The 458,796-nt window shown below is 67.3% G+C and carries 420 protein-coding genes, 3 tRNA genes, 1 other RNA gene, 5 pseudogenes and 3 riboswitches (2 of these 432 running past the window's edge); of the genes and pseudogenes, 224 read left to right on the forward strand and 205 right to left on the reverse strand.

The features are described 5' to 3' along the window. The 3 genes from CFB47_RS09175 to CFB47_RS09185 form a co-directional block, all read left to right on the forward strand. Window positions 1-1,237, forward strand: the 3' end of a protein-coding gene (locus CFB47_RS09175; RefSeq protein ID WP_089460991.1) for a fimbria/pilus outer membrane usher protein. Its footprint begins 1,340 nt before the window's first position; 1,237 of the gene's 2,577 nt are visible here — the last part of the coding sequence; its start codon lies off the left edge, out of view; it ends in the stop codon at window positions 1,235-1,237. Further along, complete coding sequence (locus tag CFB47_RS09180; RefSeq protein ID WP_179249982.1) at window positions 1,234-2,202, forward strand: fimbrial protein; 969 nt, start codon at window positions 1,234-1,236, stop codon at window positions 2,200-2,202. The genes CFB47_RS09175 and CFB47_RS09180 overlap by 4 nt, the downstream gene beginning before the upstream one ends. 117 nt (window positions 2,203-2,319) lie before the next feature. Next, complete coding sequence (locus tag CFB47_RS09185; RefSeq protein ID WP_089456130.1) at window positions 2,320-2,871, forward strand: cytochrome b; 552 nt, start codon at window positions 2,320-2,322, stop codon at window positions 2,869-2,871. A gap of 258 nt (window positions 2,872-3,129) precedes the next feature. Here CFB47_RS09185 and CFB47_RS09190 read toward each other — a convergent pair. Beyond that, window positions 3,130-3,216 (reverse strand) — tRNA-Leu (locus CFB47_RS09190). Window positions 3,217-3,465: 249 nt separating this feature from the next. Here CFB47_RS09190 and rnr point away from each other — a divergent pair. The 6 genes from rnr to CFB47_RS09220 all read left to right on the forward strand — a co-directional run bounded on the left by rnr (window position 3,466) and on the right by CFB47_RS09220 (window position 10,666). After that, window positions 3,466-5,934, forward strand: coding sequence for a ribonuclease R (gene rnr / locus CFB47_RS09195; RefSeq protein ID WP_089425263.1), 2,469 nt, complete (start codon window positions 3,466-3,468; stop codon window positions 5,932-5,934). 148 nt (window positions 5,935-6,082) lie between these two features. Beyond that, window positions 6,083-6,826, forward strand: coding sequence for a 23S rRNA (guanosine(2251)-2'-O)-methyltransferase RlmB (rlmB, locus tag CFB47_RS09200; protein ID WP_089460992.1), 744 nt, complete (start codon window positions 6,083-6,085; stop codon window positions 6,824-6,826). A 97-nt stretch (window positions 6,827-6,923) separates the two neighbouring features. Further along, window positions 6,924-7,796: an N-acetylmuramoyl-L-alanine amidase gene (locus CFB47_RS09205; RefSeq protein WP_089460993.1), complete on the forward strand. Its 873-nt coding sequence runs from the start codon at window positions 6,924-6,926 to the stop codon at window positions 7,794-7,796. Window positions 7,797-7,887: 91 nt separating this feature from the next. Then, window positions 7,888-8,583, forward strand: coding sequence for a ribose-5-phosphate isomerase RpiA (gene rpiA / locus CFB47_RS09210; protein WP_027787641.1), 696 nt, complete (start codon window positions 7,888-7,890; stop codon window positions 8,581-8,583). A 279-nt stretch (window positions 8,584-8,862) separates the two neighbouring features. Next, window positions 8,863-9,579 carry a FadR/GntR family transcriptional regulator gene (locus tag CFB47_RS09215; protein ID WP_089456132.1) on the forward strand — a complete coding sequence of 239 codons (717 nt, stop codon included), beginning with the start codon at window positions 8,863-8,865 and terminating at the stop codon, window positions 9,577-9,579. Between the two features lie 100 nt (window positions 9,580-9,679). Beyond that, a complete protein-coding gene (locus CFB47_RS09220; RefSeq protein WP_089439992.1) occupies window positions 9,680-10,666 on the forward strand; it encodes a Gfo/Idh/MocA family protein in 987 nt (328 codons plus the stop codon). Window positions 10,667-10,726: 60 nt separating this feature from the next. Here CFB47_RS09220 and CFB47_RS09225 read toward each other — a convergent pair whose 3' ends face one another. The 7 genes from CFB47_RS09225 to CFB47_RS09255 form a co-directional block, all read right to left on the reverse strand. Further along, window positions 10,727-11,419 (reverse strand): amino acid ABC transporter permease, encoded by a 693-nt coding sequence (locus CFB47_RS09225; RefSeq protein WP_006484207.1) that lies wholly within the window; start codon window positions 11,417-11,419, stop codon window positions 10,727-10,729. Between the two features lie 122 nt (window positions 11,420-11,541). Continuing rightward, complete coding sequence (locus tag CFB47_RS09230; protein ID WP_039358847.1) at window positions 11,542-12,336, reverse strand: cystine ABC transporter substrate-binding protein; 795 nt, start codon at window positions 12,334-12,336, stop codon at window positions 11,542-11,544. Between the two features lie 100 nt (window positions 12,337-12,436). Beyond that, window positions 12,437-13,474, reverse strand: coding sequence for a quinone-dependent dihydroorotate dehydrogenase (locus CFB47_RS09235; RefSeq protein ID WP_021161559.1), 1,038 nt, complete (start codon window positions 13,472-13,474; stop codon window positions 12,437-12,439). 98 nt (window positions 13,475-13,572) lie between these two features. Next, a complete protein-coding gene (locus CFB47_RS09240; protein ID WP_089425267.1) occupies window positions 13,573-14,403 on the reverse strand; it encodes an arginyltransferase in 831 nt (276 codons plus the stop codon). Between the two features lie 33 nt (window positions 14,404-14,436). Next, a complete protein-coding gene (gene aat / locus CFB47_RS09245) occupies window positions 14,437-15,201 on the reverse strand; it encodes a leucyl/phenylalanyl-tRNA--protein transferase (protein ID WP_089456133.1) in 765 nt (254 codons plus the stop codon). A gap of 11 nt (window positions 15,202-15,212) precedes the next feature. Beyond that, on the reverse strand, window positions 15,213-15,758 hold the full coding sequence (locus CFB47_RS09250) for an NUDIX hydrolase (protein ID WP_089425269.1): 546 nt from the start codon (window positions 15,756-15,758) through the stop codon (window positions 15,213-15,215). Window positions 15,759-15,944: 186 nt separating this feature from the next. Continuing rightward, window positions 15,945-16,021 (reverse strand) — tRNA-Met (locus CFB47_RS09255). Between the two features lie 197 nt (window positions 16,022-16,218). Here CFB47_RS09255 and CFB47_RS09260 point away from each other — a divergent pair. From CFB47_RS09260 to CFB47_RS09270, 3 genes are read left to right on the forward strand one after another with little or no spacing between them, the layout of a single operon-like run. Continuing rightward, window positions 16,219-16,716, forward strand: a complete 498-nt coding sequence (locus CFB47_RS09260) for a heme-degrading domain-containing protein (RefSeq protein WP_011351856.1) — start codon at window positions 16,219-16,221, stop codon at window positions 16,714-16,716. A 3-nt stretch (window positions 16,717-16,719) separates the two neighbouring features. Beyond that, window positions 16,720-17,058, forward strand: coding sequence for a multidrug efflux SMR transporter (locus CFB47_RS09265; protein ID WP_039358831.1), 339 nt, complete (start codon window positions 16,720-16,722; stop codon window positions 17,056-17,058). A gap of 31 nt (window positions 17,059-17,089) precedes the next feature. Then, on the forward strand, window positions 17,090-18,244 hold the full coding sequence (locus CFB47_RS09270) for an enoyl-CoA hydratase/isomerase family protein (RefSeq protein ID WP_089460994.1): 1,155 nt from the start codon (window positions 17,090-17,092) through the stop codon (window positions 18,242-18,244). A 118-nt stretch (window positions 18,245-18,362) separates the two neighbouring features. Here CFB47_RS09270 and CFB47_RS09275 read toward each other — a convergent pair whose 3' ends face one another. Next, window positions 18,363-18,791 carry a hypothetical protein gene (locus CFB47_RS09275; RefSeq protein WP_006484223.1) on the reverse strand — a complete coding sequence of 143 codons (429 nt, stop codon included), beginning with the start codon at window positions 18,789-18,791 and terminating at the stop codon, window positions 18,363-18,365. A 341-nt stretch (window positions 18,792-19,132) separates the two neighbouring features. Between CFB47_RS09275 and ssuD the strand changes: the two genes are divergently transcribed. From ssuD to CFB47_RS09315, 8 genes are all read left to right on the forward strand, one after another. Further along, the gene (gene ssuD, locus CFB47_RS09280) at window positions 19,133-20,290 is read left to right on the forward strand and encodes an FMNH2-dependent alkanesulfonate monooxygenase (protein WP_089439996.1); all 1,158 of its coding nucleotides are present in this window, start codon (window positions 19,133-19,135) and stop codon (window positions 20,288-20,290) included. A 17-nt stretch (window positions 20,291-20,307) separates the two neighbouring features. After that, window positions 20,308-21,120, forward strand: a complete 813-nt coding sequence (gene ssuC / locus CFB47_RS09285) for an aliphatic sulfonate ABC transporter permease SsuC (protein ID WP_089439997.1) — start codon at window positions 20,308-20,310, stop codon at window positions 21,118-21,120. Beyond that, complete coding sequence (locus CFB47_RS09290) at window positions 21,117-22,076, forward strand: ATP-binding cassette domain-containing protein (RefSeq protein WP_089456136.1); 960 nt, start codon at window positions 21,117-21,119, stop codon at window positions 22,074-22,076. Before ssuC ends, CFB47_RS09290 begins: the two co-directional genes overlap by 4 nt. Window positions 22,077-22,133: 57 nt before the next feature. Next, window positions 22,134-22,349, forward strand: a complete 216-nt coding sequence (locus CFB47_RS09295; protein WP_006476104.1) for a molybdopterin-binding protein — start codon at window positions 22,134-22,136, stop codon at window positions 22,347-22,349. 142 nt (window positions 22,350-22,491) lie between these two features. After that, a complete protein-coding gene (locus CFB47_RS09300; RefSeq protein ID WP_089460995.1) occupies window positions 22,492-22,689 on the forward strand; it encodes a hypothetical protein in 198 nt (65 codons plus the stop codon). A gap of 55 nt (window positions 22,690-22,744) precedes the next feature. Beyond that, entirely contained in the window at window positions 22,745-22,990 is a 246-nt protein-coding gene (locus CFB47_RS09305) for a hypothetical protein (protein ID WP_089456138.1), read from the forward strand. 130 nt (window positions 22,991-23,120) lie between these two features. After that, on the forward strand, window positions 23,121-24,107 hold the full coding sequence (gene dusA, locus CFB47_RS09310) for a tRNA dihydrouridine(20/20a) synthase DusA (RefSeq protein ID WP_071334403.1): 987 nt from the start codon (window positions 23,121-23,123) through the stop codon (window positions 24,105-24,107). Window positions 24,108-24,164: 57 nt separating this feature from the next. Next, window positions 24,165-24,240 (forward strand) — tRNA-His (locus CFB47_RS09315). A 268-nt stretch (window positions 24,241-24,508) separates the two neighbouring features. Here CFB47_RS09315 and CFB47_RS09320 read toward each other — a convergent pair. Continuing rightward, the gene (locus tag CFB47_RS09320; protein ID WP_089460996.1) at window positions 24,509-25,027 is read right to left on the reverse strand and encodes a VUT family protein; all 519 of its coding nucleotides are present in this window, start codon (window positions 25,025-25,027) and stop codon (window positions 24,509-24,511) included. A gap of 101 nt (window positions 25,028-25,128) precedes the next feature. Between CFB47_RS09320 and CFB47_RS40310 the strand changes: the two genes are divergently transcribed. Next, the gene (locus tag CFB47_RS40310) at window positions 25,129-25,611 is read left to right on the forward strand and encodes a hypothetical protein (RefSeq protein WP_143330823.1); all 483 of its coding nucleotides are present in this window, start codon (window positions 25,129-25,131) and stop codon (window positions 25,609-25,611) included. A gap of 240 nt (window positions 25,612-25,851) precedes the next feature. After that, the gene (locus tag CFB47_RS09325) at window positions 25,852-26,367 is read left to right on the forward strand and encodes a GNAT family N-acetyltransferase (protein ID WP_089460997.1); all 516 of its coding nucleotides are present in this window, start codon (window positions 25,852-25,854) and stop codon (window positions 26,365-26,367) included. 75 nt (window positions 26,368-26,442) lie between these two features. Here CFB47_RS09325 and CFB47_RS09330 read toward each other — a convergent pair whose 3' ends face one another. After that, entirely contained in the window at window positions 26,443-26,907 is a 465-nt protein-coding gene (locus CFB47_RS09330; RefSeq protein ID WP_089460998.1) for a hypothetical protein, read from the reverse strand. 324 nt (window positions 26,908-27,231) lie between these two features. Here CFB47_RS09330 and CFB47_RS09335 point away from each other — a divergent pair, with 324 nt between their 5' ends. Continuing rightward, entirely contained in the window at window positions 27,232-27,627 is a 396-nt protein-coding gene (locus tag CFB47_RS09335; RefSeq protein WP_089460999.1) for a hypothetical protein, read from the forward strand. A gap of 209 nt (window positions 27,628-27,836) precedes the next feature. Continuing rightward, the gene (locus tag CFB47_RS09340) at window positions 27,837-28,463 is read left to right on the forward strand and encodes a hypothetical protein (RefSeq protein WP_089456143.1); all 627 of its coding nucleotides are present in this window, start codon (window positions 27,837-27,839) and stop codon (window positions 28,461-28,463) included. Between the two features lie 430 nt (window positions 28,464-28,893). Here the strand turns inward: CFB47_RS09340 and CFB47_RS09345 are convergent, their stop codons facing one another. Beyond that, a complete protein-coding gene (locus tag CFB47_RS09345) occupies window positions 28,894-29,637 on the reverse strand; it encodes a DUF695 domain-containing protein (RefSeq protein ID WP_089440005.1) in 744 nt (247 codons plus the stop codon). An 86-nt stretch (window positions 29,638-29,723) separates the two neighbouring features. On the opposite strand from CFB47_RS09345, the gene CFB47_RS09350 reads away from it, so the two are divergent. From CFB47_RS09350 to CFB47_RS09370, 5 genes and pseudogenes are all read left to right on the forward strand, one after another. Then, window positions 29,724-30,107: a VOC family protein gene (locus tag CFB47_RS09350; RefSeq protein WP_089440006.1), complete on the forward strand. Its 384-nt coding sequence runs from the start codon at window positions 29,724-29,726 to the stop codon at window positions 30,105-30,107. A 46-nt stretch (window positions 30,108-30,153) separates the two neighbouring features. Continuing rightward, window positions 30,154-30,462 carry a phosphatidylserine/phosphatidylglycerophosphate/cardiolipin synthase gene (locus CFB47_RS09355; RefSeq protein WP_046546333.1) on the forward strand — a complete coding sequence of 103 codons (309 nt, stop codon included), beginning with the start codon at window positions 30,154-30,156 and terminating at the stop codon, window positions 30,460-30,462. A 208-nt stretch (window positions 30,463-30,670) separates the two neighbouring features. Beyond that, a complete protein-coding gene (locus tag CFB47_RS09360; protein WP_089461399.1) occupies window positions 30,671-30,913 on the forward strand; it encodes a hypothetical protein in 243 nt (80 codons plus the stop codon). 178 nt (window positions 30,914-31,091) lie between these two features. Continuing rightward, window positions 31,092-31,633, forward strand: a pseudogene (locus CFB47_RS09365) (aspartyl-tRNA synthetase). Window positions 31,634-31,795: 162 nt separating this feature from the next. Further along, window positions 31,796-32,269 carry a VOC family protein gene (locus CFB47_RS09370; RefSeq protein ID WP_089456144.1) on the forward strand — a complete coding sequence of 158 codons (474 nt, stop codon included), beginning with the start codon at window positions 31,796-31,798 and terminating at the stop codon, window positions 32,267-32,269. Window positions 32,270-32,335: 66 nt separating this feature from the next. Here the strand turns inward: CFB47_RS09370 and CFB47_RS09375 are convergent, their stop codons facing one another. Then, window positions 32,336-33,307 carry a diguanylate cyclase gene (locus CFB47_RS09375; RefSeq protein WP_089440009.1) on the reverse strand — a complete coding sequence of 324 codons (972 nt, stop codon included), beginning with the start codon at window positions 33,305-33,307 and terminating at the stop codon, window positions 32,336-32,338. Window positions 33,308-33,572: 265 nt separating this feature from the next. On the opposite strand from CFB47_RS09375, the gene CFB47_RS41700 reads away from it, so the two are divergent. Beyond that, complete coding sequence (locus CFB47_RS41700) at window positions 33,573-33,791, forward strand: hypothetical protein (protein WP_089461000.1); 219 nt, start codon at window positions 33,573-33,575, stop codon at window positions 33,789-33,791. Between the two features lie 106 nt (window positions 33,792-33,897). Here the strand turns inward: CFB47_RS41700 and CFB47_RS09385 are convergent, their stop codons facing one another. Further along, entirely contained in the window at window positions 33,898-34,521 is a 624-nt protein-coding gene (locus CFB47_RS09385) for a phospholipase D family protein (RefSeq protein WP_089456146.1), read from the reverse strand. 336 nt (window positions 34,522-34,857) lie between these two features. Then, a complete protein-coding gene (locus tag CFB47_RS09390; protein ID WP_089461001.1) occupies window positions 34,858-35,346 on the reverse strand; it encodes a helix-turn-helix domain-containing protein in 489 nt (162 codons plus the stop codon). A gap of 178 nt (window positions 35,347-35,524) precedes the next feature. Between CFB47_RS09390 and CFB47_RS09395 the strand changes: the two genes are divergently transcribed. Further along, a complete protein-coding gene (locus CFB47_RS09395) occupies window positions 35,525-35,962 on the forward strand; it encodes a PaaI family thioesterase (RefSeq protein ID WP_039358790.1) in 438 nt (145 codons plus the stop codon). 147 nt (window positions 35,963-36,109) lie between these two features. Further along, entirely contained in the window at window positions 36,110-37,162 is a 1,053-nt protein-coding gene (locus CFB47_RS09400; RefSeq protein WP_089456149.1) for an NADP(H)-dependent aldo-keto reductase, read from the forward strand. An 87-nt stretch (window positions 37,163-37,249) separates the two neighbouring features. Here CFB47_RS09400 and CFB47_RS09405 read toward each other — a convergent pair whose 3' ends face one another. After that, entirely contained in the window at window positions 37,250-38,536 is a 1,287-nt protein-coding gene (locus CFB47_RS09405) for an MFS transporter (protein WP_089461002.1), read from the reverse strand. Window positions 38,537-38,571: 35 nt separating this feature from the next. Then, window positions 38,572-39,375: pseudogene (locus tag CFB47_RS09410) on the reverse strand (peptidase dimerization domain-containing protein); the annotation flags it as partial. Between CFB47_RS09410 and CFB47_RS09415 the strand changes: the two are divergent. The 4 genes and pseudogenes from CFB47_RS09415 to CFB47_RS09430 form a co-directional block, all read left to right on the forward strand. After that, window positions 39,370-39,966, forward strand: a pseudogene (locus CFB47_RS09415) (LysR substrate-binding domain-containing protein); the annotation flags it as partial. The pseudogenes CFB47_RS09410 and CFB47_RS09415 sit on opposite strands and share 6 nt — an antisense overlap. Window positions 39,967-40,030: 64 nt before the next feature. Further along, window positions 40,031-41,158 (forward strand): tRNA 2-selenouridine(34) synthase MnmH, encoded by a 1,128-nt coding sequence (mnmH, locus tag CFB47_RS09420; RefSeq protein WP_089461003.1) that lies wholly within the window; start codon window positions 40,031-40,033, stop codon window positions 41,156-41,158. Continuing rightward, window positions 41,155-42,213: a permease gene (locus tag CFB47_RS09425; RefSeq protein WP_089456154.1), complete on the forward strand. Its 1,059-nt coding sequence runs from the start codon at window positions 41,155-41,157 to the stop codon at window positions 42,211-42,213. Before mnmH ends, CFB47_RS09425 begins: the two co-directional genes overlap by 4 nt. A gap of 101 nt (window positions 42,214-42,314) precedes the next feature. After that, entirely contained in the window at window positions 42,315-42,737 is a 423-nt protein-coding gene (locus CFB47_RS09430; protein WP_021157006.1) for a hypothetical protein, read from the forward strand. Window positions 42,738-42,773: 36 nt separating this feature from the next. On the opposite strand, the gene CFB47_RS09435 is transcribed toward CFB47_RS09430, so the two are convergent. Together CFB47_RS09435 and nodI are read right to left on the reverse strand one after the other, a co-directional pair. Then, window positions 42,774-43,607 carry an ABC transporter permease gene (locus tag CFB47_RS09435; RefSeq protein WP_089461004.1) on the reverse strand — a complete coding sequence of 278 codons (834 nt, stop codon included), beginning with the start codon at window positions 43,605-43,607 and terminating at the stop codon, window positions 42,774-42,776. Window positions 43,608-43,613: 6 nt separating this feature from the next. After that, window positions 43,614-44,528, reverse strand: coding sequence for a nodulation factor ABC transporter ATP-binding protein NodI (nodI, locus tag CFB47_RS09440; protein WP_089456156.1), 915 nt, complete (start codon window positions 44,526-44,528; stop codon window positions 43,614-43,616). Between the two features lie 340 nt (window positions 44,529-44,868). Between nodI and CFB47_RS09445 the strand changes: the two genes are divergently transcribed. Next, window positions 44,869-45,366 (forward strand): universal stress protein, encoded by a 498-nt coding sequence (locus tag CFB47_RS09445; RefSeq protein ID WP_089456157.1) that lies wholly within the window; start codon window positions 44,869-44,871, stop codon window positions 45,364-45,366. 97 nt (window positions 45,367-45,463) lie between these two features. Here CFB47_RS09445 and CFB47_RS09450 read toward each other — a convergent pair whose 3' ends face one another. Genes CFB47_RS09450 through lexA form a run of 3 tightly spaced genes read right to left on the reverse strand, consistent with a single transcriptional unit; the run spans window position 45,464 to window position 47,209 of the window. Then, window positions 45,464-46,171 carry a DUF2939 domain-containing protein gene (locus CFB47_RS09450; RefSeq protein WP_089456158.1) on the reverse strand — a complete coding sequence of 236 codons (708 nt, stop codon included), beginning with the start codon at window positions 46,169-46,171 and terminating at the stop codon, window positions 45,464-45,466. A gap of 28 nt (window positions 46,172-46,199) precedes the next feature. Then, complete coding sequence (locus CFB47_RS09455; protein ID WP_006476078.1) at window positions 46,200-46,535, reverse strand: hypothetical protein; 336 nt, start codon at window positions 46,533-46,535, stop codon at window positions 46,200-46,202. Between the two features lie 26 nt (window positions 46,536-46,561). Continuing rightward, the gene (gene lexA, locus CFB47_RS09460) at window positions 46,562-47,209 is read right to left on the reverse strand and encodes a transcriptional repressor LexA (RefSeq protein WP_009689103.1); all 648 of its coding nucleotides are present in this window, start codon (window positions 47,207-47,209) and stop codon (window positions 46,562-46,564) included. A 264-nt stretch (window positions 47,210-47,473) separates the two neighbouring features. Here lexA and CFB47_RS09470 point away from each other — a divergent pair, with 264 nt between their 5' ends. From CFB47_RS09470 to CFB47_RS09550, 16 genes are all read left to right on the forward strand, one after another. Then, window positions 47,474-48,511, forward strand: coding sequence for a sulfate ABC transporter substrate-binding protein (locus tag CFB47_RS09470; protein WP_089440023.1), 1,038 nt, complete (start codon window positions 47,474-47,476; stop codon window positions 48,509-48,511). A gap of 123 nt (window positions 48,512-48,634) precedes the next feature. Beyond that, window positions 48,635-49,528: a sulfate ABC transporter permease subunit CysT gene (cysT, locus tag CFB47_RS09475; protein WP_089440024.1), complete on the forward strand. Its 894-nt coding sequence runs from the start codon at window positions 48,635-48,637 to the stop codon at window positions 49,526-49,528. Continuing rightward, entirely contained in the window at window positions 49,525-50,469 is a 945-nt protein-coding gene (cysW, locus tag CFB47_RS09480) for a sulfate ABC transporter permease subunit CysW (protein ID WP_089425349.1), read from the forward strand. Before cysT ends, cysW begins: the two co-directional genes overlap by 4 nt. A gap of 13 nt (window positions 50,470-50,482) precedes the next feature. Further along, a complete protein-coding gene (locus CFB47_RS09485; protein WP_089431032.1) occupies window positions 50,483-51,544 on the forward strand; it encodes a sulfate/molybdate ABC transporter ATP-binding protein in 1,062 nt (353 codons plus the stop codon). A 75-nt stretch (window positions 51,545-51,619) separates the two neighbouring features. Next, window positions 51,620-52,546, forward strand: a complete 927-nt coding sequence (locus CFB47_RS09490) for a CysB family HTH-type transcriptional regulator (RefSeq protein ID WP_006484201.1) — start codon at window positions 51,620-51,622, stop codon at window positions 52,544-52,546. 675 nt (window positions 52,547-53,221) lie between these two features. Beyond that, window positions 53,222-53,428 carry a DUF805 domain-containing protein gene (locus tag CFB47_RS09495; RefSeq protein ID WP_089461005.1) on the forward strand — a complete coding sequence of 69 codons (207 nt, stop codon included), beginning with the start codon at window positions 53,222-53,224 and terminating at the stop codon, window positions 53,426-53,428. 275 nt (window positions 53,429-53,703) lie between these two features. Then, window positions 53,704-54,654, forward strand: a complete 951-nt coding sequence (locus CFB47_RS09500) for a sugar ABC transporter substrate-binding protein (protein WP_089461006.1) — start codon at window positions 53,704-53,706, stop codon at window positions 54,652-54,654. Between the two features lie 145 nt (window positions 54,655-54,799). Then, the gene (locus tag CFB47_RS09505) at window positions 54,800-56,413 is read left to right on the forward strand and encodes a sugar ABC transporter ATP-binding protein (protein ID WP_089461007.1); all 1,614 of its coding nucleotides are present in this window, start codon (window positions 54,800-54,802) and stop codon (window positions 56,411-56,413) included. Continuing rightward, window positions 56,410-57,429 carry an ABC transporter permease gene (locus CFB47_RS09510; RefSeq protein ID WP_046545645.1) on the forward strand — a complete coding sequence of 340 codons (1,020 nt, stop codon included), beginning with the start codon at window positions 56,410-56,412 and terminating at the stop codon, window positions 57,427-57,429. The genes CFB47_RS09505 and CFB47_RS09510 overlap by 4 nt, the downstream gene beginning before the upstream one ends. Before the next feature lie 35 nt (window positions 57,430-57,464). After that, entirely contained in the window at window positions 57,465-58,496 is a 1,032-nt protein-coding gene (locus CFB47_RS09515) for a LacI family DNA-binding transcriptional regulator (RefSeq protein ID WP_011351902.1), read from the forward strand. Then, the gene (rbsK, locus tag CFB47_RS09520; RefSeq protein WP_089461008.1) at window positions 58,493-59,422 is read left to right on the forward strand and encodes a ribokinase; all 930 of its coding nucleotides are present in this window, start codon (window positions 58,493-58,495) and stop codon (window positions 59,420-59,422) included. The genes CFB47_RS09515 and rbsK overlap by 4 nt, the downstream gene beginning before the upstream one ends. A gap of 278 nt (window positions 59,423-59,700) precedes the next feature. Continuing rightward, window positions 59,701-61,467 (forward strand): methyl-accepting chemotaxis protein, encoded by a 1,767-nt coding sequence (locus CFB47_RS09525; RefSeq protein WP_089461400.1) that lies wholly within the window; start codon window positions 59,701-59,703, stop codon window positions 61,465-61,467. A 553-nt stretch (window positions 61,468-62,020) separates the two neighbouring features. Then, window positions 62,021-63,943 carry a PrkA family serine protein kinase gene (locus CFB47_RS09535; protein WP_011351905.1) on the forward strand — a complete coding sequence of 641 codons (1,923 nt, stop codon included), beginning with the start codon at window positions 62,021-62,023 and terminating at the stop codon, window positions 63,941-63,943. 125 nt (window positions 63,944-64,068) lie between these two features. After that, a complete protein-coding gene (locus CFB47_RS09540; RefSeq protein WP_089456163.1) occupies window positions 64,069-65,337 on the forward strand; it encodes a YeaH/YhbH family protein in 1,269 nt (422 codons plus the stop codon). Next, window positions 65,334-67,013 carry a SpoVR family protein gene (locus CFB47_RS09545; protein WP_089440032.1) on the forward strand — a complete coding sequence of 560 codons (1,680 nt, stop codon included), beginning with the start codon at window positions 65,334-65,336 and terminating at the stop codon, window positions 67,011-67,013. The genes CFB47_RS09540 and CFB47_RS09545 overlap by 4 nt, the downstream gene beginning before the upstream one ends. A 234-nt stretch (window positions 67,014-67,247) precedes the next feature. After that, window positions 67,248-68,552 carry an MFS family transporter gene (locus CFB47_RS09550; protein ID WP_089456164.1) on the forward strand — a complete coding sequence of 435 codons (1,305 nt, stop codon included), beginning with the start codon at window positions 67,248-67,250 and terminating at the stop codon, window positions 68,550-68,552. A gap of 88 nt (window positions 68,553-68,640) precedes the next feature. On the opposite strand, the gene CFB47_RS09555 is transcribed toward CFB47_RS09550, so the two are convergent. Beyond that, window positions 68,641-69,567, reverse strand: a complete 927-nt coding sequence (locus tag CFB47_RS09555; RefSeq protein ID WP_089461009.1) for a LysR family transcriptional regulator — start codon at window positions 69,565-69,567, stop codon at window positions 68,641-68,643. Window positions 69,568-69,704: 137 nt separating this feature from the next. Here CFB47_RS09555 and CFB47_RS09560 point away from each other — a divergent pair, with 137 nt between their 5' ends. The 6 genes from CFB47_RS09560 (at window position 69,705) to CFB47_RS41710 (ending at window position 75,559) form a co-directional block, all read left to right on the forward strand. Continuing rightward, entirely contained in the window at window positions 69,705-70,706 is a 1,002-nt protein-coding gene (locus tag CFB47_RS09560) for an agmatine/peptidylarginine deiminase (protein WP_256946689.1), read from the forward strand. 46 nt (window positions 70,707-70,752) lie between these two features. Beyond that, window positions 70,753-71,667 (forward strand): N-carbamoylputrescine amidase, encoded by a 915-nt coding sequence (gene aguB / locus CFB47_RS09565; protein ID WP_089461011.1) that lies wholly within the window; start codon window positions 70,753-70,755, stop codon window positions 71,665-71,667. A 10-nt stretch (window positions 71,668-71,677) separates the two neighbouring features. After that, complete coding sequence (locus CFB47_RS09570) at window positions 71,678-72,790, forward strand: polyamine ABC transporter substrate-binding protein (protein ID WP_089461012.1); 1,113 nt, start codon at window positions 71,678-71,680, stop codon at window positions 72,788-72,790. Between the two features lie 76 nt (window positions 72,791-72,866). Further along, the gene (locus tag CFB47_RS09575; protein ID WP_089461013.1) at window positions 72,867-73,979 is read left to right on the forward strand and encodes an agmatine/peptidylarginine deiminase; all 1,113 of its coding nucleotides are present in this window, start codon (window positions 72,867-72,869) and stop codon (window positions 73,977-73,979) included. Window positions 73,980-74,132: 153 nt separating this feature from the next. Then, on the forward strand, window positions 74,133-74,957 hold the full coding sequence (locus CFB47_RS41705) for an agmatine deiminase family protein (RefSeq protein ID WP_256946671.1): 825 nt from the start codon (window positions 74,133-74,135) through the stop codon (window positions 74,955-74,957). Then, window positions 74,954-75,559 carry an agmatine deiminase family protein gene (locus CFB47_RS41710; RefSeq protein ID WP_256946672.1) on the forward strand — a complete coding sequence of 202 codons (606 nt, stop codon included), beginning with the start codon at window positions 74,954-74,956 and terminating at the stop codon, window positions 75,557-75,559. Before CFB47_RS41705 ends, CFB47_RS41710 begins: the two co-directional genes overlap by 4 nt. 570 nt (window positions 75,560-76,129) lie before the next feature. Here the strand turns inward: CFB47_RS41710 and CFB47_RS41150 are convergent. Next, window positions 76,130-76,270, reverse strand: coding sequence for a hypothetical protein (locus CFB47_RS41150; protein WP_179243632.1), 141 nt, complete (start codon window positions 76,268-76,270; stop codon window positions 76,130-76,132). Between the two features lie 194 nt (window positions 76,271-76,464). Between CFB47_RS41150 and CFB47_RS09585 the strand changes: the two genes are divergently transcribed. The 9 genes from CFB47_RS09585 to CFB47_RS09625 all read left to right on the forward strand — a co-directional run bounded on the left by CFB47_RS09585 (window position 76,465) and on the right by CFB47_RS09625 (window position 88,313). Further along, window positions 76,465-77,049, forward strand: a complete 585-nt coding sequence (locus tag CFB47_RS09585; protein WP_089440040.1) for a fimbrial protein — start codon at window positions 76,465-76,467, stop codon at window positions 77,047-77,049. A gap of 24 nt (window positions 77,050-77,073) precedes the next feature. Continuing rightward, the gene (locus CFB47_RS09590) at window positions 77,074-77,829 is read left to right on the forward strand and encodes a molecular chaperone (protein ID WP_089461014.1); all 756 of its coding nucleotides are present in this window, start codon (window positions 77,074-77,076) and stop codon (window positions 77,827-77,829) included. Window positions 77,830-78,010: 181 nt separating this feature from the next. Next, a complete protein-coding gene (locus CFB47_RS09595; RefSeq protein WP_089461015.1) occupies window positions 78,011-80,635 on the forward strand; it encodes a fimbria/pilus outer membrane usher protein in 2,625 nt (874 codons plus the stop codon). 4 nt (window positions 80,636-80,639) lie between these two features. Then, window positions 80,640-81,440: a molecular chaperone gene (locus CFB47_RS09600; protein WP_089440043.1), complete on the forward strand. Its 801-nt coding sequence runs from the start codon at window positions 80,640-80,642 to the stop codon at window positions 81,438-81,440. Window positions 81,441-81,517: 77 nt separating this feature from the next. After that, complete coding sequence (locus CFB47_RS09605) at window positions 81,518-84,529, forward strand: filamentous hemagglutinin N-terminal domain-containing protein (protein ID WP_089461016.1); 3,012 nt, start codon at window positions 81,518-81,520, stop codon at window positions 84,527-84,529. Window positions 84,530-84,587: 58 nt separating this feature from the next. After that, entirely contained in the window at window positions 84,588-85,763 is a 1,176-nt protein-coding gene (locus CFB47_RS09610) for a fimbrial protein (RefSeq protein ID WP_089440045.1), read from the forward strand. Between the two features lie 186 nt (window positions 85,764-85,949). Next, on the forward strand, window positions 85,950-86,765 hold the full coding sequence (locus CFB47_RS09615; RefSeq protein ID WP_089456177.1) for an ABC transporter substrate-binding protein: 816 nt from the start codon (window positions 85,950-85,952) through the stop codon (window positions 86,763-86,765). A gap of 97 nt (window positions 86,766-86,862) precedes the next feature. After that, window positions 86,863-87,585: an amino acid ABC transporter permease gene (locus tag CFB47_RS09620; protein ID WP_089440047.1), complete on the forward strand. Its 723-nt coding sequence runs from the start codon at window positions 86,863-86,865 to the stop codon at window positions 87,583-87,585. 2 nt (window positions 87,586-87,587) lie between these two features. Continuing rightward, window positions 87,588-88,313: an amino acid ABC transporter permease gene (locus CFB47_RS09625; protein WP_089461401.1), complete on the forward strand. Its 726-nt coding sequence runs from the start codon at window positions 87,588-87,590 to the stop codon at window positions 88,311-88,313. Between the two features lie 163 nt (window positions 88,314-88,476). Here CFB47_RS09625 and CFB47_RS09630 read toward each other — a convergent pair whose 3' ends face one another. After that, entirely contained in the window at window positions 88,477-89,739 is a 1,263-nt protein-coding gene (locus CFB47_RS09630; RefSeq protein ID WP_089461017.1) for a M23 family metallopeptidase, read from the reverse strand. Between the two features lie 338 nt (window positions 89,740-90,077). Continuing rightward, window positions 90,078-90,725, reverse strand: coding sequence for a TetR family transcriptional regulator (locus CFB47_RS09635; RefSeq protein ID WP_089425370.1), 648 nt, complete (start codon window positions 90,723-90,725; stop codon window positions 90,078-90,080). A gap of 150 nt (window positions 90,726-90,875) precedes the next feature. Here CFB47_RS09635 and CFB47_RS09640 point away from each other — a divergent pair, with 150 nt between their 5' ends. The 7 genes from CFB47_RS09640 to CFB47_RS09670 all read left to right on the forward strand — a co-directional run bounded on the left by CFB47_RS09640 (window position 90,876) and on the right by CFB47_RS09670 (window position 102,400). After that, a complete protein-coding gene (locus tag CFB47_RS09640) occupies window positions 90,876-92,075 on the forward strand; it encodes a MexX/AxyX family multidrug efflux RND transporter periplasmic adaptor subunit (RefSeq protein ID WP_089461018.1) in 1,200 nt (399 codons plus the stop codon). 20 nt (window positions 92,076-92,095) lie between these two features. Beyond that, window positions 92,096-95,233, forward strand: a complete 3,138-nt coding sequence (locus CFB47_RS09645; protein WP_089456181.1) for a multidrug efflux RND transporter permease subunit — start codon at window positions 92,096-92,098, stop codon at window positions 95,231-95,233. Then, on the forward strand, window positions 95,233-96,690 hold the full coding sequence (locus CFB47_RS09650; RefSeq protein WP_089461402.1) for an efflux transporter outer membrane subunit: 1,458 nt from the start codon (window positions 95,233-95,235) through the stop codon (window positions 96,688-96,690). Before CFB47_RS09645 ends, CFB47_RS09650 begins: the two co-directional genes overlap by 1 nt. 836 nt (window positions 96,691-97,526) lie before the next feature. Then, window positions 97,527-98,039 carry a fimbrial protein gene (locus CFB47_RS09655; RefSeq protein ID WP_039358675.1) on the forward strand — a complete coding sequence of 171 codons (513 nt, stop codon included), beginning with the start codon at window positions 97,527-97,529 and terminating at the stop codon, window positions 98,037-98,039. Window positions 98,040-98,158: 119 nt separating this feature from the next. Next, a complete protein-coding gene (locus CFB47_RS09660) occupies window positions 98,159-100,612 on the forward strand; it encodes a fimbria/pilus outer membrane usher protein (RefSeq protein ID WP_089461019.1) in 2,454 nt (817 codons plus the stop codon). 16 nt (window positions 100,613-100,628) lie between these two features. Next, window positions 100,629-101,381, forward strand: coding sequence for a molecular chaperone (locus tag CFB47_RS09665; protein ID WP_089461403.1), 753 nt, complete (start codon window positions 100,629-100,631; stop codon window positions 101,379-101,381). Then, a complete protein-coding gene (locus CFB47_RS09670) occupies window positions 101,378-102,400 on the forward strand; it encodes a fimbrial protein (RefSeq protein ID WP_089456183.1) in 1,023 nt (340 codons plus the stop codon). The genes CFB47_RS09665 and CFB47_RS09670 overlap by 4 nt, the downstream gene beginning before the upstream one ends. A 165-nt stretch (window positions 102,401-102,565) precedes the next feature. Here CFB47_RS09670 and CFB47_RS41155 read toward each other — a convergent pair whose 3' ends face one another. Then, window positions 102,566-102,703 (reverse strand): HHHH-motif protein, encoded by a 138-nt coding sequence (locus CFB47_RS41155; protein ID WP_179243633.1) that lies wholly within the window; start codon window positions 102,701-102,703, stop codon window positions 102,566-102,568. Window positions 102,704-102,749: 46 nt separating this feature from the next. Continuing rightward, window positions 102,750-102,989, reverse strand: a complete 240-nt coding sequence (locus CFB47_RS09675; protein ID WP_089440054.1) for a hypothetical protein — start codon at window positions 102,987-102,989, stop codon at window positions 102,750-102,752. 318 nt (window positions 102,990-103,307) lie between these two features. Between CFB47_RS09675 and CFB47_RS09680 the strand changes: the two genes are divergently transcribed. The 7 genes from CFB47_RS09680 (at window position 103,308) to CFB47_RS09710 (ending at window position 110,117) form a co-directional block, all read left to right on the forward strand. Further along, window positions 103,308-103,964: an RNA polymerase factor sigma-70 gene (locus tag CFB47_RS09680; RefSeq protein ID WP_089461020.1), complete on the forward strand. Its 657-nt coding sequence runs from the start codon at window positions 103,308-103,310 to the stop codon at window positions 103,962-103,964. 86 nt (window positions 103,965-104,050) lie between these two features. Next, window positions 104,051-104,293 (forward strand): MbtH family NRPS accessory protein, encoded by a 243-nt coding sequence (locus tag CFB47_RS09685; RefSeq protein ID WP_011351933.1) that lies wholly within the window; start codon window positions 104,051-104,053, stop codon window positions 104,291-104,293. A gap of 44 nt (window positions 104,294-104,337) precedes the next feature. Then, window positions 104,338-105,348 (forward strand): TauD/TfdA family dioxygenase, encoded by a 1,011-nt coding sequence (locus CFB47_RS09690; RefSeq protein ID WP_089461021.1) that lies wholly within the window; start codon window positions 104,338-104,340, stop codon window positions 105,346-105,348. Next, on the forward strand, window positions 105,345-106,193 hold the full coding sequence (locus CFB47_RS09695; RefSeq protein ID WP_089461022.1) for an ABC transporter ATP-binding protein: 849 nt from the start codon (window positions 105,345-105,347) through the stop codon (window positions 106,191-106,193). Before CFB47_RS09690 ends, CFB47_RS09695 begins: the two co-directional genes overlap by 4 nt. After that, window positions 106,190-108,280 (forward strand): Fe(3+)-hydroxamate ABC transporter permease FhuB, encoded by a 2,091-nt coding sequence (gene fhuB, locus CFB47_RS09700; protein WP_089461023.1) that lies wholly within the window; start codon window positions 106,190-106,192, stop codon window positions 108,278-108,280. The genes CFB47_RS09695 and fhuB overlap by 4 nt, the downstream gene beginning before the upstream one ends. Next, window positions 108,277-109,080 carry a siderophore-iron reductase FhuF gene (gene fhuF, locus CFB47_RS09705; RefSeq protein WP_089461024.1) on the forward strand — a complete coding sequence of 268 codons (804 nt, stop codon included), beginning with the start codon at window positions 108,277-108,279 and terminating at the stop codon, window positions 109,078-109,080. Before fhuB ends, fhuF begins: the two co-directional genes overlap by 4 nt. Next, window positions 109,077-110,117, forward strand: coding sequence for an ABC transporter substrate-binding protein (locus tag CFB47_RS09710; protein WP_089461025.1), 1,041 nt, complete (start codon window positions 109,077-109,079; stop codon window positions 110,115-110,117). Before fhuF ends, CFB47_RS09710 begins: the two co-directional genes overlap by 4 nt. A 339-nt stretch (window positions 110,118-110,456) precedes the next feature. On the opposite strand, the gene CFB47_RS09715 is transcribed toward CFB47_RS09710, so the two are convergent. Then, on the reverse strand, window positions 110,457-112,202 hold the full coding sequence (locus tag CFB47_RS09715; RefSeq protein WP_089440062.1) for a cyclic peptide export ABC transporter: 1,746 nt from the start codon (window positions 112,200-112,202) through the stop codon (window positions 110,457-110,459). Between the two features lie 273 nt (window positions 112,203-112,475). On the opposite strand from CFB47_RS09715, the gene CFB47_RS09725 reads away from it, so the two are divergent. The 9 genes from CFB47_RS09725 to CFB47_RS09765 all read left to right on the forward strand — a co-directional run bounded on the left by CFB47_RS09725 (window position 112,476) and on the right by CFB47_RS09765 (window position 134,742). Next, entirely contained in the window at window positions 112,476-122,147 is a 9,672-nt protein-coding gene (locus CFB47_RS09725) for a non-ribosomal peptide synthetase (RefSeq protein WP_089461026.1), read from the forward strand. 9 nt (window positions 122,148-122,156) lie between these two features. Beyond that, window positions 122,157-127,157: a non-ribosomal peptide synthetase gene (locus CFB47_RS09730; RefSeq protein WP_089461027.1), complete on the forward strand. Its 5,001-nt coding sequence runs from the start codon at window positions 122,157-122,159 to the stop codon at window positions 127,155-127,157. Further along, complete coding sequence (locus CFB47_RS09735; protein WP_089461028.1) at window positions 127,147-128,181, forward strand: GNAT family N-acetyltransferase; 1,035 nt, start codon at window positions 127,147-127,149, stop codon at window positions 128,179-128,181. Before CFB47_RS09730 ends, CFB47_RS09735 begins: the two co-directional genes overlap by 11 nt. 32 nt (window positions 128,182-128,213) lie before the next feature. Beyond that, window positions 128,214-129,590: a lysine N(6)-hydroxylase/L-ornithine N(5)-oxygenase family protein gene (locus CFB47_RS09740; RefSeq protein ID WP_089456193.1), complete on the forward strand. Its 1,377-nt coding sequence runs from the start codon at window positions 128,214-128,216 to the stop codon at window positions 129,588-129,590. Between the two features lie 22 nt (window positions 129,591-129,612). After that, entirely contained in the window at window positions 129,613-131,874 is a 2,262-nt protein-coding gene (locus CFB47_RS09745; protein ID WP_089461029.1) for a TonB-dependent siderophore receptor, read from the forward strand. Between the two features lie 86 nt (window positions 131,875-131,960). Further along, the gene (locus CFB47_RS09750) at window positions 131,961-132,800 is read left to right on the forward strand and encodes a formyltransferase family protein (RefSeq protein WP_089461030.1); all 840 of its coding nucleotides are present in this window, start codon (window positions 131,961-131,963) and stop codon (window positions 132,798-132,800) included. Further along, complete coding sequence (locus CFB47_RS09755; protein ID WP_089461031.1) at window positions 132,800-133,816, forward strand: GNAT family N-acetyltransferase; 1,017 nt, start codon at window positions 132,800-132,802, stop codon at window positions 133,814-133,816. The genes CFB47_RS09750 and CFB47_RS09755 overlap by 1 nt, the downstream gene beginning before the upstream one ends. A 249-nt stretch (window positions 133,817-134,065) precedes the next feature. Then, window positions 134,066-134,329: a type II toxin-antitoxin system VapB family antitoxin gene (vapB, locus tag CFB47_RS09760; protein WP_089440069.1), complete on the forward strand. Its 264-nt coding sequence runs from the start codon at window positions 134,066-134,068 to the stop codon at window positions 134,327-134,329. Further along, on the forward strand, window positions 134,326-134,742 hold the full coding sequence (locus tag CFB47_RS09765) for a PIN domain-containing protein (protein ID WP_089456196.1): 417 nt from the start codon (window positions 134,326-134,328) through the stop codon (window positions 134,740-134,742). The genes vapB and CFB47_RS09765 overlap by 4 nt, the downstream gene beginning before the upstream one ends. A 48-nt stretch (window positions 134,743-134,790) precedes the next feature. Here the strand turns inward: CFB47_RS09765 and CFB47_RS09770 are convergent, their stop codons facing one another. Beyond that, entirely contained in the window at window positions 134,791-135,696 is a 906-nt protein-coding gene (locus CFB47_RS09770; protein WP_089461032.1) for a nucleotidyl transferase AbiEii/AbiGii toxin family protein, read from the reverse strand. Continuing rightward, window positions 135,665-136,735 (reverse strand): type IV toxin-antitoxin system AbiEi family antitoxin, encoded by a 1,071-nt coding sequence (locus CFB47_RS09775; protein ID WP_089461404.1) that lies wholly within the window; start codon window positions 136,733-136,735, stop codon window positions 135,665-135,667. Before CFB47_RS09775 ends, CFB47_RS09770 begins: the two co-directional genes overlap by 32 nt. 340 nt (window positions 136,736-137,075) lie before the next feature. On the opposite strand from CFB47_RS09775, the gene CFB47_RS09780 reads away from it, so the two are divergent. The 3 genes from CFB47_RS09780 (at window position 137,076) to CFB47_RS09790 (ending at window position 138,886) form a co-directional block, all read left to right on the forward strand. Continuing rightward, window positions 137,076-138,239 carry a M20 aminoacylase family protein gene (locus CFB47_RS09780; RefSeq protein WP_089456199.1) on the forward strand — a complete coding sequence of 388 codons (1,164 nt, stop codon included), beginning with the start codon at window positions 137,076-137,078 and terminating at the stop codon, window positions 138,237-138,239. Between the two features lie 116 nt (window positions 138,240-138,355). Continuing rightward, entirely contained in the window at window positions 138,356-138,601 is a 246-nt protein-coding gene (locus tag CFB47_RS09785) for a type II toxin-antitoxin system ParD family antitoxin (RefSeq protein WP_089456200.1), read from the forward strand. A gap of 45 nt (window positions 138,602-138,646) precedes the next feature. Beyond that, entirely contained in the window at window positions 138,647-138,886 is a 240-nt protein-coding gene (locus CFB47_RS09790) for a type II toxin-antitoxin system RelE/ParE family toxin (RefSeq protein ID WP_256946690.1), read from the forward strand. Between the two features lie 70 nt (window positions 138,887-138,956). On the opposite strand, the gene CFB47_RS09795 is transcribed toward CFB47_RS09790, so the two are convergent. From CFB47_RS09795 to cobA, 4 genes are read right to left on the reverse strand one after another with little or no spacing between them, the layout of a single operon-like run. Then, window positions 138,957-140,261: a cobyrinate a,c-diamide synthase gene (locus tag CFB47_RS09795; RefSeq protein WP_089461034.1), complete on the reverse strand. Its 1,305-nt coding sequence runs from the start codon at window positions 140,259-140,261 to the stop codon at window positions 138,957-138,959. A 2-nt stretch (window positions 140,262-140,263) separates the two neighbouring features. Continuing rightward, window positions 140,264-140,866 (reverse strand): cob(I)yrinic acid a,c-diamide adenosyltransferase, encoded by a 603-nt coding sequence (gene cobO, locus CFB47_RS09800; RefSeq protein WP_089461035.1) that lies wholly within the window; start codon window positions 140,864-140,866, stop codon window positions 140,264-140,266. Window positions 140,867-140,904: 38 nt separating this feature from the next. Then, window positions 140,905-141,282, reverse strand: coding sequence for a cobalamin biosynthesis protein (locus CFB47_RS09805; protein WP_089461036.1), 378 nt, complete (start codon window positions 141,280-141,282; stop codon window positions 140,905-140,907). Further along, the gene (gene cobA / locus CFB47_RS09810) at window positions 141,279-142,028 is read right to left on the reverse strand and encodes a uroporphyrinogen-III C-methyltransferase (protein WP_089461405.1); all 750 of its coding nucleotides are present in this window, start codon (window positions 142,026-142,028) and stop codon (window positions 141,279-141,281) included. The genes CFB47_RS09805 and cobA overlap by 4 nt, the downstream gene beginning before the upstream one ends. Window positions 142,029-142,197: 169 nt before the next feature. Next, window positions 142,198-142,435, reverse strand: a riboswitch (cobalamin riboswitch). A 297-nt stretch (window positions 142,436-142,732) separates the two neighbouring features. Here cobA and CFB47_RS09815 point away from each other — a divergent pair. From CFB47_RS09815 to CFB47_RS09855, 9 genes are all read left to right on the forward strand, one after another. Then, entirely contained in the window at window positions 142,733-144,229 is a 1,497-nt protein-coding gene (locus CFB47_RS09815; protein ID WP_179258935.1) for an EAL domain-containing protein, read from the forward strand. Between the two features lie 82 nt (window positions 144,230-144,311). Further along, a riboswitch (cobalamin riboswitch) is annotated at window positions 144,312-144,574 on the forward strand. A 182-nt stretch (window positions 144,575-144,756) separates the two neighbouring features. After that, window positions 144,757-145,815, forward strand: a complete 1,059-nt coding sequence (locus tag CFB47_RS09820) for a HoxN/HupN/NixA family nickel/cobalt transporter (protein WP_089461038.1) — start codon at window positions 144,757-144,759, stop codon at window positions 145,813-145,815. A gap of 26 nt (window positions 145,816-145,841) precedes the next feature. After that, window positions 145,842-146,930, forward strand: a complete 1,089-nt coding sequence (gene cobW / locus CFB47_RS09825; RefSeq protein ID WP_089461039.1) for a cobalamin biosynthesis protein CobW — start codon at window positions 145,842-145,844, stop codon at window positions 146,928-146,930. Between the two features lie 6 nt (window positions 146,931-146,936). Further along, the gene (gene cobN, locus CFB47_RS09830; protein ID WP_089461040.1) at window positions 146,937-150,743 is read left to right on the forward strand and encodes a cobaltochelatase subunit CobN; all 3,807 of its coding nucleotides are present in this window, start codon (window positions 146,937-146,939) and stop codon (window positions 150,741-150,743) included. Then, window positions 150,740-151,816: an ATP-binding protein gene (locus tag CFB47_RS09835; protein ID WP_089461041.1), complete on the forward strand. Its 1,077-nt coding sequence runs from the start codon at window positions 150,740-150,742 to the stop codon at window positions 151,814-151,816. The genes cobN and CFB47_RS09835 overlap by 4 nt, the downstream gene beginning before the upstream one ends. Before the next feature lie 68 nt (window positions 151,817-151,884). Beyond that, the gene (locus tag CFB47_RS09840) at window positions 151,885-152,493 is read left to right on the forward strand and encodes a VWA domain-containing protein (protein WP_089461042.1); all 609 of its coding nucleotides are present in this window, start codon (window positions 151,885-151,887) and stop codon (window positions 152,491-152,493) included. Between the two features lie 61 nt (window positions 152,494-152,554). After that, complete coding sequence (locus tag CFB47_RS09845) at window positions 152,555-153,007, forward strand: YaiI/YqxD family protein (RefSeq protein ID WP_089461043.1); 453 nt, start codon at window positions 152,555-152,557, stop codon at window positions 153,005-153,007. Between the two features lie 174 nt (window positions 153,008-153,181). Then, the gene (locus CFB47_RS09850) at window positions 153,182-153,754 is read left to right on the forward strand and encodes a DUF1993 family protein (protein WP_089461044.1); all 573 of its coding nucleotides are present in this window, start codon (window positions 153,182-153,184) and stop codon (window positions 153,752-153,754) included. Between the two features lie 31 nt (window positions 153,755-153,785). Continuing rightward, window positions 153,786-154,112, forward strand: coding sequence for a low molecular weight protein tyrosine phosphatase family protein (locus CFB47_RS09855; RefSeq protein ID WP_089461045.1), 327 nt, complete (start codon window positions 153,786-153,788; stop codon window positions 154,110-154,112). A 21-nt stretch (window positions 154,113-154,133) separates the two neighbouring features. Here CFB47_RS09855 and CFB47_RS09860 read toward each other — a convergent pair whose 3' ends face one another. After that, entirely contained in the window at window positions 154,134-154,556 is a 423-nt protein-coding gene (locus CFB47_RS09860; RefSeq protein WP_089461046.1) for an NUDIX hydrolase, read from the reverse strand. 150 nt (window positions 154,557-154,706) lie between these two features. Beyond that, a complete protein-coding gene (locus CFB47_RS09865; RefSeq protein ID WP_089461047.1) occupies window positions 154,707-154,967 on the reverse strand; it encodes a hypothetical protein in 261 nt (86 codons plus the stop codon). Window positions 154,968-155,241: 274 nt separating this feature from the next. On the opposite strand from CFB47_RS09865, the gene CFB47_RS09870 reads away from it, so the two are divergent. The 4 genes from CFB47_RS09870 to CFB47_RS09885 all read left to right on the forward strand — a co-directional run bounded on the left by CFB47_RS09870 (window position 155,242) and on the right by CFB47_RS09885 (window position 159,944). After that, window positions 155,242-156,420 (forward strand): CaiB/BaiF CoA-transferase family protein, encoded by a 1,179-nt coding sequence (locus CFB47_RS09870; RefSeq protein WP_089461048.1) that lies wholly within the window; start codon window positions 155,242-155,244, stop codon window positions 156,418-156,420. A 106-nt stretch (window positions 156,421-156,526) separates the two neighbouring features. After that, window positions 156,527-157,828, forward strand: a complete 1,302-nt coding sequence (locus CFB47_RS09875; protein ID WP_089461049.1) for a CitMHS family transporter — start codon at window positions 156,527-156,529, stop codon at window positions 157,826-157,828. Window positions 157,829-157,973: 145 nt separating this feature from the next. Then, complete coding sequence (locus CFB47_RS09880; protein ID WP_089461050.1) at window positions 157,974-159,140, forward strand: acyl-CoA dehydrogenase family protein; 1,167 nt, start codon at window positions 157,974-157,976, stop codon at window positions 159,138-159,140. Between the two features lie 60 nt (window positions 159,141-159,200). Further along, window positions 159,201-159,944 carry an IclR family transcriptional regulator gene (locus tag CFB47_RS09885; RefSeq protein WP_089461051.1) on the forward strand — a complete coding sequence of 248 codons (744 nt, stop codon included), beginning with the start codon at window positions 159,201-159,203 and terminating at the stop codon, window positions 159,942-159,944. Between the two features lie 117 nt (window positions 159,945-160,061). Here the strand turns inward: CFB47_RS09885 and CFB47_RS09890 are convergent, their stop codons facing one another. Both CFB47_RS09890 and CFB47_RS09895 read right to left on the reverse strand, forming a co-directional pair. Continuing rightward, complete coding sequence (locus CFB47_RS09890; RefSeq protein ID WP_089461052.1) at window positions 160,062-161,417, reverse strand: chitinase; 1,356 nt, start codon at window positions 161,415-161,417, stop codon at window positions 160,062-160,064. Between the two features lie 250 nt (window positions 161,418-161,667). After that, on the reverse strand, window positions 161,668-162,570 hold the full coding sequence (locus CFB47_RS09895) for a LysR substrate-binding domain-containing protein (protein ID WP_089461053.1): 903 nt from the start codon (window positions 162,568-162,570) through the stop codon (window positions 161,668-161,670). A 94-nt stretch (window positions 162,571-162,664) separates the two neighbouring features. On the opposite strand from CFB47_RS09895, the gene CFB47_RS09900 reads away from it, so the two are divergent. After that, window positions 162,665-163,873: an MFS transporter gene (locus CFB47_RS09900; RefSeq protein WP_089461054.1), complete on the forward strand. Its 1,209-nt coding sequence runs from the start codon at window positions 162,665-162,667 to the stop codon at window positions 163,871-163,873. A 6-nt stretch (window positions 163,874-163,879) separates the two neighbouring features. Here CFB47_RS09900 and cobJ read toward each other — a convergent pair whose 3' ends face one another. From cobJ to cobG, 4 genes are read right to left on the reverse strand one after another with little or no spacing between them, the layout of a single operon-like run. After that, window positions 163,880-165,607, reverse strand: coding sequence for a precorrin-3B C(17)-methyltransferase (gene cobJ / locus CFB47_RS09905; RefSeq protein ID WP_089461055.1), 1,728 nt, complete (start codon window positions 165,605-165,607; stop codon window positions 163,880-163,882). Then, window positions 165,604-166,338, reverse strand: coding sequence for a precorrin-2 C(20)-methyltransferase (locus tag CFB47_RS09910; protein WP_089461056.1), 735 nt, complete (start codon window positions 166,336-166,338; stop codon window positions 165,604-165,606). Before CFB47_RS09910 ends, cobJ begins: the two co-directional genes overlap by 4 nt. Next, the gene (locus CFB47_RS09915) at window positions 166,335-166,961 is read right to left on the reverse strand and encodes a precorrin-8X methylmutase (RefSeq protein ID WP_089461057.1); all 627 of its coding nucleotides are present in this window, start codon (window positions 166,959-166,961) and stop codon (window positions 166,335-166,337) included. Before CFB47_RS09915 ends, CFB47_RS09910 begins: the two co-directional genes overlap by 4 nt. Then, window positions 166,954-168,318 carry a precorrin-3B synthase gene (gene cobG / locus CFB47_RS09920; protein WP_256946673.1) on the reverse strand — a complete coding sequence of 455 codons (1,365 nt, stop codon included), beginning with the start codon at window positions 168,316-168,318 and terminating at the stop codon, window positions 166,954-166,956. Before cobG ends, CFB47_RS09915 begins: the two co-directional genes overlap by 8 nt. Before the next feature lie 106 nt (window positions 168,319-168,424). Beyond that, a riboswitch (cobalamin riboswitch) is annotated at window positions 168,425-168,616 on the reverse strand. 263 nt (window positions 168,617-168,879) lie between these two features. Here cobG and cbiE point away from each other — a divergent pair. From cbiE to cobM, 4 genes are read left to right on the forward strand one after another with little or no spacing between them, the layout of a single operon-like run. Then, on the forward strand, window positions 168,880-170,133 hold the full coding sequence (cbiE, locus tag CFB47_RS09925) for a precorrin-6y C5,15-methyltransferase (decarboxylating) subunit CbiE (protein ID WP_089461059.1): 1,254 nt from the start codon (window positions 168,880-168,882) through the stop codon (window positions 170,131-170,133). Then, window positions 170,133-171,221: a cobalt-precorrin-5B (C(1))-methyltransferase gene (locus CFB47_RS09930; protein ID WP_089461060.1), complete on the forward strand. Its 1,089-nt coding sequence runs from the start codon at window positions 170,133-170,135 to the stop codon at window positions 171,219-171,221. The genes cbiE and CFB47_RS09930 overlap by 1 nt, the downstream gene beginning before the upstream one ends. Next, complete coding sequence (locus CFB47_RS09935) at window positions 171,218-171,949, forward strand: cobalt-precorrin-6A reductase (RefSeq protein ID WP_089461061.1); 732 nt, start codon at window positions 171,218-171,220, stop codon at window positions 171,947-171,949. Before CFB47_RS09930 ends, CFB47_RS09935 begins: the two co-directional genes overlap by 4 nt. 43 nt (window positions 171,950-171,992) lie before the next feature. Next, window positions 171,993-172,721 (forward strand): precorrin-4 C(11)-methyltransferase, encoded by a 729-nt coding sequence (cobM, locus tag CFB47_RS09940; protein WP_089456225.1) that lies wholly within the window; start codon window positions 171,993-171,995, stop codon window positions 172,719-172,721. A gap of 201 nt (window positions 172,722-172,922) precedes the next feature. Here the strand turns inward: cobM and CFB47_RS09945 are convergent, their stop codons facing one another. Then, window positions 172,923-174,101 (reverse strand): MFS transporter, encoded by a 1,179-nt coding sequence (locus CFB47_RS09945; protein WP_089461062.1) that lies wholly within the window; start codon window positions 174,099-174,101, stop codon window positions 172,923-172,925. Between the two features lie 133 nt (window positions 174,102-174,234). Between CFB47_RS09945 and CFB47_RS09950 the strand changes: the two genes are divergently transcribed. After that, window positions 174,235-174,750 (forward strand): MarR family winged helix-turn-helix transcriptional regulator, encoded by a 516-nt coding sequence (locus CFB47_RS09950; protein WP_089461063.1) that lies wholly within the window; start codon window positions 174,235-174,237, stop codon window positions 174,748-174,750. A 216-nt stretch (window positions 174,751-174,966) separates the two neighbouring features. Here the strand turns inward: CFB47_RS09950 and CFB47_RS09955 are convergent, their stop codons facing one another. Together CFB47_RS09955 and CFB47_RS09960 are read right to left on the reverse strand one after the other, a co-directional pair. Beyond that, window positions 174,967-175,674 (reverse strand): pirin family protein, encoded by a 708-nt coding sequence (locus CFB47_RS09955; RefSeq protein ID WP_089461064.1) that lies wholly within the window; start codon window positions 175,672-175,674, stop codon window positions 174,967-174,969. 80 nt (window positions 175,675-175,754) lie between these two features. Further along, complete coding sequence (locus tag CFB47_RS09960) at window positions 175,755-176,519, reverse strand: SDR family NAD(P)-dependent oxidoreductase (protein WP_089440102.1); 765 nt, start codon at window positions 176,517-176,519, stop codon at window positions 175,755-175,757. Window positions 176,520-176,658: 139 nt separating this feature from the next. Here CFB47_RS09960 and CFB47_RS09965 point away from each other — a divergent pair, with 139 nt between their 5' ends. After that, window positions 176,659-177,576, forward strand: coding sequence for a LysR family transcriptional regulator (locus CFB47_RS09965; protein WP_089461065.1), 918 nt, complete (start codon window positions 176,659-176,661; stop codon window positions 177,574-177,576). Between the two features lie 128 nt (window positions 177,577-177,704). On the opposite strand, the gene CFB47_RS09970 is transcribed toward CFB47_RS09965, so the two are convergent. From CFB47_RS09970 to CFB47_RS09980, 3 genes are all read right to left on the reverse strand, one after another. Next, a complete protein-coding gene (locus tag CFB47_RS09970) occupies window positions 177,705-178,409 on the reverse strand; it encodes a glutathione binding-like protein (RefSeq protein ID WP_069247971.1) in 705 nt (234 codons plus the stop codon). A 181-nt stretch (window positions 178,410-178,590) separates the two neighbouring features. Beyond that, on the reverse strand, window positions 178,591-179,715 hold the full coding sequence (locus tag CFB47_RS09975; RefSeq protein ID WP_089461066.1) for a porin: 1,125 nt from the start codon (window positions 179,713-179,715) through the stop codon (window positions 178,591-178,593). A 231-nt stretch (window positions 179,716-179,946) separates the two neighbouring features. Continuing rightward, a complete protein-coding gene (locus CFB47_RS09980) occupies window positions 179,947-182,649 on the reverse strand; it encodes a LuxR C-terminal-related transcriptional regulator (RefSeq protein ID WP_089461067.1) in 2,703 nt (900 codons plus the stop codon). A gap of 242 nt (window positions 182,650-182,891) precedes the next feature. Between CFB47_RS09980 and CFB47_RS09985 the strand changes: the two genes are divergently transcribed. The 12 genes from CFB47_RS09985 to CFB47_RS10040 all read left to right on the forward strand — a co-directional run bounded on the left by CFB47_RS09985 (window position 182,892) and on the right by CFB47_RS10040 (window position 194,472). Continuing rightward, complete coding sequence (locus tag CFB47_RS09985) at window positions 182,892-183,836, forward strand: universal stress protein (protein WP_089461068.1); 945 nt, start codon at window positions 182,892-182,894, stop codon at window positions 183,834-183,836. A 19-nt stretch (window positions 183,837-183,855) separates the two neighbouring features. Then, complete coding sequence (locus CFB47_RS09990) at window positions 183,856-184,836, forward strand: quinone oxidoreductase (protein WP_089461069.1); 981 nt, start codon at window positions 183,856-183,858, stop codon at window positions 184,834-184,836. A 10-nt stretch (window positions 184,837-184,846) separates the two neighbouring features. Then, window positions 184,847-185,695: a TauD/TfdA family dioxygenase gene (locus CFB47_RS09995; RefSeq protein WP_089461070.1), complete on the forward strand. Its 849-nt coding sequence runs from the start codon at window positions 184,847-184,849 to the stop codon at window positions 185,693-185,695. Window positions 185,696-185,813: 118 nt separating this feature from the next. After that, window positions 185,814-186,869: a 3-keto-5-aminohexanoate cleavage protein gene (locus CFB47_RS10000; RefSeq protein WP_089456235.1), complete on the forward strand. Its 1,056-nt coding sequence runs from the start codon at window positions 185,814-185,816 to the stop codon at window positions 186,867-186,869. Between the two features lie 160 nt (window positions 186,870-187,029). After that, the gene (locus CFB47_RS10005) at window positions 187,030-188,358 is read left to right on the forward strand and encodes an MFS transporter (protein WP_089461071.1); all 1,329 of its coding nucleotides are present in this window, start codon (window positions 187,030-187,032) and stop codon (window positions 188,356-188,358) included. Window positions 188,359-188,374: 16 nt separating this feature from the next. Beyond that, window positions 188,375-188,950: an alpha/beta hydrolase gene (locus CFB47_RS10010; RefSeq protein WP_089461406.1), complete on the forward strand. Its 576-nt coding sequence runs from the start codon at window positions 188,375-188,377 to the stop codon at window positions 188,948-188,950. Between the two features lie 317 nt (window positions 188,951-189,267). Next, window positions 189,268-190,434 carry an ABC transporter substrate-binding protein gene (locus tag CFB47_RS10015; protein WP_089461072.1) on the forward strand — a complete coding sequence of 389 codons (1,167 nt, stop codon included), beginning with the start codon at window positions 189,268-189,270 and terminating at the stop codon, window positions 190,432-190,434. Window positions 190,435-190,483: 49 nt separating this feature from the next. Beyond that, window positions 190,484-191,569 carry an ABC transporter ATP-binding protein gene (locus tag CFB47_RS10020; RefSeq protein ID WP_089461073.1) on the forward strand — a complete coding sequence of 362 codons (1,086 nt, stop codon included), beginning with the start codon at window positions 190,484-190,486 and terminating at the stop codon, window positions 191,567-191,569. A gap of 37 nt (window positions 191,570-191,606) precedes the next feature. Next, entirely contained in the window at window positions 191,607-192,479 is an 873-nt protein-coding gene (locus CFB47_RS10025; RefSeq protein WP_089461074.1) for an ABC transporter permease, read from the forward strand. Further along, window positions 192,479-193,411 carry an ABC transporter permease gene (locus CFB47_RS10030; RefSeq protein ID WP_089461075.1) on the forward strand — a complete coding sequence of 311 codons (933 nt, stop codon included), beginning with the start codon at window positions 192,479-192,481 and terminating at the stop codon, window positions 193,409-193,411. Before CFB47_RS10025 ends, CFB47_RS10030 begins: the two co-directional genes overlap by 1 nt. Window positions 193,412-193,531: 120 nt before the next feature. After that, window positions 193,532-193,969 carry a hypothetical protein gene (locus CFB47_RS10035; protein WP_089425443.1) on the forward strand — a complete coding sequence of 146 codons (438 nt, stop codon included), beginning with the start codon at window positions 193,532-193,534 and terminating at the stop codon, window positions 193,967-193,969. Between the two features lie 290 nt (window positions 193,970-194,259). Next, complete coding sequence (locus CFB47_RS10040; protein ID WP_006497261.1) at window positions 194,260-194,472, forward strand: hypothetical protein; 213 nt, start codon at window positions 194,260-194,262, stop codon at window positions 194,470-194,472. 287 nt (window positions 194,473-194,759) lie between these two features. On the opposite strand, the gene CFB47_RS10045 is transcribed toward CFB47_RS10040, so the two are convergent. Next, window positions 194,760-195,725: a D-2-hydroxyacid dehydrogenase gene (locus CFB47_RS10045; RefSeq protein ID WP_089461076.1), complete on the reverse strand. Its 966-nt coding sequence runs from the start codon at window positions 195,723-195,725 to the stop codon at window positions 194,760-194,762. Between the two features lie 250 nt (window positions 195,726-195,975). Between CFB47_RS10045 and CFB47_RS10050 the strand changes: the two genes are divergently transcribed. From CFB47_RS10050 to CFB47_RS10075, 6 genes are all read left to right on the forward strand, one after another. Beyond that, complete coding sequence (locus tag CFB47_RS10050; protein ID WP_089461407.1) at window positions 195,976-197,166, forward strand: CaiB/BaiF CoA-transferase family protein; 1,191 nt, start codon at window positions 195,976-195,978, stop codon at window positions 197,164-197,166. A 24-nt stretch (window positions 197,167-197,190) separates the two neighbouring features. Beyond that, window positions 197,191-198,153 (forward strand): hydroxymethylglutaryl-CoA lyase, encoded by a 963-nt coding sequence (locus CFB47_RS10055; RefSeq protein WP_089440117.1) that lies wholly within the window; start codon window positions 197,191-197,193, stop codon window positions 198,151-198,153. A 22-nt stretch (window positions 198,154-198,175) separates the two neighbouring features. Then, a complete protein-coding gene (locus CFB47_RS10060; RefSeq protein ID WP_089440118.1) occupies window positions 198,176-198,559 on the forward strand; it encodes a VOC family protein in 384 nt (127 codons plus the stop codon). Window positions 198,560-198,805: 246 nt separating this feature from the next. Further along, window positions 198,806-199,633 carry an alpha/beta hydrolase gene (locus tag CFB47_RS10065; RefSeq protein WP_089461077.1) on the forward strand — a complete coding sequence of 276 codons (828 nt, stop codon included), beginning with the start codon at window positions 198,806-198,808 and terminating at the stop codon, window positions 199,631-199,633. A gap of 96 nt (window positions 199,634-199,729) precedes the next feature. Beyond that, on the forward strand, window positions 199,730-200,623 hold the full coding sequence (locus tag CFB47_RS10070; protein ID WP_089440120.1) for a LysR family transcriptional regulator: 894 nt from the start codon (window positions 199,730-199,732) through the stop codon (window positions 200,621-200,623). 292 nt (window positions 200,624-200,915) lie between these two features. Continuing rightward, a complete protein-coding gene (locus CFB47_RS10075; RefSeq protein ID WP_089461078.1) occupies window positions 200,916-201,794 on the forward strand; it encodes a PhzF family phenazine biosynthesis protein in 879 nt (292 codons plus the stop codon). A gap of 124 nt (window positions 201,795-201,918) precedes the next feature. Here CFB47_RS10075 and CFB47_RS10080 read toward each other — a convergent pair whose 3' ends face one another. From CFB47_RS10080 to CFB47_RS10095, 3 genes are all read right to left on the reverse strand, one after another. Continuing rightward, a complete protein-coding gene (locus tag CFB47_RS10080) occupies window positions 201,919-203,382 on the reverse strand; it encodes an MFS transporter (protein ID WP_089461079.1) in 1,464 nt (487 codons plus the stop codon). Between the two features lie 382 nt (window positions 203,383-203,764). Then, window positions 203,765-204,379 (reverse strand): peptide chain release factor H, encoded by a 615-nt coding sequence (gene prfH / locus CFB47_RS10090; protein WP_089461080.1) that lies wholly within the window; start codon window positions 204,377-204,379, stop codon window positions 203,765-203,767. After that, window positions 204,373-205,521: an RNA ligase RtcB family protein gene (locus CFB47_RS10095; protein ID WP_089461081.1), complete on the reverse strand. Its 1,149-nt coding sequence runs from the start codon at window positions 205,519-205,521 to the stop codon at window positions 204,373-204,375. Before CFB47_RS10095 ends, prfH begins: the two co-directional genes overlap by 7 nt. A 733-nt stretch (window positions 205,522-206,254) precedes the next feature. On the opposite strand from CFB47_RS10095, the gene CFB47_RS10100 reads away from it, so the two are divergent. Further along, window positions 206,255-207,124, forward strand: a complete 870-nt coding sequence (locus tag CFB47_RS10100; RefSeq protein WP_089461082.1) for an RNA ligase family protein — start codon at window positions 206,255-206,257, stop codon at window positions 207,122-207,124. Window positions 207,125-207,165: 41 nt separating this feature from the next. Next, entirely contained in the window at window positions 207,166-208,299 is a 1,134-nt protein-coding gene (locus CFB47_RS10105; protein WP_089461083.1) for an AAA family ATPase, read from the forward strand. 151 nt (window positions 208,300-208,450) lie between these two features. Here CFB47_RS10105 and CFB47_RS10110 read toward each other — a convergent pair whose 3' ends face one another. Beyond that, on the reverse strand, window positions 208,451-209,158 hold the full coding sequence (locus CFB47_RS10110) for a 5-formyltetrahydrofolate cyclo-ligase (RefSeq protein WP_256946674.1): 708 nt from the start codon (window positions 209,156-209,158) through the stop codon (window positions 208,451-208,453). Between the two features lie 156 nt (window positions 209,159-209,314). On the opposite strand from CFB47_RS10110, the gene CFB47_RS10115 reads away from it, so the two are divergent. From CFB47_RS10115 to CFB47_RS10140, 7 genes are all read left to right on the forward strand, one after another. Continuing rightward, window positions 209,315-210,241: a LysR family transcriptional regulator gene (locus CFB47_RS10115; protein ID WP_089440128.1), complete on the forward strand. Its 927-nt coding sequence runs from the start codon at window positions 209,315-209,317 to the stop codon at window positions 210,239-210,241. A 117-nt stretch (window positions 210,242-210,358) separates the two neighbouring features. Then, entirely contained in the window at window positions 210,359-210,523 is a 165-nt protein-coding gene (locus tag CFB47_RS41160; RefSeq protein WP_179258936.1) for a hypothetical protein, read from the forward strand. After that, the gene (locus tag CFB47_RS10125; RefSeq protein ID WP_089461085.1) at window positions 210,520-211,776 is read left to right on the forward strand and encodes an MFS transporter; all 1,257 of its coding nucleotides are present in this window, start codon (window positions 210,520-210,522) and stop codon (window positions 211,774-211,776) included. Before CFB47_RS41160 ends, CFB47_RS10125 begins: the two co-directional genes overlap by 4 nt. A 262-nt stretch (window positions 211,777-212,038) precedes the next feature. Further along, window positions 212,039-213,139: a nitronate monooxygenase family protein gene (locus CFB47_RS10130; RefSeq protein ID WP_089461086.1), complete on the forward strand. Its 1,101-nt coding sequence runs from the start codon at window positions 212,039-212,041 to the stop codon at window positions 213,137-213,139. Window positions 213,140-213,334: 195 nt separating this feature from the next. Then, the gene (locus CFB47_RS10135; RefSeq protein WP_089461087.1) at window positions 213,335-213,706 is read left to right on the forward strand and encodes a GFA family protein; all 372 of its coding nucleotides are present in this window, start codon (window positions 213,335-213,337) and stop codon (window positions 213,704-213,706) included. Continuing rightward, complete coding sequence (locus CFB47_RS41715) at window positions 213,703-213,831, forward strand: hypothetical protein (RefSeq protein ID WP_256946675.1); 129 nt, start codon at window positions 213,703-213,705, stop codon at window positions 213,829-213,831. The genes CFB47_RS10135 and CFB47_RS41715 overlap by 4 nt, the downstream gene beginning before the upstream one ends. 102 nt (window positions 213,832-213,933) lie before the next feature. After that, window positions 213,934-214,389 carry a MarR family winged helix-turn-helix transcriptional regulator gene (locus tag CFB47_RS10140; RefSeq protein ID WP_089461088.1) on the forward strand — a complete coding sequence of 152 codons (456 nt, stop codon included), beginning with the start codon at window positions 213,934-213,936 and terminating at the stop codon, window positions 214,387-214,389. A gap of 48 nt (window positions 214,390-214,437) precedes the next feature. Here the strand turns inward: CFB47_RS10140 and CFB47_RS10145 are convergent, their stop codons facing one another. From CFB47_RS10145 to CFB47_RS10155, 3 genes are all read right to left on the reverse strand, one after another. Further along, window positions 214,438-215,154, reverse strand: coding sequence for a GNAT family N-acetyltransferase (locus tag CFB47_RS10145; protein WP_089461089.1), 717 nt, complete (start codon window positions 215,152-215,154; stop codon window positions 214,438-214,440). Window positions 215,155-215,228: 74 nt separating this feature from the next. Next, on the reverse strand, window positions 215,229-216,614 hold the full coding sequence (locus CFB47_RS10150) for an ATP-binding protein (protein ID WP_089461090.1): 1,386 nt from the start codon (window positions 216,612-216,614) through the stop codon (window positions 215,229-215,231). Beyond that, window positions 216,611-217,276 (reverse strand): response regulator transcription factor, encoded by a 666-nt coding sequence (locus CFB47_RS10155; protein WP_089461091.1) that lies wholly within the window; start codon window positions 217,274-217,276, stop codon window positions 216,611-216,613. Before CFB47_RS10155 ends, CFB47_RS10150 begins: the two co-directional genes overlap by 4 nt. Window positions 217,277-217,569: 293 nt before the next feature. Between CFB47_RS10155 and CFB47_RS10160 the strand changes: the two genes are divergently transcribed. The 3 genes from CFB47_RS10160 to CFB47_RS40325 are packed head-to-tail and all read left to right on the forward strand — an operon-like array spanning window position 217,570 to window position 219,084. Further along, entirely contained in the window at window positions 217,570-218,097 is a 528-nt protein-coding gene (locus tag CFB47_RS10160) for a DedA family protein (RefSeq protein ID WP_089456607.1), read from the forward strand. Between the two features lie 43 nt (window positions 218,098-218,140). Continuing rightward, the gene (locus tag CFB47_RS10165) at window positions 218,141-218,857 is read left to right on the forward strand and encodes a class I SAM-dependent methyltransferase (RefSeq protein ID WP_089456247.1); all 717 of its coding nucleotides are present in this window, start codon (window positions 218,141-218,143) and stop codon (window positions 218,855-218,857) included. Then, a complete protein-coding gene (locus CFB47_RS40325) occupies window positions 218,854-219,084 on the forward strand; it encodes a hypothetical protein (protein WP_143330826.1) in 231 nt (76 codons plus the stop codon). Before CFB47_RS10165 ends, CFB47_RS40325 begins: the two co-directional genes overlap by 4 nt. Before the next feature lie 33 nt (window positions 219,085-219,117). Here the strand turns inward: CFB47_RS40325 and CFB47_RS10170 are convergent, their stop codons facing one another. From CFB47_RS10170 to CFB47_RS10190, 5 genes are all read right to left on the reverse strand, one after another. After that, window positions 219,118-219,447, reverse strand: a complete 330-nt coding sequence (locus tag CFB47_RS10170) for a DUF4148 domain-containing protein (RefSeq protein ID WP_089461092.1) — start codon at window positions 219,445-219,447, stop codon at window positions 219,118-219,120. Window positions 219,448-219,520: 73 nt separating this feature from the next. Then, on the reverse strand, window positions 219,521-219,847 hold the full coding sequence (locus CFB47_RS10175) for a DUF4148 domain-containing protein (RefSeq protein ID WP_373453136.1): 327 nt from the start codon (window positions 219,845-219,847) through the stop codon (window positions 219,521-219,523). A gap of 64 nt (window positions 219,848-219,911) precedes the next feature. Continuing rightward, entirely contained in the window at window positions 219,912-220,238 is a 327-nt protein-coding gene (locus tag CFB47_RS10180; protein WP_089461408.1) for a DUF4148 domain-containing protein, read from the reverse strand. A 71-nt stretch (window positions 220,239-220,309) separates the two neighbouring features. Further along, window positions 220,310-220,729 carry an organic hydroperoxide resistance protein gene (locus CFB47_RS10185; RefSeq protein ID WP_089461409.1) on the reverse strand — a complete coding sequence of 140 codons (420 nt, stop codon included), beginning with the start codon at window positions 220,727-220,729 and terminating at the stop codon, window positions 220,310-220,312. Window positions 220,730-220,993: 264 nt separating this feature from the next. Continuing rightward, window positions 220,994-221,458, reverse strand: coding sequence for a RidA family protein (locus CFB47_RS10190; protein ID WP_089461094.1), 465 nt, complete (start codon window positions 221,456-221,458; stop codon window positions 220,994-220,996). A gap of 213 nt (window positions 221,459-221,671) precedes the next feature. Between CFB47_RS10190 and CFB47_RS10195 the strand changes: the two genes are divergently transcribed. Then, complete coding sequence (locus CFB47_RS10195; RefSeq protein ID WP_089461095.1) at window positions 221,672-222,637, forward strand: LysR family transcriptional regulator; 966 nt, start codon at window positions 221,672-221,674, stop codon at window positions 222,635-222,637. Window positions 222,638-222,668: 31 nt separating this feature from the next. Here the strand turns inward: CFB47_RS10195 and CFB47_RS10200 are convergent, their stop codons facing one another. Then, entirely contained in the window at window positions 222,669-223,376 is a 708-nt protein-coding gene (locus tag CFB47_RS10200; protein WP_089461096.1) for an SDR family NAD(P)-dependent oxidoreductase, read from the reverse strand. An 877-nt stretch (window positions 223,377-224,253) separates the two neighbouring features. Here CFB47_RS10200 and CFB47_RS10205 point away from each other — a divergent pair. After that, entirely contained in the window at window positions 224,254-225,267 is a 1,014-nt protein-coding gene (locus tag CFB47_RS10205; RefSeq protein WP_089461097.1) for a hypothetical protein, read from the forward strand. A gap of 279 nt (window positions 225,268-225,546) precedes the next feature. On the opposite strand, the gene CFB47_RS10210 is transcribed toward CFB47_RS10205, so the two are convergent. From CFB47_RS10210 to CFB47_RS10280, 15 genes are all read right to left on the reverse strand, one after another. After that, window positions 225,547-226,194, reverse strand: coding sequence for a glutathione S-transferase family protein (locus tag CFB47_RS10210; protein ID WP_089456252.1), 648 nt, complete (start codon window positions 226,192-226,194; stop codon window positions 225,547-225,549). 100 nt (window positions 226,195-226,294) lie between these two features. Next, window positions 226,295-229,456, reverse strand: a complete 3,162-nt coding sequence (locus CFB47_RS10215; protein ID WP_089461098.1) for a multidrug efflux RND transporter permease subunit — start codon at window positions 229,454-229,456, stop codon at window positions 226,295-226,297. 21 nt (window positions 229,457-229,477) lie between these two features. Next, a complete protein-coding gene (locus CFB47_RS10220; protein WP_089461099.1) occupies window positions 229,478-230,839 on the reverse strand; it encodes a metallopeptidase TldD-related protein in 1,362 nt (453 codons plus the stop codon). Continuing rightward, the gene (locus tag CFB47_RS10225; protein ID WP_089461100.1) at window positions 230,839-232,290 is read right to left on the reverse strand and encodes a TldD/PmbA family protein; all 1,452 of its coding nucleotides are present in this window, start codon (window positions 232,288-232,290) and stop codon (window positions 230,839-230,841) included. The genes CFB47_RS10220 and CFB47_RS10225 overlap by 1 nt, the downstream gene beginning before the upstream one ends. Next, the gene (locus tag CFB47_RS10230; protein WP_089461101.1) at window positions 232,283-233,926 is read right to left on the reverse strand and encodes an ABC transporter ATP-binding protein; all 1,644 of its coding nucleotides are present in this window, start codon (window positions 233,924-233,926) and stop codon (window positions 232,283-232,285) included. The genes CFB47_RS10225 and CFB47_RS10230 overlap by 8 nt, the downstream gene beginning before the upstream one ends. After that, complete coding sequence (locus tag CFB47_RS10235) at window positions 233,926-235,038, reverse strand: ABC transporter permease (RefSeq protein ID WP_089461102.1); 1,113 nt, start codon at window positions 235,036-235,038, stop codon at window positions 233,926-233,928. Before CFB47_RS10235 ends, CFB47_RS10230 begins: the two co-directional genes overlap by 1 nt. Beyond that, complete coding sequence (locus CFB47_RS10240; protein WP_089461103.1) at window positions 234,992-236,041, reverse strand: microcin C ABC transporter permease YejB; 1,050 nt, start codon at window positions 236,039-236,041, stop codon at window positions 234,992-234,994. The genes CFB47_RS10235 and CFB47_RS10240 overlap by 47 nt, the downstream gene beginning before the upstream one ends. Before the next feature lie 13 nt (window positions 236,042-236,054). Then, window positions 236,055-237,977 carry an extracellular solute-binding protein gene (locus CFB47_RS10245; protein ID WP_089461104.1) on the reverse strand — a complete coding sequence of 641 codons (1,923 nt, stop codon included), beginning with the start codon at window positions 237,975-237,977 and terminating at the stop codon, window positions 236,055-236,057. Window positions 237,978-238,215: 238 nt separating this feature from the next. Next, window positions 238,216-241,008 carry a TonB-dependent receptor gene (locus tag CFB47_RS10250; protein WP_089456260.1) on the reverse strand — a complete coding sequence of 931 codons (2,793 nt, stop codon included), beginning with the start codon at window positions 241,006-241,008 and terminating at the stop codon, window positions 238,216-238,218. A gap of 333 nt (window positions 241,009-241,341) precedes the next feature. Then, on the reverse strand, window positions 241,342-241,917 hold the full coding sequence (locus CFB47_RS10255) for a helix-turn-helix domain-containing protein (protein ID WP_089461105.1): 576 nt from the start codon (window positions 241,915-241,917) through the stop codon (window positions 241,342-241,344). Between the two features lie 300 nt (window positions 241,918-242,217). Continuing rightward, window positions 242,218-243,408, reverse strand: a complete 1,191-nt coding sequence (locus CFB47_RS10260; protein ID WP_089456261.1) for a tetratricopeptide repeat protein — start codon at window positions 243,406-243,408, stop codon at window positions 242,218-242,220. Between the two features lie 16 nt (window positions 243,409-243,424). Continuing rightward, window positions 243,425-243,856 carry a biopolymer transporter ExbD gene (locus CFB47_RS10265; RefSeq protein WP_089461106.1) on the reverse strand — a complete coding sequence of 144 codons (432 nt, stop codon included), beginning with the start codon at window positions 243,854-243,856 and terminating at the stop codon, window positions 243,425-243,427. Between the two features lie 177 nt (window positions 243,857-244,033). Further along, window positions 244,034-244,456, reverse strand: coding sequence for a biopolymer transporter ExbD (locus CFB47_RS10270; RefSeq protein WP_089440152.1), 423 nt, complete (start codon window positions 244,454-244,456; stop codon window positions 244,034-244,036). Between the two features lie 20 nt (window positions 244,457-244,476). Beyond that, complete coding sequence (locus CFB47_RS10275; RefSeq protein ID WP_089461107.1) at window positions 244,477-245,388, reverse strand: MotA/TolQ/ExbB proton channel family protein; 912 nt, start codon at window positions 245,386-245,388, stop codon at window positions 244,477-244,479. 86 nt (window positions 245,389-245,474) lie between these two features. After that, entirely contained in the window at window positions 245,475-246,173 is a 699-nt protein-coding gene (locus CFB47_RS10280; protein ID WP_089425491.1) for an energy transducer TonB, read from the reverse strand. Between CFB47_RS10280 and CFB47_RS40330 the strand changes: the two genes are divergently transcribed. Next, window positions 246,172-246,534 carry a hypothetical protein gene (locus tag CFB47_RS40330; protein WP_143330827.1) on the forward strand — a complete coding sequence of 121 codons (363 nt, stop codon included), beginning with the start codon at window positions 246,172-246,174 and terminating at the stop codon, window positions 246,532-246,534. The genes CFB47_RS10280 and CFB47_RS40330 overlap by 2 nt on opposite strands. A 461-nt stretch (window positions 246,535-246,995) precedes the next feature. Here the strand turns inward: CFB47_RS40330 and CFB47_RS10285 are convergent, their stop codons facing one another. Next, window positions 246,996-247,481: an aminoacyl-tRNA deacylase gene (locus CFB47_RS10285; RefSeq protein ID WP_031401741.1), complete on the reverse strand. Its 486-nt coding sequence runs from the start codon at window positions 247,479-247,481 to the stop codon at window positions 246,996-246,998. Window positions 247,482-247,605: 124 nt separating this feature from the next. Further along, window positions 247,606-248,583, reverse strand: a complete 978-nt coding sequence (locus CFB47_RS10290) for a cysteine synthase A (protein ID WP_089456610.1) — start codon at window positions 248,581-248,583, stop codon at window positions 247,606-247,608. Window positions 248,584-248,726: 143 nt separating this feature from the next. On the opposite strand from CFB47_RS10290, the gene CFB47_RS10295 reads away from it, so the two are divergent. After that, complete coding sequence (locus CFB47_RS10295; RefSeq protein ID WP_089456264.1) at window positions 248,727-249,215, forward strand: adenosine-specific kinase; 489 nt, start codon at window positions 248,727-248,729, stop codon at window positions 249,213-249,215. Window positions 249,216-249,439: 224 nt separating this feature from the next. Next, the gene (locus CFB47_RS10300) at window positions 249,440-249,733 is read left to right on the forward strand and encodes a YciI-like protein (protein ID WP_039357977.1); all 294 of its coding nucleotides are present in this window, start codon (window positions 249,440-249,442) and stop codon (window positions 249,731-249,733) included. Between the two features lie 7 nt (window positions 249,734-249,740). Here CFB47_RS10300 and corA read toward each other — a convergent pair whose 3' ends face one another. Then, window positions 249,741-250,718 (reverse strand): magnesium/cobalt transporter CorA, encoded by a 978-nt coding sequence (corA, locus tag CFB47_RS10305; protein WP_089461410.1) that lies wholly within the window; start codon window positions 250,716-250,718, stop codon window positions 249,741-249,743. 177 nt (window positions 250,719-250,895) lie between these two features. On the opposite strand from corA, the gene cydX reads away from it, so the two are divergent. Both cydX and CFB47_RS10315 read left to right on the forward strand, forming a co-directional pair. Next, window positions 250,896-251,042, forward strand: coding sequence for a cytochrome bd-I oxidase subunit CydX (gene cydX / locus CFB47_RS10310; RefSeq protein ID WP_043182986.1), 147 nt, complete (start codon window positions 250,896-250,898; stop codon window positions 251,040-251,042). Further along, window positions 251,039-251,656 (forward strand): ATP-binding protein, encoded by a 618-nt coding sequence (locus CFB47_RS10315; RefSeq protein WP_089461108.1) that lies wholly within the window; start codon window positions 251,039-251,041, stop codon window positions 251,654-251,656. Before cydX ends, CFB47_RS10315 begins: the two co-directional genes overlap by 4 nt. Before the next feature lie 96 nt (window positions 251,657-251,752). Here CFB47_RS10315 and CFB47_RS10320 read toward each other — a convergent pair whose 3' ends face one another. Then, a complete protein-coding gene (locus CFB47_RS10320) occupies window positions 251,753-252,853 on the reverse strand; it encodes a saccharopine dehydrogenase family protein (RefSeq protein WP_039357959.1) in 1,101 nt (366 codons plus the stop codon). Window positions 252,854-253,100: 247 nt separating this feature from the next. Between CFB47_RS10320 and CFB47_RS10325 the strand changes: the two genes are divergently transcribed. The 4 genes from CFB47_RS10325 (at window position 253,101) to CFB47_RS10340 (ending at window position 256,518) form a co-directional block, all read left to right on the forward strand. Continuing rightward, on the forward strand, window positions 253,101-253,883 hold the full coding sequence (locus tag CFB47_RS10325) for a hypothetical protein (RefSeq protein ID WP_089440158.1): 783 nt from the start codon (window positions 253,101-253,103) through the stop codon (window positions 253,881-253,883). 47 nt (window positions 253,884-253,930) lie between these two features. Then, a complete protein-coding gene (locus CFB47_RS10330) occupies window positions 253,931-254,371 on the forward strand; it encodes a hypothetical protein (RefSeq protein ID WP_089461109.1) in 441 nt (146 codons plus the stop codon). An 81-nt stretch (window positions 254,372-254,452) separates the two neighbouring features. After that, a complete protein-coding gene (locus CFB47_RS10335) occupies window positions 254,453-255,118 on the forward strand; it encodes a response regulator transcription factor (protein WP_089440160.1) in 666 nt (221 codons plus the stop codon). Then, window positions 255,094-256,518 (forward strand): HAMP domain-containing sensor histidine kinase, encoded by a 1,425-nt coding sequence (locus CFB47_RS10340; RefSeq protein WP_089461110.1) that lies wholly within the window; start codon window positions 255,094-255,096, stop codon window positions 256,516-256,518. Before CFB47_RS10335 ends, CFB47_RS10340 begins: the two co-directional genes overlap by 25 nt. A 3-nt stretch (window positions 256,519-256,521) precedes the next feature. Here CFB47_RS10340 and CFB47_RS10345 read toward each other — a convergent pair whose 3' ends face one another. Next, the gene (locus CFB47_RS10345; protein WP_006481526.1) at window positions 256,522-256,986 is read right to left on the reverse strand and encodes an Lrp/AsnC family transcriptional regulator; all 465 of its coding nucleotides are present in this window, start codon (window positions 256,984-256,986) and stop codon (window positions 256,522-256,524) included. 255 nt (window positions 256,987-257,241) lie between these two features. On the opposite strand from CFB47_RS10345, the gene CFB47_RS10350 reads away from it, so the two are divergent. Both CFB47_RS10350 and CFB47_RS10355 read left to right on the forward strand, forming a co-directional pair. After that, window positions 257,242-257,793: a Spy/CpxP family protein refolding chaperone gene (locus CFB47_RS10350; RefSeq protein ID WP_089461111.1), complete on the forward strand. Its 552-nt coding sequence runs from the start codon at window positions 257,242-257,244 to the stop codon at window positions 257,791-257,793. 135 nt (window positions 257,794-257,928) lie between these two features. Beyond that, window positions 257,929-258,360: a PGDYG domain-containing protein gene (locus CFB47_RS10355; protein WP_089461112.1), complete on the forward strand. Its 432-nt coding sequence runs from the start codon at window positions 257,929-257,931 to the stop codon at window positions 258,358-258,360. A 33-nt stretch (window positions 258,361-258,393) separates the two neighbouring features. On the opposite strand, the gene CFB47_RS10360 is transcribed toward CFB47_RS10355, so the two are convergent. From CFB47_RS10360 to CFB47_RS10400, 8 genes are all read right to left on the reverse strand, one after another. Beyond that, window positions 258,394-258,756 (reverse strand): DUF3022 domain-containing protein, encoded by a 363-nt coding sequence (locus CFB47_RS10360; RefSeq protein WP_047850836.1) that lies wholly within the window; start codon window positions 258,754-258,756, stop codon window positions 258,394-258,396. 13 nt (window positions 258,757-258,769) lie between these two features. Continuing rightward, on the reverse strand, window positions 258,770-259,561 hold the full coding sequence (locus CFB47_RS10365) for a YhfC family intramembrane metalloprotease (RefSeq protein WP_089461113.1): 792 nt from the start codon (window positions 259,559-259,561) through the stop codon (window positions 258,770-258,772). Between the two features lie 54 nt (window positions 259,562-259,615). Further along, window positions 259,616-260,659, reverse strand: coding sequence for a LacI family DNA-binding transcriptional regulator (locus CFB47_RS10370; RefSeq protein ID WP_089440166.1), 1,044 nt, complete (start codon window positions 260,657-260,659; stop codon window positions 259,616-259,618). A 522-nt stretch (window positions 260,660-261,181) separates the two neighbouring features. Beyond that, window positions 261,182-262,147, reverse strand: coding sequence for a D-glycerate dehydrogenase (locus tag CFB47_RS10380; protein ID WP_089456611.1), 966 nt, complete (start codon window positions 262,145-262,147; stop codon window positions 261,182-261,184). Between the two features lie 5 nt (window positions 262,148-262,152). Then, window positions 262,153-263,433: an MFS transporter gene (locus CFB47_RS10385; RefSeq protein WP_046545793.1), complete on the reverse strand. Its 1,281-nt coding sequence runs from the start codon at window positions 263,431-263,433 to the stop codon at window positions 262,153-262,155. A gap of 212 nt (window positions 263,434-263,645) precedes the next feature. Next, on the reverse strand, window positions 263,646-264,638 hold the full coding sequence (locus tag CFB47_RS10390; RefSeq protein ID WP_089440168.1) for a sugar kinase: 993 nt from the start codon (window positions 264,636-264,638) through the stop codon (window positions 263,646-263,648). 28 nt (window positions 264,639-264,666) lie between these two features. Next, window positions 264,667-265,431, reverse strand: coding sequence for a sugar phosphate isomerase/epimerase (locus tag CFB47_RS10395; protein WP_089456275.1), 765 nt, complete (start codon window positions 265,429-265,431; stop codon window positions 264,667-264,669). A 160-nt stretch (window positions 265,432-265,591) separates the two neighbouring features. Next, window positions 265,592-266,485 carry a LysR family transcriptional regulator gene (locus CFB47_RS10400; protein WP_089461115.1) on the reverse strand — a complete coding sequence of 298 codons (894 nt, stop codon included), beginning with the start codon at window positions 266,483-266,485 and terminating at the stop codon, window positions 265,592-265,594. A gap of 112 nt (window positions 266,486-266,597) precedes the next feature. Between CFB47_RS10400 and CFB47_RS10405 the strand changes: the two genes are divergently transcribed. Next, window positions 266,598-267,665: a YeiH family protein gene (locus CFB47_RS10405; RefSeq protein ID WP_089461116.1), complete on the forward strand. Its 1,068-nt coding sequence runs from the start codon at window positions 266,598-266,600 to the stop codon at window positions 267,663-267,665. A gap of 103 nt (window positions 267,666-267,768) precedes the next feature. Further along, entirely contained in the window at window positions 267,769-269,502 is a 1,734-nt protein-coding gene (locus CFB47_RS10415; RefSeq protein WP_218829425.1) for a ClcB-like voltage-gated chloride channel protein, read from the forward strand. Window positions 269,503-269,561: 59 nt separating this feature from the next. Here the strand turns inward: CFB47_RS10415 and CFB47_RS10420 are convergent, their stop codons facing one another. Next, entirely contained in the window at window positions 269,562-270,182 is a 621-nt protein-coding gene (locus CFB47_RS10420) for a TetR/AcrR family transcriptional regulator (RefSeq protein ID WP_089461118.1), read from the reverse strand. A gap of 186 nt (window positions 270,183-270,368) precedes the next feature. Here CFB47_RS10420 and CFB47_RS10425 point away from each other — a divergent pair, with 186 nt between their 5' ends. The 4 genes from CFB47_RS10425 to CFB47_RS10440 all read left to right on the forward strand — a co-directional run bounded on the left by CFB47_RS10425 (window position 270,369) and on the right by CFB47_RS10440 (window position 277,336). After that, window positions 270,369-271,478: an efflux RND transporter periplasmic adaptor subunit gene (locus tag CFB47_RS10425; RefSeq protein WP_089461119.1), complete on the forward strand. Its 1,110-nt coding sequence runs from the start codon at window positions 270,369-270,371 to the stop codon at window positions 271,476-271,478. Beyond that, on the forward strand, window positions 271,475-274,621 hold the full coding sequence (locus tag CFB47_RS10430) for an efflux RND transporter permease subunit (RefSeq protein WP_089461120.1): 3,147 nt from the start codon (window positions 271,475-271,477) through the stop codon (window positions 274,619-274,621). Before CFB47_RS10425 ends, CFB47_RS10430 begins: the two co-directional genes overlap by 4 nt. Window positions 274,622-274,623: 2 nt before the next feature. Further along, window positions 274,624-276,189, forward strand: coding sequence for an efflux transporter outer membrane subunit (locus tag CFB47_RS10435; RefSeq protein ID WP_089461121.1), 1,566 nt, complete (start codon window positions 274,624-274,626; stop codon window positions 276,187-276,189). A gap of 118 nt (window positions 276,190-276,307) precedes the next feature. Beyond that, on the forward strand, window positions 276,308-277,336 hold the full coding sequence (locus CFB47_RS10440; RefSeq protein ID WP_089461122.1) for a MerR family transcriptional regulator: 1,029 nt from the start codon (window positions 276,308-276,310) through the stop codon (window positions 277,334-277,336). A 107-nt stretch (window positions 277,337-277,443) separates the two neighbouring features. On the opposite strand, the gene CFB47_RS10445 is transcribed toward CFB47_RS10440, so the two are convergent. Continuing rightward, the gene (locus CFB47_RS10445) at window positions 277,444-277,974 is read right to left on the reverse strand and encodes a M949_RS01915 family surface polysaccharide biosynthesis protein (protein ID WP_089461123.1); all 531 of its coding nucleotides are present in this window, start codon (window positions 277,972-277,974) and stop codon (window positions 277,444-277,446) included. Between the two features lie 88 nt (window positions 277,975-278,062). Next, window positions 278,063-279,445 (reverse strand): sigma-54-dependent Fis family transcriptional regulator, encoded by a 1,383-nt coding sequence (locus tag CFB47_RS10450; RefSeq protein ID WP_089461124.1) that lies wholly within the window; start codon window positions 279,443-279,445, stop codon window positions 278,063-278,065. 249 nt (window positions 279,446-279,694) lie between these two features. Between CFB47_RS10450 and CFB47_RS10455 the strand changes: the two genes are divergently transcribed. The 4 genes from CFB47_RS10455 (at window position 279,695) to CFB47_RS41560 (ending at window position 284,856) form a co-directional block, all read left to right on the forward strand. Continuing rightward, entirely contained in the window at window positions 279,695-280,579 is an 885-nt protein-coding gene (locus tag CFB47_RS10455) for an MBL fold metallo-hydrolase (protein WP_089461125.1), read from the forward strand. A gap of 31 nt (window positions 280,580-280,610) precedes the next feature. Then, complete coding sequence (locus tag CFB47_RS10460; protein WP_089461126.1) at window positions 280,611-282,278, forward strand: bifunctional protein tyrosine phosphatase family protein/NAD(P)/FAD-dependent oxidoreductase; 1,668 nt, start codon at window positions 280,611-280,613, stop codon at window positions 282,276-282,278. A gap of 18 nt (window positions 282,279-282,296) precedes the next feature. Next, window positions 282,297-283,103 carry a sulfite exporter TauE/SafE family protein gene (locus CFB47_RS10465; RefSeq protein ID WP_089461127.1) on the forward strand — a complete coding sequence of 269 codons (807 nt, stop codon included), beginning with the start codon at window positions 282,297-282,299 and terminating at the stop codon, window positions 283,101-283,103. Window positions 283,104-283,254: 151 nt separating this feature from the next. After that, on the forward strand, window positions 283,255-284,856 hold the full coding sequence (locus CFB47_RS41560; RefSeq protein WP_089461128.1) for a DUF3472 domain-containing protein: 1,602 nt from the start codon (window positions 283,255-283,257) through the stop codon (window positions 284,854-284,856). A gap of 107 nt (window positions 284,857-284,963) precedes the next feature. Here the strand turns inward: CFB47_RS41560 and CFB47_RS10475 are convergent, their stop codons facing one another. The 5 genes from CFB47_RS10475 to CFB47_RS10495 all read right to left on the reverse strand — a co-directional run bounded on the left by CFB47_RS10475 (window position 284,964) and on the right by CFB47_RS10495 (window position 289,537). Next, window positions 284,964-285,365, reverse strand: a complete 402-nt coding sequence (locus CFB47_RS10475) for a hypothetical protein (RefSeq protein ID WP_143330828.1) — start codon at window positions 285,363-285,365, stop codon at window positions 284,964-284,966. A gap of 90 nt (window positions 285,366-285,455) precedes the next feature. Beyond that, the gene (locus CFB47_RS10480) at window positions 285,456-286,277 is read right to left on the reverse strand and encodes an ABC transporter permease subunit (protein ID WP_089431135.1); all 822 of its coding nucleotides are present in this window, start codon (window positions 286,275-286,277) and stop codon (window positions 285,456-285,458) included. Continuing rightward, on the reverse strand, window positions 286,274-287,200 hold the full coding sequence (locus CFB47_RS10485; RefSeq protein WP_089425520.1) for an ABC transporter permease subunit: 927 nt from the start codon (window positions 287,198-287,200) through the stop codon (window positions 286,274-286,276). The genes CFB47_RS10480 and CFB47_RS10485 overlap by 4 nt, the downstream gene beginning before the upstream one ends. After that, complete coding sequence (locus CFB47_RS10490) at window positions 287,197-288,357, reverse strand: ABC transporter ATP-binding protein (protein ID WP_089456287.1); 1,161 nt, start codon at window positions 288,355-288,357, stop codon at window positions 287,197-287,199. Before CFB47_RS10490 ends, CFB47_RS10485 begins: the two co-directional genes overlap by 4 nt. A gap of 85 nt (window positions 288,358-288,442) precedes the next feature. Then, window positions 288,443-289,537 carry a polyamine ABC transporter substrate-binding protein gene (locus CFB47_RS10495; RefSeq protein WP_089440188.1) on the reverse strand — a complete coding sequence of 365 codons (1,095 nt, stop codon included), beginning with the start codon at window positions 289,535-289,537 and terminating at the stop codon, window positions 288,443-288,445. 419 nt (window positions 289,538-289,956) lie between these two features. On the opposite strand from CFB47_RS10495, the gene CFB47_RS10500 reads away from it, so the two are divergent. Next, entirely contained in the window at window positions 289,957-290,160 is a 204-nt protein-coding gene (locus CFB47_RS10500; RefSeq protein WP_010095552.1) for a DUF1289 domain-containing protein, read from the forward strand. Window positions 290,161-290,235: 75 nt separating this feature from the next. Here CFB47_RS10500 and CFB47_RS10505 read toward each other — a convergent pair whose 3' ends face one another. The 3 genes from CFB47_RS10505 to CFB47_RS10515 all read right to left on the reverse strand — a co-directional run bounded on the left by CFB47_RS10505 (window position 290,236) and on the right by CFB47_RS10515 (window position 293,693). Continuing rightward, window positions 290,236-290,877 (reverse strand): OmpW family protein, encoded by a 642-nt coding sequence (locus CFB47_RS10505; RefSeq protein ID WP_089461130.1) that lies wholly within the window; start codon window positions 290,875-290,877, stop codon window positions 290,236-290,238. 65 nt (window positions 290,878-290,942) lie between these two features. Next, the gene (locus CFB47_RS10510) at window positions 290,943-292,133 is read right to left on the reverse strand and encodes a nitronate monooxygenase family protein (protein WP_089461131.1); all 1,191 of its coding nucleotides are present in this window, start codon (window positions 292,131-292,133) and stop codon (window positions 290,943-290,945) included. Between the two features lie 123 nt (window positions 292,134-292,256). Then, a complete protein-coding gene (locus CFB47_RS10515; RefSeq protein ID WP_089461132.1) occupies window positions 292,257-293,693 on the reverse strand; it encodes an aldehyde dehydrogenase family protein in 1,437 nt (478 codons plus the stop codon). A 134-nt stretch (window positions 293,694-293,827) separates the two neighbouring features. Between CFB47_RS10515 and CFB47_RS10520 the strand changes: the two genes are divergently transcribed. Beyond that, complete coding sequence (locus tag CFB47_RS10520; protein WP_089461133.1) at window positions 293,828-294,589, forward strand: hypothetical protein; 762 nt, start codon at window positions 293,828-293,830, stop codon at window positions 294,587-294,589. A gap of 314 nt (window positions 294,590-294,903) precedes the next feature. Beyond that, entirely contained in the window at window positions 294,904-295,269 is a 366-nt protein-coding gene (locus CFB47_RS10525) for a hypothetical protein (protein WP_069248063.1), read from the forward strand. 131 nt (window positions 295,270-295,400) lie between these two features. On the opposite strand, the gene CFB47_RS10530 is transcribed toward CFB47_RS10525, so the two are convergent. Continuing rightward, window positions 295,401-295,880 (reverse strand): DUF2501 domain-containing protein, encoded by a 480-nt coding sequence (locus tag CFB47_RS10530; protein ID WP_089461134.1) that lies wholly within the window; start codon window positions 295,878-295,880, stop codon window positions 295,401-295,403. 284 nt (window positions 295,881-296,164) lie between these two features. On the opposite strand from CFB47_RS10530, the pseudogene CFB47_RS41720 reads away from it, so the two are divergent. Beyond that, window positions 296,165-296,710, forward strand: a pseudogene (locus tag CFB47_RS41720) (hypothetical protein); the annotation flags it as partial. 88 nt (window positions 296,711-296,798) lie between these two features. Then, window positions 296,799-297,374, forward strand: coding sequence for a polysaccharide deacetylase family protein (locus CFB47_RS10540; protein ID WP_089461135.1), 576 nt, complete (start codon window positions 296,799-296,801; stop codon window positions 297,372-297,374). Window positions 297,375-297,386: 12 nt separating this feature from the next. Here CFB47_RS10540 and CFB47_RS10545 read toward each other — a convergent pair whose 3' ends face one another. Beyond that, the gene (locus CFB47_RS10545) at window positions 297,387-298,352 is read right to left on the reverse strand and encodes a phosphotransferase (protein WP_089461136.1); all 966 of its coding nucleotides are present in this window, start codon (window positions 298,350-298,352) and stop codon (window positions 297,387-297,389) included. A 25-nt stretch (window positions 298,353-298,377) separates the two neighbouring features. Here CFB47_RS10545 and CFB47_RS10550 point away from each other — a divergent pair, with 25 nt between their 5' ends. Then, window positions 298,378-299,067, forward strand: a complete 690-nt coding sequence (locus tag CFB47_RS10550) for a cephalosporin hydroxylase family protein (protein ID WP_089461137.1) — start codon at window positions 298,378-298,380, stop codon at window positions 299,065-299,067. On the opposite strand, the gene CFB47_RS10555 is transcribed toward CFB47_RS10550, so the two are convergent. From CFB47_RS10555 to CFB47_RS10580, 6 genes are all read right to left on the reverse strand, one after another. After that, window positions 299,024-300,232, reverse strand: a complete 1,209-nt coding sequence (locus tag CFB47_RS10555; RefSeq protein WP_089461411.1) for a glycosyltransferase — start codon at window positions 300,230-300,232, stop codon at window positions 299,024-299,026. The genes CFB47_RS10550 and CFB47_RS10555 overlap by 44 nt on opposite strands. A gap of 7 nt (window positions 300,233-300,239) precedes the next feature. Next, entirely contained in the window at window positions 300,240-301,301 is a 1,062-nt protein-coding gene (locus tag CFB47_RS10560; protein ID WP_089461138.1) for an asparagine synthase-related protein, read from the reverse strand. After that, window positions 301,298-302,155 (reverse strand): 4Fe-4S cluster-binding domain-containing protein, encoded by an 858-nt coding sequence (locus CFB47_RS10565; protein ID WP_089440408.1) that lies wholly within the window; start codon window positions 302,153-302,155, stop codon window positions 301,298-301,300. Before CFB47_RS10565 ends, CFB47_RS10560 begins: the two co-directional genes overlap by 4 nt. A 22-nt stretch (window positions 302,156-302,177) precedes the next feature. Further along, window positions 302,178-303,170 (reverse strand): phosphotransferase enzyme family protein, encoded by a 993-nt coding sequence (locus tag CFB47_RS10570; protein WP_089461139.1) that lies wholly within the window; start codon window positions 303,168-303,170, stop codon window positions 302,178-302,180. Further along, window positions 303,171-303,920 (reverse strand): FkbM family methyltransferase, encoded by a 750-nt coding sequence (locus CFB47_RS10575; RefSeq protein ID WP_089461140.1) that lies wholly within the window; start codon window positions 303,918-303,920, stop codon window positions 303,171-303,173. 242 nt (window positions 303,921-304,162) lie between these two features. Further along, a complete protein-coding gene (locus CFB47_RS10580) occupies window positions 304,163-305,755 on the reverse strand; it encodes an ABC-F family ATPase (RefSeq protein WP_089440201.1) in 1,593 nt (530 codons plus the stop codon). A gap of 171 nt (window positions 305,756-305,926) precedes the next feature. Between CFB47_RS10580 and CFB47_RS10585 the strand changes: the two genes are divergently transcribed. After that, on the forward strand, window positions 305,927-306,379 hold the full coding sequence (locus CFB47_RS10585) for a lipocalin-like domain-containing protein (RefSeq protein ID WP_089461141.1): 453 nt from the start codon (window positions 305,927-305,929) through the stop codon (window positions 306,377-306,379). A 12-nt stretch (window positions 306,380-306,391) separates the two neighbouring features. Here CFB47_RS10585 and CFB47_RS10590 read toward each other — a convergent pair whose 3' ends face one another. Then, complete coding sequence (locus CFB47_RS10590; RefSeq protein WP_089461142.1) at window positions 306,392-308,689, reverse strand: AsmA family protein; 2,298 nt, start codon at window positions 308,687-308,689, stop codon at window positions 306,392-306,394. 152 nt (window positions 308,690-308,841) lie between these two features. Between CFB47_RS10590 and CFB47_RS10595 the strand changes: the two genes are divergently transcribed. Beyond that, entirely contained in the window at window positions 308,842-309,543 is a 702-nt protein-coding gene (locus CFB47_RS10595; RefSeq protein WP_089456301.1) for an ATP-binding cassette domain-containing protein, read from the forward strand. Then, window positions 309,540-310,343, forward strand: a complete 804-nt coding sequence (gene fetB / locus CFB47_RS10600) for an iron export ABC transporter permease subunit FetB (RefSeq protein WP_039357836.1) — start codon at window positions 309,540-309,542, stop codon at window positions 310,341-310,343. Before CFB47_RS10595 ends, fetB begins: the two co-directional genes overlap by 4 nt. A 41-nt stretch (window positions 310,344-310,384) precedes the next feature. Here the strand turns inward: fetB and CFB47_RS10605 are convergent, their stop codons facing one another. The 3 genes from CFB47_RS10605 to CFB47_RS10615 all read right to left on the reverse strand — a co-directional run bounded on the left by CFB47_RS10605 (window position 310,385) and on the right by CFB47_RS10615 (window position 312,819). After that, on the reverse strand, window positions 310,385-310,858 hold the full coding sequence (locus tag CFB47_RS10605) for a PliI family lysozyme inhibitor of I-type lysozyme (protein ID WP_089461143.1): 474 nt from the start codon (window positions 310,856-310,858) through the stop codon (window positions 310,385-310,387). Window positions 310,859-311,091: 233 nt separating this feature from the next. Further along, the gene (locus tag CFB47_RS10610; RefSeq protein ID WP_089461412.1) at window positions 311,092-311,643 is read right to left on the reverse strand and encodes a DUF6013 family protein; all 552 of its coding nucleotides are present in this window, start codon (window positions 311,641-311,643) and stop codon (window positions 311,092-311,094) included. 159 nt (window positions 311,644-311,802) lie between these two features. Beyond that, on the reverse strand, window positions 311,803-312,819 hold the full coding sequence (locus CFB47_RS10615) for a zinc-binding alcohol dehydrogenase family protein (RefSeq protein WP_089461144.1): 1,017 nt from the start codon (window positions 312,817-312,819) through the stop codon (window positions 311,803-311,805). Window positions 312,820-312,941: 122 nt separating this feature from the next. Here CFB47_RS10615 and CFB47_RS10620 point away from each other — a divergent pair, with 122 nt between their 5' ends. Together CFB47_RS10620 and serB are read left to right on the forward strand one after the other, a co-directional pair. Then, window positions 312,942-313,883, forward strand: a complete 942-nt coding sequence (locus CFB47_RS10620; RefSeq protein WP_089461145.1) for a LysR family transcriptional regulator — start codon at window positions 312,942-312,944, stop codon at window positions 313,881-313,883. A 166-nt stretch (window positions 313,884-314,049) separates the two neighbouring features. After that, window positions 314,050-314,895, forward strand: coding sequence for a phosphoserine phosphatase SerB (gene serB, locus CFB47_RS10625; RefSeq protein WP_089461146.1), 846 nt, complete (start codon window positions 314,050-314,052; stop codon window positions 314,893-314,895). Between the two features lie 87 nt (window positions 314,896-314,982). Here serB and CFB47_RS10630 read toward each other — a convergent pair whose 3' ends face one another. The 4 genes from CFB47_RS10630 to rimO form a co-directional block, all read right to left on the reverse strand. Further along, complete coding sequence (locus CFB47_RS10630) at window positions 314,983-316,164, reverse strand: cystathionine beta-lyase (protein WP_089461147.1); 1,182 nt, start codon at window positions 316,162-316,164, stop codon at window positions 314,983-314,985. A 113-nt stretch (window positions 316,165-316,277) separates the two neighbouring features. Then, window positions 316,278-316,820 carry a hypothetical protein gene (locus CFB47_RS10635; protein WP_089456307.1) on the reverse strand — a complete coding sequence of 181 codons (543 nt, stop codon included), beginning with the start codon at window positions 316,818-316,820 and terminating at the stop codon, window positions 316,278-316,280. A 110-nt stretch (window positions 316,821-316,930) separates the two neighbouring features. Continuing rightward, window positions 316,931-317,857 carry a sugar kinase gene (locus CFB47_RS10640; protein ID WP_089461148.1) on the reverse strand — a complete coding sequence of 309 codons (927 nt, stop codon included), beginning with the start codon at window positions 317,855-317,857 and terminating at the stop codon, window positions 316,931-316,933. 3 nt (window positions 317,858-317,860) lie between these two features. Beyond that, window positions 317,861-319,222 (reverse strand): 30S ribosomal protein S12 methylthiotransferase RimO, encoded by a 1,362-nt coding sequence (gene rimO, locus CFB47_RS10645; protein WP_089456309.1) that lies wholly within the window; start codon window positions 319,220-319,222, stop codon window positions 317,861-317,863. 275 nt (window positions 319,223-319,497) lie between these two features. On the opposite strand from rimO, the gene CFB47_RS10650 reads away from it, so the two are divergent. The 3 genes from CFB47_RS10650 (at window position 319,498) to CFB47_RS10660 (ending at window position 323,061) form a co-directional block, all read left to right on the forward strand. Next, window positions 319,498-320,940 (forward strand): pitrilysin family protein, encoded by a 1,443-nt coding sequence (locus CFB47_RS10650; protein ID WP_256946677.1) that lies wholly within the window; start codon window positions 319,498-319,500, stop codon window positions 320,938-320,940. Beyond that, a complete protein-coding gene (locus CFB47_RS10655) occupies window positions 320,940-322,286 on the forward strand; it encodes a pitrilysin family protein (RefSeq protein ID WP_089461149.1) in 1,347 nt (448 codons plus the stop codon). Before CFB47_RS10650 ends, CFB47_RS10655 begins: the two co-directional genes overlap by 1 nt. A 526-nt stretch (window positions 322,287-322,812) precedes the next feature. Continuing rightward, window positions 322,813-323,061 carry a hypothetical protein gene (locus CFB47_RS10660; RefSeq protein ID WP_089440216.1) on the forward strand — a complete coding sequence of 83 codons (249 nt, stop codon included), beginning with the start codon at window positions 322,813-322,815 and terminating at the stop codon, window positions 323,059-323,061. Window positions 323,062-323,188: 127 nt separating this feature from the next. Here CFB47_RS10660 and CFB47_RS10665 read toward each other — a convergent pair whose 3' ends face one another. From CFB47_RS10665 to CFB47_RS10695, 7 genes are all read right to left on the reverse strand, one after another. Continuing rightward, window positions 323,189-323,974: a lysozyme inhibitor LprI family protein gene (locus tag CFB47_RS10665; protein ID WP_256946678.1), complete on the reverse strand. Its 786-nt coding sequence runs from the start codon at window positions 323,972-323,974 to the stop codon at window positions 323,189-323,191. Between the two features lie 479 nt (window positions 323,975-324,453). Further along, window positions 324,454-325,020 (reverse strand): polyhydroxyalkanoate synthesis repressor PhaR, encoded by a 567-nt coding sequence (phaR, locus tag CFB47_RS10670; RefSeq protein ID WP_006485265.1) that lies wholly within the window; start codon window positions 325,018-325,020, stop codon window positions 324,454-324,456. A 119-nt stretch (window positions 325,021-325,139) separates the two neighbouring features. Continuing rightward, the gene (locus CFB47_RS10675) at window positions 325,140-325,880 is read right to left on the reverse strand and encodes a 3-ketoacyl-ACP reductase (RefSeq protein WP_027784565.1); all 741 of its coding nucleotides are present in this window, start codon (window positions 325,878-325,880) and stop codon (window positions 325,140-325,142) included. Between the two features lie 148 nt (window positions 325,881-326,028). Continuing rightward, window positions 326,029-327,210 (reverse strand): acetyl-CoA C-acetyltransferase, encoded by a 1,182-nt coding sequence (locus tag CFB47_RS10680; RefSeq protein WP_089425549.1) that lies wholly within the window; start codon window positions 327,208-327,210, stop codon window positions 326,029-326,031. 99 nt (window positions 327,211-327,309) lie between these two features. Then, entirely contained in the window at window positions 327,310-329,175 is a 1,866-nt protein-coding gene (phaC, locus tag CFB47_RS10685) for a class I poly(R)-hydroxyalkanoic acid synthase (RefSeq protein ID WP_089461151.1), read from the reverse strand. Between the two features lie 360 nt (window positions 329,176-329,535). After that, window positions 329,536-330,375, reverse strand: a complete 840-nt coding sequence (pgeF, locus tag CFB47_RS10690; RefSeq protein ID WP_089461414.1) for a peptidoglycan editing factor PgeF — start codon at window positions 330,373-330,375, stop codon at window positions 329,536-329,538. A 6-nt stretch (window positions 330,376-330,381) separates the two neighbouring features. Continuing rightward, window positions 330,382-331,590: an RluA family pseudouridine synthase gene (locus CFB47_RS10695; RefSeq protein ID WP_089461152.1), complete on the reverse strand. Its 1,209-nt coding sequence runs from the start codon at window positions 331,588-331,590 to the stop codon at window positions 330,382-330,384. A 41-nt stretch (window positions 331,591-331,631) separates the two neighbouring features. Here CFB47_RS10695 and CFB47_RS10700 point away from each other — a divergent pair, with 41 nt between their 5' ends. Beyond that, window positions 331,632-332,456, forward strand: coding sequence for an outer membrane protein assembly factor BamD (locus CFB47_RS10700; protein ID WP_011549700.1), 825 nt, complete (start codon window positions 331,632-331,634; stop codon window positions 332,454-332,456). A 120-nt stretch (window positions 332,457-332,576) separates the two neighbouring features. Here CFB47_RS10700 and CFB47_RS10705 read toward each other — a convergent pair whose 3' ends face one another. The 3 genes from CFB47_RS10705 to CFB47_RS10715 all read right to left on the reverse strand — a co-directional run bounded on the left by CFB47_RS10705 (window position 332,577) and on the right by CFB47_RS10715 (window position 335,926). After that, a complete protein-coding gene (locus CFB47_RS10705) occupies window positions 332,577-334,826 on the reverse strand; it encodes an ATP-dependent DNA helicase (RefSeq protein ID WP_089461153.1) in 2,250 nt (749 codons plus the stop codon). 55 nt (window positions 334,827-334,881) lie between these two features. Then, window positions 334,882-335,097: a YdcH family protein gene (locus tag CFB47_RS10710; protein WP_006478692.1), complete on the reverse strand. Its 216-nt coding sequence runs from the start codon at window positions 335,095-335,097 to the stop codon at window positions 334,882-334,884. Window positions 335,098-335,173: 76 nt separating this feature from the next. Further along, window positions 335,174-335,926, reverse strand: a complete 753-nt coding sequence (locus tag CFB47_RS10715) for a hypothetical protein (RefSeq protein WP_089461154.1) — start codon at window positions 335,924-335,926, stop codon at window positions 335,174-335,176. 160 nt (window positions 335,927-336,086) lie between these two features. On the opposite strand from CFB47_RS10715, the gene CFB47_RS10720 reads away from it, so the two are divergent. Continuing rightward, complete coding sequence (locus tag CFB47_RS10720) at window positions 336,087-338,414, forward strand: Tex family protein (protein ID WP_089456317.1); 2,328 nt, start codon at window positions 336,087-336,089, stop codon at window positions 338,412-338,414. A 111-nt stretch (window positions 338,415-338,525) separates the two neighbouring features. Here the strand turns inward: CFB47_RS10720 and CFB47_RS10725 are convergent, their stop codons facing one another. The 17 genes from CFB47_RS10725 to ndk form a co-directional block, all read right to left on the reverse strand. After that, a complete protein-coding gene (locus tag CFB47_RS10725) occupies window positions 338,526-340,442 on the reverse strand; it encodes a potassium transporter Kup (RefSeq protein ID WP_069248096.1) in 1,917 nt (638 codons plus the stop codon). A gap of 276 nt (window positions 340,443-340,718) precedes the next feature. Beyond that, window positions 340,719-341,315 (reverse strand): phosphoribosyltransferase, encoded by a 597-nt coding sequence (locus tag CFB47_RS10730; protein WP_006485899.1) that lies wholly within the window; start codon window positions 341,313-341,315, stop codon window positions 340,719-340,721. 7 nt (window positions 341,316-341,322) lie between these two features. Beyond that, on the reverse strand, window positions 341,323-342,669 hold the full coding sequence (locus CFB47_RS10735) for an adenylosuccinate synthase (RefSeq protein WP_011352252.1): 1,347 nt from the start codon (window positions 342,667-342,669) through the stop codon (window positions 341,323-341,325). A 113-nt stretch (window positions 342,670-342,782) separates the two neighbouring features. Next, a complete protein-coding gene (locus CFB47_RS10740; RefSeq protein ID WP_089440226.1) occupies window positions 342,783-343,931 on the reverse strand; it encodes an ATP phosphoribosyltransferase regulatory subunit in 1,149 nt (382 codons plus the stop codon). Window positions 343,932-344,045: 114 nt separating this feature from the next. Further along, a complete protein-coding gene (locus CFB47_RS10745) occupies window positions 344,046-344,237 on the reverse strand; it encodes a DUF2065 domain-containing protein (RefSeq protein ID WP_006478685.1) in 192 nt (63 codons plus the stop codon). Window positions 344,238-344,273: 36 nt separating this feature from the next. Further along, window positions 344,274-345,173, reverse strand: coding sequence for a protease modulator HflC (gene hflC, locus CFB47_RS10750; protein ID WP_089461155.1), 900 nt, complete (start codon window positions 345,171-345,173; stop codon window positions 344,274-344,276). Window positions 345,174-345,188: 15 nt separating this feature from the next. Further along, entirely contained in the window at window positions 345,189-346,529 is a 1,341-nt protein-coding gene (gene hflK, locus CFB47_RS10755) for an FtsH protease activity modulator HflK (protein WP_089456320.1), read from the reverse strand. A gap of 47 nt (window positions 346,530-346,576) precedes the next feature. Then, the gene (gene hflX / locus CFB47_RS10760; RefSeq protein ID WP_171026909.1) at window positions 346,577-347,752 is read right to left on the reverse strand and encodes a GTPase HflX; all 1,176 of its coding nucleotides are present in this window, start codon (window positions 347,750-347,752) and stop codon (window positions 346,577-346,579) included. 72 nt (window positions 347,753-347,824) lie between these two features. Further along, the gene (gene hfq / locus CFB47_RS10765; protein WP_006399927.1) at window positions 347,825-348,064 is read right to left on the reverse strand and encodes an RNA chaperone Hfq; all 240 of its coding nucleotides are present in this window, start codon (window positions 348,062-348,064) and stop codon (window positions 347,825-347,827) included. A gap of 154 nt (window positions 348,065-348,218) precedes the next feature. Continuing rightward, entirely contained in the window at window positions 348,219-349,556 is a 1,338-nt protein-coding gene (der, locus tag CFB47_RS10770; RefSeq protein ID WP_046197066.1) for a ribosome biogenesis GTPase Der, read from the reverse strand. A 247-nt stretch (window positions 349,557-349,803) separates the two neighbouring features. Continuing rightward, window positions 349,804-350,949, reverse strand: a complete 1,146-nt coding sequence (bamB, locus tag CFB47_RS10780) for an outer membrane protein assembly factor BamB (protein ID WP_089425558.1) — start codon at window positions 350,947-350,949, stop codon at window positions 349,804-349,806. Between the two features lie 41 nt (window positions 350,950-350,990). Next, a complete protein-coding gene (locus CFB47_RS10785; protein WP_089456322.1) occupies window positions 350,991-351,620 on the reverse strand; it encodes a tetratricopeptide repeat protein in 630 nt (209 codons plus the stop codon). A 55-nt stretch (window positions 351,621-351,675) separates the two neighbouring features. Next, window positions 351,676-353,016, reverse strand: a complete 1,341-nt coding sequence (gene hisS / locus CFB47_RS10790; protein ID WP_039360260.1) for a histidine--tRNA ligase — start codon at window positions 353,014-353,016, stop codon at window positions 351,676-351,678. Between the two features lie 16 nt (window positions 353,017-353,032). After that, window positions 353,033-354,337, reverse strand: coding sequence for a flavodoxin-dependent (E)-4-hydroxy-3-methylbut-2-enyl-diphosphate synthase (gene ispG / locus CFB47_RS10795; protein WP_089425933.1), 1,305 nt, complete (start codon window positions 354,335-354,337; stop codon window positions 353,033-353,035). A 112-nt stretch (window positions 354,338-354,449) separates the two neighbouring features. After that, window positions 354,450-355,475 carry a helix-turn-helix domain-containing protein gene (locus CFB47_RS10800; protein WP_089461156.1) on the reverse strand — a complete coding sequence of 342 codons (1,026 nt, stop codon included), beginning with the start codon at window positions 355,473-355,475 and terminating at the stop codon, window positions 354,450-354,452. 164 nt (window positions 355,476-355,639) lie between these two features. Further along, complete coding sequence (gene rlmN, locus CFB47_RS10805) at window positions 355,640-356,779, reverse strand: 23S rRNA (adenine(2503)-C(2))-methyltransferase RlmN (protein ID WP_046545853.1); 1,140 nt, start codon at window positions 356,777-356,779, stop codon at window positions 355,640-355,642. Window positions 356,780-356,834: 55 nt separating this feature from the next. Beyond that, window positions 356,835-357,260 (reverse strand): nucleoside-diphosphate kinase, encoded by a 426-nt coding sequence (gene ndk / locus CFB47_RS10810; protein ID WP_006478674.1) that lies wholly within the window; start codon window positions 357,258-357,260, stop codon window positions 356,835-356,837. Window positions 357,261-357,509: 249 nt separating this feature from the next. Between ndk and CFB47_RS10815 the strand changes: the two genes are divergently transcribed. Continuing rightward, window positions 357,510-358,208: a Bax inhibitor-1/YccA family protein gene (locus CFB47_RS10815; protein ID WP_006761414.1), complete on the forward strand. Its 699-nt coding sequence runs from the start codon at window positions 357,510-357,512 to the stop codon at window positions 358,206-358,208. Window positions 358,209-358,271: 63 nt separating this feature from the next. Here CFB47_RS10815 and rlmD read toward each other — a convergent pair whose 3' ends face one another. Next, a complete protein-coding gene (gene rlmD, locus CFB47_RS10820; protein ID WP_069248106.1) occupies window positions 358,272-359,726 on the reverse strand; it encodes a 23S rRNA (uracil(1939)-C(5))-methyltransferase RlmD in 1,455 nt (484 codons plus the stop codon). Between the two features lie 164 nt (window positions 359,727-359,890). Here rlmD and CFB47_RS10825 point away from each other — a divergent pair, with 164 nt between their 5' ends. Beyond that, a complete protein-coding gene (locus tag CFB47_RS10825) occupies window positions 359,891-360,745 on the forward strand; it encodes an endonuclease/exonuclease/phosphatase family protein (RefSeq protein ID WP_089456325.1) in 855 nt (284 codons plus the stop codon). Between the two features lie 33 nt (window positions 360,746-360,778). On the opposite strand, the gene CFB47_RS10830 is transcribed toward CFB47_RS10825, so the two are convergent. From CFB47_RS10830 to ffs, 10 genes are all read right to left on the reverse strand, one after another. Beyond that, window positions 360,779-361,555 (reverse strand): 3'-5' exonuclease, encoded by a 777-nt coding sequence (locus tag CFB47_RS10830; RefSeq protein ID WP_039360281.1) that lies wholly within the window; start codon window positions 361,553-361,555, stop codon window positions 360,779-360,781. Window positions 361,556-361,558: 3 nt separating this feature from the next. Beyond that, window positions 361,559-362,647 carry an RNA polymerase sigma factor RpoS gene (gene rpoS / locus CFB47_RS10835; protein WP_089440232.1) on the reverse strand — a complete coding sequence of 363 codons (1,089 nt, stop codon included), beginning with the start codon at window positions 362,645-362,647 and terminating at the stop codon, window positions 361,559-361,561. 11 nt (window positions 362,648-362,658) lie between these two features. Next, window positions 362,659-363,546 (reverse strand): peptidoglycan DD-metalloendopeptidase family protein, encoded by an 888-nt coding sequence (locus CFB47_RS10840; protein WP_089440233.1) that lies wholly within the window; start codon window positions 363,544-363,546, stop codon window positions 362,659-362,661. A 5-nt stretch (window positions 363,547-363,551) separates the two neighbouring features. After that, window positions 363,552-364,484 carry a protein-L-isoaspartate(D-aspartate) O-methyltransferase gene (locus CFB47_RS10845; RefSeq protein WP_089440234.1) on the reverse strand — a complete coding sequence of 311 codons (933 nt, stop codon included), beginning with the start codon at window positions 364,482-364,484 and terminating at the stop codon, window positions 363,552-363,554. After that, window positions 364,481-365,242, reverse strand: a complete 762-nt coding sequence (gene surE, locus CFB47_RS10850) for a 5'/3'-nucleotidase SurE (protein ID WP_089440235.1) — start codon at window positions 365,240-365,242, stop codon at window positions 364,481-364,483. Before surE ends, CFB47_RS10845 begins: the two co-directional genes overlap by 4 nt. Before the next feature lie 222 nt (window positions 365,243-365,464). Then, the gene (locus CFB47_RS10855) at window positions 365,465-366,670 is read right to left on the reverse strand and encodes a CaiB/BaiF CoA-transferase family protein (RefSeq protein WP_089425563.1); all 1,206 of its coding nucleotides are present in this window, start codon (window positions 366,668-366,670) and stop codon (window positions 365,465-365,467) included. 98 nt (window positions 366,671-366,768) lie between these two features. Further along, window positions 366,769-367,365: a recombination mediator RecR gene (gene recR / locus CFB47_RS10860; RefSeq protein WP_006478665.1), complete on the reverse strand. Its 597-nt coding sequence runs from the start codon at window positions 367,363-367,365 to the stop codon at window positions 366,769-366,771. Between the two features lie 31 nt (window positions 367,366-367,396). Then, on the reverse strand, window positions 367,397-367,723 hold the full coding sequence (locus CFB47_RS10865; RefSeq protein WP_006482124.1) for a YbaB/EbfC family nucleoid-associated protein: 327 nt from the start codon (window positions 367,721-367,723) through the stop codon (window positions 367,397-367,399). Window positions 367,724-367,815: 92 nt separating this feature from the next. Beyond that, window positions 367,816-370,179, reverse strand: coding sequence for a DNA polymerase III subunit gamma/tau (locus tag CFB47_RS10870; protein ID WP_089461157.1), 2,364 nt, complete (start codon window positions 370,177-370,179; stop codon window positions 367,816-367,818). Between the two features lie 128 nt (window positions 370,180-370,307). Continuing rightward, window positions 370,308-370,406: signal recognition particle sRNA small type (gene ffs, locus CFB47_RS10875), an RNA gene on the reverse strand. A 403-nt stretch (window positions 370,407-370,809) separates the two neighbouring features. Between ffs and trxA the strand changes: the two genes are divergently transcribed. The 8 genes from trxA to CFB47_RS10915 all read left to right on the forward strand — a co-directional run bounded on the left by trxA (window position 370,810) and on the right by CFB47_RS10915 (window position 379,409). Beyond that, on the forward strand, window positions 370,810-371,136 hold the full coding sequence (gene trxA, locus CFB47_RS10880; RefSeq protein ID WP_006402348.1) for a thioredoxin TrxA: 327 nt from the start codon (window positions 370,810-370,812) through the stop codon (window positions 371,134-371,136). A 193-nt stretch (window positions 371,137-371,329) separates the two neighbouring features. Further along, window positions 371,330-372,592, forward strand: a complete 1,263-nt coding sequence (gene rho, locus CFB47_RS10885) for a transcription termination factor Rho (RefSeq protein ID WP_006478662.1) — start codon at window positions 371,330-371,332, stop codon at window positions 372,590-372,592. Between the two features lie 132 nt (window positions 372,593-372,724). Further along, the gene (locus CFB47_RS10890) at window positions 372,725-373,225 is read left to right on the forward strand and encodes a MerR family transcriptional regulator (protein ID WP_089461158.1); all 501 of its coding nucleotides are present in this window, start codon (window positions 372,725-372,727) and stop codon (window positions 373,223-373,225) included. Then, the gene (locus CFB47_RS10895) at window positions 373,222-374,778 is read left to right on the forward strand and encodes an MFS transporter (RefSeq protein ID WP_089461159.1); all 1,557 of its coding nucleotides are present in this window, start codon (window positions 373,222-373,224) and stop codon (window positions 374,776-374,778) included. Before CFB47_RS10890 ends, CFB47_RS10895 begins: the two co-directional genes overlap by 4 nt. 38 nt (window positions 374,779-374,816) lie before the next feature. Next, window positions 374,817-375,650 (forward strand): zinc-dependent peptidase, encoded by an 834-nt coding sequence (locus CFB47_RS10900; protein WP_089456330.1) that lies wholly within the window; start codon window positions 374,817-374,819, stop codon window positions 375,648-375,650. 157 nt (window positions 375,651-375,807) lie between these two features. Beyond that, window positions 375,808-376,068: a type B 50S ribosomal protein L31 gene (locus CFB47_RS10905; protein ID WP_006753671.1), complete on the forward strand. Its 261-nt coding sequence runs from the start codon at window positions 375,808-375,810 to the stop codon at window positions 376,066-376,068. Window positions 376,069-376,212: 144 nt separating this feature from the next. Further along, window positions 376,213-378,045 carry a glycosyltransferase family 39 protein gene (locus CFB47_RS10910; RefSeq protein ID WP_089461160.1) on the forward strand — a complete coding sequence of 611 codons (1,833 nt, stop codon included), beginning with the start codon at window positions 376,213-376,215 and terminating at the stop codon, window positions 378,043-378,045. A 2-nt stretch (window positions 378,046-378,047) separates the two neighbouring features. Continuing rightward, window positions 378,048-379,409, forward strand: coding sequence for an MATE family efflux transporter (locus CFB47_RS10915; RefSeq protein WP_089440241.1), 1,362 nt, complete (start codon window positions 378,048-378,050; stop codon window positions 379,407-379,409). An 11-nt stretch (window positions 379,410-379,420) separates the two neighbouring features. Here CFB47_RS10915 and lipA read toward each other — a convergent pair whose 3' ends face one another. From lipA to CFB47_RS10945, 6 genes are all read right to left on the reverse strand, one after another. Next, window positions 379,421-380,386: a lipoyl synthase gene (gene lipA, locus CFB47_RS10920; RefSeq protein ID WP_089461161.1), complete on the reverse strand. Its 966-nt coding sequence runs from the start codon at window positions 380,384-380,386 to the stop codon at window positions 379,421-379,423. 2 nt (window positions 380,387-380,388) lie between these two features. After that, window positions 380,389-381,504 (reverse strand): acetoin dehydrogenase dihydrolipoyllysine-residue acetyltransferase subunit, encoded by a 1,116-nt coding sequence (locus tag CFB47_RS10925; protein ID WP_089461162.1) that lies wholly within the window; start codon window positions 381,502-381,504, stop codon window positions 380,389-380,391. Window positions 381,505-381,508: 4 nt separating this feature from the next. Further along, entirely contained in the window at window positions 381,509-382,513 is a 1,005-nt protein-coding gene (locus CFB47_RS10930; RefSeq protein WP_089440244.1) for an alpha-ketoacid dehydrogenase subunit beta, read from the reverse strand. A gap of 54 nt (window positions 382,514-382,567) precedes the next feature. Continuing rightward, on the reverse strand, window positions 382,568-383,551 hold the full coding sequence (locus CFB47_RS10935; protein WP_089461163.1) for a thiamine pyrophosphate-dependent dehydrogenase E1 component subunit alpha: 984 nt from the start codon (window positions 383,549-383,551) through the stop codon (window positions 382,568-382,570). 77 nt (window positions 383,552-383,628) lie between these two features. Further along, window positions 383,629-384,405, reverse strand: coding sequence for an SDR family NAD(P)-dependent oxidoreductase (locus tag CFB47_RS10940; protein ID WP_089461164.1), 777 nt, complete (start codon window positions 384,403-384,405; stop codon window positions 383,629-383,631). A 59-nt stretch (window positions 384,406-384,464) separates the two neighbouring features. Then, complete coding sequence (locus tag CFB47_RS10945; protein ID WP_089461165.1) at window positions 384,465-385,523, reverse strand: ATP-NAD kinase family protein; 1,059 nt, start codon at window positions 385,521-385,523, stop codon at window positions 384,465-384,467. 529 nt (window positions 385,524-386,052) lie between these two features. On the opposite strand from CFB47_RS10945, the gene CFB47_RS10950 reads away from it, so the two are divergent. Further along, window positions 386,053-387,969, forward strand: a complete 1,917-nt coding sequence (locus CFB47_RS10950; protein WP_089461166.1) for a sigma-54-dependent Fis family transcriptional regulator — start codon at window positions 386,053-386,055, stop codon at window positions 387,967-387,969. Window positions 387,970-387,988: 19 nt separating this feature from the next. Here the strand turns inward: CFB47_RS10950 and CFB47_RS10955 are convergent, their stop codons facing one another. Next, window positions 387,989-388,423 (reverse strand): carboxymuconolactone decarboxylase family protein, encoded by a 435-nt coding sequence (locus CFB47_RS10955; protein ID WP_089440249.1) that lies wholly within the window; start codon window positions 388,421-388,423, stop codon window positions 387,989-387,991. Continuing rightward, window positions 388,407-388,868, reverse strand: a complete 462-nt coding sequence (locus CFB47_RS10960; protein ID WP_089440250.1) for a MerR family transcriptional regulator — start codon at window positions 388,866-388,868, stop codon at window positions 388,407-388,409. The genes CFB47_RS10955 and CFB47_RS10960 overlap by 17 nt, the downstream gene beginning before the upstream one ends. Before the next feature lie 286 nt (window positions 388,869-389,154). Here CFB47_RS10960 and CFB47_RS10965 point away from each other — a divergent pair, with 286 nt between their 5' ends. Together CFB47_RS10965 and CFB47_RS10970 are read left to right on the forward strand one after the other, a co-directional pair. Then, window positions 389,155-389,769: a helix-hairpin-helix domain-containing protein gene (locus tag CFB47_RS10965; RefSeq protein ID WP_089456340.1), complete on the forward strand. Its 615-nt coding sequence runs from the start codon at window positions 389,155-389,157 to the stop codon at window positions 389,767-389,769. Between the two features lie 88 nt (window positions 389,770-389,857). Next, window positions 389,858-390,295 (forward strand): YidB family protein, encoded by a 438-nt coding sequence (locus CFB47_RS10970; RefSeq protein WP_089440252.1) that lies wholly within the window; start codon window positions 389,858-389,860, stop codon window positions 390,293-390,295. Window positions 390,296-390,398: 103 nt separating this feature from the next. Here the strand turns inward: CFB47_RS10970 and clpB are convergent, their stop codons facing one another. Both clpB and CFB47_RS10980 read right to left on the reverse strand, forming a co-directional pair. Then, window positions 390,399-392,996: an ATP-dependent chaperone ClpB gene (gene clpB, locus CFB47_RS10975; protein ID WP_089440253.1), complete on the reverse strand. Its 2,598-nt coding sequence runs from the start codon at window positions 392,994-392,996 to the stop codon at window positions 390,399-390,401. 157 nt (window positions 392,997-393,153) lie between these two features. Beyond that, a complete protein-coding gene (locus CFB47_RS10980) occupies window positions 393,154-393,669 on the reverse strand; it encodes an Rrf2 family transcriptional regulator (protein ID WP_089456341.1) in 516 nt (171 codons plus the stop codon). Between the two features lie 248 nt (window positions 393,670-393,917). Here CFB47_RS10980 and CFB47_RS10985 point away from each other — a divergent pair, with 248 nt between their 5' ends. Next, on the forward strand, window positions 393,918-394,478 hold the full coding sequence (locus tag CFB47_RS10985) for a group III truncated hemoglobin (protein ID WP_089461167.1): 561 nt from the start codon (window positions 393,918-393,920) through the stop codon (window positions 394,476-394,478). Between the two features lie 88 nt (window positions 394,479-394,566). Here the strand turns inward: CFB47_RS10985 and CFB47_RS10990 are convergent, their stop codons facing one another. From CFB47_RS10990 to CFB47_RS11015, 6 genes are all read right to left on the reverse strand, one after another. Continuing rightward, window positions 394,567-395,043 carry a molybdenum cofactor biosynthesis protein MoaE gene (locus CFB47_RS10990; RefSeq protein WP_089461168.1) on the reverse strand — a complete coding sequence of 159 codons (477 nt, stop codon included), beginning with the start codon at window positions 395,041-395,043 and terminating at the stop codon, window positions 394,567-394,569. A 10-nt stretch (window positions 395,044-395,053) separates the two neighbouring features. Further along, on the reverse strand, window positions 395,054-395,311 hold the full coding sequence (gene moaD / locus CFB47_RS10995) for a molybdopterin converting factor subunit 1 (RefSeq protein WP_039366951.1): 258 nt from the start codon (window positions 395,309-395,311) through the stop codon (window positions 395,054-395,056). A 19-nt stretch (window positions 395,312-395,330) separates the two neighbouring features. Beyond that, complete coding sequence (glp, locus tag CFB47_RS11000) at window positions 395,331-396,578, reverse strand: gephyrin-like molybdotransferase Glp (RefSeq protein WP_089461169.1); 1,248 nt, start codon at window positions 396,576-396,578, stop codon at window positions 395,331-395,333. A 244-nt stretch (window positions 396,579-396,822) separates the two neighbouring features. Continuing rightward, window positions 396,823-398,274: a threonine synthase gene (thrC, locus tag CFB47_RS11005; protein WP_089456345.1), complete on the reverse strand. Its 1,452-nt coding sequence runs from the start codon at window positions 398,272-398,274 to the stop codon at window positions 396,823-396,825. Between the two features lie 12 nt (window positions 398,275-398,286). Next, window positions 398,287-399,615, reverse strand: coding sequence for a homoserine dehydrogenase (locus CFB47_RS11010; RefSeq protein ID WP_089461170.1), 1,329 nt, complete (start codon window positions 399,613-399,615; stop codon window positions 398,287-398,289). Window positions 399,616-399,668: 53 nt separating this feature from the next. Beyond that, window positions 399,669-400,907 (reverse strand): pyridoxal phosphate-dependent aminotransferase, encoded by a 1,239-nt coding sequence (locus CFB47_RS11015; RefSeq protein WP_089425584.1) that lies wholly within the window; start codon window positions 400,905-400,907, stop codon window positions 399,669-399,671. Window positions 400,908-401,222: 315 nt separating this feature from the next. Here CFB47_RS11015 and CFB47_RS11020 point away from each other — a divergent pair, with 315 nt between their 5' ends. From CFB47_RS11020 to CFB47_RS11060, 9 genes are all read left to right on the forward strand, one after another. Next, the gene (locus CFB47_RS11020; protein WP_012328660.1) at window positions 401,223-401,597 is read left to right on the forward strand and encodes an Mth938-like domain-containing protein; all 375 of its coding nucleotides are present in this window, start codon (window positions 401,223-401,225) and stop codon (window positions 401,595-401,597) included. A 124-nt stretch (window positions 401,598-401,721) separates the two neighbouring features. Then, on the forward strand, window positions 401,722-403,398 hold the full coding sequence (locus CFB47_RS11025) for a glycosyltransferase family 39 protein (RefSeq protein WP_089440261.1): 1,677 nt from the start codon (window positions 401,722-401,724) through the stop codon (window positions 403,396-403,398). A gap of 13 nt (window positions 403,399-403,411) precedes the next feature. Next, the gene (locus CFB47_RS11030) at window positions 403,412-403,783 is read left to right on the forward strand and encodes an EamA family transporter (RefSeq protein WP_011352303.1); all 372 of its coding nucleotides are present in this window, start codon (window positions 403,412-403,414) and stop codon (window positions 403,781-403,783) included. Between the two features lie 133 nt (window positions 403,784-403,916). Next, entirely contained in the window at window positions 403,917-405,068 is a 1,152-nt protein-coding gene (locus tag CFB47_RS11035) for a DegT/DnrJ/EryC1/StrS aminotransferase family protein (RefSeq protein WP_089456346.1), read from the forward strand. A 6-nt stretch (window positions 405,069-405,074) separates the two neighbouring features. Further along, window positions 405,075-406,112 (forward strand): glycosyltransferase, encoded by a 1,038-nt coding sequence (locus CFB47_RS11040; RefSeq protein ID WP_089461171.1) that lies wholly within the window; start codon window positions 405,075-405,077, stop codon window positions 406,110-406,112. Then, entirely contained in the window at window positions 406,109-407,056 is a 948-nt protein-coding gene (locus tag CFB47_RS11045) for a formyltransferase (protein WP_089461172.1), read from the forward strand. The genes CFB47_RS11040 and CFB47_RS11045 overlap by 4 nt, the downstream gene beginning before the upstream one ends. Continuing rightward, the gene (locus tag CFB47_RS11050; protein ID WP_006482864.1) at window positions 407,053-408,108 is read left to right on the forward strand and encodes a bifunctional UDP-4-keto-pentose/UDP-xylose synthase; all 1,056 of its coding nucleotides are present in this window, start codon (window positions 407,053-407,055) and stop codon (window positions 408,106-408,108) included. The genes CFB47_RS11045 and CFB47_RS11050 overlap by 4 nt, the downstream gene beginning before the upstream one ends. 13 nt (window positions 408,109-408,121) lie before the next feature. Beyond that, complete coding sequence (locus CFB47_RS11055) at window positions 408,122-409,018, forward strand: polysaccharide deacetylase family protein (RefSeq protein WP_089456348.1); 897 nt, start codon at window positions 408,122-408,124, stop codon at window positions 409,016-409,018. A gap of 107 nt (window positions 409,019-409,125) precedes the next feature. Further along, window positions 409,126-409,587 (forward strand): peroxiredoxin, encoded by a 462-nt coding sequence (locus tag CFB47_RS11060; RefSeq protein ID WP_006756046.1) that lies wholly within the window; start codon window positions 409,126-409,128, stop codon window positions 409,585-409,587. Between the two features lie 192 nt (window positions 409,588-409,779). Here the strand turns inward: CFB47_RS11060 and CFB47_RS41725 are convergent. Next, window positions 409,780-410,024, reverse strand: a pseudogene (locus CFB47_RS41725) (hypothetical protein); the annotation flags it as partial. Here CFB47_RS41725 and CFB47_RS11070 point away from each other — a divergent pair. Together CFB47_RS11070 and CFB47_RS11075 are read left to right on the forward strand one after the other, a co-directional pair. After that, window positions 409,920-411,722 carry a PhoH family protein gene (locus CFB47_RS11070; protein ID WP_089425590.1) on the forward strand — a complete coding sequence of 601 codons (1,803 nt, stop codon included), beginning with the start codon at window positions 409,920-409,922 and terminating at the stop codon, window positions 411,720-411,722. The pseudogene CFB47_RS41725 and the gene CFB47_RS11070 overlap by 105 nt on opposite strands. A 236-nt stretch (window positions 411,723-411,958) precedes the next feature. Then, window positions 411,959-413,053, forward strand: coding sequence for a C40 family peptidase (locus CFB47_RS11075; RefSeq protein ID WP_089461173.1), 1,095 nt, complete (start codon window positions 411,959-411,961; stop codon window positions 413,051-413,053). Window positions 413,054-413,201: 148 nt separating this feature from the next. Here the strand turns inward: CFB47_RS11075 and CFB47_RS11080 are convergent, their stop codons facing one another. The 10 genes from CFB47_RS11080 to CFB47_RS11125 all read right to left on the reverse strand — a co-directional run bounded on the left by CFB47_RS11080 (window position 413,202) and on the right by CFB47_RS11125 (window position 421,869). After that, window positions 413,202-414,212: an inorganic phosphate transporter gene (locus CFB47_RS11080; protein ID WP_039366985.1), complete on the reverse strand. Its 1,011-nt coding sequence runs from the start codon at window positions 414,210-414,212 to the stop codon at window positions 413,202-413,204. A gap of 10 nt (window positions 414,213-414,222) precedes the next feature. Next, window positions 414,223-414,849, reverse strand: coding sequence for a DUF47 domain-containing protein (locus CFB47_RS11085; protein ID WP_034188683.1), 627 nt, complete (start codon window positions 414,847-414,849; stop codon window positions 414,223-414,225). A 138-nt stretch (window positions 414,850-414,987) separates the two neighbouring features. Beyond that, entirely contained in the window at window positions 414,988-417,408 is a 2,421-nt protein-coding gene (gene dnaB / locus CFB47_RS11090; RefSeq protein ID WP_089440267.1) for a replicative DNA helicase, read from the reverse strand. Between the two features lie 139 nt (window positions 417,409-417,547). After that, complete coding sequence (rplI, locus tag CFB47_RS11095; protein ID WP_021156519.1) at window positions 417,548-418,000, reverse strand: 50S ribosomal protein L9; 453 nt, start codon at window positions 417,998-418,000, stop codon at window positions 417,548-417,550. A 27-nt stretch (window positions 418,001-418,027) separates the two neighbouring features. Continuing rightward, entirely contained in the window at window positions 418,028-418,303 is a 276-nt protein-coding gene (rpsR, locus tag CFB47_RS11100; protein WP_006486248.1) for a 30S ribosomal protein S18, read from the reverse strand. Window positions 418,304-418,307: 4 nt separating this feature from the next. Next, window positions 418,308-418,607: a primosomal replication protein N gene (gene priB, locus CFB47_RS11105; protein WP_011657069.1), complete on the reverse strand. Its 300-nt coding sequence runs from the start codon at window positions 418,605-418,607 to the stop codon at window positions 418,308-418,310. A 40-nt stretch (window positions 418,608-418,647) separates the two neighbouring features. After that, complete coding sequence (gene rpsF, locus CFB47_RS11110; protein WP_006402295.1) at window positions 418,648-419,022, reverse strand: 30S ribosomal protein S6; 375 nt, start codon at window positions 419,020-419,022, stop codon at window positions 418,648-418,650. Window positions 419,023-419,265: 243 nt separating this feature from the next. Continuing rightward, on the reverse strand, window positions 419,266-420,150 hold the full coding sequence (locus tag CFB47_RS11115) for an anti-sigma factor (RefSeq protein ID WP_089440268.1): 885 nt from the start codon (window positions 420,148-420,150) through the stop codon (window positions 419,266-419,268). Beyond that, window positions 420,140-420,781 (reverse strand): RNA polymerase sigma factor, encoded by a 642-nt coding sequence (locus CFB47_RS11120; protein ID WP_089461174.1) that lies wholly within the window; start codon window positions 420,779-420,781, stop codon window positions 420,140-420,142. Before CFB47_RS11120 ends, CFB47_RS11115 begins: the two co-directional genes overlap by 11 nt. A 176-nt stretch (window positions 420,782-420,957) precedes the next feature. Beyond that, window positions 420,958-421,869, reverse strand: coding sequence for a LysR family transcriptional regulator (locus CFB47_RS11125; RefSeq protein WP_089461175.1), 912 nt, complete (start codon window positions 421,867-421,869; stop codon window positions 420,958-420,960). Window positions 421,870-422,041: 172 nt separating this feature from the next. On the opposite strand from CFB47_RS11125, the gene gcl reads away from it, so the two are divergent. From gcl to lysM, 5 genes are all read left to right on the forward strand, one after another. After that, entirely contained in the window at window positions 422,042-423,817 is a 1,776-nt protein-coding gene (gene gcl / locus CFB47_RS11130) for a glyoxylate carboligase (RefSeq protein ID WP_089440270.1), read from the forward strand. A gap of 43 nt (window positions 423,818-423,860) precedes the next feature. Next, the gene (gene hyi, locus CFB47_RS11135; protein WP_021162122.1) at window positions 423,861-424,670 is read left to right on the forward strand and encodes a hydroxypyruvate isomerase; all 810 of its coding nucleotides are present in this window, start codon (window positions 423,861-423,863) and stop codon (window positions 424,668-424,670) included. Window positions 424,671-424,711: 41 nt separating this feature from the next. Beyond that, complete coding sequence (locus CFB47_RS11140) at window positions 424,712-425,605, forward strand: 2-hydroxy-3-oxopropionate reductase (RefSeq protein ID WP_089461176.1); 894 nt, start codon at window positions 424,712-424,714, stop codon at window positions 425,603-425,605. Between the two features lie 328 nt (window positions 425,606-425,933). Next, window positions 425,934-426,059, forward strand: a complete 126-nt coding sequence (locus tag CFB47_RS41730; RefSeq protein ID WP_256940921.1) for a hypothetical protein — start codon at window positions 425,934-425,936, stop codon at window positions 426,057-426,059. Between the two features lie 11 nt (window positions 426,060-426,070). Further along, window positions 426,071-426,541, forward strand: coding sequence for a peptidoglycan-binding protein LysM (gene lysM, locus CFB47_RS11145; protein ID WP_039367010.1), 471 nt, complete (start codon window positions 426,071-426,073; stop codon window positions 426,539-426,541). Window positions 426,542-426,640: 99 nt separating this feature from the next. On the opposite strand, the gene CFB47_RS11150 is transcribed toward lysM, so the two are convergent. After that, window positions 426,641-427,663: an asparaginase gene (locus CFB47_RS11150; RefSeq protein WP_179258938.1), complete on the reverse strand. Its 1,023-nt coding sequence runs from the start codon at window positions 427,661-427,663 to the stop codon at window positions 426,641-426,643. Window positions 427,664-427,924: 261 nt separating this feature from the next. On the opposite strand from CFB47_RS11150, the gene CFB47_RS11155 reads away from it, so the two are divergent. The 3 genes from CFB47_RS11155 (at window position 427,925) to CFB47_RS11165 (ending at window position 429,762) form a co-directional block, all read left to right on the forward strand. Further along, window positions 427,925-428,215, forward strand: coding sequence for a PsiF family protein (locus CFB47_RS11155; RefSeq protein WP_043188161.1), 291 nt, complete (start codon window positions 427,925-427,927; stop codon window positions 428,213-428,215). 281 nt (window positions 428,216-428,496) lie between these two features. Beyond that, window positions 428,497-428,946 (forward strand): hypothetical protein, encoded by a 450-nt coding sequence (locus CFB47_RS11160; RefSeq protein ID WP_050013249.1) that lies wholly within the window; start codon window positions 428,497-428,499, stop codon window positions 428,944-428,946. Window positions 428,947-429,174: 228 nt separating this feature from the next. Further along, window positions 429,175-429,762 (forward strand): YSC84-related protein, encoded by a 588-nt coding sequence (locus CFB47_RS11165; protein ID WP_089456356.1) that lies wholly within the window; start codon window positions 429,175-429,177, stop codon window positions 429,760-429,762. 105 nt (window positions 429,763-429,867) lie between these two features. Here the strand turns inward: CFB47_RS11165 and CFB47_RS11170 are convergent, their stop codons facing one another. The 9 genes from CFB47_RS11170 to mltG form a co-directional block, all read right to left on the reverse strand. Next, window positions 429,868-430,932: a glycosyltransferase family 4 protein gene (locus CFB47_RS11170; protein ID WP_089456357.1), complete on the reverse strand. Its 1,065-nt coding sequence runs from the start codon at window positions 430,930-430,932 to the stop codon at window positions 429,868-429,870. 237 nt (window positions 430,933-431,169) lie between these two features. After that, on the reverse strand, window positions 431,170-432,348 hold the full coding sequence (locus CFB47_RS11175) for an AAA family ATPase (RefSeq protein WP_089440274.1): 1,179 nt from the start codon (window positions 432,346-432,348) through the stop codon (window positions 431,170-431,172). A gap of 30 nt (window positions 432,349-432,378) precedes the next feature. Further along, a complete protein-coding gene (locus CFB47_RS11180; protein WP_089440275.1) occupies window positions 432,379-433,551 on the reverse strand; it encodes a mechanosensitive ion channel family protein in 1,173 nt (390 codons plus the stop codon). 89 nt (window positions 433,552-433,640) lie between these two features. Then, window positions 433,641-433,997 (reverse strand): Rap1a/Tai family immunity protein, encoded by a 357-nt coding sequence (locus tag CFB47_RS11185; protein WP_089440276.1) that lies wholly within the window; start codon window positions 433,995-433,997, stop codon window positions 433,641-433,643. 119 nt (window positions 433,998-434,116) lie between these two features. Beyond that, window positions 434,117-434,827, reverse strand: coding sequence for an ankyrin repeat domain-containing protein (locus tag CFB47_RS11190; RefSeq protein ID WP_089440277.1), 711 nt, complete (start codon window positions 434,825-434,827; stop codon window positions 434,117-434,119). A gap of 43 nt (window positions 434,828-434,870) precedes the next feature. Next, window positions 434,871-435,650 (reverse strand): TatD family hydrolase, encoded by a 780-nt coding sequence (locus CFB47_RS11195; RefSeq protein WP_089461178.1) that lies wholly within the window; start codon window positions 435,648-435,650, stop codon window positions 434,871-434,873. A gap of 140 nt (window positions 435,651-435,790) precedes the next feature. After that, window positions 435,791-436,819: a DNA polymerase III subunit delta' gene (locus CFB47_RS11200; protein ID WP_089461179.1), complete on the reverse strand. Its 1,029-nt coding sequence runs from the start codon at window positions 436,817-436,819 to the stop codon at window positions 435,791-435,793. 19 nt (window positions 436,820-436,838) lie between these two features. Then, on the reverse strand, window positions 436,839-437,459 hold the full coding sequence (gene tmk / locus CFB47_RS11205; RefSeq protein ID WP_089461180.1) for a dTMP kinase: 621 nt from the start codon (window positions 437,457-437,459) through the stop codon (window positions 436,839-436,841). Beyond that, window positions 437,459-438,478, reverse strand: a complete 1,020-nt coding sequence (mltG, locus tag CFB47_RS11210; RefSeq protein ID WP_089440279.1) for an endolytic transglycosylase MltG — start codon at window positions 438,476-438,478, stop codon at window positions 437,459-437,461. Before mltG ends, tmk begins: the two co-directional genes overlap by 1 nt. Window positions 438,479-438,555: 77 nt before the next feature. Here mltG and CFB47_RS11215 point away from each other — a divergent pair, with 77 nt between their 5' ends. Beyond that, window positions 438,556-439,590: a folate-binding protein YgfZ gene (locus CFB47_RS11215; RefSeq protein ID WP_089461181.1), complete on the forward strand. Its 1,035-nt coding sequence runs from the start codon at window positions 438,556-438,558 to the stop codon at window positions 439,588-439,590. Between the two features lie 76 nt (window positions 439,591-439,666). Beyond that, window positions 439,667-440,512: an NRDE family protein gene (locus CFB47_RS11220; protein WP_089440281.1), complete on the forward strand. Its 846-nt coding sequence runs from the start codon at window positions 439,667-439,669 to the stop codon at window positions 440,510-440,512. A 20-nt stretch (window positions 440,513-440,532) separates the two neighbouring features. Here the strand turns inward: CFB47_RS11220 and CFB47_RS11225 are convergent, their stop codons facing one another. The 5 genes from CFB47_RS11225 to CFB47_RS11245 all read right to left on the reverse strand — a co-directional run bounded on the left by CFB47_RS11225 (window position 440,533) and on the right by CFB47_RS11245 (window position 443,432). After that, window positions 440,533-440,973: a GNAT family N-acetyltransferase gene (locus CFB47_RS11225; protein WP_089461182.1), complete on the reverse strand. Its 441-nt coding sequence runs from the start codon at window positions 440,971-440,973 to the stop codon at window positions 440,533-440,535. Window positions 440,974-441,014: 41 nt separating this feature from the next. Beyond that, on the reverse strand, window positions 441,015-441,974 hold the full coding sequence (locus tag CFB47_RS11230; protein ID WP_089461183.1) for an alpha/beta hydrolase: 960 nt from the start codon (window positions 441,972-441,974) through the stop codon (window positions 441,015-441,017). A 180-nt stretch (window positions 441,975-442,154) separates the two neighbouring features. After that, a complete protein-coding gene (locus CFB47_RS11235; RefSeq protein WP_046545900.1) occupies window positions 442,155-442,634 on the reverse strand; it encodes a PaaI family thioesterase in 480 nt (159 codons plus the stop codon). Beyond that, window positions 442,631-442,945 (reverse strand): Dabb family protein, encoded by a 315-nt coding sequence (locus CFB47_RS11240; RefSeq protein WP_011352339.1) that lies wholly within the window; start codon window positions 442,943-442,945, stop codon window positions 442,631-442,633. Before CFB47_RS11240 ends, CFB47_RS11235 begins: the two co-directional genes overlap by 4 nt. Before the next feature lie 181 nt (window positions 442,946-443,126). Continuing rightward, on the reverse strand, window positions 443,127-443,432 hold the full coding sequence (locus CFB47_RS11245) for a hypothetical protein (RefSeq protein ID WP_089456364.1): 306 nt from the start codon (window positions 443,430-443,432) through the stop codon (window positions 443,127-443,129). Window positions 443,433-443,461: 29 nt separating this feature from the next. Here CFB47_RS11245 and CFB47_RS11250 point away from each other — a divergent pair, with 29 nt between their 5' ends. After that, entirely contained in the window at window positions 443,462-444,385 is a 924-nt protein-coding gene (locus CFB47_RS11250) for a recombination-associated protein RdgC (protein WP_089456365.1), read from the forward strand. 272 nt (window positions 444,386-444,657) lie between these two features. On the opposite strand, the gene CFB47_RS11255 is transcribed toward CFB47_RS11250, so the two are convergent. Together CFB47_RS11255 and CFB47_RS40345 are read right to left on the reverse strand one after the other, a co-directional pair. Then, complete coding sequence (locus CFB47_RS11255) at window positions 444,658-445,188, reverse strand: isochorismatase family protein (RefSeq protein WP_089461415.1); 531 nt, start codon at window positions 445,186-445,188, stop codon at window positions 444,658-444,660. A gap of 199 nt (window positions 445,189-445,387) precedes the next feature. Then, the gene (locus tag CFB47_RS40345) at window positions 445,388-445,591 is read right to left on the reverse strand and encodes a hypothetical protein (protein WP_143330829.1); all 204 of its coding nucleotides are present in this window, start codon (window positions 445,589-445,591) and stop codon (window positions 445,388-445,390) included. A gap of 416 nt (window positions 445,592-446,007) precedes the next feature. Between CFB47_RS40345 and CFB47_RS11260 the strand changes: the two genes are divergently transcribed. Next, the gene (locus tag CFB47_RS11260; protein ID WP_089461184.1) at window positions 446,008-448,152 is read left to right on the forward strand and encodes a hypothetical protein; all 2,145 of its coding nucleotides are present in this window, start codon (window positions 446,008-446,010) and stop codon (window positions 448,150-448,152) included. Between the two features lie 163 nt (window positions 448,153-448,315). On the opposite strand, the gene CFB47_RS11265 is transcribed toward CFB47_RS11260, so the two are convergent. The 5 genes from CFB47_RS11265 to CFB47_RS11285 all read right to left on the reverse strand — a co-directional run bounded on the left by CFB47_RS11265 (window position 448,316) and on the right by CFB47_RS11285 (window position 455,795). Then, on the reverse strand, window positions 448,316-449,716 hold the full coding sequence (locus CFB47_RS11265) for a GGDEF domain-containing protein (protein WP_089461185.1): 1,401 nt from the start codon (window positions 449,714-449,716) through the stop codon (window positions 448,316-448,318). Between the two features lie 261 nt (window positions 449,717-449,977). Next, the gene (locus tag CFB47_RS11270; protein WP_089440288.1) at window positions 449,978-451,156 is read right to left on the reverse strand and encodes an acetyl-CoA C-acyltransferase; all 1,179 of its coding nucleotides are present in this window, start codon (window positions 451,154-451,156) and stop codon (window positions 449,978-449,980) included. A gap of 50 nt (window positions 451,157-451,206) precedes the next feature. Beyond that, window positions 451,207-451,839, reverse strand: coding sequence for a bifunctional nicotinamidase/pyrazinamidase (pncA, locus tag CFB47_RS11275; RefSeq protein WP_089461186.1), 633 nt, complete (start codon window positions 451,837-451,839; stop codon window positions 451,207-451,209). A gap of 40 nt (window positions 451,840-451,879) precedes the next feature. Beyond that, on the reverse strand, window positions 451,880-453,964 hold the full coding sequence (locus CFB47_RS11280) for a 3-hydroxyacyl-CoA dehydrogenase NAD-binding domain-containing protein (RefSeq protein ID WP_089461187.1): 2,085 nt from the start codon (window positions 453,962-453,964) through the stop codon (window positions 451,880-451,882). A 187-nt stretch (window positions 453,965-454,151) separates the two neighbouring features. Further along, window positions 454,152-455,795 (reverse strand): 3-(methylthio)propionyl-CoA ligase, encoded by a 1,644-nt coding sequence (locus CFB47_RS11285; protein ID WP_089456371.1) that lies wholly within the window; start codon window positions 455,793-455,795, stop codon window positions 454,152-454,154. A gap of 146 nt (window positions 455,796-455,941) precedes the next feature. On the opposite strand from CFB47_RS11285, the gene CFB47_RS11290 reads away from it, so the two are divergent. The 4 genes from CFB47_RS11290 to CFB47_RS11305 all read left to right on the forward strand — a co-directional run. Further along, complete coding sequence (locus tag CFB47_RS11290) at window positions 455,942-457,510, forward strand: YdiU family protein (RefSeq protein WP_089461188.1); 1,569 nt, start codon at window positions 455,942-455,944, stop codon at window positions 457,508-457,510. Between the two features lie 44 nt (window positions 457,511-457,554). After that, the gene (msrB, locus tag CFB47_RS11295; RefSeq protein WP_089440292.1) at window positions 457,555-457,986 is read left to right on the forward strand and encodes a peptide-methionine (R)-S-oxide reductase MsrB; all 432 of its coding nucleotides are present in this window, start codon (window positions 457,555-457,557) and stop codon (window positions 457,984-457,986) included. 125 nt (window positions 457,987-458,111) lie between these two features. Then, on the forward strand, window positions 458,112-458,642 hold the full coding sequence (locus CFB47_RS11300) for a septation protein A (RefSeq protein WP_011352350.1): 531 nt from the start codon (window positions 458,112-458,114) through the stop codon (window positions 458,640-458,642). A gap of 1 nt (window position 458,643) precedes the next feature. Beyond that, window positions 458,644-458,796: the beginning of a BolA family transcriptional regulator gene (locus tag CFB47_RS11305; protein WP_089440293.1), read on the forward strand. Its footprint extends 156 nt past the window's final position; only the first 153 of its 309 coding nucleotides appear in the window; the start codon lies at window positions 458,644-458,646; the stop codon falls past the right edge of the window.

Below are 458,796 nucleotides of genomic sequence, written 5' to 3' on the forward strand. Positions count from 1 at the left end.
CAGCGCCGTGCGGGCAATGTACGCGAAGGCGTTCGCGTCGACCGGCACGGAACTGCGCGCCGCGCATCACCAGTACTCGGGCGGCTATCGCAGCCTGTCCGACGTCGTGGTGCGCTACGCGACGTCGGTCGACACGTGGGCGGGCCGCGCGGGCAAGCGCAGCCGCAGCGAGGTGAGCGTGTCGCAGAGCCTGGGGCGCGCGGGCTCGTTGTACGTCAGCGCGAACCGGCGCGCCTATCGCGACGGTGCCGGCGAGGACCGGCTGCTCCAGCTCGGCTATTCGGGTAGCGTGTCGCGCGTGTCCTACAACGTGAGCCTGAGCGCCGAGCAGCGTGCGCGCGGCGAGCGCAGCCGGCAGGTGTCGCTGAACCTGTCGATTCCGTTCGGCGGCGGGCGCACGACGACACCGCATGCGTACGGCAGCGCGACGCTGATCGCCGGTACCGCGGGCACCGAGCAGCGCGCGGGCGTGTTCGGCACGTTGTTCGACGACGATCGCCTGAGCTATGGCGTCGACGCCGATCGCACGGCACACGGCCTGGGCGGTGCGGTGAACCTGAACTACCGTGCGACGGCCGGCCAGTTCGGGGCCACCCACAACCAGACGCGCAGCGGCTCGCAGACCTCGGTCAGCGCGGCGGGCGGCGTGGTCGTGCACGGCGGCGGCGTCACGCTGTCGCAGCCGCTCGGCGAAACCGTCGCACTGGTGCGCAGCGAGGGCGCGGCCGACGTCGGCGTGATCGCGCATGCCGGCGTGCGTACCGACCGCGCGGGCTATGCGGTCGTACCGAACGTCACGCCGTACCGGCAGAACCGCATCGCGTTGCGCACGGCGGAACTCGATCGTCAGCTCGAGATCCGCAACGCGATCGTGCACGTCGTGCCGACGCACGGTGCGGTCGTGCTGGCGCCGTTCGAGGTCGAAGCGGGCCGCCTGATGCTCGACATGACCGACGACGCGGGCCAGCCGGTGCCGTTCGGTGCCGCGGTGCTGACGGCGGCCGGCAAGGAGGTCGGCATGGTCGGCCCGAACGGGCAGGGCTTCGTCACCGGCGTCGGCCGGGCCGGCGACCTGTTCGTGCGATGGGGCGCGCGCCCGGACGAGCGCTGCGCGCTGTCGTACAACATGGGCGAGTCGACGCCGCACAGCAATTTCCCCGAACTCGAGGTCGTCTGCTCGCGCACGCATCCGGCGCTGCGGGCCGACGCTGCTTCACCTACTTCACCCCGTTCATGAAACCCACGATATCCCGATTTGCCGCATGCCTGCGCCGCTGGGCGGCGTTCGTCGCGCTGACGCTCTGCACGGCGCCCGCGTTTGCCGCGTGCCTGAGCCTCCCCGAAGATTTCAATCCGATCGAGTTCGGTTCGATCGCGGCCGACGGCGTCGAGGTCGGCGGCGTCGTCCGGTCGGTCCGGTTCACGCTGACCCTCACCTGTGCGCCGAATGGCCAGGGCGAGCCGCTGGCGCGGACCTTGAATTACTCGAGCGAGTTCGGCCCCGCGCCGGGCATGAACCTGTGGGCAACCAATCTCCCGGGCCTTGCGCTGCGGATGGTGCGCGACGGCGAGGATCTCGGCAGCAAGACGGAAGGCGTGCTCGGGACGCATCCGGGGGACGGCTCGGCGCGCACGTTCGTGATCGACATGGAGCTCGTCAAGATCGGGCCGGTGACGCCGGGCTTCCTGCTGGGCCAGGCGTTTGTCGTCGAGGCGTCGCCCGTGAGCGGCGATCCGAGCCATTACGTGGTGCGCAAGCACATTACGAGCAGTTACGTGCGGGGCGTCGCGTGCACCGTCAATACGGCCTCGAAGCATCTCGTCGTGCCGCTCGGCGCCGTGCCCGCGTCGGCCTTCGACGGTCCGGGCTCGACCCAGGCGTCACGCGAATTCGCGATCGACCTCACCTGCAGCCCGTTCGGCGAGGCACGGCCGACACCGCTGTCGATCCAGCTGCTCGGCGAGACGGTGCCGGGCACCACCGACGTGCTGAAGCTGCTCGGCGACGACGCCGCGCAGGGTGTCGGCATTCGCGTGCTGAAGCACGACGCGCCGGTCACGTTGAATACCTGGCAGAGCCTCGGCGACGCGACGGTCGGGGCGACCACGTTGCCGTATACCGCGCAGTACTACCAGTACGGCGAGCGCGTGACGGCGGGGTCGGGCGACGGCGTGATGACGTTCCTGATCGAGATGCGCTGACGCTGCGCCGGGTATTTGGAAATCCTTGAGAATGGTTATCAACACGGGTTTCCACCTCGATAATTTCATCCACATATCCATGGCAACCATGTCTTCGCAACCGATAAAGGATGAATCATGCAGGTGGCTTCCCAAACAGATTTGCACAACGAAACATTATCCAGCGGTCGATACGACCGCTTTTCCCGCGCGCTGCACTGGATTTTCGCGGCCGTGATCCTGTACACGATGGTGGCCGGAATTTCGCTGCACTTCATTACGCAGCCGGATCTCTGGCGTTTCGTGTCGACCCTGAACATGTCGCTCGCGAGCTGTCTGATCGTGCTGTTTCCGCTGCGCTATGTGTGGTCGTTCTTCCGCCGCACGCCGCCTGACGTCGCGTCGATTCCGCGTCAGCAGCAATCGATCGCGCACCTGGTGCACTCGCTGATTTACGCGCTGGTCGCCTTCGTGCTGTTCAGCGGGTTCGTGATGGTGCCGGACGGTTACTGGCTGTTTGGCGTGCTTTACGTGAAGACGCCGTATAGCGCGGGGCCGGTGACCGAGCACTGGTTCGACCTTCACAAGTTCGGCTGCTACACGCTGGCATTCGTGGTGGCGGTACACGCGGGGGCGGCACTCAAGCATCATTTCGTGTCGAAGAACGACGTGCTGAAGCGCATGCTCTGATGAGGGCGTGGCGCGAGGCGGATGTCGATCCGCCACGCGCGCACCACTTTGGTGCTGATTCACGACGATGCCGGGTGGGCCGCGATGGGCGCCCAAGGCTAGGAAACGAAGGCGGCCGGCACGATGCCGGCTTTTGTGCTTTTTGAATACCGAGGTGCCGAGGAGAGGGTTCGGCAGCACATGCGCGACCCCGGCGCACGGTTCCCTGGGCTAGAAATGAAAAAAGGCCGGCTAGAAGCCGACCTTTTTAAATACAGATGGTGCCCAGGAGAGGACTCGAACCTCCACGATGTTGCCACCGCTAGGACCTGAACCTAGTGCGTCTACCAATTCCGCCACCTGGGCACGTTTTGCAGTAGCTGCTTGCTGCAAAGAAGCGAAATTATAGCGCCCCAATTATTCGTGTCAATACTTTTTTGCGATGCATCGCAAACCGGGCTCCGCCGCGCCTGCCGGCGGCATTCCGGTCTTTTGGTGACACAGGCGGGTGATAGAATGACCCGCCGCCGTCAATATAGAACTGTCTGACGGACACCTCTATGTTGATGCCGTGCACCATCAATCAACGCAACGAGAACAACCATCGACAAACCCTTGAGCAAATATCCGTACCCCATTCCGAGCCGTGAAGAAATTCTCGGCGTGCTGCGTACGAGCGACGCGCCGCTGGCCGCCAACGACATCGCAGAAGCACTGTCGATCAAGCGTCAGGAGCGCGAGGGGTTCTTCCGGCGTGTCGCCGCGATGGAACGCGACGGCCAGATCCGCCTCGACAAGCGCGGCCACTACCAGTTGACCCATCCGTCGAACTTCGTCGCCGGGCGCGTGCAGGGGCATCGCGACGGCTACGGGTTCGTGATCCGCGACGACGGCCAGGACGACCTGTTCTTGCCGAACGGCGAAATGCAGAAGGTGATGCACAACGATCGCGTGCTCGCGCGGATCGTCGGCTACGATCGCCGCGGTCGCCCGGAAGGGCACGTCGTCGAAGTCACCGAGCGCGCGAACAAGCGCGTGATCGGCCGCCTGCTCAACGAGAACGGCGCGCTGATCGTCGCACCGGAAGACAAGCGCATCGGCCACGACATCCTGATCACGCAGAACGTGAAGAAGGCGAAGGTCGGGCAGGTCGTCGTCGTCGAGCTGACCGATTTCCCGAGCCGCCATTCGCAGCCGCTCGGCCGCGTCGTCGAGGTGCTCGGCGACATCGACGATCCGGGCATGGAAATCGAAATCGCGGTGCGCAAGTACGGCGTGCCGCACGAGTTCAGCCAGCCGGCGCTTGACGAAGCCGCCGCGCTGCCGGACAAGGTGCGCCCGACCGACCTGCGTTTCCGCGTCGACCTGCGCGACGTGCCGCTCGTGACGATCGACGGCGAGGACGCCCGCGACTTCGACGACGCCGTCTACTGCGAGCCGGTCAAGGTCGGCCGCGGCGACGGCTACCGGCTGATCGTCGCGATCGCCGACGTATCGCACTACGTACAGCCGGGCAGCGGGCTCGATGCCGACGCGCTCGAGCGCAGCACGTCGGTCTACTTCCCGCGCCGCGTGATTCCGATGCTGCCGGAGAAGCTGTCGAACGGCCTCTGCTCGCTGAATCCGCAGGTCGACCGCTGCGTGCTCGCGTGCGACATGGTGATCACCGCGCGCGGCGAGATCAAGGCGTACCAGTTCTATCCGGCCGTCATCCATTCGGCCGCGCGCCTGACGTACACCGAAGTCGCTGCCGTGCTGTCGAACACGAAGGGGCCGGAGGCTGCGCGTCGCGCGGATCTTCTGCCGCACCTGCAGGATCTGTACGGCGTCTACAAGTCGCTGTTCGCCGCGCGGCAGAAGCGTGGCGCGATCGACTTCGACACGACCGAGACCTACATCGTCTGCAACTCGCAGGGCAAGATCGAGCAGATCGTGCCGCGCCAGCGTAACGATGCGCACAAGCTGATCGAGGAATGCATGCTGGCCGCGAACGTCTGCGCGGCCGATTTCCTGAAGCGCAACAAGCATCCTGGCCTGTACCGCGTGCACGCGGGGCCGACGCCGGAGAAGCTCGAGAACCTGCGTGCGTTCCTGCGCGGCATGGGCCTGTCGCTCGGCGGCGGCGACAAGCCGCATGCGAGCGACTACGCGGCGCTGATGGCGCAGATCCGCGACCGGCCCGATGCGCAGATGCTGCAGCCGATGCTGCTGCGCTCGATGCAGCAGGCCGTCTACAGCCCGGACAACATCGGTCACTTCGGCCTGGCCTACGAGGCGTACGCGCACTTCACGAGCCCGATCCGCCGTTATCCGGACTTACTCACGCACCGCGCGATCTACGCGATCCTGTCGGGCAAGAAATACGTGCCGAAGGCGCCGGAAGGCTTCGAACTGAACACCGCGCTGTCGCCGCGCGCCCGCGCGATGCAGCAGGCCGACGACGAATCGCGCGGCCGCTCGCGTTCGAACACGGCGATCTGGGAAGAGCTCGGCCTGCACTGCTCGGCGAACGAGCGCCGCGCGGATGAAGCATCGCGCGACGTCGAGGCCTGGCTCAAGTGCTACTTCATGCGCGACAAGCTCGGCGAGGAGTACGGCGGGATGGTGAACGGCGTCACGTCGTTCGGCATCTTCGTGCAGCTCGACACGCTGTTCATCGAAGGGCTCGTGCACGTCACGGAACTCGGCTCGGACTACTTCCAGTACGACGAGATCAAGAACGAGCTGCGCGGTGAGCGCACGGGCATCCGCTATCGCCTGTCGGATCGCGTGCGCGTGCAGGTGAGCCGCGTCGATCTCGATGCACGCAAGATCGACTTCCGCCTCGTGCGCGATACGCCGGTGAAGGCGCCGCGCCCGTCGCCCGCGCCGGCTTCCGCTGGCGGCGGTGTCGACCGCGGCAATGGCCCGCGCGTACGCACGCTGCCGCAGGTGGAGGATCCCGTGCCGCGTCGCAAGAAGGCCGCGAGTGCGCCGAGCGTTGCGGTGAATGAAGCGCGCGCCGCGCGCAAGAAGGGTAGCAGCGGTGGTGGTGCGGCGGCGAAGCCGACGGCGAAGAAGACGCGCGCCCGCAAGAAGTATTGAGCGTTCTGGGCGGCGCCAACGCCCGCCCTGCAGTATCGAGAGACGCCGCGTGACCGGTCATCCGCCGGCAACGCGGCGCTTTCCTTTTCCATGGATCGCGGCTGCGCGCGTCGCGCGGCCGCACGTTTGATCGAAGGTTGTTCCAGTCATGTCACGTCTGAAGGTTCTTTACGGTTTTCATGCGGTGACCGCACGTTTGCGGCACGATGCATCGACGGTTGCGGAGGTGCTGTACGACCAGACGCGCCGCGACCGCCGCATGCAGGACTTCCTGCACACCGCGAAGGAAGCGGGCGTGCGGCTGATCGCGGCCGACGAAACGCGCCTGTGGGGCCTCGCGCATACCGAGCGTCACCAGGGTGTCGTCGCGCGTGTCGAGGACGTCCCGCTCGCGCAGAACCTGTCCGAGCTGCTCGACGGCATCCAGGGCCCGGCGCTGCTGCTGGTGCTCGACGGTGTCACCGATCCGCACAACCTCGGCGCGTGCCTGCGTGTCGCCGATTCGGCCGGCGCGCACGCGGTGATCGCGCCGCGCGACCGCGCGGTCGGCCTGAATGCCACCGCGGCCAAGGTGGCGAGCGGTGCGGCGGATACGGTGCCGTACATCACGGTGACGAACCTCGCCCGTGCGCTGCGCGAGCTGAAGGAGGCCGGCGTGTGGATCATCGGCACGTCGGACGAGGCATCGGCGACGCTCTACGAAACGAAGCTCGACGGCCCCGTCGCGCTCGTGATGGGCGCGGAAGGCGAAGGCATGCGCCGGCTGACGCGCGACACCTGCGACGAGGTGATGAGCATTCCGATGGCCGGCAGCGTGGAAAGCCTGAACGTGTCGGTCGCCAGTGGCGTATGCCTGTACGAAGCCGTGCGCCAGCGGCGCGTGAAGAGCTGACGCAGCCCGCCCCGCGCGCCCTGCGCGGGCCTCGAATGACCCGAACGACGCGTGCCGCGATCCGATGCGGCACGCGGCTCTCCGGAGCTCGCGACCGATGACCCTGTTTCGGGCTGGCGCATCCTGCGCCGTGCTGTGCCTGCTGGCTGCCTGCACGTCGCCGTCGCTCGTCGAACGCGGTACCTACTACGCCGACACGAGCCTGCACGCGCGCGGCGCCGATTCGCGGATCCGCTTTCTCGTGATGCATTACACCGAAAGCGACGAGGCGAAATCGCTGCGCACGCTGACGGGCGATTCGGTCAGCGTGCATTACGTCATCCCGCCGCAGCCGCGCATCGAGCGCGGGATGCCGGTCGTCTATCAGCTCGTTCCGGAATCGGAGCGCGCCTGGCACGCGGGCGTCAGCGAGTGGCAGGGCACGACCGAGCTGAATGCGGTGTCGATCGGCATCGAGAACGTGAACCGCGGGCCGCTCGATCCGCAAAACCGCACCTGGCAACCCTATCCGCCCGAACAGGTCGCGGCGCTGACCCGGCTGTCGAAGGACATCGTCGCGCGCTACGGGATTCCGCCGACGCGTGTGGTCGGGCACAGCGACATCGCGCCACAACGCAAGATCGATCCGGGGCCGTTGTTTCCGTGGCATGCGCTGGCCGAGGCCGGCGTCGGTGCGTGGCCGGACGAGGCGACCATCACCGCGCGGCTCGGCGGTCGCGATCCGCATGCGCCGGTCGACGTGCGCGAACTGCAGCTCAAGCTCGCGCGCTACGGTTACGACGTGGCCACCGATGGCGTGCTCGACGCACGCACGCGCCGCGTGTTCGCCGCGTTCCAGATGCATTTCAGGCCGTCCGACTATGCAGGCAACCCGGACGCCGAAACCGACGCGATCGCGCAGGCGTTGCTCGACAAGTACTTTCCCGGCACGCAACCGGTGGACAATGCGCCCGCGGCGGGCGCGCCCTGAATCCGTCGCGCCCGGCACGCCGAAAAACCCGGGCCGTCATCCGAGTCCGGTAAACTGGCGGTTTTCCGCAATCCCGCAGCATTACCACTCCATGACTCAAGACGAACTCAAACGCCTCGTCGGCCAGGCCGCCGCCGATTACGTGATCCAGAACGTGCCGGAAGGCGCCGTGATCGGCGTCGGCACCGGCTCGACCGCCAACTGCTTCATCGACGCGCTCGCCGTCGTCAAGGCGCGCTATCGCGGCGCCGTGTCGAGCTCCGTCGCCACGACCGAACGCCTGAAGTCGCACGGCATCAAGGTGTTCGACCTGAACGAGGTCGATTCGCTGCAGGTGTACGTCGACGGCGCCGACGAGATCGACGCGGGCGGCGCGATGATCAAGGGCGGCGGCGGTGCGCTGACGCGCGAGAAGATCGTCGCATCGGTGGCCGATACGTTCGTCTGCATCGCGGACGCCAGCAAGCGCGTGCCGGTGCTCGGCGCGTTCCCGCTGCCGATCGAAGTCGTGCCGATGGCGCGTACGGCGATCGGCCGGCGCGTGACCGCGCTCGGCGGCGTGCCGGTGCTGCGCGTGACGAAGGACGGCGCGCCGTACATCACCGACAACGGCAACGAGATCATCGACGTGAAGGGGCTGCAGATCGCCGATCCGCGCGGTTTCGAAGCCCAGGTGAACGCATGGCCGGGCGTCGTGACGGTCGGCCTGTTCGCCGAGCGCGGTGCGAACCTGTGCTTGCTCGGCACGGAAAACGGCGTTGAAACGATCGTTTATTCGGCTAATTGAAAGATTTCACAAGCAGTCCGTAATGATGTGTCGCGTGTCGTAATGGACTGAATGTTTAAATCTTGTGGAAATCGGGGCCCGGTAGGCGCAATGCGCTTCCCGGGCCTTATTTTTAGCCGTATAAATCACCCGGTCAAAAAGAGGGATAACCCTGTCAGGTGTTTACCAGATAGCGAAATATCCTCGAACTCATCAACTTATAGATCATAAGAACAGTCGTAACCAGGGCCGGCGGAACTGCGGAGCAGGTGTTCGCAAATCGACGCACGGGGAGGTGTCATGGAGCAGGGCAAAGACCGGTCACTGGTCGCGAAAGTGATGGATGGGCTTGTCTCGGGTATCGTCGAGGACAAGTACGGCGGCATCTTGCCGCCGCAGGACGTGCTGTCGAAAGAGTTCGATGTGAGTCGCACCGTGATGCGGGAAGCGCTATCGATGTTGCTTGCGCGCGACATGCTCGACGTGCGTCCGAAAGTCGGCACGCGCGTGCGGCCGATGCGCGACTGGCGGATGATCGACGAAGATGTGGTGAGCTGGCGATTCCGGGCGAAACCCGATCCGCAGTTCATGCGCGACGTCATCGAATTCCGGATGCTGATCGAACCGCGCGCGACCGCGCAGGCGGCGGTGCGTGCGACGGCTGCCGACATCGCGGGTATCCGCGAAGCGTTCGATGCGTTCAAGGTGTTGCAGCCCGGCGACTCCGGCTACGACACGGCGGACGAGTTGCTGCACACGCGCATCGTGCAGGCGAGCGGCAACCAGTTCTTCCAGCAGATGGCGGCGATCGTGCGCGGGGCGGTGCGTCTCGTGAATCCGCGTGTCGTGCAGAAGGAAGGTGCGCACGACATCGTCGTGAAGGCGCATGCACGGGTGGTCGACGCGATCGAGCGGCGCGACCCGCGCGAAGCCGAAGCCGCTTCGCTCGCGCTGATCGATTTCAGCGCCGACGAGATCTCGCGCGATTTCTCCGTCGACGTGCCCATGCGCGCCTGACGCTGCGCGAGTCGCTCATCCGTGTGCCGCGGGCCGTTTATCATGACGGCCGGCCGGCAGCGTGCCGGCCATCGTCATACGACCGACACGGAAGATCAGGATGAACGACAACGACCAACGCACGGTGCGCTTCGGCATCGTTGGCGCAGGCAGCATCGCGCGCCGTTTCGCGCAAAGCCTCGCGCACGTGCCGGGCGCCACGCTCGCCGGTGCCTGGGCCCGCCGCGCGGATGCCGCGGCAGACTTTTGCGAAGCGTACGGCGGTACGCCTGCTACAAGCCTCGACGCACTTCTCGCGAGCGATATCGACGCGGTCTACATCGCGACGCTCCATGACAGTCACGCGCAGTACACGCTGGCCGCGCTGGCTGCCGGCAAGGCCGTGCTGTGCGAAAAGCCCGCGACGCTGAACGCGGCGCAGCTCGACACCGTGCTGCGTGCGGCACGCGACGCCGGGCGGCTTTTCATGGAAGCGATGAAGCCACCGTTCTTCCCGCTGTACCGTCAGTTACGTGCGCATCTGCACGACGATCCGATCGGCGAAATCCGGCTCGTGCGGGCAGGATGCGCGTCGTCATCGGTGCCGGACGACCATGCCGTCTATCATCTCGATCGCGCGGGCGGCGCACTGCTCGATATCGGGATCTACGAGGCGTTTCTCGCGGTCGACTGGCTCGGCGCCGCGCGCGACGTGCAGACGCTCGGCCGCGTCGGGGCAACGGGTGTCGACCTGTTCGCGAGCCTGAACAGCGTGCATGCGAACGGCGGGATCGCGCAGCTCTTTTGCGGGCTCGACGTGATGGGGCGCGGCGACGCGCTGATCGCCGCGGCCGGCGGCCACGTGACGATTCACGAGAAATGGTGGAACCCCGCGCGCGCGACGATTCGTTATGCGGACGGGCGCACCGTCGAACTCGACGCACCGGTCGACGGCGGCGGGCTGAACTACGAGACCGCGCATTTCTGCGACCTGCTGCGCGCGGGCAAGACCGAAAGCCCGATCATGACGCATGATCACTCGCGGCAGATGATCGCGATGACCGACGCCGCGCGCGCGGCGCTCGGCGTGCGTTATTCGGGCGAGTAAGCGAGTAAGCGGGAAGGCGGGAGCCGGGCACGCGCGAGCGGCCCGGCGCGCGGCGTGCGCTCAGTGCCGCGACGGCAGCGACAGGCGCTTTTCGTACCAGCGCTGCACCCATTCGAGGATCTGGCACAGGATCCAGTACACGGCCGCGGCGGCGAGATAGAGCGGCAGCGGCTGATAGGTTGCCGCGATCACTTCCTGCGCGCTGCGCAGCAGTTCGGTCACGGTAATCACGGACACGAGCGACGTGTCCTTGATCAGGCTGATCAGGCTGTTCGACAGGCTCGGCACTGCGATGCGCAGCGCCTGCGGGCCGATCACGTAGCGCAGCGTCTGCCCCCACGACAACCCGAGGCTGTACGCGGCGAGCCATTGGCCGCGCGCGATCCCGTTGATCGCGCCGCGCATGCTTTCCGACATGTAGGCCGCGACGTTCGCGGACAGCGCGATGACGCCGGCGGGCGTCGGGTCGAGCGAGATCCCGAGGCTCGGCAGCCCGTAATAGATGACGAAGATCTGCACGAGCAGCGGCGTGCCTCGCATCAGGCTCACGTACGCGCGTGCCAGCCACGCGAGCGCGTTGACCCAGATGCGTTCGAAACCGTCGAGCGCTTCGCTTTGCCGGATGCCCATCATCGCGAGCACGACGGCGCCAAGCAGGCCGAACACCATCGACAGCACGGCGAACTTGACGGTCAGAACGGCGCCCTGGGCGAGCACCGGCAGCGATTGGACGAGCAGGGACGTTGTCGACATGGAATACGAATCGAATGCGTGCGCGAAAGCGCAATCATAAACCGGACGCATAAAACAAAGGGCGGCATCGTGACGGATGCCGCCCTTTCCGGCCCGCCGTCAGGCGGGAAATGCAGGCGTGCTTACTTGATCGGCTTCGTCACGTCGATGCCGAACCACTTGTCCGAGATCTTCGTGAAGGTGCCGTCGGCCTCGAGTTGCGCCATCGCGTCGTCGATCGCCTTCTGGAACTTCGGGTTGCCCTTCTTGAACGGGATGCCCGACGGGTTCGCCGAACCGACGTTCGCGCCCGGGCGCAGCGGCAGTTGCGAGTTCTTCGTCAGGTACGCGAGCATCAGGCGGTCGTTGAGTGCCGCGTCGAGACGGCCGGCCGCGAGATCGCGCAGGTACTCGGGCGCGCCCGGGTACGTCTTCACGTCGATGCCCGGCACCGACTTCGCCATGTCCATGTAGTTCGTGCCGAGCGCGACGCCGAGCTTCTTGCCCTTCAGGTCTTCCAGCGACTTGAAGTCACGCGTGTCGTCCTTGCGCTGGATCAGCTGTGCGGACGAGTACGTGTACGCCGGCGAGAAGTCGAGCGTTTCCTTGCGCTTGTCGGTGATGCCGACCTGGTTGGCGATCACGTCGAACTTGCCGGCCTGCAGGCCCGCGATGATGCCGCTCCATTCGGTCGTCACGAATTCGGCCTTCACGCCGAGCTTCGCGGCCACGGCCTTCGCGATGTCGACGTCGAAGCCGACGAGTTCGCCTTGCGGGTTCTTCGAGTTGAACGGCGGGAACGTGCCTTCCAGGCCGACCCGCAGCGTGCCGCGTTGTTTCACCTGGTCGAGGAGGTCGGCCGCATGCGCGGTGGCAGCGGCGAACGACGTGCCGATCAGGCCGGCAACCAGCAGCTTCTTCAGCAGCGCAATCTTCATCGTGTGTTTCCTTGCCCTGTCCGGGTCATTGATTCTGATAACGGGGTCGATCATAGCAAAAATGCAATCGACTTTTAAATATCGTTTGTTTATGCCTATATTACGCGGTGCGTTCGCGGGCGACGGCCTTCACGCATTCCGCGACGAGCGCGGGACCGCGGTAGATGAACCCCGTATAGAGCTGCACCAGCGCCGCGCCGGCCGCGAGCTTCGCGCGGGCATCCTCGCCCGAGAAAATACCGCCGACGCCGATGATCGGCACTTCGCTGCCGACTTCGGCGTGCAGCTTGCGGATCACTTCGTTCGACGCGTCGAACACGGGGCGGCCCGACAGGCCGCCGGCTTCGTCCGCATGCGGCAGGCCCTGGACGGCCGCGCGCGACAGCGTCGTGTTGGTGGCGATGACCGCCTCGATCTTGTGGCGCAGCAGCGTGTCGCCGATTTCCTTGACCTGTTCGTCGTCGAGATCGGGCGCGATCTTCAGCGCGAGCGGCACGAGCTTGCCGTGCAGGTCGGCGAGGCGCTGCTGCTTGTCCTTCAGCGCCGCGAGCAGCGCGTCGAGTTCGCCCGCGCCTTGCAGCTGGCGCAGGTTCTTGGTGTTCGGCGACGAGATGTTGATCGTCACGTAGCTCGCGAACGGGTACACGCGTTCGAGGCAGTACAGGTAGTCCTCGGCGGCGCGCTCGATCGGCGTATCGGCGTTCTTGCCGATGTTCAGGCCGAGGATGCCGCGATAGCGGGCCGCCTGGACGTTCTTCACGAACTGGTCGACGCCGTGGTTGTTGAAGCCCATCCGGTTGATCAGTGCTTCGGCCTGCGGCAGGCGGAACATGCGCGGGCGCGGGTTGCCGGGCTGCGGGCGCGGCGTGACCGTCCCGACCTCGATGAAGCCGAAGCCGAGCGCCGCGAGTCCGTCGATGGCCGCGCCATCCTTGTCGAGGCCGGCCGCGAGACCGACCGGGTTGCGGAACGTGAGCCCCATCACGGTGCGCGGCGCGTCGGGCACGCGGGCCGACAGCGCGCAGGCAAGGCCCGTGCGGCCGGCCGCGCCGAGCGCGCGCAGCGTGAGGTGGTGAGCGTCTTCCGCATCCATCTTGAACAGGGATGCGCGGGCCAGCGGATAGAGGGAACTGAACACGGGAATAGGGCGGACAGCCGGAATGAATGACAACCCGCTATTTTACCGGGAGTTGGGCGGCAGGGGCGCGCTTCGCTTCGTCACCCCCGCGGCGCGCGTCAGCCCGAGCCGGAATGCCCGCCTGGCAACGGCGCACGGGCCAGTGCAGCATCGACGGGCGGCAGGTCGATCCGTTCCGGATCGAGTATCTTCCAGCGGCCGTCGATCAGCCCTTCGAGCGGATGGAAGTTCGCCTTGTAGGCCATCTTCGGGCTCTCGCGGATCCAGTAGCCGAGGTACACGTAGGGCAGGCCGAGGCTCTTCGCCTGCTCGATCTGCCACAGGATGTTGTAGGTGCCGTAGCTCGTGTGCCGGTCGTCGGGCTCGAAGAACGTGTAGACGGACGACAGCCCGTCGCCGAGGATGTCGATCATGCTGACCATGCGCAGCTTCCCGGGCTCGCCGCCCGGGGCGTCGAGGTCGCGGAATTCGACGAGGCGCGAGTTGATCCGGCTCTGCAGCAGGAATTGCTCGTACTGGTCGCGGCTGTCGCGATCCATGCCGCCGCCCGCGTGGCGCGCGGACTGGTAGCGCATGTAGAGCGCGTAGTGTTCTTCGTCGTAGTGCAGCGGCGAAACCGTCGCGACGAGCGTGCGATGGCGCTTCCACATCCGGCGCTGCGTACGCGACGGCGCGAACGCGGCGACGGGGACGCGCACCGGCACGCAGGCACGGCAGCCGTCGCAGTACGGACGATACGTGAAGACGCCCGAGCGCCGGAAGCCGGCCTTCACGAGCTCGGTGTAGATGTCGGAGTTGATCAGGTGGCTCGGCGTCGCGACTTGCGAGCGCGCGACGCGGCCGTCCAGATAGCTGCACGGATAGGGCGCCGTTGCATAGAATTGCAGCGCCGAAAGCGGTGAAAGCGGCAGCTCAGTCGGGTGAGTCATGGGCAGCTCTCGTTGCAGGGAGGGAGTGCCGCGCTAGCGCTCGATTCCGGAGGGGGCCGCCGTTTCGGTGCGGCCCGTCAGCGCGGCGAGCACGCGCTTGTCGAACTGCCACGGAATCGGCGGTTCGGCTACCGCGCTGCGCACGTGAGCGACAAAGGCCTTGCGTGCGATCTCGCGGCCGCCGAGCGACGCTAGATGCGACGTATTCTGCTGGCAGTCTATCATTTCCAGCCCCTGCTCGCGAAGGTGCGCGACGAGCGTGGCCAGCGCGATTTTCGACGCATCGGTCGCGTCCGCGTACATCGACTCGCCGAAAAACATCCGCCCGAACGATACGCCGTACAGGCCCCCGACGCGCCGCCCGTCGTGCCACGTCTCGATGCTGTGTGCGTTGCCGGAGCGGTAGAGCGACGTGTACGCGTCGATGATTTCGGCCGTGATCCACGTGCCGCGCTGCCCACGGCGCGGCGCCTGCGCGCACGCGCGCATCACGCCCGGAAAGTCGTGGTCGACGCGCACTTCCCATTCGGGCTCGCGCAGCACGCGCTTCAGCGTCTTGCGCAGCGAGGGCGACACCTTGAATTCGGCCGGCACGAGGATCATGCGCGGATCGGGGCTCCACCACAGCACGGGCTGGCCGTCCGAGTACCACGGGAAGATGCCGCGCAGGTACGCGTCGATGAGGCGCGAGGGCAGCAGGTCGGCGCTCGCGGCGAGCAGCCCGGGCGCGCCCGTCGCGGGACCGAGCGCGCGTTCGATGGGCGGAAACGGATCGTCCGGGCCGAGCCAGGGGACCATGGGGCGGGGGCTCAGCCGTTGCGCAGCGAGCGGAAGATATCGCCGGTGTGCACGCCGTAGTCGCCCGCGGCGCGATCGGCGAAGAAGAACCGCAGGGTCTGGCTGACGGTCGGGAACGCGATTTCGTCCCACGGGATGTCGGCTTCGTCGAACAGCTTCACTTCGAGGCTTTCCTCGCCGGCCTCGAACGCCGGATCGGTGAGCCGCGCGAGGTAGAACAGGTGGACCTGGTGCACGTGCGGCACATTGAGCAGCGTGAACAGGTTCTGCACCTCGACGCGCGCGCCGGCTTCCTCGAGCGTTTCGCGTGCGGCGGCTTCGGCCGTCGTCTCGCCCATTTCCATGAAGCCCGCGGGCAGCGTCCAGAATCCGTAGCGCGGTTCGATCGCGCGGCGGCACAGCAGGATCTGGTCGCCCCAGACCGGGACCGTGCCGACGACGTTGCGCGGATTCTGGTAGTGGATCGTGCCGCAGTGATCGCAGATGAAGCGCTCGCGGTTGTCGCCCGGAGGAATGCGCGCGATGACTTCGTGACCGCAGACGGAGCAGAATTTCATGTCGAGTGGAAGGGACGAGGTGATGCGAGTGTATCACCGGGGCGCGGCATTCTTGAACGCCTGCGCGTGCGCACGGCATGGGGTGCGAAGCGGAGGGTACGTGTACGCGAAGAGGGCGCGGCGCCCGGGCGCGGAAAAACAAAAAGCCCGGCGCGGAGCCGGGCTTTTTGCGTAATTCTGGACGGTTGGTTGCGGGGGTAGGATTTGAACCTACGACCTTCGGGTTATGAGCCCGACGAGCTGCCAGACTGCTCCACCCCGCGTCCGTCGAAGAAATGAATTATAAGGAGTAACCCGAATGCGTGCAAGCGTTTTCTGACAATTTCTTGTCGCTGCTTGTGGGGCCGGTACGGCGGGTGCGTGCGCTAGAATCGAGCGGTTTGTTTCGTTTCTTCGGCAGCGGGGCCATGCGCGATCGTTTCGGCGCTGTTGCGACTCTCATTACTGTATCGACGGATTCATGGACATCGCTCACGATCTGCAATCGATCGGCGCGCAGGAACAGGCGCTCGTATTTCCCCATTTCGACCCGGCGCGCGCGTGGGCGCTCGGCAACCGGATGCACGCGCTCGCGACGTCGCGCGGCCATGCGATCGCGATCGACATCGTCACGTTCGGCCAGCCGCTGTTTTACGCGGCGCTCGCTGGCGCCACGCCCGACAATGCCGACTGGGTACGCCGCAAGCGCAACGTCGTCGCCCATTTCCGCCGCAGCTCGTACGCGATCGGCCTGCGCATGCAGCAGGCCGGCGCGACGCTCGCCGACAAGCACGGGCTGCCGATCGCCGAATATTCGCCGCACGGCGGCTCGTTCCCGCTAACCGTCGCCGGTGCCGGCGTGATCGGCTCGATCACCGCGTCGGGGCTGCCGCAGCGCGCGGACCACGAATTCGTCGTCGAGGCGCTCTGTGCCGAGCTCGGCCACGACTACGCCGTGCTGGCCCTCGCGAGGAGCTGAGCGATGCAGCTTCCCGGTTACGCATGGCTCGCGATCGCGATCGTCGCGGAAGTGATCGGCACGTCGGCGTTGCGCGCGGCGGACGGCTTCACGCGCCTCTGGCCGTCGTTGCTGGTCGTGGCCGGTTATGGCATCGCGTTCTACTGCCTGTCGATCACGTTGCGCACGATGCCCGTCGGCATCATCTATGCCGTCTGGTCGGGCGCGGGCATCGTGCTGATCACGCTCGTTGCGATGCTGCTCTATCGCCAGGTGCCGGACTTGCCGGCCGTGATCGGCCTCGGCCTGATCATCGCCGGCGTCGTGGTGCTGAACCTGTTCTCGAAGATGCAGGCGCACTGAGCGTGCGACTGCCATTTGCCGGATGACCCTCATGACCGATTCCCCTTCCGCTGCCGTTTCCGCCGAATCCGCTCAGCCCGACGTGCGCGCGACTGTCGCGAACCGTATCGGCTTTCTCGAACTGAACCGGCCGAAGGCGCTGAACGCGCTGTCGGTCGGCATGATCCGGCTGATGCAGCAGGCGCTCGACGCGTGGCGCGACGATCCGGAGGTCGTCGCGGTCGTCGTGCACAGCCCGCATCCGCGCGCGTTCTGCGCGGGCGGCGACGTGCGCTTCTTCCACGATGCGTGGCAGCGAGGCGACCGCGATGCGGTCGACACGTTCTTCATCGAGGAATACACGCTCAACCACACGATCTTCGCTTACCCGAAGCCTTATATCGCGCTGATGCACGGTGTCGTGATGGGCGGTGGCATGGGGATTTCGCAGGCGGCGCGGCATACGGGCGGCCTGCGGGTCGTGACCGACTCGACGAAGATGGCGATGCCGGAAACGCGTATCGGCCTGTTCCCGGACGTCGGGATGAGCTGGTTCCTCGCGCGCACGCCCGGCGCGCTCGGCCGCTATCTCGCCGTGACCGGCGCGACGCTCGACGCGGCCGGCGCGCTGTACGCGCAGCTCGCCGACGTCTATCTGCCCGATGCCGCGCTGCCGGCGCTGCTCGACACGCTGCGCAGCGCGCGCATCGCCAGCGGCGAGCAGGCGGTCGCGTGCGTGGCCGACGCGGCGGCCGCGCACAAGGTCGTGCCGACGCCCGACACGTCGGCGCTGGCCGACGCGCGTGCCGGAATCGACCGGCATTTCGCGCAGCCGGACATCGGCGCGATCCTCGCGTCGCTCGACGCCGAGCAGGACTGCGCGGCTGTCGACGGATGGGTCGAGAAGGCGACCCACGCGATGCGCGAACAGTTGTCGCCGCTGTCGATGGCCGTCTCGCTGGAAGTCGTCGAACGTGCACGCGGGGCAACGATGGCCGATTGCCTGCGGCGCGATCTCGATCTCACGCGCTCGACGTTCGCGCGCGGCGACGTGATCGAAGGCGTGCGCGCGCTGATCGTCGACAAGGACCACCAGCCGGCCTGGCGTTTCAAGTCGTCCGCCGATATCGATCGCGCGGACGTGCTCGCGATGTTCGACAGCCCGTGGATGCCGGACACGCATCCGCTGCGGAAGCTGCAGGACTGACATCGGTCGGACTGACCGAAGCGCGCGCTGGAAACGACAAGGCCGCCTGCACGAGCAGGCGGCCTTTTTCATGGGTGCCGACCGGTGGATGGCGAAGGGCGCAGCGCTTGCCGCCGCGTTATTCGTCGCCTGCGTCGTCCGACATGAACGCGCGCATGAACACGAGTGCGCCGAAGCCCCATACCGCGTTCGCCGCGAAGCCGGCCGCGAGCACGGGCATCATGTTGCCCGACGGCCAGATGCCGCGCAGCGGATCGATCGCGAACACTCGGGCGGCCGTCAGCACGATGCCGCCGAACACCAGCGCGCCGATCCACGAGGCCTCGCGCTCCGGCGAGACGCGCAGCAGCCACGCCATCGGGATCGCGCAGCACGCGCTGATCAACGCATTCGCGACAAATTCAGGAATGCCGAGCGGCGCGAACGGCTGCGTGGAGAAGCCGGTTGCGGCGATCAGGTCGGCCGTATGAAGGAGGGCGAGCGTCGCTTCGCGGAAGAACAGGGCGGCCAGGAAGCCGGACAGGAATGGCAGGATGACTTTCTGCATCGATGAGTGCACCGCAGGCGCGCACGGCCGGGGCCGTCCGCGCGGAGTTATTCGGATAGGTGCGCCATTATAGGGCCCGCCCGCCGCGATATTCGCTCCAGCGTCGTGCTAATCACGAAAGCGGAAAACCTAAGCTCAAAAAAATCGTTCCAAAGCCCTGCACCGATCCCTAGACTGATTTCCCAGAAACAGCCGTGCAATCGCGTCCTCGCCCGCTGCACGGCCTGACCGGCGAGCCATCCCGATTCGAACGCACACCATGCATGCGCCGCGCATCCGCGACGCGAGCAGGGCGGTGTCTTTTTCAAATTCCGGCAAGGACAGTCAAGCAGGAGCAGCAGATGAATGTGTTCTGGTTTATCCCCACGCACGGCGACAGCCGCTACCTCGGTACGGCCGAAGGCGCGCGCGCCGCGGATTACGATTACTTCAAGCAGGTCGCGGTGGCGGCCGATACGCTCGGCTACGAGGGCGTGCTGCTGCCGACCGGCCGTTCCTGCGAGGATGCGTGGGTCGTTGCGTCGAGCCTCATCCCGGCGACGCAGCGTCTGAAATTCCTGGTCGCGATCCGTCCCGGCATCGCATCGCCGGGGCTGTCGGCGCGCATGGCCGCGACGTTCGACCGCCTGTCGGGCGGCCGCCTGCTGATCAACGTCGTGACGGGCGGCGATGCCGCCGAGCTCGAAGGCGACGGCCTGTTCGCGGATCACGACACGCGCTATGAAATCACCGACGACTTCCTGAACATCTGGCGCGGGCTGCTGTCCGCGTCGCACGACAACGGCGGGTTCGACTACATCGGCAAGCATCTGCAGTCGAAGGGCGGCAAGGCACTGTATCCGCCCGTGCAGCGTCCGCATCCGCCGCTGTGGTTCGGCGGCTCGTCGCCGGCCGCGCACGAGATCGCGGCCGATCACATCGACACCTACCTGACCTGGGGCGAGCCGCCCGAGGCCGTCGCGAAGAAGATCGCCGATATTCGCGCCCGCGCCGAGGCGCGCGGCCGCAAGATCAAGTTCGGCATTCGTCTGCACGTGATCGTGCGCGAGACCGAGGACGAAGCATGGCGCGACGCCGAGCGCCTGATCAGCCGCCTCGACGACGAAACCATCGCACGCGCGCAGAAGGCGTTCGCGAACATGGATTCGGAAGGCCAGCGCCGGATGGCCGCGCTGCACGGCGGCAAGCGCGGCGGCCGCGAGGCGCTCGAGGTGTATCCGAACCTGTGGGCCGGCGTCGGCCTCGTGCGCGGCGGCGCGGGCACCGCACTCGTCGGCAACCCGGAGCAGGTCGCCGAGCGCATGCGCGAATACGCGGATCTCGGCATCGAGACCTTCATCCTGTCCGGCTATCCGCACCTGGAGGAGTCGTACCGTTTCGCGGAACTCGTATTCCCGCTGATCAAGGGCAACGGCGTGGCGAAGGCGACCGGCCCGCTGTCGGGCCCGTTCGGCGAGATCGTCGGCAACAGCTATCTGCCGAAAGCGGCCCAGAGCTGAGCGACAGGAGGCCTGCGATGACAACGAAAACGTCGACGACGGCCGCGGCCGTGGCCGCCCGCGCATGGCGCGGCGTCGCGCCGTGGCTCGTGCCGCTCGCGCTGCTGGCGGCATGGGAAGTCGGCGCGCGCATCGGCTGGCTGTCGACCCGCGTGCTGCCCGAACCGGTGGCGGTCGTGCGAGCGGCCTGGTCGCTCGTGACGTCGGGTGAAATGTGGGCGAACGTGAAGGTCAGCACGTGGCGCGCGCTGTTCGGTTTCGCGATCGGCGGCGGCGTCGGCCTCGCGCTGGGGCTCGCGACCGGCTTGTCGAAGGCGGCCGAGGTCGCGCTCGATTCGACGATCCAGATGATCCGCAACATCCCGGCGCTCGCGATGATTCCGCTCGTGATCCTGTGGTTTGGCATCGACGAGAAGGCGAAGCTGTTCCTCGTTGCGCTCGGGGTGTTCTTCCCGGTCTACATCAACACGTATCACGGGATCCGCTCGGTCGACGCAAACCTGATCGAGATGGCGAAGAGCTACGGCGTACGCGGCTTTGCGCTGTACCGCGACGTGATCCTGCCTGGTGCGTTGCCGTCGATCCTCGTCGGCGTGCGCTTTGCGCTCGGGCTGATGTGGGTGATGCTGATCGTCGCGGAAACGATCTCCGCGCAGTCGGGCATCGGCTACATGACGATGAACGCACGTGAATTCCTGCAAACCGACGTGGTGGTGGTCGGCATCCTGCTGTACGCGGTGCTCGGCAAGCTGGCCGACGTGCTGGCGAAATGGCTCGAGCGCGTGACGCTGCGCTGGCACCCCGCTTATCAATCAGGAGCAAAGGCATGAATGCGACGACTTCGGCGGCCGCCTACGGCCCGCTTGCCGGCGCAGACCTCGAGGCCGAACTGGCGCAGGCGCGTGTCGCGGACGGTGACGCGCGGGACGCAGCGGTTCTCGAACGTGACGCCGGCGCATCCGTCGTTCCGCTCGCGCGGCGACGGCCGGCAAGCCCGGCCCCCGACGATGCCGTGACACTATCGGGTGTCAGCAAGCGCTTCGGGGCACGCACGGTGCTCGACAACGTCGAGCTCGGCATCGCGCGCGGCAGCTTCGTCGCGATCGTCGGCCGCAGCGGTTGCGGGAAATCGACGCTGCTGCGTCTCGTCGCGGGACTCGAGCAGCCGAGCAGCGGCACGCTCGAAACGCGCGGCGAGGGCGGCGGCGAACTCGATACGCGGATCATGTACCAGGATGCGCGCCTGCTGCCGTGGAAGACCGTGCTGCAGAACGTGATGCTGGGCCTCGGACGCGGCGCGCGCGACCAGGCACGCGCGGTGCTCGATGAAGTCGGCCTGCTGGAACGCGCGAACGACTGGCCCGCGCAGCTGTCGGGCGGCCAGCGGCAGCGTGTCGCCCTGGCTCGTGCGCTCGTGCACCGGCCCCAACTGCTGTTGCTCGACGAGCCGCTCGGCGCGCTCGACGCGCTGACCCGCATCGAGATGCACGCGCTGATCGAGCGGTTGTGGCGCGAGCATCGATTCACCGCGCTCCTCGTCACGCACGACGTGCAGGAGGCCGTCGCGCTCGGCGACCGCATCCTGCTCATCGAGCAGGGGCGGGTGGCGCTGGATCAGCCGGTGCCGCTCGACCGGCCGCGCGCCCGCGCGTCGGCCGCGTTTGCGGCGCTCGAGGATCGCGTGCTGAAACGCGTGCTCGCCGGCGGGCCCGGTGCGGCCGACCACGACGCACCGCATGAGGCAGACAACGTTCGACCGGTCGGGCAGATCCGCTGGGCCGTTTAAATCCGGGCGGCAGCGGCCGCCCGTTCTGAGATCTTTTTCTTCGGAGCGATCAACCTGATGAGCATCACTGCAATCAACGTACGTAACCAGTTCAAGGGCAAGGTCAAGGAGATCATTCGCGGATCGGTGGTGTCCGAGGTCGACGTCGAGACGCCGTTCGGCATCGTCACGTCGGTGATCACGACCCGTTCGGTTGACGAACTCGAACTGAAGGTGGGCGCGGAAGTCGTCGCGCTCGTGAAATCGACCGAAGTCTCGATCGCGCGCCTCTGAGCCCGCGTGTGCTGCACCGGCGCGGCGCCGCGGGCAACCTGCCCGTTGGCGCCGCCCGGCATTGGCGCAGCGCGTTTGCCTCGGTATTCGACGTCCGGACGAAGTGCTAGGATGGAGCGACACCGATGCCGGAGGCCAACGCATGACCCCCATCCTTTCCCCCGAAGCCATCGAGGCGCTGAAATGGATCGACCAGTTCGGTGAAAGCCGGCCGGTTCCCGCCGTGTTCGACGATGTCGTCTACGCGTTGCTGAACGAGGGGCTGATCTACCAGGCGGCGACCGACCGGGTCGACCTGACGGCCGATGGCAAATCCTTTTTATCCGACGAATACGATTGAGCGCGCGGCGCCGGCCGCCAGGGCGGCCTGGCGCTGCGTCGCCACGGAGCGTGCGATGGAACCGAGAGGCAGCGACCTCGGCGATTTCAGCGAGCCGTACCGCGGCTTCGAGATCGAGGTGAAGACCGAGCAGGTCTGGGACGGCGAGCATGCGCATTACCGCGTGCTGCAGGGCGGTGCGGTGCGGATCGACTGGCGGCTCGTCAAGGTCGACGGGATGCTGCTGACCGAACGGCGCGTGATCGAGCGCGTGCTCGACGAGGCCCGGCGCGCAGTCGATGCGGAGTTGGGCGAGGGGTAGCACGCGTGCCGGGCGGGCACGGCCCGTGTTGCGGTAAAATACCGGGTTGTTTCCGCGCCGCCAGGCCTGTTGCCCGAAATCCATGTCCGTACCGTCTTCACTTCCTCCCCGCCGCGTATCCGTCGCGCCCATGCTCGACTGGACCGACCGGCATTGCCGCTCGTTCCACCGTACGCTGACGCGCGACACGTGGCTGTATACGGAGATGATCACGACGGGCGCGCTGCTGTTCGGCGATGCCCAGCGGCATCTCGCGTTCACGCCGAACGAATCGCCGGTCGCGCTGCAACTGGGCGGCAGCGAGCGGGACGATCTCGCGCGCGCGGCGAAGCTCGGCGAGCAGTGGGGCTATGACGAAATCAACCTGAATTGCGGATGCCCGTCCGAGCGCGTGCAGCGCGGTGCGTTCGGCGCGTGCCTGATGAACGAGCCGCAACTCGTTGCCGACTGCGTGAAGGCGATGCGCGATGCGGTGTCGGTGCCGGTCACGGTCAAGCACCGGATCGGGGTCGATGCGGTCGAGGACTACGCGTTCGTGCGCGACTTCGTCGGTACGGTGGCCGAGGCTGGCTGCGAAACGTTCGTCGTGCATGCGCGCAATGCGATCCTGAAGGGGCTGTCGCCGAAGGAGAATCGTGAGATCCCGCCGCTCAAGTACGACTATGCGTATCAGCTGAAGCGCGATTTTCCGTCGCTCGAGATCGTCATCAACGGCGGTATCACGACCCTCGACGAGGTAGCGCAGCATCTCGAGCATGTCGATGGCGTGATGCTTGGCCGTGAGGCGTATCACAACCCGTACGTGCTCGCCGAGGTGGATACGCGCTTCTACGGGTCGACCGCGGCGGTGCCGACGCGCGAAGAGGCCGAGGCGAAGCTGATCGAATACTGCGCGGCCGAACTGAAGCGCGGAACCTACCTCGGCGCGATCGTGCGGCACGCGCTCGGACTGTATCGCGGCATGCCCGGCGCACGCGGCTGGCGTCGTGTGCTGTCCGACAACAAGAAGCTCGCGCGTGCCGATCTGGCCGTGTTCGACGAGGCGCGTGCGCATCTGAACGAGGCCGAAGAAGTTTTTGAAAAAAAAGCTTTGCAAGATTCAAAAGTGTTCGTATAATCTTGTTCTTCGCTGCTGAAACACAAAAGCAGCGAAGAACAAAAAGCAGTAACAGTGGTGGCTGTAGCTCAGTTGGTAGAGTCCAGGATTGTGATTCCTGTCGTCGTGGGTTCGAGTCCCATCAGCCACCCCACAGAATTCCAAGCGGTATCAAGTTGTTAAAAACGGCACTGTCCCAAAAGACAGTGCCGTTTTTGTTTTGGAATTCCAAAATTCGGAATGACAGACCTCGTCGCTTTACGATCTTCATTCGATGGTTATGCCGTCCACGCAGCCGACCAATAACACGACACTCCGGTATTTGTTCCGTGATCGTGAACTTGGTCGAGACGAGAAACATCCGGACGAACAGAAGCGGCGACCTCGGCAACGAACAACGCCGCTATATGCGCAACCCGTGCTTAACGATCGGCCGCATTACTTGCAATCCCCGCCTGACCCGTTCGAGTGTTTCGAAAAACCACCCACGACCACAACGCACCACCCGCCACCTTTGCAACGAACTGCAATGCGGCGATCGTCGGAAACACTGCCCCGAACGCAATGAGTGGAAAGACGATGGAGTCGACAGCCGCACCCGCGACGTTCGCGCCGTTGGCGCGCGCCAGTATCGGAAAACGACGTGCGAGTTGAAACACGATTGCACTTGCGACGGCTGCCGAACCGAACGCTACGAGAGACGCGACGGCGATTTCCTTGGCAGCCGGATTGAGCGTGTAACTGACGACGCCGGCCGCTGCGATCAACGCAAGCATCCTTGACCAAAGTGCGCGGCCGCGCCAGTCCAGGTGAAGACGGTCTCGAATCGCGAGATCGAGTCCGATCAGAAAGAACGCGATGATCGGTGTAGCAGCGGGTCCGAAATGAGCGACCATCAGGTTCGCGACAGCGACTGCTGCGATATAGATCAAGACGTACATGATTTCCCTGCAGTGAAGAGTGCGCGCTGCGCCGATTCGGAGCCGAAGTTTGCCATACATGGCCGATTGAGCGGAGTGCTGCTTCGCTACGAGCAAGCCGGGTGGAACTGCGCGATTGGCGAAAAGCCGGAGTTGCGAGCGACAGGATATCGTCACTGCGCTGCCGGTTTTCATCCATGGATCTTCGACGCGAGATGGGATGGTCGTATCCCGTCGACATGATGTTGCGAAGTTTCCTGTCCCAGCTAAGGTTCTCGCGCCCCGTGCCGTTATCTTCCATGGACAGCCCTCGTGCCTCGAATGCTGATCCGTTTTCTTGCCTGCTCGCGTTCCGCGCGAGCAGGCTTTTTTCGTTCTTGGCCGCGCTTTGCCGCATGAATGGCGGAATGGGACAGGGAGTTGGCGTGAACCGATGGCGCGCAACAGTCTTACATTGGTGTAATGTGTCGCCTTCCTCGTGCCCGCATGCTTTGCAGGGCCGTTCGATCCCGGCGACCGATGATGGTGTCGGGATTTTTTTTGCCTGCATTCCGTTGCGCGGGCAACGCGTTGCGGCGACGTCCGGCGGGCAGGCGCTGACGTGAGCGCGTCAGCCGTGACCAGGACGAGCGCTGGCGAACGCCACGCGCCAGCGGATGGCGACCGCGCATGCAAGGTACGCGACGATAATGTGCGGAGTGCGATGCCTTGATTTCGTCGTCCCGGGACTCGCCGACACGGGATCGTTCGAGCGCAGCGTCGTTGAGGGTTGCATACCGCAACGCGCGGTACATTTTGCGGCGAGACGTCCCGAACAAGAGAACAAGCTGAAGGAGTGACCACCGATGCCGGCAACCCGGCCCACGCTGCGTGCCGCGACAGCGCGAGACGCACACCACATCGCTTGCCTGCACACGCTGAGCTGGCAAACCCCATACAGCCACATCCTGCCGGCTGCCTATCTGGCCGACGAGGTCCCGACGGAGCACGCGAACCGATGGCGGCACTATCTCGATCGCAATGAAAAAGAGTGGGGTCTCGTGCTGATCGCCGACGCGGATGGCGAACCCGTGGGTTTCGTCAGTGCCGAGCGTCCTGTCAACGCGGTGCTGGGCGTGTTGCTCGACTGCCTGCACGTCCATCCTTCGCATCACGGAAGCGGCACGGGCAAGCGCATGATCGACGCCGTTCGTGCCTGGGCGCGCACGATTGGCGCGCACAAGGTCCACCTGAAGGTGCTGGAGGACAACGTACGCGCAATCGGTTTCTATGAACACAACGGATGGCAACTGGCGGGTATCGAGACGAGCCGCATCGGCCAGACGGAGGTCACCGACCGGATCTATGCGATACAGGCGTAGTGGCCTGCCGACATTCGAGCGAACGGTCGCACGATGTGCGGCTGTCGCCGGGCGAAGGCCGAACGGGCTCCGTCGCTACTCGCCGCAGTACCGCACGAGCAAATCGGCTTCCGTCTCGTGCACCTCGACGGGCAGGGTCGTTGCGCCTGCATAGGCCAGATAGCGTGCGCGATGCTGGCCGTTGCGGAACGACGCGACGCCGACCTTCGACAGGCCGGGGATGCCGAGCAGCGTTCGCGTTCGCGTCTCGCGAAACGTGATGTATGGCATGTCCGCAATCCTAGCCTGTTCAGGATCGAGGAATTCGCGAATGCCCGCGGCTTTTCCAGGAGCCCAGTACAGAACGGACGGCAACACGTAGTCCGTCGTGTCGCGGTCGGCACATGTCAGCAGTTTCGGCAGGTCGATCGTCACGACCCGATGGCGCGTATCGTCAGACGAGAATACCCGCTTGAGGTGCGTATAGGCATAGGGTGTGTGCCCGGGAAGCTGGATAACCCAGACTTCTACGCCATTTTCCTGTGCGTGGGCGAGTGCCATTGTTTCCTCTGATGCCGCGAGCGGCCTTATTGATTCCAGTTTAGCAGCGCGATTGCGGCGGCGAGGCAGGACAATACCCGAAAGAGGAAACCGGAGCGATTCGCGGCAGAACCTGAACCGCGAGCAAAAGCGCGGAGGAGAATGGTGGGCAAATCGATTGCGCTCATGTGTCGGCGATCGATATCGACAGGTCACGAGAATATCGCGATACTGCCCGAGGACATGATGCGCCGCGCGAATTTCATCGAAGATTCATACAGTGTCGAGGAACCGGATGCGCGGCTCATCGTAAGTACAGCGCTGGCAGATTGACCGGAGAAAACCATGTCGTCGAAACTTGAAATCGAGTACCTCGATTACTGTTTCACCGCGATGCTCGAAATCAGAGCGTCCGGTCGGACAGGCGTTGTCGACTGGCATCTCGAATCCGATTCGCGAAGCAAGACGCTTGCGTGGATCGTGTTCGATCGCTTTCTCGAGCGACATGATTTCGCTGATGAAGAGGATGCGCGCGCCAACATCGTCGACTGGCTGGAGCGACTGGCCGATCCGCGCTCGGGCGCGCCGGTCGAAATGGCGAAGGCGAATGCGGTTGCTGCCGGGGCGGTGGCGACGGGCGTATCGACCACATCGACTGCCGAAATCGTCGGCGAAACCGTCATCGATATTGCTGGCGACCTCGACTGGATAGAGCGGGTCGCAGAATGGCTTTTCAGCTGACCGTCACGATGACGAAACCCGGTTGTCATGACGCGCGTCCCGGTGTTCGAAAAATACGGTTTCGAAAAAGTCGGTACCGAAAAATGAAGCCCGAATCGTGTCGATCGGAAAAATAGAATAAACCTGCTTTGACAACGCCTGCGACTTACCGGAAACTGGGTTCGGGCTGAAAATATCCGATTGAATTAAAACAAAATAAAACTCCAGAAATGAAAAGAAGAACGCTGCTGACGGCGGGCGTGATCGTTGTCGCTGCCGGCCTGACAGGCTGCACTGCAATGCTGTTCGAAGACGGCCATTACGAAGAGACAGTCGACCGATTCCTCGTCAGCGAGGACGGCAAGAAATTCGTCGTGCTCGGCAAGAAATATCACTACATCTTCGAGATGCCGGAGCATCTCGGCGCGGTGCTGGCATCGCCTTACCGGAAATCGATCGAGGCGTCGCTATCTGGGTTCGTCGCGCAGGGCAGCAAGATTTCGGGCGATTTCTCGCTGCGGCTCCATCGCGATGACATGACCAATGAGGATTGGAATCGTGCGCTGGAGGACGGCTTCACGAAGCTCGGAGACTGGGATCTCGGGATGAAGGGTGAACTGGCCGGATCGCGCTATCTCGCCGATGGTTTTGCGCAAGGCAAGACGTGGTCGTCGTTTGCGCATGCGTACAAGATCCCGGTCACCGACCGCATCACGACGGCGGGCAAGGCCGTGCGCGTGCTCGCGACGCCTGTCACGCTCGCAGCCGACGGTGTGATGATGATCGGGGCCGTGGTGCTGTCACCCGTCATCGTGGTGGTGCTCGCGCCGGTCGCGGGCGTTGCGCTCGGACCGTGACGCGATCCGCGCGGCACGCGAGCGAACCAATTGCTGCGGCATTGTCACCAAATGGTGAGTTGCCGCACAGATCGTTGCGCGGCCCACGCTCACAATTTGGCCGGTTGACCGTTCTTCCCCGGCCCGGTCAACCGTTTCCCCGCTCGCTCGCGCAGGAGCGGGGGCTTTTTGCCCGTCCGACGCGGGGAGGCTGCGTCGACGGAACCGGACGGGCGTCCGGCGGGCGGCGTGAGCGCATCGATTGCGCACCCCGGCATCCGTTCGCCTGATCCGCACGAATCGCTTTCCTCGTGCCTGAGCGAACCCTCAGGCCCATTGCCGGTTTCGGCCGGTGATGCCTTGGTCCCGGCGGCGCGCAAGCATGCCGCCGGGATATTTTTTGCGCCGGATGCGTTGCATCACGTGTCGCACAGCAGGCAGGTCGACCCGCTCAGCCAGCCTGTTCCACGCTGGTTTCCCATCCGTCGTAATCCCCTCCGAGTGCACGCACTTCGTGGTTGATCGCGATCGTATGGCGCGTGATGTCGGCCAGCGCCATGGTGCCTTCATGTGAAAACCGGACCGCCGACTTGCCGTCCTCGGTGGGCGCCACCGATTCGACCGGATAGCCTTTCGATTCGGCCCAGTCCGCGAACTGATGCGCGTCGCTCGGGTCGGGGAAGTACGCCCAGTGCATCACGCGCCGACTTACGTCGCTGGCGTCGCCTTTCTTCCGCAATTCGTCCAGCACACGCATGTCGCGCATGATCAGCCAGTCGTCATCGGTCGGGTAGAGCGTCTGCCAGTACGCTTCCTTGTCCGGATCGTCCTGATGCGCGTACTGCAGGGCGTAAGTCGTCTGATCGGCCAGCGCGTCGACGATCTCCGCCGCGGCCTCTTGGTCGAACGGCACGTAGAAGAGGAAATCCCGATGGCCGTCGACGGTGATGCGGCCAACCTGCACGCCCCCTTTCGCGGTGATCGTGGCGTCGAGCAGATCCTCGATCGTCGCGAGGTCGGTGAATTCGTCGCCGGTCGGCAGGCCCTCCGGTGTCGGATGCGCAAAGGGGACGCGCACGCTGAGCAGCGACGTGCGCGGATCGCCTTCGGCGATTTCCGCAAAGCTGTGGTTGAAGCTGATGAAAGCCTGATGGTCGCCCATTCTGGCAGGGAAGGTTCCCCAGGCGTCGGTCATGTGTTTCTCCCGTGCACGATTGTCTGTTGACGGTTGTAAAGCGTCCCAATGTATCATCGAAAATCACGTGGGCCGGAGAAGCGCGCATGATCGCGAGTCTGGGCATTCTGGTGCCGGTCGAAGACGATCGCTTCCGGGCGGTGGTGGATTTCTATCGGTTGGCGCTCGCGCTGCCCGTGCATGCCGAAGGCGTGTCGGCTGCGGGGAATCCGTGGCATCGCTTTGTCTTGGACGGGGCGACGCTGACCATCCATACGGGTAGCGGTGGCAAGTTTCCGTACCCTGAGTTTCGTCCGACTGGCCATGGCATTGCGTTGGCGATCGAAGTCGCGCACGTGTCGGAAGCCGTCGCGCGCCTTGAGTCGTGTCGCGTCAGTATCCTGAACGAATGGGACTACGGCGATGGCACGATCGCGATTTCCGTGGCCGATCCGGCGGGAAACGTCTGCGAGATCTGGGGCCGTCCGTGATCGTGTATCGGTGCGGCGGGCCGCAAAAAATTCGAAGGAGATGCCAATGTCGATGTTTGCGGTGAATGGCGTGCGAATCGATCCGCTCAGCGCGCGCGTGACGCACGTGCGCTGGGCGGCCGTGAATCCGGCTGACCGGTCGTGGGCGGCGACGCCCAGCGAAGCACCGGTGGCAGACGTGGCGCGTGCGCTCGCGTCCGGTAACGATGTCCGCGCAATCTTCTCGGCGTCGGACGCCACCGCGATCGGGCCCCGGCTGAAGCGCGTGCTGTATCGCGATGCATCGGAAGGCATCGAACTCGACATCGATGCAACGAACGAGTCGCGCACTTTGCGCGACCTGCCGCAAATCTGACCGGCGCGGCATGCGTCAGCGATAACGGGTGCCGCTGCATGGAGGGCGGCACCTGGCCGAACGGCCGCTCGCGCGACGTCGATCGCGAGGAGTAGTATTGGATGACCGTCATGCTGCATTGGCGGTTGCGCCGAACGGTCTGACGCGGCACGTGATCTTGAGCGAGCCCGTTTTACCGGAAGCGAATATCGCAAACGCGTTCGAGATCATGTCCAGACCGCTCATCGCCCTGTCGGCATCCGCGCTTTGTCTGGCGCTGTCGGCTTGCCAGACCGCGCCCGAGCCGCCTCCGCTACCGTCGCCCGACACCGCGTCGGCTGCCGCGGCCGTGCCGGCATCGTCGCCGCCCGAGCCGATCCGTGGCGTCGGCCAGGCCCCTCATCTTGCCGGGCAGAGCCACTGGGCCATTGGTCAATGCACGACCAACGGCACCGTCAAGGTGTGCAACTGAACATGACCGATGCCGACGGAGCGTGGCCCGTTCCGCGCGGACGAAGGCGCGTTGTCGTGCGTCGATACTTACCTTCACCGATCCCGACCGTTTTCCGGCGACAGGCCGCCTGTCTCGGCGCGTCGATCGGATATCCGGCCTCGATGAGCGGGTTGTCGTCGATGTGAGCGATTGCGCGATGAACGACGAAAGCGAAACCACCGATTCCGGCCGGCATGTCGATCCCGATGCGGGAACCGTCGTCGGCCCGTTGCCGGTGACGCTGGCGGTCGACGGCCGGAGCCTGAAAGGAAGGGCGATCGCGTGCGCGGTGCTGGCCGTGGCGAGCCTGTGCGGTTATGCGGCCGCGCCGGCGCTTTGGCCCGTGGCGGCACTGGCCGTTTTGCTGGCGCTGGCGGGGGCCGCCTTCTTCGTGTCGTCGCGGCGCAGGATGGCGCTGCATGTCGACGGACGGGCTTCAGGCTCGTCGGGGCTTTGCGCGAGCAACCCGTCACGCGATGGCGTGACGTCACCGAATTCCGGATCATCAGCGTTGCCGGAAATCGCTACATCGGCTACCAGTTCTCGGTGCTTTCATCGCGCAACAAGGTACCGGGTGGCGTGATGCTGCCGATCGCCCGGTTTGCCGATCTGCCGCTCGATGCGGTGGCCGGATTGCTGGAGGCATGCCGCCGGCAGTTCGGCGTACCGGCCAACGAGGCCGACCTGACGGGCCGATGACGCCCGATGCGGGGAACCCGTGTGCGCCGATACCGGGGAAAACAAAAAAATGTCGGCCGCCGTGTCGATTTCCGCCGGGTTCGTCCGTCGTAGCATCGGAGGCGTGCGCAGCGCGCGTCCATCCCGATTCCGATACGACAACCGCCCGAAGGAGCGACACCCATGTCCACGTCCGTCAAACCGATCCCGGAAGGGATGCGCACGCTGACGCCGCACCTGATCTGCGCCGGCGCAACCGCAGCCATCGACTTCTACAAGCGTGCGTTCAATGCGAGCGAACAGTTTCGCCTGGCGATGCCCGACGGCCGGCTCGCGCACGCGTGCCTCGCGATTGGCGATTCGACACTGATGCTGGTGGATGAAATGCCCGAGCACGGTGCGCTCGGGCCGAAGGCACTCAAAGGCACGCCGGTCTGCCTGCACCTGTACGTGCCGGACACCGACGCGGCGATCGCGAAGGCGGTCGCGGCCGGCGCGACGGTCACGATTCCGGCTGCCGACATGTTCTGGGGCGATCGCTACGGACAGGTCGAGGATCCGTTCGGCCATCGCTGGTCGCTCGCGACACATCAGCGCGACCTGACGCCCGAGCAGATCGCGCAGGCCATGGCCAGCGCGCCGCCGTGCGGAAGCTGACGCAACCACGCAACACCAATTGAGCAACGGGGCGGCGGCGCGTGCCTGCGCCCGTTCCGTCCGCGCTTACGCGCCGGTCGACTTGCCGCGTTGCTTGTGCTCGTACATCCGTTGATCGGCCGAGGCGAGCAGGTCGGCCACGTCGCGATGGTGCGCGGGATCGTAGTCGACATGCCCGACGCTGAACCGGATGTCATAGCCGCGTGCGTCGGCCGCGTTGCGCAGCGCGAGCGCCCGCGTCACGCGTTCGACCGGCTCGGCCACGTCGGCCGGATCGGTGGCGCTCAGCAGCACGACGAATTCGTCGCCGCCAAGCCGGGCGATCACGTCGCTGTCGCGCAGCGCGCCCGTCAGCGTGTCGGCGAAGGCCTTGAGCGCGTGGTCGCCTTCGGCGTGGCCGAAGCGGTCGTTGATCGACTTGAAATCGTTCAGGTCGAAGAACAGCAGCACCGCGTGACGGTCGAGGCGATCGCACAGGCTCAGCACGTGGCGGGCGAGAATCTCGAAGCCGCGCCGGTTGGTCAGTTGCGTGAGCTCGTCGGTGGTCGCGAAATGCAGCGCGGCGATCTCGCGCTCGGTCATGTGGGCGAGATCGCCGAGCAGCGCGAGCTCGTCGGGTTCGAGCGAGCGCGGCCGCGTGTCGATCAGGCACAGCGTGCCGATGGGTGCGCCGTTGGGCGCCGTGATCGGTCGACCGGCGTAGAAGCGGATGCCGGGCGCGCCGGTGACGAGCGGGTTGTCGTGGAAGCGATTGTCGTTCAGCGCATCCTGGATCACCATCGTATGGCCCTCGTGCAGCGCATGGGCGCAGAACGACACGTCGCGCGACGTTTGCGTGACGTCGAGCCCGGCATGGCTCTTGAACCACTGGCGATCGTCGTCGACGAGGCTGACGAGGGCGATCGGTACGTCGAACAGCCTGCGTGCGAGACGCGTCAGGCGATCGAAGCGCTCTTCGGGCGGCGTGTCGAGGATCGAGAGCGAATGAAGCGTATCGAGCCGGGCCGCCTCGTCAGCCGGTTTCGGGGCGATTTGCATGGGCCTTGTCTTTTGTTCCGGCTGCGAGGCCGGTTACGGGATCGTATGTCGGACAGTATCGCGCATTGTTCGGCGCATCGCCACGTTGCCAATCCGCCGACCGGTGGTTTCGGCCCGGCACGAATCGATGCAGATCGGGTGAGAAGCAGGCGCCATAGGGCCGCGTTTCGCCGAGATGCGCAATCGGCGGCGCGATACCTCAAGGTACCCCGGCGCAGTGCCGTAAACAGGGCGAGTCCATTCGTTCATCGCCTCTCACCGCACCATGGTTCGATTCCTGTACGCGGGCTATCTCGCGTTTGCGCTGTATCTTCTTTATCCGATGGTTCAGAACACGCTGGCATTCGGCGTCGTTTGCGTGAGCAGCGCGCTGCCCGGCGGCTTGCCGCCGTCGTCGGCAAGCGGCGCGAGCGGACAGGCGAATCGCTGTGGGCCGACGACGCAGGCCGGTGCGGCGACCGGGCGGGCGCCCGACATCCATTGAGTGCGGCGGCGCGCTGGCCATTCGGCTGAATTGAGCTTCGCGCCGCGCTCGCCGATCATCAGCACCAAGGCGGATCGAACACGGGGCGCGCGCCGCGCGGCCTGCCTCAGTAGCTGGAGCGGTACGGCGTGCCCTGGTCGAAGCGGCTTTGCCAGTGCGTGAGATAACGCGACGCGAGTTGCGGGTTGTTCCACACCACGACGACGTTTTCGGAATTGCGGCTGGCCGCCGATGCGCTGTAGTTGAACGAGCCCGTTTCGACGTGCTCGGCGTCGATCACGAGGTACTTGTCGTGATGAATCGCATAGGCGTCGATCGTGCGCGTCGGGATACCCGCGTTGACGAGCAGGTTCAGCGCCTGCTTGCTGCTCTTGGCGCGATTGCCCTTGTCGTCGACGACCACCGCGACATTCACGCCGCGTCGCTTCGCCGCGAGCAGTGCGCGTGTGACAGGCGGCGACGTGAACGAATAGGCGGCGACGCGGATCGAACTGCGCGCGGCGCCGATCGCTTTCAGCACGAGCGCTTCGGCACCGCCATCGGGCGAAAACGCCGATTCGACGACCTGGGTCGCGGGCGCTTCGTGAGTGGGGGCCGGCAGCCAACGCGACACCAAGTCGATCGCCTGCTGGAGCAGCGATTCACTTTGCGTCTTGCCGAAGGCGGCGTACGGAGTGGCGAGCAGGGAGGCGGCGAGACAGGCAGCGGCGAGGCGATTGCGCGACAACATCTTGGACAGCGAACAATTTCGAGACAGCGGGCCGTGAGTGTAACGCAGACGTGGCGGCCCGGTCACGTGTGGATGAGACGGGACGACGCATCGCGATGACTGTGATCGCAGGGGCGGTGATGCAAAGTTGCGTTGTACAGGATCCGAGTACGTGATCGGGTTGATCGACGGATGCAGGCGATAGCAGCGCGCGATTGCGCGTGCGACGGTGGTGGAATGGCAGCGTATAAGCCATGCGCGCGGCCGGTTGGGCACGATGCGGCACGCAACAGCAGCGTGAGTGCGACTAACGATCCGTGTGCGCTACGCGTTCACTCCTGAATGCACGACTCAGCGTCAATCCTCGGCCGCGGGCGTCCCGGCTGCCTCGGCTGCTATCCAACCGGGGCCACGCTCCGGCTGCACGTCGCGTGCGTCGAGCGGCTCGCCGCACGCGGAGCATACGGTGACCGCATGCATCAGATGGCCGCAAGTGCGGTGACGCAACTGCACCGGCGGCCCCTGGCCGTCGTCTTTCCAGCGGTCGCCCCACGCCGTCAGTGCGAGCAGGGTCGGGTAGAGGTCGAGGCCCTTGTCGGTCAGCCGGTATTCGAATCGCGGCGGCCGCTCCTGGTACGCGCGCTTGACCAGCACGCCTTCGTCGACGAGTCGCGCGAGCCGCTCGGCCAGCACATGACGCGTGAGGCCAAGCTGGGTCTGGAACGCGTCGAAGCGGCGGCAGCCGAGGAACGCGTTGCGGAGGATCAGCATGGTCCAGCGGTCGCCGAGCACGGCGAGCGTACGCGCGACCGAACAGTTCAGCGTGCCGATGTCATCCCATTTCATCGTCGAGTCTCTTGCATCCTTGGCGGCGGTTCAGCGAAACAGCGGGTTCGATTATAGAACCCGCCTTCGGTTGTAACGGGCCCGGCCACGTTGACAACGGCCGCCGTCGTTGTCAATAATGAGTTCCAATTTGGAACTTACTCGCGCGGCGACGCGCTTTCAACCCGGAGACAACCCGATGAACCCGCTTTCCCTGTCTGGTCTCGATCTGTTGCGCGCGGCGGTATCGGGCGATGCGCCGCTCGCGTCGATTTCCGAGACGATCCCGATGCGTCCGCTCGACGTCGAGCTCGGTTATGTGAAGTTTTCGGCGCGGGCAGACGGCCGGCACCTGAATCCGCTCGGCGGCGTGCACGGCGGGTTCGCCGCGACGGTGCTCGATTCGGTCACCGGGTGCGCGGTGCATTCGATGCTGGATGCGGGTGTCGGCTACGGCACGGTCGACCTGCATGTGAAGATGCTGCGGCCCGTGCCGCGCGACGTCGACCTGGTCGCGGAAGGGCGCGTGATCCACCTGTCACGTTCGCTGGGCGTCGCGGAGGGCACGCTGAAGACCGCGGACGACAAGATCGTCGCGCATGCGTCGGCGACCTGTTTCATCCAGCGGCCGCAGTGACGGCGGGCGGCCGCGCCATCGTTCGGGCCGGCGCGTGAACGTCGTTGCTGGCGCCGAAGGCCGCCTGTAAGCGTAGGCGGAGCCTGTCTGAAGCAGTCGCTTCAATGTGATAGCGTTCCTGCTTTCCACCGACGCGACAGGAACAGCATGGAATACCGCACACTTGGCGATTCGGGCATCGAGGTGAGCCTGATCGGCCTGGGCACGATGACGTGGGGCGAGCAGAATTCGGAGCGTGATGCGCACGAGCAGATCGATTACGCGATCGGGCAGGGCGTCACGCTGATCGATGCCGCGGAGATGTATCCGGTACCGCCGAAACCCGACACGCAGGGGCGCACCGAGGCGTACATCGGCACCTGGCTCGCGCAGCATCGCGCACAGCGCGATCGCATCGTGCTCGCGACGAAAATCGCCGGCCCGGCGCGGCAGCCGCACAATCCGCGCCATATCCGCGGCGAAGGCAACCAGTTCGACCGCAAGAACCTGACCGAAGCGCTCGACGGCAGCCTCAAGCGCCTGCAGACCGACTACGTCGACCTCTATCAGCTGCACTGGCCCGATCGCAGCACGACGACGTTCGGCCGTCCCGCCTATCCGTGGGTCGACGATGCTTATACGGTGCCGATCGAGGAAACCCTCGGCGTGCTCGCGGAATTCGTGAAGGCCGGCAAGGTGCGCGCGATCGGCGTGTCGAATGAAACGCCGTGGGGCGTCGCGCAGTTCCTGCGTGCGGCCGAGAAGCTCGGGCTGCCGCGCATCGCGAGCATCCAGAATCCGTACAGCCTGCTGAACCGCACGTTCGAGAACGGGCTGTCGGAATTCACGCATCGCGATGGCGTCGGCTTGCTCGCGTATTCGCCGCTCGCGTTCGGCTGGCTGTCCGGCAAGTACGAGAACGGTGCGCGTCCGGCTGGCGCCCGCATCACGTTGTTCGAACGCTTCCAGCGTTACAGCAAGCCGCAGGCCGTCGAGGCGACGTCGCGCTATGTCGCGCTCGCGCGGCGTCACGGGCTGTCGCCCGCGCAGCTCGCGCTGGCGTTCGTCAACAGCCGGCCGTTCACGCGCAGCAACCTGATCGGGGCGACGTCGCTCGAGCAGTTGAAGGAGAACATCGGCAGCGTCGACGTGACGCTGTCCGACGAGATCCTCGCCGAGATCGACGCGTTGCACGAACTGCAGCCGAACCCGGCGCCGTGACCTGAAGCAGGTGGCGTCCGGCCCGCACGACAGCGATGCCGCGACGGGCCGCACCGGCGGCGCATCGCTGTGCCTCCGTTCCTTCCGTTACCGCATCTTGAGCCGCGTGCGCGCGACGAACAGCGCGGCGAGGCTCAGCAGCGCGCACCCCATCAGATAGAGCGCCGGCGACAGCCGGTTGCCGGTCGCGCTGATCAGCCAGGTGATGACGAACGGCGCGAAGCCGCCGAACAGCGTGACCCCCGTGTTGTAGCTGACCGCGAGCCCCGTTGCGCGGGTTTGCGACGGGAACAGCTCGGCCATCAGCGCCGGCAGCGCGCCGCAGTACATCGCCTTCAGCGCACCGATCCAGACCAGGGCAGCGAGCATCGTCGCGAACGACGCGTGACGCGTGAGCCACGCGAACGTCGGGTACACGGTGACGAGCATCAGGACCGCCGCGACCGCCATCATGCGGATCCGCCCGGTACGATCGGACAGGTGGCCGACGACCGGTGTGACGAGCGTGAGCACGAAGCCGGTCGCGAGCGTGGCCGCGAAGCCGGTCGATGCGGGCAGCCCGAGTTGCTTGATCGCGTAAGTCGGCATGTACAGGATCATGTAGTTGATCGCGGTCGAGATCACGAGCGCGCCGATCGACAGCAGCACCCGCACCTTGTGTTCCGCGAACAGCTCGCGCACCGGCGCTGCCGAGCGTGCCTGCGTCTTGAACTCGACGCCTTCGTCGACGTAGCGGCGGATATACAGCCCGACCGGGCCGATCGCGAGCCCGAACAGGAACGGCACGCGCCAGCCCCAGCTTTCGAGTTGCGCGGTCGTCAGCGTGGAGGTCAGCAGTGCGCCGAAGCCCGATGCGAGCAGCGTCGCGAGGCCCTGGCTCGCGAACTGCCAGCTCGACATGAAACCGCGCCGCTGCGGCGCGTGCTCGACGAGGAACGCGGTCGAACTCGCGAATTCGCCGCCCGCGGAAAAGCCCTGCATCAGCCGCGACAGCATGATCCCGAGCGGCGCGAGCAGGCCGATCGACGCGTAGGTCGGCATCAGCGCGATCAGCAGCGTGCCGGCCATCATCATCGCGATCGACAGCAGCAGCGACGCCTTGCGGCCCGCGCGATCCGCATAGGCGCCGAGGACGAAGCCGCCGATCGGCCGGATCAGGTAGGACAGCCCGAACGTGCCGAGCGTGAGCATCAGCGACGTCGCTTCGCTGGTGGCGGGGAAGAACAGCTTGGCGATCGTCACCGCGAAGAAGCCATAGACGATCAGGTCGAACCATTCGAGCGCGTTGCCGATCGACGCCGCGAAGATGATGCGCCGCATCTTCGCGGCGCTGGGGCGGGCGGCTTCCTGCGAAGTGAGGGTGGTCGTATTCATCGTGTTTGCACGTCCCGTGAGAAGGGCGAAGCGCGTTACAGGGCGGCGCCGGCCGCGGCGGGCGCCGTGCGGCGAGCGATCGGCGCGTCGTCGCCGAGATCCCAGAAGAGGCCGGCCATCATCTGCAACCCCTCGCTGACGACGCTCGCGAGCAGGTGCTCGTCCGGTGCGTGCTGCGAGCACGCCGGGTACGAGTGCGGCACCCACAGCGTCGGCAGCCCGAGCGTGTCGGCGAACACTTCGTTCGGCAGCGTGCCGCCGAGGTTCGGCAGGATCGCGGGCTTCTTGCCGGTGGTTCGCGCGAGCGACGCGACGGCCCAGCGCACCCACGGATCGTCCGGCGGCACGCGTGTCGCCGGTGCGCCGCGCTCGACGTCGATCTCGATGTCGGCGAAGCCGTGCGCATCGAGGTGCGTGCGCAGATGCGCGTGCAGCGCTTCCCAGTCGGTGCCGACGACGAAGCGCAACTGGCAGTGCGCGTACGCGGCGGGCGGGATCGCGTTGACGGGGTGCTCGGGGTTGCCGGCCTTGAACGCGAGGATCTCGAACGTGTTCCAGCCGAACACGCGCTCGGGCGCGGTGAGGCCGGGCTCGCCCCAGTCGGCGTCGAGCGCCGGATCGCCGGGGCCGCCGCCGACGGAGAGGTCGGCGAGCGCATCGCGCATGGCGGCCGGGATCGGCGGCGGACGCAGCCCCGCGCCACGCGCGTCGACGAGGCTCGCGAGCGCATGCGCGAGCACGATCGCCGGATTGCGCAACAGCCCGCCCCAGTTGCCGGAGTGATGCGCGCCGTCGCGGGCGCGCAGGCTCAGCTTGAAATTGACCGAACCACGCGAGCTCCCGGTGTCGACTTCTCCGTATGGGTGGTGTCGCCGGCGGACGCGACGCGGCGTGTGCGCGATGGCGACGTGGACATCGCGTTGAGCTTCAGCCTCGCGCCGGAGAAGGGCGTGCGCGTCGACCGCTCCGAGCGCGCGCCGATCTTCGCGCTCGTGCGGCACGACCATCCGCTCGCGACGCGGGAGGCCGTTTCGCTCGCCGATGTCGCGCGTCACCCGCACGTGCTGCCCGAGGCCGGCACGACGGTGCGCCAGCTGATCGACATCGCGTGCGCGCTCGACGGGCTGCTGCTCGAACCCGAACTGACGAGCAACAACACGGCGGCGATGTACGGTTACGCGCGGCGCACGGGCGCGGTGATGTTCACGGGGCTGCTGTCGGTGCGTGATCGCTGCACCGAGGACGGCTTCGTCGTCGTGCCCGTGACGAACCCGCAGCTGCGCGAGCGCAGCATCCAGGTGCAGACGATGGCGGGGCGCGATCTGCCCGCGTCGGTTCGCGCGTTCCGCGATCATCTGATCGATGCGATGCAGGCCGCGTCGGCGCCGCCGACTGCCGCGCGCGGCCCGAGAGGCCGGCCCGTGAGATAATCGTCAATCCGCCTTCCGTGCCCATGCGGCTCATCGAGCCGCATCGCCCCTGTTCGACGCCAAATTGAAGAACCTGATTGTCACCCTCGATCGCGCCGGCGAGTTCGACGAGATCATCGACGTGCGCACGCCGCTCGAGTTCGCCGAGGACCATATTCCCGGCGCGCTGAACGCACCCGTGCTCAGCAACGAGGAGCGCGTGCTCGTCGGGACGATGTACCGCCAGGTGTCGCCGTACGAGGCGACCCGGGTCGGCGCGGCCATGGTCGCGCGCAACATCGCGCGCCATCTCGACACGACCTTCGCCGACCGTCCACGCAACTGGCGGCCGCTGATCTACTGCTGGCGCGGCGGCAAGCGCTCGGGCTCGATGACGACCTGGTTCAACCTGATCGGCTGGAAGGCGCGCCAGCTCGACGGCGGCTACAAAGCGTACCGCCAGTCGGTATGCGCGACGCTCGACTCGCTGCCGACGCGCTTTCGCTACATCGCGCTCGTCGGCCATACGGGCTGCGGCAAGACGCGCCTGCTGAACGCACTGCGCGACGTGGGCGCGCAGACGCTCGATCTCGAGGCGCTCGCGTGCCATCGCGGTTCGCTGCTTGGTGCGCTGCCGGGCAAGCCGCAGCCGGCGCAGAAGGGATTCGATTCCGGGCTCGTCGAAACGCTTGGACGTTTCGACCCCGAATGGCCGGTGTTCGTCGAATCGGAAAGCCGCAGGATCGGGCTCGTGCAATTGCCGATCGCGTTGATCGAAGCGTTTCACGCGGGGCCGTGGGTGCATGTCGACGCGGCGCACGACGAGCGCATCGCATTCCTCCTCGACGATTACGCGCACCTGTTCGACGAACCGGATGCGTTCAAGGCGCAGCTCCATCGGCTGATTGGCCTGCACAGCCGTGAGCAGGTGACGCACTGGAAGGCGCTGATCGACGCGGACGCACGGGCCGAACTGTTCACCGAGCTGATCGACAAGCATTACGATCCCGCCTATGCGCGCACCTATCGCGCGACGTACAACAAGCCGAACCGGGCGCTGACGTTCACGTTCCGGCCCAACGCCGCCGATGGGCGCGAGCAGGCGCGCGCGCTGCTGGCCCAGCTTACACAGGCCGGGCTACCCGCATCGGCCGCGTTTGCTGCAGGCGCGACATTCGAAACTGATCAAAACCAATCGACGACCACACGATGACGACCACACGCACCCAACCCAGTCCGGCCCTCGGCTGGATGACCTTCCTGCTGATCGCGGTCGCGGGCCTGTTCTATGTGAAATGGTTCCCGTACTACAACAAGGCGTTCGTCGCCGCCGAGCATCATTCGATCGGCCAGTCGATCCTGATGGGCACGTCGGCGGCCGCGCCCGAGCCGTCGCTGAAGGCCGCGCTCGACTACGCGTGGGCGTACGGCAAGGCGATCTGGCAGGCGATGGTGCTGGGCCTGCTGCTCGGTTCGGCCGTGCAGGCGCTGCTGCCCGCGCACTGGGTCGCGCGTGTGCTCGGCCGCACCGGCTTCGGCAGCGTCGCCGCGGGCGGCCTGCTGTCGCTGCCCGGCATGATGTGCACGTGCTGTGCGGCGCCGGTCGTCGCGGGGCTGCGTGCGCGCCATGCATCGCCGGGCGGCGCGGTCGCGTTCTGGCTCGGCAACACGGTGCTGAATCCGGCGGCGCTGGTCTTCATGGGCTTCGTGCTCGGCTGGCACTGGAGTGCGCTGCGCCTCGTGCTCGGCATCGCGATGGTGTTCGGGATCGGCTATCTGCTGAACCGCATCGCACGCCCTGAAGACCGCAGCATCGACGATGCGCAACTCGCCGCGCTGGCGGCCGAACAGGCCGCGGCCGGCAATCCGTTCGTTCGCTGGATGAAGCTGCTCGCGCGCATGGCCGTGCGACTCGTGCCCGAATACATCGTGCTCGTGCTGCTGCTCGGCGCCGCGCGTGCGTGGCTGTTCCCGCATATCGGCCCGGACATCGGCAATCATCTCGGCTGGATCATTGCATTCGCGGTCGCGGGCATGCTGTTCGTGATTCCGACGGCCGGCGAGGTGCCGATCATCCAGGCAATGCTGTCGCTCGGCATGGGCGTCGGCCCGGCCGCCGCGCTGCTGATGACGTTGCCGCCGATCAGCGTGCCGTCGCTCGCGATGCTCGCGCGTTCGTTCAAGCCGTACATGCTGGCGATCGTCGCGACGCTCGTCGTCGTGTTCGGGATCGCGAGCGGGCTGCTCGCGGTCGCGTTCGGGTTCTGACGCGCGCAAGCGGCGCGCCAAACGGGCGCAATCGTCGTATTCATCCGGCGCCGCCGTTTCACGCGTGCGGCGCCATTTACAAGAAGCAAACAGGAAAACGCATGACCCAACCGAAGATCCATCCTCGACTCGAAAAGGCGCTGACGCGCGGCGATCTCGCGATCCGCCAGGCCAATTCCGCGCGGGCGACTGCCGTGCTGAACGCACTCGGCACGATGATCATCGAGGCCTCCGCAACGATCGGCGTCGAGGCCAGCATCGACATTCCGCAAGGCGACCGCATTTACGATCCGGTCAACGGCCTGTGGCCGCAGAAGATGCTGGTGTCGTTCGACGGCCCGGTGGACGAAGCCGACAAGGAAGAACTGCGCACGGTGTATCTGCTGGCCGACGATCCGGGCACGCAGTTTCGCGTCGAATGGCATCGCGCGGACGGCAAGCTCGGCCGCCAGGAAGGCGGCCCGCTCGCGACCGTCGCGTTCCTGACCGACGTCGAGATCCCGTGGAGCGACGACGACGAGTAAGGTCGTCGCTGACAGCCGGCGCTCGCGCGCCGGCCGTCAGCGCATCATCCGCCGCCGGAACAGCCACGCGGACAGCAGGAATCCGCCGACCGCGTAACCGGTAAGCACCGCGACATGCAACGCGACGTCGGTTGCCGGCCGGCCGAGCATCGCGGGCCGGATCAACTCGACGGCATTCGCGAGCGGCAGCGCCTGCGCCGCATGCTGCGCGATCGGCGGCAACTGCGTGATCGGGAAGAACACGCCCGACAGCAACAGCATCGGCGTCAGCACGAGCGTCTGATAAAACATGAAGAAATCGTAGGACGGCGCGAGCGCCGTGACGATCATCGCGATGCTGGCAAACGCGAGGCCCGCGAGCGCGATCACGGGCAGCGCCGCGAGCATCGACGGAAACCGCGCATAGCCGAGCGCCCCCGCGACGAGCATGATCGCGGCCCCCGACAGCATCGCCTTGCTGGCTCCCCAGACAATTTCCCCGAGCACGATGTCGCCCAACGCGAGCGGCGTATGCATGATCGCTTCCCACGTGCGCTGCACGTGCATGCGCGAGAACCCCGAATACATCGACTCGAAGCTCGCGGACATCATCACGCTCGACCCGACCGTGCCGGCCGCGAGGAACGCGATATACGACACGCCGTCGACATGGCCGAGCATCAGCCCGAGCCCGAACCCCAGCCCGAACAGATAGATCATCGGATCGGCAAGATTGCCGAACATCGACGCGAGCGCGAGCTTGCGCCAGACGAGATAGTTGCGCCGCCAGACGGCGATCCAGTTGGTCGCGTTCGCGGGCATCGCGATCGCGAAGCGCGACACGCGCGGCGGTGCCGACGGTGCGGCGGTCGAATAGTTGCGGACGTCCATGATCGATCAGTCCTGCATTTCGCGGCCCGTGAGCCGCAGGAACACATCTTCAAGATTGGCCGGGCGATGCAGATAGCGCAACCCCGTGCGCCCCTTGAGTCGCGCACTGAGCGGTTCCGGATCGCTCACGTAGCAGAACAGCGTCTCGCCGCTGATCTCGGTGCGCTTCGCGAGCGCCGACAGCTCGTCACGCAGCGTGGCCGGATCGGGCCCGTAGATCTCGATCACGTCGCAGCCGATCTCCGATTCGATCAGCGCGTGCGGCGCGCCTTCGGCGATCTTGCGGCCTTCCTCGATCACGCACAGGCGGTCGCACAGGCGCTCGGCTTCTTCCATGAAGTGCGTGGTGATCAGGATCGTCTTGCCGCGCGCGAGCAGCGAGCGCAGCCGCTCCCACATGAGGTGACGCGCCTGCGGGTCGAGGCCCGTCGTCGGCTCGTCGAGCACCAGCACATCGGGATCGTTGACGAGCGCGCGGGCGAGCGTCAGGCGGCGCTTCATGCCGCCCGACAGCTCGCCGACCTTCGCATCGGCCTTGTTCTCGAGCTTCGCGAATTCGAGCAGCGGTTTCACGAGCGCGTGCGCGGCCTGCGCCGACATGCCGAAGTAGCGGCTGAAGACGAGCAGGTTCTCGCGCACGGTGAAGTCGGGGTCGAGATTGTCGAATTGCGGGACGACGCCGACGCGCTGGCGCGCATGCCGCGCACGCGATGGAACCGGTTCGCCGCAGAGCGAAATGGTGCCTGCATCGGGATGCGTGAGGCCGAGCAGCATTTTCAGCGTGGTGGTCTTGCCGGCGCCGTTCGGCCCGAGCAGGCCGTAGCATTCGCCGGCCTGGACGGTGAAGGACAGGCCGTTGACGACGAGCTTGTCGCCATAGCGCTTTTCGACGTTCCGGAAATCGATCGGTGCAACGGACATGGGCATGTTGTCGTTGTAGGCCGGCGCGGAAGCGTTCCGCTGTTGCCGGATGCGTGGCCGGTTGACGAACCGATCGGACGACTGCGTGTCACACGGGCATGACCGAAGCGCACGACGCCGGCGCCTGATGGCCCGCTGGAGTACGAACGGGCCATTCTAGTGCATCGACTGCGTCTCTTCAGGGCATGCCTGCACGGTGCGATGCCTGTACGCACCGATCGTGCACTGCATCATCGCGCACGAGCCGAGCGGGGCGAATCAGCGTTTTCCATCCCTTGCGTCCTGAATTGCGGCGCACCATGATGAATGCGTAGGCTCGTTGTTGCGATAGGGAGGTTTCATGGCTAGCTACAACAAGATTTTGCTGTGTTACGACGGCACGCTCGAAGGACGCAAGGCACTGCGTTGCGGCGCCAATCTCGCGATGGACCTCAAGGCCGAGACGCATTTGCTGTCGGTGGTCGACATGCGCTCGAGCATTGCACAGAGCGCGGGTTTGCTGACCGACGTAGCGTGCGGCCGGTTCGAGGAAACCGCGCGTGAAATCCTGCAGGAAGGGGTGAACTGGCTGCGCGAGCGCGGCGTGCAGGCCGAAGGCCATTTCGCGTTCGGCTATCCGATCGACGAAATCGCGAATCTCGCAAGGGAGCTGAACGTCGACCTCGTCGTCGTTGGCCATCGGTGCCGCAGCGGGTTGTCCAGATGGTGGATGGGGTCGGGCAACACGCAACTGCTCGATCGCGTGAATTGCAGCATTCTGGTGGCGTGTTCGTCGGCGCAGGAGCAGAAGGAAGAAATCGCGCGGGAGCGTGAAGCGGCCACGGCGAACGGCAAATGATCCAATGATTCGATGACTGCCTGACCGGCGGATCGCGCCGGTCGGGCGTCGTGCCACGTCCGTCGGGCGCGCGCTGACCGCGGCCATTCAAGACCGGTCAAGCATGCAGGTCGATTGCGGACAACTTCCACGAGAACAGGCCGAAGCGGTGGAATATCGCCGCATAGCGCGTGCCGTCGGCACTGCGCTGGTAGGTCACGACGAATTCATCGATATTCCGGTAACCGGCGCTGGTTTGCTGCGGGTGCGGCGCATGCGTTGCATCGACCGGGCTGGCCGGTGCGGCAGCGGCGGATGGCGATGACGCAGCGGTAGCGGCCGCGTTGCTACCCGGAGCGGCTGCGCTCGCGGGAGGAGCCGGATTGGCCGATGGTGCCGCCGGCGCATTGCTACCGGGCGGCAGATTCGACCATTCGGGTGGACGCTCACCTGGATTGCCACGCGGTGGTAATCCGCTCATCAGTGCGGCCACGCCTTCCGGGGTCGCGTACGCATCGACCAGCGGGCCGATCAGTGCGGATCCGATCAGCGCACCGAGCACCGCGAACGGATTGTTCTTCTTCACCGCGTCGATCCGGCGCATCAACTCTTCAGTGACCTGCTGCTTCAGGCTGATGCGCAGCGACGGGAAATCGACATATTCACTGATGGCCTGCGCATCGCGCGCATCGATCGCCGATTTCAGGCGACCGAGGGCGACGTACGGCGACGCGTAGGCATAGCCGATGGCCACGACGATGGCGACGGCCAGCACGACGATCAGAAGGGGCTTGAGCCGCCATGCGCGGCCCGAAGATCCGGTCACGTTGCCTCCGGTGCGGGGATGTCCGCAATCAGAGACCGCCTGGCGTGGCCGATCGTTCCTCTGCAATGCAGCGATCGATCATCCGGCACACGGCATCGATCGTGCCGACCATGATCAGGCGCGACCGCCCGTGATAAACGCGCACCGGTGCACGGCGCGCGGGTTCGGCGTGATTCAGGCCGGCGTTCAGCGATACCCGCGCGAAAGCGGGGAGCGCCGACGGCAGCAGGGACGCCTGCCGTTCGACTGCGACTTCTTCTTGCACAGGCGCCGCTGCGGACAGCGGAGCGCAGGGCGTGCGGCCGCGCAGGTGACGCAGGCGGCCGAATTGACGGAAAGGCAGCAGACGGGCAAGGCGTTCCATGATGTTCTCCTCAGCGAGACGGAATGTCAGAGTTCGCCCGAGCGAATCAGCCCGACGGCGATGCCTTCCAGCGCGAATTCCGCGCTGCCGGCCTTGACGAAGATGTTTTCGTAATCCGGGTTCTCCGCGATCAGCTCGAGACCGCCCGGCCGGCGCATCAGGCGCTTGACCGTGACGTCGTCGCCGAGACGCGCGACGATGATCTGGCCGTCCTTTGCTTCCGTGCGCTTCTGCACGGCGAGGAGGTCGCCGTCGAGGATGCCGGCGTCGCGCATCGACAGGCCGCGCACTTTCAGCAGGTAGTCGGGTTTGCTGGAGAACAGCGCGGGATCGCACGCGTAATGCTGCGAGATGTGCTCCTGCGCAAGGATCGGGCTACCGGCCGCGACGCGGCCGACGAGCGGCAGCGACAGTTGCATCAGGCCGGCGTGCGGCAGCGTGAACTGGTGCGGGGCATCGTCGATGCCGAGCAGGCGGATGCCGCGCGACGCGCCGGCGGCCAGCTCGATCACACCCTTGCGCGCCAGTGCGCGCAGGTGCTCCTCGGCCGCATTCGGCGAGCTGAAGCCCAGTTCGGCCGCGATCTCGGCACGGGTGGGCGGGAATCCGGAGCGCTCGATCGCGCGACGGATCAAGTCGAACACTTGCTGCTGACGGGCGGTGAGTTTGGTCATGGCTCAACTGTATGGATAGACAGTGAGCTGTATTTTTATACAGTAGTCCGCGAATTTCAAGTGTTACGTGAGGTTCGACGCGATCACGCCGGTTCCGACGCGATTTTGCGACGTCCGGACGGCGGTTCATCTGCCACAACCGTCCATCCCGTCTGCGTTAGCACTTTTGAGTATTAAAAAATAAGGAACGATTATTTTTAATCATGTAACCCGTTCGTTAGACTGGCCCGACATCGCAATACCGACAACACTGGAGAACCAAGGATGGGCAAGCGCAATACGGGGCTGGTGGGCGGAGTGGGCCGCCTGATCGCAACACTCGCGCTGGGCGCGGCGGCGGCGCTGGGCGTCGCGACGCACGCACAGGCCGATACGACCTTCCTGAACGTGTCGTACGACCCGACGCGCGAGCTGTATCAGGACTTCAACCAGGCGTTTGGCAAGGAGTGGAAGGCGAAGACGGGCGAGACCGTCAACTTCAAGCAGTCGCACGGCGGCTCGGGCGCGCAGGCGCGCTCGGTGCTCGACGGCCTGCAGGCCGACGTCGTCACGCTGGCGCTCGCGTACGACATCGATGCGCTCGCGAACAAGGGGCTCGTCAACAAGGACTGGCAGAAGCGTCTGCCCGACAACGCGTCGCCGTACACGTCGACGATCGTGTTCCTGGTGCGCAAGGGCAATCCGAAGGGGATCAAGGACTGGGACGACCTGACCAAGCCGGGCATCTCGATCGTCACGCCGAACCCGAAGACGTCGGGCGGCGCGCGCTGGAACTACCTGGCCGCGTGGGCGTACGCGCTGCACAAGCCGGGCGGCAACGAGCAGACGGCGAAGGAATTCATCACGAAGCTCTACAAGAACGCCGGCGTGCTCGATTCGGGCGCGCGCGGCGCGACGACGAGCTTCGTGCAGCGCGGGATCGGCGACGTGCTGATCGCATGGGAAAACGAGGCATTCCTGTCGGTCAAGGAATTCGGCACCGACAAGTTCGAGATCGTCGTGCCGTCGGTGAGCATCTTGGCCGAGCCGCCCGTCGCGGTGGTCGACAAGGTGGTCGACAAGAAGGGCACGCGCAAGCTGGCCGAGGCGTACCTGAACTTCCTGTACAGCCCGCAGGGCCAGGAGATCGCGGCACGCAACTACTACCGGCCGCGTTCGAAGAACGTGCCGGCGGAGCTGACGAAGCAGTTCCCGAAGCTGAAGCTGTACACGGTCGACGATACCTTCGGCGGCTGGACGAATGCGCAGAAGACGCATTTCGCGGACGGCGGCGTGTTCGATTCGATCTACAAGCCGCAGTAACGCCATAACAACGGCGGCGCGCCACGATAGCGCGCCGCATCCCCGACGGGGCCGCCGGCGCGATTCACTGCGCCGGCGTTTGCGTCGGACCCATGAGCAGCATCGACCCAGCAAGAGCATCCGATGACGACGTACACCTTTCGCAAGCCGAGCGCGCTGCCCGGTTTCGGCGTGACGCTAGGCATCACGGTGGCCTATTTGAGCCTCGTGGTGCTGATACCGCTCGCCGCCACGTTCCTGAAGACCGCGACGCTGTCGTGGGACCAGTTCGTCACCGCCGTCACGTCGCCGCGCGTGCTCGCGTCGTACCGGCTGACGTTCTCGGCCGCGCTCGGCGGTGCGCTGATCAACGCCGTGTTCGGCTTTCTCGTCGCGTGGGTTCTGGTGCGCTACACGTTCCCGTTCAAGCGCCTCGTCGATGCGGTCGTCGACTTGCCGTTTGCCCTCCCGACGTCGGTCGCCGGCATTTCGCTCGCGGCCGTTTACGCGACCAACGGCTGGGTCGGCCAGTATCTCGCGCCGCTCGGCATCAAGATCGCGTTCACGCCGGCCGGCGTGCTGGTCGCGCTGACCTTCATCGGGCTGCCGTTCGTCGTGCGCACGGTGCAGCCGGTGCTCGAGGATTTCGAGCGCGAGCAGGAAGAGGCCGCCGCGTGCCTCGGCGCGTCGCGCTGGCTGACGTTCCGCCGCGTCGTGCTGCCGGCCGTGCTGCCGGCGCTTCTCACCGGTTTCGCGCTCGCGTTCGCACGCGCGCTCGGCGAATACGGCTCGGTGATCTTCATCGCCGGCAACGTGCCGATGAAATCCGAGATCACGTCGCTGCTCATCATCACGAAGCTCGAGCAGTACGACTACGCGGGCGCGACCGCGCTGGCGGTCGTGATGCTGGTCGTGTCGTTCCTGATGCTGCTGCTGATCAACACGCTGCAGTGGTATCTGCAGCGCCGTACGAGCAAGGGCGCGAGCGGTCCGGCGCCCGCCGCCGTCACCGCCGCCGCAGCAGGAGGCCAGCAATGAGCCAGGAGGCCACCGTCGTGCTGAAAACCCCGTCGCCGGCCGCGCGCGCCACGAAGCGGCTCGACCCCGTCAGCGAGTCGCGCGTCGTGCGCTGGCTGCTCACGGGCATCGCGCTGGCGTTCCTCGCGTTTTTCCTCGTCGTGCCGCTCGCCGCGGTGTTCGTCGAGGCGCTGCGCAAGGGCGTCGGCTTCTATTTCGAATCGCTGGCCGATCCCGATGCGTGGTCGGCGATCAAGCTGACACTGACCGTCGCCGTGATCGCGGTGCCGCTGAACCTCGTGTTCGGCGTGTGCGCATCGTGGGCGATCGCGAAGTTCGAATTCCGCGGCAAGGCGCTGCTGACGACGCTGATCGACCTGCCGTTCTCGGTGTCGCCGGTGATCTCGGGCCTCGTGTACGTGCTGCTGTTCGGCGCGCAGGGCTGGTTCGGGCCGTGGCTGCAGGATCACGATGTGCAGATCATCTTCGCGGTGCCGGGCATCGTGCTCGCGACGATCTTCGTCACGTTCCCGTTCGTCGCGCGCGAGCTGATTCCGCTGATGCAGGCGCAAGGCACCGACGAGGAAGAAGCCGCGCGCGTGCTCGGCGCGTCGGGCTGGCAGATCTTCCGCCGCGTGACGCTGCCGAACGTGAGGTGGGGCCTGCTGTACGGCGTGATCCTGTGCAATGCGCGCGCGATGGGCGAGTTCGGCGCGGTGTCGGTCGTGTCCGGCCACATCCGTGGCGTGACCGACACGATGCCGCTGCACGTGGAGATCCTGTACAACGAATACAACTTCGCGGCGGCGTTCGCGGTGGCGTCGGTGCTGGCGCTGCTCGCGCTCGTCACGCTCGCGCTGAAGCTGATCGCCGAGCGTCATCTTGCGGCCGAACTGGCCGACGCGCACGACGCCGTTCCCGCACATGCCGGCCCCGTCGGCGCCGTTTCGTCGAAATCGTAAAGAGGCAACCAGAATGGGTATCACCGTCCGTAACCTTCAGAAGCGCTTCGGCGATTTCACGGCGCTCGACAACGTATCGCTCGACTTCCCGCCCGGCGAGCTGGTCGCGCTGCTCGGGCCGTCCGGCTGCGGCAAGACCACGCTGCTGCGCGTGATCGCGGGCCTCGAGCACGCGGATGCGGGCCAGGTCGTGCTGCAGGGGCTCGACGTGGCATCGGTCGGCGCACGCGACCGCCAGGTCGGCTTCGTGTTCCAGCACTACGCGCTGTTCCGCCACATGACCGTGTTCGAGAACGTCGCGTTCGGGCTGCGCGTGAAGCCGCGCCGCGAGCGGCCGTCGGAAGCCGCGATCCGCGAGAAGGTGCACGAACTGCTGAAGCTCGTGCAGCTCGACTGGCTCGCGCAGCGCTATCCGTCCGAGCTGTCGGGCGGCCAGCGCCAGCGCATCGCGCTCGCCCGCGCGCTCGCGGTCGAGCCGAAGGTGCTGCTGCTCGACGAGCCGTTCGGCGCGCTCGACGCGAAGGTCCGCAAGGAGCTGCGCGGCTGGCTGCGTCGTCTGCACGACGACCTGCACATCTCGACGATCTTCGTCACGCACGACCAGGAGGAGGCGCTGGAAGTCGCCGATCGCATCGTCGTGCTGAACCGCGGCCACGTCGAGCAGGTCGGCAGCCCGCAGGACGTCTACGATCATCCGCAGAGCGCATTCGTCTACGAATTCCTCGGCGCCGCGAACCGGCTGCCGGGCACGGTCGCCGGGCGTGGCTTCGTCGCCGAGGGGGCGGCCGCGCCGATCGAGGTCGACGCCGATTTCGCCGGCCCCGCGAATGCCTATGTGCGCCCGCACGACCTGCAGCTGTGGCCGGTTGGCGAAGCAGGGCACCGCGACGGCATCGCGGTGGACGTGCGCCGCGTGATCCCGCTGGGCGGCTCGGTGCGCGTGGAGCTCGAGGCGCGTGCCGGCGGCGCGCTCGAGGCGGAACTCGATCGCGACGCATGGCGGGCGCTGTCGCTGCAGGTCGGCGACGGTGCGACGGCGGTGCCGCGCGCGGTGCGTGTGTTTCCCGCGCGTTGACGAGAAAATGCAGGGCAGGGGGCGGGATACGCTCGGAATCGACAATCAAACAACGACAGCCTAAGAGGCATACCCATGAATTTTCAGCAATTGCGGTTCGTGCGCGAAGCGGTGCGCCAGAACATGAACCTGACGGAAGTCGCGAACGTGCTGTACACGTCGCAGTCGGGCGTGTCGAAGCAGATCAAGGATCTCGAGGATGAGCTGGGCGTCGACATCTTCATCCGGCGCGGCAAGCGGCTGACGGGGCTCACGGAGCCCGGCAAGGCCGTGCACCAGCTGATCGAGCGGATGCTGCTCGACGCCGAGAACCTGCGCCGCGTCGCGCGCCAGTTCGCCGACCAGGACAGCGGCCATCTCGTCGTCGCAACGACGCACACGCAGGCGCGCTACGCGCTGCCGAAGGTGATCCGCCAGTTCACCGACGTGTTCCCGAAGGTGCATCTCGCGCTGCGCCAGGGCAGCCCGCAGCAGATCGCGCAGATGATCCTGAACGGCGAGGCCGATCTCGGCATCTCGACCGAGGCGCTCGACCGCTATCCGGACATCGTCACGTTCCCGTGCTATTCGTGGCACCACACGGTCGTCGTGCCGAAGGGCCATCCGCTCGTCGGCCGCGAGAACCTGACGCTCGAGGAAATCGCCGAGTACCCGATCATCACGTACGACCAGGACTTCACGGGCCGCTCGCACATCGACCAGGCGTTCACGCAGGCGGGCGCCGTGCCCGACGTCGTGCTCACCGCGATCGACGCGGACGTGATCAAGACCTATGTCGAGCTCGGCATGGGGATCGGCGTGGTCGCGGCAATGGCCTACGATCCGCAGCGCGACACGGGGCTCGTCGCGCTCGATACGCAGCATCTGTTCGAAGCGAGCACGACGCGGGTCGGGCTGCGCAAGGGTGCGTTCCTGCGCGCGTATGCGTACCGGCTGATCGAGATGTTCGCGCCGCATCTGAACGAAGCGGAAATCGCGGGGCTGTTGCGCGAAGCCGTTTGACGGCAGCGCGTCGTGCGTCATCCGCGCGCTCGGCGCGGATGGCGCGACATACCGGCGCGGGTTGTGTCATGTATTGGGCAGCGGCAGGCGATTTGCCGCTGCCTGGGTCGATCGACTCACCGTATCATCGACCGCCATCGCGGTTTCCGTCCGATTCTTCGCCGCACGCGGCGAACGACATGTATTCGCTTGTCGACCCAACGACAAGAACAAGAGCGTCGCGTGCACGCCTCGTTGCGGGTTAGGCCATCTGCCCTATCGAGCGATCCATTGGCCGGCAAATGTGATTCAATGCACGTGAATGCCGGGTGACGTGCGCTCGGGCCGTCTGTTGGTCGCCATCCTGCCGGCCGGATCGCATCAGCGACGCAACGCGCAACACCGGAACGAAGTGCAAAAAGCAACGCCGGCAGGCCGTCCGCCTTCAAGAAACCACGCACGTGGATCGCCGGTTCCGGCATGCCCGCGGACCTATCGCGCAGCACGCAACACGCGTGACGAAGAGGTAAACAATGAATCTGAAATGGCTTCTCTTTTCCTTCGAAGGCCGGATCGGGCGCCTGCCGTGGTGGATCTACGCGCTGGTTTCCACGGTGCTCAGCGCGATTTTCGATGCGAGTTCCCGCGGTGCGCCGGAAGACGATCTGCCGCCGCTGGTGATGCGCGGTCGTCGCGGTGTGGTCGTCGATTGCGGTCGGTGTGAAGCGGCTGCACGACATCGACAAGTCGGGATGGTGGATGCTGCTGCTGTTCGTGCCGATCGTCGGCGCGCTCGCGTTGTTCGTGATGAACGGCTTCATCGCCGGCACGCCGCATGCGAACCGCTTCGGCGAGCCGCCGTCGGCCGATGAAGACGAACCGGCGCCGCGGGGCCCGGCGTGACACGCGCTCCGAATAAACCCTTAAATATTGATCAGACAGGTTGCACGCCGACGCGAATCGGTACAGCATAGCCTTCACTCCGCCGGCGTCCCGCCGGCGGCGGCGCGTAAACGACAGCGCGCCAGGCAGTCGGCCGTCTGCCTCGCTTCCATTCCGTGGTACCGACAGCAGCATCGATGGCCATTGCCCGGGTAGTGTGGCGCAAACGTTTGCTCACATTAAAACAACAGTCAAACAATCGTCCGGCCCTTGGGGCCAGTCGCCAGGAGATGAGTATGAATGTTCGCTTTCGCCGTCGCTTCCTGACCGCCGCGCTCGCCGCCGTCGCGGTCGCCGCCGCACCGGCCGTCCACGCGCAATCGGCGGCCAAGCCGAAGGTCGCGCTCGTGATGAAGTCGCTCGCCAACGAGTTCTTCCTGACGATGGAAACGGGCGCGAAGGAATACCAGAAACACAACGCGGGCCAGTTCGACCTGATCACCAACGGCATCAAGGACGAAACCGACACCGCGAACCAGATCCGCATCGTCGAGCAGATGATCGTGTCGAAGGTCGACGCGATCGTGCTCGCGCCGGCCGATTCGAAGGCGCTCGTGCCGGTCGTGAAGAAGGCGGTCGACGCGGGCGTCATCGTCGTGAACATCGACAACCGGCTCGATCCCGACGTGCTGAAGTCGAAGAACCTGAACGTGCCGTTCGTCGGCCCGGACAACCGCAAGGGCGCGCGCAAGATCGGGGACACCCTCGCGAAGCGGCTGAAGTCGGGCGACCAGGTCGGCATCATCGAAGGCGTGTCGACGACGACCAATGCGCAACAGCGCACGGCCGGCTTCCAGGACGCGATGAAGGCGGGCGGGATGAAGGTCGTGTCGGTGCAGTCCGGCGAATGGGAGATCGACAAGGGCAATGCGGTCGCCGCCGCGATGCTCAACGAATACCCGAACCTGAAGGCGCTGCTGTGCGGCAACGACAACATGGCGATCGGCGCCGTGTCGGCCGTGCGCGCGGCAGGCAAGCAGGGCAAGGTGCTCGTGGTCGGCTACGACAACATCAACGCGATCAAGCCGATGCTGAAGGACGGCCGCGTGCTCGCGACCGCCGATCAGTACGCGGCGAAGCAGGCCGTGTTCGGTATCGACACGGCGCTCAAGGCGATTGCGGAGCATCGCAAGCAGGCCGACATGTCGGGCGTCGTCGAGACGCCGGTGGATCTCGTGACGAAGTGACGCGGCCCCGATGCGGCCGCCGCCCTCAAGAATCGGGCGCGGCGGCCGTTATCCGGGGTGAGCGCGATCACGGCCACTGCATGCACATGCACTTGTGAGCGTCACACCCGCGCGCCGCGTGCGCGCGGCCGCAACCAGGATCGTGATGGACCCGACTTTCCAACCCTCCCGCGCAGCCGCTCCCGTGCTGTCCGTCTCCGGCATCGGCAAGACCTATGCCGAACCCGTGCTCGCCGACGTCACGCTGACGCTCGAGGCGGGCCATGCGCTTGCGTTGACGGGCGAGAACGGCGCCGGCAAGAGCACGCTGTCGAAGATCATCGGCGGCCTCGTCGAGCCGACCGCCGGCACGATGCAGCTCGGCGGCACGCCGTATGCGCCGGCGAGCCGGACGCAGGCCGAGGCACTCGGCGTGCGCATGGTGATGCAGGAGCTGAACCTGCTGCCGACACTGACGGTTGCCGAAAACCTGTTCCTGAACCGCCTGCCGCGGCGCTTCGGGATCATCGATCGCGCGCGGCTGCGCGACGATGCACGGGCCGCGATGGCGCAGGTCGGGCTCGACGCGGTCGATCCCGATACGCCGGTCGGCGCGCTCGGCATCGGCCACCAGCAGATGGTCGAGATCGCGCGCAACCTGATCGGCGACTGCCGCGTGCTGATTCTCGACGAACCGACCGCGATGCTGACCGCGCGTGAAGTCGAGCTGCTGTTCGAGCAGATCGACCGGCTGAAGACGCGCGGCGTCGCGATCGTCTACATCTCGCACCGGCTCGAGGAACTCGCGCGGGTCGCCGAGCGCGTCGCGGTGCTGCGCGACGGCCGGCTCGTCCACGCGGGCGACATGGCGGCGACGACGTCCGACGGGCTCGTCACGCTGATGGTCGGGCGCGAGATCGGCGAGCACATCGATCTCGGCGAGCGTCGTGTCGGCGCGCCGCGGCTTATCGTGTCGGGCCTCAGCCGCGGGACGGCGGTGCGCGACGTGTCGCTCGAGGTGCGCGCGGGCGAGATCTTCGGCATCTCGGGGTTGATCGGCGCGGGACGCACCGAGCTGCTGCGGCTGATCTACGGCGCGGATGCGCCGGACGCGGGGACGATCGCGATCGGCCAGCCGCCGAAGCCGGTGCGGATCGGTTCGCCCGTCGAGGCGGTGAAGGAGGGCATCGCGCTGATCACCGAGGATCGCAAGGGCGAAGGGCTGCTGCTGACGCAGTCGATCACCGCGAACGTGTCGCTCGGCCAGCTCGACCGGCTCGCGCGCGGCGGGATCGTCGACGGCGCGCGCGAAACGGCGCTCGCCGAGCAGCAGATCGACGCGCTGCGGATCCGTACGCACGGCGCGACGCAGGCGGTCGGCGAGCTGTCGGGCGGCAACCAGCAGAAGGTCGTGATCGGTCGCTGGCTCGCCCGCGACATGGGCGTGCTGCTGTTCGACGAGCCGACGCGCGGGATCGACGTCGGCGCGAAGTTCGAGATCTACACGTTGATGGGCGCGCTCGCGCGCGAAGGCCGCGCGCTCGTCGTCGTGTCGAGCGACCTGCGCGAGCTGATGCTGATCTGCGACCGGATCGGCGTGATGTCGGCCGGGCGCATGACCGCCGTGTTCGAGCGCGGCAACTGGACCCAGGATGCGCTGCTGGCCGCGGCGTTCGCCGGCTTCGGCCGCGACACGCCGCCGGGCGGCGCGCAGCATCCGGACGCGGGGCACGCGCAAGGCGCCGCTCCCGGCACTTCGAATACAGGACGACCGCAATGACCCAGCCTCCCGTAACCCCGACCGACGCAGGCGCGCAGCAGGACGTGACGGGGCGCCGTGCGCGCACGCTGTCCGGCACACGGCTCGGCCTGTCGAACTACCTCGGGCTCGCCGGTGCGCTCGCCGCGATGATCGCGCTGTTTTCGGTGCTGAGCTCGCATTTCCTGACCTACGATACGTTCAGCACGATCGCGAACCAGATTCCCGATCTCGTCGTGATGTCGGTCGGGATGACCTTCGTGCTGATCATCGCCGGGATCGACCTGTCGGTCGGCTCGGTGCTCGCGCTCGCCGCGTCGATGGTCAGCGTCGCCGCGCTGAAATGGCAGTGGGGGCCGCTGCCGGCCGCGCTGATCGGTATCGCGGTCGCGACCGTCACGGGCGCGTTGACGGGCGCGGTCACGGTCGGCTGGCGGATCCCGTCGTTCATCGTGTCGCTCGGCGTGCTGGAGGCCGCGCGCGGCCTCGCGTACCAGCTGACGAATTCGCGCACGGCCTATATCGGCGACGCGTTCGATTTCCTGTCGAACCCGATCGCGCTCGGCATCTCGCCGGCGTTCCTGATCGCGGTCGCGGTGATGATCGCGGCCCAGTTCGTGCTGACGCGCACCGTGTTCGGACGCTATCTCGTCGGGATCGGCACGAACGAAGAAGCGGTCCGACTTGCAGGGGTTAACCCGAGGCCGTATAAAATTCTCGTATTCGCATTGATGGGCGCCCTCGCAGGGCTGGCGTCGTTGTTCCAGATTTCGCGGCTCGAGGCGGCCGACCCGAATGCGGGCGTCGGCCTCGAACTGCAGGTGATCGCTGCCGTCGTGATCGGCGGCACGAGCCTGATGGGCGGGCGCGGCTCGGTGATCAGCACGTTCTTTGGCGTGTTGATCATCTCCGTGCTGGCCGCGGGGCTGGCGCAGATCGGTGCGAACGAGCCGACGAAACGGATCATCACCGGCGCGGTGATCGTGGTGGCGGTCGTGCTCGATACGTATCGTAGCCGGCGCACCCGCGTGCGGTAAAAAGACAGACAGAACAGACCAGAGAGAAACGGGAAATGGCGACGATCAAGGATGTGGCGGCCATGGCGGGCGTGTCGTTTACGACCGTCTCGCACGTGGTGAACAATTCGCGGCCGGTGTCCGCGGATGTGCGTGCGAAGGTCGAGGGCGCAATCCGCGAGCTGAATTACGTGCCGTCGGCCGTGGCGCGCTCGCTGAAGGCGCGTGCGACGGCGACCATCGGCCTTGTCGTGCCGAACAGCACGAATCCGTACTTCGCCGAGCTTGCGCGCGGGATCGAGGATCAGTGCGCGGCCAATGGCTATTGCGTGTTCTTCTGCAACTCGGACGACGATCCCGTCAAGCAGCGCAACTACCTGCGCGTGCTGCAGGAAAAGCGAATCGACGGGCTCATCGTCGCGTCGGCGGGCGAGGATGCGGTGCTCGCGCAGACGCTCGCGGATATCCACGCGCCGCTCGTCGTCGTCGACCGCAACATCGAGGGGCTCGCGGCCGACCTCGTGCAGATCGATCACGAGCGCGGTGCGTACCTGGCGACGCGTCACCTGCTCGAGCTCGGGCACGCGAAGATCGGCTGCATCACGGGGCCGACCGACACGGCGGTCAGCGCCATGCGCGTGCATGGCTTCATCCGCGCGATGGCCGAGCGCGGGGTCGACATCGTGCCGGGCGCGATCGCGGAAAGCGACTTCTCGTGCCTCGGCGGTTATCACGCGGCGTCGCGGCTGTTCGAATCGGTGCGGCCGAGCGCGATCTTCGCGGGCAACGACCTGATGGGCGTCGGCGCGCTGCGCGCGGCGGCCGAGCGCGGCATGCGCGTGCCCGACGACTGTTCGATCATCGGGTTCGACGATATCGAATTCTCCCGTTACACGTATCCGGCGCTATCGACGGTCGGCCAGTCGGTGCGCGCGCTCGGCGAAATGGCCGCGCAGACGCTGATCGAGCGCATCGGCGGCGGCTCGACCGCCGTGCCGAGCCGCCGCCGCGTCGTGTCGCCGCGCCTCGTGCTGCGCGAGTCGACGGCGATTTACCGCGAGCCGCCGGCCTCCGGCGGTCGCGCATGACGGCGCCCGCGGCAGGCGCCGGCCGCGTGACGGTGGTCGGCAGTCTCAACATGGATCTGGTCGTGCGTGCGCCGCGTCTGCCGCTGCCGGGCGAAACGCTCGCCGGTCATGCATTCGCGCAGGCGGCGGGCGGCAAGGGCGGCAACCAGGCGGTTGCGGCCGCCCGGCTCGGCGCGCAGGTCGCGATGATCGGTTGCGTCGGCGCGGATGCGCACGGTGCCGCCCTGCGCGCGGGGCTCGAAGCCGAGGGAATCGACTGTGCGGGGCTCGCGACGAGCGCATCGGCGTCGACCGGCGTCGCGCTGATCGTCGTCGACGATGCGAGCCAGAACGCGATCGTGATCGTCGCGGGCGGCAACGGCGAGGTTACGACCGAGACGGTCGCCCGGCACGAAGCCGCACTGGCGTCGGCCGACGTGCTGATCTGCCAGCTCGAGACGCCGCCGGACGCGGTGTTCGCGGCGCTGTCGGCCGGGCGGCGGCTCGGCCGCACCGTGGTGCTCAATCCGGCCCCGGCCGTCGCACCGCTGCCGGACGGCTGGCTGCCGCTCGTCGACTACCTGATCCCGAACGAGGTCGAGGCGGCCGCGCTGACCGCGCTGCCGGTGCGTGACCCGGCGGAGGCGGAAGCGGCCGCGCGCGTGCTGCAGGCAGGCGGCGCGCGCAACGTGCTGGTGACGCTCGGCGCGCGCGGCGTGCTGGCGCTGACGGCCGATGGCGCGGCGCGGCATTATCCGGCGCCGGCCGTGCAGGCCGTCGACACGACGGCCGCCGGCGATACCTTCATCGGCGGCTTTTCCGCGCGGCTCGCGGCCGGCGCGGACGTCGACACGGCCATCCGCTTCGCGCAACGCGCCGCGGCACTCTCGGTCACGCGAGCGGGCGCGCAGCCGTCGATTCCCACGCTGGCCGAACTGGCCGAATAGGACCCGATCAAGCATCGCGGCCGGTCCGTCGCAAACGACGGCCGGCCGCCCACCTGCGACGCGCGCCGGCAGCGGAGCGCCGCCCCTCCCTTGGCTTCCAAACCCACGCTGAAACGCGCATTATTCATTTAGCTATTTGTAATAAACAGACGAATAATTCGAAAAAATAGCGGAAACACCATCAAGTTGTGCGGTGCATGGTCGTAAATGCACCAAGTGAAGCAATGCTTCGAAGCGACGGGCTGTCCCGTCCATCACGACGCAACACAGGAAGGATGATGGTGTTCAAAAACCTGACGATTCGTGCGCGCATCGGTCTCACGATGGCGTTTCTGGCGGTACTCCTGGGGGTGATCGGCGCGCTTGGCGTGTACGGCATGACGCGCGCGAACGACACGACGCGCGATATTTTCACGAACCAGATGCCTAGCGCGGTCGACGTTTCGGTGGCCGAGATCTACGCTGCGCGCGAACGCCTGGCGCTCGACCGTGGGGCGCTGCTGGCCGGCACACCCGACGCGGCGGCGGCCGTCGAACGAAGCCGCGCGATGCGCGCGCAGTCCGACACGTGGTGGCAGAAATACCTCGCGTTGCCGCGCGGCCCGGAGGAAGACCGGCTCGCGCAGGACGTCGCCGCGAAGCGGCAGGCGTTGCAGCACGCGTGTGACGCGTTCGCGAGCGTGATCGCGGCAAATCAGGCCGACCGGATCGGCGAAGGCGCGAAGCAGCTCCAGGCGAGTTACAACGACCTCTCGGTGGCGAGCGAGGCGCTGCGCAACTTCCAGTTCACCGATGCGCAAGCCGGTTTCGACCGTGCGGAATCGGCGTTCGACACGGTGCGCGTGTTGGCGATCGCCGCGCTGGTGGCCGGCCTTGCCGCCGCGGTCGTGTCGTGGCTGACGCTGAGCCGCGCGATCGGCCGTCCGATTGCCGACGCGCTCGCGCATTTCGACGCGATTGCCGCCGGCGACCTGCGCCGGCCGATCGTCGTGGATCGCCGTGACGAGATGGGCCAGCTTCTCGAAGGCCTCGGCAAGATGCAGCGCGGGCTCGTCGACACGGTGCGCACCGTGCGCGGCGGCAGCGAGTCGATCGCGACCGCGGCGCGCCAGATTGCGGCCGGTAACATCGACCTGTCGTCGCGCACCGAGGAACAGGCCGCGGCGCTGCAGGAAACCGCGTCGAGCATGGAGCAGCTGACCGGCACTGTGAAACAGAACGCGGACAATGCACGCCAGGCGAGTTCGCTGGCCGCGAACGCGTCGGAGATTGCAAACAAGGGTAATACGGTGGTCGGCCAGGTGGTCGGCACGATGGGCGAGATCAACGACAGCTCGGCGAAGATCGCCGACATCATCGCGATCATTGAAGGAATCGCGTTCCAGACCAACATTCTTGCGCTGAATGCCGCAGTCGAGGCGGCGCGGGCAGGCGAGGAAGGCCGCGGTTTCGCGGTCGTCGCGGGCGAGGTGCGCAGCCTGGCCCAGCGTTCGTCGGCCGCGGCCAAGGAGATCAAGGTGCTGATCGACGCGTCGGTGGAGCGCATTCGCTCGGGTTCCACGCTGGTCGACGAAGCAGGGCGCACGATGAGCGACGTGATCGGTGCGGTGCAGCGCGTGACGGACATCATGGGCGAGATCGCGGCGGCCTCCGAGGAGCAGAGCGGCGGGATCGACCAGGTGGCGCGCGCGGTCGCGCAGATGGACGAGGTCACGCAGCAGAATGCGGCGCTCGTCGAGGAAGCCGCGGCTGCCGCACAATCGCTCGACGAACAGGCCGGGCGCCTGCGTGAAACGGCAGCGGTCTTCCAGCTCAATGAAGACGACGCACGCCCGGGTGTCTCGACACCGGTGGCCGTGCGTCACGCGCCGCGTGCGGCCGCGGCAACGGTCGCGGTACCCGTCCAGGCTGCCGTGCGCGACGAGCGCGACGCACCACCGAAACGCGTCGCCGCAGCGGCGCCGGCACGCAAGCCCGTCGCTGCTCCAGCGGCGCCCGCGCAAGCGGCCGCTACCGCCGGCGCGGACGATTGGGAAACCTTCTGATTCGCGCGCATCGCGCATCTATCCCCATTTGGTGACGAACGACGCCCGCGACATGCGGGCGTCGTCGTTTCCGCGACGGAAATAATGTGACAGGCGACGGGCATGAACGACGATCGTGCCGCGTCGCATGCAGGGTGAAACATGCGTCGAAGGATGCGTGCACAGGTGGTGCGTCATGTTCCCGCATCCGTCGTACGGGTATTTCCGTAAGGGCGCTGCGAAAAAAATTTGTAACGGTGCGCACAACGTGTCGTCGAAAACGACCGCTCGAACGTATAGGGATGAAGGGGAGAAGTGACGACGCCGGATATGTCCAACACACAAGACGTTCCGTTGTTCGACGAGACGCGACGGATGCAGTTTCTGCGGCTCGGGAGGTCGATTGTAAAACGACGAAATGTGTTGTCCAAGCGGTGTTGTCGAGAATGACGAACTTCATACGAAGAGTTCGTGAAAAAAAATAAGAAAGGGTTTAGGATGAATTCGAACGCGCTTGCTTCTGCGCAGTCGTACGAAGGCAGGCACGTCTTCAGACTCAGGCGAGGGAGGTAGCATGGATATTTACAGCAGCTTCGCGAACCGCTTCGAAAAAACGCGAGAGGAAGAGCTCTCGCTGGAGGAGTATCTCGCGCTCTGCAAGAACGATCCATCCGCGTACGCGACGGCTGGTGAACGCATGCTGGAAGCAATCGGGGAACCTGAACACATCGATACCCGCAACGACCCGCGCCTGTCGCGGATCTTTGCGAACAAGGTCATCAAGGTCTATCCCGCATTCCGTGAGTTCTACGGAATGGAGGAGGTGATCGAGCAGGTGGTCGCCTACTTCCGACACGCTGCGCAAGGGCTCGAAGAGAAGAAGCAGATCCTCTATCTGCTTGGCCCGGTGGGCGGCGGCAAGTCGTCGATCGCCGAGCGGCTGAAGCAACTGATGGAGCGCGTGCCGTTCTATTCGCTGAAGGGTTCGCCCGTCAACGAATCGCCGCTCGGGCTGTTCGACTACGACGAAGACGGTCCGATCCTCGAGGAACAGTACGGCATTCCGCGCCGCTACCTGAAGAACATCCTGAGTCCGTGGGCCGTCAAGCGGCTGCACGAATACAACGGCGACATCCGCCAGTTCCGCGTGGTGCGCCGCTATCCGTCGATCCTGCGGCAGGTCGGCATCGCGAAGACGGAGCCGGGTGACGAGAACAACCAGGACATCTCGTCGCTGGTCGGCAAGGTCGATATCCGCAAGCTCGAACAGTACGCGCAGGACGACGCCGACGCGTACAGCTACTCGGGCGGCCTGTGCCTGGCGAACCAGGGGCTGCTCGAGTTCGTCGAAATGTTCAAGGCGCCGATCAAGGTGTTGCACCCGCTGCTCACCGCCACGCAGGAAGGCAACTTCAAGGGCACCGAGGGCTTCGGCGCGATTCCGTTCGACGGGATCATCCTCGCGCACTCGAACGAGTCGGAGTGGAAGGCGTTCCGCAACAACCGCAACAACGAGGCACTGCTCGACCGGATCTTCGTCGTGAAGGTGCCGTACTGCCTGCGTGTGTCGGAAGAGACCAAGATCTACGAGAAGCTGATCCGCAACTCGTCGCTGGCCGAAGCCGTGTGCGCGCCGGGCACGCTGAAGATGATGTCGCAGTTCTCGGTGCTGTCGCGCCTGCACGAGCCGGAGAATTCGAGCCTGTTCTCGAAGATGCAGGTGTATGACGGCGAGAACCTGAAAGACACCGATCCGAAGGCGAAGTCGTACCAGGAATACCGCGACTACGCGGGCGTGGACGAAGGGATGACGGGCGTGTCGACACGCTTCGCGTTCAAGATCCTGTCGCGCGTGTTCAACTTCGATTCGAGCGAGGTGGCGGCCAACCCCGTGCACCTGATGTACGTGCTCGAACAGCAGATCGAACGCGAGCAGTTCCCGCCGGAAACCGAGCAGAAGTACCTGTCCTTCGTGAAGGACGTGCTCGCGTCGCGCTACGCGGAATTCATCGGCAAGGAGATCCAGACGGCCTACCTCGAGTCGTATTCGGAGTACGGCCAGAACATCTTCGACCGCTACGTCACGTATGCGGACTTCTGGATCCAGGACCAGGAATTCCGCGACCACGACACGGGCGAGAGCTTCGATCGCGCCGCGCTGAACGCGGAGCTGGAGAAGATCGAGAAGCCTGCCGGCATCAGTAATCCGAAGGATTACCGCAACGAGATCGTGAACTTCGTGTTGCGTGCACGGGCGGCGAATGCCGGCAAGAACCCCGTGTGGACGAGCTACGAGAAGTTGCGCGTCGTGATCGAGAAGAAGATGTTCTCGAACACCGAGGAACTGTTGCCGGTGATTTCGTTCAACGCCAAGGGTTCGGCGGAGGAGCAGCGCAAGCATGAGGACTTTGTGAACCGGATGGTCGCGAAGGGCTATACGCCGAAGCAGGTGAGGCTGCTTTGCGACTGGTACCTGCGCGTGCGCAAGTCGTCATGACACGCGCGGTACCGCGCCCGTACGGCGTCGCCGTACGGGTGTTTTCAGAGACGCCGCCCGCATGACGGGAGACGGCATGTGCGGCGAGCGTCCCGGCATATCGACTTTCGAGCGGGAGACCGGGAGTGCTTCATCAAATCATCGACCGCAGGCTGGCCGGCAAGAACAAGAGTATCGCCAACCGCGAACGCTTTCTGCGTCGCGTCAAGAACTACATTCGTCGTGCCGTGTCCGATGCGGTGCGCGACCGTAGCATCAAGGATATCCAGAGCACGCAAAGCATCACGATTCCGCGCAAGGACATCGCGGAGCCGAATTTTCGGCACGCCCCTGGCGGACGTCGTGAATACGTGCACCCCGGCAACGAGGACTACGTGCGCGGCGACAAGATCCCGCGTCCGCAGGGCGGCTCGGGCGGGGGCGGCAGTCAGGCGAGCAACGAGGGCGAAGGGCAGGACGACTTCGTGTTCGAGTTGTCGCGTGACGAGTTCATGCAGTACTTCTTCGACGATCTCGAACTTCCGCGCCTCGTGAAGACGCACCTGCTGACGGTGCCGAGCTGGAAGAACGTGCGCGCGGGCTGGTCGGCGGAAGGCACGCCGAACAACATCGACGTCGTGCGTTCGCTGCGCAGCGCGCTCGGGCGTCGCATCGCGCTCGGCTCGCCGCTCGTCAACGAGTTGCGCGAACTCGAGGCGCAGCTCGAGGCAATGAAGCGCGATCCGGAAGACCGGCGCGCGGAGATCGCGGTGCTCGAGGCCGAGATCCATCACCTGAAGGGGCGCATCTGGCGGATTCCGTTCATCGATCCGTTCGACCTGCGCTACATCAACCGCGTGAAGCAGCCGCAACCGTCGAGCCAGGCCGTGATGTTCTGCCTGATGGACGTGTCGGGCTCGATGGACGAGCAGCGCAAGGATCTGTCGAAGCGCTTCTTCATCCTGCTTTACCTGTTCCTCAAGCGGAACTACGAGCGCATCGAGGTCGTGTTCATCCGTCACCACACGCGTGCCGAGGAAGTCGACGAAGACACCTTCTTCCATTCGACCGAGAGCGGCGGCACGGTGGTGTCGAGCGCGCTCGAGCTGATGCGCAAGGTGATGAACGAGCGCTACTCGCCGACCGAGTGGAACATCTACGGCGCGCAGGCGTCCGACGGCGACAACTGGACCGACGATTCGCCCAAGTGTCGCAAAATCCTGGAAGAGGATATCCTCACGAAGACGCGTTACTTCGCGTATATCCAGGTCGCGCCGGAAGAGCAGAACCTGTGGCTGGAATACGCGCAACTGGCCTTGTCGCAGCCGCATCTCGCGATGAAAAAAGTGGAATCGGCTGCCGACATCTACCCGGTGTTTCGCGAATTGTTCGAAAAGCAGGTGGAAATGTCATGACGACCCGCCATCTGCACAACGAGTCGCGCGGCTACGCGCCGCGCCCCTCCGGCGACGACACGGCCGGCCCTGCCGCATCGCAGCAACGCGGGCAGGCCGAACCACCGCCGCCGGCCGCCGACTTGCCCGGCTCCGGGCGAAAGGAAGCGCGTATGAACGTTGCCGAACGCAAGCCGCTGCCGTGCCCGTCCGACTGGACGTTCGAACTGCTCGAGGAATACGACACGCACATCTCGCAGGTTGCCGAACAATACGAGCTCGATATCTACCCGATCCAGCTCGAACTGATCAGCGCCGAGCAGATGATGGACGCGTATGCGTCGGTCGGGATGCCCGTCAACTACCGTCACTGGTCGTTCGGCAAGCATTTCCTGTCGACCGAGAAGAGCTACCGTCGCGGCCAGATGGGGCTCGCGTACGAAATCGTCATCAACTCGAACCCGTGCATCGCGTACCTGATGGAAGAGAACACGATGACGATGCAGGCGCTCGTCATCGCGCACGCGGCGTACGGGCACAACTCGTTCTTCAAGGGCAACTACCTGTTCCGGCTGTGGACCGACGCGCACGCGATCATCGACTATCTCGTGTACGCGAAGAACTACGTCGCGGAATGCGAGGAGCGCTACGGCCTCGATCGCGTCGAGGAACTGCTCGATTCGTGCCATGCGCTGATGAACTACGGCGTCGACCGCTACAAGCGGCCGCAGAAGCCTTCGCTGTCGAAGGAAGCCGCGCTGCGGCGCGAGCGCGAGGCGTACCTGCAGTCGCAGGTGAACGAGTTGTGGCGCACGCTGCCGGGCAAGAAGCCCGAGCTGATGGAAGAACAGGAAGAGCGCTATCCGCCCGAGCCGCAGGAGAACCTGCTGTATTTCGCGGAGAAGAATGCGCCGCTGCTCGAGCCGTGGGAGCGGGAAGTGATCCGCATCGTGCGCAAGATCGGCCAGTATTTCTACCCGCAGCGGCAGACGCAGGTGATGAACGAAGGCTGGGCGACGTTCTGGCACTACACGCTGCTGAACACGCTGTACAACCAGGGGAAGCTGGAAGACAGCTTCATGATGGAGTTCCTGCACTCGCACAGCAACGTGGTCTACCAGCCGCCCGTCACGAAGCCGTACTACAGCGGGATCAACCCGTATGCGCTCGGCTTCTCGATGATGAGCGACATCCGGCGGATCTGCGAAGCGCCGACGGAAGAGGACTACAAGTGGTTTCCGGAGATCGCGGGCACCCCGTGGCTGCCGGCGATGCACTACGCGATGCGCAACTTCAAGGACGAGAGCTTCATCGCGCAGTACCTGTCGCCGAGCCTGATCCGCGACATGCGGCTCTTCTCGGTGCTCGACGACGACATGCGCGATTCGCTCGAGGTGTCGGCGATCCACGACGATTCGGGCTACCAGTACGTACGGCAGGCGCTGTCGCGGCAGTACGACATCCATCACCGCGAGCCGAACATCCAGGTGTGGGCGGTGAATACGCGCGGGGATCGCAGTCTCACGCTGCGCCACTTCATGACCGACAACCGCCACCTGTCGAACGACAGCGACGAGGTGCTCAAGCACATGGCGCGGCTCTGGCAATTCGACGTGTTCCTGGAAAGCGTCGACGAGGCCGGCACCGTGCGCAAGCGCTACGAGTGCCGCTACGTGCCGCCGGAGGTGCGGATCTGAGCGTCGCCTGCGGAATGTTTGCATCGGACGCCAGCCTTGCGGCTGGCGTTTTCATATGACGAGCGCGTGGCGGGAGAAAAATTTTCTACATCGGGACGAACCCGGAGAGCCCGTTACTTTACATTTCGCTAAAATTCCGTAGCGCCGTGCGCCGGAACCGGTGCCACGTACGATCGCACGCGGCGGCCCCCAGCCGTCTCGCCCAGAAAGCACTAAAAAGGAACTGACCAATCCATGGACGTCCAGACCGACCAAGCTGCGCTGTCCGCGCATGACACCCGGCGGCGCGTGTTCGCCATCGTCGGCGCCTCGTCGGGCAACCTCGTCGAGTGGTTCGACTTCTACATCTACTCGTTCTGCGCGCTGTACTTCGCGCCGGCGTTCTTCCCGAGCGGCAACACGACGACGCAGCTGCTGAACACGGCCGGCGTGTTCGCGGCCGGCTTCCTGATGCGTCCGATCGGCGGCTGGCTGTTCGGCCGCATCGCCGATCGCCACGGCCGCCGCAACGCGATGATGATCTCGGTGCTGATGATGTGCGGCGGCTCGCTCGTGATCGCGGTGCTGCCGACCTATGCGCAGATCGGCGCGCTCGCGCCGGCGCTGTTGCTGATCGCGCGGCTGTTCCAGGGGCTGTCGGTGGGAGGGGAATACGGCACGAGCGCGACCTACATGAGCGAGGTGGCGCTGAAGGGCCGTCGCGGCTTCTTCGCGTCGTTCCAGTACGTGACGCTGATCGGCGGCCAGCTGTGCGCGCTGCTCGTGCTCGTGATCCTTCAGCAGACGCTGTCGGCCGACGAACTGAAGGCGTGGGGCTGGCGCATTCCGTTCGTGGTCGGCGCGGCGGCCGCGCTGATCTCGCTGTACCTGCGCAAGTCGCTCGACGAGACGTCGACGACCGAATCGCGCGACAAGAAAAACGCGGGCACGATTCGCGGCGTGTGGCAGCACAAGGGCGCGTTCTTCACGGTGGTCGGCTTCACGGCCGGCGGCTCGCTGATCTTCTACACGTTCACGACGTACATGCAGAAGTACCTCGTGAACACGGCCGGCATGCATGCGAAGACGGCCAGCAACGTGATGACCGTCGCGCTGCTCGTCTACATGCTGATGCAGCCGGTGTTCGGCGCGCTGTCCGACAAGATCGGCCGCCGCACGTCAATGATCCTGTTCGGTTCGTTCGCGGTGATCGGCACGGTGCCGCTGATGCATGCGCTGAAGGACGTGACGAGCCCGGTGGCCGCATTCGTGCTGATCACCGTCGCGCTCGCGATCGTCAGCTTCTACACGTCGATCAGCGGCCTGATCAAGGCCGAGATGTTCCCGCCGGAAGTGCGCGCGATGGGCGTCGGCCTGTCGTACGCGGTCGCGAATGCGATCTTCGGCGGTTCCGCCGAGTACGTCGCGCTGTGGTTCAAGTCGATCGGCAGCGAGGAAACCTTCTACTGGTACGTGACCGTGCTGTGCGCGATCTCGCTGCTCGTGTCGTGGCAGATGCGCGATCCGAGCAAGGAAGGGTATCTGCGTCACGAGCCGTGATCGGCTGCGCAGTGTGCGCATCGAGCGCATGCGCATCATGACGAACGTCCCGCCACCCGGCGGGACGTTTTTTTTTTGCGGCGTGCGATTACGCGGGCGGCGGCACGTGGTCGGGTGCCGGATCGGATGCGCTCGACAGGCTGCCTTGCTCGACCAGCCATTCGAACATCCGCTCGACGATCGGCGAGCGTGACGGGCCTTCCATGCGCGACAGCCACCACGTGGTGCCGGGCAGGCGCGGGTAATCGGCGAGCACGGTCAGCGTGCGCTGGTCGATGCCCGCCTGCGCGACGAGGCGCGGCAGGCACGCGATGCCGCGGCCGCGCAGCACGGCGTCCAGCACGAGCCGCTGGTCGTCGTAGATCGCATGCATCCGGAACGCCGACAGCTGCTCGCGGAACACCGTCGCCAGGCGCTCGTCGGTCAGGCTGGCTTCGAGACAGATGACGCCCGCGTGCAGCGGGTGCGCGTCGCGCGGCACGCGTTCGAGTCGTTCCGCCAGCGGCGTCGCGCACACCGTCACCCATTCGTCCCGCATGAACGGGATATCGAGCAGGCCGGGCTGCAGCATCGGCCGCGTGCCGATCGTCATGTCGACGTCGATCTCGTCGACGTAGCGCGCGGTTTCGTCGGTCGACAACAGCGGGCACAGGTCGGGCAGCGCCTGCTGCAGCTGCTCGAGGCGCGGCTGCAGCCAGCCGTGCAGCAACGGCGCGGGACACACCAGCACGACGAGCCCCGGGTTCAGGTAGGTCGCGATGCGGTCGAGGCCGCCGCGCAACGTGTCCATCGCGCGCTGCACGCTGCGCTGCAGAACCTCGCCGGCGATGGTCAGTTCGACGCCGCGGCCGCGCCGGCGGAATAGCGGCTGCCCGAGTTGTGCTTCGAGCTGCTGGATCTGATGGCTGATCGCCGATTGCGACAGGTGCAGCTCATCGGCCGCCCGCGAGAAATTGCCCAGTCGGGCCGCGGCTTCGAAGCCGGTCAGCAGTTTCAGGGACGGAACGCGTTGCATCGAGGTATGAGGTGAATTGATTGATTCGGCCAATAAATATCAATATTCATCAAGTTTAACCTGACGCACAATCGGCCATCAATCACAACGGAGACGGAACGATGGGTCGCTTTGATGCTCGCCAGCGCGGTTACCGGATGCCCGCGGAATGGGAATCCATGGATGCCACGTGGCTCGGATGGCCGGTTCTGCACGATCGCGAGGATCTGTGGGGAAGCCACTACGCGCAGGTGTGCCGCGAATTCGCGCTGGTCGCGCGGACGATCGCCCGTTACCAGCGTTGCGTGGTGGCCGCGCATCACAGCCAGGCCGACGCCGCGCGCGAGATGGTCGGCGCGAGCGTCGACGTGCTGCCGGTCGCGGCGGAGGACAACTGGCTGCGCGACTGCGGGCCGGTCTTTCTGGTGAGCGAACGGCGCGGGCTGGGCGCGGCCGTGTTCCGCTTCAACTGCTGGGGCGAGAAGTACCAGCCGTACGACGGCTGCCAGCAGGCCGGGCAGGACATCGCCCGCGCGGCGGGCGCGGAGATCTTCAATTCGCACCTGGTGCTGGAGGGCGGCGCATTTTATGTCGACGGGCAGGGCACGCTGGTCACCACCGAGAGCTGCCTGCTGCATCCGAATCGCAATCCGCACCTGAGCCGCGCGGAGATCGAGGCGGAGCTGCGCCGGATGCTGGGCGTCGAGAAGATCATCTGGCTGCCGGGCAATCCCGACGAAGTGGAGACGAACGGGCACGTGGACGGCATCGCGTCGTTCATCGCACCGGGCCGGATGCTGTGCCAGACCGCGCTGCCGGAGCAGGGCGACTATTTTCACGTGATGCGGGAAAACCGTCGCGCGCTGGAGCTGGCAACCGATGCGGCGGGGCGTCGCTTCGAGCTGCTCGACCTGCCGTCGCCGATCGTCACCGAACGCTTCGGCTCCGAGCGCTACTGCGATTGCTACGCGAACTACATTCTGGTGAACGGCGCGGTGATCGTGTCCGCGTTCGGCGTCGAGCAGGATCAGGCGGCGCACGAGGCATTCAGCCGCGCGTTCCCCGGGCGTAACGTGGAGATGCTGCCGATCCCGACTTTGTCGATCGGCGGCGGCAGCATCCACTGCTCGACGCAGCAGCAGCCGTCCGTCGCGCACTGAGCGACGTTTCGTCAGCGGTTTCCGATCCCACCGAGGAGCCATCGCAATGCCGTCCAAACACATCACCGTCGCCGCCGTCCAGATGGCGTCGGGCAGCTGGAATCTCGAAGACAACATGGCCACCGCGGAGCGCCTGATCCGCGCGGCCGCCGCACAGGGCGCGAATCTCGTGCTGTGCCCGGAGCTGTTCGCGATGCCGTACTTCTGCCTCGACCAGAACGTGCGCCATCTCGAACTCGCGCAGCCGTTCGAAGGCAACGCGCAGATCGCCCGGTTCGCCGCGCTGGCCGGCGAGCTCGGCATCGTGCTGCCGATCGGCTTCTTCGAGCGTGCGGGCAATGCCGCGTACAACTCGATCGCCGTGGCCGATGCAGACGGGCGCGTGCTCGGCGTCTATCGCAAGACACATATCCCGGACGGGCCGGGCTATACGGAGAAGTTCTATTTCACGCCGGGCGACACCGGCTTCAAGGTGTGGGACACGCGCTTCGGCCGGATCGGCATCGGCATCTGCTGGGACCAGTGGTACCCGGAGACGGCGCGCAGCCTCGCGCTGATGGGCGCCGAGATCCTGTGCTTTCCGACCATCATCGGCTCGGAGCCGTTCAGCAGTGCGTTCGATTCGTCCGGCCACTGGCAGCGCACGATGCAGGGCCACGCGGCCGCCAACATGGTGCCGGTCGTGGCCGCGAACCGGATCGGCCGCGAAGTCGGCTTCGGCAACGGCAATCCGGCGCAGCAGGGGCTCACGGGCGTGTTCTACGGGTCGAGCTTCATCGCGGATCACACCGGCGAGAAGCGGGCCGAGGCGAACCGCACCGATGAAGCCGTGCTCGTGCACACGTTCGATCTCGACGCGATCCGCGCCGACCGGCAATCGTGGGGCTTTTTCCGCGATCGCCGCCCGGAGATGTACCGCACGTTGCTGACCAGCGACGGCGTGTCGTCGTGTTATCGCTGAAGGAGGCCCGATGAAACGGAAAGCCGGGTTGCGCTTCGCGGTGCCGGGCCTCGCGCTGTGCGTGCTGGCCGGCACGGCCCGCGCCGACGACGAGAAGGTGCTGAACCTGTACAACTGGAGCAATTACTTCGCGCCGGATACGCTGGCCGGCTTCGAGAAGGAAACCGGCATCAAGGTGCGCTACGACGCGTACGACAGCGACGAGACGCTGCAGTCGAAGCTGCTGACCGGCAACAGCGGCTACGACCTCGTGTGGCCGACCAACGACTTCATGGCCAAGCAGATCCAGGCGGGCGTGTTTCGCAAGCTCGACAAGACCCGGCTGCCGAACCTGAAGTATCTCGATCCGTCGCTGCTGAAGCAGATGGCGCAATCCGATCCGGGCAACCAGTACGGCGTGCCGTACATGTGGGGCACCGTGGGCGTCGGCTACGACCGCGCCAGGGTGCGCGCGATCCTCGGCAAGGACCTGCCGGCCGACAGCCTCGACCTGCTGTTCAAGCCCGAGATCGCGGCGCGCGTCGCCGCGAAGTGCGGGCTGGGCCTGCAGGACTCCGCGAGCACCGTGCTGCCGCTGGCGCTGCGCTATATCGGCCGCGATCCGATGCACCCGTCCGCGCAGGACTATGCGGCCGCGCAGGCGATGCTGATGAAGATCCGGCCGTACATCCGCGAGTTCGTCAATTCGTCCGATGCCAACGAGCTGATCGACGGCGAGCTGTGCGTGACGGTCGGCTTCTCCGGCGCGATCAACCTGGCCGCGCAGAAGGCGAAGGCGCGCGATCCGAAACGCGACGTGGTGTACGACATTCCGCGGATCGGCACCCTGATGTGGTTCGACGCGATGGTCATTCCGGCCTCCGCGAAGCATCCGGACAACGCGCATGCGTTCATCAACTACATCCTGCGTCCGGACGTGATCGCGAAGATCTCGAATTCGACGCGCTACGCGAATGCGAACCAGGGTGCGCTGAAGCTGATGGACCCGGCGCTGGTACGCGATCCGGGCATCTATCCGGACGAGGCGACGCGGCGGACGTTGTTCACGCCGATCGCCGAATCGCCGGCCGCGATGCGTCTGGAAGGCCGGACCTGGCTCGGCTTCAAGACGGCGCGGCCGTGACCGCGCATCATGAAGCCGCCGAACGATTGAAACCACCGAAGCACACGAAGCGATCGGCAAGCGAAAGAGGAATGTCATGACAACGAGACGTCAACTGTTGAAACGCGGCCTGTCCGTATCGGGGGCGGCGCTGGCCGCCGGCGCGCTGGGCGGGTTGCTCGGCCGCACCGCGCACGCGCAGCAGGGCGCAACCTGGCACATGCCGGACGAGGGCGCGCCGCACACGGCGACCTGGATGGCGTTCGGCCCGAGCGAGGACATCTGGGGCGCGCGGCTGTTGCCCGTTGCGCGTGCGAACCTGGCCGCGATCGCGAAGGCGATCGCCGCGCACGAGCCGCTCAAGATGCTGGTGCGCGAGCAGGACTATGCGATCGCGTCGCGGCTGTGCGGTTCGTCGGTCGAGCTCGTCCAGCACCCGGTCGACGATCTGTGGATGCGCGACACGGGGCCCGTGTTCGTGAAGAGCGCGTCGGGCCAACTCGGCGGCGTGAGCTTCAATTTCAACGGCTGGGGCAACAAGCAGGAGCACGACCAGGATGCGGACGTCGCGCCGTTCGTGGCGGAGCGCGCCGGTGCGCGGCTGCTCGACACGCGGCTGGTGCTCGAAGGCGGCGGCATCGAGGTGGACGGCGAGGGCACGGCGATCATCACGCGCAGCTGCGTGCTCAACCGGAACCGCAATCCGGGCGTCAGCCAGGCCCAGTGCGAGGCTGAGCTGAGCCGGCTGCTCGGGCTGAAGAAGATCATCTGGTTGCCGGGCATCGCGGGCAAGGACATCACCGACGGACATACCGACTTCTACGCGCGCTTCACGAGCCCGGGTGTGGTGGTGGCCGGGCTCGATACCGATCCGTCTTCATACGACCACGCGGTGACGCGGCAGCATCTGGAGATCCTGCGGAAATCCACCGACGCGAAGGACCGCCCGTTGAAAGTCGTCGTGCTGCCGGGGCCGAAGTCCGTCCGGCATCAATACGAGAACGAGGCGTTCGCGGCCGGCTACATCAACTTCTACGTGTGCAATCGTGCGGTGATCGCGCCGGCGTTCGGCGACAGCCGCGCCGACCGCAATACGCGCGACACGCTCGTCGACCTGTTTCCGGGGCGCGAGATTATCCAACTGAACATCGACGGCATCGCCGCGGGCGGCGGCGGCATCCACTGCACGACGCAACAGCAGCCGGCCTGAGCGCGGCTGCGGGCCGGCACGCGTGAACGGCCCGTACGACCGTAGCAGGCAGCTGTTCATTCCGGACTGCTGACAACAATGCGGATTCCGTCTTGCGAGACGGAAGCCGGCGTGCTCGCGTGCGCGCCGACCGCACAAGGGAGTTGAAACTTGATGAAACGACGTACCCATGCGAGCACCGGCAAGCGGATGCAGCGCACACCCGATAGCGGCCGGCGCGGCTTCATTCGATATTCGGCCGCTTTTCTCGGCGTGCCGCTGCTCGGCAGCCTGACCGCTTGCGGTGGCGGCGGGGACGGTGCATCCGGCGCGGCTTCCCCGTCGCCAGGCACGACACCTGGCACGACGCCGTCGACGCGGCAGGTCAAGTACCGGCTGCCGGCCGAAGATGCGCCGCACGCGTCGACCTACATGGCATTTGCGTCCGGCGCGGATGGCATCTGGATGCCCGTCACGCCGCAAAGCACGGATGCCGGCATCGACCGCGTGCGGGCCGACCTGATGGACGTCGCGAAGGCGATCGGCGCAACCGAACCGGTCGACATGCTGGTGCTGCTGGTCGATCTCGACGCGGCCCGCGCGCTGCTCGCGACCGCGAGCGTCGCGAACCCCGACCTGCATGCGCGCTATGCGGCCCGCGCCGCGGGCGCGGGCGGGATCAACCTCGTGCCGCTCGCCGACGGCTTCAACGATTTCTGGGTGCGCGACACGGGGTGCCTGTTCGTCAGGGATACGACGAACGATAATGCGCTGAATGCGGTCGGCTTCAATTTCAACGGCTGGGGCAATGCGAATACCGACGGCGCCGGCATGAGCCCGGGCGCGACGGTTCCGCCGGAAGTCGCGGCCGCGAGCAACCGGTCGAAGGCGGGCAAGTTCTTCCAGCCGTTCAGTCGCGACAACGCGGTGGCGGGCTGGATGGCGCAGCGCAAAGGCGCGAGCCTGATCCGCAGCTGTTCGACATCCCGAACGGCGTGATCGCGAGTGCGACGCTGCTGCCGACGGCGAAAGACACGGTGCTCGCCGAACTGCAGCGCACGCTCGGCGTGCGGAAGATCATCTGGCTCCCCGGCACGGCGACCTATCCGCGCGGCAGCGGCGTACGCGGTGCCGGGGGCGCGGCGACCCCGGCCGGCGAGACCGACATCACCAACGGGCACGTCGATTTCTACGCACGCTTTCTCGCGCCCGGCGTGGTCGCGTGCTGTTACGACGCGTCGAATTCGACCGGCGAGCGCGCGTTGACGGACGCGAACCGGCAACGGCTCGCCGGGCAGACCGATGCGAACGGCCGGCCGCTGCAGATCGTCGAGCTGGTGCCGCCGGTCAATTTCGGCACGTCGTCCGGCACGACCCTGAACGACCGGCAGATGACGAATTTCGCGGCCGGCTACATCAATTTCTACGCCTGCAACGGTGCGATCGTCATGCCGAAGTTCAACGACGCCGCGGCCGACGCGGCCGCCGTCGCCGCGATCCGGCCGTATGCGGGGAACCGGGCGATCGTGCAGGTCGACATCCTCGGGATCGCGTCCGGCGGCGGCGGCATCCACTGCGCGACGCGGGAGGTGCCGGCGTGAGCGAATCCCGTCATATCGATATTGAAATCGATTCGTTGTCCATGACGGGCGAATTCCTTAATCTGGGCCTGTAGTTCGTGTGACACCTCCTTGACTGGGATTCGCGCCCGCTGCTTGCAGCGGGCGTCTTTTTTGGTGCGCTGCGTCTCATGTGGACGCTGGCGGGGGTGGTCGCGCCCGCTTGCTCGCCCGTCCGGTTACCGCATGCCGGCGCGCCGGTCCGGATCGGCCGCACCGGTGACGGCTCGATGCACCCGGCGACGGGCTGCTTGCGCTTTCGGGCGGGATCCAATTCCTGCCTGCTGGCAGCGCCGGAGGTCGGCGATGAGCGTGCGGTTCGCCTTCGCGCATTCCCGGGGGAATCGTTCACGTCGACAACAAGTCTATTTCGAGACAAGCAGAAATATATCGATTGGATAGCTTGCGTCACCCGAGCAATCGGAAAAAAATATGCCGAGATAATTCTCATGTGACTTGTCCTATGTTTTTGATTATTTTTCGGTAAGGAATTGATTCGCTTTCAATTTTTGCCGCACTTGTTATGTGAAAAGTAAAAACAATTTTTACACTTCATGAGTTGAATCGAAACGCCATGTCGAATTGTTCGCGTCGTGTGTGCGTCGCGCGGCGCTCCTGATTCGATCCGATGGGGCTTCGTGAGGCGCCATCATCGCGGCTGATCAGCGCGCCGGATGGAAAAATGATGCTCATCTTTCTTACTCGTACTATTTGATGGATGATTGCGAGCCAATAGAATTGCTTCGTTGTCGTTTTTCTTGGGTAAACAATTTAATTATTCGAGATGACGCGACGCGATCGGCGCTTCGGGGAATCGAGTCCATGAAAATCCGAAGCCGATCAGGCTGTTCCGAGAACAATCTTCTATTTTGAGAGGAATTCCAGAGATGAACTTGAATTTGCTTCGGAGTTGCATTGCGGCAGGCATCGCGAGCGCCGTACTGGTACCGTCACTCGCCCATGCATTTGACGGCGAACTGGCCTTCTACGGAAGCATCTCCGACGTTACGTGCAACGTGAACGGCCAAGCGCCAGGCGCCGGCAACCGGCAAGAGGTGCAACTCGGCGACCGCATCAGCCCGTCCACGTTCGACAAGATCGGCGCGACGTCGCCCGATACAGAGTTCAACGTGAAGATCGGCGGGAATACGGGCTGCACCGACGGCACGAAGGTCGTGATCGAATTCGATCCGGTGTCGGTCAACATCAATCCGTCGACCGGCAACCTGAAGCTCATCGGCACCAAGCCGGCGGAAGGCGTCGAAATCCAGATCAAGGACGCGGGCAACGGCAAGACCGGCAAGATCATGCTCGGGAAGCCCCAGAACATCTCGGATGCCCAGGTCGCGACGGTCGCGAGCAACACGGCGACCTTGACCTATAAGGCGGCATACGTGTCGACGGTCGCGAGTACAAACATCAAGACGGGTTCCGGCAATTCGTTTATCCGGTACATGCTCGCTTACCACTGATCGTCGCAATTCGCGTTCCACGTCATGACATTTTCAATTCGCATTCCTTATTTGAGAGTCGTGGCCGGTGTCGTGGCGTGGACGGCCTGCGCCACGCTGGCGCAGGCCGCGCTCCTGCTCAACGGTACGCGAGTGATCTTTCCCGAGCACGCTCGCGACGTGACGATTCGGATGGAGAATTCCGGCACCCAACCGGTGCTCGCACAGAGCTGGATCGACGACGGACGAGCCGACGTTCCGCCCGAGCAGATGCGCACACCGTTTGTCGTTGCACCGACCCTGGTGCGAGTCGAGGCAGGGCGCGGTGCGGTGTTGCGCATCACAAACATGCAGGAATCGCTCCCCACCGACCGCGAATCGGTGTTCTGGCTGAACGTGCTCGAGGTGCCGGCGGTTCAGCAAGATGCGGAAAACCAGTTGCGCTTCGCGTTTCGAACCCGGATCAAGTTGTTCTATCGGCCTTCGATACTTGTGAACGACGTCGACACGGCGCAGGACCAACTCGCCTGGAAGGTGCTCGCCGAGGCGACGCACGCGGGCCAGCGGCAGGTCGCGCTCGAGGTGTCCAACCCGACGCCGTACTACGTTTCCTTCGGGGCGGTCGAGGGCGAAGTCGGCGGCAACTTCATCTCGGCCGGTGGCGGGATGGTTGCGCCGTTCGGTACGCAGCGGTTTCCGTTACCCGGCGTCGCGCAATCGCATCGCCCGACGTCCGTGCGCTACGTGACGATAGACGACTACGGCGGGCGCACCACCATAACAAGAAAACTGATCGACTAAGTCGCGTCACTCCAAGCAACGCATTCAGCAGGCACCACCCGGCATATCGATTCCGATGTATCGATTCGGTATGCAAAATAACGCTATCCACATGCGCAGGTCAGCAGTTTTCCATTCGTCACGCACGTCGGAGGTTGGTCCGCAACTTTCGCAGCATCCATGTCTGCTGGCAGTCGCCTCGGTGTTTGCGTTGATCGCGATGACGTCGGGCGCGAACGCCGGCGCGGAGACGATCGACGTGGCGGTGCGGGACGATGCACACGGTGAGCGCGCCGACGCGTCGCCGGAGGCCGGCAAGACTCATTTCGACGGCTCCATGCTGATGCACGGCCTGGGCGGCGAGCGGATCGATACGACGCCGTTTGAGCGTCCGAACGCCGTCATGCCGGGGCTGCGTCGTGCAGATCTGATCGTCAACGGTCAGTGGCGCGGCGTGGAGGAGATCACCTTCCGTCGTGGTGCGCGGGGCGACGTGCTGCGTTGCTATGACCGGCTTCTGTTGCAGCGGGCCGGTGTCGATCTCGACCGGAGCGCGCGGGGGCAGGACGCGGACCAGCCGTCAAACCCGATGCCGGATGGAACGATTTGCGATGCGCTCTCCCGGTACATACCCGGTGCCGCACTGTCGTTCGATGCGGCCGAGCAGAAACTGTATCTGACGGTGCCGGCGTTCTACATGCGGCTTGCCGGCCGGAGTACCTACGTCGATCCGGCGAACTGGACGAACGGCGTACCCGCCGCCTGGCTGAACTACAGCGCCAGCGGATTCACGACCCGCTCGGGCGGCGCCGAATCCTCGCAGCTCTACACGGGCCTCTCGATGGCGGCCAGCGCCGGGCGGTTCAGGATTCGCCACAACGGCAACTTCACCTGGTCGCAGCGCGGCGGCGCGCGCTATCAGCGCGGCTACGTCTACGCGCAGACCGATCTTCCCGACTGGCATGCGCAGCTGTTGGCCGGCGAAAGCTCGACCAGCGGGATGCTGTTCGACGCCGTATCGTTCCGCGGCGTGCAGATCGCCAGCGACGACCGCATGCTGCCCGACGAGCAGCGCTACTACGCGCCGGTCGTGCGCGGCGTCGCGCAGTCGAATGCCAAGGTGGCGATCTACCAGCGCGGCTATCTTGTGCACGAAACGACCGTCGCGCCGGGGCCGTTCGCGATCGACAATCTGCAGGCGATGAGCTACGGCGGCGACCTGAACGTGACGGTGACCGAGGCCAGCGGCGAAACGCGCAGCTTCGTGGTCCCGTTCGCGACGACGGTTCAACTGCTGCGCCCCGGCAGTACGCGGTTCAGCGCGATGGCGGGCAGGGCGATCGACCTCGGCGGCAACGTCGGCACCCAGTATGTCGGCCAGTTCACGGTGCAGCGCGGCGTCAGCAATGCGGTGACAGCCTACGGCGGGGCGGCGTTCGCGAGCCGCTACCAGTCGGTGTTGATGGGCGTCGGGCTCAACACGTCGATCGGCGGCTTCGCGGCCGACATCACGATCGCGCGCACCCAGCCGTCAGGCAGCGAGCGCCTGACCGGCTCGAGTGTTCGCGTGTCGTACAGCAAGAACCTGCCGAACAGCGGCACGAACTTTTCGCTGCTCGCGTATCGCTACTCGACGAAAGGCTACCTCGGCCTGCGCGACGCGTTGCTGCTGAACGGTCAGAGCAACCAGGGTACGGACGCCGCATCGTTCGCGCGGCTGCGCAATCGGGTCGATCTCAACGTGAGCCAGCAGGTCGGGCGCTCGGGCAGCGTTTATGCGAACGGATCGGCGCTCAGCTACTGGGCGGGCGGCGGGCAGTCGCTCAGCTTCACGCTCGGCTATAGCACGCAATGGCGCGACGCGACGCTGACCGCGTCGGTGCAGCGCGTGCGCAATCTGTCCGCGCGGCAATCGTCGTTCGGCGGCGGCTCGGACAGCACGCTCGTCAGCGTGAACGTTTCGATTCCGCTGGGACGCAATACGCGGCGTGCGCCGATCTTCAGCACGTTCATGACGCAGGACAGCAGTGCCGGCACAAGTGTCAATGCGAGCCTGGCCGGCCGCTTCGGCGAGCGGGGTGACGGATCGTACTCGCTGTCGTCGAGCTATGACGGCAACAGTCGCGCGCCATCGGGCAGTTTCGGCGTCGGCTATCAATTGCCGGCCGCGTCGCTGTCGGCGAGTATCGGCATCGGGAGCGATTACCAGCAGGCGTCCGCCAGTGCGACTGGCGCCCTGGTGCTGCATCCGGGTGGCCTGACGCCTGCGCCCACCTTGAGCGAGACGATCGGCGTCGTGCATGCGCCGCACGCGCGGGGCGCGCTGGTCGCGAACACGAGCGCACGTGTCGACCGGTTCGGCTACGCGATCGTGCCGAGCCTCACGCCGTATCAGCTCAACAAGATCGACCTCGATCCGAAGGATATTCCCGACGACGTCGAGCTCAGGACGGTATCGCGCAGCATCGCGCCTCGTTCGGGCTCGATCGTCATGCTGTCGTACGACACGCTGAAGGCGCGCGCGCTGCTGATCGACGCACAGACCGAGGACGGCCGGCCGCTGCCATTCGCGGCGCGTGCACTCGATGCACGTACCGGCGCCATGCTGGGCGGGGTCGGGCAGGGGAGTCGACTACTGGTGCGCAGTGCCGACGACGACGGGCAAATTCGCGTCGAATGGGGCACGCGTGCCGATCAGCGGTGCGTGATCGACTACTCGGTGTCACCGCAGGAGCAGACTGCCCGCGGCTACGTGACGCTGACGCGCGTCTGCCGTGCGATTCCCGTGACGGCGCCTGTCGCCGCAGGCCGTGGCGAGGGGCAATAGGTCGATGCACGGTCACGCTTTCCTTCCCGCACCTGTGGTTATCCGATCGTCGTGCCGAGCCCTCGCAACGACCCGCACTGCCAGGATCGTGCGCGCCGCGGTGGTGGCTTGCGCGGCGAGCGTCGGCGCGGTCACCGGCCACGCGGCGCTGTCCGTGGTCGGTACCCGCTTCGTCTATCCCGGCGATGCCCGTACGCTGACGATCCTCGCGCGCAACGGTGGGGCTGACCCGATCCTGGTTCAGGCGTGGCTCGACGTGGGCGACGCGAATGCCGATCCGAGTCGCCTGCGCGTGCCGTTTGTCGTTTCGCCACCGCTCACGCGACTCGATCCTGCTCAGCCGCTGTCGATCCGCGTGCAGTCTGTCGGGGGCGATTTGTCGACCGACCGGGAATCGTGCTTCTGGCTCAACCTGCTGGAAGTGCCGCCAGCCACCCCAGCGGCCGACCGAGTGCTGCGTATCGCGTATCGGCTCCGAATGAAGCTGCTGGTTCGGCCGCCCGGTCTGGACGGCGATCCGGACGACGCACCGAAACGGCTCGAATGGATGCATGGCGACTCGCACGCCGATTCGTCGATCGTGGCGCGCAACCCCACGCCGTACTACGTGACGCTGACGCGCATCCTGCTGAACGGTGAACCCGTCGTGCTTGCGAACGGCGCGGTGGACGTCGCGCCGTTCGGTCGGGCGGAGATCCCGACCGGCATGAAGGCCGACGCGAAGGCGGGTGGCGCGATTGTGTTCGACGCCGTCGACGACAGCGGTGCAGCGCTCGAGCATCGGGCGAGGTTCGCGCGGCCGTGATCGACCTACCGCCAATGCTTGCAGTACCCGTCCTGTCGGGGGTCGACAGGGTTTCAACCACAACAAGGAAAACGAGAATGAACAAGGCATATGCTTTGGTATGGAACGCCAGGCAGGGCGTTTGGCAGGCGGTCGGCGAACGGGTACGCCGGCACGGCAAGTCCGCGACGCGCGTGCGCGTCGTCGCGGTGGCGGCGCTGTTTGCGAGCGGCGCGGCGACGTCCGTGCATGCGCTGCCGACCGGCGAGAACGTCGTGTCCGGGAAAGCCGACATTCTGCGCTACGACAACGGGCAGCAGATGTCGATCAACCAGCACACCGACAAGCTGGTCACGAACTGGCAGACGTTCGACGTTGACAAAGGGCAGCGCGTCACGTTCAACCAGCCGTCCGTGACGTCCACCGCGCTGAACCGCGTGGTCGGGCAGGATGCCAGCGCCATCTACGGCACCATCGAGGCGAACGGCCGCGTGTTCCTCGTCAATCCGAACGGCATCCTGTTCAGCAAGAGCGCGCAGGTCAATGTCGGCGGCCTGGTGGCGACGACGCTGGACATCAAGAACGACGACTTCGAAGCCGGTCGTTTCCGCTTTTCCGGCAAGTCTCCGAGCGAAGTGCAGAACTACGGCAATCTCGTGGCGAGCGAAGGCGGCGCGATCGCGCTACTTGGCGCGAAAGTCGTCAACAGGGGGACCGTGCAGGCGCAGTTGGGCACCGTCGCATTGGGCGCGGGCAGCGACGCCACGCTGAACTTCGACGGCAGCAAGCTGCTGAGTGTACAGATCGACCAGGGCATCATGAACGCGCTGGTCAGCAACGAGCAGTTGCTGAAGGCGGACGGCGGACGGGTGCTGATGGGCGCGAAGACCGTCGATACGGTGCTGCGCACGGTGGTCAACAACCTGGGCACGATCGAAGCGCGCACGCTCAGGAATGTCGCGGGACGAATCTCGCTGGACGGTCACGACGCCGGCACCGTCAACGTCGCGGGTGTCATGAACGCGAGTGCGGCGACGCCGGGCAACGGCGGCACCGTCGACACGCGCGGCGCCGACGTGAAGGTGGCGCTCGGCGCGATGGTCGATACGCGCGCGACCAACGGGCGCGGCGGTACGTGGCGCATCGCATCGTCCGACGTGTCGGTCACGGCGGGTGCGAATCAGCCGGGCACGATCGTGGCAGATACGCTGTCGCGCAACCTCGCGACCACCGACGTCGAACTGATTGCCGAACGTGGCGCGATATCGGTCGACGGGCCGGTGACCTGGGCCAGCGGCAACCGGCTGGCGCTGACCAGCCGGCAAGACGACGTGTCGGTCACCGGCGCGCTGCGCGCGACCGGCGCGAATGCGCGCGTGGCCATCGACGCGAAGAACAGTGTGCGGATCGCGGCACCGATCGCGCTGACCGGCGCGAATGCGCTGCTGACGCTCGACTATGGCGTCGCGCATTCGCTCGCGGGTGGCGCGGCCGTGACGCTGTCGGGGGCGGGGGCCGGCTTCGAGTCGAACGGCTACCGCTATACCGTGATCCAGAACCTGCAGCAACTGCAGGGCATCAATACGAATCTCGGCGGGCTGTACGTACTCGGCAACGCGATCTCCGGCTCCTGTTCCTGGTATGCCTGTACCACGTTCAAGACCATCGGCTCGGGCGCTTCGTTCTTCGGCGTGTTCGATGGTCTCGGCAATTCGATCAGCAACCTCGTCATCACGAGCAGCGATCCGTATGCGGGGCTGTTCGGCCGCAACACGGGGACGCTCGCCAACCTCAACCTGAAATCGTTGAGTGTCAGTGCCGCTTCCGGTGTCGGTCCGGTATCCATCGGCGGACTGGTGGGCGAAAACGCCGGCAAGATCACGAACGTGACCGCGACGGGCATGAAGGTGAGCGCCGGCGCGAGCCGCAGCAATGCGCTGGGCGGACTGGTCGGCATCAATCGCGGCGAGCTGTCCCAATCGTCATATGCCGGATCGGTGACGGGCAACGGAATGTCGTATGCCGTCGGCGGGCTGGTTGGCGAGAACCGCGTGGATTGGAAGGGGGGCGGCATCGTGTCCGATGGCGATTCCAACGCGACCGTATCCGGCGGTGCATCGAATCTCGCATCGATCGGCGGTCTGGTAGGCGTGAACCGGGGCGGTGACATTTTGAACTCGACGAGCCGCGGCACCACGTCTGGCGTCAATATTGCCGGCGTGCACGTCGGTGGGCTCGTGGGCGCGAACCTGTTCGGCACGATCTTCAAAGGCACGGCGCTGGGGCGCGTGACAGGTGGTGGCTCGGGCGGTACGGCGGGCGGGCTCGTCGGCCTCAATACCGGCAAGATCGTCGAGTCGATTGCGAGCGGTGTCGTCGACGGCCGATACGCACAAGCGATCGGCGGCTTTGTCGGACTGAACCAGGGCAACGTGACGGACGGCAAGGCAATGGGCGCCGTCATGAGCGCATCGACCGGTTCGACGGGCGGTTTCGTCGGCAGCAACGTGGGCGCGGACGCGGTCATTTACATGAGCGAAGCGCATGGCGCGGTCACCGGTGGTCAGGGTGCGAACGGCGGCTTCGTCGGCAGTCACCTCGGCGGCAAGATTGCACACTCGGTCGCGCGCGGCAAGACGACCGGTGGCAACTACAGCAAGACGGGCGGCTTTGTCGGCAGCAACGCGGCCGAACTGACCAACAACGACGCAAGCGGCGACGTGTCTGGCGGCACCAGCGCGTCGGTGGGGGGCTTCGCCGGCGCCAACACGACGTCCGGCACGATCGAGACCGCATGGGCAACCGGCAAAGTGTCGGGTGGCTCGTCGAGCACCGTGGGCGGGTTTGCCGGAGAAAATCTCGGCACGGTGCTCGACGCAACGGCATCGGGGACGGTCAGCGCCGGCTACTATGCGACGCTCGGCGGCCTGATCGGCCTGAACGCCGGGCTCGTCGAGCGCTCGGGCGCGAGCGGGCGGATCAATGTGTCGTCGTATCAAACCCTGGGCGGCCTCGTCGGCATCAACCGCGGCATCTTCCGCAACAGCTTCGTATCCGGCGAGGCTGCGCTGCAGAGGATCGCCGGCCTTAATCTCGGTGTGATCGAGTAATGCAGCAGGCGGCGGGCGAGCATGACCGGCGTCCGCCGCCGATGCAACGGGAGACAGCATGAAGACGATTCAATGGCACTCGCCCGGGAGAGCCGGTCAAGCGATGCGTCGCCTGGCGATGGCGGGATATCTGGTGATTGCATTCGGCGCGCATGCCATCGCGCAGGAAAGCGGTGGCTTGACAGCGGTGGATTGCAGCTACAGTAACCTCGACGCGACAGCCTGGCGCATGGTGACACCGTTGACGAGTACGACGCCGGATAACGCGATCTTGTATCAACGTACCGTTTCTCTCTTTGTCTCATTCAAGTACGGCAAGGCTTTGACGCAGCACGAACTGGTGACCGCGGGACATTGGGCGCCGGGCAGTATCGTCACGGACGGCACCGCGCAGACGAATGTATCCGGCATCGGCTTGCAATGGGCCGGTGTGTCCGGCGACAGCGTCGAACGCACGCTGCAGCAGGGCGCGTTGCCGATGGTGACCGCGAAGTACGGGCTCGGTAGCTCGGGCGGCGTCGGTTCTGAAACGCAAATCATGCGTTTCCGGCAGTATCTGGTCCTCACGAAGCCGGCCGCACAATTGCCGCAAGGCAAGCTGGTCGTCAAGAACCTGCCGGGCAATCCCACTGTCGCAATCTATGCGATCGACTTTCCGAAAGGTCTCGCGTCGGTGGGCGGCACCGTGACGGTGCCGGAGCAGACGACTCCCCCCAACCTGTGCAAGCAGATGAAGGCGTTTGTCGGCGTCGGCAACGTATGTATCGGCAGCGAGTGCGAACTCCATGTGCCGAATCGTTGCGAGGTTGTGACGAACACGGTGAAATCCGTCACGCTCGGCAATTTCGCGATCAGCAGTTTCCCCGCGATGCATGCCACGTCGAAGCCGGTCAATTTCGATATCACGCTCAGCAATTGCGCGGCCGCGGCCAAGCCGTCGATCAGTTTCCGGGACAAGGCCCCGCAGCCGAACCCGGACAAGACGCTGCTGCAGCTGAGTGCGCCGGCCGGTCAGGCGGTTGCACGGGGGTTCAACATCGCGATGAAAAACGAGTTGACCGGTGAGCGGATTGCGTACGGCGAGCCGGGCACGGCCACGACTTATCCGATGCGGCGCACGGGTGACCTTGCCTCGATCCCATTGAGTGCCTGGTACGTTCGCACCGGTACGGATGCGGAACTGAAGCCCGGCTATGCGGGCGGCGGCGCGGAATTTTCGTTTACGTTCCCGTGACGACGCGCGCCGCATCGCGCGGGGCTCATTACGAAACCCGCTGAGCAAATCACCATTTGTTGGTTCGGATTCGCCGCACGCGCTGATACGTTAGCGGCTTCGCGACGACACACTCCGTCGCGATGTTCTTCGAACCGGGCCGCCGCGCGATCCGCGGCGGCCTTCATAACAAATCAGGTCGTGCTCATGAAATTCCACACGCTCGCTACGTGGCTCGTCGGAGCTGCGCTCATCACCGCAGGCACCGTCGCGCATGCGGACCGTCTCGACGACATCAAGAAGGCCGGGGTGCTGCGCGTCGCAACGTTCGACAGCAACCCGCCGTTCGGCTATGTCGACGGCAAAAGCAATCACATCGTCGGCCTCGACGTCGATTATGCGAAGGCACTCGCCGACAAGCTCGGCGTGAAGCTGCAGCTCCAGCCGACCAACCCGGCGAACCGCATTCCGTTCCTCACATCCGGCAAGGTCGATCTCGTGCTCGCGAACTTCACGATCACCGACGAGCGCGCGAAGCAGGTCGACTTCAGCATTCCGTACTTCTCGTCGGGCCAGCAGTTTCTCGCGAAGAAGGGCGTGCTGAAATCGGCCGACCAGCTGAACGCGCTGCGCGTCGGCGCCGACAAGGGCACGACCAACGAAATCACGCTGCGCGAGAAATTCCCGAAGGCGACGATCGTCGCGTATGACGACACGCCGTTCGCGTTCGCCGCGCTGCGCGCCGGCAACGTGCAGGCGATCACGCAGGACGGCCCGAAGCTGATCGGGCTGCTCGCGAACGTGCCCGACAAGCAGAACTACGAGATCCCGGCGTTCACGATCTCGAACGACTACATGGGCGTCGGCGTGCCGAAGGGCGAGACGCGCCTGCTCGGCTTCGTCAACGACACGCTGAAGGGGCTCGAGGCGAACGGCCGCGCCGCGCAGATCTACGACGCATGGTTCGGGCCGACGACGAAGACGCCGCTCACACGCATCTTCCGGATCGGCGACAAGACCTGATCCGCATCGCACGCGCGCCGCGACTGGCCGAAGCATCATCGGCCAAGCGGCGCTTTTCGCATTCTTCCGATCGCGCGCTTCGCGCCCGCAACACAGCATGCTCGGGTTGGCTCCCAAATACCTGTCCTGGCTCTGGCAGGGCTTCCTGCTGACGCTCGGCCTCGCGGCCGCGTCGGCCGTCGTCGCGACCGCCGGCGGGCTGCTGCTCGCGGTCATGCGCCATGCGCGCGGCACGGCGCCGCGCGCGATGGCGGCCGCGTACGTCGTCACGTTCCGCAACACGCCGCTGCTCGTGCAGTTGCTGTTCTGGTATTTCGGTGTCGCGTCGCTGCTGCCCGAACCATGGATCGCGTGGCTGAATGCGCGTCATGCGTTGAGCATCGGCCCGTTCACGCTTGCGTGGCCGTCGTTCGAATTCGTCGCGGGCTGGGTCGGGCTGAGCGCCTATACGGCCGCGTTCGTCGCCGAGGAGTGCGAAGCCGGCCTGCGCGGCGTGCGGCGCGCGCAGCACGATGCGGCGGCCGCGCTCGGCCTCACGCCGATGCAGTCGCTGCGTTACGTGGTGCTGCCGCAGGCGGTGCGCATCGCGTTGCCGCCGCTGTTCGGCCAATACATGAATCTCGTGAAGAACTCGTCGCTCGCGATGGCGATCGGCGTGGCCGAGCTGTCGTATGCATCGCGGCAGGTCGAGACCGAGACGTTCAAGACCTTCGCCGCCTTCGGCGTGGCGACCGTGCTGTACGTCGCGGCGGTGGCCGCGATCGAAGCGCTCGCGTATGCGGCCACGCAATGGCGCGACCGGCTGGGAGCGGGGCGCTGACGATGGATCTCTCGCTGCTGTTCGCCAATCTGCCGTATCTGCTCGTGGGCGCGTTCCCGGAAGGGCCGCTCGGCGGCGCCGCGCTGTCGCTGCTGCTCGCGATCGCGTCGGCCGTCGCCTCCGCCGTGCTCGGCATCGCGCTCGGCGTGGCGATGGCGCTTGCGCGCGGCCCCATGCGCGTGCTGCTGCTCGCGTTCATCGGCTTCTTCCGCGCGATTCCGGTGCTGATGCTGATTTTCTGGACCTACTTCCTGATGCCGATGCTGCTGCACATGGACGTGCCGGGGCTCGCGACGGTGGTGTGCGCGCTCGCGCTGATCGGCGGCGCGTATCTCGCGCACGCGGTGCATGCGGGCATCGTCGCGGCCGGCGACGGGCAATGGCAGGCCGGGCTGTCGCTCGGGCTCACGCGCTGGCAGACGGTGCGCTACGTGCTGCTGCCGCAGGCGATCCGGATCATGACGCCTTCATTCGTCAACCAGTGGGTCGCGCTCGTGAAGGACACGTCGCTCGCGTATATCGTCGGCGTGCCGGAGCTGTCGTTCGTCGCGACGCAGGTGAACAACCGGCTGATGGTGTATCCGGCACCGATCTTCCTGTTCGTCGCGCTGATCTATCTGGTGCTGTGCACGTCGCTCGACGGCGCGGCACGCTGGCTGCTGTCGCGGCGCCCGCGCGCGGAACGCGCCGCGCACGCGGCGGCCGAATATACGGAACCCGCGCGGTGACGGCATGCCGCGGCCGTTTCGAATGGCCGAAGACGGCGTGTCGTTGAATCCGCGCAGCGGACAGCGCGTCACGCAGGCCAGCCCCGCTCGGGGGCAGGGGCACGGAAGGTTGAGCGCCTGCTGTGCGCCGCTGCGAGTCGAGCAACGGCGCGCAGCACGTGCATCACGATGCCGAGTAATGCGTATTGAAGACGGCGCGCAGCGTCGATGAATCGGTCGCGAAATCGCCCCATAGCGGCCCGTCGTTCTGCGCGAACGCGAACGGCGTCGTACGGATCGACGCGAGACGGAAGCGCCATTGCGCCGCTTCCTGGCGGAAGGCGGTGAGCTGCATGTCGGACAGTGCCGTCTGCGCGCTCGCGAGCGTGACGAGCGGATCGACCGGATTGTTGGCGACGCGCACCTCGAAGTGCAGGTGCGGGCCCGTCGCGGCGCCCGTCATCCCGACCGAGCCGATGCGCTGGCCCTGCTTCACGGTCTCGCCCGTCTTGAGGCCGTGCGCGAACGCGGACAGGTGTGCGTAGTAGGTCGAGTAACCATCGGCATGATCGACGATCACGTAGCGGCCGTAGCCGCCCGGATCGGTGCCGACGAACGACACGACGCCATCGGCCGCCGCATCGACGGGCGTGCCGCTCGGCGCGGCAAGATCGACGCCCGTGTGGAACGCCATCGCCTGCGACAGCGGGTGAATGCGTTCGCCGAAGAACGAGCTGATGCGTGTCCACTTGACCGGCATCGTGAAGGCGGCGGCTTCGAGCGGCGAGCCGTCGAGCGCGTAGTACGCGCCGTGCTCGGCGCCCGGCGCGCGGAACCAGATCGCGCCGAACGTGCGGCCGGCGACGCGCAGTTCGAGCGCGGTGAGGCGCGGCGTGCCGTCGCTCGTATCGAACGCGACGCGGTAGTAGTCGCCGCGCTGCGCGCTCGCCCGCATCGCGACCTTGCCGCTGACGAGATCGCCAAGCTGGATGCGCACCTCGGGCGGCACGTCGAGACGGTTCAGCGTATCGGACAGCGTGAGCTCGATGTCGCCCGCGCGCATCCCGTGCTGGTTTTCAGGGGCCGCGAACTGGAACAGGTTCGCATAGCCGAGCATCTCGTTGCGGTGCGCGCTGAGCGGCGCGAACAGCCCCGGCTGCGGGCTGCGGTCGTTGCGTTCGCCGGCATCGTTGCGCTCGCCGATCGTGCGGGCTAGCTCGCTCGTCACGAAATGCTGCGCGGTGGGAAACGGCGTGTCGGACAGCACGCGCTGCGGCAGCGCGGCCGTGCCCGAATCGACGGCGCCCGGCAGTTGCGACACGGCCGGCAGCGCGGCGAGGCCGAGTGCGGCGAGGGCGCCGAGCACGGCGGCCGGCACGAGCGCGCGCGCAATGCGCTGCGCGCGGCCGGGCGCGAAAGCATCAGGGGTAGCGGCAGACTTGACCAAGGTGTCCACATCCAGGAAAGCGGTTCAAAGGGGTGTGGGCGGGGTCCACCGGCGGCACATCCGTCGGGCAGCGACGGGGCGGGCGGCGGGCGTGCAACAAAACAGGCCCCGCCAGGGGCCTGTGTCGTTTCCGTTCGACCCAACGCGCGGGGCGGGCCCGCTTCGAACGGCGGCGTGCATGCCGGGTCGTACCCGGTTATCACGAAGACGCTAAAGAAAGATGACAGCGTCAGTCTACCGATGTTCCGCGAAACGTTAAAAATTTTAAAGGGGGTCAGCTCACTCGTTTCGCAGTGCGGTAAATCGGGTTAAATCAGCATTTATTGCGACAAATTCCGTCAGTCCGGCAATTTGTGCGCGCGGCTTCGCAGCGCGGCGGACGTGCGCACGGTGTCGAAGCCGGCGTCGAGCATGGCCTCGGCGTCGTTCCACAGGTTGCCGCGCAGCCGGTTGGTCCAGATCATCGACGCGAACACGCCTTCGAGCAGCGACACGAGATAGACGGCGGCCAGGTGCACGTCGAGATCGGCGGCGACTTCGCCGGCCGCGATCGCGCGGCGCAGCAGCGCCTTCGTGATCCGCAGCATCTGCAATTCGAGCAGCATGCGGCGCCGCTGCAGCGCGCCGTTCTCCTCGCTCTGCTCGCACTTCGTATAGAGGATCACGAGCACGCGCTGCATCGGGCCCGGCTCGCCGCATTCCTGCAGATAGTGCGACGCGGCGCGCCGCAGCGTGGCGAGCGGGGGCAGCCCTTCGCCCGCGTCGAAGCCTTCCGACGTGCGCGCGAACGCGCGGTCGCACATCGCGAGACACACTTCCATCTTGTTGCGGTAGTGGCCATAGACGGCGCCCCGCGACATCCCGGCGGCCTCGGCGAGGTCCGCCATCGCGGTTTGCGCCACGCCTTTCTCGAGCAGCACGAGCTCGGCGGCGTCGAGGATCCGGTGCTTGATGGCGAGCGATTCTTCGCGGGTCTTGCGAGCCATGTCCTGAAATTCCTTACAGTTCGCTGTCGTTTTATTGAGACAGTGTGACGGTCAGATTGAAACGGCGTGTATTTAATCAGTCGTGACTGATTATAATCGGCCACCCTGAGCCGCCGCATTTTATCGGTGGCGAACGATCCGAGGTCACACATGAATAACAATCGCTCCCTGTTGCGCCACCGACTGGCGCCGTTCGCGCTGGCGGCCGTGCTGGCCCTGGCCGGATGTGGAAAGGGCGACAAGGACGCGGCGCCGGAGGCCGCGAAACAGGCGACGGTCGTGACGGTGCGCCCGACGGCCGTGCCGATGACCGTCGAATTGCCGGGCCGGCTCGACGCGTACCGGCAGGCGGAGGTGCGTGCGCGGGTCGCGGGCATCGTGACCGCGCGCACCTACGAGGAAGGCCAGGAAGTGAAGCAGGGCGCGGTGCTGTTCCGCATCGATCCCGCACCGCTGAAGGCCGCGCGCGACGCCGCGCAGGGCGCGCTCGCGAAGGCGCAGGCCGCCGCGCTCGCGGCGAGCGACAAGCGCCGCCGTTACGACGATCTCGTGCGCGATCGCGCGGTGAGCGAGCGCGACCACACCGAGGCCGTCGCGGCCGACACGCAGGCGAAGGCGGACGTCGCTTCCGCGAAGGCGGAACTCGCGCGGGCGCAGTTGCAACTGGACTATGCGACCGTCACCGCGCCGATCGCGGGCCGCGCCCGGCGCGCGCTCGTGACCGAAGGCGCGCTCGTCGGCCAGGACCAGGCGACGCCGCTCACGACCGTCGAGCAGCTCGATCCGATCTACGTGAACTTCTCGCAGCCGGCCGCCGACGTCGACGCGCTGCGCCGCGCGGTGAAGAGCGGGCGGGCGACGGGCATCGCGCAGCACGACATCGCGGTGACGCTGCTGCGCGCCGACGGCACCGCGTATCCGCTGAAGGGCAAGCTGCTGTTCAGCGATCTCGCGGTCGATCCGACCACCGACACCGTCGCGATGCGCGCGCTGTTCCCGAATCCGGAGCGCGAGCTGCTGCCGGGCGCGTATGTGCGGATCGCGCTCGACACGGCGGTCGACCAGCGGGCGATCCTCGTGCCGCGCGATGCGCTGCTGCGCACGGCCGACCGCACGTCGGTGCGGGTCGTCGGCACGAACGGCAAGGTCAAGGACGTCGAGGTCACGGCCGACCAGATGAGCGGCCATGACTGGCGCATCACGCGCGGCCTCGCGGGCGGCGAGCGCGTGATCGTCGACAACGCCGCGCAGTTCGCGCCCGACACGGACGTCAAGCCCGTCGAGCAGGCGCCGCCGTCGAAGGCAGTGCCGGCAGCGGCCGCTTCGCAGGCGGCCGCCCGTCAAACCTGACTGGTCAACACCACACCACCATGGCACGTTTCTTCATCGATCGCCCCGTCTTCGCGTGGGTGATCGCAATTTTCATCATGCTGGGCGGCGCATTCGCGATCCGCGCGCTGCCCGTTGCGCAGTACCCGGACATCGCACCGCCCGTCGTCAGCCTCTATGCGACGTACCCGGGCGCGTCCGCGCAGGTCGTCGAGGAATCGGTGACCGCGCTGATCGAGCGCGAAATGAACGGCGCGCCGGGGCTGATGTACACGTCGGCCACCAGCAGCGCCGGGATGGCGTCGCTATACCTGACGTTCAAGCAGGGGGTGAACGCCGATCTCGCGGCCGTCGAAGTGCAGAACCGGCTGAAGACGGTCGAGGCGCGGCTGCCGGAACCGGTGCGACGCGACGGCATCCAGGTCGAGAAAGCCGCCGACAACATCCAGCTCGTGGTGTCGCTGACGTCCGACGACGGGCGGATGACCGCCGTGCAGCTCGGCGAATATGCGTCGGCGAACGTCGTGCAGGCGCTGCGTCGCGTCGAGGGCGTCGGCAAGGTGCAGGTCTGGGGCACCGAGTACGCGATGCGGATCTGGCCCGACCCGGTGAAGATGGCCGGTCACGGCCTCACCGCGTCGGATATCGCATCGGCCGTGCGTGCGCACAACGCGCGCGTGACGATCGGCGACATCGGCCGCTCCGCGGTGCCGGAAAGCGCGCCGATCGCGGCGACCGTGCTCGCCGACGCGCCGCTGAAGACGCCGGCCGATTTCGGCGCGATCGCGCTGCGCACGCAGGCCGACGGCGCGGCGCTTTACCTGCGCGACGTCGCACGCATCGAGTTCGGCGGCAACGACTACAACTATCCGTCGTACGTGAACGGCAAGGTCGCGACCGGGATGGGGATCAAGCTCGCGCCGGGCTCGAACGCGGTCTCCACCGAGAAGCGCGTGCGCGCGACGATGGACGAGCTGTCCGCGTATTTCCCGCCGGGCGTGAAGTACCAGATCCCGTTCGAGACGTCGTCGTTCGTGCGCGTATCGATGAACAAGGTCGTCACGACGCTGATCGAGGCCGGCGTGCTCGTGTTCCTCGTGATGTTCCTGTTCATGCAGAACCTGCGTGCGACGCTGATCCCGACGCTCGTCGTGCCGGTCGCGCTCGCGGGCACGTTCGGTGTGATGTATGCGGCCGGTTTCTCGATCAACGTGCTGACGATGTTCGGGATGGTGCTCGCGATCGGCATCCTCGTCGACGATGCGATCGTCGTGGTCGAGAACGTCGAGCGGCTGATGGTCGAGGAGCGGCTCGGGCCTTACGACGCGACCGTCAAGGCGATGAAGCAGATCAGCGGCGCGATCATCGGGATCACCGTGGTGCTGACGTCGGTGTTCCTGCCGATGGCGTTCTTCGGCGGCGCGGTGGGCAACATCTACCGGCAGTTCGCGCTGTCGCTCGCGGTGTCGATCGGCTTCTCGGCCTTCCTTGCGCTGTCGCTGACGCCCGCGCTGTGCGCGACGCTGCTCAAGCCCGTGTCGGGCGACCACCACGAGAAGCGCGGCTTCTTCGGCTGGTTCAACCGCTTCGTCGCGAACGCGACGCAGCGCTATGCGACGCGCGTCGGCGCGATGCTGAAGAAGCCGGTGCGCTGGCTCGTCGTGTACGGCGCGCTGACCGGCGCGGCGGCACTGATGCTCACGCAACTGCCGACCGCGTTCCTGCCGGACGAGGACCAGGGCAACTTCATGGTGATGGTGATCCGGCCGCAAGGCACGCCGCTCGCGGAAACGATGCAGAGCGTGCGGGAAGTCGAGTCGGCCATCCGCCGCGATGAGCCGATCGCGTTCACGTATGCGCTCGGCGGCTTCAACCTGTACGGCGAAGGCCCGAACGGCGGGATGATCTACGTCACGCTGAAGAACTGGAAGGAGCGCAAGAACGAAGACGCGCACGTGCAGGCGATCATCGCGCGCATCAACGAGCGCTTCGCGAGCACGCCGAACACGACGGTGTTCGCGATGAATTCGCCGGCGCTGCCCGATCTCGGCTCGTCGAGCGGTTTCGACTTCCGGCTGCAGAACCGCGGCGGGCTCGACTACGCGACGTTCAGCGCCGCGCGCGAGCAGTTGCTCGAAACGGGCCGCAAGGATCCGGCGTTGACCGACCTGATGTTCGCCGGCACGCAGGACGCGCCGCAGCTGAAGCTCGACATCGATCGCGCGAAGGCGTCCGCGCTCGGCGTGTCGATGGACGAGATCAACACGACGCTCGCGGTGATGTTCGGCTCCGACTATATCGGCGACTTCATGCACGGCACGCAGGTGCGGCGCGTGATCGTGCAGGCCGACGGGCTGCACCGGCTCGATCCGGACGACGTGAAGAAGCTGCGCGTGCGCAACACGCGCGGCGAGATGGTGCCGCTCGCGGCGTTCGCGACGCTGCACTGGACGCTCGGGCCGCCGCAGCTCACGCGCTACAACGGCTTTCCGTCGTTCACGATCAACGGCTCGGCCGCGGCAGGCCACAGCAGCGGCGAGGCGATGACCGCGATCGAGCGGCTTGCCGGGAAGCTGCCGGCCGGTACCGGCTTCTCGTGGTCGGGGCAGTCGTTCGAGGAGCGGCTGTCGGGGGCGCAGGCGCCGATGCTGTTCGCGCTGTCGGTGCTCGTCGTGTTCCTCGCGCTCGCGGCGCTCTACGAGAGCTGGTCGATTCCGTTCGCGGTGATGCTGGTCGTGCCGCTCGGCGTGATCGGCGCGGTACTCGGCGTCACGCTGCGGATGATGCCGAACGACATCTACTTCAAGGTGGGGCTGATCGCGACGATCGGGTTGTCCGCGAAGAACGCCATTCTGATCGTCGAAGTCGCGAAGGACCTGGTCGCCCAGCGGATGTCGCTCGTCGACGCGGCGCTCGAGGCCGCGCGCCTGCGGCTGCGGCCGATCGTGATGACGTCGCTCGCGTTCGGTGTCGGCGTGCTGCCGCTCGCATTCGCGTCGGGCGCCGCGTCCGGCGCGCAGATGGCGATCGGCACCGGCGTGCTGGGCGGCGTGATCACGGCGACCGTGCTCGCGGTGTTCCTCGTCCCGCTGTTTTTCGTGATCGTCGGCCGCCTGTTCGACGTCGGCCCGCGCCGGCGAGGCGGGGCACAGCCGGCGACGATGGAGGGTTCTCAATGATGTTTGCGCTGAATGCACGCGCCGCGCTGCGGGCCCAGGTTGCGCTGGCCGCCGCGCTCGCGCTGGCCGGCTGCACGCTCGCGCCGCGTTACGAGCGGCCGGCGGCGCCGGTGCCGGCGACTTATACGCCGGTCGACGGCAGTGCCGCGCCCGCGGCCGAGGTGTCGCCCGCCGACGCCGCGCTGCTCGACGACTGGCGCAGCTACTTTACCGATGCCGCGCTGCAGGCGTGGATCGATGCCGCGCTCGCGAACAACCGCGACCTGCGGGTCGCGGCCGGCCGCCTCGAGGAAGCGCGCGCGCTGTACGGCGTGCAGCGCGCGGACCGGATGCCGTCGGTCGATGCGAACCTGGGCTATGACCGTACCCGCCAGTACGACCCGGTCGTGCGCGAGAGCGCGATCAGCGGGCTGTATCGCGCGGGCGTCGGCATCAGCGCGTACGAGCTCGACCTGTTCGGCCGCGTGCGCAGCCTGTCCGACGCGGCGCTCGCCGACTATTTCGCGACGGCCAATGCGCAACGCACGGTGCGCATCGGCGTGATCGCCGACGTGGCGGGCGCCTATGTATCGGAGCGCTCGCTGCATGAGCAACTCGCGCTGGCGCAGCGCACGCTGGATGCGCGCCAACGCATGGCCGCGCTCACGCAGCGCCGCTATGCGGCCGGCACGAGCGACGCGATCGAGCTGCGCTCGGCCGAGATGCTGGTGGCATCCGCGCGCGCGTCTCAGGCTGCACTCCAGCGCGAGCATGCGCAGTCCGTGCGAGCGCTGCAGTTGCTCGCCGGCGACTTCGCGCGCAACGTGCCGGGTGACACGACTGCGCTCGACGCACTGTCGATCGCGCCCGTGGCGCCCGGCGCGCCGAGTGCGTTGCTCGAACGGCGGCCGGACATCCGGCAGGCAGAGGCACGGCTCAAGGCCGCCAATGCGCAGATCGGCGCCGCGCGCGCGGCGTTTTTCCCGCGCATCACGCTGACGAGCGACTACGGCTCGGTCAGCGATGCGTTCTCGAGCCTGTTCACCGGCGGCACGAGCGTGTGGACGTTCGCGCCGCGCCTCACGCTGCCGATCTTCGCGGGCGGCCGCAATCAGGCGAACCTCGACGTCGCGAACGCGCGCAAGCACATCGCGGTGGCCGATTACGAGAAGACGGTGCAGACCGCGTTCCGTGAAGTGGCCGACGCGTTCGCCGCGCGCGACTGGATCGATCGCCAGCTTGCCGCGCAACAGGACGTGTATGCGGCCGACGGTGCGCGGTTGAAGCTCGCCGAGCGCCGTTACGCGGGCGGTGTCGCGACGTATCTCGAACTGCTCGACGCGCAGCGCAGCACGTACGAGTCGGGGCAGGAGCTGATCCGGCTCAAGCAGCTCAGGCTCGCGAATGCGATCACGCTGTACCGCGCACTCGGCGGCGGCTGGTCGCCGGCGTCGGCGGAGGCCGCGGCATCCGCGTAATGCCTGTCGCCTGACGCAAGCGCGTCGGGCGGCATGACGGTGGCGGTGCGCTTCGATGTGCCGCCGCCGCTTCCTTCGATCCATACCGCTGTTTCGGCGATATCTTTCCCCTCACTGCCAGGCTGGCCAGGACGCTTTCATCCTGTAGCAACGCGCATGCGTGCGTACCGGAACAGACGTCGTCGTGCGACCGCTCGCGTCGCCATTCCGCGCAAACGTGTGCGGGCCATTTTTCCTTCTTGCCCTGTTGCGATACAGACCGGATGGCGGGTTCCGACGACCGCTCATGCACGTGATTGACGATCCGGAATTGATCGATGAATTAATCAATATATTGGAAATAATGAGAGCGGCAAAGTGTCGCAGTAAAACGTTTGTATTCGTGTCGCAATCGTTTGCGCGAAAGAATTGAATTGATTGAATCGCCGGTTAATTTCCTTTTTGTTGAAAATGATTTGATATTGGCGTTGTCGTCCGGCAACGATGGCGGCATTGGACAATGCTTTGTCCTTTTCGACGATGATTTCTCGGGAGTCAATCCCAGCAAGGAGGAGCGGGATGGTTTCGGCTGTCGATCGAAAATATCCTTAATCTTCAATTGCTTCCGGAAAATAAAAAAGGACTGCGGATAAAAATTGAATGATTGTAAATCGACAGGAAAGAATGCGGATTTAGAGGGGTAAATCGGACATTGTCAGAAGCATTTGACAATGATTTACAGAAAACTTTCATGATTATCTCGATAATGCCGCCTCGTGTCGGACGGAAGCCACCGTGCGCTGCCGTTTGTGTCCGCCACGTCAACTACTCCATTTGCAGTCCTTACGGGAAACGTCATGAAAAAATCCATCCTGACCGCTGTCGCACTCGCGGCCCTGTCGACCTCGGCCTTCGCAGCGGGCACCGGCACGATCAACTTCACGGGCGAGATCGTCGCGGGCGCATGCGGCATCGATTCGGGCTCGGTCAACCAGACCGTGAACCTCGGCAAGGTGCCGACCAACGTGTTCAAGCAGGCCGGCGACAAGTCCACGCCGACCAACTTCGACATCAAGCTGACCGACTGCGACACGAGCGTCGCGCAGAACGCGTACTTCACGTTCACGGGCACGTCGAGCGCAGGCCAGCCGAAGCTGCTCGCGACGATCGGTTCGGCGACCAACGTCGGTATCCGCCTGCAGGCAGCGTCGGGTGAATACCTCGACAACGGCGCCGAACAGAAGGCACCGACCGTGCTGCAGAACGGCACGAACATCGCACGCTTCGCTGCGATGTACGAAGCGACCGCAGCCGGCGTGACGCCGGGTACCGCCGACGGCGTCGCGAACTTCACGGTTCGCTACCAGTAAGCCGCCGTACCGGGGAAGGGTGCGCGCACCCTTCCTCGTTCGCTTTTCCTCCTTTTTCTCCTTCCCTGGACTTCCGGTAGCGCCGCGTGCGAATCAGACATTCCTTCCTTTGCGTCTCCGTGCTGGTGGTCGGCAGCCAGAGCCATGCGACGGAATTCAATTCGTCGTTCCTGAACATCGACGGCTCGAACAACGTCGATCTGTCGCAGTTCTCGCAGGCGGACTTCACGCTGCCCGGCGAGTACATGCTCGACGTGCAGGTCAACGACCTGTTCTACGGGCTGCGGGCGATCGAATTCATCGCCGTCGACACGTCGGGGGCGGGCAAGCCGTGCCTGCCGCCGGAACTCGTCGCGCAGTTCGGGCTGAAGCCGTCGCTCGTGAAGGACCTGCCGCGCTTCCAGGGCGGACGTTGCGTCGATCTCGGCGCGATCGAGGGGGCGACCGTGCGCTACCTCAAAAGCGACGGGCGGCTCAAGATCACGATTCCGCAGGCCGCGCTCGAGTTCACCGATTCGACCTACCTGCCGCCGTCGCGCTGGTCCGAGGGGATTCCGGGGGCGATGCTCGACTATCGGGTGATCGCGAACACGAACCGCAACTTCGGGACAGGCGGCCGCCAGACGAATTCGATCCAGGCCTACGGGACGGTGGGCGCGAACTGGGATGCATGGCGCTTTCGCGGCGACTACCAGGCGCAATCGAACGTGGGCAATACGGCCTACGCGGACCGCACGTTCCGCTTTAGCCGGCTTTATGCCTTTCGTGCGTTGCCGTCGATCCAGTCGACGGTGACGTTCGGCGACGACTACCTGACTTCCGACATCTTCGACACGTTCGCGTTGACGGGCGCGTCGATCCGCAGCGACGACCGCATGCTGCCGCCTTCGCTGCGCGGCTATGCGCCGCTGATCTCGGGTGTCGCGCGCACCAACGCGACCGTGACCGTTTCACAGGCAGGCCGCGTGTTGTACGTGACGCGCGTGTCGCCGGGTGCGTTCGCGCTGCAGAACATCAATACGAGCGTGCAGGGCACGCTCGACGTCGCGGTCGAGGAAGAGGACGGCAGCGTGCAGCGCTTCCAGGTGACGACGGCCGCCGTGCCGTTCCTCGCGCGCGCCGGGCAACTGCGCTACAAGGCCGCCGTCGGCAAGCCGCGCCAGTTCGGCGGCGCCGGCATCACGCCGTTCTTCGGCTTCGGCGAAATCGCGTACGGCCTGCCGTTCGACGTCACCGCGTACGGCGGCTTCATCGCCGCGTCGGGTTATACGTCGATCGCGCTCGGCGTGGGCCGTGATTTCGGCGCGTTCGGCGCGCTGTCGGCCGACGTCACGCATGCGCGGGCGAAGCTGTGGTGGAACGGCGCGACGCGCAACGGCAACTCGTACCGCATCAACTATTCGAAGCACTTCGACGGGCTCGATGCCGACGTGCGCTTCTTCGGTTATCGCTTCTCCGAACGCGAATACACGAACTTCGCGCAGTTCTCGGGCGACCCGACCGCGTACGGCCTCGCCAACAGCAAGCAGCGCTACTCGGCGACGCTGTCGAAGCGTTTCGGCGATACCTCGACCTATTTCTCGTACGACCAGACGACCTACTGGGAACGCGCGAACGAGCAGCGCGTCGGCCTCACGCTGACGCGGGCGTTCTCGATCGGCACGCTGCGCAACCTGAACGTGAGCGTGTCGGCGTTCCGCACGCAGAGCGCCGGCGCAAGCGGCAACCAGGTCTCGGTCACCGCGACGCTGCCGATCGGCGGCCGTCACACCGTCACGTCGAACCTGACGACGGGCAGCGGCAGCACGAGCGTGAACGCGGGCTACATCTACGACGATCCGAATGGCCGTACCTACCAGGTCAACGCGGGCGCGACCGACGGGCGTGCGTCGGCGAACGCGAGCTACCGCCAGCGCTCGTCCGCGTATCAGCTGACCGCGCAGGCGTCGACGCTCGCCAACGCGTATGCGGCGGCATCGCTCGAAGTCGACGGTTCGTTCGTCGCGACGCAATACGGCGTGTCGGCGCACGCGAACGGCAATGCGGGCGATACGCGCCTGCTGGTGTCGACTGACGGCGTGCCCGATGTGCCGCTGTCGGGCACGCTCTCGCATACCGATTCGCGCGGCTATGCGGTGCTCGACGGCATCTCGCCGTACAACGTGTACGACGCGACCGTCAACGTCGAGAAGCTGCCGCTCGAAGTGCAGGTGACGAACCCGATCCAGCGCATGGTGCTGACCGACGGCGCGATCGGCTTCGTGAAGTTTTCCGCCGCGCGCGGCAGCAACCTGTACCTGACGCTGACCGACGCGGCCGGCAAGCCGCTGCCGTTCGGTGCATCGGTGCAGGACGTGGCGAACGGCAAGGAACTCGGCATCGTCGGCGAGGGCGGTGCGGCGTTCCTGACCCAGGTTCAGCCGAAATCCACGCTGGCGGTGCGGGCGGGCGAACGCACGCTCTGCACGATCGACACGCTGCCGAACCAGCTCCAACTCGAAGGCACGCCGATTCCGGTGACGTGCCAGACGCCCGGCGAGTCGCATGCAGCGGCCGCACGGGTCGAACGATGAATTCACGGATCCCGCGATGAAACATTCCTTCTCCCTTTCCCTTCCCCTTTGGCGGCACGCATGGTGCGTGCTCGCGACCGCCGGCGCGCTGTTCGCAGGCGCCGCGCAGGCGGCGATCGTGCCCGATCGCACGCGCGTGATCTTCAACGAAGGCGAACAGGCCGCGATCGTCACGATCACCAACAAGAGCGCGACGTACCCGTATCTCGTGCAGTCGTGGCTCGAGGACGCGAAGGGCAACAAGATCACGTCGCCGCTGATGGTCGTGCCGCCGCTGCAGCGCGTCGAGGCGAACGAGCGCAACGTGCTGCGGATCGCGAAGCTGCCCGGCACCGAGCTGCCGGCCGATCGCGAAACGGTGTTCTACCTGAACATCCGCGAAGTGCCGCCGAAGACGGATACGCCGAACACGCTGCAGATCGCGCTGCACACGCAGATGAAGCTGTTCTATCGCCCGAAGGCCGTGCAGCCGGCGCGCGAAGTGGACTGGACGCTGCCGATGACGTTGCGGGTCGATCAGGCCGCGCACACGCTCGTGTTCGACAATCCGACGCCGTATCACATCACGATCGTCAACCTGGCTTCGGGGGCGCAGAAGACGCAGGTGCCGCTGGAGCCGGTGATGGTGAGCCCGATGAGCAGCACGGACGTGCCGTTCAAGGCCGCGACGCCGTCGACGCTGTTCGTCACGCATATCGATGACTACGGTGGCCAGGTGGCGGTCGAGTATGCGTGTGAGGCTGCGGTTTGCAAGAGCGTGAAGAAATGAGCGGGGCGATGCATAAGCAGGGATCACTCGCGGGTTGGCTTCGCTGGGTTGTGCTCGCGCTGCTGATCGCGGCCGTGCAGCCCGCGTGGGCACTGCGTTGTCTGACCAACAGCGGTGCAACGTCGCTGACCGAGCCGGTTGGCGGGGTCGCCTCGTATCCGACCGACGCGCCTGACGGCTACGTCATCTGGGTGTCGCCGCCGCGCACGACGTCGGGGTATTGCTACAAGGACCTGGGCGACGACAAAAGCCTGAGCGTCATCGACAACATCTATTTCTACGCCAATCCGAATCGGACGGATCCCGCAGCATGGGGGCTCCAGATCGGGATCCGCTACAAGGGTGTCGATTACTTCGACCGGACCAGCGCACCGGGCGGCGGCGTACCGACCGGGTTCTGGGTGGATCCGTGCAAGCGCTCCGATTTTGTTGCCGGGCGTTGCAAGCGCACGCAGATCAGCATCGACTATCAGATCGTCATACGAAAGAAGGGCAACTGGATTCAGCCACCCAACGACATCTACACGGTGTTCCAGTTCGACGGCGAGGGCGGCCTGAATGCGTTCGGCACCAGCTTTCAGTATCGCCTGAGCGGCCTGCGCAATCTCAAACCGACGCCGTGCTTCGTCGACGTACTCGTGACGCCTGAACCGGGGATCGTCAACTTTGGTCAGGTCCAGTCGGTCGGCAACGGCTTTCTGCCAGCCGTGCCGCGCAAGCGCTTCTCGCTGTCGCTGACCAAGAAATGCAACGTCGCAGTGCGGGTCGACGGATATTTCGAAACGAGCTTTCCGGTCAGGAACGGTTTGCTGGTGCCTTCGAGTGACAGCAATTTCGGCATCGGGATCGAAGACAGCACGGGCAAGGCCGTTCCGTTCAACGAGCAGTTCACCTTGGCGCAATTCCCGTCGAACGTGATGAATCAGAGCGTACTGATGGACGCCGTGCTGAAGTCGTTCGGACCGCCAAAGATCGGCCGCTTCGATGCGACAGCGACGATCCGGTTGTTCATCTATTGAGGTCGATCGCAGCGTGATCGGGGCAAGCGTATCTGGACAGCGAATACCGGCCGATGTTATGGCAAGTCCGTCTCGCTCAGTCTGCGCTGCGCCCGGTTCAACGCAAATGGAGCGTTCCGACGCAGCCTGTAGAAAAGGCGCCGGTTTCCCGGCGCCTCTTGTCGTTTACCGCACCCAGCGGCAAACCTTGTGATGGTGATGCTCGAAGTGACACACGCGGTGCGGACGGGCTTCGGCGATCGCCGGCACGAGTACGGCGGCGGCGAGCGCCGCGACGGTCAGGGTTTTGAGTAGCGTCTTCATGTTGAGGTCCTGTCGTTGAATAGCGGGCTACGGGAGCGGCAGCGCATTACCACTGCGGCCGCTGATCGTCGCGATGGTCGTCCCGGCGATCGTCCCGGCGGTCGTCATGCCCGTCGGGATGCCGAGCTTCCCAGTCGTGGCGCTCCCAGTAGCGATTTCCGTCCCAGTAACGATCGCCATGCCAGCCGATCGTGACTTCGGTCGGGGCCGGATAGGCGACGCAGCCGGTGAGCATCACGCTCGACAGCGCACCCAGCATGACAGCGGATAGCACGATGGATTTCATGTTGTTCTCCCTGGGGAAACGGCACGTCGATCGTACGAGCCCTCAAAATTTCACGTGGTAAGAAGTTGCTACCGCCCATGACAGGACACCCCGGCGTTTCGTCAGAACCCGTGAAAGTAGCGGTAGCCGTATCCGCCGGACAGACGCGTCGATGGCCGCCTGCCACGACCGGCACCATGCGTCCCATCCGCCCCAGTAACGATTTCGCCGATTATTCAGACAAATCCTGACAACCGAAAGGGTCATTTCGTAATCGTATTGAGAATGATTTGCGTTTACGTTAAATTTCGCTATCTCGGAATTTGACGGAGCAGATCGATGGCGATGGCGGAAGTGCTCGACCGACCGGCGGCGGCAGCGGCAAACCCGTTCCTCGGCAGTTATCCCGACCGGCCGCCGCGTGCGCGCTGCACCGCGGAGCCCCGTGCGCAGGGCGCGTTGCTCGACGTGCTGATCTCGCATCGCGCGATGCTCGTCAACGTCGCGCGCGGCTTTGTCGGCTGCGCGAGCCGCGCCGAGGACGTCGTGCACGACGTGTTCGTGAAGCTCGTCGAATTCCCGAATCAGGACGCGGTGCGCCAGCCGGTCGCCTATGTCACGCGGATGGTGCGCAATGCGTCGATCGATGCGTGCCGCCGGCAAAGCCTCGAGAATGTCTATCACACGGAAGAAGACGACGGCTTCGACGTGCCGTCGCCCGAGCCGACGCCGGAAGCCGCGCTGCTGACACGCGACACGCTGCAGCGCGTGTGGGCGGCGCTCGACGACCTGCCGGCGCGCAGCCGTGCGGCGTTCGAGATGGTGCGGCTGCGCGAGGAGACGCTGCAGACCGCGGCGCGTGCGCTGAACGTGTCGCAGACGCTCGTGCATTTCATGGTGCGCGACGCGGAACGCCACTGCGCGGAATGCCTTGACGCGTGCCATCGCGGCGTCGCGTGCCCGGTGTTCCTGGGCGGCCGCGCACGGCGCCGGTAAAAAACCGCGCCGGCCAAACGTCTATCAGACAGGAGCGGCCGAAACCGCCGCTTCGCCACCTTCAACCGCCTCAGCGATTTCCGATCATGACGCAAGCCACGACGCCTTCCGCCGACACCGACGACCTCGTCTACACGGTCGTCATCAACGACGAAGAACAGTATTCGATCTGGCCGACGTTCCGGCCCGTGCCGGCCGGCTGGCGCGAGATCGGCGTGAGCGGCCCGAAAGCCGACTGTCTCGCGCACATCGAGACCGTCTGGACCGACATGCGCCCCGCGAGCCTGCGCCGCGCGATGGACGGCGAGCGCGCCTCGCGCGCGTCGTGACCCGCTGCGCCGTGATCCGGCGCGCCACCTGAAGAGGACGTTGCATGACCCTGCTATCGTTGCCGACGCTCGACGACCTGCGTATCGAGCCGGGGCTGCCCACCGTCGTGTCGCCGCGCGGCAGTGACGGCATGTCGATCGACGACGTCGCGCCGCTCGCGCGCGAGATCGCGGCCGACACGCTCGAACGGGCGGGCGGCGTGCTGTTCACGGGTTTTCACGTGCCGTCGATCGACGCGTTCCAGCAGTTCGCGGCATCGTTCGGCGATCCGCTGATCGGCTATGAATACGCATCGACGCCGCGCAGCCAGGTCGAAGGCGCGGTCTACACGTCGACCGAATACCCGCCGCACCGCGCGATTCCGCTGCACAACGAACAGTCGTATACGCGCGAATGGCCGCTGCGGATCTGGTTCCACTGCGCGCTCGCGGCGCCGAAGGGCGGTGCGACGCCGATCGCGGACAGCCGCGCCGTCTATCGCGCGCTCGATCCGGCGTTGATTGCGCGTTTCGAGAAACGCGAGCTGCTGTACGTGCGCAATTTTGGGCAGGGGCTCGACCTGCCGTGGCAGCAGTCGTTCGGCACCGACGAGCCGGCCGAAGTCGAGCGGATGTGCGCGGCGCGCGCCATCGAATGCGCATGGCGCACGGACGACGACGGCGAGCTGCTGCTGCGCACCCGCGAACGCTGCCAGGCCGTCGCGCGGCATCCGCGCACCGGTGAGCGCGTGTGGTTCAACCAGGCGAACCTGTTTCACCTGTCGGCGCTCGACGACGACATGCAGGAAGCGCTCGTCGACGCGGTCGGGCTCGAGAACGTGCCGCGCAACGTGTATTACGGCGACGGCGAACCGCTCGAAGCCGACGCGCTCGCGGAAATCCGCGGCGTGCTCGACCAGCAGCGCATCGTGTTCCCATGGCGCACGGGCGACGTGCTGATGCTCGACAACATGCTGACCGCGCATGCGCGCGACCCGTTCGAGGGGCCGCGCAAGGTCGTCGTCGCGATGGCGCAGAGTTATACGGTCCCGCGCGACCGAACGGAGGCTCGATGACGCGTCGTACCGCCGCGCTTGCCGCGCGCGGGCTGTCGGTAGGGTATCGCGACCATGTCGTGATCGACGGGCTGGACCTGTCGATCGCGGCCGGCCGCGTAACCGCGCTGTGCGGACCGAACGGCTGCGGCAAGAGCACGCTGCTGCGCACGCTCGCGGGCCTGCAGCCTGCACGTGTCGGTCATGTCGAAGTCAACGGCCAACCGCTTGCGGCGTTTCGCCGTCGCGCGCTCGCGCGCGAGCTGACGATGCTTGCGCAGTTCAACCAGATTCCGTCGGGGCTCACCGTGCGCGAGCTCGTCGCGTACGGGCGCTATGCGTACGGCGGCTTCCTGCGCGGCCTGTCGCGGACCGACCACGCGGCGATCGACGAGGCGCTCGAGACGAGCGGCCTTGCCGACGATGCGGAGCGCGACGTCGGCGCGCTGTCGGGGGGCGAGCGCCAGCGCGCGTGGATCGCGATGGCGCTCGCGCAGCAGGCGCCGATCGTGCTGCTCGACGAACCGACGACCTATCTCGACATCCATCACCAGCTCGACATCCTCGATGCGCTGCGCACGCTGAACCGCACGCGCGGGCTGACGATCGTGTGGGTGCTGCACGACCTGAACCAGGCGGCCGCGTACAGCGACGAAATCGTGCTGATGCGCGCGGGCCGCCTCGTCGCGCAGGGCACGCCCGACGCGATGCTCGATCCGGCGCGGCTGCGCGCGGCGTTCGGCGTCGAGATGCTGAAGCTTTCGCATCCGCAGACGGGCGCGCCGATGTGCGTGCCGGCCTACGGGCCGACGACCGACGGCGTGCCGCAGGCGGCCGGCGTCTTCGACCGGGATCTCGCCGTATGACGACGTTCGCGATGCGCAAGCGCCTCGCGGCGGCGGGGAAGGGCACGGCATCGAGCCGGGCCGGCGCGATCGCGTTCGGCCTCGTCGCGCTGATCGCCGCGCTCGCGGTGCTGCGCGTCGCCCCCGATCTGCGCGTGTGGTGGGACGCCGTGCCCGGCAGCGATGCCGCCGCGCTCGCGCACGTGTTCCTGTTCGACCTCAACCTGCCGCGCGTCGCGGCCGCGCTCGTCGCGGGCGGCTGCCTCGGCATCGCGGGCGCGCTGTTCCAGTCGCTCACGCGCAATCCGCTCGCGTCGCCCGACCTGCTCGGCGTGACGGGCGGCGCCCAGCTCGGCCTGCTCGCGGCGATGCTCGTGCCGGCGCTGGCCGGCGTCGCGTCGGTGCCGCTGCTGTTCGTCTGCGGGCTGGCCGCGGCCGCCTGCGCGATCGTCGCGGCCGGCGGCTGGCGCGCGACGCCGTTGCGCCTCGTGCTCGCGGGCAGCGTGTGCATGCTGCTGTTCGCGGCGCTGTCGACGCTCGTACTCGCGTTCTTCGAGCAGAACATCGCGGGCGCCGCGCTGTGGACCAACGGCAGCCTCTACCAGCCGGGCGCGACGGGCCTCGCGCTCGCCGCGCGCTGGCTCGTCGTGCCGCTCGTCGCGTTGCCGTTCGTGATCCGGCCGCTGAACCCGCTTACGCTCGGCGACGATGCGGCGGCCGCGGCCGGCGTGCGCGTCGACGCGACGCGGCTCGCCGCGACGATCGTCGCGGTCGCGTTCACGAGCGTGGCGGTCAGTATCGCGGGCCCGCTGTCGTATGTCGGCCTCGTCGCGCCGAACCTGCTGCGCCAGGTGCGCGGCGCGCGCGCGGCGCGGCTCGGCGTGCTGGTGCCGCTGTCGGCGCTCGCGGGCGGTGCGCTCGTGCTCGTCACCGACAGTGCGGTGCTCGCGTCCGGTCTCGACGCGACGCTGTCGACCGGCGTCGCGATCGCGCTGGTCGGCACGCCGCTGATGCTGGCGATGATCCGGCGCGGCGCCGCGTGGTCGGGCGTGCTGCACGCGGATGCCGAACGCGCGTCGGGCGGCGGTTCGACGCGGCTCGTCGGCTGGCTCGAACGGCTCGGCTGGCCGCTGCGCACGGCGCTGTTCGTCGTGGCGGGCGTGCTGATCGTGTTCGTCGGCGTGTCGGCCGGCCCCGAGTGGCTGTCGATCGCGCGCTGGTCGGCTGCGCTGTCCGGCCACGATGCGCTCGCGCGGATGCTGATCGACCTGCGCATGCCGCGGCTGCTGTGCGCGCTGCTTGCCGGCGCGTTGCTGGCGGTGAGCGGCGTCGCGATGCAAAGCGTCGTGCGCAATCCGCTCGCGGGCCCCGAAGTGCTCGGCGTCACGCAGGGCGCGGGGCTCGTCACGCTGTTCGCGTTGTCGACGTGGCCGCTGATGGGGCATGTGACGCTCGCGGCGGCCGCGCTGATCGGCGGCGGGCTGTCGCTCGCAGTCACGCTCGCATTGAATCACCGGCATCGCTATGCGCCGCTCGCGGTCGCGCTGACGGGCATCGTGATCGGCGCGCTGTGGACTACGCTCGCGCAATGGCTGATCACGCAGGAAAGCGTGCAGCCCGCGCGCTTCGTCGTGTGGCTCGTCGGCGGTACCTATGGCCGGAGTTGGGGCGAGGTGTCGATGCTGCTGCCGTGGTGCGTGCTCGCGGTGCCCGTGTTCGCCTGGCTCGCGAAACCGCTCGACATGCTCGCGCTCGGCGACGACCAGGCCGCCGCGCTCGGCCTGCCGGTGGCCGCGTTGCGGCCGCTCGCGCTGACGATCGCGACGCTCGCCGCATGCGCGGCCGTCGCGGCGGTCGGGCCGGTCGGCTTCATCGGGTTGATGGCGCCGCACGTCGCGACGATGCTCGGCGCGCGCCGGCACCGGACGCGGCTGTGGCTCGCGGCTGCTTGCGGCGCGCTGATCCTCGGTGTGGCGGATCTCGCGGCGCGTACGGTCGTCGCGCCGCGCGAAGTGCCGGCCGGCGTGCTGACCGCGCTGATCGGCGCGCCGTACCTGCTCGGGTTGCTGATCCTCGAGGGGCGCCGCGCCCGGCGCGCAGGGCGATGACGCCCGCGCTCGACGGCGCGCGCGCCACGCGCTTCTCGGCGTTCGCGCCCGAACCGTTTGCGGACCACCTCGACGTCGTCTGGCTCGGCATGCCGGACGACGCGCACGATGCGCCGGGCCGGATCGTCGTACCCGTCAGCGCGTTGCCTGCGTATCGCGACATCGTGCTCGACGCGATGGTCGGCCATTACGGCGGGGATCCGGCGCAGCATGCACGCGCGCTGATGTCGCAATGGAGCAAATACTATTTCGGCCGGGCGGCGCCGGCCGGCGTCGTCGCCGCGCTGACGCTCGGCCGGCCGCTCGACATGTCGCCCGAGCGCACGTTCGTCGCGCTCGACGACGGGATGCCCGCTGCACTGTATTTCCCGCACGATGCGCTCGGCGCACCGTGCGACGACCCGGCGCCCCGTTATGCGGGGCTCGTCGCGCATCTCGGCGCGGTGATCGACCTGCTTGCGGCGATGGGCCGCGTCACGCCGCGCGTGTTGTGGAGCAACGCGGGCAACCTGCTCGACTATCTGCTCGATACGTGTCGTGCGCTGCCATGCGCGGCCGATCCCGTCCGCGATGCGGGCTGGCTGTTCGGTTCGCGCTGCGTGCATGGCGAGCCGAACCCGCTGCGCGTGCCGGTGCGCGATGCCGTGCCGCGCTCGGCGCTGCTGCCGACGCCGTTTCGTGCGCGCCGCGTGTGCTGCCTGCGCTATGAAATTCCTGGAGAAACGCAACTGTGTGGAAGCTGCCCCCTGCTACTGACGATGGACGACGCGGCGCTGGCCGAGCAGGACGCGATCCGGTGATGGATGCCGGCCGCCGGCACGCGCTCGGCGCACTCGCGGCGGCACTTGGCGCCGCGTGCTGCGGTACGTTTTCCGCATCGTCCGGCGCAATGGCCGCGACCCTCGACGCCCATCGCGCGCAGGGCGCGCGTGCGCCGGGGGAGGTGTCGCTGGCCGGTAACCCCGTCGTGTCGCAGGCGAGCGCGACGATGCCGGTGCGCCCGCAGCGCGTGGTCGCGCTCGACTTCATGTTCGCGGAAAGCGTGATCGCGCTCGACCTCGTGCCGGTCGGGATGGCCGATACCGCGTTCTATCCGGGCTGGCTCGGCTATCAAAGCGAACGGCTCGCGAACGTGACCGATATCGGTTCGCGCCAGGAGCCGGGGCTCGAGGCGATCGCGGCGGTCAAGCCGGACCTGATCATCGGTGTCGGTTTCCGCCATGCGCCGATCTTCGACGCGCTCGACCGAATCGCACCGACGATCCTGTTCCAGTTCAGCCCGAATGTGTCGGACGGCGGCGTGCCGGTCACGCAGCTCGACTGGATGCGGCAGATCTTTCGGACGATCGGTGCGGTGACAGGGCGCGACGCGCGTGCGCAGGCGGTCGATGCGCAGCTCGACGCGGGCATCGCGCGCAATGCGGCGCGGCTCGCGGCCGCGGGCCGCAAGGGCGAGCGCGTCGCGCTGCTGCAGGATCTCGGCTTGCCCGACCGCTACTGGGCCTATACCGGCAACAGCACGTCGGCCGGGCTCGCGCGGGCGCTCGGGCTCGATCCGTGGCCGAAGAAGCCGACGCGGGAAGGCACGCTGTACGTGACGTCGGCCGACTTGCTCAGGCAGCGCGAGCTGGCCGTGCTGTTCGTGACCGCGTCGGGGATGGACGTGCCGCTTTCCGCGAAACTCGATTCGCCGGTGTGGCGCTTCGTGCCCGCGATGAAGGAACACCGGATCGCGCTGATCGAACGCAATATCTGGGGGTTCGGCGGACCGATGTCGGCGCTGAAGCTGGCCGACGTGATGACCGATACGATGCTGAAGCTGCCGGCCGTGCGTTGAGCCGAGTGCGCGGCGGTCGATCGGCGGATGACGCCGCTTCGACTTCGACGGGCAGGGCGTTGCGGTCGACCTGCGCGCGCCACGCGTTGATCCGGCTCGACCTGGCCGTGTGGCCGTGTGACCGCGTGGCCGGCGGTCGCGCTCGATGTGATGCGCTTCGGTCGAGCGGCGTGCTCACCGGCGTCGGCCATCGCTTGTGCACGGGACTCATGGTGAATCGCCCCAGGCGTTCTGCGATCCGATCGCGCGACGCGCCTGCCACATTGCTTCCTGAAACGACAATCGCCGACGTCCTGCCCTTGCAGCGCGTCGGCGATTTTCTCCATCGACTGTCGAGAATTACGCGCTCAGCGCATCGACACCGTCCTGCGCGCGAGACCGCGCCGGCGTCGTATCGCTGACGATGCGCCCGTTGTCGAGCTTCAGCAAGCGGTCGGCGAGATCGAAGTAGCGGTCGTCGTGCGTGATCACGATCACGGCCTTGCCGCGCGCACGCAGCTCGGGCAGCAGTTGCTCGTAGAACACGGCCTTGAACGAAGGGTCCTGGTCGGCCGCCCATTCGTCGAACAGGTAGAACGGCCGGTCCTCGAGATAGGCGACGACGAGCGCGAGCCGCTTGCGCTGCCCGGTCGACAGCGCGCGGGTCGAGAATGCGCCGTCCACCACCTTCACCTTGTGATCGAGCGCGAGCTTCGCGACCAGCGCGTTCGCACGCGCATCGGCCTGCGCGCGGGACGGATCGTCGGGATCGACGATGCCGAGCAGCGCATCGAACAGGTGGAAATCGTTGAACACCGCGCTGAAGCGCTGCCGGTACGCGGCGCGCTCGCGCCAGCCGATCGTGCGGCCGTCGACCTCGATCGTGCCTTCCTCGGGCTCGTAGAGCCCCGTCAGCACCTTCGCGAGCGTCGTCTTGCCGCTGCCGTTGCCGCCGACGATGAATACGAGCTCGCCCGGCTGGATCGTCAGGTTGATCGGTCCGATGCTGAACATCCGTTCGTCGCGTTCGTGGAAGTACGCATGCGTGACGCCGCGCAGCGTGACGGCGCCGGCCGGCGGCACGTCGGGGGCGTCGGACGCGGGCGGCACCGTGCGCAGCGCGCCGAATTCGGCCATCACGCCTTCGATCCGCGTGAGCGACACGCGGGCCGCGTTGACGGTCGGCAGGTTGTTCAGCAACCCGTCGAGCGGCACGAGCATGAACAGGAACACGACGACGTAGCCGGCGGCCGCGGCCGGATCGGCATGCACGCCGAGCTGCGGCCAGAACGACGCGATGCCGAGGAACACATAGAACAGGAAGATGATCCAGCCGACCCCGACCGCGTACGCGCTGAACGCGCGGCGGCGGTGGTCGCGCACTTCGCCGATCGCGGCGCCGAGCTGGCCGTCGACGAACTGGCGGGCGCGCTCATCGTGCAGCTTCAGCTCCTTCGCACCGGAAAACAGCGAGCCGAGATAGCCGAACAGGCGATCCTGCGCCTGGCCGGCCGCCTCGAGCGACGCGATCGCGCGGCGGTCGCCGGTGTGATAGCCGAGCGAGCCGGCGATGATCGCGGCCAGCGCGAGCAGGCATACCGGCCACGACAGCCACGCGAGGTAGCCGAGGCAGCCGAACACGATCGAGCCGTGCATGACCAGGTTCGGCAGCGCGAAGAACAGCATCGACACGTTGGTGGCGTCGTCGGTCAGCACCGACTGCACGGGCGCCGCGCCGATCCGCTCGATGTCGCGCAGCTCGGCCGCGCCGACGCGCCGCGCGAGATGCACGCGCAGCCGCGCCATCGTGTCCTGCGACAGGCGGGCAAACAGCGTGCCCGACACGATCCGCGTGACGAGTGCGATCACCGCGCACAGCGCGAAGCGCCACGCGAGCGATGCGTCGGCCGCGCCCGGCTGAGACAGCGCACGATTCAGCGTCGCGACGAGCAGCACGCTCGCGACGCCGTTCAGCACGCATGCGGTGAGCGCCAGCGCGAGCGACACGCGGCTTTCGCGCAACAGCGCAAGGATCAGGCGCGCCGCGGGGCGGCCGGGGGAAGCGTCGAGGGACGGCGGGGAAGAAGGCTCGTGGGCGGCTGTCATCGGCAACGTCGGTAAAGGGAAGGCAAGCGAAAACGCGGAAACGGCAAAACTGGCGCGAAAGCAGCGGGCGAGGCGGGGCCCCGTTCCGGCTTTCCTCCCTGATAGACGAACGGGCCGCGCAAATATTTAGCGGCCCGCTCAAAAAAAAGCGTCCGCACGCGCTTTGCGCACGAAACGGTAAAAAATCGGCCGCGCCGTTCGTCACACCAGTGAAGCCGCCCCAAGCGGCCCCGAGACTTGGCCGAAGCGGCCGGACCGAAGGACTTCACGCACATGACGAGTTTCCCGACTGCGCTGCATCATCGAATCCGCGAACTGGCGCGCGTCGCGCCCGACGCACCCGCCATCGCGGTCCCTTTCCAGAATGACTTGCGCCTGTCGCGCGGCGCGCTCGACGCGCGGGCGTCGCGGCTGGCCCGGCAACTGCGCGCGGCCGGCGTCGGCGCGGAAGTGCGGGTGGGCGTGTGTGTCGAGCGCTCGGCCGAACTGTTCGTCGCGCTGCTGGCCGTGCTGAAGGCGGGCGGCGTGTTCGTGCCGCTCGATCCGCGTCATCCGGCCGCGCGCCTCGACTGGATCGTCCAGGATGCGCAGTTGCGGCACGGGATCGCCGACGCGGCCGGCCGCGAGGCGCTCGGCACGCCGTTCGAACATGCGTTTGACGCGGCCGGCAGCGCGGCGGACGGGCAGGAGATCGTTGCGGATGACGAAGCAGTGCCCGTCCACCCGCGTTCGGCCGCGTACATGATCTATACGTCGGGGTCGACCGGCACGCCGAAGGCGGTCGTCGTCGAACACGGGCCGCTCGCCGCGCATTGCGACGCGCTCGCGGCCGCGCTGCCGATCGAGGCCGGCGACCGCCTGCTGCATTTCGCGTCGGTCAATTTCGACGCCGCGCACGAATGCTGGCTCGCGCCGCTCGCGACCGGCGCCAGCATCGTCGTGGCGCCGCCGCAGCCGTTCGCGCCGGATGCCGCGCATGCGCTGATGGTGAATGAATCGGTCAACGTGGCCGCGTTCCCGCCCGCGTACCTGCGCGAATTCGCGGCGGTGGCCGCGCGCGACGGCGTGCCGCCGGCCCTGCGCGTGCTCGCGTTCGGCGGCGAAGCGCTGCCGCAGCAGGCGTTCGAATTCGTGCGCAGTACATTCCCGTCGGTACGCCTGATCAACGGCTACGGGCCGACCGAGGCCGTGATCTCGCCGATGCTGTGGCCGGTCGAGCCGGGCGAGACGCCCGTGCTGGCCGCCGACGATGCGTATGCGTCGCTGCCGATCGGCCGCGTGATCGGGCCGCGCGTCGCGCGTGTCGACGGCGGCGAGGGCGAGGGCGACGGCGTGGGTGAGCTGCTGCTGGGCGGCGTCTGCGTCGCGCGCGGCTATCACGGCCGTCCGGCGCTGACGGCCGAACGTTTCATTCCCGATGCGGACGGCACACCCGGTGCGCGCGTGTACCGCACGGGCGACCTCGCACGGCTGCGCGACGACGGGGCATTCGACTATCTCGGCCGCCTCGACGATCAGGTCCAGGTGCGCGGCGTGCGTGTGGAGCCCGCTGAAATCGCTGCGTGCCTGCGTTCGCATCCGGCCGTGGCCGACGCGGCCGTGATCGCTGAAACCGGCAACGGGCCGACGCGGTTGATCGCGTGCGTCGCGCTGCGCGCGGCGACTGACGACGCGGCCCTGAAAGCGCATGTGGCCGCGCAACTGCCGCCCGCCTGGCAGCCGCACCGGTTCGTCCGGTGCGCTGCGCTGCCGTATACGCTGAACGGCAAGCTCGACCGCGCCGCGCTGCGCGAGACGATTGCCGCCGCGCGCGACACCGCGCAAGGCAGCGGTGACGCACCGCGCACGCCGACCGAGCAGCAGCTCGCCAGCCTGTGGCAGACGCTGCTCGGCCTCGACGTCACGCCGTCGCGTGACGACCGTTTCTTCGCGCTGGGCGCCGATTCGCTCGCCGCGATGCAGTTGCAAGCCGCGATCCGTGCGGCAGTGCGCGTGAACCTGCGGCTCGACACGCTGTTCGCCGATCCGGCGTTGTTCGAACTGGCCGACACGGTCGATCGTGCGGAACGCGAAACCGGCGAGCCGCTGGCCACGATTTCCGCACGCCGTGCACCGGCCGATGCGGCCGCGTCCACCGCACCGCATGTCGACCGTGCCGCGTCGCTCGCCCAGCAACGTTTCTGGGTACTCGCGCAAACGCGCGATGCGAGCGCCGCGTATCACATCGCCGCCCACTGGACGATCGACGGCACGCTCGACCGCACCGCGCTGCAGCGCGCGCTCGATCACGTGATCGGCCGCCACGAAGCCTGGCGCACGACGCTCGTCGACAACGACGACGGCGTCGTGATGCAGCGCATTCACACCCATCTGCCGGTGTCGATCGCCGACATCGACCTGCGCGACCAGCCGCCCGCCGCCCGGGACGCGCACGCCGCCCGTCTCGCCGAGCGCCATGCGGCCGAGCCGTTCGACCTCGCCCGAGGCCCGTTGCTGCGCGCGACGCTGGTCGCACTCGCCGACGACCGCCACCGCCTGCTGCTGACCGCGCATCACGCGATCACCGACGGCTGGAGCTCGCGCTGCGCGTTCGACGAACTGTCGGCCGCCTATCGCGCGTATGTCGAGGGCCGCGAGCCGTCGCTGCCCGACCTGTCGATCCAGTACGCCGACTATGCGGACTGGCAGCGCGACATGCTGGCCGGCGGCGAGGGCGAGCGCCAGCTCGACTACTGGCGCGGCGCGTTGCGCGACGTGCCGGGCCCGCTCGCGCTGCCGGTCGATCGCCAGCCGGGCGCCACACGCACGCTGCAAGGCGCGCGCGTGTCGGTGCGGCTGCCCGACGCGGTCGCGGCCGACGTGCGGCAACTCGCGCGCGACGCGCAGGCAACGGTCTTCACGGTGCTGCTGGCCGGGTTCGACGCGTGGCTGTCGCGCGTGACCGGCGCAACGGACGTCGTCGTCGCGGTGCCGGTCGCGCATCGCCAGCGCCCGGAAACCCGCGCGCTACTCGGGCTGTTCCTGAACACGGTCGCGCTGCGTGTGCACGTGGCGCCGACGCTGCCGTTCCGCGCGCTCGTCGATGCGACGCGCGCGGCGGCGCTCGACGCGGTCGCGCACCAGGACGTGCCGTTCGAGCGCGTCGTCGATGCGGTGAAGCCGCCGGTCAAGCGCGGCGACGAATGGCTGCGCGTGAAATTCGCGCAGCAGTTCGACGCGCGGCACGACAGCGTGCTGCCGGGCGCGACCGCAGTCGCCACGCCGGGGCCCGACCTCGCCGCACGCTTCGATTTCGCCGTGGATTTCACCGACGATGCGACTGGCATCGAACTGGTCGCGGCCTATGCGACCGACTGCATCGACGCCGACACCGCGCGGGCGTGGCTCGACAGCTACGCGGCGCTCGTCGGTGCGGCCGCGCGCGATCCGCGCCAGACGACGGCCGTCTTGCCGTGCGACGCGTCAGCCGCTTCGCGCCAGCCGCGCGACGGCCGTGCGCTGCGCGTCGAACATGCCGACATCGTCGCCGCGTTCGCGCGGCAGGCTGCCGCGTATCCGCATCGCGTCGCGCTCGCCGATGCGTCGGCGTCACTGACGTTCGCCGAACTCGACGACGCATCGAACCGCATCGCCCGTGCGCTGACCCAGCGCGGCGTGGCCGCCGAAGTGTCCGTCATCGTCTGCATCGAACGCTCGGCGCGCTTCGTCGTCGGGCTGCTCGGCGCGCTGAAGGCGGGCGCACTCGCCGTGTTGCTCGATCCCGCTCAACCCGCCGCGCGACTGGCCGCGGCGGCAGCCGACTGCGGCGCGCGCTGGGTGCTCGTCGCGGATGTCGGGGGTTGGCCTGCCGGCATCGACGCACAGCCGCTCGACGTCGATGCGCTCGCGCAGGACGCGACGCTCGCCCACGCCACCGGCGTGCGCCTCGCACCGCATCCCGAGCAGGGCGCATACCTGATCTATACGTCGGGCTCGACCGGCACGCCGAAGGGTGTCGTCGTGTCGCACGGCGCGCTGGCCGACTACGTGCAGGGGATGCTCGACGAACTCGCGTTCGCGCCGGACGCGTCGTTCGCGATGGTATCGACCGTCGCGGCCGACCTCGGCCACACGACGCTGTTCGGCGCGCTATGCGCGGGCCGCACGCTGCACCTGCTGCCCGCCGCGTGCGCGTTCGATCCCGACCTGTTCGCCGAAGAAATGCGCCGCCGTGACGTCGGCGTGCTGAAGATCGTGCCGAGCCACCTGCAGGCGCTGCTCGACGCACGTGTGCCGGCCGACGTGCTGCCGCGCCACGCGCTCGTGACCGGCGGCGAAACGCTCACGTGGGCGCTCGTCGCGCGCGTGGCCGCGCTGGCGCCGGCCTGCCGCGTGATCAATCACTACGGGCCGACCGAAGCGACCGTCGGCGCGATCGCCTGCGACACGGCGTCGATCGCCGCCGATGCGCGCGATCCGGCGAGCGGCGTGCCGCTCGGCCTGCCGCTGCCGAATGCGCGCGCGCTGGTGCTCGACGCGTTCGGCGCGTGCGTGCCGGCCGGTGCGACGGGCGAGCTGTACCTGGGCGGGCCGGGCGTCGCGCGCGGCTACCTGGGGCGTCCGGCCCAGACCGCCGAGCGCTTCGTGCCCGATCCGTTCACGCCCGGCGCGCGGCTGTATCGCACGGGTGATCGCGTGCGGTTGCGCGCGGACGGCCGTCTCGCGTTCCTCGGGCGTATCGACGACCAGGTGAAGATTCGCGGCTATCGCGTCGAACCGGGCGAGGTGAGTGCGGCGGTGCGTGCGGCCGGCCCGGTTGCGCAGGCCGAAACGCTCGCGATCGAACACGACGGCCGCCTGCGGCTCGCGACGTTCGTCGTGATGCGCGACGGTTCGACATTCGACGAGGCGGCCCTACGCGCGGCGCTTGCCGCGAAGCTGCCCGACTACATGGTGCCCGCGCAATTCGTCGCGCTCGCACGCCTGCCGGTGACCGCGAACGGCAAGATCGACCGCGCGGCGTTGCGCGAACTGGCGGCCGCGCCGGTCGTGAAGGCCTCCGGCGATGCACCGCAGGGCGCGGTCGAAACGGTGCTCGCCGAAGTCTGGCAGGCCGTGCTGAAGGCGCCGAAGGTCGGCCGCGACGACAACTTCTTCGAGCTCGGCGGCGATTCGATCCTCGTGCTGCAGGTGATCGCCCGTGCACGCAAGCGCGGTGTGCGCTTCACGCCGAAGCAGCTGTTCGACGGCCCGACGGTCGCCGAACTCGCACGTATCGCGAAGACGGAGGACGTCACTGCCGCTGCCGCCGTGAAACCTGCGGTCGCAGCCGCTGCCGGCGCGTCGGTGACGGCGCAGGTCCTCACGCCTGCCCAACAGCGCTTCTTCGCGCTCGATATCCCGCATCCGGGCCACTGGAACCAGTCGGTCACGTTCGACGTACGCGGGCCGTTCGACGCCGACGCATTCGCGCGCGCGTTCGACGCACTGCTGACGCATCACGACGCGTTCCGCCAGCGTTTCGCGCGCGGCGCGGACGGTACGTGGCACGCCAGCGATGCGGCAAAGCCATACGACGCGCTGCCGTTCGTCGAAGTCGCCGCCCGCGACGCAGCCGACGCGCTCGCGCGCTTCGACGCATTGCAGCGCCGTCTCGACCTCGGCCGCGGGCCGCTTGCCTGCGCCTGCGCGGCACGCTTGCCGGACGGCTCCACGCAGCTCTATCTCGCGATTCACCACGCGATCGTCGATGGCGTGTCGTGGCGCATCCTGCTCGACGATCTCGACACGGCCTATCGTGCCGCATGCGAACGCGCACCGGTTCGACTGTCGCAGCCGGGCCTGCGTGCGGATGCATGGGCGGCCCGGCTCGCCCGTGCGGCAACGGAACCGGCATCGCCGTTCGCGGCCGAGGCGGCGTACTGGGCCGGCATGGCGCAGGGCGACGACATCGTGCCCGATCATCCCGATGCAGCGGCGACGAACGCCGATGCGGCCGCGGTCGTGCAGACGATCGACGCGGCCTTGACCCGCGCGGCGCTGACCGACGCGCACGCGGCTTATCGCACGCAGACGATCGAACTGCTGGGCGCGGCGCTCGCACGGGCGCTGGCCGGCACGAGCGGTGCCGCATCGTGCCGCGTCGAACTGGAAGGGCATGGCCGCGAGGCACTGTTCGACGACGTGGATGCCAGCCGCACGATCGGCTGGCTGACGAGCCATTACCCGGTGACGCTGCCGGTCGCGGCCACGGCAAGCGACACGCTGCGCGCGGTCAAGGACACGCTGCGCGCGGTGCCGCACAAGGGGCTCGGCTTCGGCGTGCTCGCGCACTATGGCGATGCGGCGACGCGTGCGGCGCTGGCCGCCGTGCCGCGTCCGCGCGTCACGTTCAACTATCTCGGCCAGTTCGACGCGCCGCGCGATGCCACGCTCGTGCCGCGCTTCGGCGGCACCGGCGTCGAGCGCGATCCGCAGGGGCCGCTCGGCAATACGCTCGCGATCCACGCGTACCTCGACACGGACCGCGACGGCGCTCGCACGCTGAAAGTGCACTGGGTCTACGGTGCACCGCAATTCGAGCGCGCGACGATCGACGCATTCGCCGAACGTTTCGCGGCGGCGCTGCGCGAGCTCGTCGACGCCTGCGCGTCGCGCGTCGCGCATCGCGGCGGTGGCGCGACGCCGGGCGATTTCCCGCTCGCGCAGGCCGCCGGGCTCACGCAGGCCGCGATCGAGCGCACACCGCTCGACTGGCGCACGATCGACGACGTCTATCCGTTGTCGCCGATGCAGCAGGGCATCCTGTTCCATGCGCTGTTCGCCCCCGGTCACGCCAGCTACGTGAACCAGCTCGTCGCGACTGCGACCGCACTTGACGCCGACCGGTTCGCGGCCGCGTTCGACGCGTCGATCGCGCGCCACGACATCCTGCGCACGAGCGTGATGCCGGACGAAGCCGCGCCGCTGCAGTGCGTGCATCGGCATGCGCGGATGCCGGTCGAGCAACTCGACTGGCGCACCCGCGGCGACACGTTCGACGCCGATTTCGACACCTGGCTCGCCGCCGATCGCGCACGCGGCTTCGACTGGCGCGAACCGCCGCTGATGCGGCTCACGCTGATCCGCGTGACTGACGACGCGTGGCGCGTCGTGTGGACGCGTCACCACGTGCTGCTCGACGGCTGGAGCACCGCGCGCCTGCTCGCCGACGTGCTGCGCGACTATCGCGACCCGGACGCCGTGTCGCCGTTCGCGAGCCGCCCGGCGCTGCGTTATCGCGACTTCATCGCGTGGCTCGGCACGCGCGACCGCGACGCCGACGAGCGCTTCTGGACCGAACGCCTCGCTCGACTCGACGCACCGACGCTGATCGCGGAACGCACGGCCGACCGCGCGGATGCCGACATGGTCACTTGGCGCGCGACGCTCGATGCCGACACGCTGACGCGTGTCGCTCAGACGGCGCGCGCACTGAAGCTGACGGTCAACACGCTGGTGCAGGGCGCGTGGGCGCTCGCGCTGCAGCGGATGACGCACCAGCCGGCCGTCGCGTTCGGCGCGACCGTCGCGGGCCGCCCCGATGCACTCGCGGACGTCGATTCGGTGCTCGGTCTCTTCATCAACACGCTGCCGGTGATCACGGCGCCCGCGCCGCAGCAACGCGCGGCCGACTGGCTGCAAACGCTGCAACGCGAGAACGCGGCCGCCGCCGAGCACGCGCACACGCCGCTCGCCGACATCCAGCGCTGGGCGCGCGGCGCGGGCGGCGCACTGTTCGACACGCTGGTCGTGTTCGAGAACTACCCGGTCGACGAGTCGGCGCGCGACGCCGATCCGCGCGCACTCGCTTTGAGCGACGTGCGCAGCATCGAAGCGACCGATTTCGCGCTGACGCTCGTGATCGAGAGCGGTGCCGAACTGACGATCGACTACGGCTACGACACCGCGCGCGTCGACGCGCGGCAGGTGGAGACCTGGCACCGCGTGTTCGCGTGCGCACTCGATGCACTGGCCCGCACGCCGGATGCGCGGCTCGGCACGCTGTCGATCGCCGACGAAGCCACCCGTGACGCACTGGCGCAGGCGCAAGCCACCGCCCAAGCATGGCCGGCTGCGCAGCAACAGCCGCTGCACCTGCAATTCGCCGAGGCGGCACGGGCGACGCCCGACGCGATCGCGCTCGAATACGCGGACGTTCACGGTGGCGTGCATCGCGCGACCTATCGCGAACTCGACGTCAGCACGTCACGCATCGCGGCCGCGCTGCGCCGGCGCGGCGTGCAGCCCGACACGCCGGTCGCGCTGTGCGTCGAGCGCTCGTTCGACATGGTGATGGCGCTGGTCGGCGTGCTGAAGGCCGGTGCGGCTTACCTGCCGATCGATCCCGACTATCCGGCCGAGCGCATCGCCTACATGCTGCGCGACGCGCGGCCGGCCGTCGCGATCACGCAGGCGCACCTGCGCGAGCAGGTCGAGGCCGCGCTCGGCGAGGGCGTCACGACGCAGCTGCTGACGGTAGCGGACCTGCTCGCCGACGAAGCCGAAAGCGGCGCTGCCGATGAGACGGCCACGATCGACGACGCCCAGCTCGCGTACCTGATCTACACGTCCGGTTCGACCGGCAAGCCGAAGGGCGCCGGCAACACGCACGGCGCGCTCGCGAACCGGATCGCATGGATGCAGCACGCGTACCGGCTCACGCGCGACGACGTCGTGCTGCACAAGACGCCGTTCGGCTTCGACGTGTCGGTGTGGGAATTCGTGTGGCCGCTGGCGATCGGCGCGAAGCTCGCGATCGCCGCGCCCGGCGACCATCGCGATCCGGCGCGCCTCGCGGCTGCGATCCACGCACACGGCGTGACGGTGCTGCACTTCGTGCCGTCGATGCTCGCCGCGTTCGCCGCGCATCTCGACGATTTCTCGGCCGCCGCGCAGTGCGACAGCGTGCGCCTGATCGTCGCGAGCGGCGAGGCGCTCGCGCCCGAACTCGTCGCGAAGATGGCGCGGCTGCTGCCGAACGCGACGCTCGTGAACCTGTACGGGCCGACCGAAGCGGCCATCGACGTGTCGCACTGGACCTGCGGCCCCGACGATGCGCATGCGGCCGCGGTGCCGATCGGCCATCCGATCGCGAACCTGCAACTGCACGTGCTCGACGCGGCATGGCAGCCGGTGCCGGCAGGCGCGACCGGCGAACTGTATCTCGCGGGTGCGGGGCTCGCGCGCGGCTATCTCGGCCGTCCGGCGCTGACCGCCGAGCGCTTCGTGCCCGATCCGTTCGTGCCGGGCGCGCGCATGTACCGCACGGGCGACCTCGCACGCCGGCGCGCCGACGGTGCGCTCGACTATCTCGGCCGTGTCGACACGCAGGTGAAGCTGCGCGGCCAGCGGATCGAGCCGGGCGAAATCGAGGCGCTGCTGCGCGCGGCGCCCGGCGTGAACGACGCGGTCGTGATCGTGCGCGACGAGCAGTTGATCGGCTATGTCGCACGCGGCGACGCGGGCCCGCTCGACCGGGCGGCGCTGCTCGACACGCTGCGCGTGCAGTTGCCGGCCTACATGGTGCCGTCGCAACTGATCGAACTCGACGCGTTGCCCGTGACGCCGAACGGCAAGTGCGACCGCCATGCGCTGCCCGCGCCGGTGCGCGAAGCGGCGGCCGACGTCGCGCTCGCGACCGACACCGAACGCGCGCTCGCCGCGATCTGGCAACGCGTGCTGCACGTGGACGCGATCGGCCGCGACGGCGATTTCTTCCTGCTCGGCGGCCATTCGCTGCTTGCGACGCAGGCTCACGCGCAGGCGAACCTGCACTGGGGGCTCGCGTTGCCGCTGCGCACGCTGTTCGACACACGCACGCTGGCGCGCTGCGCGGAAGCGATCGACGCAGCCTGCGCGGCCCGCGGCGCGACCGATGCGGCGAGCGCGATCGATGCGCTGCTCGGCGAACTGGAAACCCAATAAGGACGACGGATGACGAAGGTTCAACCCGACTGGCTCGCGCTCGCGACGCGTTTCGCGCAGTTGCCGGACGCGCAGCGCGCGGTCTTCATCGACAAGCTCGGCGCGGCCGGCAGCGACTTCCGCGTGCTGCCGATCCCGCCGCGCACGGCGCGCCACGACCGCGTGCCGGCGTCGTTCGCGCAGACGCGGCTGTGGCTGCATGCGCGGCTGATCGATGCGCCCGATGCGTATCACATCACCGAGCGCCTGGCGCTGACGGGCCCGCTCGACGCGCATGCGCTGCGTCTTGCGTGCGATGCGCTGATCGCGCGTCACGAGGCGCTGCGCACGACCTTCGACGAAGCGCAGGACGGCGTCGCGCAGACGATCCACGCACCGTTGCGCTGCCCATGGCGTGAAACCGATCTCGAAGCGCTGCCGGATACGCAGCGCACGGCGCGCGCGGAAGCCGTCGCGACGGCCGACGAAGCCGAGCCGTTCGATCTCGGCGCCGCGCCGCTGATACGCGCGCACCTGGTGCGCTTCGATGCGACGCATCACTGGCTCGCGCTGACCGTCCATCACATCGTGTCGGACGGCTGGTCGTCGGGCGTGATGCTCGAGGAGCTCGCGGCGTTCTATCGCGCGTATGCATCCGACCGGCCGGTGCCGCTCGCGCCGCTGCCGATCCAGTACGCCGACTACGCGCTGTGGCAGCGCCGCTGGCTCGACGCCGGCGAGCGCGACCGCCAGCTCGCGTTCTGGCGCGAACGGCTCGATCCGCAACGTGGCGTACTGACGCTGCCGGGCGCGACGGCACGACCCGCGCGCCGCAGTGCGCGCGGCGCCCGCCACGTGTTTGCGCTCGACGCGCGCGTCGGTGCGCAACTGCGCGCATTCGCGGCCGCCTCGGGCGCCACGCCGTTCGCGGTGCTGCTCGCCGCGCTCGATGTGCTGCTGGCGCGCGCGACCGGCGACGCGCGGATCTGCGTCGGCGTGCCGGCCGCGAACCGCGAGCGCGCGGAAGTCGCCGGCCTGATCGGCTTCTTCGTCAACACGCTGGCGATCGACGTCGACGTGCCCGCGCACGGCGATTTCTCGTCGCTGGTCGCACGCACGCAACGTGCGCTCGTCGACGCGCAGATGCACCAGGACGTGCCGTTCGAGCAGGTGGTCGATGCGCTTGGCGTGCCGCGCAGCGCGAGCCACCATCCGCTGTTCCAGGTGATGGCCGCGTACGGCGAGCGCCGCGCGCTGCCGGCGCTCGGCACGGCAGCGGCCGCGTTGCTGCCGTCGGGCACGCCATCCGCGAAATTCGACCTGACGCTGACGGTCGAAGCGACGCCGGACGGCACGTTCGATGCCGCCTTCATCTACGCGCTCGACCTGTTCGAAGCGGACGCGATCGCCCGGCTGGCCGCACGCTTCGTCACGCTGCTCGCCGATGCGCTCGCACGCCCCGACATGCCGATCGGCGATCTCGACTGGCTGCCCGCCGCTGAGCGCGCACAACTCTTCGCATGGAACGCACCGGCAGGCGCAACCGAATCCGAACCGTTCGTGCCCGTGCATGCCCGCATCGCCGCGCATGCTCAGGCGCAGCCCGACGCACGCGGCGTCGCCGATATCGATCGTGCGCTGACGCGCGGTGAAGTCGATGCGCGCGCGGCGCGGCTGGCGCGTCACCTGGTGGCGGCCGGCGTCCGCCCGGAAATGCGCGTCGGCGTCGCGCTGCAACGCTCGGTCGACCTGCTCGTCGCGCTGATCGCGGTGCTGAAGTCGGGCGCCGCGTTCGTGCCGCTCGATCCCGCGCATCCGCGCGAACGGCTCGCGCAGATCGTCGGCGACGCGAACATCACGCATGTGCTGACCGACCGCGCGAGCGCCGCGTCGCTGCCCGAGCTGCCGGAGCTGCGCGTGTGGCGTGCGGACGAAGTCGATGCCCTCGACGAAGCCGCGCACGTCGTGCTGCCGGACGTGCTGCCGGGCCACGCGGCCTATGCGATCTACACGTCGGGCTCGACCGGCAAGCCGAAGGGCGTGATCGTCGACCACGCGTCGTTCGCGCTGCATTGCGCGGCGATCGCCGAGCGCTACGGCGCGGGCGAGAACGACGTGTTCCTGCTGTTCCAGTCGGTCAACTTCGACGGCGCGCACGAAGGCTGGTTTTCGCAATACATGTCGGGCGCCGCCGTGTCGGTGACGGCCGACGTGCTGTGGCCGCCCGCGCAGACCTGCGCGATGATGGTCCGCGACGGCGTGACGATGACGTACGTGCCGCCCGGCTGCGCCGCGCAGCTCGCCGAATGGGCGCTCGCGCATGGCGCGCCGCCGACGCTGCGTTCGCTGACGGTCGGCGGCGAGGCGACGTCGCGCGAGGCGTTTGCGCTGCTGCGCCGCGCGCTGCCGAACGTGCGCGTGGTTAACGGCTACGGCCCGACCGAGACGGTCATCACGCCGACGCTGTGGATGTTCCGGCCCGGCGACGATCTCGCGAAACTCGGCGACGCCGCGTACCTGCCGATCGGCACGCTGGTCGGCGCGCGCACCGCGCACGTGCTCGACGAACGGCTGCATCCGCTGCCGGTCGGCGTGATCGGCGAACTGTACCTGGGCGGCGAGGGGATCGGCGTCGCGCGCGGTTATCTGGACCGCCCGGCGCTGACGGCCGAGCGCTTCGTGCCCGATCCGTACGGCGCGCCGGGCGCGCGGCTGTACCGCACCGGCGACCTCGTGCGGCGTCGCGCGGATGGCGTGTTCGACTTCATCGGCCGCGTCGACCACCAGGTGAAGCTGCGCGGGCTGCGCATCGAACTCGGCGAGATCGAGGCGCAGCTCGCCGCGCACGACGCGGTGCGCGAAGCCTGCGCGGTCGTGCACGGGCAGGGCGCACTGGCGCAGCTCGTCGCGTATGTCGAACTGACCGCCGACGCACAGGCGGCTGCGCAGCCGGTCGAAGCCGCGACGCTCGACGCGCACCTGCGCCGCACGCTGCCCGACTACATGGTGCCCGCGCAGCTGCTCGTGCTCGACGCGCTGCCGCGCAACGCCAACAGCAAGGTCGACCGCGCACGGCTGCCGGCGCCGGTACGCGTCGAACGCGTGTACGAAGCGCCGCACGACGGCGACGAAGCCGCGCTCGCGGCGATCTGGTGCGACGTGCTGAATCTCGAGCGCGTGGGCCGCGGCGATCACTTCTTCGATCTCGGCGGCCATTCGCTCGCGGCCGTGCGCGTCGCGACGCGCGTGGCCGAACGGCTCGGCCGCGACGTGCCGGTGCGCGCGCTGTTCGAGGCGCCGGTGCTCGCGCAGTATGCGTTGCAGGTGGCCGATGCACCGCGCGCCGCGCAGGCCGGTGCGGCGGCGCCGGGCGTGGCCGTCGCCAAACCCGACGCACACGGCGTGTGGCCGCTGTCGCCGGCGCAGGTCGGCCTGTGGTTCCTGTGGCGCGCGCAGCCGGACAGCGCCGCGTACAACATTCCGGTTGCACTGCGGGTGCGCGGCCCGCTCGACGTCGATGCGCTGCGTGCAGCGTTCTCGGATGTCACGGCCGTGCATCCGGCGCTGCGCGCGCGGCTCGTGGCGCGTGACGGCGCACTGCCGGGCCAGCGGATCGACGCCAATGCGTCTGTCGAACTGCCGGTGCTCGACCTGTCGGCGCAAGCCGATGTGCTCGCCCGCGCCGCAGCGCTGACCGACGAGGATGCGCTCGCACCGTTCGATCTGGCCGCTGATGCGCCGCTGTGGCGTGCGCGCGTGCTGCGTCTGGGCGCGGAAGATCACGTGTTGTCGGTGACGATTCATCACATCGTGTCGGATGGCGAATCGATCGAGCTGTGGCTCGATGCGGTTCGTGCGCGCTATGTTGCCCGCGTGCAGGGCGGCGCCAGCGCCGTGCCGGCCGATGAGGCCGACCAACTGTCCGCCCAGCCGCTCGTGCTGCCCGCTCCATGCCATCCGGCACGCATCGCCTACTGGCGTGACGCGCTGGCCGATCTGCCGACGCGCGTGCTGCCGCAGCGCGCGGACGCGCCGGCCGTGCCGCAATGGCGCGCGGCACGCATCGCGTTCGAATTCGACGGCGCACTGATCCGCGCCGCACGCGACACGGCATCGGCCGCGCACGCGACGCTGCCGATGTTGCTGCACGCGGCGCTCAACACCGCGCTGTTCCGCGCGACGGGCGCGGTCGACCAGCCGGTCGGCGTGCTCGCGTCGACGCGCGAGCTGACGGGCGATGCGGCCCGCGATACGCTCGGCCTCTTCATCAATTCGGTCGTCGTGCGTACGCGGCTCGACCCGGCCGCGCGTCGCGCGGACGTACTTGCGCAGGTGCGCGACACGGCGCTCGCCGCCTATGCGCACGCCGACGTGCCGTTCGCGGACGTCGTCGCGGCGCTGCGCGCGCCGCGTGCCGCGCAGGCCAATCCGCTGTTCCAGGTGATGTTCAACTACCTGCGCCCGACCGGTGCCGCGGCGCGCGACTGGGCCGGCCTGGCGCTGGCCGGATTCGACGATGTGCGCCATCGCGTCGTATTTACGCTGGAGCTGGACGTCGTCGAGCATCCGGACGGCCGCGTGAGCGCCGCGTTCTCGTATGCGGACGAACTGCTCGATCGCGGCTTCGTCGATGCGCTCGTCGATCTCTATCACGACGAAGTCGCGCGCTTCGCCGGCGCGTCGGAAGCGGTGCTCGGTGCGCCCGACAAGCGCGTTGTTGCGCAGGCGTCGCATCGCGCGCGGACCGACAACAACGCACGCGCCGCAACGCCATCCCGCGCACCGCACGCGGCGGCCGTGCTCGCGGCGCTGTGGTCCGACACGTTCGCGACGGCCGCGCCCGAGCCTGACGCCGACCTGTTCGAAGCCGGCGCGACGTCGTTCGACGTCGTGCGCTTCGTCGACGCGGCCGGCCGGGCCGGCCACGCGCTGACGGTCGCCGACGTGTTCGCGTCGCCGACGCTCGCGGCACTCGGCGCGCGGCTCGATGCGCACACGGAAACGGGACAGGAGGCGCGCCATGCTGGCTGAAGTGCGTCCGGACGGATTCACGATGCTCGATACCTACCGCCTCGCGTTCGCCGACGGCCTGTTCGCCGTGCGCGACGGCACGGAGATCCGCGTCGCGCAGGGCGACGGCATCGGCGCACAGTTGCTGCGCGCCCAACTCGGCGACGACGGCGCGCTGCGCCTCGTCGCCTACAACCATCGCGCGGCGCCGGCCGACCAGCGGCGTGCGCTGCTGGCCGCACTGGCCGCGGCGTTTTCGGACAGCGCGCGCCACGCGGCGATCCGGCTCGACCCGGCCGCGTGGCCCGCAGTCGCGCTCGATGCGCTGCGCGCGAGCGGCGTGCTCGCCGACGGCGGCCGCTGCATGCGTGAAGGCTGGGCGCAGCAGGCCGATCTGTGGCGCGTCGGCACGCATCTGCCGTGCGCGACGTTGCCGATGTTCACCGACGGCCGCCGTCATCCGCGCCGGCCGCCCGCGCCGCGCGGCGAGGTCTACGCGCGCGACCTGCCGGCGCTCGGCGTGCGCTTCACGCTGCGCGGCTGGCAGCCGGTCGAGGATGCCGAACGCCTCGCGCGCTGGTTCGACCAACCGCGCGTACGCGACGGCTGGCCGGGCACGCAGCCCGGCGCGGACGGCCCGCAAGGCGCCGCGCCCGACACCGATCCGCACGTGATTCCGCTCGTCGGCTGCTTCGACGGCGAACCGTTCGCGTATGTCGAGGCGTACTGGCTGAAGGAAGACGCACTCGCGCCGCACGTCGCGGCGCGCGACTACGACCGCGGGCTGCGGATGCTGGTCGGCGAGTCGCGCTGGCGCGGCCCGCATTGCGTGGCGGGCTGGCTGCCGTCCGTCGTGCATTACCTGTTTCTCGACGACCCGCGTACCGAAGCGGTCGGCTGTGCCGTTCCGGCCGGCCACGCGCGGGTTGCCGACCATCTCGCGCGGCATGGCTTCGCGCGGCAGCGCCGTCTCGCGCTGGCCGACGCGCAGCCGCTGTGGATGCGCACGCTGCGCGAGACGTTCTTCTCCGGCCGTCACGTCTGACGCGCCGGATTCACCGACAAGGGAGCTGAGACATGCAGAGAGAAACCGTATTCGACCTGATCGGCGTCGGCTTCGGGCCGTCGAATCTGGCGCTGGCCATCCGCCTCGAGGAACGGCGCGCGGCGCGCCCGCTCGCCCATTGCTTCATCGAGCGCCAGCCGGAATTCGGCTGGCATCGCGGCATGCTGCTCGACGACTGCCGGATGCAGATCTCGTTTCTGAAGGATCTCGTCACGATGCGCGACCCGACCAGCCGCTACACGTTCATCAACTACCTGTTCGAACGCGGCCGGCTGAACGAATTCGTCAACCTGAAGAACTTCTATCCGACCCGCGTCGAATTCCACGACTACCTGAGCTGGGTGGCCCAGGCGTTCGACGATAGCGTCCATTACAGCGAGACCGTCCTCGCGATCGAGCCCGTGCACGGCGACGGCGCGAAGATCGACGCGCTGCGCGTGCTGTCGCGCGACGCCGCCGGCCACGAGCGCCAGCGCGTCACGCGCGCGCTGTCGGTCGGCGTGGGCGGCACGCCGGCGGTGCCGGACGCGTTCGCCGCGCTCGGCCGCGACCGCGTGATCCACTCGTCGTCGTACCTGACCGACATCGACCGGCTCGTCGCGTCGCCGGACGGCGAGCGCCGCCGCGTCGCGGTGATCGGCGCGGGGCAGAGCGCGGCCGAGGTGTTCATCGATCTCGCGCGCCGCTTCCCGCACGTCGACGCGAGCCTCGTGATGCGTGCAGGCGCCTTGAAGCCGGCCGACGACAGCCCGTTCGTCAACGAGATCTTCAGCCCCGAGTTCACCGATGTCGTCTATGCGCAGCCGCACGACGCGCGCCGCGCGCTGCTCGAGCGCTATCGCGACACGAACTACGCGGTGGTCGACCGGCCGCTGATCGAACAGATCTACGAAATGCTGTACCTGCAGCGCATCGACGGTACGCCGCGCCATGCGCTGCTCGCGAACAGCGCGATCGAGGCCGCGGTGCGCACCGCCGACGGCCGCATCGAGCTGACGCTGCGCGACCGGATGAGCGGCGACACGCGCGTCGAGCGCTTCGACGCGCTCGTGCTGGCCACCGGCTACCGCCGCGACACGCATTCGGCGCTGCTCGACGGGCTCGCGCCGCACCTGGGCGACGCGCTCGCACGCGGCGACGTCACGCGCGACTACCTGCTCGCGACGCCCGCGCACTTCGCGCCGCGCATCTACCTGCAAGGCTGCTGCGAAGACAGCCACGGCCTGTCCGACACGCTGCTGTCGGTACTGGCGCGCCGCGCGGACGAAATCTGCGCGTCGCTGGAAGACGGGATCGCACCCGCCCATGAAGAAGGCGCGGCCCGGGCAACACAGGAAAAACGACAGGAAAACGGGGTGAGCGCGAGCCGGATGGCTTTCGCTCTTTGACAAAGGCGCGGTCGGAGACCGCATGAAAAAAGTGGAGCAGAGAAAGATGGAGTGGGCAACAGGCACGCGTTTGCGTGCGATCGCAGCCGCGGCGAGCGTGGCGTTCGGTGTGGCGGCAGGGCACGCACAGGCCCAGACGGCGCCGGCCGTGAACGCAGGCGCAGCGGCGTCGGCCAGCAGTGCGCAGAACGGTGCGGCCGCGAATGCGTCGGCCAGTGCATCGACCGGCACGCTGCCGACGATCAACGTCAACGCGGCCTCGGAAGGAGACGGCACGGTCGGGCTCGTCGCGAAGCGCAGCCGCACCGGCACGAAGACCAGCACGTCGATCAACGAGATCCCGCAGACGATCAACGTCGTCACCGCGCAGCAGATCGAGATGACCGGCGCGACCGACGTGAACGCGGCGCTGCGCTACGTGCCGGGCTTCTCGTCGTACGGCTCGGACAACCGTTCCGACTGGTACGCCGCGCTGCGCGGCTTCACGCCGACCGCGTACGTGAACGGGCTGCAGGTGCCGAACACGATCAACCTCGCGAGCTGGCGCGTCGACCCGTACATGATCGACAGCATCAGCGTGCTGCGCGGGCCGACCTCGGTGCTGTACGGCGCGGGCGACCCGGGCGCGATCGTCGACGTGCAGACCAAGCTCGCCGACGGCGAGCGCGTGCGCGAGGCCGGCGTGCAGATCGGCAACTACGCGCGCAAGCAGTTCATGATCGACGTCGGCGACAAGCTCGACCCGGACGGCAAGTACGCGTACCGCTTCGTCGGCGTCGCGCGCGACGGCAACGCGCTGACCGGCCCGAACAACGACCAGCGCGTTTCGCTCGCGCCGTCGTTCCGCTGGCGTCCGAACGCGGATACGTCGCTGACGCTGTCGGCCACCTATCTGCAGGACTGGGGCGATATCTCGTCGAACTTCCTGCCCGCGCAGGGTACGGTGCTGCCGAACCCGAACGGCCAGATCAACAAGGACGTGTACGAAGGCGATCCGAACTTCAACTACTACCGCAAGAAGCAGTGGTCGGTCGGCTATCAGTTCGAGCGGAACCTGACGCCGGCGTGGACGTTCCGCCAGAACACGCGCCTGATGCACCTGTCGCTCGACAACGGTTCGGTATTCGGCAATGGCTTCGTCGACGGCAGCACGACCGACGTGTCGCGCTGGGCCGGTGTGTTCCAGATGAACTACAGCCGCTTCGACATCGACAACAACCTCGAAGGCCGCTTCGCGACGGGCCCGCTCCAGCACACGCTGCTGCTCGGCTTCCAGTACAACCGCCAGACCGCGACCGACAGCGAATGGCTCGCCGCCGCGCCGCCGCTGAACATCTACAACCCGGTCTACCTGCCTGTCACGAAGGCGGTGTTCACGCCGGACTCGACGTTCCGCACCAACACGTACACGACGATGAACACGTTCGGCCTGTACGCGCAGGACCAGATCAAGTGGAACCGCTGGACGCTGACGCTCGGCGGCCGCGAAGACTGGGTCAACATGCGGATGGACGACCGTGCGGCCGGCACGTCGACGAAGGCGGACGTCACGGCGTTCACCGGCCGCGTCGGCCTCACGTACCAGGGCGATTACGGGCTGTCGCCGTACGTCAGCTACGCGACGTCGTTCAACCCGCTGATCGGCGTGAACCTGGTCGGCGGCGGGCTGCCGCAGCCGACCCGCGGCAAGCAGATCGAAGCCGGCCTGCGCTGGCAGCCGCCCGGCAAGAACCTGATGCTGAACGCGGCGATCTACCAGATCAACCAGACCAACGTGCTCACGCCGGCGCTGCCGAGCCAGGACAATACCGGCACGAAGTCGGTGCAGACCGGCGAAGTGCGTTCGCGCGGGATCGAGCTGAGCGCGACCGGCAAGGTCACGCGCAACCTGTCGGTGATTGCGTCGTACGTGTATCAGGACGTAAAGAACGTGAAGGCCAACGACGTGTCGCTGAACAACTGGCCGGTCGACATTCCGCGCCCGCGCCAGATGGCGTCGCTGTGGACCGACTGGACGTGGCACACGGGGCCGCTCGCGGGCTTCGGCCTGGGCGGCGGCGTTCGTTACCAGAGCGCATCGGCCGGTGGGGCCGACAATTCGCTGACGGTATCGAGCGTCACGCTGTTCGACGCGGGCGTGCACTACGACACGCGTAACTGGCGCTTCGCCGTGAACGGAACGAACCTGGCCAACCGCCACTACATCAGCGGCTGCCAGTCGATGAACGTCTGTGTGTTCGGCACCGACCGTACCGTGATCGCGACCGCGAAATACAACTGGTGACGATGTGCGCCGTGTCCCGCCGGCCGGCCTTCGTGGCCGGCGCGGGCGGGCCGCGGCGCCTTCGTCCGCTTTTCCACGACGTATCCATGCCGAAGAAAAATCTCGTCTACATCCAGTCGCTGCGCAACGGCGCGGCCGATCGCGCCGGGCAGCCGGTCGCTTATCGGGGCGGCACGCGCTACATGAAGGCGCCGCTCGAATATCTCGTCGAACGCCTGAACGATTCGCCGCTCGGCGAGCGTTACACGCTCAAGGGCGTGATCGTCGACGACGACGACGGTTCGCCGGCCGACCGCGCGAAAGTCGCCGACTACGGCTTCGCCCGCACGCCGGGCCGCCCGTGGATCCTGCCGGAAGGGTTGACGGTGCAGGGCCGGCCGGTCGACGAACTGTTCTGCACGATTGCGTCGACGTACCGGCGGCTGCCGCGCGACGCGCGCGACCGCGCTGCGGCCAAACAGGCGTTCGAGCGCCGCCTGCTCGAGCGCCTGCTCGAACTCGACGCCGACATCGTCGTGCTCGACGGGCTGCTCGTGATCCTCGACGAGCTCGTGCGGCCCGGCGCGCGCTTTCACCGGCGCATCGCCAACATCCACCCGGGCATCACCGCCGACGGTTCGCCGTACCAGCGGCGCGGCGCGTGGGCGACGCTCGACGCGCTGCACGGCGCGCGCGGCGAACGGGTCGACTGGTCGAACGGCACGACCTCGCCCGTCGAGCCCGTGACGATGACCGGCGCGTCGTTTCACTATGTCGACAACGGCATCGATTCCGGCGAGGTGATCTGCGACGTGCTCGACACGCCGATCTCACCGGACGACACGATTCTCGAACTGCGCTGGAACAACTTCCAGCGTAGCCTGTTTCCGGCACTCGAGCGGGGGCTGCACGTCCTCGCCGACCGCCACGACGCGGGAGCACTGTGATGGAAGACACGTTGACGAAACCGGCCGGCACGGCGGATGCCGTCGAAGGTGAAGTGGCCGCCGCGCCCGACGGCGCCGCACCCGGGCAGGCGATGGCCGTCGCCGAGCACACGCTCGACGCGTGGCGGCCCGATGACTCGCCGGACGTATTGCTCGCGGCGTTTGTCGCGCTGTTCAACACCGACACGCGCTACGACGCGGCGACGATCACGGCGCCGCGCGGCGGCGCCGACGCGGCAGCCGTGGCGGCGTACGTCGCGCGCGCGGTGCGCGAGGGCGTGATCGACGGCGCGCAGGTTGCCGGCGACGCGCTGCGCTTCACCGTGTCGCGCGCGACGTTCTGGCAGAACCCGCGGCCGTGGCTGAAGGCGCCTGCGTCGGGTGGCATGCCGCTGCGCCATGTGATCACGAACGGCCACCGGCACCCGGTGCGGCCGCCGTCGCCGGCCGGCGAGATCTATGCACGCGCCATGCCGCAGGTCGGGATGACGTTCAGCCTGCGCACCGTCGATGTCGACGCGCACGCGGACCTGTTCAGCGGCTGGATGAACCTCGATCGCGTCGCGCATTTCTGGGACCAGCGCGGCACGCGCGACGAACACGCGGCGTATCTCGCCGAGCGGCTCGCGGATCCGCACATGCACCCGATGATCGGCTATTTCGACGACACGCCGTTCGGCTATTTCGAGTTCTACTGGGCAAAGGAGGACCGTCTCGCGCCGTTCTACGACGCGCACGACTATGACCGCGGGCTGCACCTGCTGATCGGCGATTCGCGCTTCCAGAGCGCCGGCAAGCTGCATGCGTGGTGGAGCGGGGTGCTGCACTACATGTTCGTCGACGAACCGCGCACGCAACGGCTCGTGGGCGAGCCGCGCGTCGACCACGTGCGGCACATCGCGTACATGCACCGGCTCGGGTTCTACACGCTGAAGGAGTTCGACTTCCCGCACAAGCGCGCGGCGCTCACCGTGATCGAGCGCGATACATTCTTCGACACTTTCAAATTGCCGTGACGGCGCGGGTGCGCGGTGCGGTGCGAGGGTGCGCGCGGCACCGTGGCTCGCGGGCATCGGCCGTCCGGCATATGGACCGCGCGGCCTGCGTCGTGAAGAATGGATCGCTCTCCTCATCGACGACAGGCCCGCGACATTGCAAAAACATCCGCGACAGCATGGGGCGCGACATCCCGTTTGCGCGCGCCAGCATTGACATATGCCAGCATATGTCTAGAATGGACGCATCGTACTCCCATGGAGTGGCTCATGCGCACCGTTTCCATTTTCAAGAACGCCCGTAACCAGGCAATCCGCATCCCGAAGGACATGGAGTTCGAGGGGGTGACGGAACTCGAGATCCGCCGCGAGGGCGACACGCTGCTGCTGCGGCCGGTGCGGCCCACGTGGCTCTCGTTCGCGAGCGAACCGCCGGCCGACGCCGACTTCCTCGCCGAACGCCCGGCCGTCATCGAGTCCAGCCGCTTCGACCTGGCCGATGGTGGCGCCGCCCCGACGGAGTCCGGCCAGTGACCACGCTCTACATGCTCGATACGAATATCTGTTCGTTCATCATGCGTGAGCGGCCGCCCGTGGTGCTGTCGCGATTGCAATCGTGCGTCAATGCGCAGCACCGGATCGTCGTCTCGGCGATTACCTATGCCGAAATGCGGTTCGGCGCGGTCGGCAGGAAGGCGTCGCCGAAGCATGCGGAACTCGTGACGGCCTTTGTTTCGCGGCTGGACGGCGTGCTGTCGTGGGACACGGCGGCCGTCGATGCAACGGCCGCGATTCGTGCCGATCTCGCCGCGCGCGGCACGCCGATCGGCGCGAACGACGCATCGATCGCCGGCCATGCGATCGCGGCCGGTGCGGTGCTCGTCACGCACAACAGCCGCGAGTTCGGTCGTGTGGCCGGGTTGTCGCTCGAAGACTGGGCGGCTTGAGCGCCGTTCGGGATCTGCTCGGTCGCTCGGCGGTTGCGCATCGGCGCGTCAAGCGCGCGACGCGGGTTCGTCTGCGAGAAAGGCGTTGCGGAATGCGTCGAGATACCGGTCGGCGTCATCGCTGAATTCACCGGGCAACAGCGCAAATGCACGTGCCAGCAGATCCTGGCCGAGCACGGCATAAGTTGCTTCGTCCGACAACAGCGCACGGATCGCGTCACGCGTTTGTGGCGAAGCGATGCGTTTCGCCTCTCGCGCGAGCAGCGCGGCAGCGGCGAGTCCCGGCTGGAATGCGTGGATTTCGAGCAGGTCCGGCGCGGCATCCCAGATACGTTCGCGATTGCCGGCGTCGTGAAAATTCCGCAGCAGGAACAGCAGGTCGTACGCATCGCTGTTCTGGCGTGCACGCCGGTCCTTCCAGGCGAGCAGCTTCAGCAGCGCCAGTGCCGGCAGGCTGGCCACCGGTACCACGGTGCGCGCATCGATCGACACAGGCTGTGCGGTATCCACCGCTTCCTGAAACCCGAGCACGTTCAGCACGAATTCACCGCCGGGCGGCCATGCGATTTCGCCCGGAGGCGTTTCGAGCGGCCCGAACGGCACGAGATCCAGCTCCGTGCGAAAACCGTCCGCGCCGCTTTCGAACAGCAGTTTCTGCTGCTGTTTCGGTGCGCGCGTGAACTGCCCGGTCGCGACGAGTGCCTCGACGAGCTGCGCGTGAAACGGCCAGCTCACCGCGCACACCGCGACGTCGACATCTCTCGTCGCGCGCACCGGCCGGATGCCGTGCACGTGCCACATCAGGATGTCGCGCGCGGTTGCACCGGCGACCACGAATGCCGTGTCGAGACGCGCGCCGGCAGAGCCGACGGCCTGCAGCAACGCGACCGCCGCAGGCTCCAGCGGCCGGCGTGCGTCGACCTCAAGCGGGCGGTTGGGCGAGGCATCGGTCATGGATGCGATCGGCGATGGAAAGATTGCGGCTGTCGCCGGACGCGACGAGATCCGCGTAGATCAGCAGCGGCGGTACGACCGGTACTTCCTGCTCGCGCCAGGCAAGCTCCGCAGACCGCGGCCAGAACGCTTCGACGATCTCGACATCGCCGCGCTCGTCCGGACGCAGGCGGCCCTGAAGCAGCAGCCGGTTCGACGCGGTGCCGTGCGTATAGACGGTGATCGCGGCGGGTTTCAGGTCGCGCGTCAGCAGGTCGGCTGCCGGCTCGCCGCCGAGTCGCGCATCGAATGCCGCGAAATCGAAGCCGCGCCACCAGTCGGGCGCGAGGCTCGCAAACCGGCGGCTCGGCAGTTTCGCGCGCAAGCGGCTCGGATAGAGCGCGACCCATTCCTGTACGAAGCGCGGCCAGTCGGGCATCAGGCGCTCGCCGTTGCGGCGTTGCCCGACGAGGCCACGCGCGATCAGGTCGTCCATCGCGAGATTGACCGTGCCGAGTGCGACGTCCGATGCAGCGGCGATCGCCCGATACGGTTGCGCGACCAGGCCCGGCTGTGTCGCGAGGGCGAACATCACGGCCAGCCCCTTCGGCGTCGTCGCGCGCGACGCCTGTCGGCGTGGCGTGCGTGCGGGCTTCGGCCGGCCCGCGATCATCACGGTCGCCTCCGGTTCGGTCAGGCATGCGTTGCCGGCGGTATCGAGAAACGGGATGCCCTGGTCGGTCAGGCCGGCGGCCAGTTCCGCCGAAAGATACGGTGCGACCAGCATCAACGACCGTTCGCCGGGCGCTGCGGGTTCGCCGCGGCGGCGCAATTCCGCGAGCGCGCCCGACAGCGATTCGACGCGCAGGCTCACGGCGACCGGCATCTCGAATGCCTGCCCGGCAACGTCGAAGCGGATCATGGCGTCGGCGCGCGCCTTCCAGGCGGCCGACACACGCACGGGTCGGGCACGAAAGCGCCGGGTCGCGCTTTCGAACGCGGCGCACGCTTCGTCGAGCACGCGCTGTTCCGACACGGAGAGGGAGATGTTCACGGGCATCAAAGAGAATCGCTTGTTCACTTTTTTGTCAGCGTACACAAAAAATGTACAAGCGTCAAAAAGTGAACAAGCATTCGCAAGATATTGATGTGTAGGAACTATTTGATGATTCTGAACGATAGTCACCGCGCCCTCACACGCAAGAAATCGATGGGTGACCCACAGTGTTGCGCGTTCGGCTCCTGGGCGGCAGTCGGCCGGATGGCCAGCTTGCGCGCCTCGCGCATCGTTCCCAATATGGCAACTGCCGGTTGCTACCACGACGACTTTCCGTCTGCCCGGTTGCTGCCGAACCCACTATCCTTGCCTGCACATTCCCCACAGGACAGGAGACGACACCGTGACGCACAGCGTGATTCCCGCCAGCCTCGCCGACGAAATGATCGAGATCCGACACCGCATCCACGCCCACCCCGAGCTCGGCTTCGAAGAGTTCGCGACGAGCGACCTCGTCGCGGAGCAACTGCAGTCGTGGGGCTACACGGTGCACCGCGGGCTGGGCGGCACGGGCGTCGTCGCGCAGTTGAAGGTCGGCAGCGGCGCACAGCGGCTCGGCCTGCGCGCCGACATGGACGCACTGCCGATCCACGAGGCCACGGGCCTGCCGTACGAGAGCAGGATCGCCGGCAAGATGCATGCGTGCGGCCACGACGGCCACACGGCGATGCTGCTCGCGGCCGCGAAGCACCTGGCGCGCGAGCGCCGCTTCTCGGGCACGCTGAACCTGATTTTCCAGCCGGCCGAGGAGGGGCTCGGCGGCGCGAAGAAGATGCTCGACGAAGGGCTGTTCGAGCTGTTCCCGTGCGACGCGATCTTCGCGATGCACAACATGCCCGGTTTCCCGACGGGGAAGTTCGGCTTCCTGCCGGGGTCGTTCATGGCGTCGTCGGATACGGTGATCGTCGACGTGCAGGGCCGGGGCGGCCACGGCGCGGTGCCGCACAAGGCGGTCGATTCGGTGGTCGTCTGCGCGCAGATCGTCATCGCGCTGCAGACGATCGTGTCGCGCAACGTGTCGCCGCTCGACATGGCGATCGTCACGGTCGGCGCGATCCACGCGGGCGAGGCGCCGAACGTGATTCCCGATCGCGCGCAAATGCGCCTGTCGGTGCGCGCGCTGAAGCCGGAGGTGCGCGACCTGCTCGAGACGCGCATCAAGGAAGTCGTGCATGCGCAGGCGGCCGTGTTCGGCGCGACCGCGACGATCGACTACCAGCGCCGCTACCCGGTGCTCGTCAACGATGCGGAAATGACCGCGTTCGCGCGCAACGTCGCCCGCGAATGGGTGGGCGACGCGAACCTGATCGACGGGATGGTGCCGCTCACCGGCAGCGAGGATTTCGCGTTCCTGCTCGAGAAGCGGCCGGGCTGCTACCTGATCATCGGTAACGGCGACGGGGAGGGCGGCTGCATGGTGCACAACCCCGGCTACGACTTCAACGATGCGGCGCTGCCGACCGGCGCGTCGTACTGGGTGAAGCTGGCGGAGGCGTTCCTGGTTTGACAGCGAAAACGACGCATACGGCGCGAGGCGCGGCATCGACAAGGTCGCCGCAACGGCGGAGCGCCGGAAGTCCCAGACTCGGGAAAACGATGGCCGCATTGAAAGAGAAATGACTCATGTCGCAAAACACATCCGTTTCCCGGCGCGACCACTTTGCCGAACTCGTCGATACCCAAGTGCAATCGGAACAATACGGTTCCGCAAGCGACGTCGAACGAACCGGTTTGCGGCTTCTCGAATCACGCGACATGCAGGTGCGCGCGTTGCAGGAAGCGTTGAAGGCCGGGGAGGTATCGGGAGCACCCAGGCCATTCGACCGCGAGGCCTTCCTGGCCCGCATGCGGGCCGCGCATGACGGCTAAAGGCAGCGTCGGCTCGCCCCGCTGGCCGAACTCGATCTCGAAGACATTTGGCGCGATACCGTCGGGCGTGGGTCGCTCAAGCAAGCCGACCTTTACCACCGCGATCTGATCGGAACCATGGAAGCGCTGGCGCGCGGTGAAAAGGTCGGCCGGACTTGCATTGTTCGCGATGGATATTTCCGGTACGCCGTGGGCTCCCACGTCGTGTTCTATCGTGAAACGGAATACACGATCGATTTGATTCGGGTCCTGCATCAACGCATGGACATCGAACAACATCTGTAGTCGCACAAAGCAGGCACGTGATCGTTGCGACGGGGCATGCAATCCCGGTATGACTCGTGCGATCCCGAATCTAGAACGCTTCCCCGCTGAACAACGCCACGACCGCTTCCGGATTCGACGGCCAGTACATGTGCATGTAGGTCGCGACGATCGCATCGCGACAATAGACGGCCTCGCCGTAGCCCGCCGCGCCATCGGGACGCGCGGCATGCGCGACCGCCTCCAGCGGCGTCGCGAGCCGCGAGTAGTGGAACGTATGCCCCCGCATCGTCCCGCTGCGCGTGTCGAGCTGCTGCATGCCGAGTGCGGCGAACCGGCGCTGCATCGTCGCGTGACCCGGCAACAGCCCCAGCATCGGCGTCGTCACACCGTCGACATCGGTCAGCGACTCACACAGATACACCATCCCCCCGCATTCCGCGACGATCGGCCGGCCGGCCGCTGCGTGCGCGCGAATCGAACGCGCGGTCGAGGCATTCGCCGCGAGTGTCGCCGCATGCAATTCCGGGTAGCCGCCCGGCAGGAACAGTGCGTCGCAATCGTCCGGCAAGGGTTCGTCGGCGAGCGGCGAAAAGAATCGCACCTGCGCACCGAGCGCGTCGAGCAACGCGAGATTCGCCGGATAGATGAACGAAAAAGCCGCATCGCGCGCCACCGCGATCCGCTTGCCGGCGAGCGCACGCGGCAGCGGCGCCGCTGCATCCGGTTCCGCGAACGCAACGGCCGGCGGCAACTCGGCCAGCGCCGTTTGCGCGAGCACGTCGGCCGCGCGATCGAGCCGCGCGTCGAGATCGTCGATGTCGTTCGGCTGGTGCAGGCCGAGATGCCGCTCCGGCAGCGCGATGCCCGCATCGGCCGGCACGTGCCCGAGCCAGCGCAGGTCGTCGGGCAGCGCCTGTTGCAGCAGTTCCGCATGCCGGGCCGACCCGACGCGATTCGCCAGCACGCCGTGAAACGGCAGCCCCGGCCGGAACCGCGCGAGCCCGAACGCGATCGCCGCGAAGGTCTGCGCCATCGACTTCGCCGAAATCACCGCGACGACCGGCACGCCGAACGCGGCCGCGAGGTCGGCGCTGCTCGGCGTGCCGTCGAACAGCCCCATCACGCCTTCGATCAGGATCAGGTCGGCCTCGCGCGCCGCGTCGGCCAGCAGTGCACGGCAGCCGGCCTCGCCGACCATCCCGAGGTCGAGCGCATGCACCGGCGCGCCGCTCGCGCGTTCGAGCAGCATCGGATCGAGAAAATCGGGCCCGGTCTTGAACACGCGCACGCGCCGGCCGAGCCGGCGGTGCAGCCGCGCCAGGCCCGCCGTCACCGACGTCTTGCCCTGGCCCGACGCGGGCGCACTGACGAACAGCGCGGGACAGGCGGGCATGCTCAGAACTCCACGCCGCGCTGCGCCTTCACGCCTTGCTCCTTGTACGGATGCTTGACGAGCCGCATTTCGGTGACGAGGTCGGCCGCGTCGATCAGCGCATCGGGCGCATGCCGCCCGGTCACGACGACGTGCACCGCCTCGGGACGTGCGGCGAGTGTCGCGAGCACTTCGTCGAGCGGCAGGTATTCGTACTTCAGCACCGTGTTCAGTTCGTCGAGGATCACCATCCGGTAGTCACCGCTCTCGATCATCCGGCGCGCCTCGTCCCAGCCCTTGCGCGCGGTCGCGATGTCGGCGTCGCGGTTCTGCGTGTTCCACGTATAGCCGTCGCCCATCGTCACGAAATCGCATTCGGCCACCGCGCCGAGGAAGTCGCGCTCGGACGTGTGCAGCGCACCCTTGATGAACTGCACGACACCGAGCCGCATGCCGTGGCCGAGCACGCGCACGGCCATGCCGAACGCGGCCGTGCTCTTGCCCTTGCCGTTGCCGGTGTTGACGATCAGCAGGCCCTTTTCGTTGACGGCGGCGGCCTGCTTCTTCTCGTGGCCGGCACGGCGGCGTTCGGTCATCCGTTGATGGGATTCGGCGTCGGTTTTCATCGGATTCGTCCTGTCGAAAAAAAAGCGAAACAAAGGGTTCAGAGCGGGCCGGCGAGTGCGACCGTCACGCCGTCCCGGATGGATTTGGGGCCCAACAGCCGGCCATGCGGCGCCGCGAGCTGCGCGCACGGCTCGGCCACGCCCGCGACGCCGAAGCGGGCGAGCGCGGCGGCCGACGGGCCGCTCGCGGCCAGTTCCGGGCGGCTCGCGAGTTGCGCCGCGTCGAACGCGACGAGCGGCCAGCCGCGTCGCGCGCAGAGCGTGCGCAGTGCGCGGGCACGCGCCTTGTCGGCGAGCGTGGCCACGAGCGCGGGTTCGGCGGCGGGGTAACGCATCAGCGCCGCGCGGATCGCGGCATCGAGTTGCGCGGCCGTCACGCCTGCACGGAAACCGATGCCGAGCGCGACACGCATCATGCGCCGCCGCCGAGCGCGGCCCGTACCGCGGGATCGTCGGCGAACGCCGCGACGCGCCCGATCACGACGATCGCCGGCGAACCGATGCCGGTCGTACCGACGCGTTCGACGAGCGTATCGAGCGTCGCGAGCACGTGGCGTTGCTCAGGGCGCGTCGCATGCTCGATCGCCGCGCACGGCGTCGCGCCGGGCAGCCCGCCATCGCGCAGCGCGGTGGCAATCGCGTCGAGCCGGCGGATGCCCATGTAGATGACGATCGTCATGCGCGTGGCCGCGAGCGCGCGCCAGTCGGGTTCGTCGGCGCCCGCGCCGTGGCCCGTGACGAAGATCACGCCCTGCGCGTCGCCGCGCTGCGTGACCGGGATGCCGATCGCGGCCGGCGCGGCGATGCCCGCGGTGACGCCGTTCACGACTTCGACCGGGAATCCCGCCGCGCCGAGCGCGGCCAGCTCCTCGCCGCCGCGGCCGAACACGAACGGATCGCCGCCCTTGAGCCGCGCGACGCTGCGCCCCGCGCGCAGATGCGCGAGCATCGCGGCGACGATCGTCTCCTGCGGCGTCGACGCATGACCGCCGCGCTTGCCGACGTGCTCGATGTGCGCATCGGCGCGCGCATGGCGCAGCACGTCGGGATTCACGAGATCGTCGACGAGCAGCACGTCCGCCGTGCCGATCGCGTGGACGGCCTTGAGCGTCAGCAGGTCGGCGTCGCCCGGGCCGGCGCCGATGAGCCAGGCGCGGCTCATCGGGCGCGGCACGGCGCGCACCGTGTCGTAACGGGGAAAAGGGGCAGGCGGGCGGCACGGCGGCGGCCAGCGAACAGGTGATGCATGACGGATCGAACGAAGCCCGCGCGGACGCGGGCGAAATGCGCACCTCATCCGTCCCCCGCGGATCGGGCGTTCGGCGAGCGTCGGGCTCGCCCCTTGCGTCGGCCGGTATCCGGGCTGGCCGCTTGCCAGGCCGCAGCCTTCCCGCCCGGCTGAAGGGCAGTGGCATCGTGGGCGGCATGGGCGCGTGCGCGGGGAAGCGCGTCGCGCGGGCGGCGTACCGTTGCGGGGACAGCACAGGCCGGGCGGTGGTCCGCCTCCTGTTTCCCGTTTAACTGCACGCGCGGAATGCGCGTGCGAGCACCGAACGCGGCGCATACGATAGCACAGCGTACATCGGGCACGGCGCCGGCGAACCGGGCCCGTATCCTGTCGGCACTCGATCCGGCGGCGCTGCATTGCCGGGCCGTAATATTGGTGTGCGATCCTCTGGCCAACGCCACGACCAAGGCGCGGCTTCGGGGCGCCGGTCGCACGAGGCTGACGAAATCCATACCAAAATCGGCTCGCTCTGCCGGACCTGCAGGGCGATGACCACTACATCGCAAAGCACCGCACCTATGCCGAACGTACGCAGGTGGACAACCTCCCATGGGGCCGGCCATGCACTCGCTATCGGCGTGCTGGTCGTTTCGGCAGGACTGGCGTTGGCAGCGTGGCCGCAGGTCACGAAGATCGTGCTGGCGCGATCGGTTGCCGCACTGGGGATGCAAGTCGTCCAGCAGATCGACGTTGTATTCGACTCGGCGGCCAGGACGCTTGCCGACGTCAATGCCTCGCCGTACGCCGCCTGCTCGCCCCAGGATCGGCGCCGGTTGCGATCGGCTTCCGTGCAGTCGAAGTACATCAAGGACGTCGGACGCCTGTCCGGCCCCGATCTGCTCTGCACGACGATGCTGGGCGTGCTGCCCAGGCCCTTTGCTTCGACGCGGCAGCCATTCCGGCTGACCGACGCGATGTCGGCCTTCTGGGCGGTGCCGTTGTTGTCGAGCCCCGACACGCTGGGGCTGGTGGTCGCCGGGGGGAGGGCGAACCTGCTGATGGACCTGGACGCCTTCAGGGTGCCGCCGCCGCCGGGTCTGCACTACGTGATCGGACTCAAGGGCCACCCGGCCGCGCTCGTCATCGGACTCGGCAAGCGCGGTGTCCCGGAGTACGACGATGCCGGCCAGGTGCCGGGGTTTCGGGACGGCAAACCATTCTGCTCGGCCCGGGTGCCGCTGTGTACCAGCGTCGTCGTGACGCCGCAGGCGCTCGCGAACGCGAGTCGGCGCGCCGCCTGGCTGCTGGGGATCGCCGCCGGCGCGGCGGGCTGCTGTCTGGGGCTCGGCGCGCGGATGTTGCACCGACGCTGGGCCGCGCTCCCGGCGCAGATGCGTCGAGCGCTGGCAAACGGGCAATTCGTCCTGCGCTATCAGCCGATCGTTGCGCTGGGCGCGTCATCGCGGATCGTCTCCGCCGAAGCGCTGATCCGCTGGACCGGCGGGCCAGCCGCCCCCGACGTGTTCATTGCCGAAGCCGAACGCGCGGGCATGATCGTCGACGTCACGGCGTTCGTCGTGCGCACGGTCCTGCGGGAGATGCGCGTGCTGTTCGACAGCAGGCCGGACTTTTGCGTCACCATCAACGTCAGCGCGCCCGAATTGCGGGACGGCAGCCTGCTGGCGACGCTGAACCGCTGCTGGCCGGCCGGGTTGTCGCGCCGGCATGTCGGCGTCGAACTGACCGAACGGTCGACCGTGGAACTGCCGGAAATCGTGCCGGCACTGCGGCAATTGCGCGCGCTCGGGCATCCCGTCTACATCGACGATTTCGGCACCGGCTATTCCAGCCTGAGCCTGCTGCAGCATCTTGCGATCGACTACATCAAGGTCGACCGTTCGCTGCTGCCGGTCGCGCCGCAGCATGACGGCACCTCATTCATTCCGGAGATCCTGGCGATTGCCCGCCGACTCGGGGCCGGTCTGGTCTTCGAGGGCGTCGAGACCCGTGAGCAGGCGGACATGCTCGACATCCCCGGGCAGTCGGTCCGTGCGCAGGGCTGGTATTTCGGGCGTCCCGATACCGTCGAAGCGCTGCGCCACGCGATCGCGGAGCAGTCGCCGGGAACCGGCTGAGCCGCTGGACCGGAAAGCCGGCCGCGACGCGCGCTCGCACGGGCTCGCGGGCCGTCGTCTTGACGCTCCCGGCCCGCCCGCCTACACTCGCACGCGTTTTGGTGCTCGCGCGTGCCGCTCCGGTGCGCGCAGTTAAACGGGAAACAGGGACCTGCCTGCACCGCAGTCGAGCCAACCTGTGCTGCCCCCGCAACGGTAAGCGAACGCGTCGTGCCCGGCACGACGCAGCGCCGCTTCGCCGCATGCCTGCCGCATGCGGACGACCGCCACTGGATGCCGCGCATCCGGGAAGGCGAAGCGGCGTGTTCGTCAGCCCGGATACCGGCCAGGACGTTGGATCCAGCGCCGCGGGGAGGCGGCGCATCGTCCACGGCCGCAGTACGCCCAGACGTCCTGGCGTTTCCCGCTTCCTCCGCCGAACCGTCCGCTGCATGCACGCGCCGGCACGGCGTGCGACAGGCGGCACGGGCAGGGCACGCGGCAGCCGTGTTGGCATTCACCCTGTCGACCGTTCGCAAGGGAGCATCATGCTCGACTCGTTCCTCCGCCTGTTCAACGACAGCCCGTCCGGGCTGCGCGGAAAAATCGTGGCGATCTACTCGCTGCTCGTCGCGTTCAACGTCGCCGCGTGGATCTGGGCCTTCGTCGCGTTTCGCGAGCAGCCCGTGCTGCTGGGCACCGCGCTGCTCGCGTACGTGTTCGGGCTGCGCCACGCGGTCGATGCCGACCATATCGCCGCGATCGACAACGTCACGCGCAAGCTGATGCAGGGCGGCCGCAGCCCGCTCGGCGCGGGCCTGTTCTTCTCGCTCGGCCACTCGACCGTGGTGATCGTGATGTCGGTGGCGGTCGCGCTGACCGCGGCGTCGCTCGCGCGCTTCGAGAGCGTGAAGACCTGGGGCGGCGTGATCAGCACGAGCGTGTCGGCATTCTTCCTGCTGGTGCTCGCGGCCGCGAACCTGCTGATCCTGATTTCCGTGTACCGCACGTTTCGCGCGGCCCGCCGCGGCGAGGCGATCGTCGATGCCGATCTCGACATGCTGATGAACCAGCGCGGTGTGCTCGCGCGCCTGTTCCGGCCGCTGTTCCGCCTCGTGTCGCGCAGCTGGCACCTGTATCCGGTCGGCTTCCTGTTCGGCCTCGGCTTCGATACCGCGACCGAGATCGCGCTGTTCGGCATTTCCGCGACGCAGGTGCAGGGCGGCATGTCGTTCTGGTCGGTGATGGCGTTGCCGGCGCTGTTCACCGCGGGCATGACGCTCGTCGACACGACCGACGGCATCCTGATGATGGGCGCGTACCGCTGGGCGTACGTGCGGCCGATCCGCAAGATCTACTACAACATGACGATCACGTTCGTGTCGGTGCTGGTCGCCGCACTGATCGGCGGCATCGAGGTGCTCGCGCTGCTCGCCGACAAACTCTCCCTGCAGGGCCCCGTCTGGGCATTCTCGACGCTGGTCGCCTCGCATTTCGGGATGCTCGGCTACGTCGTGATCGGCCTGTTTCTCGCGTGCTGGATCGTGTCGGCCGCGATCTATCGGCTCAAACGTTACGACGAGATCGACGTGACGCTCTCGGCTTGACCCCCTCATTCGACACAGGACCTACCATGACCCTACGCAAGCTTCCCGTCACGATCGTCACGGGCTTTCTCGGCAGCGGCAAGACCACGCTGATGCGTCACATCCTGCAGCACGCCGAAGGCCGCCGCATCGCGGTGATCGTCAACGAATTCGGCGAGCTCGGCATCGACGGCGAAATCCTCAAGGGCTGCGGCATCGGCTGCGAGGATGCCGACGGCGCGCAGGGCGAAGCGGCAGGCCAGCTCTACGAGCTCGCGAACGGCTGCCTGTGCTGCACCGTGCAGGAAGAGTTCTATCCGGTGATGGAAGCGCTGGTCGAGCGCCGCGCGGACATCGACCACGTGCTGATCGAGACGTCCGGCCTCGCGCTGCCGAAGCCGCTCGTGCAGGCGTTCAACTGGCCGACGATCCGCAACAGCTTCACGGTCGACGCGGTCATGACCGTGGTCGACGGGCCGGCCGCCGCCAGCGGTCAGTTCGCGGAAAACCCGCAGGCCGTCGACGCGCAGCGCCGCGCCGATCCGAACCTCGACCACGAATCGCCGCTGCACGAGCTGTTCGCCGATCAGCTGTCGTCCGCCGACCTCGTGATCGTGAACAAGGCCGATCTCGTCGGCGACGCGGAATTCGCGCAGATCGAAACCGCGATTCGCGACGAGATCCCGCCGCAGGTGAAGATCGTGCGCGCGACGCGCGGCGAGCTCGATCTCGCGATGCTGCTCGGCCTCGAATCGGCATCGGAAGAAACGATCCACCTGCGTCACGACCATCACGGCTCGGCCGACGACGGCGATCACGATCACCATCACGACGATTTCGACTCGGTGGTCGTGTCGGGCGACGCCGGCACGCGCGAAGCGACGATCGCCGCGCTGCAACGCGTCGTCGAAGCGCACACGATTTACCGCGCCAAGGGCTTCGCCGCGCTGCCCGGTGCGCCGATGCGGCTCGTGATCCAGGGTGTCGGCCGCCGCTTCGACAGCTATTTCGACCGTCGCTGGCAGGACGGCGAAACGCGCGCGAGCCGCTTCGTGCTGATCGGCGAGGATCTCGACGCGGCCGCGCTGCAACGCGCGTTCGACGCCGCATGCGCGGCCGAACCGCAACAGGCGTAACGCACGATGCATCTGCTGCGCACCACGCCGGGCGGCTTCGTCGACGATACGCAGGGCGTCGTCCGGATCGACCAGCAACCGGCCGACATCGTGATCCTGAGCTCGGCCGACACGACGCTGTCGCTGCTCGCGAGCGTCGTGCCGCATCTGCCGGCCGGCTTCCCGAGCGTGCGGCTCGCGAACGTCACGTTCCTGCGGCAGCCGGCGTCGGTCGACTTCTATGTCGACGACGTGCTGCAGCATGCGAAGTCGGTCGTGATCGATCATCTCGGCGGCGAGGCGTACTGGCCGTACGGAATCGAGCAGGCCGTGTCGCTCGCGTCGAAGCGCGGGCAGCAGCTCGCGATGTTCTCGGGCGACCTGCAGGAAGACCCGAACCTCGTCGCGAAGAGCACCGTCGCGCCCGACCTGTGCCGGCTGTGGTGGCGCTACCTGCGTGAAGGCGGCGTGCACAACGCCGAGGCGCTGCTGCGCAGCATTGCATTTCACACGCTCGGGTTCGGCGAAGAACCCGAACTGCCGCGCCCGCTGCCAGCCGCCGCGCTGTATCACCCGGCGCGCGACCGCGCGAGCGTCGACGACTGGCGGCCGCGCTGGACGCCCGGCGCGCCCGTCGTTGCGATCCTGTTCTATCGCGCGCACTGGCAGGCCGCGAACACGGCCGTGTTCGATGCGCTGGCCGATGCGCTCATCGTTGAGGGGCTGAATCCTCTGCCAATCGCGGTCACGTCGCTGAAGGACGCGGTGAGCCGCGAAGTCATCACGCAGCTCTGCGACGCGCACGACGTCGCGCTCGTGCTGAACACGACCGCATTCGCGGCCGGCGCGATCGACAGCCCCGAGCACGACGTGCTCGCCGGCGACGCGCCGGTATTGCAGGTGATCCTGTCCGGCGGCAATCGCGACGCGTGGGTGGCCGACAACCAGGGCCTGCATGCGCGCGACATCGCGATGCACATCGCGCTGCCCGAGGTCGACGGCCGCATCGTCACGCGCGCGGTGAGCTTCAAGGGGCTCGCGTACCGCTGCCCGCACACCGAGGTCGACGTCGTGCGCTACCAGCCGGATGCCGAGCGGATCGCGTTCGTCGCGACGCTCGCGCGCGGCTGGTGCCGGCTGCGCACGCTCGATCACGCCGACAAGCGCGTCGCGCTGATTCTCGCGAACTATCCGCAAAGCGAAGGGCGGATCGGCAACGGCGTCGGCCTCGACACGCCGGCGTCCGCGCTGCGCGTGCTCGCGGCGCTGCGCGATGCGGGCTACACGGTGGCCGACCTGCCGCCCGACGGCGACGCGCTGATCGCGCGCCTCACCGAAGGCGTGACCAACGACGCGGCCGTGCATGCGTTGCGCCCCGCATTCCAGAGCTTCCCGCTGGCCGACTACGTCGCGCGTTTCGCGCGATTGCCGGCGGCCGTGCGCGACGCGCTGAACGAACGCTGGGGGCCGCCCGAAGCCGACCCGACGCTGCGGCAAGGCCGCTTCACGATCGCGGGCTGGCGCGCGGGCAACGTGTTCGTCGGCATCCAGCCGTCGCGCTCGCGCGGCGAGAACGACTACGCGAGCTACCACGACGCGGAGCTCGTGCCGCCGCACGCGTATCTCGCGTTCTATTTCTGGCTGCGCGATGCGTACCGCATCGACGCGGTCATCCATCTCGGCAAGCACGGCAACCTCGAATGGCTGCCGGGCAAGAGCGTCGCGCTGTCCGACGCGTGCTGGCCCGACCTGACGCTCGGGCCGCTGCCGCACCTGTATCCGTTCATCGTCAACGATCCGGGCGAGGGCAGCCAGGCGAAGCGCCGCGCGCAGGCCGTGATCATCGATCACCTGATGCCGCCGCTCACGCGCGCGGAAAACTACGGCCCGCTGCAGGAGCTCGAACGGCAGGTCGACGAATACTACGAAGCGCTGATGGTCGATGCGCGGCGCGCGAAGCTGCTGCGCAAGACGATCCTCGCGACGATCGCCGAGCATCGTCTGCATGACGAACTGAGCGTGTCGCCGCCGCGCGATGCCGGCGACGAAGATGCGCTGCTCACGCGCGTCGACGCATGGCTGTGCGAACTGAAGGAAGCGCAGATCCGCGACGGGCTGCACGTGTTCGGCGAATCGCCGATCGAGCGTCAGCGGCGCGATACGCTGCTCGCGCTCGCGCGCTTTCCGGTCGGCGACGGCAAGGGCCCGCGCGCCGGGCTGATCGGTGCGCTGGCGCGCGATCTCGCACTCGGCGACGACTTCGATCCGCTCGCAGCCGACTGGGCCGCGCCGTGGTTTGGCCCACGACCGGCGATCCTGCAGGCGCTCGACGCATCGCCGTGGCGCCATGCGGGGGACACGCGCGAGCGGCTCGAACGGCTCGCGCAACAATGGCTGGACGGGCTGTGCGCAACGGGCGGCGGCACGGGCACCGACGCGACACCGCCCGGCGACTGGCCGCACACGCTCGCGGTGATCGAGCGCGTTCGCGAAACGCTGCTGCCCGCGCTCGACGCGTGCGGCAGCGAGGAAATGCGTCACCTGCTGCGCGGGCTCGACGGCCGCTTCGTGCCGCCGGGGCCGAGCGGCTCGCCGTCGCGCGGCCGCCCCGACGTGCTGCCGACCGGCCGCAATTTCTACTCGGTCGATACACGCGCGGTGCCGACGCAGGCCGCGTGGTCGCTCGGCCTGAAATCCGCGCAGCAACTGATCGAGCGCCATCTGCAGGATCACGGCGACTATCCGCGCGCGATCGGCCTGTCCGTCTGGGGCACGGCGACGATGCGCACGGGCGGCGACGACATCGCGCAGGCGTTCGCGCTGCTCGGCGTGCGGCCGAAATGGGCGCACGGCAGCCATCGCGTGACCGACTTCGAGATCCTGCCGATCGAGATCTTCGACCGGCCGCGCATCGACGTGACGCTGCGCGTGTCGGGCTTCTTCCGCGACGCGTTCCCGAACCTGATGCACCTGTTCGACGCGGCCGTGCAGGCAGTGGCCGCGCTCGACGAACCCGAGGAGCTGAACCCGATCCGCGCGCGCATCGAGCGCGAACGCGAAAAATGGGTCGCGCAGGGCGTGGCGCCGGACGAAGCGCGACGCCGTGCCGGCTGGCGCGTATTCGGCGCGCGGCCGGGCAGCTACGGCGCGGGCCTGCAGGACCTGATCGACCAGCGCCGCTGGCAGACCGACGCCGATCTCGCCGATGCCTACCGCCAGTGGGGCGGCCATGCGTACGCACAGAACAGCGCGGGCGATGCGGCGGCCGACGTGTTCGGCGAGCGGCTCGCGACGATCGACGTCGTCGTGCAGAACCAGGACAGCCGCGAGCACGACATCCTCGATTCGAACGACTACTACCAGTTCCAGGGCGGGATGACGGCGGCCGTGCGGCACCTTTCGGGGCAGCAGCCGAGCATCTACCACGGCGACCATGCGAATCCGGCCGCGCCGAAGATGCGCACGCTGCGCGAGGAAATCGCGCGCGTGATCCGCTCGCGCGTCGTCAACCCGAAATGGCTCGACGGCGTGAAGCGCCATGGTTACAAGGGCGCGGCCGAGCTGGCCGCGACGGTCGACTACCTGTACGGCTATGACGCGACCGCGCGCGTGCTGTCCGACCACCAGTACGCGCTCGTCGCCGACGCTTACCTGTTCGACGACGCCACCCGCGCGTTCCTCGAGCGGCACAATCCGAAGGCGCTGCACGGCATCTGCGAACGTTTCGTCGAGGCGATGCAGCGCGGCCTGTGGCAGCAGCCGGGCGACTATCGCGAACGGATCGAAGCGGTCTGGCTCGCGAGCGAACAACTCCAGGAAGGAGGACGGCGATGACCGATCCGACGACGCACCGCGCCCGCGCGGTTTTTCCGTTTGCGGCGCTCGTCGCGCAGGATGCGCTGCAGCAGGCGCTGCTGCTCGCCGCGATCGACCCGTCGCTCGGCGGCGTGCTCGTGAGCGGGCCGCGCGGCACCGCGAAATCGACCGCGGCGCGCGGCCTCGCGGAACTGTTGCCCGAGGGCCAGTTCGTCACGCTGCCGCTGTCGGCGAGCGACGAGCAGGTGACGGGCACGCTCGATCTCGCGCATGCGCTCGCCGAAAACGGCGTGCGCTTCCGGCCGGGCCTGCTCGCGCGGGCGCATCTCGGCGTGCTGTATGTCGACGAAGTGAACCTGCTTGCGGACGGGCTCGTCGATACGCTGCTCGACGTCGCCGCGAGCGGTGTGAACATCGTCGAGCGCGATGGCGTGTCGCACGCGCACGATGCGCGCTTCGTGCTCATCGGTACGATGAATCCGGAGGAGGGCGAGCTGCGTCCGCAACTGCTCGATCGCTTCGGTTTGATGGTCGAGCTGGAGAACTGCTTCGACGCCGCGCAGCGCGAGCGGATCGTGAAGGCGCGGCTTGCATTCGATCTCGATCCGGATGCATTCCGCGCACGTCATGCGTCCGCGCAACGCGCACTCGGCGACCGGATTCAGGCAGCACGCGCACGGCTCGCGGCGCTCGAGTTCGACGATACGGTTCATGCGCGCGTCAGTGCGCTGTGCATCGACGCGGCCGTCGACGGCCTGCGTGCCGATCTCGTGATGCTGCGCGCGGCGCGTGCGCTCGCCGCGCTGGAGCAGGCCGACGCGGTGACGGTGTCGCATGTGGAGCGGGTGGCCGACGCGGTGCTGCGGCATCGGCGCCACGCGGGCCCACCGCCGTCGTCCGGCGCGCAGCAACCCAACGACGAACGCGACGGTCGCTCTGCGCCCGATGCACGCGATCGCCCCAACGATTCACCGGGGGCCGCGCAAAGCGATGCCGCGGCATCGCAGGGCGACTGGGGCTACCTGCCGCCCGAACCGGCCGGGCTGCGCGACGTGAAAAGCGTGGTGCCGCTGCCGCTAAAAAAACGCTGAGCCATCGAGCCGGCGCCGCCGCGGACACCGTTCGCGGCCCTCGATGGCAATCAGGCGCAGCCGCGCGCGTGCCGGGCACGACACGCACCGGCACCACCGTGGCGTGGCCGGCGACGCTCGTCGCGAAGCGCGGCGGCCCGCTGCATCGCGACCATCTGCGCTTCCGCGAACGTGCCGGCACGCCGCACGCACTGCATTGCTTCGTGCTCGACTGCTCGGCGTCGATGCTGTCGCACGAGCGGCTCGCACTGGCGAAGGGGCTGATCGTCGCGTATTTCGACCAGGCCGCGCGCGACCGCGTCGAAACCGCGCTGATCTGTTTCGGCGGCCATGGCGCCGTGCGCCGCTTCGGCCCGGCCGTGCCGCGCTGGTGGAATGCGCGCTGGCTCGAACCGGTCGAAGGCGGCGGCGGCACGCCGCTCGCGGACGGCATCGCGGCCGCCACGCAATTGCTCGCACGCGCGGCGCGGCGTGAGCCGGGCAAGCAGCGCTGGCTGTGGGTGCTGTCCGACGGCCGCACGCGCGAGACGCCCGCGAAACCTTCGGCGGCCGATCACGTCGTATTCGTCGACTTCGACGATGCGGCCGTGCGGATCGGGCAGGGCGCGCGGCTCGCCGCGGCGTGGGGCGCGCAGTGGGTGACGGCCGACGCGCTGTGCACGGGCCGCGCCGGCTGATGGCCGGCCGGCGGTGCGCTATGATCGCCGCTTCTGCTTCAACCCTTTGGAACAACCTGCCATGCAAGTACTGGTCGATGCCGACGCGTGTCCCGCCGTCGTCAAGGACATGCTGTTTCGCGCCGCGCGTCGTGCCGAAATCTGCGTGACGCTGGTCGCGAACCAGTTTCTGCGCACGCCGCCGTCGCCGTTCATCAAGGCGGTGCAGGTGCCGGCCGGTTTCGACGTGGCCGATGCGCGCATCGTCGAGCGGGTGGAAGCGGGCGACCTCGTGATCACCGCCGACATTCCGCTGGCCGCCGCCGTGCTCGACAAGGGCGCGCATGCGCTCGACCCGCGCGGCAACTGGTTCAGCCGCGAGAACATCGAGGAGCGCCTGTCGACGCGCGCGATGATGGACCAGTTGCGCAGCGCGGGCATCGACACGGGCGGCCCGGCGCCGTTCAGCGCACGCGACGGCAAGGCGTTCGCCGCGCAGTTCGACCGGTTCCTGGCGCGACAGGGCAAGCCTTGAGGTTGGGTCGCGGCGGCCGCGCGTCGTGAACGCCCCGCGTGGGGCGGCACCTGTGCGCCATGCGCTGCCTCACCGAATCCGCGTTCAATCGCGCTCGTTGCCCCTGCGAGGATGCAGGTTTCTCCCTGCGCTGCTATCGTGGCGCAAACCACAACACAGCATAGGAGGGCGCGCGTGTCACCGACTCAACTTCTCGTTCCGACCTTCACCCAGATGCTGCGCGCGCAGTCCGCGTGGCTCGACAAGGCTGCCGCACACCGCCAGGCCGCGGGCGACGCGCCCGACGCGGCGATGTCGCTGAAGCTGGCGCCCGACATGTATCCGCTCGCGGCGCAGGTGCGCTTCTCGTGCTTCCAGGCGATGGAGCCCGTCCACCGGCTGCGCGGCGAACCGCTGCCGGCCGCGTTGCTCGCATTGCGCGAGGCAGGGTGGCATGCGGATGCGCAGCCCGGCACGCTCGCCGATGCGCAGGCGATCATCGCCGGCACGCTCACGTTTCTCGGCGACCTCGCACCGGATGCGCTCGACGGCGGTGCCGCGCGGCCGATCGCGCTCGACTTGCCGAACGGGATCGCGTTCGACATGACGGGCGAACAGTACGCGCGCGACTGGGCGCTGCCGCAGTTCTACTTCCACGCGATCACCGCGTACGCAATCCTGCGCCACCACGGCGTCGAACTCGGCAAGGCCGACTACGTGCCGCACATGCTCGCGTACGTCCGGCCGGGCACGATTCCGCAAGGTTGAGCGGGCAGGCGCCGGGCAACCGCGAAGCGACATGACGCGGGCGCTCTTCATCTGCAGCCGCAACCGGCTGCGCAGCCCGACGGCCGAAGCGGTGTTCGCCGCGTGGCCGGGCGTCGAAACCGACTCCGCGGGCCTCGCGCCGGATGCGGACACGCGCGTGTCCGCCGAGCAGCTCGACTGGGCCGATGTCGTATTCGTGATGGAACGTGCGCACAAGGCGCGGCTGGCAGCGCAATTCGGTGTGCATCTGCGGGACAAGAAGATCGTGTGCCTCGATATTCCCGACCGGTACGCCTACATGCAGCCGGAACTTGTCACGTTGCTCGAACGCAAGGCCGGCCCGTTGCTGCGCGCATGACCGGCGGGAGCGCTATCGACGTCAGCGCAGCCGGCCGTTCGCGATCGCCGAAAAACCGTCGAGACGCAGCAGCTCGATGATCTTGCGCGTCGGCACACTCGCACGCAGCGTGTCGAGCCGGTCGACGGTAAACCACTTGCAGCGGGCGATCTCGTTGCTCGCGCGCGGCGTCAGGTGCGCCGGCACGTCGGCCACGAACACGTGATGGAGCTTCGTCAGCCCGCCGAACTGCACCGCGTAATCGAGCGCCAGCCCCTCCAGCCGCGTTTCCTCCGCAAGCTCCCGCAGGGCAGCATCGAGCGGCGTCTCGCCACGCCGGATCGTGCCGCCCGGCAGCGACCAGCGCGACGCGGTGCGAGCGACCAGCAGCACGCTGCTGCGCTGACGGCACACGATCGTGGCGCGTTCCTTGATGACGGCGAGAGTGTCCAGCCCGGTACTCATGTTCGGTAAAACAGGTGCTGAATCGTGGAGAAAATGCGTGTCGGCGGCGCGTGACCCGGCAGCAGGCCGCAACGGCGTACAGGCAGCCGCACCGATCTTAGCCGCCGTTCATGACAGTTCCATGCACGCGTTCGCGGGACACGCGCCGGGTCACGCGTGCGTATAGATGCCGCTGCGCGTGGGTTTCACGTGGCGCGACTGGCGGCGCTTGTGGACGGCCCGCCGATGGTGGGACGGCGGCGGCGTGACGTGCCGGCGCGCGGGCACGGGCCGTGCGGTCGGTGACGCCGACTGCGGCGCGCCACCCGGCATCCCGGTCTGTCCTTCGCCGAAGTGGAACGTCTGGGTTTGCGCATGTCCGACGCCCAGCGTCGACGCCAGCATGAAGGCCGCCAGCAGCATCCGTTTCATGAATGATCCGTCCGATTTTTTTGAGGTGAAGGTTGCCCGCCAGCTTAACGAAAGGCGGGACGCCACCGCAACCGGCCCGTGTTCGGCGTCGCTCCCGCTTACTCACGGCGGCGTCTTTCGCTTCGCGTCAGGATGCCGCCGGGGTTGACAACGTAATTCCTGAGTGTGAATATAAATTCACATACAAGAATTATTCGCCGAATCCGGAGCTCGCGCCCAAGTGCCGGGCCTGCCGGACCGGCCGTCCGATCAACCGGAACCAGGAGCGGGACGCATGGCGGAACACGAGCAGCAGGGCGCGCTGGCGGGATTGCGCATCATCGATCTGTCGCGGGTGCTGGGTGGCCCGTATGCGACGCAGATCCTGGCCGACCACGGCGCGGAGGTGATCAAGGTCGAACCGCCGTCCGGGGACGAGACGCGCACCTGGGGCCCGCCGTTCGACGGCGATACCGCGTCGTACTTCCTCGGCGTGAACCGCAACAAGCTCGGGATCGCGCTCGACCTGACGCAACCGGCCGACCGCGAGCGGCTGCTCGGCCTGCTCGAACACGCGGACGCGATCGTCGAGAACTTCAAGATCGGCACGATGGAGCGCTGGGGGCTCGGCTTCGACGCGCTGCATGCGCGGTTTCCGCGCCTCGTCCATTGCCGCGTGTCGGGCTTCGGCGCGGACGGCCCGCTCGGCGGGCTGCCCGGCTACGACGCGGCCGTGCAGGCGCTCGCGGGGCTGATGAGCGTCAATGGCGAAGCCGGCGGCGCGCCGCTGCGGGTCGGCGTGCCGATCGTCGATCTCGTGACCGGGCTGAACGCGGCGCTCGGCGTGCTGATGGCGCTGCGCGAGCGCGACGCGAGCGGCCGCGGCCAGTTCGTCGAATCGACGCTGTTCGACTGCGCGCTGTCGATCCTGCATCCGCATACGCCGAACTTCTTCCATTCGGGGAAGGCACCCGTGCGCACCGGCAATGCGCATCCGAACATCACGCCGTACGACAGCTTTCCGACGGCGAGCGTCGACATCTTTCTGGCGGTCGGCAACAACGGGCAGTTCGCGGGCTTGTGCGACGTGCTCGGCACGCGCGACTGGCTCGACGATCCGCGTTTCGCGGACAACCGCGCGCGCAGCGCGAACCGCGCCGCGTTGCGCACGCTGCTCGAAACGGCGCTGGCCGCCCACGACGGCGCGGCGCTCGCCGAGCAACTGATGCGCCGCGGCGTGCCGTGCGCGCCGGTGCTCGGGCTCGATGCGGCGCTCGACCATCCGCATGTCGCGCATCGGCGGATGAAGGTCGAGCTGGGCCGGCATCGCGGCATCGCGTCGCCGATCAAGCTCGGCCGCACGCCGGCCACGTACCGGCGGCCGCCGCCCGCGCTGAACGAACACGCGGCGCAGGTGTTTGCCGACGCCGCGGCCAACGCTGACGACCGCGACCACGACACGCACCGGGACTGACCCGCATCGCGGCCGCCGGCCGTGTCGCGCGCCCGACGGCGCCGCACTGCCACTCGCACACCACGCCGGGCGACGACGCGCGCACCGGTTGAAAAGGAGACGCATCATGCTTGCATGGATCGGCGCGATCGCCATCGTCGCGCTGTTCGGCCTGATCATCACGAAGCGGCTGTCGCCGCTGGTCGCGCTGATCGTCGTGCCGGTGGCCGCGTCGCTCGCGGCCGGGTTCGGGCTCGCGACCGGCAAGTTCATCGTGCACGGCGTCCAGAACATCGGCCCGATCGCCGGGATGTTCGTTTTTGCGATTCTTTTTTTCGGAATCCTCACCGATGCCGGGATGCTCGATCCGATCATCGCGGGCGTGCTGCGCGTGATCGGCTGCCATCCGCCGCGTATCGTAATGGGCTCGGCGCTGCTCGCGCTGCTGATCCATCTCGACGGTTCGGGCGCCGTCACGTTTCTCGTCACGCTGCCCGCGATGATGCCGCTCTATACGCGGCTCGGGATGGATCGCCGCATCCTCGCGTGCGTCGCGTCGATGGCGGCCGGCGTCAATTTCCTGCCGTGGGTCGGGCCGATGCTGCGCGCATCGGCGGCGCTGCACATTCCCGGCTCCGCGATCTTCATGCCGATGATTCCGGTGCAGATCGTCGGGCTGGTATTCGTGTTCGGCACCGCCTACGTGCTCGGCGTGCGCGAGGCGAAGCGGCTCGGGCTCGATCGTGCCGGCGCGGCGTCGCTCGCGATCGCGCCCCGGGCGCTGACCGACGACGAGCGCGCATTGCGCCGGCCGGAACGCTTCCGGATCAATCTCGTGCTGACGCTCGTCGTGCTCGTCACGCTCGTGTCGGGCATCGTCGACCCGATGGTGATGTTCATGCTCGGCGCGGTCGCCGCGCTCGTGATCAACTACCCGGACGTGCAGGCCCAGCGCGAGCGGATCGACGCGCATGCCAAGGCCGCGCTGATGATGGCGAGCGTGCTGCTAGCGGCCGGAGCATTCACCGGCATCATGTCCGGCACGGGCATGCTGAAGGCGATGGCGGACGTGGTCGTCGCGCACGTGCCGGTCGAGCATGCGCGCCACATGCCGTTCGTGCTCGGGCTGCTGTCGATGCCGCTCAGCCTGCTGTTCGACCCCGATTCGTTCTACTTCGGCGTGCTGCCGGTGCTCGCGGAAAGCGCGAAGCTGCTCGGCGTGCCGCCGATCCAGATGGCGCAGGCAGCACTGCTCGGCCAGATGACGACGGGCTTTCCGGTCAGCCCGCTCACGCCCGCGACGTTCCTGATCGTCGGCCTGACCGGCGTCGAGCTCGCCGAGCACCAGAAATTCACGATTCCGTTCCTGTTTGCCGCCACCGTGCTGATGGTGTTCGCCGCGGTGATCGTGGGCGTGTTTCCGCTGTGAGCGCCCGGGACCTGCCGCTTCGTGCCGGCGCTCCGGGAGGGCAATCCCTCAAGGAACGCTCGTCGGAGCGCAAGCTTCGACGCCGCCGGGCGTTTTCCTTCTTGAAAGCGGCGCAGCCGCTTCGCCTTTTCCAGGAGTGCATGCCATGCAGTTCGACCTGACCGATGACCAGCGCGCGATCGAAAGCGCGATCGAGAAAATCTGTGCACGCTTCGGCGACGACTACTGGCTCGAACGCGATCGCGCGGGCGGGTTTCCGGCCGACTTCCACGCGGCGCTCGCCGAGGCCGGCTGGCTCGGCATCGCGATGGACCCGGCCCATGGCGGCGCCGGGCTCGGGATGACCGAGGCCGCGTTGATGATGCGCACGATCAGCGCGTCGGGCGCCGGCCTGTCCGGCGCGTCGGCCGTCCACATGAACATCTTCGGGCTGAATCCGGTGCAGGTGTTCGGCACCGACGCGCAGAAGGCGCGCTTCCTGCCGCCGCTGATCGCCGGGCGCGACAAGGCGTGCTTTGCCGTGACGGAACCCGATGCGGGCCTCGACACCACGCACCTGAGCACGCAGGCGCGCCGCGACGGCGACCATTACGTGCTGAGCGGGCGCAAGATCTGGATCTCGACCGCGCAGGTCGCGAACAAGATGCTGATCATCGCGCGCACGACGCCGCTCGACCAGGTCGCGAAGGCGACCGACGGGCTGAGCCTGTTCTATACCGACCTCGACCGCTCGCGCGTCGAGGTGCGCGAGATCGAGAAAATGGGCCGCAAGGCGGTCGATTCGAACATGCTGTTCATCGACAACCTGCGCGTGCCGGAAGGCGACCTGATCGGCAACGAAGGCGACGGCTTCCGCTACCTGCTGCATGGGCTGAATCCCGAGCGGATCCTGATCGCCGCGGAGGCGATCGGGCTCGGACAGGCCGCGCTGCGCCGCGCGACGCAGTATGCGTGCGAGCGCGTCGTGTTCGGGCGGCCGATCGGGCAGAACCAGTCGATCCAGCATCCGCTCGCGCAGGCGTGGATGCAGCTCGAGGCCGCGTGGCTGATGGTGATGAAGGCCGCGACGCGCTACGACGCGGGGCAGTCGTGCGGCGCGGAGGCCAACGCCGCGAAGTACCTCGGCGCGGAAGCCGCGTTCCAGGCCTGCCAGACGGCGGTCGCGACGCACGGCGGGATGGGCTATGCGAAGGAATACCATGTCGAGCGCTACCTGCGCGAGTGTATGATTCCGAGGCTCGCGCCCGTGAGTCCGCAACTGATCCTGTGCTACATCGCGGAGAAGGTGCTCGGGCTGCCGAAGTCGTACTGACCGGTCCGCCCCGGCAGCCGGCCCGGTGCGCGGTGTCCCGTTCCGATTCAAGCACTCGTCATGGACGTCAAACTCGTTGCCCGCACGCTCGACCTGTTCGAGCTGTTCGCCGCCGAACGGCGGCCGCTGCCGCTCACCGAACTCGCGCGCCTGCTCAATGTGCCGGCGTCGAGCTGCCTCGCGATGGCGCGCACGCTCGTGAGCCGCGGCTACCTGTACGAAGTACGCAAGCGCGGGGGCTACTACCCGACGCGCCGCCTGCAGACGCTCGCCGCCGCGATCGACGCGACCGATCCGGTCGTCGACATCGTCCATCCGCATCTCGTCGCGCTGCGCGACGCGAGCCGCGAGACGGCCGTGCTCGGCAAGATCCAGGGGGTGTCGGTCACGTATCTCGACGTCGTCGAATCGGAGCAGGCGATCCGCTATACGCGCGCGCCGGGTGAACTGCGCCCGCTGCATGCGAACTCGATCGGCAAGGCGATCTTCGCGGAACTGGCCGGCGACGCGCAGCAGGCGCTCGGCGCGCAGTTGCCGTTCGAGCGCTTCACCGACGCGACGGTGGCGGATCTACCCGCGCTCGTCGCGCAAACCGCCCGGTTTCGCGAACTCGGCTGGGCCGAGAACTTCGGCGAGAGCGCGCCCGAGCTGTCGGCCATTGCGGTCGCACTGACGCTCGACGGCGACTGGTACGGGCTGTCGGTGGTCGGGCCGACCGAGCGGATTCGCCAGCATCGCGACACGCATGCGGCGCTGCTCGTCGACGCGAAGGCCACGCTGCTGGCCGAGCACGCGCGCGACTGAAAGCGGGCAGGGTGCTACCGATCAGCGGGCCGTCCGCTGGCGATCCGGTAGCTGGTGATCGCCGTGAACGGCCCCCGATGCACGGGCCTGAAGCCTAGCGCCGGCCGCTACGCCGCATCACGACTTCACCCACACGCCGCCCGCACTCGGGTTGTCGCCTTGCGTCCACCATTTCGCGCAGTATTTCGCGCCCTGGTACATCACGCAGGTGCCGCCTGAATACGCGGTGGTGGCCGACCACGTGGCGGTGCCGCCGCCGACCGCCTTCCACACGGCGGCCTGGCCGGGCACGTCGCCCTGCGTCCACCATTGCGCCTGGTACGTCGTGCCCTGGTAGGTGACCGTCGCGCCGGCCGTATAGACCTGGCCGGCCGCCCAGGGCGCACCCGGCTGCGGCGTGCCGCCGTTCGAGCCGCCGCCGTAGTTCGGATCCTGCGTGACGCCCGCGCCCCACTTGCCGTCGAGCTGCTTGAAGATCGTCGCGAACGCATACGGCTGCTGCGCGACGCCCGAGCAGGTCGGCGACGCATACGTGCCGCCCGACGGGCACGCCTGGTCGCGGCCGACCGACCAGTTGCCGAAGAAGCCGTAGCCGTTGCTGACGGCCGCATTCAGCACGCTTTGCGCATTCGCGAGCGTGAAGGTTTCGCCTTGCACGTCGTTCACGCCGATCATCGGCGTGACGCCGACCATCTGCCAGAGCTGCGCATTCGTCTTCGGCTGACCGGCCGACTTGAAGGCCGTATCGAGCTGCGAATAGAGCGCCTGCGCGGCACTGATCGCGGCCGCGCCCATGTCGAGGTTCGCGGGGCCATAGTCCATCGCCATCACGTTCACCGCATCGAACGCGGTCTTGTTCGAGATCGCCGCGTTGACGACGTTCAGGCCGTCCTGCGTGAGCCCGGTCGGCATCGTCGGCAACGTCAGCGTGACGTGCAGCGGCTTGCCTTTCGCCGCATAGCTCGCCTGCAGCTGCGTGACCGCCTGGAAGTTGCGCGCGACCGCGGCCGTGTCCGTTTGCGACGCACCTTCGATGTCGAAGTCGATGTGCGTGAGGCCGTACGTGTCGATCACGGTCTGGTACGCGCTCGCCAGCGCGGGGACCGTCGTGCACGCCTGCATCAGCGGCGTGCCGTTCGCGCCGCCGAACGACGCGGCGACTTCGCCGCCTTTCGCGCGATAGCTCGCGATCGACGTCGACAGCGCGGTCAGCAGGCTGCCGCTCGCGCCGTTGCCGATCGGCTGCACGCCGCCCCACGACGGCACGCAGCCGTTGCCCGCAACCACGAACGCGAGCGTGAACTGCTGGATGCCTTGCCGGACGCCGATCTGGTCGACGAGCGGCGTCGGATAGAGCGTCACGTCGACATAGGGCGCATAGACGCCGGCGCCCTGGGACACGCTCGCCACGGCAAGCAGGCAACCCGCCGCAAATGCGCGCGGGATGAAACGCGGCAACACATTGTTGTTCATTGTGTTCTCCAAGTGGAAGAGGGATACGCTGGCCCGCGTATCGCCGCCGGTCGGGCGACCGGGCATGCCCGGCCGACGGCGTGCTCATCTTGGAGGATTCGCGTCGAATAGTGAATGGTCAGGAGTTCTTTTTGTTATTTGATTCCCGATACGTAACGATCTTGCCGATTCGACACAGTTCCGGCATGCGTGACGCGGGTGATTTTTCCGATCGACCGGGTGAGGCCCGTCGCGTATTGCTCGCCGTGCTTCAAGCCGATGGCGGCTGCACGAGCGAGCGCGCCAGTGCGACGAAGCGTTCGACGCACACCGATGCGAACGGCTCGTTCCACGACACGATCTGCTCGACCGCGCGCGTGCCGGCGAGCGGCACGTAGACGACGCCCGGACGCTGCAGCGTGGCCGTGAAGCCCGGCACGATCGCGATGCCGCGCTCGGCGGCCACCAGCGACACGAGCGTCGTGATCTGTGCGGCGGTCGCGCCGATCCGCGGCGTGAATCCGGCTTGCGCGCACAAGTCGTCCAGTGCCGCGGTCAATGCCGAACCGTAACCGGGCGGAAAGGTGACGAAGGTTGCGTGCACAAGCGCTGCGACGTCGACGCTCGCACGGCTCGCGAGCGGATCGCCGGCCGGTACGGCCGCGACGAGCGGTTCGCGCGACACGACGAGCGATGCCACCGGCACGCCGGGCGCACCGTGCCATGCCCAGCCGAAACCGATGTCCATCGTGCCGTCCGCGATCTGCTGGCGCTGGCTCGCGGTCGCCGCCTCGCGGAACACAAGCTCGACGTCGGGCATCGTCCGGCTCGCGACGCGGATCACGTCCGGGAACGTGTCGGACATCGGAATCGAGCTCGCATAGCCGATCACGATGCGACCGGCGATGCCCTGCGCGATCTTGCGTGCACTCGCCTCGGCCTCGGCGGCCGCGCTGACGACGTGGCGCGCATGGTCGAGGAACGCGGCGCCTTCCGGCGTCAGCCGCACCGCGCGCGTCGAACGCTCGAACAGCCGGACGCCGAGCTCGCTTTCCAGCGCGGCGATATGGCGCGTCAGCGGCGGCTGCGCGACCCGCAGGCGCAACGCCGCGCGGCCGAAGTGCAGTTCGTCGGCGACGACCACGAAATAGCGGAGGCGGCGCAGGTCGAGCATTGTTGTCGTTCCGGTATCAATCGCGATGAAAACGGTATTGGCGTGCACGCGGCGCGCTCGTCAGACTGTCGGTATCGACGACCAGGCAGCTCCGATGAACGACAGAACCACGCGCATCGCGTTCTTTCTCTGCGGCTTCGCCGCGTTTCTCAATCTGTATTCGACGCAGGGCATCCTGCACGAACTCGCGGCCACCTTCGGTGTCAGCGCGGAGCGCGCGGGGCAGGGCGTGAGCGCCACCACGACGGCCGTCGCCATTATCGCGCCGTTCGTCGGCGTGCTGGCCGCGCGCATCGAGCGGCGCGTCGCGATCTCGCTCGCGGCGGTGGCCGTCGCGCTGCCGGTCGTGTGGTCCGCGCAGGCGGGCAGTTTCGCGTCGTTCCTCGGCGCGCGCTTTGCGGCCGGTCTCGTCATGCCGTTCATTTTCGCGCTGTCGATCGCGTATATCGCCGAGCGCTTCGATCGCGGCACGTCGGCCGAGATCAGCGCGCTGTTCGTCGCCGGCACGACGCTCGGCGGTTTCGCCGGCCGCTTCGCGACCAACCTGATGACATCGATCTGGGGCTGGCGGCATGCGCTCGACGTCGTCGCGGCGTTGTGTCTCGTCACGGGCGTCGCGATCTACGCGAGCCTGCCGGCGTCCGGCGCAACCGCGCGGCGCGTCGAGCATGAGGCAGATCGCGGCGCGGGGCCGTCCTGGCGCATCGTCACGCGCGGCCCGCTGCTTGCGTCGTTCGCGATCGGCGCATGCGTACTCGCGTCACAGGTCGCGACGTTCACGTTCGTCGGCCTGCGCCTCGCCCGCCCGCCGTTCAATTTCGGCACGGTCGGGATCGGCGCGATCTACGCGGTGTTTCTGGTGGCGGTGGTCGTGACCCCGCTGGCAGGACGCCTCGCGCGGCATCGCGGCCCGCGCGCGCCGGGGCTTGCCGCGGCCGCGCTCGCGATCGGCGGGGCGCTGCTCACGCTGTCCGACCACGTGCCGGTGATCCTGGCCGGCCTCGCGCTCAGCTCGACCGCCGTGTTCGTCGAACAGGCGTCGGCCAACACGTTCATCTCGCAGGCGGTGTCGAGTGCGCGCTCGACGGCGATCGGCATCTACCTGTCCTGCTATTACTTCGGCGGCAGCCTCGGCTCGATCCTGCCGGTGCCCGGCTGGCATCGGTGGGGATGGGGCGGCTGCGTCGCTTTTGTGGTCGCGGCGCAGGCCATCGTCGGCGTGCTCGTATGCCGGTTCTGGCATGCCGACGGTGCAGCCGGCACTGCGCAGGCAGACACGCGCGGCGTCACGCCGACGCGCTGACCGGGTTCAGCGATACCAGCGCGGCGTATAGACCCACTCGCGTGCGTTGCCGATCGCGAAGCACCGCGTCGTCGACGAGCCGACGATCACCATCGTGCGCATGTCGACCTGATCGCTGCGCAGCGCGCCGAGCGTCGTCGTCGTGAGCGTGGCGCCCGGCCGGCCGATGTCGCGGCCGAGCACGACCACCGTCTCGGCGTGGCGGTGCGCGCGCACGACGTCGAGCGCGCGATCGAGCTGCCACGGTCGTGCGCGCGAGATCGGGTTGTAGAACGCCATCACCAGATCGGCCTGCGCCGCATGCCGCAGGCGCGTCTCGATCACGTCCCAAGGCTTCAGGTTGTCCGACAGCGAGATTGCACAGAAATCATGGCCAAGCGGCGCACCGGCCTGCGCGGCCGTCGCGAGCGACGCCGAGATGCCGGGCTCAATGCGCAGGTCGACCGCGGCCCAATGCGGGTCGCGCGCTTCGTCGAGCGCTTCGAGCACGGCCGCGGCCATCGCGAACACGCCCGGGTCGCCCGACGACACGACCGCGACGCGCCGGCCTTCGGACGCGAGTTCGAACGCATGGCGGGCGCGCTGCATCTCTTCGCGATTGTCGGTGCCGTGCACGCGCTGGTCGTCGCGGAACGGGCCGGCCATGTTCACGTAGGTCGTGTAGCCGAGGATGTCGGTCGCGTCCGCGAGCGCGGCGCGCGCAGCCGGCGTGAGCCACGCGGCGCCGCCCGGGCCGAGGCCGAGCACCGTCAGGCGGCCACGCGCACGGCCGAGCGTGGCGGGGTCGACCGGATGCGACGCGACCGCGCATGCGATGCCGTTCGTCGTGGCGCGCAGCGTGTGTGCGACGCGCAACGCGCGACCGAGCAGGGTGGCCGCATCATCTGTCGCGTCAGCGTCGCCGTCTTTATCGGTATCGGTATCGACGAAGCGCAGCGGCACGTCGAGCGTGTGCGCCGCCTCTTCCAGCACGGCATCACCGATTGCCGATGCGGGCGCAACGATCGCCGCGAGCGCCAGCCGTGCGAGACCTTGCGAATCGAGTGCCGCATCGATGCGTGCGGCAAGCGCTTCATCCGCGTGGATAGCCTGTGCATCCACGCCGATCACGACGCTGCGCGGATGAATCACGAGTTCGTCGCGCGCGCCGCGCCATGCGTCGGGGGTCACGCGGATCGCATGCGCGGCGGCTTCGTCGCGCGGCAGCGCGACATCGTCGAGCCACGGCGCCGCGCCGTCGATGCGCGTCGACGCGCCCGCGAGCAGATCGGACACGAAGCGCTTACCCTGGCCGAGATCGGCGAGCGCATAGCCTTCCGGCGGATTGAGCACGCACGCGCCGAAACGCAGTTCGCCGCTCGTCGTGATCGCCGGCGCAACGCCGACGCATGCGGCGATTTCCCGCGCGATCACGTTGACGCCCGTCAGCCCGCCGAGCAGCGGCACGACCGCCGAGCCGTCTTCCGCCACCGCGAGCACGGGCGGCTCGACGCCCTTGTCGGCGAGCGCGGCGGCAATGCAGCGGATCACGATGCCGGCCGCGCACAGCGCGACGATCGGCAGCCCGCGCGCATAGAGTTCACGCAGGTGCGCGCCGAGATCGTCGAACGGCACGTCGGCCGCGACGCGCGATGCGAGGCCATGCACGCGCGCGCCCGGATAGCGCGCCTGGATGCGCCGCGCGGTATCGAGCGCGCCCGCGCCGAGAATCACGATCGCGGGCGGAGTCGTCATCCTTGCCATTTTTCCCCCGGCACGACGAGCAGCGAGAAGTATGGCGACGCCATCGGATCGACTTCGTCGAGCGGCACGATGCGCTGGCTCGCCATCGTCGCGCGCTCGACATACCGCGCGCGCTTCGCGAGCCCCAATTCGTCGAGCACCCGCCGCACCTTGTCGAAATTGCGGCCGAGCTTCATCACGACGGCCGCGTCGGCCCGCGCGAGCCGTTCGCGCAGTTCGGGCTCGGGCAGCACGCCCGACAGCACCGACAGGCTCTGGTTGCGATAGACGAGCGGCTGGCCGAGCACCGCGGTGCCGCCGAGCATTGAACACACGCCGGGGATCACCTCGGTGTCGTAGCGCGACGCGAGGCGGTCGTGCAGGTACATGTACGAGCCGTAGAAGAACGGGTCGCCTTCGCAGATCACCGCGACGTCGCGCCCCGCGTCGAGGTGCGCGGCAACGATCTCGGCAGCCGTGTCGTAGAAGTCGGCGATCACCGTCTCGTAGCACAGCGGCGGCGGCAAGGCCTCGGTCGTCACCGGATAGACGAGCGGCAGTTGCGTCTGCGCGTCCTGCAGGTGCGCTTCGACGATGCCGTACGCATTGCCTTTCTTGCCCTTCGCGACGAAATACGCGACCACGGGCGCGGCCTGCAGCACGCGCAGCGCCTTGATCGTCATCAGTTCGGGGTCGCCGGGGCCGACACCGACCCCGAACAGGCGTCCGCGCGCGGTCGTCATTCGACCTCCGTCGCGAGTGCGTTGACCGCCGCCGCCGCCATCGCGCTGCCGCCGCGCCGGCCGAGCAGCGCGACGTACGGCACGCCACGGCTGTCGGCATCGAGCAGCGCTTTCGATTCGGCCGCACCGATGAAGCCCACCGGAAATCCGAGGATCAGCGCGGGGCGCGGCGCGCCGGCGTCGATCATGTCGAGCAGGTGGAACAGCGCGGTCGGCGCATTGCCGATCACGACGACGCTGCCATCGAGGTGCGGCCGCCACAGCTCGAGCGCGGCGGCCGAACGCGTGTTGCCGAGATGCCGCGCGAGATCGGGCACTTCGGGCTCGCCGAGCGTGCAGATCACGCGGTTGTCGGCCGGCAGCCGCGCGCGCGTGATGCCTTCGGCGACCATCCTCGCGTCGCACAGGATCGGCGCGCCGGCCGCGAGTGCCGTGCGGCCCGCCGTGCCGGCACCGGGCGAGAAGCGCAGGTCGTAGACGACGTCGACCATCCCGCACGCATGGATCACGCGCACCGCGAGTTTCTCGAGGTCGGGCGGAACCTGCGACAGGTCGGCCTCGGCGCGGATCGTCGCGAACGACTGGCGGTAGATTTCCTGCCCGTCGCGAATGTAGTCAAGCATCGGTGGTGTCCTGGCTGTGCCGCGCGCCCGTCAGTCGGGCCGCGGCCTGGTCAATCGTCAGATGGCGCGCGAGCGGGGCGCCGAGGCCCGCAGCGGCGTCGCGCCGGTAAAGGTCGTAGCGCGCGGGCGCAACCGCGACGAGCGTGTGCGTCGCGGGGTGCGGCAGCGCGCAGTGGCGCTCGCAGCCGGTCAGGTGCACGTCGACTGCGTGGCCGATGCGGGCGGCGAGCGCGAGGGCGTCGTGCTTCGTGTCGGCGCGCGCCTTCGCGCAGCCCGCGCTGCCGGTGCACGCGACAAGCGTCGCCAGCGGGTCGGACGACGCGCAGACGAGGCCGAGCGACGCGAGCGCATCGAGCGTGGCCGGTGCGCGTTCGCGCGATACGCGATGCAGGAATACGCCTTGCCATGGCGTCATCGACAGCGTGCCGTCGCCGTCGGTTTCGGCCAGCGCGGCGAGCCGTTCCAGTTGGGTGGCATCGAGCCGGCCGAGCACGAATTGCGCGCCGACGTTGCAGCGCGTCGCATCGAGCGACGGGCGCACGCCGAAACGCAGCGTCGGGTCGGTGCACGTGCGGCGCCAGCCGGCAAGCGCCGGATCGGCTTCAAGCGGGAAGGGCAGGTAGTGCTGTGCGCGTTCGAGTAATGTGCGCTCGCCGCATGTTGCGAGCAGTGCGCGCATTCGCGTGACATCCGCCGGCGCGAGATCGAGGAACGCGAGCAGCAGCGCGCGAACCAGCGCAGCAGCTTGATCGGGCGCGACATCGACCGAAGCGGGTGGGTCGTCGTATGCAACCGGCGGACAGCCGGTCAGCCCGGCCGCGATGCGCACCGCGCCATCGCCGCGACGCCAGGCGGCCAGCCAGATGTCGTGCGGATGGTCGAGCGCCGCAACCGATTCGCCGCCGTCGAGCTGGATCGAGAATTTCGGCGACAGCTCGCCGCGGCGGGGCTCGCGCGCCAGCATGTCGAAGAGCGGCGCGGCGAGCGCGCGGCTGTCGACGAGTGCGGCAGGGTCGTGGCCGGCGAGCGGGCTGAGCATCACGTTGCGCACGTCGTCGCTCGCGGCGAGCGCGGCCGCATCGGCGTCTGCATTCGAGGTGGCGTCGACGGGCGGGCCGAGACCCGCTTCGAGCAACGCATGCGTCAGCGCGTCGGCCGCGCCGTCGCGAATGCCGCGCAGCTGGAGATTCGCGCGATTGGTCGCGTCGATCGCGCCCGAGCCGAAGGCGCGCGCGGCGGCGGCGATCGCACGCGCCTGGCGCGCATCGAGCCGGCCGCCCGGCAGCTTGATCCGGCACAGTCCGCCGTCGGCGGCCGCGACCACGCGCACGAGCCCCGGGCAGGCCGACGGGCGCATGACGGGCGATGCAGGAATCGAAACGGGGGCGGAACTCAACGGGGTACCGGGGCTGTGTCGCGCCGCGGCCAACGCATCGGTACACCCCGCCCGACGCCGACTGGCACGCACGCACTTTCTGGCCGGCAGGTCTCCTGGCTGACAGGTCGGCGCCGGCTCCCGGCCTTCCCGGTGGAACCAGTGGCATGAGGGGGAGATCGGCTCGCTGTCTACAGTTGCGGGGGCAGCCACAGCGGCGCGTGGCGCGCCCTGTGTTCCCTCTTCGGCCCCGAGGGGCACCGGCGAACGAACGGCCGTAGGATACCCGATTTTCGAGACGATCCGGCATCGGCGATGCGTCGCACAACCGCGTCGCAGCACGGCTGCAGCCGGTTTTGCGCTGTCGCGTCAATGGTACGATTGGCCGCTCGACACCCGACATCCGGGCCGTATCGCACCGGCGGGCGACGCGCACGGCGCGGAGGCGGATCGGGATCGGAATCATCAACGAATCAACGCGCGGCAGCCCGGCCGCCGCGCATCGCAACACACGGTAGGAAATCGAACGATGGGGAAGGGTGCATGACGGCGTGGCTGACGGTAGTGGGCATCGGCGACGACGGTTACGCGGGGCTCGGACGCAGTGCGCGGCGCGCACTGCTCGACGCGACGCTCGTCGTCGGCGCGAAGCGGCATCTCGACATGCTGCCCGCGCGGCTGCCGGCCGCGCGCGAAGCGTGGCCGTCGCCGTTCGACCTCGCGGGCGTGCTGGCGCGGCGCGCGTCGCCCGTCTGCGTGCTCGCCAGCGGCGACCCGATGCTGTTCGGCGTCGGTGCCACGCTCGCGCGCCGGCTTTCCCCCGACGAATGGCGCGTCCTGCCTGCGCCGTCGTCGCTGTCGCTCGCGGCCGCGCGCCTCGGCTGGGCGCTGCAGGATGTCGGCGCGGTCTCGCTCGTCGGCCGGCCGCTGGCGACGCTCGCGCGTCACCTGCTGCCCGGGCGCCGCCTGTTCGTGCTGAGCGCCGACGGCCGCACACCGGCCGCCGTCGCGGCCGAACTCGTCGCTCGCGGCTTCGGGCCGACGCGCATCAGCGTGTTCGAACATCTGGGCGGCCCGCTCGAGCGGCGTCTCGACGGCCTCGCGCAGGACTGGCGCATCGACGAAACGGCCGCGCTCAACCTGGTCGCGCTCGACTGCCAAGCCGGCCCCGACGCGCCGCGACGCGCACTCACGCCCGGCCTGCCGGACGATGCGTACCGTCACGACGGCCAGCTCACCAAGCGCGACCTGCGCGCGATGACGCTCGGGCGTCTCGCGCCCGTGCCCGGCGAGCTGCTGTGGGACGTCGGCGCCGGCAGCGGCTCGATCGGCATCGAATGGATGCGCGCGCATCCGTCATGCCAGGCGATCGCGATCGAAGCGCATGCGGAGCGGCAGCGCTTCATCGAGCACAACCGCGACGCGCTCGGCGTGCCCGGCCTGCAGCTCGTCGCGGGCCGCGCGCCCGACGCGCTCGCGGGGCTCACCGCACCCGACGCGATCTTCATCGGCGGCGGGGCGACCGCGCCCGGCGTGCTCGACGCGTGCTGGGCATCGCTGAAGCCCGGTGGCCGGCTGGTCGCGAACGCGGTCACGCTGCAGGGCGAGATGACGCTCGCCGCCTGGCGCGACGCGCACGGCGGCACGCTCACGCGCGTGTCGCTCGCACACGCCGAGCCGCTCGGCCGCTTCGATACGTGGCGGCAGCCGTTGCCGGTCACGCTGTACGACGTGCGCAAGCCCGATGCGGCCGACACACCCGCCTCGTCGGCCACGACCAACGCAACGGACGCGTGATGCGCGACGAGACTCCCGAACAGCCCGCGCCGCTACGTTTCGGCTATACGACCGGCAGCTGCGCGACCGCGACGTCGCTCGCCGCCGCGCGGCTGCTGCTCGCGGGTAGTGCGGACGACGCGGTCGAGATCGTGCTGCCGAAGGGGCAGCGCGTGATGATGCGGCTCGCGTTCTGCCGGGCCACCGCCGACGGTGCGGAAGCCGGCACGATCAAGGATGCCGGCGACGATCCGGACGTCACGCACGGCGCGCTGATCTTCGCGCGCGTCGCGCTCGCGGCGGCGCCCGGCGTGCGGTTTCATGCGGGCCCGGGCGTCGGCACGGTCACGCGCGCGGGGCTGACGCTGCCGGTCGGTGAACCGGCGATCAACCCGGTGCCGCGCCAGATGATGACGACGCACCTGGACGCGCTGGCGGCCGAGCATGGCTATGCGGGCGGCTTCGACGTGACGATCGGCGTCGAAGGCGGCGAAGCGCTCGCGCTGAAGACGATGAACCCGCGCCTCGGCATCGTCGGCGGGCTGTCGATCCTCGGCACGACCGGCATCGTGCGGCCGTTCTCGTGTTCGGCCTATATCGCGTCGATCCACCAGGGCATCGACGTCGCCCGCGCGAACGGCATCGCGCACATTGCCGCGTGCACCGGCAACGCGAGCGAGGACGCGATGCGCGCGCACTATCAACTGCCCGACATGGCGCTGATCGAAATGGGTGACTTCGCGGGCGCGGTGCTCAAGCACCTGCGGCGCGCGCCGGTCGCACGGCTGTCGATGTGCGGCGGCTTCGGCAAGCTCAGCAAGCTCGCGGCCGGCCATCTCGACCTGCACAGCCGCCATTCGAGCATCGACCTGCCGCTGCTCGCGCAGTGGGCGGCAGAGGCCGGCGCAAGCGACGCGCTGCAGGCCGCGATGCGCGCCGCGAACACGACCCAGGAAGCGCTGAAGCTCGCGCACGCCGACGGCGTGCCGCTCGGCGATCTCGTCTGTGCACAGGCGTTGCGCGTCGCGCGCGACATCGTGCCGCCGTCCGTCGCGGTCGAGATGTTCGCGATCGACCGGCAGGGCCGCTTCGTCGGGGAGGCGCGATGAGCCTGCGCATCCTGCTGCTCGGCGGCACCGGCGACGCCCTGAAGATCGCGCGCGCGCTCGGGCCTCGGCACGTCTACAGCCTGGCCGGCCTCGGCAAGGTGCCCGACGATCTGCGCTGCGACGTGCGCGTCGGCGGCTTCGGCGGCGCGGCCGGGCTGGCCGCCTATCTGCGCGACGCCGGCATCGGCCTCGTGATCGACGCGACCCACCCGTATGCGGCGCAAATCAGCGCGAATGCCGCCGTCGCGGCGCGTGAAGCGCGTGTGCCGCTGTGGGCGCTGCGCCGCGCGCCATGGGTGCCGCAACCCGGCGACGACTGGCGCATGGTCGACGACTGGGCCGGCATCGAAGCCGCGCTCGCGCCGTTCAGGCGGCCGCTGTTCACGCTCGGCCGCGAACCGCTCGCGCATCTCGACGCGATCCCGCCGCACCAGTTCTGGCTCGTGCGCTGCCTCGACGCGCATCCCGGCAACGCGCATGCGCAGATCGTCGCCGCGCGCGGGCCGTTCACGCTCGACGGCGAGCGCACGCTGTTCGCGCTGATGGGCATCGACGTCGTCGTCAGCAAGAACAGCGGCGGCACGGCCACGGAAGCCAAGCTCGAGGTCGCGCGCGAACGCAGAGTGCCGGTCGTGATGCTGCGCCGGCCGCCGCTGCCCGACGCCGACCGCGCGTTCGATTCGGCCACGGCGCTCATCGACGCGCTCGATCCGGCCGCACGCGCATGACGCCGCGCGGCCGGTCATCCCATGAATTGACGGAGATTTTTCGATGACGGTGTATTTCATCGGCGCGGGCCCCGGCGACCCGGAGCTGATCACGGTGAAGGGCCAGCGCCTCGTGCGCACGTGCCCGGTGATCCTGTATGCGGGCTCGCTGGTGCCGGCGGCCGTGCTCGACGGCCATCGCGCCGAGCAGGTCGTCAATACGGCCGAACTCGACCTCGACGCCATCGTCGCGCTGCTCGCCGGCGCGCATGCGAAAGGGCAGGACGTCGCGCGCGTGCATTCGGGCGACCCGTCGCTGTACGGTGCGATCGGCGAGCAGATTCGCCGCTTGAAAGCGCTCGGGATTCCGTATGAAATCGTGCCCGGCGTCACGGCCACGGCCGCGTGCGCGGCGACGCTCGGCGTCGAGCTGACGCTGCCCGGTGTCGCGCAGACGGTGATCCTCACGCGCTTCGCGGGCAAGACGACGATGCCAGAAGGCGAAGCGCTCGGCGCGCTCGCCGCGCACCGCGCAACGCTCGCGATCCATCTCGGCGTGCGCCATCTCGCCCGTATCGTCGACGAAGTGCTGCCGCATTACGGCGCCGATTGCCCGGTCGCGGTGATCTATCGCGCGAGCTGGCCGGATGAAGAACGCGTGACCGGCACGCTCGCCGACATCGTCGCCAAGGTGCAGGGCACGCAGATCGAGCGCACCGCGCTGATCCTGATCGGGCGCGTGCTCGACGCCGAAGGGTTCGCCGATTCGACGCTGTATGCGAGCGCGGGCTGATCACGCCCGGGCCGGCCCGGGTTCGGTACGGCGTTCGCGCAGGGGCGTGTCGCGCGCCGCGCGATCGTGATCGCGCCGCCAACGAAATGGATCGGCGACGCCGATTCACCGAGAATGCCGACGACGGGGATCAGGTTGAGCAGTTGAGCACGACCACCGTCCTGTCCGATCGCGGCGGGGCAACATTGCGCGGGATACGTGCTACGCGCGCGCGGCGTGCAGCACCCGCTTCGGCGCAAACCCCGCCGCCAGCGCGAACAGCGCGACACACAGGCAGGCCATCGCGATCCACGCCGGTGACAGATCCGCGAGATGCTGGCGCACGATGCCTGCCGCGAACGGGAACAGCCCGGCGATCAGGTAACCGATGCCCTGCACGAACCCCGTCAGCGACGCAGCATCGGCCGGCGTCGCCGCATGGTCGACGGTGACGATCAGCGACAGCGGAAATAGCGCGCCGATCCCCGCGCCCATCAGCAGCGCGGCCGGCAGCGCGAGCGCTTCCGGTGCGGCCAGCATCACCAGCAAGCCGACGAACAGCGACGCGATCGCCGCATGCAGCGCGGGCCGGCGGTCGGGCAGGCGGTCGATCGTCGCGGAGATCGTCAGCCCCGCGACGACTTCCGCGAGCGTCACACCGCCGAGCAGGCTGCCGGCCGCCGTCGGCGACCAGCCGAGCCGCATGTAGTACGGCGGCAGCCACGCGAGCACGAGCGTGTACGCACCCGTCGCGATGCCGAAGAACAGCGCGAGCCGCCACGCGCGCGGCGAGCGCGACGGCTGCGCGTTCGACGCCGACGTCGGCCCGGAGGCGAGCGCGTCGCCGCCGCGGCTGGCCAGCGGCCACGCGAGCGCGGCCACCCCGCCCGGCAGCGCCCAGCCCGCGAGCGCGGGGAGCCAGCCCCATTGGGCCGCGGCGAACGGCGCGACGACGCTCGCGAGCACGGCGCCGCCCATGATCGACGTCGAATAGACGCCCATCGCCCCACCGATCCGCGACGCGAAATGCGCCTTCACGAAACCGGGCAGCAGCGCCTGCACCATCGCGATCCCGACGCCCGCGCAGCAGGCGCTCGCGAGCAGCAGCCACGCGTGCTGCGCCCCGATGCGCGACACGCAGGCGAGCCCGATCAGCGCGACGCCGAGCCAGACGCCGCCCGCGATGCCGGTCAGGCGCTGCAGACGCCGCGCACTCAGCGCGCCGAGGCCCATCAGCAGGATCGGGATCGTCGTCAGCAGGCTCGCCGCGCCGTCACTGATGCCGGTCGCGCGCTGGATCATGTCGAGCAGCGGGCCGACCGCGGCAAGCGCCGGCCGCAGGTTCAGCCCGACGAGGACAATGGCGGCAAGCCGCCATCCGGGGGAAGTGAAGCGATTCATTGCGAGGCCCTCGATATCGGTGCGCGGCCGCCTCCGGGGAGGTGCCGCGCGCTTTTCATGTAAAGTATCTCGACATCAAGATAAATGCTGATTTATCTCGACGTCAAGATAACTGGTGAGCCGAGGAGGGTTAATGGATCGAGCCGCGCATGCGCTCGCACAATGGCGCGCCGAGCGCCCGGATCTCGACGCGTCGTCGATGGTGGTGATGGGGCGGCTGCAGGAAGCGGCGCTCGTGATCGCGCGCGACCGTCTCAATCCGCTGTTCGCGCGCTACGGGATGCAGCCCGGTGAGTTCGACGTGCTGGCCACGCTGCGGCGTGGCGGGGCGCCGTTCGCCTTGACGCCGACGGCGCTGTACGACGCGCTGATGATGTCGTCGGGCGGGATGACCGCGCGCATCGACCGGTTGCAGAAGGCCGGGTGGGTGAAGCGCCGGCCGAACCCGGCGGACGGGCGTGGGACGCTTGTGGCGTTGACGGAGACTGGTCGCGCGCTGATCGATGAGGCAGTCGTCGCGCATATCGACAATCAGCGGGAATTGCTGGCCGTGTTGTCGGATGCGGAACAGGCGCAGTTGTCTGAACTGCTGGGAAAGTTGCTGGCGGGGCTGGGAGACGGGGCGTCGAAAGGGGCGGAGGGAAAGTAGCGCCACAGAATGCGCGAGGCGAACACACGAGGTGGAAAAATCGTCGTGAAGGGTCGTAGACGTCGCTTGCCGAGCGGTTGCAGACGCCCCCGTCACGCGGAATCCACGTCTGCGCCTCAGCGAAAAACGGCCAATAAAGCGACCAACCCGAGCTTTTCGTACGACGCGCCACCATTGAATCATGTCGTTGCGATCGAACCCAAAGATAAGGTTTCCTTACCGAAAAAGCTCGACCATCACGACATCGGTGTCGTCTCGTGCCACCAACGTGAGCCGCGATTCGTCGCGAACGGCAACCCCGTCGCGCGGCGCGAGCCGGACGTCGCCGATATCGAGCCGGCCATGATCTGCAACCAGGTACGCCCCACCTGCCCCCGGCAACACGTGATGCACCGTCGTGCCTGCGCGTAACGTCGCGATGCGCACGCGCGCGTCCGCGTGGATGGGCAGCGCGCCCGCGCACACGTCATCGGGATCGCCGCTCGCCAGCGTGACGAAGCGGCCTTCGCGACATTCGCGTGAACAGGTTCGCGTCGCCGAACGCGGCGTGCCGCCAGGCGTGCGCGGATGCAGCCAGATCCGGAACAGCCGCGCAGGGACGTTCTCGTCGTTGCGCTCGGCAAGGTGGATAGCGGCGCCCGCACGCATCGCCTGGATGGAATCGGTGACCAGCCGTGTGCGATTGCCCGCGTCGTCTTCGAACGTGATCGCGCCCGAGCGCACCCACGTCACGATCTCGACGTTCCGGTGAACGTGCAGGCCAACGCCGGCATGCGGAGCGAACGCTTCGTCGTTCCAGGCGTAGAGCGCGCCGAGCGAACCATGATCGGGGCGTCCGCAGGCGCCGAGGCGGAAATGCATCCGCGTGTCGCGCCAGTCGCTCCGGGTCGCGCCAAGCAACTGAAACGATCGATGTTCGATCATGAGGTGTCCGGGTTCAAACGCGCGTACGCGCCGGGCGCGGGCTCGATCGTCGACGATCGCATCCGCGCCCGGCGCAATGCTTAAATCTGCTGCTGGCCGCCATCGACGAACAGCTCGACGCCGTTCACGAAGCTCGCGTCGTCCGACGCGAGGAACAGCGCGGCACTCGCGATCTCGCCCGGTTCGCCGAGGCGTCCCATCGGGATCTGGGCCGCCAGGTAATCGGCAAGACCCTGGCGCTGGGCGGCATCGTCGCCGGCGAGGTCGAGCAGGCCGGGCGTGCGGGTCGCCCCCGGGCTGATCGTGTTCACGCGGACGCGGCGGTCCTTCAGGTCGAGAATCCAGCTGCGAGCGAAGGCGCGCACCGCGGCTTTCGACGCCGAATACACGCTGAAGGCAGCGGTGCCGGCGCTGCCCGCGGTCGAACCGGTGAGAATCACCGATGCGCCCTCGGCGAGCAGCGGCAGCGCTTTTTGCACCGTGAACAACACGCCTTTCACGTTGCGATCGAAGGTGTCGTCGTAGTGTGCTTCGGTGATGTCGCCGAGCGGCAGCATCGAACCGCCGCCGGCGTTCGCGAACAGCACGTCGAGGCGCCCCTGTTCTTCCTTGATCTGCGCGTACAGCGCGTCGAGCTCATCGAGCTTCGTGGAGTCGACACGGACGCCGGTCGCGTTCCCGCCCGCTGCCTGGATGCCTTTCACGGCGGCATCGAGTTCGGCCTGACGGCGACCGGTGAGGTAGACGTGCGCGCCTTCTGCCGCGAAGCGTTGGGCGGTGGCAAGACCGATGCCGCTGGTTGCGCCGGTCACGAGGGCGATCTTGCTGTCGAGTTTGCGTGCCATTTTGCTTCTCCTTGCATTCGATAAGTGGGACTGCGTTCGGTGTTGCGTGCTGCGATGTGAGGAGAATATCGACGCCCCTATCATTTCGAAATAGAATTGATTGCAACCTAACGTTGCATAAATGAAAAGATGAGGGGCGATGGCCAAGCTGCCGGATTTCGAAGGACTCGCGATGTTCGCGAAGGTCGCCGAGGAAGGATCGTTCGCGGCGGCGGCGCGTGCGATGGGGGTGTCCGTCGCGACAGTCTCGCGGGGCGTCGCCCGTCTGGAGGACCGGCTGGGTGCGCGGCTCTTCAATCGCACGTCGCGGCAGCTCGCGCTGACCGAGTTCGGCCGGACCATTTGTGAGACGGCCGGCGAGATCTATCGCCGGGCCGAGGAGGCGGAAAGCGCCGCGCGGGAGATGTCGTCGCAGCCGCGTGGATTGGTGCGGCTCGCCGTGCCGATGTCGTTCGGGCTGCGCTGGGTCGCGCCGCTGTTACCCGGCTTCTTTCGCGCGTATCCCGAGGTGTCGATCGACTTGCATCTTTCCGATGCATCGGTCGATCTGGTCGCCGACGGTTTTGACGCCGCGCTGCGCATCGCCGCGCTGCCGGATTCCTCGCTGGTCGCGCGCCGGCTGTGCGCGGTCACCCAGTTCCTGGTGGCGTCGCCGGCGTATCTGAAGCGGGAAGGACGGCCCGCCCATCCGCGCGAACTGGTGGATCGGCCGTGCCTTTCCTATGCCTATCGCGCACGCGGCGATGTGTGGCGGTTCACGAACGGCGCGGGTGACGAGGAACCGGTCATGCCGACCGGACCGCTGCGCGTGACGAATGCCGATGCGCTGCTGCCCACTTTGCTCGATGGCCTCGCGATTGCGGAACTGCCCGAATTCATCGCCGGCGAATATCTGGCCGATGGCCGCCTCGAGGCGCTCCTGACCGACTGGTCGTTGACGAAGGGCGGCCTTTACTTCGTCACGCCGTCCGCACGTGCCCGTCCGGCCAAGGTGGCTGCGCTGTCCGATTACTTTGCGGAACACCTGTCCGATCCGTCGTGGCGGTGGCCCAAGTGACGCGCCGGCGTAACTGAACACCGACCGTCTTCCCGGAAATTCGCAACAAACTTCAAATAAAAAACCCGCCGCGCAATGCGGCGGGTTCTTCAGATCGCGGCCTGCACGGCGTGCACCCGCTTAACCCATCAACCCCGTGCCGGAATATTGAGCCCGCGCTCGACCGCCGGACGCGCCACGAACGCGTCGAGCACCCGCTTGACGTTCCGGAACTCGCTGAAGCCGACCAGGTCGCCCGCTTCGTAGAAGCCGACGAGGTTGCGCACCCACGGGAAAATTGCGATATCGGCGATCGTATAGGTATCGCCCATCACCCACTGACGGTTCGCGAGATGCGCATCGAGCACGCCGAGCAGGCGCTTCGATTCGTCGACGTAGCGATCGCGCGGACGCTTGTCCTCGTAGTCGCGGCCGGCGAACTTGTGGAAGAACCCGACCTGGCCGAACATCGGTCCGATGCCGCCCATCTGGAACATCACCCACTGGATCGTCTCGTAGCGGCCCGCGAGATCCTTCGGGATCAGCTGGCCCGTCTTGTCCGCGAGATAGATCAGGATCGCGCCCGATTCGAACAGCGGCAGCGGCTTGCCGTCCGGGCCGTTCGGATCGATGATCGCCGGGATCTTGTTGTTCGGGTTCAGCGACAGGAACGCGGGCGAGAACTGGTCGTTCGTGTCGAAGCGCACGAGGTGCGGCTCGTACGGCAGGCCGGTTTCCTCGAGCATGATCGACACCTTGACGCCGTTCGGCGTCGGCAGCGAGTAGAGCTGGAGACGGTCGGGATGCTGGGCCGGCCACTTTTGCGTGATCGGGAAGGCGGACAGGTCGGACATGGAGGGTCGCTCGTCGAAGTGAAGGATCCGCGCCCGTTCCTGCTGCCGCACGCGCCACGGTCGACGGCGAGACGGCAGGGCGGAGCGCGCCGAAAACGCCCACTGTAGCCGATCCCGGCGATCGATGCAGGTGGTGGCCACGCGCGACCGCCGCGGCATCGCCAGGCGCCGCCGGCAACCGTCAGAAGTTGTGCCGCAGCCCGACCATCACGGCCGTCGTGCCGACGCCCGGCGCGACCGGCTGCCCGTACACGAGCATCTGGTCCATCGTGCCGCGGTTGTTCACGTGGCCGACCTGCGCATAGACCATCGTCCGCTTCGACAGGCTGTAGTCGGCCGCGAGCACGACCGCCGTCGACTTGTTCGCCGAGACGTTGCGATCCTTCAGGTAATACACCGCGGACGTCACCTGCAGCGCCGGCCTGAAGCGATAGCCGATGCCGGCAGACAGCATGTCGAGGTTCACCTTGTCCGCATGCGACGGATTCCGGCCGTTGCCGTACGACGCCGACACCGAGAAATCGTGGATCGTATATTTCGCGCCGAAGTAGATGAAGCGGTTGTTGTCGACGCCGGTCGGCGCGATGCCCGGCGCCGGGCTCGTGTCGTGGCCGTTGTAGTAAGCGGCCGAAGCATTGAGCCCATCGTTCGCATACCTGAGCACGACCGATTCGCGCGTGCCGCCCTGGAACTGCCCGGCCACGCCGCCCGGCGCGTATTCGAGCGCGATCGACGCACCCGCGAAGGTCGGCGACTGGTAGACGAGCGCATTGCTGTCGTACAACGCGCCGATCGCTGCGTTGGTGCTCGTCCCCGACCAGCCGGCCGCCGTGTTCAGGCCGAGCCACGCAATCAGCACGCTGCCGAAGAACTGCGCGTTGCGCACGTCGGTGTCGGCCATCGCGTAGATCATCGGCACGATCTGGCGGCCGGCCGTGAACGTGCCGAACGGGCCCGACACGCCGAGCGACGCGACCTGGTTGAAGATCGCGACGGCGCCCGGCGTGTCGCTCAGCTGCAGCTTGCCGCTGCCGCTGTCGAACGAGCCCTGCAGCTTGAAGTTGACCTTGTAGCCGCCGCCGATGTCCTCGCTGCCCTTGATGCCCCAGAAGCTCGAGTAGATGCCGCCGTCCTTCATGCGGAACACCTTGCCCGTGTTCGGCGCGGTCGGGCTGAACGACGCCGACGACGTGCTCTGGTACAGCAGGCCCGAGTCGATCACGCCGTAGAGCGTGACGGAGGATTGCGCATGCGCGAGCGCCGAACAGCCGGCAAGCGCCGCGAGCGCGGCCAGTTTCGTCTTCATCGAAGTCTCCAGGGTCGTATTGGACCGGACGGGGTCGAGCCCGTCCGGGTGAAGCGGGAAAGCAGGGAGGCTGGCGGGAAGGTGTGACAGGCGACGCCCGCCTGAGCCGTGCGGAAAGACTACGCAACGGCGGGCGGCCGCTCCCCCCCATGCGCGGGGGGCAGGGTTGCGGAGAATCGGTGGAAGGCTGGCGCGACGCTGCGCCCGATCGGCGGAACCGGCGTTACGACGTCAGGGCGCGCTTTCGAGGAGGCCGAGCACCAGCGCGCGGCGCACCGCATGCTTGCGCGAACTGGCGTCGAGCTTGCCGAACAGGTTCTTCAGGTGCCACTTCACGGTTTCCTCGCCGACGGCGAGCGCCACCGCGATCTCCTTGTTCGACAGGTTGCGCGCGAGCAGCTCGAGAATCGCGCGCTCCTTCGGCGTCAGCACGACGCTCGGCACCGCGCGCGGGCTGGCCGCGGCGCGCGGCGCGGGCGGCACGATGCGCGGCAGCGGCAGCGCGTGCCGCGCGGGGCCGGTGCCGGCGGCCGCTTCGTCGCCGGCGCGGCGCGCCCAGTCGGCGATCGCCGGATGCGCGTCGGCGAGCGTGCGCGTCAGCCCGAACAGGTCGGCGAGGTTCATCGCTTCGTCGAGCAACGCACGGCCGCCGCCGGCCGACTGTTCGCGCGCGAACGCGCTGAGCGCCATGATCTCGATGCGCGCCTGCCCCATGCTCATTTCGCGGGCCAGCACGGCGGCTTCGTCGAGCGCCGCGCTTGCGTCGTCCCAGCGGCGCGCGGCCAGCGCGGCACCCGCGTGCGCCGTTGCCTGCAGCAGCACGACGGGGCGCCGCCACAACGGCCCATGCGACGGAAACTCGGCCGCGGCGATCGCATCGATCCGCTCGACGAGCGCGTGGCAGGTCGCCTCGCGATAGCGCGCCGCATGAATGCGCACCTGTTCGGCGAGACTCGCGACCGACAGGCGCGGCAGGCGGCGCGCGACCCCCATCGCGTCGAGCGCTTCGAGCAGGTCGATCGCGCGGTGCTCGACGCCGCGCAGCAGCGCGATGCGCGCGGCGGTGCGATAGCCGAGCAGCACGGTATCGGGCGTGCCCGCGTGTTCGAGCACGTCGAGGCGGTTCGCGAGCAACGCGGCGGCCTGGTCGACGCGGTCGGCCTCGTACGCGAGCGCCGCGCACATCGCCGCGAGCATGCAGGTGAGCGGATGGCGGCGCCCGAGATCGGCTTCCGCACGCGCCAGTGCCGGCGACAGCGCATCGTCGGCCAGCCGGACCTGGCCCTCGCGCAGGTAGCTCAGGCCCGTGATCAGCTCGCCCCAGCGCGCGACGTAGCCGAACCCGGCCGCCGTCTCGCCGCGCGGCGCCGCGTGCTGGAAGCGGCGTGCCTGCGCCGGTTCGCCGACGATGATTGCGCGCGCCGACAGCCGGTTCGCATGCATTTGCGCGAGCCAGGTCGCCGCCGGCGGCGTGAAGTCGGCCCACGGCTCGAACAGCTCGACGAAGCGGTCGATTTCGTCGGCGTAATACGCGGCCGCGCTGAGGATCAGCGCGCACTCGTAGCGCATCGCCGCGGGCGTGCCGGGATCCGCGAGGATGCCCGCGATCTGGCGCTGCGCTTCGACATGGCGCTCGCCGAGCGCCAGCGCCCACGCCACCGCGACGCGCAGCGTCGGGCGCTTGTCGAGCTCCGCATCGGGCAGCAGCGCGAGCCAGTCGAGCACGTCGTTGATGCGGCCCTGCTTGATCGCATCCTCGAGACAGCGCTGCGCGAGCGCGTACGCCACCTGGAACTGGCCGGCCGCATACGCGTGGCGGGCGGCTTCCTCGGTCATCCCGTGCGCGTCGAGCCAGGCAGCCGCCCGCGCATGCAGCGCGCTGCGCTCGGCGTCGGAGCCCGCGGCCAGGCGGTCGCGCAGCGTGTCGCGCACGAGTGGATGCAGCCGGCACCAGTCCGAATCGTCCGACGCAATGAACAGCGGCGTGTCGCGTGCGAGCCGGGCGAGACGGGCGGGTGCGCCTGCGTCGTCGAGCAGCGCGGCGCATAGCGACGGATGCAGGCGATCGGCGACGCTCGTGCGCGTCAGGAACGCGGTGTCGTCGGCCGACAGGTTCGCGAGGAGCAGCTCGACGAGCCGGTCGCGCGTGCCGTCCACGCGGGCGGCGAGTGCGTCGACCGCCTGGCGCGGATCGGCCGAGCGCGCCATCGCGGCCATCGCGAGCTGCAGGCCGAGCGGCCAGCCGTCGACGCGTTCGAACAGCCGCGCGCACGCGTCGGCGTCGACCCGTTGGGCAAAGCGCGCGCCGACCAGCGCGATCGTCTCGTCGAGCGTGAAGCGCAGCCAGTCGGGGCCCGCGAGCGTGCATTGCCCGCCGGCGAGCAGATCGCCGGCCACGAGATCGAGCCCGCGCCGCGCGGCGACGACGACATGCAGGTTTTGCGGCGCGTTGTGCAGCACGTAGGTCAGCGCATCGAGGCCCGCGGGCGGCAACCGCTCCGCATCGTCGACGATCAGCAGCGCATCGATCGACAGTTGCGCGACCTCGGCCAGCCACGCGGTCACGCCCTCCAGCGCGCGCGCCGCGTCGGCCGCGCCCATCGGGATCAGGCGCCCGAAGCCGGGCCGTGCACAACCGGTCCGCACCGCCTGCACGAGCCCCTGCAGCAACCGCGCCGCATCGTCGCGCTCGTCGGCCGACAGCCATACGACCGCACGGCCGAGCGCGAGGGTTTCGCGGCGCCATTGCGCGAGCAGCGACGTCTTGCCGTAACCGGCCGGCGCCTGCACCAGCGTGACCGGCCGGCCGTCGAAAGCGGGCGCGGCGAGGCTCAGCCGCGCGCGGGCCAGCAACTGCGCCGGCACGCGCGGCGCGGTCGTCTTCAGGACCAGTTCGGTGGGAGGCGCGTCGGCGCGATCGGGTGGGTGGGCCATCGGGGCAGCAGTCGGATTCCGGCGGTGCCGTGCGGGCCAGCGTCCGGGGTGGGTGTGGGGGAAGGATCGGTCGAACCGCGTTCGCCCGTCAATCCCCCCCGCGACGAGTGGGGCCGCACCGGCAGCGCATCGATAGCATGGGTTCCGATGCAAGACGAACACCACGAGGAGCCCACCCATGAAGATCGTATCGACCGGCACGCGGCGCAGCGCGCCGCTCGCCGGATAAGCGGAGCGGCACGATGTACCGCCATCTGCTCGTGACGGTCGACGGCTCGCCCGGCGGCATCGACGCGATCGGCCATGCGCTCGAACTGGCGCGCGCGGTCGGCGCCCGGGTCACGTTCATGCTGACCGGCGCCGCACCGGACTCGCGTTTATCCGGAGCGCGGCTGCCGGAGCACGGTGCGAAAGTGGAAGCCGCCGCGCGGGCACAAGGGTTGTCTCATGCGATCGCGGGGGCCGGCCATCCGGGGGCCGGCCATCCGGGGGCGGCCGGCAACGCAGCGCCCGGTGCGCTGGCGGCCGAACTCGGCTGCGACCTGATCGGCGTCGCGGCGCTGCCGCACGATGCCGATGCGGCGGCCTGCGCGCAACGGCTGCACCTGTTCGCGACCAGCGGCGTGCCGGTGCTCGTGTGCACGTCGCGGCGAACGCCTGCCGAGGCGCGCGTGATGGCGCGTTGCCTCGATGCGCATCGTGCGGTCGAAGGGTGGCTGCGGGCGTTGACGGCGACCGGCACCGCCTCGCGCGAGCCACGGCAGCAGGTAGCCGACACGCAGGAGGCGCTGACATCGCTCGCCGTGCTTCAGCGCGCCCGGTTCGGCACGGCCGCCGAAGCGCGCCTGTTCGCGGCATTGCGCGTCCGTGCGGAGTGCGTCGCGGCCGAACTGGACGAACTCGACCGCCAGCGGCAGCGCGATGCGCAAGCGCTCGATGCGCTCACGCGGATCGCCGCGGAAGGGCTACCGTCGGTCGCGTTCGACACGGCGCTCGCCCGCTATGCGCACGGCGCGTTCGAGCAGATGGGGCGGATGGAAGGCGTGATTTTCCCGGCCGCGCGGCGCTATCTCGGCGACGCGGACTGGGCCGGACTGGATGAATCGCTGGCGGACGGCGCAGCCGCGACGCCGCCATGCGCGAACGAACCGAACGAACCCGACGATGCGCGACGCGCATCCGACTGACACCCTACGGAGAACAAAGATGGCACATGCAGTGCGATTCCACGAAACCGGCGGCCCCGAGGTCCTGCGCTGGGAGGAAGTCGACGTGGGCGACCCGGGTCCCGGCCAGGTGCGCTTGCGGCACGACGCGGTCGGCCTGAATTTCGCCGACACGTATTTCCGCAGCGGCCTGTATCCGGTGCCGCTGCCTGCCGGCCTCGGCGTCGAGGCGGCCGGCGTGGTCGAAGCGGTCGGCCCCGGCGTGACGAACGTCGCCGTCGGCGACCGCGTGACCTACACGGGCTTCCTGAACACGCTCGGTGCGTACAGCACCGAACGGCTGATTCCCGCCGCGCCGCTCGTGCGGCTGCCGGCCGGCATTTCTTGCGAAACGGCCGCGGCGATGACGATGCGCGGCCTGACGTCGGCCTACCTGCTGCGCCGCATCCACGCGTTCGCGCCGGGCGACACGATCCTGCTGCACGCGGCCGCCGGCGGCGTCGGGCTGATCGTGTCGCAATGGGCGAAGCTGCTCGGGCTCACGGTGATCGGCACGGTCTCCAGCGCGCACAAGGCCGAAATCGCCCGCGCACACGGTTGCGACCATACGATCGACTACAGCCGCGAGGACGTCGCGAAGCGCGTGCGCGAGCTGACGGGCGGCGCGGGCGTCGACGTCGTGTTCGACAGCGTCGGCAAGGACACCTTCGAAGGCTCGCTCGATTCGCTGAAGCGGCGCGGGCTGATGGTGTGCGTCGGCACCGCGTCGGGCCCGATTCCGCCGTTCGATCCGCAGCGCCTCGCGATGAAAGGCTCGCTATACCTGACGCGCCCGGCGCTGGCCGACTACATTGCCGATCCGGCCGAGAAGAACGACCTGGCCGGCGAACTGTTTGCACACGTCGCAGCCGGCCGGATCCGGATCGAGATCAACCAGCGCTACGCGCTGCAGGATGCCGCACAGGCGCATCGCGATCTCGAATCGCGCAAGACGACCGGTTCGTCGGTGTTCATCGTCTGAGGAGACGCGCATGCGAGTCGAACCCCTGACCTGCGCGATCGGCGCGGAACTGCTGGATGTGAGCCTCGCCGACGCCGTGCACGACGACGGCCTGTTCGCCGAGATCCGTGCGCAACTGCTCCGGCATCGCGTGCTGTTCCTGCGCGACCAGGACATCACGCGCGCCGAGCACGTCGCGTTCGCGCGGCGCTTCGGCGAGCTCGAGGATCATCCGGTGGCCGGCAGCGATCCCGCGCACCCGGGGCTCGTGCGGATCTACAAGTCGCCCGACCAGCCGAACGACCGCTACGAGAATGCGTGGCACAGCGATGCGAGCTGGCGCGTGGCGCCGCCGTTCGGCTGCGTGCTGCGCTGCATCGACGGTCCGCCGGTTGGCGGCGACACGATGTGGGCGAACATGGTGCTCGCATACGAGCGCCTGCCGGAGCACGTGAAGCAGCAGATCGACGACTTGCGCGCGCGCCACAGCATCGAGGCGAGCTTCGGCGCGGCGATGCCGATCGACAAGCGCCTCGCGCTGAAGGCGCAGTACCCGGACGCCGAGCACCCGGTCGTGCGCACGCATCCCGAAACCGGCGAGAAGGTGCTGTACGTGAATGCGTTCACCACGCATTTCACGAACTTCCACACGCCGGCGCGCGTGCGGGTCGGGCAGGACGCGAATCCCGGCGCAGGCCAGTTGCTGCAATACCTGATCAGCCAGGCGTACATCCCCGAGTACCAGGTGCGCTGGCGCTGGAAGAAGCACAGCGTCGCGATCTGGGACAACCGCAGCACCCAGCACTACGCGGTGATGGACTACCCGCCGTGCGTGCGCCAGATGGAGCGCGCGGGCATCGTCGGCGACGTGCCGTTCTGAGCCCGCCAACACCGTAGCCCATCTCTGAAACCCCATGCAACGCGCCGGGCCCGCCGCCCGGCGCGGCGGGATACGCACGCCCGTACCCGCAATACAACGATTTCCACTGGAGGACGACATGCAATTTCTCGACGATTCGCTGCACCCGGAAAACCAGGACAAGGTTGTCATCACGGTCGCGCCGTACGGCCCCGAATGGATGCCGGCCGACTTTCCCGAAGACATTCCGGTGACGATGGACGAGCACGTGCAGAAGGCCGTCGACTGCTACAACGCGGGCGCGACGGTGCTGCACATGCACGTGCGAGAGCTCGACGGCAAGGGCAGCAAGCGGCTGTCGAAGTTCAACGAACTGCTCGGCCGGCTGCGCGAGGCGGTGCCCGACATGATCCTGCAGGTGGGCGGCTCGATCTCGTTCGCGCCGGAAGGCGAGGGCGCCGACGCGAAATGGCTGTCCGACGACACGCGCCACATGCTCGCCGAGCTGACGCCGAAGCCCGACCAGGTGACGGTCGCGATCAACACCGTCCAGATGAACATCACCGAGCTGATGGACCGCCGCGACATCGCCGGCACGTCGCTGAACGAAGCCGCTTACTGGGACGCGTACCGCGAGATGACCGTGCCGGCCGGCCCCGGCTGGGTCGACGAACACCTGCGCCGCCTGCAGGCGGCCGGCATCCAGCCGCATTTCCAGCTCACCGGCATGCACGCGCTGGAAACGCTCGAGCGGATCATCCGCCGCGGCGTCTATCGCGGCCCGCTGAACGTCACGTGGGTGGGCATCGGCGGCGGCTTCGACGGCCCGAATCCGTACAACTTCATGGAATTCGTGCGGCGCTGCCCGGACGGCGCGTGCATCACGCTCGAATCGCTGATGAAGAACGTGCTGCCGATCAACACGGTCGCGATGGCGCTGGGCCTGCATCCGCGCTGCGGGATCGAGGACACGATCATCGACCAGAAGGGCAACCGGATGACGTCGGTGCAGCAGGTCGAGCAGTGCGTGCGGATCGCGCGCGAACTCGGCCGCGACATCGCCACCGGCAAGGAGGCGAAGGCGATCTACCGGATCGGCGTGCAGTACGACGGCATCGACGAGACGCTGGCGCACCTCGGGATGGCGCCGAACCGCCGCGCCGGCCAGGTGAACGTGCCGCTGCGGGCCGCCTGACGCGCCGCGCATCCGGGCAGGCGGTCGTCACGGCCGCCGCCCGCCGACCGTTGTGGCGTGGCACCACCCCTGCGCAGCGCGCGGGAGCGGACTCCGGTCAACGGAGCGGGGCCACGCAAGCCGCGCCGGAGCACGACCTCCGGCGCCGGAGGAGACACGCATGCTGATCCATCAAGTCGAGCCGTCGATGCAGGACGTCGCCGCCGCCGGCCGGCGCGCGCCCGCGTATGCGTGGCTCGTGTTCGGGCTGACCGTCGGCCTGCTGCTGTCGGACTACATGTCGCGGCAGGTGCTCAATGCCATATTCCCGTTGCTCAAGCACGCGTGGGGGCTGTCGGACACGCAGCTCGGTTCGCTGTCCGGCGTCGTCGCGCTGCTGGTCGGGCTGCTGACGTTCCCGCTGTCGGTACTCGCCGACCGCTTCGGGCGCGTACGCAGCATCGTGCTGATGGCCGCGTTGTGGAGCATCGCGACGCTCGGCTGCGCGCTGTCGACGAATTACGCGGAGATGCTGGTCGCACGCGGCCTCGTCGGGCTCGGCGAAGCCGCGTACGGCAGTGTCGGCGTCGCGCTGATCCTCAGCATCTTTCCGGCACGGCTGCGCGCGACGCTGACCGGCGCGTTCATGGCCGGCGGCGCATTCGGCTCCGTGTTCGGGATGGCGCTCGGCGGGCTGGTCGGTGCGCATCTCGGCTGGCGCTGGTCGTTCGGCGTGATGGCCGCGCTCGGCATCGTGCTGCTCGTCGCGTATCGCTGCGTCGTGACCGAACGGCGGCTCGCCGCGTATCGGATCGAACCGTGCCGGCGCGACACCGGCGCGCCGCGCGACCTGCGCGGCAACGTGCGTGCGCTGATGTCCGGGTTGTTCGCGTCGCGTTCGGTGATCTGCGCGTACCTCGGCAGCGGGCTGCACCTGTTCGTGCCGGGCGCGCTGTTCGCATGGCTGCCGAGCTACCTGAATCGCTACTACGCGATGGCGCCCGACCGCGCGGCGGTGCTCGCGGCCGGCTTCGTGCTGCTCGCGGGCGTCGGGATGGTCGGCTGCGGGATCGTCACCGACCGCGTCGGCAAGATGGACGGCAAGCGCAAGTGGCTGACCGCGATCGCGTATTGCGTCCTCACGGGCGTGTGCCTCGCGATTGCGTTCCGGCTGCCGCCCGGGCCGCTGCAGCTCGCGCTGATCTGCGCGGGGATGCTGGTCGGCGCGGGCGCATCCGGTGCGTCGGGCGCGATGGTCGCGAACCTGACGCCGGCCGCGATCCACGCGTCGGCGTTCGCGACGCTCACGCTCGCCAACAACCTGCTCGGCATGGCGCCGGGCCCGCTGTTGACGGGGTGGGTCGCCGATCGCGCCGGGCTCGTCGGCGCACTGCAATGGATTCCGGTCGTGCCGCTCATGGCCGCCGCGCTGTTCGCAATCGGACGCGCGAGCTATGTGGCCGACCTCGCGCGCGTCGAACGCGAACGGCGCGCGTCCCACCTTTCCTGAACGCTTCGGAGACTGCATGACCCTGACGACCACCCCCACCATCCTGATCGTGCCCGGCTTGCGCGACCACGTCGAAGACCACTGGCAGACGCACCTCGAACGACGCCTGCCGAACGCACGCGCCGTCCCGCCGCTCGAAGCCGACAAGCTGAGCCGCGCCGCACGCGTCGCGGCGCTCGATGCGGCGCTGGCCGAGATCGACGGCCCGGTGATCCTCGTCGCGCACAGCGCGGGCGTGATGATTACCGTGCACTGGGCGCGCCGGGCCACGCGCCAGATCCACGGCGCGCTGCTCGCGACGCCGGCCGATCTCGAGTCGCCGATGCCCGCCGGTTATCCGGCGCCCGATGCGATCGCCGCGAACGGCTGGACGCCGATACCGACCGAACGGCTGCCGTTTCCGAGCATCGTCGCCGCGAGCCGCAACGACCCGCTCGCGGGTTTCGAACGCATCGAGTCGCTGGCGGCCAGTTGGGGCAGCCAGCTCGTCGATCTGGGGGAGGTCGGGCATTTGAACCCTGCGTCGGGATATGGCGAGTGGCAGGATGCCGAGCGGTTGATCGGGGAGGTGGCCGCACTCGGCGCCGCCTGACTGACTGAATATTCCTGCCTTCCACGCGCCGCGCCCGACCGGGTACCCGGCGCGCGCGCCGTCACCGTCGGGTCGCGCTGCAGCCCCGAACCGATTCCATTTCGCCGCCCGCCGAGATACGACGTCTTAACACGCAGCCCAATCTACGTGGCACGACGCCACAGCAGCGGCCGACACACAAATCGTCAACAAACGGAAGCTGTTTGTCAGGGAAAGTCCCGCCCCGCACGCCGTGGTTTTTTGTTGACCGACATCGTATAACGCCGTCATGATTTCCTGAAAAGAAAGGTCCCATCCACCGACCGAAGTGAGGAGACATGAACGCCACCCCGATCGCTCGCCGTGTCCGCCGGATCGCACTTGCCCTGGGCTTCGCGCTGTCTGCTACGGCAGCCATCGCCGCCCCCGTCTCGCTGAACATCGTCGATGTCGCGGGCAACCTGCAGCTCACGCAGAAGGCCATCGAAGCCTTCAAGGACAAGAACCCGAACCTCGTCTCGAACGTCACGTTCACGAACGCGCCCGCGCCGCAGTTGCCGGGCAAGATCAAGGCGATGCAGGCGGCGGGGCGCGCCGACATCGACCTCGTGCTGACGGGCACCGACGCGCTGGCCGCCGGCATCGAGCAGAACCTGTGGCGCAAGCTGCTGCCCGACGACGCGGCCGCGCTCCCCGGCGTGCTCGACAAGTACGCGCCCGGCCCGCGCAAGATGCAGGATCTCGCGCAGGGCTACGGCCTCGAAGTCGCCTACATGCCGGCCGGCCCGCTGCTCGAATACAACCCGGCGAAAGTCAGCGACCCGCCGAAGACACCCGATCAGCTGCTCGCCTGGTGCAAGGCGCACCCGAACAAGCTGATCTATGCGCGCCCGGCGAACTCGGGCCCCGGCCGCACGTTCCTGATGGGGCTGCCGTACGTGCTCGGCGACAAGAATCCGCAGGATCCGATCAACGGCTGGGACAAGACCTGGGCGTTCCTCAAGGCGCTGAACGACTGCGTGCCGTACTACCCGGGCGGCACGTCGGCGGTGATGAAGGAACTCGGCGAGGGCACGCGCGACATGACCGTGACCGTCACCGGCTGGGACCTCAACCCGCGCGCACTCGGCATCGTGCCGGCGGAATTCAAGGTCCAGGCGTTCGACAACATGACGTGGGTCAACGACGCGCACTACATGGTGATCCCGAAGGGCGTGCCGAAGGAAAAGCTCGACGTGCTGTTCAAGCTGATGAACTTCCTGCTCGAACCGGCGCAACAGGCGATGACCTACGACGACGGCTACTTCTATCCGGGCCCGGCGGTAAAGGGCGTGACGCTCGAGATGGCGCCCGCGCACAGCCAGGAAGTGATCAAGAAATTCGGCCGCCCCGAGTACGCGAAGCTGCTCGCGGATCGCCCGCACGTGCAGCCGCTCAACGCGCAGGCGATGGTCGCCGCGTTCCAGAAGTGGGATCGCGAGATCGGTTCGCAGAAGTCGAAGTGACGCATGAACCGGCGGGCGCCGCGGCGCCCGCGTCGAGGGAGTTCGCGCAATGAAGCACAGTTTCGAACGGCTGCGGCTCGATGGCGTGTGCCGCAGCTTCACCAATGCGCAAGGCGCGCAGGTCGCCGCGCTGAACGGGCTCGATCTCGAGATCCGGCGCGGCGAATTCATCGCGCTGCTCGGCCCGTCGGGCTGCGGCAAGTCGACCGCGCTCAACTGCATCGCGGGGCTGCAGCCGCTCACGCGCGGCGGCATCTGGCTCGACGACACGCGCATCGACGTGCTGCCGCCCGAGCGCCGCGGCTTCGGGATGGTGTTCCAGAACTACGCGCTGTTTCCGCACATGTCGGTGCTCGACAACGTCGGCTTCGGCCTCAAGATGCGCGGCGTGCCGAAGCAGGAAACGCGACGGCGCGCGCAGCAGGCGCTCGAACTCGTGCAACTCGTCGGCCACGAGGGCAAGCTGCCCGGGCAGTTGTCGGGCGGGCAGCAGCAGCGCGTCGCGATTGCGCGCGCGATCGTGATCGAGCCGCCGCTCGTGCTGATGGACGAACCGCTGTCGAACCTCGACACGAAGCTGCGCATCGAGATGCGCGCCGAGATCCGCCGCATCCACACGCAGCTCGAACGCGCGACGATCTACGTGACGCACGACCAGGATGAAGCGCTATCGATGGCCGACCGCATCGTCGTCATGAAGGAGGGCGTCGTGCAGCAGGTCGCGACGCCGAAGGACGTCTACACGCGCCCGCACAACCTGCACGTCGCGCGCTTCATGGGCTATCGCAACGTGCTGCCGTTCACGCTCGAAGGCATGGCCGGCGATTACGTGACGGTCGCGGCCGGTGGCGTGCGCGTCACGGGCGTGCCGATGGCCGGCTTCGATGCGAAGGAGGTCGTGGTCGCGCTGCGCCCCGACGACATCGAGCGGGCAGACGATGCGGGCGACAATACGAACGCGTTCGACTCGACCATCGAAACGGTCGAGTACGGCGGCCGCGATTCGCTGATCCGCGCGGTCACGCCATTCGGCCCGATCTGGGCGCGCGTCGCCGGCGAATTCACGGAAGGCGAGCCGCTGCGGCTGCGCGTTGCGCCGTCCCGCACGCTCGTCTACCCGGGAGCGCCGACATGAGCGGCGCAGCCGCCGCGCCGTCATACCGGGAGGCCGCATGAGCACGGCCGCATCCGGCGGCACGCCGCGCGACGCGAAAGCCTGGCTCGTCACGCCCGCGCTCGCGTTCATCGTCGCGCTGTTCATCTATCCGTTCGCGTACGGCCTCGTGCTGTCGTTCCAGCCGATGAACGGCGGCGGCGCGCTCGCGAACTACGTGCAGTTCTTCACCGACACGGCGATGTGGCCGACCGTGCTCGTCACGCTGAAGCTCGCGGTGCCGGCGACGCTGCTCAACGTCGGGATCGCGGTGCCCGTCGCGTTCGCGCTGCGCCGCCATTCGCCGTACCAGAAGTTCGTCACGACGCTGCTCGTGATTCCCGTGACGCTCGGCACGGTGCTCGTCGCCGACGGGATGCTCACGTATTTCGGGCCGAACGGCTGGTTCCCGCAGGCGCTGCAGGGGCTGCACCTGTACACCGACGAAGTGCGCCTCACGCACAACTACTGGGGCGTGCTGCTGTCGCTGATCGTGTCGGGCTTTCCGTTCGCGTTCCTGCTGATGCTGTCGTACATCAGCGGCATCGATCCGACGCTCGCGCGCGCAGCGGCAACGCTCGGCGCGAACCCGTGGCAGCAGTTCCGGCAGATCTACCTGCCGCTGCTCGTGCCGGGGCTCACGATGGCCGCATGCCTGTCGTTCGTGCAGGCGTTCTCGGTGTTTCCGTCGGCCGTGCTGCTCGGCGCGCCGGCCGGGCCCACGCGCGTGATCTCGATCGCGGCGGCGGAAGCCGCGTTCGAGAGCTACGACTATTCGCTGGCGTCGGCGATCGCGATCGTGATGGGTTTCGTACAGTTGCTGGTGGTCGCGTCGATGCTCGGCGCGCGCCGCTTCTTCTATGCGGGCGCGGTGACGGGAGGCAAGGGCTGATGGCGACCGACAATCATGCCGCGCGCACCTGGCCGCCGAAGCACGGCACGCCCGATGCGCCCGATGCGCAGCCCGTCGACGCGAGGAAACCGCAGAAGATGACAAGCAATCTCGCCGGCCGCGTCTGGAAGGCGCTCGTGTGGGGGCTGATGGCGTTCTTCCTGCTGAACGTGATGCTGCTGATCGCGACCGTCGCGGTGAACTCGATCGCGACCCGCTGGTTCGGCACGCCGCTGCCGCAAGGCTTTACGCTGCACTGGTATGCGAAGGCGTGGGAAGACTTCCAGCTCGCGAGCGTGCTGTGGGTGACGGTCGAGGTCGTCGGCGCGGTCGTGCTGCTGTCGATCGCGCTCGGCGTGCCGGCCGCGTATGCGCTCGCGCGCGTGCCGTTTCGCGGCAAGCGCTTCGCGCTGCTGGTGTTCCTGCTGCCGCTGATGGTGCCGCCCGTCACGTACGGGATCCCGATGGCCACCGTGATGTACAAGGTCGGGCTCGCGGGCACGCTGCCCGGCGTGATCCTCGCGAACCTCGTGCCGGCGCTGCCGTTCGTGATCCTCGTGATGACGCCGTTCATCGAGCAGATCGATCCGAACCTCGAAGCCGCCGCGCGGATCTTCGGCGCGAACACGTGGCGCTATTTCCGCTACGTGCTGCTGCCGCTGCTGGTGCCCGGCATGCTCGCGGCGGGGCTGCTCGTGCTGGTGCGCACGATCGGGATGTTCGAGCTGACCTTCTTCACCGCGGGGCCGAGCACGCAGACGCTCGTCGTCGCGCTGTATTACGCGGTGTTCTCGACCGGCGTGCGCGCGCCGCAGTCGATCGACGCGATGGCGATGATCTACATGGCCATCACGCTCGTATGGGTCGTGCTCGCGCTGCAGTTCGTGAGCCCGACGCAGCTCGTCAGCCGCGTGAAGCAGGAGCGGCAATAGGCGAGGGCGCCGCACGGGCACGCGATGCCGCGCGCCTCCGTGCAATTGGTTACAAATGGATACCGCGCACCGCGCGCGGACGTTGCAGACTACGCGGCGTTCACCCGATTACGAAAATCCATGAAGTTCCACACGCTGCTGACACTCGCCGGTGCATCGACGCTGCTGGCTGCCTGCAACCTGCTCCACGACGGCCCCGGCTCGAGCGACGTCGACGCCGCCGTGCGCCGCGCGCTCGAGGCGGAAAACCACGGCGGCCTGAACGCGCTGTTCGGCCAGCCGCTGCCCGTCTCGGCCGATGTCGTGTCGGCGAAACCCGACGGCGACTGCAAGAAGCTCGGCGATCGCACCTACTCGTGCGACGTCGTCGTCACGTGGCGCAATGCCGACTACAAGCCTTCGCGCGCGAACCTGACCTTCGTGCAGGCCGCCGACGGCGCGTGGCAGACGTCCGGCGTCGACGCGGCGATCGTCACCGGCACCGCGAAGTCGCTGGTCGACGAAATCGGCAAGGCGTGGCCGGGCAATGCCGCGAGCGGGGCGTCGGCGCCGCAGTGACGCGTCGGCGGCGCGGCGTGCCCTGATTCCGCGGGCACGCGGCTTCGTCCCTGCGGGCCGCAATCGCCCCGTTTCTTCAAGCCATCGATGACCATCGCCCCGTGCAGGTACGACCACGGCCAGCGCGGTGGCGCCAATCGACCGGCGCGACCCGCGTTCGACACCGATTCACCGAAAAAGGGGCGCGAACACCTGCCCCAAAGACCGAACGCATCCTCGGTATGCGGGCCCGATTATAGGGAAAACCCTTATTTCGAGATATAATCACGGCCTAAGAGATAGGTCGAACCATGCCTGAACGTTTCCAAACCCTTGAAAAATTTGTGTTTTCCCTCGTCGTGATGTCCGCCGTCGTGTGCTCGGCCTTCCTCGCGTACGAGCGTCACCCCGAGATCAAGATCGCGCTGCACGAAGGCGAAGCGCTGATGCGCGAGAGCGCCAAATACTCGGTCATCTGCTCGCCGTCCAAGGTCGATCCTTGCGTCGAGATGTCCGCTTACTGAGCTTTGCGTCGGTCGCGGCGCACCGCGATCGAAACGGCCGTTTCCAGAATTGGCCCCATTCAGTTTCGGACTTGTCCTATATCGTTGGTCGTCTGGATTCCTTAAAGTAGAGCCCATCAGGAATTCAGAAACCGGCCGCAAGATAGGGCGGATGCACGAACCCGTAACGTGCCGAGTCGCTGGCGTAAGCAGCCCCACATTCTGCCGGCCCCGCTTCGAGCCATCGAGCGGGGCCGTTCTGTTTGCGCGGTTCAAATGACCTCCCGCCGCACTTTGCGCCACGCACGTCACACCACGTGCCGCGGTGCGCCATCCACGAACGCGGCGACGTTGTCCACGAGTTGATCGGCGAGCGCCTGCATCGCTTCGTCACTCGCCCACGCAATGTGCGGCGTCAGGATGAAGGCCGGATGCGACAGGATCGCGTGGAACGGATGCGCGGCCGGCAGCGGCTCCTGCGTGACCACGTCGAACCCCGCGCCCGCGATCTGCCCCGACTGCAATGCGTCGACGAGCGCACCTTCATCCACGAGCCCGCCGCGCGCGGTATTGATCAGCAACGGCCGGCGCGCCATCCGCGCGAACGCGGCCGCGTCGATCAGGTGCCGCGTCGCGGGCGTGAGCGGGCAGTGCAGCGTGATCACGTCGCTGTCGCGCAGCAGCGTGTCGAGCGGCACGTAGTCGTCCCCCGCCGCATCGCCGTGCGCCGCGAACCGCACCCGCATGTCGAGCGCGCGGGCGATGCCGGCCACCGCGCGCCCGAGCACGCCGTCGCCGACGATCCCGAGCGTCGAGCCGGCCAGGTCGCGAATCGGATGATCGAAAAAACAGAACTGCCCGCTGTCGAGCCAGCGCCCCGCACGCACCGCGTCGCGGTATGCAACGAGACTGCGGCGCAGCGCGAAGATCAGCGCGAACGTGTGCTCGGGCACCGTGCGGACCGCATACCCGCGAATGTTGCTCACGACGATGCCGTGCGCCGCGCACGCGTCGAGATGGACGATGTCGGTGCCCGTCGCGGCGATCGCGATCATCCGCAGGCGTCGCGCACCGGCAAGCGCTGCCGCGTCGAGCCGCACCTTGTTGGTCACGACGATGTCCGCGTCGCGGATGCGCGCGGCCGTCTCGTGCGCGGCCGTCCGCTCGAAGGTCTGCAATACGTGCGGGAACGGAAACGGCTTCAGCACGGTGTGCGGCGACAGCGTCGCGCGGTCGAGAAACACGATCTTCGCGGGAGAGGAAGCAGAAAACATGGCGGGTCTCGCTGACAGGCGCCCGGCGGGCGCGGAACGGGTTCGATTCTGCCGGCGGCGCGCGTGCCGTCGTTTGCCCGTTGCGCGAGCGCGCTTTCCCGGATGGAAAGGCTGACGCAACGCGTGCATGACGGGCGCGACGCGCGCCTTTCCGAAACGGAAAGGCGGGTTGAGCATCGATCGATTTTCGCCGGGCGCGAACGCGGTCATGATCGCCTTCATCGACACCACGATTGCATCGGAGACAGCCATGACACGCCCCCTGGACGGCATTCGCGTGCTAGAACTCGGCCAACTGATCGCCGGGCCGTTCGCGGGCCGGATGCTCGCCGAATTCGGCGCCGACGTGCTCAAGGTCGAGCCGCCCGGGCTCGGCGACCCGCTGCGCAAATGGCGGCTGCTGCATGAAGGCACCTCGGTCTGGTGGGCCGCGCAGTCGCGCAACAAGACCTCGCTCACGCTCGACCTGCGCACGCCCGAAGGGCAGGACGTCGTGCGCCGTCTCGTCGCGGAAACCGACGTGCTGATCGAGAACTTCCGGCCCGGCACGCTCGAGGGCTGGGGGCTCGGCTGGGACGCGCTGTCCACGATCAACCCGGGGCTCGTGATGCTGCGCGTGTCGGGCTTCGGGCAGACGGGCCCGTACCGCGACCGCCCCGGCTTCGGCGTGATCGCCGAGGCAATGGGCGGCCTGCGGCACCTGACCGGCGAGCCCGGCCGCACGCCGGTGCGCGTCGGCATCTCGCTCGGCGATTCGCTGTCGGCGCTGCACGGCGTGATCGGCGTGCTGCTCGCGCTGCGGCATCGCGAGCAGCAGGGCGGCCACGGGCAGGTCGTCGACGTCGCGCTGTACGAGTCGGTATTCAACATGATGGAAAGCCTGCTGCCCGAATACTCGGCGTTCGGCGCCGTGCGCGAGGCGGCCGGCAGCAGCCTGCCCGGCATCGCGCCGACCAACGCGTACCGCTGCCGTGACGGCAAGTACGCACTGATCGCCGGCAACGGCGACAGCATCTTCCGGCGCCTGATGGAGCTGATCGGCCGGCCCGATCTCGGCAACGATCCCGCGCTCGCGCACAACGACGGGCGCGTCGCGCAGGTCGAACGCATCGACGCGGCGATCGGCGAATGGAGCGCGCAGCACGATCTCGACGCCGTGCTGGCCGCGCTGAACGACGCGCGCATCCCGTCCGGGCGCATCTACGACGTGGCCGACATCGCAGCGGATCCGCATTACCGCGCCCGCGACATGCTCGTCGATGCGGCGTTGCCCGACGGTACGCCGGTGCTCGTGCCCGGCATCGTGCCGAAGCTCGGCGCGACGCCCGGGCGCATCGAACACGCGGCGCCCGCGCTCGGCGCGGATACCGACGCGGTACTCGAATCGCTCGGTATCGATGCGGCGACGCGCGGCGACTGGCGCACGCGCGGCGTGATCTGAGATGCGGAAACAGGAGCAGACAACATGATCTGGCAACGCAAACGGCTCTACCTCCACGAAGTCGCAACGCGCGACGGTTTCCAGAACGAAGCAGCCTTCGTCGACACCGACGACAAGATCGCGCTCGTCGATGCGCTGAGCGCGTGCGGCTACGCGAAGATCGAGGTCACGTCGTTCACGTCGCCGAAGGCGATCCCCGCGTTGCGCGACGCGGAGGCCGTGATGCACGGCATCGCGCGCGCACCGGGTGTCGTCTATACGGTGCTCGTGCCGAACGTGCGCGGGGCGGAGCGCGCGCTGTCGTGCGGCGTCGATGAAGTGAACCTCGTGATGTCGATGAGCGAAAGCCACAACCGCGCGAACCTGCGGATGACGCGCGAGCAGTCGTTCGCACAACTGCGCGACGTGATCGACGCGGTACGCGGCACCGGTGTCGCGATCAACGTGTCGCTGTCGACCGCGATGGGCTGCCCGATGGAAGGCGATGTCGCAGCCGAAGGCGTACTCGCGTGGATGCAGCGCTTCGCGGATCTCGGCGTGCATGGCTTCACGCTGTGCGACACGACGGGCATGGCGTTTCCGTCGCAGGTGCGCGACCTGTCGGCACGGGCACGCGAACGCTTCGGCGCGCTGCAGCTCACGCTGCACTTCCACAACACGCGCGGGATGGCGCTCGCGAACACGCTCGCGGCACTCGATGCCGGGATCGACCGCTTCGACGCGTCGCTCGGCGGCCTCGGCGGCTGCCCGTACGCGCCAGGGGCGACCGGCAATGCGTGCACCGAAGAACTCGTGCACATGCTCGAACTCGACGGCTACGACACGGGCATCGATCTCGCGGCCGTGCTGGCCGCGTCGGCACGGCTGCCCGCGCTGATCGGTCATGACGTGCCGAGCCAGATCCTGAAAGCCGGGCGCCGCTCGGACCTGCATCCGCCGCCGCGCGCGGACGCCGGCGACATGCCCGCGCAACGCGCGTTCTCATGAACCACGAACAGGAGCGAACCTCATGGCGCTGATCGATCACCTCGACCATCTCGTGCTGACCTGCGTCGATCCCGACCGGACGAAGCATTTCTACACCGAGGTGCTGCAGATGCAGCTCGAAACCTTCGGCGCGGGCCGGATCGCCTTCCGCTTCGGCAACCAGAAGATCAACCTGCACGTGCGCGGCGCGGAGTTCGAACCGAAAGCGCACGTGCCGGTGCCCGGCGCGCTCGACCTGTGCTTCATCGCGTCGGTGCCGCTCGACGACGTGATTGCACACCTGAAGCGCGTCGACTGGCCGATCGTCGAAGGGCCGGTCGAGCGCACGGGCGCGACGCAGAAGATCCGGTCGGTCTACGTGCGCGATCCTGACCTGAACCTGATCGAGATCTCCGAGTTGATCTGAGCACCGGCGCATCACCGCGTCGTCTCGCCGCTTCGCCCTCACGCGTGCGGACCTGATCACGGTGCGACTGCATGCCGCGCCGATCTCCCGCCGAAATCGGACAGCCGGTTTCCGCGCTCGCCGATTCCGGATAGCCGGCCCGTGCCGCGCTGCGGATAATGCAGGCATCGGCGACTGAGAAGCCGCCTTCGCAACGGACGCAACGCTCGCGTCCGCGCTTCCGCAACCCGACCCAGGCAATTCCCGATGACGATCCTCTATCGCGGCATGGACCGCGCGGCACTCGACGCCGCTTATCTGAACACGAAGGTGGTACCCGATTTCCCCGCGTTGCTGACGTCGATGCAGGCGCGCAGCGCAGCGCTCTATGCAACCGCGTCCGTCCGGCGCGACCTGCGTTACGGCGCGCAACCCGCGCAGCGTTTCGACTGGCTGTCGTGCGGCCAGCCCGATGCGCCGCTGTTCGTATTCGTTCACGGCGGCTACTGGCAGCATTGCGCGAAAGAGGATTTCGCCTATGCGGCGAGCGGGCCGCTCGCGCGCGGTTTCGACGTGATACTCGCCGAATACACGCTCGCGCCGATCGCGACGATGACCGACATCGTCGGCGAGATCGGCGCGCTGCTCGACTACCTGGCGAACGATCCCGACGGCCTCGGCACCGCGAAGCGGCCGATCCACTTGAGCGGCCATTCGGCCGGCGGCCACCTGACGGCCGTGCACCGCGCGCATCCGGCCGTCGTGTCGGCGCTCGCGATCAGTCCGCTCGTCGATCTCGAACCGATCTCGCTGTGCTGCTTGAACGACAAGCTGCAGCTCACCGCGCACGAAGTCGACGCGTACAGCCCGTTGCGCCATGTCGGGCCCGGCGCGCCGACGGTGGTGGCGGTCGGCGAAGCCGAGCTGCCCGAACTCGTGCGGCAAGCACACGACTACGCGACGGCGTGCGAAGCGGCGGGAGAGCGGAGCGCCCACGTTGGGCTGCCCGGCATGCAGCACTTCGACGTGCTCGATGATCTCGCGAAGCCGGACGGTGCGATGCTCACCGCCTTGCTGTCGATCGCGCCGCGCTAGGCGCGCCTTATCGCGCGGGGGCGGCCGGGCGTATGATCGGCGTCAGGCCGCCGTGCCGACGGCGGGCGCCGGCACGGCCTTCCCAGGACCCACGACATGGTGAATCCGCTTCATTTCGATCTGCAGTCGCTGCGCGTGTTCGCGCTCGTCGCCGAGCACGGCAGCCTGACGAAAGCGGCCGAACACGGCCAGCTCACGCTGTCCGCGGTCAGCAAGCGCATCGCCGAGCTGGAAAGCGTGACGGGCAGTGCATTGTTCGTCCGGCATGCGCGCGGTGTCGAGCTGACGCCTGCGGGCCGCGCGCTGCTCGACCATGCGGCGAAGGTGATCGAGCAGGTCAACCGGATGGCGCACGAGATGAGCGATTACGTCGCCGGCGTGCGCGGCCACATCCACGTATGGACCAACACGTCCGCGATCGTCCAGTTCCTGCCCGCCGATCTCGCCGCGTTCCTCACCGACCATCCGGGCATCAAGGTGAGCCTCGAGGAGCGGCTGAGCCACGAGATCGTCGACGCGCTCGCGTCCGGCAAGGCCGATCTCGGCGTGTTCGCCGACAACGTGCCGGCCCCCGGCATCGAACGGCGGCTGTACCGGCGCGACGAACTCGTGCTGCTCGTGCCGCGCACGCACCGGTTCGCCGCGCGCGGCAGCATCCGCTTCGCGGATACGCTCGACGAGGACTACGTGGGGCTCAGCGACGGCAGCTCGCTGCTCGCGCGCATGACCGACGCGGCGTTCGCGGTCGAGCGCTCGCTGAAGCTGCGCATCCAGGTGTCGAATTTCGACGGCGTGAGCCGGATGATCGAGGCGGGGCTCGGCATCGGCATCCTGCCGCGCGATGCGGTGACCGGCGAGCGCGCGGCGCGGCTCGGGGTCGTGAAGCTCGACGACGCGTGGGCGACGAGAACGCTGTGGGTGGGGGTGAAGGCCGGCGCCGTGCTGACGACCGATATCGCGAAGCTGTTCGATTTCATGTCGGCAAGGTGAGGCGGGGCTGCCTCCAGTTCCGGTCTTCGACAGGACGCGTCGGGAATTCACAAGATTCCATCTGCCAAAGCCAACTGAACGAGGATGGCGAACGGGGCGACTCGAAGCTTGTATGGTTGCCGCCCCACCACGAGCAACGATTAGGCAGGAAAGTACCGGTTGGCAGGTCTCTGCCGATTGCGCCGCCTTGGGCGGTTGCAGTCAGTCGGCGCCAAACGTAAGATCGCCGATCAATGATACGAACGCATGTGTTCGTCGCGCTTCGTTTGAGGTTCGTTCATCGGGAGGACTGGTGCGAGTTGAAGTTCAGATCGTCAACGCTTTGACGGACGGAAAAGCCGGGGGCAATCCCGCGGGCGTGGTGATCGATGCCTATGCGCTGACCGCAGGCCAGAAGCTGCGTGTTGCGCAGCAGGCCGCATTGTCGGAAACCGCGTTCGTGTCGAAATCGGATATTGCGACGATCAAGCTGGAATTCTTTACGCCGACGCGGCAGATCGCGCATTGCGGCCATGCCACGATCGCCACATTTTCCCTCTTGAGCGCAATCGGCAGGGTAGGTGACGGCAAGTCGTCGAAAGAGACGATCGACGGATGCCGAGACATCGTGATCGATGGCGACACCGTTCTAATGGAGCAGCGTTCCCCAACTTATCGCTCAATCGAAGCGGACTCCCCGTTCTCCGCGAAAATCGCTCAATCGCTGGGCGTATCGACTGCCCGGATCCATGGTGTCGAAAGCCCGACCGTCGTCAACACCGGCAACAGCTTTCTGATGATTGCATTGCCCGACGAGCAGTCCGTGGCGGCGATTCGTCCGGACCCGCACGCGATTGAATCGATCAGCGACGATCTTGACTTGATTGGCTATTACGTATTCTCGACGACGACGAAAATACCCGGTCGTCATGCAGGCGCCCGCATGTTCGCGCCGCGTTTCGGCATTGCCGAGGAGTCGGCGACAGGAACCGCAGCCGGGCCGCTGGCGTGCTTGCTGTACGAGCGGATGGGGGCAGGCGACACGGAAATCACCATTGAGCAAGGGCACTTGATGCCGCAACCTTCGCCGAGCGTCGTCAAGGTCCTCCTTGATGTCGACGGTGGCAAGATCTCGCGATTGATGGCCGGCGGTACAGGGGTTGTCATGCGGTCGATCACGGTCGATATCTGAGGTTGCGTCGAGCGTGTGCTTCCCGGTACTCCGAACGACTTCAATGCATCGGCAAGCGACGGATACCGCGAAACATCCATCGTGACGAGGGAGCGCGTTTCCGTGCCCCCTCGGCGACACCCGCTCAAACCGGATTGATCTCATCCTGACTGCGCCGCGTGGTCAGCGGCCCGAGCGCCCGCAGCGTGACCGCGACGATACCGAGCGCGACCGAGATCACCCCGAACATCGCACCCGCGCCATAACTGCCAAGCACCGGCAACAACACGAACGGCAACACCCCGCTGACGATGCGCGACAGCGCATAGGTACTGCCGATCGCCGTCGAGCGCACGCGCGCCGGGAAAATCTCCGCCTGATACACGTGATACGCGTTGCTGAACACGTTCGACGCACAGGTTGTGAGAAACCCGAAGCCGACGATCAGCACGGTATTACCCGAATACGCGAAGCACAGCCCGAACGCGGCGATCGACAGAATCGACACGATCACGAGCGTGCGGCGCTCGATCCAGTTGAGCAGCGGAATCGACAGCAGCGAGCCGATCGGATAGCCGATGAACGACAGCGCGATGAACAGCGTGCTGTCCGTCACGTCGAAGCCGCGACTTTTCACGACCGTGCCGGCCAGCGTACCGAACCCGTAATAACCGAAGCCCTGAAACAGGTGAAAGATCGCGAGCATCACGTAGCGCGCGCCGTACGGTTCGCCTCGCAGCAGCGCGATACGCTCGCCAAGCCCGAGCGGCCGTTGCGGCTCGACCGGCTCCGCGAACTGCTCGGGCGCGCGCACGCCAGTGCCTTCCGCGAAGCGCCGCAATGCCGCATGCGCGTCGGCGGTGCGACCCTGCGCGAGCAGCCAGCGCGGGCTCTCCGGCAGCCGATGCTGGACGAACAGCACGTACACGGCGCCGAGGCTGCCGATCGCGAGGATGATGCGCCAGCCGGCCACGCCGCCGACATGAAGCGGGTTCAACCACAGCGCAAGAAACCCGACGAGCGGCACCGCGACGTAGGAAGTCGTATAGGCCCACGCGGCGAGCCTGCCACGCTTTTCCTTCGGCAGGATCTCGGACAGGAAGCTGTCCGCAACCGGATAGATCGCGCCGACGCCGATGCCGGTCAGGAACCGGCACGCGACGAGCATGTCGGCATTCACCGAAAACGCGCCGACCAGCGAGAAGGCGCTGTACCACGTGAGCGTCAGCAGGAACGCCTTGCGCCGGCCGATGCGGTCGGCGAGGCTGCCGAGGCACATCGCGCCGACGAACATGCCGATGAACGCCGATGCCAGCAGCAGCTTGAAATCGGTGCTCTGCCGGCTCAGCCCGTATTCGTTCTGCAACGCGGAACCGATCGTACTGACGAGGAAGATCTCGTACATGTCGAAGAACAGCCCGATGCCGATCACCCAGACGACGAACCGGTGCAACGCGCCGACCGGCAGGTCGTCCATGAAATCGCCGAGCGTGACGCGGCGGGCGGGGCGGGCCGACGCATCGCCGCCGGCGGCAGTGGCAGCGGCCGCCGGTCGTGCGGACGCGGGTCCGCCCGCGTTGCCGCCGAGATCGAGGGAATGGCTGTTCATCGTGTCTCCTGATTATCGATACGCCGTGGCGCGAGGCCCGGCCGTTCGCGACCGGCGCGCTGCATCCGGTCGCACGACGTGGCGGCAGGCATCGCGAGTCCAGTGAAAGGGCCGAATAGGCGGGCTGTCCCGATCGTTCGACACATGGTGGGCAAATCCGCGGCACGTGATAATTGCGGATGCTTCAAGCGTCCTTTCCTGCGCAGAAAGGGTGCGGAACACGCGACAGCCGGCATGCACGCGGCAGGCCGGTGCAGCCTGCCTGGCGCGCGGTCATGCACCGCAGCCGATGGCGCGCTCGCGCAACCGGCAGGCCGGGAAAACCATGAGTCGGATTACGTGGCCGCCAGCGCGAAAGCCACCGGCGGCCAGGCGCTCGTGCTCAGTCGGCCGGCACGAACGCCGCCCCGTAAAACACGCGCACGGGGTTGCCGCGCTCCAGCGCAAAGTGCTGCATCCGCCGCTGCCGGCGCGCCTCGGACGCGTGACGGTCGGCCTCCTGCTGCAGGCGAACCTGCAGCAACTGCAGCGCCAGGCGCTTGTTCGCGTGCTGGCTGCGCTCGCTTTCCACACGCACCGACAAGCCGGTCGCGACATGGGTCGCACGAATCGCGGAGCTCGTCTTGTTCACGTGCTGGCCGCCCGGCCCGCGTGCGCGCATCGCTTCGAACCGCACATCGCCATCCGGCAGCGGCTGAGCGTCGGCGCAGCGCGTGACGCCGATGAACCAGTTCTTGCGCGGATGGCGCAACCGGTACGGGCTCGCGCAAATCCATTGCAGCGTGCCCGTCCAGCGATCCGCGAGCGCCTGCGCACCTTCGCCGTCGAGGTCGAGCAGCGCCGAACGCAGCGTGCCGGAGCGTTCGCCCGGCTGCGCATCGAGCACGGTGACGACGACGTGCTGCGCATCGGCTTCCGCCTGCAGGCGCCGCAACGCATTGGCCGCGGCCAGTTGGCACTCGAGCGGGCCGTGTGCCGAAGAAATCTGCATCAGCATCGGCCAGCCTCCCCGGACGTCTTGTAGGTCAGCACCGGCGCGAGCCGCGCCAGCTTGCGCAGCAGCCCGGCCGCTTCGAGCGCGTCGACGACGCTGTCGATCGGCTTGTAGGCCTGCGGCGCTTCCTCGTACAGCAGTTCGCGGTCTTCGCAGATCACGTGGCTGCCGAGCGGCGTGCGCGTGAGCTGCGACGGCGTGAAGCGCCGTTCGAGACGCCCCTTGCAATCGCCGCGCGCCCACTTGCGGCCCGCACCGTGCGCCAGCGACGCCAGGCTGGCCGCATCGTCGGGCCGCACCGGCGCGACGAGGTAGCTGTAGTCGCCGCGCGACCCGGGAATGACGACCGGCCCCGCATCGGCCGGCGTCGCGCCTTTGCGATGCAGCCAGCCCGGCTCGCCGTCGACGCTCGCGCGGCTCACCAGGTTGTGGTTCACGTCGAGCACGCACCGGCCGTCGGTGCGCCAGCGCGCCAGCATGCGCCGCGCGATCAGGTCGCGATTCGTGATGGCGTAGCGCAACGCCGCATCGTGACGCGCGAGGTACGCCGTGACGGCGGCATCCGTGTCGACGAGGCCGTTGTAGCCGTGCTCGCGCATGTGTTGCTCGAGGATCGACTGGCCGAAGCCGCGCGATCCGCTATGCACGAGCAGCAGCAGGCGATCGGGATCGAGGGCGAGCGCCGCGACGGCATCGGTGTCGTACACCGCGTCGATCCGCTGCGCCTCCGCGAAATGATTGCCGCTACCGATCGTGCCGAGCGATGCCGCGTATGCGTGATCCGCGAACCCGGCGGCCGCGACGAACGGCTGCCAGCTTGTATCGGGCGTGGCGTCGATCGAGCCGAGCCGGCTCGCGAGCTTCGACGCACTGACGCGCCGCGCATCGAGCGCGGTTTGCCACAGCGCCATCCCGCAGCCAATATCGCCGCCGATCAGCGCCGGATACAGCCGGCCCGTCGAGAAGAACGCGGCGCCCACCGGGTAGCCGCGTCCGGGGTGAAGATCGGGCATGCCGGCGACGCGCCGCATGCCGGGGAGGGTGGCAGCGTGTTCGAGCTGCCGGATGGCCTCACCTTCGATCCAGGTGGTGGCGCAAGCGCACAACGTGATGCGCTCGCCCAGGTATTGCATGGAATTGCCCATGGAGGTTTCCGTTCGATGAAAAGGAAGAACGGCGGGCCATGGCGCGGGCAGTGCACACAGGCGCTGCCCGACATCGGAAGTCGGGAAGAGGGCGGCACGACCGGATCGGAACGACCCGGCTCATCGCCGTGACGGCGATACGAGGTGCTGCTTGGCGTGAACGATGAGACGAACGGACGCGAAAAACCCGAACTACGACCCGCGACGGGAGGAGTGCTGGCGTGACGTCATGATTTTTTCTCCTTGCGAGTGAGGGGTTGATCGGAATGGCGGCGACTCTAGCATGCATGCGACGCGCGCAACAAGCGGGGAGCGCGGCGTTGCCCATCGAATCACGGCTCGATGTGGCGAAAAACACACAAGTAGGAATCCGGATCATTCACACGTCGATGGCGCGCGTGGCACGCCACAGCAAGCATTCGACGCACGCCGACAACCGAGGCGACCGTACTCAACCACGCTTGACAGCGCACATGCCGTTTCGTAGCATCCGCCTGCTTCATCCCTGAACCCTCATCGAATCGGTGATCCAAGTGCCCGCAAACATTCGTCCCTTCGCCTGATACGCCGACGACTGCCGTCCCGGCCGCGTGTCGTCCTGCCCGTTCCCGTCTGCCTCGCGGCGCCGGAACAGTGATCGCAGGGCCGCGCCCGGACACGCACTGACACCGCAACGCACACCCCATCGTTCGTTCACGTCGTCGGCTTTTTCTGATATTTCCGGAGAAAGACCATGACGCTGGATTTCCGCGCCTACGCGCAATCGCTCGACCTCGCCCGCTACCCGCGCACGCCGCACCTCGAAGGCTCGCGCCTGCAGGACGGCGACGAAGGTCACGACCACGTTCCCTATCGCACCCTCGCGGGCGCGCATCTCGTCGTCGAGGAAAAGCTCGACGGCGCGAACACGGGCATCAGCTTCAGCCCCGCGGGCGAACTGCTGCTGCAGTCACGCGGCCACTATCTGGCCGGCGGCGGCCGCGAGCGGCAGTTCGGGTTCGTGAAGACCTGGGCCGCCGCCCATGCGGGCTGGCTGCTCGATCGCCTCGGCGATCGCTACGTGATGTACGGCGAGACGATGAGCAAGAAGCACGCGGTGTTCTACGACGCGCTGCCGCATCACTTTTTCGAATTCGACGTGTTCGATCGCGCAACGGGCCGTTTCCTGTCGACACCCGCGCGTCGCGCGCTGCTCGCCGACGGGCCCGTGCTGTCGGTGCCCGTGCTGTACGAAGGCATCGCGCCGGCGCGACTCGCGGACCTGAAGGCCATGCTCGGCCCATCGCTCGCGAAGACGCCGGACTGGCGTCGCGCGTTCGAGGAAACGGTGCGGCGGCAGGGGCTCGACCTCGCGCGTGCATGGCAGCAGTGCGACAAGTCGGAGCGTTCCGAAGGGCTCTACGTGAAGGTCGAGACGGACGACACGACGACCGCGCGCCTGAAGTGGGTGCGCCACGATTTCGTGCAGGCCATTCTCGAATCGGCGCGCCATCACTCGGAGCAGCCGTTCATCCCGAACCTGCTCGCGCCGGGTGTCGACCTGTATGCGCCAGGCCCGACGCTCACGTGGGCATCGATCCCCGCCGCGCGCCCGAACCCATGAATGCGGAACGGCCGTACGCCGTTTCGAGAGGAGTCTTGATCATGAAATACGAACACCTTCAGGCACTCGTGCCTGCGCCCGGCCGGCAGCCGGACTATCACGCGTGTCTCGCGGCATTTCCCGCGCTCGAACACGCGAAAACGACCCCGCAGGAGCCCGCGCACCACGGCGAAGGCGACGTGTGGACGCATACGATGATGGTGATCGATGCGCTGCTCGCGCTGCCCGAGTACCAGGCCGCGTCGCGTGCCGATCAGGAGATCGTGTTCCTGGCCGCGCTGCTGCACGACATCGCGAAGCATGGCACGACGGTCGTCGATCCCGTTACCGGTGCGATCGGCCATCCCGGCCACTCGCGCAAGGGCGCGATCGATGCGCGGATCGCACTGTGGGATGCCGGGGTGCCGTTCGCAGTGCGCGAGGCAATCTGCCGGATGATCGCCGTGCACCAGGTGCCGTTCTTCGCGATGAGCGGGTCGCGCCGCGGCACGCCCGAGTTCATCGCGCGCGAGCTGTCGTGGCAGGTCAGCCTGCCGCTTCTGTGCCTGCTTGCCGAAGCCGATATCCGCGGGCGCATCTGCGACGACACGCCGCGCGTGCTCGACAACATCGAACTGTTGCGCGAACTGGCGCGGGAAGAGGGCTGCTACGGCCAGCCGCGTGCATTCGCCGATGCGCACACGGCGCTCAGCTACTTTCGCGGCGCGGACGTGCATCCCGACTATCCGCTGTTTCGCACACCGGGCCCGCAGGTCGTCGTGATGTCAGGGCTGCCCGCGTCGGGCAAGAACACGTGGGTGGCGCGGCATCATCCGGATCTGCCGGTCGTGTCGTTCGACGATGCGCGCGATGCATTGGGGCTGCGTCATGGGCAGAACGAGGGCGCGGTCGCACACCACGCGGTCGACGCCGCGAAGGTGCTGTTGCGCGCGCAACAACCGTTCGTGTGGAATGCGACGAACCTGTCGCCGCTGATGCGCAAGAAGACCCTCGACCTGCTGTTTGCGTATCACGCCGACGTGACGCTCGTCTACCTCGAACAGCCGCGCGCGGAACTGTTGCGCCGCAACGCGCGGCGCGACACGTCGCTGACGAACCGCGCGCTCGAGGCGATGCTGCTGCGTTGGGATGTGCCGCTGCCCACCGAAGCGCATGCGGTGCGCTATGAAGTCTGATGCGGCGACGTCACGACACGAGCCGGTACGCCGTAATTCACCGCGGCGTACCGGCTCGTTTCATTTCAGCGATGCATTCTGCTGCGTCGCGTAAGCTCGCAGCCGATCCGGAACAGGTGTCCGGCAGGTGATTTCATCGTGAGTTTCGGCCTCAACTCGCCACGATGATGAATGTGGTGAGCGCGATCGGGAACAGCGCGAGGCCGAGCAGGCCCAACGCGCCATCGGCTGCCATCGCGATCGGCGACAACGCCAGCTTGGCGCCGCGGCCGACAGCCGTCAGCTTGTCCGTCACCGTGACCTCGTACGGCCGATTGAACGCCTGCGGGACCGACGAAGGCGTGACGTCGTTCGGCAGATAGCGCTTGCCGCTGATCGCGCCTTTCGACGTCAGGTCGCCACGTTCCTGCTTGAAACCATCCGCGAGCGCGCGCTCGCGCACGTCGGAGCCGGTCGGCGCATCCGAGTCGTCCAGCCTCATCGTGTATCGACCGGTGATCTCGTCGCCGTGCGCCTCGAAACCGTTGAACGCCGTGTGGATCTTGGGGCGATAGGGCGCGTTGAGCACCGTTGCAAGGCTCGGCGGCATCTCGAAGATGTAGTGATATTTCTTGCCGAGCACGACGAGCTGCTTGCCGTCCGCGGTGATCAGGAACGTCGACAAGGTTTCGTCGTATTCCGAATCCTTCATCCACGCCTTGGTGACGGGACCGAAATTGGAGCAGCCGACAAGCATGCCGGACGCTGCCACGGCGGGCAGCGCGAGAAATGTTCTTCTTTTCATGTGTGCTGTTGGATGTTGTTGGTTATTCAGCGGAACCGCTTGAATGTCGGACGCTACGTTCGATGAACGCGGCACCCTGACGGCCGATCATGCGGTTTCTTCGCCTGCGCATTGTAGGGCCAAAACGGCAAGCGCAGTATCCCCCGGCAAAGCGCGTCACCCGCGTGCGGTAGACTGAACGCTCGCTTGCCCACCGCCCACTCCACGACCGCTCGCACCCGCTAACACGCCATGGATCGAATCGATGCGATGAAGGTGTTCGTCGCCACACTGGACGAGGGCAGCCTCGCGGGCGCGGGCCGGAAGCTCGGCCGGTCGCCGGCGGCGGTCAGCCGCGCGATCGCGTTCCTGGAAGCACACACGGGCACCGCGCTGCTGTACCGCACGACGCGCACGATCCGGCTCAGCGAGGCCGGCGAGCGCTACGCGGCCGCGTGCCGGCGCATCCTGTCCGATCTTGAGGAAGCCGACATGCTGGTCGCCGACGAACGTTCGGCGCCGCGCGGCCTGTTGACGGTCACCGCACCCGTCGCCGCGGGTGAAGACGTATTGCGCGCGCTCCTCGACGAATTCATCGAACGCCATCCGGCCGTGTCGATCCGGCTGCAGTTACTCGACCGTCCCGTCAGCCTGATCGACGAAGGAATGGACGTCGCGCTGCGGATCGCGCACCTGTCCGATTCGACGCTGGTCGCGATTCCGGTCGGCGCGGTGCGGCGGGTCGTCGTGGCGTCGCCCGACTACCTGGCGAAGCATCCGGCAATCGAGACACCGGCCGATCTCGCGCAGCACCGGATCATCTCGATGACGCATTTCGGCCTCGACTCGTGGAGCTTCCCGCCGTCCACGCCGTCGGCGCTGCCGCAGGTCGTCCAGTTCGCGCCGCGCTTCATCATCAACACGATCCGCGGCGCGGTCGCGTCGGCCGTCGCCGGGCACGGCGTCACGCGGCTCTTTTCGTATCACGTCGCCGAACCGGTGCGAGACGGCACGCTGCGGATCGTGCTGAGCGACAGCGAGCACGCGCCGCTGCCCATCCATCTCGTCACACCTTACGGACGCCTTGCGGTGCCGAAGGTGCGCGCATTCGTCGATTTCGCGGCGCCGCGCCTGCGTGAGCACTTCGCGCGGCTGGCGGCCATTACCGACGGCGATTGAACCGGGATGCGGAAGAATGGCTTTCGTGAGACGAGGATTCTCCCGATAACCAGCTCAATCTAGACTTCCTTCAACCAACGGTCGCGCATGGCGCCCGTTCAGCGAATGGAGGTCGACATGCATCAAGCGCTTCCCGTCCAGCCTCGCGCCCGCGCGTTCGGACTGACACACCGCGTGCTCACCGGCATCGGCTGGGCCCGTTTCGCATTCGCGCCGTTGCCGGCCATCTTCGTCACGCAGGGGCTTCCCGCCCAGCTGGCCTCGACGGGGAGCGCGCAATGAGCACGATCTCGCATGCCCCCGCCACGGCACGGGCCGAGCGACCCGCCGCCAGCTACGCCGAACGCAACACGCGCTACTGGCGACGCAATCTCGCCGTCTGCGTGTTCGGCTCGTTCACGACGCTCGTCAGCCTGAGCATGCTGCTGCCGTTCCTGCCGCTGTACGTCCGGCAACTCGGCGTCGACACGCAGTCGGCCGTGATCCAGTGGTCGGGCATCGCATTCGGCGCGACGTTTCTCGGCACGGCCGTCACCGCGCCGCTGTGGGGCCGCCTCGCGGACCGCTTCGGCCGCAAGCCGATGCTCGTGCGTGCCGCGATCGGCATGGCGATCGTGATGTCGTTGATCGGCGTCGCGCACAACGTCGTCGAACTCGTCGCGCTGCGGCTGCTCGCGGGGCTCGTCGGCGGCTACGCGTCGGCGTCAACCGTGATGGTCGGCACGCAGGCGCCGCGCGAGCGCGCCGGCTGGGCGCTCGGCATCCTGTCGACCGGTGCGCTCGCGGGCAATTTGGTCGGGCCGCTCGTCGGCGGGTTGCTGCCGGGCTGGCTCGGCATTCGCGGCACGTTCTTCGCCGGTGGCGCGATGATCGCCGTCGCCGCGCTGCTGACGATCTTCGTCGTAAAGGAAGACTTCCATGCCGGCACCGATGCCGCCACGCGCACGTCGAGTGCCGCGGCCGGCACGCCGCACCGCACGAATCGTGCAGCGGTCGCCGCGCTGCTGGTGACGGCGATGATGGTGCTGCTCGCGAACATGTCGATCGAACCGATCATCACCGTCTATATCGGCGGCCTCGGCGTGGGCGGCGACCACCTTGCGCGTGTCGCCGGCGTCGTGATGGCGTGTTCGGCGCTCGGCAGCATGCTGACCGCCGCACGGCTCGGCGCGCTGGCCGACCGGATCGGCAGCTGGAACGTGATCATCGGCTGCCTGATGGTGACCGCGCTCGCAATGGTGCCGCAGGCGTTCGTCACGCACTGGTGGCAGCTTGCCGCGCTGCGCGGGCTGATGGGCATGTCGCTCGCGGGGTTGCTGCCGTCGATCGGCAAGCTCGTGCGGCAATCGGTCGACGAGCGCGCGACCGGGCAGATGCTCGGCTACCTGCAGTCCGCGCAGTTCAGCGGGCAGGTGGTCGGCCCGGTGATCGGCGGGCAGATCGGCGTCGCGCTCGGGCTGCATTCGGTGTTCTTCGTGACGGGCGCGCTGCTGGCGGCCTGCGCGGGGCTCGCGCACTGGGCACGCGGCCGATAGCGGCTGGGCGGCGGAGCGCGGGCTGGCGTACGATGAGCGCAGTGACCGGTGTCGCGCCGGGAAGCGGCGACGACATGCACCATCGCCGGCATTGCAGACACCGCGGCACCGCACGTGCGACCCATCGTTTTCGACATCACGCTCACGTGACCGGCCGCGCGCCACGCACGACGAACGCGCACCGATCCGAACCCGACACACGCGTGTCGGCCCGCATCCGGCCGACGCATTTCGACGACGAATCCTGCAGGAGACAAGCGACATGAATCAATCGACCGACAACCGGACGCTGTTGCGCACGCTCGGCATGCGCGCCCCGATCATCCAGGCGCCGATGGCCGGCGTCAGCACGCCGGCGCTGGCGGCCGCCGTGTCGAATGCGGGCGGGCTCGGCTCGCTCGGCGTGGGCGCGACAAACGCCGACGGCGCCCGCAAGATGATCCGCGACACGCGCGCGCTCACCGATCGACCGTTCAACATCAACGTGTTCTGCCACCAGCCCGCGCACGCCGACGCGACCGTCGAACGCGCGTGGCTCGACTGGCTCGCCCCTGTGTTCCGCGAATACGGCGCGACGCCGCCCGCCACGCTGTCGGAGATCTATACGAGCTTCGTCGCGGACGAAGCCATGCAGGCGCTGCTCGTCGAAGAAAAGCCGGCCGTGGTCAGCTTCCATTTCGGGCTGCCGTCCGCAGAGGTGATCGCGGCGCTGAAGCGCGCGGGCGTCACGCTGTTCGCGTCCGCGACGCATCTCGACGAGGCGCGCCAGATCGCCGCTGCCGGCATCGACGCGATCGTCGCGCAGGGGATCGAAGCGGGCGGGCACCGCGGCGTGTTCGATTCGACCGCGCATGACGATCGCCTCGGCACGTTCGCGCTCACGCGCCTGATCGTGCGCGAATGCGCGCTGCCGGTGATCGCCGCCGGCGGCATCATGGACGGCGAGGGCATCGCCGCCGCGCTCGCGCTCGGCGCGCAGGCCGCCCAGCTCGGCACCGCGTTCGTCGCATGCCCGGAGACGTCGATCGACGACGGCTATCGCCGCGCGCTGCTGGGCGACGCGGCCCGCCGCACGACGTTCACGGCCGCGATCTCGGGCCGGATCGCACGCGGCCTCGCGAACCGGCTGACCGCGCTCGGCGACGACCCGCACGCGCCGGCCACGCCCGCGTACCCGATCGCGTACGACGCCGGCAAGGCGCTGCACGCGGCGGCGAAGGCAACGGGGGAATTCGGCTACGGCGCGCAGTGGGCCGGGCAGGCGGCACCGCTCGCGCGGTCGCTGCCGGCGGCCGAGCTGTTCGCCGCGCTCGAACGTGAAACGCGGGCGGCGATCGAGCGGCTGCAGCACGTGCTGGATTGATCGCACGAATCGCGAGCGGCTTGCCGCCGGCCTTTAGCGGCGATCGGTGAACGCACCCCGATCGCCGAATCGATACGTCGCCGCCCGCGGCTAATTTGCAATGTTCTGTATCAGCACGAACCGCGGATACATCGCGATACAACGCAGCTTCCGGCGTCCGCTATAAAGCAGGCATGACCTCTTCGGGAGTGCACCATGTCTGCAACCTGGTTCAAAGGGTCCTGCCATTGCGGGGCCGTCAAATTCGAAGTCCGAACGGCCGTGACGCCGGCGACGCGCTGCAACTGCAGCCTGTGCCGCCGGCGCGGCGCATTGATGAGCCCGATGTTCGCCGCCAGCGAACTGAAGATCGTCGAAGGCGAGGGCGCGCTGACGTGCTACCAGTTCAACACACGCACGGCCCGTCACTATTTCTGCAGCCAGTGCGGCATCTATCCGTTCCATCAAACGCGCATGAACCCCGCCTGCTGGCGCGTCAATCTCGGCTGCCTCGATGGCGTCGACCCGTATGCGCTCGATGCAACGGTCGCCAACGGCGCGAGCCTCTCGGTCGTGGAGGACGCATGAAACGCTGGCTGATGATCCTGCTGATTGCCGCGGGCGGGCTCGCAACCGAAGTCGCGCATCCGGTGCAATGCACGCTGCTGTCGGCCAGCCGCACACAGACCGGCAAGCGCCGCAGGGCGACCTGACGCCGCGCCGGTTCATCGAGACCGATTATCATGCTTCCGATAAGATCGCACGCGATATATAATGCGTCCATCTGCGGCCGTTCGCGTCGCTGGAGGACGTTCATGAAACCGACCGAAGCCCCATTCGATACCGCGCCGAAGCTGTCCGAGTTCCTGTGCTTTGCGATCTACTCGACGAACCTCGCGTTCGGCAAGGCGTACAAGCCGATCCTCGAAGCGCTGGGCCTCACGTATACGCAATACATCACGATCATTGCGCTGTGGGAGCAGGACAACCAGACGGTCGGCCAACTCGGCGAGAAGCTGTTCCTCGAATCCAATACGCTGACGCCGATCCTGAAGAAGCTCGAGACGATGGGCTACCTGGAGCGGCACCGCGATCCGTCGGACGAACGCCAGGTGCTCGTCAGCCTGACGAAGAGCGGGCGCCGCTTGCGTGAGAAGGGGCTCGACATGAACCTGGTCGAAGCCACCGGGTTGAAGCCGGACGAATTCGCGAAGATGCAGAAGGCGATCGTCACGCTGCGCGGCAACCTGATCCGGTCGACCGACGAATAAACGCCCGGTCACGCTGCGGCCGGCACGACCCGCGTGCCGGCCGCGTCGTCATGCGTGCCCGTCGCCCAGCACCAGCAGGTTCATCTCGCGGCGGACGACAAACCCGAGTGCGAGATAACGCTCGATCGCCACCTGGTTCGACGCGAGGACGTGCAGGAAAGGCGTATCCGCACGCGCATCGATCTCCGCGATCAACGCACGCATCAGACGCGCCGCCAGCCCTTGCCCCCGGAACGCGGCATCCACGCAGACCGCACTGATCTCCGTATACCCGTCGACCTGCATCCGCTCGCCGGCCATCGCGGCCAGCCTGCCTTCGCTGCGGATGCCGATGTAATGGCCGAGCTCGACCGTGCGCGGGCCAAACGGGCCGGGCTGGGCGGCCGTGGTCAGCGCGAGCATGTCCGGCACGTCGGCTTCGGCGAGCGTGACGTAACCCGATTGAGGCGCCGGGTCGACCGTCCCTTGCCAGACCATCTGCAACAGGCTCGCGCGCCGGATCGCCGACAATCCCGCCGGCGGTTCGATCTCGTCCGGCGTGACCAGCGCCGCCGGCCCGTGAGCCGCGATCAACGTACGCAATGCGTCTAACGACGCCGCGCTTGTATCCTCGATCGCGGCAAACGGCGCGATGGCGACCGGAAACCGCCAGGCCCGGCCATGACCGAGCGCCAAGCGGCGCTGCCTGCCCGTCAGCGCATTCCACACCACACGGTCGAGCGGGTGCGCATTGCCTGGCGGGTTTCCGGTCGTTGCATCGGACATGAACTGCTCCTTGATTGAAGGTGTCGGTGGCACAGCATAGACCGGGATCGGACGGGCAGGGCGCGGCGCGCCAACTACCGCTGCCAGCGCTGCGGATCCATCCATATCGGGAACGACAGGATCACCGCCAGCCCGTCCCCGTCGATCCCGGCCGTTACTTCGACCGAACCGCCGTGAGACTCGGCGATTCGCGCGACGAGCGACAGGCCGATGCCGCTGCCCGGCTGCACCGTCCCCGGTACCCGGTAAAAACGTTCGAAGATCCGCTCGCGCTCATCGGCCGGCACACCGGGCCCGTCGTCCGCGATCCGCAGCCTGACCCATGCACCGTCCGCATCGGCAGGGACGTCGCACGCAATCTCGACCCGCCCGCCGTCACGGCCGTATCGCAGCGCGTTGTCGATCAGGTTGCGCACCGCAATGGCGATCTCGTCGAGGTCGCCCCAGACACGCACCGGTTCGACCGCGATCCGCATCGTCTGTCGGCGCGCATGCGCGGCCGCGTCGAAGTCGCTCGCGATCAGTGCAACGAGCCGCGACAGGTCGACCGGCCCGTGCTGGTCGGCCCGTGACCCTGCATCCAGCCGCGCCAGTTCGAGCAACTGCCCGGATAGCCGCGCGCTGCGCTCGACGCCCGTTGCGAGCCGGCGCAGTGCTTCGTTCTTGTCCGCCAGGCTGTCCGCCTGCAACGCCACTTCCGCCTGGGCCGACAACGCAGCGAGCGGCGTGCGCAACTCGTGCGCCGCATCGCCGATGAAACGGCGCTCGGTATCGACGGCCTGACCCAGCCGCGCGAGCAGACGATTGAACGATTCGACGAGCGGCCGCAGCTCACGCGGCAGCGTCACCAGCGGCAACGGCGAGAAATCGAACGCCGCCTTGCGCTGGATCGCCTGCTGGACGTCGCGCACCGGCCCGAACGACCAGCGGATCACCCACCAGATCACGACGCCCAGCATCCCGAGCATCACCGCCGTGTTGAACAGGCCGAGTTGCAGCGCATTGTTCGCCTTCTCCTGCCAGGTCGTGGCCGGGCCGCCCGTCTGAACGTGAATCCGGCCTGCCGGATCCGACAGCGAGTACACGCGCCAGGTCTCGTCGTGCGCGACGCCACGCCCGGTGCTCACCCCGTATCCGTCCCGCAGGTCGGCCTTGAGGGCCGGCCCCGGCGCGTCCACGCTGTGCATCACGTTCCGGCCATCGACCCAGACCTGGAACGCGACGTCGTAGTTGCCATACGCCGTGTTCGGTACGACCGCCTGGGCGTTCGCCGCGGGCAGGCGATCGATCGTATCCGGCAATGCCAGGAGCAGCAGTTGCGCGGCGCTCTCGAGCATGCCGTCGCGCCAGCCGCGCTGCTCACGCCACAGGCCGATGCCGAGAAACGCCCCCCAGCTCGCCCAGAACACGACGACCGCCGCCATCACGGTCGCGAGCAGGCGCACGCGTAGCGACTTCATGCCGGGCTCTCCCCGACGCGATAACCGAAGCCGTGCACCGTCACGATCAGCTCGTCGCCGAGCTTGCGCCGCAGTTGATGGATGTACACCGCGATCGTGTTGCTTTCGATATCGCTGTCGTTGCCGTACACGCGCGCTTCCAGCTGCGTGCGCGTGACGACGCGGCCTTGCCTCTCCATCAGCGCCAGCAGCGTGCGGTACTCGTGGATGCTGAGCGCAACGGGTTCGCCGGCGCGCGTGACTTCCTTGCGCGCCGGATCGACGTGCACGTCGCGGTAGACCAGGCGTTCCGACATGCGGCCCTGGCTGCGGCGCGTCAGCGCGCGCAGCCGCGCGTAGAGTTCGTCGAGCTGGAACGGCTTCACGAGATAGTCGTCGGCGCCTGCGTCGAGGCCGCGGATCCGGTCGCTCAGCTGATCGCGCGCGGTCACGATCAATACCGGCGTCGGGTCGTAGTTCGCGCGCATCGCGGCGAGCAGCGTGAAGCCGGACGCGCCCGGCAGTTGCAGGTCGAGCAGCACCGCGTCGTAGTCGTGGCCGACGAGCGCGAGCCGCGCCGCCGACACGTCGGCCGACCAGTCCGCGCGCCAGCCGTTCTGCCTGAGGCCCGCGCACACGGCGTCGGCCAGCATGACATCGTCTTCCACCAGCAGGATATGCATCGGTTTCGCTCCTCGATTGTCGAGGTCGCCAGCCTGACCGACCGCGATTAAAAACTTCTTAAAGCCCGGGGGCCACGATGCGTGCCATTCGCCGCATTGCCGGTGCAATGCATCTGGCGTTTCCTCGAGAGGCTCGCGATGACCGTGTCACGTCCTTCAATTCCGTTGCTGCAATGCAATGCGGCACGACGCCCCACCTTCGCGCCGCGTCGGTGCGGGCCATTCTGGCACGGAAGGCCGCGTGCATTGTGCGCGTCGTGCGCGTTGCGCGCCGGCCGCGCGGGAGCGGTGCGATGAACCAGCTCGCCACGCTCGCCCCGTTCGGCCTCGCGTTCGGCGTGGCAGGCGCCAACAGCATTGCCTGCCTCGTCGGCCTGTCGCTGATCGAGCGGCTGATCCCCGTGCTGCCGTCCCACGCGCTCCTCACGATGATCGGCGTCGCCAGCGCGCAAGGCGTATGGACATTGCCGGAAGCGATCGTCGTCACGGCACTCGGAAGCTTCGCCGGCTGCCTGTTGCATTACGCGCTCGGCAACCTGTGGCCGGAAGACAGCGTGCTGACCCTGCTGCGCCGCATCGCGCCGCTGGGCAGGCTGCAGCCCGCAAGAATCGACGCGCTGATCGACGGCATCCGCGCGCGGCCCACGCGGCTCGCACTCTGGTCGCAACTGGTGCCGTTCGTCCGGCTCGTCGCCCCCGCGCTCGCCGGCTTGCTGGAGACGAGTTTCGCGCGGTTCGCGTCGGGTGCCGCGGCCGGCATCGCGCTCTGGAACACGCTGTTCATCACGGCCGGCTACCTGGCTGCACGAGCGGCCACCTAGCCCGACATGTCGTTGACCGATCGATCCTGCCTGGAGCCTGTCGATGCGAATCCCCGAATGGTTGCTGTTCCTGCGTACCTGGTTGCGCCATCCACGCCGCGTCGGCGCGCTTGCGCCGTCCGGCCCGGCACTCGCTGCACTGATCACCGCCGATATCCCGCGCGACGGCGCCACCGTGATCGAACTCGGCGCGGGCACCGGCGTGTTCACGCGGGCACTGCTCGCACGCGGCGTCACGAGTGACCGGCTGGTGCTGGTGGAAGCCGATCCCGCTTTCGCGAACACGCTGCGGCATCAGTTTCCCGCGCTGCGGGTCATGCAGATGGATGCGGCGCAACTCGGCATGACGGGCGACTTCTTCGGCGGGGCGCGTGCGGATGCGATCGTGAGCGGGTTGCCGCTCGTCGCGATGCCGGTCGAACGGGCCGTCGCGATCGTTCGCTGCGCGTTTGCGCGCCACCTCGCCGCCGATGGTGCGTTCTACCAGTTCACGTATGTGCCGCGCTGCCCGATCCCGGCGCGCGACCTGGAGGCCATGCGCATTCGCGCCGTCCGGGTGGGTGTCGCGTGGATGAACTTCCCGCCCGCCATCGTGTATCGCTTCGAGCGCCGAATCGATGCGGCCGGCCATCAGAGGCCCGTTGCGCGGCCGTTGCGCGATACGGTTGTGGAAGCCGCTATTTTGCGCGGCTTCGATGCCATGCCATCGCTCGATTCGAGCGGCATGCGACCCTCGATGGAGGGGAGCGCGTCATCGTGAACGCGCCCGGGTACGGCTTGTTGTCCGGCCTGCCACGGCTGATGTTGCTGCTTCGACGATCACGGGCCGCGAGCGCCGGCAGCCGCATCGGCACGGCGCACCGTCGAATTGCGGGCCGACACGAGCACGTGGTGCGCGCCGACCTGCAACGCTGTTTTTCGCCGACGACCGGCGAGGCGCGCGCCGTGCTCGCGCGCTCCCGTTTCTCACACCCCGTACCGAACTGACCGGATCGGCGCGACGATTCCGACGCGCCATGCTCAATGGCCGAAGTAGATCGAGCGCTCGGCCGTGCGAACCACGCTGCGGCTGCCGGACTGCGTCGCACTGCCGGCGTCGCTGCCGTAACCCGATGCCTGCGACTCGACCGCGATTGCATCGGTGTCGTGAACCCGGCGCAGCGCAGCCTGGAGATTGTCCGGATAGTTCGGATCGTTGGGCCGGTTCGGCAGGTAGCCGGCGTTCTGCAGCGCGGCCAGTTCCGCACGCACCTGCGAGCGCGTCACGGTGCCGTCACCGGCAAACGCCGGCGCGGCAACGGCAGCCGACACGGCAACGAGAACGGCAGCGATCAGTTGGGTCTTCATCATTCACCTCGACAAGAAAATGGAATTCATGGGTTGCGCATCGTGCGCCGGCCACCGGCGCCGTTCGCGGTGTCGCTCAATGACCGAAGTAGATCGAGCGTTCGGCGATTCGCGTCGCATGCCGGCTGCCCGACTGCGACGCAGCGGCGGCATCGCTGCCGTAACCGGACGTCGCGGCTTCGGCCACCGCGGTGTCGTTCGCGTGAATGCGCGTCAGCGCGGCCTGCAGATCGTCCGGGTAGTGCGGATCGTTCGCGCGGCCCGGACGATAGCCGGCCTGTTCGAGCTGGACGAGCTCGGCACGCACCTGCGCGCGGGATACGGCGGCTGCATCGGCGAACGCCGGTGCGGCAGCGGATGCGGAAACGGCCACGAGAAGGGCGGCGATCAGTTGGGTTTTCATCATTGACCTCGACAGAAGAGAAATAGAAGGGATTCAGGGTTCGCGTATCGACGATGCGTCGCGATTAATGACCGAAATACACCGAGCGGTCGGCCACGCTGAGCGCATGCCGGCGACCCGATTGCGTTGCCGCCTCGCCGTTGCTGCCGTAGCCGGACGCCTGCTCGTTGCGGGCGACCGCATCGACGACATGGATCTGCGTGAGTGCAGCCTGGAGATCATTCGGATAGGTGGCGTCGGTCGCGCGATTCAGCGGGTAGCCGGCCTGTTGCAACTGCGCGAGCTCGGCACGCACCTGCGCACGCGTCACGGTCGATTCGCTGGAGAACGCCGGTGCGGCAACCGTGGCCGAAACAGCGACGAGAAGGGCGGCGATCAGTCGGGTATTCATCATTCACCTCAAAAAGAAAGAAAAGAAATCGGGTATTCGGCAAGGCGGCGCCAGGCCGCCTGATGCATCGTTCAAGCGATACGGATGTCGACGTCGATGTTGCCGCGCGTCGCCTTCGAATACGGGCAGGTCTGGTGCGCCGCATCGACGATGCGCTGCACGACGTCGCGATCGAGCCCCGGCACGCTCACGTTCAGCCGGGCCTGCAGGAAGTACGCGTTGCCGGCGGTGCCGAGATCCACTTCGGCGTCGACCGCGAGATCGGCCGGCAGCGTTACCTTCGCGGCACGCGCCGCAAGCTGCATCGCACCGATGAAGCAGGCCGACCAGCCGGCCGCGAACAGTTGTTCCGGGTTGGTGCCGGTGCCGGCGCTGCCCGGCGACGACAACTGGATGTCGAGGCGGCCGTCGGAACTGCGTGCCGCGCCGTCGCGGCCGCCCGAAGTCGTATGCGTCTTGCCCGTGTACAGCACTTTTTCGATCTTGCTCATCGTTTGCTCCGTCAGTTGGGTGGTTTGTTTCAGATGCGATTCGATCGCATGCGATGGAGTTTCGTCGAGGCGACCCACTCAGTCAAGCGCATTCGATTAAATCGCATCCGATATTTTGTATTTCAATGTATCTGGAACGTGTACAGCCTTGCAGGAGAAGGCATTCCGACGGTCGATCCCCGATATTCGACGCGCGACGCATCCGGGCAGGGCAGGTGAAAACGCTCCGGGAATGGCGGGCCGCCCCGCAGGGCGGCCGATCGGTCAGGCCGGGTCGATCTCGGCGATCACGACGAGAATCACGGCCGCGTCGGCCGGCAACTGGCGCTGGGAGAACGCCGAGCGCGCATGGCCCGACTTTTCGCCCAGCACGGCGGCGAACAGGTCCGACGCGCCGTCGATCACGGACGGCTGCCCGAAAAAACCGTCGGCCGAACTCACGTGCCCCTCGACGCGCACGATCTTGCGCAGGCGCTCGAACCCGCCCAGGTGCCGGCGAATCTGCGCGAGCACGTTCAGCGCCGCGAGCCGGGCGGCATGCTTGCCTTCGTCGACGTTCAACTGCTCGCCGACACGGCCGGTATAGGCAATCTTGCCGTCGACCAGCGGCAGTTGTCCGGAGACGAACAACAGGTTGCCGGCTTCGCTGGCGGCCGTATAGTTGCCGAGCGGGTTCGGCGGCTCGGGTAACGCGAGGCCGAGGTCGGCCAGTTTCTGTTCGACGGTCATGTCGGGCTCCTTGCGGGAAAAGGGTTCGGGCGATCGGTGCTGCCTGTGAGTCACTGTAGTCAGGCGGCCGAAACCGGTAAATGTCAGCGGCGCAATTGATTCACGACGCGGTGTAACGAATCTCGCCATGCACGCCCGCTGGTTTCCCGGGCGGGATTCATGCACACTCGGCTCCATCGCGCGCCACGCGCCGGAGACGGCAGGAATCGCCCCATGCAACGACAATTCGACGATCTGCTGCTCGGCAGCATCGAGCTATTCTGTCTCGCCGCCGAACTCGGCAGCTTCACGCTCGCGGCCAACGCGGCGAGCGTCACGCCGGCCGCGGTCAGCCGCTCGGTCGCGCGGCTCGAGGCGCGTCTCGGCGTGCGGCTGTTCGTGCGCACGACACGCCAGATCCGCCTGACCGATTCCGGCCGCCGCTATTTCGAGCAATGTCGCGACGCGCTGTCGCAACTCGTCGATGCGGAGCGCGAGGCGACCGGCCAGCAGGCGACGCCCGCCGGCGTGCTGCGGATCAGCATGCCGACACCGTACGGGCACTATCGCGTGCTGCCGCTGCTGCCGGCGTTTCGCGAGCGATATCCGGACGTGCGCGTCGACACCCACCTGAGCAACCGCAACATCGACTTCGCCGAGGAAGGCTACGATCTCGCGATCCGCGGCAGCGCACCGGCCGATTCGAACCTGATCGCCCGCAAGCTGGAGGATGCCGAACTCGTGATCGTCGCGACGCCCGGCTACCTGAAGCGTGCGGGCATGCCGACCGCCGTCGACGACCTGCATGCGCACGAATGCATCCAGTTCGAGCTGCCGAGCAGCGGGCGAGCGATTCCGTGGCTGTTCAACGATGGCTCGGAAGGGATCGACGTCGCGACGACCGGCAGCTACGGTACGTCGGGCGACTATCTTGCCGGTGTGACGCTCGCGCGCAGCGGTGCGGGCCTGTTCCAGACCTATCGCTTCATCGTCGAGCAGGATCTGCGGGCCGGCACGCTCGTGGAAGTGCTGCCCGGCCTCGGCGGCCGGTCGCGGCCGTTCATGCTGCTGTATCCGCATGCGCGCTTTTTGTCGTCGCGCGTGCGCGTGTTCGTCGACTTTCTCGTCGAGCATCTGGCGCGCGCACCGACCGGGCAGCCGGCCGGGACACGCGCCAAACGAGCCGGCGCATCGCGCTAGGCGCGCCGGCTCGCGGTTTCGACACCGCGCGTCAATGCCCGGCGCTCTGGCCGCCGTCGACATGCAGGATCTCGCCCGTGACGAACGACGCCGAATCCAGGTACAGGATCGCGTCGACGATGTCGCTCATTTCGCCCATGCGGCCGACCGGATGCAGCGACGCGAGCGTCGCGTGCGTGTCGGGCGCGTGCATCGGCGACTTGATGATCCCGGGCGACACCGCATTCACGCGAATGCCGGCCTTCGCATATTCAATCGCGAGCGACTTCGTCGCCGCATTCAATCCGCCTTTCGTCAGCGACGCGAGCACCGACGGCACGTTGCTGTTCGCGTGATCGATCAGGCTCGTCGTGATGCTGACCACGTGGCCGCCGCCGTGCTTCTGCATCGCGGCGATCGCGTGCTGCGTGACGTGGAAGAAGCCGCTCAGGTTGACGTTCGTGATCTGCGCATAATCGTCCGCCGTGTACTGCGTGAAGGGCTTCGCGATGAAGATGCCCGCGTTGTTGACGAGCGTGTCGACGCGGCCGAAGCGTTCGATGGCGGCGTCGACCACGCGCCGTGCGACGGCCGCATCGCCGATGTCGCCCGCGACGGTGACGAGATCGGGATCGTTCGACGGCCCGATCGAACGTGACGTGGCGACGACGCGATGGCCGCGGGCCCGGAATGCGTCGACCGTTGCCGCGCCGATGCCTTGCGATGCGCCGGTGACGATGATGACTTTGGATGCGCTCATGATTTGCCTCGATAGGTGAAGGGTTCTCGGCTTCGGTGCCGACCGGATCCGTGAATCCGATGGGCGAACTGTAGGCGCGCCGGCTGCGATCTCGAATACCCACCGTGGAGCAACAGTCTTGCGTCGGGGGAACAAATGCAGGGTGGGGCGGGTTGAGGGACTGCGGTCAGGGCGTGGAGCAGGCGGTCAAAGGCTGCGGATCGCGGCGGCGTCGCCCGGCTGCACGAGGCCGCTTCACGGTCATGTCAGTCGACATGCCCGCGATATTCGCGGCTGAACTGCCATGCGCCACTACTGCGGCGGGCGGCCCGCCCAATCGGCGCTCGACGTCACGCTCAAGCGCCTCGATGCCTCAATGCGCTGCGCGAACGTTCAGGCGTAGCGCGACCTCACCAAAGGCGACTGATTATCGGACGGTTTGACGCGCCGATTCGTCTGCTGCGGAACACGCAGTTGGCTAACTCAATGTCGATGTCAGGATAACTTTTCTTATCACAATAGCACTATGAATAGTCCAAACTCGCCGATTCGAAAACGCGTCTGATGCCCACCGTCCGGGCCGCCTCCGTGCTTCTCACCGCCGAACCGGGGCAGGGAAGCGAACATTCGTCGTGCACGCCTTCAGGCGTCGCATTGCGGCGGGGATCGACGATATGTCGCCTGTCAGCCTCGCGATTTGCGAACGGTTTGAGACATCGCCGCGCGCCTGGCGGGAACGACGGGCGAGCAGGCGAGCGGTTGCATCCTCGATGGCTTCGTCGTCGACGTGCCGCCCGATGTCGGCATGCGGTTCACGTCAGCCGCCTGACCGGACGCCGCCTATAATCGCTATCAGCTTTTCCGGGAAATCGCGGTTACCAAGGTGGGGGGTGTCCAAATGGGACAGTGCCGTCGCATCTGTTCGCGCTTCGTCCTCGCAAGCTCGATCGCTGGTCTGACGATACTGGCGTGCCCGGGACACGCGCACGCCGAAGAGGGGTCTTCGAGTTCGCCGAGCGGACTCGAACCATCGGGGAGAACGCTCAACGCGTATGCGGTGTATGGCGACGGACGCGCGACCGAGGGCGGCGACATGCATTGGCGTGCGTACGAAGTCGGCTTCGGTGACGTCTTGAACGATTACCTGTCGGTCTACCTCGCGTACCTGAACGAGGGACATCCGCTGGATCACCACCGTGACGGTTTTGCCGCCCTGGGTTCGTTTCGTTGGCCGATCGGCAGTCGTCTGGCGCTCGAATTTTCGGCAGGCCCGTACTTCAGCATGGACACGACACATGTCGACGACCAGCCGCGCAATGACAAGCGCTGGGGCGTGCGTGCGTCGGCAGCCGTGCGGTATTACGTCGTTCCCAACCGCTTCTTCCTCAAGCTGCAGTACAACCACGTTCAGATGATCGGCGGATTCAATTCCGACGCGGTGCTGTTCGGTATCGGCTCGGATTTCGGCGGCGATCCTGGCCCGGCGTTTTCGGACGGCAAGACGCAGGTCGGCGTTTGGGCCGGAACATCGCAGACGAACCGTCCTCAAGTGCCGATCGAAAAGGGATACATGGTCGAAGTCAAGCGGCCGCTCGGCAATGCGTGGGCCTATTCGGCCAGCTTCGTCTATGAAGGCAACAATGGCGTTGCCGGCCGACGAGGCGTGGCCGCGCAATTCTGGTACGTCGCGCCGATCAAGAGCAAATGGACGCTTTCGGCAGGCGTCGGTCCGTATCTCTCGCGGGATCGGAACGATGCCTCGGGCAGGACGCGACTCAATGCGTTGCTCAGCGCGCAAGTGGCCTATCAGATCACGAACGATTGGGCGGCAAGCTTGCGCTTCAATCGTGTCGCAACCCGCAACGACAAGGACCAGGACATGTTCATGGTCGGCGTGGCGCGCAATTTCTAGCGAATGAACTTGAATCGGTCGAGCTCTCGCATCGTCATGGTGATCCGTTCCGTTGCAGCCATCGCAGCCTCCGGCGCCGGACAACCGGCAGCCGGTCAGCTTACGATGGGTCGAAAAACGGACATCTGAACTTAGCCAGAAGCGGACATTTGAACTTAGCTACTACAACCGAATCCAGCGATAATGTTGATTATGTCAAATACGATATTTCAGCCCCAAACCTCGCGGCAAGCGGCCTTCAACCGACCGCTGCCGCACTTTTGAGCGCCGTCGAAACGCTCAGGCAACCGGATTCATCCACTCCGTCAGTCCTTCGCGCGCATTCAATTCCAGGAACGTCGGCAACGCGCGAAGCGCGTGGATATAACGCGTCAGATTCACCCACGTCGTTGCCGGACGCGGCATGTTGCGCGTCCAGCGCATGAGCATCAGCGCCAGGAAGTCGACCGTGCTCAACCGGTCGTTGATCAAATACGAACGGCCATCGGACAGCAGCGTGTCGAGATGCGCCATCGCCGCCTCGACTTGCCCCTGCGAAAAAACCTTCACCATGTCAGCGCACCGCGGATCGCCATCCGTCTGCGCATAAAACCAGTTTCGCATCGCCGGCAACACCGAATTGGCGAGATAGATCATCATCTCGAACCACTCGGCACGTTCAGGCGAGCCCGGATCCGGAGCCAGGCGCGGCTCCGGATGGCGTTCGGCGAGCAGCATCAGCAACGCGGCCGATTCGGTCCGCGGCACGCCGTCGACGACCAGCGTCGGCACTCGGCCCGCGGGATTCAACCGCCGATACTCAGGCGTATGCTGCGCCCCCGTATCGATATCGACGAGGCGCGTTTCGAACGGCACGCCGAGTTCGATCAACATCCAGTGCACGGCCATGCTTGCCGCGCCGGGCGAGTAATACAGAACGTAGGACATGGTCTGAATTCGTCTCCTTGAATTGAAATGTCGGTGAACCGTCTGCGCGGCAATCGCATTTAATCAACACAACGCTCGAAAATCACCTCTCGAAGCGACTTCACTCCCCTACCACCTCCGCCTGACGATCATCCCGCTTCGTCACCGCCACCCGCCTGCCGCCTCGCCCGACCGACGCCACGACCCGAAACGCCACCGGCGCGAACACGAGCCCGAACACCGTCGCCGCCAGCACACCGCCGAACGCGCCCGTGCCGATCGACCGTCGGCTTTCCGCCCCCGCGCCCGTCGCCAGCACCAGCGGCACAACGCCCAGCAGGAACGCCATCGACGTCATCACGATCGGCCGGAATCGCGCAGCGGCCGCATCGACCACCGCCTGCCGCAACGGCACACCATGCACGACCAGGTCACGCGCGTATTGCACGATCAGGATCGCGTTCTTCGCCGCCAGCCCGACCACGGTAATCATCCCGACCTTGAAATACACGTCGTTCGGCATGCCGCGCGCGAGCGCCGCCGCGATCGCCCCCATCATGCCGAGCGGCACGATCGTCAGCACGGACAGCGGAATCGTCCAGCTTTCGTACAGCGCGGCCAGCGCCATGAAAACCGCGAGCACCGACAACCCGACGAGCAGCGGCGTCTGCCGCGCGGCGACCTGCTCCTCGCGCGCCGCATCGACCCAGTCGAAGCCGATCCCGGCCGGCAGCGCAGCGGCAAGCCGCTCCATCTCCGCCATCGCCGCGCCCGAACTCGTGCCGGTCGCCGCGCGGCCGCTGATGTCGAGCGACGGATAGCCGTTGTACCGGTTCAGCATCACCGGCCCGATCGTCCAGTGCGGCGCGGCAATGGCCGACAGCGGCACCATGTCGCCGGTACGGTTCGGCACGGTCAGCGCCATCAGTTGCGTATCGGTCGCGCGCGCCTCCGGATCGGCCTCGATGATCACCCGCCGCATCCGGCCCGATGCCGGAAAGTCGTTGATGTAGTTCGAGCCGAACGTGCCGCCCAGCAGCCCCGCGATCCGCTCGAACGGCACGCCGAGCGCATACGCCTTCGCGCGATCGACATCGAGTTCGATGCGCGGTGCATCCGGCAGGTCCTCGAAATGCACGGCCGAGAGCAACGGATCCGCCTTCGCGCGCTCGGCAAGCTGCTCGCGGGCCGCCTTCAACGCATCGAGCCCGACCCCGCCGCGATCCTCGAGCCGGAACGTGAAGCCGTCCGAATGCCCGATGCCGCGCACCGACGGCGGCAGCGCCGCCTCGACGTCGCCGTCGAGGATCGCACCGAAGCGCCCGTTGAGCCGGTCGCGCAACGCCATCGCGTCGACGTCGCGCTTCGCCCAGTCCTTCAGTTCCACGAACGCCATCCCGACGTTCTGCCCGCTGCCGACGAAACTCCAGCCGATCACGCTCGTCACGTTCGCAATCGCCGGCTCCGCGTGCAGGATGGCCTCCACCCGCCCGACGACCGCGAGCGTGCGCGCCTGCGTGGCGCCGGCCGGCAACTGGATCATCACCTGCAGTTGCCCCTGGTCCTCGGTCGGCAGGAAACCGCCCGGCATCATCCAGTACAGCAACCCGCATCCGATCACGAGCGCCGCGTACACCACCACGACCATGCCGGTGCGGCGCACCGCAAACACGGCGACGCGGCGATAACCGGTTTCGGCGCGCGCGAAAGCCGCACCGAACCGGTCGGCCAGACGCGCGCCGATGCCGCGTCGCCGCGCACGGCCGGCGCCGCCATCGTGTCGCGCAACTGGCTTCAGCAGGTTCGCGCACAGCGCGGGTGTGAGCGACAGCGCCATGAACGACGACACCAGCATCGACGCGATCATCGCCACCGCGAACTGCCGGTAGATGCCGCCGACGCTGCCCGGGAAAAACGCCATCGGCACGAACACGGCGGTCAGCACCGCGGTTACGCCGACGATCGCCCCGCCGATCCGCTTCATCGCCCGGCGCGTGGCGTCGCGCGGCGACACGCCCTCCTCCATCACGCGGTGCACGCTCTCGACGACGACGATCGCATCGTCGACCAGGATGCCGATCGCCAGCACGAGGCCGAACATCGTGAACACGTTGATCGACAGACCGAACGCCCACATCGCGACGAACGCGCCCATCAGCGTGACCGGGATCACGACGGTCGGCACCAGCGTGTAGCGCAGGTCGCGCAGGAACAGCCACATCACGCAGAACACCAGCACCACGGCCTCGACGAGCGTCAGCACGACTTCGTGGATCGCGATCTTGACGAAGTGCGCGCCGTCGAACGGAATCTCGACCGCGACGCCCGGCGGCAGCGTCCGCGACAACTCCGCGAGCCGGGCGCGGATCGCATTCGACGTTTCGAGCGCGTTGCCGCGCGGGCCGAGCTGGATGCCGACCGTCGCGGCCGGCCGGCCGTTCAGCCGCGAATAGAACGAATAGTCGTCGCGACCGATCTCGATGCGCGCGACGTCGGCCACGCGTACCACCGAGCCGTCCTGTTTCGATTTCAGCACGATCCGGCCGAACTCCTCGGGCGACGTGAGCTGCCCTTTGACCACGACCGTCGCGGTGAGCTGCTGGCCGCGCACGAACGGCGCATCGCCGATCGCGCCGGCCGTGACCGTCGCGTTCTGCGCACTGATTGCCGTGATCACGTCGTCGGCGCCGAGATCGTATTCGCGCAACTTCACCGGATCGAGCCAGACCCGCAGCGCCTCGTCGGCATCCCACAGCTCGGCCGCGCCCACCCCCGGCGCGCGCTTCAGCTCGCGCAGCACGTAGCGGTTCAGGTAATCGCCGAGCTGCGCGGAATCGCGCGTGCCGTCGGTCGACGTCAGCGTGACGAGCATCAGGAACGTGTTCGCCGCCTTGAACACGCCGATCCCCTGCTGGACGACCTGCTGAGGCAGCCGCGGCTCGACCTGCTTCAACCGGTTGTTGACGTCGACGAGCGCGATGTCCGGATCGGTGCTGGGCGCGAACGTCACGCCGATCTCGAGGTTGCCGTGGCCGTCGCTGCTGGTCTCGTAGTACAGCAGCCCGTCGGCGCCGTCGAGGCTTTCCTCGATGATGCTGCCGACGTTGGCATCGACCGTCTCGGTCGACGCACCCGGATAGGACGCAGTAATCACGACCCGCGGCGGCGCCAGGCGCGGATACTGCGCGATCGGCAGTTGTGGAATGGCCAGCACGCCCGCGACGACGATCGCGAGCGCGACGATCCACGCAAAGACGGGACGGTCGATGAAGAATGACGGCATCGGCGAGGGTCCGCGAACGCGCTACAGCGTGAGCTCGAATGAACGTGCGAGCAGCCCCGGCAGCTGTGCGCCTCCGGTGGCGCGCTCGCCGTACGTGTCGTCGTTCGCGAGCAGCGCCGGTGCCGCGCCGAGCTGCTCGAGCGCCGACCCGAACAGCCGGTAGAAGCTGTCGTCGAACCGCATCGCGTCGACCGGCGCGACGATGCGGCCGCCTTCGACCCAGAACGTCGCGAACCGCGTCATCCCCGTCATCCGGCACGCAATCGGGTCCGAGAAGTTCAGGTACCAGAGGTTGCCGACGTAGAGCCCCGTGTCGAGCGCGGCCAGCACGTCGGCATCGGCGAGCGTGCCGCCGGCGATCGTCAGCGACTGCGGCGCTTCGCCGTTGTCCGCTCCGTTCGGCGTGCCCCCTTGCTCGCGCGCGGTGCGTGCGCAGGCGAGCTGCCCGGCGCCCCGCCCTTCGACGACGAGCGGCACGCTGTCGCGCCGGTAGCCGTCCGCGTTGAACGCGGGCGCGATGCCCAGCGAGAAATCCTCGGTGATCGATACGCGCGGATCGAGCGCGACCTCGCCGGCATACAGGCGATGCAGCGGGCTGCGGGCGCTCGCGACCGCGCGCGCCGAAAAGCCGCTCCAGCCGAGCAGGCTCGTCATCTCGTGAATGGCGTCCGGCGCGAAGTACGCGCGGTAGCGCCCGGGCGCAAGCGCCTTTGGCGTGCGGCCGAGCACGGGCAGCCGCGCGGCGGCCGCGTCGACCTTGGCCGCGAACGCTGCATCGCGCCAGTCGTCGCCCGCATAGACGGTCTTGATCGCGCGGCCGCTCGGGTCGTACAGCGACCAGCTGAAGTTGAAATTCTCGACCTCGTACCAGCCGCGGCTGCCGGTCGACGACGCGAAGCCGCGCGCCAGCGTGCCGCCCGCGTAAAAGCCGACGAGGTCGAGCCCGCGCGCGCATTCGACCACGATTCGCGCGAGCCCGTCCGCATTCGGCAGGCGCCCGGTGCGGCGCGTTTCCTGCACCCACGACGAGGTATCGAACAGCAGGTGCGGATCGTCCTGCGCATCGCGCAGGCCGTCACGCAGCACGGCGAGCGCGTCCGCCAGTTCGCGCAGATCGGCCGCCGGATCGCCGCAGACGGTCAGCGCCGAGTGTGCCTGCCGCGCGCCGTCGATGAGCCGCACGGACAGCCGCCCCTGCGTGACGCGCCCGGTCTGGCGAATCCTGCCGCCATTGAAACGGATGAAGTCGGACGTTTCGCCGGAGAAGCCGAGCAGCACGGTTTCGGTCGGCGCGGTCAGCCGTTGTGCCTCCTCGGCGAGCCGGGCGAAATACGCATGCCAGTCGATTCCGGCCTGGCGTGTCATCGGATCGAATCCCGTCATCACGCGCCTCCGAAGACGTCGACGCCGGCGAACACGCAGGCCGGCGCGGCGTGGCCGACACGGATGATTTGCGCAGGCTCGCCCTTCCCGCAGTACGGCGTGCCGTAGATGCCGAACGTGCTGGCATCGCCGACCGCGCGCAGGCTGCGCCAGAACTGGGCGGAGATGCCGCGGTAGTTCGGGCGCTTGACGACCTGCGTGAGCCGGCCGTTCTCGATCAGTTGCCCGAATTCGCAGCCGAACTGGAATTTGTTGCGGTGGTCGTCGATCGACCAGGACGTGTTGGTGCGCATCAGGATCCCGTGCTCGGTGCCCGCGATCAGCGCATCGAGCGACTGGTCGCCGGGTTCGACGTTCAGGTTCGCCATCCGGTCGATCGGTGCGCGGTTCCAGCTCGACGCACGCGAGTTGGCCACGCCCGGCAGGCCCGCGCGCTGCTGCGACAGCGCCCCGCCGAGCAGCCGTTCGAGCACGCCGTTGCGGATCAGGTACTGCTTGCGCGCCGGCGTGCCGTCGTCGTCGAACGCGTAGGACGCGGCTTCGGCCGTCGGCTCCGGATCGAACGTGACGTTCAGCAGCGGCGAACCATACTGATAGTGGCCGACCATCTCCGGCCTGACGAAGCTCGACCCGGCGAAGTTGCGCTCGTCGCCGAGAATCCGGTCGAGCTCGAGCGGATGGCCGATCGACTCGTGGATCTGCAGCATCATCTGGTCCGGCATCAGCAGCAGGTCGCGCCGGCCGGTCGGGCAGTTCGGCGCGGCGAGCAACTGCAGCGCCTCGTCGGCCACGCGCGCGCCGGCGCCGTCGAAACCGTAGCGCGCCAGCACGTCGATGCCGCCCTGCGCCAGCGTGCCCGATTGGCCGAGCGAGCGCGTCTGCGTGTCGCCGTCGCCATGGGCGACGGCTTGCAGCTCGGGCATCAGGAAGCGGAAGCGCTGGTCGATCCGTACGCCGTCGCTCGTCACGTAACACTGCTCGGTATGCACGATCATCACGCTCGCCGAACGCTCGACGATACGCGCACCGAGGTTTGCCGCCGCGCATTCGTGCGCGAGACGCTCGATCCATTCCGCGCGCGACGGCAGCGCCGCGTCGACATCGGGCGACGCATAGGTGCCGCTCGCCTGCGGACGCGCGGCCTGGCGATGATCGACCAGCGCCCACGGCGCGCTGGCCCGGGCCCGCGCGGTCGCGATGTCGAGCGCCGCCTGCAGCCCGGCCGGGGACAGGTCGGGCGTCGCCGCATAGCCGGCGCCCGTGCCGGCCCAGGCCGTCAGCATCGCACCACGCTCGCGCGTGCGCGAAAACGGCTGCGCGACGTCGTTGCGCACCGCGTGTTCGTCGATCGTCTCGTCGACGATACGCAGCGACCAGAAATCGGCGTCGCTGCGCAACCCCTGTGCTGCCTGCACGGCTCGGACGCCCGGCGCCCGGTTCTCGTCAATCATCGGTTCTCTCTTGCTGCTCCTGCGGGCCGCGCTCGGGCGCCAGCATGGACGACGCGAGCAGCGCCCGCGTATACGGATGGGATGGCGCGTGCAGTACGTCGAGCGTCTCGCCCGCCTCGACCACGCGCCCCGCCTTCATCACGATGACCCGGTGGGCCATCGCGCGCATCACCGCCAGATCATGCGTGATGAACAGGTAGCTGAGTTTGTACTTCTTTTGGAGATTCGTCAGCAGATTCAGCACCTGCTTCTGGATCGACACGTCGAGCGCGCTCGTCGGCTCGTCGAGCACCAGCAGCTCCGGCTCCACCGCCAGCGCCCGCGCGATCGCGATCCGCTGCCGCTGCCCGCCGGAAAACTCGTGCGGATAGCGCAGCATCGCCTCGGGGGGCAGGCCGACTTCCTGCAGCAGCGCCGCGATCCGCGCGCGCCGCGCGTCGCCGGCCACTTGCGGCCGGTGCACGCCGAGCCCCTCGCCGACGATCTGCTCGACCGTCATGCGCGGCGACAGCGAGCCGAACGGATCCTGGAACACCACCTGCATGCGCCCGTACAGCGTGCGCCGGCCCCGCGTCGTGCGCAGCGACGCCAGCGGCATGCCATCGATCTCGATCCCGCCCGACGCCGGCCGCTGCAGGCCGAGCACGGCCGACGCGAGCGTCGATTTCCCCGAGCCTGACTCGCCGACGATCCCGAGCGTTTCGCCGCGCTTCAGACTCAGCTGCACGTCGTGGACGGCGCGGAACGTCGTCTTGCCGAGCACCGAGCGCCAGCCCTTTGCCGCGATACGGTAGTCGACGGCAAGGTGCTGCACGTCGAGGATCGTCTGCGCGCCGGCGGCAACCGGCTCGACCGCCCGTTGCGGCGCGCTGTCGAGCAGCCGGCGCGTATACGGATGCTGCGGCGCCGCGAACAGCGCGGCGGTCGTGTTGGTCTCCACCAGCATGCCCTTCTCCATCACGGCCACGCGCTGCGCGAAGCGCCGCACGAGGTTCAGGTCGTGTGTGATCAGCAGCACGGCCATCCCGCGCGCGGCGGCCTCCTGCTCCTGCAGCTCGATCAGCAGGTCGACGATCTGCTGGCGCACCGTCACGTCGAGCGCGGTGGTCGGCTCGTCCGCGAGCAGCAGCCGCGGCCGGCACGCCAGCGCCATCGCGATCATCGCGCGTTGCCGCTGCCCACCCGACAGCTGGTGCGGAAAGCTGTCGATGCGGCGCTCCGGCTCGGGAATCCCGGTGCGCCGCAGCAGCGCGATCCCGCGCTCGCGCGCGTCGCCCGGACGCAGCCCCTCGTGCAGCCGCAGGCTCTCGGCGATCTGCTTGCCGATCGTATACAGCGGATTGAGCGCGGTCATCGGCTCCTGGAACACCATCGCGATGTCGGCACCGCGAATCCCGCGCATCTGCTGCTCCGTTTTCGCGAGCAGATCCTCGCCGTCGAACAGCATCCGCCCCGACAGCGTCGCCTGCTGCGCGAGCCGCAGGATCGACAGTGCGGTCACGCTCTTGCCCGACCCCGATTCGCCGACGAGCGCCACGCGCTCGCCGCGGGCGATCGACAGGCTCAGGTCCTGTACGGCCGCGTGCGCGCCGAAATGCGCGGAAAACCCGTCGATCTGCAGCAACGGTCTCGTCATCACCGCCCTCCGCCGAATGCCGAACCGCGCGTGCGTGTATCGAGCGCGTTGCGCAGCGCATCGCCCATGAAGGTGAGCAGCAGCAGCGTCACCACCAGCGCCGCGAACGCCGCGATCGAGATCCACCACGCATCGAGGTTGTTCTTGCCCTCCTGCAGCAGCTCGCCGAGGCTCGGCGTCGGCGGCGGCACGCCGAGGCCCAGGAAATCGAGGCTCGTCAGCGACAGGATCGCCGCGCTCATCCGGAACGGCAGGAACGTGATCACCGGCGTGAGGCTGTTCGGCAGCACGTGGCGCCACATGATCTGTGCGTTCGTCAGCCCCATCGTGCGCGCGGCCTTCACATAGTCGAGCGCGCGGTTGCGCAGGAATTCGGCACGCACGTAGTCGGACAGCACGAGCCAGCCGAACATCGACAGCAGGATGAACAGCAGCCACAGCGACGGCGTGAAGATCGACGCGAAGATGATCAGCAGGTACAGGTCCGGCAATGCGCTCCAGATCTCGATCAGGCGCTGCCCGACCAGGTCGGTGCGGCCGCCGTAGAAGCCTTGCAGCGCGCCCGTCAGCACGCCGACCAGCACGCCCGATACGGTCAGCGCGAACGCCATCAGCACCGACAGCCGGAACCCGTACAGCAGCCGCGCGAGCACGTCGCGGCCGAACTGGTCGGTGCCGAGCCAGTTGCTCGACGACGGCGGCGCCGGATACGGCCGCGACGCGAAATAGTCGATCGTGTCGTAGCGGTACCGGTTCGGCGGATAGATCGCGAAATTGCCGTGCGACTCGATTTTCGTGCGGATATACGGATCGAGATAGTTCGTCATCGCGGGAAAGTCGCCGCCGAACGCCGTCTCCGGATAGTTCTTCACGATCGGGAAGTAATAGTGCCCGTCGTAGCGCACGATCAGCGGCCGGTCGTTCGACAGCAGGTCCGCACCGAGGCTGAGCGCGAACAGCACCGCGAAGATCACGAGGCTCCAGTAGCCGAGCGGCTGCGCGCGAAAGCGCAGCCACGTGCGCCGCCACGGCGACGGCGAGGCCGCACACGCGGCGCAGGCCTGGTCAGTGGTCCAGGCGGTTGAACTGGATACGGGGGTCGACGAGGACATAGCAGATATCCGCGATGAGTTTGGTCAGCAGGCCGATCAGCGTGAACAGGAACAGCGAGCCGAGCACGACCGGATAGTCGCGGCGGATCACCGAGTCGTACGACAGTTGCCCCATGCCGTCGAGCGAGAACAGCGTCTCGATCAGCAGGTTGCCGTTCAGGAAGGCGCCGACGAACGCGGCCGGCAGCCCGGTGAGCAACGGGATCGCCGCGTTGCGCAGCACGTGCTTCCACAGTACGTCGCGCTCCGGCGCGCCCTTCGCGCGTGCGGTCAGCACGTATTGCCGGCCGATTTCCTCGAGGAACGTGTTCTTGGTCAGGATCGTGACGATCGCGAAGTTGCCGACGACCGACGCCGTCACCGGCATCACGACGTGCCACAGATAGTCGAGCGCCTTGCCGATCAGCGTCAGGTCGTCGAAGTTGTCGGACGTGAGCCCGCGCATCGGAAATACCTGCCAGAACGTGCCGCCGCCGAACAGCATCAGCAGCAGCACGCCGAGCACGAAGCCGGGCACCGCGTAGCCGGCCAGCACCAGCACGCTCGTCACGGTATCGAACCGCGACCCGTTGCGCACCGCCTTCGCGATGCCGAGCGGCACCGACACCAGGTACGTGAGGATCACTGTCCACATCCCGAGCGTGATCGACACCGGCAGCTTCGAGCAGATCACCGCCCACACGCTGCGGTGCGCGAAATAGGACTGGCCGAGGTCGAACGTCGCATAGCTTTTCAGCATCAGCACGTAGCGTTCGAGCGGCGGCCTGTCGAAGCCGAACTGCTTGCGGATCTGCTCGATCTGCTGCGGGTCGACGCCCTGGCTGCCGTGGTAGCCGCCTGCGCCGCCCGCCTCCCCGCCGCGCGCACTGCCGTGGCGCAACTGCGCGAGCACCTGTTCGACCGGGCCGCCCGGCACGAACTGCGTGACCGCGAACGTGATCGTCACCACCCCGATCAGCGTCGGGATCATCAGCAGCAAGCGCCTGAGTATGTATGCCAGCATCGTCGTTCCTCCGTCAGGCGGCCGGTGCGGGTTTCGCCGCCGGTTGCTTCACGTACCAGTAGTCGATGATCCAGTCCTCGTATTGATAGGAGTCCGGCACGATCTCCGGGTGGCCGAGCGTCGCCTTGTACGCGATCCGCGCGTTCGGCAGGTAGTACTGCGGGATCAGTGCGTACAGGTTGATCAGCACGCGGTCGAGCGCGTGCGTGGCCGTCTCGAGATCGTCGAGCGTGTCGGCTGCGAGCGCCGCGCGTATCAGCGCATCGACCGCCTTCGATTTCACGCCCGGATAGTTCTCGGATCCGGGCTGCGACGCGGCCGCACTGCCGAAGCGGCGCGTCAGCTCCGCGCCCGGAATCGTCACCGGCAGGTAGATGTACGTCGTCATGTCGTACTCGAAATTGTCGAGCCGCTTCAGGTAGAGCGCGCTGTCGATCTCGTGGAGATACGCGTGGATGCCGAGCATCGCGAGCGCCTGCGTGTACGGCAGGATCAGCCGGTCCATGCCGGGCTGGTCGTCGATGATCTCGATCGTCATCGGCGTGCCGTTCGCGTCGCGCAGCGCGCCGTCGCGGTAATGCCAGCCGGCCTGCGCGAGCAGGTCGCGCGCCTCCTTCAGGTTCGCGCGCAGCGAGTTCGGCGGCAGCGTCGACGGCTGCCGGACCATCGGGCCGAACACCTCGGGCGGCAGCGTCGCACGGAACGGTTCGAGCAGCGCCAGCTCCTTCGCGCTCGGCATGCCGGATGCCGCGAACGGGCTCGCCTCCCAGAAGCTGTTGGTGCGGCGATACTGCCCGTAGAACATCATCCGGCTCATCCAGTCGAAATCGAACGCCAGCGCGAGCGCATGCCGCACCCGCACGTCCTGGAACATCGGCTTGCGCATGTTCATCAGGAAACCCTGCATCTGCGCGGGGCCGTCGGGAAACTCGCCGCGTGTCAGCATGCCGTTGCGAAAATTCTTGCCGACGTACTTGCGCGCCCACTGCGTCGCGCTGTATTCCATGCGCGCGTCGATGTCGCCGGCCTTGAACGCTTCGAGCGCCGTGTATTGATCCAGGTACAGCTTGAACGACACGTGTGCGAAGCGGAACATGCCGCGTCGCGACGGCAGGTTCGCTGCCCAGTAGTGCGGGTTACGCACGTAGCTGATCTGCTTGTCGTTCCTGCGCTGATCGATCAGGTACGCGCCGCTCGCGATCGGCGGCACGTTCGCGATCTGGTCGAACGGCGGCCGCGTGCCGTCCGCGCGCTGCCCCCATTTCGGCGAGAACACCGGCAGGTCGCCCGCGATCAGCGCGGCGTCGCGCTCCGCATGCTTGAACTCGAAACGCACCGTGTGGCCGTCGACCACCACCGCGCGCTTGATGATCGCGAACTGCGCGTTGTACAGCGGCGACGCCTGCGGGCTCGACAGCGTGTCGAACGAATACTTGACGTCGGCCGCGGTGATCGGGTCGCCGTTCGAGAAGCGTGCGGCCGGGTTGATGTGAAACGTCGCCGACGACCCGTCAGGCGCGACGTCGACGTCGTCGGCGATCAGCGCGTATTCGGACGCGAGCTCGTCCCAGCTGCGCTGCATCAGCGTGTCGAACATCAGGTTCTTGATGTCCGGCGCCGGCGCGCCGCGCACGAGGAACGGGTTCAGCGAATCGTAGCTCTGCGCTTCGTCGTAGTTTTCGAACTGGAGCGTGCCGTTGTCCGGCGCATCCGCATTCGCGTAGTCGAAATGCGTGAAGCCCGGCGGATACTTCGGATGGTCGTATTGCGAAATTGCCGGCACCGCGAGCGCGGCCTGCGGCATGACGCCGCCCGACACGAGCCACACGGCGCACGCGAGCAGCGCGGCGCGCGCGGCGGTGCGCATCCGCCCGTGCGTGCGCGTCAGGTGCGAGTGGCGCGGCACGCGTGCCCGTCGCCCATTCAACAGTCTCATGGTCAGTCTGTCCGGAAGCGTGCGGGTGCGAAGCCTGCGCGCAATCGATGCCCGTGCCGGACGCCGCATACGGCCGCGTCCCGCGGATGGTTCGTGCTGGTCCCGATCGGATGAACTGCACCGCCGCGCGTCCCGGTTGCGGGCCGTCGTGGCGCCAGGTGAAAAAAGGCCGCCCCGAAAAGGGGGTAGTGGACGTGGAGCGGCCTGTCCCAAACCTGTCAGTGCATCGCGATCGCCATCAGAACTTGTACGTCGCGCCGACCTGTGCGAACCGGCCGATGTACGAGTACACCGACGTGTCGTACCCGCTCTGGCTCAGCGTGCCGTTCGCGAAGATCGGGTCGAACGGCGGCGTGCGGTTGAAGAGGTTGTCGATGCCACCGTAGATCGTCCAGTTCTTGAAGCCCGTGTACGTCACCATCAGGTTGAACTGGCTGTACGAACCAACCTTGTTCGGCTCGGGCATCAGGTTCTGCGCGTACGGACCCGTGAACTGCCACGTCAGCGCCGCATCGAACTTCCGGTAGTTCCAGTCCAGCGTCGTGTTGCCGCGCCAGCGCGGGAAGCTGCCGCCGAACGGCTGCGTGATCGTGAAGTTGTTGCCCGCGCCGTTGACCGGCGCGGCGCCCGGGAAGCCGATCTTGTAGCTGTTGACGTAAGCCCAGTCGCCCGACAGCGTAATCGTGCCCCAGCCCTTCAGCGGCAGGCCCTGGCGGAACGTGCCTTCGAAGCCGTTCGTGTCGAGGTAACCGAGGTTCTGGTACGGAATCACCTTGTACAGCAGCTGGCCGGTCGTCGGGTCGGTCACGACCTGCGATGGCTTGCCCTGGCCGATCACGTTGTCGATGCGGATCTTGTACCAGTCGAAGCCGAGGTCGGTGTAACGGCTCGGCGAGACCTGGAAGCCGATATTGAGGTTGCGCGTGCGTTCCGGCGCGAGGTTCGGGTTGCCGACGGTGATCGACGTGTAGTTCTGGCCGGTGGCCGGATCGACCTGGATGCCGAGCGTCTGCGACTTGCTGTCCTCGACGAAGGTCGGCGCGCGGAAGCCGCGGTTGTACGACGTATACAACGTGAGTGCCTTGATCGGCTGGTACCGCAACGCGAAGCGCGGCGAGAAGGCGCCGCCCACGTCGGTGTAGTGATCGTAGCGGCCTGCCTGGCTGAACGTCAGGTTCTCGATGATCGGTATGTTGATCTGGTAATAGATGGCCGCGACGTTGCGCTGGCCATCCACCGTCTCGAGGTCCGGCGTGATGACGGCGCCGCTCAGGTATTCGGAGCCCGGCGTCAGCGTTTCGCTCTGGTGCGTGAACTGCGCGCCGAAGCCGATGCCGACGTCGCCGGCCGGCAGATGGAACAGGTTCGGCGTCGACAGCGTCGCATCGATCGTGTCGAGCTTCGAGATGCCGAGGTTGTTCGCCTCCTGATAGAGACCGTTGAACGCGTTCGGCGTCGCGGCCGGGTTCGCGAAATTCAGCGTGCCGTTCTGGTAGATGTTGTTCAGCGCGTTCACGTTCAGCTGGTTCGTGAACACGTTCGACACCGTGCTCTGCGAATGGCTGACCGACGTCGCCCAGTCCCAGTCGCCGTACGGCAGCGTGAACGACCCCTTGATGCCGGCGGCCGCCCGCCAGTAGTTGGCCCAGGTCTTTTGCGCGACCGTGTTCGGAAACGCATAGGTGAGCGGCGTGGCCGCACCCGTCGTGTTGTACGGGTTGCTGACCGGCACCGTGTAGTTGAACGGCGACAGCAGCTTCGTCTGCGGATTCCAGACGAGCGCCGGGTTCTGCGAGTTGCCGATCACGTTGTTCCACAGGCCGTCGTTGGTCGTGGTCGTGTTGTAGCTCTCCATAAAGTCGGCGAACGCGGTCGTCTTGTCGTCGATCTTGAAGTCACCGTGGAGCTTCGCGTTCAGGCGCTCGGTCATCGGCAGGATCGACGTGCTTTCCGCCGTGTTGTACCCGCAGATGGTGCCCGGCAACCCGGCCGACAGCGAATTCGGCGCGGCCGGATGAACCGAGCCGCCGAACGGGCAGCCGCCGTTCAGCGCCTGCGCACTGCCGTCGGGCATGTTCCAGTAGGACGGCGCGAGCAGCGAGAAGCCGCCCGGCTTGCCCGTGAAGTCCTGGCTGCGCGTGGAATCACGGTCGGCCAGCGTGAAGCCGTTCGACTTGTAGTAGCTGAGCGCGGCCGTCACGTTGAAGCGGTCGGCGTTCAGGTCGCCGAAGCCGCCGAGCACGCCGAACTTCATCGTGCCGTCGCCGTTCCCGGCGTTGATCGCGCTGCCGAGGCTGCCGTCGAGCTGCAGGCCGCGGAAATTGTGTTTCGTGATGATGTTGACGACACCGCCGATCGCGTCCGAACCGTACTGCGACACGGCGCCCGTCTTCACGATTTCGATCCGCTCGATGTCGTTGAGCGGGATCGTGTTGAGGTCGAAGAACGAATCGACGCTGTTCGAGAAGAACGCATACGGTGCGACGCGCTGGCCGTCGACCAGCACGAGCGTGTACTTCTCCGAGAGGCCGCGCAGTGCAATGCCGGCCGCGCCGGCCGCGAAGTTGCCCGATTGCCCTTCGCCCCAGCTGTTCGCCGAGTTGGCTGCCGCATCGCGCAGGAAGTCGGCGACGGTCACCGCGCCGCTGGCCTGGATTTCCTTCGGCGTGATCGTCTGCACCTGCTGGAAACCCGTCTTGTCGGCCTGCCGGATCAGCGAGCCCGTCACTTCGAACCGCTTGATCTGCGCGACCTTGCCCTGCCCGTTCGCGGCGGGTGCGGCAGGCGTCGCCTCGGCCGCTGCACCGGGTGCTGCATCGGGCGCCGCGGCGTCCGGTGCAGCGGCGCTGCCCGCCGTGCCGGCCGCCTGTGCAACGGTCACGGGCGCGCCGCTCGCGACCGCATCCGCGATCGCGACGGCGCCCGGCGCCGGCTGACTCTGGGCGAACGCCGGCGGCGCCAGTGCGGCCGTCAGCGCCAGTTCCGCCCAGACTATCCTGTTGATGGCCAACGCCAAAACTCTCTGCTTCATCTTGTTCCCTCTCGCTCGTAGTAAGACCCCACCTGCTGTGCGCCGGAACCTTGTGAATTCCTTGCGCGTCCTGGGTGCCCGTGTACCGGAACCCGCGATTGCCACGCTATCGACTGCCACGACTCGAACGGATCGGCCTCGTAGCACCAGCGCCATTCGGCATCACCGTCTTCTTCTATTTTGATTCGTCATACTAAACACCTACATTGAGCGCATTGCCTGCTTCTTCCCGGCTCGACGGGCGCTGGTTCCGTAAAACGCGAACCTGTATGCGCCGTACTGCGCACCCACTGCCGTCGACCGGGTACTTCTCCTTCCTGCCGGCCGCCTTCGCTAGAACAGCCTCGGCGTGCCGACCCAGACGATCACCGCCTCTTCGTCGGCCGTATTGCGCCACGCATGCGGCATCGTCGATTCGTAATGCGCGGTATCACCCTCGTTCAGCGTGAACGTGCAATCCTCGAGCGTCAGCGCCACCTGCCCGCGCAGCACGTAGACGAACTCCTCGCCCGCGTGCGTCGTCATCTCGGACGACAGCTGCCCCACCGGCATCCGGACGAGAATCGCGTCGAGCTTGCGGCCGTCCACCAGGTTCGTCAGCCTGGCGAACCGGCTGGCCGAGTTCGTGAACTGGAAATACTGCAGCGCGTTGCCGCGGCATACCGAGCGCGCTTCCGTCGGCGTGTCGATGAAGTACTGCATCGTCACGCCCAGCGCCTTCGCGATCCGCACCAGCGACGTGATCGACGGCGTCGCCCGCCCGCGCTCGACCTGCGACAGGAACGGCTTCGAAATGCCGGCGATCGTCGACGTTTCGTCGAGCGTGAGTTTCAGGCGCTGGCGCAGCGCCCGGATCTTGTTGCCGAGCGACATGGCGACGAGCACCGACTCATCAGGGGGCAAAACCATGGAAAGACGGTTCCTCGCAGTCGAAATCGGTTTGATGTCGTCAAGCCTCGACCGATGCCGCGATGCAGCCGGCCCGGCGCGATCCCCCGCTGCACGCTGTCGCGACGTGCAAGCCACGCGCGGTGCGGCAGCGCACTCGCGTCGTGCGCCCGCACATCGCTCGTCCATTTCATTCGGCTTACTAATTAACAAGTTTTCCCCTTTTCATCGGCTGACCTGTTCGTCGTGCATCCGCGCGATCGCGGCGGCACACCGCTTTCCGACCGCCAGCATTGCGCGCGGCCGTGCACGTCCGTTGCGTTACCGGGAGGCCACCACCGTCCAGAGCCGTGCCAGATCACCGGAACCGTCGGTGCCCTTGACCGTGCGCAGCACCTGGACCGCACGCGCCTTCTGGCCAGCCACGTAATACGCCTCACCGAGCCGCAGCCGCGCCGCGTCGGGATGCTCGAGGCCGCCCTTCGCGATCGCCTGCTCCATCATCGGCAGCCCCTGCTGTGCATGGCCCTCGAAGACGAGGTTCATGCCGGCGTCGATCGGCGCTGCCGGCGTCGTGGCGTCGCCGCCCGATTGCGCGCGCTTCGCGGCGAGCGCCTGCAACCGCTTCTCGCGATCCGCCTGCGCGTCCTTGCCGAGTACACCGGATGCGAACCCCTGGTCGATCACCTGCTTGCCCTCGGCGGCCGAGCCCGCCACCAGCGCGAGCTGCGTCATTTCCATGTATGCGTTGGCGGTCGTGAGCGAGCCCGTCGCCCGCCGCAACCGGTAGATGTCGAGGTCGAGCGACGGCAGATACCCGGGGTTGCCGCGAATGGCCGTGACCATTTCGTCCCAGTACGCGGGGCTGGGGTGATAAGCCACCAGCAGCCCGAGCGCACCGCGATATGCGTTGCCGTCCTTCACTTTCTGCGCGCAGGTCGCCAGCATCTGCAACTGCCCTTCGTCCGGTGCGTGTCCGCCATTCGCCTGCGCGTCGGTGCTCGCTTTCAACTGGCTCACGAGCGGTGCGCAATCGTTCGACAGGTAGTAAGACTGCGTGAGCAGCGTGCGCATTTCCGGGTCCGATCCACCCGCCTTCAGGTAGCGCTGCGCGACGCGGATCGCCAGCGGGTAGTTCTTCTGCTGGAAGTAGATGCCGGCGAGCGCCGCCGTGGTCCGCTGCTCGTCGTCGCCCGAGAGCCGCCCGGAGTTCAGCACGCTCTCGTACGCCTGCGCGGCCGTCCCCGAATCGCCGGCCGCCATCGCTGCCGCGCCACGCATTTCTTCAACCACGGTGGTTTCGTACGGCGTCCGGTTCGGCACGGCCGCCGCCTGCGCGATCTTGCCCAGCGCGTCGCGATACTTGTGTGCGCGGTACAGCTCCTGCGCGGCCGCCAACGGTTTCGCCACGTCCGGCCGCAGCGCGTCCGCCGGCAGCGCCGGGCGGCCGAGCAGGCCCGCCGCGCCGAGCGCCGTCACCGCCATCATCCGTTTCCATCGTCGCTGGTTCATCGGCTCGTCCGTGTCGTCATTGCATGAACTGTTCGTTACCGATCAGGCCGATCTTGGTCGCGCCCACGCGTTGCGCGGACGCGAGCACGGCGGCCACGTCCTTGTACGGCACCAGCTTGTTGGGGCGCAGATGGATCTCCGCCTGCACGGGTTCCGCGGCCACCTGGGCCAGTTTCGACTCGAGCGCCGCGCGATCCGGCACCGGGGCGCCGTTCCATGTCGTCGTGCCGTCGAAGTCGATATCGATCTGCACGATTTCCGGCGGCGCGGCCGGCGGCGGCGGATTACCCACCGGCAGGTCCATCTTCACCGAATGCATCTGAATCGGGATCGTGATGATCAGCATGATCAGCAACACCAGCATCACGTCGATCAGCGGCGTGGTGTTGATATCGACCATCACTTCCGGCTCGGCGTTGCTTCCGCCCGAAGGCACATTCATTCCCATCGTCGAACTCCTGTCGATCCACGTTAGCGCTTCAGCGCTTACGTGGATCCCATGCTTCGCGGTCGATCAGCGCTAGCGCTTCAGCGCTTACGCAGATCCCATGCTTCCCGGTCGACCAGCGTCAGCGCTCCCCCACTTACCGCCAGCCCCCTGTCCCACCCCGACTCCACTGCGCGACTATCCCCCGCGCGCCGGCGGCTCCGTAATGAACGACAGCTTCGCGATCCCCGCGCGCTCGCACATCGTGACCACCCGGCCGATGAACTCGTAACGCGTGTTCTGGTCGCCCCGCACGTGGACGCTCGGTTGCGGCTGCTGCTGCGACACGTCCTTCAGCTTCGCGAGCAGGGTCGTGGCATCCACCAGCTGTTCGCCCCAGAAGAAATCGCCATCGCGGTTCACCGCGATCTCGATGCTCTTCGGCGTCGTCTGCAGCGGCTGCACCGTCTCCTTCGGCAACTGAAGCTGGATCGTGTGCGTCACGACCGGAATCGTGATCAGGAAGATGATCAGCAACACCAGCATCACGTCGACGAGCGGCGTCGTGTTGATGTTGGCGATCACCTCGTCGCTATCGTCCTGCCCGACGTTCATGGCCATCGCGCGTCTCCGTCAGCCGGTCAGTTCGCGAGCGACGCCGCGGCCGGCGACGACGCGCGTGCCGGGCGCCGATTGCCGGCCAGCAGCACGGTATGCAGCTGCGCGCCGAAGTTGCGCACCCGCTCCATCACCGACTTGTTGCGCCGGACCAGGAAGTTGTAGCCGAGCACCGCCGGCACGGCGACGGCGAGGCCGATCGCGGTCATGATGAGCGCCTCGCCCACCGGGCCCGCGACCTTGTCGATCGACGCCTGCCCGGCGATGCCGATGGCCGTCAGCGCGTGATAGATCCCCCAGACGGTGCCGAACAGCCCGACGAACGGCGCGGTGGAGCCCACCGTGGCCAGAAACGCGAGCCCGTCCTGCATCCGGTTCGACACGTTCGTGATCGAGCGCTCGACCGACACGTCGATCCACGTATTGCGGTCCACCGCTTCCAGCAGCGCGTCTTCATGATGCTCGCCGGCCTCGATCGCCGTTTCGGCGATGAACCGGAACGGCGACGCCTCGTCGAGCAGCTTGGCGCCCTCGGCCAGCGACGGCGCGGTCCAGAGTTGCGCATCCGCCAGCTTCGCGCGGCGATTGGCGCGCAGTTGCTCCAGGAACTTCGTGATCATGATGTACCAGCTGCCCATCGACATGATCACCAGCAGGATCAGCACGAAACGGGCGACGAAATCGCCGTTCTTCCATAGCGCACCGAGCCCGTACGGATTCTCGACCGCTTCCGTCGTGGCCGGCGCGGGCGGCGGAGCCGGCTCGGCGGCCGCCGGAACCGGAGCCGGCGCAGTCGACGGTGCCGCGGCCTGCGCCGACGTGCCGGCCGCGCCGCTCGCCTGCGCGTGGGCGAGCTGTGGTGCAACGAACCCGTCGATTGCGGCGACGGACATCAGGATGCTTGCCGCCAGCGCGGCCAGTGAACGCTTCGTCATACCCCACTCCAGTTAATTCGAAGAACTGAATACCCCAGTTCGAGATGGTTTTTTTTGGCCCGGATCGCACCGGGCCGCCCACTGCATCAATTCAGATTGAACGAGAACGGAACCTGGACCCGCACCGACTGGCCCTGCGCGACGCACTTGAAGCGCTTCACGGTGTTGAAGGCAGCACGATCGAGGATCGGATCAGCCGACTGCGCCACACGCTCGTTCGTGATGTTCCCTTCCGCATCCACGACGAACTCGATCGTCACGTCGCCCGTGATGTTGTTTTCCTGCGCCTCTTTCGGATACTGGATCGACGCGCGAAGCGTGTCCGAATTCGGGCAGACCACCCCCACGTCATGGCTGACGGGCTTGGCCGGCGCGGGAGGCGCCACGACCGGCGCCTGCACGGCCGGTGCGGACGGTACCGGGGCCGACTGGTGCGTGATCGTCGCCTGCGGCGGCGCCTGCACGGGCACTTCCGGCGGCGGGACGAACGGCGGCGGCGGCGGCGCGAATTTCGGCGGCGGGAGCTTGACCACGGGCATCGGCGGTGGCGGCGGCGGCTTGACCGGCTCGATGATGCGGGTTTCGATCGGGTGCTGGATCACCTGCACGACTTTCGTCGCGAGGCCGTTGAGCAGCGCGTAGATCAGCACCGCATGCAGCACCAGGACGATGCCGATGCCGCCGAACCGGCGCACCGGATTCTGTTGCTTCTTGCCGAACTCTCGCGGACGGCCCAGCGTAGCCAGTCCGCTGTTCGACGTAGCCAGACGTTCTTCGACTTTCATGCCCACCATCCATCCCCCAAGCGATTCGCCCAGTATCGGATTGCTGCCGGCGGCAAAGCCAGGTCGGCATCGCCATCGCATCAACCCGAATATTTCATTTCAAATTCAATTAGCAATCCGAATTGAAAGAATTCAATTCGAATGCAAATTCATTTTTTTCAAGGAATCGTTCCGGCCGGCGCGGCCCGGTTTTGCACCGAAAAAAAACGCGCCAGCACGTTCAGGCAATTGTCAGCTGAGCGGGCGGCACCTTACATTTCGTATGACGACCCATCGTTCGTTACACGGTGATGTCAGCGGCGCCGCTCACTTGGGTGCAGACAATAGCAAGGAAAAAATTTTGACGTCAAACTTTATTTGATGCCCGAATACAAAGTTTGGAGGGTTTATTCAAATAATATTCCGGTAAGCACAAATCAAACTTCTATTATAAAAACGGTAATTGAATTGTATGGATATATGCAAAACCGGATATTAATCTGCTTCAGCATAAATATCGGCATATTTCCCGCGCCGCACCAAAATGGCCCGCGCCGGATGCGACCGCCAAGATTCACGCCTCTCCTCATCGGCGCTCCCATCGGTCGCCGGATACGCTGGTCAACTGCCTCGATCTGGTCGACACAGCTTCTTCAGAACGCCCGAAACACCCTGGATATCCGGAAAGTTAGTCTGCAATGCGATACAAATTTCGTGATGGATTGAGCACTCGACAAACCATCGCAAACAATTTCGCATACCGAATTAACTATCGCACGACCACTTACCGCTTCTACACGAGACCCGTCAGGCACGCACCGACCAGCGCCCAAACACCGCGCGTCAGGAGTGCATGCCCTGCATCTTGTGCGAGAAATGCGCGCGCTCGGCCGTCTCCATCAGCATCAGGAATTCATCCTGCATCATGTGGATCAGCGCTTCGTGATCGCCGGCCTCGAAATAGACTTCCGGCTGCTGCGCGAGACGTTCCTCGAGAAATGTCTTCATGCCGTACGCCATGCACACCGGCGGCAACGCGCCCATGTCGCAATCCTTGAACAGCTCGCGCAGCTCGACCTCCCGGGCAAGCACGAGATGACGTCCCGTCTTTACCCAGAGATCCGACAGGCGCACAGCGTGCGTGGTCGGCAATACAGCGGCGACGTAGCCTTCGTCGTCTTCGAGGAGCACGGTTTTCGCGAGGCGATCGCCGGGGATATGCGCGGCGGCGGCCGTCTCCATGCTCGTATGGCTATAGGGGTGGTACACCACTTCGTACCGCGATGACTTCTGACGCAGGCAATCCTGCAGGGTGGCTGACACAGGCATGGCACACCTCGTCTGGACGAAACGGGCGAACGGCGTTCGCACCGGATTCGTTCAGCATAGGTCGCATTCCGGCGGATGGAAAACCTCGCCGCTCGCGCGCTTCGCACCGATTCGACACACGGGTTCAGTCCCCCGGATCCAGTCCCTTTTCGCGTAGCCATTCGCGATTGAAAAGCCGTGTGCGATAGATGTCGCCACGGTCGCACAGCAAGGTCACGATCGTGTGCCCCGGGCCCATCCGGCGGGCCAGCCAGACCGCCCCGGCGACGTTGATGCCGCTCGATCCGCCGACGTACAGCCCCTCCTCGCGCAGCAACCGGTAGACCATCGTCACGCACTGCTGATCGTCGATCCGCACCGCGTCGTCGATCGGCGTGCCGGCAAGGTTCATCGTGACGCGCGTCGATCCGATGCCTTCGGTGATCGAGTTGCCTTCCGCGCCGAGGTCGCCCGTTTTCACGTAACCGTAGAGTCCGCTGCCGTGCGGGTCGGCCAGCACGATCCGCACGTCCGGATTCTGCTCTTTCAGATAACGGCTCACGCCCGCCAGCGTGCCGCCCGTCCCGGTCGCGCACACGAACGCATCGATCGTGCCGGCCGTATCGCGCCAGATCTCGGGCCCGGTCGTCTCGTAGTGCGCCTGGCGATTGACGACGTTGTCGAACTGATTGGCCCATACCGCGTTGTCGAGTTCGTCCGCGAGCCGCCCGGCAATCTTCTGGTAGTTGTTCGGATCACGGTAGGGCGCAGCGGGCACCGGGCGCACCTCGGCGCCGAGCGTGCGCAGGATCGCCAGCTTGTCCGGCGATTGCGTGTCGGGAATCACGATCACGCAGCGATAGCCGCGCGCCGCGCAGATATGCGCCAGGCCGATGCCGGTGTTGCCCGCCGTGCCCTCGACCACGGTGCCGCCCGGCTGCAGCACGCCGCGCCGCTCGGCGTCGCGGATGATGTAGAGTGCCGCGCGGTCCTTCACCGACCCGCCCGGATTCATGAATTCCGCCTTGCCCAGGATCTCGCAGCCCGTCTCGGCGCTGAGCTTCGCCAAGCGAATCAGCGGCGTGCGCCCCACGCAGTCGACGAAGCCTTGTCGCACGTCCATGTCGTCCTCCGTTGCCTTCGTGCGGCGCGCGCCACACACAACCAAGGATAGGCCGCCCGCGCGGCTTTTGTCGCCGGCCGCCGCGTACTAAGCTTGAAGCGCCCATTGCGGCGCACGCGCCGCATCGCGAGACGAGGTCCGCCATGCTGCAACTGCAAACCGTTGCCGTCGACAAGCCCGAGACCGTGAACTTCATCCTCGGCCAGTCGCATTTCATCAAGTCCGTCGAGGACATCCACGAGGCGCTGGTCGGCACCGTGCCCGGCATCCGCTTCGGGCTCGCCTTCTGCGAGGCATCGGGCAAGCGGCTGGTGCGCCACTCCGGCACCGATGCGACGCTCGTCGACCTCGCCTGCCGCAACGCCAGCGCGATCGGCGCCGGTCACGCGTTCATCGTGTTTCTCGGCGACGGGTGCTTTCCGGTCAACGTCCTCAATGCGATCAAGGCGGTGCCGGAGGTCTGCCGGATCTATTGCGCGACCGCGAACCCGACCGAGGTGATCGTCGCGGAAACCGCGCAAGGACGCGGGATCGTCGGCGTCGTCGACGGCTTCGGGCCGCTCGGCGTCGAAAATGACGACGACATCCGCTGGCGCAAGGACCTGCTGCGCACGATCGGCTACAAGGCGTAGGGACGCGCCCCGCCGGTGGCCTGTAGACCATGGCTGCATGGAAGGCGCGTTGCGGCCAGGATTCCAGGACGGGCGTCGCTCAGACCGTTAGTTGCATTTATGACCACGGAAGCGCGCCGCCCTCCGCGTCGTGTCGCCGCCGTCCGCCTGCCCTATACTGCCCGCAGCAGACTGACTGACGGCGCGCTGACGCACCGGCCGCCGCGATCCTTTCCGGAGCCGCCATGCATTACCAGTTGACCTACGAACTCGTCGACGATTACCTGTCCCGCCGCGAACCGTTCCGCGCCCAGCACCTCGCGCTTGCGCAGGCTGCGACCGAGCGCGGCGAACTCGTGCTCGCCGGCGCGCTGTCGGACCCGGCCGACCAGGCCGTGCTCGTGTTCGAAGGGGATTCGCCGGAGGCGGCCGAATCGTTCGCACGCGCCGATCCGTACGTGCAGAACGGCCTCGTGAAATCGTGGCGCGTGCGGCCGTGGCGCGTCGTGGTCGGCAAGCACGCGCCGCCCCGCGCGTGACGCGAGGCTACAGCCACCCTGCCCGCTTGAAGCGCCACCACAACCCGAAGTCGGCGGCCACCATCACGGCGATACAGCCGTAGAAGCCGTATTTCAGGTGCAGTTCGGGCATGTTCGCGAAGTTCATCCCGTAGATGCCGGCGATCATCGTCGGGATCGCGAACAGCGCGGCGAACGAGCCGAGCCGCTTCGTCACCTCGTTCTCGGCCAGCGAGATCATCCCGAGGTTGACCTGGATCGCCGTGACCACCATCTCGCGCCGCCCTTCGATCGTCTTCACGATCCGCTGCAGATGGTCGTACACGTCGCGAAAGTACGGCTCCATGCCGCTGCAGACTTGCGGAATGCGCCCGCCGGTGAGCTTCGCCAGCGGCTCGAGCAGCGGCGCCGTGTGCTGGTACAGCATCACGAGCCGGCGCTTCAGCGAATAGAGATCCTCGATGATCGCGCGCGACGAGGCGGGCGTGGCCTTCGCGAAGATGCGGTCCTCGAGTTCTTCGAGCTCGGCGCCGAGCGTTTCGAGGATCGGGAAATAGCGGTCGACGACCTGGTCCATCAGCGCGTAGAACACGAATGCCGAACCTTCCCGGAGCAGATGCGGCTCGCGCTCGCAGCGCTTGCGCACGTCGCGAAAATCGTGCTCGGTATGGTTGCGGATCGACAGCACGTAGTTCGGGCCGACGAACACGTTCAGCTCGCCGACCTTGAATTCATCGTCGTCGTCCAGCTCGACCGTATGCAGCACCGCGAACAGCGAATCGCCGTACTCCTCGATCTTCGGCCGCTGATGCCCCTTGCGGGCATCCTCGAGCGCCAGTTCGTGCAGCCCGAATTCCTCGCCCATCAGGTCGAGTTCCTCGGGCGTCGGATCCTTCAGCGCGACCCACACGAAGCACTCGGGCTTCGACACGTGGTCGCTGATGGCGTCGATATCGATGTCGGCCAGCTTGCGGCCGTCCTGGTATGCAGCACAGTTGATCAGCATGGTGTTGTGACGTTGCGGTTTGCGCATCAGTTTACCGGTTTGCTGCGCGGGTGGCCCGGCTTGCGCGGCTCGGCGATATTGGTCATGATCGGGCTGCGTGCGCCGCAGCATGCGCACCCGGCAGTTCGGACCACCCGCCGCACGGCCGTGCGGCCCAACCGTCAAGGAGACTGACCCATGTGGTATTTCTCGTGGATACTCGGCATCGGCGTGGCGCTCGGCTTCGGCATCATCAACGCGATGTGGCTGGAAGCGGAAGTCTTCTCGCGCGGCGACAAGCGCAACGGCGCGTCGAGCCCGCGCTCGGGAGGCAAGGCTTCGTGACGCATCTGGTGTTCTTCTGCGGTCACGCCGGCACCGGCAAGACCACGCTCGCGAAGCGGCTCATCGGGCCGCTGATGCGCGCGACCGGCGAGGCCTTCTGCCTGCTCGACAAGGACACGCTGTACGGCCGCTACAGCTCGGCCGCGATGGGTGCGCTCACCGCGGATCCGAACGACCGCGACAGCCCGCTCTACCTGAAGCACCTGCGCGATCCCGAATATCAAGGGCTGCTCGACACGGCCCGCGAAAATCTCGCGCTCGGCATCGGCGCGCTCGTGGTCGGCCCGCTGTCGCGCGAAGTGCGCGATCGCCGCATTCTCGATCGCGCGTGGCTCGGCATCGCGCCCGACGTCACGCTGACGGTCGTCTGGGTCCACACGTCGGAAGACGTCGCGCACCAGCGGATCGTCGCGCGCGGCAACCCGAACGACGCATACAAGCTCGCGCACTGGGACGAATACCGGCAGCGCCGCTTCGTGCCGACCGGCCACGAATGCGACGGCATCGTGATGTTCGACAACACCGCGCCCTCCGATGCTGACGTCGAGGCGCTGCTGTACCGCATCGCGCCGCCTCCGCCTGCGACCACGATCGTCCCGCCGCTGCCGGCCTGACCGGCCGCTCTTTTTCGTCACCCGCAAAAAACAACGCCGGAAGCGCTGTTGCGCTCCCGGCGTCGTACGGCCCTCGTGCCAGAGGCTGACGGGTGGTCAGGCTACTTCGTGCACGCGCTCCATCGTGCCGCCTTCGTACAGCTTGCCGAAGCGGTTCGACAGGAACGCCTTCAGCGACACCTTTTCCTGCGGGATGAAACCGCTCTGCGGCAGCTTCTTTTCGCGGAACAGATCCAGCACCGCGCACATCGCGCCGGCCGTCGTGATCTGGATCGCGCTCATGTGCATCCCGCACACGTCCTTCGCGAAGATCTTGCGCGTGAACACGTCCTGCACCAGCTGGCCGTCCTTCACGCCCGTCACCGTGATGAACACGAGCACGACGTCCTGCTTCGTCGACGGCACCGCGCGGCGCATGATCGACTTCAGCGTGTCGCGGTCGGTCGACAGGCGCAGGTCTTCGAGCAGGAACTGCACGAGATCGCGGTGGCCCGGATAGCGCACCGACTTGTAGTCGAGCGTCTCGACCTTGCCCGACAGCGTCTCGCACAGCGTGCCGAGGCCGCCCGACGTGTTGAACGCTTCGTATTCGGTGCCGTCGAGCGAGAAGTGCTCGAGGCCTTCGAGCGGCTGCACCCACTGCTTGCGGCCGTCGCGGATCGCTTCGCACGGCTGGCAGTATTCGTTGATCAGGCCGTCGACGCTCCACGTCAGGTTGTACTTCAGCGCGTTGGTCGGATACTCGGGCAGCGCGCCGACGCGCATCTTCACGTCGCGCACTTCGCTGAAGCCGTTCACCAGTTCGTGTGCGGCGAGACCGATGAAGCCCGGTGCGAGGCCGCACTGCGGCATGAACGCACGGTCGGAGCCTTCGGCCAGTTCGCGGATCGCGTGGGTGGCGCGCACGTCTTCGGTCAGGTCGAAGTAGTGGACGCCGGCAGCCTTCGCGGCGGCGGCCACGTTGACCGCGAGGTAGTAAGGCAGCGCGTTGACGAGCGCATCGAAGCCCTTCACGGCTTCGCGAATCGCATTTGCATCGGCCGAATCGACCCGTTGCGTCGCGATGCCTTCGCGCGACAGCTTCGCAAGCGCATCCGCGTCACGGTCGAACGCGACGACTTCGTAGTCGCCCGTTTCACGCAGCATGTGAGCAATGGTGTGGCCGATCAGACCTGCGCCGACGATGGCGATTTTCATGCGCTTATCTCCTGATGATGGGTTGGTGTTGTGAACGGCGTTGAGCCATGAACACAGTGTAGGGACGCTCAAAATCAGTTCCAAGACGAAGAATGATGCGAAACGACCGATAATTTCGACGTTTCGACGACATATTTCGTCGAAGTGTCGAAACAACACGTTTTACCGCTGCGGCCCCCGCTATGGCTGGCCTAAGTCTTCCGTTTCAGACTGCATGCCGACCACCCGACTTCCAAGGAGGCATCGCATGCAATCCCTGCCCGCTCATCGCACGCCGCACTGGCTGAACAAGGTGCCCGACGTCGCGCTGTCGTTCTGGATCATCAAGATCATGTCGACCACGGTCGGCGAGACCGGCGCGGACTTTCTCGCGGTCAACGCGGGGCTCGGCCAGACCGTCACGCGCGTCGCGATGGCCTCGCTGCTCGCGATCGCGCTGTGGCTGCAGTTGCGCACGCGCCGCTACGTGCCGTGGATCTACTGGCTCACGGTGGTGCTGGTCAGCATCGTCGGCACGCAGATCACCGACCTGCTCACCGACGGCCTGAACGTCAGCCTCTATGCGAGCACCGCCGCGTTTGCCGTCGCGCTCGCCGCGATCTTCTTCGTGTGGCATCGCGTCGAAGGCACGCTGTCGATCGACACGATCGTCACGCCGCGGCGCGAGCTGTTCTACTGGTCGGCGATCCTCTGCACGTTCGCGCTGGGCACCGCCGCGGGCGATCTCGCGACCGAGGCGCTCGGGCTCGGCTTCACGCTCGGCGCGCTGTGCTTCGGCGGCCTGATCGCGGCCGTGTTCGTGATGTGGCGGCTCGGCGCCAATGCGGTACTGGCGTTCTGGATCGCGTACATCCTGACGCGCCCGTTCGGCGCATCGCTCGGCGACCTGCTCACGCAGGCCCGCGCCTACGGCGGGCTCGGCTTCGGCGCTGCCTGGACGAGCCTGCTGTTCCTGACCGTGATCGTGCTGCTCGTCGCCGTCGCGCAGTTCGGCAGCGGCCCGCGCACGCAGGCCGGCACCACCGAATGACGCCCATTCCTTTCCGTTCTTTCCATTCATCGAATCGAGGACACGCCATGCGCATCCCCCATCCCGTTTCCCGTCTTGCCGTTGCCGTTGCCACGATTGCCCTGCTGAGCGCCGCCGCCGGCTGCTCGAAGCAGCAGGACGCGAACGCAGCGACGTTGGCGCCGGCCTCGGCCGCCGCCTCGCCCGCAGCGGCCCACGCATCGAAGCTCGGCGACCTGTCGCAGTTCCGCACGATCGCCGTCGACGTGAACGCGCTCGTCGCCAAGGGCGACCTGCCCGGCGCGAAAACGCGCATCAAGGATCTCGAGATCGCGTGGGACTCGGCCGAAGCCGGCCTCAAGCCGCGCGCCGCCGCCGACTGGCACATGGTCGACCAGGAGATCGACCGCGCACTCTCCGCGCTGCGCGCCGATCATCCGACCCAGGCCGATTCGGCCGCCGCGATGAAGAGCCTGCTCGCGACGCTCGACCGGTTCAGCGGCAAATAAGGATCACAGGGCGCCGCCGCACGTGACGCCCGTGCGGGAATCGCATACGCTGGCGGCGTTTGCGCCGCACGGAGAACACGCATGCGAATACTGCTCGTCGAAGACGACCCGATGATCGGCGAGGCCGTCCATGCCGCGCTGAAGGACGCGTCGTACGCCACCGACTGGGTCACCGACGGCGTGCGCGCGTTGACCGCGTTCGCCGCGCAGCCCTACGACCTGGTCCTGCTCGATCTCGGCCTGCCCGGCCGCGACGGGCTCGACGTGCTGGCCGCCATCCGCGCGAAGGACGCCAGCGCGCCGCTGCTGATCGTCACCGCCCGCGACGGGCTCGACGATCGGCTGGCCGGCCTCGACGGCGGTGCCGACGACTACATCGTGAAGCCGTTCGAGATGGCCGAGCTGCTCGCACGGATTCGCGTCGCGATCCGGCGCCGGGCCGGTTCGGCCGCGCCGCTGTTGAGCAACGGGATCGTGTCGCTCGACCCGGCGACGCGCGAGGCCGCCGTCGACGGGCACGCGCCGGTGCCGCTGTCGAATCGCGAGTTCGCGCTGCTGCGCGCGTTGCTGGTGCGCCCGGGCGCGATCCTGTCGCGGCGCGAGCTCGAGGATCGCCTGTACGGCTGGGGCGAGGAAGTCGAAAGCAATGCGGTCGAATTCCTGATCCATTCGCTGCGCCGCAAGCTCGGCAGTACCGTGATCAAGAACGTCAGGGGTGCGGGATGGATGGTTTCAAGAAGCGCCTGAGCGAGTCGATCGGCTTCCGGCTGTCGGTCGCGCTGTCGGCCGCGATCCTGGTCGTCGCGACGGCCGCGGCCGCGTTCGCGTTTTCATCGGCGTTCGACGAAGCACACGAACTGCAGGACGACGTGCTGCGCGAGGTCGCGACGCTGCTCGACCGCGAGCACGCGTCGTCGCTCCATGCCGACGGCACCGGGCCCGCGCGCGAAAGCGACGAGCTGTCGCGCGTGTTCGTGCAGCCGCTCGGCAGTGCACCGCAGCCGGGCAGCGACGGCACGCCGCGGCTCGCGCTGGCGCCGACGCTCGCCGACGGGCTGCATACGGTCGATGCCGGCGGCAGCACGTATCGCGTGATGGTTCGAACCTTCGCGAACGGCGAGCGCATCGCGGTCGCGCAGGAAGCCGGCGTGCGCGACGATGTCGCTCGCGAAAGCGCGTGGCGCACCGCGTTGCCGCTGCTGATCCTCGTCCCGATCCTGCTGCTGCTCGTCGCCGATCTCGTGCGCAAGCTGTTCCGCCCGGTGGCCGCGCTGTCCGCCGGCATCGACGCCCGCGACGAGCACGACCTGCGCCCGGTGCCGGCCGAGCGCGTGCCGGTCGAGGTGCGGCCGTTCGTCGTCGCGATCAACCGCATGCTGGCGCGCGTCGCGCAGTCGGTCGCCGCGCAGCGCCGCTTCGTCGCCGACGCCGCACACGAACTGCGCTCGCCGCTCACCGCGATGTCGCTGCAGGCCGAGCGCCTCGCCGAGGCCGACCTGCCGGACGATGCGCGCGCACGGCTCGCCGCGCTGCGCGGCGGGCTCGACCGCAGCGGCCACCTGGTCGGGCAGCTGCTCGCGCTCGCGCGGGCGCAAAGCGCGCCGGCCGCGCCGCCCGGCGACGTGTCCGTCCATGCGATCTATCGGCGTGTGCTGGAAGACCTGATGCCGCTCGCCGACGCGAAAACCCTCGACATCGGCATCGAGGGCGGCCCGGACACGCACGTGCCCGTCGACGAGCTCGAACTCGTGTCGCTCGTGATGAACCTGGTCGACAACGCCATCCGCTACACGCCGCCAGGCGGACGCGTGGACCTGTCGACGCAACGCACGGACACGCACGTGTGCGTGACGATCGCCGACACCGGGCCGGGCATCGCGCCGCACGAACGCGAACGTGTGTTCGACCCGTTCTACCGGGTGCCCGGCAATGCGCAGATCGGCTCCGGGCTCGGCTTGTCGATCGTGAAGATCGTCGCGGACCGGATGTGTGCCGACATCGCGCTCGCCTATGCGGATGAAACGGAAGCGCGCGGGTTGCGCATCTCGGTGCGGATTCCGCTCGTGCGGCCGCCCGGCGCGGCGCAGGCCGGCAGCCGGGCCGATACCCCGGCGCCACACGCACGACGCGACGCAGGCCGCGCCTGAGCGTCAGCCGCCGATGGTCCCGCGATCGATCTTGCGCGACAGGATGATCGACGTCGTCGTGCGTTCGACGCCTTCGAGCGTGCCGATCTGGTCGAGCAGGTCGTTGAGCCGTTCGGGCGAATCGGCGCGCAGCCACGCGACGTAGTCGTACTCGCCGCTCACCGCGCACAGCAGCTGCACCTCGGGCATCCGGTCGAGCTTGCGCAGCACGTCCTTGCCGAACTTCGGCGTGAGGATGATGCCGACGTACGCATAAATGCTTGCATCGAGCACGTCCTGCCCGAGCCGGACGCTGTAGCCGGCGATCACGTTGGTGCGTTCGAGCCGCGCGATGCGGGCGACGACCGTCGTGCGCGCGACGTCGAGCTGGCGCGCGAGATCCGCGACACTGGCGCGCGCATCGGCCTGCAGCAGCGCGACCAGTTGCCGGTCGAGATCGTCGAGTTGGTCGAGGCGGGGTGGACGCATGAGGCTGGGCCGGGGCACGACGCGCCGGCTGAGTGGAAGGTGACGCGATGATAGCGCCGAACGCCGGCCCGCCCAAACGGCGCCGCCACGATCCGGCCGGATCCTTTCAATTTCGATTCGTATCGGATGTAAGCAAGTGTCGCATTCGCTGCTGCACCGCATTCAACGTGCTACTAATAGCTGGCGACGCGAGAAGCGCGCTTGCGGCAGTTGCCGCCGCGCCCGCTCGCAAGACACCACCCCGGAGAGCCAACCATGAAGAAAATCTCGCTCACCCTCGCTACGCTCGCCGTTGCAGCCGGCGCGTTCGCGCAAACCCCGGCGCAGCCGCAGGCGCCCGTCCAGGCCCCCGCAACGACCGCCGCGGCGTCGGCCCCGAGCGCCGAGCAGCGCGCGGCACGCCACGAAGCGCGCGTCGAGCAGCGCATCAAGTACCTGCACGACCAGCTGAAGATCACGTCGGCGCAGGAACCGCAATGGAAGACGTTCGCGGACACGATGCGCGACAACGGCGACACGATGGGCCGCCTCTATCGCGAACGGATGGCGAAGCACGACGTTTCCGCACTCGACGACATGAAGCAGTACGCGGAACTGTCGCAGGCGAACGCCGACGGCGCGAAGAAGCTCGCCGATGCCTTCGCACCGCTCTACGAGAGCTTCCCGGCCGACCAGAAGGCGCTGGCCGACACGACGTTCCGCAGCTGGCTGCGCCACGGCGGCGAGCATCGCGGCAAGGGCAAGACGAAGGGCACGGATGGCAAGGCGGCAGCCGCGCCGGCCGCCAGCGCACCCGCGCAACCCTGACGCCCGCCCTGCCGGCGCCGTACCGCCCGTCCGGGCCGGACGGCGCAGCGCCCCTCCAGGCGACCGGCGCGTCACACGGCGCGCCGGATTCGGGATAAGCTCCCGGCTTTTACCGCTTTCCCGCCCTTCCCCGCCATGCTCGAACTCAAGCACCTCGACCTGCGTACCGATCCGCAGGCCCGTCGCGTCGTCAAGGACGAAACCGTCGCCGTTACCTTCGCGCAGGCCGACGGCGAACTGATGAGCCTCGAAGGCCCGAACCGCTATGCGGCGGGCGACGCGCTGATCACGGGCTCGACCGGCGACCGCTGGGTCGTGTCGCGCGCGCGCTTCGACGCCAAATACCTGCCCGCCGATCCGGCACTCGCACACGGCGAACCGGGCGCCTACCGGAACCGGCCGGCCGTCGTGCTCGCCCGCCGGATGGACGAGCCGTTCACGATCGCCCGCTCGGAAAACGGCGACACGCTGCGCGGCGTCGCCGGCGACTGGGTGATGCAGTACGCGCCCGGCGACTACGGTGTCGTGCAGGCGCAGCGCTTCGCGCAGGTCTACCGCGACGCGTAATGCAGCGCGCCGGCATGGCGCCGGCGCGAACGGTCACGCAAAGTCTTCGTCGAGTACGAGTTCCGCGTCGCGCTCGACGGCCTCGCCGGCCGCGTGACGCTCCTCGAGCGACCCGAGCATCGCTTCCGTGTACGCATGCAGCACCGCATGGCTGCGCGCCCGTTGCATCGGCTTGAGCGCCAGGTAGCGCGCGAGCGCGGCCGGCACGATGCGGATATCGAGCGTCATCCGCTTCGGCGCCGAGCCGAAACGCATCGCGAGCCACTGCACGGACAGGAACCGCCCGCGTGCGTCGCTGCTTTCGGCGAAACGCGTCTGCTCCGGAAAGAGATCGCAGATCACGCGTGCGAGCGCGTCGAATTCCGCGCTCTGGCATTCGATCAGATAGTCATCCATCCCGTCTCTCCCGTCAGGCTGCCGATTGCGACGGCCGGCATGCCTTCACCAGCACGACGACCAGGATCGCGGCGAGCACGAAATACGCGGCCTCGACCCCGCCGGCCGGCAACACGCGCACCTGGTACAGCAACGCCGGCGCGGCCGCGAGCGCGTGCAGCACGATCGCGAGCGGCAACACGCTCGCGCGGCCGGCGCGCACGCCGCGCCAGACCAGCACCGACAGCGCGAGCTGCAGCACGAATGCCGCGCAGCGTTCGAGCAGCAACAGCAGCATCGACTGCGCCGACAGCGTCGCAAGCATCACGTGCAGCCGCACGACGGTATCGCCCGGCAGGTCGGCGAGCTGCGTCTCGAGCTGGCCGCGGCTCGCGAGCCACGCGAGATACGACCACTGGCCCCATACGAGTACGCCGACGAACCATGCTTCGGCGCCACCGTGACCGATCCCGTAGCCGATTCCGCGGCTGTCGCCGGCCGGCGACGGGCCGTAGCGGCGATTCAGGAAACGCATCCCGAGATAGCGGCCGACTTCCTCGAATACGGCGGTCGCGAGCGCGCTGTACGCGACGAACGCGAGCGGCTGCGTGAGCCAGCCGTCCGGCGGCGTCTGGCTCAGCACGAGCCCGTGAAACGCGCGTTCGAGGATCATCGCGAACAACGTGAAGACGGCCACGCCGACGATCGTGTCGCGGCGGTTCAGCGCCAGCGGCTTGCGCAGGATGCGGTAGAGGACGAGCGGCAGGAGCGCGATGATCAGCGTGGCGGCGATCAGCACCGCCAGCGTGACGGGAGCGACAGTCATGTATTTCCTTGTTCGGGGCAGCGCACCTGACGCGCTGCGTGCCCCGAATGATACTCAGCTTGCGGTCGACGCGCGCGCAACCAGCTCGCCCGGCAACAGCGAGACGCGTACGTCGCCCGCCGCGCCGTCGATCCGCTCGTGCACGAATTCGACGGCCTTGTAGCCGATTTCGTAGGTCGGCTGGCGGATCGTCGTGATCCCGATCAGCTCGGCCCATTCCGGATCGTCGATCGACAGCAGCGCCGCCCGCTGCTGCCATGCGGTGCCGAAACGCGCGCGCAGGTGGCGCGCGATCGCGAGTGCGACCGGCGCGTTCGCGGCGAACAGCGCCGCGCGCACGCCGCGCCGTGCCGCGTCGTCGATGCGGGCATCGATGTCGGCCAGCGCCGCCGTGACCGCGTCGGGCGCGTCCAGGTCGAGCACGACCGTCGACGGCACCGTCAGCCCGCGCGCCGCCAGTGCGGTGCGGAACGCGGCCTCGCGCAGGCGCCGCGAGCTGACGCGCTCGAACGGCTGCACGACGAAATGGATCGCGTCGAAGCCGTGTGCGACCAGGTGCGCGAGTGCCGTCTCGATCGCGTCGGCGTTGTCGAGGCCGATCAGGTCGGCCTCGAAGCCTTCGACCGTGCGGTCGACCAGCACGGCCGGGATGCCGGCGCCGCGCAGCGGGCGCAGCACGTCCTCGTCGGCGCCGAGCGCGTTGACGATCAGCCCTTCGACGCGGTAGGTCGTGAGCAGCTGCAGGAAACGGCGCTCCATCTCGACTTCGTTTGCCGCATGGCAGATCAGCGGCATGTAGCCGAGCGCGTGGCATGCGGCCTCGACGCCCTGCAGCACTTCGACGGTATAGGGATTGGTCAGGTCGGCCGCGAGCATGCCGAGCAGGCGGTTGCGGCCGCGCTTGAGCCCGCGCGCCATCTGGTTCGGCCGGTAATTGAGCCGCGCGATCGCCGCTTCGATACGCTGGCGCAGATCGGTGGACAGCACGTGCGTCTCGCCGTTCAGGTAGCGCGACACACTGGTCTTGCCGGTGCCGGCCTCGCGCGCGACATCGCTGATCGTCGCCGGACGCGTCGTGGTTGGTTGCGAATCGGTCACTGTCGTGCCTCGCGACGTACGATCCGCGCCGCTTCGTGAGCAGACGGACCTTTGTTGTTGGAAACGTAAGCCACCCGGTGGAATCTCCCTGTCGGTCAGCGTTAGCGCTTTAGCGCTTACGCTGACCCCATGCTTCGCGGTCGGTCAGCGTTAGCGCTTTAGCGCTTACGCTGACCCCATGCTTCGCGGTCGACCAGCGTTAGCGCTTCAGCGCTTACGCGAGTCCCATGCTTCGCGGTCGGTCAGCGTTAGCCCCTTCAGCGCTTGCGCCGATCCCCTGCTTCGCGATGATCGGCACCGGCGCGTCGGCATCCATCCCGGTCACCTGCAACAGCAGTCGGCCGCACCGGACCTGGCGCGGATACCCGTCGCGAAACGCCGCCGGCAGCATTGCCGGGCCGTCGAGACGACGCGCGGGGATCATAACGCAGCCAGCCCTCCGGCACCAAGACCATCGACTCTAACGAAGCCGGCGCCCCGCCGGCCGGGGGGCGGCCGGGGTCGCCCCGCTACCGCCGCGGCTCAAGCGCGTGCGAGCGCGTCCGGATTGACGAGATTCGTGCGCAGCGTGCCGGCCAGCGCGCCGACCAGGTTCTCCGCGGCGCAGCGCGCCATCGCATGGCGCGTCTCGTGCGTCGCCGAGCCGATATGCGGCAGCGCGACGACGTTCTTCATCTGCAGCAGCGGCGAATCCGCCGCCAGCGGCTCCTTCTCGAACACGTCGAGCCCCGCGCCGCGGATCGTGCCCGCGCGCAGCGCATCGATCAGCGCGGCCTCGTCGACTACCGGCCCGCGCGACGCGTTGATCAGGATCGCACCGCGCTTCATCTTCGCGAATTCGGCCGCACCGATCAGGTGGTGCGTTTCCGGCGACAGCGGCACCTGCAGGCACACGAAATCCGATTGCGCGAGCAGTTCGTCGAGCGTGACGCGCCGCGCGCCGTACTGTGACTCGGCTTGCGCATGCGCGGAGCGGTTCGCGTACAGCACCTGCATCCGGAAGCCGAGCGCCGCGCGGCGCGCGACCGCGCCGCCGATCCGCCCGAGTCCGACGATGCCGAGCGTCTTGCCCTGCACGTCGGTGCCGTACAGGTCGGGGCCGATGCTGCGATGCCAGTGGCCGGCCTTCACCCACTCGGCCAGCTCGACCACGCGTCGCGCGGACGCGAGGATCAGCGAGAACACCGTATCGGCGGTCGATTCGGTCAGCACGTCCGGCGTATGCGCGAGCACGATCCCGCGCCGCGTGAGATCCGCGACGTCGAAGTTGTCGTAGCCCACCGAGATCGTCGACCATGCCTTTAGCCGCGGTGCGCGGTCGAGCATTTCCGGCGTGACCTTCAGGCTCGCTCCGATCGCGCCGTCCGCGTCGCCGAGCGCATCGGCAAGGGCGGCGGCGCCGTCGGCCTGCACGACGTCCGCATGCTCGCGCAGGTACGCGAGAACGTCATCGGGCAGCGGCTTGTACGCGACGATACGGGGCTTCATCGGATTCATTTTCCTTGCAGCGGCGTCGCGAGCGGATGCGTATCGCGCGCCTGGGGTTTGACGGACAGCGTGAGGATCACCGCGGCGACGAGCGCGGCGCTCATGAACGCATACGACGCGACGGGCGAGCCGGTCGCCCCGTTCAGGTAGCCGACGAAGTACGAGCCGACGAACGAGCCGAGCGCGCCCATGCTGTTGATCAGCGCCATCGCGCCGCCGGCGACGTTCTTCGGCAGCAGTTCCGGCACGATCGCGAAGAACGGGCCGTACGGCGCGTACATCGCGGCGCCTGCCACGACCAGCAGCGCATACGAGATCCAGAAGTGCGACGAGCCGAGTGCATACGATGCGGCGAACGCAGCCGCGCCGATCAGCAGGAACGGCCACACGAAACCGCGGCGGGAGCCGACCTTGTCGGACGCCCACGACGCGGCAATCATCGCGATCGTCGCGGCGAGATACGGCAGCGCCGACAACCAGCCGGTCGCGACCATCCCGAGGTCGGAGCCGTTCTTGACAATCGACGGCAGCCACAGCACGAAGCCGTACACGCCGATGCTCCAGCAGAAATACTGGGCGCACAGCTTGATCACGGCCGGCGAGCGGAACGCTTCGCCATAGTTGCGCACGGGCTTGATCGCTGCCTGCTCGGCCGCGAGTGCGGCGTCGAGGTCGCGCTTTTCCTGCGCGTTGAGCCACGGCGAATCGGCCGGTTTGTCCTGCACGAGGAACCACCAGCACACGGCCCAGAGGACGGCCGGCACGCCTTCGGCGATGAACATGTGGCGCCAGCCGAATTCGTGCACGAGATAGCCCGACACGATCGACATCCACAGCACGGTGACCGGGTTGCCGAGGATCAGGAACGTGTTCGCGCGCGAGCGTTCGTTCTTCGTGAACCAGTTGCTGATGTAGATCAGCATCGCCGGCATCACGGCCGCCTCGACGACGCCGAGCACGAAGCGGATCGCCATCAGCGACGGGATGTTGCTGACCACGCCCGTGAGTGCCGCGCACGCGCCCCACAGGATCAGGCTGACGAACACGAGCTTCTTCACGCTGCGGCGTTCCGCGTAGATTGCGCCGGGAATCTGGAAGAAGAAGTAGCCGAGGAAGAACAGCGCGCCGATCAGCGACGACAGGCCCTTGCTGATCCCGAGGTCCTGGTTGATGCCGGCCGCGGCCGCGAACCCGTAGTTCGCGCGGTCGAGGTAGGCGAGGCTGTACGTGATGAAGACGATCGGCATGATCGTCCACCAGCGGCGGGCAGCGAGTGTGTTGGCCATCAGAATGTCTCCTGTGTCGATCCACGTTAGCGCTTTAGCGCTTACGTGGATCCCATGCTTCGCGGTCGATCAGAGTTAGCGCTTTAGCGCTTACTCTGGTCCCATGCTTCGCGGTCGATCAAAGTTAGCGCTTTAGCGCTTACTCTGATCCCATACCTTGTCGTGCGCATGCACGACTAAATGAGTCCGCGGATTGTGCCGTGTCCGGCCTCTCATTGCGCGGTGAAGGTTTCCTCTAAGCGATCGGTGCGATTGCTGACGTTTTCGAATCGATCGAGCGCGGCGCGGGTCGGCAGTCCTTCCGAGTCGCCGATCACCTGGATCGCGAGCGCACCGATCCGGTTGCCGCGCGCCACCGCCTGCTCGACCGTCTTGCCTTCCAGCAGCGCGCTGACCACGCCGACCGCGAAGCCGTCGCCGGCGCCGACCGTGTCGACGACATTCTGCACGCGCTCGCCCACCACGGTTCCGTCACGGCCGTCAGCCGTCCGGTAGTACGCGCCTTCGGCACCGAGCTTGATCACGACACCGCGCGCGCCCTGTGCAAGATAGAAGCCCGCGATGTCGGCCGGCGTGTCGTGCCCGGTCAGTTGCCGCCCTTCGGCGATGCCCGGCAGCACCCAGTCCGCGAGCGACGCGAGCGCGTTCAGCGTCTTCGCCATCACGTCGGCCGACGGCCACAGCGTCGGGCGCAGGTTCGGGTCGAACGAGATCGTCTTGCCGGCTGCGCGCATTTCGCGCGCGAGCTTGAACGCGAGCTCGCACGATGTCGCGGAGATCGCAGGCGCAACACCCGTCAGGTGCAGGTGGCGCGCGCCGAGCACGTAGTCGGCCACGTAGTCGTCGCACGACAGGTGGCTCGCGGCCGAGCCCTTGCGGAAATATTCGACGGTCGGGTCGCTGCCGTCGTCGTTGCGCGACTTGAGCTGGAAGCCGGTCGGGTAACGCGGATCGACGCTCACGCACGACGCGTCGATGCCCTCGCGCGCCAGCGTGTCGAGCACGTAACCGCCGAACGAATCGCGGCCGACACGGCTCATCCAGCCGACCCGGAAACCGAGCCGCGACAAACCGATTGCAACGTTCAGGTCGGCGCCCGCGACCCGCTTCGTGAACTGCGTCGCGTGCGCGAGATGGCCGGGCTCGGTCGCGACGAACATCGCCATCGCTTCGCCGTAGGTCACCACATCGAGTGCTGCTTTCATGAATGAACTCTCCAGGATCCTGCCGCCGTCACGCCGTGGCGAGCCATGCAACGCGCCGGCATGCATCGCCCGCCAGGTCGGCCGCGTCGAACGGGAACTCGATGCCGCGCGGCGCATGTTGCGGCAGCACCGCGAGCACGCCGGTCACGAGCGGATCGTTCGGGGCCGGCGCGGTGGCGAAACGGCGCGCGCCCTCGCCCGCGACTGCCTTGCAGTGAATGTATTCCACGTGCGGCGCGAGCACTTGCGCGCAATCAAGCGGCGCTTCGCCCGGCCACTGCCAGTTGCCGATGTCGAAGGTCATCCCGAGCGCATCGGGCACGCCCGCCGCGGCCAGTGCGTCGAACAGCCCGCGGAACTGCGCGAGCGCGCCGCCGACCGGAAGCTGGCCGTTCTCGACCACCACGCGGGCCCGCGCGCCGCGCGACAGCGCGACGATCTCGGCTGCGTGCGCGTCGCCGGCGAAGCCGCCGAGCTGGAATTTCACGAAGCGCGCGCCGAGCGCGTCGGCTTCCGCGAGCGCGCTGCGCAATGCGTCCGCATCGAGTGCGCCCGTTTCCGTGTACAGGTTGGCCGGCGTCGAGAAGACCGACCACAGACCGTGGCTGGCCAGTTGCGCGCCGAGCACGGCCAGCGCGCCAGGCGCGGCCGCCTCTTCCGACGCGAACAGCTCGCGCCGCACCTCGAAGCCGGTCGCACCCGCTGCCGCCGCGGTCGCGATGAATGCGCTGTGGCCCTCCTGACGCACGCGGTCCATTCCGAATGCGCTCGCCACGATCACGATGTCTGTCATGTTGCCCTTTTTCACCGGAATGGAACCGGTTCCATTTGCTTGAGACGGATGGTGCGCCTCGCTTCGGACCCACGCCATAGAGGAAATCCCTAAGACGGTGCACCGCTCAAACGCGCGCCCGACGGCGCGCAACGCGCGTTCCCGGGCCGGGTTCGGGCGCTCAGGCGAGGTCGTGCACGAGGCTCATTTCGAGAAATTGGGCGGCGACCCGCGACGGCGCACCGCCGTGCGGCACGAGGATGGAAAAGTGACGGGTGAGCGGCTTGGGCGCGAGCGAGCGCAGGACGAGCGCGGCATCGTCGTGACGCAGCGACATCGCCGATACGAACCCGACGCCCATCCCGGCCCGCACGGCTTCCTTCACGGCCTCGACGCCCGCGATCTCGAACGCGACGCGCATCGGCGCCGCGCCTTGCGCAAACGCGCGCTCGACGAGTTGCCGCACGGCGGAGCCCGCCTCGCGCAGCACGAGCGGATGGGCGGCCAGCGCGTCGAGCGTGACCCCCGAAGCATAGTCCGGAGCGGCCAGCGGATGGCCGGTCGGCACGATCGCCACGATCTCGTCCTCGCGCCACGCGTGCACCGCGGTGCCCGGCGGCAGCGCCTCGCCGGGCGGCCCTTCGATCATCGCGATATCGAGCGACGGCAACGCCGCGACGACGTCGGCCGTGTTGCCGCTCATCGTCTGGATCGCCACGCGCGGCGCACGCGGCTGGAACGCCGCGATCAGGTACGGCAACAGGTAACTCGCGGGCGTCGTACTCGCGCCGATGCGCAGCGTGCCGGCCTCGAGGCCGCGTACCGCGTCACGAAACGCACGCGCCTGCGCGAAGGTGTCGCGCTGCGCCTTCGCGTACTGCGCGAGCTGCTCGCCGACCGGAGTCAGGCGGATACCGCGGCCTTCGCGCTGGTACAGCGGCTCGCCGAATTCGTCCTGCAGCAGCCGCAACTGGCCCGACACGGCCGGCTGCGACAGATGCAGCGCCACGGCGGCGTGGCTGATGTTCAGGTGCTCGGCGACGGCGGCGAACGTTATCAGTTGATCCGGGGTCATGGGGATAAATTATCGGCTTTCCGGATAGTTTACGTCACAAATCACAATTTTTCATATCGATATAACGAAATTAGGATTACACCATCGCCACACGCTCCATCACGGTGCTTCCATGTCCACTGCTCCGAGTCCCCATCTCAGCCCCGCCGCGCCGTCGATGCGCGGCCAGTTGAACGGCGTGCTGTTCGTCGCGCTGTTCGCCGCCGCCGTCACGAGCCTGTCCCAGCTTCCCGCGATCGCGGGGCTCGGCCTGTCGCCGCTGATCGTCGGCATCGTCGCAGGCGCGTTGTACGGCAACGCGCTGCGCGACGGCATGCCGGCCAGCTGGGCAGCCGGCGTCAATTTCTCCGCGCGCAAGCTGCTGCGCATCGCGGTCGCGTTCTTCGGGTTGCGCGTGAGCCTGCAGGAAATCGCGCAGGTCGGACTGCCGGGCCTGACGGTGTCGGTGCTGGTGGTGGTCAGCACGCTCGTGATCGGCACCTGGGCCGGCATGAGGATCATGAAGCTCGACCGCGATTCCGCGCTGCTGACCGCCGCCGGCAGCGCGATCTGCGGCGCGGCCGCCGTGCTCGCGTTCGAATCGACGCTGCAGTCGAAGCCGCACCAGAGCGCGATGGCCGTGGGCAGCGTCGTGCTGTTCGGCACGCTGTCGATGTTCCTGTACCCGATCGCGTATCACGCCGGGCTGCTGAACCTCGATCCGGCCGGCCTGGGCCTGTTCTTCGGCGGCACGATCCACGAGGTCGCGCAGGTGGTCGGCGCCGCGAGCGACATCAGCCCGCAGGTCGCGCACGTCGCGACGATCGTCAAGATGACCCGCGTGATGCTGCTGGTCCCGGTGCTGCTGGTGCTCGGCGCGTGGCTGGCCCGCTCGGCACGTGCGACCGCCAGCGGCGCGCACGGCAAGCGCAAGGTGGCCGTGCCCTGGTTCGCGCTCGGTTTCCTCGGCTTCGTGATCGTCAATTCGCTGAACGTGCTGCCCACCGACGTCACCCACACGCTGAACGTGCTCGACACCTTCGCGCTGACGATGGCCATGACCGCGCTCGGCATCGAAACCCGCGTCGCGCAGATCCGCGCAGCCGGCCCCCGGGCGCTGATGACCGGCCTGATCCTGTACGTGTGGCTGATCGCCGGCGGCTACGGGATCACCTGGGCCGTGCAGCACTGGCTTGGCTGAGTTGCCCGCCCGTGACGCTTCGCGCGCCGCGCCCGACGGGAAGGTCCCGCGGGCGCGGCGCAGTGCTATGCTTCGCGTCGTTTTCCATCGCCCTCTTTCAGCCGTGCTCTCGTTCCTGCTGAAGCTGCGCACTCGCGCTCAAACGCTGTTCCGCCTGTCGGACGCCCATACGATGCTGATCTGGTCGGCCATCGTCGGCGTCGGCGGCGCCTTTGCCACGATGGCGTTCCGCGAAGGCATCGACCTGATGCAGCACCTGATCTCCGGGCAAAGCGGCAGCTTCGTGCAGATGGCCAAGCGCCTGCCCTGGTACGTGCGGTTCTGGATGCCGGCCGCGGGCGGCTTCCTCGCCGGCTGCGTGCTGCTGCTCGCCACCCGCGGCGCCAAACAGGCCGCCAAGACCGACTACATGGAATCGGTCGCGCTCGGCAACGGCATCGTGCCGGTTCGCCAGAGCCTGTGGCGCAGCGTGTCGTCGCTGCTGACGATCGGCAGCGGCGGCTCGATCGGCCGCGAAGGCCCGATGGTGCAGCTCGCGGCGCTCGCCGCGTCGCTCGTCGGCCGCTTCGTGCACTTCGACCCGCCGCGCCTGCGCCTGCTGGTCGCCTGCGGGGCGGCCGCCGGCATCACGTCCGCGTACAACGCGCCGATCGCCGGCGCCTTCTTCGTGTCGGAGATCGTGCTCGGCGGCATCGCGATGGAAAGTCTCGGGCCGATGATCGTCTCGTCGGTCGTCGCGAACATCGTGATGCGCGAATTCGCCGGCTACCGGCCGCCGTACGAGATGCCGGTGTTCCCGGCCGTCACCGGCCCCGAAGTGCTGCTGTTCGTCGTGCTCGGCGCGCTGTGCGGCGTGCTCGCGCCGCAGTTCCTGCACCTGCTCGATGCGTCGAAGAACCAGTTCAAGCGGCTGCTCGTGCCGCTGCCCGTGCGGCTCGCGCTCGGCGGCCTCGTCGTCGGCGTGATCTCGGTGTGGGTGCCGGACGTGTGGGGCAACGGCTACAGCGTGGTGAACCTCATCCTCCACTCGCCGTGGACCTGGCAGGCACTCGTCGCGGTGCTCGTGTTCAAGGTGATCGCGACCTCCGCCACCGTCGGCTCCGGCGCGATCGGCGGGGTGTTCACGCCGACGCTGTTCGTCGGCGCGGTGTTCGGCTCGCTGTTCGGGCTCGCGATGCAAGCCGTATGGCCCGGCCATACGTCCGCGTACTTCGCGTACGCGATCGTCGGCATGGGTGCGTTCCTGACGGGCGCCACGCAGGCGCCGCTGATGGCGATCCTGATGATCTTCGAGATGACGCTCAGCTACCAGGTCGTGCTGCCGCTGCTGGTGTCCTGCGTATTCGCGTACTTCGTCGCGCGCGCGACCGGCACGACGTCGATGTACGAGATCACGCTGCACCACCACCAGGATGCCGAGGAACGCAGCCGGATCCGCACCACGCAGATGCGCGAACTGATCCAGCCCGCGCAGACGGTCGTGCCGCTCACCGCGAGCGTCGCCGACATGACGCGCGTGTTCCTCGAATATCCGGTGAAGTATCTGTACGTGACCGACGACGCCGGGCGCTTTCGCGGCGCGGTCGCGCTGAAGGACATCACGTCGGACCTGCTCGACAAGCGCGACACGGCCGACAAGACGGCCGCGCACTATGTGCACACGCCGTTTCCGCTGCTCACGCCCGACATGCCGCTCGCCACCGCGCTCGAACGCTTCATGGCGTTCCAGGGCGAACGCCTGCCGGTGATCGAAAGCGAAGCCGAGCCGACGCTCGCCGGGGTCGTCTACAAGACGTCGCTGCTCGATGCGTACCGGCGAATGACCGGCGAACGCTGACCGGTCGGTTCGCGGCCGGCAGCGTGACGAAGGGGGCTCGAGGCCGGGGCCGGGGCGGCTCAGTCCGGTGCGCGGCCGAGCACCACGCGCGCGAAGAACCCTGCCAGCACCGACTCGGCCGCCTCGGCCGACACGTGCTGCGGATCGGCCGTGTAGTACGACTGCACGCCATCGCACAGACACATCAGCCCGAACGCCAGCGTCTCCGCCGGCAGCAGCAGCGGCGTGCCCGCGCGCTCGGAGAAGCGCCGGATGAACTCGGCCATCTGCAGGCGCTTGCCATGCAGGAACTGGTTGAAGCGCACGCGGAATTTCGCGTCGCGCGCGGCCTGCAGCTTCGCCTCGCCCCACAGCAGCGAATATTCGTCGTCCTGAAACAGCGTCCGGTAATACGCGAGCGACATCGACTCCATCTGCTCGCGCGTGCCGCCCCCGTCGAAGATCGCCTGGAAGTCGGCCTGCACTTCCGCGTGATCGCGCTCCAGCAACGCCAGCAGCAGATCGGACTTGCTGCGGAAATTCGAGTAGAACGCGCCGCGCGTATAGCCGGCCGCGGCCGCGATGTCTTCGACGCTCGCGGCGACAAAACCTTTCTTCAGAAAAATACCGTGCGCGGCAATCAGCAGACGTTCACGCGTCTGGTCCCTGCTCTGCTCGCGAGTTAAGCGCTGAGGTTTCATGGCGCGCAGTCTAGCACCCTTTCCCTTACGGATTCATCTTTGCATTCAGATACAGGTGTGTATTAGAATTCGCCACAGTTTCTGAAAGAAGGTGTCCGCACGCCCGTGCCGACGCCGCTCGGGGCAAGCGCCCGCCGCGCTTGCCGGCTTCGTTCCGCTCTCGCTCTCACCTCATCTGGGGGTTTCGTGAATCGCTCCGGTTCCCGCGTCGCGCTGCTGGTCGGCGCCGCGCTCGTCGTCGCCGCCTGTCATCCGAAAGACTCCGCGCCGCCCGCCCCGCGCCCCGTCGTCGCGCTGCCCGCTCATGCCGACGACGCTGCCGTCGCCCGCACGCTCCCCGGCGAAATCCAGCCGCGCTACGCCACCCCGCTGTCGTTCCGCATCGCCGGCAAGATCATCGAGCGCAAGGTGCGCCTCGGCGATACGGTCAAGGTCGGCCAGGTCGTCGCGCTGCTCGATCCGTCCGATGTCGAGAAGAACGCCGCGAGCGCGCAGGCGCAACTCGATGCCGCAACGCACAGCCTCGCGTTCGCGAAGCAGCAGCTCGACCGCGATCGCGCGCAGGCGCGCGAGAACCTGATCGCGACCGCGCAGCTCGAGCAGACCGAGAACAGCTACACGTCGGCGCTCGCGCAGCGCGAGCAGGCGCAGCAGCAGCTCGCGCTCGCGAAGAACCAGCTCCGCTACGCGACGCTCGTCGCCGATCACGCGGGCTATATCACCGCCGAACAGGCCGACACCGGCCAGAACGTGTCGGCCGGCCAGGCCGTCTACCAGCTCGCATGGTCCGGCGACGTCGACGTCGTCAGCGACCTACCCGAGGCCGCGCTGGCATCGCTCACGCCGGGCCACGCGGCCACCGTCACGCTGCCGTCGCTGCCGGGCCGCCCGTTCGCCGCGAAGGTGCGCGAAATCGCACCGGCCGCCGATCCGCAAAGCCGCACGTACCGCGTGAAGCTCACGCTCGCCGCGCCCGACCCGGCGATCCGGCTCGGGATGACGGCCAGCGTCGCGTTCGACGGCGCACCGGCCGCCGGCGACGCGCAGTCGATCACGCTGCCCGCGACCGCGCTGTTCCACGACGGCCCGCAACCGGCCGTGTGGGTCGTGCGCACGAAGGACGACACGCTCGAGCTGCGCCGCGTCGACGTCGCGCGCTTCAACGAGCGCACGGTCACGGTGTCGCACGGGCTGCAACCCGGCGAGCGCGTCGTGCTGCAGGGCGTGCACACGGTCAGCGCGGGCGAGAAGGTCCGCGCGATCGCGCCGCTGCATCCGGAGGACTTCGCATCGTGAGCGTTTCCTACGAAGAAGGCCGCTTCAACCTGTCGGCGTGGGCGCTGCGCCACCAGGCGCTGGTCGTCTACCTGATCGCGCTCGCGACGCTCGCGGGCATGCTTGCCTACACCCGCCTCGCGCAGTCCGAAGACCCGCCGTTCACGTTCCGCGTGATGGTGATCCGCACGTTCTGGCCCGGCGCGACCGCGCGGCAGGTGCAGGAACAGGTCACCGACCGGATCGGCCGCAAGCTGCAGGAAACGCCCGCCATCGACTTCCTGCGCAGCTACTCGCGCCCCGGCGAATCGCTGATCTTCTTCACGATGAAGGATTCGGCGCCGGTGAAGGACGTGCCGCAAACCTGGTACCAGATCCGCAAGAAGGTCGGCGACATCGGCTATACGCTGCCGCCCGGCGTGCAGGGTCCGTTCTTCAACGACGAATTCGGCGACGTCTACACCAACATCTGGACGCTCGAAGGCGACGGCTTCACGCCCGCGCAGCTCCACGATTACGCCGACCAGCTGCGCACCGTGCTGCTGCGCGTGCCGGGTGTCGGCAAGGTCGACTATTTCGGCGACCCCGACCAGCGGATCTTCATCGAGGTGAACAACGCGCAGCTCACGCGCCTCGGCATCTCGCCGCAGCAGCTCGGGCAGGCGATCAACGCGCAGAACGACATCTCGTCGGCCGGCACGCTGACGACCGCCGACGATCGCGTGTTCGTGCGGCCGAGCGGCCAGTTCGACAACGTCGACGCGATCGCCGACACGCTGATCCGCATCAACGGCCGCACGTTCCGGCTCGGCGATCTCGCGACCGTGAAGCGCGGCTACGACGATCCGGCCGTCACGCAGATGCGCGCCGGCGGCCACGCGGTGCTCGGCATCGGCGTCACGATGCAGCCGGGCGGCGACGTGATCCGGCTCGGCAAGGCGCTCGACGCGGAATCGAAGGACCTGCAGGCGCAGCTGCCGGCCGGCCTCAAGCTGACGCTGGTATCGAGCATGCCGCACGCGGTCGCGCATTCGGTCGACGACTTCCTCGAAGCCGTCGCGGAAGCCGTCGCGATCGTGCTGGTCGTGAGCCTCGTGTCGCTCGGCCTGCGCACCGGGATGGTGGTCGTGATCTCGATTCCGGTCGTGCTCGCGGTCACCGCCCTCTTCATGTACCTGTTCGACATCGGGCTGCACAAGGTGTCGCTCGGCACGCTCGTGCTCGCGCTCGGGCTGCTCGTCGACGACGCGATCATCGCGGTCGAGATGATGGCCGTGAAGCTCGAACAGGGCTACAGCCGTGCCCGCGCCGCCGCGTTCGCCTATACGAGCACCGCGTTCCCGATGCTGACGGGCACGCTCGTCACCGTGTCGGGCTTCCTGCCGATCGCGCTCGCGAAATCGAGCACCGGCGAATACACGCGCTCGATCTTCGAGGTGTCGGCGATCGCGCTGATCGCATCGTGGTTCGCGGCGGTCGTGCTGATCCCGCTGCTCGGCTTCCACCTGCTGCCCGAGCGCAAGCGGCAGGCACATGAAGCGCACCTGCCCGACGACCACGAGCACGACATCTACGACACGCGGTTCTACCGGCGGCTGCGCGGCTGGATCGACTGGTGCATCGAACGGCGCTTCGTCGTGCTGCTGATCACCGGCGCGCTCTTCGTCGTCGCGCTGATGGGCTTCACGCTCGTGCCGCAGCAGTTCTTCCCGAGCTCCGATCGCCCCGAGCTGCTGGTCGACCTGCGGCTGCCCGAAGGCGCGTCGTTCGCGGCGACGCTGCGCGAGACCGAACGGCTCGAGAAAGCGATCGACAAGCGCCCCGAGATCGATCATTCGGTGAACTTCGTCGGCAGCGGCGCGCCGCGCTTCTACCTGCCGCTCGACCAGCAGCTTCAGCTGCCGAACTTCGCGCAGTTCGTGATCACAGCGAAATCGGTGAAGGACCGCGAGAAGCTCGCGACCTGGCTCGAAACCACGTTGCGCGAGCAGTTCCCGGCCGTGCGTTCGCGGCTGTCGCGGCTCGAGAACGGCCCGCCGGTCGGCTATCCGGTGCAGTTCCGCGTGAGCGGCGACAGCATCGCGACGGTGCGCTCGATCGCCGAGAAGGTCGCGGCGACGATGCGCGGCGACGCGCGCACGGTCAACGTGCAGTTCGACTGGGACGAGCCGGCCGAGCGCTCGGTGCGCTTCGAGATCGACCAGAAGAAGGCCCGCGAGCTGAACGTCACGTCGCAGGACGTGTCGAGCTTCCTCGCGATGACGCTGTCCGGCACGACCGTCACGCAGTACCGCGAGCGCGACAAGCTGATCGCGGTCGACCTGCGCGCGCCGCGGGCGGATCGTGTCGATCCGGGCAAGCTCGCCGGCCTCGCGCTGCCGACCCCGAACGGCCCCGTGCCGCTCGGCTCGCTCGGCCGCTTCAAGCCGACGCTCGAATACGGCGTCGTGTGGGAGCGCGACCGCCAGCCGACCATCACCGTGCAATCGGACGTGCGCGCCGGCGCGCAGGGCATCGACGTCACCCACGCGGTCGACGCGAAGCTGAACACGTTGCGCGCGCAACTTCCGGTCGGCTATCAGATCAACATCGGCGGCTCGGTCGAGGAAAGCGCGAAGGCGCAGAAGTCGATCAATGCGCAGATGCCGCTGATGGCGATCGCCGTGTTCACGCTGCTGATGATCCAGCTGCAGAGCTTCTCGCGCGTGCTGATGGTCGTGCTGACCGCGCCGCTCGGGCTGATCGGCGTGGTCGCGACGCTGCTGCTGTTCGGCCAGCCGTTCGGCTTCGTCGCGATGCTCGGCGTGATCGCGATGTTCGGGATCATCATGCGCAACTCGGTGATCCTCGTCGACCAGATCGAGCAGGACATCGCAGCCGGCCACCGCCGTATCGACGCGATCATCGGCGCGACCGTGCGGCGCTTCCGCCCGATCACGCTGACGGCCGCGGCCGCCGTGCTCGCGCTGATCCCGCTGCTGCGCTCGAACTTCTTCGGGCCGATGGCGACCGCGCTGATGGGCGGCATCACGAGTGCAACCGTGCTGACGCTGTTCTACCTGCCCGCGCTGTATGCGACGTGGTTCCGCGTGAAGCACGACGAACGCGACCCGCAGGACGGCCCGCCGCCTGGCGGCACGCCTGCCGCGCCGTCGGGAGCATGACCATGGATCGATCGATGAACCTGAAAACCCAAGCCGCGCGGGCCATCGCGGTGGCGAGCCTCGCCGGCCCGCTCGCGGGCTGCGCGTGGTTCGCGCCGAGCGGCGAGCCGCCCGCGATGCCGTCGCCCGCGCACTATGGCGCCACGCCGCAAGTGCAGCAGACCGTGTCCGCGCAAGGCGTCACGCAGCAGTTCGAGGTCGGCGCGAAGCCGGTGCCCGACTGGTGGAAGCAGTACCGCTCCGACGCGCTGAACGCGCTCGTCGACGAAGGGCTGCGCAACAGCCCGACGTTGAGCGCGGCATCCCACTCGCTCGATGCCGCGCGCGAACAGTTGCGCGCACAGATCGGCAGCTCGATGCTGCCGTCGATCGATGCGGGCGGCCAGGCGTCGCGCCAGCGCGCGCTCGGCGTGCCGATTCCGGCTCTCGGCGACTCGACGCTGCTGTACGACTCGTTCGTCGGGCAACTGCAGGCGAGCTACACGATCGACCTGTTCGGCGCGTCGCGTTTCGCGAACCGCGCGCTGGCGCGCCGCGTCGACGTCAGCGCGTTCCAGCTCGACTCCGCACGGCGCGCGCTGGCCGCGAACATCGTCACCGCATCGATCACGGTGTCGGTGCTGAATGCGCAGATCAACACGACCGAGCGGCTCGTCGCGCTCGCCAACGACCAGGCGCACGATGCCGAACGCCGTTACGCGCTCGGATCGGCCTCGCGCAGCGACGCGCTGAACGCGCGGCAAAGCGCCGACACGTTCGCGGCGAGCCTGCCCGCGCTGCGCCAGCAGCGCGACTCGGCCCGCCACGCGCTCGCGGTGCTGGTCGGCCGCACGCCTGACCAGCCGCCGGCCGATCTCACGCTCGCCGACCTGCACCTGCCCGAACAGGTGCCCGTCGTCGTGCCGTCGGACCTGCTGCAAAGCCGCCCGGACATCCAGGCGGCCGATGCGGGGCTGAAGGCGGCCGCGGCCGAAGTGGGCCTCGCGACCGCGCAGATGTTCCCGCAGCTGTCGCTGTCGGCCGCGATGGGTAAAGGCGGCTTCAGCTGGCCGACGATGCTGTCGGGCGCCGGCGCGATCTGGAACGTCGGCGCGTCGCTGAGCCAGCCGATCTTCCATGGCGGCGCGCTGCTCGCGCAGCGCCGCGCGGCGAAGGCGACCTACGAGGCCGCCGTCGACCAGTACAAGCAGGCCGTGCTCGGCGCATTCCAGAACGTCGCCGATTCGCTCGCCGCGCTCGAGCACGACGCGGAAGCGCTCGATGCGTCGTCCCGCGCCGCGCTGTCCGCGCGCGGCGCGTACGACGACGCGGCGGCCCGCGTGCGGCTCGGCGCGCTGCCGCCGTCGGCCGCACGCGCCAGCGAGCTGCAGTATCGCAATGCACGGCTCGACGAGATCCGCGCGACCGGCGCGCGGTTCGCGGACACCGCGCGGCTTTACCAGGCGATGGGCACGCCGCCGGTCGACAAGGCCGGCCAGTCCGGGAAGACCGGCAACGCGGCCGATGATTCCGCCACCGGCCAGCAAGCGCGCGCCACCGGCGCCGACACCCCGCCTTCGCCGCAATAAGCCGGCCCTGCGATCGGGTGCGCGGATTCCCGCCGCGCACCCGATTTCCGATCTTCCGCTTGACCCTCACGTAGCGTAACGTTCGAGACTCCAGTGTGCGACCCGAATGGAGGAACGAATGCGACTGAAAGTGGGAGAACTGGCGAAACGCAGCGGACTGACCGTCCGCACGCTTCATCACTATCACGCGATCGGTCTGCTGACGCCTTCGGCGCGCGCCGACAACGGCTACCGGCTGTACGACCGCCACGACATCGCCCGGCTCCACCAGATCCAGGCGCTGCGTCGCTTCGGCCTGTCGCTCGCCGAAATCGGCGACCACCTGAACCAGCCCGACACGCCGCTCGTCGAGATCGTCGCGAAGCAGATCGCGCTGCTCGACCGTCAGCTCGCGCAGACCGCGCAGCTGCGCGAGCGGCTCGTGAACCTGCATGCGCAGCTCGCCGCGGGCACGGAGCCGGAGCTGGCCGATTGGCTCACCACACTGGAGTTGATGACCGTGTACGACAAATACTTTTCCGAGGAAGAACTCGCACGCCTGCCGATGTACCAGAAGAGCCAGACGGGCGACGCCGAATGGATCGCGCTCGTCGATGAAGTTCGCGCGCTGCACGACGCGGGCGTGCCCGCCGAGGACGAACGCACCCGTGCGCTCGCCAGCCGCTGGATGGCGCTGCTCGTGCGCGACACGAACAACGATCCGCGGCTGCTGGCGAAGCTGAACCTGATGCACGAACACGAACCGGCGATGCAGTCGAAGATCGGGATTTCGACCGCGCTGCGCGACTATGTGCTGCGCGCGTCGTCGGAGAACAAGATGCGGATCTTCGAGAAGTACCTCACGCCGGACGAGATCCGCTTCATGCGGGCGCACTACGGTGAAAGCGCAATGGCGTGGCCGCAACTGATGGGCGACGTGCGCGACGCGATCGAGGCGGGCGCCCGGCCGGATTCACCGGAAGGCCGCGCGCTCGCGCAGCGCTGGCTCACGCTGTTCTGCAGCTATGCCGGCAACGATCCGGCCACGCATGCGAAATTCCGCCACGCGATGATGAACGAGCCGTCGCTGACGAAGGATTCGTGGATCGACGATACGTTGCTCGGCTTCGTGCGGGAGGCGATGGCGCAGCTGGCGCCGGCGCGTTGAGCAGGTTGAGCGCATGAGGTTGCGGGCGACAGGCGGGTTTTCCGCGTGCCGCCCGTTTCACTGACAGGCGCGGGTGGAACGCACCGCTGCGGCCGCCCTGCGCATGCCTACCGATAATCGCGCACACTGATCCCGTGCCAATGCTTCGTCATGTAGCGCAGAAACGCGGGTTGGCCTTTCAGGTCCGCACTCGGCACGGGCGCCGCACCGCCGTCCATGAACTTGCCGTTGACCGTGACCGTCTCCTCGCCGCGCAGCACGTACTTCGTGCCCTGGTCGATCAGGAAGTATTTGACCTGGTCGGCGCTCACATCGCCGCGACAACCGATCCTGTACGCGAACAGGAACTGCTTGCGGCCGTTGCCGAGCAGGTCGCGCATTTCGATCGATGCCGGCACGACGTCGAGAATCACGTCGACCGGGCATGCCTTCACGTAGTCACGCACGGTCCAGTCGGGCCGGCCGTCGAGCGTCGCGGCGACCTTGAGTTCGACGTCGTCGCCGGACTCGGTTCTCGTGAGCGTCACCGCATGCGCGCCGGCCGCGTCGGTCCACGTGTACTCGGCGGCGGCCTGCGCCAGGTTGCACAGCGCAATGGCTGCGAGAAACAGGTGAGGCGAAAGGAAGCGGCTCTTCATCGGCGACGTGGGAGGTGGGATCGGGATCGAACGCGCCATTATCGACAAAGCCGCCTGCCACTACCAGCCACCCGTCGCATGCGCCCGCTCAGCGCTCGCGCGCCCCGAGTCCGAGCGCCTTCATCCGCCGGTACAACGTCCGCTCGCTCATCCCGACCTGCTCGGCGAGCGCCTTGCGCGTGCCGTCGAACGTGCGCGCAATACGCACGAGCTCTGCATCCGACACGCCGCGCACATCGGCAGCGCGGTCCTGCGGCGCCGCCGATGCGGCGACCAGCTCGGCCGGCAGATGCTCGATGCGGATCGTCCCGTCGTCCGCGAACAGGCACGCGCGTTCGAGCACGTTGCGCAGCTCGCGGATGTTGCCCGGCCACGCATACGCATCGAGACACGCGAGCGCGCGCTCGGTCAGCACGAACGGCCGGGCCCCCGCGTCGCCCGCGCTGGCGCGCGTGTTCGCGATCCGCCGCAGGATCGACTCGGCCAGCAGCGCAACGTCCCCGCGCCGCTCGCGCAGCGCCGGCAACGGAATCGGAAACGCGTTGATCCGGTAGTAGAGGTCCTGCCGGAACCGGCCGTCGTCGATCATCTCGCGCAGCGGCTTGTGCGTGGCCGCGACCAGCCGGAAATCCGCGCGCAGCGCCTCGACGCCGCCCACGCGCCGGAACGTGCCCGACTCGATCAGGCGCAGCAGCTTCACCTGCATCGGCAGCGGCACGTCGCCGATCTCGTCGAGAAACAGCGTGCCGCCCTGCGCGGTTTCGACGAGGCCCGGCTTGCGCTGGTTCGCGCCCGTGAACGCGCCCTTCTCGTAACCGAACAGCTCGCTCTCGAACAGCGTCTCGGCGATCCCCGAACAATCGACGACGACGAACGGCCCCATCGCGCGGTCGCTCGCCTCGTGCAGCGCGCGCGCGAACAGCTCCTTGCCGGTGCCCGATTCGCCGAGCAGCAGCACCGGCAGCATCGAGGGCGCGACGCGCTGCAGTGCGCCGAGCGCCGCGTTGAACGCGTCGGCACCGCCGACGAGCCCTTCCGCGCTCGGCTGCGCGGATGCACTGCGCACCGTCGTCAGCCGCTCGACATAGGCGATCACGTTGCCGTCGGCATCGAAGATCGGCCGCAATTCGACGTCGACATGCTCGGGGCCGCGCGGCGTGTGGTGGATGTGCAGCACGCGGTTCAGCCCGCGCGATTCGAGCGCCTGCTTCATCGGGCAATGCTCGCCCGCCTGGTCGCACGGCACGTCGTAGTGATGCGAGACCTGGAAGCAGTGCCGGCCCACGTGCTCGACGCCCGCGACGCCGAACTGGCGCCGGTACGCATCGTTCGCCGCGAGGATGCGGTAGTCGGGATCGACGACGATCATCGGCTGCGGATCCTGCTCGAGATACGCGACGAGCGCGCGCACGTCGGGCATGGCGTCATGGCGCGGCGCGGGGACGATCGGGATGGTGTCGTGCGGATTCATGCGGACGCTCGATGAAGGGGGTACCCGACGAACTGCCAGGCAGACTGCCAATTCTGCCACGACACTGCCAAACATGGCAGTCGGCAGCGGCAGCTGAGCGCCACCGACACGCGCGCATCGCTGCAGTTGCACCGAAAACCCGAGCCAAATCAAGTCCCTGCCGGATCGACCGGTGCCTCGGCGGAGGCTGGCACGCTTCTTGATTTACCCCTCCGGATTGCAGATGCAGAACCCGATCGAGGACACCCCGTGAGCGATGCCACCACGCTGTCGGTCGAAGGCTTTTTCGACCCGGCGACCCATACCGTCAGCTATCTGCTGCTCGATACCGCGAGCCGCGCGTGCGCGTTGATCGACAGCGTGCTCGACTACGACCCGAAATCCGGCCGCACGCACACCGCGAGCGCCGACCGGCTGATCGCCCGCGTCGCCGAACTGGGCGCGGACGTGCACTGGCTGCTGGAAACCCATGTGCATGCCGACCACCTGTCGGCCGCACCGTACCTGAAGGAACACGTCGGCGGACAGATCGCGATCGGTTCGCACGTGCGCCGCGTGCAGCACGTGTTCGGCATGCTGTTCAACGCCGGCCCCGGCTTCGCGCAGGACGGCCGCCAGTTCGACCGGCTGCTCGACGACGGCGACACGCTCGCGCTCGGCGCGCTGACGATCCGCGCGCTGCATACGCCGGGCCACACGCCCGCATGCATGACCTACTGCGTCGACGACGCGACGCAGCGCGCGGCATTCGTCGGCGACACGCTGTTCATGCCCGACTACGGCACAGCCCGCTGCGATTTCCCCGGCGGCGACGCGCGCACGCTGTACCGCTCGATCGCGCGCGTGCTCGCGCTGCCGCCCGACACGCGCCTGTACCTGTGCCACGACTACCAGCCGGGCGGGCGCGACGTGCAGTTCGAGACGACCGTGGCCGAGCAGCGCCGCGCGAACGTGCACGTGAAGGACGGCGTGACCGAGGACGATTTCGCCGCGATGCGCACCGCGCGCGACGCCACGCTCGCGATGCCCGTGCTGATGCTGCCGTCCGTGCAGGTCAACATGCGCGCCGGCCACCTGCCCGAGCCCGAAGACAACGGCGTGCGCTACCTGAAGATCCCGCTCGACGCGATCTGAGCGACACGCCCCCCCTCCGGAGACCCCCGACATGACCCTCCACAAGCTGACCGACACGCTGTCGGTCTCGCCGCAGATCGCGGCGGCCGACCTGCCCGCGCTTCACGCGGCCGGCATCCGCGCGATCATCTGCAACCGCCCCGACGGCGAAGGCCCCGACCAACCGACCGTCACCGAGATCCGCGCGGCCGCCACGCCGCTCGGCATCGACGTGCATTACCTGCCGGTCGATACCGGCAAGGTGACCGACGACCAGGCCGCGCAGTTCGGCGCGCTCGTCGCGTCGCTCGAAGGGCCGGTGCTCGCGTACTGCCGCAGCGGCACGCGTTCGGCCACGCTGTGGGCGCTGTCGCAAGCCGGCCTGCGTCCGCTGAACGACATCGTCGCGACTGCCGGCGCAGCCGGCTACGACCTGCGCGCGCTCGCGTCGCGGGTCGTGCAAGGCGGCAGGCAGGCAGCACCGGCCGTCGACGCGCGGCACGACATCGTGATCGTCGGCGCCGGCGCGGCCGGCATCGCGGTCGCGTCGAGCCTGCTCGCGCGCGACGCGTCGCTCGACATCGCGGTGATCGATCCGGCCGACGTCCACTACTACCAGCCGGGCTGGACGATGGTCGGCGCGGGCGTGTTCCGGCCCGAGACCACCGCGCGCCGGATGACCGACGTGCTGCCGCGCGGCGTGCACCGGATCCAGGCCGCCGTCGCGGGCTTCGAGCCCAACGCGCACACGGTCGTGCTCGACGGCTGCCGCCGCATCGGCTATCGCAAGCTCGTCGTGTGCCCGGGGCTCAAGCTCGACTGGCACGGGATCGAAGGCCTCGCCGACACGCTCGGCCGCAACGGCGTCACGTCGAACTACCGCTACGATCTCGCGCCGTACACGTGGGAGCTGGTTCGCGCGTTCCGCGGCGGCAACGCGCTCTTCACGCAGCCGCCGATGCCGATCAAGTGCGCGGGCGCGCCGCAGAAGGCGATGTACCTGTCGTGCGACCACTGGCGGCGCGCGGGCCGCCTCGACGCCGCGAACGTCGAGTTCCTGAATGCGGGCGCCGCGCTGTTCGGCGTCGCCGACTACGTGCCCGCGCTGATGGAATACGTGAAAAGCTACGACATCGCGCTGTCGTTCGGCCACAACCTCGTGTCGATCGACGGGCCCGCGCGCCGCGCGACGTTCGCGCGCGCGCTGCCGGACGGCGGCAAGGAAACCGTCGTGCGTGCGTTCGACATGATCCACGTCGTGCCGCCGCAGAAGGCGCCCGACTTCGTGCGATCGAGCCCGCTCGCCGATGCGGCCGGCTGGATCGACGTCGATCCGGCGACGCTGCGGCACAAGCAGTATCCGGACGTCTACGCGCTCGGCGACGCCACCAACACGACCAACGCGAAAACGGCTGCGGCCGCCCGCAAGCAGGCACCCGTCGTCGCACACAACCTGCTCGCGTCGCTCGGCCGCGCGCACGGCGATGCCGCGTACGACGGCTACGGTTCGTGCCCGCTCACCGTCGAGCGCGGCAAGATCGTGCTCGCCGAGTTCCTGTACGGCGGCAAGGTCGCGCCGACCTTCCCCGCGTGGCTGATCGACGGCAAGCGCCCGTCGCGGCTCGCGTGGCTGCTCAAGGAACGCGTGCTGCCGCCGCTCTACTGGAAGGCGATGCTCAAGGGCCGCGAATGGCTCGCGAAGCCCGCGATCGCACGTTGACCGGAGCGCGATGACGTCATGCTGATTTCCCTCGTCCTGGGCGGTTTCGTCGGTGCCGTGCTCGGCCTGACCGGCGCCGGCGGCGGCATCCTCGCGGTGCCGGCGCTCGTCGTCGGCATGAGCTGGCCGATGCAGCAGGCCACGCCCGTCGCGCTCGTCGCGGTGGCGGGCAGCGCCGCGCTCGGCGCGCTCGAAGGTTTCCGCCGCGGGCTCGTGCGCTATCGCGCGGCACTGCTGATGGCCGTGGCCGGCGTGCCGCTGACCACGCTCGGCGTACGGCTTGCGCACGTGCTGCCGCAACGCCTGCTGCTCGCGCTGTTCGCGCTGACGATGCTGGTCGTCGCCGGCCGCCTGTTGCGGCAGGCGCTGCGGCAGGCGCCGGTCGACGCGGAAGCGTCGCCGCTGTGCGTCGGCCGCATCAACCCCGATACCGGCCGGCTCGTGTGGTCCTGGCCGGTCGGCGTCGCGCTGGCATCGACCGGCGCGATGACGGGCCTGATGACGGGATTGCTCGGCGTCGGCGGCGGCTTCGTGATCGTGCCGATGCTGCGCAAGTTCACGAACGTGTCGATGCACGGTGTCGTCGCGACGTCGCTGATGGTGATCGCGCTCGTCGGCACCGGCGGCGTGTTCGCGACGCTTGTTTCCGGCACACGCGCACCGCTCGACGTGACGCTGTGGTTCACCGTCGCGACCGCGCTCGGCATGGCCGCCGGCCGCGGCGCGTCGCGCCACCTCGCCGCGCGGCACGTGCAGGCCGGGTTCGCGGCCGTGCTCGTGTGCGTCGCGCTCGGGCTGCTGGCGAAGGCGGCGTTCGGCGCGTGAGGCGGCGCACGACCGGGCGCGGGAATCGAACCCGCGTCCCGCCCGCGACGCCCTTCGTCCGTCGCGAATTTTTCAGGACCGCATGCTAGACTCGCCGCCACGCGCGTGTGCCTCGCGCGTCGACAACGAATAATTATTCAGGAGTCCGGCCATGCTCGTTTTCTCCGTCAAGCGCGCGGCAGCCGCCGCGTTGCTGCTCGCCCCGCTCACCGCACTCGCCACGCCTGCCTATACGGCGGCGTTGACGCTCGCCAGCCTCTCGCCGTCGGTCGGCGGGACCGACAAGGCGACACTGACACTCACCAACACCGGCACCGAGCCGGCCGCCGCCGGCCTCTTCATCGGCATGCCCGCCGGCTTCACCGCAGGCGGCTTCACGAACGCGTGCGGCGGTTCGCTGGCCAGCGACGGCACCGCGCAGGTCGCGCTGTCGGGCGCAACGGTACCGGCCGGCGGCGCCTGTACCTTCAGCTTCACGCTCGACGTGCCGTCCGTTGCCGCACTGCCGCCGGCAGGCGCGCGCAGTTTCACCGTCACCGGTAATCCGGCGCCCGGTCTCGCGACGCTGTCGTCGAGCACCGCACCGACGCTGTCCGGCTTCCTCGGTTCGACGCCGGGCCTTTACAGCGACACATGGTTTCCGTCGACGGTGCGCAGCGTCGGCACGCTCGACCTGTTCATCACGCCGCAGACCGACCCGGGCCCGAACTCGAACGTGTTCTGGTCGAACCAGGTCAATTCGCTGCACGGCTACACCGGCCTGCAGTCGACCGAGCTGGTGTCGGCCAGCGAAGGCGCCGGCAAGCAATTCCTGTTCAGCCTGTGGGGCGCGACGGCCGCGAAGCCCGGTACGCCCGCGAGCGCCGGCATCGGCGCGGGCAGCCATTGCACGGTCAGCGGCTCGGCGACCGACGGCAGCGCAGGCGCGCAGTGTCGCTATCGCTACGACTGGCAGGCCGGGCACACCTACCGGTTCCGCATCACGCCGGACACGAACCAGGGCCCCGGCTGGTTCAAGAGCAACGTCACCGACGTGACGCCCGGCTCGGCCGGCGACAGCTTCGACATCGGCAGCATCTATGTCGGCACGACGCAGACGCAGGTACCCGTTTCGTCGATCAGCCAGTGGGTCGAATATTTCGACTGGAACTCGAGCCGCACGAGCTGCACGTCGATCGCGTACACCGACGCGCAGTTCAGCATTCGCGCATACGACGCGATCGGCAACACGGTGACGGTGCCGGCACCGTCGGTCACGGTCAACAAGACCTGCCCCGCCGGCGATGCGAACGCGTTCGTCGCGAACGGCGTCGCGACGCTGGTCGGCGGCCCGCAGCAATCGGCGGCCGGCCTCGTGAAAGCGAACGGCGCGTGCCTGACCGCGTCGGGCGGCCTGGCCGACGGCCGTCCCGCGGTACTCGGCGCCTGCCCGACGCTCGCATCGGTGCGCACGTCCGGCGGCACGCACTTCAATCCGCAACTGTGGGTCGTCGCAGGCGACGGCACGCTGCTGACCAAGTACAGCTACTGCCTCACCGCGCAGGCGAACGGCGCACTGCTGCGTACCTGCGCGGCCGGTGCGGCAGATCAGCAATGGCTCGTGAAGGCCGGCGCGGCACCGGGTTCGGCGCAGCTCGTGTCGCAACCGACGGGCCGTTGCCTCGCGCCTGCCGCCGGCGGCACGCTGACCCTGCAGGCATGCACGGCTGCCACGGCAATCTGGACGACGCCCGGCAAGAGCTTCGCGTACTGACCGGCGGCGATCCACGGGAAACGCCCCCCGGCACAACGCCCGGCCCGACTCGTCGTCGGCGCCGGGCGTTTTTTATGCTCGACATCAAACCCGGCGCGGCTTGACGGTCATCCGAGCCATTTGCGCAGCTTGCCGGCAATTCTGGCTCGCTCGACATACCCCAGCGCCGAAACCGCGCATATCGCGCCGACTGCCGCATACAGCAACGCCATTTCCCCGTTCCTTGCGACGTCCGGCCATGCAGCCTTTGTCAGGACCGCAAGAACGGTCAAACCCGCAACGCCGCCCACGATGACCAGCATCGGCAAGACCGCCTTGCGTGAAAGGCGCGTGCTTGCCCGATAGACCGGATACGAAAGCAGCATGGCCACGGGAAAGGCAACCGCGAAAGCAACCACGGCAAAAGCGATCGACACGCCGCCGAAATCATGGACGGACAACAGGCCGATAAGCAAGCCGGCCACGATCGCGGCAGTCAGACTTGCACCCAGCCATTCTGAAATCTTCAATTCTTTCTCCCGCGTCACCAAACAAAACGCCCGGCCCGACTCGTCGTCGGCACCGGGCGTTTTTTTACAGCAGCAATCCCAACCCGAACGTCAGGCCGCGAACCCCGCCATCCGCTTGCGCTCCTGGCGCAGCATCACGAAGTTCGCGATCACGACGCCGGCCGTCACCGCGACGATGAACAGCGTCGCGAGCGCGTTCATCTCCGGGTTCAATCCCAGCCGCACACGCGAGAACACCACGAGCGGCAGCGTCGTCGAGCCGGGGCCCGACAGGAACGCCGACAGCACGAGGTCGTCGATCGACAGCGTGAACGACAGCAGCCAGCCCGCGATCAGCGCCTGCGAGATCAGCGGCAGCGTGATCGTGAAGAACACCTTTAGCGGCGTCGCGCCGAGATCGAGCGCGGCTTCTTCCAGCGACGGATTCAGCTCGCGCACGCGCGACTGCACGATGATCGCGACGTACGAGATGCACAGCATCACGTGGCCGAGCCAGATCGTGAACACGCCGCGCTCGGCCGGCCAGCCGATCCACTTCGCCAGCTCGATGAACAGCAGCAGCAGCGAGATCCCCTGGATCACCTCGGGAATCACGAGCGGCGCGTTGATCATCCCGCTGAACAGCGCGAAACCGCGGAAGCGCCCCATCCGCGCGAGCACGAAGCCGGCCCACGTGCCGATGAACACCGACGCGAACGCGGTCAGCACGCCGATCTTCAGCGACAGCCATGCGGCCGTCAGCAGCTCGTCGTCCTCGACGAGCGCCGCATACCAGCGGAACGAGAAGCCCGACCACACGGTGACGAGCTTCGACTCGTTGAACGAATAGACGATCAGGCTGATGATCGGGATGTACAGGAACGCGAAGCCGGCAAACAGCGCCGCGAACTGCAGGTAACGATTCGGCTTCATCGGCGGCCTCCCTGCTCCTTCGCCTGGAAGTGCTGGAACATCGCCATCGGCACGAGCAGCAGCAGCACCATCGCGCAGGTCACCGCCGACGCCATCGGCCAGTCTGCGTTGTTGAAGAACTCATTCCACATCACGCGGCCGATCATCAGCGTGTTCGCGCCGCCGAGCAGCTCGGGAATCACGTACTCGCCGACCGCCGGGATGAACACGAGCAGGCAGCCCGCGATGATCCCGTTCTTCGACAGCGGCAGCGTGATCTGCACGAACGCCTTCCACGGCTTGGCGCCGAGGTCGTACGCAGCTTCGAGCAGGCGCAGGTCCATCTTCACGAGGTGCGCGTAGAGCGGCATCACGAGGAACGGCAGGTACGAGTACACCATCCCGATGTACACCGCGTAGTTGGTGCGATACAGCTCGATCGGCGTATGCGTGAGGCCGATCCACATCAGGAAGTTGTTCAGCAGCCCGTTGTTCTTCAGGATGCCGATCCACGCGTACACGCGGATCAGGAACGACGTCCAGAACGGCAGCATCACGCCCATCATCAGCAGGTTGCGGGTCGCCGGGTTCGAGCGCGCGATGTAGTACGCCATCGGATAGCCGATCAGCAGGCACAGCAGCGTCGTGATCGCGGCCACCCACACCGAATTCACGTAGGTCGCGAAATACAGGCTGTCCGTGAACAGGAACGCGTAGTGCGACAGGTTCAGCGCGACGTGCACGACGCCGTCGGCATACGACGCAAGCTCCGTGTACGGCGGGATGCCGAGCTGCAGCTCCGCGAAACTGATCTTGACGACCAGCACGAACGGCACGAGGAAGAACAGCACGAGCCACGTGAACGGCCCGGCGACAACCGCCGTGGCGCCCGTCAGGTTGAAGCGCCGCACCGGCCACTCGAGCAGGGACTTGAACGCGGTCATGACGTCAGCACCACGCCGGCCGTCGCGCTCCAGCGCACGTAGATCTCGTCGCCGAGCGCCGGCGTCTCGAGCTCCGAAATCGCGAGGCTCGACACGTTCGCGATCACCGTCTTGCCGCCGTCGAGCTTCACGTGATACAGCGAGTAGCCGCCCATGTAGGCGACGTTGCTGATCCGGCCGCGCGCCCAGTTGAACGCGCCTTCGGGCGGCTTGCGCGTGAGCGCGATCCGTTCGGGGCGCACCGACACGGTGACCGGCATCCCGAGCGGCCCCGAGATCCCGTGGCTCACGTACAGCCGGCTCGGCAGCTCCGGCGACTCGATGTACACGTGGTCGGGCTCGTCCTCGACGGTCACGCCGTCGAACAGGTTCGTCGAGCCGATGAATTCGGCCGAGAAGCGGCTGTTCGGATATTCGTACACCTCGTTCGGCGAGCCGATCTGCACGATCTGCCCTTCGCTCATCACCGCGAGGCGATTGGCCATCGTCATCGCTTCTTCCTGGTCGTGCGTGACCATGATGCAGGTGACGCCGACCTTGTTCAGGATGTTGACGAGCTCGATCTGCGTGCGCTGGCGGATCTGCTTGTCGAGCGCGGACATCGGCTCGTCGAGCAGCAGCAGCTTCGGCCGCTTGACCAGCGAGCGCGCGAGTGCGACGCGCTGCTGCTGGCCGCCGGACAGCTGATGCGGCTTGCGCTTCGCGTACTTGCTCATCTGCACGAGCTCGAGCGCCGATGCGACGCGCTCCTTCAGCTCGGCCTTCGGCGTGCCTTCCTGCTTGAGACCGAACGCGACGTTCGACTCGACCGACATGTGCGGGAACAGCGCATACGACTGGAACATCATGTTCACGGGCCGCTTGTACGGCGGCATCTGCGCGAGGTCCTCGCCGTCGATCAGGATCTTGCCCGACGTGACCGTCTCGAGGCCCGCGAGCATCCGCAGCAACGTCGACTTGCCGCAGCCCGAGCTGCCGAGCAGCGCGAACAGCTCGCCCTGGCGCACGGTCAGGTTGACGCTGCGCACGGCTTCGGTGTCGCCGAATTTCTTGACGACGTCGACGATCTGGACAAAGGACTCGGCGCGCGCATCGGCGCCGGAGGAGGAAACGGAGGACGGCGCGCCCGCGACCGGCGCACCCGACTGGCTATTCATGATGTGCTGCTTCTCTCCTGCGTTGAACGAACAAAGCCCCCGGGGGTACCAGGGGCTTCATGACTGCCGGGAACATCGGCTCGCGTCAGCGGCCCGACTTCAGCTCGGTCCACAGACGCGTCTGCAGACGCTGGATTTCAGGCGGCAGCGGCTTGAGCAGGAACAGCGTCTTCACGACATCGGCCGGCGGATAGACGGCCGGGTCGTTCGCGACGTCGGGCCGCACGTACTTGCGGGCCTCTGCGTTGGCGCTCGGGTAGTACACCGCGTTCGTGATCGCCGCGTGCACCTTCGGATCCTCGATGTAGTTGATCCACTGCAGCGCGGCATCCTTGTTCTTCGCATCCTTCGGGATCGCCATCACGTCGAACCACACCGGCGCGCCGCCCTTCGGAATGTAGTACTCGACCTTGTACGACTTCTTCGCCTCGATCGCGCGATGCTTCGCGATCACGACGTCGCCCGACCAGCCGAACGCGAAGCAGATGTCGCCGCCGACCAGGTCGTTGATGTAGCCCGACGAGTTGAATTGCGTGATGTACGGGCGGATCTTCTTCAGCACGTCCATCGCGGCCTTGTAGTCGGCCGGGTTCGTGCTCATCGGATCCTTGCCGATGTAGTGCAGCGTCGCCGCGAACATCTGGTCGGGTGCGTCGAGCACCGACACGCCGCAGGTCTTCAGCTTCGAGATGTTTTCCGGCTTGAACAGGATGTCCCAGTTGTCGAGCGGCACCTTGCCGAGCGCCTGCTGCGCCTTCGTCAGGTTGTACGCGAGACCGGTCGTGCCGTACGCCCAGGGCACCGAGTATTTGTTGCCCGGATCGGCGCCGGCGACGAGCGCCATCAGTTGCGGATCGAGGTACTTGAGGTTCGGCAGCTTCGACTTGTCGAGCGGCGCGAAGATGCCGGCGGCGATCTGCTTGCCCGCGTAGTTGCTGGTCGGCACGACGATGTCGTAGCCCGAGCTGCCCGTCAGCAGCTTCGCCTGCAGCGTGTCGTCGCTGTCGTAGTTGTCGTAGCGGACCTTGACGCCCGTCTGCTTCTCGAAGTTCGGGATCGTGTCCTTCGCAATGTAGTCCGACCAGTTATAGACATTGAGCTGCGTATCCTTCGCCGCTGCCGCCGATGCACCCACGCACAGCGCGAGCGCTGCGAACCGGCCCACTACCTTTGCTTTCATCCCGCTCTCCCTCCGGCCGGACCGTGTGTCCGGCTGCCGTCTGCCTCGTCATGACGGCGCATTCTGGCGCGCCGCCCCTCGAAAACCCCGAAAACTACCATCATTCGCGCCCCGTCACAAAAAAATCATGCCGGTGTCGCGCAAACGGAACAGATTACCGCCGCCGGCCAGGCTGGCCGCCCGTGCGGCGGGGCGTTCCCGGGGAATTCTATCGGGTAATCGGCGGCTGTCCACCGGGAAAAACGGGCGGCGGCGCACCCGCGTCCGCCGGCCGGACGCGAACCGCCCGGCGGCCGTGCCCGAGCCCGCCGTACTGTCACGCCGCTGCACCGGTACGGCATGCCGGCGGCGCCCGTCCGACCGTCCGGCCGCGATGCATTAAAATGGCGGCTGACGATTCAACGGCGTGAACCCTTCCGATGGCCTCCAATCTCCACGACCTGCCCGACAGCCCCTGCATCGGCGTGTGCTCGACCCTCTTCGACGAAGTCTGCAAGGGCTGCGGCCGCACGGCTGCCGAAGTGTCGAACTGGGTGTTCCTGAGCGACGACGAAAAGCGCGCGGTGTGGGAGCGCATCTCGCGCGAAGGCACCGCGATGCGCTTCCAGTACGACAAGCTGTAAATCCGCCGCGCAAAAAAAGAGCGGCATGCCGACCGCCATGCCGCCAACCCCAACTCTGTTTTTTTCCCGCCGCGTCTAGAACTTCATCCCGACGCCCACGCCGACGATCAGCGGATCGATGTGCAGCGTGCCGATGCCCTTGTCGCCCAGCGTCGCATCGGTGCTCATCCAGATCTTCTTCACGTCGACGTTCATGAAGACCTTCTTCGTCAATTGCACGTCCACGCCGAACTGCAGCGCGGGGCCGAAGCTGCTCTTGTTGATCGACACGCCCTCGCCGCCGACGTTGAGCCCGTTGTTGTAGAAGTACGTGTAGTTCACACCCGCGCCGACGTACGGACGCACCTTGCCGGCATGGTTGAAGTGGTACTGCAGCAGCAGTGTCGGCGGCAGCACGCCCACGCCGCCGAGATTGCCGACGCTCGACGTCAGCTGGTGCCGCGACGTACCCAGGATCAGCTCGACGCCGAGGTAGTCGCGGATCATGTACGTGAAGTCGAGCTCGGGCACGATCGCGTTGTTCACCCCGACGTTGAGCGCGCCCAGCGTATCGCTCGCGCGTTCGTTCGGCTGGATGCTGATCGCGCGCAGCCGAACCAGGACGTCGCCCTGGTTGATGCCGTCGCCCGGCGAGGCTGCGTGCGACAGCGAAGGCAGCGCGGCGAAAGCGGCCGCAACGGCGGCAGCGGTGACACAAGTTCGAATCGTTTTATGCATGGTACGGACCCCCAAAGAATGGTTTCCATTCTCCCTGTAGGGTCTTTTCTTCATCTTGATATTCGTCAAGCCAGCGTAAACGTGGGGCGGTTTGCCGCAGGCTCCGTCGCAGCGCCCGTCAGCAACAGGTCGAGCAGATCGCGCACGCTGCGGATCGCACGGCCGAACGGCAACGCTTCGCGGCCGCGGAAGAACAGCCCGTTCGCGACGTCGCCGCGCAGCGCGGCCGCGAGCCGCGTGTCGATGCAGAAATGGCCGAACTTCTCGATGCCGTCGCGCAAGCCGCATACGCTCAGGCATTCGAGCGCGGTCGGGCAACGCTGCTTCAGCGCACCAAGCTTGGTGCGGATGCGCGTCTCGTTGCGCAGGTAACGATCGAGCCACGGCGTCTTCACCGCGCGCGCGGGCAGCCCCGTCACGCTGACGAAGTCGACGATGTCCTCGGGTGTCGCATCGGCCAGCACGCGCTTGAAGTGCGGATGCGCATCGCCCTCTTCCGTCACCGCGAACGGCGTCCCGACCTGCACGCCGTTCGCGCCGGCGTCGAACGCCGCGCGCACCGCGTCGTGACTGTTGATCCCGCCCGCAACGATCAGCGGGATCGTTTCGCGTGCGAGGCCGAGCGTCGCCATCACCTGGGCGGTCTCGTCGAGCACGCGCGCGAAATCGAAGCGGGGGTCGTGCATGTCGTCGATCTGCGTGACGCCGAGATGGCCGCCCGCATGCGCCGGATGCTCGATCACGATCGCGTCGGGCAGGCGCCCCTTCTTCATCCACTTCTTCAGCACGAGCGCGATCCCGCGGCTGTCCGACAGGATCGGAATCAGCGCGATGTCGTGTCCCTGCGTGAGGTCGGGCAGATCGAGCGGCAGGCCCGCGCCCATCACGATCGCGTCCGCCCCCTCGTCGCACGCCACCCGCACGTAGTCCGCATGCGCGCTCACGGCCTTCATCACGTTGACCGCGATCATCCCGCGCCCTTCGCTGTAGGTCTTCGCGAGGCGGATCTCGCGTGCGAGCGCCTCGAGGTTCGCGGCCTCGAGCGTCGCGCGATCGGGTTGCGCGCGGCAACGCGCGAGCAGGTCCGCATGATGGTGGCGCAGGTCGATGCTCGCGATCGTGCCGACCGCGCCTTCGCGCGCGACGCTGCCCGCGAGCCGGTGCGCGGAGATGCCGACGCCCATGCCGCCCTGCACGACGGGCAACAAGGTGCGGCCGCGAATCGTCAGCGGCGGAAAGGAAGTGCGTACGGTCATCTGAAACCTCGTCGGAACATCGGAACCGCGATGATCGACGATCCACCGACGCGCACCTTGACGCCCGTCAATAAAAAAACGGCACGCGAGCGTGCCGTTTCCGGTTCAGGCCGTGAAAAACGCTCAGGCCGGCTTCGCGGGCTTCAGTTGCATCGACTTGTACTCGAGATATTCCTCGAGCCCGTACACGCCGTTCTCGCGGCCGTGCCCCGACTGCTTGTAGCCGCCGAACGGCGCGGCCATGTTCCATGCGCCGCCGTTGATGTCGACCTGCCCGGTGCGGATGCGGCGCGCGATGCCCATCGCGCGTTCGTCGCTGCCGGCCCACACCGCGCCGCCGAGCCCGTACGGCGAATCATTCGCGATCCGCACGGCCTCGTCTTCATCGCGATACGTGATGATCGACAGCACCGGCCCGAAGATTTCTTCCTGCGCGATCGTCGATTTCGGATCGACGCGACCGAACACGGTCGGCTTCACGAAGAAGCCCTTCGTGAGCCCCTCCGGCAGGCCCGTGCCGCCCGTCACGAGTTCGGCGCCTTCGTCGATCCCGCGTTGGATGTAGTCCTGCACGCGCTGCTGCTGCACGGCCGATGCCAGCGCGCCCAGGCGCGTCGCATCCTGCCGCGGATCGCCGGCGACGTAGCTTTCGGCCGCCGCCTTCGCGAGCTCACGTGCCTCGTCGTAGCGCGCTTCCGGCACCAGCATGCGCGTGTGCGCGGAGCAGGTCTGCCCCGCGTTCAGGTAGCACGCGTTGACCGTGCCCTTCACCGCCATCGCGAAATCGGCATCGTCGAGGATCACCGACGCCGACTTGCCGCCCAGTTCGAGTGCAACGCGCTTGACGCCCGCGGCCGCCAGCTCGGCCACGCGCTTGCCGGCGCGCGTCGAGCCCGTGAACGACACCATGTCGACGTCCGGATCGGTGGCCAGCACTTCACCGACGACCGGGCCGTAGCCGCACACGAGGTTGAACACGCCGGCCGGCAGCGCGGCTTCGTGAATCGCTTCGGCGAGCATGAACGCATTGAGCGGCGCGACTTCGGACGGCTTCAGGACGACCGTGCAGCCGGCCGCGAGCGCCGGCGCGACTTTCAGCGTGATCTGGTTGAGCGGATAGTTCCACGGCGTGATCGCCGCGACGACGCCGACCGGCTCGCGCACGACGAGCGAGTTGCCGACCTGCGCCTCGAACTCGAACGACTCGGCGAGCTTCGCGTACGCCTTCCAGTTGTAGATCGGGCCGCCGACCTGGATCGCGCGCGACAGCTTGATCGGCATCCCGACTTCGCCGGTGATCGACTGCGCGAGTTCCTCGCTGCGCGCCTGCAGATGCTCGACGATCTTGCGCAGGTAGCCCGCGCGCGTCGCGGCCGGCGTGGCCGCCCACGCGTCGAAGGCTGCGCGTGCCGCGCGGATCGCGTCCTGCGCGTCGGACGCGACGCCTTCCGGAATCCGGCCGATCACCGCCTCGGTGCCCGAGTCGATCACGTCGATCGTGCCGATGCCGGCCGGTTTGAGCCACGCGCCGTCGATATAGAACTGGTCGTAGATTTTCATCGCTTTCCGCCTCCAGGAAAGCCGCCATTCTAGCGAGCGTTCCGGTCCGCCGGTGTGACGCGGCGTGACGATTGACAGCCATTCGAAAGGTCTTTAGCCTCGGCGCCTCATTCATCATAAGAAAGGAGAATGCCTTGAGCATCCTGACCAAAATCGAGGGCGGCTATCTTCAGGTGTTGCGCGTGATCGTGCTGTTGTTCGCGACCGCAGTCCTGATCGGCGGGGTCATATTCGGCGTGGTCGCACTCGATGCGCGCCTGTCGACACCGCCGAAGGTCGATTCGGCCATCCAGGTCGATCCGGCATCGTTCGCGTGGGAGAACGATGCGCCCGCCAAGGCCACGCAGGCCACCGGCGGCGCCGCAGCCAAGGACGACAACGCGTCGCCCGCGCTGCGCCTGTCGACGCAACTGTCGGGCATCGTGCAGAAGCACGGCCGCGCGGCCCTGTCGCCGGACTACGCGGTCGATCGCGACGCATACGAGCCGTCGTTCCAGCGCGTGCTCGGCGACGACGACCATCCGGACGTCGCGTACTACGAGCAGCAGATCGCGTATCTCGACAAGGTGCTGTCGCGCACGGACGTCGCGGCCAGCGTCAAGAAGAAGGTCACCGGGCACGGCGACGAATATGCGCGCGAGCAGGCGTACACCGACGTCGTGTCGGCGGTCATGCGCGACTTCTCCGAGCGCTACGACGCACGCCGCACCGCGATCGACAACGAGAAGAAGGCCGTGGAAGAGACCGCTGCCGAGAACGGCCAGACCGCGCGCTACGCGGGCGTCGCCGCGCTCGTCGCGCTGTATTCGTTCGTGTCGCTCGCGGTGCTGATCATCCTGATCCGCGTCGAGCGCAGCATCCGCTCGATCGCGCGCGCCACGCACACGACGACCTGAGTTCGCTCATCGGCAGCCGGGCCCGCACGCCGGGCTGCGGCGGGCCCGCCAACGGGCCCGCTTCATGGCGCCGGCGGCCGTTCCCCGGCCGCCTCATCCCGCGCCGCGCCTCACGCGCTGGCGCACTTTCCGTTCCCGCTACCGCCTCACTTCGCCGTCGGCGATCCTCGCCGGCGCGGCGTCCGTTTCACCACCGCGATGTCAGCATCCGCCCGGGTGCGCGGTCGGGCCCGCATCGTGCTATGTTTTTATTATCGGCACCGGCCCAATGCAACCGGCGCCGCCCGGAATCGACGTATTTCGTGAGCGCTGCCATGTCCGACGCACCCCATATCCTCGGCTCGCAAGACCGCCTGGAACTGCTTTGCTGGCTCACCTGCGGCAATCTCGGCGCGTTTTACCTCAACGAATCATGGCCGGACGCCACGTTCCAGGTCCAGGCCGCGCACCGCTGGCTCGACCGCCATCATCGCCAAGCCGACTGGCTGGCCGTTGCCAAGCTCGCGGCGCTCGCGCAGGACATCGCGAAGCGGCATGCCGGGTTCGTCGATGCGTCGTGGGCGCGCGACGCGGTCGAGGAAATCGTCGATACCGACGATCTCGACTATCGGGCGAAACTCGTGCAATGGGTCTACGAAGACTGCTGCAAGGCGCTCGCCGACAAGCGGCTGGCCGATTGAGTCCATGCGTGCGGGCAGCGGCATCGCGCGGCCGCCCGCCTTCTCCTCGATGATGTGCGCGGGGCGGCCGGCATGGCCTGCGGAAGCGGTACGCATCGCACCGCCCCCTGCGCCGCCGCGCGACGAGTCGCTTACAGCAGCGACTTCGCCTGCGTCAGCACCTTGTCGCAGATCTGCTTGGTCACCTGCTGCTTCAGGCCGCCGCCGCTCAGGTCGAGCTTGCTGCCGTTGCCGGCATCGAGCACCCCGCTCGCGCCGCTGGTATAGCCGCTGTCGGACGATGCGTTGCCGCCGAGCTTGCCGATCAGCGCGTCGTTCACCGACGACGCACCGCCGGACGCCCCGCCGAGATAGTTGTTCTGGATGCAGAACTGCAGCAGGCCGGCGACGTTGCCCGTGCTGCCCGGCGTCAGCGACGCACCGCCCCCGCCCGTCAATGCACCGCCGAGGCCACCGAGATTGCCGAGCGCACCGCCCGCGCTGCCGCCTGAGTCGCCACCGCCGCCGACCTGCTTCAGGACATCGCCCAGCTGCGCATGCGCCACCGAAAACGGCGCGAGCAATCCGATCAGCGCGCCGGCAACGGTCGCGCGGTATAGACGTGCATTCATGTGAAGCCTCCCGGTTGTGATGGCATGAGTACCGCGAATCGAATCCAAGGATACTCAATCGAACCGTGCATGACAGCCTTCGAAGGCGGCCTGAAACGTCAGGCATCGTGATATCGCCGCAATTTGACAAAGCTTGACGGCGGGCCGTGTGCGGAACGTCGGCTTGACGCAGGATCGCGATCGCTGCGCCGGGTCGCCGGCGCGCGTCAAGCGTCATAGAATCGTCGGGCCGGCCGTTCGGACCCTCCGGCCCGATCCCCATCCCGAACCTGAAGGATGCTCGCGTGATGCTTGCCCATCGACTTCTGCTGATCGCCGGCGCGTCGGCCGCGCTGCTTTGCGGTTCCGGCACCGCCCGCGCGGCGACGGCCAAGGCCGCCGCCGCATGCCCGTCGCCTTCGTTCGACCGCTATCCGGCACTCGCGGCGAGCGCGCCACGCAAGCCGGCTGCGGCACCCCGCCTGACCACGAGAGAAACCCGCCTCTACCGCACGGTCATTCGCGACGAATTCACGCAACCGGCCAATTTTGCCGGCCACTACCGGGTCGCGATCTGGGGTTGCGGAACGGATTGCCGGAATTTCGCGATCGTCGACAAGTACACGGGCGCGACGTACACGATGCCCGGCGTGCAGGCCATCGCAGGCGTGATGGGCAACGACGAGGAGCGCGTCGATTTCCGCCCCGGCAGCAGGCTGCTGATCGTCGCGGGTTGCTTCAACGACGAATGCGACGACAACAGCGCGAAGGCCGCCCGGTTCTTCTACGAGTGGACCGGCACGCAGTTGCGTCGGATCGGCACCTGTCCGCTGGCGATCGAGCCGCTCCAGCAGCCGACCGATGAAAGCGCCGGCCGCCGCTCGCCGCGACTTGCGCTATCGTTGCTCCGATACACGTTGAACGGCGCCCCCACCCGCAATGTCCATTCGCCTCAGTTTCGACGACGGGCCCGGCCCCTCGACACGCCCCTTGCTCGATGTCCTGCGCGCTGCGTCATGCCAGGCGACCTTCTTCCTGCTCGGCCAGAATCTCGAAGACGCACTCGATGTCGCGGCAAGAATGGTGAGCGAGGGCCACCCACTCGGCAATCACACCCATTCGCACGCGAAGCCCGGCGCGCTGGCGGACGATGCACTGATCGACGAAATCGACGCAACCGACGCGCTGATCCGCGAGGCCTATCGCCGAGCCGGCGTTCCGGCGCCGGCCACGATTCCATTGCGCCTGCCTTACGGCCTGATGCCGGAGGACAGTCGCGCCGGCGTGCTGGCACGGCTGCGGCGCGAACACACGGGCTGGACCGCGATACTGGACGACTGGCAGCGGCCCGCGCCGTCGCCGCAGGCGCTGTTCGACGCGATGTGCGCGCACGCCGACGCCAGCGCGGCACGGCAACGTGACGTGCTGTTCTGCATGCACGACGGATCGCGGCACGGCGAGGCGCGGCCCCATACGGTCGAAGCGGTGCGCCTGTTCCTGAATCGGCCGCGCTGAAAAAGCAGCCGGTTAACGTCCCGGCGCCGCACCATCCAGCAACTGCCACCAGCCGCCGAGAAAACCGATACCCGGCCCCGGTGTCCACAGGCCGCGCTGGGCAGCTTCGAGATGGATCAGCGTCTGGTCCGCGCAGAACAAGGCCATCAGCGCATCGCGGCGGTCGTGCAGCCAGTCCGGCACGTCATCGCGCCGCGTCGCGGCATAGGCTCGCAGGCCGGCGTCCCAGCGCTGCGCATCGAATACGAAGCGATCGTCCCTGCCCGCATCGCGCGACAGCGCGAACAGCGCAAAGGCGGCTTCGAGCCACTGCGCGCCCTGCCCGACATCGTCGAAATCGAGCACGCCGTTCACCGTGTGCCCCACGTACAGCAGGTTGCCCGCGTGATAGTCGCCATGCAGCCACTGCACCGCCCCCGTCAGCCAGCGGGCAGCAGCGTCGAGATGTGCGCCGATCCGGTGAATCATCGTCTCGTAGTGGCCGCTCAAGTCACCCGGCAACGACGGCGCAGCGCGCGCCGCTACACGTGCGTGGCGCGCAGACAGCCAGGCCAGCGGCGCCGATTCGGTCACGGGTACCGCCGCCATCGCCGCATGCAGATGCGCGAGTGCACGCATCGCGTCGCTCGTGGCTGCCCCCACATCGTCCGGCAGACCGGGGCGGCCGTCGATATGCTCGAACAGATGCAGCCAGCTTCCATCAGGCAGTTGCACACCGGACTGGGCGTCCACGGTCGGCCGCAGCGTCGGCAGCGCAGGCAGCGTCGGCGCCGTACGCGAGCGGCCGAGATGGCCGAGCATCGCCGCCTCGCATTGCACCTGCTCGACCGCCTTGCCGGACCACGACACGCGCAGCACCGCGCGCCCCGCATCGCACTCGACGAGATACGTTTTGTTAGTATGGCCCGACGCCAGCGCGTGCAGGTGCGCCGGCCCGATGTTCCAGTACCGGTGAAGCCACGGTTCCAGCGTTTTCACGTCACTCCTACTCGTTGCATTGACCATGTCAGAGCGTCCCTCGGCCCGCATGCGGGACATCAATATCGAATGGCTGACGCGCGCCGCCGAATTCGACCATCTGTTCCAGACGCGCTGGCTCGGCGAGCGCTTCTTCCACCTGCCCGGCGACATGCTCGCGCTCCAGGAGCTGATCTGGCGCGAGCGTCCCGACTGCATCGTGCAGACCGGGATCGCGGCGGGCGGCGGCGTCGTATTCTCCGCGTCGATGCTGGAACTGGCGGGCGACAGCGGCCGCGTCGTCGCGATCGAGCCGCGCCTGCGCGACGAGGTCAGGCAGCGCCTGCAATCGCACCGGCTCGCCCATCGGATGACGCTGATCGAAGGCGAATCATGCGCGGCCGACACGCTCGCCTCGGTGCGTGCGCAGATCGATGACGGCGCGCGCGTGATGGTGATCCTCGATCTCACGCACACCCACGCGCACGTGCTGCGCGAGCTCGAATGCTATGCGCCGCTCGTGACGCCCGGCAGCTACGCGATCGTGATGGATACGATCATGGAGTACCTGCCCGCGTCGATGTTCGACGGCAAGCCGTACGGCAAAGGCAACAACCCGGCCACCGCCGCGCACGAATTCCTCGCTCGCGACAAGCGCTTCGAGGTCGATTACGACATCGAGGACCGCGTCCTCATGACGCTGTCGCCCGGCGGCTTCCTGAAGCGAGTGCGCTGATCAGGCGCGCCGCCTCGGCCGAACCGTCGCGCGACGCGTAGCTCGCGCGGATCCGCGCCGCCTGCTCGCGCAACGTCCCGGGCCGCAACAGGCGTTCGAGCGCAGCGGCGATGTCCGCCACGCCGGCCTGCTGCAGATCCAGCACGCACCCCGCGCCGGCCCGCTCGACGAAGTGCGCCGAATGGAACTGGTCGTTGCAGAACGGCGACAGCAGCATCGGCACGCCGCTCGCAAGCGACTCCATCACCGAATTCGCGCCGCCGTGACTGACGAACGCGTGCGTGCGCTGCAACAGCGCCAGTTGCGGCACGTAGCGCACCGCAATCACGCGCTCGTCGTCGGCGGGCAGCAGATCCGAATCGACCAGCTCGCCCACCGACAGCACCAGTTGCGCCGACGTCGCGCGCGTCGCCTCGATGACCTTGGCAAACACGTCGGGATGGTAGTAAAGCTGGCTGCCGAGCGACATGTAGACCAACGGACGATCCGCTTCGAGGCGATCCCAAGGAAACGGCGTCTCGTCGCCGCGCGGGCCGGACGGCATTGCCGGGCCGACCAGCTCGACACCCGGCGGCGGCGCGCCGACCAGCGCGTCGGTCGTGAACGCGAGCGTCAGGTGCGGCGAAAGGATGTCGCATCCGCGAAAGCGCGCATCGAGCCCGTAGCGCGCGAACAGCCGCGTGCGTTCCGGCGTGAGCCAGCGCACCGTGCGCAACAGTTCCGAATCGAGATCGTCCGGCAGCACCGGATTCAGCGAATTCGACATCGAGACCCACGGCAGCCCTTCCAGTTCAGCGGCAATCGCCGCCGCATAGAGCAGCGGATCGATCACGACCACGTCGGGCCGCCAGTCGCGCAGCACCGTGCGGATGCCGTCCACCTGCGCGGGCGCGAGATCGATCAGCAGCGTGCGGATCCAGTGCCGTAGCCAAGCCGCGTCGCGGATGTTCGCGGCGAAGCTCGCGCCGCGCGACAGGTCGTGGCGCTCGGGCGTCTCGCGCGGCCCGACGAATTCGAAGCCGCCGGCACCGTCGAGCTGTGCGCTGATATCGGCCGGCGCATAGAACGCGACGTCGCAGCCGGCAGTACGCAGATGCTGGGCGGGGCCGATACACGGATTGACGTGCCCCTTTTCGGGCACCACGCAGAACAGGATGCGTTTCATGAGCGGCTCAGGTTGGGCGATGCGCGGCATCGAGGGAATCGAAATGATCGAGAAGCAGGGAAAGCGTCGTCCACAGCACGCGTTCGGTATCCGCCTGCAGCGTGGGGGCGGCCAGGCCGAGCGTGTCCGCCAGCGCGTGCGTGCGGTCGCGGTCGAGCAGCGTCGCGAGATCCATCGCCGGAGCGAGCCGCCCGCGCTTCGGGCCATGCACGAGACGGTCCGGCAGGTTCAGGCGCGCGCCGAGGTCACGCAGGCATTGCTTGCCCGGGTCGGGCGCGATGCTCGTCAGATGCGCGACGACGGCCGCGTCGACGAACGGCGGATGCAGGTCGACCGACGCCGCGTCGAACAATGCATGGCACAGCGGCAGATAGTTGGCCGACTGGTCGCGTCGCAGCACCTGGTCCGCGCCGTCGCCGGTGATGGCCACCTCAACGCCGTCCGCGGCCATCGCCTCGGCGAGCAGCAGCTTCGCGACCGGGTGCAGGTTGAACATCGGCTCCTCGACCGCATGCGTCGTTCTCGGTAGCGCCGCGACGAAATCGGCCTCGTTCGCGCGCACGATCTTCACGTTCGCCTGCATCTGCGCGGCCAGCTCGAGTGCGGCATCGCGCTCGCAATAGTCCGGCATGTCGGTCACGAGAACGTAGGACGTCACGTGCCGCTGCGCGCCGAGTTCGCGCAGCAACGCGAGCAGCAGCGCCGAATCGAGCCCGCCGCTCAGCGCCAGCGCAACGCGCTTGCCGCTGTCGAGCGCGCGCTGCAGCGATGCGCGCAGCACGGTTTCCAGATCGGCGTGCTGCGACTGCCCCGGTGCCGGCTGTACCGTCAGCCCTTGCGGCGAATGGACCAGCGCATGGCCGGGCGGCACCGCGCGCACGTCGCGCAATACGGTGCGGCCGACCAGCCGCTCGCCGCTCAGGTAGCCCGCGATGGCCGCTGCGTCCGGTTCGCCGGCCGGTTGCCTCGACGCGCGCAGGACGTCCCGGATGCCGGATGCCGTCGCACCGCTGCGCGGATGGTAGTGAAGCCGGTCGAAACCGAACAGGTCGCGCGTGCCGACGATCATGGATAACGCGCCTTCAAGGCGTCCACTTCAATGCGTTTGAGGATGCGATGCGGCGCCACCGGCGCACTGCCGCCCTGGCAATGCAGGCACGCTTCGAGCGGCGCCTCGCGTTGCAGATAGGCGAGCATCGCGTCGAGCATGCCGGCGTCGTCGCGCAGCGGCAGGCCGTCGGACTGAAAATCCTTCTCGCCCTGGTAGAGCGTATGGAAATGCGCGGGGCGCGTGCACGTGTAGAACATGCCGTCGCGAATCATATGACAGCGCTCGCGGATCCAGCAATCGTGATAAAGGCGCCGTGCTTCGTCGCGATCGGTACCGGGCTGCGCGCGGTTCATCGTCGTGAACACGTCCTGCACCTTCCAGTTCAGGCGCACGTCGAAGCGCGCGGCCTGGCGCTCGATGTGCGCGACCAGATCGGGCGCCAGCGACGGCTTCGGATAGCGCGAGATCGTCAGTGCGTCCACCGCCTGCCAGAACGCGTCGCTCATCTCGCCGAGCTTCAGGCCGTTCGTCGTGACGGAGATCACGGGCGCGATGCCCGTGGCGCGCACGCGCTGGACGAGTTCGACGAGCGCCGGATGCAGCAACGGCTCGCCGCCGACCAGCTTGAACATACGCGGGCGCAGCACCTTCGCCGCGCGGCGCAGATCGGCTTCGATCGATTCGGGGCTGGCATACCACTCGGGCAGCAGCGGCGACAGCGAGCAGCATTCCGCGCAGGTCAGGTTGCAGTGATCGACGATGTGCGCTTCCAGCGAGCGCGTCAGCACGCGCCCGTCTTCGACGCGGTAATCGCGATCCAGCGGCGGCGGAAACACATGCTGCCGCTCGGTGGGCGGCGTCGGCTTCGACATCCGGTTCAAATTCGCATTCACTTCAGCGTCCTGTTTCCACACAACGGGAAAAGAAATCGACCAGACGGTCGCGCGCATCCACCATCGCGGCGGCCATCGTCACCGCGCCGTTCAGATGCGATGCGAAGCGCGACGGATCGTCGAGCCAGCCTTGCACGATCCAGAACTTGAGCGCGTGCTGCAGGCACGCGGCATCGACCGCCCACGCAAGGCGCGCGGGATCGACCGGCCGCGTCCGCCGATAAGCCAGCACGAACGCTTCCGCCCGATGCGGCGCCTCCAGCGGCAGATGATTCAGGCAACGCACCAGCTCGTATTCGCGCGGCGCGCCGATCGACGCTTCCCAGTCGAGGATGAGCGGCGGCAGCATGCCCGTGAACAGATAGTTGAACTGGTTGTAGTCGTTGTGGATCGGGTGCTGCGGATCGTCGGCGGGAAACGCGTCGATGCTGCCCGGATAGTAGCGGTCGAGCATGCGCAGCGCGAGATCGACGTAGCGGCGCAGGTTGTCGGCGGCGTGGTTCGCGCGTGCGCGATCGAGTGCGTCATGCAGGCTGCGGCGCACCGCGTCCGCGTCGATCGCGGTCAGGCGTGCGCGGAGCGTGTCGAGCTGCGGCACATGGAGTTGCTCGAGGCTCAGATGCAACGCGGCCAGGCTCGCGCCGAGCGCATCCCATTCGGCCGGCGAAAACGTGTCGTAGGTTCTGAACTGCCCGGCTTCCCAGCGCGTCAGCATCGCGTGCGAGCCTTGCCCCGTCCACAGCGGCTCGCCGGACGCCGTGCGTTTCAGCGCCTGCACATGGAAACGCGCATCGCGATGCGTCTCGAAGTGCGCGAGCACGGCGGCCTCCTTGGTCGCACGCGCATGGTGTTCGAGCGCGTAGAGCTTGACCGCTACGCCACCGTCATCGGTCGGCAGGTGCCACACGCGTTCGCCGACCTGGCGCGGCGGCCCGTTGCGGCCGAGCGCATAGGCCGCGCGGATCTCGTCGATGGTCGCGGCGAGCGAGTCCATTCAGATGTGCTCGGCCGGCCCGTATCGATACGGATGGCCGCTCAGGAACGTGTTGTGACCGACGTAGCGCACCTTGTACATCGCCGGGCGGAACAGCACCGAAGGATCGTTGTTCGCGATGCCGAGCAGCGGATACAGGTCCTGCCGCACGAAGAACGCGTTGTTGCCCATGTCATCGCAGCAGACGAGTTCATAACCCTTCTGCCTGCCGAGATGAACGAGCGATTCGAGGCTCGCACCGTAATAGGTCGAGCCGTCCCATTCGTGGTCCGGGTTGAAGCACATGACCCAGCGCTCGGGCGGCGTGTAGTACGGGTTGTATTCGATCACGACGATACGCGGCTGGAACGCTTGCAGGCCGCGCCAGACCCAGTAGTCGTTGCCGTCGATGTCGATCGACAGCAGGTCGAAGTCGGTTGGCGTATTCGCATCGGCGAGCAACGTGTCGATCGTGTCGGGCTGAACGCGGTCGTGATGCAAGCGAACGCGGTCTACACCTGCGTAGTGGGCGGCCAGCTTGCCGAAGCGGTACGCACTCCCTTCCACCAGCACGCCGGCCCAATCCCGTTCGCGCAGCAACCGCGCGGTGTTGCTGTTGCGCAGCCCGTCGCTCGCGCCGATGTCGACGCAGAAGCGGTTGGTCGGCGCGATCCGCTCCATCAGGCGCGACAGGATGCCTTCCTCGGTGCCCTGTGCATAGAGGCTTGGCGCAAGGCCGGACAGATCGAGCGGGAGACGATGGTCCTGCATCGAGGGGGGCTCCGGGTCGGAATTGAGGGTGGTATCCGGAGCGTAATTTACCCGAAGTCGATTGACGGGGGGAAACGGGAATGTGCGACACCCCCGCGCTTCACCGGCACGGAAATGAAAAAGCCCGCATCGACAACACGGTCGATGCGGGCCCGATGCGCTTCTCGCGGCTTCGCGCTGCTATACGCTCCGGCTTCGTACCACCGCCAGACCGCAACACACGGACGGAAGCGTCAGGACACTTACTCCTGCCCCTGACTCGTCAGGAACTCCTCGTAATTGCCACCAAAGTCGAACAGCGTGCCGTCCGTACGCACTTCGATGATCCGGTTCGCCAGCCCGCTCACGAACTCACGGTCGTGCGAAACGAAGATCAGCGTGCCTTCGAACTGCTCGAGCGCGATCTGCAGCGACTCGATCGATTCCATGTCCATGTGGTTGGTCGGCTCGTCCATCAGCAGCACGTTGTGGCGGCCGAGCATCAGCTTGCCCCAGATCATGCGGCCCTTCTCGCCACCCGACAGCACCTTCACCGACTTCTTGATGTCGTCCGACGTGAACAGCAGGCGGCCCAGCGTGCCGCGCACCATCGTTTCGTCGTCGCCGTCCTTGCGGTACTGGTCGATCCAGTCCATCAGCGTGATGTCGTTCGGGAACTCCTCGTACGTGTCCTGCGGCATGTAGCCGACGTTCGCGTTCTCGGACCACTTCACCGTGCCATGATCGAGCGTGAGCGCGCCGAGCAGCGAACGCAGCAGCGTCGTCTTGCCCGCGCCGTTCTCGCCGATGATCGCGATCCGCTCGCCCGGCTGAACCGACAGGTTGAAGTTCTGGAAGATGGTGCGCTCGTACTTCTTCGTGATCTCTTCGGCGACCACCGCGACGTTGTGCAGCTTCTTCTCGAACTCGAAACGGATGAACGGGTTCTGGCGCGACGACGGCTTGAATTCCTCGATCTTGATCTTGTCGATCTGCTTCGCACGGCTGGTCGCCTGACGGGCCTTCGACTTGTTCGCCGAGAAGCGGCGCACGAAGTCCTGCAGTTCCGCGACACGTTCCTTCGCACGCGTGTTCGCCGCGGCCTGGCGCTCGCGCGCCTGTGCCGACGCGAGCATGTAGTCGTCGTAGTTGCCCGGCCAGACCTTCAGCGTGCCGAAGTCCATGTCGGCCATGTGCGTGCACACCGAGTTCAGGAAGTGACGATCGTGCGAGATGATGATCATCGTCGAGTTGTACTCGTTGAGCGTTTGCTCGAGCCAACGAATCGAGTTGATGTCGAGGTTGTTGGTCGGTTCGTCGAGCAGCAGCACGTCCGGCTTCGAGAACAGCGCCTGCGCGAGCAGCACGCGCAGCTTCCAGCCCGGCGCGACCTCGCTCATCGTGCCGTTGTGGAATTTCTCCTCGATGCCGATGCCGAGCAGCAGCGCACCCGCGCGCGCCTCGGCGTCGTAGCCGCCGTATTCGGCGAACTTGCCTTCGAGTTCGGCGGCGTGCATGTAGTCGTCGTCGGTGGCTTCCGGGTTCGCGTAGATCGCGTCACGCTCGGTCATGGCGGCCCACATTTCGGTGTGGCCCATCATCACGACGTCGAGCACGCGCACGTCTTCGTACGCGAACTGGTCCTGGCGCAGCTTGCCGAGACGCACGTTCGGCTCCAGCGCGACGTTGCCGGCGCTCGGCTCGAGGTCGCCGCCGAGGATCTTCATGAACGTCGACTTGCCACAGCCGTTCGCGCCGATCAGACCATAGCGGTTGCCCTCGCCGAATTTGACCGAGATATTCTCGAACAAGGGCTTCGGCCCGAATTGCATCGTGATGTTGGCAGTAGAAAGCACGGCAGGTCCCGTTAAAGGATAAATCGACGGAAAACCGTGTATTTTAGCAGGTGTCGGAGAAACTGCCGACCACGCCGTTCCGGCAGCGCATTTCCGGCCCCCCCGGCCTGCCGCCCGACGGCCCGCCAACACGGCGGCACGCGCCCCACCGCCGCCTTACCGGAATCCCGCATGCTTGCCAGCCAGCTTCGCGAACAACTCGTCGGCGCATGGCGCCTCGTATCCTACGAAGTCCGCCCGCGCGACGGCAGCGCGGTCACCTATCCGCTCGGCCGCGACGCGCGCGGCTGGATCCTGTACACGCCGGACGGCTACATGTCCGCGCAGCTGATGGCCGCCGGCCGGCCGCGCTACGCGGACGGCGACCTGCAGGGCGGCACCGCCGACGAGCGCGCGGCGGCCGCCGGCGGCTACATCGCGTATTCCGGCCCCTTTCAGGTCGCCGACGACGGCACGCTGACCCACGAAATGGACGTCAGCCTGTTCCCGAACTGGCTCGGCAACGTCCAGCAGCGCGCCGTCAGGCTCGACGGCGATCGCCTGCAGCTCGGCACGGCCGCCCCGGTACGGATCGACGGCCGGGAAGTCGATGCCGTGCTGCTCTGGGTGCGCGCGGGCCGCTGACGCGCACGCGCGTCACTTGCCGGCCTTCGCCGCTGCCCGCTGGGCCGCCTTCGCGTTCATCTGACCGAACAGCTCCGAACACGGCACGTCGCGATTGTTGCTCGGCGCGATCAGCGGAATCAGGGCCGCGAACGGGTTGATCAGCCCGAGGCCGACCATCGCGCCGGCGCGCAGCGCGAGCGCGCCTGCATCGACGCCGACGTTCGGGTTCTTGAACGTGCCCTTCGCGTACAGCGGCGAGCGCAGCGAGAAGATCCGGAAGCCCTTCGTGTGCGGATGGATCTTCAGGTTCAGCGTTTCGTCGCGCAGGCTGATCGGGCCGTCGACGTTGATCAGCGCGTCGTCCGTATCGAGCGCGAACACCTTCGGGTCGAGAATGCCGTTGGTCGCGACGAAGTCGATCGCCGCGCAATTGATCTTCACGTCGTTGTTGCCGAACAGCTTCTCGTAGACGACGTTCGCGACGTTCAGCCCCGCCGCTTCCATCAGCAGGCGGCTGATGCGGCCGTCGGTCACGAGCGCCTTCACCTCGCCGGTCGACGTCGCGGCCAGCGCGGCCGGCGAGTTGCCGGTCGCCGACAGCGACGCATCGCCGTTGATCTCGCCGAGCGCCGACTGCATGACCTTCTGCGCGGGGAACAACTGCTTGAGCTTCAGGTGCCGCGCCGCCACGGTGAAGCGGCCCTTCAGCGGCGCACCGCTGCCGTCGAGATGCGCGGTCGTGGTGAGCGTGCCGCCCGCGACGCCGAACTGCAGCGGCTCGAGCGACAGCACGCCGTCCGTCATCACGATGTGCGTGTACAGGTTGGTGATCGGCAGGTCCGAACTCTTGATCAGCTTGCGGCCGGTGAACTTGACGTCCGCGTCGAGCGCACGCCAGCGGTCGGTGCGGAACGTCTCGACCGGCAGCACGCGGCCCGACGGCTGCTTCGTCGTGTCGCCGCGCTTGGCCTTGCTCGCGGCCGTATCCGCGCCGATCACCGGCGCGAGGTCGGAGAACTGCAGCAGGTTCGACACGAGCTCGCCCGACAGCTTCGGCCGCGGCTCGCGCTGCTCGTAGACCAGCGTGCCGCCGAGATCGCTGCCGCCGACGCGGCCGTTGAAGTGCTCGTAACGGAACGTGCTGGCCTTGCGCCTGAAGTTGCCGATCAGTCGCCCTTCGGTCGCGTAAGGCGGCGTATCGGGCAGCGTGATGCCGGTCAGCTGGTAAAGGTGCGACATCGACGTGCCCTGCAGCCACAGTCGCAGGTCGATGGCCGCGAGATGCATCGGGTCGGTCAGCGTGCCGACGATCGCGAGCCGCGTGTCGCCGGCCTTCACGTCGGCCTGCAACGGGAACGGCCGCGACGCGTCCTGGATCGCGAGCACGCCGCCCAGCTTGCCGGTGCCGCTGATCGGCACGTTCTTGTAGCGGCCGTCGACCTTCAGCCCGAACGCATAGGTCGGGCCGGCCGGCTTCGCGGGCACTGCGACGCTGCTTGCGCCGCTTGCACCAGACGCGGCAGCAGCAGCCGATGCCGAAGCGGTGGACGAAGCAGCCGAAGCCGACACTACGGCAGCCCCGGCCGAAGCACCGGTGGCCGACGCCGCACTCGCAGCCTGCGCGGCGGAAGCACTCGACGCGGCCTCCGCGTTGGCCTTCGCGCTCAACTGCGCGGCGCCATGCTTGCCGACCCGCTGCGCCGATGCCGCGCGCGATGTCTGCTCCTGCTCCTTCAGCACGTCGCCGAGCGGAATCGGCTGCCCGAGCGTATCGATCGCGACGGTCAGGTCGGCCTTCGTGATCGCGTCGCGATACGTGACGGTGCCCTTCGCGAAGCCGAAGCTGTCGAGCCGCACCTTCCACGGCGACGGCTGCGACGATTGCTTGAACTGGAAGGTCCACGTGTTGCGGCCGTCGGCGAGCCGCTCGAGGTCGACGGCCGGATTCACGACGTCGATCGACGGGATCACGATTTCATGCGCGAGCAGCGGCAGGATCGCGAGATCGAAGTGCGCGGCATCGAGCGTGACGAACTTGGGCATCTTCGCCCAGTCGGGGTTGCCGATCTCGAGCTGCGTGGCCGTGAAGCTCGGCCAGGGCACCCAGGCGCGCCAGCCGGTTTCGCCGTCGGGGCGACGCCAGCCCACCTTCAGGTCGCCGTTGATCGCGAACGGGCGGCCGAGCGCGGCCGTGACCTGCTCGTTGACCCACGGCTTCGCGCGGTTCCAGTCGAAGATAAAGAGAAAGACGCCGGCCGCCGCGATGAGCACCGCGACGATACCGACGATCCATGCAGCCGATTTGCCGATGGCTCGGGCTAGCGTCATGGCGGTTCCGTTGTTGTTCTGAAATGTTGCCGCACCATGCCGGGCCGCTTGCGTGGACGAACGGCGCACGACACCCGCGGCTTTTCAATCGGTATTATGACGCACGCCATGGTGACGTTTCGGCGCCATTAACGCTTTTTTTCATTTGTGACATGACAGCCCCCACCGGCCTCATCGATGCAGCGCGCATCACGCGGCGCGATGCCAGCAGCGGCAAGACCCTGCTCGCCCCGACCGATTTCAGCCTCGCGGCGGGATCGCGAATTGCTATCACCGGGCCGTCCGGGTCCGGCAAGAGCGTGCTGCTGCGCGCGCTCGCGCTGCTCGATCCGCTCGACGGCGGCCACATCCTGTGGCGCGGCAAACGGATCCGGCGCAATGCGATCCCGCGTTACCGCCGCAGCGTCGCCTATGTGCGCCAGCGCCCCGCGCAGATGGACGGCACCGTCGAATCGCAGCTGCGCTATCCGTATTCGCTCGCGATCTATCGCGACGTGGCGTTCGATCGCGCGCGCGCCGAAGCGCTCGCCGCGCAGGCCGGTCGCGGCCCCGACTTTCTCGACAAGCGCGCGAGCGACCTGTCCGGCGGCGAAGCGCAGATCACCGCGCTGCTGCGCGTGCTGCAGCTCGATCCCGACGTGCTGCTGCTCGACGAGCCGACGTCCGCGCTCGACCCCGAATCGGCGCGCGCGATCGAGGCGCTCGTCGGCGCATGGTTCGACGCGGCGCCCGACGCCCGCGCGTACATGTGGATCTCGCACGACCCGGCCCAGGCCGCGCGGATCGGCACGATGCGGCTCGTGATGCAGGCCGGCGTGATGCACGCGGCCGACCCGACGGAGGCCACGCGATGAGCCCCGCACTGCAGGACCTGAGCCTCGTCGACGTCGGCATCGCCGCCGCGCTCGTCGCGGTCAACGGCGCGATCTCGATGGCCCTGTCGCTCGGCCTCGGCCGCAAGCTCGCGCTCGCGGCCGTACGCACCGTCGTGCAGTTGCTCGCGATCGGCTACGTGCTCGGGTGGGTGTTCGGTCACCCTCACTGGTACATCGTGCTGCCGCTCACCGCGCTGATGACGCTGATCGCCGGGTTCGCCGGCGCGGGGCGCGGCAAGCGCACGTATCGCGGCCAGCGCATCGACAGCATCGCGTCGATCTGGTTCAGCAGCTGGTTCGTCGCGGCGGTCGGCCTGTTCGTCGTGATCCGCATCCACCCCTGGTATGCGCCGCAATACGCGATTCCGATCCTCGGGATGATTCTCGGCAATACGCTCACGGGCGTGTCGCTCGGGGTCGAGCGGATGATGGAAGAACTCACGGCGCGCCGCGACCGCGTCGAAACCGCGCTGGCGCTCGGCGCGACGCGCTGGGAAGCCGCGCAGGACGCCGCGCGCCAGGCCGTGCGCGCCGGCATGCTGCCGACGCTGAACCAGATGGCCGTCGTCGGCGTCGTGAGCCTGCCGGGGATGATGACGGGCCAGGTGCTGGCCGGCCAGTCGCCGCTGCAGGCCGTGCGCTACCAGATCGTGATCATGTTCCTGATCGCCGCGGCTTCCGCGCTCGGCACCGTCGGCGCGGTGCTGATGACCTATCGCCGGCTGTTCTCGGCGGATCACCGCTTTCTCGCCGCGCGGCTCGAAGAACGCGCGCACTGACACGCGGCGCCATCGCGCGACGCGTTCACGCGGTTCGCCATTCAGCGCGGGCCGTGGCGCTTGCCGAGTGCCTGCCGCAACGCAGCCGCGATGTCCGCGTCGGGCGCGAGCCCGTCGACCGACGCGACGAGCTTCACGGCGCGCGATGTCGTCACATAGGCCTGCGCGCCGACATAGCCGCCGCTGCCGGCCGAGCGCGTCGTCACGACGAGCGCCTGCGGCGCACGTGCACCGAGGTCGGCCGTGAATGCATCGGTAACCGTACCATCACGCGTATGCAGCGCGCCCGTCACGTAATCGTCGGTATCGAAGCCGGGGGCGGCATGCGCGGTCGAATACACGCGCACCGCGTAGCTGCCGGTCGAGCACGGTTCGAGCGCGCCGCTCGACACGACCGCCACCTGCTGCCGCGACGACAGCTCGACTTTCTTCACGAAACCGCAGTCGTCGGCCGCGTGCGCGTGCGCGGCGACGAACGCAAGGGCACACAGCAGCGCGCGCATTCGGTATTTCATCGGGATGTCGTGACAGGAAGGTGATGATGCGGGCGAGCATAGCGTGACAGGCTCATGACGTCACGCGGGTCGCTACGCGACGCCACCGCACGGCGAACGGCCGCCATGCCGCTGAAGCAGGTCGCGAGAAAGCACTGTGACGGCGACACGAAACGGTCACGTGTCGCCGCGTGGTACCGCAAGTCGAATCCGTTGCGCGCGCACCGGCTCCGACGCCGGCCCATGCGCACCGCTCAACGCTTGATCGACACCGTCACTTTCGTGCCATCGCTCATCGTGACGGACTTCGACCCGCCGTTGGTCGAAATCGACACCCACTTCACCTGGCTCACCGACACGACGTCCGGACACTGCAGCGACTTGCCGCCGGCCGTCACGTTGCGCGTGCCTTTCGGCGCGGCCGCCTGGAAGCTCAACTGCACGTTGGCGATCCCCTTCGCGTCGATCGACGGCGCGAGCCGCACCTGGGTCTGGCGCACCATCGCGCCGTTCTCGTCGCGCGGCAGGTTGTCGGCGTTCGGGCAACCGTCCGGCATCGCGACCGCCCCGCTCGGCGGCACCGACTTCCAGTTGAAGTCGTCCGTCTCGCCCGAGCGGATCTTGCGGGTCTCCTGCGTATTGCCGAAGGTCTTCGAGTCGACCTTGACGGTGTATTCGAGCTGTCCGGTACCGCCGCCCTTCAGGCTGCCCTTGACCGGCGGCGCCGCGAATACGCTCGCGCTGACGCACGCCGCCGCGAACACGACCGACCACGTTGCGGCGACTGACAAGCTGCGTTGGCTCATGCTGACCTCCTTGGTATGCGGCGGCACGCGCGTGCCGCGCGGTTTTCGATGCATGATGCGCTGCCAGTCTACCGCCAAGCGGCATGCAATGCGCCGCAAACGCATCGGGTGTTACCCCGCTTGCGTTCGCGGCGCCGCGACCTTAAACGCGAGGCCAGCTCAGAAGCCGCTCAGCACGAGCTTGCCGATCGAACGCCCGGCCTCGAGCAGCTGGTGCGCGCGCCGCACGTTCGCCGCGTTGATCGTGCCGAGCTGCTCGCCGACCGTGGTGCGCAGCGTGCCGCCGTCGACCAGCCGCGCGACTTCGCCGAGGATCCGGTGCTGCTCGATCATGTCCGGCGTCTCGAACATCGCGCGCGTGAACATGAATTCCCAATGAAACGCCGCGCTCTTCGCCTTCAGCAATTCGACCGGCACCGGCTTGTCGTTCTCGACGATCGTGCAAATGCCGCCCTGCGGCCGGATGACCTCCGCAGCCGCCGGAAAGTGCCGATCCGTGTCGTTGAAAATCAGCACGTAGTCGACGTTCGGGTGCCCGGCCTCGCGCAGTTGCGCCGGCAGGTCGCCGAAATGGTCGACCACCGCGTCCGCGCCCAGCGAGCGCACCCATTCGGTCGACGCCGGCCGCGATGCGGTTGCGATCACGTGCAGCTTGCCGAGCGTCTTCGCGAGCTGGATCGCGATCGAACCCACGCCACCCGCGCCGCCGATGATCAGCACCGACTTGCCGGCGTCCGCGCCCTGCGGCGATACACGCAGCCGGTCGAACAGTGCTTCCCATGCGGTCAGCGCGGTGAGCGGCAGCGCGGCGGCGGCGGCGAAATCGAGCGTGCGCGGCTTCAGCGCGGCGATTCGCTCGTCGACCGTATGGAATTCGCTGTTCGCGCCCGGCCGCGTGATGCTGCCCGCGTAGAACACTTCGTCGCCGGGCCGGAACAGCGTGACGTCGGCGCCGACCGCGACCACCGTGCCGGCCGCATCCCAGCCGAGCACGCGCGGCGTGTCCTCGACCTGCGGCTTCGGCGCGCGCACCTTGAAGTCCACCGGGTTCACGGAAATCGCCTCGACCTTCACGAGCAGGTCGCGCGGGCCCGGCACGGGCTGCGGCAGCTCCACGTCGAGCAGCGCTTGCGGGTCGTCGATCGGCAGATAACGGGTCAGTCCAACGGCTTTCATCACGACACTCCTTCAAGGAAACCTGTGGGCCGCGGCGCAGCCCCATGAACGTCATCGTAGGCAACCCGATCCTTCGAGAAAAGCGCTATATTTCCTGAAACATTTTCAGGAATTTCAGAATAATGGCCTCCGATCCGATTCCGACGCCGGACAAGCCGCTCGACCTGCTCGACGTCGCGCTGTTCGTGCGCGCGGCGCTGCTCGCGAACGTCACCGCGGCCGGCCGCGAATTCGGCGTGTCGGCCGCGGTCGCGAGCGCGCGCATCGCGCAACTCGAACGCCAGCTCGGCGCGCGGCTGCTGCACCGCACCACGCGCCGCATCAGCCTCACGCAGGATGGTGAGGTCTTCATGGCGCACGCCGACACGCTGCTGTCGGCCGCCGATGCCGCGCGCGCATCGGTCGGCCACGGCCGCTCCGAGCCGTACGGGCGGCTGAAGGTGTCGATGTCGTCGTCGTTCGGCCGCCAGCATGTCGCGCCGGTGATTCCCGCGTTCCTGCGCCGCTACCCGTCCGTGTCGCTCGACCTGCGGCTGTCGGACGAGATCGTCGACCTCGTCGACGACGGCTACGACGTCGCGATCCGCCTCGGCGCGCTGAAGGATTCGACGCTCGTCGCGCGCAAGCTCGCCACGAACCGCCGCGTGCTGTGCTGCTCGCCCGCGTATCTCGCCGAACACGGCACGCCGCGCCATCCGGCCGACCTCGCCCAGCACGAGTGCGTGATCCTCGGCGACCAGCGCGACTGGTCGTTCGCCACGCCGCAAGGCCCGCTCACCGTGCGGGTGGGCGGCCGGCTCGTCGCGAGCAACGGCGAGGCGATCCGCGAAGCGCTCGTCGACGGCTTCGGGATCGCGATCAAGTCGACCTGGGACGTCGGCCCGCTGCTCGCGAGCGGCGCGCTCGTCACGGTGCTCGACGACTATCCGTTCGCGGAAGACATCGCGATCTGGGCCGTCTACCCGAGCCGCGCGCACGTTCCGCTGAAGACGCTCGCCTTCATCACGTTCCTGGCCGAGCATTTCGGCGATCCGCCGTACTGGGATCGCACGGACAGGCCATGACCGCCCCCCGCCCACGGTTTCGATCCTCACCCGACCGCCGCATGCGGCCAACCGGCTACAATGGCGCGTTCGCCACGCAAGGGCCCGACGCCGGACGGGGCCCGCATCGGCAGGCGGCTGCCCGTTGGCCGCAGACGCATTTCATTCGCTTCCCAACCATCCCGTCATGACCCACAACCTCGTCATCCAGAGTCTTGCGCCGCTGTCGGACACCCATCACAAACCGCTGCTCGCGCTGTCGCGCGGCACCCGCATCGTGCAGACCGACGATCATGCGCTGCGGATCGACCACGCGAACCCGGCGCAGCGCCTCGACATCGATGCCTACTGCGGCACGCACGCACTCGACTTCGCGTTCGTCGAGGCCGGCCTCTCGCTCGGCGATTTCGGGCTCGCCGTGATGGACATGGATTCGACGCTGATCACGATCGAGTGCATCGACGAGATCGCCGATTTCTGCGGGCTGAAAACGCAGGTCGCCGAGATCACCGAAGCGTCGATGCGCGGCGAGATCCGCGACTTCAACGAAAGCCTCACGCGCCGCGTCGCGCTGCTGGCCGGGCTCGACGCGCACGCGCTCGAACGCGTGTACGAGGAACGGCTGCAACTGTCGCCGGGCGCCGAGCAGATGCTCGCCGGCGTGAAGGCCGCCGGCATGAAGACGCTGCTCGTGTCGGGCGGCTTCACGTTCTTCACCGAACGGCTGAAGGCACGCCTCGGCCTCGACTACGCGCATGCGAACACGCTCGAGATCGTCGACGGCAAGCTGACCGGCGAGGTGCTCGGCGAGATCGTCAACGCCGACGTGAAGGCGCGCCTGCTGCGCGACACGTGCGCGTCGCTCGGCCTCGAGCCGCGCCGCGCGATCGCGATGGGCGACGGGTCGAACGACCTGAAGATGATGGCCGAAGCCGGGCTGTCGGTCGCGTACCACGCGAAGCCCGTCGTGCGCGATGCGGCGACGGTCGCGTTCGATCACGTCGGCCTCGACGGGCTGCTGCGGCTGTTCTGATCCCGCGGCAGCCGACATGAAAAACGCCGGCGCGATGCAACATCGCGCCGGCGTCTTGTTTTTCTGCCGAACGTTGTCGGCGGGCGATCAGCCCAGCGCAGCCTGCAGCGCGCGCTCGATGTCCGCACGCAGGTCGGTTTCGTCTTCCAGGCCGACATAGAAACGCACCAGCGTGCCGCGATGCGCCCAGTCCGGACGCATCGACGCGACGTCGTAAGGCATCGCGAGGCTGCACGCGCCGCCCCAGCTCCAGCCGATCGCGAACAGCTCGAGCGACTCGACGAAGCGGTCGACCTGCTCCGCACTGTAGCGCTCGTCGAACACCACCGAGAACAACCCGCCCGCGCCGGTGAAATCGCGCATGAACGACGCGTGCCCCGGGCAATCGGCGATCTGCGGGTGCAATACCGCCGCGATCTCCGGCCGCGCCTTCAGCCATTGCGCGAGCGCGAGCGCGCTCTTGCTGTGCGCATCGAACCGCACCTGCATGCTCGGCAGGCTGCGCAGCACGAGCGAGCAATCGTCGACCGACACGCCGACGCCGCAGCGCATCCGCGCGAGCTTCAGCTGTGCATGCAGCTCCGCGTTCGCGGTGATCGTCGCGCCCATCAGCACGTCGCTGCCGCCCGACTGGTATTTGGTCAGCGCCTGCACCGAGATGTCGACGCCATGTTCGAACGGCTTGAACGCGAGCCCGGCCGAAAACGTGTTGTCGATCGCGGTGACGATGCCGCGCGCCTTCGCGGCCGCCGTGATCGCCTGCACGTCCGGCACTTCCATCGTCACCGAGCCGGGCGCCTCGATCCAGATCAGCCGCGTGTTCGGCTGGATCAGGCCGGCGATGCCGGCGCCGATCAGCGGATCGTAGAAGCGCGCGGTGATGCCGAAGTCCTTCGCGAGCCAGTTGCCGAAATCGGCGTTCGGCCCGTACACGTTGTGCGGAATCAGCACGTCGTCGCCGGCTTTCACGATCCCGAAGTAGACGTTCATGATCGCCGCGAGGCCCGACGGCTGCAGCAGTGCATGCGTGCCGCCCTCGATCTCCGCCAGCCGCTGCGCGAGCGCGAGCGACGTCGGCGTCGCATGCAGGCCGTAGCGCCATTGGTTGTCGTTGTGCCAGACGAGCGCACGCATCGTCGCCAGATCGGGAAACACGACCGTCGACGCGCGCGCGACCGGCGGCACGAACGAACGGAAGCCTTCCGGGATCACGTCGTCGGGTTGAACGATGCGGGTTTGCAGTGCGCGCTTGGGAGTGGATGCAGTCATGACGGGAAGCCGGGCACGAGGCCGTTCGGTTGCGGAATATGCAGCTAGATTAGCCAAAATCGGCGCAATTGGCCCGGTACAATGCGCGCCGCGCGCACCGAGCCAGCGCGGGTTCAGTCGTCGGTGCGCAGGTTGACGACACCGCCCACCGTCTCGATTTCCTGCACGCGGCCGTCGCGTACCTGCAGCGCCGCACGCTTGCCCGGCGCGAGACGCAGCACGACGGGCTGCGGATCCGACTCGTCAGAATTCATCCGGTCGGCCTTCAGGGCACCCGTCGCGTCGAAGCGGCCGATCCACACGCCCGTGATGTTCGTGCCGTCGTTCGATTCCTCGATTTCGAGCGTGTCGCCGTCGCGATCGCCCGCGAGCAGCACGACCTCGCCCGTATCGGCGAACTGGTATTCGCCGTGCACGCCTTCCTCGTCCGTCTTCGGGCCGAGATGCACGACGATCGGCCGGTCACCGAGCGTGCCTTCATAGCGCGGCAGGCGGGCGAACTCGGGATTCGGCTTCAGCGGCCGCGCCATGGCCGGTTCATCCTGCTGCGCGCCCGGCGTGGCGGCCTGCGCCGCGCAGACGCCCGGTATCGCCATGCCCACCGCCAGCGCGCCCGCGACGACGAGCGCCCGTTGCCATTGCGAATATCGACCCACCGTGTGTTGCTCCTTGCTTCAGATTCGCTCGAAAATCGCGGCGATGCCTTGCCCGCCGCCCATGCACATCGTCACGAGCGCATTGCCGCGGCCGGCGTGCGCGTGCCGCGTCAGCCCTGCATCAGGTGCTCCACCGCATCGCGGTGCGGAATCGGCGCGACCGCGCCGTAGCCCGTCGTCGACAGTGCCGCCGCGGCGTTCGCATAACGCGCCGCCGCGAACGGATCGTCGCCCGCGACGATCCGCGCGACGAACGCACCGCCGAAGCAATCGCCCGCGCCCGTCGCGTCGACGGCCTCGACCGCGAAGCCCGGCACGACGCGCCGTTCGTTCGGCGTCGCCACGTAAGCGCCTTCCTTGCCGAGCTTCAACGCGACGATCTGCGGCCCGTGTTCGAGCATCGCATCGACGATCGCATCGCGATCGTTCGCGCCCGTGAGTGCCGTCACGTCGTCCCAACTGGGCAGGCAGATGTCCGTCTGACGCAGCGCCTCACGCATCACCGCGCGGGCGCGCGGCAGCGGCCACAGCTTCAGCCGCAGGTTCGTGTCGAAGCTGACTTTCGCGCCGTGGCGGCGCGCGTGGTCGATTGCCGCGAATGCGGCGTCGCACGCAGCCGTGCTGATCGCCAGGCTGATGCCCGACAGGTGCACCGCTTTCGCGGCAGCCAGCGCGTCGAGCGGCAGATCATCGGTTGCATAACGGCTCGCCGCCGAGCCCGCACGCAGGTAGTCGAACTGGTGACCATCGGCGCCGTGCGTGACGAAGTACACGCCGGTCGGCGCCGTGCGGTCGATCCGCACGTACGTCGTGTCGACGCGTTCCGCGCGCCACATGTCGGCCAGCAGGCGGCCGAACGGATCGTCGCCGATCGCCGACACGAAACCCGTCGATGCGCCCTGGCGCGCGGCGGCGATGCAGAAGTTCGACGTATCGCCGCCGAAGCCCTGCAGGAATTCAGGCCGGCCCGGCTGCGACTGGTTGAATTCGATCATCGCCTCGCCGAGCGCGAGGATCTCCGGAAATGCGGCGGCCATCGCTTATACCTCGCCCCACAGATCATGGCCGTCGGCGCCCGTGATCTTCACGGACACGAAATCGCCGACCTTGTAGCGCTTCGATGCCTTCGCCGCCGGCTCGACATAGACGACGCCGTCGATCTCCGGCGCATCGGCGGCCGTGCGGCCGATCCCGCCTTCCTCGCTGACTTCGTCGATCAGCACCTTGAGGGTCTTGCCGACCTTGCGCTGGATGCGGTTCGCCGACACTTCCTCGGCGACTTCCATGAAGCGCGCGCGGCGTTCCTCGCGGACTTCATCCGGCAGCGCGCCGTCGAGTTCGTTCGCGGTCGCGCCTTCGACCGGCGAATACGCAAAGCAGCCGACGCGATCGAGTTCCGCCTCGCGGATGAAGTCGAGCAGCGTTTCGAACTGCGCTTCCGTCTCGCCGGGGAAGCCCGCGATGAACGTGCTGCGAATCGTCAGGTCCGGGCAGATCTCGCGCCACTTCTGCACGCGCTCGAGCACCTTCTCGGCGTTCGCCGGACGCTTCATGCGCTTCAGCACTTCCGGGTGCGCGTGCTGGAACGGCACGTCGAGGTACGGCAGCACGTGGCCCTTGAACGGGCCTTCGGCCATCAACGGAATCACTTCGTCGACGCTCGGATACGGATACACGTAGTGCAGGCGCACCCATGCGCCATACTGCGCGGCGAGTTCGCCGAGCGCGGCGACCAGGTCGGTCATGCGCGTCTTGATCGGCTTGCCGTTCCAGAAACCCGTGCGGTACTTCACGTCGACGCCGTACGCGCTCGTGTCCTGCGAGATCACGAGCAGTTCCTTCACGCCCGACTTGAACAGGTTCTCGGCTTCCAGCATCACTTCGGCGACCGGGCGCGACACGAGGTCGCCGCGCATCGACGGGATGATGCAGAACGTGCAGCGGTGGTTGCAGCCTTCGGAGATCTTCAGGTACGCGTAGTGGCGCGGCGTGAGCTTGATGCCGGCGGCGGGCACGAGATCGGTGAACGGGTCGTGCGGCTTCGGCAGGTGCGAATGCACGGCCTGCATCACTTCGCCCACTGCGTGCGGGCCGGTGACGGCGAGCACCTTCGGGTGGACTTCCTCGATCAGGTTCGACCCGCTGGCGCTCGACTTGGCGCCGAGACAGCCGGTGACGATCACCTTGCCGTTCTCGGTCAGCGCTTCGCCGATCGCGTCGAGACTTTCCTGCACGGCTTCGTCGATGAAGCCGCAGGTGTTCACGACGACGAGGTCGGCACCGTCGTAGGTGCCGGAGATTTCATAACCTTCGGCGCGCAGTTGCGTGATGATCTGTTCGGAGTCGACGAGCGCCTTCGGGCACCCGAGGGATACGAACCCTACTTTGGGGGATTGGGACATCTGGAATGTGGGGGCGTGGCAGCAAAAGCGTGAGTTTACAGCCATTTAGGGGTGGCGAGGCAAAACAGGCGATCGGCAGCGGCATCGATAGTCGAATTGGATGCACGACGCGGCGGCGGGCCGTCATGCGACGACTGCTCGATACGTCCCTTTCACTTTGAAATCGCGCCGTCTGTCGCTACGCGTCGACGGTCAAGCCACGTACGGCCGTCGACGAACGCATCACGGCAGCGACGCCCCCGCAACGCGCCATCGGTCAACACGCATCGAAAAGTATGAAAAACTCCACGTTCGCCGCGCTCGACGCATCGCAGTCAACTGACCGCCGAGCCGGCGCCTACACAAAAGGACGCTACATGTCAGTACGACGTTTGATATGCACCTGGCTCTCGCTGTGCCCGTTGATTGCGGGCACGGCGATGGCCCAACCCGTCGAGGTACCGGGCTTTACCCACGTGCGCTCCCTGGGCGGCATCGACGAATACCGTCTGGATGCCAACGGCCTTACCGTGCTAGCCGTGCCCGATTCCGCTGCGACGGTGGTCAGTTTCCAGGTGTTGTACCGGGTGGGTTCACGCAACGAAGCCGCGGGCACGACCGGCGACACTCACCTGCTCGAGCACCTGATGTTCAAGGGCAGCCAGCACTACAACAAGGCGCTCGGCAATGCACTGAACAGCTACATGGAGCGAGTGGGTGCGACCTTCAACGCCACCACTTCGATGGACCGCACCAACTACTTCGGCACGCTCGGGCGCGATGCGCTGGAAGGCTACATCGCGATCGAGGCCGACCGCATGCGCAACCTCCTGCTGCGCCCGGAAGACCTGGCCAGCGAGATGACGGTGGTACGCAACGAGTACGAGCGAGGCGAGAACAGTCCTTTCACCGCCTTGTTCCAGCAGGTCATGGCCACGGCTTACCAGGCGCATCCCTACCACCATCCCACCATCGGCTGGCGTAGCGACATCGAGCATGCGAGCGTGGACAAGCTGCGCCGTTTCTACGACACCTTCTACTGGCCGGACAACGCCACCGTCATCCTGGTCGGCGATTTCCGGCCGAACCAGGCGTTGGGGTGGGTCAGGCAGTATTACGGCGGCATCCCGCGCGCGCCCCAGGCCATTCCCGCCGTCACGACCGAAGAGCCGTCGCAGCAGGGGCCGCGAAGGCTGGTGCTCAAACGCGCGGGCGCAACGGGCAGTCTGATCATCGCCTTCAAGGGGCCGCGCGCGCTCGACCCCGATGCGCCTGCGTTGACCGTACTGGGCCTGGTATTGAGCCAGGGCAAGAGCAGCCGGCTGTACCGCGCACTGGTCGACACGACGGTTGCCACGCAAGCCGGCGCCGGCTTCCATGCACTGCGCGATCCCGGCCCGTTCGTCGTGACGATCAGCCTGCCGCTCGACGCGAAACACGAGCAGGCCGAGAAAATCGCCTGGACCGAACTGGAGCGGATCAAGACCGAGGGCGTCACTCGCGAGGATATCCAGCGGGTGCTCGGCCCTTACCGGGCCGATCAGGTCTACCAGCGTGACGGCGTCCGCGCGACGTCCGCCCGATTGGGCAACGCGGTCTCGCAGGGCGACTGGACACGGTTCGTCACCGAGCTCGAAGAACTCGAAAAGGTGACGCCCGCCGACGTGCAGCGCGTCGCCCGCAAGTACCTCGTTGAAAACCAGAGCACCACCGGCTGGTTCGTCCCGGAGAAATCGTGATGAAGCATGTTCGTTTCAACCCTCTGCGGACGTGGCTCGTGTGGTTCGCCGTGCTGTGCCTGCCTGTTGCGGCTCAGGCAGGCATCGCCGAGCGCGTCGTGCGCGCCCAGGCCGGCAGCATCACGCTATTGACCTATTCGATGTCGCCGCAGGAAATGGTGTCCGTGACCGGGGTGATGCCCCTGGGCGATGCCGACACGGCCAGCAAGGCGGCCAATCCCGCCGTGCCGTTGCTGACCGGCATGTTGCTGCAGGAGGGCACCACCCGTCGCGACAAGGTGGCGATCTCCGCGCTGCTGGAAAGCCTGGGCGCCCAGTTGTCGTTCCAGACCGACGGCGGCTATGTCGGCATACACGGCCAAAGCCTGACCAAGGATTTGCCGACGCTGATCGACCTGATGGCCGAGCAGTTACGCCTGCCGGCCTTCAAGCCGGAAGAGCTGGCCAAGGCCAAGAGCCGGTTGGAGGCCGCGGTCCGTCACGCCGGAGAAAACCCGTCGGTTCGGGCCACCGAGGCGCTGGATCGTTCCATTTACCCCGCTGCCCACCTCAATGCACCGGTGCCACGCGAACGGATGCTCGACGCAATCGCCGCTGCCACGCTGGACGACATCAAGGCCTTTCATCAAGCCTATTACGGGCCCGCCCACATGACGCTGGTCGTGGTCGGCGGCGCGGACCCTCGCGGCCTGCAGTCCATGGTGACCGAAGCCTTCGCGGGCTGGAGCGGGGGCCGGGCACTCGTGCGACAGGGCCCGCCACGCAAGGCAAGCCGGCCCGACACGCAGCGCATCTCCATGGGGGACAAGGAATCCGTCAGCGTGATGCTGGGTCAGGCCATCGACCTGCGCGCCAACGATGCCGACTATCTGCCCCTCAGCGCGGGTATCAACATCCTGGGCAACGGCTTCACCGGCCGCCTGATGGCAGGGGTCCGCGACAAGGAAGGCCTGACCTATGGCATCCGCGCCGGCCTGTCCGGGCTCTCCCTGATGGACGGCGGATTCGTCATCACGAGCAGCTTCGCCCCGCCCCTGCTGGACAAGGGCGTCGCCAGCACGCGCCGGATTCTGGATGCCTGGTGGAAACAGGGCGTGACCCAAGCGGAACTGGATGCACGCAAGGACGGCATGATCGGCCGCCATCAAGTCGCGATGGAAACCACCGGGCAGATGGCCGCCATGATCGCCCAGACGGTGCTCCAGGATCGCCCGCTGAGTGACCTGGACACCTATCCCGAGCGCGTCCGAGCGTTGACCGTCGAGCAGGTCAACACCGCCATCCGCAGGTACCTGGACCCCGACAAGATGACGTTGGTGGAAGCAGGCACGTTCGCGGAGAAATAACCGCCGCCTCGCTTCGTTCCATGCCCCGCCCGGCTTCGGCCGGGCCGCTGCCATCGCACGATCGTGCGCGCGCCTGCGCTTCGCAGAACGCCACCGGATGTACCTTCGCGCCGACGGTCGCAATCGACGACCGGTTTTGATCATCGGCGCCGGTCGCCCAGTCCTCGCCCTGGCTGCCGATCCGTGCACGACGCTGCACATGGACCGTGCCGAAACACGCATGGGCAACGTGCGTGCCGCTCGCGTCGGTTTGAGGCGGGATGAGGGGCTGTCGGCTTACCGTCAACGCCATGTGCGGCAAGATGCGTGGCCACTTCCCGAACGACGAGGCGGCGATCAAGCTGCTCTGGCTGCACAATGTGCCGGCCAGGACCGTGCGGTCCGCCTTCGACTGGAAATCGGCGAAGTGACGGGGATCCACGCGCACGCGTCGCTTCCCGACAATTCCGCCGGAACCGCCCCGTCGCTATGCGAAAATCGCAGCGTCCACGCTCTTCCCTCTCTTCCATTACCCAATGGGGTTCGCATGACCACCCACATCACGATCGAATTCACCGAACACGCAGCCGAAACCATCGGCGAGCAAACCAGCACCAGCTTCTCGTACGACCAGGGCGCGCACGTGCCGCAACCGGGCGACTTCGTCGAGCTCGAGAATTCGCGACAGACGTTCCTCGTGATCGGCCGCGTGTTTTCGCTCAAGGCGAACTACTGCGCGGTCAAGCTCGTGCTCGATCTGCCGCCGCACGACGACGAGCAGGGATTCCCGGCATAAGACAAGCCGGGCCGGTAACGTCGGCCATTGCGCACGCCCGGCCCGCCGCGTATTGAACCGCCCACCACGCGCGCGTAAAAAAGCCCGCCGAAGCGGGCCCACACAACGGACCAATCCCATCCGGCGCTCACGGAAACTTCGCGGCCGTCAGGCACCGCTCGAACCACAAAGCATCGTCTCCATCGCCGATCGGCCACATTTCCGCATCGAGTTGCGGCAGCCCGGCTACCGGCGCTGACGCGCGGTTATCCCCGCCGGAAGCCCCCACACGCGTCCACGCCGATTGCGCGCCACCGGTGTCGCACGCACTCCCATGGGCCTGCGCTTCGCAGTACGCAACGGGGCGCACCTTCGCGCCATCGGCCGTGCTCACCGACCGGTACTGATAGACCGCCCCGGTCGCCCAGTCCTCGCTCTGGCTGCAGACCCGCGCGCGATGCTGCACATGGACCGCGCCGAAACATGCGTAGGAAACGTGCGCGCCAGTCGCATCGTCGGGAATGAAGTCGCAGTTTGCATCGAAACCGGTAAGGGGGCCGCCCGTGTATTTCGCGAGCCACTGGCGCTCGGCCTGCGCACGCGCGATCAACCCTTTGTTCGATTGATCGGCCAGTACGGCGGTGCGCCGATCGATTGCCTTGCGCACTTCGTCGACGGCGAGCGCACGACCTTCGTAATCGGCGTCGAGACGATTGTTGCGCGCACTGATCCAGCGGCGCTGGCTGCGCACCAGCATGTCGCGGATCGCCGTGTCCGGTGCGGCCTTCAGCGCACCCGCGTACGCCGAATTCATCCGCGAGTCGGCTGCGCGCAGGATGGAGCTCGCGCAGATGCGCTTCTCGAGCGACTGCACGGCTTTCGCGCAATCCATCGCAAAGGCCGGCACCGCCACGCCAACGCCCAGCATGAACATCGAAGCTAAACCAGCCAGCCGGCCGGCTGGTGCCACTCGAATCCCACGCATGCTTTCTCTCAGTCGGTTTTTTCTTGGTCGCATTGCCTCGACGCGGCATCGCGCATCACGGCCTGTCCTGCCCGGGCGGCGTCATTGCATTTCGCCGAACGCAGCTTCCACGCCACACCGCGCAGCGCAGCGCAGCGCCGCTCATGGTACGCGTGCGTGCACGAACGCGCACCATCAGGCACGACACGCCCCGGTGTTCCTTCGCAAGTGACGGGATCTCGATCGACTGAACAACGTCCGCGCACGCCCGAACCCGGCATGCGCATTCGGTGCCGACGGTCATGAACGACCGTCGGCAAGAGGATCCGGCGGGCGGCGGCCGCACACATCGTCGCGCCCGAATGCACGATCAGCCGACCCGCGCCGCGCTGCTTCGCGGCACCGACGCCCGACGGGTTGCCCGCCGCGGTCGGCCTGCCGCGAAACCGTTACTTCTTTTCCGGCTCCGACGCGCCCGGCTGCTTGAACGGGAACGTGCTGAACATCGACTTCGCCTGGTTCTGCATCTGCTCCTGCATCTGCACGAACATGTTCTTCGACTGCTCGATGTAGCTGGTCATCATCCCTTGCATCATCGGCGCCTGCATGTTCATGAACTGCGACCAGACTTCCGGATTCATCGCATTGCCTTCGTACAGGTTCTTCGACTGATCCGCGAGCTTGTTCTGGATGTCGATGAACGCCTGGATGTTCTTTTCCAGGTACGTGCCCATCATGCCCTGCATCGCATGCCCGTAGAAACGGATGATCTGCGACAGCATCGACGACGAGAACATCGGCACGCCGCCGCTTTCCTCTTCGAGGATGATCTGCAGGAGAATGCTGCGCGTCAGGTCTTCGTTGGATTTCGCATCGACGACCTTGAAATCCTCCTGCTCCAGCACGAGTTGCTTCACGTCGGTCAGCGTAATGTACGTGCTTGTCTCGGTATCGTAGAGCCGACGGTTCGGGTACTTCTTGATGAGCCGTTCGGCCGTCTTCTTTGTAGTAGTCATGTAACGCCTTTGAGTGCAGCGTAGCGGAAGTGACGAATCCCCGCCGCCCGAATCCGGGAGGCGGGGGCCTTCGGAAAACGCCCGGCTGCGCGGCCACCCGGCCCGCGCAGCGCGGACGCTCAGCCCATGTGCAGGCCGCCGTTCAGCGAGAAGTCTGCGCCCGTCGCGAAACCGGAATCGTTCGACGCGAGCCACGCGACGATCGAACCGATTTCCTCCGGGCCGCCGAGACGCCGCACCGGGATCGTCGCGACGATCTTCTCGAGCACGTCCGGGCGAATCGCCTTCACCATGTCGGTGCCGATGTAGCCCGGCGACACGGTGTTGACCGTCACGCCCTTCGTCGCGACTTCCTGGGCGAGCGACATCGTGAAGCCGTGGATACCGGCCTTCGCGGTCGAGTAGTTGGTCTGGCCGAACTGCCCTTTCTGGCCGTTCACCGACGAAATGTTGATGATCCGGCCCCAGCCGCGTTCGACCATCCCGTCGATCACCTGCTTCGTCACGTTGAACAGGCTCGTCAGGTTGGTGTCGATCACGGCGGTCCAGTCTTCGTGCGTCATCTTGCGGAACACGACATCGCGCGTGATGCCCGCGTTGTTGACCAGCACGTCGATCTCGCCGACTTCGGCCTTGACCTTGTCGAACGCTTCCTTGGTCGAGTCCCAGTCGCCGACGTTGCCTTCCGACGCGATGAAATCGTACCCGAGCGCCTTCTGCTCCTCGAGCCATTTCACCCGGCGCGGCGAGTTCGGGCCGCAACCTGCGACCACCTTGAAGCCGTCTTTCGACAGGCGCTGGCAGATGCTGGTGCCGATGCCGCCCATCCCGCCCGTTACGTACGCAATTCGCTGAGACATAAATCTCACTCCATTTTTTGGTTTCGAGAGCTGCCGGAGGCCCCTCTGACTTCACGTGACGCCGGCCGAAGCCGCAATCGGCCGGCACACGAATTCGGTTCGCTGGTCGCGAATGGCGGCTTGAGAACAGCCGCCTACGGAGGGCCGCTTACGGACGCTCGACCGCGAGCGCGACACCCATCCCGCCGCCGATGCACAGCGACGCCAGCCCGCGCTTCGCATCGCGCTTGGCCATCTCGTGCAGCAGCGTCACCAGGATCCGGCAGCCCGACGCGCCGATCGGGTGGCCGATCGCGATCGCCCCGCCGTTCACGTTCACCTTCGACGTGTCCCAGCCCATCTGCTTGTGCACCGCCAGCGCCTGCGCCGCGAATGCCTCGTTGATCTCCATCAGGTCCAGGTCGCCCGGCGTCCAGCCCGCGCGCTCCAGGCACCGGCGCGATGCCGGCACCGGGCCCATCCCCATCACGCTCGGATCCACGCCCGCGTTCGCGTACGCCTTGATCCGCGCCAGCGGCGTCAGGCCGAGTGCCGCCGCCTTCTGCGCCGACATCACCAGCACCGCCGCCGCGCCGTCGTTCAGCCCCGACGCGTTCGCCGCCGTCACCGAGCCGTCCTTCGAGAACGCCGGCTTCAGCCCCGCCAGCGACTCCGCCGTCACGCCGTGACGCACGAATTCGTCGGTGGCGAACTGCAGCGGCTCGCCCTTGCGTTGCGGAATCGCCACCGGCACGATTTCATCGTCGAAGCGGCCGGCCTTCTGCGCGGCTTCCGCCTTGTTCTGCGACAACGCCGCGAACGCGTCCTGCTCCTCGCGCGTGATCCCGTATTCCTTCGCGACGTTCTCCGCCGTGATGCCCATGTGGTACTGGTTGTACACGTCCCACAGGCCGTCGACGATCATCGTGTCGACCAGCTTCGCGTCACCCATCCGGAACCCGTCGCGCGAGCCCGGCAGCACGTGCGGCGACGCGCTCATGTTCTCCTGGCCGCCCGCGATCACGATCTCCGCGTCGCCCGCGACGATCGCGTTCGCCGCCAGCATCACGGCCTTCAGGCCGGAGCCGCACACCTTGTTGATCGTCATCCCCGGCACTGCCGTCGGCAGCCCGGCCTTGATCAGCGACTGCCGCGCCGGGTTCTGCCCGGAACCGGCCGTCAGCACCTGGCCCATGATCACTTCGCTGACCTGCTCGGGCTTCACGCCCGCACGCTCCAGCACCGCGCGGATCACCGTCGCGCCCAGCTCGGGCGCCGCAATCTTCGCAAGCGAACCGCCGAATTTGCCGACCGCGGTCCGCGCGGCCGATACGATCACTACGTCCGTCATTTCCCTTTCCTCCAGGCCCGCACGACACGGCGCATCGCTACCGGCCCTGTTAAAAAAACTGCGGTGCACCGGACAGCCTGCGCCGCTGTCCGGTTTTCGTCAATCGCGCTGCAATACGTAGCGGCCCGGCGCCGGTTCGATCACCGGGAACTGCGCGGTACCGGGCTGGGCGGGCGGCTCCACCTTGCGGCCGCCGTACTGGTCGAGCCATTCGACCCAGGTCGTCCACCAGCTGCCCGGGTGCTCGGTTGCACCGGCGAACCACTCGTCCGCCGATTCGGGCAGGTCGCTGTCGTTGACCCAGTAGCTGCGCTTCTTCTTCGCCGGCGGATTGATCACGCCCGCGATGTGCCCCGACGCGCCGAGCACGAACTTCAGCGGGCCCGACAGGATCGACGTGGACGCATAGGCCGTCTGCCACGGCACGATGTGATCCTCGCGCGAACCGTAGATGAAGGTCGGCACGTCGATCAGCGTCAGGTCCACCGACTCGCCGCACACGGTCAACGCACCCGGCTCGCGCAGCTTGTTCTCGAGATAGGTATTGCGCAGGTACCACGCGTACATCGGGCCCGGCAGGCTCGTCGAATCGCTGTTCCAGTACAGCAGGTCGAACGGCGCCGGCGTGCGGCCCTTCAGGTAGTTGTCGACGACGTAGTTCCACACGAGGTCGTTCGGACGCAGGAACGAGAACGTGTTCGCGAATTCGACGCCGCGCATCAGCCCCGGCTGTGTGCCGTTCTTGCCGCCGATGGTCTGCTCGCGCATCTGCACGTGCGCCTCGTCGACGAACACGTCGAGAATGCCGGTATCGGTGAAGTCGAGCATCGCGGTGAGCAGCGTCATCGACGCGGCCGGATGTTCGCCGCGCGCGGCAAGCACAGCGAGCGCGGTCGCGAGCATCGTGCCGCCGACGCAGAAGCCGAGCGTGTTGATCTGCTCGCGGCCGCTGACCTGCTGCACGGCGTCGATCGCCGCGAGCAGCCCTTCGTTCATGTAGTCGTCCCACGTCTTGTGCGCGACCGATGCGTCCGCGTTGCGCCACGACACGAGGAACACCTGATGGCCGTTCGACAGCGCATGCGCGACGAGCGAATTCTCCGGCTGCAGGTCGAGGATGTAGAACTTGTTGATGCAAGGCGGCACGATCAGCAGCGGCCGCTCGAACACCTTGTCCGTCTTCGGCGTGTACTGGATCAGCTGGATCAGGTCGTTCTCGTAGACGACCGCACCTTCAGTACACCCGAGGTTCTTGCCGACCACGAATTGCGATTCGTCGGTCTGCGAAATCTTGCCGCGCTGCATGTCGCCGAGCAGGTTCATCATCCCTTGCCGCAGGCTTTCGCCCTGCGTTTCGAGGATCGATTTCTGTGCGTCGGGATTGAGTGCGAGGAAGTTGCTCGGCGCGGCTGCGGCCGTCCATTGCTGGACCGTGAAACGAATGCGCTCGCGCGTCTTCGGATCGGTCTGCAGCGCATCGGCCAGTTCCTGCAGATAGCGCGCGTTGAGCAGATACCAGGCCGCCGCGAACGCATGCGCCGGCGACGCCTTCCACGCATCCCCGCTGAAACGGCGGTCCTTCAGCTCGGGCGACTCCAGCTTCGCCGCGGCGGCCTGCTGCATCAGCACCATGCAATCGCGCGCGTAGTCGGCCTGCAGCGCCTGCAGCCGCTCGGGCGGAATCGCGGCGGCCGGCAGCTTCAACCCGGCGAACGGCGACGCCATCGCGCCGAAATCGGGCATCGACGGCATCTGGAACGGGAACGATGTCGGAAACTGGAATGTGGCGAACGGATTCACGGTGGCCGACGCAGTCGCGGCGCGTGCCGGATCCGCAAAACCGCGCCACGCGTTCAACCACGACTCGAACATCTGCTGCATCGGCTGGGCGGCCGGATCGAAACCAATGCTGCCCGGGGAAGTGCCCGCCTGAGCGGACGTCGACGATTTTTTCGATGCTGTCATTACCTGCCTTACCGGTGATTCGTGAGCGTCTATCGTGAAATCCTGCTCGCGCGCGGCATGCCGGCTGCGAGCCGGGCCGTCATGCTCTGGAGAGGCGTCTCCAGATTCTGCCGCAGTGCGGTATTTTTATCATTATCGTTTTCCCCATGTGAAGCGCCATGTCAAACCACTGAACATTTCCGTACGGAGATAATCCTCGCACAACAGACGGGACAAGGGTTCCGGCGAAACATAAAACATTTTGGTTGACTTGACTTCGGGATTTTCCATTCAATCGCGCATGCAGCGCGGCATCGCGGCCGAAATATCGAGATAACCCGATTTTGCGGCGCAATAAACTCCACGCGCATGCGCATTCCGTCAATCGGCCAGCCAGATCGCTGCTGCCATGCGGCCCGTCACGCGATCGCGCCGGTACGAATAGAAGCGTGCCTGTTCGGTGACCGTGCAAGCCGTTCCGCCGCTCACGTGCACAACGCCCGCACGCGCGAGACGCAGGCGCGCAAGCGCATAGAGATCGGCAAGAAATTTGCCCGGCGCGCCCTCGATCGCGACGAACGCAAGCCGGGTTTCATCATGCTCCGACTGCGGGGCCGTGTCGAGAAACGCGTCACGCACGTCGGCGCCCACCTCGAACGCCTGCGGGCCGATCGCCGGCCCGAGGTACGCGTGAAGCGCGTCCGTCGCACCGCCCGCGAGTGCCGCGACACGCTCCGCGGTCTGCTCGACGATGCCGGCCGCCAGCCCGCGCCAGCCCGCATGGGCGGCGCCGACGGCACGGCCCTGCGTGTCGCACAGCAGCACGGGCAGGCAATCCGCGACCATCACGACGCAGACGGCACCCGCGCGGTCGGTGACGCTCGCGTCGGCCTGCACGGGCGCCGTCGCCATCGGCGCCGCCGCGATCACCTCGTCCGCGCGCACGATCTGCGCGCCGTGAACCTGCTCGAGCCACGCAGCGCTCGACTGGCCTGCGAGCGCCAGCAAGCGTGCGCGATTCCCTGCCACATGGGCCGGGTCGTCACCGGTATGCAGGCCGAGATTCATCCCGCCCGGCAGCGCGTCGCCGCGCTGCCAGCGCCCGTACGGGCCTTCGCTCACCCCGCCGTCGCGCGTCGTGATCAGCGCGCGCACGCGCGGCGACACCTGCCAGTCGGGCTGTACGCAGTCCTGCCACGTCAGCGGCGCCAGGTTCGTCATCGGCACTCACTCCTCCTCATCGTCCAGGTCCGGCTCGTCATCGTGATACTCGCCGCCGAAATCGTCATCGTCGTAGACACCGTCATCGTCGTCGAATTCCTCGTCGCCCTGCCCGAAGCCGAGCGCCGCGACGAGTGTGTTCATGTCGTCCGGCAGCGGGCAGCGCCATTGCATCGCCTTGCCAGTGACCGGATGCACGAGGCCGAGCCGCCATGCATGCAGCGCCTGACGCGCGAACCCGTCCGGCAGCGGCGTGACCGAGCGTTTGCCGCGCGCACGACCGTACACGGGATCGCCGAGCAGCGGATGCCCGACGTGCGCGCAGTGCACGCGGATCTGGTGCGTGCGACCGGTCTCGAGATCGCACTGGATCGCCGAAACCGGCTGACGTTGCCACAGGCATGTGTCAACCGTGCGGAAATGCGTGCGCGCGGGCTTGCCCGATGCGCCCGTGACGACGGCCATGCGCGTGCGTTCGCGCGGATCGCGGCCGATCGGCGCGTCGATCGTGCCGTCCTCGGGCATCGTGCCCCACACGAGCGCAAAATAACGGCGCTTCACCGTGCGGGCCTGCAGCTGGCGCACGAGATCCGTCTGCGCGGCCAGCGTGCGCGCCACCACCATCAGGCCCGACGTTTCCTTGTCGAGCCGGTGGACGATCCCGGCGCGCGGCAGGCCGGCCGCCGCGTCGCCATAGCGATGCAGCAGCCCGTTGAGGATCGTGCCGCTCCAGTTGCCGGCGGCCGGATGCACGACGAGGCCGGCCGGCTTGTTGATGACGACGAGCGCGTCGTCCTCGTAGATCACGTCGAGCGGCACCGGCTCCGGCGTAAAGGCGAGCTGCTCGGGGAGCAGGTCGGGCACGAGTTCGATCTTCGCGCCGAGCGGCACCGGCTGGCGGATCTTCGCCGGCGCGCCGTCGACGAGCACGCGCTGCGCCTCGATCCAGCTCTGCAGGCGGCTGCGCGAGAATTCGGGGAACAGTTGGGCGAGCGCCTTGTCGAGGCGCTCACCCGCGAGCGACATCGGCACTTCGACGACGCGCGGCGCTTCATCGACCGCCGCGGACGGCACGACGGGCGGCTGCATTGCGTCACCGGTCAGATCGTCATCGAGGGAATCCCCCGAGGCAGCGTCGGCGGGCCGATCGCTTGGGCTATAATCTTCGCGATTTGGTGTGCCCGGCTGGGCATTCTGCGAACTTGAACGGGTCATTTAGACTGGGTCACCGAGACTTGAAGCTAGGACATGCGAGCATGATGAATTCGACCAAACGCACGGCCAGAACCGTCGCCGCCCGGGCTGCGGCGGTAGCGGCCGCGGCCCTCATCGCCGGCTGCCACGGCTTGCCGCAGAAGCAGGACGAGACGGCTACCTGGTCGAACAACAAATTATACTCAGAGGCCCAGGACGCACTGTCCGGCGGCGACTGGGGCAAGTGCGCGAAATATTTCGAATCGCTGCAAGGTCGCGATCCGTTCGGCCATTTCGCGCAACAGGCGCAGATCAACGTTGCATACTGCAACTGGAAGGATAACGAAGCGGCCGCCGCCGACCAGGCCGTCGATCGCTTCATCCAGCTCCACCCCGATCATCCGGATATCCCGTACGCGTACTACCTGAAGGGGATGATCCACTTCAACGACGATCTCGGCCTGTTCGGCCGCTTCTCCGGCCAGGACATGAGCGAGCGCGATCCGCAGGCACTGCGTGAATCGTACGATGCGTTCAAGGTCGTCGTCGACCGCTTCCCGAAGAGCAAGTACGCGCCCGACGCCGCCGCGCGGATGCGCTATATCGTGAACGCGCTCGCATCGCACGAAGTGCATGCGGCCGACTACTACTACCGGCGCGGCGCCTACGTCGCGGCCATCAACCGTGCGCAGCTCGCGATCAAGGACTACAAGGGCGCCCCGGCGATCGAGGACGCACTGCACATCATGATCCTGTCGTACGGCAAGCTGAACCAGCCGGAACTCGCCGAGGACACGAAGCGCGTGCTCGCCGGCACGTTCCCCGACAGCCCGTACGTCACGGGCCACTCGCGCCCCGGCGCGAAGAAGTCGTGGTGGCAGTTCTGACGACAGCACCGTGCGGCACGCGCCGCACCAACAAAAAACCCGGCCATCGAGCCGGGTTTTTTATGGGCGCCGCACTCAGGCGGCGCCGGTGCAATCGCGCGCCGATCGCCGCGCGCACCGTCACGTGCGTTTTGCCGAACGGTGCTCGTCGAAGAAGTCCTGGACGACCGCGATCTCGCGGGTCCGCTTGAACGGCGGCAGGCTCTGCCAGATCCGGCGCCCGTAGGGCTTGTCGACGAGCCGCGTGTCGCAGATCATCAGCACGCCGCGATCCGTCTCCGCACGAATCAGCCGGCCTGCGCCCTGCTTCAGCGTGATCACGGCCTGCGGCAACTGGTGCACGGCGAACGGGCTCAGCCCCTTCTTCGTCAGCGCGTCGAGGCGCGCGGCCAGCACCGGATCGTCCGGCGGCGCGAACGGCAGCTTGTCGATCACGACGAGCGACAGCGCGTCACCGCGCACGTCGACGCCTTCCCAGAAACTCTGGCTGCCGACCAGGATCGCGTTGCCATACCCACGGAAACGGTCGAGCAGTTCGGTGCGGCTTGCATCGCCCTGCACGAGCAGCGGCGTGTTCCAGCCGCGCGATTCGATCACGTCGCGCAGCTTCGACGCGATCCGGTCGACCGCGCGCAGCGTCGTGCACAGCATGAACACGCCGCCGCCGGACGCCTCGATCGCCGGCAGCGCGGCGTCGAAGACGGCATCGGTAAACGCCGGCGAAGACGGTTGCGGCAGGTTGCGCGGCACGTACAGCAACCCTTGCGACTGATAGTCGAACGGGCTTGCGAGCGTCATCGAGCGACGCGAGCTGAGGCCCATTTGCGCCGCATAGTGCGTGAAGTCGCCGCGCACCGACAGCGTGGCCGACGTGAACACCCAGGCGCGCGGCACGCCCGCGCGCTGCTTGGCAAAGATCGGCGCGACCGACAGCGGCGTTTCGTGCAGCTGGACCGTATGCGCGAACACTTCGACCCAGCGTACCTTCTCGTTCGGATCGCCGTCGGATGCCGCCTTGTCGCCGGCCGCCGTTGCGTCGGCCTTCGCCGCCGCTTCCGTCGCGCCGGGTGCGACCCAGCCGGCCAGCAGGTCCTGCAGTTCGCGGGCGCGCCGCAGGCACGCGCCGAGCGATTCCGCCCGTTCCGCCTGGCTGGCGAGCGCCGACGCCAGCGCGTCGAGCGCAGCCTCGAGCGCGTCGAGCGCACCGAACATCGGGTGATCGTCGCCGAGCTGGGCGAGCGACATGCGGACGATCTGGTCGTTCGCGAACGCCAGGCGCAAGTCGCGCGCCGCACGCTCGAGATCGCCGCCGAGCTTCACCCACTCGACCGCGTCGCGCGCATGGCTCAGGCCTTCCGCCACCGTGTCGCGGGCGAGCTCGAGAATCTGCGTCGTCGACAGCGTTTCGCCGAAGAACAGCGTCGCCGTTTCCGGCAACTGGTGCGCTTCGTCGAAGATGACCGTGTTCGCGTTCGGCAGCAGCTCGGCCATCCCCGTATCGCGCAGCATGATGTCCGCGAAGAACAGGTGGTGGTTGACGACGACGATGTCGGCCTGCTGCGCCTCGCGCCGCGCCTGCATCACGAAGCAATCCTTGTAATGCGGGCACTCCTGGCCGAGGCAGTTGTCGCGCGTCGACGTGACCATCGACCACACGGGCGCCGTTTCCGGCACGCTCGCGAGCTCGGCCTTGTCGCCGCTCTTCGTGATCTTCGCGAAGCGGACGATTTCCTGCAGATAGGCCGTATCCTGCCGCGACGGCAACCGGCCGTTGTCGGCCGTGCGTTGCAGGTAGTAATGGCACAGGTAGTTGGCCCGGCCCTTCAGCATCGCGACCGACACCGGTACCGCCAGTGCGTTGCGCACGGTCGGGATGTCGCGCGCGAACAATTGATCCTGCAGGTGTTTCGTGCCGGTCGACACGATCACCTTGCCGCCCCACAGCATCGCGGGCACGAGGTATGCATAGGTCTTGCCGGTACCCGTACCGGCCTCGACGATCAGCGTGTTGTCGCCGGCATCGCCGTCGACTTCGGCTGCCGCGGCGGCGTCCGCGCCCGTTTCGGCCGCCTTGTCGCCGTCGCCGAGGCGACGCGCCGGCCGCTTGCGGGTTTCGAAGATCTCGGGTTCGGGCATCCGGCGCGCGGACGCTTCCATCGCGGACGCGACGGCGCGCGCCATCTCGATCTGCGACTGTCGCGGCCGGTAGCCGTCGAGCGCACGCGCCAGCAATCCGCCTTCGCCGAAGATCGTGTCGAGTTCGTCGACGCGCTTGCGGCTCAGCTCAAAGGTGCCTTCGGGCGCACGAGCGCGCCCGGCGGGCGACACGTCGCGCCGGGCATCGGGGGTGGCTTCAAGCGGTGAATTCAAGGCAAGCGTTCCTGTGTCCAGCGCCCGGGCGGCGCCGGCGCTTGCCAGGCCGCGCTCAGGCGCGCTTATCCGGTTCCAGCTGCGATTGCAGCAAAATGATTTTGTCCTTGGCCGCCAGCTTTTCCTTCTTCAGCCGGTGCAGCGTGATGTCGTCGATGTCGGAGTGCCCTTCCTTCAGCTCGATCTCCCGAGCGAGCTGCTGGTGCTGCTCCTGCAATGCAGCCAAACGGTTGTGCAATTCCTGCTGCTGTTCCGTGTGACGGTTTTGCATACTTGCCTCCTCATCGAAGCAGCGCGCCGACTGGCGTGCCAGCGCGCCCGAGACTGATCCCGATCAATCCAACACGTTACTGCCCCTGCTGTTGCTTCTGCTGCGCCTTCTCGGCCGCTTCCTTCTGACGCTGCTCGACATCGGCCTTGTGCTGCTCCGCTTCCTTCTGCTTCTGCTCGTAGCGCGCGGCGTTGTCCGCCCGCTCCTGCGCCTTCTGCGCGGCCTGCTGATGCGCCTGGTCGAGCTTGCGCTGGAAGTCGCCCTGCTTCTGGTCGTATGCCTGCTTGTTCGCCGCGCGCTGCGGCCCTTCCGCGCCACGCTGCGCCTGCTTCAACGCATTCTGCTCCTGCTTGTCGCGGAACGCAGCCGCGTTTGCCGCATCGTTCGCCGCGCGCTGCGGTGCTTCCGCCGCGTTTTGCGCCGCCTTCAGCGCCTGCTGCTGGTCGCGCTGCTGCGCACGCACCGCCCGCTGCTCGTCGTTGAGCGCGAGTTGCTCCTGGCGGATGCTCGCCCGCTCGTCGCGCATCTGTTCACGTGCCTTGCCGAGACAGTGATTGACGAAGAACTTGCTGTAGCAATCGTGCTCGGCCACCGCATAACGATAATCGTTTTCTGCGGAGCGTTGATTGAGCACTTTTTGACGGGCGTCGAAATCCGGTGCGGCGGTGGCCGTCACGGGCGCAGCCGCGGCGGCGGCCGGCACGGTGGCGTCCGACGCTTGCGCGAACGCGCCGGAAGGCCCGGCAGACAAAGCCGCGGCGAGCGCTGCGCCGAGCGCGACGAGAGAAATTCGGGAAGTTGGCAACGTCGTAGGAAAGCTGCGGGACATGTGTCAAATTCTATCACCCCCGGCTGGGCGCTCCGCCATTTATGGCAAAATGCCCCGCTTCACTCACCCGCGGCATCCGGCCCGTCGGGCCCGCCACGCAGCCCGCCGCTTCGGGCCTGCCGGCCCCCGCCGCGATTTCAGCAGGCAGATCATCCACGACATGACGGAAACCGTAGCACTCAAGATCGTACAGCGCATCGCCACCGAACTGTCCGTCCAGCCGCGCCAGGTCGCGGCGGCCGTGCAACTCCTCGACGAAGGCTCGACCGTTCCGTTCATTGCCCGGTACCGCAAGGAAGTGACCGGCAACCTGGACGACACGCAGTTGCGCCAGCTCGAGGAACGCCTCCTGTATCTGCGCGAACTCGAGGATCGCCGTGCGTCGATCCTGTCGAGCATCGACGAACAGGGCAAGCTGACCGACGAACTGCGCGCCGCGATCGACGCGGCCGACAGCAAGCAGGTGCTCGAAGACCTTTATCTGCCGTACAAGCCGAAGCGCCGCACGCGTGCGCAGATCGCCCGCGAAGCCGGCCTCGAGCCGCTCGCCCAGGCGCTCCTCGCGAACCCGCTGCTCGACCCGCAGGCCGAGGCAGCCGCGTATGTCGACGCCGAGAAGGGCGTGGCCGACGTGAAGGCCGCGCTCGACGGCGCGCGCGACATCCTGTCCGAACAGTTCGGCGAGACGGCCGAACTGCTCGGCAAGCTGCGCGACTACCTGCACAACCAGGGTGTGGTGTCGTCGGCCGTCGTCGAGGGCAAGGAAAACGAGGAAGGCGAGAAATTCCGCGACTATTACGACTACGCGGAAACGATCAAGACGGTGCCGTCGCACCGCGCCCTCGCGCTGTTCCGCGGCCGCAACGCGGGCGTGCTGACGATCAAGCTCGGCCTCGGCGAAGAACTCGACGCGCAGGTGCCGCATCCCGGCGAGGCGATGATCGCGCGCCATTTCGGCATCGCGAACCAGAACCGCCCGGCCGACAAGTGGCTGTCCGACGTATGCCGCTGGTGCTGGCGCGTGAAGGTGCAGCCGCACATCGAGAACGAGCTGCTCACGCAATTGCGCGAAACGGCCGAAACGGAAGCGATCCGCGTGTTTGCGCGCAACCTGAACGACCTGCTGCTGGCCGCGCCGGCCGGCCCGAAGGCCGTGATCGGTCTCGACCCCGGTCTGCGCACGGGCGTGAAGGTCGCGGTCGTCGACCGCACCGGCAAGGTGCTCGCGACCGACACGATCTACCCGCACGAGCCGCGCCGCGACTGGGATGGCTCGATCGCGAAACTCGCACGCATCGCCGCACAGACGCAGGCCGAGCTGATCAGCATCGGCAACGGCACGGCGTCACGTGAAACCGACAAGCTCGCGGGCGAACTGATCGCGAAGCACCCGGAGCTGCGCCTGCAGAAGATCGTCGTGTCGGAAGCCGGCGCTTCGGTCTATTCGGCGTCCGAGCTGGCCGCGAAGGAATTCCCCGAGCTTGACGTGTCGCTGCGCGGCGCCGTCTCGATTGCACGCCGCCTGCAGGATCCGCTCGCCGAGCTCGTGAAGATCGAGCCGAAGGCCATCGGCGTCGGCCAGTACCAGCACGACGTGAACCAGCGCGAACTCGCCCGCTCGCTCGACGCGGTCGTCGAGGACTGCGTGAACGCGGTCGGCGTCGACGCGAACACCGCGTCGGCCCCGCTGCTCGCCCGCGTATCGGGCCTGAACGCGACGCTCGCGCGCAACATCGTCGACTACCGCGATGCGAACGGCCCGTTCCCGTCGCGCGAGCACCTGCGCAAGGTGCCCCGCCTCGGCGACAAGACCTTCGAACAGGCCGCGGGCTTCCTGCGCATCAACGGCGGCGAGAATCCGCTCGACCGCTCGTCGGTGCACCCGGAAGCGTATCCGGTCGTCGAGCGGATGCTCGCGAAGATCAACAAGCGCATCGACGACGTGCTCGGCAACCGCGAAGCACTGTCGGGCCTGTCCCCGACGGAATTTGTTGACGAACGTTTCGGCCTGCCGACCGTGCGCGACATCCTGTCCGAACTGGAGAAGCCGGGCCGCGATCCGCGCCCCGAATTCAAGACCGCGACGTTCCGCGAAGGCGTCGAAAAAGTGTCGGATCTCGTGCCCGGCATGACGCTCGAAGGCGTCGTGACGAACGTCGCCGCGTTCGGCGCGTTCGTGGACATCGGCGTCCACCAGGACGGCCTCGTCCACGTATCCGCGATGTCGACCAAGTTCATCAAGGATCCGCACGAAGTCGTGAAGGCCGGCCAGGTCGTCAAGGTGAAGGTGCTCGACGTCGACGTGAAGCGCCAGCGCATTGCGCTGACGATGCGCCTCGACGACGATGCGGCGGCACCCGGCATGTCGTCGCGCGGCAGCCAGGATCGCGGCAACGCGGGCCGCGGCGCGGCCCGCCCGCAGCAGCGTTCGCGCGAGCCGGAACCGGCAGGCGCGATGGCCGCGGCATTCGCGAAGCTGAAGCGCTGAGCACCCGCAAGCCCCTGCGCGACAGACAAAAAAGCCCGCCGAAAGGCGGGCTTTTTTACGACTTCGGCAAACACGGCGCGCGGCCGGACGGCCCGCGCGCCATACGTTGCGTCAGATCTCGATCTTCGTCCCGAGTTCGACCACGCGGTTCGCGGGGATCGAGAAGAAGTCGGTCGGCTTCGCGGCATTCTGGTGCATCCAGGCGAACACGCGCTCGCGCCAGATCGACATCCCGGGCAGATGCGTCGGCACGACCGTCTCGCGCGCGAGGAAGAACGACGTATCCATCAGCTCGAACGTCATGTCGTGCGTGCGGCCGAATTCCTCGAGCACGGCCTTCACGTCCGGCGTCTCGTTGAAGCCGTACTCGGCCTTGACGATATACAGCCCGCCGCCCGCATCACGCGAGGACTGACGCTTGTCGTCGCGCACGTAAGGAAAGTCGCGCGTGACGAACGTGAGGAAAATGGTGCGCTCGTGCAGCACCTTGTTGTGCTTCAGGTTGTGCAGCAGGCTCACGGGCACGAGCTTGTCGTTGCCGGTCAGGTAGATCGCGGTACCCGACACGCGATGCGGCGGATGCGCGAGCAGCCCCTGCAGGAACGGCTCGAGCGGAATACCGTCGGCCGCCGTGCGCTCCTTGACGATGTGACGCCCCTTGTACCAGGTCATCAGCAGGAAGAACAGCAGCGCGCCGATGCCGAGCGGCAGCCAGCCGCCCTGCGCGACCTTCAGCAGGTTCGCGCCGAAGAAGCCGAGGTCGACCGCGAGAAACACCGCGATGATCGCGCCGACCAGCAGCCGGTTCCAGTTCCACACCTTCACCATCACGACTGCGGCGAGCACGGTCGTGATCACCATCGTCGCCGTCACCGCGATACCGTAAGCTGCCGCGAGGTTGTCGGAGCTCTTGAAGCCGATGACGATGCAGAGGATCACGAACAGCAGCAGCCAGTTCACGACCGGCACGTAGATCTGGCCGATCGCGAGTTCCGACGTATGCAGCACCTTCATGCGGGGCACGTAGCCGAGCTGGATGGCCTGCGACGTCAGCGAATACGCGCCCGAGATCACCGCCTGCGACGCGATCACGGTCGCGACCGTCGACAGCACGACGAGCGGCAGCAGCCCCCATTCGGGCGCCAGCAGGAAGAACGGGTTTTCGATCGCCTTCGGGTTCTGGATCAGCAGCGCGCCCTGGCCGAAGTAGTTCAGCACGAGCGACGGCATCACGAGCCCGTACGCGGCGATGCGGATCGGCTTCGCGCCGAAGTGCCCCATGTCCGCGTAGAGCGCTTCCGCACCGGTCAGCACCAGCACGACCGAGCCGAGCACGACGTACGCCTGCAGCAGGTGATCGGCCATGAACGACGCCGCGTAATACGGGTTGATGGCGGCCATGATGCCCGGCACGCGCACGATGTGGTACACGCCGAGCGCCGCGATCACGACGAACCACAGCACCATGATCGGGCCGAACAGCTTGCCGACCAGTGCGGTACCGTGACGCTGGATCCAGAACAGCGCGATCAGGATCACGATCGTGATCGGCAGCACGAGATGGGACAGGTGCGGCGTCGCGATTTCGAGGCCTTCGACCGCCGACATCACCGAGATCGCCGGCGTGATCACCGCGTCCCCGTAGAACATGCACGCGCCGAAGATCCCGAGCGCCATCAGCGCGCCCGCGACGCGGGTCTTCGAGTCGAGCGGCCGCAACGACAGCGCCATCAGCGCGAGCACGCCGCCTTCGCCGTTGTTGTCCGCCCGCATCACGAACAGCAGATACTTGATGCCGACCACCAGGATGATTGCCCAGAACAGCAGCGAGATCACGCCGAGAATCGATCCTTCGGTGAGCGGAATGCCGTGTGCGGGGCTGAACGCCTCCTTGAGCGAATACAGCGGGCTGGTGCCGATGTCGCCGAACACGACGCCGATGGCTGCTATCGCTAGCGCCCGCATCGAGTGTTGTTGCGTCGAATGCGGCGCGTGTGCTGCGTCGGTCGCGTGGATCGTGTCGTTCATATGAAGCGTAATAATCGGGTCCGGGTCGGACAAAACGAGCGCTATTCTACTCGCGCCCCCGTGAAACGCCGCCCTGCTCTGTTGCCTTGTCACCACGTGATCCACGCTGCGCATGCAATCCGGCGCGAGCTGTGGCAGGGCTGCCAATCATAGCCGGGGCAGCGCGGTCTGCCTACCGGATCCACGGTACGCGCGGCGCCGGCGCGTATGGCGCCCCAACGAAAAACGGCGCCGCAAGCGGCGCCGTACAAGGCTTTCCTTCGATTGGCCGGCCGCTTACGCGCCCGAGCCGTCGCGCTGTGCGCGACCGCGCTTGATCCACGCCTCGAGGTTGTGCGGGCGAACCGTGTCCCACTCCTCGAACGGCTGATGAATCCACGGATTCGTCGGCAGGAACTGCGTGTGATAGTCGGGCTTGACCTTCGAGCAACCCTTGTACCAGAGCACGGCCGAGCGCACGGCCGTCACCGACGGATAGCGCTCCTTCAGGTGCTCCTGCACCCGCGCAAGCGTGACGCCCGAATCGACGAGATCGTCGACCAGCAGCACGTTGCCCGCCAGGTTGCCGCGCGTCATCGTGATGTACTGCGCGATATCGAGTTCGCCCTGCTCCGTGCCGGCCGCTTCGCGGTACGAACTCGTCGCGAGGATCGCGAGCGGCACGTCGTAGATGCGCGACAGTTGATCGCCGACGCGCAGGCCACCGCGCGCGAGGCACAGGATCTGGTCGAACTTCCAGCCCGATGCGTGCACCTGGAGCGCGAGCAGTTCGATGAGACGGTGATACTCGTCCCAGCCTACCCACAGGTTCTTGTCGTCGTTGCGCGGATCGGTCATCAAGTCTGCCGCCGTCATCGTGATTTGCTGCGTCATCTGAAAATTACACCTTGAACGGATGGCGGAGCAGGATCGTTTCGTCGCGGTCCGGACCCGTCGACACCATGTCGACCGGCACGCCAGCCACTTCCTGGACGCGGGTCAGGTAAGCCTGCGCGTTCGCCGGCAGTGCTTCCCACGTCTTGATGCCGACCGTGCTCTCCTTCCAGCCGGCAAACGTTTCGTAAACAGGCTCGCAACGGGCCACGTCAGCGGCGCCGCGCGGCAGGATGTCCGCATCCTTGCCGTCGATCTTGTAGCCGACGCACAGCTTGACTTCGTCGAGGCCGTCGAGCACGTCGAGCTTCGTCATGCACAGGCCCGACACGCCGTTGATCTGGATCGAGCGGCGCAGCGCGGCGGCGTCGAGCCAGCCGGTGCGACGCGGACGGCCGGTGACCGAACCGAATTCCTTGCCGACGTTCGCGAGCGTGACACCAACCTGGTCCTGACGCTGCGGATTGTCCGCATCGTACAGTTCGCTCGGGAACGGGCCCGAGCCGACGCGCGTGCAATAGGCCTTCGTGATGCCGAGGATGTAGTTGAGCTTCTGCGGACCCACGCCCGCGCCGGCCGACGCCGCACCTGCGACGCAGTTGCTCGACGTGACGAACGGATAGGTGCCGTGGTCGATGTCGAGCAGCGTGCCTTGCGCGCCTTCGAACAGCAGGTTCTGGCCCGCATTGTTCGCGTCGTACAGGCGGCGCGACACGTCGGCCACCATCGGCTTCAGGCGGTCGGCATAACCCAGCATCGTGTCGAGCGTGGCCTGGAAATCGACAGCCGCGCCGCCCAGGTACTGGGTCAGCACGAAGTTGTGGAAATCGAGGTTTTCGCGCAGGCGGTCAGCGAAGGTCTTCGCGTCGAAGAGGTCCTGCACGCGCAGCGCGCGGCGGCCAACCTTGTCTTCGTACGCAGGGCCGATGCCGCGGCCCGTCGTACCGATCTTGCCGGCGCCCTTGCGCGCTTCGCGCGCCTGGTCGATCGCGATGTGGTACGGCAGGATCAGCGTCGTGGCTTCGGAAATGAACAGGCGGTCGCGCACGTTCACGCCGGCTTCTTCCAGCTCGCCGATTTCCTTGAACAGTGCTTCGGGGGACAGGACGACGCCATTGCCGATGTAGCAGGCGACGCCTTCACGCATGATGCCCGACGGAATGAGGCGCAAGATCGTTTTCTTGCCGCCGATGATGAGGGTGTGGCCGGCGTTGTGACCGCCCTGGAAACGCACGACGCCCTGAGCGTGGTCCGTCAGCCAGTCGACGATCTTGCCCTTGCCTTCATCACCCCATTGCGTTCCCACGACGACGACATTGCGCCCGGGAGTCACGTTCACTGCGCTGGCAGACATGTTGATTCGTTAGCTGGTTAAAAACGTATTCTACCTATGTTCGCGGGCGATTCCGAATTTTTCCGTTTCGCTTCAACGATATGCACGCCGAAGCACGTCCCGCGAACGCCTGTTTATCGGGGTTCGACCACCCATGCGCCGTTGCGCTCGACGAGCGAACGGTCGCATGCGAACTCGTCGAGCACATGATCGTGGCCCGGCAGCGCCTGGATCACGACCTCACCCGCATCGCGCAGCGCCGCGACGGCCGCGCTCAGTGCATCGTCCTGCGCCCACGGCGCGAGAATCGCGGTGCCGCGCGCCTCGACCGGCGAGATCCGCGCGAGCTCGCGCAGGTCGAGCGAGAAGCCCGTAGCAGGACGGGCACGGCCATACGCCTGGCCGACGTGGTCATAGCGGCCGCCCCGCGCGATCGCGTTCGGCACGCCATCGATGTAGGCGCTGAACATCGCGCCGCTGTGATACGCATAGCCACGCAGGTCGCCGAGATCGATCGCCACTTCGGCACCTTTCGCCTGCGCCGCGAGCTGCGCCAGATCGTCGAGCGCCCGCGTGATTTCGGGCAGGACCGGCAAGCGTGCGCGCGCCTCGGCGAGCACGCTTGCGTCGCCATAGAGATGCGGCAGCGCGCGCAGCGCGGCGCGCGTATCGGCACCAAGATCGTCGGTAAGCTCGTTCAGCAGCGGCACGTCCTTGCCCGACAGCGCGTCGTACAGCGACTCGCCGCGCTCGGCGGCCTGCGCATCGCGCGCCAGCAGCGCCGCGAGCACGCCCGCATGACCGAGGTCGAGACGGATGCGCGACAGGCCCGCGAGATGCAGCGCGTCGAGCATCAGTTGCTGGATCTCGAGGTCGGCTTCCAGCCCGGCATGCCCGTAGATTTCGGCACCGATCTGGATCTGCTCGCGCGTCGCGTGCAGACCGCGCGGACGCGTATGCATCACGTGACCCGCATAGCAGAGGCGCGTCACGCCCTGGCGGTTCAACAGGTGCGCGTCGATCCGCGCGACCTGCGGCGTGATGTCCGCACGCAGGCCGAGGGTGCGACCCGACAGCTGGTCGACCAGCTTGAAGGTGCGCAGGCGCAGATCTGCACCGCCGCTCGTCAGCAGCGATTCGAGATACTCGAGCAGCGGCGGCATCACCATTTCGTAGCCATACGAACGGAAGCGGTCGAGCAGCCTGCGGCGCAGCTCCTCGATCTTGCGCGCTTCCGACGGCAGTACGTCGGCGATATTCTCGGGAAGTAACCAGGTCGACATCGGTACGGTCCTACGACGGGAAACAGCGCGCGACACGCGCGCCGCGATGTGAATCGGAAATTCTGAATTCGGGCGGGACGAACGGCGGATAAGCCGTCCGGATCAGGTCTCCGGTCAGGTGGCGAGCAGCAGCAGTACGAGCCCGAGCACCATCACGATCAGCCCGCCGATCCGGATATGATGCGGCGGCCGCTCAGCTATTCTACGAAACGTGTCGCGCCAGGCGACGGGAAACACGAAGGGGAACGCCCCCTCGATGATCAGCATCAGCGCTACTGCGAGCAACAACGAGCCAGCCAGGTCCATGCGAGCGACGGCGCCGCTCGACGCGGCGCCCCAAGGTCAGTGTTTGCGGGGAGCAGGCGCCGCCGGTGCGGCACCGCCCGTCGGGCTGCGCATGAAGCGGAAGAACTCGCTGTCGGGATCGACGACGATGACGTCGTTGCGCTTGAACGTGTTCCGGTAAGCCTGCAGGCTCGCGTAGAACTGGTAGAACTGCGGATCGCGGCCGAACGCGTCGGCGGCAATCGTCGCGGCCTTCGCGTCGCCCTCGCCCTTGATCGTCTGTGCGGACTTGTACGCGTTCGCGAGCACGGCCTGCTGTTCGCGTTCGGCGTCCGCCTTGATCTGCTCGACGTCGGCCGCGCCTTGCGCACGCACCTGCGCCGCCTGATCGCGCAGCGCGCCGATCATCCGCTGATAGACGGCATCGGTCTGCGCGGCCGGCAAATCGACGCGCGTCAGCTGGACGTCGACCACGTCGACGCCGAAACCGGACGCCTTCGCCTTCACCTCGTCGCGGGCCGCATCGGCGATCGCACGCTGGCCGCCAAGCGCGTCGTCGAGCGCGCGCTTGCCAAACGCGTCACCGAGTGCGCTCTTCAGCACGCCGGCGAGACGATCACCGGCTGCCGACGGGTCACCGCCCGTCGTCGTGAAATACTTCATCGGATCGCTGATCCGGTACTTCACCGCATAGGCGACGAGCAGGTCGCGCTTGTCTTCCGTTGCCAGTTGCAGCGGATCCGACGACTCGAGCGATTGCAGGCGCGTGTCGATCAGCGTGGCCGTCTGCAGCGGCGGCGGCAATTTGAAATGAATGCCAGGGCCGGCCAATTCGGGTTGCGCGCCGTCGCGCCCCGACAGCACGGCCGCATGGCGCGGATCGACGGTAAGGACGGTCGACGATGCCGCGAAGGCAACGATCACGATTGCGACGACGAGCGCAATGATTCGGTTCATGTTCTGCGCTCCCCGTTACTTCAGATCGTCTTCGCGCGACCGGCTGCGAAACGCCTCGCGCGATCGCAGCACGTCGGCGCCCGACGCCGCCACGGCCGACGCCGCACTCGCGGGCGCCGCCGCAGCCGGCGCGGCAGCCGCCGGTGCCGACGCCGCGTCGGGCGCGGATGCGCCCGTGGACGTCGCGGCGTTTTGTCGCCCCTGCTCGACGAGCTTGTCGAGCGGCAGATACACGACGCTGTTGCCGCCCTTGTTGCCGACGAAGACTTTCGTCGAATTCGAATAGATTTCCTGCATCGTCTCGAGATACATCCGCTCGCGGATCACCGCAGGCGCCTTCGAGTACTGCGCATAGACCTGCTTGAAGCGGTCGGCATCGCCTTCGGCTTCCGTGACCACGCGATCGGCATACGCCTTCGCTTCGTCGACGAGCTTCGCCGCATCGCCCTGCGCCTTCGGCAGCAAGTCGTTTGCATACGCTTGCGCGGCGCGCTTCGCGGCCTCGCGCTCGTCGCGTGCCTTCGCGACTTCACCGTACGCGGCTTGCGTCTGCTCGGGCGCCGCAACACTCTGCATCGTGACGGCCGTCACCTCGAGCCCCGACTGGTAGCGATCGAGATCGCGCTGGATCGCGGCCGAGAGCTGCTCGCGCAGCGCGTCGCGGTCCTGGTTCAGCACGTCGGCCGCGCTGCGCGTGCCGACGATCGCGCGTACCGCGGCCTGGGCGGCCTGCGAGACGCTGCGCTCGGGGTCGACACTGCGGAACAGGTAATCGGTCGCGGAACGGATGCGGTATTGCACGATGAAGCGCACGTCGACGATATCGGCGTCGCGCGTCAGCATCGCCGCTTCCTTCACGTTCGCGAGACGCACGACGTTGTTGCGGCCGATCTCGATCGAGCGAACCTGCGACGTATCGACGATCTCGTGCGACGCGAACGGATACGGCGCGCGCCAGTGGACGCCCTGACCGACCGTGCCCGACAGCTTGCCGAGCTGCAGCACGACGCCCGTCTGCCCTTCCTGCACGACGAACAGCCCGCTGCCTGCGTAGACCGCGACCAGCACGCCGATCACGATGCCGACGCCAACGCGCGCGGCTCGCCCGTTGTCAGGACGGAAGCCGTTGCCGCCCTTGCCGCCGAACAGGCCGTTCAGGCGCCGGTTGAAGTTGCGCCACATCTCGTCGAGATCGGGCGGACCATCGCCGTCGCCGCCTTGCGGACGCTTCGATTCGTTCGGGCGGGGACGGGATCCGTCTTTGCCATTGCCTTCACCGCGCCCCCAGCGGGGATCGTTGATCGACAGCAAGGCGCGCATCCGCCGCCAGGTACTCCGCTCGTTGTATTCGTTCACCAGAGTTTGTTCACCAGATTAGACGCCGACGAACCGGCCGGGACCGGTTAGCGCCCGTGTTCGGAAATCGTGTGGTCTTCGTGTGGTTCAGCGGGGGCGCCGTCGAGCGCGCCGTTGGGTAACGTCGCGCTGGAAAGGTGTTCCGCGGAGGCGATTTCGGCGATGGCGGCACGCAACGTATCAAGACCCTGACCGGTGCGCGCGCTCAAAAAGACGCGCGAAATATTACCATACTCGTCCCGCTCGACCGCGTCGCCGCGGGCCGCCAGCTCAGGCACGGCGTCGATCTTGTTGAACACCAGCACCTGACGGATCGTGTCCGCGCCGATCTCGTGCAGCACGCCATTGACCTGCTCGATCTGTTCAAGCCTGACCGCGCTCGACGCATCGACCACGTGCAGCAGCAGATCCGCGTGGATCGTTTCCTCGAGGGTCGCACGGAATGCGGCGACCAGCTGGTGAGGCAACTCGCGGATGAACCCGACCGTATCCGACACGACGATCTGGCCGACCTCGTCGCCGAGGTACACGCGCCGCGACGTCGTATCGAGCGTGGCGAACAGCTGGTCGGCCGCGTAGGCCTGCGCTTTCGTCAGCGCATTGAACAGCGTCGACTTGCCCGCGTTCGTATAGCCGACGAGCGACACCGACATCGTGCCGCTGCGCGCGCGCTGGCGGCGTTGCGTGCTGTGTTGCCGGCGCAAGCGGTCGAGCCGCGACTTCAGCATCTTGATGCGTTCGCCGATCAGGCGGCGGTCGGTTTCGAGCTGGGTTTCACCGGGGCCGCGCAGGCCGATACCACCCTTCTGCCGTTCAAGGTGGGTCCATGCGCGAATGAGCCGCGTCGACAGGTACTGAAGCTGCGCGAGCTCGACCTGCAGCTTGCCTTCGTGGCTGCGGGCACGCTGGGCGAAGATGTCGAGGATGAGGCTGGTGCGATCGACCACGCGCCTGTTAAGTGCCTGCTCCAGATTACGTTGCTGGGCGGGCGCCAGTGCGTGGTTGAAGATGACGATTTCGACGTTGTGCGCGTCGCAGGCGAGCCGGAGTTCTTCGGCCTTGCCGCTGCCGATGAACATCTTGGCATCGGGACTGGAACGACGCCCCGTGAGGGTGACTGCGGGACGGGCCCCCGCGCTGGAGGCGAGAAGACTGAGTTCTTCGAGACTGGCTTCGAAATCGGTCTTGCCGAAATCGATGCCGACGAGCGCTGCGTTGATCAAATTTTCAGGTGTCAAGATAAGGCGGCTGGCATCGGTCGCTCGCGGCGACCGGATGCCGGCCGCTGCGATAGGTTAGGACGAGGCTTCCGCGTCCGGGTGGAAATTCACCGGGCGCGCCGGCACGACCGTCGAGATGGCGTGCTTGTACACCATCTGGGTCACCGTATTACGGAGCAACACGACGTACTGGTCGAACGATTCAATGTTCCCTTGAAGCTTGATGCCGTTGACGAGGTAGATCGAAACGGGAACGTGCTCTTTGCGCAGTGCGTTCAAAAACGGGTCTTGTAACAATTGCCCTTTGTTGCTCATGGCGTACTCCATCTTTTTTTGCAGGTTGATCTGGACTGGCGGCGAAGAAAAAGAGATCCGGCGCCAATCGCTACACTATAGCCGATTTTGCCTGGCTCGCCGGGGGCATAGGCCTTGCGGCCAACCCCTTGCGTGACGCGTGTAACAGACGTCTTCAGCTCTTGTCCGCGTACGGATTGTTCGACGAACGGAACTCTATGCGCAATGGAGTCCCTGTCAGCGAGAAAGTTTCGCGGAACCGGTTTTCCAGGTAACGCTTGTACGTTTCCGTCACGGCGTCGAGCGCGTTACCGTGGATGACGATGATCGGCGGATTCTGGCCGCCCTGGTGCGCGTAGCGCAGCTTCGGACGCACCGGGCCGCGACGGCGCGGCTGCTGGAATTCGACCGCCTCGATCAGCGCGCGCGTGAGCTTCGGCGTCGGCAGCTTCGCCATCGCCGCCGCGTACGCGTCGTCGACCGAGCGCATCAGCGTGCCGATGCCCGTCTTCTTCGTGGCCGAAATGAAGTGCGATTTCGCGAAGTCGAGGAATTTCAGCTTGCGGGTCAAATCCGCTTTCGCGCGATCGCGCGCATGCTCGTCGAGCCCGTCCCACTTGTTGACGCCGATCACGAGCGCGCGACCCTGTTCGACGACGAAGCCGGCGATGTGTGCGTCCTGGTCGGAAATGTCCTGCTGCGCATCCAGCAGAAGAATGACCACGTTCGCGTCGGAGATCGACTGCAGCGTCTTCACGACCGAGAACTTCTCGATCGCCTCGAACACCTTGCCGCGGCGGCGCAGGCCGGCCGTGTCGATCAGCGTGTATTTCTTGCCGTTGCGCTCGAAGTCGACGTAGATCGAATCGCGCGTCGTACCCGGCATGTCGAACGCGATCACGCGATCCTCGCCGATCAACGCGTTCACGAGCGTCGACTTGCCGACGTTCGGGCGGCCGACGATCGCGATCTTGATGCCGCGCGAAGGATCGTTCTCGTCCTCTTCCTCCGGACGGTCCGCATACGCGACATCCAGCGCCTCGTTGATCATGTCGGTGACGCCGTCACCGTGCGCCGCCGAGATCGCACGCGGATCGCCGAGCCCGAGCTCGTAGAAGTCCGTCGCGACCGCCGTGTACTTCATCCCCTCGGCCTTGTTGACGACGAGGAAGATCGGCCGGCCGGTCTTGCGCAGGTAGTCGGCGATCGACTTGTCCTGCGGCGCGAGGCCGTTACGGCCGTCGACGATGAACACGACGACGTCGGCTTCCTCGACGGCCTGCCGCGTCTGGCGTGCCATCTCGTGCAGGATGCCGTCCTTCGCGACGGGCTCGAAGCCGCCCGTGTCGACGACCAGGTACGGCCGCTCGCCGACGCGACCTTCGCCATAATGGCGATCGCGCGTCAGGCCCGGCAAGTCGGCGACCAGCGCATCGCGCGAGCGCGTGAGCCGGTTGAACAGCGTGGATTTCCCCACATTGGGGCGCCCAACGAGGGCAATGACCGGTTTCATCTGTGTTTTCTACGGTGAAGCGCAGCAGCGGGAGGCCCGCTGCTGCGGGCGGCTGCGCTGAATGAAAATATCACGAATTCGCGCCGCGCCGGATGCGCGCGCCTGGCGCGCGCTGCGCGCCATCGTCTTTCGTCTCGAACTGCCTTTCAAATACCGAGCGGCCGGGAGCACCGGCCGCCTTCAAGTCACGCGGCCGCGGCGCACGGGACACGCCCGTCGCGCCGCGGCCGCGCATGTTTCCTGCGCGTCAGCGCGGACGGAATCCGTACAGGCCGCCGTCCTTCGTCTGCACGACGAGCGTATTGCCCGCGAGGACCGGCGCCGCCGTAATCGCGCTGCCGTCGGTCTTCATCCGTGCGATGAAGCTGCCGTCTTCACGCGACAGGAAGTGCACGAAGCCCTTGTAGTCGCCCAACACGACCGCATGCCCGAGCAGATACGGCACGCCGACGTCACGGCTCTTCAGCTTGTCGTTGCGCCACAGCTGGTTGCCCGACGCAGCATCGTACGCGGTCACGACCGACCAGTCGTCGCCGCCGGCGACCACCGAGTCGTCCTGCGCGAGGCCGCTGCGGCTCGAGAACGCCTTTTCCCACAGCGGGCGGCCCGAGTTCGCATCGAAGCAGCCAAGCTGACCCTGGAACGTCACCGCGCAGGCTTCCGCGCCCACGAGCGTCGGCGGACCGCTGACGTCGTTGATGCGCTCGACTTCGGTCACGCCCTTCGGGAACGACACCGGCGTCTGCCAGAACGGCTCGCCCGTCTGCAGGTTGATCGCGACCAGCCCGCCGCCGGGGAAGCCCGCCAGCACCGCCGCGTCACCCGCGAACGTCATGCCGGCCGACACGCGCAGGTTCAGCGGCACCGCGCGGTTGCGGTAGTTCCACTTCTGCTCGCCCGTCTGCGCGTTGAACGCGATCACCTGGCCGTCGATCGTGCGGACGACCACGAGGCCGTTGCCGACGAGCGGCGGCGAGAAGATCTCGCCCTGCACGGTGGTCTTCCACAGTTGCTTGCCGTCCGGACCCAGCACGAACACGCCGCCCTTCAACGCACCGACCGCGGTCAGGTTGCCGTCGCTGCCGACACCGGCCGACAGGTCGGAGCCGACCTTCGCGCGCCAGAGCGTCTGGCCCGTCTTCGCGTCGATCTTCTCGACCGAACCGTTCTCGCCCGCTGCATAGACGGCGTCGCCCACGGCCACCGGCGAGAACAGGTAGCGCCCGCCCTTGCCGACGCTCGCCTTCCAGACCTGTTGCACGTCCATCACGGGCTTGAACTCGGTGAGCGGCGTAGGCACGCGGCGCGCGTCCTTCGACGACGAGCAGGCCGCCAGTGCGAGGACAGCCGCCGCGCAGGCAACGGGCACAGCGTAACGTTTCAGCAAATTCATCGGTTAGCGAAGCAGAGTTAAGAGGTTGAGGGGACCGGGATTCAGCCGCCGAGCGCGTCCAGCTTGAACTGCACGAGCTGGCGCGCAGACTGGTCGTCCTTCGACAGGCCGTCGAGCGCGAGCTTGTACGCCGCGCGCGCATCGTCGGTCTTGCCTTGCGCGGCAAGCAGATCGCCGCGGCGATCGGCCACGAGGCCCTTGAATGCATCGACCGGCGTGCCCGACAGCAGCGCGAGGCCCGCATCGTACGCCTTCTCGTCGAGCAGCAGCGACGCGAGACGCAGCTTCGCGATCTGCTTGTACTCGTCATCCTTGGCGTGATCGGCGGCCCATTGCAACTGCGCCTTCGCACCGGCCGAGTCGCCGGCTGCGTACAGCGTCTTCGCAGCGGCGAGTGCGGTCATCTGCGCATACGGCGTGCTGCCGAACTTGTCTTCCATGTCGGCGGCCGCGCGCGCGATCGTCGCCTTGTCGTTCGCGGCGGCGGCCTTCTGGACCTGTTCGTACAGCCCGGACGCCTCGGCAGCCTGACGGCGCTGCCAGTAGTTCCAGCCGTTGAAACCGGCCGCGACGACGAGCGCCGCGAGCACGATCCACGTGGTGAGGTTGCCCCAGCGGGCCCACCACGCCTTGACACTTTCAATCGATTCTTGTTCGTCGTGGTAACTCATCGGCGAGCGATTCCTTCCTGTTCAGGCTTTTCTTGTCGAGCGGATGCCAGCGCGATCAGTCGTCGCCGTCTTCGGCGGATGCAACCATCGCATTGATTAGGAATTCGGTCAAGCCTTCGACCGGTACGGTCTGCTGAACGTTCTTTTCCCCGTCTCCGCCCGCACCGCGCAGCGCTTTCACGCCCACCGTGCCGTTCGCGACCTCTTCTTCACCGAAGATCACCGCGAACGCGGCGCCGCTTGCGTCGGCCCGTTTCATCTGCGACTTGAAGCTCGCCGGCGCGCCGTCGGCGCTGCAGTGGAAGATCACGTCGAGGCCCGTGTCGCGCAGGCGCTCGGCCGCGATGAACGCCTGTTCGCGCGCGGTCTCGCCCTGGTGCACGACGTACACGTCGACGCCTTCCTGCTCGGGCGCGAGATCCTCTTCCTTCAGCAGCTCGAGGATCCGCTCGATGCCCATCGCCCAGCCGCATGCGGCGGTCGGCTTGCCGCCGAGCTGCTCGATCAGCGGATCGTAGCGGCCGCCGGCTGCGACCGTGCCCTGCGCGCCGAGCTTGTCGGTGACCCACTCGAACACGGTCAGGTTGTAGTAGTCCAGACCACGCACGAGACGCGGGTTGATCTTGAACGGAATGTTGTTCGCGAGCAGCAGGCGCTGCAGCCCTTCGAAGTGCGCGCGCGACTCGTCGCCGAGGAAGTCGATCAGCTTCGGCGCGTTCTGCGCGATTTCCTGCAGCGCGGGGTTCTTCGTGTCGAGCACGCGCAGCGGGTTCGTATACAGGCGGCGCTTCGCATCCTCGTCGAGCACGTCGGCGAACTGCTCGAGGTACTTGATCAGTTCGACGCGATGCGCGGCACGCTCTTCGGCAAGGCCGAGCGAGTTGATCTCGAGCTTGATGCCGGTCAGGCCGAGGTCGTCCCACAGGCGCTGGCACATCATGATGATCTCGGCATCCGCGTCAGGACCCGCGAAGCCGAGCGCTTCGACGCCGACCTGGTGGAACTGGCGATAGCGGCCGCGCTGCGGACGCTCGTGACGGAACATCGGGCCGATGTACCACAGGCGCTTCGGGCCGTCGTACAGCATGTTGTGCTCGATCGACGCGCGCACGACCGCCGCGGTATTTTCCGGGCGCATCGTCAGGTTCTCGCCGTTCAGCGCGTCGGTGAAGCTGTACATCTCTTTTTCGACGATGTCGGTGACCTCACCGATGCCGCGCGTGAAGAGCTGCGTGTGCTCGACGATCGGCGTGCGGATGTTCTGGTAACCGTATGCGCGCAGCAGCGATTTCACCGTAGCTTCGAAGAACTCCCAAAGGCCGGCATCCTGCGGAAGGATGTCGTTCATGCCCTTGACGCCGGTGAGCTTCTCGATCTTGCGTTTTTGTTCAGTCATCGTGTGTGTGGACGAATTAGTTCGTGGCCTCAGCGCGGCCGTAGTTGCGTTCGACGTAGTCGCTGACGATCTGTTGGAATTCCTCGGCGATCCGCTCGCCGCGCAGCGTCTTGACCTTCTCGCCGTCGATGAAGACAGGCGCGGCCGGGTTCTCGCCCGAGCCCGGCAGGCTGATGCCGATGTTCGCGTGCTTCGATTCGCCCGGGCCGTTGACGATGCAGCCCATCACCGCGACGTTCATTTTCTCGACGCCCGGATACGCCTTGCGCCAGACCGGCATCTGTTCGCGCAGGTAGGTCTGGATCTGCATCGCCAGTTCCTGGAACAGCGTGCTCGTCGTACGGCCGCAGCCCGGGCACGCGATCACCATCGGTGCGAACGAGCGCAGGCCCATCGTCTGCAGGATTTCCTGGCCGACGATCACCTCACCCGTGCGCGATGCGCCCGGTTCCGGCGTCAGCGAGATGCGGATCGTGTCGCCGATCCCTTCCTGCAGCAGCACGCCGAGTGCAGCCGTCGACGCGACGATGCCCTTCGAGCCCATGCCGGCCTCGGTCAGCCCGAGATGCAGTGCGAAGCCGCAGCGGCGGCTGAGTTCGCGGTACACGGCGATCAGGTCCTGCACGCCGCTGACCTTGCACGACAGAATGATGCGGTTGCGGCCGAGGCCCAGCTCGACCGCACGCTCGGCCGAGCCGATCGCCGACTGGATCAGCGCCTCGTACATCACGCTCTGCGCGTCCCACGGCTGCGAACGCGCCCCGTTCTCGTCCATCATGCGTGCGAGCAGATCCTGGTCGAGACTGCCCCAGTTCACGCCGATCCGCACCGGCTTGTCGTACTTGGCCGCCGCCTCGATCATCTGCGCGAACTGCGTATCGCGCTTCGCGCCCTGGCCGACGTTGCCCGGGTTGATCCGGTACTTCGACAGCGACTCGGCGCAGCCCGGGTAGTCACGCAGCAGCAGGTGGCCGTTGTAGTGGAAATCGCCGACGAGCGGCACGGTCACACCCATGCGATCGAGCTGCTCGCGGATCGCCGGCACGGCGGCCGCGGCCTCGGGCGTGTTGACCGTGATGCGCACCAGTTCGGAGCCCGCGTTCGCGAGTTCCTTGATCTGGATTGCCGTGCCGATCGCGTCGGCCGTGTCGGTATTCGTCATCGACTGCACGCGCACCGGCGCGTCGCCGCCGATCGTCACGAGCTGCCCGCCCCAGCGGACATCCACCGCATGCGATACGCGGCGCGGCTGGTGCCCGCCGAACACCGGCTCGGTTGAACAAATCTGACTGCTGCGTGGGGATTGAGCTTCGGATTGCATCGATAGATCCATTTACGCGGAATGCGCCGCGACGCGGCGCATGAATTGAAAAAGCGCCGTGCCCTCGCGGCCTGCCGATATCGACGACAGGCCTTCGCCACGGCGCTTGACGTCAGGGCAACGTGAACCGCGCCACATTACCCCGCGCTGCCGAATATTTTGCCGGATCGACAGGTTTTCCGTCGAACGCGATCGCGTCGAGGCCCGCCTTGTTGCCGATCGTGACCTTGAACGGGCCGTCGCCGGCGACCTGCTTCGCCTCGCCGCCGTGCACCAGCCCGGAGAACAGCTCCTTGCCGCTCTTGTCGCGCACGCTGAACCAGCTGTCCTGCTTGACCTTCAGTTCGATCATCGACTGGCCGGCCGCCACCGCGACGCTCGCCGGCTGGGCCGGCACGGCGGCGCTTGCCGCCGTCGTTGCCACGACCGGTTGCGATGCGGCTGCCGTCACGACCGGCGCCACAGGCGCGGGTGCCGGAGCAGCCGACGCAACTGCCGGCGCCGGGGCTGCAGATGCAACAGCCGGGGCCGGAACCTCATTCGCGACTGCCGCGGACGCACCGCTCGAGGCTGCCCCTTCGACGGATGACGACGATGCCGCCGGCGCGCTTGCGGCCGACGCATGCTCGGCATCGCCGCTCTTGAAGCGCGCGAGCAGGCTCGACGAATCGCCGCCAGTGTGCCACATCAGTACGGCGACCACCGCGACGACGACGATCCCCGTGCCCCAAAGCCACGGGTGATGCCGCGACGACCCGCCCAGCGGAATCGACACGCGGCCGCGCGGCAGATCCGTCCCCGACGACGCGGGCATCGACAGGTCGACTTCCGGCACCCCGCGCTCACGGCGCAACGCCTGCGCGAACGGTTCCGGATCGACGCCGAGCATCTTCGCGTAGCTGCGCACGACACCGAGCGCGAACGTCACGCCGGGCAAATGGCTGATGTCACCGGCCTCGAGTGCCCGAAGCTTCTGCGGTGCGACCTTGAGTCGCGCCGACACGTCGTCGACGGTCCAACCCCTGGTCTCCCGAAGCTGCGCCAGTCGGCTGCCGACTGCCGCAAGCGATTCCAACCCTGCCGGTGCCGGCTTCGCGCCATTCGTCTCTGCGCCGTTAGACGGCTGCGGCTCACTCATCCTTGTCCTCGCGTCGATTCTTCTTCACTGGCGGCCGCCGCCGGTTCCCGCCGGCCGGCACCCGCAACTGTCCATACCATGCGCGACGCCGAGGCGCCGCGACCGATCGCTATTCGCGTGTTGTACCGCTTAAAGGCCCTGGCATCCCCGGCCAGGCATCCCTGTCAAATCGCCCGAACTTCGATGATTTTTCCTGCTGCGCCCGTCCGTTCCGCGAGGCGCGTGCGGTCCTTCACTGCACCGGCCAACTGGCCGCACGCGGCATCGATGTCGTCGCCGCGCGTCTTGCGCACGGTCGTGACGACACCCGCGTCGATGAGGACCTGTGCAAAGCGCTTGATCTGCTCCGGCTTCGAGCGGATGAGGCCCGATTCCGGAAACGGATTGAACGGGATCAGATTGAACTTGCACGGCACATCGCGTGTGACGGCCAGCAGTTCGCGTGCGTGCGCTTCGGTGTCGTTGACGCCGTCCAGCATGCAGTATTCGAAAGTGATGAAGTCGCGCGGCGCGACTTTCAGATAACGCTGGCAAGCCGCCATCAGCTCGCGCAGCGGATACTTCTTGTTGAGCGGCACCAGCTCGTCGCGCAACGGATCGTTCGGCGCGTGCAGCGACACGGCCAGCGCGACCGGCAGTTCGGCGCCGAGGCGGTCCATCATCGGCACCACGCCGGACGTCGACAGCGTGACGCGGCGGCGCGACAGGCCGTACGCGTTGTCGTCGAGCATCAGCCGCATCGCCGGCACGACCGCGCTGTAATTCAGCAGCGGCTCGCCCATACCCATCATCACCACGTTGGTGACGACCCGTTCGGCCTTGCCGTTCGGACCGGGCGCGCGGCCCAGGGACGCTCGCAATGCAAATTCGGCCATCCGGAGCTGACCGATGATTTCGGCTGTCGACAGGTTGCGGGAAAAGCCCTGCTTGCCCGTCGAACAGAAGCGGCAGTTGACCGCACACCCGGCCTGCGACGACACGCACAGCGTGCCGCGCGTCTCTTCCGGGATGAACACGGTTTCGACCGCATTGCCGTTTCCGACATCGATCAGCCACTTGCGCGTGCCGTCGGCGGAAACGTGATCGCTGGCGATCTCGGGCATGCCGATCGACGCGCGGCCCTTGAGTTTTTCTCTCAAGGACTTCGCGAGATCGGTCATGCCGTCGAAGTCGCCAGCGTTGTACTGGTGGATCCAGCGCTGCAACTGCTTGGCGCGGAACGGCTTCTCGCCGAGGCTGCCGCAGTACGCGACAAGACCCTCGGCATCGAAGTCGAGAAGATTGACGGAAGTTTCGCTCGTCATGATGTGCTGCCTTGCCGCGTGCGCTGAATCCTGCCTACTTGCTGCCAGCCAGGGCTTAGCGCGAGTAAACGTTCATTTCCGGGAAGAAGAACGCGATTTCGACCGCTGCCGTTTCAGCAGCGTCCGAGCCGTGCACGGCGTTCGCGTCGATGCTGTCGGCGAAGTCGGCGCGGATCGTGCCCTTTTCTGCCTTCTTCGGATCCGTTGCGCCCATCAGGTCGCGGTTCTTCAGGATCGCGCCTTCACCTTCCAGAACCTGGATCATCACCGGGCCCGAGATCATGAAATCGACGAGGTCCTTGAAGAACGGACGCGCTGCGTGAACCGCGTAGAACTTCTCTGCGTCAGCACGCGACAGGTGTGCCATGCGCGATGCGACGATCTTCAGGCCGGCGCCTTCGAAACGGCTGTAGATCTGGCCGATCACGTTCTTTGCCACCGCATCCGGCTTGATGATCGACAAGGTGCGCTCGATTGCCATAAAAACTCCAAAAAATTAAGAAGTTACAGGTTCAAATGAATCCGCTATTGTAGCACGATCCCGTGTATCATTGCGATTGAACCCTTACACACGTGAAAGGTTCCGAATCCATGTGTTTTGTGCCGCCTGGCCATTGAAACCTCCGGGCACGGAACGTATCTTAGCCATAGCTGCTCCGGTTTGCTGCGCCGCACACCGCGTGTGCCGAACCGGCCCCGGACGCCCACGCGTTCAATGTTAGGAGAAACCATGAACGACTATCCGTACAATTTCGGCCGCGGCGGTTCCGTCAGCACCGCCGAGGTTCGCAACCGCGTGCTGCGGAACACGTACTGGCTGCTCGCGCTGTCGATGGTGCCGACCGTGCTGGGCGCCTGGGTCGGCGTCGCGACAGGCTTCTCGCTGTTCGCGGCCACGAGCCCGATGATGAGCCTGCTCGCGTTCTTCGCGATCGCGTTCGGCTTCATGTTCGCGATCGAGCGGACCAAAAACAGCGCGGCCGGCGTGTTCGTGCTGCTCGGCTTCACGTTCTTCATGGGCCTGATGCTGTCGCGGCTGCTGAGCTTCATCCTCGGCTTCTCGAACGGCCCGTCGTTGATCATGCTCGCGTTCGGCGGCACCGGCATCATCTTCGCCGCGATGGCGACGATCGCCACCGTCAGCAAGCGCGACTTCTCGGGGCTCGGCAAGTGGCTGTTCATGGGCGTGATCGTGATCCTGCTCGCATCGGTCGCGAACATCTTCCTGCAACTCCCGGCGCTGATGCTCACCGTGTCGGTACTCGCGATCGCGATCTTCTCCGCGTACATGCTGTTCGACGTCCAGCGCGTCGTGAACGGCGGCGAGACGAACTACATCTCGGCAACGCTCGCGATCTACCTCGACCTGTACAACGTGTTCACGAACCTGCTCGCGCTGCTCGGCATCTTTGGCGGCAACCGCAACTGACGTTCGCTACCCCCCATGAAAAAACCGGCCCGCGGGCCGGTTTTTTTACGTCCGTCGCCCGACTCAGTCGCGCTCGAACAGCGCGATCGATTCGACGTGCGACGTATTCGGGAACATGTTCACGACACCGGCGCCCTTCAGGCGGTAGCCGGCCTCGTGCACGAGCAGGCCCGCGTCGCGCGCCAGCGTCGACGGGTTGCACGACACGTAGACGATGCGCTTCGGCAGCGGACCTTCGCCGCTCTGCGCGATCTCGGCCAGCGCCTTCGACACCGCGAGCGCGCCTTCGCGCGGCGGGTCGATCAGGAACTTGTCGAATGCGCCGAGCGCACGCATGTCGTCGCCCGTCACTTCGAACAGGTTGCGGCATGCGAACGTCGTGTGGCCGTCGACACCGTTCTCGCGCGCATTCGCCAGCGCGCGCGTCGTCAGCGTATCGCTGCCTTCGATGCCCATCACCTCGCGCGACAGGCGCGCGAGCGGCAGCGTGAAGTTGCCGATCCCGCAGAACAGGTCGAGCACGCGGTCGTCGCGCGACGGCGCGAGCAGACGCAGCGCGCGACCCACCAGCACTCGGTTGATCTGATGGTTGACCTGCGTGAAATCGGTCGGCTTGAACGGCATGCGGATGCCGAATTCCGGCAGCGTGTAGTCGAGCGACACGTCGAGCGGATAGAACGGCGTCACCGTGTCCGGCCCTTTCGGCTGCAGCCAGAACTGCACCTTGTGCTCGTCCGCGAACGCGCGCAGCAATGCTTCGTCGTCCGCGTTGATCGGCTCAAGCACGCGCAGCACGAGCGCCGTGACTTCCGAACCGACCGCGAGCTCGATCTGCGGCATCCGATCACGGATCGACAGCCCCTCGACGAGGCGGCGCAGCGGCACGAGCATCGCCGACACGTGCGGCGGCAGCACTTCGCAGCTCGTCATGTCGGCGACGTAGCTGCTCTTCTTCTCGTGGAACCCGACCAGCACGCCGCCCTTCTTCGCGACGTTGCGCACGGTCAGGCGCGCGCGGTAGCGATAGCCCCACGACGGGCCGTGGATCGGCGCGAACATCGTTTCCGCGCGCAGCTTCGCCAGGTGCCACAGGTTGTCTTCAAGCACACGCTGCTTGACCGCCACTTGCGCCCGCATGTCGAGATGCTGCATCGAGCAGCCGCCGCAGGTGCCGAAGAACGCGCATTTCGGCTTCGTGCGCATCACGCTCGGGCGCAGAATGTCGACGACCGTCGCCTGCTCGTAGCTCGGCTTGCGGCGGAAGCTCGAATAGGTCACGCGCTCGCCCGGCAACGCGCCCTCGACGAAGATGACCTTGCCCGGCTCGCCGTCCTCGGTGATCGTGCGGCCGACACCGCGCGCTTCCATGTCGAGCGATTCGATCTCGAGAACCGGGGCGATTCCGGGCGCGACGGGCGCATTTCTTGATTTGCGCGCAGAAGTGGGGACGGCTTCGGACACCAGCTTTTCCTGACAAACGTTGAAGAAGGCGAGATTGTAGACGACGCGGGCCCGCATCGCCCGCTTTGCATGCGCCAAGCGTCGATACTTAAGCATAGACGGCCCGGCATTGCGCCGGAACGGCCAGACAGGCGGGGCCGAGAGCGCCAGCGGCCACGTGCCCCGTGGCGCCGACTCAGGAACCGCCCTGGGCCGAGATCCGCCCGACAGGAGATTCGACCATGCAACTGATCGACTGGAACATCCAATGGGGTCGGGACGCGGACGGCAGCGTCGATCTGTCACGCACCGTCGCCACGATCCGCGCGCTCGGCGACTTCGACGTGCTGTGCCTGCAGGAAGTCACGCGCGGCTTTGGCGCACTGCCCGGCCGGCCCGGGGCAGACCAGTTCGCCGAACTCGCGGCGCTGCTGCCCGGATATACGATCGTCGACGCGATCGGTGCCGACTTGCCGCCCATTGAAACCGGCGCACCGCGCCGCCAGTTCGGCAACGCAATCGCGACCCGGCTGCCGGTCGGGCGCGTGCTCCGCCACTTGCTGCCGTGGCCGGCCGACGCCGGCGCGCCGTCGATGCCGCGCGTCGCGCTCGACGTCGAGTTGCAGACGTCCTTTGGGCCACTGCGGGTGGTCACCACGCATCTGGAATATTATTCGGCGCGCCAGCGGCTCGCCCAGGTCGACGCATTGCGCGACCGGCACCGCGAGGCCTGCGCGCACGCGGCACGACCGGCGCCCGCCGAAACCGCCGAGGGGCCATTCAGCGCAACCGGCCAGCCATGCGATGCAATCGTCTGTGGCGACTTCAACAGCGCGTTCGGCAGCGACGCCTATTGCCGACTCCTGGAGCCGATCCCGGACGCGCCGCGCTTCATCGACGCATGGGTCGCTCGACACCCGGGCCGCATGCCACCGCCGACGGCGGGTGTTTACGATACGGTGCAATGGTCGGAGGGGCCGCTCGCGTGCGACTTCGTGTTCGTGACCGATACGCTGATGCCGCGCGTCACGCGCTGCGAGATCGACGGCGACGTGCGCGCGTCCGATCACCAGCCGGTGCTGCTCGAACTGGCATGATCGCGCCGCCGGCCGCAGCGCACCTCGCCCGCGCTAGGCGTCGAATCCGGCCAGGTATTCGGCCCAGTGCGACGCAGGCTCCTGTGCAAGCGAGTTCTTCACGAGCAGGATCTCGTCCGCATACTCGCTCGGCGTCAGGCCGCCGCGCATCAACTGGAACCGGCAGTACAACAGGTAAGTATTGACGACGTCGGTTTCGCAATAGTTGCGGATTTCCTCGATCCGCCCGGCCTGGAACGCCGGCCACACCTGGCTGCCGTCCATCCCGAGCTTGCCCGGAAAACCGCACATCTTCGCGAGCGCGTCGAGCGGCGCATTCGCGCGCGCCTGATACATCGCGAGCACATCCATCAGGTCGGTATGCCGCGAGTGGTAGCGCGAGATGTAGTTGTTCCACTTGAAATCGCGGTCGTCCTCGCCGAGATCCCAGTAGCGGCTCGCAGGGATACCGTGCACGAGTGCGCGGTAATGGAGCACCGGCAGATCGAAGCCACCGCCGTTCCACGACACGAGTTGCGGCGTGTATTTCTCGATCACGCGGTAGAACGACTGGATCAGCGTCGCTTCGTTGTCCTGCGGCGTGCCGAGCGAGCGCACACGAAACCCGTTGTTGTCGCGGAACACGCAGGAAATCGCCGCGATGCGCTGCAGGTGGTGCGGCAGGAAATCGCCGCCGGTCTTCTCGCGACGGGCGGCGAATGCATGTTCGGCCACCGCGGCATCGTCGAGCGTCGCGGGCAGGTCTTCCAGACGGCGAATGCCGTCGACATCGGGAATCGTCTCGATGTCAAAAACAAGAATCGGAGTCATCAGTTACAGAACGGCGTCCTTGCGCACACCGTTGGAGGCGAAAAACCGCTTGAGGCGCACCAGCGCTTCCTGCTGGATCTGGCGCACACGCTCGCGCGTGAGTCCCATCTCGTCGGCCAGCTCCTCGAGCGTTGCCGGTTCGATGTGGTTCAGGCCGAAGCGGCGCTCGATCACGTGCCGATGCTTGTCGGACAGCCGCGACAGCCACGCGCGCGTCAGCGTCTCGAGCTCGCGGTGCTGCACCTCGGCGTCGGGCGACTGGCTCTGGTCGTCGGGCAGCAGGTCGAGCAGGCTGCTCGCGGGATCGAGGTCGAGCGGCGCGTCGAGCGACGCCGTGTGCTCGTTGAGCGCAAGGATGTCGGTGACTTCCTCGGCGGTCTTGCCGGTGAGATAGGCGATGTCGTCGATGCTGGCTTCGCGGCGCTCGGCCGCTTCACCCGTCGACATCGAGTTCTTTTCAAGGTGGCGCTTCGCGCGCAGCACCTGGTTCAGTTCGCGGATCACGTGCACCGGCAGGCGCACCGTGCGGGCCTGGTTCATGATCGCGCGCTCGATGCTCTGCCGAATCCACCACGTCGCGTAGGTCGAGAAACGGAAGCCGCGCGTCGGGTCGAATTTCTCGATGGCATGCATCAGGCCGAGGTTGCCTTCCTCGATCAGGTCGAGCAGCGGCACGCCACGGTTCAGATACCCCTTCGCGATGCTGACGACGAGACGCAGGTTGCGCTCGATCATCACCTGCCGCGCCTCGAATTCGCCGGCCTTGGCCAGACGCGAATAGCGCTGCTCCTCCTCGACGGTGAGCAGCGGCTTCACGCTGATGCGGTTCAGGTAATGCTGGATCGTGTCGGCCGTGAGCTCGGCCTGCAGTATCGTGCGGAAATCGTCGACATCGGGCGCCGCCTCGACACGGCCTTCGCGCTCGTCGTCGCCACCGTCCGCGTCGGCGTCGCGTGCCTCGAGGTCACGCTCGTTGTCCGCGACGTCGTCTTCGTCGTCCGTCGAAGCACCAGCTCGCCCCACCGATGCTTGCGTGGCTCGACTGATTTTCTCAGATTCGGCTTGCGGCTCGTGGCGCTTCGATTTCGGCATGGTCGTCTCGGTTATTGAGGCGGCAAATACTTCAGCGGATCGACAGGTTTACCCTGCCGGCGAACCTCGAAATGCAGCATCACGCGGTCGGAATCGCTGTTCCCCATCTCGGCGATCTTCTGCCCCTTCGTTACCGCGTCCCCCTCTTTTACCATCAAAGCGCGATTATGTGCATACGCCGTGAGGTAAGTTGCATCGTGCTTGATGATAATGAGGTTGCCGTAGCCGCGCAGGCCATTGCCGGAGTAGACGACGCGACCGTCGGCCGCCGCCTTCACGGTCTCGCCGGCCGACCCGCCGATATTGACGCCCTTGTTCTTCGCGTCGTCGAAACCGTTCAGCACGGGGCCGCGCGCGGGCCATGCGAACGTCACGGGGCCGCTCGGCGCGGCTGCCGTATCGCTCGATGCGGCGGCTGCGGCAGGCGGCGTCGCGACCGACGACGACGTGCCGGCGGCCGGCGCTGCCGGGCCGCTGCTGAGCGGCGCGGTCGCAACGGCGGCGCCCGCGATCGGCGCGGCGACCTGCGTGCCCGCCACGGCGGCACCGGCCTGCGGCGAAACGCGCAGCAACTGGTCGACTTCAATCTGATTCGGATTCGCCAGGTTGTTCCACGCGGCGATGTCGCGATAGTTCTGCCCGTTTTCGAGTGCGATCCGGTACAGCGTGTCGCCCGGCTTCACCCGGTAGTAACCCGGTGGCGCCGGCGGAAGCGGCGCCGCGGGCTGCGCGGTGCCGGTCGTGCCGAGCGAACCGGAGCGATCGACGACGGGCGCGTTGTCGAGCCGCGTCGCACAGGCGGCCAGAAGCGTGGAGAACGCAGCTACGCAGATCGCCCGCTGGGCGAGCGTGAGCGGTTCCCTGGAACGGTTGTTTTGCATCGCGCGCAACATACTCATCGGTTTCAAATTACTCCGGATTTTAAAGGGACAAAGAAAACGCGATCAAGCCGTGACTCTCGCCATTGCGCGTGCGCGACGCGCTCGACGAGCGTGAGCACCTGGTGCTGCCCGCTCTGCGCGCCGACCGGCGCGACGAGCCGCCCGCCGATTGCAAGCTGCTCGAGCAGCGCCTGCGGCACGTCGAGCCCTGCCGCCGCGATCACGATCGCGTCGAACGGGGCTGCGGACGGCAGGCCGACACGCCCGTCGCCGTAGTGCAGACGGATATTCGGCACGCGCAGCGGCCGCAGGTTCAGCTTCGCGCGCTCGTAGAGCGGCTTGATGCGTTCAATCGAATACACGTCGCGTGCCACGTGGCTCAGCACGGCGGCCTGATAGCCGCAGCCCGTGCCGATCTCGAGGACGCGCTCGAGCGTGCGGCCGGCCATCGCGAGCTCGATCATGCGCGCGACGACCGACGGCTTTGAAATGGTCTGCTGGTGGCCGATCGGCAACGCCGAATCCTCGTAGGCCTGCGTTGCGAGCCCCGGATCCACGAACATGTGTCGCGGCACCGCGGCCATCGCTTCCAGCACACGCGCGTCGGTCACACCGTTCGCGCGCAGCCGTTCGACCATCCGTTCGCGCACACGTTCCGACGTCAGCGCGAACGTGCCGGCCGGCGCGACGCTCGGCGCGGCCGGCTTCGGCATCGCGGGCTTCAGTGCGGTCGGCTTCGGTGCGGTCGCCGGCTTCGCGGCGGCGGAGCCGGGCAAGGCCGATCGCGTCGCAGCGGGCTTCACCGCAACCGGTTTCAGCACGGCCGCAGGCTTGTCGGCGGCCTTCGATGCCGAGACCGCCGCATGGCGTTCGCCGGCTCGACCTTCCGACTTGCGTGGCGCTCGCTTGAGATCTTCGAGCGCGAGCGGGAACCGCTTCGCGCGCTCGCCGCTCATGAAGCCCGCCCTCCGGCGCGCGCCCATTCGCGCGTCGCAGGCAGCATCTGCGTGTGCGTGAGGTCAAGCTGCAGCGGCGTGATCGACACGAAACCGTTTGCCACTGCATGAAAATCGGTGCCGTCGCTGGCGTCCAGCGCTTCGCCCGCCGCGCCGATCCAGTAGATCGGTTCGCCGCGCGGGTCGGTCTGGCGAATCACCGGCTGCGACGGATGACGCTTGCCGAGGCGCGTGACCTTCCAGCCTTTCAGTTCGTTGTACGGCAGGTTCGGAATATTGACGTTGAGCAGCGGCTGGCCCGGCAGCGGATGCGCGAGATAGTGCTCGACGATTTCCGCGGCGACGCGCGCGGCGTCCGCCAGATGGGCCCAGCCCTTGTCGACCAGCGAGAATGCGATGGCCGGCACGCCGAACATGATGCCTTCGGTGGCGGCCGCAACTGTCCCCGAATAGAGCGTGTCTTCGCCCATGTTCTGGCCGTTGTTGATCCCGGAAACGACGAGGTCCGGCCTGGCGTCGGCCATCCCCGTCAACGCGACGTGGACCGAATCGGTCGGCGTGCCGTTCACGTAGAAGAAACCCGTACTCGCCGCGCGCTGCACCGACAGCGGCCGCGACAGCGTGAGGGAATTCGACGCGCCGCTGCAGTTCTGCTCGGGCGCGATCACCGTGAGCTCGGCCAGCGGCTGCAGCGCGTCGCTGAGCGCGGCGAGACCGGGGGCGAGATAGCCGTCGTCGTTGCTGAGTAGGATTCGCATCCGGCGATTGTAACCGAGGAAAGATGGCGCGAGAGCGACAGTCCGGCGACTGCGGATGGACCGCTGCGGGCACCCGGACACGCTGCGCCGCCGCGTTGCGGCGCGGCGTTCCGCGTGCTCAGGAAAACGCTGCGCCACCCCGGGTTTTCTCCCGCCAACGGCGCGCCGTTGGGGAATGCCCAGTTCCGGGAGCCCGGCGCGAAGCGACAGGCCCGAGGGTGCTCAAATCGCGCCCGCTTCGCGCAGTGCGGCAATCGCCGGCGCGTCGTAGCCGAGGCCGCGCAGCACCTCGTCCGTATGCTCGCCGAGCTCGGGCCCGAGCCAGCGCGTTTCGCCCGGCGTGTCGGACAGCTTCGGCGTGATGTTCGGCAGCGGAATGTCGGTGCCGTCGGCCAGCTTGAAGCGCTGGATCATCTGCCGCGCGACGAACTGCGGATCGGTGAACATGTCGGCGGCGCTGTAGATGCGCCCGGCCGGCACGTCGGCCGCGTTGAGCACGACGAGTGCTTCTTCGATCGTGCGCGGCGCGAGCCACGCGGCAATCGCGTCGTCGATCTCCTGCGTGCGCGGCACGCGCCCGTCGTTTTGCGCGAGCGCGGGATCGTCCGCGAGGTCATCGCGCTCGATCGCCTTCATCAGCCGCTTGAAGATCGGATCGCTGTTGCCGCCGATCACGATGCTGCCGTCGCGGCACGCATACGTATTCGACGGCACGATGCCCGGCAGCGAGGCGCCGGTGCGCTCGCGCACCATCCCGTACACACCGTATTCGGGCACCACGCTTTCCATCATGTTGAAGACGGCTTCATACAGTGCAACGTCGACCACCTGCCCCGCACCGCCGTTGACCTTGCGGTGATGCAGCGCCATCAGCGCGCCGATCACGCCGTGCAGCGCGGCGATCGAATCGCCGATCGAGATGCCGATGCGCGGCGGCGGCAGTTCGGGATAGCCGGTGATGTGACGCAGCCCGCCCATCGATTCGGCGATCGCGCCGAAGCCGGGCCGGTCGCGGTACGGGCCGGTCTGCCCGTAACCGGACAGGCGCACCATCACGAGGCCCGGGTTCTCGGCCGACAGCACGTCGTAGCCGAGGCCGAGCTTTTCGAGCAGGCCCGGGCGGAAATTCTCGATCACGATGTCGGCCTCGCGCGCGAGTTGCCGCGCGATCGCCTTGCCGGCGTCGGCCTTCAGGTTGAGCGTGACCGATTTCTTGTTACGCGCCTGGACGGACCACCACAGCGACGTGCCGCCCTGCTCCGGATGGAGCTTACGCCACTTGCGCAGCGGGTCGCCACCGTTCGGATCCTCGATCTTGATCACTTCCGCGCCGAATTCGGCGAACAGCCGCGACGCGAACGGCCCCGCGATCAGCGTTCCGAATTCGAGCACTTTGACGCCCGCGAGCGGGCCCTGGCTGGTGCTCATGTGTCTCCTAGGGTCTGTTTACATATGGAACGTGCATGCGTTGCCACGAGAACGGCCGCTCGCGAGGCGCGCGACGCCGCCGGCCGGCGGCGCCCGGCTTACATCGTGCGGCGGTCGAGCATCGCGCGGGCGATGGTGCCCGCGTCGACGTATTCGAGCTCGCCGCCCACCGGCACGCCGCGCGCGAGGCGCGTGACCGCGAGCCCGCGCGCCTTCAGCGTCTGGCCGAGGTAGTGCGCGGTGGCTTCGCCTTCGTTCGTGAAATTGGTCGCGAGCACGACTTCCTTGACGACACCGTCGGACGCGCGCCGCACGAGGCGGTCGAAATGGATTTCCTTCGGGCCGATCCCGTCGAGCGGGCTCAGCCGGCCCATCAGCACGAAATACAGCCCGCGGTAAGTCATCGTCTGCTCGAGCATGATCTGGTCGGCAGGCGTCTCGACGACGCACAGCAGCGTCGGATCACGCTCTTCGTCGCTGCAGACCTCGCAGATCTGCGCTTCGGTGAACGTGTTGCACTTCTCGCAGTGCTGCAGGTGCTCGGTCGCGAACAGCAGCGACCGGCCGAGCCGCTCCGCGCCCTCCCGATCGTGCTGCATCAGGTGGACCGCCATGCGCTGGGCGGATTTCGGCCCGACGCCGGGCAGCACGCGCAACGCTTCGACGAGCGCGGACAGGGCGGACGGCTGTTTCATACGGCAGCAAAAAGTGACACGGACGCTACGCTCAGAACGGCAGCTTGAAGCCCGGGGGCAACGGCAGGCCCGACGTCATGCCGCTCATCTTTTCCTGCGACGTCGCTTCGGCCTTGCGCACGGCGTCGTTGAACGCAGCCGCGACGAGATCCTCGAGCATGTCCTTGTCGTCCGCGAGCAGGCTCGGGTCGATCGACACGCGACGCACTTCGTTGCGGCACGTCATCGTCACCTTGACGAGGCCGGCGCCCGACTGCCCTTCGACTTCGATCAGCGCAAGCTGCTCCTGCATCTTCTTCATGTTTTCCTGCATTTGCTGCGCTTGCTTCATCAGTCCGGCGAGGTTGCCTTTCAACATGGGAATACTCCTTCTTGATCGTGTGAAAACCGGCACGCGACGCGTGCCGGCCAATGTATGGGCGTGATTGTGCCTGTCGCGGGGCGCTCAGTTCAATGCAGCGTCGGCGGCGGGCCGTCCGGCGCCGCATCGGCGAGCGGACGCACCGAACCCTCGACGATGCGCGCACCGAAGTCGCGCACGAGCTGCTGGACGAACGGATCGCCATGAATCTCCTGCTCGGCCTCGCGCTGGCGAGCCGCGCGCGCGGCCGCATCGAGCGCCGCCGCCGTACGCCGTGCGGGCCCGACTTCGACGGCCACCTCGACCGGCTTGCCGAGCGCATCGGCCAGCGCGGCCTTCAGCTTCGCCACCTGCGCGGCGTCCGCATATTGCGGCACCGGCACGGAAAGTTTCAACGTCGTCGCGTCGACGGCCGTCAGTTCGCTGTTGAACGCGAGCTGGTACGCGACGCCCTTGAGCGGCAGCCGCGCGGCCAGCGCCGGCCATTCGCCGTCGAAGCCGAGCGGATCGAGTGCGATCGCAGGCGGCAACGGACGCGTGTCGACCGGTGCGGACGGACGGGTTTCCGCCGGCTTCGGTGTCACGCGCACGTCGTCGGGGCCGCTGTCGAACACCGGCACGAAGCCATCGTCGGGCGGGCCGCCGAACATTTCGTCGGCACTGAGCGGCACGTAGTCGTCGGGCGGGATGTCCTCCCACGGCGGCGACGCCTGGCGCGAATCGGCTGCCTGCGGTGCACGGGCCGCTGCGCGCGGCGTCGGCACCTGGACGGCGGCGGGACGCGGCGCGGCCGGCTTCTCGACGGCCGGCTGGGCGGCCGGTTTCGCGGCGGCGGCGCCTGCGCGCCCGCGATCGGACGACACGCGCATCCCCGCATTGCGCAGCACGTCGAGCGCGGCGGCGGCGCCTCCGGAACGCGCCGACGGACGCGCGGCGGGCTCAGGCGGCGCAGCGCGCGGCATCGGTTCGGCCGGCGCAGCCGGCTCGTCGCTTCGCTGCGCAACGGCAGCGGGCGGCTCGGGTTCCTTGCGGACAGGCGTCGCGGGATCGCCGGCCGGCTCCGCTTGCGGTACTGCAACCGTCTGCGGCTGCGGCGTTTCGATGACTGGCGCGTCAACCGGGGCCGGCGCGGCTGCTTCGACGACAGCCGGTTTCACGGCCGGCCGGTCCGTTTCGTCGCCCGACTGCACCGGCGCTGCGCGCACAACCGGTGCCGCCGGCGCTGCCGGGGCAATAGCCTGCGGCCGCGCTGCTGCGGCAGGTGCAGCCGATACCGGCTTCGCCGTAGCGGCCGATGCCGCCGCCATGCGCGGGCCAGGCACCGCGCGCGGCGCGGACGGCTGGCCGACCGGCGCACTGCCGGCGGCAACCGCCGGCTCGAACGCAAGCATCCGCAGCAGCGTCATCGTGAAACCGGCGTACTCGTCCGGCGCCAGGCCGAGCTCGGCGCGACCGACCGTCGCGATCTGATAGAACAACTGGACCTGCTCGGGGCTCAGCGTCTCGGCGAAGCGGCGCAGGTCGCCCGCTTCGGGCCATTCGTCGAGCACCGAGCCCGGTGCGAACTGCGCCCACGCGATGCGATGCAGCAGGCTCGCGAGATCCTGCAGCGCGGTCGAGAACGACAGGCTGCGCAGCGACATCTCATCGGCAATCGCGAGGATTTCCGGGCCGCCGCCTGCGGCGAGCGCGTCGAGCAGACGCACCATGTAAGTCTGGTCCAGCGCGCCGAGCATGCCCGACACGGCCGACTCGGTCACCTCGTTCGCCGAATAGGCGATCGCCTGGTCGGTGAGCGACAGCGCATCGCGCATGCTGCCCTGCGCGGCGCGCGCGAGCAGGCGCAGCGCCTGCGGCTCGAACGTGATCTGCTCTTCGCCGAGGATCCGTTCGAGATGCGACACGATGTGCCCGGCCGGCATCTGCTTCAGGTTGAACTGCAGGCAGCGCGACAGCACGGTGACGGGGATCTTCTGCGGATCGGTGGTCGCGAGGATGAACTTGACGTGCGGCGGCGGCTCCTCGAGCGTCTTCAGCATCGCGTTGAACGCGTGATTCGTCAGCATGTGCACTTCGTCGATCATGTAGACCTTGAAGCGCGCATCGACGGGCGCGTACACCGCGCGCTCGAGCAGCGCGGCCATTTCGTCGACGCCGCGGTTGCTCGCGGCATCCATCTCGACGTAATCGACGAAACGCCCTTCGTCGATTTCGCGACAGGCGCGACACACGCCGCACGGCTGCGACGTGATGCCGGTTTCACAATTGAGTGCCTTGGCGAAGATCCGCGACAGCGTCGTCTTGCCGACACCGCGGGTTCCGGTAAACAGATAGGCGTGATGGAGACGCCCGCCGTCGAGCGCGTGCGTAAGCGCCCTGACGACGTGCTCCTGGCCGACGAGCGAAGCGAAATCCTTCGGACGCCACTTGCGTGCGAGAACTTGATAGGTCATCGGGAAATTGTATCAGTAACGCTGCGTCGCGCCGACACGCGAAACGGTGCGGAAGACAGGCAAACGCGCAGGTAAAACGGAGTGGGGTGCAGAAATAAAAAACGCCCGGCGAACGGGGCGAGATGGAAGGTGACGAGCCCAACCCTCGGCACTGGCGGAAAACGATTGTGGCTGCTTCGTTCCCGACCTGACCAGGTTCACCGCCCCACCATGCGAGGAGGCCCGTCACGACATATTCTATCACCGCTTCCGGATGAATGCGACCGTTTGTTCGCATCAATGCGAATATGACCCGACAAACCGACGCGCATCGGGCCATGCAGCCCACCCGACGCGAATGACCTGCGCGTCCGCCCCTTGTAATTTGCAAGCCGGCCTCCACCTGCTGGACACAACGGTCGAACGCCGCGTCGTACCCCTACTCGCGTAGCGGCTACTATCGCCGCCCGCAGCAGATAGCAATTTAGGCTAATATGACGCCCGAACGACCCGCGAGCCGCGGCATGCAGCGCTTACACGCCTCCTTTCCGGAGAGTGGAGTGACCTGCCGCAGCGGCCGGCCCCCAACGGCGGCCGGTACGCCGCAACGCGCAAGCAGGCAGTCCCCGAACCGTAAGAGGTATTGACCCAATGAGCGAACAGATCAAACACATCAGCGACGCATCGTTCGAACAGGACGTCGTCAAATCCGACAAGCCCGTGCTCGTCGATTTCTGGGCCGAATGGTGCGGCCCGTGCAAAATGATCGCCCCGATCCTGGACGAAGTCGCGAAGGACTACGGCGACAAGCTGCAGATCGCGAAGATCAACGTCGACGACAACCAGGCAACGCCTGCGAAGTTCGGCGTGCGCGGCATCCCGACGCTGATCCTGTTCAAGAACGGCGCGGCCGCCGCGCAGAAGGTCGGCGCGCTGTCGAAGTCGCAGCTCACCGCATTCCTGGACAGCCACCTGTAATACAGGCAGTTCCGCGGACGTGTTGTCAGCCGGCAACACGTCCGTCGACAAGCCGCCGATCGCTCGCTCAAGCGCGAATCGGCCTATGCTAGAATTAAAAAACGTCTACAAGACGCATTTAAGTCTCTGAGCGCTTCCGCTCGCCCTCCTCCCTTTATTTCTTTCGTCGTCTCCTCCCTGGCGGGTTCTCCGTATGCATTTATCCGAGCTCAAGTCTCTGCACGTCTCCGAACTGATCGAAATGGCCAATGGCCTGGAGATCGAAAACGCGAACCGCCTGCGCAAGCAGGAGTTGATGTTCGCCATTCTCAAAAAGCGCGCCAAGACGGGTGAGACGATCTTCGGCGACGGTACGCTCGAAGTGCTGCCGGACGGCTTCGGCTTCCTGCGCTCGCCGGAAATGTCGTACCTCGCGAGCACCGACGACATCTACATCAGCCCGTCGCAGATCCGCCGCTTCAACCTGCACACCGGCGACACCATCGAAGGTGAAGTCCGCACGCCGAAGGACGGCGAGCGCTACTTCGCGCTGGTGAAGGTCGACAAAGTCAACGGGCAGCCGCCCGAGGCCTCGAAACACAAGATCATGTTCGAGAACCTCACGCCGCTGCACCCGAACAAGCCGCTGTCGCTCGAACGCGAAATGCGCGGCGAGGAAAACGTCACGGGCCGCATCATCGACATGATCGCGCCGATCGGCAAGGGCCAGCGCGGCCTGCTCGTCGCGTCGCCGAAGTCGGGCAAGACCGTGATGCTCCAGCACATCGCACACGCGATCAAGCAGAACCACCCGGACGTGATCCTGTTCGTGCTGCTGATCGACGAGCGCCCTGAAGAAGTGACCGAAATGCAGCGCTCGGTCGCCGGCGAAGTGATCGCATCGACGTTCGACGAACCGGCCACGCGCCACGTCCAGGTCGCCGAAATGGTGATCGAGAAGGCCAAGCGCCTCGTCGAAATGAAGCACGACGTCGTGATTCTGCTCGACTCGATCACGCGTCTCGCACGCGCGTACAACACCGTGATCCCGGCATCGGGCAAGGTGCTGACGGGTGGTGTCGACGCGAACGCACTGCAACGTCCGAAGCGCTTCTTCGGCGCGGCGCGCAACATCGAGGAAGGCGGTTCGCTGACGATCATCGGCACCGCGCTGATCGAAACCGGCAGCCGCATGGACGACGTGATCTACGAAGAGTTCAAGGGCACCGGCAACATGGAAGTGCACCTCGAGCGCCGCCTCGCGGAAAAGCGCGTGTATCCGTCGATCAACCTGAACAAGTCGGGCACGCGTCGCGAAGAAATGCTGATCAAGCCCGAGATCCTTCAGAAGATCTGGGTGCTGCGCAAGTTCATCCACGACATGGACGAAGTCGAAGCGATGGAATTCCTGCTCGACAAGATCCGCCAGACGAAGAGCAACTCCGAGTTCTTCGACCTGATGCGCCGCGGCGGATAATCGCCCCGCCCCGCACCCAAAAGACGGCCGCCCGCGCATCCTGCCCGGCGGCCGTTTTTCGGTGCCAACATGAACGTGAACGTACAGGTTGATCTATAATCGCGTCATCGCCCGAATCCCATCCTCCTCCCGATGCCGAATGACACCTCCACTCCGCTGCTGACCGTGAGCGATGCGGCGTCACGGCTCGGCGTCACGCCGCGCACGCTGAAGTATTACGAGGAGCGCGGGCTCGTCTCGCCGTCACGCAGCGAAGGCCGCTACCGCCTCTACGACGAGGCCGATCTCGAGCGCTTCTCACGCATCCTGCGGCTGCGCGCGCTCGGTTTCTCACTGCACGGCATCACCGAGATGCTGAAGCGCCCGCTGGAAGAAACGGGCGACGGCCGGCGCCGCTATTCGGACGCGTCGCTGCGCGACATCCGCACCGGCCTGGCCGAGCAGGTCGACACGCTCGACCGGCGGATCGCGGCCGTCCAGCGCGAACTGAAGGAAGCCGTCGCGCTGCGCAAGGAACTGCAGCACGACATCGACTACGTCGAACGGCGTCTTGCCGGCGAAAACGCCGATGCGCTGATCGCGCAGCGGCAGGCCGAAGCCGGCACGCGGCGCACGCGCAAGGCGCGCGAGTGAGCGCGATGCCCGGTCGCTCGCCGCTGTGGAGCCGCGCGAACCTGCGCGCGGACCTGTTCCCGTGGGCGCTCGCGCTCGTTACTGGCATCGACTACTTCGACAACGCGATCTTCTCGTTCTTCGCGAGCTACATCGCGGGCGGCATCAACGCATCGCCCGATGAACTCGTGTGGTCGTCGAGCGCTTACGCGGTCACGGCCGTGCTCGGCATCCTGCAGCAGCAATGGTGGGTCGACCGGCTCGGCCATCGCCGCTACGTCGCCGGCTGCATGCTGATGTTCTCGTTCGGCGCGATCGCGGCCGCGCTCGCCGACACGTCGCTCGAACTCGCGTTCGCGCGCGGCTTTCAGGGCTATTTCATCGGCCCGATGATGGGCGCGTGCCGGATCCTGATCCAGATCAGCTTCAAGCCGCAAGAACGGCCGCCCGCGACACGCGCGTTCCTGATCATGATCCTGCTCGGCAGCGCGCTCGCGCCAATTGTGGGCGGCCTGCTCGTCGCACATTCGACGTGGCGCGCGCTGTTCGTATGCTCGGCGCCGGCCGGCATCGCGTTCGCGATACTCGCGCTACTCACGCTGCCCGATTCGGGCCGGACACCCGACGACGAACGCGGCTCCGGACACTTCTGGCCGTATGTCATGTTCGCGCTCGCGCAAGGTGCGCTGCAGATCGTGCTGCAGCAGGTGCATTACCAGCTCTACAGCGGCTCGCCGATGCTGATCCTGCTGACGATCGCGGGGATCGGCGCGCTTGCGTGGTTCGCGTATCACCAGTGGCATCATCCGACGCCGCTCGTGCGCCTGCACGCGTTCCGCGAACGGACGTTCCAGGTCGGGCTGCTGCTCTACATGTTCTATTACTACGAGTCGACGGGCTTCAGTTACCTGACGTCGCGCTTTCTCGAAAGCGGACTCGGCTATCCGGTCGAGAACGCCGGGCGGCTGGTGGGCACGATGTCGCTGATTTCGGCCACCGCGCTGTTCGCGTACCTGCGTTACGCGAAATTCGTCACGCACAAGAAGTGGTTCGTCGTGCCGGGGTTCGCGATCGCGATCACGGCCGCGCTGTGGATGACGCGGATGACGCCGCAGGTCGGCGAAGCCGCGCTGATCGTCCCGCTGCTGCTGCGCGGATTGCTGCTGCTCTTCATCGTGCTGCCGGTGGCCAACCTGACGTTCCGGATCTTCGCGATCGACGAATATACGCACGGCTACCGGCTGAAGAACATCGTGCGGCAACTGACGATCTCGTTCGCGACGTCGTCGGTGATCATCGTCGAACAGCACCGCGTGGCCGTGCACCAGACGCGGCTCGTCGAGCGTGCCAACGTGTTCGACCCGCTGTTCCAGCAGACCGTCGATGCATTGATGCGCAGCTATGCCGCCGCCGGCCACGCGTTGAACGAGGCGCACGGCCTCGCGATCGCGTCGATCGCGCGCATGGTCGCGCAACAGGCGTCGTTCCTCGCGTCGCTCGACGGCTTTTACTTCCTGGCGGGCGTGGCGCTCGTCGGCGGCCTTTTTGCGGCATGGCAAAAAGAGATCGATTGAGTTAAAAGACAGGCTTTGGATTTCCGCGAGCCGCCTTCATGCTCTCGAAACTGACCCGCTGGTTCGACGACCGCCGCCGCGACCGCGCGCTGCGCAGCCACCCGATTCCCGACGCGCTGTGGCAGGACACCGTCGAGCGCCTGCCGTTCCTCGCGGCACTGCCGCCCGACGCGCTCGGCCGGCTGCGCGAACTGACGAGCCTGTTCGTCGCGAAGAAATCGTTCTCGACCGCGCACGGGCTCGAGCTGACCGATGCGATGATCGTCTCGATCGCCGCGCAGGCCTGCCTGCCCGTGCTGAATCTCGATCTGTCGCTGTATGACGGCTGGGTCGGCGTCGTCGTGTATCCGGGCGAATTCGTGATCCGCAAGACGGTGCAGGACGAGGACGGGGTCGTGCACGAAGTCGAGCAGGATGCGAGCGGCGAAGCCTGGGAAGGCGGCCCCGTGATCCTGTCCTGGGAAGACGCGCAGATGACGGACGGCCACGACGCGTACAACGTCGTGATCCACGAGTTCGCGCACAAGATCGACATGGTCAACGGCGCGGCCGATGGCTATCCACCCCTATTTCGCCGCTGGCACGCGCCGCACCTCGATGCGCAGGCCTGGGCCGATGTGTTCGAACACGCGTACGACCAGTTCTGCGCGCGCGTCGACGCGGTGCCGGACCGCGCGTGGGCGCGCTTCGAGCGGGATTCGCTGATCGATCCCTATGCCGCCGACCACCCGTCGGAATTCTTCGCGGTATGCAGCGAAGCGCTGTTCGTCCGGCCGAAAGCGTTCGAGTCCGAATTTCCGGAGTTGTACCGGCTGCTCGCGCGCTACTACCGGCAGGATCCGGCCGGCACCGGCGCGCTCGACGCACCGTGAAAATTATTCGTCAACCATCTGATTTTCTGGCATAATCGCCGTTTTTCGACCTTAGGCAAGTGGCTCGCGCCGGGCTTGGCGTCCTCCGGTTTGCGCAATATGCGCGTTCCGGCACGGCAAGCGGCGGGTTGGCTACCGCTCTCACCAAGGAAAGACCATGAAAGAAGGCATCCACCCGAACTACCGCGAAGTCGTCTTCCAAGACATGTCGAACGGCTTCAAGTTCATCACGCGCTCGACGATCCAGACGCGCGAAAACATCGAACTCGACGGCAAGACCTACCCGCTCGCCAAGATCGAAGTGTCGTCGGAATCGCACTCGTTCTACACGGGTCAGCAAAAGATCATGGACACGGCAGGCCGTGTCGAGAAGTTCAAGAACAAGTTCGGCGTTCGCGCCAGCGGCAAGGCGAAGTAAGCTTCGCATTGCATCCGGTGGTTGCATTGCACCGGTACCGCACAAAAGGGCAGCCCAGGCTGCCCTTTTTTGTCTCTGCTCGCCCGGCAGGCGCCAGCCGGCGCCCGGGCATCGACCTGACGCGCAACAGCGGGCGCGTCTACAATGCCGGATGCTCGAAACCGGCTCGACCGCGCGCGTCCGCGCCGGCCACCCGCCCATAACAAATCGCTCATCTGCATGAAGCCTGTCGTCCGTCTCACCGCCTCCGCCACGCGCGCGCTACCGCGCTGGCTGCTGCTCACGCTCTGCTTCGTCTACGCCGCGTTCGGCCTGTTCGGCCGCGACCCGTGGAAGAACGAGGACGCGGCAGGCTTTGGCGTGATGTGGACGATGGCCAAGGGCGGCTGGCACGACTGGCTGCTGCCGAATCTGGTCGGCAAGTTCATCACGACCGACGGGCCGCTCGGCTACTGGCTCGGCGCGCTGTCGATCCGCGGCCTGGGCCCGTGGGTCGACGCAAGCAACGCGTCGCGCGTCGATACCGGCCTGCTGTTCTGCGTCGCGTGCGCATTCGTCTGGTACGCGGCCTACCTGCTCGGCCGGCGTGCCGAAGTCCAGCCGTTCAAGTACGCATTCGGCGGCGAGCCCGAGCCGCGCGACTACGGCCGCACGCTGGCCGACGGCGCGCTGCTGGTGCTCGTCGCCTGCTTCGGCCTCGCGGAGCGCGGGCACGAAACGACGCCGCAGCTCGCGCAGTTCGCGTGGATCGCGATGCTCGTCTACGGGATCGTGCGCGGCATCGACAAGCCGATGCAGGGCGCGCTGTGGTGGGGCCTCGCGATGGGCCTTGTTGCGCTGTCCGGCAATCCGGTGCTGGTCGTCGCGCTGCTCGCCGGCACGGCCGTGCTGTGGCTCGTCACGCCCGAGATGCGCAACCTGCGCCTGCCGCTCATCGGCGTGCCGCTCGCGGCCGCGATCTTCGCGCTGTGGCCGCTGGCCGCGTTCGTCGCGGCGCCCGACGATGCCGCGTGGTTCTTCAACCAGTGGATCCACGGCAGCCTGATGCGTTTCTCGGGCCCGCCGACCGCGGTGCTCGGCTATGCGGCGAAGAACCTGCCGCTGTTCACGTGGCCCGCGTGGCCGCTCGCGATCTGGGCATGGTGGAGCTGGGCCGGCATGCGCCGCCGTGCGCACATCGCGATTCCGCTGTCGGTCGCGGTGCCGCTCGTCGCGCTCGTGATCCTGCAGAGCCAGCAGTCGAACCGCATGTACATGCTGCTGCTGCCGCCGCTCGCGGTGCTCGCGACGTTCGCGCTGCCGACCCTCAAGCGCGGCGCGATCAACGCGATCGACTGGTTCGCGGTGCTGAGCTTCACGATCCTCGGCACCTTCGTGTGGCTCGTGTGGCTCGCCTCGATCACGGGCTTCCCGCATCCGCTCGCGCGCAACCTCGCCCGCCTCGTGCCCGGCTACGAGCCGCACTTCAAGATCCTGTCGTTCATCTGCGCGGTGATCGCCACCGTATGCTGGTGCTTCCTGGTGCGCTGGCGCATCTCGCGGCAGCCGAAGGTGCTGTGGCGCAGCGTCGTGCTGTCGGGTGCGGGCACCACGCTGATGTGGGTGCTGCTGATGACGCTGTGGCTGCCGATCGTCAACTACGGCCGGACCTATCGCGACGTCGCGCAGCAGATCGCCGTGCACCTGCCGTCCGACTACGAGTGCATCTCGCCGGTGCGGCTCGGTGACGCGCAGATCGCGACCTTCGCGTATTTCGGCAACATGCGCTTCGATTTCTCCGGCGACTGCGACGTGATCCTGCGCCAGGACCGCTCGGACTTCGGCGAGCCGAGCTCGATGTCGCAATACGTGTGGCGTCTCGTGTGGGAAGGCCGCCGCGCCGCCGACCGTGACGAGCGCTTCCGCCTCTACGAGCGCATCGAACGGCCGAAGACGCCCGTCAAGCGGCGTCCGCCGCGCCGCCAGCCGGCCGATTGACGATGTTCGGCGACATCCGCCGGATCGTCGGTCTCGCGTGGCCGGTGCTCGTCGGCCAGCTCGCGATCATCGCGTTCGGCGTGATCGACACCGCGATGGTCGGGCGCTACTCGGCCGTCGATCTCGCCGCGCTCGGGCTCGGTTCGTCGATCTACATTTCGATCTATATCGGCTTGACGGGCATCCTGTCGGCGCTGCAGCCGATCACCGGGCAGCTGTACGGCGCGCGCCGCTACGCCGAGATCGGCGAAGAAGTGCGCCAGGCGCTGTGGCTCGCGCTGCTGCTCGCGGTGCCCGGCTTTCTCCTGCTGCATTTTCCCGAACCGCTGCTGCGCGTCGCGCACACGCCCGCCGCGCTGCACGACCGCACCGTCGACTACCTGCGCATCCTGTCGTACGGGCTGCCCGCCAGCCTCGTCTTCCGCATCTACAACGCGCTGACCAACGCGGCCGGCAAGCCGCGCCTCGCGATGATCCTGCAGATCGGCGCGCTGCTGCTCAAGTTTCCGCTCAACGTGTGGTTCATCTTCGGCGGGTTCGGCGTGCCGGCCCTGGGCGGCCCCGGCTGCGGGCTCGCCAGCACGCTGATCAACTGGGCGCTCGCGCTGATCGGCTACACGCTGCTCGCGAAGCTCGACGTATTCGCGCCGCTCGCGATCTTCTCGCGCTTCTGCTGGCCGGTCTGGGCGCGCCAGAAGGCGATCCTGAAACTCGGCGTGCCGATGGGCCTGTCGTACCTGATCGAGGTCACGTCGTACACGTGCATGGCGCTGTTCATCGCGCAGTTCGGCACGACGACACTCGCCGGCCACCAGATCGCCGGCAACATCGGCGCGGTGCTGTACATGACGCCGCTGTCGATCGGCGTGGCGGCGTCGACGCTGGTCGCGCGCGCGCTCGGCGCCGGACGGCCCGAGGAAGCCCGGCTGCTCGGCCGGCACAGCGTGATCTTCGCGTGCGGCATTGCCGCGACCTACGGCCTGCTCGTGTTCGTGCTGCGCCCGCTGATCATCGGCGGCTATACGCCGAACCCGGCCGTCGCCGCGGCCGCGATGCCGCTCGTCGCGATCGTCGCGTGCTACCACGTGTTCGATGCGCTGCAGGTCACGTCGGCGTTCGTGCTGCGCGCCTACAAGGTCGCGGTCGTGCCGACCGTGATCTATGCGGTCGCGCTGTGGGGCGTCGGTCTCAGCGGCGGCTATGCGCTCGGTTTCGACGTGGGCGGCATCGCGCCCGCGTGGCTGACCGGCGCGCGCGGCTTCTGGTTCGCGAACACGATCAGCCTGATGCTCGCGGGCGCCGGGCTCGTGCTGTACCTGCGCCGCGTCAGTCGTGCGCATGCCGCCGCTTCCACGTCCGCCTGACGCGCCGCCCGTTACGTCTCCTCCAGCACGTCGGCCGCGTGATACGACGACCGCACGAGCGGGCCGGCGACGACTTCCCTGAAACCGAGCAACAGCGCCTCGTCGCGCCACGCGGCGAATGCATCCGGGCTCACGTAGCGCCGCACGGGCAGATGGTGTTCGGACGGCGCGAGATACTGGCCGAGCGTAAGCACGTCGACGTCATGCGCACGCAGGTCGCGCAGCGTGTCGCGCACTTCGTCGTCGCACTCGCCGAGCCCGAGCATCAATCCCGATTTCGTCACCAGCTCAGGCCGTGCCCGCTTCGCCTGCGCGAGCAGTTCGAGCGAGCCGCGATAGTCGGCGCCCGGCCGCGCCGCGCGATACAGCGACGGCACCGTCTCGATGTTGTGGTTGAACACGTCGGGCCAGGCCGTCGACAGCGCATCGAGCGCGCGGGCCACGCGGCCGCGGAAGTCCGGTGTCAGCACTTCGACGCCGATGCCCGGCACGCTCGCGCGCACCGCCGCGATGCAGGCGGCGAAATGCGCGGCGCCGCCGTCGCGCAGGTCGTCGCGATCGACCGACGTGATCACGACGTAGCGCAGCCCGAGCGCCGCGGCCGCATCGGCCAGCCGCGCGGGCTCGTCGGCGTCGAGCGGGTCGGGGCGGCCGTGCGCGACGTCGCAGAACGGGCAGCGCCGTGTACACAGGCCGCCCATGATCATGAAGGTCGCCGTGCGCTGCGCGAAGCATTCGCCGATGTTCGGGCACATCGCCTCTTCACAGACGGAATGCAGCCGATGGTCGCGCAGCACGGCAGCCATGTCGGCGACCGCCGCGCTCATCATCGGCCGCGCGCGCAGCCACGGCGGCTTCGGCAACGCCGCACCGGCCGCGGGCTCGACGCGCACCGGAATGCGCGCGAGCTTGTCACGGCTTCTCGCGCCCGGCTGGCCGAGCGCCGTGAGGCTGGGTCGTTCGAGCGCGGCGGCCATCGTCAGTCTCCGAGAAACGCGACGATCAGGCGGTTCACGTCGGCGGCCGCCTCCATCTGCACCATGTGCCCGCTGCCGGGGATCACCTCGGCACGCACGCCATCCGGCAAACCCCGCGCGTGCTGCGCGGGGATCACCTGGTCGTGCTCGCCCCAGATCACGAGCGTGCGCGGCGCAAGCGTCGCGAGCCGGTCGCGGAACACGCGCCGCTGCGCGGCACCGTCGAACGCGGCATGCGCGATCTTCTCCAGCGCGGCCTGCACGCCTTCGAGCCGCTTGTACTTGACGAGATCCTCGACGAGCTGCCGCGTGACCAGCGCGTTGTCCGCGAACAGCGCGCCGAGGTGCGGCTTCAGCGTGTTGCGGCTATTGCCGGCGACGAAGCCGTCGATGTAAGCGCGGTTGATGTCGGTGCCGAGCCCCGCGCTCGCGATCAGCGTCAGCGACGCGACCCGCTGCGGCGCGCGCTCGGCCGCCGCCATCGCCACCGCGCCGCCCATCGAATGGCCGATCAGGTGGGCCTGGTCGATGCCCTTCGCATCGAGCAGCGCGAGCACCGCGTCGGCCAGCTCATCGAGGCTGCCCGTCTCGACCGTCTTGCCCGACTCGCCGTGACCGGGCAGGTCGAGCGCCCATACCGGCCGGTGCGCGGCGAGATCCGCGTGATTGAACAGCCAGTTGTTGAGATCGCCGCCGAAGCCGTGGATCAGCACGGCGGGCATGCCGCCGCCTTCGCCAAGTTTCAGGAAGCGCACCGTCCGGCCGCCGATCTGCGCCTTCTCGGGCTGCGGGCCCGCGGCTTCGTCGGACGCCGCGCTCGGCACGAAATCGCGCTGGAATTCGGCGATCGCCGCGTCGATGTCGGCATCGCTCGCGTCGGCGGCCGCGACGACGCCGAGCAGCGCGCCGACCGGCAGCGTCTCGCCTTCCTGCGCGACCTGCCGGCGCAGCGTGCCGTCGAACGCGCATTCGACGCCCGACGAGATCTTGTCGGTCTCGACGTCGAGCACTTCGTCGCCCTTCGTCACGCGTTCGCCGAGCGCCTTCAGCCAGCCGTTGACCTGCCCCTGCTCCATCGACAGCCCCCACTTGGGCATCGTGATCATGTGAATCGACATCGTGTCAGCTCCTCGTCTTCAGGACCGCCTGCGCAATCGCATCGGCGGACGGGATATACAGGTCTTCCAGCACGCTCGCGAACGGCGCGGGCGTATGCGGCGCGGTCACGAGCTCGATCGGCGCCTTCAGCGCATGGAACGCGCGCTGCGCGACGAGCGCGGCGATATCGGTCGCGATCGAGCAGCGCGGGTTCGCTTCGTCGACGACCACCACGCGCCCGGTGCGCTCCGCGCTTTCGAGGATCGTGTCCTCGTCGAGCGGCGACGTCGTGCGCAGGTCGATCACGTCGACCTGGATGCCGTCCTTCGCGAGCTTCGCGGCCGCGTCCATCGCGAGATGCACCATCCGGCCGTACGTGACGATCGTCGCGTCGTCGCCGTCGCGCATCACGTTCGCTTCGCCGAACGGAATCGCATAGGACTCCTCCGGCACGTCGCCTTCACGGGTATAGAGCAGCTTGTGTTCGAGGAAGATCACGGGATCGTTGTCGCGGATCGCCTGGATCAGCAGCCCCTTCGCGTCGTACGGCGTCGACGGGCACACGACCTTCAGCCCCGGAATGTGCGTGAACAGCGACGTGAGCATCTGCGAGTGCTGCGCGGCCGCCCGCAGGCCGGCGCCGTACATCGCGCGGATCACGACCGGCGTCACGGCCTTGCCGCCGAACATGTAGCGGAACTTCGCGGCCTGGTTGAAGATCTGGTCGAAGCACACGCCCATGAAATCGATGAACATCAGCTCCGCGACGGGCCGCATCCCGCACGCGGCGGCGCCGACCGCCGCGCCGATGTAGCCGCCCTCCGACAGCGGCGTATCGAGCACGCGGCCCGGAAACTTGTGGAACAGCCCCTTCGTCACGCCGAGCACGCCGCCCCACGCGTCGTCCTCGCCCGGCGCGCCCGCGCCGCCCGCATTGTCCTCGCCCATCACGATCACGCTGTCGTCGCGCGCCATTTCCTGCGCGAGCGCCTCGTTGATCGCCTGCGAATAAGTGATTTTCCTTGCCATGTCTGTCTCCTGGAATGTTCGGTTCGCCGTGTCGGCCGCGGTATCAGGCCGCACTCACGGGTACGACACGTAGACGTCGGTCAGCAGGTCGGCGGCATCGGGTACCGGCGCGGCCTTGGCCTGCGCGACTGCATCGTCGATCAGCGCCTTCACCTGCGCATCGACCGCGCGCAGGTCGGCGGTCGTCAGCGCTTCGGCCCGCACGACGCGCGTTTCGAAATGCTTCAGGCAGTCCTTCTCGTCGCGCAGCTTCTGCACTTCGCCCGGTGCGCGATAGGTTTGCGCATCGCCTTCGAAGTGGCCGAAATAGCGCGTGAACTTCACCTCGACGAGCGTCGGGCCGCCGCCGTTGCGCGCGCGCTCGACGGCTTCGCCGAGCGCTTCGTGCACCGCGAAGAAGTCGAAACCGTCGACGATCACGCCCGGCATCCCGAACCCGTTCGCGCGATCGGCGATGTTGTCGGTCGCGACCGACCAGCTCGACGACGTCGCTTCCGCATAGCCGTTGTTCTCGGCCACGAAGATCGCGGGCAGCCGCCACACCGACGCGAGGTTCATCGATTCGAAGATCACGCCCTGGTTCGACGCGCCGTCACCGAAGAAGCACACGCCGACGCCGCCGGTCTTCCTGTGCTTCGCCGCGAGCGCGGCGCCGCAGACGAGCGGGCCGCCCGCGCCGACGATCCCGTTCGCGCCGAGCATCCCCATCGACAGGTCGGCGATGTGCATCGAACCGCCCTTGCCGTGGCAGACGCCCGTCTTCTTGCCGTAGATCTCGGCCATCATGCCGTGCACGTCGACGCCCTTCGCGATGCAATGGCCGTGGCCGCGGTGCGTGGTTGCAACGTAGTCGGCGAGCCCGAGGTGCAGTATCGTGCCGACCGCGGACGCCTCCTCGCCCGCATACAGGTGAACGAAGCCGGGGATCTCGCCGGTCGCGAATTCGACGTGCAGGCGCTCCTCGAATTCGCGGATCGTGCGCATCAGCCGGTAGGCGTCCAGCAGTTTGTCCCTGCTGAGCTGTGTCGAAGCGGTCATGTGTGTCTCCTGGGTAGGTCTGACTGCGAATGCCGCCGCGGCCGGGCCGCGGCGACGGATTGCACGGCCCGCGGCCGTCAGTGGAACGTGAAGCCGCCGTCGACGTTCACGGCCTGGCCCGTCACGTTGTCCATCGTCGCGAAGAACAGCGCGAGCCGGCCCATGTCCTCCGGCGTCTGCGCGCGACCCTGCGGAATCAGCGTCAACTGGTGCCGCTGCCACGATTCCTCGACCGATTCGCCGTCGGTCTTCCATTCGTCGGACAGCCGGTCCCACATGTAGGTCCGCACGATGCCGGGGCAGATCGCGTTGACGGTCACGCCGTCGCGCGCGACCTCCTTCGCGAGCGCGTTCGTGAAGCCGACGACCGCGAATTTCGATGCGCTGTAATGCGCGAGATTCGGAAAGCCTTCCTTGCCGGCAATCGACGCGACGTTGATGATCCGGCCGCGGCCCTGCGCCTTCAGCGGCGCGAGCGCCGCCCGGCAGCCGAGGAACGTGCCCTTCGCGTTCACGTCCATCACGAAATCCCAGTCGCGCTCGGTCAGTTCGCCGACCGGATGAATGCTGATCACGCCCGCGCAGTTCACGAGGATGTCGAGCCGGCCGAGGTCGGCGAGCGCCTGCGCAACCATTGCGTCGACCTGCGCGGCCTGCGTGACGTCGACCTTCGCCACCGCCGCCCGGCGGCCGAGCGCGCGTACCTCGCGCGCGGTGGCGTCGAGTGCGTTGTCGAGCAGGTCGGCCAGCAGGATGTCGGCACCCGCGCCGGCGAGCGTCAGGGCAATGCCGCGGCCGATGCCGCGCGCGCCGCCCGTGACGATGGCGACCTGTCCTTCGAGTGGGGCTGTCATGGCGATGTCTCCGTGTTGATCGTTATGGATGCCGAAATGTCACTCGGTAAAGCGGTGTCTCAATAGCGCCACTCGCCGGCATCGCGCAGCAGCTGGCGTGACGACGCATAGCGCAGCGTGCGGCCGACGTCGACCGTCAGCGGCCCGCGCCAGTCGAGCGAGATCTCGTAGCGATCGCCGCGCGCGACCTCGATCTCGCGCTCGCCGTCGAACGCGAGCGTGCCGTGCTCGAACGGAATCGTCTGCCACGCATCCGGCTCGAGCCGCTCGCAACTGCGCATCACGACGCGGTCGACGCGGCCCGGCGCAATCGGCGCGACGAGCGGCGTGCCGGCGGTCATGCCTTCGGCCGCAAAGCGCATCGCCAACCCGTGCGGCGCGCTGCGTTCGAGCGGCGCCCACGCGCCGCCGAGCGCGGACAGGCCGATCCCGTCCGGCTCCGCAAACGTCAGGTACAGCGAATCGATGTCGTCGGACCCCGAGATCGCGCGGGCGCCGATGAAGCGCTGCCGCGCGGCGCACACGTCGACGAGCGCGATCTCCTCGCGCCCCGGCTGCGCGCCCGCCACGCAGCGCACGACGAGCCGCTTGTTGCGCGTGAACGCGACGTCGGCCGGCACCGCGCCGGTCGCGGCGAGTCCTGCCGCGACGCCGGCGACCGTGGCTTCACGATGTTCGGGAAATGCGTTGTTGGTGCCGGTGGACAGCGCGACGAGCGGCGTCGCGCCACAGTGCGCGGCCACCGCGCGATGGGTGCCGTCGCCGCCGAGCACGACGATCAGCGCGACTTCCATCCGGTGCAGGTACGCGGCGCCGGCCTGGGTATCGGCGACGGTGTCGGTGATCGGCAGGTCGACGAATTCGACGTCGGGCCAGCGCTCGTGCGGCGCGACCGCACGGTGCGTGTCGATCGCACGCAGCAGCAGCGTCGCGATGCCCGTCCGGTCGCGCAGCGTCAGCACGCGCTCGACGCCCATCGCGCCGAGGCCGGCCAGCAGGCGCACGATCATGTTCGCCTTCTCCGCCGTCGGAAAGACGGAGGCATGCGTCGTGAGGCGGCGGATGTCGCGCCCCGATGCGGGGTTCGCGATCACGCCGACGGTAACGGGCATCGTCACGGGTTCGTCTCCATCCAGTTGGCCGGCCGCCTCGCGTTGGCGTGCCGTGGCTCTGCCTGTCTCGTCCGCTGCCATCGCCGGGCGGCGGATCGTCGTCGACGCGACCGCGCCGACTTGCCCGTGATCTCTGCAAGCGGCGTGCCACCCTACATACGATGAACGTAAAACCCTTGTGAATGCTGAAGCGACGGGGATGCCGGGGTTCCGCAATCGCTGCTGCAAGGACGGAACGCGCGGCCATTCGGCCCGCTCGTCTCACAGCGTCGATACGACGAAACGGCTGCCGCGACGCCGGTGCAAGCGCACCGCCCTGCCCGCAAACCCCCGCCATTGCGCGGCGCCGCGCAGGCCGCGTCATGCCGGACGACCCCGCCAGTCGCACACGCACGCGTCTCAACGACACGAGACAGCCCGCGATACCGTGAGACGAACGTCTCAGGCCCGCCCCGTGCTGCGATGCAATGTGATCCGTCGAACGGGATGTGCTACAAGAACATCGCATCCCCGCCGTACGGAACCGGAGCCGACCATGCCCTACGCCGTCCCCCAGGCCCAGCACGCCGACCGCGTGCTCGGCGCGCTCGCCGGACGCCTGCCCGCGCCGGCCGACTCCACGCGCCTCGTGTCGTCGTGGCAGCGGTCGCTGGAGCGTTACAGTCTCGACCCCGCTTCGTCGATCGGCCCGCGCGTGCTGACCGCAGCCGAGCTCCGTGAAGTACGCGACAAGGAAGAGGCCTTCCTGCGCGCGTCGGGACAGTGCCTGACGCGGCTGCACGACATGATTCGCGTCGCCGACTACTGCGTGATGCTGACCGACGCGCACGGCGTGACGATCGACTACCGGATCGACCGCGAGCGCCGCAACGACTTCCGTCATGCGGGGCTGCACATCGGCTCATGCTGGTCGGAAAGCGAGGAAGGCACCTGCGGTGTCGCGAACGTGCTGACCGATCTCGCGCCGATCACCGTGCACAAGACGGATCACTTTCGTGCGGCGTTCACGACGCTCACCTGCAGCGCGGCACCGATCTTCTCGCCGGGCGGCGAGCTGATCGGCGTGCTCGACGCGTCGGCCGTTCATTCGCCCGACGGCCGCGACAGCCAGCGTCTCGTCTATCAGCTCGTGCGGCAGAGCGCGGCGCTGATCGAGGACGGCTACTTCGTGCACAGCACCACGCAGCACTGGATCCTGTTCGGGCATCCGAATCGTCACTACGTCGAAGCGCAGCCCGAGTGGCTGATCGCGTTCGACGAATGCGGCAACATCGTCGCCGCGAACCGGCAGGCGCGCGACGCACTGCCAGCGCTGCGCGAGCCGCGCCATATCGACGAGATCTTCGACGCGACCGAGATGCCGCTGCGCGATGCCGCGCGGCTCGATGCGATCGTCGCGCTGCGGCTGCGCGCGACCGGCGCGCCGCTCTATGCGCGGCTGCGTGCGCCGCTACGGCGCACCGGCCGGGAGCCCGGCACGGCCTCGCGCCGCCCGGGAAGCGCGCAACGCCACGTCGGCGCACTGACGCCGTTTCTGCAAAGCAGCGACGCGCATATCGCGCAGCAGGCCGAACTCGCGCTGCGTGTCGCAAGCAAGCGGCTGCCGATTCTCGTGCTCGGCGAAACCGGTGCGGGGAAGGAAGTATTCGCGCGCGCGATCCACGATGCCGGCGCGCGGCGTGCGCGGCCGTTCGTCGCGGTCAACTGCGGCGCGCTGCCCGAAGCGCTGATCGAGAGCGAACTGTTCGGCTATGCGGCCGGCGCGTTCACCGGCGCACGCAAGCATGGCGCACGCGGCAAGATCGCGCTCGCCGACGGCGGCACGCTGTTCCTCGATGAAATCGGCGACATGCCGCTCGCGCTGCAGACGCGCCTGTTGCGCGTGCTCGCCGACGGCGAAGTCGTGCCGCTCGGCAGCGATACGCCCGTCCGCGTCGATCTCGACGTGATTTGCGCGACGCACCGCGATCTCGCGCGGATGGTGGCCGAGGGCACGTTCCGCGAGGACCTCTACTACCGGCTGAGCGGCGCGACGTTCGAACTGCCGCCGCTGCGCGAGCGTGCCGACGTGCGCGACGTGATCGCCGCCGTGTTCGCCGAGGAAGCGCAGGCCACCGGCCACGTGCTGACGCTCGATGCGACGCTCGCCGAACAGCTCGCCACGTATCCGTGGCCCGGCAACGTGCGGCAATTGCGCAACGTGCTGCGCTATGCGTGCGCGGTGTGCGACGCCGCGCGCGTGACGCGGCGAGATCTGCCGGCCGATATCGCCACGCAGCTTGGCGGCACGTCGCCCGGCGGGCTGCCCGACGACGAACGCGGCCGCATCGTCGCGGCGCTCACCGCGCATCGCTGGCGGCCCGACGCGGCCGCGCAGGCGCTCGGCATCTCGCGCGCGACGCTGTACCGGCGCATTGCGAAGCACCGGATCGTCGCGCCGCACCGCGCGTGACGCGCGGGCGCGTGCTTCGTCATGCGGGCTGCATAGCTGCTTCGTTCGCATCTGCCGCGTTACCGGCCGCCTCATCGCGCCGCGTGAACACTTCGTGCGCGGCGAACAGCGCGTTGAGCGCGGCCGGAAAACCCGCGTAGACGGCCATCTGCATGAACACCTCGACGATCTCGTCGCGCGTGCAGCCGACGTTCAGCGCGGCCTCGACATGCACTTTGAGTTGCGGCTGCGCATTGCCGAGCGCGGCCAGCGCCGCGATCGTCGCGATCTCGCGCGCTTTCAGGTCGAGCTGCGGCCGGCTGTAGATGTCGCCGAAACCGAACTCGACCAGGAGCCGCCCGAAATCCGGTGCGATCGGCGCGAGCGCCGCGATCACGCGTTCGCCCACTTCGCCGTCGATTTCCTTCAGTTTGTTCCAGCCGCGCGTGTAGCGGTCTTCAACGAGTCGTTCCATTGTGTCCGTCCTGTTCCGAGGGAGAGTGAGAAGGTTTCGCCCGTCGCGCCGTATCCCGCTCCTGAGCCTCGTAATACGCGATCTTGTCGCTGATCACGTCGAGGCTCGCCTGCAGCTCCGCGATATGCGCGCGCACTGCGTCGCGATGTGCGACGAGCAGGCTGCGCCGCGCACCGAAGGTCGACTCGCCTTGCGCACGCAGCGCCGCGAACGCCTGCATCTGCGCGATCGGCATGCCGGTCGCCTTCAGGCGCATCACGAAGGCCAGCCAGTCAAGGTCGGCCGGCGCATAGAGCCGGTGCCCGGCCGCCGTGCGCGAAATCGCGCGCAGCAGGCCGGCCTGCTCGTAGTACCGCAGCGTATGCGTCGACAGGCCGGTCATTTCGGCGACCTGGCCGATCGTCAGCGGGCCGGCGGAGGAAGATTGGGATACGGTGTTCGACATGGCAGGAACAAGGTTAGGAGTTAGAGTTCACTCTAAGTCAAGCCCTGTCGAACGGCCAGTGCAACGATCGTCAGTGACACCCCGGCGACACCGTAAAGAATGGTCAAAACCGCCGCCCGGCGCGGGTTTCGGTCTTTACAGCGTCGCAAGCCTTCAGCAAGATTCGGTCAGCCTGTCTTAAAAAGGGCACGCATTTGTCCTATGCTTAACGGCGACGTCCGGCCGGGCGTCACGCCGCCGTCCGTTGCAACAGCCATTCATCCGTCAGAACCAGGGAGCCTTTGCCATGCTGAAAAAGCTGCTGATGCTGTTCGTCGCGCTATCGCTGTCGCTCGCCGCAGGCCTTGCCGCGGCCGTCGAAGTCAACACGGCTGACCAGGCCGCGCTCGAATCCGTGAAAGGTCTCGGACCCGTGAAGTCGAAGGCGATCATCGACGAACGCACCAAGAACGGCCCGTTCAAGGACGCGGACGATCTCGCAAACCGCGTCAAGGGCCTCGGCACGAAGTCGGTCGGGCATCTCGAGGAAAACGGCCTGACGATCGGCGGCGCGTCGACGCCGCCGAAGGGCGTGAAGCTGTCGAAGCCGGCCGCGACGACATCGGCCACCACGTCGACCACGGCGTCGGCAGGCACGGCGTCGACGTCCACGACCGCGACGGCCGGCACGACGGCCACCGCACCGGCACCGGCACCGGCGGCAAGCGCGCCGGATACGGCGAAGCCGGCCAAGGCCAAGCGCATGACGAAGAAGGAAAAAGCGGCCGCCGCAGCGGCGGCATCCGCCGATGCGGGTGCGAGCGCACCGGCCGCCGCGTCGTCGGCAAAAGCGACGAAGGGTTCGAAGAAGAAAGGCAAGAAGGACAAGGCAGCCTCCGCCGCCGCGGCGTCGGGCGCCTGATGTGCGCCGCGCGCGCGACGGCGTGCGCGCGGCATTCGTTCAACGGGCGCCCACTGTGTGGCGCCCTTATCGGTAAAGGTGAAGAACCATGGGTCTCCTCGACATCGTTGGCGGTCTGATCGGCGGCCAGGCCGGCGGCAACTCGCAAAGCGCGCTGATCACGACCGCGCTCGAATTCATCAACAACCAGCCGGGCGGCCTGAACGGCCTGATCGAGAAGTTCAAGGCCGGCGGCGCCGGCGACATCATCGGCTCGTGGGTCGGCAACGGCCAGAACCAGCCGATCTCGCCGGACACGCTGCAGAACGTGCTCGGCTCGGACGCGATCGGTGCGCTCGCGAGCAAGTTCGGTGTCGATCCGTCGACGGCGTCGACCGTCCTCGCGCAGGTGCTGCCGCACGTCGTCAACCACGCGACGCCGGACGGTGCGGTGCCGGCCGACGGCCAGGCACAGGTCGACCCGTCGAACGTGCTCGGCTCGCTGTCGCAGATCGCCGGCATGTTCGGCGGCAACAAGCAGGGCTGACGCGCTGCGTCGTTGCGACGCGCCATAAGCAAACACCCCGCCGAGGCGGGGTGTTTGTTTTTGTGCGCCCGGCGCGAACCGGGCGACGGCCGGAGCCCTGCGATCAGTGAACGACGCGGTCGAACACGAACTTGCCGTCCTGGACGTCGACCGGGATCACGTCCTTCGGACCGAAGCGGCCCGCGAGGATCAGCTTCGCGACCGGGTTCTCGATCTCCTGCTGGATCGCGCGCTTCAGCGGACGCGCACCGAACAGCGGATCGTAGCCGACCTTGCCGATCTGTTCGAGCGCCGCTTCCGACACGTCGAGCGCCATGTCGAGCTTCGCGAGCCGGTCGTGCAGGCGGGCGAGCTGGATCTTCGCGATCGACTCGATGTTGCTGCGGTCGAGCGCATGGAACACGACGACGTCGTCGATCCGGTTCAGGAACTCGGGGCGGAAATGCTGCTTCACCTCGAGCCACACGGCGTCCTTGATCTCTTCCTGCGGCGCACCCGTCATCGCCTGGATGACCTGCGAGCCGAGGTTCGACGTCATCACGATCACGGTGTTCTTGAAGTCGACCGTGCGCCCCTGCCCGTCCGTCATGCGGCCGTCGTCGAGCACCTGCAGCAGCACGTTGAACACGTCCGGATGCGCCTTCTCGATCTCGTCGAGCAGGATCACGCTGTACGGCTTGCGGCGCACGGCTTCCGTCAGGTAGCCGCCCTCCTCGTAGCCGACATAGCCCGGCGGCGCGCCGATCAGCCGCGCGACGCTGTGCTTCTCCATGAACTCGCTCATGTCGATGCGGATCAGGTGCTCTTCCGAATCGAACAGGAACGACGCCAGCGCCTTGCACAGCTCGGTCTTGCCGACACCCGTCGGGCCGAGGAACAGGAACGAGCCGTACGGACGGTTCGGATCGGCGAGACCCGCGCGCGAACGGCGGATCGCGTCGGCCACCGCGCTGATCGCCTCGTGCTGGCCGACCACGCGCTCATGCAGCTTTTCCTCGATGTGCAGCAGCTTCTCGCGCTCGCCCTGCATCATCCGCGACACCGGAATCCCGGTCGAACGCGACACGACTTCCGCGATTTCCTCGGCGCCGACCTGCGTGCGCAACAGGCGCGGGCGCGTCGGGTTGTGCTGCTCCTGCTCTTCGGCCTGCGTGACCTGCTTCAGCTGCGCCTCGAGCTGCGGCAGCTTGCCGTACTGCAGCTCGGCCACCTTCTCCAGCTTGCCGTCACGCTGCAGCCGCGCGATGTCCGCCCGCACCTTCTCGATCTCTTCCTTCAACTGCGCGCTACCCTGCACCGCGGCCTTCTCGGCGGTCCAGATTTCCTCGAGGTCCGCGTACTCGCGGCCGAGACGCTCGATCTCTTCCTCGATCAGCTGCAGGCGCTTCTGCGACGCTTCGTCCTGCTCCTTCTTCACGGCTTCGCGTTCGATCTTCAGCTGGATCAGGCGACGATCGAGCTTGTCCATTTCTTCGGGCTTCGAATCGATTTCCATCTTGATCTTCGAAGCGGCTTCGTCGATCAGGTCGATGGCCTTGTCCGGCAGGAAACGGTCGGTGATGTAGCGATGCGACAGCTCGGCCGCGGCGACGATCGCCGGGTCGGTGATGTCCACACCGTGGTGCAGTTCGTACTTCTCCTGCAGCCCGCGCAGGATCGCGATCGTCGCCTCGACGCTCGGCTCGTCGACGAGCACCTTCTGGAAGCGGCGCTCGAGCGCGGCATCCTTCTCGATGTACTTGCGGTATTCGTCGAGCGTGGTCGCGCCGATGCAGTGCAGCTCACCGCGCGACAGCGCCGGCTTCAGCATGTTGCCCGCATCCATCGCGCCTTCGGCCTTGCCCGCGCCGACCATCGTGTGGATTTCGTCGATGAAGACGATCGTCTGGCCTTCGTCCTTCGCGATGTCGTTGAGCACCGCCTTCAGGCGCTCCTCGAATTCGCCGCGATATTTCGCGCCGGCGAGCAGTGCGGCCATGTCGAGCGACAGCACGCGCTTGCCCTTCAGCGTCTCGGGCACTTCGCCGTTGACGATCCGCTGTGCGAGCCCTTCGACGATCGCCGTCTTGCCGACGCCCGGCTCGCCGATCAGCACCGGGTTGTTCTTGGTGCGGCGCTGCAGGATCTGGATCGAACGGCGGATTTCGTCGTCGCGGCCGATCACCGGATCGAGCTTGCCCGCACGGGCGCGCTCGGTCAGGTCGACCGTGTATTTCTTCAGCGCCTCGCGCTGGCTTTCCGCGTCCTGGCTGTGCACCTGCGAGCCGCCGCGCACGGCGGCGATCGCGGCTTCCAGCGCCTTGCGCGTGAGGCCGTGCTGGCGGGCGAGCTTGCCGGCGTCGCCCTTGTCGTCGGACACGGCGAGCAGGAACATCTCGCTCGCGATGAACGTGTCGTTGAGCTTCTGCGCTTCCTTGTCGGCCTGGTTCAGCAGCCCGGCCAGTTCACGGCCGATCTGGATGTCGCCGCCCGTGCCCGTCACTTGCGGCAGGCGCGAGATGGCCTCGTTCAGCGCGCCTTGCAGCGCCTGAATGTGAACACCCGCGCGCGACATCAGCGAACGGGCGGAACCGTCCTGCTGCGCGACCAGCGCCGCGAGAACGTGAACGGGTTCGATGTATTGATTGTCGCGGCCTGCCGCGAGGCTTTGCGCGTCCGCGAGTGCTTCCTGGAACTTGGTGGTGAGCTTGTCGATTCTCATTTAGTCGAGACCTCCAATTTTCGATTAACACCAAGATGAGGATGGTTATGCGGCTTTCAAGCGAAATTCGGGTTGATTCAGCGCAAAAATCGATGGATATCCTTGAAGCGGCCCCGGAATGGGCCACGGCCGGAGCGAGACGCGCGGCGAGCGCGTATCAGCGGGCCGTCGACGGCGGCTCGACGGACGCCGGTGCGTCTTCCGGCAAAGGCTCGGCATGCAGGCGCACGACCGGGTGGATGCCGAGCAACGCGGCGAGCGGCGACGCGGGCTCGATCAGTGCGCCGAGCGTGTGACGGTCGAGTTCGGCGAAAAACGCATCGCGCGCGGCCGCCAGCACCCCCTTCAACCGGCAATGCGGCTCGATCACGCAGCCGCGCGATTCGTCGTCGGCCGAGAAGCAGCCGACCAGCGCGAAATCGCTCTCGGTCGCGCGCACGACCTGGCCGACGGTCAGTTGCAACGATTCGGGGAACAGCCTCAGCCCGCCATTGCGACCGCGGACGGTGTCGACCCACCCCAGCTCGCCGAGCTGCTGCACGACTTTCATCAGATGGTTCTTCGAGATGCCGTAGGCGTCCGAGATCTCCTGGATCGTAGCGAGCCCCTCGCCGCGCACGGCAAGGTACAGCATCACGCGCAGCGAATAGTCGGTGTAGTCGGTGAGTCTCATGGGCGAATACGGAAAAAATCGATCGTACCCCGATTACGTGAGCCGGGCCGACCGGGATGCGCACGAGGCCGGTTGGCGACCCTGCTCCGCGGCCCCGGGTTGCCGGGATGGCGCGCGCGCAATAAGATGCGTGACACTTACACGTTTTTCAGGGGTGTTGGACGCTATTTTGCGTCAAAATTCGGTCGGCGTCCTACTCGATGCCCGCGCCGCCCCTGTCGTTGCCTATTTCTGCCGGCCCTTTTGCCATGACCGTCCTGCCCGCCTCGCCCGATACCGCCCCGGCCCGCCCTCGCGACACCGAGCCGACCGAAGGGAACATCCGCGATCTCGTCTACGCGTTCTACGACCGCGTCCGCGCCGATCCGCTGCTGGGGCCCGTGTTCGAGGCAAAGCTGGCCGGCCGCTGGGACGACCACCTGCCGAAGATGGTCACGTTCTGGTCGAGCCTCGTGCTCGGCACCAAGGGCTATCGCGGCAACGTGCAGCAGGCGCACCAGCCGCTCGACGGGATCAAGCCCGCCCATTTCAGCCGCTGGCTGTCGCTGTTCCTGAAGACCGTCGAGGCGCGCTACGCGCCGCCCGCGGCGATCCGCTTCATGGAGCCGGCACTGCGGATCGCCCAGAGCCTCCAGTTGAGCCGGTTCGGCTGGGACTATCAAATTCCGCCCGAGCAGCAGGCGCTGCTCGACGCGATCGCGCCGCGCCGTCGCGATGCAGGTGACGATCCGCACGCGTTGCCGTCGCGTGCCCGCGGCGAGCCGTTTCCGACGAAGATCATCGGGCGCAGCAGCGATCCGGACGCGTGACGGGCCACCGGCGGGCCACCGGCGGGCCGCCGGCGCGCGCGACGCTTGCGCGCATGCGGCATCGCGCCGCATTACCGTGGCGCCACGCTCAGCGCCGCGTATTGCCCGATTCGATGCCCCAGCGCGCGAGCGCGGCATCGTCGGTGCTGCGCGCATCGACCCAGCGCTCGCCATCCGGCGTCGTTTCCTTCTTCCAGAACGGCGCTTCGGTCTTCAGGTAGTCCATCACGAACTCGCACGACGCGAACGCATCGCCGCGGTGCGATGCGACCGTTGCGACCATCACGATCTGGTCGAGCGGCAGGAGCGTGCCGACGCGGTGCACGATCGCGACGTCGATGCCCGGCCAGCGCCGGCCGGCCTCGGCGGCAATCTTCTCGAGCGCCTTCTCGGTCATCCCCGGATAGTGCTCGAGCGCCATCGCGGCCACCGAATCGCCTTCGTTCAGGTCGCGCACCGTGCCGACGAAGCACGCGACCGCGCCGATCTTCGGGTTGCGCGCACGCAATGCCGAAACCTCGGCGTTCAGGTCGAAGTCGTCGGTCTGGATTCGTACCGTTGCCATCGCCTGCGCCTCACCCGCCCGTCACCGGCGGAAAGAATGCGACTTCGCAGCCTTCGGTGAGCCGCGTGTCGGGATCGGTCATCTCGTGGTTGCACGCCATGCGCAGCGCGCGCCCGTCGGCGAGCGTCTCGGCCCACGCCCCGCCGCGCACGCGCAGCCACGCGCGCACGTCGCCCACGGTCGTGACGCTGTCCGGCACGTCGGCCTGCTCGTCGGCAACACCCAGCGCCTCGCGCACGCTTGCAAAAAATTTCAGTTGAATCTTCATGGTTCGGGAAGCCGTCGCGTTACGACAGCAGTTCGGAAAACGGAATGAAACGCACGGTCTCGCCGGCGCTGATCGCGTGTTGCGGCGGATTGTCGATCAGGCCATCGCCCCACACCGTCGACGTCAGCACCGCCGAGCTCTGGTTCGGGAACAGGTCGAGGCCGCCGGCCGCGTTGACGCGCGCACGCAGGAATTCGTTGCGCCGATCGCCCTTGTTTTGCGAAAAGTCGGCGCGCAGCGACAGCGCGCGCGGCGCGACGTCGCGCACGCCGGACAGGCGCAGCAGGAACGGCCGCACGAACAGCAGGAACGTGACGAAGCTCGACACCGGGTTGCCGGGCAGTCCGATGAAGTGCGCGTCGGGGCGATCGTCGCCGCGGCGCACCGCGCCGTACGCGAGCGGCTTGCCGGGCTTCATCGCGATCTGCCACAGCGCGAGCCGCCCTTCGGCCTCGACGGCCGGCTTCACGTGATCCTCGTCGCCGACCGACACGCCGCCGCTCGTCAGGATCACGTCGTGATCGCGTGCCGCCTCGCGCAGCGTGTCGCGCGTCGCGGCGAGCGAATCGGGCACGATCCCGTAGTCGGTCACGTGGCAGCCGAGCCGCTCCAGCAGCCCGCGCAGCGTGAACCGGTTCGAGTTGTAGATCGCGCCGGGCTTCAGCGGCTCGCCCGGCATCGTCAGTTCGTCGCCGGTGAAGAACACCGCGACGCGAATTCGCCGCGCAACCGGCAGTTGCGCGCAGCCGACCGACGCGGCCAGGCCGAGCGCCTGCGGCGTGAGCCGCGTGCCGGCCGGCAGGATCACCGAACCCTGCCGGATATCCGCGCCCTGCGCGGTGATCCATTCGCCGACCTTCGGCGTGTGCAGGATCTCGACCGCATCGCCGTCGGCCGACGTCTGCTCCTGCATCACGACGGCGTCGGCGCCGGGCGGCACCGTCGCGCCGGTGAAGATCCGCGCGGCCGTGCCGGCAGCGAGCGGCGCGGCCGGATGACCGGCCGGAATGCGCTGCGACACCGGCAAGCGCCGCTCGCCATGCAGCAGGTCGGCGACGCGCACCGCATAGCCGTCCATCGCGCTCGTATGCATCGGCGGCACGTCGAGCGGCGAGCTCACGTCAGCCGTCAGCACGCGGCCGAGCGCGTCGAGCGTGGCGACGGTTTCGGTGCCGGGCAACGGCTTCGCGGCATCGAGCAGCGCGGCGAGCGCCTCGGCGGTCGACAGCATCGGCGCGCGCGGCGCCGCGGGATTCGGGTTCGACATCGATGGAATCGGGGATCGTTGGATTCAATACGTCATTGTAGCGACGCCGTCGTGCGGGCGCGCGATATGGCGGCCATGCGGAAACTGTGATTCGCGCGAACGCGCCGGTCTGACACTTGTTTCGTACGCATTGTGACGACCGCCGCTTGGCAGTTGCCAAACGAAACGGCCGGAACCCCGATCCGTTCGACGAATCGGCGTTCCGGCCGTCCTGCGCAACCGGGCCCGCAGGCCCGGCCGTGCGTCATGCGCCCGTGTGAGCGGCGATGAAGTCCTTCACCTGCTGCGCGTCGGCCTTCACGACCTCGAAACGCTGCGGCAGCGCCTCGAGCCCGTCGAATGCGGCCGGCCGCTCGGCTTCGCGATCGAGTGCCTCGCGAATCGTCTCGCCGAACTTGATCGGTTGCGCCGTCTCGAGCACGACCATCGGCACACCCGCGTCGAGATGCTCGCGCGCGACTTTCACGCCATCGGCGGTGTGCGTATCGATCATCGTGTCGTAGCGCGAGAACACGTCGCGGATCGTCGCGATGCGGTCCGTGTGGCTGCTGCGGCCCGACACGAAACCGAACTCGGCGACGCGCGAGAAATCGCCGCTCGCCGCGAGATCGAAGCCGCCCTTCTCCTCGACGTCGCGGAACAGCTGCATCACGCGCGCCGGATCGCGGCCGAGCAGGTCGAACACGAAGCGCTCGAAGTTCGACGCCTTCGAGATGTCCATGCTCGGGCTGCTCGTGTGATAGGTGTTCTCGGCGCTGCGCACGCGATAGGCGCCCGTGCGGAAGAACTCGTCGAGCACGTCGTTCTCGTTGGTCGCGACCACGAGCTTCGCGATCGGCAGCCCCATCATCCGCGCGATGTGGCCGGCGCAGACATTGCCGAAGTTGCCCGACGGCACCGTGAACGACACGCGTTCGTCATTCGACCGGGTGGCCGCGAAGTAACCCTTGAAGTAGTACACGACCTGCGCGACGACGCGTGCCCAGTTGATCGAATTGACCGTGCCGATCTTCTGCTGCGCCTTGAACGCGTGATCGTTCGACACGGCCTTCACGATGTCCTGGCAATCGTCGAACACGCCTTCGACCGCGAGGTTGAAGATGTTCGGATCCTGCAGGCTGAACATCTGGGCCGTCTGGAACGCGCTCATCTTCTTGTGCGGCGACAGCATGAACACGCGCACGCCGGCCTTGCCGCGCATCGCGTATTCGGCCGCGCTGCCCGTGTCGCCGGACGTCGCGCCGAGAATGTTCAGCGACTGCCCGTGCTTCGCGAGCGTGTACTCGAACAGGTTGCCGAGCAACTGCATCGCCATGTCCTTGAACGCGAGCGTCGGGCCGTTCGACAGTTCGAGCAGCGAGAGCGGCGCGCCGTTCTCGGTACCGAGCGTCTTCAGCGGCGTGATGTCGGACGCGTTCTCGCCATGGCGCGTGTTGCGGTACACGTCGGCCGTGTACGTGCGGCGCGTGATCGCGCGCAGGTCGTCGGCCGGCACGTCGTCGCAGAACTTCGACAGGATCTCGAACGCGAGATCCGCGTACGACAGCGTGCGCCAGCGTGCGAGCTCGTCGGCGGACACCGTCGGATACTCGGCCGGCAGGTAGAGCCCGCCGTCCTTCGCGAGACCGCCGAGCAGGATGTCGGAGAACGTGTGGCGCTCGCCGATGCCGGCGCCGCGCGTGGAGATGTAGTTCATGTCGTCCTCAGCTCAGTTCAGCGCTTCCATGCGCAGCTTCGTCACCTTCGAGACCACCGTCGCGAGGCTCTCGATCTGCGCGATCGCCGCATTCACGTTCTTCTCGACCGTTTCGTGCGTGATCAGGATGATGTCGGTTTCGCCGTTCGCACCGTCGACCTGCTCCGACTCCTTCTGCAACAGTGCGTCGATCGAGATGCCCGATTCGGCGAGGATGCGCGTGATCGCGGCCAGCACGCCGGTCTGATCGGCGACGCGCAGTCGCAGGTAGTAGCCGCTCGTCACTTCCTCGATCGGCAAGATCGGCGTGTTCGACAGGCTGTCGGGCTGGAACGCGAGGTGCGGCACGCGATGCTCGGGGTCCGCCGTGTGCAGGCGCGTGACGTCGACGAGATCCGCGACCACGGCCGATGCGGTCGGCTCCGCGCCGGCGCCCTTGCCGTAGTACAGCGTCGTGCCGACCGCGTCGCCGTGCACGACGACCGCGTTCATCGCGCCTTCGACGTTCGCGAGCAGGCGCTTCTCCGGGATCAGCGTCGGGTGTACGCGCAGCTCGATGCCGTTTTCGGCGCGGCGCGTGATGCCGAGCAGCTTGATCCGGTAGCCGAGTTCTTCCGCGTAGCGGATGTCGGTCGCGTCGAGCTTGCTGATGCCCTCGACGTACGCGCGTTCGAACTGCACCGGCACGCCGAACGCGATCGCGCTCATGATCGTCGCCTTGTGCGCGGCGTCGACGCCTTCGATGTCGAAGGTCGGATCGGCTTCCGCGTAGCCGAGCTCCTGTGCCGCCTTCAGCGCGGTCGCGAAGTCGAGCCCACGATCGCGCATTTCCGACAGGATGTAGTTGGTCGTGCCGTTGATGATGCCCGCGATGTACTGGATGCGGTTCGCGGTCAGGCCTTCGCGCAGCGCCTTGATGATCGGGATGCCGCCGGCGACGGCCGCCTCGAACGCGACCATCACGCCTTTCGCGCGCGCGGCCTCGAAGATCTCGGTGCCGTGCACCGCGAGCAGCGCCTTGTTGGCCGTCACGACGTGCTTGCCGTTCGCGATCGCGCGCAGCACGAGCTCGCGCGCGATGCCCGTGCCGCCGATCATCTCGGCGATGATCGCGATCGACGGATCATCGACGACCGAATTGAAATCGTCGGTGATCTGCGCGGCGCCGGCGTCGCCGCCGAGCGCGGCCAGCGCCTTGGCCGGGGTGCGCACCGCAATGCGCGTCACCTCGATGCCGCGCCCCGCGCGTCGCTTGATTTCTTCCTGGTTGCGGCCCAGCACCGTGAAGGTGCCGCTGCCCACCGTGCCGAAGCCCAACAGGCCAACTTTGATCGGTTCCATGCTGCGTGTGATCGAATGAGTAAGAATGAGTGAGTTCCGTGTGGCCGTGCCGCTCAGGCCGAATGGCGCTTGCGGTAGCCGTCGAGGAAGCGTGCGATCCGGTTGATCGAATCGGTCAGGTCGTCGAGGTTCGGCAGGAAGACCACGCGGAAGTGATCCGGCGTCGTCCAGTTGAAGCCCGTGCCCTGTACGAGCAATACGCGCTCCTCGAGCAGCAGGTCGAGAATGAACTGCTGGTCGTTCTGGATCGGATAAAGCTTCGGGTCGAGGCGCGGGAACATGTACAGCGCGGCCTGCGGCTTCACGCAGGTCACGCCCGGGATCGACGTGAGCATGTCGTACGCGAGTTCGCGCTGCTTGTACAGGCGCCCGCTCGGCACGATCAGCTCGTTGATGCTCTGGTAGCCGCCGAGCGCCGTCTGGATCGCGAACTGCCCGGGCACGTTCGCGCACAGGCGCATCGACGACAGGATGCCCAGCCCCTCGAGATAATCCTTCGCGTGCCGGCGGTTGTCGCCGCCGAGGCCCGACACGGCCATCCAGCCCGCGCGGTAGCCGCACGAGCGATAGCTCTTCGACAGGCTGTTGAACGTGACGGTGATCACGTCCTCCGACAGCGAACCCAGCGCCGTGTGCTCGAGGCCGTCGTAGACGATCTTGTCGTACACCTCGTCGGCGAACACGATCAGCCCGTGCTGGCGCGCGATCTCGAGCAGTTCGAGCAGCAATTCGTCCGAATAAAGCGCGCCCGTCGGGTTGTTCGGGTTGATCACGACGAGCGCCTTCGTGTTCGGCGTGATCTTGCGGCGGATGTCGTCGAGATCGGGCATCCACGCGTTCTGCTCGTCGCAGACGTAATGCACCGGCGTGCCGCCCGACAGGCTGACCGCCGCCGTCCACAGCGGGTAGTCGGGCGCGGGCAGCAGCACTTCGTCGCCGTCGTTCAGGAGCGCCTGGGTCGCCATCACGATCAGCTCGGACGCGCCGTTGCCGATGTAGATGTCGTCGAGGCCGACGCCCACGACGCCCTTTTCCTGCGTGTAGTGCATCACGGCCTTGCGCGCCGAGAACACGCCCTTCGAATCCGAATAGCCGGACGACGTCGGCAGGTTGCGGATCATGTCCTGGATGATCTCGTCCGGCGCGTCGAAACCGAACGGCGCGAGGTTGCCGATGTTCAGCTTGATGATGCGGTGGCCTTCTTCCTCGAGGCGCTTCGCGTGCTCGAGCACCGGGCCACGGATGTCGTAGCAGACGTTGAGCAGCTTGTTCGACTTCTGAATCGGTTTCACGACGACACGGTTCCTGGATTGGCCTTGCGGCCGGGGGGACGGGATCAAAACTGGAAAGCGGCCGGTCTGTGCGCGCTGTCTAGACTGGGAAAAAGCGGGCGGTCGGGCGCGGCTTGTGGCGACGCGCGACGCAAATGGCGCCCGGGGGCGACCAAAAAGTTATAATTTAGCGGATTTTGGCTGACTTTCGCAATGCACCATAGCCGCGCCTGGCCCGCACCGTCGGGCGTCCCGCGTGCCCGGACAAGCGAAACCGGCCGTCCGGGCCCGTGTGGCCCTGCGATACATTCCCCTACGGAACCGCGGAATACCGATTTGAAACTGCACCAGGACACGAGCGGCGCGCTCAACACCGTCACCGGCTACGGCCCCGATTATGTCGACGTCAATCTCGAACGCCATGAAACGAGCGTCATCGTGCTGCCCGGCGCGCCGGTCCAGGCATGGCCCGTGTCGTCGTTCGACGCGCTCGCGCCCGAGCATTTCGCGATGCTGCTCGACCCGACACCCGAACTCGTGATCTTCGGCAGCGGCGCGCGGCTGCGCTTCCCGCACCCGCGGCTCGTCGCGGCGCTCACGGCGAAGCGGATCGGCGTCGAAACGATGGATTTCCAGGCCGCCTGCCGCACCTACAACATCCTGATGGCCGAGGGCCGCAAAGTCGCCGCCGCGCTCTTAATTGAACGTTAATCCCGGATGCGGTAAAACTCGGGCCGGCGCAGCGGGTCGATCCCCCGGATCGGCCCGGCCAGGCCGCCCGCCCCCGGCGCAACCCGCCGGCGGCCCGTCACAACAACCAACAGGCTGAATATCCATGAACGATACGCCGTCGAGGCTACCGCTCAATCGCATCACGCTCGTCCTCCTCGTCATCGCGCTCGCGATCGTCTGGTTCGCGCCGCTCGGGCTGCGCCACCTGATCCCGAGCGACGAAGGCCGCTATGCGGAAATGGCGCGCGAGATGTTCGTCACCGGCGACTGGATCACGCCGCGCTACAACGGCTACAAGTATTTCGAGAAGCCGCCGCTGCAGACCTGGCTGAACGCGCTCACGTTCGCGTGGTTCGGCATCGGCGAATGGCAGGCGCGCCTCTACACGGCCGTCGCGAGCTTCGCCGGCATCCTGCTGGTCGGCTACACCGGCGCGCGCCTGTTCAACCCGCTGTCGGGCTTCCTCGCCGCCGTCGTGCTCGCGTCGTCGCCGTACTGGAACCTGATGGGCCACTTCAACGCGCTCGACATGGGGCTCGCGTTCTGGATGGCGCTGTCGCTGTGCTCGCTGCTGCTCGCGCAGCGGCCCGGGCTGCGCCCGGCCGCGGCACGCGGCTGGATGTGGGCATGCTGGGCCGCGATGGCGTTCGCGGTGCTGTCGAAGGGCCTCGTCGGCCTGATCCTGCCCGGCGCCGTGCTCGTGCTCTATACGCTGATCGCGCGCGACTGGGCGCTGTGGAAGCGCCTGTACCTGGTGAGCGGCCTCGTGATCTTCTTCGCGATCGTCACGCCGTGGTTCGTGCTCGTCCAGCAGCGCAACCCCGAGTTCTTCAATTTCTTCTTCATCGTCCAGCAGTTCCGCCGGTACCTGACCCCGGAACAGAACCGCCCGGGCCCGCTCTACTACTTCGTGCCCGTGCTGCTGGTCGGCTTCCTGCCGTGGCTGTCGGTCGCGTGGCAGAGCATCCGCCATGCGCTGCGGATGCCGCGCCAGCCGAACGGCTTCTCGCCGATGCTCGTGCTGCTGATCTGGAGCGCATTCATCTTCCTGTTCTTCAGCGCGTCGCATTCGAAGCTGATCTCGTACGTGCTGCCGGTCGCGCCGGCGCTCGCGCTGATCATCGGCGCGTACCTGCCGCTGATGAGCGCCGACCGGTTCCGCCGCCACCTGCTCGGCAACCTCGTGTTCCTAGTCGTCGCGGCGTTCGGGATCATCTTCCTCGCGTACCAGGGCGATGCCCGCACGCCGAACGCGCTGTACCGCGCGTTCCAGATGTGGCTGTACGCGGGCCTCGCGGTCGCGGCCGCGCTGACGCTCGCGGCCGCATGGCTGAACCGCCGCGCGGGCGTGGCCGCCGCGCTCGCCGCGTTCGGCGCCGCCTGGCTCGCGTTCGGCACGATCGGCGGCACCGGTCACGACGAATTCGGCCGCTACAGCTCGGGCGCGCTGCTCGCGCCCACCGTGCGCGCCGAACTGGCGAAACTGCCGGCCGACACGCCGTTCTACTCGATCGAGATGCTCGATCACACGTTCCCGTTCTACATGGGCCACACGACGATCATGGTCCAGCGCCAGGACGAACTCGCGTTCGGGATCTCGATGGAGCCGAACAAGTGGATTCCGACCGTCGACGAGTGGATCACGCGCTGGAAGCAGGAAACCCATGCGCTCGCGATCATGCCGCCCGGCGAGTACGACACCCTGGTCAAGCAAGGCGTGCCGATGCGCGTGATTGCACGCGACAACCGCCGCGTGATCGTCGAGAAACCGCAATCGTAAGGACGCCCGCTGCATGAATCCCGTTTCGTTCGTCTGCATCATCACCGGCGTGATGCTCAACGCCTGTGCGCAACTTCTGCTGAAAGCCGGCGTCAACGCCGTTGGACACTTCGAATTCAGCCGTGCGAACATCATCCCGGTCGGCCTGAAGATCGCGACCCAATTGCCGATCATCGGCGGCCTCGGCTGCTACGTGCTGAGCGTCGTGGTCTGGATCGTCGGGCTGTCGCGGGTCGACGTGTCGATCGCGTACCCGATGCTGTCGCTCGGCTATGTCGTCAACGCGTTCGCCGCCTGGTACCTGTTCGGCGAAGTGCTGTCGGTCCAGCGGCTCGTCGGCATCGGCATCATCCTGATCGGCGTGCTGGTGCTCGCGCGAAGCTGAGCCCGGCCGCCGCGCGCATTAAGCGTCTGCCTACAAAAAATCACGGTGCGATTCCGCCAACCGGTGTTTAATGCCGGTTTCGGCCGGGATCGCCCGACCCTTTTATTACACGCCATTACAGGCCAAAGCGTACATGAGCCAGACTACCGCTCCGTTTCTGCCGTTCACCCGCCCCGAGATCGATGAGGAAACCATCCAGGGCGTCGTCGACGTGCTGCGCTCGGGCTGGATCACCACCGGCCCGCAGAGCCAGAAATTCGAGGCGGCGCTGTCCGAATACTGCGGCGGCCGTCCGGTCCGCGCGTTCAATTCGGGCACCTGCACGCTGGAGATCGGCCTGCGCATCGCGGGCGTCGGCCCCGGCGACGAAGTCATCACGACGCCGGCGTCGTGGGTCTCGACCAGCAACGTGATCCTCGAGACGGGCGCGACGCCCGTGTTCGCCGACATCGATCCCGTCACGCGCAACATCGACCTCGACAAGCTCGAGCAGGCGATCACGCCGCGCACGAAGGCCATCATCCCGGTGTTCCTGTCCGGCCTGCCGGTCGACATGGACCGCCTGTACGCCATTGCGCGCGCACACAAGCTGCGCGTGATCGAGGATGCCGCGCAGGCGTTCGGCTCGACGTGGAACGGCAAGCGCATCGGCGCGATCGGCGACATCGTGTCGTTCAGCTTCCACGCGAACAAGAACCTGACGACGATCGAAGGCGGCGCACTCGTGCTGAACAACGAGGAAGAAGCGACGCTCGCGCAGAAGTACCGGCTGCAGGGCATCACGCGCACGGGCTTCGACGGGATGGATTGCGACGTGCTCGGCGGCAAGTACAACCTGACCGACGTCGCCGCGCGCGTCGGCCTCGGGCAGCTGCCGCACATCGAACGCTTCACCGCGCAGCGCCGCGCGCTTGCGCGTGCCTACTTCGCCGAATTCGACGGCAGTGCGGCCGTGAAGCTCGGCGTCGGCCTGCCGATCGCCGAATTCGAGAACGGCAACTGGCACATGTTCCTGATCACGCTGCCGCTCGAGCGCCTGACGATCACCCGCGCCGAGTTCATGGCGCAGATGAAGGAACGCGGCATCGGCACGGGTATCCACTACCCGGCGATCCATCTTTTCACGCTGTACCGTGCACGCGGCTTCAAGGAGGGCATGTTCCCCCACGCCGAACGGTACGGCGCGTCGACCGTCACGCTGCCGCTCTTCACGCAGATGACGGAAGGCGACGTGCGTCGCGTGGTCGACGCCATCAACCAGATTTGTGAACAATACGGAAAATAAGCGTACATGAGTCACCTTGAAGCACGCGCCGGGCATCCGGCCGCCGGGCACCTGGACGCCGGCCGGCTCGAAGTATCGGTCATCATCCCCGTGTACAACGAGGAAGACGGCCTCGCTGCGCTGTTCGCGCGGCTGTATCCGGCGCTCGACGCACTCGACACGTCATACGAAGTGATCCTGATCAACGACGGCAGCCGCGACCGCTCGGCGGCGATGCTCGCCGATCAGTTCCACGTCCGTCCCGACACGACACGCGTCGTGCTGCTCAACGGCAACTACGGCCAGCACATGGCGATCCTCGCCGGCTTCGCGCAATCGCGCGGCGAGATCGTCATCACGCTCGACGCCGACCTGCAGAACCCGCCCGAGGAAATCGGCAAGCTGATCGCGAAGATGCGCGAGGGCTACGACTACGTCGGCTCGATCCGCAAGCAGCGCCAGGACAGCCTTTGGCGGCGCAAGGCGTCGCAGATGATGAACCGCCTGCGCGAGCGCATCACGCGCATCAAGATGACCGACCAGGGCTGCATGCTGCGCGCGTACAGCCGCCGCATCATCGACACGATCAACGTGTGCGGCGAAGTCAACACGTTCATCCCGGCCCTCGCGTACACGTTCGCGCAGAAACCGACCGAGATCGAGGTCGCGCACGAGGAGCGCTTCGCCGGCGAGTCGAAGTACTCGCTGTACAGCCTGATCCGGCTGAACTTCGACCTCGTGACGGGTTTCTCGGTCGTGCCGCTGCAGTGGCTGTCGTTCATCGGCGTGATCCTGTCGCTCGGCTCCGCCGCGCTGTTCGTGCTGCTGCTCGTGCGCCGCTTCATCGTCGGCGCGGAAGTGCAAGGCGTGTTCACGCTGTTCGCCATCACGTTCTTCCTGCTCGGCGTGATCATCTTCGCGCTGGGCCTGCTCGGCGAATACGTCGGCCGCATCTACCAGCAGGTGCGTGCACGGCCGCGCTACCTGATCCAGGCCGTGCTTGAGCAGCACGACGGCGTGCCGCCGGTGCCGGCCGGCGCGAACCGCACGGGTGCCGCGCAATGAAGCCGCGCGCAGTCGTCTTCGCCTATCACAACGTCGGCGTGCGCTGCCTGCAGGTGCTGCTCGCGCGCGGCGTCGACGTCGCGCTCGTCGTCACGCACGAGGACAACCCGAACGAGAACATCTGGTTCGGCAGCGTCGCATCCGTCGCGGCCGAGCACGGCATTCCGGTGCTCACGCCGGCCGATCCCGCCGATCCGGCGCTGCGCCGCGCGGTATCCGACGCGCAGCCGGACTTCATCTTCTCGTTCTACTACCGGCACATGCTGCCGGTGGACCTGCTCGCGATCGCGCCGAAGGGCGCGTACAACATGCACGGGTCGCTGCTGCCGAAATACCGGGGTCGGGTACCGACCAACTGGGCGGTGCTGCACGGCGAAACCGAAACCGGCGCGACGCTGCACGAGATGGCGGCGAAACCCGACGCCGGCGCGATCATCGGCCAGACCGCGGTGCCGATCCTGCCGGACGACACGGCCACGCAGGTGTTCGACAAGGTCACGGTAGCCGCCGAGCAGACGCTCTGGCGCGTGCTGCCCGCGCTGCTCGCGGGCGAGGCGCCGCACCTGCCGAACGATCTCTCGAGCGGCAGCTACTACGGCGGGCGCAAGCCCGAGGACGGCCGCATCGACTGGTCGAAGCCGGCCGCGCAGGTCTACAACCTGGTGCGCGCGGTCGCGCCCCCGTATCCGGGCGCGTTCACGGACGTCGACGGCACGCGTTTCGTAATCGCGCGCGCGCGCCTGGCGGCGCCCGGCAGCGCGGCGGCAGCCGCCGCGGCAGATTTGCCGCCCGGCCTGCACGTAAGCGATAATGCGCTATTCGGCGTCTGCGGCGACAGCCGCGCCCTATCCATTCTCGAGCTGTGGCAGCAGCGCGACGGCAGCGAAACCGTCGTGACGCCCGCGGAATTCGCGCAGTTCATTCATTCTTCCCGTCATTCATGAAAGCAAAAAAAGTCCTGATCCTGGGTGTGAACGGCTTCATCGGCCATCACCTGTCGAAGCGCATTCTTGAAACCACCGATTGGGAAGTGTTCGGCATGGACATGCAGACCGATCGGCTGGGCGACCTCGTCAATCACGAGCGGATGCATTTCTTCGAAGGCGACATCACGATCAACAAGGAGTGGGTCGAGTATCACGTGAAGAAGTGCGACGTGATCCTGCCGCTCGTCGCGATCGCGACGCCCGCCACCTACGTCCAGCAGCCGCTGCGCGTGTTCGAACTCGACTTCGAGGCGAACCTGCCGATCGTGCGTTCGGCCGTCAAGTACGGCAAGCACCTCGTGTTCCCGTCGACCTCCGAGGTCTACGGCATGTGCTCGGACGAGCAGTTCGACCCGGATGCGTCGGCCCTCACCTACGGCCCGATCAACAAGCCGCGCTGGATCTACGCGTGCTCGAAGCAGCTGATGGACCGCGTGATCTGGGGCTACGGGATGGAAGGCCTGAACTTCACGCTGTTCCGCCCGTTCAACTGGATCGGCCCGGGCCTCGACTCGATCTACACGCCGAAGGAAGGCAGCTCGCGCGTGGTCACGCAGTTCCTCGGCCACATCGTGCGCGGCGAGAACATCAGCCTCGTCGACGGCGGCTCGCAGAAGCGCGCGTTCACCGACATCGGCGACGGCATCAGCGCGCTGATGAAGATCATCGAGAACAAGGACGGCGTCGCGTCGGGCAAGATCTACAACATCGGGAATCCGAAGAACAACTTCTCGGTTCGCGAACTCGCGCACAAGATGCTCGAACTGGCGGCGGAATTCCCCGAGTACGCCGATTCGGCCAAGCAGGTGAAGCTCGTCGAGACGACGTCCGGCGCCTACTACGGCAACGGCTACCAGGACGTGCAGAACCGCGTGCCGAAGATCGACAACACGATGCAGGAACTCGGCTGGGCGCCGCAAGCGACGTTCGACGACGCGCTGCGCAACATCTTCGAAGCGTATCGCGGCCACGTCGCCGACGCGCGCGCGCTCGTCGAACAGCAAGGCTGATCGGGACGTTCGCTTGGCTCGCATCGTCCTCAAGATCGACGTCGACACGCTGCGCGGCACGCGCGAAGGCGTGCCGAACCTCGCGCGCATCTTCGACCGCTTCAATGCGCGCGCGACCTTCCTCTTCAGCCTCGGGCCCGATCACACGGGCTGGGCGCTGCGGCGCGTGTTCCGCCCCGGCTTCCTGAAGAAAGTGTCGCGCACGTCGGTGGTCGAGCACTACGGCGTGAAGCAGCTGATGTACGGCGTGCTGCTGCCGGGCCCCGACATCGGCCGCCGTGCCATCGCCGACATGCGCGCGATCCACGAGGCCGGCTTCGAATGCGGGATCCACACGTGGGATCACGTGTACTGGCAGGACAACGTCCGTGCACGCGATCGCGACTGGACCGCGCGTGAAATGCAGAAGAGTCACGCGCGCTTCATCGAGGTCTTCGGCGCGCCGCCCGTCACGCACGGCGCGGCCGGCTGGCAGATGAACGATTCCGCGTTCGAGCAGATCGACGCATGGGGGATGCGCTACGCCTCCGACGGCCGCGGTCATTCGCCGTACCTGCCCGTCGTCAACGGCCGCACGCTGTCGCACGTGCAGATGCCCACCACGTTACCGACGCTCGACGAAGTGCTCGGCATCGACGGCATCGACACGCACAACGTCGCCGCGCACATCCTCAAGTTCACCGAAACCAATCCGCACGACCAGGTGTTCACGCTGCATGCGGAGCTGGAAGGCCAGAAGCTCGCGCCCGTGTTCGAGCAACTGCTCGCTGGCTGGCGCGCGCAAGGCCACACGTTCGCGACGATGGGCGACTACCACGCGACGCTGGACCGCGACTCGCTGCCATCGTACCCTGTCACGTGGGGCGAAATCCCAGGCCGCTCTGGCGAACTGATCGTCCAGCCCGACTGAGTTCGCACGAGCCGGCGTCGCCGCACCGCCCTTGCGGCGCGCTGCCGCGACGCCCCGCCGTACCGCGCCGCCGCAGCGGCGCCTTTCCATAACAACAGGAGAAACACGTGTCCGTCGAAGTTGACCGTCAAGTTCCCGATTTCACCGCACCGGCCACGGGCGGCGACATTTCGCTGTCCGACCTGAAGGGCAAGAAACTCGTGCTGTACTTCTATCCGAAGGACAACACGCCGGGCTGCACGACCGAAGGGCTGCAGTTCCGCGATCTCTATCCGAAGTTCAAGAAAGCCGGTGCGGAAGTCATCGGCGTGTCGCGCGACAGCCTGCGCTCGCATGACAATTTCAAGGCAAAGCTCGAACTGCCGTTCCCGCTGATTTCCGATGCCGACGAGGCGCTGTGCGCGCTGTTCGATGTCATCAAGATGAAGAAAATGTATGGCAAGGAAGTGCGCGGAATCGAGCGCTCCACGTTCCTGATCGACGCCGACGGCGTGCTTCGCCAGGCATGGCGCGGCATCAAGGTACCGGGTCATGTGGACGACGTGCTAAGTGCTGTACAAGCGCTTTGAGGCGCGTTATATTGGGCCGCAATGAATGCCAGTTCGCCCCATATTTCTCGTAGCTGCGCCGGTGCTCGTTGCGATGCTTGCCGGCACCTGACGCGCATTACGACCGTATCAGCTGAGCCGCATGCCTCTATCGACGGGGCAGCGGCTTTTTTTATGGATTGCGCGCCGGGCCTCGGTCCGGCCCTCACCGCGTCAAGGAGCTGATCGACACTTAGGCGAACCGGCTAGACGAACTTCCTGTGCGCCACCGCGCGCAAACTGCATGCGTCTACGTCACGCAGGATGCGATCAGCGGCGCACGCCATGCGACACGATTCCTCCCGAGGGACACCATGCCTTTGCCTACTCCCCCCAGCAAGCTCGGCAGCCTGCTGCCGCCCGACGAATACAAGGCGAAAGCGCGGCCCGCGAAAGCCGCGAAGAAATCCGCCGAAGGGGACGCATCCACAGCCGGTGACTTTGGTCCGGCGAGCGTGGCCCAACCGATGACCGAAGCCGCGAACACGGCCGCGCCCTTGCGCGCCGTCGCGTCTTCGGCGCAAGATGCCGCGAGCGCACCCGCACGCGGCCGCAAGACCAAACAGACGGCCGCCCTGCTGCAGCCGATGCCGGCGCCCGCCGAACCCGCGGCACCCGTCGTTGCACGCAACGACAAACCGGCTGCCGACAAACCGGCCGCCGCCCCCGCGCGCGACACCGGCGCCGCGACGAAGTCGCGCAGCCGCAAGCCCGCCGAAGCCGAACTGCAGAAACTGTTCGTGCTCGACACCAACGTGCTGATGCACGATCCGAGCAGCCTCTTCCGCTTCGAGGAACACGACGTCTATCTGCCGATGATGACGCTCGAGGAACTCGACAACCACAAGAAGGGGATGTCCGAAGTCGCGCGCAATGCACGCCAGGTCAGCCGCACGCTCGACGCGCTCGTCGCCGATGCCGGCCCGATCACGGCCGGCATCCCGCTGTCGCGCCTCGGCAGCCGCGAGGCGCTCGGCCGCCTGTACTTCCAGACGAAGCTGGCGGACATCGCGCCCGTCGAAGGCTTGCCCGAAGGCAAGGCCGACAACCAGATCCTCGGCGTCGTGCGCGCGCTGCAGCGCGACCGGCCCGATCGCCAGGTCGTGCTGGTGTCGAAAGACATCAACATGCGGATCAAGGCGCACGCGCTCAGCCTGCCCGCGGAAGACTACTTCAACGACCAGGTGCTCGAGGACAAGGACCTCCTGTACAACGGCGTGCGCGAACTGCCGCAGGACTTCTGGACCAAGCACGCGAAGGGCATGGAGAGCTGGCAGGACACGAAGACGGGCACCACGTACTACCGCGTGACCGGCCCGCTCGTCGCGTCGATGCTCGTCAACGAGTTCGTCTATCTCGAGCCGCAGAACGGCGAGCCGACGTTCCATGCGATCGTCCGCGAGCTGAACGGCAAGACGGCGCTGCTGCAGACGCTGCGCGACTACAGCCACCACAAGAACAACGTGTGGGGCATCACCGCGCGCAACCGCGAGCAGAATTTCGCGCTGAACCTGCTGATGAACCCCGAGATCGACTTCGTCACGCTGCTCGGCCAGGCCGGCACCGGCAAGACGCTCGTCGCGCTCGCGGCCGGCCTCGCGCAGGTGCTCGACGACAAGCGCTACAACGAGATCATCGTGACGCGCGCGACCGTGCCGGTCGGCGAGGACATCGGTTTCCTGCCGGGCACCGAGGAAGAGAAGATGCAGCCGTGGATGGGTGCATTCGACGACAACCTCGAAGTGCTGCAGAAGACCGACGACGCGGCCGGCGAATGGGGCCGTGCCGCGACGCAGGAACTGATCCGTTCGCGCCTGAAGGTGAAGAGCATGAACTTCATGCGCGGCCGTACGTTCGTCGACAAGTACCTGATCATCGACGAGGCGCAGAACCTGACGCCGAAGCAGATGAAGACGCTCGTCACGCGCGCCGGCCCGGGCACGAAGATCGTGTGCCTCGGCAACATCGCGCAGATCGACACGCCTTACCTGACCGAAGGCAGCTCGGGCCTCACGTACGTCGTCGACCGCTTCAAGGGCTGGGGCCACAGCGGCCACGTGACGCTTGCGCGCGGTGAACGCTCGCGGCTCGCCGACTACGCGTCGGACATCCTGTAACGCGGCTGGCCGGCCGATCGGCCGGCTGTCGACGCCTCGCAGCGCTCCTCTCAGGAGCGCCGTTTTTATTTGGGGTCGAAGACGTAAGTAACGCTTCGTCACGCAACAGCGCAGTTTACGCGCGAAACTTCAAGTAAATTCTCAAGAATAGTTGCTTAAGCCCCGCCGGAGCGTCTACCATCGGGTCTGTCTGTTGTCATACGATTCGCGAGCGCGCCGCGCTTGCCCGCCTTGCCATGCTTCGAATTTGGGTTCCCGTCGCCGTCGTTTCCCTGCTTGCGGCCTGCTCCAGCGTGCCGCCGCAGTCGGCATCGCGCTCCGATTCAGGCATGAGGATCACGACGCCGCGCGCGTTCCCCGCCCCCGCCAATTTCCCGAAATTCGTCGATCACAGCGTCGGCCAGGAAGAAATCTCGATCCAGGCGATGAGCCTCGTCGGCGTCCCGTACCGCTGGGGCGGCAACACGCCGACGAGCGGCTTCGACTGCAGCGGGCTCGTGCGCTATGTGATCGGCCGGGCGGCCGACGTGAACCTGCCGCGCACGACGGCCGACATGAGCGGCCGCGGCGTGTCGATCGAGCCCGACCAGATCGCGCCGGGCGACCTGATCTTCTTCAATACGACCGGACGGCCGCATTCGCACGTCGGCATTTATGTCGGCAAGCTGCGCTTCGTCAACGCACCGTCGACGGGCGGCACCGTGCGGCTCGACTACCTGACGAACCCGTACTGGGCCAAGCGTTTCGACGGCATTCGCCGCGTCGCGCCGCCGCGCGGGGCGCCGACGCCATTCGATGCACCGACCTACGAGGCGAAGCGCGACGAGCCGCGCAGCGCGCCGGCGGCCGCACCGACCCCGGTAGTCGTGACTGCCGCCGCGCCGCGGCCGCCTGCCTATGCCTCGTCGCAAGCGAGAACCGCGCAGGCGCCTGCACCTGCGCCGGTCAGCGCTGCCGCGCCGGTCGTGACGACCGCCGCAGCCGCACCCACGGCCCCGGCCGCCGATCCGTACGAACCGCCGCCACCGCGCAGGCAGGCCGCGCAGCAACAGGCAACGTCAGTGAATGATGGGATGAACGCGATGACGGCCAATGCAGCGCCTGCCGCCCCGGTCGAGTCCGGCACGCAGATTCCCACGACGGCGCTCACGGCCGCCCAGGCCGCCGCATTCGATGCCGAACCGCCGCCTGCCGCTGCGCCGGCATCTCCGCGCAGTATCGAGCCCCCACCTGTGCAGGTATGGCGCGCATCGACGCAATCCGCGCCCGTCAGCCCGCGCACCAGTACGGCAGACGATCCGATCGCGCGGTTTGCGAACGGAAGCTACTGACCGGTTGCCCGAACCTCGACAGTCAATCACGTTGGCGGTATCCGCCGCCGCCCCGCCCGTTCCGCCGCGAACTCCCCGCTCCAAAAGAAAATGCGCCGCAGCCTTTCGGCTGGCGGCGCATCGGATGTCGATCCGGCTACGTCGGCGATCAGAAGATCTGGTGACCGAGCCACCATCCGCCGGCCGCGAACAACGCAGCCGCGGGCAGCGTCAGCACCCAGGCCCACACGATGTTGCCGGCCACGCCCCAGCGCACGGCCGACAGCTTCTGCGTCGCGCCGACACCGACGATCGCACCGGTGATCGTGTGCGTGGTCGACACCGGGATGCCGAGGAACGACGCGAGGAACAGCGTCATCGCGCCACCCGTTTCCGCACAGAAACCACCGACCGGCTTGAGCTTCGTGATCTTCTGGCCCATCGTGCGCACGATGCGCCAGCCGCCGAACAGCGTGCCGAGGCCCATCGACAGGTAGCACGCGCCGATTACCCACGCCGGCGGCGCATCGGCGGTCGCCGACGCATAGCCCGACGCGATCAGCAGCATCCAGATGATGCCGATGGTCTTCTGCGCGTCGTTGCCCCCGTGGCCAAGGCTGTACAGCCCGGCCGACAGCAGCTGCAACCGGCGGAAGCGCCGGTCGACCTTGCTGGGCGCAGTGCGGAAATACAGCCACGACACGCCGAGCATGAACAGCGAACCGAGGATGAAGCCGAGCAGCGGCGAGATGAAGATGAACGCGATGGTCTTCAGCAGTCCGTCGATGTTCAGCGAGCTCCAGCCCGACTTGGCGAGCGCCGCGCCGACGAGGCCGCCGATCAGCGCGTGCGACGAGCTCGACGGGATCCCGTAGTACCACGTGATCACGTTCCAGCCGATCGCACCGACCAGCGCGCCGAAGATGACGTAGTGGTCGACGATCCCGGGGTCGATCGTGCCTTTACCGACGGTCTGGGCGACTTTCAGGTGGAAGATGAAGTACGCGATCACGTTGAACGCGGCCGCGAACACGACGGCCTGCTGGGGCTTCAGCACCCCGGTCGACACGACGGTGGCGATCGAGTTCGCCGCGTCGTGAAAGCCGTTCATGAAGTCGAATACGAGCGCGACGAGCACGAGTGCCGCGACCATCCATAGGGCGAGTTGTATCGAATGCATCGTGGTCCGCTCAGGCGTTTTCCAGCACGATGCCTTCGATGATGTTCGCGACGTCCTCGCACTTGTCGGTGATCTCTTCGAGCAACTCGTAGATCGCCTTCAGCTTGATGAGCGTCTTCACGTCGTCTTCCTCGCGGAACAGCTTCGACATGGCCGCGCGCAGCACGCGATCGGCTTCCGACTCCCAGCGGTCGATCTCCTCGCACTGCTTGAGGATCTGTGCCGACTGCTTCATGTCGGACAGCAACCCGACCGCCTGCTGCACGTGCTGGGCCGACTGCGTGACGATGTGCGCGAGCTGGCTCGCTTCCGACGTGACGGAACGTACGTCGTACAGCGACACGGCGGTCGCGACGTCTTCCATCAGGTCGAGGATGTCGTCCATCGTCGTGATCAGCTTGTGGATCTCGTCGCGATCGAGCGGCGTGATGAAGGTCTTGTGCAGCAGATCGATCGCCTCGTGCGTGAGCTTGTCGGCGGCCTTCTCGGCGGTTTGCACGTTTTGCTTGTGAATCTCGGCGTCGGCGAGATTGTCGATCAGCAGTTCGAGCTCGCGGCCACCGGAAACGATGTGCTTCGCGTGCGCGTTGAAGAGTTCAAAGAACTTGCCCTCGGTGGGCATGAATCGACCGAACATGGGATTCCTGAGAGATTGTCAAACTACTGTCACGAAAACGGGCGACATTGTACCGTTTTCGGTCGCGCCGCGACGCGCGCACATGCACGCGCCGGGATTGGATACAACGTTTGGCGATTTAGGGCTTTACAACCGGCGTTACTCGCCGTAGAACGTCTGCGCCCCTGCAAAGTTGTCGAACTTCGTGTATTGCCCCAGGAACGTGAGCCGAACGGGGCCGATCGGGCCGTTACGCTGCTTGCCGATGATGATTTCGGCCGTGCCCTTGTCGGGGCTGTCCGGGTTGTAGACTTCGTCACGGTAGATGAACAGGATCACGTCCGCGTCCTGTTCGATTGCGCCGGATTCACGCAAATCCGACATCACCGGGCGCTTGTTCGGGCGTTGTTCGAGACCGCGGTTCAGCTGCGACAGCGCGATCACCGGCACGTCGAGTTCCTTCGCGAGGCTCTTCAGCGATCGCGAGATTTCCGAGATTTCGGTCGCGCGGTTCTCGCCCTGCGACGAACCCGACATCAGCTGCAGGTAGTCGACGATGATCAGGCCGAGCTTGCCGCATTGCCGCGCCAGCCGCCGGGCGCGCGAGCGCAATTCCATCGGGTTCAGGCCGCCGGTTTCGTCGATGAAGAGCTGCGCCTCGCTCATCTTCTGCACCGCGTGCGTCAGTTTCGGCCAATCCTCGTCCGTCAGGCGGCCCGTGCGCATCCGGTGCTGGTCGAGCCGGCCGATCGAGCCGAGCATCCGCATCACGAGCTGGGTGCCCGGCATTTCCATCGAGAACACCGCGACCGGCAGCCCGTACTCGACCGCGACGTATTCGCCGATGTTCATCGAGAAGGCGGTGTTGTGCGTCACGACATAGTCGTCGGTCACGTACAAGCGCGACGGATGCGACACCGAAATGCACTGCGTCGCCGTGCGACGCGTCGGCTCGATGCCGACGATCACCGGCATCTTGCGGCGCGAACGCCCGCTCGCCAGCCGCTCGCGCTTACCCTCGAACAGGAAAAGATCCTGAGGATCCGGATGGCTGATCGTGCACACGTACGCCGTCACGCCGGCCACGCGCTGGCCATGCGACGTGAAACTGGTCGCCTTTTCCGAAATCTGGCACCAGGCGCCGAGCGAGCGCGCCAGCTCCTGGACGTCGCGCGCAAGTTGCGGACTCGCGGTCGAGTAACGCACCGTGCCCCAGGATTCGACCCAGCCATCGGTATCGAGCAACCCACGCAACAGATCAAGTCGCGCGTCCTTGCCCGCGTCGAGGTACTCGCGCGGAATGAACTTGTCGTAGCTCGTGCGCCCCCAGACACCAAGCCGCTCGAGCGCCGCCTTCAACGGGTTGACCGTCGGCCGCGATACCGAACCGGCCGGCCGGCGCTTGATTCGCCAGTCGTACCGCCCCGCATGTTCGAGTTCGAGCGTCGCATCGACCCGCGCACGCATCCGCTCCAGCGTCTCCTCGGCCTTGACGCTGAATCGCACCGCCGTACCCCCCATCGAGCCGTCGCCGAGCAAAGCGCCGAGTACCCACGGGTCGACGGGCAGCGCCTCCGTATGCCCGAAATCACCGCTCGCCATGTCGATCCACAAACGGTTGCGATAGCGCTCGCGCGTCAGCAGCGTACGGATTTCCGCCGTGCTCAGGATGCGAGGCTTCGCCCACTCCCGGTAATGGACGCACCACAAATGCTCGTCGCAGCACTCGGCAGAACGACCGTCCGAGAAGCGGACGCGGTACACCTGCCGCTCCCCCTGCGGATAGATGCCGGTCACCGCCGATGGCGCGCCATCGGCCGAAGCCAACTGATCGCCCACCGCCAGCTCACCCATCCGCTTCCAGCCGGCGAGCGTCCTGACGCGAGCATCGAGCGGCTGCGCCTTACCCATCGACGGGCGCCCTGCGACGATGATCAGTTCGCCGCCGTGCATCCCGGACGTCATCCGGTCGAGGTCGACGAAGCCCGTCGGCGTGCCCGTGACGTCGCTCGGGTTCGCCGTGTGGTACAGCGTATCGATGCGCTCGACGACCTGCGTGAGCAGCGGGCCGATCTCGAGGAAGCCCTGGTTGCCGCGCGCGCCCTCTTCGGCGATCGAGAACACCTTCGATTCGGCCTCGTCGAGCAGCTGGCGGACTTCCTTGCCCTGCGGGTTGAACGCATCGGCCGAGATTTCGTCGGCAACCGACACGAGCCGGCGCAGCACCGCGCGGTCGCGCACGATTTCCGCATAGCGGCGGATGTTCGCCGCGCTCGGCGTGTTCTGTGCGAGCGCGTTCAGGTAGGCCAGCCCGCCGACGTCGTCGGCCTTGCCGGACGTGGTCAGCGCTTCGTACACGGTCACGACGTCGGCCGGGCGCGTCGACGCGATCAGGCGGCCGATGTGCTCGTAGATGATCCGGTGGTCGTAGCGGTAGAAATCGCCCTGCGACAGGAAGTCGGCAATCCGGTCCCAGGCCGCGTTGTCGAGCAACAGGCCGCCGAGCACCGACTGCTCGGCTTCGACCGAATGCGGCGGGACTTTCAGCGATTCGATTTGAGGATCTTGCGGCGCGTTCATGGGTTGGGATTATCGCGAATTACACAGGACGGCGCCATACCGGCCACCGGCGAACGAGCAATAAAAAAGGCAGGCCCCGGTTGCCCGGGCGCCTGCCCTTGTCCGGACGGCGGAAGCCGCCCGGAAAGCTTGCGTACGCTTACGCGTGGTCGCCGATCACGTTGATCGTGACGTCGACGACGACGTCCGTATGCAGCGCGACCTGGACGTTGTGCTCGCCGATCATCTTCAGCGGGCCTTCCGGCATGCGAACTTGCAGCTTCTCGACTTCGAAACCTGCCTTCTTCAGCAGTTCCGCGACGTCGCCGTTCGTGACCGAGCCGAACAGACGGCCGTCAACGCCCGACTTCTGCGTGATTTCGAACGACTGGCCGTTCAGCTTCTCGCCGACTGCCTGCGATGCTGCCAGCTTTTCAGCGGCGATCTTTTCGAGTTCGGCGCGGCGAACTTCGAATTCGGCGATCGCTTCCTTCGTTGCACGGCGAGCCTTGCGGTTCGGGATCAGGAAGTTGCGAGCGTAACCGTCCTTGACCTTGACGATGTCGCCGAGGTTACCCAGATTGGCGACTTTTTCCAACAGAATGATTTGCATTCGAATTCTCCTTATTGCGTCGCCTGATTACGCCTTGTGCTGATCGGTGTACGGCAGCAGCGCGAGGAAACGCGCACGCTTGATGGCCGTATCCAGCTGACGCTGATAGTGCGCCTTCGTACCCGTCAGACGAGCCGGCGTGATCTTGCCGTTTTCGCCGATGAAGTCCTTCAGCGTTTCCGTGTCCTTGTAGTCGATCTGCTCGACGCCTGCAGCCGTGAAACGGCAGAACTTCTTGCGCTTGAAGAGCGGGTTTTGTTGCTGACGACGCTTGTCAAATTTCTTACCAGTCGGGCGGGGCATGATTTCAGTCCTTTCCAATGTCCTGCAATGCTGTGATGTGAAACACCAAGGTTCTCGCGTTGCGGCTTTTCTTTGCCAGGAAGCCCGTGAACAGCGTTTCGACGCCCATTTCACGGCTTTCCAGCCTGCCGCTCGCCTCACCGGCCGCCACCGCCTCGATCGTCATTTCGACCTGACGGGGAATGCCTGCTTCGACGACTTCCGTGCGGTGATGCAATGTGGCGCTTGCGATCGGAACACCTGCCGGCGTATATCGCACCGGTGCGCGTTCGACGACGCTCGCCGTCAATTGCAACCTGTTCACGTGAGTGACGCGCCCCTTGATGGCTTAATGAATGACGAACTTAAGCCTGCGCTTCGGTCGGCTGAGCTGCAGCCGCCTTCTTGGCTTCTTCGCGCTGAACTTCCTTCATCATCGGCGACGGGCCGGTTTCGGCCTTCTTCATCTTGACGATGAGGTGGCGCAGCACGGCGTCGTTGAACTTGAACGCGTGTTCGAGTTCGTCGAGCGTCGTCTGGTCGCACTCGATGTTCATGCAGACGTAGTGAGCCTTCGCGAGTTTCTCGATCATGTAGGCCAGTTGGCGACGGCCCCAGTCTTCGACGCGGTGGATCTGACCGCCGTGCGACGTGATCGTGGTCTTGTAACGCTCGATCATCGCGGGCACTTGCTCGCTCTGATCGGGGTGCACGATGAATACGATTTCGTAATGACGCATTACACACTCCTTGTGGATTAAAGCCACCCGGGCGTCTGAACCGGTGTGGCAAGTGAGAAGCCGAAGATTCTAACCCGAATACGGGGCGCGCGCAAGACCAATCGACGGCTCGTGCACGGATTCGGCCATGTTTTCAAAGACTTGAAGGGGCGAACCCGGCAGGTCGGCCGCGTTTCGGCTTATTTCCCGGTCAGGGTCGGAACGGAAAAACGCGCGGCAAGCGGCAGGCCGCGCCCGCCGCCGTCACTCGGTGCGTGTCACGCCGAGTCGCGCATCGAGCGCGGTCCTGAATGCCGCGAGCGCCGACGGTTCGGCGTCGGTCACGGCCCACCAGGTCATGCCGGCCGCCTCCCAGCGGTCGAGCGCGTAGCCTTGCGACACGGTCGTGTACGGCGCTCCCGGCCCCTCGCCGGCCGGCCGCACGTAGACGTCGATCACGTGCTGCCGGTGACGGTAGACGAGCACCGCGACGCGACGCCGCCCGACGTAGTCGAGCCGGCCGCCGACCAGCGCGAAGCCGTCCGCCGCGAGATCCTCGACCGGCGGCGCATAGTCGATCCGGCCGTTGAACCACGGCTTGACCGTGTGCCGGTCGGTCGAGATCACGTCGATGTCGCGCGCCGACAGGTCGGCCCGCACGTGGCTCGACACGAGTTCGTCGACCGTGCGGTCGGTATCGGCATGGCGGGCGGACAACGTCATCCCGCCCGCCGCGGCAAGCGCCACCAGCAGCGCGACGCCCCAGCCGAGGCCGGGCAGCGCAGCCACGCGCGGCCCCATGCCGGCCGACGCCGGGCGTGCTGCTCCGCCTTGATCCGTCAGCCACGAAAACCAGCGGCGGCCACGCGGACGCGCCTGCGGCCTTGACTTCGGTTCGGGCTGCGCCTGCTCGCGCACGGGCGCATCGGCCGCTGCCGGCAGGCTCGCGAGAATGCTGGCCCGCAACGCATCCGGCGCACGATGGTAGTCGGCCTGGCGCACGGCCTGCACCAGCGTGACGATCCGCGCGCGTTCACGGCGGCACGCTTCGCACCCTTCGACATGCTGCTGGACCCGCAACGCATCGGGCGCCGACAGCTCGCGGTCGACGTCCGCGTCCAGCAACGCTCGCGCTTCGTTACAGTCCATCGATAGCCTCCGATGCGGTTCCGCCAGCCGGCGTACGGCCGGGCCTGCCTGCGGCCGCCGGCGCCGGCTCGCCGCCCAGCAGCGCGGCGAGCTTGCGCCGGCCGCGTGCGAGCCGCGACATCACGGTGCCGACCGGCACGTCCGCGATCGCCGCGATCTCGCGGTAGCTCAGGTCCTCCATCTCGCGCAGCACGAGCACCTCGCGGTATTCGGGTGCCAGCTTCGCGAGCGCTTCGTTCACGAGCCGCACGTTCTCGCCGCGCAGCAGGTGCGCGAGCGGATCGTCGGTCGCGGGTTGCCAGTCGTCGGGCACGTCGGTGTCGTCGAGCGTGTCGGGCAGCGCAACCTCGTGCGCATGCGTGCGGCGCCGCCATTCCGTGTACCAGGTGTGGCGCACGATCGTCAGCAGCCACGGCCGGGCGTTGTCGCCGCGACACGAATCGACGAAGCGCAGGGCGCGCATGCACGCGTCCTGGACGACGTCGTCCGCATCGCCGGCGTTGCCGCTCAGCCAGCGCGCGAGGTTGTACGCGGCGTCGAGATGCGGCAGCACCAGCGCACGAAACCGCTCGCCGCGCGCCACCGCGTCGTCCGCCGACCGCTCTTCGATCGCCTGTCCGGCTTGCCCCACATGGCCTCCCTGGTCCCGGCGGCCGAAGCCGCGCCCGTTCCGAGCACGGCGCCCGGACAGACTGGCAACGTGCACGCTCGATGACCTTACCGTCGTTGCGTCGAGTTTATTCCCACGCCGCACGCCCGAAGCGTAAAAAAATGCCGGACAGCCCGGTGGCCGGGCCGTCCGCGCCGTTACGGCGTGGTGCTCCAGTAGCCCGGGCTCGCGTAAGCAGCACGCAGGTAGTCGATGAAGTAGCGCACACGCGCCGGCACGTAGCGCTGCTGCGGGTAGACCGCGAGGATGTCGTAGTCCGGCAACGCATATTCGTCAAGCACGGTTTCCAGCTCGCCCGTCTCGAGCTGCGCGGCGATTTCCCAGGTGGAGCGCCAGCCGAGCCCGAGACCTTCGGCCACCCAGCGGTGCAGCAGTTCGCCGTCGTTGCAGTCGAGATTGCCCGCCACGCGCATCGTCGCGATCTTGCCGTGGCGCTGGAAATACCAGCCGCGGTTCTGCCCGCCCTGCAGGTTGAACGCCAGGCAGTTGTGCCTGAGCAGGTCGTCGAGCGACTTCGGCCGGCCGTGCTGGCGGAAATACTCGGGCGTGCCGCACACGACGCGCCGGTTCGATGCGAGCTTCACCGCGACGAAGTTCGGATCGACGGCCCCGCCGATCCGAATCGACAGGTCGTAGCCTTCGCGCACGAGATCGACGACGCGGTCGGTCAGGTTGAACGACAGCTGCATCTCGGGCTTGTCGGCCAGAAAGCCGGGGGCGTGCGGCGCGACGTGCTTGCGCCCGAATGCGGCCGGCGCGGACACGATCAGGTGCCCGCTGACCGCGCGCCGCCCGGCGGCCAGCTCGTTCTCGGCCTGGTCCCATTCGGACAGGAGGCCGCGGCAGCGCTCGAGGAACGCGGCACCCTCCTCGCTGACCACGAGGCGCCGCGTCGAGCGGTACATCAGCTTCACGCCGAGACGCTTTTCGAGCGCGTCGATGCGCCGCCCGAGCACCACCGGCGACACGCCCTCCTCGAGCGCCGCCGCCGCGAGGCTGCCGGCATCGGCCACCCGCACGAACGTCTCGATCTGCTTGAAGCGATCCATCTCCCGTCTCCGTCTCTATGCCGGCATCGGCGGAAAGCCCCGCCCAGCCGTCATTCCATACTTTTAGTTTCGAAAAAAGCGACTTCGGCTGATCTTATCAAACCTTTCCTGCATCCCTAAAGTGTCCCCAACAGACCCATTTGCAAGATCCACCCCATTCAAGGAGACATTCATGGCCAAGATGAGAGCCGTCGACGCAGCTGTGCTCGTGCTCGAGAAAGAAGGCATCCAGACCGCGTTCGGCGTGCCGGGCGCAGCGATCAACCCGTTCTACTCGGCCATGCGCAAGTCGGGTGGCATCAGCCACGTACTGGCACGCCACGTCGAAGGCGCGTCGCACATGGCCGAAGGCTTCACGCGTGCGGCCCCGGGCAACATCGGCGTGTGCATCGGCACGTCGGGCCCCGCCGGCACCGACATGATCACCGGTCTCTATTCCGCTTCCGCCGACTCGATTCCGATCCTCGCGATCACCGGCCAGGCACCGCGTGCCCGCCTGTACAAGGAAGACTTCCAGGCCGTCGACATCGAGTCGATCGCGAAGCCCGTCACGAAGTGGGCCGTCACCGTGCGCGAGCCGGCGCTCGTGCCGCGCGTGTTCCAGCAGGCATTCCACCTGATGCGCTCGGGCCGTCCGGGACCGGTGCTGGTCGACCTGCCGATCGACGTGCAGCTCGCCGAAATCGAATTCGACATCGACACGTACGAACCGCTGCCGGTCTACAAGCCCGCGGCCACCCGCGCGCAGATCGAGAAGGCGCTCGCGATGCTCAACGACGCGGACAAGCCGCTGATCGTGTCGGGCGGCGGCGTGCTCAACGCAGCGGCCGAAGACCTGCTCGTCCAGTTCGCCGAAACGATCGGCGTGCCGGTGATCCCGACGCTGATGTCGTGGGGCGCGATTGCCGACGACCACCCGCTGATGGCCGGCATGGTCGGCCTGCAGACGTCGCACCGCTACGGCAACGCCACGTTGCTCGCGTCCGACTTCGTGCTCGGCATCGGCAACCGCTGGGCGAACCGCCACACGGGCAGCGTCGAGGTCTACACGAAGGGCCGCAAGTTCGTGCACGTCGACATCGAGCCGACGCAGATCGGCCGCGTGTTCGGCCCGGATCTCGGCATCGTGTCGGACGCGAAAGCCGCGCTGGAACTGTTCGTCGCCGTCGCGCAGGAATGGAAGGCCGCCGGCAAGCTGAAGGACCGCAGCGCCTGGGTCTCGGAATGCCAGGAACGCAAGCGCACGCTGCAGCGCAAGACGCACTTCGACAACGTGCCGGTCAAGCCGCAGCGCGTGTACGAAGAGATGAACAAGGTGTTCGGCCGCGATACGTGCTACGTCAGCACGATCGGCCTGTCGCAGATCGCCGCCGCGCAGTTCCTGCACGTGTTCAAGGCACGCAACTGGATCAACTGCGGCCAGGCCGGCCCGCTCGGCTGGACGATTCCTGCCGCGCTCGGCGTGCGGGCAGCGGACCCGAGCCGCCCGATCGTCGCGCTGTCCGGCGACTACGACTTCCAGTTCATGATCGAAGAACTGGCCGCCGGCGCGCAATTCAAGCTGCCGTACGTGCACGTCGTCGTGAACAACTCGTACCTCGGGCTGATCCGCCAGGCGCAACGTGCGTTCGATATGGACTACTGCGTGCAGCTCGCATTCGACAACGTGAACGCACCGGAACTGAACGGCTATGGCGTCGACCACGTGGCCGTCGCGGAAGGCCTCGGCTGCAAGGCGCTGCGCGTGTTCAAGCCGGAAGAGATCGAGCCGGCGCTGCGCCAGGCGCAAACGCTCGCGGAAGAGTTCAGCGTGCCGGTGGTCGTGGAAGTGATCCTCGAGCGCGTGACGAACATCTCGATGGGCACCGAAATCGACGCGATCAACGAATTCGAGGATCTCGCCGAAAAGGCCGAGCACGCACCGACCGCTATCTCGATGCTCGACTGAACCGCACGACATTTTTGACTGACCGACCGAAGAGGCTTAGCTCATGCCGAAGTTTGCTGCAAACCTGACCATGCTGTTCAACGAAGTGCCGTTCCTCGACCGCTTCAAGGCGGCCGCCGACGCGGGCTTCGACGCCGTCGAGTTCCTGTTCCCGTATCCGTACGCAAAAGAGGAACTCGCCGAGCGGCTCGAGACGCATCGCCTGCGCCTCGTGCTGCACAACCTGCCCGCCGGCAACTGGGACCAGGGCGAGCGCGGCATCGCATGCCTGCCCGATCGCGTCGGCGAGTTCCAGGAAGGGGTCGGCCGTGCGATCGAGTACGCGAAGGCGCTGAAGGTGCCGCAGCTGAACTGCCTCGTCGGCATCCCGTCGGCCAGCACGGCGCGCGACAAGACGTTCGTCACGATCGTCGACAACCTGCGCTTTGCCGCCGACGCGTTGAAGCGCGAAGGCATCCGTCTGCTCGTCGAGCCGTGCAACAGCTTCGACATCCCGGGCTTCGCGCTGAACCGCTCGTCGGAAGGGCTCGACGTGATCCGCGCGGTCGGCTCGGACAACCTGTTCCTGCAGTACGACATCTATCACATGCAGCGCATGGAAGGCGAACTGGCCGCGACGATCGAACGCAACCTCGCATCGATCGGCCACGTCCAGCTCGCGGACAACCCGGGCCGCAACGAGCCGGGCACGGGCGAGATCAACTACGCGTTCCTGTTCGCGCTGCTCGACCGGCTCGGCTATGCCGGCTACGTCGGGTGCGAGTACAAGCCCCGCACCACCACGACGGAAGGCCTCGGCTGGCTGCACAGCGTCGCCGGCTGCGCACCGGGCTCGGCGCGTCGCGCCGCCTGAGATCCGCCCTTTCCGTTTTCAGCCCTATAGGAGACTTTCACATGGCAACCATCGGTTTCATCGGCCTCGGCATCATGGGCGCGCACATGGCGCGCAACCTGCTCAAGGGCGACCATCAGCTCGTCGTGAACGGCGCGTTCCCGATCCCGGACGACCTGCGCACGAGCGCGAAGGTCGTCGCGAACTCGACCGAAGTCGCGAAGAACGCGGACATCATCATCTCGATGGTGCCGGATACGCCGGACGTGCGTAACGTGCTGTTCGCCGACGACGGCGTCGCGAAGGGCCTCTCGGCCGGCAAGCTCGTGATCGACATGAGCTCGATCTCGCCGCTCGACACACAGGAATTCGCGAAGCAGATCAACACACTCGGCTGCGACTACCTCGACGCACCGGTGTCCGGCGGCGAAGTCGGCGCACGCGAAGCGACGCTGACGATCATGGTCGGCGGCCCGGAGGCGGCATTCGAGCGCGCCAGGCCGCTGTTCGAGAAGATGGGCAAGAACATCACGCTCGTCGGCGACAACGGCGCGGGCCAGACCTGCAAGGTCGCGAACCAGATCATCGTCGCGCTGAACATCGAGGCGGTCGGCGAAGCGCTGCTGTTCGCCGCACGTTCGGGCGCCGATCCGGAGCGTGTGCGCCAGGCGCTGATGGGCGGCTTCGCCGCGTCGCGCATCCTGGAAGTGCACGGCGCGCGGATGACGAAGCGCACGTTCGATCCGGGCTTCCGCATCGAGCTGCACCAGAAGGACCTGAACCTCGCGCTCGACGGCGCACGCAAGCTCGGCCTCGCGCTGCCGCATACCGCGAGCGCGCAGCAACTGTTCAGCGTGTGTGCGTCGCACGGCGGCAAGGCCTGGGATCACTCGGCGCTCGTGCGCGCGCTCGAGATCATGTCGAACTTCGAGATCGGCCAGACGCCGGCCGCGTAACACGGCTGCAACGATGCGCGTTTCCGCCGCGATGGCGGACGCGCGCGACAGACACATGTGACCGGCACGGCCGGTCGCATCGATGCGCGAGGCGCCACGCACTTGCGCATCACGGTGGGGCGCCCCGCCCTGCACTGCCGATGGCATGCAGGACGGGGCGAAAAACGCCGCTCTGGGCTGAGAGCGGCGTGGTGGGGTCCGCAGCGGCACCCGGCGACGCCGGGGAAGCCTTGGTCGGTCAGACGTCGTCGTCGGGTGTCCGCCTGTCGGATTTCGCGTATTACATTTCTTTACGTTCGAGCGTGCGATTTTTCATGCAATCGTCGTCATGAACGCCTACACTTTCGCCACGCCTTTCGAGAAAATCGCCGCGCTAGCGTTCACCTCCGGTGACCGCGCCCAGCGCGGTGTTTTTTTCGCCACTTCACGGCGCGTTTTCTTTTCAACCACCTAAGGAGTGCAACGATGGGTCTTCTTTCGTTTATCAAAGAGGCGGGCGAAAAACTGCTGGGTCATGCCGATGCGCAAGCCGCGGAAGATCCGAATGCCGCAAACCAGACCGCGGCCGATGCCATCAAGAACTACATCAACACGCAGGGTCTCGATACGTCGAACCTGACCGTGGCGTTCGACGGCGCATCGCGCACCGTGACGCTGTCGGGCAGCGTCGCCGACCTCGACACGAAGGCCAAGGTCAAGGTCGCGGCCGGCAACGTGCAAGGCGTCGCGGGCGTCAACGACGACGATCTGCAGCCGGACGATCCGGAAGTGCAGTACCACGACGTGAAGCCGGGCGACACGCTGTCGGCGATCGCCAAGGAAGTCTACGGCGACGCGAACAAGTACCCGGTGATCTTCGAGGCGAACAAGCCGATGCTGTCGAGCCCGGACCGGATCTACCCGGGCCAGAAGCTCGTGATTCCGCCGCAGTCCTGAGCATTGTTGCCGGACTGACGGACAAATAAAGGCAGGCCGATGGCCTGCCTTTTTTCATGGTGACGCGCGCGGCCCGCGCCGCGCCCGTCGATCAGCCGGTCACAGCGTATCGAACGCGCGTTGCAGCGCATCGCGGCCGTGAATGCCGTTCGCGAGCGCGAGCATCAGCAGCACGCGCGCCTTGAACGGGTTCAGCGACCCTGCGCTCACGAAGCCGAGCGCATCGTCGCTCGCGGCGCCGTTGCGCATCACGTGCCCCGAACCGACGCGCGACGCGCGAACCACCGCGACGCCTGCCTTCACCGCATCGGCCAGCGCCGCCTGCAGCGTCGCATGGATCGAGCCGTTGCCCGTCCCCGCGACGACGAGACCGCGCACGCCGGCCGCGACGAGCGCGTCGACGGCCGTGCGCGTCACGCCCGCGTAGCTCGCGACGACTTCGACAGGCGGCCACGCGGTGGCGATCGCCAGTGGCGTGTCGCGCGAACGCGTGACGCGGCGGGCGAATTCGACCCGGCCATCCTGCACCCAGCCGAGCGCGCCAAGCTCCGGCGACTGGAATGCATCGACCGCATAGGTGCTCGTCTTCACGACGTCGCGCGCGCCGTGGATCCGGTTGTTGAATGCGACCAGCACGCCCTGCCCGCGCGCGGACGGATGCGCGGCCACCGTCACCGCATTCAGCAGGTTCAGCGGGCCGTCGGACGACAGCGCGGTCGCCGGCCGCATCGCGGCCGTCAGCACGACCGGCTTGTCGCCGTTGACGACCAGGTGCAGCGCGTACGCGGTTTCCTCGAGCGTGTCGGTGCCGTGGGTGATCACGATGCCGTCGACCGCCGGGTCGGCCATCAGCGCGTCGATCCGCGCGGCGAGCGTATTCCACAGCGGCAGCGCGAGATCCTTGCTGTCGATGCCGGCGATCTGCTCGGCGTCGACGCGCGCGACGGACGCGAGCGCCGGCACCGCGTCGACCAGGAAATTGACGCCGAGCGCGCCGGCCTGGTAGCCGGCCGTGCTGGCCGCGTCGGGCGCGGCACCGGCGATCGTGCCGCCGGTGGCGAGCACGGCGATGCGCGGCAGGGCCGCCGCGGACGAAGGGGATGCGGAATTCGAAGTATTCATGGCCGCGATTGTAAAGGCTTGCGGCCGGGTTCCGGCGTGGCGACCGACGCTGTCCGCCGCGCATCATGGTTTGTCCCGATCGTTCGGCAACACGTGCCGTCAACGGCCATGGTGTCCGCAACGTTATAGAAAGTGCCGTTTTGGTGTTTTCACATTGATTTGCCATAATCGGAGCGCGCTGTGCGATGCGACCCTATCCTCATTGCACGGTGCTTCGTGACGGCGTCGATAACACGCAATTCACCCCATGGGAGTGTCGAAATGAAAATCCAATCGCTCGTAGCCGCAGTGCTTCTCGGCGGCATGCTGGCTTCCCCCGCGTTCGCGGCGAACAGCCAGCAGGACAAGATGAAGGCCTGTAACACCCAGGCAGCCGGCAAGACGGGCGACGAACGCAAGGCGTTCATGAAGGACTGCCTGTCGGCGAAGCCCGCGAAGGCGATGTCGCAGCAGGAAAAGATGAAGGCGTGCAACACGCAGGCCACCGGCAAGAAAGGCGACGACCGCAAGGCGTTCATGAAGAGCTGCCTGAGCAGCCAGCCGGCCGCCTGAGTTCCGGCGCTCCCGTATCGAATGCCGCGCACCGCTTCGGCGGGCGCGGCATTCTTGTTTTCGTTGCACGCGCATCGACGCGCCCCGCCCGCGCGCCTCTTCCGCGCTTTTGTGACGGCTCCCGCCCCGCTTCCCCGGCTCGCCGTGCCGGCGCCGCCACATGGTGCGGCAATTCGCCGCGTTTTCTTCTATGATGGCTGCAACGCGGCCCATCCAAGTACAAGAAGCGCCATCGGGCCGCCCTCGAGACAGACGCGCACACGCGTCAAACGGAGGCATGGATGGCATGGAGACAACACCGCTGGTTCCGCCGCTGGCTGATCGTGATCGTATTCTGGGCTGTGCCCGTTGCGATCGTCGCCGTGCGCGAGATCCGCGAGGAGATGGCGTACAACAAGGCGGACCTGCAACTCGCGCTGACCACCTGGCAGCTCACCGATGCGCAGCAGGCCGCCGGCGCCGCCGCGAAGTGCCACGGGGATCCTGACGAGGCGCGCGCGGCCGGCTGCCCGGCCGACGTGCTCGCCGCCAATGCGCCGCGCCAGCAAGCGGCCCGCGACGAATACGTGGTGCGCCGCAATACGCTCGCCGGCTATCTGTGGCACGCGTTCGTCGGCTATTGGGTCGTGCCGGCCGCGTTCCTGTTCGCCTGCGGCGTCGTGATCGCGCTGATCCGCCGCGCGCTGCGCCGTCCCCCGATCAAGCCGCCTGTTCCACCCGTCACGCACTGATGCGCGGCAGGCGCCGACATCCGATAGACCCCCGTGTTTGCCGCATGCCGACCCGAGGTCGGCGCGGGGGTGCCGGTTCGTCCGTTGGCGCGCCGCGACATCCCCACGCGATTTGACGCTTTTTCACGTCGCAATGAAAAGAGGCTGTAATCCGCTGTGATATAACTGCCGACGTGATCCGCTCCCTGAGCGAGACTCACTCCGAACATCATCCGATGGAGAAGAACGATGCAAAAACGGAATCTTGTGCTGAAAGCCGCCGCTGCGCTCATCGTCGGTAGCCTTGCGCTCACCGGTTGCACCACCACCCCGGACAAGCCGGACAACGCCGCAACGAGCGCGTCGAAGCGCCAGGCAATCGACTCGAGCGTCGACGCCACGCTGTCGCGCATGTACTCCACGGTCAAGGGTTCGCGCGAACTCGTCGCGAAGTCGCGCGGCGTGCTCGTCTTCCCGGACGTCATCCAGGCCGGCTTCATCGTCGGCGGCCAGTCCGGCAACGGCGCACTGCGCGTCGGCGGCAGCACGGTCGGCTACTACAACACGTCGTCGCTGTCGGTCGGCCTGCAGGCCGGTGCGCAGTCGAAGGCGATCGTGTTCCTGTTCATGACGCAGGAAGCGCTCGACGAATTCCGCGGCTCGGACGGCTGGGCAGCCGGCGCCGGCGCATCGGTCGCGCTCGTGAAGATGGGCGCGAACGGCGCGGTCGACTCCAACACGGCCACCGCGCCGGTCCAGGTCGTCGTGCTGACGAACGCAGGCCTGATGGGCGACGTGTCGATCAACGGCACGAAGGTCACGAAGCTGAAGATCTGACGCTCGCGCACCGCCCGTGCGCACCGCGCGCGGGCCATGCACAAACGGCGATGTCCTTGCGGGCATCGCCGTTTTTTCATCCGCGCATGTCGTGCGCGTCGCGCGTCAGGTCGTCGAGTCGATCACCTTGAAGCGCGAGCGCTTCTGCGCGCGGATCACCGACTGGTAGACGTCGACGTACTGCTGCGCCATGCGGCGCGACGTGAAGCGTTCCTCGAAGCGCTGCCGCACGCGCGCACGCGGCAGCAGGTGCAGCCGGTTCACGGCGGCCACCGCGCTGATTTCGTCCTCGACGATGAAACCCGACACGCCCTCGTCCACCACTTCCGGCACCGCGCCGCGGTTGAACGCGATCACCGGCGTGCCGCACGACATCGCCTCGATCATCACCAGACCGAACGGCTCCGGCCAGTCGATCGGGAACAGCAGCGCATGCGCGCCCGACAGGAATTCGGCCTTCTGGTGATCGGCGATCTCGCCGACGAATTCGACGTGCGGCAACGCGAAGAGCGGCTTGATCTCGCGCTCGAAGTATTCCTCGTCGGCCGCGTCGATCTTCGCGGCGATCTTGATCGGCAGCCCGCACTGGCGGGCGATGCGGATCGCCGTGTCGACGCGCTTCTCCGGCGAAATGCGGCCGAGGAACGCGAGATAGCGCGGCTCGACGGGCTGCGGCATGTACAGCGTATCGGGCAGCCCGTGGTAGACCGTCGTCAGCCATTTCGCCTGCGGCAGCGGCTGGCGCTGCGCGTTCGAGATCGAGATCACCGGCGCCGTGTTGAACGTGTCGAACACCGGCTGCTGTTCGGGCAGGTCGAGCCGGCCGTGCAGCGTCGTCACGTAGGGCGTTTCCTGCCGGTTGAAGACCGAGAACGAGTAGTAGTCCATGTGGAAATGGAGCACGTCGAAGTCCTTCGCGCGGCGCGCGACCGTCTCCATCAGCAGCATGTGCGGCGCGACCCGGTCGCGGATCGACGAATCGAGCCGCAGCGCGCGCGGCCAGACCGGCTCGAGCTTCGCCCGCGTCGTCGAATCGCCGCTCGCGAACAGCGTCACGTCATGGCCGAGCTCGACGAGCGCCTCGGTGATGTAGGACACGACGCGCTCCGTGCCGCCATACAGCTTCGGCGGCACCGATTCGGTCAGCGGCGCGATCTGGGCAATTCTCATGGTCCACGTCTCCTGTGTCCTGTCCGTTGCGGCATGGCCGGCGGGCCTTCGGGCTTTCACGCCCCGCCCCCATGCAGCGCCGGCTGGATATCCCTTCATTATTCGCGATCCCGCCGCGCGGAACCGCCCGTCTTTCATTTTATGGGTGTTGTTACAGGCAGGATACATTCCGCCCGTCGGGCCGATCCGGCCCCCTATGCGCCGATCGCGCCCGAACGCGCGCCCCCGCCTTGCCCGTCAGCGCGACGGCCACTTCCACGGCGGCAGGTCGCGCGTATCGGCATCGACGAGCCCGGTCGCGCCGAGCTGCTTGTCGAGCACCAGCGATTCGCAGCCGGCCTCGCGCTCGAGCGTCGCGATGAGCCGCGCGGCGTGCGACACGACGAGCACCTGCGAACGCTGCGCCGCCTGCGCGATCAGGCGGCCGAGCGCCGGCAGCAGATCGGGGTGCAGGCTCGTCTCCGGTTCGTTCAGCACCATCAGCGCCGGCGGCCGCGGGGTCAGCAGCGCGGCCGCGAGCAGCAGGTAGCGCAGGGTGCCGTCCGACAGCTCGGCCGCCGCGAGCGGCCGCAGCAGCCCCGGCTGGCGCATCAGCACGTCGAAGCGGCCACGGCCGCCCGGATTGTCGATCTCGACCGACGCGCCGGGAAACGCGTCGTCGAGCGCCGCATCGAGTGCCGCGCCGTCGCCGATCTCGCGGATCGTCTGCAACGCGGCGGCCAGGTCGGCGCCGTCGTCCGCGAGCACCGGCGTATGGGTGCCGATGTGCGACTGTCGCGCCGGCGCCTGCGCATCGGTCCGGAAGTGATCGTAGAAGCGCCACGAGCGGATCCGTTCGCGCACCGCGATCATCTCGGGTGCGCCGGTCGGATCGGCGAACTCGGTCATCATGCTGTCGAAGCTCGCCACCGGCTGCGGAATCGTCTGCCAGTCGCCCGAGGCGGTGCGCGCGCGGATCTGCGCGCCCTGACGGTCGACCAGCAGCGTCGACGGGCGCAACATCGCGCCGCCCCAGATGCACTCGCGCTTCACCACCGGATCGAGCGAGAACTGCGTCGCGTCGTTCTTCACCGGCATGCCGAGATCGATCGCGTAGCCGAAATCGTCGCAGGCGAAGCCGAGCTTCAGGCTCACGGGCCCCTTGCGCACCGTACCGGTGACCGGTGCGTCGCCGTCCAGCATCGCCCGCGAAAAGCGCTCGGGGCCGGCCCACAGCGTCGACGGCAACCCGCCTTCGCGGGCAAGCGACGGGATCACGCGCCCCTGCGCGGTATCGGCGAGCAGCCGCAGTGCGCGGTACACGCTCGACTTGCCGCTGCCGTTCGGCCCCGTGACGACGTTGAGCGCCGCGAGCGGCACGATCAGCTCGCGCAGCGAGCGGTAATTGGCAATGGCGAGCGTGTTCAGCGCGGTCATGACGATGGACGGTGAGCATGCGGGCCGCTGTCAGCGGCCTTCGGCGGTCTGCGGGTCGGCCGCGGTATTGGCCGCCGTGCTGGCGGCGGGCGAGCGCGCGTGCGGCCGTTCGGGATTCGGCGCATCCGGCGCGGCATCGTGCGGATACAGTTCCATCCGGCTGCGCGGCAGGCATTGCGGATAGCGGTCCTGCAGGTAGGCGATCAGCCCTTCGCGCACGCGGCAGCGCAGATCCCAGCACGACGATGAATCGGCCGCGCTGACGAGCGCGCGCAACTGCATCGTGCGCTCCGTCGCGTCGGTCACCTGCAGCACCTGCACGCGGCCGTCCCACTCCGGTGCCGCGTGGACGAGCCGCGCGAGCTCCTCGCGCAGCGGCGCGAGCGGCGTGCGGTAATCGACCGACAGATAGACCGTGCCGATGATTTCCGAGCTGCTGCGCGTCCAGTTCGTGAACGGATTCTCGATGATCCACTGCAGCGGCACGACGAGGCGCCGCTGGTCCCATAGCCGCACCGACACGAACGACCCGGTGATTTCCTCGATGCGCCCCCACTCGCCCTGGATCACGACCACGTCATCGAGCCGGATCGGCTGCGTGAGCGCGATCTGCAGCCCGGCGATCAGGTTGCCGAGCACCGGCCGCGCGGCAATACCGGCGACCAGCCCCGCGACACCGGCCGACGCCAGCAGGCTCGCGCCGACCTGGCGCACGTTCGGGAACGTCATCAGCGCGGCGCCGGTGCCGATGATCACGATCAGCACCATCACGGTCCGCACGAGTACCTTGGCCTGCGTATGGATGCGCCGGGCCTGCAGGTTGTCGGCCGTATCGATCGGATGGGCCTGGATGATGGCGTCGCCGACGCCGGCCGCAAGCCGCACCAGCAGCCACGTGAGCGAAACGATGGAGCCGACCGCCGCCGCCGTGCGCATGCCGCGCACGAACGACATGCCGTCGTCGGCCTGGACCCACAGGAATTCGAGCGCCAGCAGCGCGAGCACGACGAGCGACGGCCTGTCGATGTAGCGCAGGATCGCGCTCATCAACGGATACGGCTGCGCGATGCGCTTGACGATGCGTGCGCCGAGACGGTGCACGACCGTGACGACCAGCAAGACGATGACGGACACGGCCAGCGTGCCGAGCCATGAATGCAGCGGCGCATCGGTGATGCGCTGCAGTTCCTCGATTGAAATCATCGGCGCCCTTGGGTAATGAGGCGCGCACGCCTCGTCCTGGATGCGTCGGCGACGCGCGGGCCGCGCGCGGGCCCGGACACGGCGTCAGGTCAGCTGCCGCTCCTGCAGGGAAACGCCTTGCCGAGACCGAGCGACACCGCGGTGCTCGCGTTGTAGTCGGCCAGCTTCGGATTTTCCGCGATGTACTTGCGCACCGCGTCGGTCATCTGCTGCGCCCGGATGTCGGGCGGCAGGCAGAAATACTGGCCGACCCGCGGCCCCGTCGTGCCGCCGATCGCATCGATGGTGTTGTAGACGCCGTCGGCGGCGCCTTCGATGTAGGCCGCGCACGACGCCCGCGACTTGACGTCCGTCTTCGCGCACAGCCGGTCGAGATCAGCGCCCGTGAACGCCGCTGCCGACAACGGCACGGCAAACACCGCGGCACAAAACATTGCGCGCAACATGGGGTTCCTTATGTCAATGCGGCCCGAGACCGCCTGCTACCTTGGCCGGCGCGGCGCCGGGACGCCCTGCTCCGGCCGGAATCCGGCCGGGCGGGCACCGTCTGCCGCACCGAAAACCGTCATTTTGCACTCTTTTGCGCCTCTGCCGGCGTCGATGCCCCGATGCGGGTCGTCCGCTTGCTCAGGATCTCGATCGCGTCCGGCGCGTTGTAGTGCTTCGCGAATTCGAGCGCGGTGATGCCGAGCTGGTTCTTCACCTGCGGATCGGCGCCCTGGTCGAGCAGCAGCGTGACCGTCGACGGATGGTTGCCGCGTGCGGCCATCATCAGCGGCGTCGTCCCGTTCGGCGATGCGGTATCAATATACGCATCGTGGTCGAGCAGCAGCTTCACCACTTCATCCTGGCCATTGGTGGCCGCGTAGTGCAGCGGCGCCCAGCCCTTCTTGCTGACTTCCGCGCCCTTGTCGATCAGCAGCTTCGCGAGGCCGACGTCGCCGTTCAGCGACGCGAGCATCAGCGCGGTTTCGCCGGCCTTGTCTTCCTTCTCGAGGTCGACGTTCGGCGTCGTGGCGAGCGCCGCCGCAACCTTGTCGGACTTCTCGCGCGCGGCGATCACGATCAGCGGGTCGCCGTTCGGCGCGATCGTGTTCGGGTCGAGCTTGCCGCTCTTGAGCTGCTTGCCGATGTCGGCGATGTCGTCGAACTTGACGGCCTTGACGATCGCATCGAGCGATTCGGCATGCGCGCCGGCTGCCGCGAACAGGCCGCTCGCGACGAGCGCGGCGGCAACGAGTGCGCGTTTCGGCAGATGGTTGGTCGGCTTCGTCATTGTTGTGGGCTCCTTCCCTGGGTTGTCGGCTGCGCGCCCGTCGTTAGCGGGCGATCTTGAACAGCCGGAAAAAGTTCTGCGTCGTCGCATCGGCGAGCGCCTCGACGGCGATCCCGCGCTCGGATGCGATAAAGCGTCCGACATGGCTGACGTACGCAGGTTCATTCGGCTTGCCGCGATACGGCACCGGCGCGAGGTACGGCGAGTCGGTCTCGATCAGCAGCCGGTCGAGCGGCACGCGCCGCGCGACGTCCTGCACGTCGGTCGCGTTCTTGAACGTGACGATGCCCGACAGCGAGATATGGAAGTTCTGCGCAAGCGCCTGCTCGGCCACCGGCCACGGCTCGGTGAAGCAGTGCATCACGCCGCCCGGCACGTCCGCACGCTCCTCGGCCATGATCCGCAACGTGTCTTCCGACGACGAGCGCGTGTGGATGATCAGCGGCTTCATCGTCGCGGTCGCCGCGCGGATATGCGTGCGAAAGCGATCGCGCTGCCATTCCATGTCGTCGATCGAGCGGCCTTCGAGACGGTAGTAGTCGAGGCCCGTTTCGCCGATCGCGACGACCTTCGGGTGCGCGGCCAGCTCGACGAGCTCCGCGAGCGTCGGCTCGTGCATGTCCTCGTGATCGGGATGCACGCCGACCGACGCATAGACGTTGTCGTGCGCGTCCGCGATCGCCAGGACCTCCGGCAGCGTCTCGAAGTCGACCGACACGCACAGCGCGTGCGTGACGTCGTGCTCGCGCATGTTCTCGAGAACGGCCGGCAGGCGGTCGGCCAGGCCCTTGAAATTGATATGGCAGTGAGAGTCGACGAACATCGTGTTTCCTAATACGTAAGGCGGGCGCTCATGCGCGCACCGGCATGCGGCAACGGGCGGCGTTCGCGGGCCGGACGGCCACGGTCGCGTCGCGGCGTGGGCCGGTCATCGTTTCGCAACCCGCGAGAAACAATGCCGGATCAAGCGAACATTTCCCGATATCCGAGAAATAATTCCTCGAATACGAGCCGCGCGTTGAGCGGATGGTTCTCGACCGTCCGCTGCCGCGTCACGGCCTTCATGAAGCGGGCGAATGCGTTCGCATCGACCGCTTCCGCGCAGCGCGCGAGCGCCGCCGCGTGCATCGGGAAGTAGCGCGGCGCGCCCGCCATCCGCTGCACGAGCAGATCGTACAGCCAGCGCTGCAGCCAGCCGAGCACCAGCGGCACCGGCAGCTTCTGCAGCGTCTCGCCGCACGCGAACGGGTCGCAGGCCGCCCCGGCCGCGAGCTGCCCGAGCGTGTAGTCGCGCAGCGGGCGGTTCTCGTCGCTCGCGAGCGCCAGCGCGGCGAGCGGCGCACCGCCGGCCTCGGCGAGCAGCGCCGGCGCATGCTCGACGCCCTGCGCGGCGAGCCAGGCCGCGGCCGCGTCGGGCGCCGGCACCGCCATCGGCCACTGCCGGCAGCGGCTGATGATGGTCGGCAGCAGGCGGTCGATGCGCGCCGACACGAGCAGGAACACGACGCCGGATGGCGGTTCCTCGAGCGTTTTCAGCAGCGCGTTCGACGCGGCGACGTTGAGCGCCTCGGCCGGATACAGCACGACGACGCGTGCGCCGCCGCGGTGCGAACCGACCCCGCAGAAGTCGAGCAGCGCGCGCACCTGCTCGATCTTGATTTCCTTGCTCGGCGCCCGCGTCTTCTTGCCGCCTTCGTCCGCGTCGGCCGCCTTCGCGTCGTCCGCGGCGCCCGGCGCCTCGCCCGCCAGCGCCTCGGGCAGCACGATCCGGTAGTCCGGATGGTTGCCCTGCGAGAACCACGTGCAGGCCGCGCAGGCGCCGCACGGCTCGCCGTTCGGTTGCGGCGATTCGCACAGGAAGCCCTGCGCGAGATGCTGCGCGAACTGCAGCTTGCCGATCCCGGCCTGGCCATGCAGCAGCAGCGCGTGCGGCCATTGCGCGCGCAATTGCTGCAGGCGGTTCCAGTCGTCGGTTTGCCACGGATAGATCATGGGGTGCGTTCCTTGCGAATTACAGCGCGGCGAGCACGCGTTCGAGCTGCTGGCGGATCTCGGGAATCGTCTGCGTCGCATCGACGATCGCGAAGCGGTGCGGCGCCTCTTCCGCGCGCCGCAGGTACTCGCTGCGCGTGCGCGAGAAGAACGCATCGGATTCGCTCTCGAACTTGTCGGGCATGCGCGCGGCGCCGCGGCGCTCGCTCGCCACCTGCGGCGCGACGTCGAACAGCACCGTCAGGTCGGGCTGGAACCCGCCCTGCACCCAACGCTCGAGCGTCTCGAGCTTGTCGCGCGGCAGCCCGCGGCCGCCGCCCTGGTACGCGAACGTCGCATCGGTGAAGCGGTCGGATACGACCCAGTCGCCGCGCGCGAGCGCCGGCTCGATCACGAGCGCGAGATGCTCGCGGCGCGCGGCGAACATCAGCAGCGCCTCGGTCTCGAGATCCATCGGCTGGTTCAGCAGGATCTCGCGCAGTATCTCGCCGAGCTGCGTGCCGCCCGGCTCGCGGGTGACGACGACTTGCCGGCCGGCCGCGGCCAGCTTGCCCTGGAGGCGTTCGCAGAACCATTGCAGGTGGGTGGTCTTCCCCGCCCCGTCGATGCCTTCGAACGTGATGAATTTACCGCTCGCCATTATTGACCTCGTATGTACTTGTCCACGGCCTTGTTGTGGTCGCCGAGCGTATCCGAGAACACGCTCGTGCCATCGCCTTTCGCGACGAAATAGAGCGCGCTCGTCGGTGCCGGATTGATCGCCGCCTGCAGTGCGGCCACGCCCGGCAATGCGATCGGCGTCGGCGGCAGCCCGCGTCGGGTGTAGGTATTGTAAGGAGTGTCGGCCTGCAGGTCGCGCTTGCGCAGACGGCCGTCGTACGCATCGCCGAGCCCGTAGATCACCGACGGATCGGTCTGCAGCGGCATGCCGATGCGCAGCCGGTTCGCGAACACGGCCGCGACGAACGCGCGGTCGGCCGCATGGCCCGTTTCCTTTTCGACGATCGACGCGATCGTCAGCGCTTCGTAAGGCGTCTTGTACGGCAGGCCCGGCACGCGCGCGGCCCAGGCCTCGTCGAGACGCGTCTGCATCAGATGGTACGCGCGCCGGTAGATGTTCAGGTCGCTCGTGCCCTTGTCGAACAGATAGGTGTCGGGGAAGAACAGCCCCTCGCCGCTGCCGCGCTGCACCGCGCTGTCCGGCGCGCCGATCGCGCGCAGCAGCTCGGCGTCGCTCATGCTGGCCGTCGCGTGCGCAAGATCGGGGTTCGCGTCGAGTTCCGCGCGCATCCGCTTGAAGGTCCAGCCTTCGATGACCGTCGCGACATACTCGTTCACGTCGCCGCGCGCGATCTTCTGCAGCACCTCGTAAGGCGTGATGCCGGTCTTGAATTCGTAGTTGCCGGACTTGAGCCGGCTCGACAGCCCGAGCACGCGCGTCATCGCGACGAAGCCGAGCGGCTCGACCGGCACGCCGCCACGCTTCAACTGCAGCGCGACGCTCTTCACGCTGCTGCGCGGCTTGATCGTGACGTCGAGCGATGCCGAACCCAGCAGCAGCGGCCGGGTTGCCCAGTAATATCCGCCGCCCGCGCCGGCAGCGGCCACGACGACGGCCAGCGCCACGATCGTCGCGGCGCATTTCTTCAGTAGGGACATGGAAACGTGACTCAGGTAAGACCCATATAATACTTGCTCGCCTCCGTCAAAGTCAGGGTTGACTGTTCCCTCATTCCATGAGCACACCGTTCGCTTCACCGGCAGTTCAGGCCGCACCCGCCTCGCTCCCCGTTTTCCCCCGCCCGTCCGCCGCCGATTTCGATGCGCCGGGCGCCTGCATGCCGTTGCCGCAGTTCGGCGTGATCGACGTGGCCGGCGATGATGCCGCGACGTTCCTGCACAGCCAGCTCACCAACGACATCGAACATCTCGACGCCGCGAGCGCGCGGCTGTCCGGCTACTGTTCGCCGAAGGGGCGCCTCCTCGGCTCGTTCCTCGCGTGGCGCGCCGGCCACGGCGTGCGCCTGCTGGTGTCGAAGGACGTGCAGGCCGCCGTGCAGAAGCGGCTGTCGATGTTCGTGCTGCGCGCCAAGGCGAAGCTGACGGATGCGAGCGACACGCTCGCGGTGGTCGGTTTCGCGGGCGACGTGCGCGACACGCTGTCGGGCATCTTCGACGCGCTGCCGGACGGCGTGCACGTGAAGGTCGACGGCCCCGCCGGCACGCTGATCCGCGTACCCGACGCAGCCGGTCGCAAGCGTTATCTGTGGATCGGCCCGCGCGCGGAAGTCGACGCGCGCGTCGCCGCGCTCGGCGGGTCGCTGCCGGTCGTGTCGCCGGCCGTGTGGGACTGGCTCGACATCCGCGCGGGCGAACCGCGCATCACGCAGCCTGCCGTCGAACAGTTCGTGCCGCAGATGGTCAACTACGACGTGATCGGCGCCGTCAACTTTCGCAAAGGGTGCTACCCGGGCCAGGAAATCGTCGCGCGCAGCCAGTACCGCGGCACGATCAAGCGCCGCACGGCGCTCGCGCACGTCGCCGGCGAGACCGATACCGTCCATGCCGGCGTCGAGCTGTTCCACAGCGACGATCCCGGCCAGCCCTGCGGGATGATCGTCAACGCGGCGGCCGCGCCCGCGGGCGGTGTCGACGCGCTCGTCGAGATCAAGCTCGCCGCGCTCGACAGCGGCACGGTGCACCTCGGTTCGGCCGACGGCCCGGCGCTCGCGTTCGATACGCTGCCGTACGCGTGGCCGACGGAAGCGTGATGCACTGACAACCCGTTCGCGCGCCGGCTCGCGAGTCGCAGCCGGCGCCCGATGTTTCCTGCGAGAGATTCGCCCGATGTGTCTGATTGCCTTCGACTGGCAGCCCGATGTCGCCGCCGGTCCCGTCTTTACCCTCACCGCCAACCGTGACGAGTTCTTTCGTCGAACCAGCGCGCCGCTCTCGTGGTGGGAAGATGTACCGGGCGTGCTGGCCGGCCGCGATCTCGAAGCGGGCGGCACGTGGCTCGGCGTGTCGCGCGACGGCCGTTTCGCCGCGCTGACGAACTACCGCGCGCCGTTCGACATCCGCGCGGGCGCACCGACCCGCGGCAAGCTCGTGTCCGACTTCCTCGGCGGCCCGTCCGTCGCGCCGCTCGACTACCTCGGGCGGCTCGCGGAGCATGCGGCCGTCTACAACGGCTTCAACCTGCTCGTCGGCGACTGGCGTCGGCGTGAGCTCGCGTGGTTCTGCAATCGCGCGCCCGAAGGTGAGAGTGCTGTCGCCGCACCCGTCGCGATCGCGCCCGGCGTGCACGCGCTGTCGAATGCGCGGCTCGATACGCCCTGGCCGAAAGTGGTGCGCAAGCGCGCGGAACTCGGCACGCTGCTCACCGACAATCCCACCCCGTCGCTCGACGAACTGATCGCGTTGATGCGCGACCCGCATGTCGCGGACGACGACGCCCTGCCGCACACCGGCATTCCGATCGAGCGCGAGCGTGCGCTGTCGGCTGCGTTCATCGAGACACCCGAATACGGTACGCGCGGCACGACCGCGCTGCGCGTCACGATGAAGGAAGGCGTGCGGCTGACGGTCGAGATCAAGGAACGCTGCGACGACGACGGCTCGCACCGCACCGTTCGCCCGGGCACGTTCGAGCGCGCCCTCACGTTCGACGTCGACGCGACGCCGCCGCGCTGAGCCCGCGAGCAGGCGCCGCGCTACGGCGCGCGCGCCATCTCGACGTGCGGCACGCCGGCTTCGACGAACGGTTCACCGACCGCCGCGAAGCCGTGCCGCAGGTAGAACGACACGGCCGAATCCTGCGCGTAGAGCCGCACGACGATTTCGCCGCGGCGCCGCGCCGCCTCCAGCAGCGCGTTCAGCACGGCTGACCCGACGCCCTGCCCGCGCGCATCGGCCAGCACCGCGACGCGACCGATCGTGCCGGACGGCAGCAGCCGCCCCGTCGCGACCGCGCGGCGCGTGCCGGTCGCCGCATCGACGCGGTACGCCACCGCATGGAGCGACAGCGGATCGTCGTCGTCGAGTTCCCATTCCGGCGGTATCTGCTGCTCGCGCACGAACACCGCGTCGCGGATCCGCGCGGCGTCGCCGCCCAGAACCGTCCAGTTACCCGTTTCCACCACGCCGTTCGTCATCGCAACTCCCATGTGGCGCGTACGCCGCCAAACAACCACCGTCAAACGTCGTCGAATGCGGCCTTCAACGCCGCGACCGCGTCGGCATGCGCGGCCCGCACTTCGGGCACGTAGCCGCCCATCTTGAAGAATTCGTGGATCATCCCCGGATAGCAGACCAGCGTGACCGCGCTTCCCGCCGCGCGCAACTTCTCCGCATACGCGGCGCCTTCGTCGCTCAACGGATCGTATTCGGCCGTCGCGATCCACGCCGGTGCGACGCCCGCGAACGAAGGCGCACCGCGCGTGCCGTCGAGCGGTGCGAAACGCCAGTCGTCGCGGTCCGCCGGATCCCGCACGTATTGCGTGAAGAACCACTGGATCGTGTCCTGTGTCAGCAGGTAGCCGTTCGCGAACCGTGCGTGCGATTCGGTGTCCTGGAAGCCCGTCACGCCCGGGTAGATCAGCATCTGCAGCGCAAGGCGCATGCCCGCGTCGCGTGCGAGCACCGCGCAGACGGTAGCGAGCGTGCCGCCCGCGCTGTCGCCGCCGACGGCCAACCGTTCGGCATCAATGCCGAACGTGGCCGCTTCGCGATGCAGCCATTGCAACGCGTCGGCGGCGTCGTTCACCGCCGTCGGAAACCTGTGTTCGGGCGCGAGCCGGTAGCCGACCGACAGCACCGCACATTGCGCGTCGTGCGCGAACATCCGGCACAGCGCGTCGTGCGTATCGACGCTGCCGACCGTGAAGCCGCCGCCGTGGTAGTAGACGAGCGCGGGCAGCGGCTCCGCGAGGCTCGGCGCGACCGGCAGGTACAGCCTCGCACCGATCGTGCGGCCATCGCGCGTCGGCACGACGCACGCCTCGACCGAATGCATCGGCGCCGGTGCGACGTCGAGGATCGGCGCGCTCTTCTCGTACGCGGCGCGCGCCTGCTGCGGCGTCTGGTGGTGATAGGACGGACGTTTCGCGCGCTCGATCATGTCGAGCACCTGGGCGATCTTCGGATTCAGCGGCATCGGTGAGGACGGCGCCTGCGGGGCACCGTGAACGGACAAGCGTGCATGATGCCATGCGCGGGTCCGGCGGGCGTGATGCGCCGTGTGTTGCGACATTCCGCGGTGGGCGGTGGGCGATGCATGCCGCAAAACAAAACGGCCCGGCCTGTGAAGAGGCCGGGCCGCCGTGCGTCCGGGCGCTTACGCGTCGCTCGGGCCGGGCTGGGCGTCCGGCGCCGTGCGCGAACGTTGCCGCTTGATGTCGCGGCCCACCGCGAGCCGCCGCATGTACTTGAACGTGCCGAGCGCCTTCGCGACGAAATTGCCGTCGCTGTCGCGCACTTCGCCTTCGCAGTAGGCCATCGTCGTCGAGCGATGCATCACGCGCCCGTAAGCGCGCAGCTCGCCGCGCCCCGGTTGCATGAAGTTCACCTTCATCTCGACCGTGACGACGCCGATACCGTCGTCGGTCAGGCTGCGTGCGGCCATCGCGAGCGCGATGTCCGCGAGCGTCATCGTCACGCCGCCGTGCGCGATGCTCCACGTGTTCATGTGCCGCTCTTCGAGCGGCAGCACAATCTCGCTTGCGCCGTCTTTCGCGGACACGAGCTGCACGCCGAGCATGTCGACGAACGGGCTTTCGATCGACGGGCCGTCCGTCGGGGTTGCCGCGTCGCTCATCGTGGGCTGTCGACGATGTAGTCGACGCACTCGCGCGATTCGGCCACCGCGACGACGAATTTCTTCACTTCCTGGTGAACCGGATGCACCTGGTAGGCATCGAGTGCGGCCTTGTCCGCGAAATCGGATACCAGCACGATGTCGGCGGTTGCATCGAGGCCCGGCGTCGCCACGCCGACGTCGATCTGCAGCGTGCCCGGCACGAGGTCGCGGCAGCCTTCGAGCTTTTCCTTCAGCTTCAGCGCGTTCTGCGCGCGCGTCGCGCCTTCGGCCGATTCTTTCAACTTCCACATGACGATATGACGGATCACTTCGGTTGCTCCTGTTCGTTCCGGTTCGGCGACTTGCCTGTCACCCTTGCCAATCGGGCATCTTACGCCCTTTCACCGTTCGCTTGCGTTCGCCGGAAGTGGCATCCGGCCGAGCGAGATGCGGGTGACAAAGCGGGTATCGTTTCGATCACCCGAAGGCGATTCCCGCTTGTTCACCGTGTCACTTGATGCCATCAAGTTCCGACCAGCGAAGGCAGACGACAAGCCTACCAAACTTGCCGACTTCGATGGGCTGGATCTGCTGGTGCAACTGTCCGGCGCCAGGCTCTGCCGGTACAAGTACAGCATTGCCGGGACGGAGAATCGCGTTGCTATCGGCGAAGGCAAAGCAACTTTTCGAGCAGGGCGCGGCTCCCGTTCCGTGGCGAATTTGGCGAGCGATGCCCCCCCTACTCAACACGACATCGATCAACGATCGGACCGTCACCTCGAACAACCGAATCCGCACCCGAAGCATCACCGTCATATAGAATGGTGCGCTTTGCCCGTACTCCTATGTGGTTCAAGAACCTTCAGCTTCATCGTCTTCCGGCACCTTGGGCCGTTACCCCCGATCAGATGGAAAAATGGCTGGCGCCCCACGCGTTTCAGCCGGGCACCAGCGTCGAGATGCAGAGCCACGGATGGGCGTCGCCGCGTGACGACGGCGCACTCGTGTATTCGATCAACCGGCAGATGTTGCTGACGTTTCGTGCCGAGAAGAAGCTGCTTCCGGCGTCGGTCGTCACTCAGGTGACCAAGGCACGCGCGCTTGAAATCGAGGAGCAGCAGGGCTTCAAGGTCGGGCGAAAGCAGATGCGCGAACTCAAGGAGCAGGTGACCGACGAACTGCTCCCGCGTGCGTTCACCATTCAGCGCGATACCCGCGTGTGGATCGATACGGTGAACGGCTGGCTCGTCATCGATGCGGCTTCACAGGCTGTTGCCGACGACGTTCGCGGCCTGCTCGTCAAATCGATCGATCAGTTGCCGCTCGCCGGTGTTCAGGTGGTGCGTTCGCCGGTCGCCGCGATGACGGATTGGCTGTTGTCCGGCGAGGCGCCGGGCGGATTCACCGTGGATCAGGACGCCGAATTGCGCTCGAGCGGCGAAGGCGGCGCCACGGTGCGATATGTCGGCCACGCACTGGAAGCGAACGACATGCGCCGGCACATCGAGGCCGGCAAACAATGCATGCGCCTGGCGATGACCTGGGACAACCGGATCTCCTTCGTGCTGACGCCGTCGCTGACGATCAAGCGCGTGACGCCGCTCGACGTGATCAAGGAAGCGGCGGATCCGACCGCGCAGAACGACGATGAACGCTTCGACTCGGATGTCACGCTGATGACCGGTGAACTGGCGCGGATGTTGGCCAGCCTCATCGATATCCTGGGTGGTGAGCAGCGCGACTCGGCGCATCAGGCGGCAGCGGCCTGAGCTCCGCCGGCGGCCGAGAAACCTCGCCCCCAACGACGGCGAGGTTTCGAGCCGGCGCGACAGTTCGACGAGAACTGTCGTCGCGCTGTCGGAGGGCTGCGACCAGGCGCTCGCGCACGATTCTTCTCCGTGTCGCCCGCCGACACGAGGATTCCGCCCACGACCGCCGGCACCTAGCCTGCCAAACCTGACGGCGCCAATGCGCCGACATCCCGGGATTCACGCATCCGGCTCCCGAAACACGGTTTCCGTCAGCGCACGCGCGCCGCGACTCACTTGATCAGGCTCAGCACATCGCGAAAACGCGGATGCCGGCTGGAGCCCAGCCATTCGAACCCGATCATCTCGACCGTCGCGATTTGCACTCCCGCCGCCGCGAGCCGGGCGACCCCCGCGTCCCGGTCGATCGTCCTGCGCGACCCCACGGCGTCGCTGACCACCGTGACGTTGCGGCCGCTGCGCAACAACCCGAGCGCCGTTTGCAACACGCACACGTGCGCCTCGCAACCGGCGACGATGACGCTGTTGCGCCCGGCCGGCAATGCATCGACCAGGCCCTCCGCGCATGCGTCGAAATGATCCTTGACGACGGTGCTGGAGCACAGGTCCTTGATCTCCGGTACGTTCCGGCCCAACTGGACGGGGCTCTGCTCGGTACCCGTCACCGGCACCCCGAGTATCTGCGCAATACGGGCAAGTCGGACAGCCTGCGTGACGACCGATGCCCCTTCGTGGATCACCGGCATCAGCCGCGTCTGAAAATCAACCAATACGACCACTGAATCGTCGGGCACGTGCAGCACGGTGCATTCTCCGGAGTGAAGGCGACGCCAACCAACATCGGCCATCGATGAAAAGTCGCTCTGTCGCAAGATCGTCATCCCCGCAAACGACGAATATCGAATCGCATCAATGACCGACTGCGGCAATTCGGTAAGCGGAAGCGGTTCCCACGCCTACCAAACTTGCCGACACCGCTGGCGCGATCGCATGGAGCCCGATTCACGGAGTCACGCGCCAGCCCGGTCGCAGGAACGCCGGTTGCTCACCCCTCCGTATTGCCGAATCCACCACATTCCACGGCTTCGTTTGCACCGCCCGAGACACGGCGACAGGCAAACCGCCACGATTTAATCCCGGTTCGGAATCAATCACCCATACCGACATCGATTGCCAATCGATTTCACTCAACTCGACAATCAACACGTCTCTATTTCCACATGAATTCGCACATTTTACCGGCCTAACAAGCAATAATTGCGACCTCATTCCGGAGCATTATTCGAAAACCATAAAATCATTATTGACTTCGAATTTATCCGAACTTTAGAATCCCCTACGACAGCTTACGTTTCGTTTTTCACTTCGCGCACACCCATGTCGGCACAGCGCCGGAACGTCAGCAAAGAAGTCTTTCATGCCTGGCCGGGGCAGCGCCTCCTTTTGTTTTCAATTCCGGCATTAACCGCCAACCAGTTATTTCGCGTTCAATTCGCCCCCGAAGTACGCCTGGATTAATTCTGAATTCCCCAGGAATTCCGCAATACCGGATGAAGCAGATCGAGCACCCACTCATTCGATAATTCTCATAAAAATCGCCAGTCATCAGGAGGGACATCAACATGCATCGCCTTGCGAAGTCGCTGTGTCTCGGATTCATCTGCGCCGGCCTGCTCGCGGCCTGCAATGACGACGACGTCAAATCGAGCAACCCGCCGTCGAACAACGCCGCACTGTCGTTCCGCATGGACACCGGCGGCCAGATCAACGCGTTCTACCGGCAGGACAACGTCGCCGCACACCTGCTCGTGCGCTCGTCGACGAAGCCGCGCCTGCTCGTGGTCTTCCCCGCCGGCAACAGCGGCACCGGGCTGTGGTTCGACGACACCGCGCAGCCGGTGAACTGGAGCCTCGACACGCCGCCGTCCGCGCTATCGGCACCCGACACGCATGGCCGTCCGCTGTACGGCATCGGCGCCGACGTGTCGGTGGACACCAACACACTGACGATCCGCCAGGGCGTGCTCAGCAACGTGCGCTTCCTGCGCGACTTCAACGGCGGCGCCACGATTCCGCAGCAGATCCTCACCGCGCCGACGGTTCAGGGCAGCGCCGCGCAATGGCAACGCGACCGGATCGACGGCGCGCCCGGTTATTCACTGCGCATCACGCTGCGCGACGGCGGCAGCATCACGCCGGCAGCGGGCGGCAAGCTCGTCCTGAGCGCGCCGGCGGGCTCGCACACGCTGCGGCTGCATGTCGATGCGCTGTCGGGCGAGACGCCGTTGTCGCCGATCACGCACGCCGACCTGCTCGCGCCCTCGGTGAACCCCGACCCGGTGAGCCAGAACGTGCTCGAATTCCTGAGCTTCCACGACAAGCTGCTGGCCGGCTCGTGGCAGTACGACACCTACTTCGGCCGGGACACGCTGATCTCGGTACGCATGCTGATGCCCGTGCTCGAACCCGCGGCGATCGAGGCCGGCCTGTCGTCGGTGCTGAGCCGGCTATCGACCGACGGCAAGGTCGCGCACGAGGAAGGGATCGGCGAATTCGCCCTCGTCGACAACCAGAAGAACGGGCGGCCGAACGATCCGACGCCGACCTACGACTACAAGATGATCGACAGCGACTACCTGCTCGCGCCGATCGCGGCCGCGTGGCTGATCGACGATACGCGCGGCCAGGCCCGCGCGGCTGCCTATCTCGCGCAGCGCGGCAGCGACGGGCAGACCCTGGGCAGCCGCCTGGTCGTCAACCTGCTGCACGTCGCGACGACCGCGCAGCCGTTCGTGCAGCAGCCGACGGTCGCGAACCTGATCCACCTGCGACCCGGCGAGATCGTCGGCAACTGGCGCGACAGCACCGACGGGCTCGGCGGCGGCGTCTATCCGTATGACGTCAACGCGGTGCTCGTGCCGGCCGCGTTGCGTGCCGCGAACGCGTTCCTCACACACGGCCTGCTCGATCCGTATCTGGATGCCGGGCAGCGCGCGACGCTCGCCAACACGGCGAACCAGGCGGCCACGTGGGAAACGCAGGCGCCGCCGCTGTTCCAGGTCAGCGTGCCGGCCGCACAGGCAGCCACCGACGTGTCGGCCTATGCGCCGTCCGCGGGCGTGCCGGCCGGCGCCGCACCGGGCACGCCGCTGGCGTTCTACGCGCTGTCGCTCGATCAGCAGGGCAACCCGATTCCGGTGATGAATTCGGACGGTGGCTTCGCGCTGCTGTTCGGCACGCCGCCGGACGACGAGCTTCAGCGGATCGTCACCGACGTCACGCGGCCGTTCCCGACCGGGCTCGTGACCGATGCCGGGATGCTGATCGCGAATCCCGCGTATGCAAGCCAGGCGCTGTGGCCGAAGTTCACCAGTTCCGCGTATCACGGCACGGTGATCTGGTCGTGGCAGCAGGCGATGTGGGTGGCCGGGCTCGATCGCCAGCTCGCGCGCCAGGACCTGTCGGCCGCGACACGCTCGCTGCTCACTCAGGCGCGGCAGACGATCTGGCAGGTGATCTCGAACGGGCGCGACATGCGCACGTCGGAGATGTGGACGTGGTCGTACGTGAACGGCAAGTACCAGACCGATGCATTCGGCACGCGCAGTGCGGACGCCACCGAAGCGAACGCGGCACAGCTCTGGAGTACGACGTATCTCGCGATCCGCGACCCGCAGCAGCGCGCGGGCAAGTACTGGTGGCAGGCGTCGCAGCGGATGCAGGATGCGCAGCCGAAGCAGCGCGCGGCGGCGCTGGCAGCGCGGTAGCGCGTCGCCGGTCGCGTGCTGACCGGACATGCAAAAGCCCCGGCGGCGTGACCGCCTCCGGGGCTTCGTCGGAGATCGAGGCGCTGAACACAGCCGCTGTACGCCCGCGCGGCCGAATGTTGCGCGTCCGTTCACCAGCGCCCGTGTGCCGCGCGAACCCGTATCACCGCGCCACGACCCGGTTCCGCCCTTCCCGCTTCGCCTGGTACAACCGTTCGTCGACCGCGCGCAGCAACGCATCGACCGTGCTGCCGTCGGCCCCGTATTGCGCGACGCCGACACTGACCGTCACCTGCACGCGCTTGAAATCGAGCCCGAACGGCGAACTCGCGATCGACGAGCGTACGCGTTCGGCCGTCATCCGCGCGCCTTCGAGCGGCATGTCCGGCAGCAGCGCCATGAACTCCTCGCCGCCGACCCGTGCCAGGCCGCCCGCGGGCCGGATCGCATCGAGGCACTGGCGCACGACGCCGCGCAGCACCTCGTCGCCGATCTGATGCCCGTACGCATCGTTGATGTTCTTGAAATTGTCGAGATCGAGTGCGAGCAGGCAGAACGGCGTGCCATCGCGCTCGGCCCGCACCATCTCGCGCTCGACCTGTGCGATGAATTGCCGGCGGTTCGACGCGCCCGTCATCGGATCGGTCGCGGCCATGTATTCGAGCTTCTGGTTCGTGCGCCGCAGCTCCTGCAGCGCGCTCTCGGTGCGCGCCATCGATTCCGACAGCCGGCTCATCAGGTCTTCCTGGCTGTAGATCGCCGAGAACGACCGCGTCGTCTGCAGCGCCTGCACGACACCGTAGCTGAGCAGGAAGAAGCCGCCGGCAAAAATCGCATGCGCGAGCCACCACATGTGATTCCACGGCTTGCCGAGAATGAACGCGAGCGACGACAGCGTGAACGCCATGATCGACACACCGTAGATCACCATCAGCGGCGAGCGGATCCGTCGCGCGAGCAGCACGGCGACGTTCAGCAGCGAGAACACGAGCGCGCCGCCTTCCATCGACAGCCGCGTGCCCGGTGCGCCCGCGACCGGCGAATACGCGATGTACGCCACGACCACGTTGACGATCACGAAGAACACGATCCACGGCAGCCACGTGCGCACGCTCGTGCGCTTCTCGAGGCGATCGGGCGGACGCGAATACGACAGCAGGCCCGTGAGCAGCAGGATCGACATCACGAGCCGCGACGCGGGCCCGTACAGCAGGAACAGCCAGATGTTGTGATGCGCCATCCCGGTGAACGCACCGTGCAGCGCATAGATCATCGCGAAGCCGAGAAAGCCCAGTGTCAGCCAGCGCAGCAGCGGCTCGCCGGACGACCGGTAGCAGACCCACGTCACGTAGGTGACGAACGCGCCTTCGAGGGTGGCGGCGGCGATCGCGATTTCATGGAACGCGTGGTTCTCGAACACGACGCGCGGGTCGCTGAAGAACCACAGATAGGCGATCAGATAGGCGGGCAGCAACGCGAATCCGACCAGCAGGCATTTCGCGTAGAGCCTTGCGGCCGCGCTGACGACGCGCGGCGGTTCCCCGGCTGCATAGGTCGTACTCATTCGGTCCCCGGTCGGTCTGCTGCGTTGGTTCGAACCTGCGCGGCACGGATCGCATGGCGCACGATCCGGCCCATCGTGCCGAAAGGCAAATGTCAGAGCAAGTATAGGTGGGGCAATTGGTTTGACAAGTAAGGGGAAACGGCATTGCCGGGCGCATGCCTTTTGCTTCCCGATTGTTTCGAATGGCGGATCAGTCGCGCCGATTCGCGTCGCGGCCGCCTGTCTCGCCGAAGCGAAACCGCGGCCGCTCCGTGTCAAAGATCAGAGGATTTCGAACAGGCCGGCCGCGCCCTGTCCGCCGCCGATGCACATCGTGACGACCGCGTACTTCACGCCGCGCCGCTTGCCTTCGATCAGCGCATGGCCGGTCAGGCGTGCGCCCGATACGCCGTACGGATGGCCGACCGCGATCGCGCCACCGTTCACGTTCAGACGATCCTCAGGAATCCCGAGCGTGTCGCGGCAGTACAGCACCTGCACCGCGAACGCTTCGTTCAGTTCCCACAGGCCGATATCGTCGACCTTCAGCCCTGCCTGCTTCAGCAGCTTGGGCACCGCGAACACGGGGCCGATGCCCATCTCGTCCGGCTCGCAACCGGCCACCGCGAACCCGCGGAACACGCCGAGCGGCTGCAGCCCGTCGCGCTGCGCGGCGTCGGCGCTCATCACGACGCAGGCCGACGCGCCGTCCGAGAACTGGCTCGCGTTGCCTGCGGTGATCACGCCACCCGGCACGGCCGACCGGATCTTCGATACGCCTTCGAGCGTCGTGTCGGGGCGGATCCCTTCGTCGGCCGAGACCGTCACTTCCTTCGTGAACAGACGGCCCGTCGCCTTGTCGGCCACGCCCGCGAGCACGGTGATCGGCACGATCTCGTCACGGAAACGCCCGGCTTCCTGTGCGGCCGCGGCGCGCAGTTGCGACTGCACGCCGTACTCGTCCTGCCGCTCCTTCGAGATGCCGTAGCGCTTCGCGACGTTCTCGGCCGTCTGCAGCATGTTCCAGTAGATCTCGGGCTTGTGCTGGACGAGCCAGCCTTCCTGGATCATGTGGTGGTTCATCTCGTTCTGCACGCACGAGATCGATTCGACGCCGCCCGCGACATACACGTCGCCTTCGCCCGCAATGATCCGCTGTGCGGCCAGCGCGATGGTCTGCAGCCCGGACGAGCAGAAGCGGTTCACCGTCATCCCCGGCACCGTCACGGGCAGCCCCGCGCGCAGTGCGATCTGCCGCGCGATGTTCGCGCCGGTCGCGCCTTCGGGGTTCGCGCACCCCATGATCACGTCCTCGACGCGTGCGGGGTCGAGCTTCGCGCGCTCGACAGCGGCCGCGACCGCGTGGCCGCCGAGCGTCGCGCCGTGCGTCATGTTGAATGCACCGCGCCAGGATTTCGCCAGCGGCGTGCGGGCGGTCGATACGATTACGGCTTCGGTCATGCGAGTCTCCTTCGGTCCTGCTTCATGTCCTGAATCGGATGGGGAATGCGCTACGCCTGCGGGCGCGCGCTTGGGGACGTCACATGCGCGACGCCCGCTGCCTGCATCTGCTGCCATGCGTGGGCGAGCGACCCGTTCAGATCGATCGCGCGGCACGCATCGTTGATCACCGCGGCTTCGAAACCGGCCGCGCGCGCATCGAGCGCCGACCACGCGACGCAATAGTCGGTCGCGAGCCCGCAGCACCACACGCGCTTCGCGCCGAGCTCGCGCAGATAGCCCGCAAGCCCGGTGCGCGTCGTGCGGTCGGCTTCGACGAACGCGGAATAGCTGTCGACCTGCGCGTCGCCGCCCTTGCGGATCACGAGCCGCGCGTGCGGGATGTCGAGATCGCGATGCAACGCCGCGCCGTCGGTGTCCTGCACGCAGTGCACGGGCCACAGCACCTGCTCGCCGTACGGCAGCGCGAGCGTGGAGAACGGTGCGCGGCCCGGGTGATTCGCCGCGAACGACACGTGTTCGCGCGGGTGCCAGTCCTGCGTCAGCACGACCTGGTCGAAGCGTTGCGCGAGCGCGTTGATCACCGGCACGACCGCGTCGCCGTCCGGCACCGCGAGCGCGCCGCCCGGCATGAAGTCGTATTGCACGTCGATCACGAGCAGGACGTCGTCGGTGCGTTTCATTGCATTTCTCCGGGTGTGCGTCGCGCCGCGATCCGGCGCGTCAGCCGTTGAACCCGCGGCCGGCCTTCGCGAGTTCCGCGATCGACGGCGCGAGCTGCCATGCGTCGCCGTTCGGTGCCGCGGCGTAGCGGCGAATCGCGCGCTCGACGTTGTAGAGGCCGACCACGTCCGCGTACAGCATCGGGCCGCCGCGCCACAGCGGGAAGCCGTAGCCGGTCAGGTAGACCATGTCGATGTCGGACGCCTTCGACGCGATCTTCTCCTCGAGAATCTTCGCGCCTTCGTTGACGAGCGCGAACACGAGCCGTTCGACGATCTCGTCGTCGCCGATCTTGCGACGCTCGACACCGCGCTCCTTCGAATACGCGACGACCATCTCGTCGACGAGCGACGACGGCTTCGCCTTGCGATCGCCCGGCACGTAGTCGTACCAGCCGGCACCCGTCTTCTGGCCGAAGCGGCCCTGCTCGCACAGGCGGTCGGCGATCTTCGAGTACTGGAGATCGGGCTGCTCGACGTAGCGGCGCTTGCGGATCGCCCAGCCGATGTCGTTGCCGGCGAGGTCGCTCATCCGGAACGGGCCCATCGCGAAACCGAATTTCTCGATCGCGCGATCGACCTGCGCGGGCAGCGCGCCTTCCTCGAGCATGAACAGCGCCTGGCGGATGTACTGCTCGATCATCCGGTTGCCGATGAAGCCGTCGCACACGCCCGACACGACCGCCGTCTTGCGGATCTTCTTCGCGACGGCCATCACGGTGGCGAGCACGTCCTTCGCGGTCTGCGCGCCGCGCACGACCTCGAGCAGCTTCATCACGTTCGCCGGGCTGAAGAAGTGCATGCCGACGACGTCCTGCGGACGCTTCGTGAACGCCGCGATCTTGTCGACGTCGAGCGTCGACGTGTTCGACGCGAGGATCGCGCCTGCCTTCGCGACTTCGTCGAGCTTCTTGAACACTTGCTCCTTCACGCCGAGCTCCTCGAACACGGCCTCGACGATCAGGTCGGCGTCCTTCAGGTCGTCATAGGACAGCGTCGGCGTGATCAGCGCCATGCGCGCGTCGAGCTTCTCCTGCGTGAGCTTGCCCTTCTTCACCTGCGCGTCGTAGTTCTTGCGGATCGTCGCGACGCCGCGCTCGAGCGCTTCCGGTTTCGTCTCGAGCAGCGTGACGGGCAACCCGGCGTTGATGAAGTTCATCGCGATCCCGCCGCCCATCGTGCCCGCGCCGATCACGCCGACGCGGCGAATCTCGCGCAGCGGCGTATCGGCCGGCACGTCGGGAATCTTGCTCGCGGCACGCTCGCCGAAGAACGCGTGCCGCAGCGCGCGGCTTTCCGGCGTCATCATCAACGCGACGAACCCCTCGCGCTCGGCCACGCTGCCCTTGTCGAAGCCGTGCAGCACGCCGGCCTCGATCGCGTCGATACATTTGTGCGGCGCGGGGAAATTCGGTGCGGCGGCCTTCGCGGAATTGCGCGCGAACTGGATGAAGCCGGCGGCGTTCTCATGGACGATCTTGCGATCGCGTACGCGCGGATGCGGCCCCTTCTGCGCGCCGACCTTGGCAGCGAATGCGACGGCCGCGTCGAGCAGGTCGCCGTCTGCCATTTCGTCGAACAGCCCGCTCTTCGCCAACTGCTCCGACGGCACGGGCGCGCCCGACACGATCATGTTCAGCGCGGTTTCGAGCCCCACCGCACGCGGCAGGCGCTGCGTGCCGCCGGCGCCCGGCAGCAGGCCGAGCTTCACTTCGGGCAGCGCGACCTGCGCGCCCGGTGCTGCGACGCGGTAGTGCGCGCCGAGCGCAAGCTCGAGGCCGCCGCCCATCACGACGCTGTGCAGCGCCGCGACGACGGGCTTCGCGCTCGCCTCCACCGCGCGGATCACGGTGTGCAGCGTCGGCTCCTGCAGCGCCTTCGGCGTATTGAATTCGGTGATGTCGGCGCCGCCCGAGAATGCGCGTCCCGCGCCGGTCAGCACGATGGCTGTCACCGACGGATCCTGCGCGGCGCGATCGAGCGCGTCCATGACGCCCTGACGGGTCGACAGGCCGAGCCCGTTGACGGGCGGATTGTTGAGCGTAAGGACGGCCACGCCGTCGCGAGTCGAGTAATCCACTGCCATCTGCCTGCCTCCATGCATCGCGCGCCGGGGTGGCTGCGCTTCATTGTGCGCGGTCGAACAGCCGCGTGTCCTGATGAACGGAGGCAGCATACAATGAAAAAGCACGGTCGTTCAATTTGAATTTTGCTCCTGATCCGGGGACGGATCGGGCGACCGCCTCACGAGCCGCTTTCGGCCCGGGCCGGCGTCACGGCTCGCAGACCGCCGTCGGCAACACGTAATCGCGGAACGTCTCGCGCAGCTTCAGCTTCTGCAGCTTGCCGGTCGCGGTGTGCGGCAGCGATTCGACGAACACGACGTCGTCGGGAATCCACCATTTCGCGACCTTGCCTTCGTAGAACGCGAGCAGCGCGTCGCGGCTCAGGTTCGCCCCTTCGCGCGGCACCACGACGAGCAGCGGGCGCTCGGTCCATTTCGGATGCGCACAGGCGATGCAGGCGGCCTCGGCCACGCCCGGGTGCGCGATCGCGACGTTCTCGATGTCGATCGAGCTGATCCACTCGCCGCCCGACTTGATCACGTCCTTGCTGCGATCGGTGATCTGCAGGAAGCCGTCGGGGTCGATCGTCGCGACGTCGCCGGTCGGGAACCAGCCGTCCGACAGCGGCGACGACTCGCCGCGGAAGTAGTGATCGATCACCCATGGGCCGCGCACCTGCAGTTCGCCGAACGCGACGCCGTCCCACGGCAGTTCGTGGCCGTCCTCGCCGACGATGCGCATGTCGACGCCGCAAATCACGCGCCCCTGCTTCTCGAGCAGCTTGCGCTGCGCGTCGAGCGGCCGCTGCGACTGCGCCCAGTTGAGCTTCGCGAGCGTGCCGAGCGGCGACAGTTCGGTCATCCCCCATGCGTGGATCACGCGCACGCCGTATTCGTCCTCGAAGGTGCGCAGCATCGCGGGCGGGCACGCGGAGCCGCCGATCACCGTGCGGTTCAGCGTCGAGAAGCGCACGCCGGCCTCGCGCATGTAGTTGAGCAGGCCGAGCCACACGGTCGGCACGCCCGCGGAGAACGTCACGCGCTCCGCTTCCATCAGCTCGTACAGCGATTTCCCGTCGAGATCCTTGCCGGGCAGCACCAGCTTGCCGCCCGTGAGCGGCACCGCGTACGGCAGCCCCCATGCGTTGACGTGGAACATCGGCACGACGGGCAGCACGGCGTCCATCGCGGACAGGTTCATCGCGTCGGGCAGCGCGGCGCCGTACGCGTGCAGCACGGTCGAGCGGTGCGAATACAGCACGCCCTTCGGGTTGCCGGTCGTGCCCGACGTGTAGCAGAGCCCCGACGCCTGCTGCTCGTCGAGGCGCGGCCAGTCGTAGCGGCCATCCTCCGCTTCGACGAGCGTTTCGTAGCAGAGGAACGGCGTCGTGCCGGACGGCAGGTGCGCGGCGTCCGTCATCGCGACCCAGCCCTTCACGTGCGGGCATTGCGGCGCGATGGCCTCGACGAGCGGCGCGAAATTGATGTCGAAGAAGACGTAGCGGTCTTCCGCGTGATTGACGATGTACGCGATCTGCTCGGGAAACAGGCGCGGGTTGATCGTGTGGCACACGGCACCCATCCCGCCGATCCCGTAATACGCTTCCAGATGCCGGTAGCCGTTCCACGCCAGCGTACCGACGCGATCGCCGGTTTCGACGCCAAGCCGCGTGAGGGCCTGCGCCAACTGCTTCGCGCGGCGTTCGCAATCGCGGTACGTGTAGCGATGCAGGTCGCCTTCCACGCGCTTCGACACGATCTCCGTATCGCCGGCGTGGCGCGCGGCGTGAGAAATCAGCGAGGACACCAGCAACGGCATGTCCATCATCTGGCCCAGCAACGGCTTACCCATCGTCTTGTTCTCCGTGAGGATGCGAATCGGTGCCTCTGCGGCGCGCCCGTCAGCGGCCCCGGACGGGCCTGGCGCACGGTGCGCGGGCCACCATGCGGGCGGCGCGGCGCCGCCTTACAATATCGGCTTACCCAGAGGCGCTCAACATGTCGTTTTCCCGAAGCGCAGCCGATCCGGCTGACACCCTCCCCGACCTCGCCGCCACGCTCGGCGAGCCCGCCACTGGCGCGTTCGTCACGCTCGGCGACGCGTTTCATACGCGGCTGCCGGCCGCGCCGCTTGCCGCGCCGTATGTCGTCGGCTTTTCCGGCGAAGTCGCGCAACTGCTCGACCTGCCGCCGTCGAGCGCCGCGCAGCCCGGCTTCGCCGAGTTGTTCGCCGGCAACCCGACGCGCGACTGGCCCGCGCATGCGATGCCGTATGCAGCGGTGTATTCCGGCCACCAGTTCGGCGTGTGGGCCGGTCAGCTCGGCGACGGCCGCGCGCTGACGATCGGCGAGCGCACCGGCACGGACGGCCGCCGCTACGAGCTGCAGCTGAAAGGCAGCGGCCGCACGCCTTACTCGCGCATGGGTGACGGCCGCGCGGTGCTGCGCTCGTCGATCCGCGAATTCCTGTGCTCGGAAGCGATGCATCATCTCGGCATCCCGACCACGCGCGCCCTGACGGTGATCGGTTCCGACCAGCCGGTGGTACGCGAGGAGATCGAGACGTCGGCCGTCGTCACGCGCGTGTCGGAAAGCTTCGTGCGCTTCGGCCACTTCGAGCACTTCTTCTCGAACGATCGCCCCGACCTGCTGCGCAAGCTCGCCGATCACGTGATCGACCGCTTCTATCCGGATTGCCGCCGCGCCGACGATCCGTACCTCGCGCTGCTCGAGGCCGCGACGCTGCGCACGGCCGACCTCGTCGCGCAGTGGCAGGCCGTCGGCTTCTGCCACGGCGTGATGAACACCGACAACATGTCGATCCTCGGCGTGACGATCGACTACGGCCCGTTCGGCTTCGTCGACGCGTTCGACGCGAACCACATCTGCAACCACTCGGATACGAGCGGCCGCTACGCATACCGGATGCAGCCGCGCATCGCGCACTGGAACTGCTATTGCCTCGCGCAGGCGCTGCTGCCGCTGATCGGCCTGCAACACGGCATCGCCGACGACGATGCGCGCGCCGAACGTGCGGTGGAGGACGCGCAGGCCGTGCTCGCGAAATTTCCGGAACGTTTCGGCCCCGCGCTCGAACGTGCGATGCGCGCGAAGCTCGGCCTGGCGGTCGAACGCGAGAACGATGCCGAGCTCGCGAACCAGCTGCTCGAGACGATGCACGCGAGCCACGCGGATTTCACGCTGACGTTCCGCCGGCTCGCGCAGATCTCGAAGCACGACGCGAGCCGCGACGCGCCCGTGCGCGACCTGTTCATCGACCGCGACGCGTTCGATGCGTGGGCGAACCTCTACCGTGCGCGGCTGTCCGAGGAAACACGCGACGACGCGGCACGTGCCGCCGCGATGAACCGCGCGAACCCGAAATACGTGTTGCGCAACCATCTGGCCGAAGTCGCGATCCGGCGCGCGAAGGAAAAGGATTTTTCGGAAGTCGAGCGGCTCGCGCAGATCCTGCGCCGCCCGTTCGACGAACAACCGGAGCATGAAGCGTACGCGGCGTTGCCGCCCGACTGGGCCGGGTCGCTCGAAGTGAGCTGCTCGTCCTGAGCCCCGACCCGCGCGTATCGACCGACCGATCAGGAGAACCCCACATGTCCCACGATTCCGACGACAAGACCTTCCCGTACCAGAAGGACGACGCCGAGCTGCGCCGCCGGCTCACGCCGATGCAGTACGAAGTCACGCAGCATGCGGCGACCGAGCGCGCCTTCACCGGCGAATACACCGACACCGAAGACGACGGCATCTACAAATGCGTCGTCTGCAGCACGCCGCTGTTCGAATCCGGCGCCAAGTTCCACTCGGGCTGCGGCTGGCCCAGCTACTTCAAGCCGCTCAACGGCGAGGTGATCGACGAAAAGGTCGACTACTCGCACGGGATGGTGCGCGTCGAGGTGCGCTGCAACCACTGCGGCGCGCATCTGGGCCACGTCTTCGAGGACGGCCCGCGCGACAAGACCGGTTTGCGGTACTGCATCAATTCGGCTGCGTTAAACTTCGAGTCCCGACCCGAAAACGAATGAGCGGCGCCGGGCGGATCCGCGGGGCGCCCCTCGCGCCACCGCCCCGATCCGCTCCGGCGGTGCCTGGCGGGTCCCTACAACGGTGAAAGGCCGCGCAAGCGGCCTTTCACGCAGCTGCGAGCGCCATGAAATTCCTGTTCGATCTGTTTCCGATCATCCTGTTTTTTGCCGCCTTCAAGGTCTGGGGCATCTTTACCGCCACCGCCGTCGCGATCGTCGCGACGCTGGCCCAGGTCGCCTGGGTTGCCTTCCGGCACCGGAAGGTCGACACGATGCTATGGGTCAGCCTCGGCGTGATCGTCGTTTTCGGTGGCGCCACCCTCGTCCTGCATGACGAGAAATTCATTCAATGGAAACCGACTGTGCTGTACTGGCTGTTTGCGATCGGGCTGCTCGCCGCGCGCTATGCGTTCGGCAACAACCTGATCGAGAAGATGATGGGCAAGCAGCTCACGCTGCCGCACCCGGTGTGGGACAAGCTGAACGTCGCCTGGGCGCTGTTCTTCGCGGTGCTCGGTGTCGCGAACCTGTACGTGGTGCACAACTTCACCGAGTCTCAATGGGTGAACTTCAAGCTGTTCGGCACGACAGGCGCGATGGTCGTATTCATCATCCTGCAGAGCCTGTGGCTCACGAAATACCTGAAGGACGAGTGACATGACGGACGCCTTTCTCCACGCGTCGCCCGACGAGCGCATCGCGCTGATCGAAGCGCGCCTCACCGCGGCGCTCGCCCCGCTGTCGCTCACCGTGCGCGACGACAGCGCACAGCACGCGGGCCACGCCGGCGCGTCCGCCGGCGGCCATTTC

Source organism: Burkholderia sp. AU27893 (assembly GCF_002223205.1).
Taxonomy (GTDB): domain Bacteria; phylum Pseudomonadota; class Gammaproteobacteria; order Burkholderiales; family Burkholderiaceae; genus Burkholderia.

Coding starts and splice junctions, on each gene's coding strand:
- CFB47_RS09180 (WP_179249982.1), top strand. CDS start 1,234: ATGAAACCCACGATATCCCGATTTGCCGCATGCCTGCGCCGCTGGGCG.
- CFB47_RS09185 (WP_089456130.1), top strand. CDS start 2,320: ATGCAGGTGGCTTCCCAAACAGATTTGCACAACGAAACATTATCCAGC.
- rlmB (WP_089460992.1), top strand. CDS start 6,083: ATGTCACGTCTGAAGGTTCTTTACGGTTTTCATGCGGTGACCGCACGT.
- CFB47_RS09205 (WP_089460993.1), top strand. CDS start 6,924: ATGACCCTGTTTCGGGCTGGCGCATCCTGCGCCGTGCTGTGCCTGCTG.
- rpiA (WP_027787641.1), top strand. CDS start 7,888: ATGACTCAAGACGAACTCAAACGCCTCGTCGGCCAGGCCGCCGCCGAT.
- CFB47_RS09215 (WP_089456132.1), top strand. CDS start 8,863: ATGGAGCAGGGCAAAGACCGGTCACTGGTCGCGAAAGTGATGGATGGG.
- CFB47_RS09220 (WP_089439992.1), top strand. CDS start 9,680: ATGAACGACAACGACCAACGCACGGTGCGCTTCGGCATCGTTGGCGCA.
- CFB47_RS09225 (WP_006484207.1), bottom strand. CDS start 11,419: ATGTCGACAACGTCCCTGCTCGTCCAATCGCTGCCGGTGCTCGCCCAG.
- CFB47_RS09230 (WP_039358847.1), bottom strand. CDS start 12,336: ATGAAGATTGCGCTGCTGAAGAAGCTGCTGGTTGCCGGCCTGATCGGC.
- CFB47_RS09240 (WP_089425267.1), bottom strand. CDS start 14,403: ATGACTCACCCGACTGAGCTGCCGCTTTCACCGCTTTCGGCGCTGCAA.
- aat (WP_089456133.1), bottom strand. CDS start 15,201: ATGGTCCCCTGGCTCGGCCCGGACGATCCGTTTCCGCCCATCGAACGC.
- CFB47_RS09250 (WP_089425269.1), bottom strand. CDS start 15,758: ATGAAATTCTGCTCCGTCTGCGGTCACGAAGTCATCGCGCGCATTCCT.
- CFB47_RS09260 (WP_011351856.1), top strand. CDS start 16,219: ATGGACATCGCTCACGATCTGCAATCGATCGGCGCGCAGGAACAGGCG.
- CFB47_RS09265 (WP_039358831.1), top strand. CDS start 16,720: ATGCAGCTTCCCGGTTACGCATGGCTCGCGATCGCGATCGTCGCGGAA.
- CFB47_RS09270 (WP_089460994.1), top strand. CDS start 17,090: ATGACCGATTCCCCTTCCGCTGCCGTTTCCGCCGAATCCGCTCAGCCC.
- CFB47_RS09275 (WP_006484223.1), bottom strand. CDS start 18,791: ATGCAGAAAGTCATCCTGCCATTCCTGTCCGGCTTCCTGGCCGCCCTG.
- ssuD (WP_089439996.1), top strand. CDS start 19,133: ATGAATGTGTTCTGGTTTATCCCCACGCACGGCGACAGCCGCTACCTC.
- ssuC (WP_089439997.1), top strand. CDS start 20,308: ATGACAACGAAAACGTCGACGACGGCCGCGGCCGTGGCCGCCCGCGCA.
- CFB47_RS09290 (WP_089456136.1), top strand. CDS start 21,117: ATGAATGCGACGACTTCGGCGGCCGCCTACGGCCCGCTTGCCGGCGCA.
- CFB47_RS09295 (WP_006476104.1), top strand. CDS start 22,134: ATGAGCATCACTGCAATCAACGTACGTAACCAGTTCAAGGGCAAGGTC.
- CFB47_RS09300 (WP_089460995.1), top strand. CDS start 22,492: ATGACCCCCATCCTTTCCCCCGAAGCCATCGAGGCGCTGAAATGGATC.
- CFB47_RS09305 (WP_089456138.1), top strand. CDS start 22,745: ATGGAACCGAGAGGCAGCGACCTCGGCGATTTCAGCGAGCCGTACCGC.
- dusA (WP_071334403.1), top strand. CDS start 23,121: ATGCTCGACTGGACCGACCGGCATTGCCGCTCGTTCCACCGTACGCTG.
- CFB47_RS09320 (WP_089460996.1), bottom strand. CDS start 25,027: ATGTACGTCTTGATCTATATCGCAGCAGTCGCTGTCGCGAACCTGATG.
- CFB47_RS09325 (WP_089460997.1), top strand. CDS start 25,852: ATGCCGGCAACCCGGCCCACGCTGCGTGCCGCGACAGCGCGAGACGCA.
- CFB47_RS09330 (WP_089460998.1), bottom strand. CDS start 26,907: ATGGCACTCGCCCACGCACAGGAAAATGGCGTAGAAGTCTGGGTTATC.
- CFB47_RS09335 (WP_089460999.1), top strand. CDS start 27,232: ATGTCGTCGAAACTTGAAATCGAGTACCTCGATTACTGTTTCACCGCG.
- CFB47_RS09340 (WP_089456143.1), top strand. CDS start 27,837: ATGAAAAGAAGAACGCTGCTGACGGCGGGCGTGATCGTTGTCGCTGCC.
- CFB47_RS09345 (WP_089440005.1), bottom strand. CDS start 29,637: ATGACCGACGCCTGGGGAACCTTCCCTGCCAGAATGGGCGACCATCAG.
- CFB47_RS09350 (WP_089440006.1), top strand. CDS start 29,724: ATGATCGCGAGTCTGGGCATTCTGGTGCCGGTCGAAGACGATCGCTTC.
- CFB47_RS09355 (WP_046546333.1), top strand. CDS start 30,154: ATGTCGATGTTTGCGGTGAATGGCGTGCGAATCGATCCGCTCAGCGCG.
- CFB47_RS09360 (WP_089461399.1), top strand. CDS start 30,671: ATGTCCAGACCGCTCATCGCCCTGTCGGCATCCGCGCTTTGTCTGGCG.
- CFB47_RS09370 (WP_089456144.1), top strand. CDS start 31,796: ATGTCCACGTCCGTCAAACCGATCCCGGAAGGGATGCGCACGCTGACG.
- CFB47_RS09375 (WP_089440009.1), bottom strand. CDS start 33,307: ATGCAAATCGCCCCGAAACCGGCTGACGAGGCGGCCCGGCTCGATACG.
- CFB47_RS41700 (WP_089461000.1), top strand. CDS start 33,573: ATGGTTCGATTCCTGTACGCGGGCTATCTCGCGTTTGCGCTGTATCTT.
- CFB47_RS09385 (WP_089456146.1), bottom strand. CDS start 34,521: ATGTTGTCGCGCAATCGCCTCGCCGCTGCCTGTCTCGCCGCCTCCCTG.
- CFB47_RS09390 (WP_089461001.1), bottom strand. CDS start 35,346: ATGAAATGGGATGACATCGGCACGCTGAACTGTTCGGTCGCGCGTACG.
- CFB47_RS09395 (WP_039358790.1), top strand. CDS start 35,525: ATGAACCCGCTTTCCCTGTCTGGTCTCGATCTGTTGCGCGCGGCGGTA.
- CFB47_RS09400 (WP_089456149.1), top strand. CDS start 36,110: ATGGAATACCGCACACTTGGCGATTCGGGCATCGAGGTGAGCCTGATC.
- CFB47_RS09405 (WP_089461002.1), bottom strand. CDS start 38,536: ATGAATACGACCACCCTCACTTCGCAGGAAGCCGCCCGCCCCAGCGCC.
- CFB47_RS09425 (WP_089456154.1), top strand. CDS start 41,155: ATGACGACCACACGCACCCAACCCAGTCCGGCCCTCGGCTGGATGACC.
- CFB47_RS09430 (WP_021157006.1), top strand. CDS start 42,315: ATGACCCAACCGAAGATCCATCCTCGACTCGAAAAGGCGCTGACGCGC.
- CFB47_RS09435 (WP_089461004.1), bottom strand. CDS start 43,607: ATGGACGTCCGCAACTATTCGACCGCCGCACCGTCGGCACCGCCGCGC.
- nodI (WP_089456156.1), bottom strand. CDS start 44,528: ATGTCCGTTGCACCGATCGATTTCCGGAACGTCGAAAAGCGCTATGGC.
- CFB47_RS09445 (WP_089456157.1), top strand. CDS start 44,869: ATGGCTAGCTACAACAAGATTTTGCTGTGTTACGACGGCACGCTCGAA.
- CFB47_RS09455 (WP_006476078.1), bottom strand. CDS start 46,535: ATGGAACGCCTTGCCCGTCTGCTGCCTTTCCGTCAATTCGGCCGCCTG.
- lexA (WP_009689103.1), bottom strand. CDS start 47,209: ATGACCAAACTCACCGCCCGTCAGCAGCAAGTGTTCGACTTGATCCGT.
- CFB47_RS09470 (WP_089440023.1), top strand. CDS start 47,474: ATGGGCAAGCGCAATACGGGGCTGGTGGGCGGAGTGGGCCGCCTGATC.
- cysT (WP_089440024.1), top strand. CDS start 48,635: ATGACGACGTACACCTTTCGCAAGCCGAGCGCGCTGCCCGGTTTCGGC.
- cysW (WP_089425349.1), top strand. CDS start 49,525: ATGAGCCAGGAGGCCACCGTCGTGCTGAAAACCCCGTCGCCGGCCGCG.
- CFB47_RS09485 (WP_089431032.1), top strand. CDS start 50,483: ATGGGTATCACCGTCCGTAACCTTCAGAAGCGCTTCGGCGATTTCACG.
- CFB47_RS09490 (WP_006484201.1), top strand. CDS start 51,620: ATGAATTTTCAGCAATTGCGGTTCGTGCGCGAAGCGGTGCGCCAGAAC.
- CFB47_RS09500 (WP_089461006.1), top strand. CDS start 53,704: ATGAATGTTCGCTTTCGCCGTCGCTTCCTGACCGCCGCGCTCGCCGCC.
- CFB47_RS09505 (WP_089461007.1), top strand. CDS start 54,800: ATGGACCCGACTTTCCAACCCTCCCGCGCAGCCGCTCCCGTGCTGTCC.
- CFB47_RS09510 (WP_046545645.1), top strand. CDS start 56,410: ATGACCCAGCCTCCCGTAACCCCGACCGACGCAGGCGCGCAGCAGGAC.
- CFB47_RS09515 (WP_011351902.1), top strand. CDS start 57,465: ATGGCGACGATCAAGGATGTGGCGGCCATGGCGGGCGTGTCGTTTACG.
- rbsK (WP_089461008.1), top strand. CDS start 58,493: ATGACGGCGCCCGCGGCAGGCGCCGGCCGCGTGACGGTGGTCGGCAGT.
- CFB47_RS09525 (WP_089461400.1), top strand. CDS start 59,701: ATGGTGTTCAAAAACCTGACGATTCGTGCGCGCATCGGTCTCACGATG.
- CFB47_RS09535 (WP_011351905.1), top strand. CDS start 62,021: ATGGATATTTACAGCAGCTTCGCGAACCGCTTCGAAAAAACGCGAGAG.
- CFB47_RS09545 (WP_089440032.1), top strand. CDS start 65,334: ATGACGACCCGCCATCTGCACAACGAGTCGCGCGGCTACGCGCCGCGC.
- CFB47_RS09550 (WP_089456164.1), top strand. CDS start 67,248: ATGGACGTCCAGACCGACCAAGCTGCGCTGTCCGCGCATGACACCCGG.
- CFB47_RS09555 (WP_089461009.1), bottom strand. CDS start 69,567: ATGCAACGCGTTCCGTCCCTGAAACTGCTGACCGGCTTCGAAGCCGCG.
- CFB47_RS09560 (WP_256946689.1), top strand. CDS start 69,705: ATGCCCGCGGAATGGGAATCCATGGATGCCACGTGGCTCGGATGGCCG.
- aguB (WP_089461011.1), top strand. CDS start 70,753: ATGCCGTCCAAACACATCACCGTCGCCGCCGTCCAGATGGCGTCGGGC.
- CFB47_RS09570 (WP_089461012.1), top strand. CDS start 71,678: ATGAAACGGAAAGCCGGGTTGCGCTTCGCGGTGCCGGGCCTCGCGCTG.
- CFB47_RS09575 (WP_089461013.1), top strand. CDS start 72,867: ATGACAACGAGACGTCAACTGTTGAAACGCGGCCTGTCCGTATCGGGG.
- CFB47_RS41705 (WP_256946671.1), top strand. CDS start 74,133: ATGAAACGACGTACCCATGCGAGCACCGGCAAGCGGATGCAGCGCACA.
- CFB47_RS41150 (WP_179243632.1), bottom strand. CDS start 76,270: ATGAGCATCATTTTTCCATCCGGCGCGCTGATCAGCCGCGATGATGGC.
- CFB47_RS09585 (WP_089440040.1), top strand. CDS start 76,465: ATGAACTTGAATTTGCTTCGGAGTTGCATTGCGGCAGGCATCGCGAGC.
- CFB47_RS09590 (WP_089461014.1), top strand. CDS start 77,074: ATGACATTTTCAATTCGCATTCCTTATTTGAGAGTCGTGGCCGGTGTC.
- CFB47_RS09600 (WP_089440043.1), top strand. CDS start 80,640: ATGCACGGTCACGCTTTCCTTCCCGCACCTGTGGTTATCCGATCGTCG.
- CFB47_RS09605 (WP_089461016.1), top strand. CDS start 81,518: ATGAACAAGGCATATGCTTTGGTATGGAACGCCAGGCAGGGCGTTTGG.
- CFB47_RS09610 (WP_089440045.1), top strand. CDS start 84,588: ATGAAGACGATTCAATGGCACTCGCCCGGGAGAGCCGGTCAAGCGATG.
- CFB47_RS09615 (WP_089456177.1), top strand. CDS start 85,950: ATGAAATTCCACACGCTCGCTACGTGGCTCGTCGGAGCTGCGCTCATC.
- CFB47_RS09620 (WP_089440047.1), top strand. CDS start 86,863: ATGCTCGGGTTGGCTCCCAAATACCTGTCCTGGCTCTGGCAGGGCTTC.
- CFB47_RS09625 (WP_089461401.1), top strand. CDS start 87,588: ATGGATCTCTCGCTGCTGTTCGCCAATCTGCCGTATCTGCTCGTGGGC.
- CFB47_RS09635 (WP_089425370.1), bottom strand. CDS start 90,725: ATGGCTCGCAAGACCCGCGAAGAATCGCTCGCCATCAAGCACCGGATC.
- CFB47_RS09640 (WP_089461018.1), top strand. CDS start 90,876: ATGAATAACAATCGCTCCCTGTTGCGCCACCGACTGGCGCCGTTCGCG.
- CFB47_RS09645 (WP_089456181.1), top strand. CDS start 92,096: ATGGCACGTTTCTTCATCGATCGCCCCGTCTTCGCGTGGGTGATCGCA.
- CFB47_RS09650 (WP_089461402.1), top strand. CDS start 95,233: ATGTTTGCGCTGAATGCACGCGCCGCGCTGCGGGCCCAGGTTGCGCTG.
- CFB47_RS09655 (WP_039358675.1), top strand. CDS start 97,527: ATGAAAAAATCCATCCTGACCGCTGTCGCACTCGCGGCCCTGTCGACC.
- CFB47_RS09665 (WP_089461403.1), top strand. CDS start 100,629: ATGAAACATTCCTTCTCCCTTTCCCTTCCCCTTTGGCGGCACGCATGG.
- CFB47_RS09670 (WP_089456183.1), top strand. CDS start 101,378: ATGAGCGGGGCGATGCATAAGCAGGGATCACTCGCGGGTTGGCTTCGC.
- CFB47_RS41155 (WP_179243633.1), bottom strand. CDS start 102,703: ATGAAGACGCTACTCAAAACCCTGACCGTCGCGGCGCTCGCCGCCGCC.
- CFB47_RS09675 (WP_089440054.1), bottom strand. CDS start 102,989: ATGAAATCCATCGTGCTATCCGCTGTCATGCTGGGTGCGCTGTCGAGC.
- CFB47_RS09680 (WP_089461020.1), top strand. CDS start 103,308: ATGGCGATGGCGGAAGTGCTCGACCGACCGGCGGCGGCAGCGGCAAAC.
- CFB47_RS09685 (WP_011351933.1), top strand. CDS start 104,051: ATGACGCAAGCCACGACGCCTTCCGCCGACACCGACGACCTCGTCTAC.
- CFB47_RS09690 (WP_089461021.1), top strand. CDS start 104,338: ATGACCCTGCTATCGTTGCCGACGCTCGACGACCTGCGTATCGAGCCG.
- CFB47_RS09695 (WP_089461022.1), top strand. CDS start 105,345: ATGACGCGTCGTACCGCCGCGCTTGCCGCGCGCGGGCTGTCGGTAGGG.
- fhuB (WP_089461023.1), top strand. CDS start 106,190: ATGACGACGTTCGCGATGCGCAAGCGCCTCGCGGCGGCGGGGAAGGGC.
- fhuF (WP_089461024.1), top strand. CDS start 108,277: ATGACGCCCGCGCTCGACGGCGCGCGCGCCACGCGCTTCTCGGCGTTC.
- CFB47_RS09715 (WP_089440062.1), bottom strand. CDS start 112,202: ATGACAGCCGCCCACGAGCCTTCTTCCCCGCCGTCCCTCGACGCTTCC.
- CFB47_RS09725 (WP_089461026.1), top strand. CDS start 112,476: ATGACGAGTTTCCCGACTGCGCTGCATCATCGAATCCGCGAACTGGCG.
- CFB47_RS09730 (WP_089461027.1), top strand. CDS start 122,157: ATGACGAAGGTTCAACCCGACTGGCTCGCGCTCGCGACGCGTTTCGCG.
- CFB47_RS09735 (WP_089461028.1), top strand. CDS start 127,147: ATGCTGGCTGAAGTGCGTCCGGACGGATTCACGATGCTCGATACCTAC.
- CFB47_RS09740 (WP_089456193.1), top strand. CDS start 128,214: ATGCAGAGAGAAACCGTATTCGACCTGATCGGCGTCGGCTTCGGGCCG.
- CFB47_RS09745 (WP_089461029.1), top strand. CDS start 129,613: ATGAAAAAAGTGGAGCAGAGAAAGATGGAGTGGGCAACAGGCACGCGT.
- CFB47_RS09750 (WP_089461030.1), top strand. CDS start 131,961: ATGCCGAAGAAAAATCTCGTCTACATCCAGTCGCTGCGCAACGGCGCG.
- CFB47_RS09755 (WP_089461031.1), top strand. CDS start 132,800: ATGGAAGACACGTTGACGAAACCGGCCGGCACGGCGGATGCCGTCGAA.
- vapB (WP_089440069.1), top strand. CDS start 134,066: ATGCGCACCGTTTCCATTTTCAAGAACGCCCGTAACCAGGCAATCCGC.
- CFB47_RS09770 (WP_089461032.1), bottom strand. CDS start 135,696: ATGACCGATGCCTCGCCCAACCGCCCGCTTGAGGTCGACGCACGCCGG.
- CFB47_RS09775 (WP_089461404.1), bottom strand. CDS start 136,735: ATGCCCGTGAACATCTCCCTCTCCGTGTCGGAACAGCGCGTGCTCGAC.
- CFB47_RS09785 (WP_089456200.1), top strand. CDS start 138,356: ATGTCGCAAAACACATCCGTTTCCCGGCGCGACCACTTTGCCGAACTC.
- CFB47_RS09795 (WP_089461034.1), bottom strand. CDS start 140,261: ATGCCCGCCTGTCCCGCGCTGTTCGTCAGTGCGCCCGCGTCGGGCCAG.
- cobO (WP_089461035.1), bottom strand. CDS start 140,866: ATGAAAACCGACGCCGAATCCCATCAACGGATGACCGAACGCCGCCGT.
- CFB47_RS09805 (WP_089461036.1), bottom strand. CDS start 141,282: ATGATGCGTGTCGCGCTCGGCATCGGTTTCCGTGCAGGCGTGACGGCC.
- cobA (WP_089461405.1), bottom strand. CDS start 142,028: ATGAGCCGCGCCTGGCTCATCGGCGCCGGCCCGGGCGACGCCGACCTG.
- CFB47_RS09820 (WP_089461038.1), top strand. CDS start 144,757: ATGCTCGACTCGTTCCTCCGCCTGTTCAACGACAGCCCGTCCGGGCTG.
- cobW (WP_089461039.1), top strand. CDS start 145,842: ATGACCCTACGCAAGCTTCCCGTCACGATCGTCACGGGCTTTCTCGGC.
- cobN (WP_089461040.1), top strand. CDS start 146,937: ATGCATCTGCTGCGCACCACGCCGGGCGGCTTCGTCGACGATACGCAG.
- CFB47_RS09835 (WP_089461041.1), top strand. CDS start 150,740: ATGACCGATCCGACGACGCACCGCGCCCGCGCGGTTTTTCCGTTTGCG.
- CFB47_RS09845 (WP_089461043.1), top strand. CDS start 152,555: ATGCAAGTACTGGTCGATGCCGACGCGTGTCCCGCCGTCGTCAAGGAC.
- CFB47_RS09855 (WP_089461045.1), top strand. CDS start 153,786: ATGACGCGGGCGCTCTTCATCTGCAGCCGCAACCGGCTGCGCAGCCCG.
- CFB47_RS09860 (WP_089461046.1), bottom strand. CDS start 154,556: ATGAGTACCGGGCTGGACACTCTCGCCGTCATCAAGGAACGCGCCACG.
- CFB47_RS09865 (WP_089461047.1), bottom strand. CDS start 154,967: ATGAAACGGATGCTGCTGGCGGCCTTCATGCTGGCGTCGACGCTGGGC.
- CFB47_RS09870 (WP_089461048.1), top strand. CDS start 155,242: ATGGCGGAACACGAGCAGCAGGGCGCGCTGGCGGGATTGCGCATCATC.
- CFB47_RS09875 (WP_089461049.1), top strand. CDS start 156,527: ATGCTTGCATGGATCGGCGCGATCGCCATCGTCGCGCTGTTCGGCCTG.
- CFB47_RS09880 (WP_089461050.1), top strand. CDS start 157,974: ATGCAGTTCGACCTGACCGATGACCAGCGCGCGATCGAAAGCGCGATC.
- CFB47_RS09885 (WP_089461051.1), top strand. CDS start 159,201: ATGGACGTCAAACTCGTTGCCCGCACGCTCGACCTGTTCGAGCTGTTC.
- CFB47_RS09890 (WP_089461052.1), bottom strand. CDS start 161,417: ATGAACAACAATGTGTTGCCGCGTTTCATCCCGCGCGCATTTGCGGCG.
- CFB47_RS09895 (WP_089461053.1), bottom strand. CDS start 162,570: ATGCTCGACCTGCGCCGCCTCCGCTATTTCGTGGTCGTCGCCGACGAA.
- CFB47_RS09900 (WP_089461054.1), top strand. CDS start 162,665: ATGAACGACAGAACCACGCGCATCGCGTTCTTTCTCTGCGGCTTCGCC.
- cobJ (WP_089461055.1), bottom strand. CDS start 165,607: ATGACGACTCCGCCCGCGATCGTGATTCTCGGCGCGGGCGCGCTCGAT.
- CFB47_RS09910 (WP_089461056.1), bottom strand. CDS start 166,338: ATGACGACCGCGCGCGGACGCCTGTTCGGGGTCGGTGTCGGCCCCGGC.
- CFB47_RS09915 (WP_089461057.1), bottom strand. CDS start 166,961: ATGCTTGACTACATTCGCGACGGGCAGGAAATCTACCGCCAGTCGTTC.
- cobG (WP_256946673.1), bottom strand. CDS start 168,318: ATGCGCCCGTCGGCCTGCCCGGGGCTCGTGCGCGTGGTCGCGGCCGCC.
- cbiE (WP_089461059.1), top strand. CDS start 168,880: ATGACGGCGTGGCTGACGGTAGTGGGCATCGGCGACGACGGTTACGCG.
- CFB47_RS09930 (WP_089461060.1), top strand. CDS start 170,133: ATGCGCGACGAGACTCCCGAACAGCCCGCGCCGCTACGTTTCGGCTAT.
- CFB47_RS09935 (WP_089461061.1), top strand. CDS start 171,218: ATGAGCCTGCGCATCCTGCTGCTCGGCGGCACCGGCGACGCCCTGAAG.
- cobM (WP_089456225.1), top strand. CDS start 171,993: ATGACGGTGTATTTCATCGGCGCGGGCCCCGGCGACCCGGAGCTGATC.
- CFB47_RS09945 (WP_089461062.1), bottom strand. CDS start 174,101: ATGAATCGCTTCACTTCCCCCGGATGGCGGCTTGCCGCCATTGTCCTC.
- CFB47_RS09950 (WP_089461063.1), top strand. CDS start 174,235: ATGGATCGAGCCGCGCATGCGCTCGCACAATGGCGCGCCGAGCGCCCG.
- CFB47_RS09955 (WP_089461064.1), bottom strand. CDS start 175,674: ATGATCGAACATCGATCGTTTCAGTTGCTTGGCGCGACCCGGAGCGAC.
- CFB47_RS09960 (WP_089440102.1), bottom strand. CDS start 176,519: ATGGCACGCAAACTCGACAGCAAGATCGCCCTCGTGACCGGCGCAACC.
- CFB47_RS09965 (WP_089461065.1), top strand. CDS start 176,659: ATGGCCAAGCTGCCGGATTTCGAAGGACTCGCGATGTTCGCGAAGGTC.
- CFB47_RS09970 (WP_069247971.1), bottom strand. CDS start 178,409: ATGTCCGACCTGTCCGCCTTCCCGATCACGCAAAAGTGGCCGGCCCAG.
- CFB47_RS09975 (WP_089461066.1), bottom strand. CDS start 179,715: ATGAAGACGAAACTGGCCGCGCTCGCGGCGCTTGCCGGCTGTTCGGCG.
- CFB47_RS09980 (WP_089461067.1), bottom strand. CDS start 182,649: ATGGCCCACCCACCCGATCGCGCCGACGCGCCTCCCACCGAACTGGTC.
- CFB47_RS09985 (WP_089461068.1), top strand. CDS start 182,892: ATGTACCGCCATCTGCTCGTGACGGTCGACGGCTCGCCCGGCGGCATC.
- CFB47_RS09990 (WP_089461069.1), top strand. CDS start 183,856: ATGGCACATGCAGTGCGATTCCACGAAACCGGCGGCCCCGAGGTCCTG.
- CFB47_RS09995 (WP_089461070.1), top strand. CDS start 184,847: ATGCGAGTCGAACCCCTGACCTGCGCGATCGGCGCGGAACTGCTGGAT.
- CFB47_RS10000 (WP_089456235.1), top strand. CDS start 185,814: ATGCAATTTCTCGACGATTCGCTGCACCCGGAAAACCAGGACAAGGTT.
- CFB47_RS10005 (WP_089461071.1), top strand. CDS start 187,030: ATGCTGATCCATCAAGTCGAGCCGTCGATGCAGGACGTCGCCGCCGCC.
- CFB47_RS10010 (WP_089461406.1), top strand. CDS start 188,375: ATGACCCTGACGACCACCCCCACCATCCTGATCGTGCCCGGCTTGCGC.
- CFB47_RS10015 (WP_089461072.1), top strand. CDS start 189,268: ATGAACGCCACCCCGATCGCTCGCCGTGTCCGCCGGATCGCACTTGCC.
- CFB47_RS10020 (WP_089461073.1), top strand. CDS start 190,484: ATGAAGCACAGTTTCGAACGGCTGCGGCTCGATGGCGTGTGCCGCAGC.
- CFB47_RS10025 (WP_089461074.1), top strand. CDS start 191,607: ATGAGCACGGCCGCATCCGGCGGCACGCCGCGCGACGCGAAAGCCTGG.
- CFB47_RS10030 (WP_089461075.1), top strand. CDS start 192,479: ATGGCGACCGACAATCATGCCGCGCGCACCTGGCCGCCGAAGCACGGC.
- CFB47_RS10035 (WP_089425443.1), top strand. CDS start 193,532: ATGAAGTTCCACACGCTGCTGACACTCGCCGGTGCATCGACGCTGCTG.
- CFB47_RS10040 (WP_006497261.1), top strand. CDS start 194,260: ATGCCTGAACGTTTCCAAACCCTTGAAAAATTTGTGTTTTCCCTCGTC.
- CFB47_RS10045 (WP_089461076.1), bottom strand. CDS start 195,725: ATGTTTTCTGCTTCCTCTCCCGCGAAGATCGTGTTTCTCGACCGCGCG.
- CFB47_RS10050 (WP_089461407.1), top strand. CDS start 195,976: ATGACACGCCCCCTGGACGGCATTCGCGTGCTAGAACTCGGCCAACTG.
- CFB47_RS10055 (WP_089440117.1), top strand. CDS start 197,191: ATGATCTGGCAACGCAAACGGCTCTACCTCCACGAAGTCGCAACGCGC.
- CFB47_RS10060 (WP_089440118.1), top strand. CDS start 198,176: ATGGCGCTGATCGATCACCTCGACCATCTCGTGCTGACCTGCGTCGAT.
- CFB47_RS10065 (WP_089461077.1), top strand. CDS start 198,806: ATGACGATCCTCTATCGCGGCATGGACCGCGCGGCACTCGACGCCGCT.
- CFB47_RS10070 (WP_089440120.1), top strand. CDS start 199,730: ATGGTGAATCCGCTTCATTTCGATCTGCAGTCGCTGCGCGTGTTCGCG.
- CFB47_RS10080 (WP_089461079.1), bottom strand. CDS start 203,382: ATGAACAGCCATTCCCTCGATCTCGGCGGCAACGCGGGCGGACCCGCG.
- prfH (WP_089461080.1), bottom strand. CDS start 204,379: ATGCTGATGCAGATTTCTTCGGCACACGGCCCGCTCGAGTGCCAACTG.
- CFB47_RS10095 (WP_089461081.1), bottom strand. CDS start 205,521: ATGGGCAATTCCATGCAATACCTGGGCGAGCGCATCACGTTGTGCGCT.
- CFB47_RS10100 (WP_089461082.1), top strand. CDS start 206,255: ATGACGCTGGATTTCCGCGCCTACGCGCAATCGCTCGACCTCGCCCGC.
- CFB47_RS10105 (WP_089461083.1), top strand. CDS start 207,166: ATGAAATACGAACACCTTCAGGCACTCGTGCCTGCGCCCGGCCGGCAG.
- CFB47_RS10115 (WP_089440128.1), top strand. CDS start 209,315: ATGGATCGAATCGATGCGATGAAGGTGTTCGTCGCCACACTGGACGAG.
- CFB47_RS41160 (WP_179258936.1), top strand. CDS start 210,359: ATGCATCAAGCGCTTCCCGTCCAGCCTCGCGCCCGCGCGTTCGGACTG.
- CFB47_RS10125 (WP_089461085.1), top strand. CDS start 210,520: ATGAGCACGATCTCGCATGCCCCCGCCACGGCACGGGCCGAGCGACCC.
- CFB47_RS10130 (WP_089461086.1), top strand. CDS start 212,039: ATGAATCAATCGACCGACAACCGGACGCTGTTGCGCACGCTCGGCATG.
- CFB47_RS10135 (WP_089461087.1), top strand. CDS start 213,335: ATGTCTGCAACCTGGTTCAAAGGGTCCTGCCATTGCGGGGCCGTCAAA.
- CFB47_RS41715 (WP_256946675.1), top strand. CDS start 213,703: ATGAAACGCTGGCTGATGATCCTGCTGATTGCCGCGGGCGGGCTCGCA.
- CFB47_RS10140 (WP_089461088.1), top strand. CDS start 213,934: ATGAAACCGACCGAAGCCCCATTCGATACCGCGCCGAAGCTGTCCGAG.
- CFB47_RS10145 (WP_089461089.1), bottom strand. CDS start 215,154: ATGTCCGATGCAACGACCGGAAACCCGCCAGGCAATGCGCACCCGCTC.
- CFB47_RS10150 (WP_089461090.1), bottom strand. CDS start 216,614: ATGAAGTCGCTACGCGTGCGCCTGCTCGCGACCGTGATGGCGGCGGTC.
- CFB47_RS10155 (WP_089461091.1), bottom strand. CDS start 217,276: ATGCATATCCTGCTGGTGGAAGACGATGTCATGCTGGCCGACGCCGTG.
- CFB47_RS10160 (WP_089456607.1), top strand. CDS start 217,570: ATGAACCAGCTCGCCACGCTCGCCCCGTTCGGCCTCGCGTTCGGCGTG.
- CFB47_RS10165 (WP_089456247.1), top strand. CDS start 218,141: ATGCGAATCCCCGAATGGTTGCTGTTCCTGCGTACCTGGTTGCGCCAT.
- CFB47_RS10170 (WP_089461092.1), bottom strand. CDS start 219,447: ATGATGAAGACCCAACTGATCGCTGCCGTTCTCGTTGCCGTGTCGGCT.
- CFB47_RS10175 (WP_373453136.1), bottom strand. CDS start 219,847: ATGAAAACCCAACTGATCGCCGCCCTTCTCGTGGCCGTTTCCGCATCC.
- CFB47_RS10180 (WP_089461408.1), bottom strand. CDS start 220,238: ATGAATACCCGACTGATCGCCGCCCTTCTCGTCGCTGTTTCGGCCACG.
- CFB47_RS10185 (WP_089461409.1), bottom strand. CDS start 220,729: ATGAGCAAGATCGAAAAAGTGCTGTACACGGGCAAGACGCATACGACT.
- CFB47_RS10190 (WP_089461094.1), bottom strand. CDS start 221,458: ATGACCGTCGAACAGAAACTGGCCGACCTCGGCCTCGCGTTACCCGAG.
- CFB47_RS10195 (WP_089461095.1), top strand. CDS start 221,672: ATGCAACGACAATTCGACGATCTGCTGCTCGGCAGCATCGAGCTATTC.
- CFB47_RS10200 (WP_089461096.1), bottom strand. CDS start 223,376: ATGAGCGCATCCAAAGTCATCATCGTCACCGGCGCATCGCAAGGCATC.
- CFB47_RS10205 (WP_089461097.1), top strand. CDS start 224,254: ATGGGACAGTGCCGTCGCATCTGTTCGCGCTTCGTCCTCGCAAGCTCG.
- CFB47_RS10210 (WP_089456252.1), bottom strand. CDS start 226,194: ATGTCCTACGTTCTGTATTACTCGCCCGGCGCGGCAAGCATGGCCGTG.
- CFB47_RS10215 (WP_089461098.1), bottom strand. CDS start 229,456: ATGCCGTCATTCTTCATCGACCGTCCCGTCTTTGCGTGGATCGTCGCG.
- CFB47_RS10220 (WP_089461099.1), bottom strand. CDS start 230,839: ATGACGGGATTCGATCCGATGACACGCCAGGCCGGAATCGACTGGCAT.
- CFB47_RS10225 (WP_089461100.1), bottom strand. CDS start 232,290: ATGATTGACGAGAACCGGGCGCCGGGCGTCCGAGCCGTGCAGGCAGCA.
- CFB47_RS10230 (WP_089461101.1), bottom strand. CDS start 233,926: ATGACGAGACCGTTGCTGCAGATCGACGGGTTTTCCGCGCATTTCGGC.
- CFB47_RS10235 (WP_089461102.1), bottom strand. CDS start 235,038: ATGTCCTCGTCGACCCCCGTATCCAGTTCAACCGCCTGGACCACTGAC.
- CFB47_RS10240 (WP_089461103.1), bottom strand. CDS start 236,041: ATGCTGGCATACATACTCAGGCGCTTGCTGCTGATGATCCCGACGCTG.
- CFB47_RS10245 (WP_089461104.1), bottom strand. CDS start 237,977: ATGAGACTGTTGAATGGGCGACGGGCACGCGTGCCGCGCCACTCGCAC.
- CFB47_RS10250 (WP_089456260.1), bottom strand. CDS start 241,008: ATGAAGCAGAGAGTTTTGGCGTTGGCCATCAACAGGATAGTCTGGGCG.
- CFB47_RS10255 (WP_089461105.1), bottom strand. CDS start 241,917: ATGGTTTTGCCCCCTGATGAGTCGGTGCTCGTCGCCATGTCGCTCGGC.
- CFB47_RS10260 (WP_089456261.1), bottom strand. CDS start 243,408: ATGAACCAGCGACGATGGAAACGGATGATGGCGGTGACGGCGCTCGGC.
- CFB47_RS10265 (WP_089461106.1), bottom strand. CDS start 243,856: ATGGGAATGAATGTGCCTTCGGGCGGAAGCAACGCCGAGCCGGAAGTG.
- CFB47_RS10270 (WP_089440152.1), bottom strand. CDS start 244,456: ATGGCCATGAACGTCGGGCAGGACGATAGCGACGAGGTGATCGCCAAC.
- CFB47_RS10275 (WP_089461107.1), bottom strand. CDS start 245,388: ATGACGAAGCGTTCACTGGCCGCGCTGGCGGCAAGCATCCTGATGTCC.
- CFB47_RS40330 (WP_143330827.1), top strand. CDS start 246,172: ATGCCCACCATCCATCCCCCAAGCGATTCGCCCAGTATCGGATTGCTG.
- CFB47_RS10280 (WP_089425491.1), bottom strand. CDS start 246,173: ATGAAAGTCGAAGAACGTCTGGCTACGTCGAACAGCGGACTGGCTACG.
- CFB47_RS10285 (WP_031401741.1), bottom strand. CDS start 247,481: ATGCCTGTGTCAGCCACCCTGCAGGATTGCCTGCGTCAGAAGTCATCG.
- CFB47_RS10290 (WP_089456610.1), bottom strand. CDS start 248,583: ATGGACGTGCGACAAGGCTTCGTCGACTGCGTGGGGCGCACGCCGCTG.
- CFB47_RS10295 (WP_089456264.1), top strand. CDS start 248,727: ATGCTGCAACTGCAAACCGTTGCCGTCGACAAGCCCGAGACCGTGAAC.
- CFB47_RS10300 (WP_039357977.1), top strand. CDS start 249,440: ATGCATTACCAGTTGACCTACGAACTCGTCGACGATTACCTGTCCCGC.
- corA (WP_089461410.1), bottom strand. CDS start 250,718: ATGCTGATCAACTGTGCTGCATACCAGGACGGCCGCAAGCTGGCCGAC.
- cydX (WP_043182986.1), top strand. CDS start 250,896: ATGTGGTATTTCTCGTGGATACTCGGCATCGGCGTGGCGCTCGGCTTC.
- CFB47_RS10320 (WP_039357959.1), bottom strand. CDS start 252,853: ATGAAAATCGCCATCGTCGGCGCAGGTCTGATCGGCCACACCATTGCT.
- CFB47_RS10325 (WP_089440158.1), top strand. CDS start 253,101: ATGCAATCCCTGCCCGCTCATCGCACGCCGCACTGGCTGAACAAGGTG.
- CFB47_RS10330 (WP_089461109.1), top strand. CDS start 253,931: ATGCGCATCCCCCATCCCGTTTCCCGTCTTGCCGTTGCCGTTGCCACG.
- CFB47_RS10335 (WP_089440160.1), top strand. CDS start 254,453: ATGCGAATACTGCTCGTCGAAGACGACCCGATGATCGGCGAGGCCGTC.
- CFB47_RS10340 (WP_089461110.1), top strand. CDS start 255,094: ATGGATGGTTTCAAGAAGCGCCTGAGCGAGTCGATCGGCTTCCGGCTG.
- CFB47_RS10345 (WP_006481526.1), bottom strand. CDS start 256,986: ATGCGTCCACCCCGCCTCGACCAACTCGACGATCTCGACCGGCAACTG.
- CFB47_RS10350 (WP_089461111.1), top strand. CDS start 257,242: ATGAAGAAAATCTCGCTCACCCTCGCTACGCTCGCCGTTGCAGCCGGC.
- CFB47_RS10355 (WP_089461112.1), top strand. CDS start 257,929: ATGCTCGAACTCAAGCACCTCGACCTGCGTACCGATCCGCAGGCCCGT.
- CFB47_RS10360 (WP_047850836.1), bottom strand. CDS start 258,756: ATGGATGACTATCTGATCGAATGCCAGAGCGCGGAATTCGACGCGCTC.
- CFB47_RS10365 (WP_089461113.1), bottom strand. CDS start 259,561: ATGACTGTCGCTCCCGTCACGCTGGCGGTGCTGATCGCCGCCACGCTG.
- CFB47_RS10380 (WP_089456611.1), bottom strand. CDS start 262,147: ATGAAGCCCCGTATCGTCGCGTACAAGCCGCTGCCCGATGACGTTCTC.
- CFB47_RS10385 (WP_046545793.1), bottom strand. CDS start 263,433: ATGGCCAACACACTCGCTGCCCGCCGCTGGTGGACGATCATGCCGATC.
- CFB47_RS10390 (WP_089440168.1), bottom strand. CDS start 264,638: ATGAAAGCAGCACTCGATGTGGTGACCTACGGCGAAGCGATGGCGATG.
- CFB47_RS10395 (WP_089456275.1), bottom strand. CDS start 265,431: ATGACAGACATCGTGATCGTGGCGAGCGCATTCGGAATGGACCGCGTG.
- CFB47_RS10400 (WP_089461115.1), bottom strand. CDS start 266,485: ATGACCCCGGATCAACTGATAACGTTCGCCGCCGTCGCCGAGCACCTG.
- CFB47_RS10405 (WP_089461116.1), top strand. CDS start 266,598: ATGTCCACTGCTCCGAGTCCCCATCTCAGCCCCGCCGCGCCGTCGATG.
- CFB47_RS10420 (WP_089461118.1), bottom strand. CDS start 270,182: ATGAAACCTCAGCGCTTAACTCGCGAGCAGAGCAGGGACCAGACGCGT.
- CFB47_RS10435 (WP_089461121.1), top strand. CDS start 274,624: ATGGATCGATCGATGAACCTGAAAACCCAAGCCGCGCGGGCCATCGCG.
- CFB47_RS10440 (WP_089461122.1), top strand. CDS start 276,308: ATGCGACTGAAAGTGGGAGAACTGGCGAAACGCAGCGGACTGACCGTC.
- CFB47_RS10445 (WP_089461123.1), bottom strand. CDS start 277,974: ATGAAGAGCCGCTTCCTTTCGCCTCACCTGTTTCTCGCAGCCATTGCG.
- CFB47_RS10450 (WP_089461124.1), bottom strand. CDS start 279,445: ATGAATCCGCACGACACCATCCCGATCGTCCCCGCGCCGCGCCATGAC.
- CFB47_RS10460 (WP_089461126.1), top strand. CDS start 280,611: ATGACCCTCCACAAGCTGACCGACACGCTGTCGGTCTCGCCGCAGATC.
- CFB47_RS10465 (WP_089461127.1), top strand. CDS start 282,297: ATGCTGATTTCCCTCGTCCTGGGCGGTTTCGTCGGTGCCGTGCTCGGC.
- CFB47_RS41560 (WP_089461128.1), top strand. CDS start 283,255: ATGCTCGTTTTCTCCGTCAAGCGCGCGGCAGCCGCCGCGTTGCTGCTC.
- CFB47_RS10480 (WP_089431135.1), bottom strand. CDS start 286,277: ATGAAGCCGAATCGTTACCTGCAGTTCGCGGCGCTGTTTGCCGGCTTC.
- CFB47_RS10485 (WP_089425520.1), bottom strand. CDS start 287,200: ATGACCGCGTTCAAGTCCCTGCTCGAGTGGCCGGTGCGGCGCTTCAAC.
- CFB47_RS10490 (WP_089456287.1), bottom strand. CDS start 288,357: ATGAATAGCCAGTCGGGTGCGCCGGTCGCGGGCGCGCCGTCCTCCGTT.
- CFB47_RS10495 (WP_089440188.1), bottom strand. CDS start 289,537: ATGAAAGCAAAGGTAGTGGGCCGGTTCGCAGCGCTCGCGCTGTGCGTG.
- CFB47_RS10500 (WP_010095552.1), top strand. CDS start 289,957: ATGGCCTCCAATCTCCACGACCTGCCCGACAGCCCCTGCATCGGCGTG.
- CFB47_RS10505 (WP_089461130.1), bottom strand. CDS start 290,877: ATGCATAAAACGATTCGAACTTGTGTCACCGCTGCCGCCGTTGCGGCC.
- CFB47_RS10510 (WP_089461131.1), bottom strand. CDS start 292,133: ATGACCGTACGCACTTCCTTTCCGCCGCTGACGATTCGCGGCCGCACC.
- CFB47_RS10515 (WP_089461132.1), bottom strand. CDS start 293,693: ATGAAAATCTACGACCAGTTCTATATCGACGGCGCGTGGCTCAAACCG.
- CFB47_RS10525 (WP_069248063.1), top strand. CDS start 294,904: ATGTCCGACGCACCCCATATCCTCGGCTCGCAAGACCGCCTGGAACTG.
- CFB47_RS10530 (WP_089461134.1), bottom strand. CDS start 295,880: ATGAATGCACGTCTATACCGCGCGACCGTTGCCGGCGCGCTGATCGGA.
- CFB47_RS10540 (WP_089461135.1), top strand. CDS start 296,799: ATGTCCATTCGCCTCAGTTTCGACGACGGGCCCGGCCCCTCGACACGC.
- CFB47_RS10550 (WP_089461137.1), top strand. CDS start 298,378: ATGTCAGAGCGTCCCTCGGCCCGCATGCGGGACATCAATATCGAATGG.
- CFB47_RS10555 (WP_089461411.1), bottom strand. CDS start 300,232: ATGAAACGCATCCTGTTCTGCGTGGTGCCCGAAAAGGGGCACGTCAAT.
- CFB47_RS10560 (WP_089461138.1), bottom strand. CDS start 301,301: ATGATCGTCGGCACGCGCGACCTGTTCGGTTTCGACCGGCTTCACTAC.
- CFB47_RS10565 (WP_089440408.1), bottom strand. CDS start 302,155: ATGTCGAAGCCGACGCCGCCCACCGAGCGGCAGCATGTGTTTCCGCCG.
- CFB47_RS10570 (WP_089461139.1), bottom strand. CDS start 303,170: ATGGACTCGCTCGCCGCGACCATCGACGAGATCCGCGCGGCCTATGCG.
- CFB47_RS10575 (WP_089461140.1), bottom strand. CDS start 303,920: ATGCAGGACCATCGTCTCCCGCTCGATCTGTCCGGCCTTGCGCCAAGC.
- CFB47_RS10585 (WP_089461141.1), top strand. CDS start 305,927: ATGCTTGCCAGCCAGCTTCGCGAACAACTCGTCGGCGCATGGCGCCTC.
- CFB47_RS10590 (WP_089461142.1), bottom strand. CDS start 308,689: ATGACGCTAGCCCGAGCCATCGGCAAATCGGCTGCATGGATCGTCGGT.
- CFB47_RS10595 (WP_089456301.1), top strand. CDS start 308,842: ATGACAGCCCCCACCGGCCTCATCGATGCAGCGCGCATCACGCGGCGC.
- fetB (WP_039357836.1), top strand. CDS start 309,540: ATGAGCCCCGCACTGCAGGACCTGAGCCTCGTCGACGTCGGCATCGCC.
- CFB47_RS10605 (WP_089461143.1), bottom strand. CDS start 310,858: ATGAAATACCGAATGCGCGCGCTGCTGTGTGCCCTTGCGTTCGTCGCC.
- CFB47_RS10610 (WP_089461412.1), bottom strand. CDS start 311,643: ATGAGCCAACGCAGCTTGTCAGTCGCCGCAACGTGGTCGGTCGTGTTC.
- CFB47_RS10615 (WP_089461144.1), bottom strand. CDS start 312,819: ATGAAAGCCGTTGGACTGACCCGTTATCTGCCGATCGACGACCCGCAA.
- CFB47_RS10620 (WP_089461145.1), top strand. CDS start 312,942: ATGGCCTCCGATCCGATTCCGACGCCGGACAAGCCGCTCGACCTGCTC.
- serB (WP_089461146.1), top strand. CDS start 314,050: ATGACCCACAACCTCGTCATCCAGAGTCTTGCGCCGCTGTCGGACACC.
- CFB47_RS10630 (WP_089461147.1), bottom strand. CDS start 316,164: ATGACTGCATCCACTCCCAAGCGCGCACTGCAAACCCGCATCGTTCAA.
- CFB47_RS10640 (WP_089461148.1), bottom strand. CDS start 317,857: ATGGCCGCCGCATTTCCGGAGATCCTCGCGCTCGGCGAGGCGATGATC.
- rimO (WP_089456309.1), bottom strand. CDS start 319,222: ATGTCCCAATCCCCCAAAGTAGGGTTCGTATCCCTCGGGTGCCCGAAG.
- CFB47_RS10650 (WP_256946677.1), top strand. CDS start 319,498: ATGAAAAACTCCACGTTCGCCGCGCTCGACGCATCGCAGTCAACTGAC.
- CFB47_RS10655 (WP_089461149.1), top strand. CDS start 320,940: ATGAAGCATGTTCGTTTCAACCCTCTGCGGACGTGGCTCGTGTGGTTC.
- CFB47_RS10660 (WP_089440216.1), top strand. CDS start 322,813: ATGACCACCCACATCACGATCGAATTCACCGAACACGCAGCCGAAACC.
- CFB47_RS10665 (WP_256946678.1), bottom strand. CDS start 323,974: ATGTTCATGCTGGGCGTTGGCGTGGCGGTGCCGGCCTTTGCGATGGAT.
- phaR (WP_006485265.1), bottom strand. CDS start 325,020: ATGACTACTACAAAGAAGACGGCCGAACGGCTCATCAAGAAGTACCCG.
- CFB47_RS10675 (WP_027784565.1), bottom strand. CDS start 325,880: ATGTCTCAGCGAATTGCGTACGTAACGGGCGGGATGGGCGGCATCGGC.
- CFB47_RS10680 (WP_089425549.1), bottom strand. CDS start 327,210: ATGACGGACGTAGTGATCGTATCGGCCGCGCGGACCGCGGTCGGCAAA.
- phaC (WP_089461151.1), bottom strand. CDS start 329,175: ATGACAGCATCGAAAAAATCGTCGACGTCCGCTCAGGCGGGCACTTCC.
- pgeF (WP_089461414.1), bottom strand. CDS start 330,375: ATGACGAACCTGGCGCCGCTGACGTGGCAGGACTGCGTACAGCCCGAC.
- CFB47_RS10695 (WP_089461152.1), bottom strand. CDS start 331,590: ATGACCCGTTCAAGTTCGCAGAATGCCCAGCCGGGCACACCAAATCGC.
- CFB47_RS10700 (WP_011549700.1), top strand. CDS start 331,632: ATGATGAATTCGACCAAACGCACGGCCAGAACCGTCGCCGCCCGGGCT.
- CFB47_RS10710 (WP_006478692.1), bottom strand. CDS start 335,097: ATGCAAAACCGTCACACGGAACAGCAGCAGGAATTGCACAACCGTTTG.
- CFB47_RS10715 (WP_089461154.1), bottom strand. CDS start 335,926: ATGTCCCGCAGCTTTCCTACGACGTTGCCAACTTCCCGAATTTCTCTC.
- CFB47_RS10720 (WP_089456317.1), top strand. CDS start 336,087: ATGACGGAAACCGTAGCACTCAAGATCGTACAGCGCATCGCCACCGAA.
- CFB47_RS10725 (WP_069248096.1), bottom strand. CDS start 340,442: ATGAACGACACGATCCACGCGACCGACGCAGCACACGCGCCGCATTCG.
- CFB47_RS10730 (WP_006485899.1), bottom strand. CDS start 341,315: ATGACGCAGCAAATCACGATGACGGCGGCAGACTTGATGACCGATCCG.
- CFB47_RS10735 (WP_011352252.1), bottom strand. CDS start 342,669: ATGTCTGCCAGCGCAGTGAACGTGACTCCCGGGCGCAATGTCGTCGTC.
- CFB47_RS10740 (WP_089440226.1), bottom strand. CDS start 343,931: ATGTCGACCTGGTTACTTCCCGAGAATATCGCCGACGTACTGCCGTCG.
- CFB47_RS10745 (WP_006478685.1), bottom strand. CDS start 344,237: ATGGACCTGGCTGGCTCGTTGTTGCTCGCAGTAGCGCTGATGCTGATC.
- hflC (WP_089461155.1), bottom strand. CDS start 345,173: ATGAACCGAATCATTGCGCTCGTCGTCGCAATCGTGATCGTTGCCTTC.
- hfq (WP_006399927.1), bottom strand. CDS start 348,064: ATGAGCAACAAAGGGCAATTGTTACAAGACCCGTTTTTGAACGCACTG.
- der (WP_046197066.1), bottom strand. CDS start 349,556: ATGAAACCGGTCATTGCCCTCGTTGGGCGCCCCAATGTGGGGAAATCC.
- bamB (WP_089425558.1), bottom strand. CDS start 350,949: ATGAATTTGCTGAAACGTTACGCTGTGCCCGTTGCCTGCGCGGCGGCT.
- CFB47_RS10785 (WP_089456322.1), bottom strand. CDS start 351,620: ATGAGTTACCACGACGAACAAGAATCGATTGAAAGTGTCAAGGCGTGG.
- hisS (WP_039360260.1), bottom strand. CDS start 353,016: ATGACTGAACAAAAACGCAAGATCGAGAAGCTCACCGGCGTCAAGGGC.
- ispG (WP_089425933.1), bottom strand. CDS start 354,337: ATGCAATCCGAAGCTCAATCCCCACGCAGCAGTCAGATTTGTTCAACC.
- CFB47_RS10800 (WP_089461156.1), bottom strand. CDS start 355,475: ATGAGTGAGCCGCAGCCGTCTAACGGCGCAGAGACGAATGGCGCGAAG.
- rlmN (WP_046545853.1), bottom strand. CDS start 356,779: ATGACGAGCGAAACTTCCGTCAATCTTCTCGACTTCGATGCCGAGGGT.
- ndk (WP_006478674.1), bottom strand. CDS start 357,260: ATGGCAATCGAGCGCACCTTGTCGATCATCAAGCCGGATGCGGTGGCA.
- CFB47_RS10815 (WP_006761414.1), top strand. CDS start 357,510: ATGAACGACTATCCGTACAATTTCGGCCGCGGCGGTTCCGTCAGCACC.
- rlmD (WP_069248106.1), bottom strand. CDS start 359,726: ATGCGGGCCCGCGTCGTCTACAATCTCGCCTTCTTCAACGTTTGTCAG.
- CFB47_RS10825 (WP_089456325.1), top strand. CDS start 359,891: ATGCAACTGATCGACTGGAACATCCAATGGGGTCGGGACGCGGACGGC.
- CFB47_RS10830 (WP_039360281.1), bottom strand. CDS start 361,555: ATGACTCCGATTCTTGTTTTTGACATCGAGACGATTCCCGATGTCGAC.
- rpoS (WP_089440232.1), bottom strand. CDS start 362,647: ATGCCGAAATCGAAGCGCCACGAGCCGCAAGCCGAATCTGAGAAAATC.
- CFB47_RS10840 (WP_089440233.1), bottom strand. CDS start 363,546: ATGAGTATGTTGCGCGCGATGCAAAACAACCGTTCCAGGGAACCGCTC.
- CFB47_RS10845 (WP_089440234.1), bottom strand. CDS start 364,484: ATGAGCGGCGAGCGCGCGAAGCGGTTCCCGCTCGCGCTCGAAGATCTC.
- surE (WP_089440235.1), bottom strand. CDS start 365,242: ATGCGAATCCTACTCAGCAACGACGACGGCTATCTCGCCCCCGGTCTC.
- CFB47_RS10855 (WP_089425563.1), bottom strand. CDS start 366,670: ATGAGCACCAGCCAGGGCCCGCTCGCGGGCGTCAAAGTGCTCGAATTC.
- recR (WP_006478665.1), bottom strand. CDS start 367,365: ATGAAACAGCCGTCCGCCCTGTCCGCGCTCGTCGAAGCGTTGCGCGTG.
- CFB47_RS10865 (WP_006482124.1), bottom strand. CDS start 367,723: ATGTTGAAAGGCAACCTCGCCGGACTGATGAAGCAAGCGCAGCAAATG.
- CFB47_RS10870 (WP_089461157.1), bottom strand. CDS start 370,179: ATGACCTATCAAGTTCTCGCACGCAAGTGGCGTCCGAAGGATTTCGCT.
- trxA (WP_006402348.1), top strand. CDS start 370,810: ATGAGCGAACAGATCAAACACATCAGCGACGCATCGTTCGAACAGGAC.
- rho (WP_006478662.1), top strand. CDS start 371,330: ATGCATTTATCCGAGCTCAAGTCTCTGCACGTCTCCGAACTGATCGAA.
- CFB47_RS10890 (WP_089461158.1), top strand. CDS start 372,725: ATGCCGAATGACACCTCCACTCCGCTGCTGACCGTGAGCGATGCGGCG.
- CFB47_RS10900 (WP_089456330.1), top strand. CDS start 374,817: ATGCTCTCGAAACTGACCCGCTGGTTCGACGACCGCCGCCGCGACCGC.
- CFB47_RS10905 (WP_006753671.1), top strand. CDS start 375,808: ATGAAAGAAGGCATCCACCCGAACTACCGCGAAGTCGTCTTCCAAGAC.
- CFB47_RS10910 (WP_089461160.1), top strand. CDS start 376,213: ATGCCGGATGCTCGAAACCGGCTCGACCGCGCGCGTCCGCGCCGGCCA.
- CFB47_RS10915 (WP_089440241.1), top strand. CDS start 378,048: ATGTTCGGCGACATCCGCCGGATCGTCGGTCTCGCGTGGCCGGTGCTC.
- lipA (WP_089461161.1), bottom strand. CDS start 380,386: ATGGCCGCCGCGCTCGAACGACCCAGCCTCACGGCGCTCGGCCAGCCG.
- CFB47_RS10925 (WP_089461162.1), bottom strand. CDS start 381,504: ATGTCGATTCACATGATCACGATGCCCAAGTGGGGGCTGTCGATGGAG.
- CFB47_RS10930 (WP_089440244.1), bottom strand. CDS start 382,513: ATGGCAAGGAAAATCACTTATTCGCAGGCGATCAACGAGGCGCTCGCG.
- CFB47_RS10935 (WP_089461163.1), bottom strand. CDS start 383,551: ATGACCGCTTCGACACAGCTCAGCAGGGACAAACTGCTGGACGCCTAC.
- CFB47_RS10940 (WP_089461164.1), bottom strand. CDS start 384,405: ATGACAGCCCCACTCGAAGGACAGGTCGCCATCGTCACGGGCGGCGCG.
- CFB47_RS10950 (WP_089461166.1), top strand. CDS start 386,053: ATGCCCTACGCCGTCCCCCAGGCCCAGCACGCCGACCGCGTGCTCGGC.
- CFB47_RS10955 (WP_089440249.1), bottom strand. CDS start 388,423: ATGGAACGACTCGTTGAAGACCGCTACACGCGCGGCTGGAACAAACTG.
- CFB47_RS10960 (WP_089440250.1), bottom strand. CDS start 388,868: ATGTCGAACACCGTATCCCAATCTTCCTCCGCCGGCCCGCTGACGATC.
- CFB47_RS10965 (WP_089456340.1), top strand. CDS start 389,155: ATGCTGAAAAAGCTGCTGATGCTGTTCGTCGCGCTATCGCTGTCGCTC.
- CFB47_RS10970 (WP_089440252.1), top strand. CDS start 389,858: ATGGGTCTCCTCGACATCGTTGGCGGTCTGATCGGCGGCCAGGCCGGC.
- clpB (WP_089440253.1), bottom strand. CDS start 392,996: ATGAGAATCGACAAGCTCACCACCAAGTTCCAGGAAGCACTCGCGGAC.
- CFB47_RS10980 (WP_089456341.1), bottom strand. CDS start 393,669: ATGAGACTCACCGACTACACCGACTATTCGCTGCGCGTGATGCTGTAC.
- CFB47_RS10985 (WP_089461167.1), top strand. CDS start 393,918: ATGACCGTCCTGCCCGCCTCGCCCGATACCGCCCCGGCCCGCCCTCGC.
- CFB47_RS10990 (WP_089461168.1), bottom strand. CDS start 395,043: ATGGCAACGGTACGAATCCAGACCGACGACTTCGACCTGAACGCCGAG.
- moaD (WP_039366951.1), bottom strand. CDS start 395,311: ATGAAGATTCAACTGAAATTTTTTGCAAGCGTGCGCGAGGCGCTGGGT.
- glp (WP_089461169.1), bottom strand. CDS start 396,578: ATGTCGAACCCGAATCCCGCGGCGCCGCGCGCGCCGATGCTGTCGACC.
- thrC (WP_089456345.1), bottom strand. CDS start 398,274: ATGAACTACATCTCCACGCGCGGCGCCGGCATCGGCGAGCGCCACACG.
- CFB47_RS11010 (WP_089461170.1), bottom strand. CDS start 399,615: ATGGAACCGATCAAAGTTGGCCTGTTGGGCTTCGGCACGGTGGGCAGC.
- CFB47_RS11025 (WP_089440261.1), top strand. CDS start 401,722: ATGAACGATACGCCGTCGAGGCTACCGCTCAATCGCATCACGCTCGTC.
- CFB47_RS11030 (WP_011352303.1), top strand. CDS start 403,412: ATGAATCCCGTTTCGTTCGTCTGCATCATCACCGGCGTGATGCTCAAC.
- CFB47_RS11035 (WP_089456346.1), top strand. CDS start 403,917: ATGAGCCAGACTACCGCTCCGTTTCTGCCGTTCACCCGCCCCGAGATC.
- CFB47_RS11040 (WP_089461171.1), top strand. CDS start 405,075: ATGAGTCACCTTGAAGCACGCGCCGGGCATCCGGCCGCCGGGCACCTG.
- CFB47_RS11045 (WP_089461172.1), top strand. CDS start 406,109: ATGAAGCCGCGCGCAGTCGTCTTCGCCTATCACAACGTCGGCGTGCGC.
- CFB47_RS11050 (WP_006482864.1), top strand. CDS start 407,053: ATGAAAGCAAAAAAAGTCCTGATCCTGGGTGTGAACGGCTTCATCGGC.
- CFB47_RS11070 (WP_089425590.1), top strand. CDS start 409,920: ATGCCTTTGCCTACTCCCCCCAGCAAGCTCGGCAGCCTGCTGCCGCCC.
- CFB47_RS11075 (WP_089461173.1), top strand. CDS start 411,959: ATGCTTCGAATTTGGGTTCCCGTCGCCGTCGTTTCCCTGCTTGCGGCC.
- CFB47_RS11080 (WP_039366985.1), bottom strand. CDS start 414,212: ATGCATTCGATACAACTCGCCCTATGGATGGTCGCGGCACTCGTGCTC.
- CFB47_RS11085 (WP_034188683.1), bottom strand. CDS start 414,849: ATGTTCGGTCGATTCATGCCCACCGAGGGCAAGTTCTTTGAACTCTTC.
- dnaB (WP_089440267.1), bottom strand. CDS start 417,408: ATGAACGCGCCGCAAGATCCTCAAATCGAATCGCTGAAAGTCCCGCCG.
- rplI (WP_021156519.1), bottom strand. CDS start 418,000: ATGCAAATCATTCTGTTGGAAAAAGTCGCCAATCTGGGTAACCTCGGC.
- rpsR (WP_006486248.1), bottom strand. CDS start 418,303: ATGCCCCGCCCGACTGGTAAGAAATTTGACAAGCGTCGTCAGCAACAA.
- rpsF (WP_006402295.1), bottom strand. CDS start 419,022: ATGCGTCATTACGAAATCGTATTCATCGTGCACCCCGATCAGAGCGAG.
- CFB47_RS11115 (WP_089440268.1), bottom strand. CDS start 420,150: ATGGACTGTAACGAAGCGCGAGCGTTGCTGGACGCGGACGTCGACCGC.
- CFB47_RS11125 (WP_089461175.1), bottom strand. CDS start 421,869: ATGGATCGCTTCAAGCAGATCGAGACGTTCGTGCGGGTGGCCGATGCC.
- gcl (WP_089440270.1), top strand. CDS start 422,042: ATGGCCAAGATGAGAGCCGTCGACGCAGCTGTGCTCGTGCTCGAGAAA.
- hyi (WP_021162122.1), top strand. CDS start 423,861: ATGCCGAAGTTTGCTGCAAACCTGACCATGCTGTTCAACGAAGTGCCG.
- CFB47_RS11140 (WP_089461176.1), top strand. CDS start 424,712: ATGGCAACCATCGGTTTCATCGGCCTCGGCATCATGGGCGCGCACATG.
- CFB47_RS41730 (WP_256940921.1), top strand. CDS start 425,934: ATGAACGCCTACACTTTCGCCACGCCTTTCGAGAAAATCGCCGCGCTA.
- lysM (WP_039367010.1), top strand. CDS start 426,071: ATGGGTCTTCTTTCGTTTATCAAAGAGGCGGGCGAAAAACTGCTGGGT.
- CFB47_RS11150 (WP_179258938.1), bottom strand. CDS start 427,663: ATGAATACTTCGAATTCCGCATCCCCTTCGTCCGCGGCGGCCCTGCCG.
- CFB47_RS11155 (WP_043188161.1), top strand. CDS start 427,925: ATGAAAATCCAATCGCTCGTAGCCGCAGTGCTTCTCGGCGGCATGCTG.
- CFB47_RS11160 (WP_050013249.1), top strand. CDS start 428,497: ATGGCATGGAGACAACACCGCTGGTTCCGCCGCTGGCTGATCGTGATC.
- CFB47_RS11165 (WP_089456356.1), top strand. CDS start 429,175: ATGCAAAAACGGAATCTTGTGCTGAAAGCCGCCGCTGCGCTCATCGTC.
- CFB47_RS11170 (WP_089456357.1), bottom strand. CDS start 430,932: ATGAGAATTGCCCAGATCGCGCCGCTGACCGAATCGGTGCCGCCGAAG.
- CFB47_RS11175 (WP_089440274.1), bottom strand. CDS start 432,348: ATGACCGCGCTGAACACGCTCGCCATTGCCAATTACCGCTCGCTGCGC.
- CFB47_RS11180 (WP_089440275.1), bottom strand. CDS start 433,551: ATGATTTCAATCGAGGAACTGCAGCGCATCACCGATGCGCCGCTGCAT.
- CFB47_RS11185 (WP_089440276.1), bottom strand. CDS start 433,997: ATGTTGCGCGCAATGTTTTGTGCCGCGGTGTTTGCCGTGCCGTTGTCG.
- CFB47_RS11190 (WP_089440277.1), bottom strand. CDS start 434,827: ATGACGAAGCCGACCAACCATCTGCCGAAACGCGCACTCGTTGCCGCC.
- CFB47_RS11195 (WP_089461178.1), bottom strand. CDS start 435,650: ATGTTCGTCGACTCTCACTGCCATATCAATTTCAAGGGCCTGGCCGAC.
- CFB47_RS11200 (WP_089461179.1), bottom strand. CDS start 436,819: ATGATCTATCCGTGGCAAACCGACGACTGGAACCGCCTGCAGCAATTG.
- tmk (WP_089461180.1), bottom strand. CDS start 437,459: ATGGCGAGCGGTAAATTCATCACGTTCGAAGGCATCGACGGGGCGGGG.
- mltG (WP_089440279.1), bottom strand. CDS start 438,478: ATGTCCCTACTGAAGAAATGCGCCGCGACGATCGTGGCGCTGGCCGTC.
- CFB47_RS11215 (WP_089461181.1), top strand. CDS start 438,556: ATGAGCACACCGTTCGCTTCACCGGCAGTTCAGGCCGCACCCGCCTCG.
- CFB47_RS11220 (WP_089440281.1), top strand. CDS start 439,667: ATGTGTCTGATTGCCTTCGACTGGCAGCCCGATGTCGCCGCCGGTCCC.
- CFB47_RS11225 (WP_089461182.1), bottom strand. CDS start 440,973: ATGACGAACGGCGTGGTGGAAACGGGTAACTGGACGGTTCTGGGCGGC.
- CFB47_RS11230 (WP_089461183.1), bottom strand. CDS start 441,974: ATGCCGCTGAATCCGAAGATCGCCCAGGTGCTCGACATGATCGAGCGC.
- CFB47_RS11235 (WP_046545900.1), bottom strand. CDS start 442,634: ATGAGCGACGCGGCAACCCCGACGGACGGCCCGTCGATCGAAAGCCCG.
- CFB47_RS11245 (WP_089456364.1), bottom strand. CDS start 443,432: ATGACGGTGATGCTTCGGGTGCGGATTCGGTTGTTCGAGGTGACGGTC.
- CFB47_RS11250 (WP_089456365.1), top strand. CDS start 443,462: ATGTGGTTCAAGAACCTTCAGCTTCATCGTCTTCCGGCACCTTGGGCC.
- CFB47_RS11260 (WP_089461184.1), top strand. CDS start 446,008: ATGCATCGCCTTGCGAAGTCGCTGTGTCTCGGATTCATCTGCGCCGGC.
- CFB47_RS11265 (WP_089461185.1), bottom strand. CDS start 449,716: ATGAGTACGACCTATGCAGCCGGGGAACCGCCGCGCGTCGTCAGCGCG.
- CFB47_RS11270 (WP_089440288.1), bottom strand. CDS start 451,156: ATGACCGAAGCCGTAATCGTATCGACCGCCCGCACGCCGCTGGCGAAA.
- pncA (WP_089461186.1), bottom strand. CDS start 451,839: ATGAAACGCACCGACGACGTCCTGCTCGTGATCGACGTGCAATACGAC.
- CFB47_RS11280 (WP_089461187.1), bottom strand. CDS start 453,964: ATGGCAGTGGATTACTCGACTCGCGACGGCGTGGCCGTCCTTACGCTC.
- CFB47_RS11285 (WP_089456371.1), bottom strand. CDS start 455,795: ATGGGTAAGCCGTTGCTGGGCCAGATGATGGACATGCCGTTGCTGGTG.
- CFB47_RS11290 (WP_089461188.1), top strand. CDS start 455,942: ATGTCGTTTTCCCGAAGCGCAGCCGATCCGGCTGACACCCTCCCCGAC.
- msrB (WP_089440292.1), top strand. CDS start 457,555: ATGTCCCACGATTCCGACGACAAGACCTTCCCGTACCAGAAGGACGAC.
- CFB47_RS11300 (WP_011352350.1), top strand. CDS start 458,112: ATGAAATTCCTGTTCGATCTGTTTCCGATCATCCTGTTTTTTGCCGCC.